Here is a 461,373-nt window from a genome sequence, read left to right as displayed (position 1 = left end):
CCGATTCCGGGCCTTTTCGCAGCAGGCGAAGTGACCGGCGGCTTGCACGGCCAAAACCGGATCGGCGGCAACTCCGTAGCAGAAATCATTATTTTCGGCCGCCAAGCAGGTATTAAAGCTGCTGAATTCGTAAAAGCACAATAAGATACGCTGAGTAAACAATAACCGCTTGGGCCTTGTGGTCCAAGCGGTTGTTTGTTTTTTGGGGGAGGCACCTGCGTCGGGTTGGCCCCTGACAAGCACGCCATTTATATTCTGATATGCCATAACATTATTTCACTCCTGTTATAAGAATGCCTTTCCAATCGTACTCATCACCTTTTCCCCCATACTTCCTTCAGCACGGAACGGAACAAATCATCAAGCCGCTGATCCTGGTTTCCATCGCCAGGCCGCATGCCCGGTGCCGTCCGCTCGTAATACGCTATTTTCTCTTCCAAATAATCATTGATCGGGTTGATTCTTGGTTCGTAATCCATTTCGTCGCCCGCTCTTTTACGGACCAGCAGCCCGTCAATAACCGCCTTTAATTCGCTTCCCGCTGGCACAAGCTCCTGGGCCAGACGATCAAATTCAATCGGGGGCATGGTGTTGTATTTCTCGATCCATTCACATGCCAAAATCGGGCGGAGAACATAGAAATACTTTTTGATCTTGACCTGGTCCCCCTGAAGATAGTCGCGGTAGTTTCCCTTGGCCATATGCAGATAGTGATGGATACATGATCTTGGAGAAAAGGTTAAAGGAGAGATCCGGCGGATTTGCTCGGTTATCGCGCGGTTCTCCCTGTATACAATCGGAGATTGGAGCCACTCAAGCAGGGGCGGGTTCGACTTGCGAAACAGGTTCAAGGCCTTTCTCAGATCCCACCCGTTGATGTCCAGCATGTCACTTATCGGCCGTTCGATGACATCCCGCTTCTCAAAGATTGATAAGTACCAGTCTACCGGTCTAACATAGAGAAATCTTACGTCGTAGTCGCTATCCTTTGAAGGGAACCCCCATGCACGGCTGCCTGATTCGCAGGCATACAGGATCCGAACGTTTTCTTCACGCTCGATGCGTTCAAGCACAGTTAAGATTTGTTGATGGTAACTGCTCATATGAAACCCACCTTTAATGCTTATTATTTGCTTGCTGCCTTCTTCTCACCAAGCAAAGAGCTCAACCGTTCCAACAGGTCTCCGCCGCCCGTTAAAGAGATGGACCCGATTTTCTCGCATATTTTCTCGAGGAATTCCAGCTCTTTCAGCCGGAATAACGTCTGATTCTCGTCCATCAGCTTCGCGGTATTAAGCAAACTTCGGGTCGATGCCGTTTCTTCCCGGCGGGTGATTAGATTCGCCTGGGCCTTCTTCTCCGCCAGCAGGACGGTGTTTAGGATATCTTTCATTTCACCCGGTAAAATAACATCCTTCACCCCCGCACTAAGGAATTGCACTCCGAACTCTTCACTCTTCTCACGTAAACGGGACAGTATGAACGACGCAACGTCCTCTTTCCGTTTTAAAAGATCGTCCAATTTAAGAGTTCCGATATATTCCCGAAGCATCAGCTGAAGCTGGATATGAATTTGCTCGTCGAACGATTTCATTTCCAGAGCACGTACTGGCTTTACGATCTTGAATTGGCAAACGAAGTTCAACCGCAGCGAAACTTTGTCTTCCGTCATGATTTCTTGGCCGATGAGATCCATTTGTTGTTGTCTTAAATCAATCGTCTTTACCATAACCGAAACGGGACCTCTCCAGAAGAAGTACTTGCCAGGAGAAAGCTCTCGTTGTAAAACGTGATCATAAAACAAAAATCCGGATTCATAACTCGCGATTTCATAGGAGTGCGTATTGGCTGTGAGCTTCGGTATAATCGAACGGTCTATCTCGACAGGCAGTTCAGGTTGTCTGATATCCGTATGCAAAAAGGAATGTTTTTTAAGTATGTTCCAAAAGGCGTAGACACCAGGCTTAAGCAGTTGTACGAATTGCCCGGCCTCGTAATGCAGGACGTATTCGTGGTCTTGCACTCGTACGATATCGAGCTCTCGCAAGAGGTCTTCATCCTGAAGGAACAACTGCAAATCTTTACCCTCTACAACGAACGGTTTCGCGATATTCAACACCACAACTGTGGGTTGTGACCACAATAAATAGTGATAGGTCCCCGGAATCAGCTTTTTTACATAACTTCCTTTATGAAAGAGCAAACCACGCTGGTCAGCTTGAATCGTTACTTTTTTAAACATATTCGTTACCCCCTTAATGGTTCGACCATTGGATTTAGAATCCCCTGCGGTTCCGGCGGAATCTCGTTTTAGATAAGCGATCTGCCAGGGATTTTTAAGGACATTTGAATCAGGAGGGTGACCCTGCTTCAGCCATCCTTCTTCCTCTTCCATCCTAAAAAGCCTCCCGGAGTTTCGCTCCACCGGTATCCACGGATTACAAGGCCTTACTGCAGTGCGCTCAAACTAGCCGCCAGGGATTCTATCCTTTGGTCCTTTGTTCAAATTTTCGCTCGATTGAAAGTCGAGTGCTCTACCAGAATCGCTCACTAGGCGATTGGGGAATCGAACCCCAAATAGTGGTTTCTTACCGATCCGATCGTACAGGATACCGTAACCTAGCAGGCACGGCACTGCGGGATAAACCGATATCCCGGCCTCGTTACGACCGTCCGAATAAGAACCGATTTATGATGAATACAGGTTCTATAATCGCTCATTTCAGTCAGAACGAACATGGTAAAAGTATTACGACCCGGTATAAACTTTTCCATTTGACCCAAATCCCCCCCCTGATACAATGAATGTAGAGGTCTCATTTGAACGGGGGATTATTTTGGCTAAAGAGAGCTTTGATAAAGAGATCCAATTCCTTCGTATGCTTGTGCTGACAAGCGGCGCATTCAGCAGACAGCAGTTCGCAGAACGACTGGGCATTTCCGTACATACCTTTGATAAAACGATCCGGCGGCTCAAGGACGTGATAAGTTCCATGCACCAGCATTTACCGCAGGAACAGAGCGCCGAATTATCCGAGACGATTCGCTTCAGCTATTACGACTCCACCGATCCTCTGCTGCTGTTTCTGTTTCGGGCCAAATCGGTCAAAGAATCCGAAAGCCAGAGAATCTCGCTGCTGTTAGGCGCGATGAATGAACAGACGATGTCTGCCATGGAGCTGCTGGATATGTGCTGCGACAGTCTGCCACCAGGCCTTCCGCTGCCTGACGAGAAGACGATTCGGTCGGACCTGAAATACCTGGAAGAGGTTGGCGTCATCCTTAAGGAGCCGGGACCACGCCCCTACCGGTATCGCATTCAAGATGACCTGGTCCGGAGCTTGTCGGATGAGGAGCTTATCGATCTGTATGATTTTGTGGATGTGATGGCGAACACGCAGGTGCCTTCCGTTCAAGGCTATCTGCTGCGGGACGGACTGAAGAAACACCTTCTGAGGGGTGAATTTGAGCAGCACGCGACCGAGCCATTTTTATATAAGTATCACTATTACTCCCGGATTTTGGATGAGGCGCATCTATTCACACTACTTCATGCCATCCGTCACTGCCGCAGAGTCCGGTTTCTCTATTTCTCGCCAAAGTCCGAAAAAAGCTATGCCTCCAAAAACACCAACCCCTTATTTGAAAGGGAAACGAAGGCCAAGGCGGAAAAGACGCTTCCGCTAAAAATCGTCTACGATCATCAGTATGGACGGTGGTATTTACTTTCCCATGGAAGAGAGGGAATCCGGAAATACCGGATGGAAGGAATCACGCAAATCGAGGAAGATGAATCGGTGCCTGAAGCCTGGTTTGAGGAGAAGAAGAGTGAGCTGGAAGAAAAGCTGCGGTACAGCTGGCTGATCGATACGGGCAAGCCGGTGACGGTGCGGGTGAGATTTTACAATCCGGGAGATTCCGAGCCCAACTTCGTAAAAGAAAGAGTTCTGCTGCAGGGACAGTGGGGCCAGATTGTGTTTGAGGACGAGTATTCTTTTATTTATGAAATTACGGTAAACGGGACGACCGAGATCAAACCGTGGCTGCGAAGTTTCGGGTCCAGCTGCGAGGTTCTTGAGCCCATTCGATTCCGCCGGGAAATGATAGCCGAATGGAAGGAGATCCAGTCTTACTATGAATCTGTTTGAGAAAATCTTTAATCACCAGATCATCTCCCGCCTGGAGGATTCCGGAACGTTCATGGTCACCTCACACGAGCGGGCATGGCTGAAGACTATGCTGGAGCATCCGGCCGCGGCCGAGGCTTTCACCTTGGACACCTTGAACAAACTGCGTACGATTCTCGAACCCGACCCTTTGATGGATACCTCCAGCCACCTGATTGAAAAAGCCCGCAGCATGGAGAAACAGGTCTATCACCCGCTCCTGCGAACGCTGCGCCGGCACATTTTAAATAAGACCGGGGTTCGTTTAACCTACGCAATTAAGAGCGGGCGCGTGAACAGCGATCAACCGGGCGTTCCTTACAAACTGGAATATTCCATGGTCAAAAGAGAATGGTACCTGCTCTGGTATCATCTTCGGCATCGTACCTTCATGACCACCAGACTGAAGAACATCCACTCCGTCACGGCGGAGCCTATTGAGCCATCGATGGCCGACGGCATTTTCCGAAAGATTGGAAGGATGCTGGATTCTCGAAAATCCGAAGCGGTTATTGAAATCGTCCGCGATTATAACGAAGAGCTGTCCCGGATTCTATACGCCTTCTCCAGCTTCGAAAAAGATGTGGAGTATGATTCTGATAATGATACTTACACAGTCAGAGTCTGCTTGCTGGGGGATGACTTCGAGTATCTGCTCTCCAAAATCCGTTTCCTGGGCAAACGGGTACGGGTAGTTGAAGGCGATTATTTAAAAAGACGTATGCTGGAAGCCTCGACGAAGGCTTTGGAGCGATATGGAGTGATTTCGGAGGGCGAGGAGTTATCCTCGTAATTCACCAGTATCCAACAAGGAGGCCGTTATGATAAATATATCCGGGCTGTCTGCCGCCATCGCCCCGCTCGATCTGCGCAGCTGCCTGATCAGCCAAAGCCGCCATCTGCAACATGAGCATTACCGGGATGACCGCACACGCGGGGAACTGGCCCGCATCAATTCCTGCACCAAGAGCCTCCTGTCCGCTTCCATCTGTATCGCGATGGATCAGGGAATCGTCCCGCCTGCACATACGAAGCTGAGCGATTTCTTCCCTCAGCTCACCCGGGACCACGATCCCCGCAAAGCGGAGATTACGCTGGAGCACCTGCTGACGATGACCGCAGGCTGGGACTGGGATGAGTTCGGCGGGCGCAACTCTTTTCCCAAAATGACCCGCTCTCCCCATTGGGTTCAGTATGTGCTGGAGCAGCAGCTGGAGAACACTCCCGGTACACGCATGGTGTATAACTCCGGTAATTCCCAGCTGCTGTCAGCGATTCTCGTCATGTGCTCCGGCATGAGCACCGCGCAGTTCACCGAACAGCATCTGCTGCGCCCGCTCGGCATCGAGGAATATGAATGGGAGCAAGACCCGCAAGGCGTCCATACCGGAGGCTTCGGCATGAAGCTGCGGCCCATCGATCTGTGGAGATTCGGCCAGCTGTACCTGCAGCAGGGCATGTGGGAGGGACGGCAGCTGATCTCACGCAGCCTGGTGCGACGGTCTGTCAGCCCTGCCGTCGGCACCGGGCCGCCCCGCCGCGGTAGCTACGGCTGGCATTGGTGGACTGACCGCTTCCCGGACGCCGTGCCGGGCGTCGCAGTGCCGGATGCAGCTTCGAACGCCGTGGAGTATTTCTATGCCCGCGGCTATGGCGGACAATTCGTTTATTGTCTTCCTGAGCTGGACGTCGTGGTTGTCATCACCCAGGACCAGCAGCGCCACAAGCGGAACCCCATCGACGTGTTCCGCGAGAGTATCGCGCCTGTGCTCGTGCAGGGCTGAAGCACGCAAATAAGGCTGTGCCAAAGGATCGTTTCATGATCCTTCGGCACAGCCTTATTCTTGTGAGCCAGGTTTACAGCCCCGGTTTCCGTTTCGTGTTCCAGCGGAGCCTGGAAAAAAGAGTCAAGAAATAATATCTTCGACTCTTTCTATCAATTTCTACACAATGATCCCCAAGATTCTCAACTGTTCATTGATCTTAGCCTCAAGATCAGCGATTTCTTGTTTGTCCTGCTCTAATAGCTTAATCACTTCATCCAGGTCAATGGTTTCTTCTTCTTCAGATGTATTCACGTAACGAGGGATATTTAAGTTAAACTCGTTTTCTTTGATTTCTTCAAGGGATGCCACATGAGCGTATTTATCAACATCCACACGATTTCGGTACGTTTCAATAATTTTGCTGATGTTGTTATCCGTAAGTTTATTTTGATTCTTGCCTTTTTCAAATTCTTTGCTGGCATCGATAAACAAGATGTCTTTTGTTTTACGATTTTTTTTGAATACTAGAATCGTAGTCGGGATGCTTACACCATAAAACAAGTTGGCAGGCAAACCTATAACGGTATCAAGGTAGTTTTTCTCAATGATGGTTTGGCGAATCGCACCTTCTGCTGCACCACGGAACAAGACACCGTGCGGTAATACTATCGCCATGGTCCCCGTATCATTCAGATGATACAAGCTGTGTAAAATGAATGCGTAATCTGCCTTGGTTCTAGGAGCTAGTTTACCGTATTCGCTAAAACGTGGATCTTTCAGTTTCGTTTCGCTGTTGTCCCAATGAGCAGAATAAGGAGGATTCGCAACCACGGCGTCAAAAGAGCGCGGGTGGTCAATTCCTTTTGCATCCGGTCCATCAGGCCAATCGCTTTCAAGCGTGTCAGCATTAGACAGCGTCATGTTGTTAAATGAAACACCATGCATCATCAGGTTCATACGAGCCAAGTTGTATGTTGTCGTATTCTTTTCTTGACCAAAGAATTTAATCGCCCCTGGTTTATCACCATTAGGCAACTCCCCTTGAACGGTTAACAGCAATGATCCAGATCCACAAGTCGGGTCATACACCGCAAAAGTCTTATCCGATTCTGCTACACCGTCCGTTACGATTTTAGCCAAAATGATAGAAACTTCATGCGGCGTGTAGAACTCTCCACCTTTCTTACCTGCGCTTGCTGCAAACTGACCGATTAGATATTCATAGATCGCGCCAAGAATATCTTTGCCATCTTCACCTTTATAATTAATACCATCAACAAGCTTTACAATCCGGTTAAGTGATTTCGCACGTTCATTTGTAGAGGAACCAAGCCGAGAGTCTCCAAGATTGATGTCGTTAAACACGCCACGAAAATCCTTCACAGCTTCTTTGTTTAATTCAGCGTTCTTATTGAAGTTGTCAAAAATCGTTTGATAATCACTTGGAATGACCATACTGTTATCGATTTTTTCAACTAAAGATGCCCATGTATCAAGCGGTGCAATGGCATAGCCTAAGCTTGCAGAAATATCCTCCAGGTAGTCATTCAAATCGTCACCCTTCGCTTGTTCTAAATAGGCTTTATTGATCGACTCGCCTTCGGCAATATCAAGAACATTATTTTCGACTAAATATCTTTCTTGATGTTCAGACAGATAACGATAAAACATAAAGGCTAGAATGTAGTTCTTATATTCTGAGGCGTCCATATTTCCTCGAAGCTCGTTTGCCATTGCCCACAGTTTTGTTGTAATGGTCTGTAGATTATTACTCATGTTGTTATTGTCCTCCCTTAGACAAACATTTGTTGTAGTAATGATTTCTTCTGTTGTTGCAGGTGTTCCAGCTCACGCTGATGAAGGGTGATGAGGTTGTCTAGCTCCTTAAAGAATGTACCAACTTTACGTTGTTCATTAAGTTCTGGTACTGGAACTTTCATCTCCATTACTTTGTTCTTAGATATGTTATATCGTGAAACACCTTGAGCTAGGAACATAAATTTCTTTCGAATCTCTGGTGAACGTAACATGAATGCCAGATAATATAAGTCAAATTCTACTGTCGGTCTGTAACCAAAACAGAAGCTGTTAAGGTACACATTCTCAGTGTTTTCAAGCCATACAGACGACATTCCAACTTCTTCTGGTGTTTCGGATGAAGTTGTAAAGAACACATCGCCATACTTAACTTGGTTTTGTTTGTCATCAATTTCAACACTCTCGACACCATTCGGATCGGAAATCACATTACCAAAGACATTGACATAAGTGACAAATTGGGCATTACCATGTCCAAAATCTTCTTTAGTTTTACCTGACAATCCAGTGAATGTATCCCCCACTTCCCCCAGCTCACGCTGTTCCCAAGCGTCAGTGAATCCAGGGAAACGAACTTCAGGAAAATCTTCACCATTTTTCGGAAACATTTTTTGAAGCAACCCGGCCTTCAAATATTTCACGTTATTTAACTTACGCTGAAGAAGGGCGATGAGGTTGTCGAGTTGGGTGAAGAAAGCTGTAATTTTCTCCTGCTCGGGCACAGAAGGTATGCGACACAAAACGTTAATAAACGAGTCCCAATAAAGTCTTTTTCTAAAGTCGGTGACTCCATAAGAGAGATTATCCATCTGAATAATCGTTTCATCTCGGCGTAAACAATAATCCATGAACAGAGGGTAAAGCTGTGCACTGGGCGTAGCTGTAATATATGCAGGACTTACCATTCCTTCTGACTTTACGACTCCGATTGCCCCTTGCCACGCACGCATCATGTTAAAAACAAGATCACCAAAATAAACATGTTTATATAGAGACTTATCTTCGCTTCTGCGCACTTTTTTCCCTAAAGTATCACTGTCTAATTCTTCGTTTGAAATACCATGATGGATGGAAACGGAAAGAATCTGTAACGAATCGTTCCCTTGTTCTTTCCGCTCTGTGTATAATTCCCCCAACTTCCACTGTTCCCAAGCATCATTGAACCCCGGGAACCTTATTTTTGGTACATTAACTTTGTCTTCGCTCATTTCTGCTCTCCTTGAATGTTCTTTAAATCTTTATCGAAATCGAAACGATTATCTAATTTGATTCTTAAGATAGCCGTATTGACCAGTCTACCTTTCTGCGAATTCATCCGCTAGTTCGTAAATCGCGTCGCGCAAACTGTTTCGATATTTAATTTTAGATAATGACTGCACTTCTGCATCATGAGCTAGTGTCGTATAGTCAGCGCTTGCTTGAGCGATGATGTCACGGATTTGACCGGTATCATCCAGGTCCTGCAAGCCGTAGCGATGGCGGCTAAACAACTCACGCATCCCGGCACTAGTGATAATATCCGCGATTCCCCACTTCACGCGGAAGTCAAGAAACATTCGATCAAGGCTAACATTGTGCGCTTGCTGGATGATCTGTTCACTGTCACTTAGCTTCACCGGATACTTGAAGTTAGAACCTGCAGGCGGGAAGTGACCTTTTATAATTGCAGTAGCCGCACTCATAATCTTGGTCGCATAGTTGCGATCATCCAATCCATTCGCAAATTGGTTGATTTTCTCCTGCGTCTCTTTGGCTTCCTCCTTCTTACCTTCGTGAACCTGGTTCAATAGTTGTTCTACGAGTTCAGTAAGATAATCATAGTCTACTTTAACATCCTTCACGTGTGTCATCCGCAGTTCGATTTGGTATAGAGGAATTTTCTTCTCCTTTGCAATATGTGACTTTAGTTCATTGGTTAAGACGGTTGTCAACATGACTTCCTGCTCTGCAGTCATCCCTAACTTCTCTATTAGTTCATCCGGATTATCATAATTAAATCCGACCTTTGCGCCATCAACGTCTTCGGGATCGTATTGCTTTAATTTGGCCATTCCTCGGTTATATTCACGGAGCAAATCAAGCATCTCGTCCTTCTTCTTTTCAGATGGGGGTAACTGTTGAAATCCCGTCGTTAAGCTGCTTAATTTTCCAACAACTTGTTTCACTTCATTAAACACTTCTTCAAATGGTTTGGCAATGATCCCGTCTTCTTGATTAGACTCGCGTTGTTCATCAACAGACAAGATAGCCGAGTTTTTATTCGCATAAACAGCAAGCGCTTTATTCATCAGCTTCTCGTTTTGCGCTGGCCATCGGTAATTAACCACACGTCCCCATGGTTTCTCTTGCATATCTGCAATACGGTTCGTTCGTGAATATGCTTGAATTAAACCTGCACCCTTCAAGGTTCGATCTACATAAAGCGTGTTCAGTTCAGGCGCATCAAATCCCGTTAATAATTGGTCCACTACGATCACCAAATCGAGGAATTTCTTATCTGTGGCTGATTTATTTAAGCGTGAAGTCACGTCTTGCGTGTAGCCGGAAACATCATCCATTCCAAAAGCTGTGCCAAATTCAGCATTATAAGCTTTGATGGCATCGTCTAAACCTTGATTTGTGGCGAGCATGCTATCGTTATTGGATGAATTTTGACTGAACGTAACGGCAACTTTTAAAGTCTGTCCGCCGTTCTTCTTATTCTCTTCATTGACACGTTGAAACTCATAGAAATACATCATCGCCATTGGCGTGCTTGCTTTACCGCCGCCCACGTGAGTTGTAAACAAAGCATTATACTTGCCTTCATTAGAACGGTTACGCCAGTTTTTGAAGATATCCTCAACGACAAGCCTAATATGATCCCGATTTTCATCATAGAAGCTGGGTTCCACCGCATCATCCATATCTTCCTGAGAGAGATGACTAATTTTGTCTTGAATCTGTTCTTCGGTCCATTTTGGATAACGTTCACGGTAAAATTCAGGAAGATATTTTTCTTTCATCTGCTTCTCATCAATCGTTGTCTCGAAATCGACCTTGAAGCCTAATACATTCCGGTCAGCAATCGCTTCACGAATGGTATAAGCATGTAATAGTGGACCAAAAATTTCTTCAGTTCGAAGCCCAGTGGTGGTTTCATCAAACATCGGTGTTCCGGTATAACCAACCCAGGCTGACCTCTTAAAGGCTTTCTGGATATTATCGAAAGAGTCGCCACCTGTTGAACGGTGTGCTTCATCCACGATAAACACGATATTCTTGTCTGGAGCTTGAAAAGACTTGCGTTTCACCAACGTATCCAGTTTTTGAACGGAAGTCACAATAATGCTGTTGTCTTTACTTTTAAGCTTGCGACTCAAATCGGTTGAATTATTGGTGTTTTGAACGCTGCCAAGTGTGTCTTCTGTCGCATCCGGGTCGTAGGCTTTATAATGTTCATTGGTTTGCTTGGTTAAGGCAATTCGGTCCACGACAAAGACAACCTTATCCACTTTAGGCATACGACTTGCAAGCCATGCCGTCTTGAAGCTCGTGATGGTTTTACCTGATCCGGTTGTGTGCCAGATATAACCAATCTTATTTATACCGAATTCAAAATCAGCACGTTTCAAGCTCTCGATCACGTTTTGTGTCGCATACACTTGATAAGGACGCATCACTTTCAGCATTTGTTTGTTCTTGGTTCCATCCAAAATCATATAGTTGGTAGCCATTTGATGCGCCATTGGAATGGAAAGCATGGAATCCGCAAATTCCTTCCAGCTGCGTACGATCGTATTGTCACTCTTGCGTTGCCAATTAAACGCGAAGTCCTTATTAAATTTATCTGGTGTCGTATTTGCCATATACTTCACATTGTTTGGTGTTATGGCCACCAGAATTTGCAAGGTCGAGAAAATATCACGGTACTGATTTTCATCAGCATATTGCTTCATTTGATTGAGAGCTTCATTTACATCACGCGTGTCACACTTTTCTTCAATCTGAATAATCGGCAGACCGTTAATCAGAAGAGTCGTGTCAAAACGGCGATTTTCTTTCCCCGTGATCACTGCTGGTCGCTTAATTTGATTAACCACTTGATAAACGGTATCTCCTGCTCCTATTTGCTTTTGATCAAAAACAGTAAGAAATACATGACGCCCATCGTCCAAGTCTATCTCGATTTGCGAAACCCCGTTTAAACCATACAAGAACTGCCCCGCTTCGTAAGGTGTCTGAATGCTCGAGATTATTTTCTTAACTTGATTAAATTCCACAACACTTAAAGGATGTTCTAGCGTGTTCTGATTGTGTTGTTCCAGGATAGCTTTGAAGTTATCCCAGAGTTGTTCTGTAGTTTTAATATGGGGTTCATATTTCCAATGTTTTGTTTTTACTATGTAATCCACATTTGATTCATTGACAACAAAATTGCTTATCCCTTCGAGATGTTCTGATTTTATAATTGCGCCACTTGTAAGGTATTGAATTAATTCGGTTTCAAATTGATTCTCGGTCATTTACGGCTTGCCTCCCTAAGCTTTTCCAATGCTATAGTAGTTTCTGATTTTGCCGCTCTATTTCTTAATGCCTCCAACCGTAATTGGTTAAAATAAAGCTCACCGATCAACCGCTGCTTGTCTATCGTTGGCAAATTCGGCAACTCAAGTTCTTTTACTTGCTTCAGCGTATATTTTAGAACCTGAGAGCCCTGCAACCCAATTTGAAACTGCTTCTTGATGGATTGATCTTCATTAAGCAAGAAAACCAGATATTGTGAATCAACCTGATTACCAGCCACTAACTTGACGTAGTTTTGCGTGTATAGATACCCCTGATGCTTCACACCAACGATAGTAGATTTTCCCGATATCAAACTGAAAACAACGTCCCCTTGACATAGCGTATTGACCTTATCAAAGGTCCGCACTTGTTTACCATCACTACCACTAGAATCAATACCAACCAAATCCCCTTCCAGATCGGGTTGTCCATAATAGGTGTAGAGTGGCGCTGTATTATCAGGTGCTTCTTTTATTCTAAACTGCGGCGAACCACTCACAAACTCAACTACATCCTCTAGTCTTGCCATATTAATTCGTGCCTTTCTAAAATTAAATTTTATTCATATTTAAATTCTATCAGATATTTTTTGGAAACGCAACGTTATAAAAATTAATTTCGATAAATTACGTTTTTATGTAGAAAGGAGCTGTCCCATAAGTAGATTTTCAAAGTCAGAGACAGTTCTTCTTCATTCTAGAAAACGCAAAAAGTCAGCAAAACAGCGATTCTCCGGTTATTGGAGAATCGCTGTTTTGCGTTTTTGGTCCACTGCGGCTTGTTTTAGTACATTATGGGCAAGGGAAAGCCACCCGACCTCAAGCGTCACTTTCTCCATGCCGCGAAGCAGAAATCGCCGGAAGCCCCGGTTGTTTTTCAGTTGTCCAAATACACTTTCGGGCTCCGTCATTCGACGTACGGCCAAGGCGTAACCTTCCTCACTTCGCAGAATTTCCCGAGCCTGTTTCTGATACCGCAGTCGTTCCAAACTGATGACCATTTCCCGATTTCCTGCCGCTTTTGTACAACGTTCCTTCAGCGGGCAGCCGTCGCAGTTTTGGCTTCGGTAATGACGTTTGCGGATTTCATAACCGCTCTCTAAGCTTTCCTTGCTTTCTCTGCGGAAATGCAGCGTTTGTCCGGCGGGGCACGTCCACCTATCCTCGGCTTCGTCGTACGTCCAGTTCTCAATCTTTCCGACATTCTCTTTCCAGGCTTTACTTTTCTCTTTATGGTAGCTGCCGTATTTCACCACAGCTTGAATCTCTTCCTTTTCCAGGTAGGCGTAGTTTTCTTCACTGCCGTAGCCTGCATCTGCAATGACCGTCTGTGGGAATTTCCCAAGCATCTGCCATGCCTTTTCCATATGCGGCTGTAAGCAGCGAGTGTCTGTCGGTCTTTGGTGGAGACTGTAGGCCAAAATAAACTGATTTTCGGTCCCAATCTGTACATTGTAGCCGGGTTTGAGTTGACCATTCCGCATGTGGTCTTCCTTCATCCGCATGAAAGTTGCATCCGGATCTGTCTTACTGAAGCTATTCCGGTCGCCAAGTAGTGTTTGGTACCGTTCGTACTTCAGCAGCCTTGGCAGCAAATCCTTGCGAAGCTTCCGAACGGCTTTTTTCAGAGGCTTGTCTTTGGGTTTCTCCAATAGCTGGGCTTCAAGTTTCTGCGCTACTTGTTCTAGTTTCTCGCTGCTCATCTCGGAAGACTCGCCGAGTTCAGCAAGGTCTCTTCCCTGGTATTCGCGTTCTTCTTGGTTCTCTGCCGCTTCGATGTCAGCGAACAGGGCATGTACGTTCTCTTGCAGTTTGGCCTTGTGTTTGCTGACAGCTTTGCCCCATACAAAAGTGTAGCGATTGGCGTTCGCCTCGATTTTGGTTCCGTCCACAAAGTAATGCTCCAGAGAAACGTATTTTTCGTCAGCCAGAAACTGAAGCACGGCGGCAAATACCTTTTCGAGGACGTTCTTTATTCGCTGGGAACGGAAGCGATTAAGGGTGCGGAAGTCTGGTCGCTGCCGTCCGGCCAGCCACATGAAGGGAATGTTCTCCCGCACGGCTTTGGCGATTTGACGAGACGAATAGATTCGCTGGGCGTAGGCATAGATAATGACTTTGGTAAGCATTTTAGGGTGGTAGCTGTCGCGGCCACCGCCGGGATAGGCAGCGTCAAAGATGGCGTCGTCGAGCCGATTCACGGCTGCGTTAACGACACGAACGAGGTGATGTTCTGGAATGTCTTCTTCCAGATCCATTGGCAAGCAAAGTTGGTCCATGGTATATTGAATGTACAAAGAGATCGCTCCTTTTGAAATGGTTGGGTGGTACCTCCATTTTACCAAAAGAGCGATTTCTTTTTTTGCGTTTTTAAGAAACTGTTCCGCTTAAAGCAGCGGAGAGGACGGAACGATTGTGGAAAAGCGGCAGCGGTCGCCTTTGTGTCCGGATTTTCACCGTTAAGGAGAATGAAAAAAATCTGGGCACAACAGCGATTGGAACAACGGTCCGTTCGCGGAGCGTCCACACCAAGCACTCACGTCGATCCTGCTCTAAACATGAGGGGTGCCCCAAGCAGCCATTTCATGGCTTTTGGGACACCCCCTTTTGTTATCGTATCCAGTATGAAATCTCCCATCACAGCATACTGCGCCGCAATTCATAGAAATACTGCACAGCCGGATGCTTCAACATCATCTTCTCGGACATGTTTACGATCCGCTTTTTCCCAACCCTTCGGTCCACCAAAGCCAGAATGTTCAATAGGATATCATTGCTCTCCAGGCTCTCCTCTACAGGGGTAGTTAAGAACTTATTAGCCACCACGATAAAATTGGACTTACTTAATGAAGCCTGTGCGGACAAAAGCTCTTTAGCATGTTCTGAACTTTTTCTGCTTCTGGCCATTACGATTAGACGATCCTCCGGCACCGGCCCCTTGGTACTTGTTCTGACCGTTTCAATGTCGTCATTGGTAACAGGAATCTGAATATCGGGATCATTCTTAATTTCCAGCTCCGTTTGATACCATCTGATGGAGTTCGTTTTATCACTCATATTGAGTACGTTCTTTTTATCTACCGTTATATAACAAATCCCTGATTTATCAGGTAAATAGCGGTAACCGGGTGCGCGGTATTCTACCCTTCCATTTAACACAGGACAGAGAAAGCTCTCTAGTTGTTGCTTCAATTTGCTCCAGGACATGTAATCCCTCCATATAAAAACAGAGGACGGCTTGTTGGCTCCGGGTTGGTCCCCATCCCCATCCATCCGATCCTCCATTTTTTTACGTCTCTTTTTTATTATTTACGTCTCTTTCTATATTCCACGTTCCTCTGCCCCGTCATGCTCCTTACTCGCAAATTCATCAAGCAGCGCACGCACTTCACTGGTGGACTTGGTGTTCATTAAGGTATTTCTTAATTCACTTGCCCCGCGAAATCCGCGGACATATATTTTAAAGAATCGTTGAAGCGGGCTGAACGAACGCGGCCCCAGCGCCGAATATTGATCATGGAGATCCAGATGCAGCCGCAGCAAATCAAGCAATTCCTCGCTGCTGTGATCCTTCGGCTCCTTCTCAAAAGCAAATGGATTATGAAAAATACCGCGCCCAATCATAATACCATCCACACCGTATTGCTCAGCGAGCTGCAAGCCGGTCTGACGGTCAGGGATATCCCCGTTAATGGTCAGCAGTGTATCTGGTGCCACCTCATCACGAAGTTTCTTAATCTCCGGAATCAGTTCCCAATGAGCATCTACTTTACTCATTTCCTCTCTTGTCCGCAGATGAATGGACAGATTAACAATGTCTTGTTTCAAAATATGGGTTAACCAGTCGCGCCATTCGTCTACGGCACTAAAACCGAGCCTTGTTTTTACGCTGACAGGCAGTCCCCCGGCTTTTGCGGCCTTGATGATATCCGCTGCGATTTCAGGACGGCAGATCAGGCCGCTTCCCTTTCCATTCTCTGCTACATTTGCTACAGGACAACCCATATTAATGTCGATGCCTTTAAACCCTTCTTTCGCCATACCGATGCTCATTTGACGAAAGTATTCCGGCTTATCTCCCCAGATATGAGCTACAATGGGCTGTTCATCCTCTGTAAAAGTCAAACGCCCGCGCACACTATGGTTCCCTTCCGGGTGACAATAACTTTCTGTATTCGCAAACTCCGTAAAAAACACATCCGGTCTGGCTGCTTCACTTACGACATGGCGAAAAACAACATCCGTCACATCTTCCATGGGCGCCAGTATAAAAAAAGGTCGTGATAAATCACGCCAAAAGTTATCTGTCATATCAAAAACCTTTCTATGAATATCAGAACAAATCTTTATCCCGAAATGGTAAACTAACCTGTTCATGCCGTTACTTCTTCTTCACTTACAGCATGTAAAAGCAAAGTATATCATAACCCCGAGAGAAGCATACTTACCCAATATATTCAAAAAAGAGGGGGCGCCCCCCTCTTTCAAAAAATCCGCCAATACATCTCAACTATTAGTCTTTCCTGACCAACAGTGAGCAACACTCCACATGAACCGTCCACGGAAACATATCAACCGGCTGCACCTCCACCGTCTTATACCCACCATCCTCCAGCACACGCAAATCCCTTGCCAGGGTGGACGGGTTGCAGGACACATACACCACCCGCTCCGGCTTCATTTCCAGGATCGTCTCCAGCAGGTGGGGATCGCAGCCTTTGCGCGGGGGATCGACGACGATGACGTCGGCGGTGATGCCCTGCGCTTTCCAGTTCGGGATGACGTCCTCGGATGCCCCAACCTCGAACACCACATTCTTCATACCGTTCAGTTCAGCGTTCGACCGCGCATCCTCGATGGCTTCAGAAACGATCTCTACGCCATACACCCGATCCGCATGCTGCGCAAGGAACAGCGAGATAGTACCAATGCCGCAATAGGCGTCGATCACAGTTTCCCTGCCTGTCAGTCCCGCATACTCCACCGTTTTGCCATACAACACTTCGGTCTGTGCCGGATTCACCTGATAGAATGAACGCGCCGAAATAGCGAACTGCACATCCCCGATGTAGTCATAAATGACATCTCTGCCCCACAACACGCGGGTCTCGTCGCCAAAAATAACGTTCGTCCGCTGCGTGTTGACGTTCTGACAGATGCTCACGACATCCGGAAGCTGCTCACGGATGCTGCCGATCCAGGCATCAACATGCGGGATATCCCGTCCGTTGGTCACCAATACCAGCATCATTTCGCCCGTACGGAACGCCTTCTTGACGATGACATGCCGCAGCAGGCCGCGGCCGGTTTCTTCATTATAAGCGGAGATGCCAAGCTCCCGGCCGATCCGCTTGACCGCCGACACCACAGCGTCGTTATGCTCATGCTGAATCAGACAGGTCTCCATGTCGATGATCCGGTGGCTGCCGCGCGCGTAGAAGCCGCCAATCAGCCCGCCGTCGGCAGCGCCGATCGGCACCTGGGCCTTGTTGCGGTAGCGCCAGGGCCCGTCCATGCCGAGCGTGGGCCGCACGACGATACCGCCGCGACGGGACACCTCGCCCGGAGCGGCATTCCCTCCCTGCGGCGCTCCCGCCAGCACTTCCGCGTCCGCTTCACCGCCGCCCTCACCCGGCTCCCCGATCCGCTTCCGTTCGCGTAGCGCCTCTCCGTCCGCCTCACCCTTCATCACATCCAACTTCCCAATCCGCTCCAGGTTGTCCACTACAAGCTGCCGCTTCCACTTTAGCTGAGCGGCGTAGTCCATATGCTGCAGCTGACAGCCGCCGCACTGGTCATAGATCGGGCAGGGCGGCGCGATGCGGGAAGCGCTTGCCTCTACAAGCTCCAGCAGCTTGGCGTATCCGTACTGCTTCTTCGTCTTGAGCACCTTCGCCCGGACTTTCTCTCCGGGAAGCGCCCCCTGCACAAAAAGGGTATAGCCCTCTACCCGGCCTACCCCTTCGCCTTCATGCGTCATGCCGATAATATCGAGCACGACCTCATCGTTTTTATTTACAGGCAGCCCGGCGGCGACTCCCGCCGAACTGTCCCGGCGGCCTTGACGGCGGCCGCTGCGGTTATTATTCATTCGCTTGGTTTCACTTCTTTCATAACTAGGTATTCTGCGCGAATATCCGCAAATGCTGGGGCAGTATCCGGAAATGGCCCGGAAGCGTGCCGCCCAGCTCTCCATCCAGGTTCAACTGAACATGACCGGGAGAGGTCACTTCCATTTCATTCGTGCGGAAATACACGACTTTCTTATCCTGCAGATGCTCGCCGCGCAGCGCCAGGGTGACCAGGCGGATTAATTCGGCGAGGTTGCATTTCTTCAGGGCGATGACATCGAACAGCCCATCGTCGATCCGCGCATCGGGGGCGAGCTTCTCGAACCCGCCGACGGAATTTGTATTGGCAATCAGGAACAGCATGAACTCGTCATGGATCAGCTCCTGCCCGCTTGCGCGGATCACCAGCTCCGTCGGGGACAGGCTGGCCATTTTCTCGATTCCTTTTAAATAATAGGCGAGCTGTCCCATCATAGTCTTCAGCCTGCTGGGCACTTCGTATGTCAGCTCGGTCAGCGTGCCGCCGCCGGCAATATTGATAAAATAGCGGTCATTGGCTTTGCCAAGATCAATAAGACGCGACTGCTGCTGAATAATCAGATCACAGGATTCTTCCCAGTGCTTCGGAATACCCATAGCGCGCGCAAAATCATTTGTGGTTCCCAGCGGAAGCACCCCGAGAGGAGGAAGGTTCGGCTTCTCCGCCATCCCATTAACCACCTCATTCAGCGTACCGTCACCGCCGGCCGCAATAATGAGATCGTATCCGCGATTCACCGCATCGGCCGCCGCCGCTGTCGCATCGCCTTCTCCCGTCGTTGCATGAGTGGTAGCCTCAATGCCGCCCTGGTCGAGACGGTCCAGAATATCGGCAAGCCTTCTCCTCATTTCTTCCCGCCCGGAGGTTGGATTATATATTAATCTCGCAGTTTTCATTCCGGAACTTCACCCGTTTCTTTATTAAACACTTAACTGATTATACCCAATTCTGGAGGGCACAATCAATATATGTGGGCAAGAGAGGAAAAAGCACATGAGGATTGCGGTTATACCAGCAGCACGATTTACGGATCAGGTACGGTTTACCGGCCCGTTTCACTTTCTCCTCCGCGCAGCCTTTTCAGCATCTCCTCCACTTGAGCCGCGATAAAGTGCGGCAGCAGCGGGTGTGGCAGCAGCGTTTTTCCGGTATATTTATAGATTAATCCTTGGAGCCTCCCCGGAATGACATTCTTGGTAAAGTAGCCTTCACTTAAAAAAATCGGCGCGACCAGCACCTCATGCCCCTGTTCACGCCAGTACCGTACCTTATCGCCTACACTGTCCGGACTCAGCAGCGCATAATCCGCCGCCGCAATGCCGCTGACCTTGCGGACGCATTCCGCCAGCGAAGACATTCCCCGTTCCCAGCGCTGGCGGAAGCCGGCATGCACGCTTCCGTGGCCGACCAGCAGTATCGTCTCTCTGGCGGGATTAACCGACAGCTCCCGGATCTTATCCCAGACCATGACCGCGATATCCGGATCGTCGTCGACGGGGTCGCCATAATGAACGCGAGCTGTTACTCTAAACCGCTCAAGATCGGTCTCTTTTTCCGGTTCATCCTTGGCCCCGAGCGCATAGGCTATCTCATCAACATGGGTGCTACCCGACGAGACGAACAGCGGGATGACCAGAATATCCGTAACGCCCTGCCCTTCCAATGTATCGATCCCGTCCTGAATGGAACGCCCTTCCACCAGCTCCAAAAAAGAAACCGCCACGGGAAGATCTTCCCGCAGCGATAATTCACTTACCCCTTCATCTACGATAGCCACCCAGGACGTATCGCGCGAACCGTGACTGATGATGAGCACGCCCGGGTTCATCGGTGTCAGCGCCCCAAGCGTTCCAGCGTCAGCTTATAGCCGTCATTACCATAGTTAAGGCACCGTTTAACCCGCGAGATGGTCGCCGTGCTCGCACCTGTCTCCGCTTCAATCTGGTTATAAGTGCAGCCTTTGCCCAGCATACGCGCAACCTCAAGGCGCTGCGAGAGCGACTGAATCTCGTTCACCGTGCACAGGTCGTCAAAAAATACATAGCATTCTTCCATATTTTTTAAAGTTAAAATGGCTTCAAACAGTTGATCGATACTTTTATCGTTTAGCTTCTTCAGCTGCATAATTAATCATCCCCTAATGTGGCTTACTGCCTTTACTATATTGCACCAGAGCGCTTTTTTCAAGCATTAACGATTTCACGCTGTAAAGAACGAAAATGACGGACAATTGTCCACTCCATACGCACAAAATGTTAACATCCGCTGCTTCCAGTCCCGCTCTCCCATCTATCAGCACCATTCCTATCTTACTGCATCAGGGCATCAAAAACAAAGCCGGACAAGGATTATTCAAGATTTCCCCGGCTGCTGGGCGTCTGCCCTTTTCCGCTCTTATCCCTGTTATCCCGGGCATCCGTCCATACCTTATGTTCGCCCATGACATACAGTATAGCAAAAATAACCGACAAAGGAATGTGATATCAATGCCTCAGCATTACTATAATCATTCCCATCGGAGCAGCCGCGCGTTGGCTGACCCGTTCAGTTCTTCTCCCTACCCCGGCATCAATACTTACGTGCAGGTACCGGGACCCGGAGGAGCAGGCGCATTCTCCCCTTTGGGAGCGGAAACAGCCGAAACCGCTCTTGCGGCTCCGGCAGTAACGGAGGCGGCTACAAAAGGTGGAGGACTGCTCGGAAACCTCGGCGGGCTCGCCAACCTGGGGAATATGGATCAGATCAAAGGCATTATCGACCGCATGGGGGGAATCGACGGGATCGTCAGTTCCGTGGGCAAAGTACAGAAGGTGATGCAGGGCTTTCAGCAGATGGCTCCGATGTTCAAGCTCGTTATGGGCAGCATAGGCAAAGGAAAAGGGGCGGGTGCGCTTGGCGCAGCGACCGGCCTGCTCGCGGCGGAAGAAGATTCCGCATCCTACAAGCCTCGCCGGCGCAACAAAAGGAGCGCCCCGAAGCGCCGCAAATCGGGCTCTTCGGGGCGGCGGCGTTCGGGTTCGTCCTCCGGCAAGCGGCGCCGCAAGTAAGCGGCGCCGCCTTAAGCTCTGGCGGCAGGGGTCGTCATTTGGGCCGCAGCCGCCAGAACCATTTCGTACTTAAAAGACGGCTCAGCCGTTTCTTCTTACATTGATAAGTTTTGGGGCCCCGCAAAGTACCTGAGTTACCTTTAGCCAAGGCCTCAATTTTATGGGGCTATGTATGATCCTGTCCTCCACCACCCCGCTACTTAAACCAGCCCCGTCTTCGAAACCACAGCACCATGCTTACGCCCAGCAGCAGCATAATCATCAAGACAAGGGGGTATCCGTAGGCAAAGTTCAGTTCAGGCATTACATCGAAATTCATACCGTAAATGCCGGCAATCAGCGTCAAGGGCATGAAGATCGTTGTGATTACCGTCAGCGTCTTCATAATCGAATTCATCCGGTTGGAATTCAGCGATATGTAGCTGTCACGCAGGTCCGCCGTCATTTCCCTGTCGGCTTCGATCATATCGGTCAGCTTGAGCAGGTGATCGTAAATGTCGCCGAAATACATACGCTCTTCCGCGTTGCTCTGGATATGCTGGGAATTGAGAATCCGGTACATCAAATCCCGCATCGGCACAATCGTCCGGCGCAGCTTCAAGAGACGCCCGCGAACATCGAATACCTGGGACAGCAGCTCCTCCACCGATTCACGGCCCCCCCGGCTGTCCAGCTCCGCAAGCTCGTCCTCAATCATATACAGGCTTGGAAAATAGTTGTCCACCAGCTTGTCCATCACAGTGTAAGCCGCCAGCATCGGACCTCCGGACCACCCCTTCCGGCTGTGGAGTTCCTTTACAACCCGATCCCAGGCTTCTTCCAGCTCAACCTGCTCGTGAAGATGATAAGACACGAAGATCGATTTGCCGACAAACAAATCCACCTCTTCCGCGCTCAGTGTCGTCTCATTCAGCGCATGCAGCACAAAAAACTGCACATCCTCGTAATAATCGAGCTTCGGACGCTGAAGCACATGTATGCAGTCCTCAATCGCCAGTGGATGAAAGTGAAAATAGGTATCCAGCAGTATCGTCTCATCCGAGGTCGGTTCCGAAAAATCCGCCCATATCCATTTGTAATCCTCCAAGTTGATTTCAAAAAGTGGCTTATCCATCAGCACTTCCCCCTGATGGGTAACCGCCAGTGTCCGTATCATAATCCTCCTGCCCTCCTCCAGTTGCCCTGCTTTCATCATTGTACAGCAGGAATAGCCCCTGCCCAAATTCGGGAGGGGATTTCAGCGCCCCAGTCCTTCCTGAAGCTCCAGAGCCATGACCTGCAAAAATTTGCGGATATTCACTTTGGCCTTGCCGGATTCCCGGCCCTGGTCAATTTCCTTCATCTTGGCTCGCACATCTTCGAAATCGAAGTAAAGCGGCGCGTAGTATTCGAATTTGGGATGGCTGTAATCGGTCAGACCGATGGAGGCCAGATGCGTCAGCCCGGTCGCCAGCGCTCGCCGCAGCCGCTGCTCGATGGCCTTCGTTTCCTTGGCAATGTCGCTTGTGCCCTCTTTGTATCTGGCGGCCACTGCCTCGTACAGCTCCTTAAGCGGGGGCAGCGTTCCCGCATCCTCCCGTTCCATCAGAATTTCCATGATCGCTGTAATATCGCGGCTGCCGCTCTCGCCGATCATGCCCATGTTCATCAGTATCGGCTGAACGGCATCCTTGACACTACGCCGGGCCGGAATAGCAGGAGCCCCTCCGAACTGAAGCCCCTCCAGCTTCTCTAAGCTTGATTTGATTTCGTCCAGATAGCGGCTCATGGCATAACGCTCGTTCACCCTGCGCAGCACGGTCTCCACCTCAATCCGGTTAATCGGCTTGCGGATGAAGAATTCGATGCCGCTTTCATACGCCCTTCCGACCATATCCTGATTCTCGATCTGCGAAATCATGACGAACTTGGACTTGCAGCCCTGCGCCTGCAGGGAGCGGATCGTCTCGATCCCGTCCTGGTCGGGCATGAGCAGATCCATCAGCACAATGTCGGGCGACTCTTCCAGAATAAGCCTGACGCCTTCCTGGCCGCCTTCGGCTGTCCCCGCCACTTCGCCAAGCCCGCTCTCCTCGATAATATGCTGCAGCATTCTTCTGGCGCTCCGGTCATCGTCAACAATACAGAAAGATAACGGCATGCTCTACTCCTCCTTTCGCAGATTCTTCGTTGGAATGGCGATCTTGAACATGGCCCCGCCCGCATAGGGAGCGTTGCTGACCGTAATCTTGCCCTCGAATAACCTGACGATATCCTGCACATGCGAGAGTCCGATTCCCGTCGCCGCCACGCCCTCATCATCGAATTTGGTCGTGAAGCCCGGCTCGAACAGCAGCTCGCGGTCGCGGTCGTTCACACCGCCGCCGCTGTCGGTGACAGTGAGCACGGTCATGTCTTCTTTTTCGTATATGTTCAGATAAATGGTTCCCGTATCTTTGATCGCCTCGACGGCATTAGCTGTAAGGTTATTGAGCAGCGTAAGCAGAGGAATGTAGCTTGCGGTGGTATAATCGGAGGTGGTCTGCTGAATGATCGTGATATTCTTGCCAAGCATGTCGGCATACTTCTGGTTGCTCTTCACGGTAAAACGCAGAAGGCCAGACAGCGGCATATCGCCGGTTACTTCGCGGTCCACCAGCTTCGTCAGACCCGCCAGAATCCGCTGCGAGTCCTTCTTCACCTCATGAATCTGCTGCGTGATGTGGAGCACCTGGCGGCTGTGGGCCGGCTCTCCGCCGTCTTTGAGACTGCGATACAAATCATAACTGTCCAGCGTAGCCTGTTCCAGCGTACCGATTGATTTTTGCAGATAGAACACTTCCCCGTACAGGCCCGATCCGAAACCGAGCATCTGCTCCATCCGGCGGTTCTGTTCCTTCTGCACCAGCCGAAGCTGACTGACGGATATGCTGCTGTACAGCCCTGTAGTAAAATAGGTTCTCAGCATGGCAATCGCCATCAGATACGTCCATTCATTCAGGCGGAACGAGGTCGTTCCCAGCACGACCAGCCGGGTCAGCAGTTCCATCTCATTGGAGAGCAGATCGATGACCGCCGCCACAGCCCCCAGCACCAGCGGATGGAAACCGTCCATCCGGTCTTTGATTACACGCATCAGCACGGCAAAAACTATGTAATACACCATCGCGGAGCAGTGTCTGGTCACAATCTCAAGTATGGTAAAATCCGTTCCCGCCAGATCAAGGCCTGTCCGGAACAGCAGCACGGATACGCCCGTAACCACGCCGGTGAGCATAAACGGAAGATGCCGAAACAAAAGCAAAAACAGCAGAAATGCACTGCTGCCTAAGCCGATTCTGAAGATGTCGCCAGCGTAGGGATTGATCTTGAACTCCCCGGCAATCGCCGTTACGACCGCGACCAGCAGAATCTGAATATATGGATGTCGGTTAAGCGGCTGCCCCATTAGCCAATACTCCCGCGTGCTAGTATTAGCCATTATAGTACCATAAACCGCTCTGAATTCCTATAAAATACTACGAAAAACGACTGCGGCGTAGTGTTAAGCATTCTTCGTCTCCAGACGTTTGGACAGCAGGGACAGCAGGAAATTGACTGTAAAATAGATCAGCGCTACGAGCAGCAGCGTCGGAATCGTATAGTTAAAGCCGTGTCCGATAATAATTCCGGCGTTGTGCATCAGTTCCTCCAGGGAAATAATGACCGCCAGCGAAGTATCCTTCAGCAGGGAAATAAACTGGCTGACCAGCGGGGGAACCATGCGGCGCAAGCCCTGGGGGAGCACGACATGCCACAAGGTCTGCGCGCCGTTAAGTCCCGACGAACGCGCCGCTTCAATCTGCCCTTTGTCGACCGAGGCAAGTCCGCCGCGCACAATTTCCGAAATCATCGCCGCCTCAAAAATCGTCAGTGCCGCTATCGCCGCTGTAATCAGCCCGAGCTTGATTCCGACCTCCGGCAGCGCGAAGCGCATAAAGAAGATGAGGAGCAGCAGCGGCAGATTTCGGATCAATTCTACAAACACGAAGCTGAACTGCGATAATACCGGAATCTTCGTATAGCGGATCACACCAAGGATACAGCCAAGCAGGAAGCTGAGAATAATCGCCACAAAAGCGACAAGCAGCGTGACATACAGGCCATCCAACAAGAACTTGAGATTTTCCGCTGAATAAGCACCGACAAAATCCATCGTTTATCCTCCTTTCAATCCCGCAAAGTACTCGAAATCGACTTCGAAGCATCTTCTTCACTTTGTGGGGTTTATCTTTCTTTTCCGGGGTCCCCGCAAAGTATTAGGAATTCGCTTCATAGCATCATCTTCACTTTGTGGGGATCATTTCAGTATTTGCGCTGGAGCCGGCGTTCCCACACCCGCATGCAATAACTTAGCGGCAGAGTCAGCACCAGATAGAACAGCGCAACGAACACATAGGTATCGAACGTGCGGAACGTATCGATGCTGACAATATCCGCGTAATACATAAGATCAAGACCGGCCACGATCGTCAGCACCGACGAGTTCTTGATCAGGTTGATGAACTGGTTGCCAAGCGGCGGAATAACCAGCTTGATTGCCTGCGGCAGCACGACATGGATCATCGTCTGAACATAGGTCAGGCCCGATGAACGCGCCGCTTCGGTCTGGCCTTTTGGAATGGCCGAAATGCCGGCCCGGATCGCTTCGGCAATAAAAGCCGATGTGTATACGGCCAGGCCGATTGTTCCAGCCGTAAATCCGTCTAGAGACGAACCGAATGCCGAGGGGCCGTAGTAAAAAATATATACGACGAGCAGGAGCGGAATATTGCGGATAAACTCGACGTACCCCGTCCCGAACCATCTCAGCGCTTTTACGGTAGAAATGCGGAATACCGCGAATAGGGTACCCAGCAGAAAGCTACCGGCCAGCGCCAGCAAGCTGGAAAGAATCGTACCGCGGAATCCTTCCATATAAGTGCCGAAATAGTCCGTCAAAATGGAAAACTGCATCTTGATCACCTGCCTTTTGTCTCATAATAGCGATTAGCACAGTCCTGTACTTGTAACTCTCTATATTTCTTATGTTCCCCGCGCTCTCTTCACGGTCGTCCTTTGACAAGCACGAAAGGATGGCCAGCGGAAATCGCCCGTCCCATCCTTTCGCTGATGCCGACTTTAAGCCGATTTTTCTATATTCCCCTCTTTAAGTGCATCCCCATGCACATTAAGCAGTGAACCTGCCGCTTATATAAACTTACTTGGCCGGCGCTTTGCCGATCCATTTTTCATAGATTTTGTCATACTCGCCGCTCGATTTCAGCTCGGTCAGCGTGTCGTTGATCGCTTTTACCACTGCGCTGTTGCCCTTTTGTACGGCAATGCCGTAAGGCTCGTCGGTGAACGGTTCGCCTACAACTTCATAGTTCGGGTCCTGTGCCGCCATACCGTAAAGGATAGCATCGTCCGTCGTCAGCGCGTCGCCCTTGCCGGTTTTTAGCGCGTTGAAAGCATCCTGGTAGTTGTCGAATTCGAGTACGGTTACACCCGGAACCTTTTCTTTGATATTTTTGACCGAAGTCGAGCCCTTAGAGCCCAGCACTGTGGAGTCTTTCGTAATGTCGGCGATGCCTTTAACCGGGCTGCCTTTCTTCACCAGCAGCGATTGTCCGGCTTGGAAGTAGACGTCGGAGAAATCAACTTCTTTCTTGCGCTCTTCCGTAATCGTCATCGTCGCTACGACCATATCGATTTCGCCGTTGTTCAGCATCGGAATCCGCGTCTTGGAGGTTACTTCTTTCAGCTCAATCGCGTTCTCGTCGCCGAGAATATGCTTCGCGATCGCTTTGGAAATGTCGATGTCAAAGCCTTCAACCTGGCCGCTCGAAGGGTCCTTCAGACCGAACAGCTTCGTGTCGTATTTAACGCCGACCAGCAGTTTGCCGCGTTCTTTAATTGCCGCGATTCCGTCCGATCCGCTCTCTCCCGCAGCTGCGTTGCTCCCGGCCGCATTATTGCTGTCGTTGCCGCATCCTGCCAGAATGAACAGCGCGATCACCATCATTACGCTTAACAGCTTCCAACTCTTTTTCATATTTGCTTCTCCCCAGTTCTTATATATTTTTTAGTGGCTTAATACCCTGCTGAGAAAAGTTCGCGTGCGCTCCTCGCGCGGGCTTGCGAAGAATTGCTCCGGAGCCGCTTCCTCCACGATCTGTCCCTGGTCCATGAAGATCACGCGGTCCGCCACCTCGCGGGCAAAGCCCATTTCGTGGGTAACGACGACCATCGTCATACCTTCCTTGGCCAGTGTCCGCATAACGTCAAGCACCTCGCCGACCATTTCCGGGTCCAGCGCCGACGTCGGTTCGTCGAACAGCATGATTTTAGGCTTCATCGCAAGCCCTCTGGCAATCGCCACACGCTGCTGCTGCCCGCCCGAGAGCTGATTCGGATAGGCCTTCGCCTTGTCGGCAATGCCGACTTTCTCCAGATAATACATCGCCGTCTGCTCAGCTTCCGCCTTCGGTACGCCCAGCACCTTGACAGGCGCCAGCGTGATGTTTTCGATTACTTTTTTATGCGGATACAGATTGAAGTGCTGGAACACCATGCCGATATCCCGCCGGACTTTGTTGATATCCGTCTTCTTGTCATTAATGGCCGCGCCGTTTACGGTAAGCTGTCCTCTCGTGATCGTCTCCAGACGATTGATGCAGCGAAGCATCGTACTCTTGCCCGAGCCGGACGGACCGACCACAACGACTACTTCCCCTTCCTCAACATGCAGATTAATGTTCTTGAGCACGTGGAAGTGTCCGTAATGTTTATCTACCTGCTGAAAATCGATCAACGACTGTCCCCCCTCGCTCTATATAGCCCTGACATTTGGAATCTTCCAAGAAACGTCTTGTTGTCAGCTATGGTAACACTTGAGAACAACCTTACTGTAACCACTATAAAAAACTACACTTTCCTACATTGATTTTCATATTAAAACCGCAATTTCCTTTACAAACTGTGAGGTATTTTATTTTCTTTTCCTATTGATTAATGTTTTTTATCGTTTTGCTGTAACTTTTTGTGACATAAGTCTCTTGCCTTCACTAATAGTATTAAACAAAAAAACGCCTGTTGGCGCTCCCGTCTGTCCCCTTATACAAAAAAAAGAAGCCGAATCGACGTTGTCGATCCGGCCCCGGCATTAACGCTTCAGAGCTAAAAAAGAATTTTAAAAATAATACCTGCAAGCGCGGCGCTGATCGGTATCGTAATAAACCAGGTGACGACAATCCGGCCCGCTACGCCCCATTTAACCGCGGAGAAGCGCTTCGCTGAGCCGACGCCGAGAATTGCTGACGTTATCGCATGGGTCGTACTTACCGGCAATTTCAGCAGCGTCGCCGAAAAAATAACGGAAGCTGCCGAAATGTCGGCGGCAAATCCATTGATCGGTTCGATTTTGAATATTTTCGTACCCATCGTCTTGATAATCTTCCAGCCGCCGATTGAGGTCCCGAGCGCCATAGCGGTCGCAGCCGAAATTTTGACCCAAATCGGAACTTCCATCGTACCCAGACGGCCGGAGGTAACAAGCGCAAACGTAATGATCCCCATCGCTTTCTGCGCATCATTCGTTCCGTGAGTGAACGACTGGAAAGCGGCCGTTATGATCTGCATCGTGCGGAAGCCTTTGTTGACCGTATGCGGACTTTGCTTCGCAAATATCCATTTGAGTATGGTCATGACAATATATCCGATAACAAAAGCGATAATCGGAGAGAAAATAAGCCCCTCTACAATGTCTCTAAATCCGCTCCATTTGATATGATCCGAGCCCGCCCCCACATAGACCGCTCCGGCAAGCGCTCCGATCAGCGCATGGGAAGAGGAGGAAGGGATCCCAAACCACCAGGTGATCAGGTTCCAGATAATCGCGGCGACAAGTGTAGCAATAACGACCTCGATCCCGTTGTCCAGCTTCGTCGGATCGGTTACACTGCCGCCGATTGTCTTGGCTACGCCGGTAAACAGCATCGCTCCGATAAAGTTCATGCACGCTGCCATAATAATCGCCGTACGCGGTGAAAGCGCCCGGGTCGATACGGAGGTCGCAATCGCATTCGCCGTATCGTGGAAGCCGTTGATGAAGTCAAAGCCGAGTGCGAGTATTATGACGATGCCTAGAACCAATAAAGATGATGTATCCATAGTTACTTGCCCCTTATGAGTTGCGCATAATAATTGATTCCAGTATGTTGGCTACGTCTTCGCATTTGTCCGTCGTCGTCTCCAAACGCTCGTACAGTTCCTTGCGCTTGATCAGCTCAATCGGATCCTTGACCTGAGCGAACAATGCCTTAGTACAGTTGCGCAGCACTTCATCGCCCTGATTCTCCAGGTCGTTCAGCCGAATCGTATATTCGCGGATAGCCAGAAGCTTCTTCTGCGACAGCAGATGAACTGCCTTCTGAATCTCATAAGAGGACTGACGGAGAATCTCGGCGAATTGGCCGATGTACTCGTCCGTCTGGGTCATGTTGTACATATAGAAACGGGTGGCGGAAGCCTCAAGTCCGTCGATGACATCGTCCATTCTTGTGATCAGCGCCATGATATCGTCGCGCTCCAGTGGGGTAATGAACGTCTTGTTCAGCTCTTTAATAACCGTGTGCGTATATGTATCGCACTGGGATTCATACTTCTTCATTTCTCCGGCAAACAGCTCCAGATCGCTTAGATCGGAAAGATGCTGGGCGAAATAATCCGCAGCCTGGACGATCGTATCGGCCATATTTTCAAGCGTCTCGAAGAAAATGTCCTTTTTTCTCAGCCTCATATTGTAAACTCCTTTGTATAAAGTTCCTTGGAACGGCGGAATCATTCAATTGTAAACACAGTATAAAATTAAATGACGACCTTTGTTATCTTAACATACCGCCTTGAAAGATAGAAAGTAAAAACAACCGAACTTTTTACAATGAAATCACAATTTGTCGAACGAGAAAAAAAGAATTCGCTATTTTTGGTATTTTAGGAATTATACGGACTTCGCTTAAAATGTTCGCACCCGTTCGCCATCTTATACTCCTTTTGCCACCGGCGTTACGAGGACGTAACAGTTAAATGGCTCTCAAAAGAGGGCGTGTTAGGCACAATCAAAAAATGGGTGACTCCCGGGTACAACGCCGCTTCCTTGCCGTCCCGCACGAACCTTATGACGTCGCCGGCCTTGCGGACCCATCTGCCCCGGGTGGCCTCTCCCCGCTGGAACAGCATGGCTTCTCCTCCAAGCTCCAGGTTGACGGACAGCCTGCCTACCTCGTCAAGCACAGTGTGGTCGGCCCCCATGACGATAACGTTGGCTGCTTCGACCGGTTCGCCGCTGTCCTGATCCAGATGCGGCTTTCCATTAACCCATCTTGCATAGGTGCGCGAAGCGGAATCATATTTGTAATCCACCGTATAGCTCTGGAGCAAGAAGTGGACCTTGAACCCGGACGCGGGTTCCCCGCCCACCGGGACATAATCCGGATTGGTAAAAAGATATCCCTGCACAGCCACCGCTCCGCCGTATCCGAACTTCTCCGCTCCGGTCCGAAGCTTGTCTTCACTTGTATATAAATTGTGGGGTGCCTTACGGCTTTTATCCCGCCAGAAGTAGGCGCCGGCCCTTCCGATTTCGTCCATGTCCTCTTTATGCTGTCTCTGTAAAATGGCATATGCCGCCGGACTTCCGCCCGCATGCACGGTAACACCGCCGTAAGACTCGCCGATATCGATCAGATAGGGACGGATGCTGCGGACCGGCCCGATTTTGGATATGCCCGATTGGCTCTGATAAATCGCGATCAGCCGCGTAATTCCCCCTTCGGCCAGCACCTCGTACAGAAGATCGGCCTTGGTCAGTCCCGATTGGGGACGGGCGGCCGGCGCGTTGTTGATCATCACGGCAAGCGGCCGGGGAAGCGGCGCTTCCGTGACAGGGAGCCCGGTTAGTCCCGACACGGACACCGGGGACAGGGCGGGCGACGGGGCCGGGACAGGCGTCGCCGGGGCCGGAACGGCCGAGGATAGCGGCGCGGCGCTGGAAACGCCGGTGGGTTCCGCGGTTTGCGGACCGCAGGCGGAAAGAACAAGCGAGGCCAGCAGTATTCCTGCCGCCAGCCTGGAACTGGAACGGTTAAACATCATAAAAGTAAACGTCCTCCTTAACGGTTCTTGAGCTATCCTTCCATTTAAGCACAGTGAGACTTTTTTGTCTTGCCGCCTTGCGTAATCCTGTATCGATGAAAGCGCCTTAAACCAAAGGCAGGCCCCTAAACGAAGCAGCAAAAAGGCACCACCATCATCCTCCCGCGATGCATGAATTGCATCGTCTGCGGGCGGGCTACGGCAGTGCCTGTACAAAATGAAAGTTCGGTGTTTCCCTAATCAAGCAATGCCCGGGTGAACCGGTCCGGCCATTCCATTTTCGGGTGGAAATTGTAGGGGATGGCCTGTGTAAACAATATCGCATTCGCATAAAGCGACTTGAACATAAGCGGCTTACGCTCCAGATAAAGGAGCGGATCGACCTGAGCGGAGAAGTCGATATACGACTCATAGGAGCCTTCAAACCCCTGCGGCCAAAATCGCTTCAGCGGATGCTGCGGCAGGCGTCCGCCCGCCTTTACATGCTCGTACGTTTGCCGCATCCAATCCTGCATGGTCATGTTCTTCATCGGAATGTGGATGTTTTCCCAACCTTTAAGCAGCGATCCGTGCTTTCCCCACTCGATTCGGACGATAGGCCGCTCCCCATTCTCCCCGGCTTCAAGTACAGCCTCCTCCGAGGAGATCACCGAGCTGTGAAAAAACGTCATAACCCCAGTGACCGTCGCCTCTTCAGGGTCATACTCCACCCATATCTCTTCGTGATCACAGGGCTCATAATCATCCGGGAAGTCGAAATCATCCTCCCAGAACAGGTGATAACCGATGAGCGGCCGCGTCGGATGATGGACAGCTGCGACATCCTTCAGGGGAAAGCATTCCGCCTCGGTTGTAAGCAGCAGCGGGCAATGGCGGCGGATAGCGGCAGCTTCCTGTTCCGTAAGCGAGGACGGCGGATCAAGCTCCAGCGCCATCTGATAGGCATGTCCCGCCCGGCGGAGCTGCCCATCCAGATGATAATATTCCCCCTGCCTTGCCGGGAATTCGGCGTCATCAGGAAATACTTTGTGCAGCAAGTCGAGCACAGGAATGATGGTTACGCATGTTTCCAGGGCTGTGACATTCCCGTCCCGCATCGCCTCGGCCAATCTCGCGCTAACCGTCTTCCATTCATGCGTATAGATTTCAATCATGGCCTGGCCGTCTCTTCTTTAACCATAGAACGGATATAGAAGTACCCTAGCAGCGAGCACAGCAGGAACGTGAAGAAGGAAATCGCCGCTGCCTGTTCGCGCTCCTGGAATACGCTAAATACCTGCTCCATCGAAACGCCGAGCATTTGGGGAGCATTCGGACCGACCAGAAACGGAGCGGTAAATGAACCGATGACACCCATGAACACGAAGGTAACCGCGACGAGAAACGTTTTGTACGATAATGGCAATATGATACGGAAAAAGATGCGCAGGCGTCCGGCCCCGATATCTTTGGCGCTCTCTATGACCGCGTTCGGGATTCCCGCCAGCGCCGAACTGAGCAGCATCGTCGTAAACGGGATATTGAACCAGAGATTCGCGATAATAATCCCCTTCTGATCAAAAATAATCCGCGGAAGCGTTCCTCCGAACAACAGCAACCATCGGGACAGCCAGCCGTGATTCCCCAGCAGGTTGATCAGGCCGTAAGTCGCGATAACCCCGGGAATAAATATCGGAATCATATAGGTTTTGCGGATTAAATCAACCAGCCTGCCGGAACTGAAGCGCATGTATACCGCCAATGCGTAGCTGACCGCCAGCACAATAACACAGGAAACAATCGTCACTTGAAGAGTAAACACGATATTCGCGCGCATCCCCTCGTCGGTAAACAAATACATATAACGGCTAAGGTCGTACCCGCCGGTTTCATTGCGCAGGCTTTCTATAAAAGATAATATAATCGGAATGACTACGATCACCGACAACAAGAGAAAGGAGGGGATAACCAGACAAAGTCCGAATATCCCCATTTTCACTTCTTTCCTCATTGGGCCGCCACGTCGCTCTGCCAGCGTTTGTTGATCTCTTTGCTCAAATCACCGACGTTGAAATTACGGAAGCCTTCCGATACGCCTTTAAAAGAATCCTGAATGTCCTGCGGCATGCTCGTCAGCTCGATTCCCGGGAAGCCGTGCATCGTCTTCACCATGACAGCTTGCGCCTCAGGCGACAGGACGAAGTCCAGGAATTTATAGACGGCTTCTTTCTTCTCGGATAGCTTCGGCACCATCAGATAGGTCGGTCCGCCATTGAAGCCCGGCGTAATTTGCTGCATTTTGGTCGTTGCCGGCAGTTGGCCTTTATCCAGCTGTTCAAGCACCATGTCGGACCAGGCCGGAATCATGTCGACCTCTCCGCTCGTCAGCAGATCAAGCGTACCTTGATTCTTTTTCGGGTAAATGCCTTTTCCGTACAGGTAAGGGCCGAGTTCCTTCAGCGTCGCAAAGCCTTTGGCCCAATCCTTCTCGATGGCCGGGTCGTCGCTATGAATCGCATCTTCAGGCAAATCTTTATAAAGGGTCGTCGTTACGAAGGAGCTGCCGGAGCCCCCGGTGGAAGGATCGTTATAAGCAAACCGCTCGGGATGCTGGCGAATCCATTCGAACACCTCGTCCAGCGTGGTCGGAGGCGCAGTCACCTTCTCACTGTTATAAGCAAGCACGACGGCGGACGAACGGTAAGGCACTGCCAGGTTCGCGACATCTTCCATCGTTTTTGAGTCTACTTTTGCGAGATTTGGAACGGAGCTTGTGCTCAGTGTATCCCAGAGATCATCTTTCTGGCCTTGGGTGACGAAGGACAGAGCATCTTCATATAGGTCAATATCGCCCGATCCCTTGCCTGCTTGCTTGGCGGCCAAAATACGGTCATAGGTCGGTTGAGCGCCGGTTCCAGAAGGAATATACACGAGGTTCACCTTAACGTCCGGATTTTTTTCTTCGAACATTGGCGTGAGCTGATCCCATAAGTTCTTTACGTTCTGGGAGCCTGTAAAATAAAATTGAATTTCGACCGGTGTGCTGGAAGAGGCGGAATTGCTTGCTGCGGTGGAATCGGAACTAGTATTGGCGGCGGAACCTGATGAATTGTTATTCGCTGTACCGCAGCCAGCCAGAATACCGAACGACAAAGCGAGCGCTGACAGCACGGTAAAACCTTTTTTCATACGAAACATGTAAAATTTCCTCCTTTGTTTGTCCTTACTTGTTCGGATAAGCAATCACTTTGGCAAAAGCGACGGTTACACGCTGACCCATAGAAAGTTCCTTCACGGTATCTCTCGGCTGAAAAGCCCGAATCGTGCCGTACCCGTCAAGTTCAATCGACACCTCGGCATAATGGCCGAGCACCATCAATTGTTTGATTGTTCCATACAAGCCGTCTTCTTCTCCGGAACCTGGACCCATTATGACATCTTCCGGCCTGACGGCGATGACGATTGACCCCGCAAGACGTTTCGTATTCGGAAAAACCAGACCTCCCACTCGCAGCTTGTCCTCTTCCACCACCCCCTCCAAAAAGTTCATTTTGCCGATAAACTGAGCGACAAACAGCGTATCCGGCGAATCGTATATATCCTGAGGCGCCGCGATCTGCTCGATATTCCCCTGGTTCATCACGACTATTCGGTCGGAAAGGGAAAGGGCTTCCTCCTGATCATGGGTGACGAACACCATCGTCAGGCCGGTCTCCGTCTGAATCTCGCGCAGCTCTTCCCTCATCTCGTGACGAAGCTTGGCGTCAAGCGCAGAGAAAGGCTCGTCCAGCAGCAATACCTCGGGCTTCAGCAGAAGGGATCTGGCGACGGCGATACGCTGCTGCTGCCCGCCGGAAAGCTGGCTGGGGAATTTCTTCTCCACGCCGGGCAGCCGTACAAGCCGAAGCGCATCCTCCACGGCGCTCTTGATTTCCGCCTTGGGCGTCTTGCGAATTTTAAGCCCGAACGCGAGATTTTCATAAATGGACATATGCGGCCACAGATTGTACCCCTGAAAGACCATCGAGGTCGGCCGTTTCTCCGGGGGAAGCTTAACCACGTTCCGACTTGCAATCATAATTTCGCCCGAATCAGGCTCAAGAAAGCCGCCGATGCTTCTGAGCACCGTTGTTTTGCCGCAGCCGGAAGGGCCTAACAGGGTAACCAATTCACCTTTTTTAACATCGAGCGAAATATCGGTTACGCCCTCTCCCGTCTTGTAACGTTTGGTCAAATTGCGAATCGAAAGCTGTACACTCATGAAATTCCTCCGTGATCCGGAAATTGATCCGGTTATTGTCCCGGGACTGGTTATTTAACTTGGAAACCGCTGGCCATAATATCCGCGCTGACAAAACGCTGAGCGGCTAACAGCAGAATAATGGTCGGAGCGGTAAGAATGATCGAGAATACGGCGCCGGCGCTGCTGGGAAAATCGGCGATAATCGAGTACATGACGATAGGCATCGTCTTGAAATCGGGAATTCCGACCAGAAAAGTGCCCTGGGCCTCGTCCAAAGAGTTCAGAAAGGTGAAGATCGATGCGACCAGAATACCCGGCATCGCCATCGGCAGCGTAATACTGCGGAATACGCGGAACGGCGTGGCGCCCACATCCCTCGCTGATTCTTCCTGCGCCGTGTGGACATTGCGGAAGGCGGCCGTCGGTATCCAGGTCATAAACATCAGGACGTTGATCATATGAACCAGGACCACGCCGAGCAGCGTATTCATCAGCCCCAGTTTATAAAAGAGGACGGCAATCGAGACATACAGCCCCATTTTCGGAAAAGCGTGCGTAAGCAGAAAGGAGAACAGAAAGAAGCGGCTCAGCGGAAATCGTATCCGGGCAAAAGCATAAGCGGCCGGGATGCAAATGACGATGGACAATACCGTGACTAAAGCGGCAATCAGAAACGAAAGTCCGATGGATTTGGCGATATCCTCCTCCTGGAGTACGAAATGCCACCACTGTAAAGACCATTGCCGCGGCAGCAGGTCGGGATAGTTCCACTTGCTGCTGAAAGCAAGCACGGCAAGATTCAAGAGCGGCCCGACAAAGAACACGACAAAAGCGACAAGCAGCAGGAACTCGAATATTTTCCGAAAACCGATGGCTCTGAAATACCAACTCATGCGCCTGTAAAGCTCCTTTCCGGGATAAATGCCTCTATGTGAGACCGTTCCCACGTCACCATCTTTATTTTAAAATCGTAGTATTTGAACAGTATTATCTGAAATTACATGAACGGTAAAGTATTAGCGGCTTTAGGTAGACTGGCGAATAATCAGCTCGCTCGCATACTCGTTCAGCTTGGGGAGGCCGTCTTCCTTCCGGATTAGCCGGTCCAGCATCCATACCGCATCCTGTCCCATCTTCTCCTTCTCCACCCTTACGGTGGTGAGCGAAGGGGAATACATCGAAGCGAAATCGATATCGTCAAAGCCCATAACGGCGACTTGTTCAGGTACCCTAACCGACCGCTCGGTCAAAAGCTTCATTGCTCCGAGAGCGAGCATGTCATTCGTTGCAAACAACGATGTGAAGGCTCCATTTGCAAATAAGTCCCAATTCTCCAGCATGACCCGGTATCCCATATCTGCGCTGGATTCCGGCGAGGGAACTACAGTCAGTCCTCCGTTGTTGCCCAATCTTTCCATGCTGCTGCAAAAGCCCTTCAGGCGCAAATTATGGCTTCTATGCTCCTGCGGACCTGCGATAATGAAGATTCTACGATGCCCGAGCTGGTGCAGGTAAGAAGCGGCGCGCTCCCCTCCTTCTTCGTCTTTGCTTACGATCTGAACGACTTCCGGATCGTCTGTCGATCCGTTGACCATCAAATACGGAATATGGAATGATTTTACGTAATCGATGACATTTTGCCGGAGCCGGCTGATCAGAATTAATCCGTCAACCCGCTTTTCCAGCATAAAATCGGTGGAACGCAGCGACATCTCACGGTCTGTGGTAAGAAACACGGAATAGCCTTTAGCCCCGGCCGCCATCAGGATGGCGTCGACAATTTTGCCGTACAGCGGATGGGACACGATTGGCTGCTGCTCCCGGAAAATGATAACGCCGATATTATGCGTCCGCTGCGCTACCATCGCTCTCGCCACCGCGCTTGGCTTGTATTGGAGCGTCTCAATAACCTTCATCACCCGTTCACGCGCTTCTTGACTGGCGTAGCCGGAGCCTGAGATCACTCTGGACACTGTCGATTTGGAGACGCCTGCCAATGCGGCGATTTCTTTAATGTTATAGCCCACGCTCAACTTCCTTCCGTCAACAATTCCTTTTTAACCCGAACGAGGTCGGCAACATTTCTTGTAGTTATAGAATGTATGCCCATACCTGCGTATAATCTCATGTCCTTTTCCTCGTCAACGGTCCAGATGTAGATTTGAAACCCGGATTCAGCCGCTTTCTCCAGCAGATACGGTTCAACTAAACGGTAAGGCACATTAATTCCGAAACAGCCGGCGCTTTCAGCATCTTGAAATGTCTGCAGGACGGCTTCCGTGTAGCTCCCGTTAAGAAACAGACCGGAATTCACATTGAGAAGCTTACGCAATCTAGGGCTGCTATGCTTGGCTTTACGTGCCCTGTCTGCCTCGCAGCCCGACAGAAATACGCGGTCGATCATGCCGAGCTTCTTGGCCAATTCGGATACCGGCTCAATGCATTCATCCGCCTTCAGGTCAAGATTCATCGTCTTGCCTGAATTCCGCACCAGATGCAGAGCCTGCTCCAGCTTAACGATTGGAATGGACTGACCTTCATTTAATTCCGAAATCGTCATTTGCGATAACCTGCCCATGGACCCGTTCGCCAGGCGGACCGCATCATCATGGCTGAGCACGGGTGTTCCGTCACGGGTAACCCGAATATCGTCTTCAATAATATCCGCCCCGTTCGCAAGGCCCGTTTCGATTGAGAGCAGGGAGTTATCGGGCGTATTCATACAACCGGTATGCGCGGTAATCAGCGGAACAGCATTCACTTATTCATTCCTCCTTAACTAAGCTAGCGGCGGGAAGTCCAAACATTCCTCGTAGTTACGACTGATATCTGATGAAAAAATCTCAAGTTCAGCTTATATAGATGGCATTCGTAAAAGCGATCATCGTTCGCATGCCTTTTACAATGCCCCATAATTCGGCCCTCGCCCATATGAGTCCGTCTGCCGGGATGCTGAATCTGTGGATCTGATCGGCTGAACTGGCAGTGAACTGTGCGAGAGTTCCCGTATTACCCGTAATCTTTAACGCAAAATCCTGTGCCGGCAGTTCCCACAACGTCTGTCTAACGGAAAAGTCGATCTTCACATGGAGATTGATCAGGTCTGCTCCAGTTGGCATGGAGACGGATTCGCCGATGCCATACCATGTGCCGCCGGCCTCTGCCTCCATCGTCACCAGCGGACCGATCGTTACCGCGGCCCGCCCCTGCGCCAGCGCACGAACCGCTTTTTGCGAAATCGTTCCCGGCCCGTCGTCCAGCCCCAGATAAGTGACTGAGAGAGGCTCGTCCGTGTGCGTCTGCTCATGCCAATCCCGTCCGGATGTAGCCGCGATGCGGATGCCGGCGTTCAGCCGTTCCGTCCACAAGGCGAAGGCCCGCCGATTCTCGGGCTTGACCGATGCGAACGTTCCCGACCATACTTCGATGTAATCGAGGTCGTTCCAGTCCTTGATTTCATATTCCCAGTAACAGCCGGTGCAGACAGGACTTCCGATACGAAAGGGATGCGCCATTCCGGCAAGCCCGCCCTGCCCGTGAACCATGGAGATTCCATCGTGAATGTCAGATCGTTCCGCCTTACGCCAATCCACAAAATTCTGCAGGCCGACCGTCACCATATGCCCGTGGAAGGTCGTCCACTCCATGCCCGGAATAATGACGACACCCGTTTCTTGCTGGGCTTGCTCACAGTCCCCGAGCCCCGACATCGTATTATGATCGGTAAGCGCGATGCAGTCGAAGCCCAGCTTCGCCGCACCTGCGGCCAGTTCCCGCAGTGACTGTCTGCCGTCGCTGTGAAAGGTATGCGTATGTAGTTCGGAAGCTAGCCATCGCATGCGGTATCCGCCTCCTCTGTCCATATCGACAATTCATACGAGCACCGATCCGTTATAACAGCGTGAGCGCTGACCGTTACATTCCATTGGCCTAAATCCAATTTCCCGGCCAGCAGCCCTTCGGACGCTTCCTGTTCCGACAGGAACAGGTTCTGTTCCGCATCATGCCTATGGCACGAGCCCCGATAACCGTTAGGGTCGTCCATCGACAGGGTAATGAGATTTTTGAGCGGCAAATATCTCCTCCAGCCTTCCCGGACCGGGCTCTGATGCTCCGGGGCAATATAGGTATCAATGGATTTCATAATTAAATCCATGGCCTGCCCCTCGTCTTTCAGCAGCTTGGGCCAGTAGGCGAACCGGAGCCGGATGGCTGTGGCAGGCTTGTCCAACCGAAATTCATATGTGATATGGTGTTTAGAATCAGAAGGGGCAAGCTGCCCTGTGACGTTCAGCAGCATCATCATGTGACTCCCCTCTCTTTATATGATTCTGGGATCGATCCCACAACTAAACTTTACAGTCCGATTGTTTAGCGAGAATTAACGGGGGTTTCAAGCTTTGTAAAGCGGAGCGGTAAAGAATTCCAACTGGACCACTCCAAAATGCAGCTGCAACTGACTTGTGAAGTCAGCCCTTTCAACACAAAAAAGGCTGACCTTTAACGGTCAAGCCTTCTGTCATCTACTATATTATTCGAATCTCCAGCAGTTCAGGCTAAGTGTTCCGTATTGGTACGCCTGAAACATCCGCTGCGCCCTCGTGTCATTGGCTGCCGTTCCCAACGCGTAGAACAGCGGAACAAAATGCTCTTTCCCGTAGGAAGGAACGGCGTCGCGGGCATGAGGAGCCTGTTTGTCATAGGCGAACAGCGCCTCAAGATCTCCGGCCTCCAGCTTCTCCGCAATCCAGCCATCGAAGTCCACCGCCCATTCCGCCGGCTTGCCGCCGTCTTCGAGCATCCTTAAATTGTGGACAAGGCCTCCGCTGCCGATGAAGAGTATGCCTTCATCCCTCAGAGGCGTGAGCATGCGTCCGATTGCATACTGCTCCGCCGGCGACCTTAGCGAATCGACGGACAGCGCCACAACTGGAATATCGGCATCCGGAAACATCCGCCGCAGTATAACCCAGACGCCATGATCGATACCCCGGCCCCGCACAGGCTGATAGGAAAGGTTGCCTGCAGCGAACAGCTCGCCGATCCGGCGGCTGAGGCTAGCGTCTCCGGGAGCGGGATAGGTAAGCCGGTACATCTCTTCAGGGAATCCGTAAAAATCATGCAGCGCCTCATGGCGTTCATCCACCGTAACCAGCTGCTTCGGGCTGTCCCAATGCGCCGAGAACACGGCGATACCGCGCGGGCGCGGCAGTTCCCGGCCGAGCTTTTCCAAAAAATCGGTGTAGTCATTATCCTCAATCGCAAGCAGAGGGGAGCCGTGTGCGATAAAAAATGCCGGAATTTTCATTGATGCCAACCTCCAAACGCTGGGTTTTTGGTGTGCATCTTTATTTTAACGTTTCCAGCCTGGTATTGCGAGTAAAGCACCCTTCCTAGATCATCCAATTTTGCCATTCTTCCTGTAAACGTTCCTGTTCGTTCATCCACTCTTTTGTCCGCTTCAGCAGCTGCTGCTGGGCTGGGCCCGAAGAGAAGGTATGATCGGCCTGAAATATGATCTCCTTATCGCAGCGCCCGTCGGCGCGCGTCCAGAACAGCTTTTGATATAAAAAGGCGTAGTCTACCGGAATGACATCATCCGAGGTTCCATGAATCACAAGCACATCGCCGCCAAATTTGCCAGCCTCCTGAAAGGGCTGAAAATCGGCCAGCGAGTTAAAATACACCGGCGTGAAGCTGTATCCGGCATGATCGGCAGAACCGGTCTGTACCGCCTGATCGTACGCTTCCCGTCCGACAATTTTCACGATATCATTAAAGGGATAGCCGACAGCCGCCCATAACACGAGATTCTTCACCCGGCGGTCCCTTACCGCTGTAAGCAGGGCGACGGCTCCCCCCAGACTGTGGCCGATCAGCGTTACCCGAGTGGGATCAACATCGGCGCAGCTCAGACCATAATCAAGCACCGTCCGCGTCTGGGCGATCATCGATTCCACATCCTGGGCTCCGTAATTGCCGCTGCTCTCGCCGCAGCCGATATAATCAAAGCGGATGACCATGTATCCGTCACCTGCCAGTTCGCGGGCGGCCTTGACGAACAGACGGTCCACGCCAATTCGGCTGCCGATAAACCCGTGGCAGATGACCACGAGCGGCACCCGGTTTTTACAGCGGCCGGACTTCCCTTCCTTCACCGGATAATGTATGCTGGCTGTCAGTTCCTCTCCTCTATGCCGGATGGTGATCGCCCGTTCCATGTCCGTACCTCCTGTCATTAATCGCTAACCCAGATATATTATTATTCCGATTAAATTACTATGATTTATATCTTTATAATATCCCTCCACAATTATTTTGTCAATATTAACGCCTCTTTACACAGGGTATCGCTTACAGAATTATCAAACAAACCCCACATGGAGTATCTCCAGGAGGTGCAATTACGGGCCAATTTGGGCAAAAATCAAGATTGAAAAATAAGAGCTTGAGAAATCAGCAATTCAAAAAATATAAAGACCGTAAGTATATCTATTTAAAAACGAGAGAATAATGCCAGTAGAAAAGAGAAAAATAATAGGAGATGATTGACATGAATTCTCACGAATCAGAAGCTGACAACGATAAGGTTCCTGAGTTTCCTGCCGAGCTGCCCTCAGAGATATCCCTGCTCCTTCCCAACCAGCAGCAGCGTGACGAAGCGGCTCTGCTCTACAAGTTATGTAGCGACGACGGATTCAGGGAAAAGTTCTGGAAAGACCCTGCAGGCGCCATCGTTGAGGCAGGATTTACTGCTGACGCCGAAACGGTTGATGCGCTTCACAAAGCGGATCGGGTCATTTTTAATCAACTGGTGCAAGACTGGAAGGAAGCCTTAAAACGCAGCGGCGCGTTCAAATGGGGGAAAGACCCGGCAGTGGAGCCGAGGTCGGTGGTGATGCTGGCCGCAGCAGTGATAGCGGGAGCTGCCGTCGCAGGTTTCGTAGCCGGGTATTTGGCTGGGAAAAGTGCTATAAGAGAAGGAGCGAGGAAGATTTGAGTTCACAGGTACTTCTACTTGGCCGGAGCTGCCATCCGGACTGTCCGGTATGCTTACATGATGATGCAGCGGAAATGTCGCACTCTGACATTGATGAAATGATCAATAAGCTGAATCCGCTCTGTAACGAGGTCTACGTGGGAATCGAGGCATTTACGAAGATGGAGATTCTTCCGAATGTGATCAAATCATGCCGCTCAAAAGGTCTGATGGTCCATCTCCTTACACGAGGTCAACAATTCGGAAGCTTCGAGGATGCTGCAACGGCCCTCATGGAGCTGCGTCAGCACGGAGATTTCACAGTATTGGTTGTTTGCGATAACCGGCACTGGGATACTACAGATAAAGAGCGTCTAGCACACATGCTGAAGGCCATCAAAAATGTCGGAATCTTTCCTGAGCTGCTGTACCTTAAACGTTCGGATGAGACCATTCCCTCTGATCTTCTGTTCATGGACGAGATCAATCATTTCTTTACGATTTACAGCCGGACTGCAGATAACTTGTTTGACTTTATGAAGCAGAAAGAATGGAGGATCGTCGGCAACGAGGAACCGGCCATCGACTTGTCCGAAGCAATAATCCAGAATGATATCGGCAATCGCAGTCCGGGAATGGCCGATTTTCCATTATTCTTTCAAACACTGGTTCTGGAAACCACGCATCTCTGCAATGCCCGATGCAGTCACTGCTACACCAGTTGCGGTCCGGACCAATCTCCCGAACGAATGCCTTTGGATCAAATCAAGCGGGTTATTGATGAAGCTTCGGCACTGCCGAACCTGTTCAAGCGCTGTCACGTTGGCGGCGGCGAAGCTACCATTTTTTGGGATGAGATGTTGGAAATCTTGAAACATGCCAAAGATCACGGTTTCACGAATTCAATAGTGACAAATGGATGGTGGGGAAAGACTCTTCCGGTTGCGCGCCGCAAGATTTCCGAGTTGAAACTCGCCGGGGTGGAGCTCATCGAATTCAGTGTGGACGCGATGCATCAGGAGTTTGTTTCTTCTGAGCCAATTTCGTACATCATCCAAGCGGCTAAGGAATCTGATATTCGAATCACTCTACGAGTCTGCACCACAAAATCAAGACGGGCTGATGCTGTTATCGGCAATCTGTCAGGCGAGGTTCAGAGCGACATTACAATCGCAACCAGCAAGGTTGTGCCCATTGGCAGAGCCAAGGAAGCGATTCCACTTGAGGATATATGGACTACCTCCGAACTCCCCATTGGGTCCTGCCATACATCGCTAAATTTAGCTGTGCTCCGGAACGGCGACGTGTTCCCTTGCTGCGCAGGAAGCGAAATCTGCCCCTCATTAAAACTTGGCAATGCCTTTGAGCAGCCGCTGCCAGAGATTATGAAGGCACTCCGGGGCAATTTCTTGGTACGGGCACTTGTCCATGCCGGCCCTGCCTATTTCGCAATATTATTGCAAGAAGCAGGACTCGGTGATCGTCTGCTTCCCGAGTATGGGAGTATATGCCATCTGTGCACTCAAATTTGTACTGACCAGGAACTCACCGGGGCCGTGCAACAAAAGCTGGAGGAGAAAATACTAGGAGTGATCCCTAAAGTTGCAGGATTTATTTGACGGAAACCTTAGGCAATTCGACCACTAGATAACCCGGCATTCTGTACGATCAGAGGCCGGGTCTTTTGGTCGTATCAGGCCATATATCAGAGCAGTGAATTTGTCCTATTGCAGCTTAAACGGCCGCCGGTACGTTAACGGGGTTTATGAAATATCGCCAGTTTCCCGTTCGGCTTGCCGTTCCTTCATCCGTTCCCCATGAGTTCCGGCGGCGCTGTCCGAAAGACTGAAGCCGTCCGAGCCGCCCCAGTCGCAGACTCCGCTGCCGGAAACGCGGGATGTGCCGCCTTCCGCTGAATATTCCGCATCCTGTTCCTTTTTACGTCCCATAGAGCGCTGCCTCCTTTTGTTCTCCAAACCGAAAGTCTAAAAATTTCCTTATCATTATTTGCCTTCGGTAACCGCATTATACGGCGGCAAGCCGGGCACTCCTCCTTGCACGGAACGGCCAGGCAAACGTATACTCTTCATAGAGAATATCCGCTTGCGGTTACTGGAGGGCAATACTTACAAGATGAAAGTCAGGGACATGATCAAGGAAAACAACCGCCTCAGGGAAAAGATGACGCCGGGCAATCGCTCTTTCTTTGAGGATATGATATTAGCGCTGCGGGCCAGCCGGGTGGACGCCGTGCGGACGGAGGAGCTGCTGTTAGAGGCAGCCGACAAGCTGCTGCGCGAGCAGGCCAAAGGCAGGACCGCCCAGCAAATATTCGGCAGCGATCCGGAAGAATATTTCCGGGAAGCCATCGAGAGCGCGCCGGCCCGTCCCGAGCGCGGCAAGGCACGCCACTACGCCATGATCTCGTGGACGGCGCTCACCCTGTTGTTCGGCATGCAGGGCATTGCCGGACTTATCACCGTGTGGAGCCAGGGGACGGCCGGACCGTTCGGCCGGATCAGCCTGTTCACAATGATCGCCGTCGGCCTGGGCTCCATTATCGGCATCGAGCTGCTGATGAAATGGCTCTCGTCCCTCTCCGAGGACGATGTTCCCAGAATAGGCGGGTTCAACTTAAAAGCGCTGGGCGTATACATTGGCGCCGTAGTCGCCGTTGTCTTCGCCGGACTCTATTTCAGACAGCTGTTCCCGGTATTTACGCTGTCTCCCTGGCACTGTCTGCTGATCTTCGCCTGCGGACTTATCGGCCTAAAGTTTATCTTCTTTCGTAAATAATAGCCAGGGAGGTCCAATCCATGAACAAAACCGCCATTATCGCCGCAGCGGCCGCGCTGCTCCTCGTCTGGCCGGCGCTGTGGACGCAGCCGGCTTACGCGCAGAAGGCCGCCGCTGCCGGACTCGCATCGGCCTCATCAGCTAGTTCCAGCCACGCCGAGGCGGTCTATAAAGCCTACCTGCCGCTGTTATCGTCTTCCGCCAAGCTGCCGAAGGCGATCGGCTATTTGAACGCCAATATTTACGCCGTCGGATCATACCGCGCCACGATTATGACGCTAAGGCTTGAAAATGTCCAAAAGGCGGCGCTGCCCGCATGGCAGGATAGATTCTATGCAGCTGGGGTTCAGCGCGAACTGACGGACCTTTACGAACCTGGAGATAGCCTTGCTAAGCTCGCGGACAAGACGGATAACGCAAATTTGCGCTTGCTGCTGCGGGGAGCTGCGGGGAACGGATACAAACTGGAGACGGCCGAAGGATCGTTCTTCCCGGTTATTGATTATGCAGCTTACCGGAAATACAAGATGTATGTAATGAGCGACATCCGCGACTATATATCCATTATGGCCGTGGAATCGGACCTCCCCTCGAACAAGGACAACGGCCTTACTATCGCTTGGGCGGAGGTGGCGTCCCGCGCGCTGGCCCAGGAATCCTTCATCGCCGCCTACCCGCGTTCGAACCGGATAGAGACCGTAAAGTCGCTATACCGGATGTATGAGATCGACACGTTCTACGGTCTGAACAATACGCCGCTGTTCCATTACGACAACCTGGAGATGGATCTGGAAGCGAACAAAGCCTATACCGCGGTTCTGGCCAAAAATACCGGCGATAGCCCGTACCTGAAGAAGCTGGACGGCTTCATGAAGCTGCTGAAAGAGCATGATTACAAGCTTACCGATGAAATCGAGGAATACCGCAAGCAGGCGGCGCCTCAAGCACAAGAAAGTCCTGCCTCATCGCAGCCGTCCATCCCTTCAGGTGCGGCCCAGGGTGAACAATAAAAGGCTGACGCAGGGTTATTGCCTGCGCCAGCCTTGTTCCCGTTAGGGTCAGATCAGCATATTGAACAGATTCAAGTCTTTGTTCAGTTCGACATAATCCACGCCTTTGAGCTTCATCCGCTCAACTAGCGGTTCATAGGCTTCCTTCGACAGCAGCTCGATGCCGACAAGAGCCGGACCGTTCTCCTTATTGTTCTTCTTCGTATATTCGAACCGGGTAATATCGTCGTCAGGACCGAGCACTTCCGACACAAATTCGCGCAGCGCGCCCGCCCGCTGGGGAAAATTGATCATGAAGTAATGCTTCAGCCCTTCATAAATCAGCGAACGCTCTTTAATCTCCTGCATCCGGTCGATATCATTGTTGCCACCGCTCACGATGCAGACGACCGTCTTGCCGCGAATCTGCTCGCGGTATAGGTCCAGTGCGGCGATCGGCAGCGAGCCTGCCGGTTCCACCACGATGGCGTTCTCGTTGTACAGTTCCAATATAGTCGTACAGGCTTTGCCCTCCGGCACCTTAACGATGTCGTCAAGCGTGCGGGTGCAAATATCGTACGTAAGTCCGCCCACCCGTTTCACCGCTGCGCCATCGACGAACTTGTCGATCTCCGAAAGCGTGACGACCTTGCCCAACTTGAACGCTTCGCTCATGGAAGCCGCCCCCATCGGTTCCACGCCGATGACCTTGGTCGACGGACTGACCGTCTTCACATAACTTCCCACGCCCGCCGCAAGCCCGCCGCCGCCGATGGTCACAAATACAAAATCGGCCGGATCGGCCAGACTCTCCATAACTTCCATCGCAATCGTCCCGTTGCCTGCAATGATCTTCGGTTCGTCGAACGGATGAATGAGCGTCATTCCCTGCTCAACGCAGGCCTGCATCGCTTCATCATAGGCGTCGTCGAACGTATCCCCCTTGAGCACCACTTCGACATAATCTCCGCCGAAACGCCGAACCTGCTTTACTTTCTGGCTTGGAGTGGTGCTGGGCATATATACTTTGCCGTGAATCCCGAGCGTACGGCATGAGAAAGCGAAGCCCTGCGCATGATTGCCCGCGCTGGCGCAGACGATTCCCCGGTTTCTCTCCTCCTCAGAGAGACTGCGGATCATATTATAAGCTCCGCGGATCTTGAAAGAGCGCACGACCTGAAGGTCCTCGCGTTTTAAATATACATTGCAATCGTATTTGGCCGACAGCACCTCGTCGCGCTGCAGCGGAGTCCGGACAATGACTTCCCGCAGCTTATGATGCGCTCGCACGATGTCTTCCAAACCCACGATCCGGTTGTCGCTTTCCTTCATGAATTCTCCTCGCTTCACTGTCTTGATAGCGTTTCGTATCCGAAACTTGATGTTTTTAAATGAACAAAAAGCCGCTCTTTGTAACATACTCCCCCAGCGGCTTTTTTTCAAGCATTGCGGGTGCAGCAAACGGCAAAATCGGCAAATTTTCGCCAAAGTATAATGGCCATCCGGAACGGCCGGGGGTCGCTTTAGGTCATTTATGCCGCCAACAAAAAATAGCCCCATCGGTTAGTAACTAACCGTAGGGGCCTGGACTTAAGACTAAGGCCTAAACCGGCTTACGCCTTGAAACGGGACACCGTATCCAGCAGCGCCGACGCACTGGTCCGGATTTCTTCCATCTCCGTCACAATACTGCCGGACTTCTCGATAATCTGCTCCGTTCTTTCAGCAATACTGCCCGCACCTTCGGCGCCTTCATTCGTGGCAATGGCCGTTTCGCTGATGGCATGCAGCATGTTCTGGATGGATGCGAGCAGTTCCTCCGTAGTCGCACTGAAATCCGTCACCAGGTCTTCCACATACTTGGCGTCTTCGCTGTACTGGGAGCCCGTCTTCTGCATGGCGTCGTAATCCTGCAGGACCTGCTTATCCATAAAATGCAGGATATCTTCCGCCCCTTCGACGAGACTGCCCACAGCCGTAACAACCAAACCGGTAACCTGCATAATTTCACTTACAGCCGAGCGCGAATTCTCCGCCAGCTTGCGGATTTCCTCGGCGACTACGGCAAATCCTCTCCCCGCTTCACCAGCCCGCGCCGCCTCGATGGAGGCGTTCAACGACAGCAGATTCGTCTGCGAGGCAATCTCCATGATGGAAGTCGTCAGCACCTTGATCTGTTCAATCGACCGGGACTGCTCGATCGCGCTGCGAAGCTTCTCCTCGCTCTCGCCATAGACCTGTTCGGCCGCCTGCCGGGACTCGATGGCCGACTGCTTGAGCCTCTCGGCGCGCTCATTGATTTCCTTGGCCGACCCGGCGCCGTCCTGCGCCTTCAAGGCGATATTGTTAATCGCGCCTTCAATCTCCAGCGTGCTGGCGTTCATCTCTTCCATTGCGGCGGCGGTCTGCTGCATTCCCGCCGACAACTCCTCGGTTGTGGCCGAAACATCGGCAATGTTCTCGTCCAGAGCGAATACATTTTTCTCCGTATTTTCGACATGGTCCGAAATGCTGCGCGAGGTGCGCATGATTTCCCTAATCATGTCCTGCTGGGACGAAATCATTTCATTGAAGCCTTTAGCCAAAATGCCGATTTCCCCTTTAGCCTTGACGTTAGCGCGGACCGACAGGTCCCCGGCCATCGCAGTTCGGAAAGCATCCGTCAGCACCGGAATCGGTCTCAGGATACTCGCGGCAACGAAATACAGCACTAAGCCTATGATGATGATGGCCACAAGGGTGGACAGGATGAAAATCAACTGGAAGGAACGCAGGGCGCCCTCCGCATCTTTCGCCGGAACGACGAGTGCCTCCGCCCATTGATTGTCGACGGCAGGCGCATAGGAGATGTAGCTGGACTGACCGTCAATATCTGTCTTGATGACACCTGAGTCCCACTGCAGCATTTTATCGCCGACCGTCTTCCATTCCTCGCCGAGCTCGCCGATCTTTTTAAGCAAAATATAATCGCTGTTCGGGTGGTAAATGAACGTGCCATTCTTATTGACCAGCAGCGCAAATCCGCTGCCCTTGTAGTTGAAGCCTTTCAGCGCCTGCGTAATTTGTTCTGTCGAAATGTCCGCACCCGCCACGCCGATCAGCTTGCCGCTGTCGTCCAGAATCGGAGCGCTTAGCGTAACGACCATTTTACCGGAGCCGGCGTCAATATATGGGTCGGTCACTGTAAGCCGGTTATTCTTAACCGTCGTGGCATACCAAGTGCGTTCCTTCATGTTATAGTCGGCCGGAGGTTCGAACTCATCCTGGGTAATGACCTTGTTAACAGCATCCAGGCCGATATATACGTTCAGAAGATTTTTGTTGTTGTCCTTGGTCAGATTAAGTGTGCGAATGAGTGAACTGTATCCATCCGTCGTCTTGACAGCATCCGGAGAGGATACGCTGCTAATAAAGTCCCTTACAAAAGCATTAGCGCCCAGCAGCTCCACACTGCCGCCGGCCGGCATGAGCAGTTCGTTCACTTCCGAAGAAATCTGCCGTTTCTCATAATCGAGCGCCTGACGCAAATCATCGACGATGAGCTTCTTAGTATTGCTGTAAATGACACCGGCCATGATGGAAAAAATAATAACAATGGACATGATGACGAATAGAAACAGCTTGCCCTGGATCCCCATATGCGCGAAGCGGTGCAGCAATTTTCCGGCAGAGCTTGTTAACCTTGTCTTCACTTCCGCACCTTCATCCCCCTGCACTGTCTCCGCCTTGGGCTCAGATGATTTGTCAGGCTGCCGCCTGTTCAACAAGAGCTTCTTCCGCTTGGACGGGAACAGCCCCTTTGACCATGGCTTGCGCTCGTCTGGCGAATGATTTTCTTCTAACTCCTTGGAATCCGCCTCGAATTCTTCATTAGGTGTCAACTTCTGTACCATGATGATCCCGCCTTCAATATGAATATACCTTTAATCATGCTATCGGATTTCAGCTTGGAGTTATTTAGGGAATGTAAGGTTTCATGTCAAAAAAACAGAAATCTTTATTTATATTGTCGAAATATGACCTTTTCTGCAGAAAAAAAGGCCTTTACTCCTCCGTTTAGGAATAAAGGCTCAGTACAGAATGCTGGCTGATCCTACTGTTTGAGCATCCACTTCAGGAGTTCCGGCACACTCGCCCACAACCGTGAGTGCATGATCACATACTCGATCGCCTCATTGACATCGCCCCTGCCGATATAATCGGGCAGATTGTGCGGAAGCATTTTTGCGCCCAGCAGATAATCCGGCACATGCTTGTTCACGCCCTTTGCTATGCGATACAGCATTTTCAGGCGGGAGGTGACGCCATGGAGTTTGAATTCCAGCACCATCCGGTCATAGGCAAACGAAGCGGCACCATCTTCCTCTCCGTATGCTTTCAAGAGCTTGTCCGCCTCTTTCAGACGGTCGCTGTACAGATATACGGCAAGCAGCAGATAACGAGCGCCTGTGTTGTCATTTGGATTGAGCTCCAGAATATGCTCCAGGACTTCGGCGGCTTCTTCCGCTGCCCCGGCGAACCAGCACGAATCCGCATAGCTTGTGCACAGCCGTATATAATGACGGGTCTCGGGAATCATCCAGAAATGCCCTTTATTCTCGGCGAAGAAGGCGCTGCCCAGCTCCCTCTTGCCGGCTTCCATCCCCGCCTTTAACAGAGCTCTCGCCTCATCCTCGTTCTCCGCTTCATCGGCCAGTATAAGATACGCTCCGGCGCTGTCCGGATCAAATTCAAGCGCGGCTTTGGCCAACTTCGATCTTGACTTAGGCGAGCCGGCCTCCATCGCTCTGTATACCAGTTCTTCCGCCTTCTCCTTGTCGCTGCCCTTGAGCGACCCGATGATAACTTCGAGCGGAAGCATTTCCTCCGTTCCTCCGGCCGCATGCTCATCAACATAGGCGCATAGCTCCTTGTATCTGCGGGTAATCGTGGATTGGGTTACTTCATATTTCCCGGCAAGCTCTCCCTGGGTCAGCATGAAGCCGTATTCCTCGGACAAAAAATATTCTATCGCCGCGCAGAAGGCTTCTTCTTTCTTCACCGTCGGCTTCATCGTCCTTGAAAAGCCATTCCACAGCATCAGCGCTTCCGCAATTAGCTCCTTGTCGAATTCGTATCTCATCCGTTCGATTAGCGTGAGACCCAGCTGCTCATACGCCGGGCTCTCCCACTGCAAGTCGCGCGAGACTAATTTTCTTAGCTTGGGAAGCGTCAGCTTGTTCCCCTTGGAAGCCGGCTTCTCCTCGAAGACGACGGCATGATTCTCCGCAGACGACTGCACGATCGTTCCGGGCACCGTTGTTCCAGTTGACGAACCCACCAGGCTAAGCACGGGAGCCTCGGCGCTGCGTTCCTTTCCGATACAGCACTTTTTATATTTTTTGCCGCTTCCGCATGGGCACAAATCGTTTCTTCCGATCTTGATCAAAACATATTCCTCCTTAAATCTGCAGCACACCAAAAGTAAACAGCCAGGCCCGCATACGGGCAGTATGCGCTGCTTGACTGTCCATGTCGTTATTATAGCATTTCCGGTATTTAAAAAGGGCCTTTCCGCTATTAGGAAAGACCCTTTATTCTGTCTATATCCGTACATGTTCCCCCGTACGATTTGTATTATAGCACTTGTTTCACAGCTTGTCAGTCGTTTTTTAGGACATTTAACATAAAAATTTGTGAATTTTCCCGAACGAAAGTCTGATTCCAGCTCATTTCAGCGCTTTGGCCGCGATGTCCGTGCGGTTTTGTTTGCCGTCAAAGGAAATCCGGTTCGCATTCGCGTAAGCGGCATTCCGTGCTTCAGCAATTCCTGCGCCGAGCCCGACAACGCCAAGTACTCGGCCGCCATTCGTCACGATGCTTCCATCAGATCCAAACGCCGTACCGGCATGAAAAATGAGCCCCTCTTTGCCGGCCTCGGCCAGCCCGCCGATCGGTACGCCTTTGGGATAAGATCCCGGGTATCCTTGCGAAGCCAGCACAACGCATACCGCAGCCTCGCCGCTCCATTCAATATCGATATCGGCAAGTCGGCCTTCCACCGCCGCGAGGAAAATCTCCAGCAGATCGCTCTGCAGCCTCGGGAGCACGACTTGGGTCTCGGGATCGCCGAAACGGGCGTTGAATTCAACGGTTTTGGGTGTGCCGTCCGGTGAAATCATCAGTCCGGCGAACAGGACGCCGCGGAAAGGCCGGCCCTCGGCCACCATCGCTTTAGCCGTTGGCTCCACAATCGTCTCAATCGCTCTGCGGATGATGGCATCGTCGATATGCGGCAGCGGCGAATAAGTGCCCATCCCGCCGGTATTGGGGCCTTTGTCGCCGTCGAACACCGGCTTATGGTCCTGCGCCGCAGGCATCGGACGCACCGTCTCGCCGTCTACGAAGGCCAGAATCGACATTTCCTGTCCCGCCAGAAATTCCTCAATCACGACCTGGCTGCCGGACTCGCCGAATATGCGGGATACCATCATGTCCTCCAGCGCCTTCTCCGCTTCTTCGCGCGAGTAAGCCACGGTTACCCCTTTGCCCGCCGCGAGGCCGTCCGCCTTGATAACGATCGGCAGCGGCTGCTCCCGCAGGTAAGCGAGCGCCTCTGCATGATCGCTGAATTTGCGATAAGCCGCTGTCGGTATATTGTATTTATGAAGCAAGTCCTTCATGAACGCCTTGCTGCCTTCAATCTCGGCTGCATTTTTGCGTGGCCCGAACACCTTGAGCCCTTCTCCTTCAAGAACGTCTACAATGCCCGCAGCCAGCGGGTCGTCCGGTCCCACGACGACAAGGCCGACCTCTTTTTCCTTCGCAAACGCGGCCAGCTTGTCGAACTCGAACACGCCAATAGGCACGCACTCCGCAACCTGCGCGATCCCGGCATTGCCGGGCGCACAGTAAATTTTATCCGCTTTGGGGCTCTTGGACAGACTCCAGCATATCGCATGCTCCCGTCCGCCGCCGCCGATTACCAATATATCCATTCCTAATAAACCTCCGGTCGGTTCTAGTGTTTGAAATGACGGACGCCGGTGAAGACCATGGCGATTCCGTACTCATTCGCAACCTTGATCGATTCCTCGTCCCGAACGGAGCCGCCAGGCTGAATAACCGCCGTAATGCCCGCTTTGGCTGCAAATTCAAGCGTATCACCCATCGGGAAGAACGCATCGGACGCCAGCACCGATCCCTTGGCTTTCTCTCCTGCCTGCTCGATGGCGATCTTCGCGGAGCCTACGCGGTTCATTTGTCCCGCCCCGACGCCAACCGTCATGTCATCCGCTGCAAGCACGATAGCGTTCGACTTCACATGCTTGACGACTTTCCAGCCGAACAGCAGCTGCTTCAGCTCTTCTTCGGTCGGTTTACGGTCTGTTACGACTTTGAGGTCATCTGGATTAATCGAGTGGACGTCGCTTTCCTGCACGACCATACCGCCCTCGACCGTCGTGACGACAAAGCTGCCCTTCCGCTCTGCGGCCGCGCCAAGTCCGCCAATTTTCAGCAGGCGGATGTTCTTCTTCTTCGTGAGGATCTCCAGGGCTTCATCCGTAAAGCCCGGAGCAAGAATAATTTCCAGGAAAACTTCCTTCAGCAGATTCGCTGTATCGGAATCAATATACCGGTTCGCCGCCACGATGCCGCCGAAGATGGAGACCGGATCGGCGTTGTAGGCTTTTTGATAAGCCTCCAAAACGCTCTCGCCGACGCCGACACCGCACGGATTCATATGCTTCACCGCCACAACAGCCGGCTCGTCGAATTCCTTGACGATTTGCAGCGCCGCGTTGGCGTCGTTGATGTTGTTGTAGGACAATTCCTTGCCGTGCAGCTGCTCGGCGCCGGTCAGCGTGTCCTGAGCCGCCAGCGGTGTACGGTAGAATGCCGCCTTCTGATGCGGATTCTCACCGTAGCGCAAATCCTGAATCTTCTCGTAAGTTACCGTGTAGCGCTCCGGCAGCGGTTCGCCGGTCACATTGGACAGATAGTCGGAAATGAGGGCGTCGTAAGCCGCTGTATGGCGGAATACTTTTGCCGCAAGCCGTTTACGGGTTTCAAGCGTCGTGTCGCCGCCCGCGCGCACTTCTTCAAGCACCTTGGCGTAATCGTCGGCATCCACCACTACGCTCACAAACGCATGGTTCTTCGCCGCCGAACGAAGCATGGTCGGTCCGCCGATGTCGATGTTCTCAATCGCTTCCTCGTAGGTCACATCAGGCTTTGCGATTGTCTCCGCGAACGGGTACAGATTCACGACCACCAGGTCGATGTAATCCAGGCCCAGTTCGGTCATCTGGCGCGTATGCTCTTCATTATCCCGGACCGCCAGCAGGCCGCTGTGAACAGCGGGATGCAGCGTTTTAACACGTCCGTCCATGATTTCGGGAAAGCCCGTCACATCGGAGATACCGATTACCGGCACGCCTTCTTTGGCCAAAAGGGTGCTCGTTCCGCCCGTGGAGATGATTTCTACGCCCAATGCCGACAGCTCGCGGCAAAAATCCACGATGCCCCGTTTATCCGATACGCTGACCAGCGCTCTTTTGATACTCACTTTGTATAGTCCTCCTCCGTATTGTCTTGTAGTTTAATAGGTGAAACATTGACTGCATGAATTGTTAAAGGGGTTGCCCGGACGCTCTGCAATATCCGCAAAAGTCTCTCGAATCGACCGATTTCCGTATGTCCCCATAGTTTTATTGGCTCAACCGCCCGCTTATTCAACACTTCTCGCCGCTTGTGCATTATTTCCCGAGAAATATCAAATCCCCGGAACCGCTTGTCGATTGAATGAAAAGAACCGCTGTACTGCTATTTGCGAACCTTCACCATTCTTCCATCCAGTTCGATTTTTCCGGCTGCAAAAGCGGCAACGACCTCAGGATACAGCTCGTACTCCACCCGATGAATGCGCTCAGCCAGAGTATCAGCCGTATCGCCGTCCTTTACCGTGAGCGCGCGCTGGGCAATGACAGGACCTGTATCCATGCCTCCATCGACAAAATGCACCGTAACTCCCGTCAGCTTCACGCCATAAGCCAGCGCCTGTCCGATCGCATCTTTGCCGGCGAAGGCCGGCAGCAGCGACGGATGAATATTAATGATGCGTCCCTCATAAGGCGATAAGAGCATAGGTGTAATGAGCCGCATATACCCGGCAAGCACAATGAGGCCGATCTCGCGCCGCTGAAGCTCCTCTATAATCCGCGTCTCGTATTCCTCGCGGCTTTCAAAATCTTTGGGCCGAAGCAGCAGGGAAGGAATCCCGGCCTCCTGAGCCCTCTGCGCCACAGGCGCTTCCGGCCGGTCGGACACCAATAGTTCGATGGTGCCGCCGCCCAGCCGTCCTTCCCGCTGGGCCTGCGTCAGCGCGGCAAAATTACTGCCCTGCCCCGAGGCAAACACGGCGATCCGGCTGTAATCCATCATACATCCGCTCCCGTAAAGGTAACCTTACGCTCTCCTTCTGTCACCTTGCCGATCACATAGGCTTCCTCGCCGCTGTCCTTCAGCAGTTGCAGCGCTTTAGCCGCGTCGTCCGCGCCCACCACAAGCACCAGGCCGATTCCCATATTGAAGGTCGTAAACATGTCACGGTTGGTCACATTGCCCTTTTGCTGAAGAAGTTCAAAAATCGGCAAAATCGGCCATGAGCCGTATTTGATGTCCACATTGACGCCATCCGGCAGCACACGCGGGATGTTCTCGATGAAGCCGCCGCCCGTAATATGCGCCATTCCCTTCACCGGAAGCTGCTCCAGTAGTCCAAGAAGCGGCTTGACGTAAATTTTAGTCGGTGCGAGCAGCACGTCAGCAAGCGGCGCGCCCAGTTCCGGCAGCACTTCATCAAGGCTATAACCGCCTTCTCCGTCCAGCAAAAGCTTCCGCACCAGCGAGAATCCGTTGCTGTGCACACCGCTGGAAGAAAGTCCGATAACCGTATCGCCAGGCGTGATCTGCTCTCCGGTTACCAGCTTGGCCTTATCGGCAACGCCCACTGTAAACCCGGCGATATCGTACTCGCCTTCCGCGTACATGCCCGGCATTTCCGCAGTCTCTCCGCCGATCAGTGCGCAACCCGCCTGATGACAGCCCTCAGCGATCCCCGAAACGATTGCCTCGATCTTCTCCGGCACCACCTTGTCGCAGGCAAGGTAATCCAGGAAAAAGAGCGGCTCCGCTCCCTGCACGACGATATCGTTCACGCACATGGCAACCGCATCGATGCCGATCGTGTCATGACGGTCCGCTGCGAAGGCGATTTTCAGCTTCGTGCCGACGCCGTCCGTTCCCGATACTAGTACAGGCTCCTCGTATTTATCTTTATTCAGGCCAAACAGCGCACCGAATCCGCCGAGCTCTGTCATAACCTCGGGACGGTAAGTGCGCTTTACGTGTTTCTTCATTCGTTCTACCGCTTCATTGCCCGCCGCAATATCCACACCGGCGTTTTTGTAAGCTTCGGACACTTGGACACCTCTTTTCATGTAGTTAAAACCCTGGGTGATTGGGGCCGGCTGTCATTACGAGAAACATTTGGGCTTCCGATCGCTGTTATGCTCAGATTTCCTGATTGAACCGCCTAGCGGTTGAAATCCGAGCATAAAGGCGAACGCTGCCGCTTCTCCAGCTCCAAATTTTCTCTTCATGACAGCCTCCCCAATCGCAGGGTGGGGAAGCAGGATAGGCCGGGCGCCAATGGAACCGGCGCCCGTGCCTTAGGTGAGACCAGCCGCGATTTCGCGAAGCGAACAGCACGGGCTGGACGAGACCTTAGGACCGCGGGCGTAGCGGCGGTCTCCTTCGCCTACGGCGAGACCAGCCGCAATTTCGCGAAGCGAACAGTACGGGCTGGATGAAACCTTGGACCGCCGGGCGTAGCGGCGGTCGGCCACGGCCCGGCGGCGGCGCAAGCCGGATGCCGGGAGCCGCAGCGGCGTAAAGCGTGTCCCGCCGTCCGCGTGAGGCGGAAGGGACGATAAGCGGCTGCCCGCGCCAACCCCCGCTTAGCAAGTTCAAACCAAACTCCGTTACGCCGAGCTTTCGGGTGGCCGGAGGGCGGCGCCCTCCGGGGTCCCCCTTGGCAAGGGGGATTTAGGGGGATGGACCCACGATTTTAGGGGGATGAGCCTATACTAGCACGAGCACCCTTCCTTCTCCGCCCCACCGAAATCGACCTGCGTTGGATAATCGTTATCGAAGCAGGATAGGCACAGCCCGCCTTTGTAATCTCCGCTGCTCAGGCCGCCGATGGACTGAATCAGTCCTTCCGGCGACAGGAACGAAAGCGAATCCGCATTGATCTCCCGGCGGATTTCTTCAATCGACTGATGCGAAGCGATCAGTTCGCGGCGGTCCGGCGTATCGATGCCGTAGAAGCACGGGTTCTTGAAAGGCGGCGACGTGATCCGCACATGCACCTCGGTCGCTCCCGCTTCGCGCAGCAGATTCACAATCCGGCGCGAGGTCGTGCCCCGCACGATGGAGTCGTCGATCATGACCACGCGCTGGCCTTCAACGACGCGGCGGACAGCGCTAAGCTTCATTTTGACTCCCTGCTCGCGCAGCTCCTGGCTCGGTTGGATGAACGTCCGGCCAGTATACTTGTTCTTGATCAGCCCAAGCTCGTATGGGATGCCGGTTTGCTCCGCATAACCGATGGCGGCGGAGATGCTGGAATCCGGCACGCCGGTCACGATGTCGGCGTCGACAAAGCCTTCGAGCGCGAGCCGGCTGCCCATCCGCTTGCGCGCGGCGTGCAGGTTCGCTCCGTTCATATCGCTATCGGGCCGGGCGAAATAAATATACTCCATCGCACACAGCGCCTTGCGCTGCGGCTCGGCGAACCGGTCCTCGGTAAGGCCGTCCTTGTCCAGGATCAGCAGCTCGCCCGGCTGGATATCGCGGACAAGCTCCGCGCCGATTGTCTCCAGCGCGCAGGATTCCGAAGCGAAAATATACGCTTCACCGACGCGTCCCATCACGAGCGGCCGCAGGCCGTTCGGATCGGAAGCGACCAGGAGCTTGTCGTTGGTCATCAGCAGAAAAGCGAATCCGCCGACAAGCTTCCGCAGGGCTTCCTTGGCTGCTCCCACAAAATCCTTCGGCGAGCGCGCGATCAGATGCGCCAGCACCTCGGTATCGCTTGTCGTTTGGAAGATCGAGCCGCTGCTCTCCAGCTCCCGCCGGATCAGAGGCTCGTTCACGATGTTGCCGTTCGTGGCAATCGCAAGATCGCCGTCGCGGTATTTAAAGATGAGCGGCTGCGCGTTAGTCAGCCGGCTGTCTCCGCTGGTGGAATAACGCACGTGACCGATGGACATGTCGCCTACCAGCGACTGGATTTTATCTTTGTCGAACACTTCTTTTACCAGTCCCATACCGCGGTGGTAATTAAAGTCCCGGCCGTTCGCCACGCAGATGCCTGCGCTTTCCTCGCCGCGGTGCTGGAGCGCGTGAAGGCCATAATAAGACATGGAAGCGGCTTCCGGGTGTCCGAAGACCCCGAAAACGCCGCATTCTTCTTTTAATGTATCAAATATATCTCCCGAGCCCGTTCCTTCATTGTAAAAGTCGCCGGTCCACAGGAGGGGTTCCGCCTGCTTGTTCCCGGTCTTTATTTCATAAGACATGGAATAGCATCCTCCCAAATGGTTGTAAGCTCCGCCACCGGTTCGTCCAGGGCAGAAGAACCGTCAAGATTTACCCGCAGACGGTCGCCCCCTACGCTGCCGATGATCTGAACTGGTACACCGGCCGCTGCAATATAGGCGCGCAGTTCTTCCGCGCGATCACTCGAAGCGGTCAGCAGAATGCGCGATTGGCTCTCGCTGAACAGCGCCACGTCGCGGCGCAGGCCACTGGAGGCCAGCTCCACATTCGCGCCGATCCGACCGCTGATACAGCTCTCGGCCAGCGCAACCGCCAGGCCGCCTTCGGACAGGTCATGCGCCGAGCGGACGAGCCCGCTCCGGATGGCGCCTAGCACGGCCTCAAGCAGCTTGCGCTCTACCGCCAGATCGAGCTGCGGCGGACGCCCTTCCGTTACGCCGTGCACGGCATACTGGAACTCGCTGCCGCCAAGCTCCGCGCGCGTTTCGCCGAGCAGCAGAATGGCGTCGCCTTCGCTCTTAAAGGCCTGAGTCGTAATATGATCCGTATCTTCCACCAGACCGACCATGCCGACAACCGGGGTTGGATAGATGGCGCCAGTGGCGTTCTCGTTATACAAGCTGACGTTTCCGCCGATAACCGGCGTGTCCAGCACGCGGCAGGCTTCCGCCATGCCGTCCACGGCACGCTCCATCTGCCAGAAAATATCCGGCTTCTCCGGGCTGCCAAAGTTCAGGTTATCCGTAATCGCCAGCGGCTGCGCGCCGGAGCAGACGATGTTCCGCGCCGCTTCGCCGACCGCGATTTTGCCGCCGACTTCAGGGTCCAAATACACGTAGCGGCCATTGCAGTCCGTCGTCATTGCAAGTCCCTTGCGCGTGCCGTGAATCGTCACGACCGCAGCGTCCGAGCCGGGGCGAACCGCCGTGCTGGTGCGGACCATATAGTCATATTGGTTATAGATCCAGGCCTTGCTTGCCACCGTCGGGGAAGCCAGCACTTTTTTGAGCGCGCCGCCAAGATCGGTCACTTCTTCATAGCGCAGCGTATCAACCGACGCGTTCTCCTCGTAATAAGCCGGTACGGAAGACGGCTTGTCATATACCGGACACTCATCTACCAGCGCGGTTACCGGCATATCGCCGACAATTTCCCCGTGATGGAACAGCTTCAGCCGGCCATCGTCCGTTACCTTGCCGACTTTGCAGCAAATAACGCCCCAGCGGTCAAAAATCTCCTGCGCCTGCGCCTCATCCTTCGGCTCGACAACGAACAGCATCCGCTCCTGCGATTCCGACAGCATCATTTCATAAGGCGTCATGCCTTCCTCGCGCTGCGGCACCTGGTCGAGATACAGCTCCAGACCGTTACCCGCCTTGCTCGCCATTTCCGAACTGGAGCAGGTCAGGCCCGCCGCGCCCATGTCCTGAATGCCGAGGACGATGCCGGTATCGATCAGCTCGAGGCAGGCTTCCATGACCAACTTCTCCATGAACGGATCGCCGACCTGCACCGCCGTCTTCTTCGCTTCCGACTCCTCGCTCAGCTCCACCGAAGCGAAGGTCGCGCCGTGGATGCCGTCGCGTCCCGTAGGCGGTCCGACGTAGAATACCGGGTTGCCGACGCCTTTGGCGACGCCGCGCTGGATTTTGTCGTGGTCAATGAGACCGACGCACATGGCGTTGACGAGCGGATTGCCGTCATAGCTGTTGTCGAACATCACTTCGCCGCCAACGGTCGGGATGCCGATACAGTTGCCATAGCCGGCGATGCCGGACACGACATGCTCGAACAGATATTTGACCCGGTCGCTTTCGAGCTTGCCGAAACGAAGGGAGTTCAGTACGGCTACCGGTCTTGCGCCCATCGAGAAAATATCGCGGATAATCCCGCCCACGCCCGTAGCCGCGCCTTGATAAGGCTCGACCGCCGACGGATGGTTATGACTTTCGATTTTGAACACAACGGCCTGGTTGTCGCCGATGTCCACGATCCCTGCGCCTTCGCCCGGTCCCATCAGGACGCGGGGGCCGCTTACAGGGAAGCGGCGAAGCAGCGGCTTCGAATTTTTGTACGCGCAGTGCTCGGACCACATAACACTGAACACACCGATTTCGGTGTAGTTCGGGAGGCGTCCCATGAACGAGCAGATCAGCTCGTATTCGCTGTCCGACACGCCGAACTGGCTGTAAATTTTCTGATCCTTAATTTGCTCCGCGGTCGGTTCCTTAGCGGACACTTGCTGTGCCATGAGTATCCCTCCAGGTCTTCAAAATGGAACTGAACATTTGCTTGCCGCCTTCCGAGCCGAGCAGGGAATTAACCGCTCGCTCCGGGTGCGGCATCATGCCAACGACATTACCGCGTTCATTGCAGATACCCGCAATATCGGCGACAGAGCCGTTAGGATTGTCTGTATAAGTGAAGACGATCTGGTTGTTCGCTTTAAGCGAAGCCAGCGTCTCTTCGTCGCAGTAATAGTTGCCCTCGCCGTGGGCGATCGGAATGACGACCTCTTCGCCTGCCGCATAGTCCGTTGTGAACGGCGTTGCATTGTTAACGACCTTAAGCGTCGTATCATGACATCGGAATTTTATCGATTCATTGCGGCGCAGCGCGCCCGGCAGCAGTCCCGCCTCGGTCAGAATCTGGAATCCATTGCAGATGCCGAGCACGAACTTGCCCTGCTCAGCCGCCTTGCCTACCTCGTTCATCACGGGAGCAAAGCGCGAAATCGCGCCGCAGCGCAGATAGTCGCCGTAAGAAAAACCGCCCGGAACGATAATGCAATCATAGTCCGACAGGTCGGTCGCCGTATGCCACACATAGTCAACAGGCTCGCCAAGCGTATCCTTCACCGCTTTGTAGCAGTCAATATCGCAGTTGGAGCCGGGAAAGACAAGGACAGCAAATTTCATGACACTTACCCCTCCAATTCGTATCGGTAATCCTCGATCACCGTATTCGCGAGCAGCTTCTCGCACATATCCTTAAGACGTTTAGCAGCCTCTTCACGGTCGTTCGTATCTAGAGTCAGTTCCATATACTTGCCGATGCGCAGGCTTTCGACTTCCTGGAAGCCTACGGAATGCAGCGCCCCTTGTACAGCTACTCCCTGAGGATCAAGCACACTCTTTTTAATGGTGACATATACCGTCGCTTTTAACATAACTTTGTCGTTCCTCCTAAATATTCATGCCCGAAAGGCCTCCGAATAAATGATGAAAGGCAGGCGGACAATACAATTTTATATGAATCGAACTTCAATCATTGAAAAAAATCAGTTCAGCGTATGACCGGTAATCCGGTGGTAAATATCCAGGTAGCGGCGGCTCGTCTCGGCAACGACTTCCTCCGGAAGCGGACCCGGCGTACTGTTCTTGTCCCAGGAAGAAGAAGCAAGATAAGCCCGGACCGGCTCCTTGTCCATGCTGTCGATTTCAACATCCAGAGCGTACTTGTCTTTTGCCCAGAAACGGGAAGCATCCGGTGTAAAAATCTCGTCAATCAGGATAACCCTACCGTCCAGAATACCGAACTCAAATTTGCAGTCAGCCAGCAAAATATCGTGCTCGGCGCAGTAATCACGTGCGAAAGCATACAGCTTCAGGCTCTTCTCCTTAAGCTCATTCGCCAGCTCTTCACCGATCAATTCCTGCATTTTGAAAAAAGGAATGTCCTCGTCGTGTCCGACGTCATTTTTGGCCGCCGGGGTAAAGATCGGCTCCGCCAGCTTCGCATTTTTGCGTAGACCCTCAGGCAGCTCGATGCCGTTCACCTTGCCGGTCTCCTTATACTGCCGCCAGCCGCCGCCGGTAATGTATCCGCGCACCACGCATTCCATATCGATCCGCTGCGCCTTGCGCACAACCATGATGCGGTTTCTCAGCAGCTCCGGGTCCTTGACGATACCGCCCAGACGGTCCACGTCGATATGGACGACATGATTCTCCAGCAGCTCTTTCGTCTGCCCGAACCAGTAGGCGCTCAGCCGGTTCAGCACATTGCCCTTCTCCGGCACCGCCGGTTCCAGCACATAATCGAACGCGGAGATCCGGTCGGTCACGACGATCAGCATATTCTCTCCCAAATCGTACAGCTCGCGCACTTTGCCTTTGTACAGCAGCGGAGCGTCGATCAGATCCACCGCAGTCGATACGGTAGGATGTGTCATGGCCTTTCCTCCCTTGCAGAAATGAGTTTAGATCAAGCCCAGCTTCCGGAAAATCGTATCCACATTCTTGAGATGCCAAGAAGGGTTGAACGCATCCGCAATCTCTTCGGGGCTAAGCACCGCCGTGATTTCCGGAGTACTCTCAACGATCTCGCGGAAATGCTGCTGCGTCTCCCAAGCCTGCATGGCGCGCGGCTGCACCGTGTCGTAAGCCTGTTCGCGGCTGAAGCCTTTGTCGATCAGCTTGGTCATGACGCGGCCGGAGAACGGTACGCCGAAGGTACGCTCCATGTTGCGCTTCATATTTTCCGGGAACACGGTCAGGTTCTTCACGATGTTGCCGAAGCGGTTCAGCATATAGTTCAGCAGCATCGTCGCATCCGGGAGAATGATCCGTTCCACCGAGGAGTGCGAGATGTCGCGTTCATGCCAGAGCGGCACGTTCTCGTAAGCCGTAACCATATGCCCGCGGATAACCCGGGACAGGCCGGAAATATTCTCGCAGCCGATCGGATTGCGCTTATGCGGCATCGCCGAGGAGCCTTTTTGTCCCTTGGCAAAAGCTTCCTCGACCTCGCGCACCTCGCTCTTTTGCAGCGCGCGGATTTCGGTCGCGAACTTGTCCAGCGATGTGGCGATCAGCGCCAGCGTCGCCATGTACTCGGCATGACGGTCGCGCTGAAGCGTCTGCGTCGAGATCGGCGCGGGGCTTGTGCCCAGCTTGCGGCAGACAAACTCCTCCACGAACGGATCGATGTTGGCGTAGGTGCCGACCGCGCCGGAGATTTTACCGAACTGCACGCCGTTTGCAGCATGGCGGAACCGCTCCAGATTGCGCTTCATTTCTTCGTACCACAACGCCATCTTCAGGCCGAACGTTGTCGGCTCGGCGTGTACGCCGTGCGTGCGGCCCATCATCGGAGTATCTTTGTAGGCGATCGCCTTGTCTTTTAAAATTTCAATGAAATTCACAATGTCCTTCTCCAAAATCTCGTTGGCCTGACGCAGCAGATAGCCCAGCGCCGTGTCGACGACATCGGTGGAGGTCAGGCCGTAATGCACCCATTTGCGCTCCGCCCCAAGGCTCTCCGATACCGCGCGCGTAAACGCGATAACGTCATGGCGTGTCTCCTGCTCGATTTCGTAGATGCGGTCAATATTGAACTCTGCGTTCTCCCGCAGCTTGACCGTATCCTCTTTCGGGATGACGCCAAGCTCCGCCCACGCCTCACAGGCGCACAGCTCCACTTCGAGCCAGGCTTTGAATTTATTCTCTTCGGTCCAGATGGCACGCATTTCCGGTCTGCTGTAACGTTCGATCATGTGATTTCAGTTCCTCCAAAGGTTAGTTTGCTCCACCCAGGCGAGCGCATCCGCCGTATCCTTGCAGAGCAGATTGATATGGCCCATCTTGCGGCCCGTCTTGCTTTCGGTCTTGCCATATATATGAAGCTTGGGGATTACTCCAAGCCGGTTGGCTTCTTCATCATCTTCGCAAAAGCGTCCGACTGACCCTTCCAGATGCTGGCCCAGCACATTTACCATAACGGCCGGGGTCAGCAGGTCCGTACGCCCAAGCGGCAGGTTGCATACCGCGCGCACATGCTGCTCGAACTGCGAGGTGGCGCAGGCGTCCATCGTGTAATGGCCGGAATTGTGCGGGCGGGGCGCCAGTTCGTTAACGAACAGTTCGCCATCCTCCGTCACGAACATCTCCACTGCCAGCAGCCCGACGGCGTTCAGTCCCGCAATCAGTTGCTCCGCCAGTTCGCAAGCTCTTTGCCGGATCTCCTCCGGCACCCTGGCTGGAACGATGGACAGATGGAGAATGTTATTTACATGAATGTTCTCCGCCGGAGGGAAGCTCCGGACTTCGCCGCCGGGGCTGCGGGCGGCAATGACCGAGATTTCGCACTGGAACGGCACGAACTTCTCCAGCACCAGCGGCGCGTCCTCCCCTGCGGGAGCCTGCGCCGAGGCGGTTTCGGCCGCCGAAGCCGTTTCTCCCGGCGCCGTTCCTGCCGGGAACGCGCCTTCCGGCGCGAGCCGCCGGAACGCTTCCTCCAGCTCGTCCTCCCGCCGGATGACGGCCTGTCCTTTGCCGTCATATCCGCCGGTGACGGTCTTCAGCACCGCCGGCAGGCCGAGCTCCACGGCCGCAGCCGCAAGGTCCGCAAGGCTTGCCACCTTGCGGTACGGGGCCACCGGGACGCCGGCCGTTTCGATGGCGTCCTTCTCGCGCAGCCGGTGCTGCGTCGTGTACAGCAGCGCGCTGCCCTGGGGCACGTACGATTCCTCCGCCAGCAGCGCGGCTACGCCCGCGTCGACGTTCTCGAACTCGTACGTGATCACATCCGCGCGGCGCGCAAGCTCACGCGCCGCGTCGATGTCGTCGTACGCCGCAACGATCTGCGGCGATACCTGCCCGCAGGGCGCATCCGGCGCGGGGTCCAGCGCCACGAAGCGGTAGCCCATGGCGCTGCCCGCCAGCGCCATCATGCGCCCGAGCTGGCCGCCGCCGAGCACGCCGACGGTCGCTCCCGGGCGCAGCATCCGCGGCTGCGTCTTACGCTCCGGCATGTCCGCTCCTCCGCTGATTCCGCCGCTCATAGATCGTCGCTGCCTTCCAGCACTTCGTCGCGAATCGCATCCCGGCGATTTTGCGCCCGGCGGCGCACGTCAGGATCGAATGCGCCGATGATTTGGGCGGCCAGCAGCCCGGCGTTCACCGCGCCGGCCTTGCCGATCGCTACCGTCGCGACCGGTATGCCACCCGGCATCTGCACGATCGAGAGCAGCGAATCGAGCCCGTTCAGCGCCTTCGATTGCACCGGCACACCGATAACGGGCAGGATCGTCTTCGCGGCTACCATGCCCGGCAGATGCGCCGCGCCTCCGGCGCCCGCGATAATGACGCGAAGGCCCCGCTCCGCAGCCTCCTCCGCAAATCGGAACATGAGATCCGGCGTGCGGTGTGCGGATACGACCTTTTTCTCATAGGGGATCTTCAGTTCCTCCAGCACCTCGCATGCATGCTTCATTGTTTCCCAGTCCGATTTGCTGCCCATAATAACAGCTACCTGCACCGACATGATTCAACCTGCCTTCCGTTCATTGAAATGATAATTCAGCTCCAGTTCCTATCTTGACCCATTTCGCTATAGTTTTCCATAATTCGCACAAAAAAAGCCCGATTCCCAAACATATTTTGCGGGAAATTCGGACTACCAGACGGGAATCAAGGACATTTTCCGGGCACTCCCCTCGGGGCGAGACAGGAAAAAGGGCAGCATCGATTCTTCCGGACAAGCCGCAAGCGATGTCGCCTTTTGTCTTTCAATTCCCCGTAGTCCGGAAATTTACGGTTCCCAGGTAGAAACTTCCGGACCTTATTTCCGGATTTATACGAGCTGTTGATGCCTTCAGTTTAACAACCCCCTACACCGTATGTCAACTTAAACACGAACATTATCATACCGTCTCGTTCAAATGTTCGTTTTTTGACAATCCTCTCCATACTTATAGGAATTCTTTATCTCCGAAGTTTATCCATATCCCGAAAATAAATTATAGAAAATTTTCCTTTATAAAGTTGCAGCATGTGTTCAGTGGCTTCCTATATAGCTCTGAACAATTATCAGGTTATCTGAATTATTCCACTGGCATTTGCATTATTTATTACATTATTGTGTCCGTTGCAACTTATCACTTCTGGGCTCCGGATTTGTTGATATAATTCATACCTAAATATATCTAAATATATTTATATATCTTTAATAATAAAGTTATGGAAGGAAAGAACCTCATGCGAATATTGTTGAGTATTGACGATACGGATAATTTTACGACCAAAGGAATTAAGGGTACAGGCGATTTGGCCAAAAATATATCCCGAGCCATTAAGTCGAACGGCTGGGGGGCATCCAGCAGAATTACCCGGCATCAGCTCCTGCTCCATGAGGACATTCCTTATACCTCACATAACAGCTCCATGTGTTTTGAAGCGGATATTGATCCTCAGTATCTTCAGGCTGTCATTGATTTCAGCGCCCGGCATTTGGAAACGGAGAGCGAGCCGGAGGCTGATCCCGGCCTTTGCGTGGTAGTCCCGGATCGGCTTGCAGACCCTGTGCGGTTAATCGGCTACGGTTATCTCGCCAAGCGGGAAGTGCTGGACAAGAATGGTGCATACGCACTGGCCTCAGAGCTTGGCATTCACTTGTCGGAACACGGCGGAACCGGACAAGGCATAATCGGGGCGATGGCCGGAGCGGGACTCCGTCTCGGGGGCAACGACGGGTCGTTCAAAGATAAGCATAAAGTCGGAGAGCCGGGAACAATCCTTACAGCAGCCGAGCTTTGCGCGCTCGCTAAAGTAGACCAGATCAAAAGCCTTGACGGAGCCCTTCTGGAAGGCAAAGCAACAGTGGTCTTGGGGAATATGGTGAAATCCATTTTATCCGAAGGCAAAGCGGTCATTCCTGTTCAATTGCTGGAAACTGCGGATCAAGCGCCCGTCTGGAAAACCTGCTCCAAAGAGCAGATTCACCTGCTTCAGAGGACAGGCCAATGACCGGGAGCGAGCGTGACCCCTATTTATCCGTAAAGCATCAGGCTGTGGAACAAGCATCGCGCTGTCGCTCCTTTCGTCCCGATGTGGAAGAGGAATGGGTGTCGGACGAACCTGTATCCTGCCTAAACTGTTATTTTCGGCGCTGGACAAGAGATTCTTTCCATTGTATGGCTGGCAAGCCGGAAACAACCGATTAGCTCACAGAAAGGATGAAGGACCGCATGTACGATATCGTCATCATAGGCGCTGGAATTGTAGGAACCGCGGTTGCCAGAGAACTGTCCAAATATAAGCTTCGCATCGCCGTGTTTGAGAAAAATAATGAGATTGCCTGCGGGGCAACGAAGGCCAACAGCGGCATCGTCTACAATGGGCACACCGCCCGGCCGGACAAGCTGAAGGGGCGGCTGACTCTGCAGGGCAGGGAAATGTTCGAGGGGCTATGCCGGGAGCTTGATGTTGCCTTCAAACCCGTTGACATGCTGATTGCCGGATTCGACGAGGAAGACGATGCCGCCATCGAGGAGCTTCGCAAAAGAGCTGCTGCCAACGGCATTACCGGCGTCCGCATCCTCGGCAGAGAAGAAGCATTGCAGCGCGAGCCATCCCTGAATGAAGGGGTAAGGTCGGCTCTGCTCAATCCGGGATGCGGAATCGTTGATCCGTGGGAGCTGTGCTTCGCGCTGGCGGAGAACGCCGCTGCGAACGGTGTGGAGTTTAAGCTGAATACAGAAGTGACCGGACTTGCGACGCTGGAGGACGGAATCGCAGTTGAAACTGCGGGCGGCACACTGGAAGCGAAGGCCGTCATCAACTGTGCCGGGATCAATACGGACCTTATTAACCGTATGGCGGGTTCAGACTCTTTTTCCATCCTGCCGAAGCGTGGACAATACGCCGTGCTCGACCGCAGCGCCAAGTTTCAGATCAGCCACATCGTAGCCCACTGCAAGTCCGAGAAAGAAAAAAGCGTCTTCCTCATTCCCACAATGCACGGCAACGTGATGATCGGGCCAAGCATGGAGCCAACCGAAGACAGGACGAGCAAAAAAACGACGGCCGTACAAATGGAAAAGCTGATGAAATCGGCTCATAAAATCTCTCGGCACATTCCAGAGCAGCTGGTCATCCGCTCCTTTGCGGGACTAAAGGCCAAATGCAGCGCAGGCGATTTCCTGATCCAAGAATCGGACGAGATGAAAGGATTGGTTCATGCCGCCGGCATCAACAACCCCGGCTTGACCTGCTCTCCGGCAATCGCTTCCCACATCGCGGACATGATCGCTTCCATTTATGGCAGAATAGGGCTTGCCCTGGAACGCAACCCCGCCTTTGTTCCGAATCGCGGCAGCATCGTCTCTTTCAAGTCCATACCGGACGGCGAGAGGAACCAATGGATTCAGCAGCATCCCGGATACGGACGTATCGTATGCAGATGTGAGCAGGTCACCGAAGGGGAAATCCGCGAATCCATCAGCCGTGTACCGGGAGCATGTTCCGTTAATGGCGTTAAGCTCAGGACGAGAGCCGGGATGGGCAGATGTCAGGGCGGCTTCTGCGGGCCGAAGGTTACAAGCTTGTTGTCTCAGGAACTAGGCCAGCAGATGGAGCAGGTATTATATGAAAATAACGGGTCAGAGCTTTTGTCTGATTCAATGCCTTAACTGGCGGACGGGAGGCAATAGATGGAACAGTTTGAGCTTGCGGTCATCGGCGGCGGCCCTGCGGGATTGGCTGCCGCGCTGGAAGCGAAAAAGAGTGGAATAGGGCGCATTATCCTATTGGAACGAGAACGGGAATTAGGCGGAATTCTGCAGCAGTGTGTCCACAGCGGATTCGGCCTGCATCTCTTCAAGGAGGAACTGACCGGACCCGAATACGCGGAACGCTTCATTGAATCCGTCAGGCAGTCGGATATTGTGTGCAAGACAGATACAACCGTGCTTGAAATATCGGGGAAGCGAACCGTCAAGGCAGTCAATGCTGCCGACGGGTTCATGGATATTCAAGCGGATGCGCTCGTGCTGGCTACCGGCTGCCGTGAGCGAACGCGGGAAGCCATCGGCATCCCGGGCGACCGCCCGGCCGGAATTTTCACAGCCGGCAGCGCTCAGCGTTATATGAATCTGGAAGGCTATCGCATCGGCAAGCGTGTGGTCATCCTTGGATCAGGCGATGTCGGGCTTATTATGGCCCGCCGATTGACGCTTGAAGGTAGCGAGGTTGTCGCTGTTGTCGAAGCCATGCCCGCTCCTTCCGGTCTGGGCCGCAATGTGATTCAATGCCTCGACGATTTCGGCATCCCCCTCCTTCTCAGCCATACCGTCACTTCCACGATCGGGAAGGACCGGCTAGAGGGTGTCCAGCTTGCGCAGGTGGACAGCCGGATGCAGCCAATTGCGGGTACAGAAACGCTTATTCAGTGCGACGCGCTGCTCGTCTCCGTCGGCCTCATTCCGGAGAATGAGCTGGCCCTTCAAGCCGGGATTGCCATTAACGAAGACAATTACGGACTGGCCGTTGACGAGCGAATGCAGACAGATACTGAGGGAATCTTTGCTTGCGGGAACGCGGTGTCCATCCACAGTCTGGCCGATTATGTCACCATCCAGGGAAGATTGGCCGGACGTTCCGCCGCCAGCTTCATCCTTGACGAGAGCCGCCGAACGGGGCTCGATTTAGGGCATCAAGACGGGAGGCATATCGCCAGATGATGAAACAGAGTACTCTTACCTGCATTGTCTGCCCCAAAGAATGCGCCTTGGACGTTTATACGCTCGATGAGGTTGTAACCTACATATCCGGGTATTCCTGCGAACGGGGAAAACGGTATGCGCATGATGAAACCATCTGCCCCTCCCGCATCGTGACAACTACGGTTCCAATTGAGGGCGGTGTCTGCAAACGCCTTCCAGTTCGCTCCAGCGGGCCGCTGCCGAAGGAACGGATTAGTGAATGGATGCGGCTGGTCAAGGAACTTCAGGTGAACGCTCCCATCAGAGCCGGAGAGGTGCTGATCGCCGGTATTCTGGGGACCAGCACAGATGTCATCAGTTCAAAAAGCGTTGCGCAAGATCAGCAATCATCAGTTGCTCATGACATATCCGGTGCAGGGTGTTAGCTATCTTCATGCGTGATTTTCATCATGCGAGATATTAACATCAAGCCATAATTTTGCTATAATATACAGCAGAATAATAATATTTCTAAGCTTCCCCATAAGCAGTGCGAATGCTTACGGGGATATTTTTTTATTTACTTCCGGAACTTAAGGGATGGTAACCACAACGTCGTTGGAGTACCCGCCTTCATATCCGTTGGCGATTGGGGTAATCCGGAAATAATGCGTACCGGAAGCATAGCTGCCCGCGCTGTAGCTCGTACCGCTAATTGCTGAAGAGTTCACCTTCGTGAATCCAAAATACTTGTTGGTGCTATGGTAAACGTTATACCCGGTTGCGGCAGCGCCTACAATATCAGGACTGGTACCCAGATCGCTGGTAGCCGTCCAGGACAGATTAACACTACTGCCCGTAACTGAGGCGGATGGCGTAGAGTTCATTTTTGTTGGGTTTGCTCCGCTCATCGTTGTAAAATAAATACTAGTGATTCCATTAGGATCAAGACCATTTGTAATTTCTCCACCACCCTTCAGAGGGATTTCAGGAATATCGAGCCTGTAAGCTGTACCAGGCAGCAGATTTTTCTGGGCGCCAGTCCCGTTTCCGGCTATGCTCAGAGGGATGTAGAAGAAGTCGTCCTGATTCGATTTTACCGGCTGAAATACATCAGCAGTCGTTGTCGGACTGCTCGGATTGTCATAAGTGACTTCGGTGTAGCCGCTGCCCGTATTTTTATACAATTTCAAACCGCTTAGCACTGCGCTTGCATTGCTGGCAGGCTTGCTGAGGGAGATATACAAGCCCCCATCCCTTGCAATATTCCCGTTATTCTGCGAGTCCATGAATGTCCACATGTTTATATTGCCAGTACCGTAATCGCTGCTGGAATCAGGACGAACGAAAGAGATGACTGGATTTTTCCGTTGCAATGCATCTCCCAGGGTCAGCCCATTACCCGCGCGAACCGTGGAGCTTGCTTCAATGGTGTACTCTTCTTTCTCGTCAAAAGTGCCGCTGGCGGTAGTGAGAATATAGCTTGATCCCGGAGCATAACCGGAGACGCTCAGGTTGTACGGAGAAGAGTAGGACGAAATTCCTGTGATGCTGATTGGCGTTCCGCCCGTGCCGATCCCTTCATAAATTTTAAACATATCCTTGGATATGGACGAAGTCCCTTTGTCCAGATAGACGACAACTTCATCGTCATCGAGAACCTGGACACCTCTGAACAAAAAGTTTGCATTGCTCTGGGCGTTAAGGGCAAAGGCCGACTGGGAGAATATCGTAACTGTGCCAATGGCTGCAAGCATGAGCGTTGCCAGATTGCGTTTTACTTTCTTTTTATTAACGGTTAACATAATATATTGTTCCTCCTGTTATCGTTTAGATTGGATACATTTCTGCCTTTCCTGCACCGGATATGGCATGAGGAACTGATTTGTACAATATTCAGCTTTCAAGGAGCATTCAGCATAACCAGTATGTATAAAGAGAATTGATTAGGCTTATATTGCTATTATACGCTTAATATTAAGCTATTTCAATATATTTCGCTTATTTTAAAGCTGTTTTATTATAATTAGCACTATTTAATGATATTTAGTACATTGACAAGATTCATTTCCGGGAGTGATTCGATGGAAACTATAGGACAAAGACTTAAATACTTGAGGGAAACTCTCGATTTATCACAGCAGCAAGTCGCGAATGAAACCGGGGTTTCAAGAGGGAATATCAGCAACTACGAGAAAGACCGAGTCTCGCCGGCCGCTGATACGATAATAGCGTTGTGCTCCTTTTTCGACGTGTCTGCTGACTGGCTGCTGACCGGCCAAGAGCATGTTCCTGAAGATGCAGGCAGGGCTGATATTTCTGCTATCCAGGATCCTGGTGTCATTAATTTGGGTGAAGAATTTAAGAAAGCGCTATATATGAACGCGACGAAAGAAGAAGAACAGCTTATTCTGATGTACAGGGACTTCTCCAGAGAAGATAAGGACTTTATCATGAATATGGTGCTTTTTAAACACGAGCAATTGAAGAAAGTTGAAAAAAAGAGCCTGCCGTCATCGAGCTGAACGTCTGGCGAAGGAGTAGGAATCAGGTTCTTGATCAGGAGCAGACATAACTTTTTAGTCTGGATTGCATTGATACAAAAGAACCCTGCCAGCTACTTTTCAGTAGTGGCAGGGTTCTTTGTCATGAAAGGGGCCTCTCAATCGTCAGGCCATCCATCTTCACTCTTAACTTTCAGCTCTCTGCTATCTTACAGACCGAGCTTGTCCATCAGCGATTTCAGCATGACTGCGCCTTCGGCGCGGCTGGCATTGTCCGCGGGGCCAAAGCTGCCGTTCGGGCGTCCTTTAATGATCCCCAGAGTGTAGACGCTCTTCACCGCATTACTCGCCCATGCACCGATGCGTTCATTATCAGTAAATGCCGTATTGCTCAGCGTGCTAACCTTTCCTCCAGCATAGGTGTACGCCCGCTCAATCATTACAGCCATTTCCTGTCGGGAAATCTTGTCGCTAGGGCGGAAACGTCTGTCCGATCCTTTAATGATTCCCGCCTTGACGGCTTTGTTCACATCGCTTGCATACCACGCGCCAGTTGAAACATCCTGAAAAACGTTGCCTGAGGCCGCATCCGCAAGGTTCAGCACTCTGGACAGCAGGGACGCGAACTCCGCACGGGTGATATTGTTTTTAGGGGCAAAGGAGGTTTCGTTGATTCCCTTGATGACATGACGCGCTACCATCACTTCGATCTCCTTCTTGGCCCAGTGGGATTGAATATCCGCAAAGGTCTTCTCCGATTCCGCCACCATGAAGGTGGAGAAATGGCTGGTTCCAAAGGTCAATTTGCCCTCTTTAATCCGGCCGCCGACATACTCCCACTGCCCGGACGCTTCATTCAGGTAGTACACACCCAATTTATCCTGATCGGCTGTTCCTGCAGGAATGGGCAGCGTCACACGGATCTCTTTGTTGAAGTTATGAAGCGGAACCCCGTCAGACGAAGCGCTGAACGAGTAGACCGCCTTTTGTCTGGCTGCCGCAGGAGCCGTCGTTAGAGCCTCACCGGAGACTTGAGAGCTGCTAAACGTCATCTTCTTCCCCTGGATTAACGCCTCCGGAGGAATCGACAACGACAGCTCACCATCTCTGATGATCGTCAGCTTGTTCATTTGCTTGAGCAAATCCACGACATCTGCGGGAAGGCTTACCGTTTTGTCCTTTCCGGCTTCTTGAGAAACATCGATTACAAGAGAAGCTTCACCGATATTTTTAAGTACATCGGTTGCTTTATTCACGTCTACATCAAGGGTAACCGTATTGTTGTCATTAACAATGTTCCCTAAATCAGGTGCCGGAACGATCTTCTCGGGAACCGCTGGAACATTCTGTTCGGGAGTCCCCGGCTGGTCATCTGACGGATCGGCAGGGCCGGGGTTATCGCCTGATGGACCGCCGGGACCCGGGTTCACCGCAGTACGTTCTCCCGTCTTGAACGAAAGCGTCACATCCTGCCCAAGCTTGCTGCCGTTGTTGGAACATAGATCTTTACTGATAAAAATCCGGTAATCCGTATTGGGCTCCAGGCCGCTTTCCGGAGAAAGCAGGACAATTTTCTTACTGTCCGTCTCTTGCAATACGGTCTGTGAGCCTTTTTGATAGTAACTTAAATCCACCGCCCCGCTGTTGGCCATGCTGTCAATCAGCTCCACACGCGCGGCTTCCGGAGTATTCCCCTTAAAGAGCTTGATGGAATCTTCGTTATTGTCATTCTTCCCGATCACAAAATCGGGATAATTCTTGTTGTAAAAAAAGTTCACGTTGCTGTTAAATACAAGGGCGATCTGATCGGTATCCACCGGGACGGGCTCCACAAACCCGTTCTCCGCCCCCTTGATGGTACTTCCCATAAACTCCAGCCCTTGAGCGGCTACGGGAACTGAGAACAATTGCTCGGCCGATGCCTGAGCCGTGTTCACTGCTATCTTGTACTGACCATCAGGAAGCGAGCTTCCTGATGGCAAGGTGAAGATGGCCTTGTAGTAACCTTTGCTATCCGTCTTGGTTCCCGAGTAGAAGATAACATTGTTCTCCTTACCATCCGGATAGACCTGGATGAACACATCGGTATTAGGCATCGGGAGGTCTTCATCCGCTACCTTCCCCGAAATGACCATGACATAGCCGGGGCTGTACGCCGTAATCCCGCCATTGGTGACAATTTCCACAGTAGGATCGGCCCATACCGGCTGAGCCAGAAAGAAACAGGTCATCCATAAAGCAAGAATAGCACTGGCTACTTTTTTCATGGGCTACCTTCCTTCCTCGTGGTTGACTCCAAGCACTAAATGCTTCGTCTCCGCCAGCACTCTTGGCTTGTTCCGGTAGCTCGAGCTTTCACGCATCATGACATCGACATAGACGTCTCCTTCGATATCTTCAGGCACTTTAATAAGGAAAGTGAAATTCGGAAGATATCTGTCGGGTCCCGGGTAGGAGCCGGTATTTATACTCTTTGTTGCAATGACTTCTCCGCCATGTTCCAGGCGTGCCCCCTTCCCGCCCCGGGCAATAAGGTAGACAGTCGCGTCATGAAGTATTGCGTCGCTCATGTTCTTTGCTTTGACCGTAACCAAGTATTCTTTGCCCGGCTCCAGCTTGTCCGTAACCGGAGCGTTAAGCACATCGCTTCGTGTGAAGCTGATCTCATCGGTAAAGGCTGCCGGCTTCGTATAGAAAGTCACACTTGAATCCGTACCCATCACATTGCCGTCCGCATCCGTAACCTTACCCGATACGGTCAGCTTATAATATGCGCCGCCGTCAAGCGGTTTGGACGGCTTCAGCACAAGTCCGGTTCCATCGTTGCTGAACGTATAACCGGCCGGGATACGTTTGGCGCCACCTGACGGATTGGAAGCCGTGCCGATCTGCTCCAGAATGACATCCGCTCCGTTCGAAAGGCTGCCCGGTTTGACAGGCGCGGCAAAGCTGATCTTCAGTTCAGCATCCGTACCCACCTCGTACGAAATATCTTTTCCAACCGCTGGTGTCAGGAAAGTAACCAGCGGAGCGGTCGCGAAGCTCCAACTGTAATTCACTGGGAGATGGCGACCTTCGCCATCTGCTACGGCATTAGTTACCGTTAGGGCGTATGTTGTTCCATATCCCAGCTTGCCCTTTGGTGTAAGTGTAACTTTACGAGTTTCCGGATCGTAAGCAACCTCAGCCAGAACAACCTTTCCGGATTTTGTCAATTTCACCGTATCGCCGGTAACTGTCGCCGGATTAATATCTTCGGAGAAACTGAACGAGAGGCTGCCGTCTATCGGTACTCTCTTGGCATACGGAGCCGGCTGTTGGTCTAGAATACGGAACACGGTATCTTTGGCCTGCGCCCACAGAACGGGATGATCCATGTCGGGGGCATTACTAACGGTGATACCCTTGCTGCTGGCCGACGTATCATTATCCGCCTGCAGCGATTCAACCGCCGCGGCCGCCGTTGCCTCATCGGTTACCCGGGTTCCATGCACCGTTGCGTACACCGTTTCGGGACCTATAATCACGTTTTGTTGTTGCTTATTGTCCCATTTCTGATAGCGATACTGCTCTCCGGTCCACACTTGAATCCCCGTATCCGAATCCGAGACCCGGTTGCCGTGCATTTCAATCTGTCCCCGCTCCCGGACGGATACACCTGCTGACATAAACCCGTCACGAATCTTCTTATAGTTCCAAATATATCCGTCAAACTCATTAGCGCTGTTCCAGCCGGTAACAAATTGTCCCCGGTAGCCTTTGATCTCGCTGTCACGAATGACAGTCTTGCCGCCAGTCACCAGTACACCATAACCGGGCTTTCCTGCACCGTCAAATGTACTATTTTCAATCGTCAGCGTACCGTCCGGGGAAGAGATTTCCGACCATTGCTTTACATACACGCCTGCTAGCTTGGCTGGACCGAACGTGCTGTTTCGAATTGTGGGGCTGTCATACCGTGATGTTCTGACACCATACAAGGTATTTTCCATACCGGTTAATGTTACGTTGTCCAGCAAAGAGCCCTTCCCTGCAGCCTCTATTAGAGCATTTAACTCCATTCCGTTTGCATCAATGACAACATTTCGGATGGCGCTTCCGTCACCCATAGTAAAAAAGAGTCCTGTATACGCACCCAGAGAATCCCCAGGTTGACTATGATAAGAAGCAAGCTTTACTGTTTTTCCTTTAAAATCAATGTCTATTATTGGATTAACATCTGAATTCAAATTAACCCTATTTTTCAGAATAATCGTCTTAACTTCCGGTCGCTCAATTGCAGCCATCAGTTCTTCCCTGTACCGGTCCGCGTCTTCGTCAGTGAAATTCCCAATCCCCCCGATGACAGCCTCCTCGGTCCATTTGACTGTAACAGGAACAGTAAGCTTCGCAGCCGCCTCTCTTCCCGCAATTTTTACGGTTCCGGTTAAATGAACAACGGCTTCCGATGCGTCCAGAGGCTTGAATACATGCGCAATTACATTATCTGTCCGGATGATATCAGGCCGGTCGCTCGTCCATTTAACATTTACAAGATCATCATACTTATAGTCAGAAGGAGCTCTAAAATTCAGATAAAAGCCCTGTGTAACGGATTGTTGGGAATCGCCTTCCGTATACTGGAACGGTAACGTCCCGCTTTCAATATCCGTTTTTAATTTATTGGCAATTTCCTCATCCGTCATTGCAGCGGCAAGAAACGGGTGTGATAACTCAATAATGGGCTCGGTATTATTATAGACATCATAATTTCTTGCCTTATATTCGTAAACCTTCCCTGGCTCCACATTGTAATCGTAATAGACGAAATCTTCTCTTTTTAACCCCATATAAGATGTCCGGTCACCGATTTGAGCAATGAATTTGTCATCCCTGTAAAGGTTCCATTCGGAAATCCCGGTACCGTCCTCGCCTGGATTTATTTGAAGCTTGATGGCCATTCTTCCGTCCGGCCCCTGCACATACCCCTGCGGATAAATCTCTGGAAGATTGGCAATCTGTGGGTCATATAACACAGTGTACATATGATATTTGCCTGCTTCGGTAAAGTCATCGGTGGAGAAGGTAAGGATCCGGTTGTCCACCTTGGAGCGGTCCGTATCGTTCTGATACGTCCATGCCTCCGACTGCCCGTTCTCGTCGATCCCGTTAGGCATTAACTGGTTTCTTCCGTCATACACCCCGCTCTTCGCCAGCATGTTGTCCGGAATGACATTCGAGATCGGAACCGTCATCGTTACTTTTTTGGTTCCGCGCTCGCCGGGGCCTTTGAGAAGAACGCCATATACCGGCCCTATTCCTTCAATCTGCGGAAATACCGGATCATCATTATAAGGATGGACCTTCGGTCTGGCGTCCTCAACGGTGATCGTATTCACCCCCGGATTCAGCTTCTCAGCCTGCACCTTCAATCCGGATTCAAAAATATACGTCTTTCCTTCCTCAATCGGCGTCTCCACCTGCAATGAGAGCAGAACCTGCGCCGAAGCAATCTCGCCTGCCGGAACATTGGCGGCGTCATCCGCCTTGGCGCGAACTTTAACCTGGCTTACGCCTGAAGTAAGACTTAGAGTCGAAGCATCGATATAAGCATACGTAGCTCCACTTACCGTTTGCGGCGCGGCCAGACTGTTCCATGAACCGAAGCTGCTTCCATCTTCAGCCAGGCTGTATTCCAGATTCGTTGCTCCCTCGGGAAGACCTTTCAGGATTAGGTCCGTTCCGGAGAGAGCCGCTCCGGTGAGGGATGGAGTGCCAGGCGTTGGAGGAGTCGTCGTAACCGTTTGAACGGCACTTTCCCCTTCAGGGGTATTCAGTTCAGGATTAGCCTTGACACGCACCTGCACTTTACTTATTTCCGGAGTTACCGGAGCATATACCGAGTTGGTTACGGAACTGTTATCCGATTCGTTCACGACCTGCAGCGCTGCCGTTGTACCCGTTACCGCCAGATCGGACCATGCACCGTAGCTCGTCCCGTCTTTGGAGTACGAATATTCCAGATTGCCCGCGTTATTCGGCAGTCCTCTGAGCGTCAGCTCATTTCCAAGCAGAGTCGCCGCCGTAAACGATGGTATGGACGGTGCTATTGGTCCGACAGTTGTAAACCCGATTTCAATGTCAGCGCCCAGTGAATTGTTATTATTATTGGCTGTTATCCCCTTAACTCCGCCATGATCTCCAATTAGCGTCAAGATATATTGGCTTCCTGCCGCCAGTCCATTGAATGTCAATGTTAACGGCTGGCCCATTAAACCGTCCTCAACCTTGATCTCCGCCGGAACACGGCTTCCGTTAACAACCCTTTCCAGCTTTACCTTTGATCTATTGTCTATTGTGTAATTCTTGTTCGGCGGCGTGCCGTATCCTAATACTGAATTTGAAAATGCAGCTGAAAAATAGCCGCTCAGCGGAATGTCTACATTAACTCCCGGGTCCGCTGATGTTTGCATAGTAGTTGAATTATTCAGCTTAAGGCTCGTTAGACTAAGCCCCGCTGCAAACACATTTCCTGAAGGAACCACACCCACAAATACAAGCACAACCGCCATTAACATCTTGAAAATTGAACTTCTTCGCTTCCCCCAACCATGTTGCATGGAATTGCCCCCTATCCTATTAATGATTAAGTACAGCACTTGCTATATATCTTTCTCCCCCCACATTCCTCCCCTGTGTATTCATTGCTTGTTCTATCAACACCGTTCACTCTATATAGAGAGCGAACGGATGAAGCATCGTATGGGTACAGCTCTTGTTGCGCCATTCTAGGAATCATTCTGATTGCTTGACCGTTTACCAGCCCGTCTGCGCCGGAAATACAGCATTTCCGCTGCCGTCCATCCCGCGACCAGCACTACCAGGACGATCATCATCAGCCTCCAGTGGGGATCGGCACTTCCTGTATCAGAAAGAGCTGCCGCTGCTTCCGGCTCAGCCAAAGCCGTCTCTCCTGTGCCGGCCTTTGCGGAAGGCTGCGGCAAATCTTCCGGCTGAGCCGGTACAGCCGCAGGCGCTTCAGTGGCCTCCGGCCTTTGCAGAGAAGCAGAGGCAGTTGCTGCTGCTTGCGTCCCGCTAGCCGTGGCCTGGCTCTCCTGCGCCGCCGGTCTTGCTGTCTGCGCGGGAAAACTTGCGGCCGCCGTGCTTCCAGCAGTTTCACTTCCGGAATTCTTAATGGCGGGCGCTGAACTCGCGGCAATACCGTTCCCCGCAGCACCACTTCCTACCGGCTTGCTGGCGGCAGGCGCCTGATCGCTCTTTGCCTTCTTGCTCTCTCCCGTCACTTCCGCTGCACCCGCCGCAGGCGCCTTAGTCTTCTGCCCGGACGCAGCTCCAGGAGCGGTGCTTGCGCTTGCCGTCTTCGGATTTGCGCCGCTCTGCACCTTCTGCCCGGCAGGACCGCTTGTTGCCTTAGGGCTCGGAGCAACGACCGGCTCCTCCTTGGCGGGAGCGTCTGTCGCCTGTGCCCGTTCCTCCCGCTTCGTTGTAAATGCAATCGTTACGCCACGGCCTGAAGTCGTGCCGCCCAAGGTGGACACCCCGTTTTTGGCGACCAGCTCAGGTCCGACCTTCAGGCTGTAGCTTACTCCGGGAGCCAGAGCATTGACCGGCTCCACAAATACGGCCTGCCGCTGGGAAGGGTCGATCGTATCGTCCACTTTGGTCACTTCAATCGATACTGCTCCATTGTCCGAAGAGAGCGCGAAGCACTCCCGGTTAATTCCCCACACCGTGCTGTTCACTACGTTCTTGTCAAACAACAGCCGAAACTTGGGCTTCAGCGGAATATCCGATGCATCAACGATGCTTGTCTTCTCGTCTACCAGCGTTGCAGAGACAAATTTCAGCGGCTTCGCCCCGGAAGTTCCCCCGCCAGCTCCGCTGCCGTCGCCATCACCGGCGTAAACCGGCTGTACAGATAGGCCCATCCACATAAGCAGTAAAACCGCCACTATGTACCGTTTCATTAAGGTATATCGCATAACCTACATCCCCCTATTACCGGCAAGCTGACAACAGGATCAGCAGCCCGAGAATTCCAAACATGATGCAATCCTTTCTACCGTACCGCAATCTCTGTACTCTGCTTAAATGCGCTCCTCCCCAGTAACAGCGGCTTTCCATAGCCACAGCCAGATCTCCCGCCCGCTGCAGGGAAGCAGCCAGCAGAGGAAGCAGCACTGCCGCCACACTTTTGATACGGATCAACAACCGGTTCGAATGAAGCGGAGCTCCGCGGGATCGCTGGGCACGCGCCACAATTTCCACCTCCTCGCTCATCACCGGAATGAACCTCAAGGAAATGCTGATCAACATCGCAAATTTATGTACGGGTATACCAATCCGGGACAAAGGAAACAGCAGCTTCTCCAGACCGGAGGCAAGCTGTACGGGAGATGTCGTCATCGTCAGAAGGCATGAGCTGAACAGAAGCGCCGCAAGCCGAAAAACCGTTAGCCCGCCCTGTATAACGCCCTCCCTGGTAACGGTCACTCCATGCACTGCAAGAAGCGTTTCCCCCTCCGTAATCACCGCTTGAAGCACGAATGATAGCCCGAGCAGCAGCCACAAGCCGCGTAACCGCCGAAGCATTCGATTCAGAGGGACATGCGCCAGCTGAAAACCAAGCACTAGCAGCGCCGCGTCAAACAAGACGATGAATGCATCCGCCTTGAGCAGCACGGTAAACGTCAATGCGAGACAGCCTATAATCTTCGTTCGCGGATCAAGCCTGTGAACGACCGTATCTCCCTGCATGAACTGCCCGAGCTTCACCCCTTTCATGTCCCTTCCTCCCTATCAAAGTAAGCAATTCTTCCAGCGCTTCTTCCCGGGACCGCACGCCTGTATTCACCGGGTGGCCCAACTCCGCAAGCTTGATCATCACCTGGGCATATTCCGAAAAAAACAAACCGGGGCTGCTGCTCATCATTTCTTCCCGCATCACATCAGAGGCGCTGCCCCATGCCGCGAGCCGCCCATCTGCAAGCACGGCGATCTTATCAGCTAGCGCCATCACTTCCCGCATACTGTGGGAAATCATGAGAACCGTTATGCCCATCTCTTGCTGAAGCCGCTTGACCAGAGACAAAATATCGGACTTTCCCGGCCCGTCGAGACCGGCCGTCGCTTCATCAAGAATGAGGATATCCGGCTTCATTGCAAGCACACCGGCGATCGCCGCCCTGCGTCGTTGTCCTCCGCTTAATGACAGAGGGGGAAGAGCCCCGATCTCATCCGGGTTAAGGCCGACAAGAGACAGTGCCTCTCTCGCTCTTGCGGCCGCATCCGCCTGCTTCATCCCCATGTTGCGCAGTCCGTAAGCAACATCGTCGATTACAGTCGCTTCAAATAGCTGCTGCTCCGGATATTGGAATAACAGACCCACCTTTCTCCAAAGTCCGTTTCGGTGCTGTCTGTCCGATGTTTTCTTCCCCAAAACCGTTACATGTCCCTCATCCGGGCATAGAAGCCCGTTCATGTGCTGAACAAGCGTAGATTTGCCGGAGCCATTCGAACCGACGATGCCGATGAACTCACCCGGCTCCACCGCGAACGTTATATCGTTCAGCGCTTTTTTTTCATCCAAGGAGCCTCGGCCGTACCGGTAACTTACATGCTGGAATTCAATAATCGGCATATCCACTTCACCATTCCTTCAACACTAACAATCGAGGCATCGGTCTTCACCCCTTCGGTTGCCAGTCCCCGCATCAGAAACGGGACATCGGGCATAACAATCCCCCAATCCGCAAGAGATTCTTCCTGTGCAAAAACGACTTCCGGTGCGTCATCAATCGCTATCCTCCCCCGCTCCAGTACAATCAGGCGGTCTGTACACAGCAGATCTTCCACATGGTGGGAGATGAGCAGCACGGTTACGCCAAGCTCGCGGTTTACCTTATGTAAAGTTTCCATCAATTCGTCCCTGCCCCATGGATCAAGCATCGAGGTCGGTTCATCAAGGATGAGATGGGACGGCCTCATCGCAAGAGCCCCGGCAATCGCCACCCGCTGCTTCTGCCCCCCCGACAGCAAATTCGGATTTCGATGACGGAGCTTCGTCAGGCCCGTTACCTGCAGCGCCCAGTCGGTGCGTTCCTTCACCTCACCTTGTGAAAGCCCCAAATTCTCCGGACCGAAAGCGACATCCTCCTCAACGATGGAGCTGACGATCTGATTGTCCGGATGTTGAAAAACCATCCCCGTCAGCCGCCGGACATCCATCAGGCAGGAGTGATCCGATGCATTAAACCCGTCGATCAGCACTGTACCGGAAGTTGGCTGCTGGAGTCCGTTCAACATACGAGCCAATGTGGTCTTGCCCGACCCGTTTCTGCCTGCCAGACCGACAAACTCCCCTCCGCCAATTTGAAAGGATACATCCTGCAAAATAGGAACAGACTCGCCGGTTGCGGAATGAACGGTTTTGGAAACTCCCCTCACCTGAATCATGCTTTATTCCCATCTGACCAGTCTGGGCTTCAGCCGATTAATGAGGAAGACGGCTAGCACTCCCCCTGCGGCCCCGAAAGCGGCATGGGTAAGGGATGTATATCCCAAGCCCATAGCAAGAAAGCCCATCGGCAGCTTCAGCAGGAGACCCAAGAGCAGAGATATAAGCAGCTTCGACAGGCTGGACAAAGCTCCGCAAATGATGCCGACGAACGGATTAGCCAGCTGATAGAAAAACACAGGTGCAAGCAGGTCTACTACTAAGCCGGGAACAAAGTATTTGAAGAAGATGAAGACCCCCTCTTTGCCAAGTCCAAGCACTACCGCCAAAACGCCGGAGACAGACCCCATAATCATTCCGCCTCCAAATTTGGGAATCAGCCCTGCTCCCAGCAGCATAATCGCCATCCAGAAAATGCTTGTGTGTCCCGGGATCTGCAGCGGGAGCCGCGTCACATCGTTGACCACGACAATCATCGTGCCGAACATCGTAAACCGAAGCACGTCTGCCAAGCCGAGCTTGAACAGAAACCGTCTCTGCACTCCGGCTAATCTTCCCGAAAGCTTCTCGTCATGCGCTTGCCCCGGAGTATCCTCCATTTTCTTCACTCCTTTATTCAATCTTGTTAATTTCTCTTACATCTTGAACAATCGGCGGACCCTGGGATTTTAGATCAATAAGATCCACCGTTCCGTGTTCATTAAAGGCCAGCACATAGGACTGACTCAAGCTTTGTTGATCCGCCAGAAACAGTTGTCCCTCTTTCAAGCCCTTTACCTCCACCTGCCTATAGCCGCTTAATCCAGACGCGCCGATCGCATAGAGCAGCGTTGGCCCCTTGGCACCTGGATCGCCGGGATATTGTTGATTCATCAGCGATTTCAGCACATCCACGCCCATAAGCGACACCAGCGAACCGGAAAGCTTATCCTGCACTTTAATGATCGAACCTGACTCGAGCCCTTTATCCCGGGACAGCTTTTCCAATAAATAGGCCGAAGGAAGAATCAGTGCAATGATTAACAGCCCTATCAAGATTCGTATTTTCAAGGATCTTACATTCACAAATTCGTCACCACACATTTTTCTATTTGAAGATAATTAAATATAAATATCATCCACGTTAACATTATTTTCGAACTCATTGTGTATGTTTTATTATATTTGATTATACCAAGATATAATTGAATATAATTGTGTCATTACATAGAATGTTTTGTCGAATATACGTAATATAATGATACATATCAAGTCATATAATATAACAACCGCATTCCCTTTCATCTTTGACTGCTCCGCGTTTAGCGTATATAAGATTTCAGCGCATAAAAAAAGACCCCGGGTTCTTAAACCACGAAGTCTTGAATAGTGTCGCCTCTATTTCTAACTCGCACACAAAAAGGAACGCCGAAGCGTTCCTTGTCACCAAAGTATTATTTTACGACCAGCACCGGAATCTTCGCACTTTGCACCACATTATGGCTGACACTGCCGAGCACGAACTCGCGAATACCGCCTAGGCCCCGGCTGCCGATTACTATAATATCCGCGGCGTTATCCTTGGCGTACTTCAGAATGGTCTCCGCAGGCGAACCTTGCAGCAGCTCGACTTTTGCGTTAAGCCCTTCCGTTTCAAGCCGTTTCTTCACTTCTTCCGTCGTCTGCACCGCCAAATCATAGTAATCCTTGTTGACCGAAGCCGGCAGAGGCGCGAGAGCTTCCCCGATAAAAAACCGCGGAAATTCAAATGCGTGTACGACATGCAGGGAGGACCCCGGCGTTACCTTAGCCAACTCGACCGCACGATCCAACGCTTTGTTGGCTGCTTTCGAGCCGTCATAGGCGAGCAAGATTTTAGAGAATAACATGTGCGCCACCTCTTTTTTTGGTTTAACTTGCCGATGAAAGAATTTATTGCAAAAAATAGCTGTATATCAGGACGTTCAGGAGCAGCAGCAGCGGAATGCCGATTACAAAGGACATATGCCGCGTCTTGTGGCGTCTGCGGTACATGGCCGTAAGCACGCCGAGAGCCCCGCCGATCGCCGCCAGCAGAAACAGCGTTTTCTCGGGCACCCGCTCCCGTCTGTTTCGGGCTTTATCCTTGTCCTCCGACATGACCATATAACCGATAATATTAATGACCGCAAACCATAACGTCACAAGCTTGACCATTCCAAGCTCCCTTCCTTTACCGTCCTATACTTTTATTATATTCTCCTTCAGGCAAAAAACCAACAAGGCCCGCGCCTCTAAACGCCTGTTTTCCCGGCTTTACTTACGCTATCGTCCTTTGCAGGCGGACATGCTCCAATCTTTTATTCACAGCTGGACTCAGGCGCCTATTTTGACACTTGCCCGCTCTTTTTCCCTAAGCCAAACGAAAGAGAGCAGCGCGGCGCAGCCGGCGGCAATCCCCCCTAGCCAGAAACCTCCCCTCAATCCATACAGCCCGCTCATCCAGCCCGCGACAAAAGGACCGCCCGACATTCCCAGCGCATATACCGCCTGATAGAATCCCATCGCCGTCGCCCGCTTGTGCGGATGGATATCCGACACCGACTTGCCGAGCAGCAGCGGAAAGATCAGCCCCTGCATAAATCCGTTACCGATCTGGGTGGCGCACAGCGCCCCGAAGCTCGGCATTGCCGGGATGAGCAGCGTGAACAATGCGCTTCCGGCAAAACCGAGCACGAGCGTGCCGCGGTCGCCCAGCCATCTCCCGAATATCCGCGCTCCTTGCAGCGTCGCCGCCGCGTGCGGCAGCATGAACGCCAGTGTGAGCCAGCCCAGGCTTTCTTTGTCGGCTCCGAGATTCAGCGCCTGATTGGGCGTGTATCCGAACATCGTAATGAACAGCACGCAGTGGGCCAGTACCGACAACAGAGATACTTTTACCAGCATCGGTTCCCGCATGACCGGCACCAGCTCGCCCAGTTTAATCGCGGTTTCTCCGCGTACTTCATGCCTCTCTGGCAAACGCAGTCCAATCAGAAGCGCCAGCGCAGCAACGACGGCTCCGGCCCAGAACGGGGCATTCCAGCCCCAATGCTCCACCATGTAACCGCTGAGCATCATGCTGGTCAACTGGGCGATTACCATCGTAAACTGAAGCATTCCCATTGCCCTGCCGGCCTCCTCCTTTGGAAAATACCCGGCGTACATAACGCTGTACACGACCCATGCGCTGGCCGCAATGCCGGATACGGCGCGCCCTGCAAGCGCCCAGCCGGGATAGGGCCCCAGCAAAAACAGCAGGCAGCTGGCACCGCTTGCGATCAGCCCCAACCATATGAACGGCCGCCTCTGGTTAAGATAGTCCGAACCGATCCCGATGGGCATCCGGAACAAAATCTGCATCAGGCCGTAAACACCTAGCACCATGCCTACCATGAAGTAGGACGCGCCTAGATGCTCAACGTAAGGTGAAAGCACTGGAACGTAAATATACGAGGAGAACCAGAATAAAAAAACAATCACCAGAAAAAACAACCGCCCGCTTCGGATACCCGCCGGAGCTGCAGCCGCCTGTGTTAACGCTTTCGCTTGTCTTAACGCCACTTGGAATCACCCAATCCCTCGTTTAATGACCTGCCTTGTCAATCTTTCCGCTCTATACCCGGACATCTGCTGCTTTCCTTATTTATACTGGGACGCGTTAACCCTTCGAAAGTTTCGGGTGATGATTCGCCCGTGTACTGATTCGATTACTAATTCGTTATTTTGTGGAGGGAAGCTGTCCGTCACTGGAGCCGGGTCTTTTTTTATACACCTCGCCCCAATCGCGCATCAGCAAAATAATCGGAATCAGCGTCCGACCGAACTCCGTTAGCGAGTATTCAACCTTGGGCGGCACCTGATGATACACTTCGCGATGGATCACGCCATCCTCTTCCAGCTCTCTCAGCTGCAGGGTCAGCATTCTTTGGGTAATGGCCGGGCATATCCGTCTGAACTCGTTAAACCGCTTGGCCCCTTCGATCAGGTGGTACAGCAGAACGCCCTTCCATTTGCCTCCGATCACATCCAGCGTATATTCTACCGGACAGCCCAGATCATTCGGACATTCGCCATATCCAACTTTACGGTTCCGCATACAAATCCCCCTAGGTATCAATATGGATACTACATAACATTAATGTGCGTACTTATCATTTTGCGACCGATTGTTTAAATTAATTATAGGACATTTCTTCTGTTGGCACACAAAAAAATTTTTAGGGAGATGGAGCACATATGAACAGCAGCAAACCAATGATGAGAGCCGTGGGACTTTACAAGTATCTCGAAATCTCTGAACCGGAAAGCCTGATCGATCTTGAAATGGAAAAGCCGCTGCCTGCCGCCAGAGACCTGCTCGTCAAGGTTAAAGCCATTTCTGTGAATCCGGTCGATGTCAAAGTTCGGGCCCCGAAGGACAAGGTGGAAGAGGCGCCAAAAATTCTTGGATGGGATGTTGCCGGAGTCGTCGAACAGGTTGGACCGGAATGTATGCTGTTTAAACCGGGGGATGAAGTATACTATGCAGGCAGCATTAATCGTCAGGGCGGGAACAGCGAATATCATCTAGTCGATGAACGGATCGTCGGCACAAAGCCGGTAACGCTCGATTTCGCCCAGGCGGCTGCACTGCCGCTGACGACGATTACCGCATGGGAAGGACTGTTCGACCGCCTGTGTGTATCGCCGGGCAAAGAGGCCAACGCCGGACAATCCCTGCTCATTATCGGCGCCGCCGGCGGCGTGGGCTCGATCCTAATCCAACTCGCCAAAAACGCCGGATTAACGGTAATCGGCACCGCCTCTCGCTCCGAATCATCCGAATGGGCAAAGGGTCTGGGAGCCGATCATATCATCAATCATTACGAGCCTTTCCTTCCGCAATTGAATGCCTTAGGGATTCCGCAGGCGGATTATATTTTTTGCCTGAACAGCACCGAGCAGCACTGGGAGCAAATGGCTGAAGCCATCGCCCCTCAAGGGAAGATTTGTTCCATTGTCGAGACCGACCATTCGCTTGATCTGGACCTGCTCAAAAATAAAAGCGCGACCTTCGTGTGGGAATTCATGTTCACCCGTTCGTTATACGAAACTCCGGATATGATCAATCAGCATGAGCTGCTGAATGAGACCGCCCGACTGATTGACGCTGGAACCCTTCGCACGACCATGACGGAAAAATTGGAGCCGATCAACGCGTCTAATCTGCGCAAAGTCCATACAATGATCGAAACGGGCCGGACCATAGGAAAGATCGTGCTGGAGCATTTTGAATAGACCGGCTTAAGACGGGAATGAATATGCCGTTATACCCCACGCTTAACCTGGAGCATAAAGCTCCGGTTCGCCCGCAGCGCAAAGAGGCCAAGAACGGGTTTCGTTCTTGGCCTCTTCTTGATTCCTTAAGCTTTACTTTCACTTACGCCTGGGTCTTAAGCGCTTATCGGCGCCGTTATTTCCCGTCTTTTTTACCTTCCATTGCGGCTTTTAGCAGATCTCCCAGACTTGTGCCTATGCTTTCCGACTTGCTGTACTGCTGCACAAGCTTCTGCTGCTCGCGCTTGTTCATGTGCTTGCTGTCCTTGTTCACCGTTTCCGTAATGCCGCAGCCAAGGCACTGCACGAATAGTCCCGCCTTGCCTTCTTTCAGCTCCATCTTCTTGTGGCACTGCGGGCATCGGCGGTTCGACAGCCGCTTCTCTCCGGCGCGGGTATACCCGCAGTCATCGGCCGGGCAGACGAGCAGCTTGCCGCGCTTCGACCTCTTCTCCAGCAGCCGAGTGCCGCACTGCGGACAATGACTGTTCGAGACATTGTGCGGTTTGTACTCCGAATCGCTGTTCTTCACCTCTGCGACGAGTTCCTTCGCCATGCCGCGTATGCCCTGGAGGAATGGCTCCGCCTTCCCTTGGCCGCGGGCAATCCGCTCCAGTTCGGCCTCCCATCGGGCCGTCAAATCCGGAGTGCGAAGCTGCGGGGAGACCAGCTCGATCAACTGCTTGCCCTTGCCTGTCGGATGCAGGACATTGCCCTGCCGCTCGATCGTATCCGACGATACGAGCTTCTCGATAATGTCGGCGCGGGTCGCCGGCGTCCCAAGGCCGTGCTTCTCCATCAGCGTCAGCAGCGCCGCCTCGTTATAGCGTCCCGGCGGCTGCGTTCGGCCGCCGCGCAGCATGCAGCGGCGGATCAATACCGAGTCGCCCTGCCGCAGCTCCGGCAGCGTCACTCCGCGGCCCTCCGCCTCGCCTCCTCCAGACTCGGATTTCTCGTCTTCGTCCGCGCTCAGATCGCCGCCGTAGACTTCCCGCCAACCGGCATCCGTGACGGTCGTTCCCTTCGCCGTGAAGGTTTCCCCGTCTACCGTAACCGTAACGGCTACCGCATCGTACCTTGCAGGCGGATAGAATAGACTGATGAACCGCCGAACAATCAGATCGTACAGCTTCCGCTCCTCCGCGCTGAGCTGATTCAGCAGCACTGTCTGCTCTGTTGGGATAATCGCATGGTGATCGCTTACCTTGCTGTCATCTACAATCCGCTTCGTAATGTTCAGCGGCTTGCGCAGCAGCGGCCGCGCCAGCGGCGCATAGGGGCCAACCGCCACGCTGTCCAGCCGTTCCTTCAGCGTCCCCGTCATATCCGCTGTCAAATACCGGCTGTCTGTCCGGGGATACGTGACCAGCTTATGCTGCTCATACAGCCGCTGAAGCACGCTCGACGTCTGCTTCGCCGAAAAGCCGAATTTGCGGTTCGCATCCCGCTGCAGTTCCGTCAAATCGTATGCGAGCGGATGCGGCTCGCTCTTCTCGCTCTTGTGCACCTTAACCAGGGTGCCGCTCCGTCCCTCAAGGCGCTTGGCAAGCGCGGCACTCTTGTCCTTGTCAAAAATCCGGCCGTCTCCCCCGCTTGCTCTCCACTGCGCCTGAAAATTGCCGAAGTCCGCCGTCAGCGTATCAAATTCCTGCGACCGGAAATTCATAATTTCCCGTTCCCGGTCCATGATCATGCCGAGCGTCGGCGTCTGTACGCGGCCAGCCGAGAGCGGCGCGCCGAACTTTGTGGTCAGCGCCCGCGTTACATTCAGGCCGACCATCCAGTCGGCCTCGGCGCGGCAGCGCGCCGAATCATACAGCCGGTCGAACTCCCGGCCCGGCTTAAGCGACGCAAAGCCTTCCATAATCGCCTTATCCGTCTGGGATGAGATCCACAGCCGCCGGAACGGCTTTTTCCACTGGACCATGGTCATAATCCACCGCGCCAGCAGTTCCCCCTCCCGCGCCGCATCCGTCGCGATAATAAGCTCGCCGACATCCTGGCGCTTCATCAGATGCTGAACCGCCTTGAACTGTCCGCCCGTCTCCCGCAGCACCTTCAGCTTCATCCGATCGGGCAGAATCGGCAGATCCTCCAGCGCCCATGTCGCAAATTTATGATCATAATCCTCGGGCTCCGCCAGACCCACCAGATGGCCGAGCGCCCAGGTCACAATATACCCCGGTCCTTCCATATAACTCTTCTGCTTCTCGCGGCAGCCCATCACCCGCGCAATCTCGCGCGCAACTGACGGCTTCTCCGCTAGTATCAATGCTTTCATAGCTCGCTCCTTTCCGTCTTGAACCATTATAGCAAAGAAAAACAGTGTCAGGTCCAGGAACTTCAAAACATATCGACGGTATGTTATATTCCTTCCTGCTCCAGTCAAATTCGTGTTTTCGAGAAAAAACAAAAAACCACTGCTGAAATCTCAGCAGTGGTTCATGTGCTTGGCGGCGTCCTACTCTCCCAGGACCCTTCGGTCCAAGTACCATCGGCGCTGGAGGGCTTAACGGTCGTGTTCGGGATGGGTACGCGTGGAACCCCTCCGCCATCGCCACCAAACGGGCATTTGTGAAACAAATGCTGCCGCGAGACATTCGGTCCTTCACCTTCCGGTGCGGATGAATGTTGCAGCGTTCTTCAGGCTTGATCGCCTGAAAACTGGATCGAAACGAAACATTGCGTTATTTTGGATAAGCCCTCGACCGATTAGTATTGGTCAGCTCCATGCTTTGCAGCACTTCCACCTCCAACCTATCTACCTCGTCGTCTTCAAGGGGTCTTACTAACTTGGGAAATCTCATCTTGAGGGGGGCTTCACGCTTAGATGCTTTCAGCGCTTATCCCGTCCGTACGTAGCTACCCAGCCATGCTCCTGGCGGAACAACTGGTGCACCAGCGGTACGTCCATCCCGGTCCTCTCGTACTAAGGACAGCTCCTCTCAAATTTCCTACGCCCACGACAGATAGGGACCGAACTGTCTCACGACGTTCTGAACCCAGCTCGCGTACCGCTTTAATGGGCGAACAGCCCAACCCTTGGGACCTACTTCAGCCCCAGGATGCGATGAGCCGACATCGAGGTGCCAAACCTCCCCGTCGATGTGGACTCTTGGGGGAGATAAGCCTGTTATCCCCAGGGTAGCTTTTATCCGTTGAGCGATGGCCCTTCCATGCGGTACCACCGGATCACTAAGCCCGACTTTCGTCCCTGCTCGACTTGTAGGTCTCGCAGTCAAGCTCCCTTCTGCCTTTGCACTCTTCGAATGATTTCCAACCATTCTGAGGGAACCTTGGGACGCCTCCGTTACACTTTAGGAGGCGACCGCCCCAGTCAAACTGCCCGCCTGACACGGTCCCCGTACCCGCTTAGGGTACCAGGTTAGAACCTAGATACGATCAGGGTGGTATCCCAACGATGCCTCCACCGAAGCTGGCGCTCCGGCTTCCAAGGCTCCCACCTATCCTGTACAGATCGTACCCAAGTTCAATATCAAGCTGCAGTAAAGCTCCATGGGGTCTTTCCGTCTTGTCGCGGGTAACCTGCATCTTCACAGGTATTAAAATTTCACCGGATCTCTCGTTGAGACAGCGCCCAAGTCGTTACGCCATTCGTGCGGGTCAGAATTTACCTGACAAGGAATTTCGCTACCTTAGGACCGTTATAGTTACGGCCGCCGTTTACTGGGGCTTCGGTTCACAGCTTCGGGTTTAACCCCTAACCGCTCCCCTTAACCTTCCAGCACCGGGCAGGCGTCAGCCCGTATACTTCGCCTTGCGGCTTCGCACAGACCTGTGTTTTTGCTAAACAGTCGCTTGGGCCTTTTCACTGCGGCCCCCTCGGGCTATTCACCCTACCGAGGCACCCCTTCTCCCGAAGTTACGGGGTCATTTTGCCGAGTTCCTTAACGAGAGTTCTTCCGCGCGCCTTAGAATTCTCTTCTCGCCCACCTGTGTCGGTTTGCGGTACGGGCACCTTCTCCTGGCTAGAGGCTTTTCTTGGCAGTGTGAGATCATGACCTTCGCTACTACAATTTTCGCTCCCCATCACAGCCCAGCCTTATGGTGTACGGATTTGCCTATACACCAGCCTCGCTGCTTGGACGGACATCCATCAGTCCGCGTCACTACCCTCCTGCGTCCCCCCATTGCTCATCACGGATTATGGTGGTACAGGAATATCAACCTGTTGTCCTTCGACTACGCCTGTCGGCCTCGCCTTAGGTCCCGACTTACCCTGAGCGGACGAGCCTTCCTCAGGAAACCTTGGGCTTTCGGCGGATCAGATTCTCACTGATCTTTTCGTTACTCATACCGGCATTCTCACTTGTATGCAGTCCAGCTGTCCTTGCAGTCAACCTTCAACCCGCATACAACGCTCCCCTACCCCTGATGCAAAGCATCAAGCCATAGCTTCGGTGGTGTGTTTAGCCCCGTTACATTTTCGGCGCAGAGTCACTCGACCAGTGAGCTATTACGCACTCTTTCAATGGTGGCTGCTTCTAAGCCAACATCCTGGTTGTCTGTGCAACTCCACATCCTTTCCCACTTAACACACACTTGGGGACCTTAGCTGATGGTCTGGGCTGTTTCCCTTTTGACAATGGATCTTAGCACTCACTGTCTGACTCCCGGACGTAAGTCCATGGCATTCGGAGTTTGACTGAGCTTGGTAACCCTTGCGGGCCCCGCACCCAATCAGTGCTCTACCTCCACGACTTCAAATCCGAGGCTAGCCCTAAAGCTATTTCGGGGAGAACCAGCTATCTCCGAGTTCGATTGGAATTTCTCCGCTACCCCCACCTCATCCCCGCACTTTTCAACGTGCGTGGGTTCGGGCCTCCAGTGCGTGTTACCGCACCTTCACCCTGGACAGGGGTAGATCACACGGTTTCGGGTCTACGCCCACGTACTTCGTCGCCCTATTCAGACTCGCTTTCGCTGCGGCTCCGGCTCCTCGCCTTAACCTTGCACGTTAAACGTAACTCGCCGGTTCATTCTACAAAAGGCACGCCATCACCCCTAAAATGGGCTCTGACTTCTTGTAAGCACACGGTTTCAGGTACTATTTCACTCCCCTTCCGGGGTGCTTTTCACCTTTCCCTCACGGTACTGTTTCACTATCGGTCGCCAGGGAGTATTTAGCCTTGGCAGATGGTCCTGCCGGATTCATACGGGGTTTCACGTGCCCCGCACTACTCGGGATCCGTCTCGGAGGGAACGATTTTTCAGCTACAGGGCTTTTACCTCTTCTAGCGGGCCTTTCCAGACCTCTTCGCTTAAACCGTTCCTTTGTAACTCCATGGGAGACGTCCCACAACCCCGAAGAGCAAGCTCTTCGGTTTAGGCTGTTCCGCGTTCGCTCGCCGCTACTGACGGAATCACTCTTGTTTTCTCTTCCTCAGGGTACTTAGATGTTTCAGTTCCCCTGGTCTGCCTCTACCTACCCTATGAATTCAGGCAGGAGTGACTGTGCATTACCACAGCCGGGTTTCCCCATTCGGACACCCCCGGATCAACGCTTGCTTACAGCTCCCCGAGGCCTTTTCGTTGTTCGCCACGTCCTTCTTCGGCTCCTGGCGCCTAGGCATCCTCCGTGTGCTCTTACTAGCTTAACCAACTAAGCACTTTCACTTCACTTGTTCAATCGCTTGACACAAGCTCAGCTAAAAGATGTTCTAAAACGCAATTTTCGTTTCGGTATCCAGTTTTCAAGGATCAAGTTCTTGCTTTTGAGAGTTTGAGCTCTCAAAACTGAGCAACGAGTGAGCAACAGGCCTAAACCTGAGTTTTGGAAGCTAAGCTTCCGATTTGAATGTTTCCGCTGCGGGAAACGATTCTCCATAGAAAGGAGGTGATCCAGCCGCACCTTCCGATACGGCTACCTTGTTACGACTTCACCCCAATCATCTACCCCACCTTCGGCGGCTGGCTCCCTTGCGGGTTACCCCACCGACTTCGGGTGTTGTAAACTCTCGTGGTGTGACGGGCGGTGTGTACAAGACCCGGGAACGTATTCACCGCGGCATGCTGATCCGCGATTACTAGCAATTCCGACTTCATGCAGGCGAGTTGCAGCCTGCAATCCGAACTGAGACCGGCTTTATAAGATTGGCTCCGCCTCGCGGCTTCGCTTCCCGTTGTACCGGCCATTGTAGTACGTGTGTAGCCCAGGTCATAAGGGGCATGATGATTTGACGTCATCCCCACCTTCCTCCGGTTTGTCACCGGCAGTCACTCTAGAGTGCCCAGCTTCACCTGCTGGCAACTAAAGTCAAGGGTTGCGCTCGTTGCGGGACTTAACCCAACATCTCACGACACGAGCTGACGACAACCATGCACCACCTGTCTCCTCTGTCCCGAAGGCCGCGCCTATCTCTAGACGATTCAGAGGGATGTCAAGACCTGGTAAGGTTCTTCGCGTTGCTTCGAATTAAACCACATACTCCACTGCTTGTGCGGGTCCCCGTCAATTCCTTTGAGTTTCAGTCTTGCGACCGTACTCCCCAGGCGGAGTGCTTACTGTGTTAACTTCGGCACCAAGGGTATCGAAACCCCTAACACCTAGCACTCATCGTTTACGGCGTGGACTACCAGGGTATCTAATCCTGTTTGCTCCCCACGCTTTCGCGCCTCAGCGTCAGTTACAGCCCAGAAAGTCGCCTTCGCCACTGGTGTTCCTCCACATCTCTACGCATTTCACCGCTACACGTGGAATTCCACTTTCCTCTTCTGCACTCAAGCTGCCCAGTTTCCAGTGCGACCACAGGTTGAGCCCATGGTTTAAACACCAGACTTAAACAGCCGCCTGCGCGCGCTTTACGCCCAATAATTCCGGACAACGCTTGCCCCCTACGTATTACCGCGGCTGCTGGCACGTAGTTAGCCGGGGCTTTCTTCTCAGGTACCGTCACTCTCTTAGCAGTTACTCTAAGAGACGTTCTTCCCTGGCAACAGAGCTTTACGATCCGAAAACCTTCATCACTCACGCGGCGTTGCTCCGTCAGGCTTTCGCCCATTGCGGAAGATTCCCTACTGCTGCCTCCCGTAGGAGTCTGGGCCGTGTCTCAGTCCCAGTGTGGCCGTTCACCCTCTCAGGTCGGCTACGCATCGTCGCCTTGGTGAGCCGTTACCCCACCAACTAGCTAATGCGCCGCAGGCCCATCCCTTGACAGCAGATTGCTCCGCCTTTCAGCCTCCCAGCAGGTGCCAAGAGGAATTATCCGGTATTAGCTACCGTTTCCGGTAGTTATCCCAGTTCAAGGGGCAGGTTGCCTACGTGTTACTCACCCGTCCGCCGCTAAGTATTTTTGAGAGCAAGCTCTCAAAAATACTCCGCTCGACTTGCATGTATTAGGCACGCCGCCAGCGTTCGTCCTGAGCCAGGATCAAACTCTCCAATAAGGTTTTTTCGTGCGGTTACTCCCTCGAATCACTCCAAGAAAACAACCATCCGAAAAGTTTATCGATAGAGCGATTAGCTCATGTTGAAACATCTGACGAGAATTTGCATTCTCATGATGGCCTTTCCAAAGCGTGAACCACGCTGTGAAATCCATCTCTTTTGGAACTCGCTAGAAGCGAATTCCCACTCACTCGTTGTTCAGTTTTCAAAGATCAAACTTGTTTGCCGTTCAACTTAATGTCTCAGCAGCAACTCTTATAATATATCATACACTCTACAGAAACGCAAGCTTTTTTTGAAAGTTTATTTTATCTTGTCGGCAAAGGCTTGTGTCTCCCGAGGACGACTTATCTATAATACCTCTTCTCTGAGGATATGGCAATACCCAAAATACAAAAAAAACAATCCACTTATTATTTAAGCGGATTGTTCATTTATTGCATGAAGCCGTCAGTTGCTTAATAATACTTCGCACCGGTATATTTGCTGGCGCTTTTAATCAGGGAGACCGCTTTATTACTCTTTCCCAAACCGGCGTCTACCGTCGTATCAATAGTCACCCACTGCCCATCGATGAGGACTTCATTCCATGCATGGTATTGAGATACATAGCTGCTCTCACCCATCACAAGCTTAGCGGGAACGTTCACACTGCGGAGCATAGCGGCAAAGAGGGAAGCATAGTCGTAGCAGATTCCTTTTTTGCTTGCAAGCGTTCTGTCGATGTTCGGCACATAGTCGGTAGATACGTTGGCTGCTAAGGCGTAGTCGTATTTTACATTGGAGACGATGTAGTTATAAATGGCGGTTACTTTTTCTTTGTCAGTGTCGGTATTCTGGGTGAGTTGTTTCGCTTTTTGGATCGCTCTGTCGGACGGGTTCCATTTAACGTTCTGCACCGAGCTCAGATATACGGCGTTAGGTTCGCTCATCGAAAGGTCGATAGAATCGGAATAAACCACTTTATACTTGTTGCCGCTGGTATTCTCAAGGATGGAAACTTTATAGGAGCCGCTGCCTTGCTGAAGCGGGAAGGACTCATTGGGCTCTGATGCGAAGAGGTTGTAGGTATAACTGCTGCCGTTCTTGGTAATCATCAGTTTAGTGCGCTTGCCCTGGGGAGCGTTATATTGAATGCCAACAACACCTTGGCTTAAATTCGAAGTGTCCAGCCATTCGGAACTGCCGCTCGCGGCGGCTGCCGGGGTAACTGGAACGGAAGTGGCTACTGTAAATAATATAAGAAGCCAAAAATAAAACTTCTTCACGGATAAAACTCCTTTCGATAGCTGGCTGCCATCCTCGCGGGAAGGCCCTTTAGCTTTGCGTCCCTACCTTTCGATAGGTTTGCCATTGTCGTGCAAGTTTCATCTATTCAAATAATAGGTAAATATTCTAAAATTTTACTTGTGAGTTAAACAAAAAAAGCTTCTTCATTCGGTAGCTGGCTGCCATCCTTACGGGAAGGCCCTCTAGCTTTGCGTCCCAATCTTTCGATAGGTTTGCCGTTATCGTGTTTAGCTTTTCTAATATTAGATTACCATATTTATCTGAATTATCAATAGAAAACTAGGAAAATATACCTGTATGATTACCTATTTTTACATATTTCCGCCACAGTCACGGGAGCTTTGCGTGCACAATTAGCCGATGAGTCGGATTAATCAGCGGATCGCATGTGATGAGCGTAAGGATGCGGTCTTTGTTACTGCCTTCCAGCACGGACACATCAGTAGGTTCGACTATCGAGATATCATAGACCGTGTAGTTATAGACTTTCCCTTTGGTCTTAACGGAAATCGTATCACCGATCTTCACCTCATTCAGACGGTTGAACAGTCTTCCCTTGGTATGGGCGCGGTGAGCGGCGATAGCCGCATTCCCGATTTCTCCAAGCGGAGCGGTCTCGGTCAAATGCACGGCCGCATGCCGCATATTCGCTTTGGTGGCTCCTTCAAGCACGGGAAGTTTGACATCGATTTTATCGATCTCAATCAGCGCGATCGCTTTCTCGTCTCCGTCTGAACCGCCTTTATCCTCTGCGAGCTGCGACTGCTCGTCCAAGGCCGATTCTTCGGCAAGCAGCTGTGTCACTTTGGCATATTTGAGCCGCAGATCGGGATCGACCGAATCTTGAGCCTTCTCCGCGCTTTGTTCAAAACTCTGCTCCGCTTCCTTCAGCAGCTTCTGCTGCTGCCAATCTTCTAACCATTCGCTCGTCTTTGGATACAGGATCAGCAGAACGCCAGCGATAATTATGATATAAGAAAGCTTGCGCATAATCTTCACCCTCTATCGTCGCTCCGCTTCCGCCCCGGAGATTGCCTCACCGGAGACAGGCAGAGACTGCTTTGGCTTCACAAACACCCATTTTCTGCTGCCAAAAAAATTGATGATGACCGTAACAAACGTAACCAATACCTTCGACAGCAGCTCCTGCAATCCAAGACGGCCGATTAGAACACTCATCAGCAGCAGAGATATGCACAGCACGAACAGATTCAATGCAATAAACCTCAGGAGCTGCTTATGAATGAAGCCTTCTTCCTTGCTCCGCTGCCGGTCCTTGAACGTTATTTTACTGTTCAAAATAAAACTGTTGGCCGTTCCCGCACCATAGGAGATGACCTGGGCAACGACATAGAAGAGCCCGAGCGAAGTCAGCAGCGCGAACACGGCCATATCTACCAATGTATTCAGAAGACCGACAATATTAAATTTAACGAACTGGAGGATATCGCCGCGCACATTATTGTTATTCATAAGGTACATCCTCCCGTGATTGTCCGGCTTTCTCCCGAAAGAGCTCGGCTTCCTCCTCCTTCAGGTTTCTGTAGCCTACCGCCTCGCGGACAATGTAAAGCGGCCGGTCCTTCGATTCATCGTATATCCGGCCGATATATTCGCCGATTACCCCGAGGATCATAAGTACAATTCCGTTAAACAGCAGGTTCACGCCGACGATGGAAGCCCAGCCGGGCACCGTGCGGGAAGTAAACCACTTCTGCATCAACACGAAGAACAAAAAGACAAAGCTGGAAAACGAAAGCAAAAACCCAAGGTAAGAAGCGATTTTGAGCGGCTTGTGCGAAAAAGACGTGATGCCGTCGAGCGCAAACCGGATCATTTTTTTGAGCGGATATTTGGTCTCCCCGGCAAAGCGCTCCTCGCGGACATACTCCACCATCGTCTGGCGGAAACCGACCCAACTGACAAGCCCTCTGACATAGCGGTTCTTCTCCTTGAGTTCGCGCAAAACGTTGCACACCTTGCGGTCGATCAGGCGGAAGTCGCCCGTATCGGTTGGAATATCCACGCTCGTCATACTGCTCAGCAGGCGGTAAAACAGCTTGGCGGTGATTTTTTTGAACAATGTTTCGCCGTGGCGCTTCAGCCGTTTGGCATACACCACTTCATATCCCTGTTTCCATTTGGCAATCAACTCAAGTATGACTTCGGGAGGGTCCTGAAGATCGGCGTCGATAACAACGACCGCTTCCCCCCGTGCATAATCCATGCCTGCGGTTATCGCGACTTGGTGGCCGAAATTCCGCGAGAAGTCAATCAGCTTCACATGACCGTCCCGGTCTGCAATCTCCCGGATCATATCGGCTGAGCGGTCCCGGCTTCCATCGTTCACGAAGATCAGCTCATATGCGTCTCCGCTGCGGTCCATGACTTCCTTCAGACGCTTGTACGTATGAGAGATCACTTCTTCTTCATTATACATCGGGACGATCACGCTGTATCTGGCTTTCATTTCTTTTCCTCCTAAATTGTAGACGGCCATAACCCTAAAAGACCCAAGTCGGGAACCAGCGCAGGAAGCCTGTCACGTAATCCCCGCTAACCCGCATGCCCGACAAAACGGGATAAAACATGATAAAGAGCAGCGCGGCAGCAGCGACATACACATAACGAATGACTCTCGACCGGGATTCCGGAAACACGCTGTCCGACAGCTTCAGCATATAGACCAGCGCCAGTATCATGAACGGAACCATCGCGAAATAATGGTAAAGGAACGTCTCGCGCGGAACGAGCATCCAGGGAATGTATTGGGAAAAATAGCCGATCCAAATGACGTAAAGCGGTTTTTCCCTGCGTTTCAGCGTCAGCCGCAGGACGGCGAGGATGGCAAACACCCCCGTCCACCAGATCAGCGGATTGCCCATCGTTACGATGCTGCTGGCCTGGCCTGCCGGCAGTCCTTCTCCCCCGCTGAAGAACCATACCGGACGCTTCATAAAGGGCCATTGCCACCACTGGGAAGAGAACGGATGGGTAGCCACAAGCTGGCTGTGGTAGTCGTACATATTCTTCTGCGCTTCGAGCAATCCTTTAAACGTATAGCCTTCCGGTGTGACAGACAGCACAGGAATAAACGACAAGCTGTAAATCACGGCCGGAATAACAATAAAGAAGATAATGCAGGAGGCAAGAGTAATAACGCTTCTGCTCCAGAATGTTCGCGCGGCTTCTTGGCAAGCGGCTGACAGTTCCGGGTCCGCCCGCTTGCCCAAGGCAAGCACGCGCCGGGCCGCCCTGTGCTGCCGGTACCGGTCAAAGAGCGAAATGCCGAGCATTATGGCGAGCCCCGCCCCTCCATACAGCACGATCCATTTGGAGGCAACCCCGATGCCAAAGAACAGGCCCGACCAAAAGAGCGGCCACAGCGTCTTGCGCAGCGGAAGGCGGTAGAAATTCATTGCCGAGTAACGCTGCATGAAGTAGAACATCAGCATGATGAAGAAGACGCCGTACACATCAATGGTAGAAATCCGGGTCTGCGTAAAATGCATGAAATCCAGCGCGAACAGCCCCGCCGCAAGCGCTGCATAGCGAGTCCGCCCAAACAGCCGAAGCGCCATTACATACATAATAGGCAGCATGGCAATTCCGAATACCGTGCCGACGATCCGCCAACCGAAAGGATTAACGCCGAACAGCGCCATCCCGACGGAAATCAGAAGTTTGCCCAGCGGCGGATGCGTATTCTCATACGGAACGATGCCATGGGCATATTCATATGCGGTGCGCGCATGATAGATTTCATCAAAATAAGTGCTGTTCATAAAGCCCGAATTAGCTGGAATAAGCTGCTGCTCGTCGAACAGGTTCGACGGCTCGCCTTTTTTAGGAGTTCCTCCTGTATCGGGTGACACTCCGGCGATGGCCAGCGGCGACGCGTTTCCTTGCTCATAGAAAGCGACCTCATGCAAGTAGAAACCCGGGTTATTTACGACCACTCGGACATACCGTGCCATGGCGTTAAGCTGCTGGCTTTTCCAGATAAAGACGTTGCCGACATCCTCGTTAATCTTGATGGGTCCAGACCAGCTTTGCGGCGAGTCGCCGAATTCCAGCGTGAATTCACCGGTGCCCACGCCGCCGAATATTCTTACTTTGTCCAGCTGCTTCGCGGCGCCCAAATCGACATAGAAGCTTTCGCCCGCGGCCGAAGGCGCCCATACCGTTTCCGGCGAACGGGTCGAACCGAGATTGACCATGGCAAGCGCTCCATAAAGGACCGTAATAGCCGCCATCCACAGCCAGTCACTGCGCTTCATACGGGGAACAGCGCTTCCCTGCAGGAGGTTATCCGGACGGAGTTTCCCGACGAGCGCCAGATCGGTCTCACGGTTCTGCTTATCGGTATGCGCAGGAGCCAGCGTCAGCACCCTTCCCCTGAAATACATATCCCAGCCGATATACAGCATGTACAGCAGCAGCCCGACGTTGGCGATTGAGGTAACAAGGACGATGCCGTCCGAACCGGGATTTTGTCCCGCATTCAGATGTAACAGCACATACGCCACATTGGCATATTGGGTCAGACTCAGGCCGAAGAACAGCGTCAGCAGCCTCCGGTCCTTGATTGCCATAAAGGCGAACAAGCTTAAGGCAATCGCCGGGAACATATACCGTTCATGCATTTTGGTTCCAACCACAAACATGACCACAATTAAAACCAGACCGATAAAGAAGGACTTGGACAGGTCTTTTTTGTCTTTGCGGAACGAGAACAACGCGGCCAAAGCTACTGCGGCTATAATAAAAATATTGCCCCAGGCGCGGTAAGGAATGCCGAGCCACATTTGGTCAATCGGCGACCAGGTCGGAGCGATGAGCATGTACAGGTTAAAAGCGTTGACAGTGGAATAAGGATAGGAAGACAGCGTGCTTTTGTAAAGGTCGATCAGACCGCCAAGCCCTCCGTTGCCCCAAAAGAACGGCAGTGTAATCAAGGTAAAAGCAACAAGCCCGTACACCGCTCCTTTCAGCAGCTCTTTCCACGCCCGGTAATGGATGAAGGCAAACAGCAGTACCGGCGTAAAAATCAGAGCCTGCGGCTTCACCGCCGTAGCCACAGCGAACCAGAGCGCGGAAGCGGCAAGGCGTTTATTCGAGACGGCCAAAATACTGAGCAGCAGAAACACCACGAAAAAGGCGTCCGCCTGCCCCCACACCGCCGAATCCGTCAGTACGGCCGGATTAAACGAATATAGAATGACAAGGCCGAGCGCAATGCCGCCGCCCAGCTTTTTGCTTCCAATCCGGTAAATCAGCCAACCGAGAGCGATATCCGATAAGATCGCCGGCAGCTTAAACAGCAGCATCTCCCCAGAAGAATCCGGGTTTAAGCCCAGGCCCTGATGAATGAGATGAAGAAGATACAATATATAGATATACCCGGGAGGGTAATCCGCAAAAATGCCTTCCTGATAGAAGCGCCCCGGACCGACCTCCGCCAGCCGCTGGCCCCAGTACATAAAAGTCTTCATGTCGTTCATGTAACCCTGCGAAGTCCAGCCAAGCCACAGACGCAGCAGGAACGCCGCGGAAAGGACAATCCACAGCCACGCGCCGTAGTCATAGCTCTCCCGTCTGAGCAGACGCCTGCTGCGCAGTGCGGTCCGGTAAACCCAAGCGAAGAGGCAGGCGAAGAGTGCGGAAAAGAACAAAATATCTTTGGATGATATTTTTACCGGCTTCCCTGCCGTCCCGGCCTGGGCGGTCCCCGGATCAAGCGAGATTACCGGAACGCCAGCAGGGGCGGAGTCAAGCTCCTCCACGGATAAATCGTCAAAATACGCCTTGCCCACGGCCAAATTCCCATAGCCGCCAAGGGCTGCGCCGATTCCTATTTCCTTTTGCCCGGAGCCTGTCTTACCTATGAACTGAAGCTGCTGCCAGCCACCGCCGGTGTCTTTGGTGCTCGGATACCCCCCGCTAACGCCGACTACGAAAATATTGGCCCCGATGCCTTCCGCTCCCGCGTTCACCACTTTAACCCAGCCGGAAATCCGGTAATGGGTGCCCGGCTTTACGGTGATGGTCTGAATCCATTTAGCATGATTCTGCTGCATATTCTCTACGGCGGCCGCTGTATTGCCGGAGTGGACATCCGCAGATTCCACAGACAGCAGGCTTGCCTGATCGCCCTGCACCCATACATCCCTCGTCCAGGAGGCGGGGGCGCCCGATGCCGTTTCCTCAAATCCCGGATTTTGCAAAAGATTTCCTGCCGCAAACATTGTTCCCGGAGGGATAACAAGCATACACAGCAGCAGCAAAAATATCATTTTCGCAGCAATACGCCACTTCTTCATCATCGTTACCACCTTCATCTTATCGTCCGAATCTATGTATATGAAGTCCGCTTCATTTTTCCCTCATTTCAATATAATCGAATTGCCGGGTTAAGAAAAGTCCGGTGCTTTTTTCAGATAACACCGCCGAGTTTCTTGTTCGCTTGAAAAAAAAGACTCCTTCCGATTGAGAAGGAGCCGTAAAAGAGCGGTCAAGGCTCAGCCCTGGCTGCCGATCAGCAGGTAACGAAGCACCACCAGAACGGCCAGGACCCACATCATCCAGTGGATGTCGTATTTCTTTTTACCCGCAAGGTTAGCCACAAACGCCAAAATAACGTAGGTGACGATGCCGAAAGAGATACCGTTCGCTATATTGTAGGTGAATGGCATGATCGCAAGGGTCAGGAACGAAGGAATAGCGATAACCATATCGTTAAAATCAATCTGACGGACGGACTGCGCCATCAGCACGCCGACAATGATCAGGGCCGCCGCTGTGGCGGAGCCGGGAATCAGAGCGGCAACCGGCGCCAGGAACAGGGCAAGCAGGAAGCAGACACCCGTGGTAACGGCGGTAAGTCCCGTACGTCCGCCTTCAGCCACGCCCGCCGCGCTTTCCACATAAGCCGTTGTGGTGGAAGTGCCCAGCATCGCGCCGCCTGCAACCGCAGCTGCATCAACGAGCATCGCTTTGCCGACGCGTCTTTTGCCTTCTTCGGGATTGTCCATAATTCCCGCGCGCTCCGCCGTTCCGACCAGAGTGCCGAAGGTGTCGAACAGCTCGACGAAGGTGAATGTCGCGACCGCAGAAATAATGCCGGTATGCATAATACCTTTCCAGTCAAACTCCAGCAAGTTTAGCTGCGTGAAATCCGGAACCCATGGGGTGGCCGGATTGGACAGGGTGGAGAAATCGACCGCGCCCATCAGCATACCGATTACCGTGGTGCCAAGAATACCGAACAGAATCGCGCCTTTTACCCGCAGCACCATCAGAATGCCGATGAGCAGCAGACCGATGATTGCAAGCTGAACATTCGTGTTCTCAAGGCTTCCTAGATGGAAGACCGTTTCAAAGTACAGCACGTCGGTAAAGGTATTGGCCGGAATCGCATTGCCCGCTTCAACGCCGATCGTCATAAGGCCGCTGTTCTTCAGGCCGATAATGGCGATAAAGAGCCCAATGCCGACCGTTATCGCATGCTTCAGACTGTCCGGAATGGCACTGAGCAAAATTTGGCGAATCCGGGTGATGGTCAGCAAAATAAAGATCAGACCGGAGATGAAGACCGCTGTCAGCCCCATCTGCCAGGTAAACGGATGATCCGTCGTGGCCGACGACAGGACAACCGATGCGAAATATGCGTTAAGCCCCATACCTGGCGCAAGGGCGACCGGGAAATTAATGAATAGTCCCATCGCAATGGTGAAAATACCCGCCGCCAGTGCGGTTGCCAAAAACACGGAATACCAGCCCATATCGATACGGCCGAAGGCAGTTAACGTACCGGGATTCACCGACAGAATATACGCCATTGCCATAAAAGTGGTTAGACCGGCCATAATTTCAGTACGTACTGTGGTGCCGTTCTCTTTAAGTTTGAAAAAGCGTTCCATAATGTTCTCCCCCTGTTGTATTGGTATCAGGCAGCATTAAAAAGCCGGAGCCCTCACGGACGCCGGCCTGAAAAAGAGCTCTCCCCGAAGCGTTCGGCAAGGGGCCGTATCTTCAAGTGGGACAGCTTTCTTAGATCGTAGCCAGGTCATTACGGTGACCTCGTAGAAACTCCCGGGCCAATTCCCGAGATTATACGAATACTCATGCTGCTAATGCTTTCTCATTTTAGGTGGACATGACATGGGTTGTCAATGACGAAAACGAACAATCTTTGTCATGTTTTGGTCATTGTTTACTGCCTTCTTCAGCGCAATTGGCAGGATTCGCGCTCTTTCTGCCCAGTTTATTGACGGACTTTTTAAACATATTGGTAAGAAAAGGAGGCGAATCAAGAAAAAAGGCCAAGGATAAGCGCGAAGCTTATACATTCTTATATTTGCAAAAAATATATGCAAAAAAGCCTGCCAGCCCTTGGATCCCAAGGGCAGACAGGCTCAGCTTTTCTATTCCTACTCAATCGTCGCCGGCGGCTTGGAAGTGATGTCATAGACGACGCGGTTGACGTTCTCGACCTCGTTAACGATCCGCACGGAAATTTTCTCCAGTACATCCCACGGAATAAGGGCCCAGCCCGCGGTCATGCCGTCGATGGACGTTACGGCGCGGATGCCCACGGTGTAGGAATAAGTTGATGCAATAGAGTAAATTACTATTTTACCGCCAGTTTTTTGATACGGTTTTGTAAAATAGCCGGAATACACAGAATATATGAACTCTACGGAAAATACGGACGACAAATATAAAAAAACTGTAACGAAAATTTAAAATAAAAAATTAAGAATAAATCAGGTATGATAGTTGTCTCTTTGAGAAAAGGTGTTCGAAAATATATAACTTGGCAAGAATTCTTTATTGCTTTTAATAATCAAATCTATTTTTGTTTTAAATGCCAAACATGACTAGTGAAATCTGTTTGCACGGTATATACCGAGACTGCTGGAATGAAACGACCAATATTCATCAGTTCATCTCCTCCAAACTGGTTCCCATCAGAATCTAAATAAACCGCAGTTTCATCAAGTCCAGCAAATTTAATTACTGAGATTGATTTTGAAGCTTTTGCAAGAACCTCAAAATAGAATATCAAAGTTTCTTTCTTGTCTTTAGATACAAAACTCCAAGCTGTGGCGTTTCCTTCAAAAGGTGACTTCAAGCGATAAAAATCGCCATAAAGAATGAGTTCTTGATGATTTTCGTAAATTCAAAATCTTGGGCAGGAAAGTCAAGACTTAAACTGGCGATTTTCTCAATCTGAACGGCAGATTCACCAGTATTTTCAACTTTGACGCTACGCGTAATCACCGGCAAACTTTCAAAAATCGTGTAGTTCAATGTCAAACTAAGTTTTGAAAAATCATCCTTTAAAACAATACTCAAAGTTTCAGATTGATACTCATCGGTTTCATAAGTGGAAGGCAACTCAGAAAGTTCTGGTTTCCCTTCATTAATGACATAAGAATCAAACTTGAAATTCGTTACAGTTGAACCATCTTGATGACGAATAGCGATTGCAGGGTTACGATAATCTGCTTCATTCACACCAGGGTACTCACGAAGAACGTCATTTAAGGAAAAATCAATCGTTGTGGCACCAGGCAAGTTTGGTGAGAACGACGAACGAGTTGCCTTTGGAAACTTCCGCAGATTGTTGTAATTCTTGACTTCTTTCCCATAATAAAGTTGCAATAAGTGTCCTTCATACACATCAAAGATATAGCTGATTTCTTCGTTGTGGAGGTGGAAGGTTTGGGTTGCTTCATTAAAATTCGATAAGTTTCATAATCATATCCCACTAATTTTTTTTTCTAAGGTCAAAACAATATCATTTTTTGTAACTTCACGCTTATTTTCGATTTCAAATTCAGATAAATTATCAGAATTCGTGATTACCGCAATAACAGTATCATCTAATCCAGCTTTCTTAATGGCTGGAGACCAGAATTCAATTAGAAGCTCCCCTTGTGAAACACGTTGCCCTGGTTCGAAATAATTGATAAAACCAGTTCCATTCATCTTAACTGTTCCAATCCCAATATGAATCAATGTTGCAATTTTATTTTCGGAGACAAGACCGACAGTATGACGCGTTGAGAATGTTGCCTCAATTACGCCATCAAATGGCGCGTAAACTCTCCCATCACTTGGTTTAATTGCGAACCCTCTCCCCATTGATCCAGTCGAAAATACTGCATCTGAAACTTGTTCAAGGGGAATCACTTCACCAGCGACTGGGGCATAATAAGATAGTTCAGCTTTGGAATTCGGTTGACTTCCAGTTGACTCACTTTCATCATCACGATCAAAGTCCTTTGCCCATGTTCTCTCAAGCTCGTCAACGATTGAAGCATGCATTTTTTCATCGAGTTTCACTTTTTGGAAAAAGACAAGTGCACCAACTAAAATGAATACTGCCGGGACACCAAGCATAGCGAATTTAAAGATAAAACGGCCGTGGTTCGTGATAGTTGCAGCTGTGGCTCCTGCTGTCATACTGGCTGCTACAGCCGTGACACCAACAACTAAGTTTGAAATCGCTCCTGCAAGCTTATCCAACAATGGGCGAACAGATAAAGTCAGCGATTCATCGCGATGTCCTGATTTTAATTGACCATATTCTACTGAGTCAGTAATAGTCATCAAAGCCACTAAAAAGATTAGTGGTTGTGGAATGAAAAATAACTCCGCTGCGACAAGCACTAGAATAAGAGAGCTGTTCGCAAGACTGAATACCACTAAGGCTATCAACATTAAGGCAATGGCTACTAGAAATACATTTCGGCGGTTCCATTTCTTCGCCAATGTGGGAAAAATCGAAATGGCAGCTAAGCCAACGATTGTATTTAATACTGCCAAAATTGAAAATTTCGATGCATCTCCTAAAATAAATGTGAAGTAGTAAAGTTCAAATGAGTTTGTTAAAGACATACCAATGGCATAAAGACCATACGCTAACGATAACCACATAAGCTGATCGTTGTGCATAAGAACGTGAAAAACTCCTTTAAAAGTTGTTGCTTCCTTGTTCTTTCGCAAATCAGAATCTACTTCTTTTGTCCCTAATCCAACTACGACTGCTGATAGAGCTGCTGCACAACCAATAATCAGCGCAAACCAGAACCATCCACGAGAATCACCTGTTCCATGATTGGCATTGAGTGAGAACAGTAGCACTAAAGGCATGACCACAATACCAATTGTTCCTCCACCAATATTTGACCCGATTCGAGCAAATGTGGCTGTTTTTTCCCGTTCACGTGAATCAAATGACAATGCAGGAATCATAGACCAAAATGCAATATCTTTGAAACTGTATAGAATATCCATCATAATATATAGAATGGCAAACAAGATAAGATAGAGCATTGGGTTGCTTTTCGTCAGTCCGCCAAAATCTGTGAATAATATGACTAAAGCCGCTGGTCCTAAGACACCACCCACTACAACCCAAGGTTTGAATTTCCCCCAACGCGTATGGGTGTTGTCAATGGCATTCCCAATAAATGGATCAATGGCTAATTCTACAAACCGTAAGCAGAAAATAATAAGTGTAATAAATCCAATCATTTTCGCATCCTGCGCCTTATTTCCACTGTTAAACAAGTGGGTTGTCACAAACATAATGAAATATGTACTGAGTAATCCAAACAGCAAGTCATTCCCAAAAGCACCAAAGCTGTAAGACAACCGTGAAACGATGTTTCCTTTTGAATTTTCCATACTAAGAATCTCCTTTTCATTTATCCGATTTCTTTACAATTAAATAGTAAAGGTAACGCTTTCAATTTAGAATGGAATAAATTGTGTTAAATCCTACATTTTTTTAGATGATTCCGAATTTCGAGTAAAACTAAAGTATAATTTTATTTGGAAGATTTGAGTAAAGGAGGCTTAACGATGAACATACGGAAATATTGGGATGTATTTATTAAGGAAGATTATTTTTCTGATTTCTATTTTTTTAATGTAGGTCATGAAATTTGTGCGCCACTGCACTATGGTCCAACCATAAGGGAAAATTATGTTGTGCATTACATAGTATCAGGAGAGGGAATCTTTGAAGGAAATGGAGGAAAGAAGCATTTAAAAAAAGGAAATTTTTTTGTTATTCGTCCCAACGAGGTGAATTTCTATCAAGCAGATGAAACAAATCCATGGGAATATTACTGGCTTGGGTTTAACGGAAGTCGAGTACCGGAATTGTTGTTATGCAATGGCATCAATGACCATGATTCAGTTGGAACAGTTTCACCCGATAATGAGTTACAGAAACTATTCGAAAGAATGATGAAAATGGATTTATTTGATATGAAGGAAAAAATGAGTGTACAGGCATTGTTTTATACGATTTTTGCTCATTTCAAAATCGAAAAGAACTATTATCTGCTCAATTCAACGAATATAAAGCAGAAAAAATATAGTGAATTATTTTTACTTTTTGTTCACAATAATTATTCGCGCCTCGACCTTTCGATTCAGGAAATCGCTGAGTCAATAAACCTTACTCCAGCTTATCTCAGTCAGGTTATTAAAGAAGAAATAGGTGTTTCCCCTGTTCAATATTTAAAAACTCATCGCCTGCAACAAGCAAGTATTCTACTGAATACCAGTGAAAAAACCGTTTATGAAATTGCTGAGGAAGTAGGATATTCAAATGTGGACTCCTTTTCGAGAGCATTTAAAAATGAGTTTGGCGTCTCACCGACAAATTTCCAGAAAAACAAACAGAATTTGATTTTTTACTAATACGCTCTCGTTCTCATCTTAAGATTTCTAAATGAGAAAACCCCCATCAAGAAAATTTCTTGGTGGGGGTTTTGGTGGGGTTGTTAAATCAATGTTCACGCTTCAATTTATGTTACCAGGTTACTCCCACTCAATCGTTGCAGGCGGTTTGGAAGTAATGTCATACACGATCCGGTTAACGTTGTCTACTTCGTTAACGATACGGACGGAGATTTTCTCCAGCACATCCCAAGGGATACGCGCCCAGTCAGCAGTCATACCGTCGATGGACGTAACGGCGCGAATACCTACTGTGTAGGAGTACGTCCGGGCGTCACCCATGACTCCCACACTCTTCATGTTCGGCAGCGCGGTGAAGTACTGCCAGATTTCACTTTCAAGACCCGCCTTGGCGATTTCCTCTCGGAGGATGTAATCCGAATCGCGGACGATCGTCAGCTTGTCCTCTGTCACTTCGCCCAGCACGCGGATGGCAAGGCCCGGTCCCGGGAACGGCTGGCGCCATACGATGGCATGCGGCAGGCCAAGCTCCTCGCCAACCTTCCGCACCTCGTCCTTGAACAGCGTGTTCAACGGCTCGATCAGGCTGAACTTCATATCCTCCGGCAGTCCGCCGACGTTATGATGCGATTTGATCGTCTGCGCCGTTGCGGTTCCACTCTCCACGATATCCGTGTACAGCGTTCCCTGTGCAAGGAAATCGAAATCGCCGAGCTTGGCCGATTCCTCATCGAAGCAGTAGATAAATTCGTTGCCGATAATCTTGCGCTTCTGCTCGGGATCGTCTACACCGGCCAGTTTGCCGAGGAAACGGTCACGGGCGTCGATTTTGACGACGTGAATATCGAATTTGCCGACGAACGTCTCCATGACACTCTCGGCTTCACCTTTGCGCAGCAGACCGTGGTCGATGAACATACAGGTCAGTTGGTCGCCAATGGCGCGGTGAATCAGCATGGCGACAACGGAAGAATCGACGCCGCCGCTCAGGGCGCACAGCACCTTCTTGTCACCGACCCTGCCGCGGATATCATTTATAGCGTCCTCGATAAAGGATTCCATCGTCCAATTGCCTTCACAGCCGCAGACTTCATACAAGAAATTGGAGATCATCTCGTTGCCGTGTATGGAGTGGCGCACTTCGGGATGGAACTGCACCGCATACAGCTTCCGCTCTTCGTGGCTCATCGCCGCAATCGGCGCGCTTTCGGTACCAGCATCGAGTTTGAAGCCTTCCGGAAGCAGAGATACATGGTCGCCGTGGCTCATCCATACGGTCTGGCTGCCCTCCAGGCCTTTGACCAGCGTGGCGCCGGCTTCAAAATTCAGATCCGCCTTGCCGTATTCCCGCTTCGAGGCGCGTTCGACCTTGCCGCTGAGCTGATGAGCCATCAGCTGCATGCCGTAACAGATGCCGAAAATCGGCAGTCCAAGATCATAAATCGCCGGATCGACATGCGGAGCATCCTCGGCGTAAACGCTCATCGGACCGCCGGAGAAAACGATGCCCTTAGGCGAAAGCTCCTTGATCCGGTCGATCGGCGTATTGTACGGCAGAAGCTCGCTGTATACCCCTAAATCCCGAATTCTGCGCGCGATTAATTGGTTATATTGTCCACCGAAATCGAGAACAACGATAATTTCATTTGGCTTGTTCATTACTTGCCTCCCTTGATTGTTGGATTCATTATACGAGAACGTAATTCGCACCGTCAAGGAAAGGCGGACAGGCTGCGAAGTAATCGCTTACGGATGCTTTTACGGAAAGTTTTCACAGATGCATAATGTGCTTTCGCAATCGAAAATATAGCTTCGGCTGACCCGTATAAGGGAGTTAATATATTGAAGTCAATTATTTCGCGAGCGCTTCCCCCCGGGGGATATAAATTCGAGATGGACCCGAAGGCGCCATTTGGGACAGCCAAACGTTGAACTTTATTATTGCAGGCATAGGCTATGGCCTCCGTGGCGCCGGTGACACCAAGGGGACCCAGGTCAGGTTAGTTGTGATTTTTAGTTCTGCGTCTTGTAAAAACTACTAAAGTGCAGGTTTTTCCAGCGAATGCGTATGTCAGCAGGGAAATCCTACAATTGTGCAGGAATTTTAAGGCTGTACCGGCTGCATATGAGGTTGAACGGGTAAAAAACTGTATTTTATCGGGCATATTGTGCAGTGGCGACTTCAAGGCGACAAAAGATGTACAATTTCAGGCTTTGCAAGCAACTGCCCTGGGATCTACTGCGAAGATTGGCGGCGGGAACTGCCGGCAAAGGCAATTTCCGATGCAAAAGTCGCCTTAGCGGCTTGAATCGAAGTTTGCATAATGCCGATAGTTCAAGCGAGAGGCGGCCGTCCGGACAGCCGCCTCATTAGCTCAAATAGAAAGCGATTCGCAGGCAATCGCGCAGGAATGCCCTTGTGCTCGAGCGATCCGGCGTCTCCGGGAATCCGTAAGCCTCTGACGGCGGGGCAGGTTCCGGTAAGGCCGCCGGAATGGCGAAGCCGCCGGATGAGCGGCGAATGTCCTGCGGGAAGCTGCGCGCAGGGCCGGAGTCCGGCAAGCGGCCGCCAGCCGGAGTGTGGGCCGGCCCGGAGACGCCGGGCTGACGCCGCCCAAGCGGATCGGGACCGGCCCTGCGCAGATCAGGACCGCCCGCGCCGCCGTACGCCAGCGCCTCCCAGCGGCGGACGAACCGCCGGACCGCTGCGCGCAGTCCGGCATCGTTAATGGGCAGGGACGCGGCATACTCCCTGCCCGTCATCCCCGGCGGGGGCGGGCCGTAGCGCGCGGCCAGCACCCGCCAGACCAGGGACGCGGCCTGCAGCAGCCGCTCCCTGCGCATGGCGCTGCGCCCGAGGCGCAGCAGCGCCAGGCTCCGCCGCCAGCGCCACGCGGCGGCGGCAAGCAGCGCCGCCGCGGCTGCGGGCGGCGCCAGAGCCTGTCCGCCCCCGGGAACCGGGGCGGACGGCATTCCCGCGCCGGCAGCGGCAGGCGCGGGGCCCTCCGGCGGCGCGGGCACAGCCGCCGGGGGGCTGTCCGGCAGCGCGGAGCCCGCTGCCGAGGCCGGCGTCGGGTCGAAGGGGACCCAGCCCGCGCCGGCAAAATACACCTCGACCCAGGCATGGGCGTCGCCCTGGGTCACAATATACCGCTGCGGCCCGGGGCCCGCTTCCTGCCTGCCCGGGGCATAGCCCTGGACATACCGGGCCGGAATACCGGAGCTGCGCAGCAGGACGGCCATCGCGGAGGCGAAATGGACGCAGTACCCCTTCTTTTCCGTGAACAGAAAATCGTCGACAAAGTCGGCCCCTTCCGGCGGTACTCGCGTATCCAGCGTATAAGGGTACGTTTCTTGCAAATAATCTCGGACAGCCAAGGCTGCGTCGTACCGGCTGCCTGCGGAGTCCGTAAGGCTCGCGGCCAGCGTACGGACCCGCTGGGGCAGGGAGGGCGGCAGTTCCAGGCCCGTTGCAGTAATCTGCGGAGGGTCGCTGCCCGCCAGCTTCCGCAGCACGGCGGGATCGCTCTCGGGCAGCAGCGAGTCCACTGTATATTCGGTCACTTTGGAGGAGCCTACCAGGTCGGGCAGAGCGAAGCTGCCCTTCTCCCCGCCTGCCAGAATATAGCCGAGCCGGCTTCCGTCCAGCTGTCTGACATCCGAGACGGATAACACCTTACCGGCGCCAAACACGGGAATGCCGCCCACGGACGGAGACGCAAAACGAAACCGCTGACGAAGAACACGCCCGTCCGCCGTCTTGGCATCCCCGGAAGAAAGGACGGTCAGACTTAGCGGCGAGGGTTGAGCAGCCGCTTGCGTCCAGCGGCGCCCGTCATACCGGTCCAGGCTTTCTCCGCGCAAGTAAGTAGAACGGGAGCTTTCTACCGTGAAGACCGGGTCATTGCTCCGGGTGAGCGGCCCGCCAAGCTCGCCGCCAGAGCCGTATCCCGTGATCCCTGCGGTCCCCGTGGTTCCCACTATCTCGGCTGCCTGGCTGCGCAGTCCGTCGAATGCCCAGTCCCGCAGCTGCTGGGCAGCCGACTTCAGCGGCTGAACCCGGTCCGGCTGTCCGGCGGGCAGCTCTGCTCCGATCCAGGCCGCCACCGTTAGACTCCCCGCCAGCAGGCAAGCAGCGCCGGCCCATCGGAGGAACGGGATGGGGCCCGCGACGCCGGCCCTTTCCAGCAGGCGCGGCAGGCCGCTCATTCCTTGCATCCACGCAATAAGCGCTCCCGCTAGTATCATGTCGGCCGTCGTATCGCTTCCGAGGCCCTTATCCAGAATCAACAGATAGACCAGCGTCACTGACGTGAACAGCATTGTGCTCCCCCTGAACAGCGCAAGATGCTGCACCGATGAGACGAGCATGCTCCAGCCTGCCAGCAGCAGGAGAAGGCGGCTCGCGGCGCTCATTTCAGCGATTTTGCCGGAAAGGAGAAGGAGGGCGTCATGCCCCATAGTCTGGAGAAGACCTGCAGGCCAAGCCGCTCCCGCGGACGACGAGCATAGATAGAACCATGACAGCGCAAAAATGGCCAGTTGGACCGGAAGCGTACGCCAGGGAGATGCCCGAAACACCCCGGCGATAAGCAGCGCCGCGGCCATTAACGCCAGAACTCCCAGCAGCCTCTCCGTCTCCGCCCCCAAATCCATCCGGTACAGCGGATGCAGCCAGTCCGCGAACAATCCGAACAGGGACAGGGAGAACAGAGCCCGGTAGCTCAAAGACACTTCGTTTGGATGGCAGCCTGCTCCGTATTCTTCAGCGGGGCGGAGCGGAACAGAGCGGTTCCCGGCCCCAGTCCCGCCGGATTGCCGCTGCCAGAATCCGGGCGTGAACGCCGAGTCGGGGGCGCTGCGCTGCCTTGCGCCGCCCAGGTGGCTCCGCTTTGCTTCATCCGTTCCGGACGTTATCCCAGATGAGGCTGCGGAGGAGAAAGCAGACGGCTTAACGCGCCGACGGCTTGCGGGATAATTCATCCGCTGTCCCCTCCCTGCCCTCGTGGGGCAGCGCATGCTCAAGGCAGTACAGTCCCGCCCCCAGACGGCCCAGACTGCCGCAGATCGTCGCAGCGGGCGCGGAAAGTGCAGAGACAGCCGTGTGCTGCCCATTCAACTTCCGCATGCGTTCAGGGACTGCGGAGAATCGGCCGCCCGCCTCTTCGTACAAAGCGGCTTGCTTAGCGCTTCGAACAGAAGCCGCCCTGTCCCATACATAATACAGATCCACCTTGATCCCCTGGGCGAGCAGCCGGGAGATTGTCAATGCGGCTTCCCGGTCCGGGCGGCCGGTGATCACCGCAATGCCCATGCCTGGAATACACTGCCGGGAGGCGTCTTCCAACAGCCTTGCCAGCGTGCGCGTTCCATCCGGCGCCACATCGGCAAGCGTATCCAGCACTCTGGCCGGGATGATGCCCATTCCTTCGTATCTCGCCATTCCTTCCGGCCAGCCGCCGGTGAACAATTGGGCGTAGGAGCCTGCGCGTTCCGCAGCAAGCAGCAGACCCAAGGCCGCTGAGACGGCCAGCTCGAAGGCCGGAGTTCCCGGCAAAGAGCTCCCCCGGGGAGGGAGCGATTCCCACGGCGTCTCATAGGATGCGGGGCAGTTGTCCAGGACGACGCAGAACATGCGCCCTTTTTCCCTCTCGGGAACGCGGCTTTGCAAGGAGCCGCGGCGGGCCGTATTTTTCCAATCTACCCGGTTCATGGGATCTCCCGGCTGATAATTTCGGATATCCGACTCTTCCTCCGCTCCCTTCCGCCTCCGACTCATGGCTGAGGCTACCCCTGGTCCGGCGCCGGAATCGGCGTAGATCTCCCCGCAATACAGCGGAGCCGGCAGCACTTTGAACTCCCGGTTCCCCTCGGGAGCGCTTGTTCCGGTAAACCAACCCGGCAAATCTCCCCAGCTGACGCGGCAGGAACGCAGCTGCTGGCGGCCCCGCGGCAGCCGTTCCAGACTGTAGGTGTATTGAAATGTACGCCGGAATCCGGGGAACAGCAGCAGACGATGATCCCCGCAGGTCCAATGCTCCTCAATCATCATCCAGGGAATCGGCAGACGGCAGCGGAAACTGAGATCAACCTTTACCAGCACGCTATTCCCCGCCGTCGGCTGAATCGGAGAGAGCGTCCGGACGAGCTCAAATTTACTAGGGCCGAGCACCTGCAGCAAGAGCCCGCCAAGCATGACCAGCCCGATAAATATCAGGAGAAACAGCAGAGCAGAGCCGCCAAGCCAGCCATACAGCCCTGCGATGATGCCCATTGCGGCCAGCGCCCGCGCCCATTGACTGGGCAGATTCGGATTCGGAGAAACAGCAGGGCTGTCGGGCCTGCGGATTGGTTTGATCAATGGACATCCTTCCTTTTTCTTGGGGATTTTTCAATATTATTCCCATGAAAAGGAAAAGACAGACCTTACGATAATCCTGGTATCCGTGTGTGTGGCTTTAGGATGCTTTTACCCTCCGTTCTTCCGGAACCGATGTTGCTCCGAGCAGGCGATGTCCTGCGGACTCAAGCAAATCCCTCAGTGGCAGCCAGATGGCGCCGCCTCTAAGAGTGACCTCCGAGGCAATTGCCCCCCGGTCCCCGCCCCCTGCGGTAAAGGCGAGTCCGCCGCCATCCGTGTCCGCTGTTATTGTCCGCCCATTCAGCACCGCCAGGCCGCTGTGAGTGCCGATATCCCAGTTCACCTGTCCGCCAAGCCGCTCGACTACGGCCCGCAGCGGGACGATATACTGGCCGTTCTCAATCCGGTATTCGCCCGGCTGCAGCGAAGCTTGGAGCATTCCCGCTACCACCGCAAGCGGTTTTCCGGGCGCAAACAACGCGGCATTCGGGGTTATATTGGCGGCGATCCATGCTTCATCAGGCTTTGTTCGCTTCGCGGCACCCTTACCCGGATGAGCCTTGAACTGAACCGGCTCACTGCTGCCGTCCAGCGTCTTGAAGACATAACCCGCAGCTTTATACTTTTTAATAATTTCCGGCAGCGCCTTTGCGCTTTCCTGATGTCCCGCTCCGTCATGAAGCAGCAGGACGACTCTGGAAGACTTGGTATTCTGAACCGAGTTCTTCAGTATTTCCGAGGCCGGCACTCCCCTCCGCACCGAATCGCCGCTGTCCACCGTCCAGTCCGTAGCCAGATAGCCCGCTTGCTTCATCAGATGGAAGTAGGTATCATCAAAATGTCCGGCTGTTCCGCCGGGAGCGCGGACAAGCTGGGGCCGTGCTCCGGTAATCTGGCGGATGATTTCTTCCGTTTTTTTGATTTGACTCCAGAAATGTGTAAATCCGCTGTATAAATCTTTATAATTATGATCATAGGTATGATTGCCGATGGCATTCCCCTGTTCCCAAATCGCGTTAATCAGCTCAGGACGGGTTTCCGCCTGGTCTCCAATCACAAAGAACGTCGCCTTGACCTGCTCCCGCCGCAGAATCTCAAGCACTTTGGGGGTAACGGCGCTGGGACCGTCGTCGAAAGTGAGATAGACAATCTTTTGCACGGCACTTTTTCTGGAGGCCGCCGGAGCGGCTTCAGTCATGCTTACGGCCGCCCCAGAGATTCGTGATCCCGATGCCCGGTCGGCCGGAGAAGCCGGCGGCAGGCCGACGAACGGCACCGGTTGGCTGCTACCGCGCACCGGCAAGCCAGGATGTGCTTGTCCGTTCAGAGCACCGGAGATTGCCAAATGAGGCGATGCGCCGTCCCTTCCTTCGGCGGCTCCGCCGCTGTCAGCGGCCTGAAGCGTCCCGGATGATTTTCCGAAAGGGGAAAGCCCTGCTTCACGGTAAATCAGAGCGGCCATGAGGACCGCGGCGGCAAGCACAAGCCGGACAGCCGTACGGCGGCTGATTCCGCGCTTTTTCCGAATCATATTCTCTACCTCCAGCATTCTATTGGCTGCTACAGCCTTCTGTTGGATTATATGAGGACAAGCCGCGAATTAGACATGGCCTCCCGCTGATGAAACAGCCGGTGCCGGAAGTAAGAATATGCAAACTTAAAGCGGCGTATGCCCATCTTTTTGGAGAGTGACATCAACTATGGAAATGCTGAATTGGATACAGGAATTATTCGGGAAGTATGGGTATAACGTGCTGTTCTTCGGGCTGCTGCTGGAATTTATCGCATTGCCCTTTCCCGGGGAGACGACAATGGCTTTCGCCGGATACCTGTCCTATACGGGGCGGCTCGACTTTATGATATTGATTATCGTCGCGTTCTTCGGAACGACAATCGGGATGACTATCACGTATTTCATCGGCCTCAAAGCCGGAATGCCGTTTATTCAGCGGTATGGCCGGTGGTTTTTGTTCTCTCCCGCCAAGCTTGAAAAAACGCAGCTCTGGTTCGAGCGGTACGGCAGCGGTCTGATTACGATCGGGTATTTCATCCCCGGCGTGCGCCATTTTACCGGTTATTTCTCCGGCATTATCGCTCTTCCTTTCCGCAAGTTCGCCCTCTACGCCTATGGAGGCGCGCTGTTCTGGGTCATTCTGTTTCTCGGGATCGGCCGGCTGTTCGGACCCCAGTGGACCGCTGTATTCCATCTGTTTGAGGCTTACGCTCCATGGATCGTGCTGGCCGCCGTCCTGCTGGCCGCGATGATTCTCGTCTACCGCTTCCGTTTCAGCCGCAGACCCAAAGCTCTACGCGTAATGGGCACGGTTAAGGAGTCCTCGAAAGAACGCTGACCTTCCTGCCTCGTCTGTCCTTCATCCATGCGTACGCCCCCAGCACAACGGCAATTGCGGCAAAACAGACACCTCCCGCAAGCCCCATCAAGCGGGGCTCCATTCTGGTTAGCAGATAACCGGCCAGCAGCATGGACAAGCCGAGCACCATACTGCCCGCCGCCGTCATCAGCCCGAACAGAAGAGGCTGCCACCTGGCGGGCGTCTCCCGCATGAGCAGCGTATCGAGAGAGGCGGACACGATCCCCGACGCCAGAGACGCAAGAACATACAATCCGCAGACTGCCGCAAAGCTCCCTGCCGCGCTGATGCCGATGTGAAGCAGCCCTTCCAGCAGCAGCCCTCCCAGCGCCGCCGCCAGCAAGTTCCGCTTAACCAGACGCCCGGTCCAAAAGCTCAATGTGAGCCCGGCGCCGAGCGATGCGTAAAAAACCCCCACACCAATATCTCCCGCGTTAAATACGCGAATGGCATACACACTGATCAGCACATTGTCGAGTCCGCTCACAAGCGAGACGAGCAGTTCATAACCCAGCACAATTTGCAAGCACACGCTTCCGGCAATGAGAGCGGGCAAGCTTTTGGGGCTTGAGGAGCGCTCCCCTGCCCCGGCTTTCGCCGCCATGTCCGTCCCGTGAAGCCCCTCGTCTTCATCTCCCAGCCCTTCCGGCGGGGTATGGGGGAATGAAATCCCCGAAAGGATGAGCGCCGCTGCCAGGAAGGAGACGGCATTCAGAACGAATGCGGTCTGCGGACCGAACCAGTGGGAGACGAAGCCGCCCGTCAAAGCGCCCAGAATGAGCACGCAGCCGGTCAGCATCTGCTCCATGCCGTTAGTCCTCAGCAGAGCGTCCCGCCGTGCAAGGAGCGGTATGGATGATTTCCGCACCGGGGCATAAATCGCCTCTCCCGCCGCCAGCATAAAGCTGCCGACATACAGCAGCCACAGCCGGTCCTCCCCCGTAACCCACAAAAAAGACAAGGCGAACGGAATCCGCGCGATATCGGTCGCCATCATAACCGTCTTGCGCGGCAGCTTCCCGCCCAGAAAGCCGCCCAGCGGCGCGAGCGCCAAATACGGAATGAGCTTAACCCCGAGCGACAGGCCGACGGCCATGCCCGATCCGGTAAGCTGGAAAATCAGCGACAGCATGGCAACCTGGCTGAAACGATCCCCGATCCCGTTGATGATTCCGGCGGCAAACAATCGGTAATAACCGGCGCTTATGCCGTCCTTGGCGGTGCTTTGGTGTGTCATGACGTTCATCCTCACTATTATTGAATTAAATAAATATCTAATTAGATATTAATCGAATGCAAAGAGAATGGCAATCCCTCTCCTTTCCGGAATTCGGAAAAAAGAATAAGATATAACTAACTGGCTGTTCACGGAAAACCCGTTTCATATATGCCGAAAGGAGATCCGTACCGATGAAAATAGATCGTCTGCTGTCCATCGTCATCGTGCTCCTGGGCCGCCGGCTCGTTCAGGCGAAAGAGCTTGCCGACATGTTCGAGGTGTCGGTGCGAACCATTTACCGCGATATCGAAACGCTAAGCCTAGCCGGAATTCCGGTGGTCACCTATCAGGGCGGAGGCGGAGGCATCGGGTTAATCGAAGGCTACCGGCTCGACCGGAATGTGCTTACCGACCATGAGCTGGCGCAAATCTTTTCCGCTCTGCGAAGCCTCTCCCCCTATACGGGCGATCACGAGCGATTGATGGAGAAGATCAGCAGCGTTGTTCCGCCTTCGCGTTCGCAGCAGTTCCGCAGCATAGCGTCACAGCAAGTTGTCGACCTCACCCCGTGGGGGCTTCCGGGAGCATCCGAACAGAAGCTTGCTCTGCTCAAGGAGGCGCTGGAAGAGAGCGTAACCGTCTCTTTTGCTTATGTCAGCGCCGAAGGGACGGCAACGGTCCGGTGTGTGGAGCCGTATACTCTTGTCATGAAGGGCCAATCCTGGTACTTGTACGGCTACTGCAGGCTGCGGGAGGATTTCCGGCTGTTCAAGCTGCACCGGATGAAGGATCTCGTTAAGGGGACTACGGTTTTCACCAGGCTCGAGCTTTCGCTTAGGGATTTGCCATGGAATGACTATCCGGGAGATCGTGAAACCTTGACCGAAGTAATCCTTCATTTCTCTGCCAAAAACAAGCGTATCGCGGAGGAGCGTTTCGACTGCTCCGAGCTTCAGGCTGACGGCAGCGGCGGCTATACCGTCTCCCTGAACTATCCCGTCGACGAATGGCTGTACGGCTTTCTGCTCAGCTTCGGGTCTGCTGCCGAGGTGCTGGAGCCGCAGAATGTAAGACAGCGGCTTGGCGAGCTGGCGGCGGCCATTGCCTGCAAATACAGCCCGGCAACTTGACAGTAAGCTGTCCAGTTCCCCGGCTTATACTGTATCTGTAAAAACATTTGCGGGAGAGTGATTGAAAATGGAACATCACATGGAACACAACGGACCGTTCTGCCAAAGCTGCGGAATGCCGGTGGCGGAGAAAGATCTGCTGGGGACGGACCGGGAAGGCATTAAGACAGAGGAATATTGCAAATATTGTTATGAAGACGGCGAGTTTAAGCAGCCTGACATTACCCTCCAGGGGATGATTGATCTCTGCGCCGGTTACCTTGTGCAGCAGGGCATGGATGAGGCCGAAGCCAAGGGAATGCTCGCTCAGACGCTGCCACTGCTTAAGCGCTGGAGAGAAGAGAGCGTCTCCTAATACAAGTCAAAGGGACACATCCCGGTTCAAAACAACCTGGGATGCGTCCCTTTTTTAATATCGGCTATGCTGTTATTCTGTTTCGAGAACTTTCCAAGCCGGCTGCCATCCCGCTTATTACCTAAGCCTGCACCGGCTTCAGCTTTGTCCCCGCTGTGGGCCCGGCAGACTCTTGAAAGAGCGCTCCGCCGCTCTCCAGCTCGTTTGCGATCGACATCATCAGCTTGATCCGGTTCGTCTGGTTCACCACGCTGACGCCCGCATCATAGTCGATGGCGGCAATATTGGCGCTCGGATACAGTTCTTTCAGCCCTTTCATCGTCCCGCGTCCGGTAATATGGTTCGGAAGGCAGGCGAATGGCTGGATGCAGACGATATTGTTCACTCCGTGATCAAGCAGTTCCATCATCTCGGCGGTCAGGAACCAGCCTTCGCCCATCTGGTTGCCCACCGACACGAGCCTTTCGGCTTTTTCGGCGAGACGGTAGATGTTCTTGTCTTTATGGGCGAGTCCCAGCTCATCAAGCGCCGCCGTGATCGGCTTGCGGTACATCTGTATATACGTAATGAGCAGCGGGTTGATCAGCCCGAGCGTCTTGCTCTTGCCGAACTGCTCCGCCCCGTAAATCGGATTGTACACACAGTAAAAGATAAAATCGAGAAAATCGGGCATTACAACTTCCCCGCCCTCGGCCTCGATCAGATCGACAAGCCGGTTGTTAGCGTCGGGATGAAACTTGATCAGAATCTCGCCGACCACGCCTACCCGCGGCTTAACCTCCGCCGTCACCGGCAGACGGCTGAAGCTTGACGCAATCTCGCGGGATAGCCGCTTATATTCACGGAACGAGAAGGAGGACAAGCTGTCCTTGCAGCGCTCCATCCCCTGGCGGAACAGGGCTTCGGCGCTTCCCGGAACCTTCTCGTAAGGTCTGAAGCGGTACAGCAGCCGCATTAGCAGGTCGCCGTAGCAGGCGGCGGCGAACATCCGGTTGATCATCTTGAACCCGATCCGGAAGCCCGGCTGGCTCTCAAGACCCGAGGCGTTCAGCGACAGAACCGGAATCTTTCCGAGCCCCGCATCCTTCAGCGCTTTGCGCAGCAGGGAAATATAATTCGTTGCCCGGCAGCCTCCGCCCGTCTGCGACATAATGACCGCCGTCCGGTCCGGATCGTAATCGCCGCTCTGCAGCGCCGACAGAATCTGGCCGATTGTCACAATCGCCGGGTAGCAGGCATCGTTGTTGACATACTTCAGCCCTTCCTCCGTCTCCTCGGGACCGGACTTCTCAAGCACCTTGAACCGGTAGCCGAAATCCTGGAACACCCGCTCGAACAGCTCGAAGTGAATCGGTGACATTTGCGGCGCCAGAATCGTATACGCCGACTTCATGTCCTTCGTAAAAGTCACTCTCTGCTCGTCTTCCCGGGCCGTACGAGGCGCGGCCTCTCCTTGCTCTCGCTCTCGCATCGCCGCGAGCAGCGAGCGCAGACGGATGCGGGCTGCACCCAGATTGCTGATCTCGTCGATCTTGATCAGCGTATACACCTTGCCCTTACGCTCCATAATTTCCTGCACCGCGTCGCAGGTGATCGCATCGATGCCGCAGCCGAACGAAGTGAGCTGCACCAGCTCAAGATCGCTGCGGGACGCCGCGAGCCGCGCGGCTCTGTATATGCGGGCGTGATAGGTCCACTGGTTCACGATGTTGATGTCGCTCTTTTCGCTCCCCAGATGGAAGACCGCATCCTCGGTAAGAACCGCCAGCCCCATGCCCGTGATGAGCTCCGCGATTCCGTGGTTGATTTCCGGGTCGGCATGGTACGGATGCCCGCAGAGCAGGATGCCCTTGGTTCCGCTCTCCTCAAGGAACGCCAGCGTCTCCTCGCCTTTTCGCCGCAAATCGCTCTTGGCGCGTTCCGCTTCCGCCAGACCGGCCTGTACGGCGGCAGCCATTTCCTCCTTCGGAATGTCCGGGAAGGTGCGCGCCAGGGCTTTGGTCAGCGCCGGAACGTCATCAAAGGTCAGGAACGGGCTGACGAGCGGGATTTCCTTTTCCTTGAGGCCGTCCATGTTGTTGCGGATGACCTCCGGATAAGAGGCGACGACCGGACAGTTAAAATGGTTGTCGGCTGCCTTATCCTCTTTCCTCTCGTACACGATGGCAGGGTAGAAAATAAAATCGACGCCCTGGCCAAGCAGGCTCTGCACATGCCCGTGAGCCATTTTGGCCGGATAGCAGACCGCTTCGGACGGAATGGTGTCCATTCCGCTTTCGTACAGCTTTTTGTCCGATTTCGGGGACAGCACCACCTTGTAGCGAAGCGCAGTAAAGAACTCGTGCCAGAACGGATAGTTCTCGAACAGGTTCATGGCGCGCGGCAGCCCGACAACACCCCGCTCCGCCTCCGCATCGGGCAAAGGCTCGTAATCAAAGAACCGGTCATATTTGTACTGCATCAGGTTCGGCAGCGTATTTTTTTCCTTCTTCCCTCCGGCGCCGCGCTCGCAGCGGTTGCCGGTCACATGGAAGCTGCGGTCCGGGAACCGGCTGATGGTCAGCGGGCAATTATTGCCGCAGCGTCCGCACCGGCCCTGGGTCACTTCGTAGGTAAAGCTCTCCAGTTCCTGCAGGCCGAGCAGCGTGCTGACGCCGCTCTCCGCGGCGTTCTCCCTGGCGAGCAGGGCGCAGCCGTAGGCTCCCATTACGCCGGCGATATCCGGGCGGACGACGGTTCTGCCCGTCAGCTGCTCAAATGCGCGCAGCACCGCTTCGTTGTAGAATGTGCCGCCCTGCACAATGATATGTTCTCCCAGTTCATCGAACCTGCGGATTTTGATCACCTTCTGCAGGGCGTTCTTGATGACGGAGTAGGCCAAACCGGCAGAAAGGCCGGACAGGGACGCCCCTTCCTTCTGCGCCTGCTTAACCTTGGAGTTCATGAACACGGTGCAGCGCGAGCCGAGATTGACAGGGTCCTTCGCCTGCAGCGCAGCCTCGGCGAACTCGGCGACGCCTAGGCCGAGCGCCGAGGCGAAGCTCTCCAGAAAAGATCCGCAGCCCGCCGAGCAGGCTTCGTTCAGCATGAGGCTGTCGATAGCGCCGCCCCGGATTTTGATGCATTTCATATCCTGGCCGCCGATATCGAGAATAAAATCGACTTTCGGCATAAATTTGGCGGCAGCCCTGTAATGGGCGACCGTCTCCACTTCGCCGCCGTCGGTCTTCAGCGCCGCTTTGATCAGCCCCTCGCCGTAGCCGGTCGAGTAGCAGCCGGCGATATGGCAGCCTTCCGGCAGCAGCCGGTATATTTCTTTCAGTGCATCGCTCACCGATTGCAGCGGATTCCCTTTATTGCTTCCGTAATATGTATACAGAATTTCATCGCTTGCGCCCGTTAGCACAAGCTTCGTTGTCGTTGAACCCGCATCAATGCCCAGGTAGCAGGGGCCGCGGTACGAGGACAGATCGGCCCGAACAGCCGCGGCTTCCGAATGGCGCCGCCGGAATTCCACAAGGTCGGCCTCCGACTCAAAGAGCGGCGGCAGTTCGCCGTCCTCGGAACGCTCGGACGCAAAATCGATGGCGGCGATCTGGTCCCGCCACTCCGCAAGCGGCGCGGCGGAGCTGCCGCCTTCGGATAACGCCGAGCCGATCGCCACGAAATACTGCGATCTCTCCGGAAACAGAATGTCTTCCTCCGCGAGCTCCAGCGTTTCTGCAAACCGGGCCCGAAGCTCAGACAAATAAGTCAGCGGGCCGCCCAGAAAAGCCACCCGGCCGCGGATCTTACGCCCGCAGGCCAGACCGGCGATCGTCTGATTAACGATGCTTTGGAAGATCGAGGCCGCCACATCCTCCCGGCGCGCCCCTTCGTTAAGCAGCGGCTGAATGTCGCTCTTGGCGAATACGCCGCAGCGGGAGGCGATGGGATAAATACGCTGATGATCCGCCGCGAGTCTGTCAAGTCCGGTGGGATCGGTCTGCAGCAGCGCTGCCATCTGATCGATGAAAGCGCCTGTCCCACCCGCGCAAGCATTGTTCATCCGCTGCTCAATGCCGCCTGTGAGGTAAATGATTTTGGCGTCCTCTCCTCCAAGCTCAATCGCGGTATCGCAGGAGGGAAGCAGTTCGCCGATCGCTTTTGTACAAGCGATAACCTCCTGAACGAAGGGCACGTTCCCCAGCTTGGACAGAGACAAGCCGGAAGAACCGCTTACCGCAAGCGCCGCCTCCCTATCCGGAAACAGGGTCATCACTTTATCGAGCAAAGAGAGAACCGCTTTTTTTATATCACTATAGTGCCTTACATAATCCTCATGAACTACCTGGTTCCGCTCCATGACAACCAACTTAGCCGTAGTCGATCCTACATCCAGTCCGATCTTCAGCTGCATCCTGCTATCACCACGCCTTATTGAAAATTTTAACTATAGGAAAAATATCACATAACAGACTTCTAAAAGCTGTTAAAAATGTAACAGTAAAAAATTTAACGGAACGCCTGGAACTTCAAAATACCCGATCTATTCCCTGTCAAGGGTTGCCGCAACCGCCTCCGCATGGCCCTTTACCCGCACCTTTTTCCAGATATCGGACACGATGCCCTGCTCATCGATCAGGAAGGTGGAACGCACAATGCCCATGAATTCCTTGCCGTACAGTTTCTTGAGCTGCCATACGCCATACTGCTCGCTTACCTTGTGGTCCTCGTCGGAGAGCAGCAGAAAGGGCAGTTCGTTCTTTGCGATAAACTTGGCGTGCGACTGGAGACTATCGGGGCTGACGCCCAGAATAACGGCTCCCTTGGCCGTGATCCGGTCATTGACGTCTCTAAATTCACAGGCTTCCTGGGTGCAGCCCGGCGTCATATTTTTCGGATAAAAATACAGCAGTACCTTGCGTCCTCTATATTGGCTTAAGGTTGCTTCGCTTCCGTCCGAGGCGGGCAGCGTAAAGTCCGGCGCTTCTTGTCCAATGGATAGTTCTTCCATGCTATTCATGCACTTCCTCTAATTTGATTTATGGCTCTTTCAGGCGTTATCCGGCCCGCGGGGTATACAATTGATTGTATCCATAAAAGAAATTATAATGTAGGGAATGCAAATGTGAAAGGAAGAGCGAGAAATGCCGCCAAGATCGAAACGACACGCCAAGAAGGGAAAATCCAAGAAACCTCTGGTTCGGGGCTTGATGATCATCCTTCTGCTCCTGGCCGGAGGAGCCGTATACTACTTCACTTCCATCTATCAAGGTCTTGACAGCATGCAAAAGCAGGGCGAAGATTCTCCATTCAAAAATGTGGAAACGGTAGACGCCAATACGCCCGATCCTCCGAAATGGGAGGGAACGGAGCCCGTTAATATCCTGCTGATGGGTGTGGATGCGCGCGGCGTGAAAAAAGGGGAAATCCCCCGCTCGGACACGATGCTGGTGGTCTCTCTCGATCCGGTAAAGAAGAAGGCTCACGTCTTCTCCATCCTCCGGGATACTTACGTATCGATTGAAGGTCATGACAAAAATCGCGTGAATACCGCCATTATCCACGGCCCCAATACTGCGATGAAGACTGTCGGCGATCTGCTCGGGATTCCGATTCAATATTACGTCTACACCGACTTTCAGGGCTTTATCAAGCTTATAGATGCGGTCGGCGGCATCGACTATACGGTCGAAAAGGACATGGTCTACAAGACCATAGCTGACGGCCCCGAGTACGATATCGATCTCAAACAAGGCTATCAGCACCTTGACGGAAGCAAGGCGCTCCAGTATGTGCGTTTTCGCCATGACGCCACCTCGGATTATACGCGCACGCAGCGTCAGCGCGCTTTCCTGAGCGCCGTTGCGGACAAGCTCAAGAGCACCACTTCGCTCGTTAAGCTTCCTGGTATTCTGTCGCAGGTCAGCCCCTATATCGACACGAATCTGTCAATCAACGATATGTGGAAGCTGGCTAACGTCGGTTATGGCAGCAGCGTGGCCGGCAGTGAACAGATCCCGCCGTCCAACCTGCTGGAAGAAAGAAATGCCGGCAAGCTTGGCTCCGTGCTTGACATCCGCGACCCGGACAGACTGAAAGAGTTCGTACAGGAGACGCTCAATAAGACTGAGCCGGCGCCAGCGGCTTCTCCATCCGCTTCGTCCACTGCCGCAACCGGACAGTAGATTTCCTTCGGAGCTGTACGCTTCGCTATGGCGGCGCAGCTTCGGAAAGAACGCATAAATCGTCATTTCACAGACAGCATAACAGGCATTGCCCCTAACGGGCGGACGGCGGATCGACGCCTTCCGCCCGTTGACGCGCGTGCACCCAAATATGAGCTCAGCAAGAACACTGAGCCGAAAGGATGACCCATTTATGAATCGTTCCACCTCAGAACAGCTGTACCAGGAAGCGCTCCAGCACATCGTCGGAGGCGTAAACAGCCCCTCCAGATCCTTCAAGGCGGTGGGCGGTGGAGCGCCCGTCTTCATGAAGCGCGCCGCCGGCGCCCATTTCTGGGACGAGGACGGCAACCGCTATATCGATTATCTCGCGGCCTTCGGCCCGGTAATCACCGGGTTCGCCCATCCGCATATTACCGCCGCCATTACGAAGGCCGCGGAGAACGGTGTGCTGTACGGAACCCCGACAGCGCTCGAAATTACTCTCGCCAAAATGATCAAGGAAGCCATTCCGTCGCTGGATAAAGTCCGGTTCGTCAATTCAGGCACCGAAGCCGTCATGTCGACAATCCGGGTCGCCCGGGCGTTCACCGGCCGGACCAAGATCATCAAGTTCGCCGGCTGCTACCACGGCCACTCCGATCTGGTGCTGGTCGCCGCGGGCTCCGGCCCGTCCACGCTGGGCATCCCGGACAGCGCCGGCATTCCGGTAAGCATCGCGCACGAAGTCATTACTGTGCCGTTCAACAATCTGGACGGGCTGCGCGAGGCGCTGAACAAATGGGGCGACGATGTCGCCGCCGTCATGGTCGAGCCAATCGTCGGGAACTTCGGCATGGTTATGCCGAAGCCCGGGTTCCTTGAAGGCATGTGCAAGCTGGCGCATGACAATGGCTCGCTCGTCATTTACGACGAGGTGATTACCAATTTCCGCTTCCATTACGGCGGCGCGCAGACATACGCCGGACTGGACAACCATGAACAGATCATCCCCGATCTGACGGCGATGGGGAAAATCTTCGGCGGCGGCCTGCCGATCGGCGCTTACGGGGGCCGCAAGGAAATTATGGATCAGGTCGCACCGCTTGGACCGGCTTATCAGGCCGGTACGATGGCGGGAAATCCCGCATCCATCTCGGCGGGCATCGCCTGCCTGGAAATTCTGCAAGGAGCAGGCGTATACGAGGAAATGGAGCGGCTGGCTATCCGCTTGACGGACGGGCTGGAAGAATCGGCGGACCGTCACGGCATTCCGCTGACGATCAACCGCATCCGCGGCGCCTTCTCCACCCATTTCTGCGATCATCCTGTCACCGACTACGATGAGGCTCAGGCTACCGACGGCGAAGCGTTCGCCAGCTTCTTCCGCCACATGCTGAACCGCGGCATCAATCTGGCGCCTTCGAAGTTTGAAGCGTGGTTCCTGACCACGGCCCACACCGACGAGGATATCGACGCCACGCTTGAAGCGGCGGAAGACTCCTTCCGCGCGATGAAGGAAGAAAGATAAGCTAACGCGAATCCAAGAATACACGCCGTTCAAAGACAGTCACTGTCGTCCTTGAACGGCGTTTTTGTGTGCGGCCCGGGCAGCCGGAAGCCAGCGACGCCGGTAAACGCTCACAAGGCTGGGACGGGCTGCAGCAGCAGCGGATGATTCGATGGCAATATCCTTTCCGCAGCCCCTTTTTTTCCTGTCGAATGAACGCACAAAAAAAGCGGCCGCCGCTCCGGTTACGCAAGCTGTAGCCGCCTTGATTCATAATGTACGCTTGTTTGCAGAAGATCATTCATTTCCAGATCATTTGTTTTTCAGTGTTATTCCCCGTCCCTGTCGTACAGACTGCGGATCGCCACGCCCTGCGGCAGCTTGAACGGATTCTCTTTATTGATCCGGTCGTAGAACATGATCCCGTTAAGATGGTCCATCTCATGCTGAATGATAATCGCCGTATAGCCCTTGAACCGAAGCTGGATCTCTTTGCCCGCCGCAAGATCATAAGCTTTTACCTTGACCGATTCATATCTCGGAACAAAGCCCTGAACCGGCCGGTCGACCGACAGGCAGCCTTCGCTATCCGGCAAATAGACCATCGCCAGAGAATGGCTGACGATTTTGGGATTGACCAGGGCATGCTCGATCAGTGTGCCGTGCTCATCCTGGGTAAACATGACGAACATCCGCTTGTTCAGCCCAATCTGATTGGCCGAGAGCCCTACTCCGGAGCGCAGCTTATACTTGGCCGCCGCCTCCTCATCCTGGCTATTCTTCAGGAACTGAAGCATGCACAGCAGCGTTTCGCGGTCTTCCTCCGTCAAAGGCAGCTTAACCGGTTCCGTGACGGTCCGAAGCGCCGGATGCCCTTCTCTTACAATATCATCCATCGTAATCACATAATCTTGCGTAAACCTTGCTTCAGACACCGTTTTCTCCACCTTCGCTTCACTTGATGAACTTTTAATACGCGCTTGCTTAATCATTAATATATTTAAGGATTGATAAAAGCGGTACGCAGCTGCGCGCTATATTCTACATCGAAGCCTAGGCCCGAGGCCAGAGCGCCCAGAGGCAAATACGTCTTGACTTCCTTTCCTGTCTTTTGTAAAAAAGCAGGGTTGTCTATCTCGATCTTTTGTCCGTTCACCTGTATCGTCTTGGAGCCGATTGTAATCACTACCGTCCGGCCGCCGTAAACAATCGTTGCGCTTGACGTCTTGTTGTCCCATTTGCCGCTTGCTTCCATCGCCTTCAATACATCCGCCAGCGCCAGGAAATTCTGTCCGCTGCGGACGATCGGCTTGTTAGGCGTATTCAGCTCCGTGCTGTTAACGACAATCGACATCGGCCGCTGTGAGGCGGAGGGGGTCAGGAAAGTGCTCGGCACACGGTAGCCGCCCCATACCATTTCGGCGAACACCTTGGCAATCGTCTCATAGCCAAGCTGGGTCGGATGGAAATCGGAATCGGCGATAATATGCGTCAGCGATCCCTCCTGGCCCGCAAACCGAGAGGCCGCATGAGCGACAAGCACGGGGGCGTCTGTGCGCGTTACGCTTCCGGCCAGACTGTCGACCGCCTGCGTAAAGCTTGCGGCAGCGCCCATCAGCTTCGGATAGTTCTGACCGGCATAAAGCTGCGGAACAGGCTGGTACTGATCGGCAATGATGATCGTCGCACTCGGATTAACCGCTCTTAAGTTCTCCAGCGCGGCGGTGACATTGGCCTTATAATCGGACAGCAGCTCTTGTACACGATCCTTTAGATCACTCTCCGACATATCTTTGGCCTCCAGCAGCAGACTGCTCACATCATTGCCGCCGATGGTGATCGTGATCAGCTTCGCGCCCGCAATGTCGGCCTTGGTCTGCGAGGCTTTTGCCGCAAACGAATCCAGACGGGGATCGGCAATGCCGGGCTGGATGCTGTCAGCCGTAATGGCCGTACCGTCCTTGATCGCCGCCGTATAATTTCGAAGTCCGGCCGTTGTCAGCCCCAGAAGCCCATAGTTGCCCAGCGTGGCGCGCTTGCCGTGAAACCAGGCCTGTTCCAGCAGACGTTCCGCGTAACCGTAAGGCTGGGAACTCAGATTCATGCCCGGCTCATAGCCGGCCGTGATGGAGTCCCCCAACGTCACGATACCAACAACATCCGGCTGCGCCGCTTCCGCAGCGGCTGCCGAAGCGCCCTGAACTCCCGGTCCCAGCAGCATGGTTACGAGCAGCAGGCAACTTATGGCGGCTGTCCATTTTTTCCGCAAGTCGATCATTATATCCCTCCAAGTCTACATGGGTTTTTCCATTTCTTACATTCTATCATCCAGATTCCTATAAAGGTAGACTTGGCCCCATCAGTCCAAATATGCCGCAAGCGGGCTTTGACTTCGCAGGAGAATTCGGATGCTTGCCGCAAACGCTTTATTATTTGGATTGAAGATGTTCCGGTCAACCGATTCTTCAGCCCTGCTCCAGATATTTGACCTGTGACGGAGTCAACCTTACCTCAAGACTCTCCAGAGCCTCCTCAATCTGCCCGAACGAGCTGGTGCCAATAACCGGTATTACCGTGAAGGGTTGACTAATCAAATAGCTAAGCACAATCGAAGAGATGGAAACATTCAATTGGCCGGACAGCTCCGCCACGCGCTCCATCCGTCCGAGATTAACCTCATTATAGTAAATGTTTCTCACAGCGGCTTTGAGAGAATCCGGCCCGCCGGCATGCAGCTTCTGAAAAAAACCCTTGGCCTGTGGAGTAAAAGCGAACAGGCTAAGCCCGGTTTGTGCATGAAACTCATACCCTTCCTTATCCATTTCGACCGTTGTCGTATCCTCAATTGAGCCTTCATTTGTATCCGCAAGGCTCCACTGAATCTGACTGGCGGAAAAGGTCTGCACTCCGTGGGCCGCGGCAGCCGCCGCCGCTTCCCGGATCCGGTAAGGCCTCCAATTGGAACAGCCGAAATAGCGGATTTTGCCTTCCTTGACCAGACGGTTAAGCGGGCGGAGAACCTCCATAACCGGTATACTCTCATCATCACGGTGCAGCCAATATATATCGATGGTATCCACACCAAGCCAGCGCAAGCTTTCCTCCGCATCCGATCGAATCTCGGCCTCGGACAGACGCGAAACATTCATACTCTCCAGTCTCGGATGACCGCCTTTTGTGGAGATCAGAACCCGTTCCCGCAAGCCGCTTTTCTCCAGCCATTTCCCTACCGTGATTTCGCTCTTCCCGTGACCGTCCGCCAGCCAATCGGCATAGACCCTGGCCGTGTCTATCCAGCTTCCTCCGGCTTCCACAAAACGGTCCATGATCCGAAAAGATTCTTCTTCGGATACGGCGCTGCCAAATTCAGCCGTTCCCAGGGCCAGAGGCTTAAAGGTCAAGTCCGTACCCGGCATTGCTGCAAGCTTCATCGTCATTGCCACCTATCATTTTATATTTGCAAATCAAACTCTGTATGTGAAAAAGAGCCCTGGGCCGCTGCGACGCAGCCCTGGACTCCTGTTATATTATAAATGCACCGGCTAAGGTCCCGCATATCCGTTCACCGCCATGGTTCCGGCCATTCTATCCGCCGTCATCGGAAAGCTCCTTCCGGTCTGCAGGCGTATCGGAAGCAGTGCTGGAAATCGGATCTGGAGAGGCATCCTTCCGTTCTTTTGTCCGCGTCCGTTCCAGATATTTGTCATATCTGTCGTCCAGCTCCCGGGCCATTTCCCGATATCGGTAAGTCTCCTCCACAATCGGATCAAGCGCGGTCTGAATGCGTATTTCGTATTTCGGCGATACTGAATGGCGCTGCCCCGCTTCACGGCCGCTTTGCGCAAGCTCACCTTCGGTCAGCATCTCGCTCAAGCGACGTTCCAGATCTTCTTTCCCGCTCATCCTAAGCCCTGCCTCCTTCTGCGTATGCTAGAATCCCGTCGCTCCCGCTTCTTTCAGGGAAGACAGAATGTCTTCATGAATATGCCCGTTGGTAGCCACGATGTGTCGTGTGCCGATATGATACGGCTCACCCCGCATATCGGTAACGACTCCGCCCGATTCTTTGACCAGCAGCACACCGGCGGCGCAGTCCCAAGGGCTTAGACCCGCTTCATAGTAGCCGCTGACCCTCCCTGCAGCCACATAAGCCAGATGCAGAGCGGCGGAGCCCCCGGCGCGGACGCCGCGGACTTTCGGCAGGATGTTCTGGAAGGCGGCCAGGTTGGTCGGCTGGGCGAACTGCCGGTCCGGCGGAAAGCCGAGCGCAATCAGACTGTCGTCCAGCGAGGCTTCCGAAGAGACGGCAGTCTTGACGCCATGCACGTAAGCGCCTTTTCCTTTTTCGGCCACAAACATTTCATCGCGCACCGGATCGTAAATGACGCCAACCGTCAATTCGCCGCGTACGGCAAGCGCGATGGATACCGCGTAGAAGGGAAAACCGTGAACGAAGTTGGTTGTTCCGTCCACCGGGTCGACGATCCAGAGGTACTCGTTGTCCTTCAGCTCCTCCAGCGCGGCGGTTACGGCATTGGCTCCCGGCTCCACCCCTTCCTCACCCAGAAAAGCATGATCGGGATAGTGCGTCAGCACAAGTCTGCGGATCATCTGCTCTGCGCCTTTATCCACTTCCGTCACCAGATCGCGCGCCGATGACTTCGTTCCCAGTTCCTTTACCGTCCCTTGTCTGCTCTTGATATACTCTCCGGCTTTGGCAGCCGCATTGATGGCTACCGCCGTATAACCTTTGCTGGACACGACATACGGTTCCCGCTCGTTACCGCTATTAGGATTTAAAGAACTCATCTCTTCACTCCGCTTTCTTCAACTTGATAGCCGGGGCGCAGGGATCCTTCGCAGCTCGCGGGGACCTGCCGTCCGGCCCGCATGCTAACCTCCGATGATGTGATATCCACCGTCCACATAAATTACTTCTCCGGTAATCCCGCGTGATAGATGGCTCATCAGGAACATCGCCGTATCGCCAACCTCGGCGGTATCCGTACTGCGACGAAGCGGCGCCTTCTCCTCCACGATACGCAGAATCGAGTTGAAATCGCTGATGCCTTTGGCAGCCAGGGTGCGGATCGGTCCGGCCGATACGGCGTTCACCCGGATGTTGTCCGGACCCAGATCGCTCGCCAGATAGCGCACCGAAGCCTCAAGCGCCGCTTTCGCTACACCCATTACGTTATAATTGCGCATGACGCGCTCCGAGCCCATATACGTCATAGTGATAATGGAGCCGCCCTCAGTCATGAGAGGATGCAGCCGCTGGGCAACCGCAACCAGCGAGTAGGCGCTGATATCATGTGCCAGCGCAAAGCCCGAACGCGAGGTGTCGGCAAAGCGGCCTTCGAGGTCCTCTCCCTTAGCAAAGGCGATGCTGTGCACAATGCCGTGCAGCACGCCAAAGCTCTCTTTCAGTTCCTCCGCCAGCTTGTCGATTTCCTCATCGACCGTTACGTTGCACGGCAGAATCACTGAACCGGGAATGGTCTCGGCCAGCTTGCGCACCCGTCCTTCCACACGTTCGCTCTCATATGTAAAGGCAAGGCGCGCTCCCTGTTCCGACAGGCTTTTGGCAATCGCCCAGGCGATGCTGCGATCGTTCGCCACGCCCATCACAACAATATTTTTTCCGGTCAGCAGATCTCCCATTTTATATGCTCCTTTAGTTGTTAAGTTTTGCAGGTAAACCAAAGTTTCCTTCAAAGTACCTCATTTGCGGCCACTTATCAAGTCAGACAGGCCATAATCTATGCCTCGATACTGATGCTTGCTCCGTCCAGCACGGTGATTCCGCTTTCTGCGCTTTCCAGTCCTCTCAGCGTCTCCATCAGCTCAAACAGCGCCCCGTCCTTCGCCTTGGCTTCGATCATCACATCAACCGCCGGAGTATCGGCAGCGATCCGTTTCAGAAAAGCAAGCAGCGGCTCCGGCTCCACCCCGTCGGCATGGCTCCGGGGATCGGAAGGGCTGCGGGGACTGGACACGTGGATCTTGGGCGGAAGCGGCTTATCTGTTTCAACGTCCTTCAAGGCCAGCAGCGTCTGCCAGGTCCGGCTGATTTCAGGCCACAGCTCCCAGGGAGACTCTCCCTCGTTATTCACCCATTGATGATGGATATCCAGCACCATCGGCAAGCCGAGCGTCTTGCAGACCTCCAGCGTCTCCACCGCGTTGAACGTCTTGTCATCGTTCTCAAGCGTGATGCGTTCCTGCATCTCCGGCGCAAGCTCCCGGAATTGCTTCACGAACCGGGCCGCTGCCGAAGTCTTATCCCCGTAGGCTCCGCCGATATGGATATTGTTCTTGGCTGTTGCCGGAAGATCCATCGCGGACAGCATGTCCGTATGGTGCCGCAGGTCGCGGACAGAACTGGCAAGCACCTCGGGACGGGGAGTGCTCAGCACAGTAAAATGATCGGGATGGAAAGACACCCGCATCCCGTTCTCCTTAATATAACGGCCAACCTCGGCAAAATCATCGGCCAGCGCGGCAAAAGGATTCCAGTCCCGCAGCTCCGGATGCGTAGCCAGCGGGATCAGCTTCGAGGTCATCCGGTATACCTTTATATCAGACGCCCGGTTATGCCTCAGCAGCCTGAGCGTATTATGCAAATTGCCTCTAGCGATCAACTCAAGGCGGCGAAGCGCCGCCTCGCGGTCTTCCAGCTTGCTGAACGAAGCCATCGTCATCGTCTTGGACGGTGAACAGTCTTTAATGACGGTGGACATCGCCACATAGCCGAAGCGGACGATCATTCCCGCTCCCCAAAGAACATCTCGTCGGCCAGCGACGTCTGTACTCTGGATTCTTCATCGTTCAGCTTGCGGACAAGCTCCATCTCAACCGCGGTGACTTCATGGCCCTGGAAGTTGATCTCTGCGATAGACGCCGAGATTTTGACGATAGCCACGGCAATGTTGTCCGGCGTATAGGCAATAACCTTTTGTCCGGTCGGAAAGATGCGGAACCCTTGCTTCAGCATTTTGCAGCGTCCGTATTCCAGCAGTTCGTACAGCTCCTGCTCATTCTTGAATTTGCATACCGAATTAAACTCCGTTTGAAATCCCATAATACCTTCTCCTTTCCGGCCGGATGATCCGCCTATTGTTTATTATTGCTCGTTATCGTATTTCAAGCCCTGCTTGAACTGATGCCGCTCGAACGCGAGAGCGATCATGCGGTCCAACAGCGACTGGTATGAAACGCCCGTCTCGCGCCACAAGAGCGGATACATGCTGAACGGCGTGAAGCCAGGCATCGTGTTGACCTCGTTGATCAAAATTCTGCCGTCGGATTTGCGGAGGAAGAAATCGGCCCGCGCAATGCCGCTGCCTTCAATGGCCCGAAAAGCGGCCAGCGCCAGCTCGCGCAGCCGGTCGGCGGTTTCGGGATCGACGGGAGCCGGAATCAGCATCTGCGACTTGCCGTCGATATATTTGGCCGCATAATCGTAATATTCGCCGGAGGAGACGATTTCGCCTGGAACGGAAGCCTCCGGCTCGTCATTGCCGAGCACGCTGACCTCCAGTTCCCGCCCATCGACGAACTCCTCGACAATGACCTTGGTATCGTAACGGAAGGCGGTCTCAATCGCCTTGACAAGACTTTCCTTGTCCACGGCTTTGGAGATGCCGACGCTGGAGCCCAGATTGGCCGGCTTCACGAATACCGGATAGCCGAGCTTATCCTCGATGCCGACAATCAGATCATGGCTCTTGCTCTTCCAGACGGCGGCATTGAAATAACCGTACCGGCACTGCTCCAGCCTCGCTTCCGCGAAGAGCTTCTTCATGACGACTTTGTCCATGCCCGCCGCCGAGGCCAGCACTCCAGCACCGATATAAGGAATATTAGCCATCTCGAACAAGCCTTGAATCGTTCCGTCTTCTCCATTCGTGCCGTGAAGCAGCGGGAACATCACGTCGACCGCACTTTCGCCGCCGAGACCGCTGAATACGGCGTTCAGCGCCTTACCCGTGTCTGCGGACACTCCTTCCAGCTTAAGCTGCTCCAATCGGCTGAACGGAGCTTCGAGCTTCTCGCCGATCTTCCACAGCCCCTGTTTCGTAATATAAAAAGGCAGAATTTCATATTTATCGTAGTCAAAAGCGTTCATCACGGCAAAAGCGGTCTGCAGCGATATTTCATGTTCTCCCGATTTGCCGCCGTACACCAGACCCACTGTCAGTTTTGCATTCTCCATTCCTTAACCTCTCTCCGAATTATAAATAGTCGTAAATGTGGAACAAACGATAGGCCGTTCTGTCGGTCCAGGCATAGGAATCCCGATAGTCCCAGTAGCGGTGTCGGCTGGATACCGTATGCGCGTTGACAAGCGGCATGCCGCCCGCGTCAAAGGCCGTAACGATCGTGCTGTGCTGAAAGCGTCCGTCTCCGTCCCAGTCATACTGAATGACGTCTCCAAGCATCAGCTGTTCGGGGCGTTCCACCAATTCCGCGCGCAGGCCCGTACGGCGTTCCCCGTCCAGATAGCGGCGCAGACTGTCCGAGACAGCCCAACTGAAGCTCCACTCCTCCTGCTTGCCGACGTAGCCTTTATACCACCAGCCCGTTTCTCTTTTACCAGTATAGTTGATCGGTGCCCCCCCTGCAAAGAGACATTGGGAGACATAATTCGTGCAGTCTACGGCAAATGTTTCAAATTCGGGGTTGTTCTCGTTCCACCACCGGTCCGCGTACGCCGCCGCGTCTTCCCGGCGGTACTGGACATCGCGGACGGAAGGGCCAAGCACCCTGCGGCTCAGCAGCGGCCCCGGAAAAGGCGGCGCTTCAAGGCTGGAGAGCTCCTCGGGAGACGCTCCAGCACCTTTCCGGGGAACCTTCTCCGGAATATCCCGCTCCACACCGGCGACAGTCCACCCCGCACTCCCTTTGGCATTAGCAAAGGTCAGGCGCTCCCGCTCCACTTTGTCTTCGCGGTGCGTGATCCCGCCTTTTTCATAATAAAATGCGCTGTGCAGGGCAACCTCCGCTACAACGTCCCCCGAATCCCGCTGCGCCGTCCGCAGCACCTTGACCCCCGTCTCGCAGCGCCGGGGCGTGATCCCTCTGTCGCTGTACCATTTCGCAATCCTCCGGCCGCGCTCCTGCTGCCCGAGCCCGATACCCGGTTCGCTCAAAGCGCCGGTTAAGACTTCCGCTTCGGGAACCACCCGGCTTTTGTTGCATTGATCGACATATACATACAGGCTTTGCTTCCATTTCTGATCCATTGCCCATTTTCGCCCCTTCCCGCACAGATACATAAATCTGCTTGCACTTACGCGTTACCCGCAAGAAAAACGCCTAAAGCAAATTCCCAGGCCAAAGGCTGCGCTTCGCCTGGACAATATGCTGCTGTACTATATATATGAGGCAGAGCGGGCGGCTATACGGACAATAACCCCACAAAGTGCAGTGTTGGACGCGAGGCTTAACTCCAGTATTTTGTTGAAGAACCAGGGCCGAAAAAGGAGCGGATTTTTCGAATAAAATGAAGGAAAAAACTTTACTCGACCTCCTGTAACCGTTATACTTAATAGACAGAGTTGAATATGAAATGGAGTTTCAACAGATGAAACAAGGAGGCACATTCATGCCAAGCAAGGATAATTTCAATCTGGTCCGCTCATTCACGTCGGGCGGCAAGACGTACCGTTATTACGATCTTCAATCCCTTGAACAGCAAGGACTCGGCAGCATCTCTTCCCTTCCCTTTTCTATTAAAGTGCTGCTTGAGGCCGCTGTCCGCCAGTTCGACGGAAGAGCCATTACGGAAGAGCATGTCAAACAGCTGGCCGGATGGGCCGGCGACATCGACCGCGGCAAGGAAATCCCCTTCATTCCCGCTCGGATCGTGCTGCAGGATTTTACCGGTGTACCGGTGGTTGTAGACCTTGCGGCCATGCGGGATACGGTGAAAAAAGCCGGCGGCGATCCAAAGCAGATCAACCCGCTCGTACCGGTCGACCTCGTTATCGACCATTCGGTTATGGTTGACGCTTTCGGCACCAAGGATGCGCTGGAATACAATATGAACGTTGAATTCGAACGCAACGAGGAACGCTACCGCTTCCTGCGCTGGGCGCAGACGGCATTCAACAATTTCCGCGCCGTTCCTCCGGCGACCGGCATCGTGCATCAGGTCAACCTGGAGTATCTCGCTTCGGTGGCGGCCACGAAGACGGCTGACGGAGAAACAACCGTGTATCCGGATTCGCTGGTAGGCACCGACTCCCATACGACGATGATCAACGGTCTTGGCGTCGTAGGCTGGGGCGTTGGCGGTATCGAAGCGGAAGCCGGCATGCTGGGGCAGCCGCTCTATTTTGTAACTCCTGACGTTATCGGCTTCAAACTGACGGGCAGTCTCGTGGAAGGCGCTACGGCAACCGATTTGGCGCTGACCGTTACCCAATTGCTGCGCAAAAAAGGCGTGGTTGGCAAATTCGTCGAATTCTACGGACCTGGCCTTGCGAATATCAGCCTGGCCGACCGGGCGACGGTCGCCAATATGGCGCCTGAATACGGCGCGACGATCGGTTTCTTCCCGGTAGACGATGAGACTCTCTTCTATCTGCGCAGCACGGGCCGTCCCGATGAGCTGGTGGATCTGGTTGAGACGTATTACAAAACCCAAGGCATGTTCCGCACGGCGGAAACGCCGGACCCGGTATTCAGCGATACAATCGAGCTGGATCTCGCCTCGGTCGTGCCGAGCTTGGCTGGGCCGAAGCGTCCGCAGGACCGGATCGAGCTTACTCATATGAAAGAGAACTTTGAAGGTATTATCCGCACTCCTGTCGACAAGGGCGGTTACGGCCTCAGCGACGAGAAAATTGCGCAAAAGGTCGAGCTTCTCCACAAAGACGGAAGCAAAAGCGAGCTGAGCACCGGCGCAGTCGTTATCGCAGCGATCACAAGCTGTACGAACACTTCCAATCCGAGCGTTATGCTTGGCGCGGGCCTGCTTGCCAAGAAGGCTGTGGAACGCGGCCTGACCAAGCCGGGCTATGTCAAGAGCAGCCTGACGCCGGGTTCGCTGGTTGTGACGGAATATCTGGAGAAAGCGGACCTGCTGAAGCCGCTGGAAGCGCTTGGCTTCTACGTAGCCGGCTACGGCTGCGCCACCTGTATCGGCAACTCCGGCCCGCTGCCGGATGAGGTAGCCCAGGCGGTTGCGGTAAACGATATGACCGTAGCGTCCGTCATTTCCGGCAACCGGAACTTTGAAGGACGCGTACACGCCCAGGTCAAGGCGAATTATCTCGCTTCGCCGCCGCTGGTTGTAGCCTATGCGATTGCGGGGACGGTCAACATCGATCTGCAGAATGATCCGCTCGGTTACGATCCGCAGGGAGAGCCTGTATACCTGAAAGACATCTGGCCAACCAGCGCCGAGATCAGCGAAGCGATTGGGTTGTCGGTCAGTCCGGAAATGTTCCGCCGCAAATACGAGCATGTCTTTACGGCCAACGAGCGCTGGAACGCGATTCCCGTGCCGGAAGGCGAATTGTACGAATGGGACGAAAATTCGACGTATATCCAGAACCCGCCGTTCTTCGAGCATCTGGCTGACGGTCTAGGCGACATCGAGAATATCGACGGCGCGCGCGTACTCGCCCTGCTGGGCGATTCCGTAACCACCGACCATATCTCGCCTGCGGGCAATATCACGACATCCGGCCCTGCGGGCAAGTACCTGAGCGAGCACGGCGTAGAGCGCAAGGACTTCAACTCTTACGGCTCCCGCCGCGGCAACCATGAAGTCATGATGCGCGGAACGTTCGCCAATATCCGGATCCGCAACGCGGTCGCTCCGGGAACGGAAGGCGGCGTCACCACCTACCTGCCGAGCAACGAAGTCATGCCGATCTATGACGCTTCCATGCGCTACCAGGCGGCTAAGCAGAATCTGGTCGTCATTGCAGGCAAGGAATACGGTACGGGCAGCTCGCGCGACTGGGCGGCCAAGGGCACGTTCCTATTGGGCGTCAAAGCCGTCATTGCCGAGAGCTTCGAGCGGATTCACCGCAGCAACCTTGTCGGCATGGGCGTGCTGCCGCTGCAGTTCCAGGAAGGCCACAGCTGGAGCAGCCTGGGGCTGACAGGCCGCGAAATCTTCGACATCACCGGACTTAGCAATGATGTGCAGCCCGGACAAGAGCTTACGGTTACCACCACCCGCGAGGATGGCACCCAGTTCGAATTCCCGGTAATCGCGCGGCTGGACAGCATGGTCGACGTCGATTACTACCACAACGGCGGCATCCTGCAAACGGTGCTGCGCCAGATGCTGGCGGACGCGTCTCCTACTGCTTCGGCAGCGGAATAATTTAAGGAATGGTGCGGGGCCTATCCCGTGAGGCCATTCCGAGCTTTAACCCGCTTTTCCGGATAAATTATAAACGAACCCATCTTCCACTTTATGATCAGTGGGAGATAGGTTCGTTTTTTTAATGCAGGCCCTTAAATTATCCAGTCCCAGGTGAATTCCTGCGGGAACTCTTGCCGCGCCTGGCCTTTGATAATCAGTTCCGGGTTCTTTACGGTTACTTTCGCGCCGGCAGGCACGGACTTGAAGATGGAAACATTGCTGCCGATCACGACCCCTTTGCCGATGACGGTATCCCCGCCCAGAATGGATGCGCCGGAATACACCGTTACATCATCCTCAAGCGTCGGATGGCGCTTTTTTCCATACATCAAATGGCCCTCCCTGAGCGACAAGGCTCCCAGCGTCACCCCGTGGTAAACCTTCACCCGATTACCGATCACCGTTGTTTCCCCGATTACCACCCCGGTACCATGGTCGATAAAGAAGGAACTGCCGATCTTCGCCCCGGGATGGATATCAATTCCCGTGACGCTGTGCGCATATTCGGTCATAATTCGAGGAATGAGGGGCACAGACAGCAATTCCAGTTCATGGGCCATACGGTAGATCCCCACCGCGAATAAGCCGGGATAGGAGAAAATGATCTCGCTCAAATCATTGGCCGCCGGATCTCCATCGAAAGCGATTTGGGCATCGGTGGCCAGCACGCTCCGAATCCGCGGGATTTCAGCCAGAAATTGATGAATGATTTCCTCCGCCTCCGGCCTTACCTCTTGGGAGGAATGGGAATCCTGGCCCCTTCGGTACAGCAGAGAGCGGCCAATCTGATCCGACAGTTTCTCCTGAATCTGTATGAGAACAGACCCAATATGATACTCCATCGTCTCGTCATTCAAGTCCTGCTTGCCGAAATAACCGGGAAACAGCAATTCCCAAACCAAATGTATGCTCTCAATAACCCGCTTGCGGCTCGGAAGCAGCGAATAATCCAGCAAAGGATTAATCGGCCGTTCCCGGTAGCTGGCCGCAATCTCCGCAACGAGACGGTTCATTCGGTTGTCATTAATACTGCTCAAGACTCACCCTCCTTTACCCCTGCTTCAATGGCATAGTCCGCGCCAAGAAATGATACGGAATGGACTGCGGCCTGTGCGCCGTTCCTGATACGCTTCAGCTATGTTTCAGTTTCAACAGCACAGACACCAGGGCGTCAATTTCCCCGCAGGTGTTATAGAGTGCCAGCGATGGCCTTACCGCGCTCTCTAGCCCGAATCTGCGGAGAATCGGCTGGGCGCAGTGATGACCGGAACGAACGGCGATCCCTTCATTGCTAAGGGCCTTGCCGACCTCCTCCGTCGTATACCCTGAGAGAACGAAGGACAGCACACCCGCTTTTTCCTTCGCCGTGCCGATGAGCCGAAGGCCAGGGACGCGGGAAAGCGATTCTATACCGTACTCCAGCAGAAAATGCTCATAGCGGTTGATAACATCCAGGCCGATCGAGGAAACGTAGTCCAGCGCCGCGCCAAGCCCGACCGCATCCGCAATATTTCCGGTTCCCGCTTCAAAGCGGGCCGGGGCCGGGTGAACAATGGTTTTCTCGAACGTTACATCCACGATCATATTGCCTCCGCCCTGGTAGGGACGCATGGATTCGAGCGCTTCGGGTTTGCCATAAAGAACACCGATCCCCGTGGGACCAAACACTTTATGACCCGAGAACACGTAAAAATCGGCATCCAGCGCCTGAACGTCCACTTTCAAGTGGGAGACGGCTTGTGCGCCGTCAACCAGCACTTTGGCACCGTAACGGTGGGCCAGACTGACCATCTCCGCCACCGGAGTAACCGTACCAAGCGCGTTGGATACATGGGTCAGGGAGACGAACTTCGTCCGGGAACTCAGCAGTTTCACATATTCGTCCAGCAGGATTTGTCCGCTCTCATCGACAGGCACGACGCGGAGCTTCGCCCCGGTCTCCTCGCAGACCAACTGCCACGGTACGATGTTGGCGTGATGCTCCAGCCATGTGATGAGAATTTCATCGTCTTTCTGCAAATGATGCTTGGCGTAGCTGCTTGCGACCAGATTGATTCCCTCGGTTGCTCCCCGGACGAACACGATCTCCTTCGCCGAAGGGGCGTTCAGAAACCGGGCCGCCTTCTCGCGGGCGCCTTCATAAGCGTCCGTCGAGCGCGCCGCCAGTTCGTGAGCGGCCCGGTGCACATTGGAATTCTCATGCTCATAATAGTACTTGATCCGCTCGATGACCTGCCGGGGCTTGTGGGTCGTCGCGGCATTGTCCAGCCACACCAGATTTTTGCCGTTCACCTTCTCAGCCAAAATCGGAAAATCGTTCCTAACCGCGTTTACATCAAACGACCCAAAGGATAGCGAAGGTGCCGAAACGGCGGAAGGAGCATGGTTGCCAGACGAGAACTCGACCGACGGAGCATAGCTGCCCGGCAAAGAGCTTGTCCCTTCATTGTTCAATTCAAATGCGCCGGGAATCGCCCGCAGAAAGTCCGCCTCGGTCCATAATCCATTGTACGATTGCCCCGCTGGAGAAATCTCCTGTACGGACGGTGCAAAGGCTGGCGGCGAAGGAATCGTATTCTGAACAGATGGTGCCAATTCCTGTACGGACGGTGCAAGCTCCGGGGCTGCAGAAGCGGCTTCAGCCGCCTCCCCAGATGAAAATTCCGGAAAGTATGCACTCGCCAGCGCCGCCAGGACAGATGGGTCCGGAAGGGATGGATGGTTGCTATTCGTAGTCATAGTAGTTACCTACATCTACGTCTTCCAGCACGCCTATCGCGTCATCGGCAAGAATAGCAACCGAGCAGTACAAGGAGAGGAGATACGAGCCGATGCCCTGCTTGTCGATACCCGTAAAACGGACCGAAAGCCCGCGGGACTGCTCGCCCGGAAGACCGGTTTGGTACAAACCGAGAACGCCTTGCTTATTTTCTCCGGTGCGAACAAGCAGAATATTTGTTTTGCCCGCCTGGCCTTTCGGGTTCTTATGACCGTCGACGAACAGCTTGTCCGTAGGAATAATAGGGATGCCTCTCCAGGTCAGAAAATGCGCGCCAAAGAGCTGCACCGTTTGCGGCGGAACGCCGCGTCTTGTGCACTCCCGGCCGATGGCCGCGATGGCGCGCGGGTGGGCCAGGAAATAGGAAGGCTCTTTCCACACCTTGGAGATCAATTCGTCCAGATCATCCGGCGTCGGCGCACCATTGCGCGTTTGAATGCGTTGGGAAGCCGCCGCATTTTTCAAAAGACCGTAATCATCGCTGTTGATGAGTTGGCTTTCCTGCCTTTCCTTAATGCTCTCAATGGCAAGCCGCAATTGTTCCTGAATCTGGTTGAAGGGGCTGCTGTATATGTCCGATACGCGGGTATTGACGTTGATAATCGTCGAAATGGAGTTCAGCACGTATTCGCGCGGGCTCGTACTATAATCGACAAAGCCTTCGGTAATGTTCGATGTATCGCCGGTGCTGCACAAAATATCAAGCGGCGTATCGCCTTCCTGCACCTTGTTAAGCCGGTAGATTCCGGTTTCAAGTCCTTTCCAATCGAACAGCCTTGTGATCCAGCGTGGTGTAAGGGAATCGAATTGCGGTGCAGATTTAGTAACATTTGCCAGTTGATAAGCTGCCGACGAACCGAGCGCCGGTACGGCCAGATTGCTATTGTCTTGTTCGGCCATAGTAAATCCCCCTTAAGTAATATAATGATGAAAAATATATAATATGGCCCATCGCCGGAACTATATGTACTTACCTTCAAGAGAGCGATGCAGCAAAGTCGCGCCAAACCATCCGGTCCGGTGAGCCTTCCATGCTCACGTGTATCAAGCGTAATGGTTCGGCAATGGGCCTACTATAATGAGTTTTATAAGTAATACATGCATCAGTACTGCGCAATCCGGGGATCTATTTCCTGCGCCCATGCATTCATGCCGTCTTTCAAATTCAGCAGTCTGCCGGTATAGCCGGAATCCCGTAAAGTTCGAATCGCCATCACGCTGCGCTGCCCAATTTTGCATATGACAACCGTATCCCGCTCGGGATCAAGCTCCGCTTTCCGGCGAACGATCTGGCCGAATGGAATAGCTTTCGTTCCTGGCAGCTTCCCAATCGCAAGCTCATGAGGCTCCCGGATGTCAAGAATTTGCACCTGCTCCTCGTTGTCAAAGCGTCTTTTCAGCTCGGCAGCCGTAATCTCCTCGATAGGCTCTTCTTCGGCAGGCTTCTTCAAACCGCAAAATTCTTCATAGTCAATAGGGGATGTAATGGTAGGATGTGTTCCGCAAATGGGGCAGTTCGTGTCTTTGCTGAGTTTAAGCTCCCGGAACTTCATCTTCAGCGCATCGAACAACAGCAGTCGATTGATTAGTGGTTCACCCTTGCCAAGGAGCAGCTTGATCGTTTCATTCGCCTGAATGCAGCCGATGATACCGGGAAGAACGCCGAGAATCCCACCTTCTGAGCAAGTGGGGACAAGTCCGGCTGGAGGCGGCTCCGGATACAGGCAGCGATAACAGGCTCCTTCCTGTGCATAGAACACGCTGACCTGCCCCTCAAACCGGAATACGGAGCCGTACACGTTCGGCTTGCCCAATAAAACGCAGGCGTCATTGACCAAATATCGCGTCGGGAAATTATCCGTTCCATCCACGACCACATCGTAATCCTTGATAATGTCGAGGGCGTTCTGACTGGTCAGTCTCTGTTCGATGGCAATTACGTTTACTTTCGGATTAATGCTCTTGATCCGATCCTTCGCGGATGCAATCTTCGGTCTGCCGATATCGCGCGTACCGTGAATGATCTGCCGCTGCAAATTCGTCTCATCCACGAAGTCAAAATCGACAATGCCGAGCGTCCCGACGCCCGCGGCCGCCAAATACATGGCGATCGGCGCGCCAAGTCCTCCGGTTCCGATCAGCAGAACCCGGCTTTTTTTGAGGATACGCTGTCCTTCAACGCCGACCTCCGGCAGAATAAGGTGACGGCTGTACCGGGTAATTTCGTCTTTGGTCAGTTCGGGAAGCCCGTCAAGGTCCGGGCTCCCGACTCCTTCCGTTTCAGTCGGCGATCCGCCGGCAATGGAAGGCACAAGCATTACGTCGTCTCCATCCGACAAGGCTGTCTGTAGGCCGTTCTTTTGCCGGATGTCCTCTTCATTCACATAGATGTTCACATAGCTGCGCAGCTGACCCTGATCGTTAAACAAATGTCGCCGAAGATCGACAAATTGTTCGGTTAGAACAGCCAACGCCTCTTCAACCGTGGCCGCCTCCACGCCGATTTCCGACAAACCGTCCGTAAAAGAGCGCAGGGCGGTAGGGATAAGCAAACTTACTGTCATATGGCTAATCCTCCCTAATAATAGTTTCAAAATGGAACGCAGAACGGTCACTGTTCAGTTCCCAGGAAGTCAATTCTCCTGCCTCCCTTTGTGCAACCGCAACAATCAGATAGGAGTAGGTTGGCCAGGCATGCTCCAAGTCGAACGCGGAGGGACGCGCTGGATGATCGGGATGCGAATGATAGAAGCCGAGAACATCCAGCTTGTGCTTTCGGGCGTACAGTTCGCTTCTCATGATGTCTTCCGAGGTAATGAGGAAGCGGTTATGTCTGGCCTGCTCTTCCCGGGAATTGGAAATCGGAAGCAGCTCGCTTACCACCTTCGTCTGATCCTCGCCCAATTTCCCGAACACAATACCGCAGCATTCGTGCGGGTAATCCTCCTCGGCGTGTTTATTGATTTGATCGATATGCTCCTGCTTCAGATGGATCATGTGGCATCTCCCCTTGTCCACAGCTCGTCGCTCAAATACCGGAGCCCGCTGTCGCATAGAATGGTAACGACGACTGAACCGGGAGGGACGGTCGCAGCCAGCTTCAGTGCAGCATGCACATTTGCCCCCGAGCTGATTCCGACCAGCAATCCTTCTTCCCGCGCCAGCCTGCGCGTCATGGCGTACGCTTCCTCGGTTTCAACCTCAATCAGCCCGTCGGCTACCGTCTGGTCGTAAATTCCCGGCTTAAGCGTCGTCGCCAGGTGCTTCATTCCTTCCAATCCATGCAGAGGCGAATCCGGCTGCATCGCGACGGTTTGGATCGCCGGATTAAATTCCTTCAATCTTCTGGAGGTTCCGATAAAGGTTCCCGACGTACCCATGCCGGCGATAAAATGAGTAACCTTATGATCCGTCTGTTCCCAGATTTCCGGCGCGGTCGTCTCGTAGTGCGCTTTCCAGTTCGCATCATTATTGTATTGGTCGGGATAAAAATACCGGTCGGCCTCAAGCTCCGCTATCCGCTTGGCTTCAAGCTGCGCGCCATCCGAGCTTTGCAGCGGGTCCGTCTCGATAATTTCCGCGTGATAAGCCCGCAGAATTCGCTTGCGTTCGACATTCGCGTTACCCGGAAGGCACAGGGTCACTTTGTACCCGAGAGCCGCGCCGATCATTGCGTAAGCAATGCCGGTATTGCCGCTCGTTCCGTCGATGATGGATTTCGCTTTGGTCAATTGCCCCGACTGGATTCCCTGCAAAATCATGGCCTTTGCGGCACGGTCCTTGACCGAACCGCTCGGATTAAGCTGCTCGGCCTTCACATACACGCTCACGTCCGTTCGCCCCAGATCCTCCGTCACATTCACAAGACGTATAAGCGGCGTATTGCCGATAGATTCAATAATCCTGTATTGGTTATTTGCCAATGTGAAGTCCCCTAACCTGCTGGCTCTTTCGCCAGTTTTTCCGCAACAACTTCATGTCCAACTATTCCGAGCTATATTGTAGGAATAACTTGATTTCATTATAGCAGTTCGCCATTTTTCTGTCTAGCCGCTTCTTTGAAAAAAAGACATTTTCTCCTTGGAATAGACAAGCTGCAAGCCTCTCCTGTTGAATTGATCTGTACGGCAGGTATCCTTCGTTGCTTGATGCTGCTGGCAGAGGCTTCGCATACAAAAAGGCGTAGGATTCCGATGTTCGGACCCGCGCCTTTCTTTTTTAAGATGACAGATTTCAATGAACCGGATAAGCAATAATTGATGCTTTGCCCGAGCGATATTCCAAAAAGTAGCTGGTTCTTAAAGCCGCGCTGTAACCTGCAAACTTGGAATCGCTGTTGCCCGGCCAGGCTTGATTCGTTACAATCGCCGCTCCATTTGCCGAATACAAGGACCAGGTATGTTTAGCCAAATCCCCTACAAATAGCTGATTATTGATGAGTTCCGTTTGCCATCCCGAGTGATCACCCTTATCGGCAAAAATCCCTTCCAGCACCTTGCTCTTGATCCCCTTATCCACATTAATGATTTGATAATATGGCTGGATTTCAGTAGATTTGGGCCGAAGGACATTTGGCGGAAAAGGCTGGTACACCGAATCATACACGTTAGAGCTGAACAATAACGCATTTTTTTCGCTGATTTCAATGTTGAAATCCGTGTTAAAGTCCTTGAATAGAGTCTCTTTCTTCGTATACAAATTCACCGTTTTCGCAAAATAAACCTGGTTCATAATGCCCGTTGCCATATATTTAATCGCCAAATAAGGGTAGCCTTTAAAATCCCAATCCAGCACACTGACATACTCCCAATTGTTGTCCACGACCTTAGCGTCATAGCTGACACTCGGCTTCTTCCAAGGATACTGATACAGATTGAAAGCATCTAATCTTTGAACCATAATTCTTTCATTCGCTTTTCCTGCAGGAGCAACCCATTTGATCTTATCCCCGTCCTTAAGGCTTAGCGGAATTACTGATTTCGAGAGAACGGCTCCCTGATAAGAAAACACGGTTTTCGAAATCGTATTGCGGTTTGTCTTCTTCAGCAGCACAATCTTCTCGGGCTGTTTAGCCACTTCCACGTCCAGCACGGGAGAAGCGTCGTCTGAAAGACTCGTAAATTTATTTCCTTGTAAATCAGCTAATAGCACTTTCCCCGCTGTACGGTCAACCAGAACGGCCGCATGATCACCTGCTGAAAGGATGTCCGTGGTTTCAATTCTTGGGGGCAAACTCTCATCCGCGTATGCGGAGTTGGAAAATAGAACCGCCGCTATAATGATGGAGCACCAATAAGCTAATCTTTTCATCATAACCTCCCGCTTGACCTAAGATTATATGTAAATCTTTCTCTCCCTTCGACAATGTGTTCGCCGCTAATATTTTGAGAAATGATCCTGGTGTCTGCAACTAGCACCATTGTATTCCAATTTATGTATAATATCCATGACGCAAATGCACTATATGACACTGCATATGTGAGAATATAACTGATATGAACTTGCTAGTATTTAAAAAAGCCGGGGGCAGTTCAGGACTTCACGTCCATTACTGCCTCCGGCTTTTATGTTAGATAAATCAGCTCACCATAAGTCCCATTTCCGCTGCCGCTTCCTTCAGTACATCCGAGTATTCGACCAGCGTCTCGTGGGACAGCCTACTGACCGGCCCGGACAGCGACAGGGCGGCAGCCACCTCGCCGCTTCGCCCAATAACGGGCACGGCGACAGCGGCCGCGCCCGGTTCTCGTTCCTCAAAGCTGGTCGCATATCCCGCCCTTATCACTTCTTTCAATTGATCCGCATACCCTTGCCGGTCAATTGCCTGCGGCCAGTCCTCCTCTTCCAGCAGTTCCTTTCGGACCTCCGGAGGAGCGTATGCAGCCAGCACCTTGCTGGAAGCTCCGACCGACAGCGGCAGCCTGGCGCCGATCTGCGCCACTCGCCGGATGGCCTGGTTGCTCTGCACCGCCTGAATGCGCACCCGTTCCAGTCCGTCCCGAAGGTACAGGCTGACCGTCTCTCCAAGCCGGTCGCGCAGCCGCTCCATCGCCGGCAGCAGCAGTGTGCCCGGGTTCTCCGAGACCGGCAGATGGGTCGACAACTCCCAGATCCGGATGCCGAGCCTGTATTTTTCCGTAGCCGGGTTGCGGGTGATGAATCTTCTATCCTCAAGCGTAGTCAGCAGCCGATGCACCGTGCTCTTGTGCAGACCGATGCCCGCGGCAATCTCAGTCAGGCTTAGATCGCTGTCTCTTGTAAAGCACAACAGAATATCGAGCGCACGCTCCACGGCGCGCACCGTCAGTTTACGGTCGTCATCCACGGGTCTCTTCCTTTCATGTTTCATCAAATGAAACACGGTTACGATTTTTTCAGTCATTTATATCTTAGCAAAAGTCTGTGAAAAGTCCAGCAGATTCACTCCGCCAGGGAGAGCTGGGCGGTACTTTACAGTTACATTACAAAAGGAGCCGATTCGTTGACTTTGAGGTAACATAACCATACGATAGATTACAAGTGCAAACGAATCCACTTATCCGATGCGTGATTTACCCGAAGAATACTCCATGCTGTAAGTACTCGCAAAACTTTTAGGAGGGGACCTTATGGATCTTACACATCCACGCACCGGCACGACGGTCTCCCCAAGGCCGAAAGACCGTCAGTCCGACAAGGCGCCGCAGCTGTCCCTGCGGTTGATTCGCATAAAGCATATTATTGTGGCACTGCTGCTGTCCGTTTTCTTTTTTCTCGTGTTCTGCTTTATCTCGCTGCACGCTTATATTACCTGGGTGCTGTCCAATCCGACGGTCGCCCCGCTTTTCTCCAATCCGGCATTATCGAAAGGTCTGAAATACGAGGACGTGACCTTTCCGGCGAGCGACGGCAGCCGCAATATCCAAGGCTGGTACATTCCCTCCAAGAACTCGGCCAAGACGATCGTGTTCAGCCACGGCTATGGCGCCAACCGCGAGGAATCCTGGGTTCCGATGTACGATCTCGCCCATTTTGCGCACCGCCTGAATTTCAATGTCATTATGTTCGATTACGGCTTCGCTTCCCACAGCAACAAAGACGTTGCGACAGGCGGTAAAAAAGAGTCCCGCGAGCTCCTCGGAGCCATCCAGCTTGCCAAGCAGCGCGGAGCGAAGGAGATCGTCGTGTGGGGCTTCTCCATGGGTGCGGGCACCGCTCTGCAGACAGGGCTGGTTACCAAGGATGTGGACGCGATGATTCTCGACAGCACCTTCCTGCTGGAGCCGGACACGCTGTATCACAACATCAGGCAGAACATTGATCTTCCGCGCCATCCGTCCCTTGAGATTATGGAAATGCTCTTTCCGGTTCTGAACGGCACAGGCCTGAACCAGATTCCTTATGCCGAAGTAAAGAGTGAAGATTATCCTTTTCCGATTCTGTTTATGCATGGAACGCAGGATGAAAAAGCGCCTTATCCAATCGCCGAGAAGCTGGCCGCGAATCAAACCAATCCGTATTCCGGCTCCTGGATTGTGGAAGGCGCTCATCATGAGCTGCTGTTCCGCGAGCATCCCCGCGAATACCTGCGCCGGGTTTCCGCCTTCCTAAGCAATGTTCCGCAGGCGAAAGCCGCTGAGGAGAAGCAGCAGATCAACTAACGCCTCACATAGTACAACCCTCTCCGCTCATACCCTATAGGGAAAGACATATTACGGGAGGGCTGTACGCCATGCTGTATGAATATGGGCCACCATCATCTGTACGAATATTGGAGGAAATCAGATTTTGGAAAAATCAGGAGAAGGAGAATACGGCGCTCATTAAAATCGCCTTTCCTGAACTGGAAGTTCCTTATGTGAAGCTGATGGATGATTGGGCTGCCGTCTTCACTGCGACCGAGAACGCCGCCCGGAGCCTGCTGGAGACAGCGCTATCCCCTGCCGCTCCGGGCGGAACCGATTCAACCGAGGTTGAACATCTGGCGGCAGCTGCTGGCGAGCAATCCCGGGAATTTATCCGCCAGCTGAATGCCATTCATGAACAGAACCCCGCCCTCAGAGGAGCCGCGGAGGAGACCTTCCTGCCCCATGTTATCCGCGAGACGGAATATTTCCTTGGCGTTCTTAACGGGCCGGGGTATTCCGGAGCGCCTTTCGGAACTGCCAGGGATGCTTCCGCAAGCCTTTCAGAAGGAGCGTCCCCCGAGTTCTCCCCCTCCGGTCCGGGCGATCAAGAACTAACGCATCCCCCCTCCAACCGGGATCTGGCTCCCGTACCGATTGGCGGGCATAAGCTTCCGCCACTGCCGTATCCCTACAACGCCCTTGAACCCTACATCGATGAGAAGACTATGCGGATCCATCACGACATACATCATAAGAGCTATGTGGACGGCCTGAACAAAGCGGAGAAAAAGCTGGCGGACGCCCGAAAGAGCGGAGATTTCGATCTGGTCAAACATTGGGAACGGGAGCTTGCCTTTAACGGGGCCGGCCATTATCTGCACACGATATTCTGGGACGAAATGTCCCCTCATGGCGGCGGACGCCCAACAGGAGCTCTCTTGACGGCCATAGAGCGGGACTTCGGAAGCTATAACGCCTTCAAGAAGCAGTTCAGCGAAGCCGCCGAGAAAGTGGAGGGCGGCGGTTGGGCCATACTCGTCTGGAGCCCGCGAAGCCATAGGCTGGAAATCCTGACAGCAGAGAAGCATCAGAACCTGTCTCAATGGGATGTTGTCCCGCTGCTCGCTCTGGATGTGTGGGAGCATGCCTACTATCTGAAGCACCAGAACAAGCGCGGCGATTATATCCAGGACTGGTGGAAGGTCGTCAACTGGCCTTATGTATCCGAGAGATATGCACAAGCAAGCAAGCTCGCCTGGAAACCTTACTAAAAATAGCCCCACGAAGTGAAGCCTTAATTTCGAAGCTTATTCCAAATACTTTGCTTGGACCCCGAATATTTCAGTTAAATAAACCGGCCCCCTGAAAAGTTTCAGGGGGCCGGTTTGCCGCCGATACCGTTATTCCTTGATTAACGATAGAAATTCCGCCCGGGTGGCCGGGTTCTCACGGAAGATTCCCCTGACAGCCGAGGTAACCGTCTTGCTGCCCGGCTTCTTGACGCCCCGGGCGCACATGCACAGATGCTCTCCTTCAACAACCACCATTACACCATGCGGACTCAGCACTTCGGTCATAATATCGGCGATCTGCGAGGTGATGCGCTCCTGCACCTGCAGGCGGCGCGTCACGGCTTCCACCAGCCGCGCCAGCTTGCTTAGCCCGGCAATACGTCCGCTCGGAATGTACCCGATATGCACCTTGCCGAAGAAAGGAGCCATATGGTGTTCGCACTGGCTGTAATAGACGATATCCTTTACAATAACGAGCTCTTCATGGGACTCATCGAAGGTAACACCAAGCACTTCTCTCGGGTCGACGGAATAACCGGCAAAAATCTCCTCGTACATCCGCGTTACCCGGGCAGGCGTCTCGAGCAGTCCTTCCCTTCCGGTATCCTCGCCGATCAGCTCCAATATTTTCTGAACATGATACTCTATCTTCTCACGGTTCGCCGATACGCTGCCGTTCACATAATCTTTGACTCCGCCCATGAAACTTCCTCCTTCAGACCGTCCGCGCTAACAAGCGGAAGCCCGGTCCGGTTACTTGCTCTTTCTTTTTGGTCCTTTATTGCCGCCGGACGGACCACGTCCCGGCACGTTCTGGTTCTTCATCATTTGCTGGGCGCGCTGCATTTGCTTACTGTTCAAATTATATCCCATCTGCTTGGCAACCTTTTGCAGCATCTCCGGATCATTCTGCATGTTGGTCATTTGCTTGCGCAGATAATATACACCGATGAAGAAGCCGCCGATCAGCCCCACAACCAGTGTAATAATAGGAAGTGCAATATTCATTCAAAAACCCACCTCTGAGTTGTAATATGGCGCGCATCTTAACGCGCGCGAATCTATCATAGCATTTCAAGAACTGGACAGCAATTGGAAATCCCAAACTGTCTGTCCGGTTCTATTATTAAGGGTCCATTGGGCCTGCCAGCTTAGACTTAGCCCGGTGCAAACGTCCGGCAACTTCCTCATCCTGCTCACTCTCAAGCGCAAGCTCCACAGCCGCAAGCGCCGCTGCGCCGCCGATTGCGCTGAGCGCCCAGGCGGCCGCGCCGCGCAGCTCGGGACGCGGGTCCTTGAGCAGCACTTCCTTCAGCTTCGGCACGGCCGCCGCATCCTTGAAATTCCCGAGCGCGATGACTGCGTTGCGCTGGATGGGCTTTTTGCCCCTCCAGGCAGCGGCGCTGCTCCCGAATTTCTCCTTGAACTCGCGGTTGCTAAGGTCAAGAATCGGCAGCAGCAGCGGCTTGGCCTGCTCGGGATCGGGCAGCAGCTCTTGATGGTGGTCCCAGTTCTTTCCCCGGTTGTGGGGGCAGACAATCTGGCAAGTATCGCAGCCGTACAGGCGGTTGCCGATTTTGGCCATATAGGTCTCGTCCAAAAAGCCTTTGGTCTGCGTCAGGTAAGATATACAAGCCTGGGCGTTAAGCTCTCCAGGCCCGACAAGCGCCCCCGTAGGACAGGCGTCAATGCATTTCGTGCATGTGCCGCAGCCTTCCGTTACTGGCGTGTCGGGCGGAAAGGGGATACTCGTGACCATCTCGCCGAGATAAATCCACGAGCCCCATTTCGGAGAAATGATCGAACAGTTTTTGCCGCTGAAGCCGATACCCGCCCGCTGCGCCACCGCCCGGTCCACCAGAACGCCGGTATCCACCATGCTCTCCATTACCGCATCCGGCACCCGCTGCCGGATAAACGCTTCCAGACGTTCCAGCGCCTCACGCAGAACGAGATGATAATCCCGGCCCCAGGCCGATCTCGCCAGAATGCCCCTGCGCTCGCCCGGCTCGGACTTTGGAGGATCATCCATTTTGGACGGATATGCCACCGCGATGGCGATGATTGACTTCGGCTGCCCTTCCCGCAGGGCGGGAATCGTTCGCTTGTCCAAATCAGGCTCCTCAAAGCCGGAATCATAGCCCTTGTCCCGGTGCTCCTGCAGCAGATTTTTCAAAAAAAGAAACGGCTCCGCTGTCGCAAACCCGATTTCGTCAATACCGAGAGTCTGCGCCGCCTCCTTGATTTCATTCTTAAGGCTCTCCCACCTTGGGGACGGGGGTGCATAAGATGTATATTCCGGGGTGTTCATTTACCTCCGCCTCCTCTCAGGTCAGCTTGTACAGCCAATCTCATTCTATAGGGTATTCATTTTTGACAGGGGCCACCAAATATAGGCGGCTCTGCCGACAATCAATTTCAGGGGGACGGGGCCGAAGTAGCGGCTGTCTTTACTCGCACCGGCATGACGATTGTCACCCATGATAAAATATAGTCCTTTGCCGACGGTGACCGGCGCGAAATCGGCGTCCTCAATGATCGTATCCACATACGTCTCCTCGCTTGGCTTGCCGTTTACATACAGCCTATGCTCCCGCACTTCCACAATATCACCGGGTAGGCCAATGACCCGTTTAACCAAATATTCCTTCCGGTCAGGACCGGAGCTCGGATCATGCAGCACAATAACATCGCCGCGCTTTGGATTATCGAAAGCAAGGGTGATTTTGTTAATGAACAGCCGTTCGCCTTCGTATAGTGTAGGCTGCATCGACCTGCCTTTAACCATCGATATGTTGAACACGAACAGATTAAGCAGCGACATAACTGCGAATACCGCAGCCGCCGTAATCAGCCCGTCTTTCAATTCTGCCATCCATTTTCTGCTCCGGTTGGAGCGATACTTCTCCAGTCTGGAATACCGTTCGCTCCGTCTGCGGAACGACGGGTATTCCTCTTCAGGTTCCCGCTCCATAGTACACCTCTGATCCTGTGATCGGATAACGCCTTGACAATAGAAAAGCATATCTCCCAGCCGTTTGCAACGTAGGGATGATATGCTGAAGTAGAGAAGGAACCGTCTGCCGGCTCCTTTGGTGCTGCTCTTATATGGTGAGTGTTTCCGCTTTCGCAATGCCGGCTAACCTGCCCTCTATTACCCGACGATGCTCAGCTTTCGCACCGATTTAAAGATCTGGTTCTCCCCATAACCCATCGCTTCGTACAGCGGAAGGGCAGCCTCGTTATGCTCGTCGCCGACAACGTAAATTCCGTTGACCTTGCGCGCTTGAAATCTGCTCTCCATAGCCGATACAAGCCTTCTGCCGATTCCTCTGCGGCGAAAATCGGGATGAACGGCAATACGGAAATAACAACCATAATTTCTCTCAATCGTGCCAATCAGCGCTCCGACAATTTCCCCTTCTTCTTCCGCAACAACAATGAGATCGGAATCCCATGAAAGCTGTCTGGAGAAGGGCTCGATGGTCTTCTCGAAACATTCTTCAGATAAGGCGGCTTGCAGCAGTTCAGTCACTGGACTTACGTCGCTTAATTGAAAGGAACGAACTTGCATTCTTTACAGTCTCCCTTTTCTTTAGCTTTGGATTTTACAAAAAGAAGGAGTTCCCTTTATAATCCGGAGGGCGTTAAAAAGCATCAATTAACGAGGAATGCCTGCTTTTATTTCTATTAAAGCATATATTTCGGGCGATATCATTACTTTTATCGTGTAAGCGCTTGTAAGTAAGCGGATACATAGCACTTTATGCAAATTGTTCATCTTTCAGGAAAAATTTAGTGTATAGGTTTCTTTTTTCAGGAAATATTAACGTAGTTAACATCGGGTTTACATAAACTATGTCTATTGTAGGTCGGGAATTGCAGGTCGTTTTACTTTATAAACATTTTAGTTTGTTTAGTGTTGCATTCGATGCATATACGGTTTAATATGAATATGAGCTTGGAAGCAGGCCCTATTATTGACATTGACATAAAAGATGATGGCGCCCCGCAAGCGGCAGAGTCTTTTATCTATACAAATTCCAATTACAATTCAGGAGGGATTTTTCCATGGCATTTGAATTACCGGCACTTCCTTATCCAAATGACGCTCTCGAACCGCACATCGATGCTACAACGATGGAGATTCATCACGACAGACACCACAACACATATGTGACCAACCTCAACGCCGCACTGGAAAAGGCACCCGAACTGCAAGGCAAAGGTCTTGAAGAACTGATTTCCAATCTGGATGCCGTACCGGAAGCGATCCGCACCGCAGTACGCAACAACGGCGGCGGACACGCCAACCATTCCCTGTTCTGGGAAACGATCGGACCGAATGCCGGCGGTGCTCCAACCGGAGCATTGGCCAGCGCTATTGACAGCGAGCTGGGCGGCTTCGAGAAATTCAAGGAAGACTTCGCTGCTGCTGCAACAACACGCTTTGGCAGCGGCTGGGCTTGGCTTTCGCTCAAGGACGGCAAACTGGCCGTAACCAGCACGCCTAACCAAGACAGCCCAGTGATGGAAGGCGCGACTCCACTGCTCGGACTTGATGTATGGGAGCATGCCTACTACCTGAAATATCAAAACAAACGCCCTGACTACATCAAAGCGTTCTGGAACGTTGTAAACTGGGATGCCGTTGGCAAACGCTACGACAGCGCGAAGTAAACCGCTGGACGGCTTTGCCGATCAAAAGGCAGCGGGTTATGTCTTGTACAGCAAGTTTAGAACAACATTGAAAAAGGGATTGTCCCCGCGTGGGGCAATCCCTTTTTATGTTTACTTCGTTCCCTCTTCTACCAAATCGGCGCTTATGCACCGGCAGACCGGGCTTTGGCAATCTCACTAAAGCCGCTCTGGGATGGTAGACCATACCGCTAGGCAGCCTACCCGCCGGATGCGGCGGCGTCCCTTTCATCGAAGTAAGCGTTCAACAGCTTAAGGAAGACGTTCGGAAAAGCGTATTGCGCCATATCCCCGCGTCCGATCCAGCGCATTTCCGTCCGTTCCGCGGATTGCCCGCTCTCGTCGGCGAAGAGCTCAGGCGCCTCTGAGGACGTACGCTGCGCAGCGTACGGCGCCCGCGCTTCCGCCGCCACAGGCAGCGGAAGCTCCTCCTCCCTGCAGCGGTACACCTGCAGGGTCCAATGGATATGGCTGAACGTATGCTCGGCAGCCATAAAATGCTCCTCCGGCCGGGCGGCGATCCCGGCCTCGGCCAGGGACCGGCGCAGCCGGTCCATCGCGGCCGCGTCTCCCGGCCGCGCGGCTCCGGCGCCGAGAACCTCCGGCGCCGGCCAGTGCGGCAGCTCCCACATGCGGGCCAGAAGCCCGCTGGATGGCCGCTGCCGGATAAGCACCCGGCCCGCGTGCTCGCCGCGGCCCTCCACCAGGGCCGCCAGCCGCGTTTCCGGGCGCGGCGGCTTGGCCTTGGTCTTGACGGGCAGCGAGGTCTCGCGGCCCGCGAGCCGCCCGGCGCAGCGTTCCATCACCGGGCAGACCAAGCAGTGCGGCGATTTCGGGGTGCAGACCAGCGCTCCGTGTTCCATCAGCGCCTGATTGAAATGGGACGCTTCGCCGCTGGGAATAAGCTCCTTCGCCAAAACTTCCATTTTGACCCGGGTCTTGGCCTTGGCGATATCGTCTTCGATCAGAAAGAACCGGGAGAGCACCCGCATGACATTCCCGTCCACTGCCGGCTCCGGCTGATTAAAAGCGATGCTGAGAATCGCCCCCGCCGTATAAGGGCCTACGCCCTTCAACTCGAATACCGCTTCGCGGTCGTCCGGGACTTTCCCTCCGTAGGATTCCTTCACCTGTCTTGCGGCATGCTGCAAGTTCCGGGCCCTGGAGTAATAGCCGAGCCCTTCCCAGCATTTCAGCACCTCTTCCTCCGGCGCATCGGCCAAGGACTCAATCGTGGGAAACTTCCCGATAAAGCGGTTGAAATACGGGATGACCGTATCCACCCGGGTCTGCTGCAGCATAATTTCCGATACCCATATATGATACGGGTCGCGGGAGCGCCGCCACGGCAAATCGCGCTTCTGCCCGTGGTACCACTCCAGCAAATAGCGGCTGAAGAACGTCATGTCCTCACGCCTCTCTATTTCCCGCTGTTCTTCATCATGTGCCATGGTTACGCTCCTTGCTGTTCAAATTCTGAAATTTTATATGCTATCGCTCCTACAGTTCCAAACTTCCCCTTCGTTACTCCTTACCCTGATGTCATTTTTCAAGTTCATCTTATATATGTTGAAAAGCCCGCTGCCCGGCTAATGCAACCGCTGTTCGACGACGGCAAAGGCCGATGCCAAATCCCGGGTGTGCGTAATCGTAAGGTGAATGACGTAATCGTATCCTTCCGGCAGATTCAGCCTTCCCCAAGCTTCGCCCGAAATGGCCGCTTCCGGCCTGCCCAGCTTCCCCGGGAGTATTTCAATATCCGTAAATCCCAGCACCGCCCCGATTCCACAGCCGAACGCCTTGACGATGGCCTCCTTGGCCGCAAACCTTCCGGCGGCATACTCCGCCGTGAGACCGCCCCGGCTTCCCGCCACGGAAAGCTCGCCTTCGGTCAGGACGCGGCGCGCAAACCTGCCGCCGAGCCGCCCTTCCAGCAGAACAGTGATCCGGTTAATCTCCAACACATCATGCCCGATTCCGTATATCAAGGGTACACGCTCCTCAATTCTGCTTTTTCCGCAAATTCATATGGGAAATGAAATAGATAGTATAGTTTTGAGGCAGGCTTTCTGCTATCTTAAGAAGAAACAGCTATGCCGCGCTTATAAATTCTTATATTTTAAAAGAAAACAGCGCCGAAGTCCATGCGCCGCTCCCGCGGCGGCTTCGGCACCCGCAATGGACTTCCATTGGCATACAGAGAGGAGACATTTTCTGATGAGTCGAAGCATCAATTTTGAAATCCCCGCGGGGGATGACTCCGTTCTGCGCTGCACCCGCTTTCCTTCCCGGGGAGAGGCAGGCAGCCTGATCGTAATCGCGCACGGCTATAAAGGGTTCAAGGATTGGGGAATGTTTCCTCATGTTGCGGAATCGCTGAGCGGCAAGCATGAGGTCGTGACATTCAATTTCTCCCATGGCGGAATCGGCGAGGATCTCCAAAACTTCACCGAGCTTGAGAAGTTCGCCCGCAATACATACCACCGTGAGCAAAAAGACCTGAACGTGCTGCTCTCCTATCTCAGCCAGCATCCAAAGCTCGGCGGACTGCCGCTCTTCCTTCTGGGGCACAGCCGGGGCGGAGGCGATTGTCTGCTGTATGCCCTTGATTCTCCCGGCGAAGTCGCCGGCGTCATTTCCTGGAACGGCGTCACCGATCTGGATCTGTTCACGGAGGAGCAGAAAAAGGACATGCGTGAAAAAGGCCGCGCCTATGTCCTGAACGGCCGTACCGGACAGCAAATGCCGCTGGACGCTGTCATTTTGGAGGACTTGGAGCGGCAGAAAGAGCGCTACAATATTATAGAACGAATGCGGACGGCCAAATTCCCGGTTACGCTCATTCAGGGAAGCAAGGACGGCCCCCGCCTGCGGCAGGGATCGGAGAAGCTGACCGCCATAAGGCCGGACATCGACTGGGTTCAGATTCCGGGGGGAGATCACACCTTTGGAACGGTCCATCCGTTTGCCGGGCCTACTCCGCAATTGGAGCAGGCAATCGCCGCGACCCAAGCTTTTATCGACCAAGTGCTGCGCTCCTAGCAGCCTTGTGACTGGAAGAGCTAATACCGCCGCGCCCGCCTGCATATCTGTCGCAGGGCTGCCGCGGCGGTGCGGTTAACATCGTACGTGGGTCGATTCAGATTCCGGGAATGGCGCTCCGCTTATACGCTCCTTTCCGGTAGAAGCTCTCCAGCAGCTCCGCCGCTGCAGGCTCCACCGGCTTTCCTTCCAGATAATCACTGCTGTCTTCGTACGTAATGCCACGCTTGGCTGCATCTGTCTGTCCGGCCCGCTGGTCAGCAGCCTTCGCCTCCGTGATGATTTCGGCCGGCACGCCGAGATAAGAGGCCAGTTCGCGAACCTGCCGATGGTTCAGGGAACGGAGCGGCTCAATATCGGCGGCTCCGCCTTCCCATGTGGTGCAGCTGCCGGTAATCGCTTCGGATGCATGGCCGGTACCAACCACCAGCAGATTGTTCTCCAAGGCGAGCGCATGCTGGAACACCATCCGCGTTCCCGCTTTGATATCTCCCTTACCCTGATGTGTCATATGGCGGTGCTGTCCGATAGCCTTCAAAGCATACTCCGTTTCAAGCGCAATCTCGTCAACCGCATCCCCGATATTCGTCTCCACCGTATGCTTAAGCCCGGACGCTTTGGCTGCCTCGTAGCTGTGCCCGAAATCCTCCTGCTCTCCATAAGGCTGGAACACGCCGAGGGTGATATATTCCTTGCCTTGCTCAGCGCTCAGCTCATCCGTCGCGCGCTTGCACAGGCCGGCAGCCACCGCGCTCTCCACACCCCCGCTTATAGCGATCAGCAGTCCCTTGATTCCCGATTCCAAGATATACGCTTTCAGAAAATCGGCTCTCTGCCGCACTTCAGCTTCCGCGTCAATCGCCGGTTTTACGCCGAGGGCGGCAATAATCTCTTCCTGTATGCTCAATGCAGCTCACTCACTTTCATCGCTCTAGCATCCTTTTATCAAAAATAATCCCGCAGCACCCAAAAAAACGGTACGGCGGGACGATATCGCATATGAGATTCTTAAGCCTTATTTACAGTAACGGTCGAATATATCCTTCAACTCGTCCGCGATTTCCGCAGCCGAACGGTTCTCTACGCCTTGGCGCTCGATAAAGTGCACCAGCTCCCCATCCTTCATCAGGGCGATCGAAGGCGAAGAAGGCGGGTAAGGAGCGAAATACTCGCGTGCTTTGGCAGTCGCTTCCTTTTCCTGGCCGGCAAAGACTGTGAATAAATGATCCGGCAGGGCGTCGTTCTGCAGCGCCTGGGCAACGCCTGGGCGGCATTGGCCGGCGGCACACCCGCACACGGAGTTGACAACAACGAGCGAGGTTCCCTTGGCGGAAGGCAGCGCGGCCTCTACTTCCTCCGGAGTTTTCAGCTCCGTGAAGCCGATACTGGTCAGATCGTCGCGCATCGGTTGAATCGAATCCCTCATATACTGATCAAAAGACATGGACATGGTTCAACACTCTCCTTTTCACCTAGGTTGTTAGATAACTTAATAGTGAAACTTACTAACTTTATTATACATTCCAACTCGATGAAAGCAAGCCGCTGCCAGCATTGAAATCTTTAACAGACGATCGCTTCTTTCTCCTGCTTCTCATATGGAAAGGAGACGGTAAATACGGTTCCTGCTCCCTGGTGGGAATCGACGGCAATCGAGCCGCCATGCCGTTCGACGATACTGAGACAGAGCGGGAGGCCCAGCCCGGTTCCCTGTTCCTTCGTGGTAAAAAATGGTACAAACAACTTTTCCAACTCTATATCCGACATTCCGCTTCCCGTATCCTTCACCAGCAGCTCTACCTTTTCGGAGACACAGCGGGTCTCCAGCGTAAGCACTCCCTTCGGCTCCATCGCTTCCATCGCATTGCGCCCGAGGTTCAGAACAAGCTGCTTGATTTCTTTAATATTGAGCCGCAATACGGGCAGCTTGTCGCACAGCCTGAGCTCGACGCTTTGCCCGCGAAGATTTGCGTCCGCCCACAGCAGCGGAGCCAGTTCTTCAATCACATCGTGGAGATTACTGTCCTCCTTACTGGAGAGCCCGCTCTGCGCTAGCGACAAAAAGTCGTTAATAATGCTGTTGGCCCGATCCAGCTCATCCATGACAATCCGGTAATAGGACTCCATGTCCGAAGGACTCTTTTCTCTCATCAGCTGCAGGAAGCCACGCACCACCGCCATCGGATTGCGGATCTCATGGGTAATTCCCGCCGCCATCTGGCCTACCAGCGTCAACCGCTCGACATGACCCAGCTCGCTTCGGATATTCTCTTCCTCCGTCATATCCTGGATGATCAGAACCATTCCCGCTTGCTGTCCCTGCTCCTTCGGAACCAGAGGGGCGGCCAGAACATACAGAACTTTCCCGAGACAAGTAACTTTTCCCATAAACCTTTGCTTAAGGATAATGCTGTCCAGCAAGTGATCCAAATCCTGATTATCGTTCAGCTTCAACTGATGCACCAGGTCGAATAGTGTACAGTTTAGAACATCGGTCCTCGTTATATGCGGGATCTCAATTTCCAACTTTTTCATCGATGTTTCGTTAATACTGGTGATCCTGCAGTTATCATCAACGGAAATGATGCTTAACGGGACCATATCGGTAATCTGCTGAAGATCGTCTATTTCCCGTCTGAATTTCTCCGACATATTGGCGATGAACTCCTCAATCTCGCGCTTGTCCCAAGCCGATTCAAGCATATAAATCAATGCACCGCCGAACAAGGGGTTTAAAAACAGCATGCAGAGGATAAGCGCATTTTTTTCATCCTGCAATCTGGAGAAATCATTCCCGTCAAACAACGATGTAAGCGCTATAAATAACATGGACGGAGCCAGTACGATCCAGAGCATGGCAATCTTTTCAACGACGGTTCCAAGCTTGAATCTATTGGCCATGCCGAATAGCAGCGGATACATTAATATGCCGGAATCAAGCAGCACATGGCTTTGCGTGACCGGATAGGAGAATACATAAGTGCATACCGGCAGCATTACGGCAAGCAAGGCGCGGGAACGGAAGCTTCCATATAACATACCGATAAATGCGGGCAGTATTCCCCAGTTGAAATGGATAATCCCGAACAGATTGCCGGACAGCAGAGAGCAAAGAACAAGACTCAGCGCGCAGGCTATCGCAAGAAAGGCATAATCATCCGAACACCGAAGATTTCTGCGCGTGATATGGCTTTGATTCAGTCTCCACTGAAACAGCAATAAAAATGAGGAAGCAGCGGCCATTTGCAATAAAATATCTTTCACCGCAGTTGTAATTGTGATCACCGTCCGACTCGGTAAATTGATCTGTAAGCTTAGAATTAAGCATACCCTGTTTACTTACAATAAGGAAGGTCAAAGAAGAGCGGGACTGGCCCCGCCCGGGGCGGTAATGGTATGATGACCCTAGATTACCCGCAGCACCGCAATTTGCTAAAGGAGCCATTTCATGAGTGAATATGATATCATCGTCATCGGCGGCGGACCTTCCGGTCTTATGGCGAGTGTAGCCGCAGCCGAGCACGGAGCCTCCGTGCTGTTGATTGACAAGGGGACCAAGCTTGGCCGCAAGCTGGGCATCTCCGGCGGAGGCCGATGCAATGTAACCAATATGAAGGATACCGCTGAGCTGATCGCCCATATTCCGGGCAATGGACGATTTTTGCACAGCGCTCTTCGCCATTTCGATAACCGTTCCATAGTCGCTTTTTTTGAAGATTTGGGAATCAGATTAAAGGAAGAAGATAACGGCCGAATGTTTCCCGTTTCCGACAAAGCCGCAAGCGTCGTCTCTGCTCTCGTCAGCAAAGTAAAAGATCTCGGCGTTCAGATCATGACGGACAGTCCCGTCCGCGAAATACTATATGGACCAGACCGCGTCCAAGGCATTCTGCTCGCTTCCGGCAAGAAGCTGACGGCCTGGGCGGTCGTTATCGCGACCGGAGGCAAATCGGTTCCGCATACCGGTTCTACCGGCGACGGTTATTTCTGGGCGGAGGCTGCGGGGCATACCATTACGGAGCTGTACCCGACGGAAGTGCCGATTGTATCACGCGAGAACTGGATCAGGTCCGGAGAACTGCAAGGGCTTTCCCTGCGCGACGTATCGCTCTCCGTCTGGAATGAAAAGGGCAAACAACTGATCTCTCACAGGGGGGATATGATCTTCACCCATTTCGGGCTGTCCGGTCCGATTGCGCTGCGCTGCAGCCAGTTTCTGCGGCAGGTGCAGCGCAAGACAGGAAAGGAGTCCGTGGAGATGTCGATTGATCTATTCCCCGATTCGCGGCTGCACGAGTTGGAAGCGAAGCTGCGCGACAAGCTGGAGGCAGAGCCGAAAAAGGCGATCCGCAACGCGCTGAAAGGGCTGCTGCCGGAACGGCTCATTCCGCTCTTGCTGTCCAAAGCGGGAATCGACGGCGACCTTACGGGCCCCCATCTCTCCAAAAGCGCCCAGGCGGCGCTTGCTTCCCTGTTGAAGCGCATGCCGATTCTTGTCCACGGTACCCGTCCGCTGGAGGAAGCCTTTGTTACAGGGGGCGGCGTCCATTTAAAGGAAATCGATCCCGGAACCATGCAGTCCAAGCTGATGACGGGTCTGTATTTCTGCGGTGAAATTCTGGATATACACGGATATACGGGCGGGTATAATATTACCGCGGCTTTCTCAACAGGGTATACAGCCGGAATGCATGCCGCGCAGCAGGAAGCCTGAAGGTGGTTCTCCTAATTTTTGAGAGCAATTTCACTTACCCCATCAAACGAAAAATGAAACACCATTTACCGTAAATCAAAACCAGCGCGAACGAAGAGTCCCTCTGCGTTCACGCTGGTTTTCGATTCTATGCGTATTTATCGAGCCAGGCGAAGAGCTGTAAACACTCTGGCAGCCATAATGCCGATCACTGCGCCGGCGGGTAAGAATACCGCAAGCCCCCACCAGCCGTACAGCGGCACTGAGACGACTGCCGCACACAATATGGAAAAAGGAAGCAGAAGAATCGGAACCGCCAGGCTCCCCGCGTCCGCTTTCCGGCCTTTGCTGAACGGGAGCAGCGCGATAAATTCCTCACCCGCGAAAATTTTCCAGTAAGAAACCAGCCAGGAGGCCATCAAGAAGACCAGCACAATACAGACAGCCCATTTCAGCATTCCCGGTACCATCAGAACCGCCACGGCACCCACCCCGGAAAACTGAAGATACAGTTTAAGATGTCCCGAATTTCGTATAAACGCCTTAATGGAAGCGCCGGCCAGCCGGTTTTCGGGAGAATTAGAGCGCAGCAGCGGCCGGGATTTACGGAAGATCCAGGGCTTATGCCGGGTCGGCCGCGGCTTATCGATGACGCCTCTCAGCAGAAGTCCCGCTATCTTCATCCTCTGCTTGAAATCCTCGCGAACGTCGCCAAGGAACGTGCCGCGCAAGGCCAGCCTTGTGCGCAGCCCGGCAGCCGCCACCGCCGCATACACGGCAGCGGCAAGCAGCAGCAGCGCCGGATGGGCGCTCCAGGCCACGGCGGCGCGAATGTACAGCCCGCTGGGCAGCCATGCGGCGAGCAGCATCCACAGCCACCTGCGCCAGCCCTGCTTCTGTACCCTTACATTGTGCGTGAGCAGCTTGACGCATGTCCCGCAGCACAGACTCAGAAACAGCAGCGCTCCCGCGTCCGTCCCGCTTAGCCCGTAGCCGCGAACAAGAAACGGCAGCAGGAGCAGAAAGCCTGCCGTAATTTTCAGCGCTGTCACCAACAGGCTGTACAAAATTCCGCCAAGCATGACCGTCCCTATCCATTTCTTGCGCTGCCGCAAGAACAGCAGGTCTCCTTCATGCAGCAGCAGCAGCATGCCGCCCTGCATCAGAAAGGCCAGCAGCGCCGGCAGGACGGCATAGGGAAGCATCGTAACCCATGCCGGAAGCGGCTCATTCCAGAACCCGTAATAAAATCTTCCGCCAAGCAGCCCGCCCGGGATGAGGATGTACAGAAGAACCGTCCAGTCCGCGGCGGTGCGGATGATGCTCCATTGTTCTTTCCAGTGGTGGCCAAGCCGCCTCCTCAGCAGGCTGCCAGGAGTCCGGATGCCATAGCCGCCGCGGGTTTCGTCTAAGTTGCTCATGGCTAACGTCTCCCTCCCATCATGCCAACGCATCGAAGCAGTCGAACAGCGAGGCTTCCGGCAGCCCCGCCGCTGCGCGGATATTTTCCAGCGTGCCGGAGGCCGCCACGCGTCCGGCGGATACGAGCACAAACGAATCGCAGATCTTTTCCGCCGTATCCAGCACGTGCGTTGACATCAGCACTCCCGCCCCCCGCCGCCGCTCCGTCTCCAGCAGACGCAAGAAGTCTTTGGTCGCGCGGGGATCGAGTCCGATAAAAGGCTCGTCTACGATATAGACGTCAGGCTGTACAAGAAATCCGAGCATCAGCATCATTTTCTGCTTCATCCCTTTGGAGAAGCCCGCCGGTAGGTCATTGCGCACATGCTCCATGCCGAACTGGCGGAGCAGCCGCTCCGCCGCCTCCTTGAAACTCCCATAGTCCAGTCCGTAAGCGGCAGCCGACAGGTCAAGATGCTCCCACAGCGTCAGCTCCTCGTAAAAGACCGGCTGCTCCGGCACATAGGCGTAAGAACCGCCGCCAGAACCGCCGATTTCCACCTTAGCCTTCGCATGCTTCAGCAAGCCGAGCAGCGTCTTGATCGTCGTGCTTTTTCCGGCTCCGTTCGGACCGATCAGACCGAGCAATTGACCGCGCCGGACCTCAAACGAAATATCCGCGATGCGGACATCCCCTTCCTCATATCCCGCTTCGGCTATGGAAACATCCAGTACAATTTCATCCCGCTCCGTCATCTCCTGTTCCTGTACATGCTCCTGTTCCCTTTCCGGTAAATCCGTTACCGCTTCTTCCCGCTCTGCCATTCGTTCCATCTCCCAAAAACGTTATAGATAAGGCTCCATTAATCGAACTCGCAATTCCTCTATAATAGAGGCCCCTTCATCCCCTGGCCCTGAGGTTCGCAAACGGAAATAAAGGCTGCCCAGCAGGCTTTTCACATTCGTAAGAATCTTATATTCCTGGTCCCACTCTTCCGTTTTGTCCCACTTCAAGAAAACCTTCGCCCCACGAGCATCCCTTATATTCTTCAATTGCCGTTTCAGTTCCAATTCAGATTCCAACCATTCACCTTCTTATCTACGCCGCAATCCCGCTCCAGACGCTAATACACATCTTACCATTTGATCACAGCTTTTGCAGCGATTCTTTAAGATTACACGGCAGCCGGTTCTTCCGGGATTCCCGCGCCGGCCCCGCGATCCCAGCGTTCGATCAATCCCCGCAGCAACAGCATTGCCGCGCCAAGCAGCAGGGTGAGCAGGCCGGAAACGATAAAGGCAAATACCGGACCTGAAGCCGTAACCAGCGCTCCGCCGGCTACCGGACCCAGAATGACAGATGTGCTGGTCAGGCTGCCCACCGTCCCAAAGACCCTGCCGGTGTAGGCTTCAGGCGTCCGTTTCTGCAGCATCGCCTGAAACGGAATGAAGACAAGCCCGGCTCCGGCTCCCGCCAGAAGAAAAGCGGAAAACAAAATGATATAAATAACCGTCCCCGGTCTGCCGGTAGCGGTCGCCACAGCCGCGCCGGCGAATACCGCTCCCATCAATGCCGCGCCAATGCCCATGAATAGAAGCGGATGCCGGGAGCTGCCCATCCGCCTTGCCAGCAGCGCCGCGATCAGAGTACCGAGCCCGCTTGCCCCTACGCACCAGCCCAGCAGATCGCCGCTAACGCCGGGAATGATCCGGAACAGCGTCACGAGCTGCGAATCGGCGATATTCAGCACGAGCAGCACTAATACGAGCATGAGAATGCCGCTGAGCACGGCGGGCATTCCGGCAATTATCCGCAGACCGGCAGCCATTTCCCGGCGGAAAGACTGCCGCTCACCAGCGCGGCCTTCCGTCCGGACCGCAGACCCCGCTCTGCGGTCCCGTGGCAGAGCGATCAGAATCACGGCCGATACCAGAAACGTTGCCGCGTCAATCAGATAACAGGCGGAGATGCCGAACATCGCCACAAGCAGACCGCCGAGGGCGGGACCAAGAATCTTCGTGATCTGCTCTACGGAAGAACTCATCGCAACTGCGGCATCCATTTGGGAAGCGGGGACCAGCTCCTTGAGCTTGCCGCTCTTGGCCGGTGAGAAGATCACATCCATCGTTCCCTTGAGCAGCAGCAGCACATAAACCTGAGTCAGCGATCCGGCGAATACAAGTGAGGCCACAATAACCGCACGGGCCACATCCGAGCCGATCATCAGCGCCTTGCGGTTCAGCCTGTCGGCAGCCACGCCGGCGAAAGGTCCGCCGAGCAGCATCGGAGCAGCCATACAGAGCGAGATGGCGGTAATCTCCCAGGGCGTCGCGTGCCATTTCAAGCCGACCATCGTCAGCAGCGCGAGCACATGGAGCCAATCGCCCACATTGGATATGAGCTGCGCCGAGAGCAGCAGCACCAGCGGGCGGCTCAGCGTCAGCTTGCTTTTTTGTTCATTGTCAGAGCTCTGATTATTCATTGCAATACCACTCCTATCGTCCCTTTGCTTCATAAGGCCATATTAAGACAACAGGAAACTTTATCCATCCGTCCAGAGGTGTAATCGCCGCTACCCGCCCGGGCTGATTTTGGTCTCGGTATAGGGACTGAAAGCATTTTGATTTTTAATAATTAAAAGTGTGCTCATTGTGACAAATCACATGTTTTTCTGCCATTTATTCACGTATTGTAAGGATATATACAGGTTCGCTGCACAGGTCCCTTGCTTTCAGGATGAGATTGTTCAACCCTGCGGGCGGCCCGCAAGAAGAATTAATAATAAAGGGTGAGAGATGCATGATACAATCCTATGAACGCGATACCCAGCTGACGCTGCACTTGTACCGGGTGTTCGCCAAGTCTTTCAAGAGCATCAATGAACATGCCGTAATAGGAAGCAAAATTGAAGGGTTCAATCCGACGGCTTTTGCCGTCATGGAAGTGCTTTACTATAAGGGACCGCAGCCAATCCAGCAGATCGGCGCCAAGCTGCTGCTGCAGAGCGGGAATGTTACTTACGTCATCGACAAGCTCGAAGAGCGCGGCTACTTGCAGCGCAAGCCCTGCCCCACCGACCGCCGCGTTATTTTTGCGGAGCTGACTACGGAGGGCGAGCGTCTGATGAACGACATGTATCCGAAATATTCGGAGCGCATTCACCTCGCGTTCAGCGGACTGAATGACGAGGAGAAAGAACAGATGATCGTTCTGCTGAAAAAGATGGGGCTGCAGGCTGAGAAGCTGTCTCCTCTTCCTCGGAAATAGCTCCCTGCAGTTTGGGGACCACAGGCGATATTTAAAGGTAACCGGTTCGCCTCACAGGCTTCTTTAATCTTGGCGGGATAAGAAGAAACGCCTGACGGCGTCTTTTTAAGACGCAGGTACGTTTCTCGTAAAAATATAAGACCAAACGATAAGCGCGAAGCTTATAAAGTCTTATATTTCAACAAAAAACGGCTGCACAGCCCATCAAAGGGCGGCGCAGCCGTTTTTTTTTGCGATTTCATTTCCCGTTCGTTCAAAGTTTCTAGCGCGCTGCCCGGCTCCACTCAATCTCTGCCGTACACCGCCCTTATTGTGCTTTCTTCAAAGCGATGCTCTCCTGTTCCGACACCGGAATGCCGCTGCGGAGGCCCGCCGAGATCAGCAGGGACAGCGCGGCGATAACCGCCATAACGATAAAGAGCGAATGCAGGCCGCCTTCGAGCGCGGTCCGCAGGACGCTGCCCCCCGTACCGGAAAGCTCAGCTCCGGCATTAGGGTTCAGCAGCTTATTAATATCCTCTCCCGTAATCCCGCCCGAAGATGAGCCCTTCAGCAGCTGGTCGATCCGCAGGTTCAGCCATGAACCGAACACGGCTACCCCAACCGTCTGCCCCAGCGAGCGGGTGAACGTGTTCAGCGCCGTTGAAGCACCGCGCATGCTGTGCCCTACAGAAGACTGGGCGATAATCGTAAAGACGGTCGAGCAGTAGCCAAAGCCTATGCCGCAGAGCAGCATCAGGGCAAGTAAAGGTAAGGAGTGTGAGCCTTGGGACAGCAGCGTAAGGCCGAAGGCTCCGGTGAAGATCAGCGCAAGGCCCAGCATCGCTGTTCGGCGCGAGCCCGCGCGCAGGATTAGGCGTCCGCCAGCCACAGAGCCAAATATCCATCCGACCGACAGCGGAGCAATCAACAGGCCGGACAATGCCGCGCTGCCTCCGTCCACTCCCTGCACCCAGAGCGGCACATAAGTAGACAGCCCGATAACCAGTGTGCTGATTAACAGATTGGAGCCCGTCGAGAAGGCGATGTTACGGACCCGGAATAGGCCGAGCGGCAGCATCGGCTCCGGGACGCGCCGTTCCACTGCCCAAAAAGCGGCCAGCAGCAGTACGGATGCCGCAAGCGTGGAGATCAGCAGCGGCGAATTCCACGGAAAGTTCTGTCCCCCGGTGGATAAGCCGAACAGCAGCAAGCCCATGCCTGCCGCGAACAACAGGACGCCGAATATATCGATCTCCGTCTTGCGGCGCATCCGGTCTTCCTTCAAGTAGCGGGCGATAAAGACAATCGCCAGCAGGCCAAACGGCAGATTGAAGACAAAGACCCAACGCCAGCTTAAGTAATCGACTACATAACCGCCCAGCAGCGGGCCGACCAGCGAAGAAATTCCCCATACCGAGCTCAGCATGCCTTGAGTTTTGGCCCGCTCCTCGATGCTGTAAATATCCCCGATGATCGTGAACGTCATTGGTATCAGAGCTCCCGCTCCCATCCCCTGCAGCGCGCGAAAGGCGACGAGCTGCTCCATACTCTGCGACATGGCGCACAGCAGCGAGCCGGCGAGAAAAACGGCCGCGCCCCAGAGGAATACGGGCTTCCGGCCGAACAGATCGCTGACTTTGCCAAAAATCGGCGTAGTTACCGCCATTGCCAGCAAATAAGCGGTGAAGATCCAGCTGAGCCACTGCATGCCTTCAAAATCACCGACTATGGCCGGCCCGGCAGGCCCGGTAACAGTGCCTTCAATCGCGGCCAGAAAGGTTGCCAGCAGCACCCCCGTCAAGATCAGCCCACGTTCTGACGTTCCTCGCAGCATCATGAATGATTATCCTTCTCTCTCTAGGGTTATCAAATCGCGCCAATCCCGGCGCAGCAGCGCATATAAATCCACGTCTTGAAACCCGGATGGTGTATGGCGGTACTCGCGCAGCGTTCCCTCCCTGCGGAACCCGAGCGAAGCAAACAGCCGGCCTGACCGAAGATTGGCCGGATGGCACTGCGCCTCCACCCGGTTCAGCTTCATCTCTTCGAAGCCATACCGAAGCGCCAGCGCCAGCGCTTCGCGCATATACCCCCGGCCCCAGAACGCCGGTGATAATTCGCAGCCCACCTCGCCGCGGAAGGCTCCCGTCAGCTGCCAGTTGTTATAGCCGCAGCTGCCGATCACCTCCCCGCCGGAGAGCTCAATGCTCCAGCGCAGGCTCTCCTCTTGGCGCTCCATTTCCAGGAGCAGCCGGATGAGTTCCTCCGCCTCCGCCTTGGAGGCCAGCGGCTTGATTCCAAGCCAATAAGCCGCCTCCGGATGGGACCAGCAGCGAAGAAGCGCGCCGGAATCCTCCTGTCTTAAAGCCCGCAGCTTCAGTCTGCGGCCAGCCAGCTCGGGTGCTATTCCGCTGTGCTCCTCCATCTCCTCGCCCCCTTTTTAACCCGTTAATTATACCTCATTTTCGAACCAACAAAAAATAGCGCCCGTATAGGACGCGGTATGCATCCCCTACTGGCGCCATTATAATAATCCATTCCACTTTCGCCTTGGCTCGGGCAAAGCCCGCTTCCTTAGTTCAGCCCGCAGTATCGGCAGTCTTGACCGGTTTCATAACCTCGCTATGCAGGAGATCCAGCTTGGCCAGAATTTCCTTATACTCCTCGATTCCCGTACCCGTAATGCTGTACTCCTCGCCATGGGCGGTCAGAAAGTTGTCCTGCGTCAAACGCTCCAGTTCCTGCTTTACTTCACGCTCACCTATCCTGTATCCGTAATTCTCAAGCTCAGTCTGCATATCCGTTACCGTCAGGTCCCGCTCGCGGGCATTATAAAGCATGTGGATTCCTATGAACATATTCTGTACATCGGCGCGCATGTTTCACTCCTTCCGGCCATTAAGCCTTCCTTTATTTATTGATTTATTACCCCTTGGCCGCCGGACGGAAACACGGATGGATACGGGAGAGGCAACGGCAGCCGATTGTATGAATTTGACAAAACTGCGCCAAGGCTTGACGGCTGCTCGGCGGCTGTACTATGTTGTTAGGTACAACAGTTGCTCATTCAAGATTGACTTCATGTATAGGAAGGTGATGCTCCATGTTTCAGGCTATGCCCTATGACGGCACGCGCAGCGAGCGGTTCGAATCCGTGCTGACTCAGCTTGGTGCTTTGATGAAAGACGAACCGAATGCAATCGCGAATTTGGCCAATGCTGCGGCACTGCTTAAGTTCTCTCTCACGGACACGAACTGGGTCGGATTCTATCTGTATGATGGAAAAGAGCTTATTCTCGGTCCTTTTCAGGGTCTGCCGGCCTGCATCCGCATCCCGTTGGGCCGGGGGGTCTGCGGCACGGCGGCTAACGAGCGCCGGACACTCGTTGTGGACGATGTGCATGCCTTTCCGGGACATATCGCCTGCGATCTCGCTTCCAACAGCGAAGTTGTCGTTCCGCTGATTAAGGACGACCGGCTTCTGGGCGTGCTTGATGTCGACAGCCCGCTCAAACACCGGTTCGACGATGAGGAACGACGGTTTCTGGAACGCTTTGCGGCCATCGTCTCCGAGGTTCTTTGAGTTCCTCTATATGCCTGCCGCATAGCCATATTTCCGTATCAATATCAGCAGAACGGCTGCGCTCCGAATCTTCGGGGCGCAGCCGTTTGCCGTTATATTTTGCTTTCTGCCGTCGTTCGTTTCATACGGCTTAGAGCGGCACAGACCGGATATTCCAGATTTCTGACGCATACCGGCTGATCGTATTGTCGCTTGAGAACTTGCCGGAATGGCCGATATTGATAATGGACTTCTTCAGCCATTCGCTCCGGTTGCGGTAAGCGCGGTCGATTTCCACATGCGTCTCAACATAACTCGGAAAATCCTTAAGCACGAAGAATTCGTCGTTATTATCAAGCAGTGAATGGAAAATATTCTCGAAATCCTGATGGTAGCAGCAGATCGGCCCCGGCGTGATAAGCTGGTCCAGCACTTCTTTCAACCGGCTGTCACTGTTATACATATCGCGGGCATAATATCCGCCGTACTGGTAATAATCCATTACCTGCTCTGCGCGCAGTCCGAACAGGAACATATTGTCGTTGCCGATCATTTCATTCATCTCGACATTGGCTCCGTCCATCGTTCCGATGGTCAGCGCACCGTTCATCATAAACTTCATATTTCCGGTGCCGGAAGCCTCCTTGCTCGCCGTCGAGATCTGCTCGCTGACATCAGCCGCCGGGATAATCTTCTCTGCCAGGGATACTGAATAGTTCTCCAAGAAGAAGATACGGATTTTACCCTTCACGTCAGGGTCTTTGGCGACGATATCGGCAACGGTATTGATGAGCTTGATAATCCGTTTCGCCAAATGATAGCTCGGAGCCGCTTTGGCGCCGAATATAAACGTGCGGGGCACCATGTCGAGTGACGGACTCGCCTTAATCTGATTGTACAGATGCATAATGTGCAGAATATTGAGCAGTTGCCGCTTATAAGCATGCAGCCGCTTGACCTGGACATCGAAGATGGAGTCCGGATCGACCATGACATTATGCTTGCTCTTGATGTATTCCGCCAGACGCAGCTTGTTCTTCCGTTTGATATCGGCTACCTTTTGCTGGAACGAAGCATCCTCGCAATATTTGATCAAGCCGATCATTTCCTGCGGATGGGTCGTCCAGCGCGGACCGATCGCCTCGGTGATTAGACCGGCCAAATCCCGGTTGGCATGCATCAGCCAGCGGCGATGAGTAATCCCGTTCGTCTTGTTGTTGAACCGGTGCGGATACATCTCGTCGAACAATCTCATTTCCCGTTTCCGCAAAATTTCCGTATGCAGCGCGGCTACGCCGTTAACGCTGTGGCTGCCCACAATCGCCAGATGCGCCATCCGGACCTGGTCGTCATAAATAATCGCCATTTGCGCGATCCGGTTATCGTCTCCGGGATACCGCTTCATCAGCTCGCCGCAGAACCTTGCGTTAATCTCCTCGATGATGAGATAGACCCGGGGTACTAACTCCCGCACCATGTTCACCGGCCACTTCTCCAGCGCCTCGCTAAGAATCGTATGGTTCGTGTAGGAAACCATGCGCGTCGTTAAGTTCCAAGCTTCATCCCATTCCAGACCTCTGTCATCCATCAGAATCCGCATCAGCTCCGGAATCACTAGCGTTGGATGCGTATCGTTGATATGCAGCGCCACCTTATTCGGAAGCTCCGACAGCGGAAGCCCGAGCTTCCCGTAAAAGCGCAGGATGCTCTGCAGGCCGGCGCTGCAAAGGAAATACTGCTGCTTCAGGCGGAGCAGCTTGCCCTCGTACTCGGAATCATCCGGGTACAGGAATTCCGAAATGGATTCCACAGCCCGTTTGTATTCGAGAAATTTGTGGTAATCGGTGCCCGTATCCGGACCAAAGCCCCTGTTCGGCTGGAGAATCGACTCGGCGCTCCAATTGCGCAGCGTATTGACATGCCGCCGGTCGGCGCCGATGATCGGCACATCGTACGGCACTGCGCGCACCGTCTCGTAATCCTTGTGCCGGAACACAAGTTTTTCGCCTACCTTATCGACGTCGACGCGACCCCAGAACCTAACCTCCACACTCTTGTCCTCACGGCGCACTTCCCACACGTTATCCTTTTGCAGCCAGTAATCGGGCAATTCTACCTGATACCCGTCAACGATCTTCTGCTCGAACAGGCCATATTTGTAGCGTATGCCGCAGCCATGTCCCGCATACTGCAGGGAGGCCAGCGAATCGAGAAAGCAGGCTGCAAGCCGCCCTAAGCCGCCATTGCCGAGGCCTGCGTCCGCCTCCTCCTCCTCGACTTCCTGAAGAGAGAAGCCCAGTTCCTCAAGTCCGTCCCGTACCATCTCCAGAACGCCCATATTCAGCAGGTTATTGCCCAGCAGCCTGCCGATCAGGAACTCCATCGAGAAGTAGTAGACCTGCTTTTCCTTACCGTCCTTGTACTTCAGATTGGTATTCGCCCAGTTCTTTCCGGCCTGTGCGCGGACCATACTGCCTAGAATGTGGTAAACGTCGGCATTAGAGGCTTCCTCCAGCGGCTTACCCAGCTTCCCAACCAAATCATCGACAAATGCTTTTTTGAATGCTTCTTTATCGGTAAACAACAAGCAGGTTCCTCCTGACAATGACGTTTTCGGTTGAAACCGTTTTACATTTTACTGCTCTTGGCAATGACGAACGGCCGTTTGCTGTCGCCGACGAGAATCCGCTCCCGGCTGAGTTGCACGTCCTTATCCAATATGACATTCTCAATAACAGCATCTTCTTCAATGACGCACTTCTGCATGACGACGGAGTTCACAACCCTTGCTCCCTTACGGATCTGGACACCGCGGAATATGACGCTGTTCTCCACCGTGCCGGCGATGATGCAGCCGTTCGCCACCAGCGAATTGCTGACATTGGCGCTTTCCAGATAGCGGGTCGGGGCTTCGTACTTAATTTTGGTCTGAACCTGGTTGTCGTGGAACAGGTCGGTATACTCATCATGATTCAGAAGCTTCATGCTGTTCTTGTAATAGCTGGCCACAGAGTTAATAACGGCATGATAGCCCGTATATTCGTAAGCGGCAATTTTGAGCTTGTCGCGTCTTTTTTGAATAGCGTCCCGGAAAAAGTAGCTCTCGCCATGGGCGATGCAGTATTCCACCTGTTCCAGAAACAGCTCTTTTTCCATAATTAACATTTCCATATAGATATTCGGATGGTTCTTCTCATGATGAATATTCAGCACATTGCCATCCTCATCCACTTCAAGACGCAGGCAGGGATCATGCTCCGGCTCGAGATGGTCGATTTTTTTGTATACAAGGGTGACATCGGCGCCCTTTTCCAAGTGATAGCTGTACAGCTCTTGAAAATCGATCGTGTTGATATGCTGGCTTCCGGAATGCACGATGTATTTGGCGGATGCCCGTTTGAAGAAATCCAGGTTGTTATGAAAATGCTGCAAATCTCCGAGAGACGTATCGGTCGGATCGTTCCAATCGGGAGGCAGGATAAACAGTCCGCCATGCTTGCGGTTCATATCCCATGATTTTCCGTCGCCAAGATGGTCCATCAGAGAACGGTATTTGCGTCGGACGAACAGGCCCACGCTTTCCAGCTCGGCGCGCATCATATTGGACAGGACAAAATCAATCAGCCGGTAGCGGCTGGCAAAAGGCACGGCTGCACCGCAGCGGAAATACGTTAGTTCATTTAAATGGTCCAATTCGTGATCAAGATTAATTACTCCCAAGAGCTGTTTCATCGAGTTCCACCGTCCTCTTTAAGATTATATGGTTTTCGCCGGGACCGATTTCCGTTTTTTGCTGCGATTATCGATTAACAATATTTCGTCTTCGTTTTCCCGGTCCGTACCGATTTCCATATAATCCTCGATTACCGTATTCTCACTGATGATGGCTTTGTGGATACGGACATTTTTGCCGATTTTTACTTTGGGCATGATGACGGAATCCGTGATTACGCTGCCCTCGCCAATTTCGACTCCATAGAAGAGTACGGAATGCTTCACTTCCCCGCGAACGATGCAGCCCTCATTGATAAGGGAGCCCGATACTTTCGCACCCGGAGCCACATACTGTGCCGGCTGGTTCGGGTTGCGGGTAAAGATTCTCCACGAAGGATCATTAAGGTTAAGCGGCGGATTATCGCTGAGAAGGTCCATATTGGCTTCCCACAAACTGGCTACCGTGCCGACGTCTCTCCAATAGCCCTCGAACGGATAAGCGTACATGGCTTTGCCCTTCGATAGCAGCGACGGAATGATGTCTTTGCCGAAGTCATGGGAAGAATGCGATTCCTCTCCATCATCCAAAAGGGCACGACGAAGAACATCCCACTTGAAAATATAAACCCCCATGGAAGCTAAAGTGCTCTTAGGCTTTGAGGGTTTCTCCTCGAATTCGTAGATTTTGAGATCTTCTTCCGTATTCAGTATGCCGAAACGGCTTGCTTCCTCAAGCGGAACGTCTATGACCGAAATGGTGCAGTCGGCCTTTCTTTCCAAATGATATTGAAGCATAGCGTTATAGTTCATTTTGTAAATATGATCGCCGGAAAGAATGAGCACATGCTCAGGATCGAATTGATCGACAAATTTAAGATTCCGGTAGATCGCATCAGCCGTTCCCCGGTACCAGTTGCTTCCATCCTCACGTTCATGGGGAGGGAGTACGAATACGCCCCCATTCTTCCGGTTGAGGTCCCAGTCGCTGCCAATGCCGATATAAGAACTCAGAACAAGAGGTTCGTATTGAGTCAATACACCAACAGTGTCTATTCCAGAGTTCGTGCAGTTGCTAAGCGGAAAATCAATGATCCGGTAGGTGCCCCCGAAATAGACAGCGGGCTTGGCAATCGATTTGGTCAAGCCCTTCAATCTTTTCCCTTGACCACCAGCCAAAAGCATGGCTACCATTTCTTTTTTCTTCATTGGAAAAGCCTCCTTGACATGGGGTAGTAAAGCTTCTTCCATAAATAAGATAAAATGATTGGTGCGTAGCAAAGACAGCGTGTAAAAACGCTCTTAATGAATAATACGGGATGACAGGACATTTTAAACCGGGTATTCTGAACTTTTTGATTAGAGTAGGAAGCTTGAAAAAGTCTTGAAAACGGGGAAGGCTGGAATGGATCGGACAATAGCCGGAGCTAAACGGGGAACACTTCGGTTCCGGCTCTATATCCTTATTGTAAAGTGTTCGATACCCTTCGTCAAAACCCTTTCCCAAATAAAAAAAATAGTTGGAGCACCGCGGCTTTCCGCCATCCCTTCTCGTCGCCACCCCTTTTTTTGTAATCGTTTCCTTATCAACCGTTCTATCGGCATACGGGATGAAGAACGAAAATTTCTTACATACTTAATATTAACCAATTTGAGGGCCTGTGAAAGATTTTTGCGGATCAAATATGTAAGGTAATTTTCAGCAAACGTTCAAGTTCCTATGGCATAATATAACGAGCCCCACAAAGTGAAGCCTAACCTTCGCAGCTTATTCCAATTACTTTGCGGGGACCCCGAAACTCATAAAAATAGCATGTTAAATATATGGCATGGAGGGATAGCCATGAAAGCGCACCAAGGTGTCCGTCTGCTGCTGGTGGACGATGAGCCTCACATCCTCCAGTTTCTTGAGCTGGGCCTCATTAACGAAGGATTTGATGTAAGAACGGCGCCGGACGGATTATCCGCCCTGGCGGTTGCCAACGAATTTAAACCCCATGTAGCCATACTCGATATTATGATGCCCGGCATGAATGGCTTCGATGTATGCCGGCATCTCAGGAACGAGGAGGCGGAAGTCGCCGTGATTATGCTGACGGCCAAGGATGAGATCGATGATCGCGTCAAAGGCCTGTCTATCGGGGCCGACGATTATATGGTTAAGCCCTTCAGCTTCGACGAGCTGCTGGCGCGGATTCAGGCGCGTCTGCGCAACCAGTTCCCAGGGCTGCTCGGCGAAGTGCGCTGCGGCCCCTTCGTCATCGACAACCGGAGAAAGGAGATCCGCTTCAAGGAGACGGTCCTTGAGCTGTCTCCAACGGAATACGAGCTGCTGCAGCACATGGTCATCAATCACGGGCTTGTGCTGAGCAAGCCCATGATCCTTGATAAAGTCTGGGGATACGACTTCGGGGGAGAAGAGAATATCGTGGAAGTATACATCCGTTCTCTGCGGGAGAAGCTGGGCGATAAAGAGCACCGCATCATACGCACGCTGCGCGGCGCGGGCTACCGGGTGGATCTGATATGATTAGCTTGCCCTTCTTCCGGAGGCGGCTGCATCCTCCGCGCTCGCTCCGGGGGCGGCTGCTCGCCATCTCGCTGCTGATTCTGTCAGGGCTGCTTCTGCTCATCGGCGTGCTCCAATATGTGTTAATGCGGAACTTCCTCTATGCCAGCAGGGCGGAAGCCATGCAAGCGCAGATCAGGTCGGTGCCACGCGAGTTCTATTCCGAGCTTGCGGAAGACCGCGAAGCGAACATTGCTGCTCCGTTCCCGGGAGCCGTTGCGGAAGGCCCGCAAGCAGGAACAGATCCAGGAAGCAGCGGCACAGATCCCGGAGGCGAAAGTCCGGAGTCCCCCGGCGCCGTCTCAGAGAGCGGCAGCGCAGCATCAGGCCAGGCCAGCGGCCCCACCGGCGAAGGCGGTCCGGGCGTCATTTGGGGCGAAGGACGGCGCCCTCTGCTGCTGGATGCCCATACTATGATCGCCCTTTATCGTTCAGACGGCACCTTCACCGATCTGCAGGCGGAAACAGCGGACGAAGCGTCCGCTCCCCGGATGACCGATGAAGAATATAATCAGCTGCTTGCGCATCCCGTGTATAGAGTGACTCGCGATTACAAGCTCCTGACCGCAGAGGACGGAACCGAGCATCTGGCCGTGTTCATGATTCTCGGCCGCCCTTTTCATCCGACAGGCGTCCTGCAAATGACAATGGATACGGCTTCGCTGCGCGACGTTATTATGCGTCAGCTGTTGATTTATGCCGCTCTGTCCGCGGCGGCTCTGCTGGGCGGCTCTCTCTTGTATCTGCCCGCACTCCGCAGGACACTCGGGCCGCTGTCCAATATGGGCAGGACCGCCCAGGTGATCGACGCCGGAAATCTCGATGTCCGGTTCCTGGCCTCGCAGGGCCAGACCGAAATCGACCAGCTGTCCCATTCCTTCAATGCCATGCTGGAGCGGCTTGAGACATCATTTCAGAGCGAGCGGGAAGCCAAGGAGCAGATGCGCAGATTTGCGGCTGACGCTTCTCATGAGCTTCGGACGCCGCTGACCTCCATTCACGGATTTCTGGAGGTGCTGCTGCGGGGAGCCGCAGATAACAAGGACCAGCTGTATCATGCGCTAAACAGCATGCACGGCGAATCGAAGCGAATCAACAAGCTGGTGGAGGACCTGCTGCTGCTGTCCCGGATGGACGGCGCTCCGCAGCTTCATGCCAAAGAGCTTCGATTGGACGAAGTGATTTGCGAGTTGCGTCCACAGCTAGAGATGCTTGCCGGAGACCGCGAGCTCGTCTTCGATATCTCCTGCGGCATAAGCGGTATGTATGATCCTGACAAGATCAAGCAGGTGGTTTTGAATCTGTTCCAGAACGCAGTGCAGTATACCGACCCCAAGACAGGCAAAGTGACCGTCTCCCTGCAGCCTATCGGCTCCCGTGCGGAGCTGACCGTGCGGGATAACGGAATCGGTATCCCTGCGGAGCATATCCCCCATGTGTTCGACCGATTTTACCGCAGTGACCCTTCCCGTGCCCGCAGGTACGGCGGCTCGGGGCTCGGATTGTCCATATCGAAATCGATAGCTGAGGCGCATGGCGGAGAAATCGGCGTTACCAGCGCACCTGGTAAAGGAACGACCTTCCGGGTGATCCTGCCCTGCCTGCAGGCATTGGCAAAGAACCAGTAACTAACGATATAATAGAAGCGACATAGATACGAAGCGAGTTTTGCTGCGTTGCCATTTCGAGGAGCCTATGCTCCGCAAAACTTAGCCTATGCTTTCGATGCGAGTTTTGCTGCGTTGCCATTTCGAGGAGCCTATGCTCCGCAAAACTTAGCCTATGCTTTCGATGCGAGTTTTGCTGCGTTGCCATTTCAAGGAGCTTATGCCCCGCAAAACTTTTAGGAGGTAATCATATGTACGATATCGCTGTAATCGGAGCCGGTCCTGCCGGCGCAAGCGCTGCGCTGTTCGCCGCCAAGGCTGGCAAGAAAACGCTGCTTATCGACAATGACAAAGGGATGACCCGCAGAGGCTGGTATGAGAATTATTACGGTATTTCCGAGATTGGCGGGCCCGACCTCGTGGAGACCGGGCACAAGCAGGCGGTGAAGTTCGGAGCGGAGCTGATCGCGGGACAGGCGGTCTCTATCAGCAAAAGTGGAGACGGCTTTGCTATTGAAACCGATAGCGGCGCGACCTATGAGGCCAAGCATGTCATTCTGGCTACCGGCGTGCTGACGGATCTTGCCGCCAAAGCGGGCGTCGAAACGAAGGACGGCACGGAGCCGAGAATCAAGACCGTTGTCGCCGTGGACGCTTCCGGCAAGACCAACGTTGAAGGCATCTGGGCCGCAGGCACCGTTGCCGGAGTTAGCGTGCATGCCGTCATTACGGCGGGCGACGGCGCGAAGGTAGCGATTAACGTCATCAGCGAGCTGAACGGCGCGAGATATGTGGATCATGATGTGCTGAAGGCTTAAGTGAAAAGCTCTCAGGACCAAGAACCTGCTGAATCAATAGATAAATCGGGTTGACAAAAAGAACGTCCCCGGGCCTTTTGCCATAGGGACGTTCTTTTGCGCTTTAATGGATTTCCTTTTAATTCTCGCTGCGTGTAAACGGAGAAGGTAAATCATAATGCCCCATCAGTGATTCAACTTTTTGTCCATCCACCAGTACCTCAAAGGTTTCCACCTCTTTAAATTGGAACAATGTATTACGCAAAGCTTTCAGCAACAATTCTTCTCCGGAAGCCCCCATCCGATCCTCGTCCGGCAAGTGCAAATCAACAGTCAATTTGCCGGAGTCCAGTTCGGCAGACAGGAAGGTAGTGTTAGCGCATAACGAAACAACCTTATCCTCCGGGCTTGTTTTAAGAGCATTCAAAGCAGCCAGATATTTATCCGTTTCCCTGGAATAACGAATAACCGTTTCCTTTTGGACGAGACCAGTCGCATCAGCGTTCCCGTAATACGTTGCAATCGCTTCTTCCTTCTCAGCAGCTTCAGTGGGGGAAGCCGCAGGATCCGCCGTAGCGGGAGAAGAAACTACCGGATCGTGAGAACCGCCAGTACCGTTTTTTCTATCCCCACAACCCGCTATGCTTAAGGTCAAACCAATGGCGAAGCACAGCACAATGGTTTTAATTATACGCATTGTGAACCCCTCCTTATGGAACCTGCAGATATTCTTTAATACCGGATGCTATGGCTTCAGACACCCGCAATTGGAATTGTTTATCCCACATCGTCCGCTCTTCCTGCGGGTTGGACATAAAACCGATTTCACACAGTACCGCGGGCATAACTGTCTCCCTGGTCACCTGAAAGTTCGACTTGCGTACATTCCGGTCAATGAAACCGGTAGCCGGTACAATATACCGATGAAGCACATCAGCCAGCTCCTTGCTGTCATCTCGCGTATAGTAAGTTTCCGTTCCGGAAGCAGACTGCTTCGTATAACTGTTGCCGTGAATAGAGATGAATATATCGGCTTTAAGATTATTGGCAAAAGTTGAACGATCTGCCCGTTTCACAGCAGTGTCGTCTTGTCTGGTCAAAAAGACAGAAATATTGGAGTCTTCCTCCAGAACTTTGGCCAGCTTCAAAACTATAGCAAGATTAAATTCCTTCTCGAAGCGTCCTCCCACCGACGTATTACCTGGGTCTGTTCCCCCGTGACCAGCATCAAGAACAACCCGATACTGCTTCGTATCTGTATCCGTTGGACTTAATTGTAATGTCCATTCTCCCAATTCTTGGCTTTCCAGCAAATTGTACTGTACTTTTTGCTTCAGGTCGACTATGATCCTGACGCCGGAAGGATTGCCCTGGAAGAGATTGTACCGGATCTTGTTTATGTACGAATCCTTGACAGGAATTTCTCCGTTCTGTACCATGTTCTCCCCATTCATCATTTGACCCAGGGTTGCTCCCGGAACATCGATTACAAGCCGCTCAGGATCGGACAAGTTACTAATGCCAGGTTTGATGCTGCCTCCCTCTGCCGCAATCTTCAGCCCGTCTTCGCTCCGTTCAATCCGGTTGACTACCGGAAGATTCCCGGTAATGCCGTCATTTGCCGGCGATGGCGAAGGGCTAAAGGAGGTTCCCGGCTTTATTGTCTCCGAAGGCTGAGAGGAGAAATTTCCAGTGTTTGGGCTTGGAGTCGGCTTGGGAGAACCGGGACTAGCGGAAGCAGCCGCAGAGCTTGACAGGCCAGGCGTCGGGGCTGATCCGGCATGAACCAGCGAAGACGCTTTATCAGGAAGGCTCCCCGAAACGGCGACTTCCCCTGTATTGATGAGACTGACAGAGCGATTTGAATTATCCCAGATAACCTCCAGTCCCAGATTTTCACTGACAAAACGAACCGGAATCAACGTATTTCCCTTTACCAGCAAAGGAGCCGTCTCCAATAGATAAGAATCTCCGTTAACAAAGGCTTTGGTATTATTAATGTAAAGCCGAAGCACCAGTTCGTCTTTTTTCACGGTTATCTGCTTGTCAGCCTGGCTCCAAGACACCTTTGCGCCAAGCTCCTCCGACACGATCCGCAATGGAACCATTGTAGTGTTCCCCACCAACCGGGGTGGAACTTCCGGCTGAAGCAATTTGTTGTCTAAGTAAAGGCGAATGGCAGCATCTGCATTTGCCTGTCCAACGCTCACACTTGCAAACAAAAACAGAAACGTTATACAGGCAAGAGCCATAACGAGCTTTTTCATAATACACCTCTCAATGATTTGTGCGACAGATGTCGATTTGGGTCCCCCTTTCATACTTATTTATAGACGCAGATATTCGCTGTTTGTTGTGGAATTTTCCAAATACTCTCAAATATTTACATGGTATTCTTTAGTTTTCACACGCGCGATCATTAACCAGGGCACAGCCGGAGGCCATAAAAAATAATCTGAAATCAACCGATGAGGATTACCTGCATGGAGTTATATTGTCGCATGCCATGCATGCCAATAAATATCAAAAAGGCTCGTAGCAGCCCATTAACTGAGCCGCTCGAGCCAATCCTTACATTTCCTCATGAATCCAATTGCTCATCCACATTAATCTCCATTTGATGACTTTGGCTTACTCTTTCATCGTATTGATCTCCCCACTCTTTCATTAATAAAATAATGGGTTCCAGTGTTTTTCCAAACTCTGTTAACGAGTACTCTACCTTAGGGGGTACCTGATTATAAGACTTTCGTTCAATGATACCTTCTCGTTCAAGGTCTCTCAATTGCAGTGTAAGGGTATGATGAGTGACTTGGGGGTAAATCCTTCGAAGTTCATTGAACCGCTTTGTCCCGCTCAACAGGTGATAGATAATGACCCCCTTCCATTTTCCACTGATAACATCCAAGGTTGTTTCAACCGGACATTTTTTTCTTGGAGGATTTAACATCCAGAACATCCCTTCTAGGTATTATTTCTGATACTTAATATGGATTATTTGCGTACTTTTTGAATGTTACTAATTTTAATATAATGAAGTCGCTAAGAGCAATCAACATTAAGAAGGGATGATTGATTTGAGTAAAAAGCCAAGAATGATGAGAGCAGTCGGTTTTTATAAGTATCTGCCGATCGAACATCCGGAAAGTCTGTTAGATATAGAAGTACCAAAGCCTTTCCCAAAAGGGCGTGATATTTTGGTTGAAGTAAAAGCCATCTCTGTAAACCCAGCCGATCCAATTGTACGCGCCTACGATAATAAAGTTGGAGAGCCTCCTTATGTACTCGGCTGGGATGTAGCTGGCGTTGTCGAGCAAGTCGGACCGGAATGCACACTTTTTCAGCCGGGAGATGAGGTATTTTATGCAGGAAGCCTCATTCGATCAGGATGCAACAGCGAATTTCATTTAGTGGACGAACGGATTGTAGGGAGAAAGCCGGCATCACTGGATTTTGCAAATGCCGCATCATTGCCGCTAACAACGATTACTGCTTGGGAAGGTCTTTTTGACAGGCTTGGCATTTCTCAGGATCCTGAAGCGAACAGGAACAAGTCGATTCTGATTATAGGCGCCGCAGGGGGCGTTGGATCAATCGCCGTGCAGATCGCCAATCTAGCAGGACTTACTGTAATCGGAACGGCATCCAGACCCGAATCGATTCAGTGGGTTAATGAGTTAGGAGTAAATTTTGTGATCAATCATTACGAGGCATTTCTTCCACAGTTGCAGAAGATCGGCTTCAACCATGTGGATTATATCTTTTGCCTGAACAATACGGATCAACACTGGAACAACATGACAGAGGTTATCGCTCCTCAGGGAAAAATCTGCCTCATCGTGGAAAATGAAGCGCCAATTGCGCTGGGCTTATTGAAGAGTAAGAGCGTTACGGTTGTTTGGGAGACGATGTTCACACGGTCAACTTTTAATACAGAGGATATCGAAGAACAGCATCGTTTGCTGAATCGGTTAGCAGAACTTGTTGATGAAGGGAAAATTCGCACCACTGTTACAGAGAAAATATCGCCGATTAATGCTGCGAACTTGAAACTTGCCCATGCTAAAATTGAATCTGGAAAAACAATCGGTAAAATTGTATTAGAACAAAATGATGCCCGGCTTGGGCATCATTGATTTCATTCGGGCTATTATGGGATATGCAGCGGTTAACGCGCCGCTTAGACTGTCGGACGCTCAATCGCCCACATACCGGTTCAGAAACTGCAAGGTCCGGGGATTGGATGAATGGTTTAGCACTTGGTCCGGCGTGCCTTGTTCCGTAATAACTCCCCCGTCCATCAGAATCAGCGTGTCCGCGACATCGGCGGCAAATTTCATTTCATGGGTTACGATGACCATGGTCATGCCTTCGGATGCGAGCTCCTTGATGACTTTCAGCACTTCCCCAACAAGCTCGGGATCGAGCGCCGAGGTCGGCTCGTCGAACAACAGGAGTTCCGGCTCCGTCGCCATCGCCCGGGCGATGGCCACCCGCTGCTGCTGGCCCCCGGAGAGCTGGTGGGGATACGAATCCGCCTTATCCGCAAGTCCCACTTTGACCAGCAGCTTCAAGGCCCGCTTGCGCGCTTCCTCCTTGGGCAGCTTTTGGACGGTGACCTGTCCTTCCATGACATTACCGAGCGCCGTCATATGCGGAAACAGATTATAGGACTGAAAAACCATTCCCGTTTTTTGCCGCAGAGCCAAGACATCCCTCTGCGGCAGCTTCTTTCCGTCAAAGCTCAGCGATATTCCGCCTAGCGAGATGTCCCCCTTGTCAGGAACCTCCAGCAGATTGAAGCAGCGCAGCAGCGTTGTCTTGCCGGAGCCGGACGGGCCGATAATGACAAGCACCTTGCCTTCCTCCAGCGTCACATCCACGCCTTTAAGCACTTGAAGCGGGCCGAACGATTTATGTAGGCCAGACAATCGTATCATGTATTATTTCTCCTTTAGCCCGCGGAGTAGCGGGACAAACGTTTTTCCAGGTAATCTTGCAGCACCGTCAGGACCGTACAAAATACCAGATAAAAGACCGCCGCTTCACTGTATACGAGCAATGGTTCATAGGTAACGGCCGCGATTTGCTGCGCTGTGCGGAACATTTCCACATAGGTGATCGTCGCCGCCAGCGACGTATCCTTCACCAGGCTGATGAACGAGTTCGCCAGCGGGGGTACGGACACACGCGCGGCCTGGGGCAGAATAATTCGCCGAAGCGCCTGGATGCGCGTCATGCCGACCGAATAAGCCGCCTCCCACTGCCCTTTATGGATAGACAGGATGGCCGCGCGCACGATTTCCGAGCCGTACGCCCCTACACTGAGCGTAAACCCGATCACCGCCGCCGTAAACGGCTCCAGCGTTATTCCGACGCTCGGCAGTCCGAAAAAAATAATGAACAATTGAACCAGCAGCGGAGTACCGCGAATGATCCATACATAGAAGCGGGCGATCAGAACCGGAATTTTCCATGACGACAGCCGGACCAGCGCCGTGGCAACCGCCAGCAGCAAACCGAGAGCGAACGAAACAAGCGTCAGCGGAATGGTAAAAGCCACCCCGGCTTTAAGCAGGGGCAGCAAAGAATCGATCACGATTTGGATTTTACGGTCATCCATAAATCAGACATCCTTCTTGAACTTTGGGCCATAATAGGGCCTTTGATTCATGTGTTATTGGGATACATCCTCGCCGAAATATTTCTCGGAGATTTTCAAGTAGGTTCCATCGCTCTTCATTGAAGCCAGCGCGTCATTGACCGCTTTGACCAGTTCATCATTGCCTTTAAGGAAAGCGGCGGCGCTTTGTGAACCGTTCGCCTGTTCGTCGACCTGTTTGATCGGAGCGTCCGGCTTCTGCTTCTTGAGGTCCAAATAAGACAATCCGTCGTTGACCGTGGCGTCCACGCGTCCGGAAGCCAGCAGATCGATCGCCTGATTAAAACCCTCGGTGGAGACGATTTCGGCTCCATTCTCCCTGGCGATATCCGCCAGATTGCTTGTCAGGGACTGAGCGGCCTTTTTGCCTTTAAGGTCTGCGAATGACTGGATCGTGTTATTGTCGCTCTTGACGATCAGCACAGCCTTGGAGACGATGTAAGGATCGGAGAAGTCGTATTTCACTTTGCGATCGTCCGTAATGGATACTTCATTGAAAATAGCGTCAAACCGCTTGGCATCCATTCCGGCGAAAATGCCGTCCCATTGAGTTTCAACGAACTCGGCCTTCACCCCTAGGCGTTTGGCAACTTCCTCTGCAATCTCCACGTCGAATCCGGTCAGCTTGCCGCTGGCATCATGATAAGTGAATGGAGCGTAGGTTCCTTCCGTGCCGATCCGCAATACACCGCTTGCTTTGATTGCGTCCAGGCTGGATTGTTCCCCGCTTCCGGTTTCCGCGCTCTGCGACGGAGAAGCCGCAGGCGAACTGTCGTTGTTAGCATTTGTTCCGCAGGCGGCGACCAAAATGACGGTCAGTGCAAGCAGAAGTATCAGGCTGAATTTTTTCATTACTATGTACCCTCTCTCTTCTCTTTTTTTCTGATCTATTGAACATCTTTTTTTCAGCACAATTGAGTATTACATGTTCATATAATGTTCGTCAACATAATTTTGATCGGTTTTGTCGGAATTGCGCGTTTTCTGCTTCCTTTTATCGTATCCTAGAGTAACACTCTGTTTTCTAATATGTTTTTCATACTGATATGAGACTTTGAAGGTCCGAGTTTAACAAGAGAGTCTTGGAATTCGGCAAGCTCTTCGATCGATGCGGTTTGCACTTTAATCAGATAATTATATTCCCCGCTGATCCGATATAAATCGGTTACTTCCCTGGCCTTGCTGCAAAAATCAACGAGCTCCGGGCAATGTTCAGTTTTTAACAGGATAAAAGTCGTCGTTCCCCGATTCAGATTGCTTAAATTAAATGCTGTGGAATACCCGGAAATAATCTTTTTATCCTCCAGCTTCAAAATCCTTTCTTTAACCGACGGCTGGGACATGCTGATTTCTTTACTGATTTGCGAAATGGACATTCGCGCATTGTGCTGAAGCAGCTGCAAAATCTTCCTATCAATATCATCAATTGGATGAACCATATCCGTAATCCCCCTTGATTCAGTTATGTAAATAAATTAAGCCATATCCATCGAATTAACTTATATTTAATAACTATTTTATCAATATACTCTTATTTATCATATGTATTTAACGCATTAAAATTTCTATACTATTAACAACTTACAGATAAGGAGCGATATTGAATGAGCGTAAAAGGTCTTTCACATGTGGCGATCCAGGCCAAAGATTATGAAGGGACTATTGCCTTTTATACTGAAGTCTTGGGATTTAAGGTGGGGCACTATTGGAGTCTGCCCTCCTTCCAGATCAAAGAAGCTTCCATGCTCGTTTCACCCGATCGAAGAACCTGCATTGAAGTTTTTGATAATGAAGCCGTCATTCCAGCCCAAGGTAAAAAAGCCTCGTCAGAGGAGGAGGTAGCTTATGGAGCGTTGTTACACTTTGCCTTCTATGTGAGTGATGTAGACGATACATATCAAAAAGCCATTGCTCATGGAGCAAAGGCCTGTGTAGAGCCAAGTCAGATGTCTCTTGGCGAACCGGCGCTTGTGGTGAAAAACGCCTTGGTTTACAGTCCCAACGGTGAAGTGATCGAGTTTATTGAAGACGTTGATTTTGACAGGTCTCCCGTCTGAATGCTCAAGCATCTTCCTCTTGCTCTGTTCTTATATCTTTAAGTCTGATTTTATAAGTTTCCCCCCACTTTTGCATGGATACGATGATCGGCTCGAGCGTCCTTCCAAAATCAGTAAGCGAGTATTCCACTCTTGGCGGAACTTCTTTATACACTTCTCTGTGAACGATGCCATCCCGCTCAAGCTCCCGGAGCTGCAATGTGAGCATAAACTGCGTAATTCCCGGATTGAGACGCCGGAATTCATTAAATCTTTTCGTTCCGCCAATGAGTTGATAGAGAATAATCCCTTTCCATTTGCCGCCGATGACATCCAGAGTGGTTTCCACAGGACAGCTTTCTATGTTTGGCTTAGCCCCGTATTTGTTTCTTCGATCTCCCATTACTCCGTCCTCCTCCAATGGTATGATTTTTAATACTATATAATAAAAATATGCGTACTTATTTAACGTAAGTATACAATATATAATTCGGATGTACGATAAACCATTTTGAAAGGAGAAAGAAATGAGCAATCGCCAAAAAATGAAAGCAGTCGGTGCTTACCGATATCTCCCTTTATCCGATCCGGAAAGCCTCGTTGATCTGCATATAGAAAAGCCGGCGCCTACAGGCCGCGATCTGCTTGTCGAAGTCAAAGCAGTCTCAGTCAATCCTGCCGACTTGGATATTCGCGAGAAAAATAACTATGAAGCAGAATCGCCCAAAATTTTGGGTTGGGATGTTGCCGGGATCGTGGAGCAGGTTGGACCTGAATGCCAATTGTTCAAGCCAGGAGACGAGATATTTTATGCGGGCAGTGTGGCTCGTGCAGGCGGCAATAGTGAATTTCACTTGGTTGATGAACGAATTGCGGGCAACAAGCCGAAGAGCTTGGATTTCGCGCAAGCAGCCGCCTTGCCGCTGACCTCGCTTACTGCTTGGGAGGGTTTATTTGATCGTCTAGGAATCAGTCATAGCGTAGAGGAAAACGAAAGCATACTCATTATCGGTGCAGCGGGAGGAGTAGGATCAATAGCCACTCAGCTTGCCAAATTAGCAGGTCTAACTGTAATTGGCACCGCTTCACGTCCGGAGTCCGTGCAGTGGGCCAAAGAGCACGGTGCAGATTTTACAATCAACCACAACAGTCCTTTTGCACCGCAGCTCAAGGAAATTGGGTTTGAGACCGTGGATTATATATTTTGTTTGAATGATACGGTGCAGCATTTTGCGAATATGGCAGAAGTCATCGCCCCTCAGGGCAAAATTTGCTCAATCGTTCCTGTAGCTAAGTCTTCCCAGGCGGGAAGCTTGGATATGGATCTGCTTTTTTCTAAAAGTGTCACGTTTGTATGGGAGCTCATGTTTACCCGATCCATGTACCAGACCAAAGATATGATCAAACAACATGATATCCTGAATCAACTGGCTGAGTTAATCGATAATGGCAAGCTGAAGACCACTCTGGCCGAACGCCTGGAGCCGATTAATGCGGCAAACCTGCGTCTAGTACATGAAAAAATGGAGACAGGAAGATCGATCGGAAAGATTGTTTTGGAGAATTTCTAAGCTATATAAGATGAACTTAAAGATTTTTCCATCAGATGTCAGTCGTAACTACGAGGAATGTTTGGACTTCCGGCCGCTGTTGTCCCCAGATTTCTTTATTTAAACTGCTCTTGGCGGATGAAATCCGGAGACAAAGGCGATCGCTATCGCTCCTACAGTTCCAAACTTCCCCTTCGTTACTCCTTACCCTGATGTCATTTTTCAAGTTCATCTTATATAGTCCATACACACATAAAACGGCCGGACAAGTAGATACTTGTTCGGTCATTTTGTTGATTGCTCATGGATTCAACTGAGGCGCCATACTCTTTTCGGGAGAAACTTGTTTCAGTTTTATCGAAGTTAATATCATACCGGCAATCGTAAGGAGTCCCCCGACAATTTGTGAAATCACCAGACCCTGACCCAAGATAACCGAAATTATAGCTGTAAAGACAGGCAACAAATTCATGGTTATGCCAGCTTTACCCGCTCCTAACATCTTAATGCCTTGATTCCAAAAGATAAACGAGCCGACTGCCGGGAACACACCCAAATAAACAATCCCCATAATACCGAAAGAAGTTACTTCCTTATACTGAAGAGGTTGCATGAATAAAAAAGGAATCAACAGAATAGTACCAACAATCGCTATCATCGCTACCAATGTAATGGGCGGGATGCCCTTTGCTTTTTTTACAACCAATGAATAGGCTGTCCAGCATAACACGGCCAAAAACATGAGTGCATCGCCCTTGTTATAGTGGGTGAAGAACAATTGAAGCAGGTTTCCTTTAGTCAAAACAATCAGGACACCAATAAATGAAGTGATTAATCCAATGAACTGAAAGGTACTTACTTTTTCCCTTAGGAATATCAACGAAAAGAGCATAATCAAGGCTGGAGTGAGAGTGTTAATTAGTGCGCCATTCGCTGCAGATGTGAACTGTAGTGAAGCATACATGAGATAGCTATAGATGACAATTGCTAAAACAGCTAACGAAATGATAATCGCCCGGTTTTTTTTCCATATTTGAAACCATGAAGGTTTCTCGATGAATTGGGCAATGGGAATAAGGAGAATCAATGCAACAACCCATCTTAGAAAAGCTGTCCATACTGCAGGAAATTCAGTCGAGCTGAATTTCCCAAAAATCATATTCCCCGACCAAAATAGATTGGCTAATATTAGTAAAATCCAAGCCTTATATTTCACAATATTTCCCCCTTTATTCAAATTTGATTGGCTTTGGTTGATTGACTTGTCGCTTGCCATAATCAGATGATACAACAGGGTTTAACATAAGTAAAATGAATATATATAATAGGTGGCATAACAAAATTGTTATGAATAAGCCAGCAGTAAGCCATGCCGTCCGCGCTTGAGTTCGAGCTTGGGGTAACTCTTTTAACCCGCAATCGTCGTCAAGGAGTCATGCTTACGGATATTGGGGGACCCCGCTGCCTGCATCGGCTATTTTTGTGCTTATACGCCATGGTGGATATGCCGTTACCCTTGTCTAGCAATTACATATTGTATAGTGAGATATTCTAGTATCACGGATAAGGGGAGCGATGTGATGGAAGCCAGCCCAAGAAAGTCTATCAAACAGCAGGGAGTTTCCATTATTACCTGCACGAATCGCCAAGGTTATGCAGGGAACCTGTTTAAGAATTACAGCAGACAGCAGCATCCACGAAAAGAACTCATTATTATCGTTAACAACGATAAAATACCGCTTTCACCCTATCAGCGCTTAGCCAAAAAACATAAAAACGTACAGGTTTTCCGCGTTCCGGGACATCAATCTCTCGGTGCTTGTTTAAACTATGCCGTCCGGAAAGCAAAATACAGCTACATTGCCAAGTTCGATGATGACGATTACTACGCCCCCTATTATTTGACCGACAGCTTGCAGGCATTTAAGAGAACCAAAGCCGATATCATCGGAAAGCGCGCACATTATATGTATCTGCGTGGATCAAAGACTCTTATCCTTCGGTTTCCCCAAGATGAGAATCGGCCCGCAACCAAACTTCCAGGCGCTACGCTGGTCATTAAACGTGACGTATTAAACAAGGTTCAGTTTCCCAATCAAAGCGTGGGTGAAGATGATCTTTTTTGCGTAAGAAGCAAGAGGAAGGGGTACAAGGTTTATTCTGCAGGAAAATATAATTTTGTGGCCATTCGCAGGAAAAATTCATCCAACCATACCTGGATCATCAGCGACAAAGAACTGATAGCTCACCATAAAAAAATCCCTAATGTTAAGAATTACAAGCGATTTGCGCAAAGAAAGCCGAAGGACGTTCTCTAATGGCGGGACGCGATATTTCCCGTGCTCAGAATGCGGCTTCCATCATTACTTGCACCAAACGGCGGCAATGCATGGACACGCTTTTTCATAACTACAGCAGACAGAATTATAGGAATAAAGAGCTTATCGTCATATTAAATCATAACAGCCTGAAGGTGACCGAGTATATAAAGGCTGCAAAATCATATAAGAGCGTAAGGATCTACAGCATGCCGGATCATGTATCGCTCGGTGAATGCCTGAATTATGGAGTTAAATTATCCAAATACAATCTCATTGCTAAATTCGATGATGACGATTATTATGCTCCGGGCTACTTAACGGATAGTGTGCGAATCTTGTTAAAGACAAACGCCGATATTGTAGGAAAACGAGCCCACTATATGTATCTGAATGGAAAAAAACTGCTTCTGCTTCGTTACTACAATATGGCTAATAAGCATGTTTCCCTGGTTCAAGGAGCGACCCTGCTCGTAAAACGGCACGTGTTCGGCAAGGTTCGGTTCCCGAATCGAAACCGGGGAGAATGCGTAAAGTTTTGTTCCGACAGCCTGGCAAAAGGCTTTAAGATTTATTCAGGAAGTCCATACAACTTCTACGCGATCCGCAGAAGGAACTCTAAAGATCATACTTGGATCGTAAGCGATGAATCTCTCTTAACAAGAAATGTTAAAGTCCTGAGAGTGAAAAACATAAGAAAGTTTGTAACCCGAGGCTAAGCTTCTGTAGCTCGCCAAACGGGTTACCGGCTTTTTCAATGCAAGAACTTGCCGTTATTTATGGACGGTTCACCGTGCTTTCTGTAACGGCAAGTTTTTGAAAAAACAAAAGTGTTTTAGTGAAAATGGTAACCAAGGGATATATATTAATACACCGTGCCACTGAAGAGAATCCAACTGGAAGGCGTTTTGATCAGGGAACTAAAAACTTTCTCCCTAAGTTAACCAGACCTGCCTGTTAACGCGGAACTAAGTAAATCAGATAGTCACGCTGTTCAATTAATTTGGGTGCACCGCGAGATCAAGCGCTCTTCGTGCCAATTGAACTGAACAGGCTTTGTTGCATCTTATTAAAAATGGCGTTAGTTACCATATAGGATATAAAATGGATTATAAAAAATTATGACTTGATTCAATGTGTAGCAGATAAATATTGGTATCTCCGTCTCTGTATCACAACCTGTCGAATGGGATATAAAAGTTGGAGCAATAGCTATAAAACCAAGTAGAAAAATCATCTATTGAAAACGACAGCAAAGTAATTTGGGGATAGCGGAACATTCGAATATCATAGGACTATTCTGCCTAAGGTGATAAAGTTGTTATAGCACAAAAGAATACAGGAAGAACTCCATTGATGCTGGGGTATCTTCTTTTTCTTCTATGACGGCGTTCAACAGTGTGATATTCTATCAATTGGAAGGAATGCCCTGAAAAAAGAAAGCTTTACTTTAGAAATAGAATGGAGGATAGTTATGAAGCGATGGTTATCCGTCTGGGGTTTTTTCATAGCCTTTGGTCTATTTCTTGCCTTTGATCTATGGAAAAACTATTCCCCTAACGCTTCAGAGTTCTTTACGAAGTGGGTCAAACCTGTATTCGATACTTGGCGATTGCCGGTCGTGGTTTATTTATTCTTGACCATTGGACTAATCCAGTTCTTCCGTGATCGGATTGGAAAACTTGAAAATGAATCAAATGAGGAATTATCATTATACATAAAAGCGAACCGGCATTATTCCAATTTCCGTCGACTGGAGCTTCTTCAGTCTGTTATTCGTAAGTTTGTAGAACATCAGGAATCGGTAGATGCTGTTCAAATGTATAAATACGAGATCAAAAAACGTATAAATGAAATTATCGTCAAAGTGAAACATGTAGATGGATTTGTTTATGAGGGGGTAGAGTTAAATGCACTCGGACAAATATATTTCCATGTAGAACGTGATTTATATCGCGATTTCATGAACGCTAAAGCGTATCTTGAACGGCATAACGATGCTTCGAAACTAATTAGTTTTGTGCGCACTCATCGTCTCCGGATTAATGGCGTTAACCCAGAGGATGTTGGGGAGAAAGAAGCGACTGATTTTGCCATCCTTCAGCTTGCAGTTGATTTAATTGAGGAGTGGTTCCAAGAAGTATTCAATACAACAGAAAGTTTGAACTTGTTTAACTTATCTCAGGAAATGTTCATAAAATTAAATGAGGTGAAACGTACCGGTATACTTCGGGCAGTCCTCTTAAAGAATGATTATTATCGTTTCTCTCATTATGGTAGCGGTGAAAAGCAGGGACGGCTATATATTGGGAGACATATCCTGTTGGGCGGAATTAATCACTGCTTTTTGATTACTCTTGGTCATGGAATCTTTGATGAAGAGAATGCCCTGGAACTGCTCGCTGAAGTTCAGAATGAGTTTATTGATGAGGTTCAAAGTAACTTCGGAATGATGTATAATAACAATACAGATAATAGGGAAGGTGATCGTCATGAAGAAGCGCAATAAGCAAACTGCTAAACAGTCTATGGACCATCGAGCAAGCATCTTAAGGGAATTGAGAGCTGCTGGACTAGAAGTTGCTGCTGCGGCCAGCCCAAAGATTTCAGATAAACCTTTCTATTCCAGTGTATCGGGGAAGGACAAAAAGGTACTAATCGTAAAGTAAAGTAATTTGCACCGAGAAGAAGGGGTCAGGCCCCTTCTTTTTCTGTTTTTACCGCATATATTTTACGTAGTTGGCAAGAATGCTAATATCTCATAGAGGAAGAGGTAGGTTCCTATGATGTCAAGGAAAAAGCCGTCTTCAAGCGAACGGAGTAAAGCTCTTGATCTATTACGTAAAAGTGGTATTGAGAGAATAGTTCCTAAAAAGGGGCTGGCAAGCCCTTATTATTCAAGTGTTGGCCGTAGTAAAAAGGGAAGAATGGAAATTAGAGACTTCTGAGAGGAAGGTTTTCAAATTCGTTTTCAGAAATACAAAGAAAGATGTAAAATGATATGAAGTTGCCTAAAAAGTTCCGGCAAATGAGGAATCCTATTGAAGGAAGGCATTGTCTGAGAATCCACTGGAATTGAAGAAGAGCGACCCTCCCCTTTTACATTGAGTATTTATGGTTAATGTTACATCCATGTAAATATTTTCAGAGGTGGCTCTTAGTTATCAAGGACTCCACCTTTTGTATCTTTCCTCTTCACGCTTCAAAATGTCTTCATCAATCGATAAACTGTAATATATCGAATGGAATTACTACATGTTTAAATTGAATGATTTTCCTCCAAAAAAACTTACCGTTATTTATGGTACGGTTCACCGTGTTGTCTGTAACGGCAAGTTTTTTAGGGCCATCCTTTGCGGGATGACCCTTTTTTGTATGAACTATCGTCCTCACTCTGATTTCAGCCAATTGGCAGTATGTACATAAGCAATCGGGCTTTCTAGCAGTCCGTCATGGTTCGCTCCAGGGACGATGTGAACATGTGCTTTGGTATACGTACTAAGCAACTCCTCATAGCGATCTGCATAAAAGACCTCGTCCTCCGCTCCGACAAGTACAAGAGTCGGCTTCGTCAAATCGCGTTTGTACTTCATCGGCGAGCGAGACAGCAAAAGTCGAAAACTGAGCTTTGTAGCCATTCCGCGTGCAACTCCTCGGGCCGCTTGTACAACTCCATGGCGGGGAGCCCGTACCCAGCCTTTGATCCCTATCGAATCCAGCATGCTGAGGATGATCACTTTTCCCATATGCAGCTTGCGATGCCCATCCGCTGGGCGCTCAGTCGGGTTCCCCGGACCTAGGTATGGCGTGAGCAGCAGGTACGAGTCTGCGCAGTCGGCATATCGGCTCCCGGCGAAACGTATGGCCGTTCCGCCACCTGCTGAGTGACCGGCCATCACGACTTGCTTGACGTGAGGGAACTTGTCTTTAATGTACTGAATCAGATCCGCAAGATCATCCTCTAGCTGGCCGATATAGTCAATGTCGCCGAGGTTGGCGGCTTTTGGTCCATAGCCCCGAAGGTCAGGCGTGAAAACGTGGGCGAGCCCTGTTGATGAAACCTTTTGAGAGTACGGGAATAAGTATTTGCTGTCTTCAGATATTCCATGAAGAAGAATAATCGCCGTCGCCGTTTTAGCGGCGCTAGGATAGTGTCGATAGTAAAGTTCGCTCCTGTTGCGGGTCACGTAAGGCTGCAGCTCGGGTACGGGATATTGAGAAGGATTTACGTAGACCAGATGGATCCCCTCCTAAATTCATTCATAACAACTTTATAAACATTGTACATTATTGTATTTAAGTTATTAGAAGTATGTATGTTTTTTAACTTCCGAAATCAAATCCTTACAATCATCTAAATCTTTACGAATCGTATTTTCTTCATTTACTTCTACTATAATTAGTTTTTCTTCTTGTCCTGCATTGACTAAAATATTTCCATCATAATCTATTACTCTGCTGTCTCCTCTAAAGGTTATTGACTCATTTTTAAAATTCTCAGTGCTAATACTATTTGCTAAAATAAAATACGCTTTGTTTTCAATAGCCCGAATTCTCATGATATCCAGGGTTCTTTCCTGACAGGTTAATGCGGAATGACAAATGATTTGCGCCCCTTTTAGCATCAATTCTCTTGAGCTTTCCGGGAACCACCCTTCAAAACATATAACAATTCCCACCTTACACCCATTGATATCAAAGACTTCTGAGCTCGTTCCATAAGAAAAAATTTTTGATTCATGATCTGTAAGATGCCTTTTCCTTTGCTTTCCAATATATCCTGATGGCCCTACTACGATTGCGGTAATATAAAGATGACCGTTTTCTTTTTCTGCAATGGCTCCAACGAAATGGCAGTTTGAGTTTTTAGCAATTTCAATGAGCCTGTTTGTTGTATACCCGTTAGGAATTTCTTCTGCGATTTCCATCAATTCGCTTGCTGAGTCAAAAAAATAACCTGTTGAGAATAGCTCAGGCATAACCACCAAATCGACCGAATCTGCCGAATGATTGATTAGCTTCTCAATGGTGTTCAAATTTTTCATCTTATCATTTTTTTCTACATTTATCTGTAAAGAACCAATGATCATATAATTAACCTCCCACAAAATCTTATTGTCATTTTCTTGATACCCGTGATTTGCATAAAATCCTCCAACAGCGTTCAAGCTACCTGTTAGTGCTCCAACGGGCACTTCAATATTCCAGGAGGCGATAACTAATGGCAAAACCGGATAATCGGGCGGATAATGTTGAGCATTTACAGCAAAGTATTCAGAATACACAGAGAAATCTTCATGAAGCTGAAGACTATTTAAATGAATTTGCCTCTGAAATCAGCAGCGAGGAACGTAAACAAATCGAAGATAAGAATGAGCGCCGTCAAGAAAGCATTAAAGGCTTTCGGGAAGAAGTGAAGGACGAAGCAGCGCATTCGAAGGAGTAATTAAAAAACGCAGATCCGGCCAGAAAAGTTCAAGCGAGGCTGGATCTGCTTTTTCTTTGGTCCCGCCGCACTCCTCCTCAGAGCTCCGGCTCGTACTCGCTTAATTTCCCTGCGTAGATCAAATGCAGCCGGTAGTTTTGCCGAAAATCATCCGGCGTAACGAGCGCAGGCAGCTTATTCCACAGCTTTATACCTGACCGCTCCAGAATTTCCGCGACGAATTGCGAACAAAAGTAGGAGTTGCTGAATTCGACCGGTTCTTTTAATGCGATGCCGATCACGCCCAGAATGTTATAGAGATACTTTTGGCGGCTTCGGATAAAGATTTGCAGAACCCGCCTCATTTTCTCAACTTCCCGGCTTGTTACTTGAAGCTCGTAGATGACGCACGTCGTATTCGGATACTTGCTGAATGTGCCTGTCTTGAGATCCTCCTTCACGAATCCGCCATTCAGGGGGTTGCTCGGATGCTTTCTCCCGAAGCTGTACAGCTCCGAAAGCTCCCGATTGAAGGAAATCGAAGCGTGATTGTATGGCGCTTTTGTGTAGCCTTGAATGATTTTCGTAAAAAGCGTTCCAGTATTCGTAAGCAGGATAAAAACCGATCGATCAGCTTCCATTTACAAATTTTCCCCTTATCAAGTTACACCGTTTCCTTCATAATAACATAAGATCCCTTTAATGGAATCTTACCCTGCAGGCAAGTTGGTGATTGGCAGTGAACAGCTCGCTATTAACGATCGTCCTTATTTTTGCAGTCTTATCAGTCGTCCATTTGATGTATTATGTGGTGGGCAGAATTCAGCCGGACAAAGACTATACGGGCCTTGGATTTCGCATCAAGACCTGGTGGGGCATGCTCCTCATTTTTTGTTTGGCCACCCTTTTCAACCCGGTCGTTTCGCTCCTTTCCCTGATGGTGCTCGCCTTCTTTGCGCTGAAAGAATATTTCTCCATGATTAAATCGAAAAAAGCCGACCGCAGGCTGTTTCTGTGGGCTTATTTGTCGATTCCCGCGCAGTTCTATTGGATTTATATCGGGTGGTACGGAATGTTTATTGTCTTTATCCCTATCTATGTATTCTTGTTCCTGCCGCTCCCGAGGTTGATCAACAAAGGAACGGTCGGATTTCTGCGCAGCGTCAGCCGGGTCCAATGGGGACTCATGCTGATGGTTTTCGGACTTAGCCACCTAGCCTATTTCCAATTTGCTACGCCGCAGTACGGAGGGGGACTTGTGCTTTTTCTAGTGGTGTTGACGCAGCTTGGTGATGTCGTACACTATCTGGCATCGATCTATTTCGGCAAGCGGAAGGTGGTCCCGACCGCCAACCCGAATTTGACTTGGGAAGGCTTCGCATGCGCTTTTCTCGTAACGACAGGGGCTTCGTATCTGATCTACCCCTACCTGACGCCGCTTAACCTGACTTTCGGTATCGTTTCCGGCATGCTGATCAGCTTGAGCGGTTTCTTCGGCAGCTTAACGGTTTCCGTTCTGAAGCGGGATTTGTTAATCGGCGATGACGATAAGTTCGATGCTTTGAAAAAAAGCTACTTAAGCCGGGTCGATAGCCTTACCTACACCTCGCCGATCTTTTTCCATGTGATCCGTTATTTTTTCGATTTCATGTAGTATTCACCTCAGAAAATGTTTTCGGAAGTACAAGATCTCCGATTTACGTATTACCATGCTACACGTCCATCATCATCAAAAAAACCTCCCGTAGGGCCATTCTCATCAATTACCCGCAAGCTCTGGATATGATCACAGAAGCGGTCCAGGGGGAACGAAATGACGAACTATTCTATGACGAACTGATCAAACTCGCCCCAAACTCCGAGCAAGCCTCGGTCATTGCTTCCATCACGGACGATGAACGGGGGCACAATCGCATGTTTCGGGGATCTACAAAGAGTTAACGGGGCAGGACATCCGGGGAGTCAGCAATGAGCAGTATTAGCGCGTAGATTCCTACATGTCCGGAATACGGTAGGAGGCATTATTCTGGACGAGTTAAAACATGCAAGCAAGTATAATTATCTGTTTACGTTGAACCGTTGAAATATGGGGTGTTTGGCTGCGCCGTTAGAGGCTTTCCCGCTTTTAATAATAAAAGAGACCTTCGCGGCTCTCCGCTTCCCCAACTTCAGGAGACGGAGCGCCGTTTGCTTTTGGCCTATAGGGGAAAGGAAGCCTGTTGTCCCGGAGAAAGTGAGACCCGGAGCCCCATGTGCAGCAGCTCCAGCGCATCGCCTTCCAGCAACGTGTATAGGGTGCTCTCCCGGCCGGTGCTCACCTCCAAAAGGCAGCCGCGGAACGCGATTCGGAACCTGCAGCTCTCCCACCGGTCGGGCAGGCGCGGCTGAAAGGACAGAATGCCATCCCGGAGCCGCATGCCGCCGAAGCCGTTGATGATTGACATCCACGAGCCGGCCATCGCCGCCGTATGCAGGCCGTCCTTGGCGTTCCGGTTGATGTCGTCAAGATCCATTCGCACCGTCCGGTCAAAATAGGCGTAAGCGCCCTCCAGATCGCCGATCTCCGCCGACATGATGCTGTGGATGCAGGGCGACAGCGAGGAATCATGGGTCGTGAGCGGCTCATAATACTGGTAATTGCGGATTTTCTCCTCCAGCGTGAACTGCTCGCCGAGCAGGAACAGGGCCAGAACGACATCAGCCTGCTTCAGCACCTGGTGGCGGTAGATGACGAGCGGATGAAAATGCAGCAACAGCGGGTACTTGTCTTCCGGCGTTTGCTCGAAATTCCATTTCTTCTTTGACAGGAACGTGTCGTCCTGGGCGATGATGCCAAGCCGTTCATCCGAAGGCACGAACATGAGGGCCGCCGCTTTCCGCCAGAGACGCACTTCTTCCTCCGTCAGCCCGATGGCCCGGACCAGCCTCTCGTAATGCTCCGGATATGAGTCGCGGAGCAGGTCGGCCGTGCCGGCAGCGTACTCCAACTGGCTGCGCACCATCAAATTCGTGTAGGCATTGTTGTTTACAATCGCCGTGTACTCGTCCGGTCCCGTTACCGCGTCGATGCAGAACGCTCCGCCGCGCGCCGGATTGAAATGGCCGAGGTCGACCCAGAACCGGGACGTCTCGAACAGGATTTCCGCCCCCTGGCTGACGAGAAAATCGGTATCTCCCGTCGCCAGGACATACTGCCGGATGGCGTACGCGATGTCCGCGTTGATATGGGCCTGCGCCGTTCCTGCCGGAAAATAGGACGAGTTCTCCTCTCCGTCGATAGTCCGCCACGGGTAAAGCGCACCCTTCTGCGACATGATTGCCGCGCGCTCGCGGGCCTTGCCGAGCGTATGGTAACGAAATTCCAGCAGCGATCGGGCGATATCCGGCCGGGTATAGGTAAAGAACGGCAGCATGTACATTTCCGTATCCCAGAAATAATGGCCTTCATAGCCTTCGCCGGTCAGGCCCTTGGCCCCGATGTTGGTCACACCGTCCCTGCCGACGGATTGCAGCAGTTGGAACGCGTTGAAGCGGATGCCCTGTTGGAGCGCGGGATCGCCGGCGATCTCGACGTCGGCCCGCTTCCAGAACTCGTCCAGGTAGGCTTCCTGCTCCGCCAGCAGCTGACTGAAGCCGGAATGCGCCGCCTCGCGCAGCAGAACTTCGGTCCGAGGCATCAGTTCCTCCTCCGGATAGTCTTTGGAGGTATGGTAGCAGATGTACTTCGTCAGTGCCGTCGTCTCGCCGCTGCGCAGCGGCACGCAGAATTCCTCCGTCAGCCGCTGGCCCGCCGCCTTCCGGTTCGTCCCGTAGCCGGCTGGGGCCTCCAGAACGTGGACCATCGCCGTCAGCAGCACGAACCGGGTATGCCGGGTCCGCTGGCGCATCCATGAGAACGCGCCGCCGTGCTCCATGTCCTCCGGCAGCAGGCTCGGCAGCTCGCTTCCCGCCCCGAGCCGCGGGTCGTCGGTCGCCTGCGGGCGGGCGATGGTGCCTTCCATGGCCGAGGCGAACGTAATCGCGCCGTCGAAATTGAGCGCCGTTACCTCGTAATGGATGGCGGCCATGTGTTTGTTCCCAAACGACGCCAGGCGGTTGATGACGAGGCGCACACGGTGCCCCCCTGGCGATTCCCAGTCCACCTCGCGGCGCAGCACCCCCTTGCGCATGTCGAGCGTTCGCTTGTAGCGAAGCACGGTGCCGGCGTTCAGGTGAAAGGCGTGGCCTTCGACAGACAGATCGATGATTTTGGCGTCGGTGACGTTAAGCATTGCCTGGTTCCGAACCGCGTAGCCGTATGCGCCTTCCGGATAAAGAATTGGTTCGGCGTCGTAGAAGCCGTTCAGGTAATTGCCGACCACCGTCGTTCCTTCAGTGCCGTGATAGCCCTCCTCAAAATTGCCACGCATGCCGATATAGCCGTTGCCGACGGCAAACAAGCTTTCGCTCCGCTGGTTCTCGCCGTCGGCGTAGCTCTCTTCTTCCAGGCTCCATTCCCGGTACGGATACAACGGCTCGGGATGGACGTAGGGTTTCATTTTCATGGATACTCCGCACTCCTTTGTACGGCGGTCTGTCTCCGCCTGGATAACATATCGAATGGACGCAAGCCCGGAGCGAACCCTTGCACGCCGTAGGGACGTACGCCAAGGCGTCAGCCTTTGACCGAGCCGCCCATCAATCCTTTGACGAAATACTTTTGCAGCAGGAAAAAGATGGCGAGCGGCATCAGCATCGAGATAAAGGCGGCCGAGGTCAGCAGATGCCAGTCGTTGCCGCGGGAGCCGACCAAATCGGCGATTTTCATCGACATGACCTGAACATTCGGCTGGTTGCCTATAAAGATCAGGGACACCAGGTAGTCGTTCCAGACCCACAGGAATTGGAAGATGCCGATCGAAGCCAGTGCAGGTACAGACAGGGGCAGGATCAGCCGGCTGAAGATCGTGAAATGGCTCGCCCCGTCAATGAACGCCGACTCGAACAGATCTTTTGGAAGCTGGCTGATAAAGTTGTACATGAAATACGTTACCAGCGGCAGGCCGAAGGCCGTATGCGCCAGCCAGATGCCGAGATAGCTTCCGTTCAGCCCGAGGGCCGTGTAATCCTTAAGCACGGGAATGAGCGCAACCTGCAGCGGAATCACCAGCATCGCGATGATGGTCACGAACATCGTCTTGCGTCCCGGGAAACGCAGCCAGGCAAAAGCGTAAGCCGCGAAGGACGCGATCAGAACCGGAATAATCGTCGCCGGCACCGCGATGGTCAGCGTGTTCCAGAACGCCTGGGAGAGACCGCTTCCCTTCTGCACCGCCTCGCTGCCGTCGGCTTTTTTCAGCTTATACTCCTTGCCGGACAGCACGTTCTTGTAATTCTCCGTCGTCAGGTTGGGCTTTGTCACCCAGCCTTCCGTCTGCACGCTGATCATGCGCGCTCTGCGGTTCTCCCACATGAGCCGTTTGCCGCCTTCGACCACGCCCGCTTTGAGCTGCGCGTCCGTGTAGGTCTTGCCGTTCACTACGATTGGTCCCCGAAGGTCTACATCCTTGGACAGCCGGATCACATCATCCGAAGCCTTCCATTCCTGGTGCGGGAACACCTTCCACCAGCCGGTCTGCAGAATGTCCGCGGCGGGGCGGAACGAGGAGATGAACAAGCCAAGCGTCGGAACCAGCCAGATGAAGCAGATAATCCCAAGCACGATGTTGACGACCGCCTTGTTGCCTTTTCTTTTCTTGGAGCCAACCATTTAGAATCCCCCCTGCTTGCGGAACTGGCGCAGATTGACGAAGATGACGGGCAGGACCGCGATCAGCAGCACGATGGCCAGCGTCGAGCCGTAGCCGAAGTTGCGGTACATGAAGAACTGCCGGTAGAACTGCGTCGCGACAACCTCTGTATCGTATTGACCGCCGGTCATGACCATGACGACGTCAAATATTTTCAGCGTAAAGACAATAATGGTCGTGGTAACCGTCAGGATCGTGGTCGAGATGAACGGAATGATAATACGGAAAAAAATGCGGATCTCGCCGGAGCCGTCCACGCGCGCCGCTTCCAGAATATCGTCGGGCACTCCCTTGATCGCCGCCGAGAAGATGACCATGGCGAACCCGGTCTGCATCCAAATCAGGATGAGAATCAGAAAAAAGTTGTTCCACGGCTGGATCATGCTGGTCCAGGCCTGCGGCTGTCCGCCGAAGTACGTGACGATGGCGTTAAGCAGACCGATCTGCTCGTTGCCCGGCTGATAATAGTAGACAAATTTCCAGATCACGCCCGCCGCCACGAACGAAATGGCCATCGGCATGAAGATGATGGACTTCGCGGTTTTCTCGTAGCTGCTGCGGTCCGCCAGAATGGCGATCAGCAGGCCGAAGGCGACGCACGCCAGCGTGCCGACGAACACCCACAGCAGATTGTTGCGCAGCGCCGTGCCTAGCAGCCGGTCGCTGAAGATGGCCGCATAGTTGGCCAACCCGACGAACTTGTCGGACGACGCATTGAAGAAGCTGAGGTACAGCGTCCGCAGCGCCGGCAGCACCAGCAGCCAGCCCAGCAGGAGCACCGCCGGCCCCACGAAGATGAACGGGAGGATCCTGCTGCGGATCTTATCGGGATATTGCTCAGCTGCAAAGGTCAGCGAGTAATAAATCAGATAGACACCCACGACGCCCCACAGCACGGCAAGCACCGCTGTCAGCAGCGGATTCAGCGTCGAATCCCGAAAAAACAGGAAAATCAGGCCGTTAACCACAATATTGGCGAGCAGTATGCCCAAGGAGATCAACACGGCTCTCAGACGGATTCCCGGTTTGGCTTGTGTCCCCATATGCGCTCCTCCTAAATGTTGTAATTGCCATAACAAAAGGGGGCAGAGCCTTTCCTGCCCGCTGCCCCCTTTTGGTGTACTCGCTTACGGCCCGCAACGCTCGCCCCGGTCAGCTTTAACCCGAATCACTCCTGGACCGCGGACTCAGTTGTTCCAGCCTTTCTGGATCTGCTCCAGCGCCTGGTCGAGCGTGGCGGTGCCGCTGACATAGTCGGTCATGCCCTTCCAGAAGCTGCCCGCGCCCACTTTGCCCGGCATCAGGTCGGAGCCGTCAAAGCGCAGCGTCGATGCGTCCTGCACGAGCTTTGCCATCCGGCGATCGGATTCCGACTGGTACCAGTCGAGGGAAGCATCGTTCATCGGCGCGACAACGCCGCCCGACTGTACCCAGCTCTTGATTGATTCGCCCGTGGTGAAAAATTCGATGACAGCCCGCACTTCAGGGCGGTCGTTGAACATGGCGTAGATGTCGCCGGCTACCAGCACCGGCTTGCCGTACTGGTCGTCAATCGGCGGCAGGTAGAACCAGTCGTAGTCCTGGTCGACCTTTGCGGTTTCCGGGAAGAAGCTCGTGATGAAGTTGCCCATCAGGTTGAACCAGGCCTTAGGCGGGTTCTCGAACATCGGTTTCGGCGCGTCTCCGAAGGCCGTCGTGACAATCGACTTCGTGCCGCCATAGACATAATCTTTGTTCATCCAGATCTTCGACATGATCTCGACCGCGTTCTTCACTTCAGGCGACGTGAACGGCAGCTCGCCCTTAACCCACTTATCGTAGTTCTCCGGCGTCGTCGTCCGCAGCATGATGTTTTCGACCCAGTCCGTCGCCGCCCAGCCGGTGGCCGCGCCGCTCTCGATGCCGATCGCCCAGGCCGGGTCGCCGTCCTTGGCAATCTGTTCGGTAAGCGCCATCATTTCATCCCAAGTCTGAGGCACCTTGTAGCCCGCTTCCTCAAACTGCTTCTTCGGGTACCAAACGAGGCTCTTCACGTTGCTGCGGTTCCAGATGCCGGCCATGATCTTGCCGCTTGCGCCGTCCATGGTCGCCATGTCCAGCCAGCTCTTGTTGTAGTTGGATTTCAGCTTTTCGGGGTCAAGCACCGTGTTCAGGTCAATGACCTTGCCGGTCTTGGCGATGGAAGCCAAGAGACCGGGCTGCGGGAAATCGGCGATGTCCGGCGCATTGCCGCCGTCCACGCGAACGTTAATGGTGGCTTCGAATTCCTTGGAGCCTTCGTACTGGATGTCGATGCCCGTCTTCTCTTCGAAATCCTTGATGCTCGTCTCGAACTTCACCTGGTCGGCGTCCACAAACGGGCCGAACATGGTAACCTTGGTGCCTTTATATTCGCCGTTCAGCGCCTTCTCCAGCGGCGTGTTGGCCGTCGCCGCGCTCGCAGTCGCGGCCGGTTGATCCCCGGACGTGGCCGCCGGAGCCTGGCTCGGCGAAGCATTGTTGCCGCCGCTGCCGCAGGCGGTGACCAGCATGGAGAATGATAGACCGAGTACAGCGAGAGTAGATAGCTTGCGTCCCGTCTTCTTTTTCATCTTCTCATACATCCCCTTTAATAGTTTTTGAGAATGACTGTTTGAAGAACGATTCAGACCGGCCGTTCGAACCGGTCAATCCGGCACCGGCCTGCCCTCGGCCGTCCGTCCGATAAGCGGGATCACCTCCTTGAAAGGGTTTTCAAATTGTCATTCGTGCCAGCCCGCTTTAGTAAAAGCCTTTCCACCTGTCTCTGAAAAGGTTTTCAAAGATGTAAGGTGAAACCCTTCGGCTTCACTTTTCCCGGGACGATTCCCGCACGATCAGTTTGTGCTGCATTTTCTCCCGGAGAACCTCCACGCTTCCGGTCGACAGCAGCTCATGCAGCTTCTCCGCTGCCCGGTATCCCAGTTGATAGATCGGCTGGGCGATCGTCGTCAGCTTCGGAATGAACATGCTCGCCATCCGCAAATTGTCGAATCCGATGACCGATACCTGCCCCGGCACCAGCACATTCCGGTCTTTCAGGTAAGAAATCGTCCCCATCGCGAACTCGTCGGCCACGCAGAACACGGCGGTCAGTCCGGGATGGTCGGTGAACAATTCATGCGCCGCCTGGTAACCGTCCTCAAAACGGTGGTTCGCATATTTCACCCTGTTTACGTTATGGCCGAGGCCCGATTCCGTGACCGCTTTGACAAAGCCGTCATACCGCGGAGGTCCCGAAATGGAATCGCTGTGGCCGAACCCGATCATCCCGATTTCCCGGTGTCCCAATTCAATCAGGAACTTTACCGCGTCGTAGGCGGCCGCCTCATCGTCCACCTCGATGCTCGGAATCTCGTATTCGTCGGAGTGGGAGGACAGCATGACAAACGGAATCCGGCAGCCGACCAGCTTCTCGTAATACTCGGGGTGCAGCTTGTCGCTGGCGAATACGATGCCGTCGACCTGCTTTTCGCGGAACGTATCGATGTAAGACAGCAGACGCTCTTTGTCACGGTCCGTGTTGCAGATCATGAGACTGTATCCCAGCTTGATGCAGGCATCCTGCATGCCCCTGATGATCCCCGCGTAATACAGATTCTCAATGTCGGGAATGAGCAGCCCCAGCGTGAACGACTTCTTGTAAATCAGCCCGCGCGCAAACGCGTTCGGCTGGTACTGCAACTGCCGGATCGCCTCCAGGACACGGTCCCTTTTGCTGGCTACGACGGTTTCGGGCGCGTTCATCACCCGGGATACGGTACTGATGGATACTCCGGCCAATCGGGCCACATCTCGGATCGTTGCTTTCATATTTAGGTCTCTTCCTTCTTGCCTTCTTCTTCTTGCCGGCGATTCTTGGAAACCTTTTCATCTGCATTATAACAAGGGATATCGCAGATGGCAATCAAAATTTAAGCGCTTTCATTACGAGCCGGGACGGCTGCCTCTTTACCTCTTTTTATTCGGGTAAACCCAAATTCAAACCCGAATGTTCGACGCTATCCGGCTCAAAACTGGCGATGACACCGGACGCGATAGCCCGCGCGATTGGGTTCGCGATCGAGCAACCGGCTGATATTGATGTGAACGAGATTGTAATCCGTCCGACCGCAAAAGTGTAACCGGAAAAAAATATGGGTTAGATATAAGGGCACCATAGAACGATGAAAATGTGTCGAAATGCATGTAATCCCACATAGGGCATCCTCGTTGGATGCCCGCTTCTTTGTTATCACACCGATTGCTGCTCCCCAGACATGCGCAGGCGCTTCATATCGCCTATTGGCGGAAGCCCGAACATACGCGCATATTCTCGGCTGAATTGGGACGGGCTCTCATAACCTACTCGGAATCCGACATCCGCCGCATCTGCGGACTCGGATAACAAGAGGCGGCGCGCTTCCTGCAGACGGATCTGCTTTTGATACTGCAGCGGGCTCATGGCCGTCACATCCTTAAAATGCCGATGCAGAGACGATGCACTCATATTAACCAGCTCGGCCAACTCCTCAATACGCAGCGACTGATCATAATTCCTCTTAATCCGTTCTATTACCTTCACGATCCGGTAAGCGCTGCTGCCGGTCATGGCGATTTGTTTTAACGCATCCCCCTGTTGTCCTTTCAAAATCCGGTACAGAATTTCACGAATCACAAGCGGCGCAAGCGCCGGAACATCCTCCGGCGTCTCCAGTAATCTCACAAGCCGGATTACAGCATCCAGAAGAGAAGAATTCGTTTGGCTGACAAATAATCCCCGTTTGGTCTCGCCCGTAGTACCGGTCCCAAGTCCAGACTCCTCTATAATTTCCACCACCTGATTAGGTTCAAAATCAAGCCGTAAACACAAGTAAGGAGCTTCGGAAGAAGCCTCAATAATTTGCCCCGAAACCGGTAAATCCACCGAAACTACAAGATAGTCCGAAGGGCCATATCGGTAGCTCTCCTGTGCAAGTATGAGTTCCTTTGCCCCCTGGGCGATGATGCACAGAGCCGGTTCATGAACCCTGTATATCGGCTCCGTAACATTCGAGCTGCGAATGCAATACAGCGATGGTATGGCGGTGGAGTGAATTCCATCTTCCCCGGAGAAGCGATCGAGGAGCTCAGCCAATTCCGCTTGCTTATGACTGATGAGGTCTACTGATTCAAGCATTGTGTTCCCTCCTTCAAGTTCACTGTGCACTGCTTCAATTATAACGCCATGCCTAATTCTGTGTTAGCAGTTTTGGAGGATTAGGCAATCATTTGCCATGAATTTTCTACCGGATACAATTGCTGTTGCTCCATAATAAAACAACAACATAACACAAGGAGGACAGATGATGGAAAAAAACATAAGCAAAGAAAATGCATCCTATGTTGGCATGTGGGTTACCGCAGACGGGCATATCCGCCAGGAGCTGCTGCCGAACGGGCGTTATGATGAGGCGCGGGGCAACAGGCAAAGCGCATACACAGGCAGCTATACGCTCAAGGGGAACCGGATCGACTATGTCGACGATACAGGGTTCACCGCCGATGGCGAATTCCGGGACGGTGTGCTCTACCATGCCGGCATGATTTTTTATCGTGAAGAACTATAAAATCAAAAGGAGAGAACAACAAATGTCAAATATAAAAGGGAAAGTTGTTGTTATTACAGGGGCAAGCAGCGGGATTGGTGAAGCGGCGGCGCGTCTGCTTAGCCGTCATGGAGCCCATGTCGTATTGGGAGCAAGACGGACAGACAGGCTGGAAGCTCTCGTCTCCGAGATCCGTTCCGAAGGAGGTACGGCTGAATATCATGCTCTGGATGTAACCCAAAAGGAGCAGATGGATGAATTCATCCGCTTCGCGAACAGCACATTCGGCCGCGTGGACGTCATCGTAAACAACGCGGGCGTAATGCCTCTCTCACTCCTTGACGCTCTAAAAGTGGATGAATGGGACCGCATGATTGACGTGAACATCCGCGGTGTGCTGCACGGTATTGCGGCTGGACTCCCCGTTATGAAGCAGCAGGGCTCCGGCCAGTTTATTAATATCGCATCCATTGGGGCATACAGCGTAACTCCGACCGCCGCGGTGTACTGCGCCACGAAATACGCCGTACGGGCCATCTCTGAGGGACTGCGTCTGGAGGTTGGCGGCGATATCCGTGTGACTCTGATTTCCCCGGGCGTTACGGAATCCGAGCTTGCCGACAGCATTTCGGATGAGGAAGCCCGCCAGGCCATGAAGGAGTACCGCCGGATTTCCATTCCGGCGTCCGCTATTGCACGTTCCATTCTGTATGCCATGGAGCAGCCTGCCGAGGTTGATGTGAATGAGATTATTGTCAGACCGACCGCCAGCGTGAATTAACCGCTCCGCTCTACTTAAGATAAGCCGTTTGATATTCAGCTTGGTTTCAGAACGGCACTCTTGAGTAGATTGAGAGTTGAAGTGAGGATAGAGCTTGCGGAGAAAAAGCGGCATCTGGTTGTGTGAAAAAGGCCGGAAGATCCACCAAGCCCTTTCGCTGCCAAAGCTGGCCGTAACATAAAAAAACGGGTTGGAGCGACAATGTCTCCAACCCGTTTTTCATTTCATTGAACGTTGATAGTCGATTAATCGATTTTTACTTTGTGGCTTTCGTTTGCAGGAATTTTAACATACAGAACTTTCGCTGCCGCATCGAAGTAATAACCTCTTTCTTGTTGGTTCAGTTCGTCAAGGCTGCTTGCTTTGCCGTATTTGTTCTCAGCCGCCTGCACTTTGTTCGGCTCTTTGGCATCATGCAGCTTCAGCGTGTAGAACTGGATATCAGATGCGTAATTTTGCGTCTGTTTGTCCTGCTCGAATTCAATGTGGTTTCCTTTCCGCTCCACATGGAAGTCGGTAACGTTGAATTCGCCTCTCGTGTAATCCTCTGTATTTGCATCGTCTTCATAGAAGCTGTAGGAGGCTTGGCCTGCAAGGTAAGTGTCAAGAATCAGATTCGTCAGCTTTTTCTCGCCGGTGTACTGCTGTACTTCCCGCCTTGGGATGATCGAATCTTGCTTCACATAGATCGGAAGCGTGCCGAGATCGGCTTGCTTCGTGATCGTTTGGCCGCCTTCAAACTCTTCGCCAGTCCAGTAGTCGACCCATTTCGCGTCCGCCGGCAGATAAACGCTGCGGGACGTTGCTCCTTGATTCACTACAGGTGCGATCATTAGCGAATCGCCGAACATGTACTGATCATCGTTGTTATAGGTATTTGGGTCATGCTGAAAATGGTACACGAGCGGCTGCTGTACAGGCTGCCCGCTTTCCTGCGCACGTTTGAACTGGTTGTACAGGTAAGGCAGCAATTCGTAGCGCAAGGAAATGTATTTCCGGCTGATGTCCTCTACTTCCTTGCCGAATGCCCACGGCTCCTGCTCCTTATCCCAGCTGTAATGGTCGCGGGAGAAAGGCACAAAGGCACCGACCTCAATCCAGCGGGCAAACAGTTCCGGCGTCGGTACGTCCTGCGAAGTCGGTTTTGCAAAGCCGCCGATGTCGTTGCCGACAAACGCTGCGCCGGACAATCCGAGATTCGAGTTCATCGGAATCGTCATGCGAAGATGATCCCAGTTGCTGGTATTATCTCCGGTCCAGATGGCGGCGTAACGCTGGGTTCCCGCATACGCAGACCGTGTAAGCACGAACGGGCGAACGTTCGGCTTGTTCACTTTGAATCCTTTATACGTCGCTTCATTTTCCAGATGGCCAAAAATATTATGAATCTCTTTGTTCTGTTTCTTACTTCCGTCATCGGCCTCATAGACGGTATCCAGCGGCATGGACCATCCCGGACCGCCAAATACGGCCGGTTCGTTCATGTCATTCCAAATGCCGGATACGCCTTTGTCAAACAGCGCTTTATGCTTTTTCGCCCACCAGTCGCGGACATCCGTTTTCAGGAAGTTCGGGAAAACAGAATCGCCCGGCCATACATAACCGACATAGGGGCTGCCGTCGGCATTTTTAACCCAGAAGTTGTTCTTGGTTCCTTCCTGATAGGTATCGAAACTTTCGTCAACTTTGACACCCGGATCGTTGATCGTAACATACTTAAAATTCAGGTTGTCCATATCAGTCTTCAGCTTGTCCGGATCGGAATACTTCGGTCCCCAGGTAAATACGCGGTATTCATTCATATAATCGATATCCGCGTACATCGCATCAGCGGGAATTTGCTTTTCCCGGAACGTTTTCGCCACCCGAACAATGTCATCCTGCCAGTAACCCCATTTACTTTGCTGAAAACCGAGGGACCATTCCGGCGGCAGATTGATCTTGCCGGTCAGATTGGTATACCGGTCAACAACATCTTTGATTTCCGGACCGTTGATGAAATAATAGGTCAGCTTGCCGCCATCGGCGTAATAATAATAGTAATCGTCGCTTTCCTTAGCCATATTGAAATGAGAACGGTACGTATTATCGAAGAAGAGACCGTAGGCCTTTTGATCCTTTAAACCGATAAAAAACGGAATGGTGGCATACACATATTTCGTTTCTTTCGTATAGGAGTAGGCATCCGTGTTCCACATACCGATATCGTAGCCCCGTTTGTTCAAACCGCCGGTTTGCTCGCCGAAACCGTAAAAGTTTTCGGTCTTGTCCGTTTTCTTGAACACGTATGGCTTTCCGTCTTCATAACCAGACCCTTTAATGTCGTCTTCATTAATTACGTTCCCGTTCTTATCCAGATATTTGATTCCGAACGGGCTTTTATTGATGTCTACCGTTAAGCTGTCGGTAGTGATGACGATTCTCTTGTCGTCTTCCTTCACTTTGAATTTGGGAGCTCCCCAATCCGTCTTAGCAATCCCTGGAGAGACAAACTCTTCCTCGCCTTTGTTTAAGATCGACACCTTGGCCATATCGGAAGTGAGCAAACGTATATAAGCTTCTTCTTCGCCCAAATCAAGCTTTACGCCATTGTCTAGCTGCCGGACGCTTTGCACGGCCATCGGCTGCTGCAGCTTGTTTTTATCCAAAGGCGTATCGGGAGCCGGCTGCTGTACTTCCGCATAGGCGGTTTGGGGAGAATAAAGCTGGGAAAGAGCATTACCTGAGAGAAGGACTGCACCTGCTAAAATTAATGGCACCCATTTCTTCTTCGGCTTCATTTGGTTTCTCTCCTTCATAATGACTTTGTAAACACGGGTTGGAGACAAGAGTCTCCAACCCGGTAATTGATAGTTGGCAGTTCCGGCAGCGGTATTATTTGCTTCCATCTACATCGTCTTGTGTTTGAATCTTCACTTTCTGTTTCTCGTTTACCGGAATTTTGACATACAGCACATGTTCATTCGCATCGAAGTAGTAAGCTCTTTCTTGCCCATTCATTTCTTCCATGCTGCCTGCTTCGGCATACTTGTTGTTAGCGGCTTGTACTTTCTTCGGTTCTACAGCATTATGAAGCTTCAGCGTGTAGGACTGAATGTCGGAAGCGTAATTCTGAACTTTTTTGTCCTGTTCGAATTCGACGTGGTTTCCTTTGTTTTCCACATGGAAGTCGGTTACGTTGAATTCGCCTCTCGTGTAATCCTCTGTAGTCGCATCATCCTGATAGTAGCTGTAGGAAGCATTGCCGTTAAGATAGGTGTCGAGAATCAGATTCGTCAGCTTTTTCTCGCCGGCATACTGCTGGACTTCACGGCTCGGGATTACTGAGTTTTGCTTCACGTAAATCGGAAGCGTGCCGAGATCAGCTTGTTTTGTGATCGTTTGGCCGCCCTCAAACTCTTCGCCGGTCCAGTAGTCGATCCATTTTACGCCGGCTGGCAGATACACGCTGCGTGACGTTGCGCCCTTCTCCACAACCGGTGCAATCATCAGAGAATCGCCGAACATGAATTGATCTTCGTTATTATAGGTGTTCGGGTCATCCTGGAACTGGAATACGAGCGGCTGCTGAATCAGATTTCCGGTTTCATGCGCTTGTTTGAACGCGTTTTGCAGATAAGGCATCAATTCATACCGCATGGAAATATACTTACGGCTGATATCCTCAACTTCCTTACCGAATTGCCACGGTTCTTGTCTATTAATGTTTTGCTTAACCGATGGGCTGTCACCGTCATTATTGTAGTGGTCCCGAGAGAACGGCAGGAAGGCGCCAAGCTCAAGCCAGCGTGCAAACAATTCCGGTGTGCATATTTCGCCCAATTGTTTATTTTTGGTGAATCCGCCGATGTCATTGCCGACAAACGGGTGACCAGCCAATCCGACATTCGCATTCATTGGAATCGACATTCTGAGATGTTCCCAAGTGCTGTGGTTATCACCGGTCCAGGTTGCAGCGTAACGCTGCGTTCCCGTATATCCGGCACGAGTCAACACAAACGGACGGACGTTCGGTTTGAGGTATTTGAATGCGTTGTAAGACGCTTCCTCCTCCATATGCGCATACGTATTGTGAATCTCTTCATGCGTATGCTTAACGCCGTTGTCATCTTCAAAGACAGCGTCAAGCGGCAGCGTCCAGTGGTCTTTGGCTATAAAACTGACCGGTTCGTTCACGTCGTTCCAAATGCCGTCTATGCCTGTGTCAAAAAACGGTTTGTACTGCTTGGACCACCAGTCGCGAGTTTCCTTTTTCAGGAAATTTGGATACACGGAGGAAGGCGGAGCAGACGGGTCCCAAGGCCAAAGCTTGCCAAGGAAGTCGGTTCCATCGGGATTTTTAACCCAGAGGTCCTTCGCGGTCCCTTCATCATAGACACTGTAGCCTGGCAAAGCCCTGATCGCCGGATCGAAGATATTCACTTGATGGAAGCCCATCTCTTCCATACGCTTGCCCAGCCCTGCAGGGTCGGGAACTTTCTTCCCCCAAGTAAAGGCTTTATAGTCGTCCATATATTCGATGTCAAAAAACAATCCATCCGCCGGAATTTTCTTTTCACGGTACCCTGCGGCTACTTCCTCCATGTCGTTTTGGGAATAAGCCCAGCTCGATTGATGGAAGCCCAAAGACCATTCAGGCGGCAGGGGGATTTTACCGGTCAAATCGGTATAACGGTCTACGACGTCTTTAATCTGCGGTCCATTGAAGAAATAATAGGTCAGTTTGCCGCCGTCGGCGTAGAAGTAATAGTAATCGTCACTTTCCTTCGCAAAGTTATAATAAGTGCGATACGTATTATCGAATAAAATGCCGTACGCCTTTTTATCTTTCAACCCGATAAAGAACGGAACGGATTGGTAAATGTATTTCGACTCATACGGAAACGGGTCCTGATGCCATATGCCTTCTTCCTTGCCGCGTTTGTTCAACCCGTCGGTTTTCTCGCCCAAACCGTAGAAATTCTCGTTGTTATCGGTCTTTTTGAACACGTAAGGCTTCCCGTTTTCGTAACCTATCCCTTGCTCCCCATCCTCGTTAATGACGTTTCCGTCTTTATCCATATATTTGATTCCAAACGGGCTTTTCTTGATGTCCACGGTCAAGCTGTCGGTTGTAATAACGATTCCCTTATCGTCTTCCTTCACTTTGAATTTAGGAGCGGGCCAATCCGTTTTGGCGATCCCCACAGAGGTGTATTCTTTGTCGCCTTTGTTCAAGAGCGATACTTTAGCCACATCGGATGTAAGCATCCGTACGTAAGCTTCCTGCTCGCCTAAATTAAGCTTTACGCCATTGTCCAGCTGCTCGAAGCTTTGCACCGTCATTGGTTGTTGCAGTTGGTTTTTGTCAAGAGGCCTGTCAGGAGTTGGTCTAAATGCTTCTACCGGGAAAACCAAATCATCCGCAAATGCAGGTTGAGCGAGATAGAGCTGTGAAACGGCATTGCCTGAAAGTAGAACAGCAGTTGCTAATAATGCGGTTACCGCTTTTTTCGTTCTTTTTCGTTTCATTAGGTTTCTCTCCTTGTCAATGAATTGGTCATGCTTTGCCCTTCCTATGCTCTCCCCCTCTCTGCTCAAGCGAATATATTTATTTCGATTTCATGTTCCATGTTAGGTTAACGAGCGGATTTCGAGCAATAGCGACAAGGACTCAAATAGCCAGCGCCGGGTGCAGGAGCGGCGGGACGTATCTAAATTGATATTGCCCTCTAAATGGACACCACAAATCATCCGGCAAAAGGACCAATATGAATGCGAAATCAAGGCTTTTAACCTCCATGCGAACAAGTGAAGCTGGCATCAATATAAATATAGGTCTTGGATAAGGGAACCCAACTTTATGCTTGATATGGTATTATTTCACAAATAAAAAAGGCTTAAGAATTTGTTGATTCTCAGCCCATTTCAACTTATTTTTCCGAATACCTGTTCCACGATTTTTGGAATTCCTGCAGAAGCTCATCCCTGTTCATTTGTTTATTGATATAAGCTTGCATGGCAGGCCCAAACTCATCACTCACTCCGGCAGGGTATTTGAACCAGTTCCATGATAATGTTTTGCCTATCTTTACGTATTTGATAATATCAGCGGCAAGGGGATCCGGATTTTTGATCTCTATATTGGAAAAGGCGGGAATAAACTTAAATTGTTCGGTCATAAATCTTTTGCCTTGTTCCGAAGAAACCATCCAGTTTAAGAACTTTTTAGCCTCCGCTTTCTTCACATCGGTTGTTTTTTCGTTTACGACCCAATTGTTGGGAATACCGATCGCGAGTGCATCGTTTTTCGCCGCATTGTCGCTGATCGGCATCGGGAAGAATCCTATGTTCATGTTCGGTGAGATCTTGTCCAACATCGGCTGTACCCAGTTTCCTTGTTGGATCATCGCTGTTTTACCCGTTGCAAAGCCGGTGACTGCCGTATTGTAGTCTATAGTCAGCGGATTCTTGCTGCCATATTGTACGGTTAGATCAAGCAGTTGGAGCAGCCCTGTAAATGGTTCGTTTCCTTCAAACTTTTGTGTTCCGTCCGTCAATCCCTTAATAAAAGCATCAGGGTTGTCCTGTTGCGCAAATGCGATGTTTAACATAATCACACCAAGGATCCATTTTTCCGCGTACCCGATCGAGAAAGGAGTGATATTCATGGCCCTAAGTTTTTCTGAAACATCTTTCAATTCGCTCAGTGTTCTCGGTGTTTCCCTAATACCCGCTTTCGCAAACAAATCTTTATTGTAAATAAAACCGTAGCCCTCCACATTCATCGGCATGCCGTAGATTTTACCGTCCATTTCCATCGGTTCCAACGCGTAATTATACGCATTTCGGATCCAAGGCTGATCGGACAAATCCTCCAAGTACTCTTTCCATAGTTTGGCTTCCTCATATCCGCCGTTCGTATAAATATCCGGACCTTTCCCGGCAGCAAATTGGGTCATCAGCATCGCACGATCATCAGCGCCCCCGCCGACCGTCCGAATTTGAATATCCACATCCGGGTATTCCTTCTCGTATTCTTTCACCAGCTGCTCAAACTGGGTGGCAATCTCCACCTTGGGATTTAATACGCTCAAAACGATCTTATGAACTTTTGTTTGACTGGTTTGCCCTTCCTCATTCTTTTCCCCGCACGCCGCAAGCGATACGACCATCATCCCTGTCAACATTATTTTCATAGCTTTTTTCACAAATCTCCCCTCCTTTCCTTTTATTTTGGTTTCCGTAAAGACCGCGGTATTGGGCCGGCGTCATACCCACTTCTTTCTTGAATAATTTTGAAAAATACTTTTCATTTTGATACCCCAGGTTCACTGCAATCGAGTAAATTCTTTCTTCCGTTTGACTAAGCCATCGTCTGGCTTGTTCAATTCTTAATTGAATTAAATAATTGGATAGGTTGATCCCCTGCTCTTGTTTAAACCGGCGGCAAATATGCTCCCGGCTTAGAAAGAAACGATTGGCTAACTTATCCAAAGAAAGTTCCTCTGTATAGTGCTCCTCCAAATAGGAGACGATGTCATCCATCCGCCGTGCGTCATCTAAATCGCTTAGACGATGAATGGTCCTGAAATTCTGCAGCTCCATCGCTTTTTTGGCCGATTGATAAGCACTCGGCAGATCTTGTAAGGATGTTAACGGGCCGCCGCTAACCAGCCGTACCGGAATATCAAAGTGGTTTGAAATCCATTGCTCTATAGAGAGCTTGCTGCCGCGCGAGCTGATCACAAGACCTATGCAATCATCGTTTTGCGGAACAAACGCATTGCCCCACTCCTGACTCATCATCTCCTCAGCGAGCAGATTGATGTAAGTATCGGCGCTGTGAGTATGGTAAAAATAGACCAGGGTCAGATCATAGGCATCCGCCTTCGGAAGGTACCCCGCCAGATCCTCCCCATTCCAAGGCTCTTCTTCACAGGCTGCCGTAATTAACCGGTTCCTGCGCAGCCTTTCGGCCTCTTGGGCAACGACGGAGTCGCTTCGCCGTTCGGCTTCCTCACGTTTCCAGGCAAATATGGCGCTCTCCAAGACCGTATTTAAGGCATCTGCTTCAACAGGCTTCAATAAATAATCAAAGCTGGAGCATTGTATGGCTTTGCGCATATAAGAATAGTCATCATACCCCGAGACAATAATTACTTTTCCGGTATAAGCTTGCTGGTTTAGCCACTCCAAAAGCTGTATACCGGTGACTTTGGGCATTTTGATGTCGGCAAATATAATTTCGGGCCGCTCCCTTTCAATAATGGTTTGGGCCTCTTCCCCGTTGCCGGCTTCCCAAATTTCCGTCACGCCCAGTTGATCCCATTGTCCCAAATACCGAATCACATCACGCACATTGAACTCATCATCCACAAGAAGAGCTTTCATGATTATCGTCCTCCTTTGATTGGGTTGGAATTGTAATAAGGACGGTAAATCCTCCGCCGGGATTCGAATCCACCTTCAGGCCTCCGCAAGAACCGTAGTTCAATATTAACCGATCATGTATATTTTTCAGACCGATCCGGTTATTAGGTGATGCTGCGTCGTGGCCGACTGCGTACAATTTCCTTCTCAATTCGTTCAACTCTTCGAGGGACAAGCCGGGGCCATCATTTTCCACAACAAGTTTCACATCCCCTTCTTGAAGCCATCCCCGAATGCTGAGATGCGAACCATAATGCCCTTCTTCAAAACAATGCTTAAAGAAGTTTTCAACGAGAGGCTGTAAAATCATGACCGGGACCGACATGTCCATTATGGAATCTTCTACCAAGATGGAGTGGCGTAATTCTACCCGAAACCGTTCTTTTTGCAGATCTAAATATGCTTTCACATAGTCCACTTCATTACGAATCGAAGCCCAATTGTCCATTCGGATCGTATACCGCATCATTTTCGACAAGGAAGTCACCAATTGATAAATTTGCGGAGTTTGGGAACGAAGGGCAACCGCACCGATGGATTGCAAAGCATTATGTAGAAAATGCGGGTTGATTTGAGATTGAATCGCTCGGTATTGGTTCGTTTTGTTCTCAAGTTCCAGCCGATATTCTCTATCAATGTACAGGTTGATTCGTTCCATCATATCCTTGATGTGCCTCTCCAAATGACCGATTTCGTCACGGCCGGTATCATTAAACCAAATATTCGTATGCCCTCCTTCAATCTTTCGGACTTTTTTGCTTAACAACTGAATAGGACGAGTGATCTTATTGGAAATAAAATGAATCATAATAAGCCCCAAAATCACGACAACCACACCAAAAAAGGCGCTAATATACGCCGTTTGCCGTACATCGCGGTATAAGTTGCCGCTTGAAGTCACCTTGACCAAATGCCAATCCTTAAACTCACCCGGAAGCGGCTTGGACATCGTAATATCGCCTGATCTTCCACTTGTTAAAGACAATCCGGAACCGATCTTCCAAGGTTTCCCCATCAGCGTTTGATCGGTTGAATAGACGATGGTCCCATTCTCATCCGTAAGTAATACCAATTCGCCTTCCTTCAGAAATCGGCTGCAAATGGTGGAAAACCGGCTTAAGTCGATATCCATGGTGACGACCCCTAAAAATTCGTTGGAGAGTATATTTTTGATTTTATGATGTATCGTCATCACCAACGTCCGATCCGACATTGGCATAACGGCAGAACCATTATAATTCCGGATCAAATGCGGCGGTTCAATCAAAAAATTGGAGTCGGATTTAATCAAGTGCCGAATGGGAGGACTTTCCGATAAATCAGGCTGCTTCTTGCGGGCACTCACCTTAGCATCGTAAACGGTAAAAGAATCCCCGTCCTTTACGATAAAAAACCGAACTTGGTGAATTTCTCTGCGCATCAGATAAAAGGCTTGAAACCATTTATCAACTTCAAGCTGATTCGAGTAAATTTCTTTATCAAAGCCTCTTTCGAATATCCGGAATAACCCGGGATTAAGGTATAAAATATACGGCAAATTGACCATATCCTGAAAATATTGTCCGAGCTCTTCACTGCCCTTTTGAAGCTGAACCTCGCTGATCCGATATTCGTGCTGCTCTACCTTTTCTTTGGTATGAAAATAGATGGCCAGTACCGAAATGAAATAGGGCACAATAATAAATACGAGAAGCATGACCAATAAGCGGTTACGGATGCTGCTATTCATGGCATGGATGTTCCTTTCCGTGTTTTCCGTCATGGTCTATTATAAAACAAGAAATACAATGTAATGGATAGATATAATTGGAAAAGTTTTATTTCCCCACCACTTCAATCCGCACATAGCAAAAAGGGCCGCCCCTTAGGTCATCTTTCATGACTTACGGGACTGCCCTTCGCTACATAATCAACGATTCAACTGTGTTGGCTAGACGGTTTCAGGGGTTCTTTCCCTTTTCTTTCGAGTACCCGGACAAGAGCCCAGACCGCAAGACTTGCGATGACTGCTAGGATTACCGACCCGCCGGCGTGCAGCAGCAGTACGGGAACCCAGAGCAGCCCAAGTGAACGGTGCACCGTACGCATCCACTTGTTACGAACCTTGTTAATGAAGAAGCCGTACCCGGCGATTACCAGCAAAATGACGAATCCCGCGAGACCGGTGTAAATTTTGTTGTCTTCCGGTTTGGTAAACAAAAAATAGATACCATGAACTGCAATGACAGTTAGCGTCGCCCAGCCAAGCAGCTTGTGTACAGAACGCAAAAGCTTCCCGGTTCTCCGTATCAGCATCGACGGTGATTTCAGCTTCCTCTTGAACCAGAACCAGGAAAAGCTGCATGCTCCGAGGAATACGGAAATGGTGCCGAGCGTCTTAAAGATTTTCCCGCCGCCCTCAGGCCCTTCTTCTCTGGGAGGACGCATTACCCCAGCGCCGCCTATCGGCTTGCCGCTACTGTGAGACGGAGACAAGTAATAATAGTAAGCCATGAGTAGCAGTGCTGCCACAACTGCCAGGATTGCCGGAATCCAGATGGTCTTCTTCGTTTTCATGGGATGCACCTCACTAAAGGGAGTTGCATTCATTGTACCTGGAAAAGATGAACAAACTATTAAAATTATATAAAAAATTTAAATTACTCAACCAGGTTCGATCATATTATTTAGACTCATAATGTGCCGTTTGCAGTCCGACCGGCTGCGGCTTCTTTTTCCCCTGGTACACTTCCTGCACGATATACAGCGGACGTCCCTTGGACTCGTCGTAGATCCGGCCGATATATTCGCCCATGATTCCGAGCATCAGCAGCACGAAGCCGTTGAAGGTAAGGGTAATCCCGATGACCGAAGCCCAGCCCTTAACCGCCGAATCCGTAAAAATCGCGAGATACAGCACGTACAGCAGATACAGAAAACCCGACGCTGACAGCAGCGCACCAAGGTATCCGGCCAGCTTCAAAGGCTTATACGAAAAAGAGGTAATGCCGTCCAACGAAAGCTTAACCATCCGCTTCAGCGGATATTTTGTTTCCCCCGCGAGCCGTTCGTCGCGCTCGTATTCGATCGCCTTCTGGCGAAAGCCCACCCAACTGACCAGTCCGCGAACAAAACGGTTTTTCTCCGGCAGGCGTTTCAGTTCGTCGCATACCTTCCGGTCGATCAGGCGGAAATCCCCCGTATCCACCGGAATGTTGATGTCGGTTGAATACGCCAGAACCCGGTAGAACAAGCTTGCCGTCCATTTTTTGAACAGGGTCTCACCGCTGCGCTTCACGCGTTTGGCATACACCACCTCATAGCCGCTCTTCCACTCCTCAATCATCTGCAAAATCAGCTCTGGCGGGTCCTGCAAATCAGCGTCGATAATGATAACGGCATCGCCCAGAGCATAGTCCATACCTGCGGTTATCGCTACCTGATGCCCGAAGTTGCGAGAGAGGTCGATCAGCTTCACGCTCTCGTCCCAGTAACTGTACTCCTCGATCAACTGAGCGGAGCTATCGACGCTGCCGTCATTGACGAAAATCAGCTCATAAGTCTCTCCCGTCGTTCCCATCACTTTCTTGATCCGCCGGTAGGTCTCCTGAATAACCGCTTCCTCGTTGTACATCGGTATAATTACGGAATAGCGCACGTTCGAGTCCATGAGTAGCTCCTCCTTTTTAAAAATAGGGTGGCAGGCGCGCCGGCAATAGGTTATCAGTACGCCCGCTTGTTATAACCAAGGCTCTTGACGGTCAGTTCAGCGTAACCTCGTACAATGTGCCGCTTGTACCGCCGCTTGCACCCTGCCATTCCGAGGATGGGACTTCCGTGCCATGCTCGGTGATCCATGTCGTCAATTCCGAGTTCCCCTCACGTCCGCCGCCCATGCCGCCGCCGGAAATATAGAAGTATTTAACCTTGCCGCTCTCTACCAGCGCCTGAAGGGTATCCGTCGTGTACACCACGTCAGAGCCTGAGAAGCCGTTAAGAATGACGACCTTGCTGCCTTCGATGATATAAGGCCCGCCTGTGCTGTAATTCGTAGTGGCGAACAGGTACTCTTGGCCCGTATTATGCTCTTTTAGATAAGCGACCAGCGATTCGTTGACGTTCTCGCTCTCGCTGCCACCGAAACCGAATTGGCCTCCGCCGAAGCGGCTGTCCGGTGCGCCGTCATCGCTTTGGGCGCCAGTACCATTCTGAGCATTTGCACCATCCTGGACACTCGTTCCGCTCTGGGTATCCGCTGCGTCCGGCATATTGCCGTCAGGCATGCCCATCATACCGCCTTCGCCCGAGCCTCCGCCAAAGGCTCTGTTCATTCCGCCGCCCATGCCGCTCCGGCTGTCAGGGCCCGCGGCTGGAGTCATGCTGTTCAGGCCATAGGCAATCGGCGTGAGCGACCAGTAGAGTGGGCCGATCAGCAGGACGAGCAGTCCGGCAACTGCCGTGATTCGAGTCAGCGGCTTCTTGGTGATTTTGAAGAGCGCCAGCAGCCCGGCAGCTGCAATGCCACCGGCCAGAATGCCGATGGACCAGCCGGCCCCGATGGTTTCTTTATACGGATTGAGAATATACCACTCGAAGCCTGCCGTTGCCAGAATGGCTGCCGGCAGCAGCCAGGAGAGCCAGTCCGTACGCTCGCGGTACAAGCTCCACAGCTTGACGAAGCCCGCCCCGGTAAGCGCCGCGATCGGCGGAGCCATCATAATGAGATAATATTGATGAAAGAAGCCCGCGATACTGAAGAAGCCCGCGACCGGAATCAGCCAAGCCAGCCAGAAGATGGCCTCCTTATGCTTCTGCGTAAAATGTCTTCTGCGCAGACCGGAGAAGATGCCAACGCAGCCCAACAGGATGAATGGAAGCAGCCAACTGGCCTGCCCGGACAGCTCCGATTGGAACAGCCGCAGCGGTCCCGCCGTGCCGGTATTGAACATGCCGCCCGCTCCGCCGCCTATCCCGCCGCGGTTGCCGCCCATTTGTCCGAATTCCCTTCTGCCGCCGTCATCCGCTCCGTTTCCCGGGAACTGCCCGCCCACTCCTCCATTCTGCCGGCCATCGTCCGCGGAGGATCCGTCCTGCGTGCCGGATGATGCCGCATTCGTACTCTGTCCGACCGCAGCATTTCCGTTCTGATTTCCGGCCGCCTGGCCTCCGCCGTCCTGTCCGTCACTATTTCCGCCGTTCGTCCCCGGCACGGCGCCGCCCATTCCGGGCATTGCACCGTTCATGCCTTCGCCGCCGTTCCACAACGGCATCTCTCCGTTCATTCCCTGCGGGAAGCTTCCTCGCCCCGCATTGCCCCGGTCCCCGGTCAGACGCGATACGCCGTTATACCCGAAAGCCAGCTTCATGACCGAGTTAGTGGTGCTGCTGCCGACAAAAGGGCGCTCGCTGGCCGGGACCGAATCCACGATAACCGCCCAGGATACGGAGACGGCCAGCATGACAGCAGTGCATGCGGCCAGCACGCCCGCTTTTTTCTTCCAGTTCATCTTTAACGCCAGCCAATAAAAGAGATAGAAGGCCGGAACCACCATGTAAGCCTGAAGCATCTTTTCGTTGAACGCCACGCCGATTAGGGCGAATGCGGCGATTAGACTGCCGATCTTGCTGCTCTTGGTTCCCCTGAACAAAAACCACGTTGCCAGCAGCAGCGTGAACACGAGCATGGCATCGATATTGTTCGTTCTGCTGACGGCCGCCGCCACCGGCGTAAGAGCCATTGCAAGAGCACCGATACGGGCCGCCATTTTGCCAAAAGCCGGTTTGATCAGCAGATAGACCAGCAGTACCGACCCCACACCGGCCAGCGCCTGGGGAAGAATAACGCTCCAGCCCTTCAGGCCGAATATCCAGGCGAACAGCGTCTGTATCCAGAACACGACCGGAGGCTTATCCACCGTTACCGAACCCGCCGAGTCCAGCGAAGCATAGAAGAAATTATGCCAGCTCTGCAGCATGCTTCCCACCGCAGTTGTATAGTACAGATTGACGTACTTGTCGTTCCAGATCCCGTAGCCGTACAGAAATGCCGCAAGCAGCAATATAGCCACCAGAACGAGATCGGAACCCAGCTTCCTAATTAGTCTCACTTAATCACTCTCCATCCGCTCATTGTTTCTCCGGCTGCCTACAGGCCGCCGCTTCCTCTTCCGTACTGTATTATTGCATCCCTACCTTAACTCATAATGAATGCCCGCTGAATGTTTTCTGAAGGAACAAATCGGCTGCTGACAAGCCATACCGTCCATCCTTGTGAAGAAAAGGGATAGAGGGAACAGGCTATCGTTTTGTTCGTTTTGTTCGTTTTGTTCGTTTAGTTTGTTTTGTTCTGTCTGTTCTCGTCTGTTCCAGCAGAACAGGCAGCGCAGGCAGCGCAGGTAGCGCAGGCTGCATTTCCTGCAAATCTGCAGGCTTCGCGATGAATTTCTCCTAGAAAAAGAGAAATAGATGCGATTGTGCATCTATTTAATGCTTGAACGCCGCTATGGGGAGATTGGATGCTAAGTGCCTGCGCATTTGCAGGAATTGAGTTAGGGAGAGGGTTCTACGAGTAAAAAGATGTATAAACGTAGCAATTTTTCGAAAACTTCCGCCTCTGCCAGCCGCCCTAAGGGTGATAGGGCGGTATGCTCGTTGCCGCTTCAAGACATATAGTTGTATTTAAAAGCAAATAAGCTGCCTCCAGCAGAGCGCCGGAAGCAGCTTATGGTCTTTGACGTCTATTATTTTCCAAATTCAGGCGCTCACGAACAAGACGTTTCTTCATATCATTCTTCTCGTGCCAGCGCCGCAAGCTTGTTCACCGTGTTCCAGTTGCGGGACGTGGCGGACACGCCCATTATTTTTTCCAGGGGGACCTTGAACAGCGGTGAATCGCTACTTTCGTTTTATAGAGAATGTACATTTCCTTGCCAACGACGCGCAGCTTGTCCTCTCCGTCCTCATAAGGGCGCAGCCGCTCCAGCGCTTCATCCGTAAGCTCTCCGGCCAGAAAAGAAACATACAACCGCTTGAACTCCTCTGCCTCGGTCAGCTCGAACGGGTTGTTCGCGATTGCCGCCTCCAGCTCCTTCGCAGTGCGGATAACCACGGATGCTTCAAAGCCGAAAGTCTCGCGAATGCCTTGTTCAATGGCTTCCCCAAGCGCCTCATCCCCGGTATCCCGGCCATCGAACACCACGTTTCCGCTCTGAATATAGGTCTTTACATTCTGAAACCCGAGTGACTGAAGCATCGTCTTCAGATCCTGCATCTTGACGATCTTATTCCCTCCGACGTTGATGCCGCGAATCAGGGCAATATACTTTTCCACGGGAAGGCCTCCTTTTCCGTCTTTCGCTTATTTCAGCTCGATGTTGGCAAAATGCTCGACCACCGGAAACGGGCTGTAGTAGTGATGAAGCAGCGCCTTCCACTCCAGATACTGCGGGGATTCCCTGAATCCTACCGTATGGTCCTCAAGATTCCGCCAGCGCACTAGCAGCAAGTACTTGTGATCGTCTTCCAAGCATTTTTGCAGTTCGTGGCCCAAATAGCCATCGATGGAGGAAATGAGTGGCGAGGCCTCCTTGAAGCTGTCTTCAAACGCCTCCGTCATTCCCTGCTTGATGTGCAGCATAGCCGCCTCCAATATCATGGTCATCCGCCTTTCAACTATTCGTGATTTCCCAGCCAATCCGTTCAATTTCCATCCGCATAACCGCGTTCACTCCTCACGAACCCAGCGCTCCGCGATAAAATTCATGTACTAAATTATTAACCACAATAAGAACGGCTAAAGACTCGTTGACGCTGCCGACTTCAAGGGAATGATTGGCTTCGTCGATTTTGTACAATGCTACGTTCGTTAGATTGCTGATTCCTGCCGCGTCCTCCTCGCTGAACAAAGGGTCGCTTCCGCCATATATAACGGTGCCGCCCGAACGTTTGATGTAAGGAACCGTATCCCGTAATGGTGTCAGATACAGACACTCCGCCTTTACAGAGGAATCTGAGGATGCTGCGAGGCTGCCTGCGATGACCGCGCCGATACTTTTACCGATGAACAGCAGTCGTTTATAGCCCGGCACTGATGCGAGCGCCCTCCCGCATTCTTCCTCGATAATTCCCATTTCCTCACGCTTCAGCTCGGTTCGCGCGCTTTGGTAACCATATTCCAGCAGCAGCAGATCGCAACCGTGCTCCAATGCGTTCTTTCCCGCATAATGCAGTAAAGGAAGCTCCGCCGGATAATTTTTCCCAGGAAAAACAACCGCCAGCGTATCTGATCCCTGCGAGTAGTATTTATGTCTGACTTCCCGGCCCCAATGCGAGGGCATCGTTATGTATTTCATCACCTTATCCGCCATTTTCCCGGTCACCTCCTGAAACGAATGATCCATCGATGAATCGGGCCTTTCGCCCTGATTGCCTCTCATTATACCTTTAATTAACAGGAGGTGGAAATTAAAAAACCGGCCCCCCGCTGCGTGCGAGTAACCGACTGTAGGAAAATAATGGTTTAAGCTGCGTCACCGTAAATGCCCATCAGCGTTCCTATTTGCCCTTCGACAAGGGTACATGTGTTTAGGCAGCTCTTCCTTTCTCTGATATAATTGAAAGATATAGCTTTAGGAAAGGAGCGTCCTCAAAGTGACGCCGTTTACGGAAAAAGCCATTCGCATCATACAATCCATCCCTGAAGGGATGGTAATGACTTACGGAGGAGTCGCCGCAGCAGCAGGAAGCCCGCGGGGGGCGAGGCAAATTGTTCGGATTCTGCACTCTATGAGCCGAAGCCACAAGCTTCCCTGGCATCGGATCATTAATGCACAGGGAAGAATCTCGCTGGCGGATGGGGAATCCGGCGAGATTCAGCGGCTGTACCTCATAGGGGAAGGCGTCGAGTTCGATGAGCAGGGAGCCATCGACCTGAAGCGGTTCGGTTATGATCCAGGCCCAGCAGACATTAACTTCATTAATCTTTAAGCAGCTTATCAATTTCCTCGGCTGCACGGTCCAAGCCTTCCCTCGCGGACAGATGGCCCAGAAAGATTTGATTCATGTAGACGGTATACATCTCATCGATTTTGCTCCAGTTCTTCACAGGCGGCCGCAGGAAAGAGTCATCGACCTCCTCAACGTAAGGATAGAGGTAGGAGTGACTGCTAACGTTCAGCGCTTTAACCGCTTCCTTATTAGTCGGAATTAACCCGGCCTTGGCCATAATTAGCTGCCCTTCGAGGCCAGTCATCCATTTCATAAAAACCCATGCCTCGACCGGATGCCTGCTGCCTTTCATAATGACCAAATTCTCGCCTCCTATAATGGAACTCGTTCCATTCCTCTTCGGAAACGGTACAGATAGGGTTTGTTTAAGAGCCTGTCTCTTGTCGGACTCTTTCAACAAGCTGAAGAACCATGGTGCTTCATCCGTTAACAACATGCTTCCGTTCCGTACCCCTGCCCAGTTATCCCGGTCCTGGGTCAGGGCCGAGAGATGAATGAGCTTGTCCTTGTAGAGATCCGCCAGCTTCTCCACCGCCCGGACGGTACGGTCACTATTCAAATATCCGGAAGCCCTCGTAAAGTCCCGGTCCATAAATAAGCCTCCCAGACTGTAGAGGTATGGAAGGGTGTCCCAAGGTCCCAAGCCCGCCAGACCGATTACAAAATGCTGCTTACGGGCCAGCTCCAGAATTTCATCCATGGTGTGCGGAGGCTCCGAGTATCCGGACCGCGCCAGAAGCTCCCGGTTAAATATAGTAAGTTTCGTATACAGGTTGAGCGGAATCGAGTAATACTGGTCATTATAATAACCTGCACTCATGGCCTTTTGATGAAACGCGTCCCTCAGATCGTTGAAGCCCGGAAAACCGTTTAACGGCTCAAGCAGCCCCTTATGCGAAAACTCGGGTACCCAGGCGATGTCCATCCTGACGACATCCGGACCGCGGCCCGAAGAGGCGCGCGCAATCAAGCTGTACTTTAATTCGTTATTGTTGGCTAAGTTTATGCACTTGATCCGGATGTCCGGATGATCCCGCTCAAAAGCAGGTATCAGCTCCTGCATCAGTATCCGGGTTTCCCTATCGTTATACGTATGCCAGAAAATAAGAACAGTCTTATCATTCCCTTGAAGGGTCTGTACGCTCTCCGGATTCGAGATCATGGAAGTACCTCCACATCCGGCCGTTAACAGCAGGATCAGAATAAAGGATATCCAGCGCGTGGCCAATTAAAGATTCCTCCTTTATTCGTTATACGCTAGTTGACATCTTTGTACTGTCCCTATATTCCATAGGAGTAGATCCCGTACTTTTTTTAAATACCTTGCTGAAATATTTAACGTCTTTAAACCCGGCGGCTTTGGCTACATCGGAAATCCGGCTGTCACTCTGCGTCAGCAGCCGCTTCGCTTCCCGAATCCGCAGCTCGATCAGATGATCGATAAAGGTTCGGTCGGTTTGCTTTTTGAATAGCAGACTGAAATAACTTTTACTGAGATGAACGGTATCCGCTACGCTTTGCAGCGTCAAGTTCTCGGTATAATGAGAGGCTATATATTCCAGCGCCTTTGTAACCAACTGTCCGCCGTACCCGTTATCCAGCAATTTAGGAATGAACGATTTCCCGATTTCCTCCAGCTCGCAAACCATGAATGCCGCGAGCTGCTCCAATGTCTCTGTCTTGCGGAGCTGCTCATACCGTTCAGGAAGCAGGGCGCCGTTGTCGGCGTGGAGCCGGCAGGCTTCGGTAAGAAGAGCAATCGCCTCCTGCTGGACCGTTTCCGGACTCAAAACCATGCTCTTCCAGCGTTCCACCGCAAGATCAACTGCGAATGAAACCGGTTCGCCGCTGCGGATCATCTCGAAGAAGGGTTCCCAGTCATAGTCAAGCCCGGTGTCTTTTACTCTGGAGCTGGTTTCCGCTTCTCTTGCATTATATAATCCGCCCACTCCTTCGAAGAACCGCCTTTGACAGGCGAAGCGGCTGGCGAAATATCCAGACAGTATACGGCTTGCTCCCCGCTTCACAGCGAAGCCGGCCGACGCGGAAATTCCCCACTCCGCTTGAAGCCGCTCCTTCCACTGAAGAAGCCACTGCCGGGCCTCCTCCTCCGGGCCGGGAAAGATCAAGAACAGGCTGCTTTCAGCAGCTAGCAGCGCGCTTCCTTCCTCCGAACGCTCATAGAACGCTTCCTGCAGCTCCTCCAGCAGCAGCTGAACATATAAGTATCCGTGATTTTCTTTCCATTCCTCAGCCCCATCGAGCATAAGATACACACAGGCGTAGGAATGTTCCAGCCATGAAGGAATCCAGACGGTTGAAGAGGATAGAACCTGCTCCTGTACGATCAGTCTTTTGATTTCCTGCTCTGCGCGCTTCCGTTCCAGATACATGGCGCCTTGCTGATACGATTTCAGTTCAAAGACCTTTTTCCGTTCCTCCTCAAGCATAGAAATACTGCGGCGCAAGACGGCAAGCAGATCTTCCTGCTTGAGCGTTAGCTTGAGCAAATAATCGACGGCGCCAAGCTTCAAGCCTTCTTTTACGTAATTAAAATCACTGTAATTACTGATTAGAATCACCTTTAGCCAAGGGCAAAGGGCCAGGGCCTTCTTCATCAGCTCGATGCCGTCCATTAGAGGCATTTTGATATCCGTGATCAGAATATCGTAAGCCCGGCTTTCTAATTGGGCCAGTGCCTCCGCGCCATTTGCAAATTCTTCTACCGATGCCCCTTCCTTTTCCCAGTCGATAAATGCACTGATCCCGTTACGGATGATAGGCTCGTCATCTACGATAAGTACTCTGTACATGGGTGTTTCCTCCGATCTGTCAGTTCTTAGAGGATCTTTCGGAAAGTGCTTTTAATAAAATGTGTACCGTCGTTCCCTGGCCGGGCCTGCTTGTAAGAGAGCAATTCCAATTTTGAGCATAATAAAGCCTCAGTGTGTCGTAGATATGGCGCAGGCCGATTCCGATCTCGCCATGTTCTGCTGCCGTTTCCAGATTGTTCAGCACCTTCAGCTTATCCTCCGCGATGCCTAAACCGTCATCTTCCACTAGAAATTCCAGGTACTTGTCATACTTTCGAATCCGGATCGATATCCGCCCGTCTGTATTTTTCGGTACGATCCCATGAAAGATAGCGTTTTCCACCAGCGGCTGCAGCAGCATCCGGGGAATGATCACCTTCTCCGTGCCCGGTTCGACATCCAGGTCCAGTTGAAAGACTTTTTCGTACCGAAGCTCCAAGATAATCAAATATTTCCTGATAATATCCAGTTCCTCTTCCACCGTAATCCGGCTGCCGCTTTTGCCCATATTCGCCTCCAGCAGATGGTTCAGCGCCGACAACACTTCGGATGCACGGTCATTCTGCTTGGAGTCAATTAGCCACCTGAGCGTGCTGAGCGTATTATATAGGAAGTGGGGGTGAATCCGGTGCATGACCGCACGGAGCTCAGCATGATACTTTTCACTCTGTTCATCCTCCACCTGACGCATTAAATGTTCAATTTTGTGAATCATCTTGTTAAACTGCTTGCTCAAAAAGCCGATTTCATCGGATGTCCGAACGTCCGCCCTGACCCTCAGGTCTCCGTTCTGAACGGAAAGCATGCTCTGGGTCAGCTGCTTTACAGGCTGAGTCACCCACCTGGCGATAAAAAGTCCGATTCCGATGGCGACCAGGGAAAAAGCTGCTGAAGAGAGCAAAATCCAGGTCTGAAGACGCTCCAGCGGCCCGCTTATTTCCGCAACCGGAACGGTGCCGACAATCATCCAGCCGTTGCTGAGCAGCTGCTTAACCCCATAGTAAGGGACTCCATTCATGTGAAACTCGAACTCCACGGCGTTATCACCGACAATCCGCTCATATAAATCAGGGTTCTCCACTCTCTTGTTGATCATATCGAGATTGGAGTCGATCATGATCCTCCCTCCGGAATCGACCACGAAGAACTTGCCCGTCTTCCCGAGCTGCAGCTGCCGGATCGTACCTACAACCGACTGCCCGTCCAAATTAATCTGCACCAGTCCGATATTGCGCATGGTATTAAAATCCTTAAGAACTCTTGCTACCGGCAGAACCAAATCCGTATTAACGCCGCCTCCGCTGAGTTGATCATACTGAAGACCCTGCCAAACCAGCTCTCCGTCTTTACGTTTGGCTTCCTTGACCCAGTCCTGGTCGGACAGCTGGATCTCCTTCAGCTTCTGGTCGGAAAAGGTGCCGCTGCCCCAGCCTCTCCCCTCCTCTTTCAGCAGATAGACGATTTTGACAAAGGAATTGGAATAGACATAATTGTTAAGCAGCGTATTAATATATTGAAAATTCCAGTTCTCTTCGTAGGTTGGACTGTTGCCCAGTTCCATGGCCGCCCGCTGAATGTTCATATCGCTGGAAATAAAATCGGAGGTGTCGATCCCCACATCGAGAATAAAAGAGAGCGACTCCGCCGTTTGCTTCGCAATTTGAATCGTTGACTCACGCGCGTTCTTTTTCAGAATGGAGTCGGACAGCCAATAGAAGGACAAGCTGGTAAAGAGAGTTGGAATGATAATAACCAGCAGGAGGACCAGTATAATCTTGGCGGTAAAACGATTGGATATTCGCAATTTATGCAGCATACGGCCTCTCCTATTGTTGTGTTCGTTAATAAAAGTGTACAGGATACAAAGCTGGATACCAATGGTATTTATAGGAAAACAGTCCTTTACTCCTCATATTCGACAACTACCATGTCCCAATATTTCAGCTTGGGCAGCTTCCATTCAAGCCTGCCATCCTGCTGCGTGAACTCTAAAGCTTGGGGCGAGCCGTCCCTGACATCGGGAGAAGCGAACCATACTTTGGCCACCGGCCGGTCGGTTCTCACTGACACGGAAACATCTTGCCTCTCTACAGGTTCCGTCTGGCTTCCCTGGTCGTCATTCCAGTCCATCGTGGAAGCATCCGTAAAATTAATGAAATGAAATATATCTTTACATCCCTTCCGTTTGGAAAAAGACCATACTTTCCCCTTCTCCGCCCGGTCCGAAATCGCGAGTTCCCCCGTCCCTTCGGCCTGCAGTCCCGATTCCACCGTCCCGTCCCGAAGCAGATTCTGATAAGCGGCCAAAAAGTCGTAATAGTTAATCAGCTGCGCTTCGAGAGCCGGGGAGATGCTCAGATTTTTATGGGGAAAGTACTCTTTGGACAGCATGTTTTCTCCCAGCTCCAGATGCGAGCCGCCCGAGGCAAAGATCACCGCATCCGTCAGCAGGACCCCTGGCGTGTTGAACTCACCGGGAGAATCGGAATAATGGTAATTCATATATGCCGCCAACACCGTGTTCAGCCGGTTCCCGCTGTATGCGGAATTCTGGTCAATCACTTCCTTCAAATTCTGGTAGCCAGGATGGTTGCCCCATACCTCGGTATAGAGAAATTTCACGGGAGCCTCACGGGCAATATGCTCCTGGCCGAACTGGCCCACCGCGTTCATGACATAATCGACGTTCAATTTCTCCTTGGCCGCCTTCAGGAAAGCCTGATAGGTCCAGGCCAGGTCAACTGGGTTGCCTTCATAGGTCCACAGCTGGCCTCTGTCGCCCAATTGGTCCACATGCCAGCCGTCAAAGGGAAGCGTCCTAAAAGTCTCGCTTTCCTTCCGGGCCAGATAGTTCTGCCATTCCGGATTGGCGGGATCATACATATAAATATCACTCGCCCAATTATCGGGAAGAGGGTGTTTATCCTGCTCGCCGTGGGCGGGGTCCTTAAACATTCCCCACTCTTTCTTCACACCGTCATTTTCCGCGCCCTCATAGGCTCCGAAGAGTAAATTGTAATTCATGGCCTTCATGCCCCGGCTGTGGGCAAGGTCAATATAGCCTTTCACGGTGTCAAAGGATACCGGACGGCCCGCAATGTCGGTCCAATCCGCCGCAGGGCGGCCGTCTTCGAAACGGATCGGCTCCTGATGCTTGTACTGCCAATCGTAGAATTGTATGCCGTTGATGTGAAACCGGTTTAAGCGCTCGATCACCCGGGACCTCTCTTCATTACTCATTTGCGGGAAATCAGCCAAGTAACCGTAACGGGGAAATTTCCCCCAGTCAGAGGAAACGTCGACGGCAATATTCATTTGATCGACTGGCTTTTCGTTCTTTATATAGAACACTTCAGCGAAGTAACCCCTGCCGTCTTCCTTCGGAGGGGTCCAGTTCCAGGTCATCTCCTCCCCTTGCGCCTTTAAGGTTTCTTCCTCTACAATCCTGTCCATATGCAAATAGCGGATATGTATCGTTCCACCGGATGCCGGACTCCTCAGCTTTAAATCAAATCGGACCTTCTCTCCCGGCCGGTAAGCCGCTTTATCGGTAACCAGCTTCTCAAGCAGGACGCCACGCTCTATTCGGTCAATCTTTTGCGGGTCAGAAACGATCTCAGAAGCATTCTCGCAGGCCGATAGCAGCCAAACAGTCACCCAGAGCAGAGCAGCAGCGGCTATCCGTATCATCCTGACGTGTCTCATGTTGTCTCACTCCTATCCCTGGTTTCAGTTCATTATCTGAGAAAAACCCTGCTTAATCAATTGGAACACGTACCTATTTTGGAGTCACGTATCGCATAATTTCTATGGCCCTGAGACTCTTGTAACCGTTATCATATGGTAGAGTGTCTTATTTTTGCGGAAGAGAGAAAGATATTACACTTTTTTAATATTTACAATATTCGGGTTAAAATGACTAGTTTTTCTTCCCGAAGCATAGATTTTCCAGAAATTTGCCGGAAAAAGTGTTCTATTTTTCGATATACAGCAAAATAAAAGGTTGACTGCGGTGCTCTCAATTTATGAAAAAAGCGGTTTAATAGACCCCGGGAACTATTATTTGCCTCATATTCCCAATTAAATGGTAATTACTTGTTAGAGTTCAGGATGCAAAAGAAGATTAAGATTAAAATACTGAATCCCAAGCCTGGCACTGGTTTATCGATGATTCACATTATTTATGCAAACGTTTTCTTTTCTGCTATTAGAGCCTGTTTATCCATCCCGTAGGAGGTTCTCCCCATTGTTGCGGCCCCCAGCTGCTTGCTAATTTGATAGAGACAGGACGCCGGGAAGTCGCCGGTTGAATGTTCGAATTACAAACTGAATCGGAGAAGGAGAGAGTAATGTATGCGTAAAAAGGGAAAGTCTATGAGCCTTTCTAGGAAACTGGCAAAGGCGACCATCTGCCTAAGCTTGCTGTCAGGAACGGCTGCGGGCGTGCTTCCGGCAACTGTAGCGTTTGCGGAAACCCAGCCTGAGGCGGATACCCCGTTAAACAAACAGAATCTTCAGCCGTTATCCGTACAATCGTTAGAAGCTTTGGACAATGGAGTGAAATTGAACCTGGGCGACTACCAGGGCTTTATCCGGCTCTTCTCGGAGGACATGGCCAAAATCTCGGTGGTAAAAAACGGCGAAGCTGAATTTGTCTCCCCCGGGATCGCTAAGAAGGATTGGCAGACACCTAAATTCACGTCCAAGGAAACGGATAAAGAATACACCCTTTCCACTAGCGAGCTTACTGTAAAAATTAACAAACAACCGTTCGGCGTCAAATTTTTGGACAAACAGGGGAACGTTATCAACGAAGACGCGGCGCAGGGTGTCGGCTATGAAGGCGGCAAGCCGTATGCGTTTAAAAAGACGGATTCCACTGAAAATTTCTACGGTTTCGGCGAGCAATCCGGCGGGCTGAACAAACGCGGCAAAAGCCTTGGCATGTGGAATACCGACGCTTACTCCTACAACAAAAACACAAAGTATCTATACACTTCGATTCCCTTCTTCATCGGTCTGAAAGATAAGAAAGCATACGGGATTTTCTTCGACAATACGTTCCGCTCTTATTATGAAATGGCCAGCGAAAAGGACGATTACTACTACTTCTACGCCAACGGCGGCACTCTGACTTACTACTTCATCAACGGTCCGGAAATCGGCGACGTTATCGACCGGTACACCGAGCTGACAGGTAAATCCGAGACGCCTCCAATGTGGTCCCTGGGCTTCCATCAAAGTAAATGGGGCTATACACCGGAAGAACTCGTGGATGTGGCCAAAACCTACCGCGAGAAAAAAATCCCGCTCGACACGATGCATTTTGATATCGACTACATGGACGGATACCGCGTGTTCACCTGGAACGACCAGTATAAACAAGCGCTGAAGACGCTGAAGAATGATGGCTTCCGCGCCATCACGATCAACGATCCGGCCGTCAAGCAGGATGAGAACTACCGCATGTATCAGGAAGGAACCGCTAATGATTACTGGGCGAAAAATCCGGACGGCTCCACCTTCTTCGGCGATGTGTGGCCAGGCAGATCCGCCTTCCCGAACTTCCTGAAGTCGGATGTCCGCAATTGGTGGGCCGACAATCTCGGAACCCTCTTGAATGAAGGCGTTGACGGCATCTGGAATGATATGAACGAACCTGCCGTATTTGACGGTCCTTTCCATACAGCGCCGCTGGATACTGTATTTGAAAGCGACAACGGGGAGAAGAAGCTGCATACGGAAGTCCACAATCTTTATGGACATCTTGAAACCGAAGCGACATATAACGGCTTCCTCAAAAATAAACCGAACACCCGTCCATTCGTGTTAACCCGGGACATGTACGCAGGTACGCAGCGTTACGCGGCACTCTGGACCGGTGACAACGTAAGTAACTGGGAGCATCTGCAAATGTCGATTCCGATGAACGCCAACGTCGGCTTGTCCGGTGTTCCGTTTGTCGGCAATGATATCGGCGGCTTTGCGAAATCGCCGGGCAATGTTCCGACGCCTGAGCTGTTCGCAAGATGGATTGAAGTCGGCGCCTTCCTGCCGTTTGCCCGCGACCACTACGACAACAGTGCGAAATCGGGACTCGCAGGCGGGCAAGAGCCTTGGAATTTCGGCAAAGAGGTTGAAGACATCAGCCGCAAATACATCTCCATGCGTTATGAACTGCTGCCTTACTTGTACAACCAGTTCAAGGAATCCGCGGAGAACGGTCAACCGGTTCAACAACCGCTTGTTTACCAGTTCCAGGACGACGCGAAGACGTATAACATCGAAGACCAGTTTATGTTCGGCGATTCGCTGATGCTTGCACCTGTTGTCAAAGAAGGCCAAACGAGCCGTGAAGTGTATCTGCCGGCCGGCGAGACATGGGTCGATTACTGGACTGGCAAATCGTACGAAGGCAACCAGACGATCACGGTTAAAGCCGATCTTGGAACACTGCCTATCTTCGTGAAGAACAATTCGATCATCCCTCGTCAGGAAGTGGAGCAATCCACCGATGAGAAGAAGCTGGAAAATCTGATTCTTGACACCTATCTGAACGATAAAGCCAGCTACAGCTTCTACGAAGACGATGCGGAGACCCTGGACTACAAGCAAGGTGAATTCAATATCACGGAATTTAAGGTGGAAAAGAAAGGCAACCACATCGAGTTCGAGCAGGACAAGAAAGCTCAAAACTACGATTCCGCCATTAAGTCCTACACGCTTAAGCTGCATGATGCCGAGCAGCCGAAGAAAATTCAGGCGGCTAAACACAAATATGACCAAGTGGGCAGCTTAGAGCAGTTGAATGGGCAGGAAAGTGGTTACTACTTCGATTCGGCTGAACACGTTCTGTATGTCAAGATCCCAGTCGATGAAGACCGCAGTGTAAAAATTCAATAATACGATTCACGGTTATTGCCGGAAGACAAGGAAAACGGGTAAGCATCTTCGGCTTCACCCGTTTTCTTTTCCTTAAGGCGATGCCGTATCCACCTAACCAGAATCTGCAGAAATGAGCGTGCCCGATATGAAGTATACAAAAATAATCTCCGCCGCAGTCCTTTCCCTATCGTTATTGGCCTTTCCGTTTGTCCAACCTGTACATACTGCATTTGCTGAAAAAGTCAACAACGGACAAACGAAAAGCCAGAAAAGCAACAAGATCCAGCCGGCTAAAGCGGCATGGGACAAAAGCTCTTTGCGCTTTACCGTGGTAGAAACGACCTACGCCGGAATTTCGGCAACCGTTATAAATGGCGGCTCCGGGATGCAGGGCGAAACGGTCTATGAGGTATTCCGCAGCGGCATCGGCAATCCAAAGAACGGCGAAGTCGTTGCTTCAGGCGTAATCAAGGCATTAGCTCCGGGTGAATCGCAGGAGTTGACCTTCACGCCGGCTATGCTGGAACAGGGAAACTATATGTTCAAAGCCTATCAGCGTCCGGGACATCCGGGAACGGGTGTATTGTGGAGTGATTCCATTTCCGTTAAGGAAACCCGTGAAGCCGACGAACCAAACCAGCCCGAGCGTCCGTTCGACCAGTATTTCAATTCCGATGTTCAAGGAGGAACAGCAACGTTTACGGTTCCTAAAGGCATCGGGGAAGCCCGGATCAGCTTCTCCAGCTATGTTTATCCGGAAGGCGTCATTCCTCAAGAAGACGGCAAGCCCTACGAGAATCAGCACGTGTACGATAATGTGACCCAAACCTATGGACCGGGAACGCATACCGTACATGTTGACCTGCCGGAATCCGGGTATTGGCAGACCGATCTGTATCTGGGTCCGGTAGTTGAAACATTGACGGAAAGCGGACATTCCATGGATACGATCATTGATGCCGATTTCGGTGCTGCAAATTGAGATTCATAAACAAATTATTTTAAAGAAGAGAGGTTTCTAAGATGAAAAAAATTACATCCATGGCCTTAACTCTACCCTTACTGTTCAGCTTCGCCAGCGGTGCTCTTGCCAAACCGCAAATTCAGAGTGACTCGGGCCTTGGCGTCTATTACGAGATTTATGTCAATTCCTTCTCCGATTCCAACAACGACGGAAAAGGCGACCTGAACGGCATCCTGCAAAAGCTGGATTATTTGAATGACGGAAACCCGCATACCAAGAAAGATTTGGGCGTCGATTCGCTGTGGTTAATGCCGATCGGTCCTTCCCCCAGCTATCATAAGTATGATACGACGGATTTCTACAGTGTAGATTTGGCGTACGGCAGTACGGAAGACTTCCGCCGCCTGACGGAAGAAGCACATAAACGGGGAATGAAAGTGACGATCGATCTTGCGCTCAACCATACCAGCAACAAGCACCCTTGGTTCCTGGATGCCGTCAAGGACAAGCACAGCCCGTACCGGGATTACTATATCTGGGCTGACGAGAACACCGACCTGAATGAAAAAGGGCCTTGGGGACAGCAGCTCTGGTATGAGACGTATCCGGGTTCCGGGGATTATTACTACGCCCTGTTCATAGACTTCATGCCGGATTTGAACTTTGACAATCCTAAAGTGCGTGAAGAGATGATCAACGTCGGGAAGCATTGGCTGAACCAGGGAGTTGACGGCTTCCGCCTCGACGCAGCCATGCACATCTACAGCAAGCCTGATGAAGCGGATAAGAATGTCGCATGGTGGGATGAATTCAAGCGGGGACTTGCCGAAGTCAAGCCGGATGTTTACCTGGTAGGAGAGGTGTGGGACCGACCGTACAAGATTGCGCCTTACTACAAAGCGCTGGATTCTTCCTTCGACTTCGACCTGTCCTCGAAGATTTTGGATGCCGTGCAGAACGGTTCGGATAACGGGCTGGCTGCTTTTGCTTCGAATACCCTTGATTTGTACAGCGAATACGCCGCGAATCCGATTGACGCTCCGTTTCTGACCAATCACGATCAGGTACGTACAATGTCCGTATTGAATGGGGACGTTAATAAAGCTAAAACCGCCGCCTCCATCCTGCTCACCCTGCCCGGCAACCCGTTCATTTATTATGGAGAGGAAATCGGCATGCTCGGGGAGAAACCGGATGAGAATATCCGCGAGCCGTTCCGGTGGTACCCGGGAAGCGGAGAAGGCCAAACCACTTGGGAGCCCTCCCGTGATAATTCAGGTCCGGACGCCGTCTCCGTAGAAGCGCAGGCGAAGGACAAGGACTCCCTCCTCTCCCATTACAAGGAGCTGATCCGCATCCGTCATGAGAGTCCAGCCTTAATGAAGGGCGACATCCATGAGATGCCGACCGGAGACAGCCGAATTATGGGGTACACCAGAACCTTCGAGGATGACTCCGTACTCGTTCTGCATAATCTGAGCGGCGACACGGTAACCATCGAACTGTCCGATGAACAATGGCAAGGGCGTAAGCTCGACTTCACCACTTCAAATGGCGTAAAGGTCAAGAAATCCGGCGATCAACTGGAAATCACCATCCCCGGTTATACGACCTGCGGCTTGAAATAACCTCAAATGCCTGCCTGCCGGAAACGGCACGCAGGCATTTTTCTAATAGCAACAACACAACTTACCGTTCACATTCAAGCACCCTGCATCTAATTACCCTGCTTACGACGACCCGCGTCTGGACTGAAATCCGCTCATCTCATAACCTCGGCCTCCGCTGCCGCGCGCATTCAGCAGACTGTACAGCGTCGCATAGATGACCAGCAGCACAAGGGCAATGAACAGGCTGAAAAAGACGGACTGGCGGTTCACGCTGTCCAGCATAAGCTGATACAGCCGGTGCCTGTCGGTCAGCACATCCCAGCTATTTAGGCGGTATACCCGGCCCAGCAGCACCCCATACCCGCCCAGGATGCAGGCGGCGAGCACAAAGACCCAGGACAGCAGCAGATTCGATTTGCGCCAGATCACCGTCTGGAACTGGTACAGAGAGAAGAAGCCGGTCAGCCAGGCGGTCCAGGTGAACAGCAGGAGCATAGTCAGATCATACCAGAACCGGCTCTGGACGACGCCGCCAACAATATAAATACCGCTGCGGATTGTCAGATGAAGCAGATCGGTCATGATGTACGGGGCATTTGGGAAAAAGACCAGCCAGGCCGCTCCAAGCGGAAGCAGCAGCAGACTGTGCGAATCCCGTCTGTGCAGCGCATGCGCCGCCAGCGAGAAAAGAAACGGCAGCCAGGCCAAAAACAGATTCCAGATCAAAAACTTGTAGAAATCATCGGTCCTCAGCGAAACGATGCCATATACGGCCAGCGTTGCCAGAGTGAGTCCGGCAAGCATCAGAAATACCTTCGGATAATTCAGCTCCTTCATCAGCAACATTCTCCTTATCAGCAATATTTCCATATATTATCCCATTGTACAAAGAAGGAGAACCCGAGTCCACCCGAAAGGACCCTGTGTATTCGGACCTTCCGCTTTCAATATTAAGAAAAGCCCGAACGCTGCCGTCCGGGCGATTTCAGTTTAGCTTCATATATCGGCCGCGCTTCGTCAGCGGGCGATTTCCGGCTTGGAGCGTGCTTTGAAGCCAAGCAGGTTCTGCGCTTCTTCATAGCCGGACAAGGCGGCGCACTCCCGGAAGGCGGCGTGCCGGCAGCCGATGCACTGCTCCCCGGAGATTGTGCGGAGAGCTTCATTGATTGCTTCCCCGGTATGATCGTAGAACCGGGCAGCGCCGATCCGTTCATAGAGGCCCGTCTTTCGGAGCAGCTCAAGCGGCTGGGGCTGTATAGAGGAGATGAGCAGCTTCCCGCCCGAACTCTCCAGATGCTTGACGAGCCCCGCCAGGTTACTCTCCCCCGTTGTATCCATGAACGGCACCTTGCTCATCCTTAGCAGAACCACCCTTGGCTGATCAGGCCCGGCTCCAGGCATCGTGTTCTCGAAGCGGTAGGCCGCCCCGAAGAACAGCGGGCCTTCCACGTTATAAATGCCGATCTGCGGGCAATCATGCTCCTTCGAGACCATATGCGGTCCTACTTTGACCGACTCCGGATCGGGCAGCACCTTGGACACGAGATGAACCTCGCCCATCCGCTTGACGAACAGGATGACGGCCAGCACGAGCCCCACTTCCACGGCCATCGTCAGATCGGCGAAGACCGTAAGCAGGAAGGTAATCACCAGAACGAGCGAATCTCCCGTTCTCGTCTTGAGTAGATGAAGAAAAGCCTTGCGTTCGCTCATATTCCAGGCGACCACCATCAGGATCGGCGACATCGCCGCCAGAGGAATACTTGAGGCATACGGAGCGAACAGCAGCAGAATCAGGAATACGACCACCCCGTGAATCACGCCGGAGAGCGGGGAAACAGCCCCGCTCTTAATATTGGCGGCGGTCCGGGCAATCGCGCCGGTCGCCGGAATTCCGCCAAGCAGCGGAGCCGCGATATTGGCGATGCCTTGTCCGATCAGCTCGCGGTTGCTGTCATGCCGGCTGCCGCTCATGCCATCAGCCACGACGGCCGACAGCAGCGATTCGATCGCGCCCAGCATGGCGATCAGGAACGCAGGCCGAATCAGCAGCCGGATGCGCTCCCAGGTAATGACCGGGAAGTGAAAGCTCGGCAGCGTGCTCGGAATGTCTCCGTAAGCCGAGCCTATTGTCGCCACCTGGCCGCTGAAGAACAACGCCGCCATTATGCTGGCAGCGATCAGTCCGATCAAGGAGCCCGGCACCTTGGGAGCGAACCGGAGCGCCAGCAGCACGATCGCCAGGCAGACTGCCGCCGTCAGAATGCTGTATGGATTAATCGTTGAGATATGAATGCCGATCTCGCGCATATTGTCCAAGAACTTCTCATGCCGCTCAATACCCTTCAGGCCAAGGAAGCTGGCGATTTGCCCGGTAAAGATGATGACGGCGATTCCGGCGGTAAATCCGATCGTGACCGGCTTCGGAATGAATTTAATCAGCACGCCCAGCCGGAGCGCGCCCATCAGGACAAGCATAATGCCGGCCATCATGCCCGCGATGAGCAGATTCTCGTAGCCGTACTGCGCCCCGATAGCGAACAGAATCGGGATAAAGGCACCGGTCGGGCCTCCGATCTGAAACTTCGAACCACCGAATAGCGAAATCAGAATGCCGGCGACAATCGTCGTGTAAATGCCGTATTCCGGCTTGACACCTGAGGCAATAGCAAAAGCCATTCCCAGGGGAATGGCAATAACGCCGACAATTATGCCGGAAACAAGATCCTTTCGCAGAGAGCTCATGCCATAGTCCCGAAATCGGCTCCATCCTATCATGCTATAACCTTCTTTTCTTTGAATATCTGATTATTTGAATATATATGACACAATACTCCTGTATTTTTTTAATGTCAATCCTAAAGTCAAAATCACTTAAGACTGATCTCCCCAGCCTGCCTCCCTCCCTCCCTCCCTTGAAAGCGCATTCAATCAGGCCGCACCGGAACCGCAGCCTTTATTCGCTGCGGATCTCCTCCAGAAGAGAGATAGCGTTCACCAGATGGTTATCGAAAATTTGCTTGGCCACGGCCAGCAGATCCTTGATCAGCGGATCGCGGAGCGAATAGATAACAGAGGTGCCTTCCTTCACGCTGTTCACCACGTTCTTCGCCCGCAGAACGGCGAGCTGCTGCGATACGGCAGAGCCTTCCGACCCCAGAATCGCCTGCATCTCGTTAACGGTCTTCTCCCCTTCGCTGAGCAGCTCCAAGATACGGATGCGCATCGGATGAGCCAATGCCTTGAAAAATTCGCTTTTAAATTGCTGAATATCACTGTTCATTTCGCCCGTGCTCCTCACAGCTTCTTTCAATTCTTCGCTTCAAACTTTCCGCCTGTTATTTACAGCATACCCGCGGAATAAGCCGCGCACAAGCCCGGTTTGCATCCGCCGCCTCCGGCTCCCCAAGCTGCCAAGCGCCGAATCGCCGGAACCCGGGAACCCGTCCAGCGCTAATAAGCCGCCGGATAGATGCGGATGATTCCGGCTGTAAGCTCCACCGTGCCGCCAATCGCCATAGGCTCGCCGAGACATTCGAACATAATCAGCGACTCTCCGAGCCGCATATAAGCCGTTCCGTCCTCTTCAATATCCTCCAGTGTTCCGGTCAGAACATTCTTGCCCGGCTTCATGGAGATCGCCGGCGGCTGCCCGGGAGCCGGGACGAGATCTACCCATTTGATAAAGAGCTCGGGAAGCTCAAGCTCGGCCTCGCATTCCTGTCCGGGCACCAAGGAGGAGCCGAGCCATTGCCCCTTGCCCTCGCCGTAGGCCGAGGAGAAATATACCTCGCCATGGCGCTCTCCGGCGCCGGTTATCGTTATTCTCATCTTTCGCTCCTCCTTCCGGTATATCCTACTTTTTTTTACTTCGGTCAGCCGGTTTTGTCAAGTCAGCAGGCAATGCCTTCCCCCGAAGATCGCCGGACAGCCATATTGCCTTGAAAGGCGGATATCCGTATAGTGCTATACATAAGGAGGCGAACCGTTAAATGAAAGTTTCCCTGCTTCAACTCGACATCGCTTTCGGCAATCCGAAGGTCAATTACGCTGCGGCGGAGCGCGCCATCCGCCTTGCCGCGCAAGGTCGGCCGGACTGCATTCTGCTGCCCGAGCTGTGGACGACCGGCTATGACTTGAAGCGTCTTGATGAAATGGCCGATCCGGGCGGCAAGGCCGCGACAGCCTTTATTGGCGGCTTAGCCAAGGAATACGGCATCAATATTATTGCAGGCTCCACCGCCTGGCAGCGCGAGGAAGGTGTGACCAACACCATGTTCGCCGCGGATCGCAAAGGAGTCCCTGCCTTTGAATACAGCAAGCTGCATCTGTTCCGGCTTATGGATGAGCATATGTATCTCCGGCCGGGGGCGTCCAAAGGACTGTTCAGTCTGGACGGCACACCCTGCGCAGGAGTCATCTGCTACGATATCCGGTTTCCGGAATGGATACGCGCGCACATGGTCTCCGGAGCAGAAGTGCTGTTCGTCTCCGCGGAATGGCCGCTGCCGCGCCTCGCCCACTGGCGCGCTCTGCTCGTCAGCCGGGCGATTGAGAACCAGTGCTATGTTGTCGCCTGCAACCGGGCGGGTTCCGATCCCGCCAATGTTTTTGCGGGGCATTCCATGATTATTGATCCCTGGGGAGAAACCGTCTGCGAGGCGGGCGAAGGGGAGGAGATTGTATCCGGCGAGCTTGATCTGGCCAAAGTGCGGGAAGCGCGCGGGCAAATCCCGGTATTTACCGACCGGAGACCTGAGATGTACAAGTAAGCGCCAAGACCCCTTTTTGTTGCAAAAAAGAACCTCTCGCATGACGATGACCGCCAAGCGGGAGGTTCGGATGGATAACCGCAGGTAAAATGTCTATGACACTCCCTTATGCCTGTTCTGCGTTATATACCTTAATATCCAGCGGAGCCGTAAGGAAATCCTCTGCTTTACCCACGAAACCAGTAAAATGAGGGGTGGCGTTATGGATATCGACGGCCTCGGAATCACGCCAGGCTTCGACCATAATGAACACATTCTTTTTCTCCGAATGCTCGTACAGATCATAGTACACGTTGCCCTCTTCCGCTTGACTCCCCGCGAGCAGCGGCTTAATCTCGGCCAGGAAGGCTTCTCTTTTTTCCGGATTCACATAAAACGTAGCATGGATAATAATCATGATTTCTCTTTCCCTCCTTATCTTATTCCTCTATATTTTACGCCTTAAATCTATTTATTTCCATTCCGCGATTTTGTCGATAGGCAGACGGACCGAAGAGAAGCCTTCCTCCGCCGCTTTGCCGATCGAGAGCAGCATAACGGGCACGTACCGTTCCTTATCCCAGCCGAAGGCTTCCGCGACCTTGTCCTTGTCATAACCGCCAATCGGGTTCGTGTCGTAACCGTGGGCCCGGGCCACCAGCATAAGCTGCATCGAGACAAGTCCCGTGTCAATCAGCAGGATTTCCCGTTTGACCTGCGGCGGCAGGACGGCAAGATGACTGTTTATGCCTGCCAGTTGTTTCTCCTTCACTTCAGCCGGCATCCATCCGCGCTCGACGGCGGTGCTGTAAATTTCCTCGGCATAGTCGAAACTGTTCATGTCCCCGAATACTGCAATCACCGCTGAAGAAGTCTCCACTTGCTGCTTGTTGTAGCGGGCCAGCGGCGCCAGAGCCGCCTTTCCTTCCGGGCTGTCAATCACAAGGAAACGCCAAGGCTGCATGTTGACCGTAGAAGGCGCAAGCGTCGCTTCCGTAAGAATTTGCGTCATTTCCTCTTTGCTGATTTTAACGGCGGGGTCATATTTGCGAATGGAGCGCCGGCCCGTAAGAATCTCGGTAAAATCACTGTTAAGCGTCTTGTTCATCAGTAGTTCTCTCCTTTGTATAAAAAAGATTGTCGATTCAGATGCGTTCAGTCTGAGAAGCTCTTATTCTATATAAATTGTAAAAGATTAATTTTTATATGATTAATGTTACAAGCCGTTCATCCATCCATGGGCGATTATGCTAGAAAGAGGGAAGTTGAAACGTTTCTCGGGCCGGATATCTCTAATAGAGGAGAAAAGGAGGTTGGCTGATGAGTACAACATCAGATTTGGTCCCTCGCGCCATGCGCGGCGATCCGGACGCTTTTCAAGCGCTCATTCATGCAGAGAAAGAGAAGCTCTACAGGATGGCCTATGTGTACATGAGAAATGAGGCGGATTCACTGGAGGTTTTTCAGGAGACCGTATATAAGGCGTTCAAGTCGATATCCTCGCTGCAGGACAGCCGTTATTTTTCCACCTGGCTCACGCGGATTCTAATTAATACGGCTATTTCCTTTTTAAAAAAGAACCGCAATGTTACCGCAATGAGTCCGGAAGTGCTTGAACATATCGGGGATTCGTATCAACTCCAGCTGGAGGATCAGCTCGATCTTCTTCAGGCCTTGGAGACGCTTGAGGAGAAATATAGGACGGTGCTGCTGCTTCGCTACTATAAAGATTACTCGGTTAAGCAGATTTCTGAAATTCTGGACTGCCCGGAAGGAACGGTAAAGACGAATATTCACCGGGGCCTATCGATTCTACGAAAAAAGCTGAAAGGAGCCAACTGCGATGATCCAAGAAATTCATACCTTTAAAAAAGAAATCGACAGCATTCCGGTACCCTATGACAAGCTGGACGCCATCATTACGAAGACGGTTCAGGAAGCCGGAGCAGGCAAGAGGACGAAGATACGAAAAAAAATGGCGTATACAGCGGGGGCGGCGGCCGTTGCTTGCGGTCTGCTGTTCGGTTCGGCGGTCTTGTCTCCGGCAATGGCAAGCATTGTGTCCAAAATTCCAGTCATCGGATCGGTATTCAGCCAGATCGGGGACAGCGGCTTGAAGAGCGTTAGTGAAAATGGATTAACTGCCGCGGTTGGCGTAACCAAGATATCCGGCGGCGACTCGATTACCATCAATGAGGTGTTCTATGACGGGACGCGTTTAAGTATCGGATACTCGCTGGAGACGGAGAAGCCGCTGGGAGAGGAATATATCATTATGAGAAACGAGTTTACCGTCAACGGAACGCCAGCGAATTTCTCGACGGGGGGAAATCTAACCGAAATTACCCCGACCTATCATAAGGGGATTTTGGAAGTCGACTCACCGTCGGATTTACCGGACCGGTTCGAGCTTGGACTGACTCTCAGCACGGAGGACAGACAGAAAAAGTGGAACTTCGCCATACCAGTGACTAAACAGTCCGGCACCAAGCTCATCGCGATCGGCCATAAGCAGAAATCCGGCGGCGTTGAACTGACGGTATCCGACCTGGTGATTGGACCGGCGGGCATGCGGCTTACCTTTAGCGCGGTGTCTGAGGAGCAAGATTCGGTCGACTATATAACGGTCGGTGTGACGGATGAATCAGGGCATAGGCTTGGTTCCCACTTCGGCGGAAGCAGCAGTCAATTCCGGGATGGCAAATATTATTCCACCGGCACCGAGCTGTTCGATCCGCTTCCAGCCGGTACAAAAACGTTAACATTTACTCCTCATCATGCATCGGGCAAAATCAAACTTGACAGCTTCACCGTGACCTTGCCTTAAGGATCGTACACATGACAATTAGGAGCTTACTGAGTTCAGGAGCATTCCTTTGTATTTTAGCGGGAGTGTCCAATAAACCATAGAAATGGGTGCAGCGGCGTCCTTTTTTTGAGGCAGAATTAAGGTGGGTGTACGGGGCGGACGCTGCCGCTTTTCCGCAATCATTCCGTTCTCTCCGCTGCTTTGAGTGGGAATCGTCACTAATTCTTCTTACTGAGACGGAGATGTCTTGGGAAATTAAAGTCTTAAACTGACCAGAGCGACCAGGTGCACCACAGAATGTTACTCCAATTCGGAAGCACGCAGGATAGAATAACCATATGCAGTTATTGTACCAGCCCCTTCAATTTGAAATGCCGCAACAGCTATTCGACATTTGGTCATACCGAAACACAAAAAGCAGGCAACCAGTTTTGGCCTGCTTTTTGTGATGCTCCACAAATAATACATTGACTTACAAGGAACAAGGTACTCCTGTATGTTGAAGTGTCCCAAAGTTCATTTTAGGATTTTAACCCCCATATGTGCAAAGATGCTTCCATTCCCACTGCTTTAGTGGTTTTGGAGGTGTCTTTACAATTGGGATTGACTCACCCGGAGGTACCGAGGGAGCGTAACAATCCCCGTCGCGTAAAGGCTGCTTTTCAGTTGGCCGCCTCAGCAGTTGTCTTGAGATCGGCAAGCCAGGCATTGAGCGAGGACGTTAGTGCCGCGCGCATGCCGTCGGGGTCGGCCGCTACTGGCGGACCGTCCCAGGACTCAGTGGTATGCACGACGACTCCTTTGGAGGTGGGAGTGATGGTCCACACGTGGACGCCCTCGATGCCTTGTGCTGGCCCCCCCCAAACGATACGCCGCATAGGGTCGACCTCGCGAATGGTGGAGACGATGGGTAGCCCATGGGTCTCCCACTGGAAGGTGCTTCCCACCGCGAGTGGACCGGATAACCGGGCCTGAGAGACGTTTTTCTGCCAAGTTGGCCACTGGTCAATACCAGTCTGTATCCGCCATACGGTCTGCTGCGGAGCTTCGATTTCGATGGAAAGGTCGACTATGACCTGGGCGTTTCGGTCTACATCGACGGTGGTCCGTTGGGAATCATCGGGGTACCTCGTACTAAAAATCACCCCGCCAATCAGAATTAGTATCAGTAAAAGAAAGCTCATCGTGAATGCTTTTGATTTAAACGATCTTTTCAACATATTTCATCTCTCCTTAATGATTAATCAATCAATAACTATTGTGCAAAAGATGCCTTGCTCTTCAATGCCAAAACAGTCGAAGTAATACCTTCCTGGAATGGCGTCGCGGTGATCGGTCCGATTAGTCGTTTGTATTTGTCTCCGCTTAGTGTCAGCGGATCTTCGGTTAGATAAAGCATCTCAATGACTTCTTTCATGACGGGCACGCTCATACCCAGCATCGATAAACCTAATTTTTTCAGTGGTATGACCGGCTTAACATGGCCACTTGCCGCTTGCGCAATCCGTACGATCTCCCGTCCCGATATGATCCCAGCCCCCGGTATATTCCAGTTCTGTCCGTAAGCGAAGTCTTTGCCTGCCAGCTCGGCAACCATGGTAGCTGCATCCGGCAAATAGACGAATTCGCGGGGAACATGCATGTTGCCGACGAAAAAAGCCATTTTCCCAGCAGCGATCGCTTCAAGGGTTGAACCTAAATACGAGGCTTCATTAGCCGTAGGCCCATAATAATCGGGCAAGCGAACAATCATAACTTTGACCTTGCTCCACCGCTTGCTGAACAGCATCCGTTCATAGTCCAGGCGGACTTTTCCTTTTTTCGTATGAGGCTGCTTGGGATGCTCTTCTGTGACAAGATCCATCTGTTTTCTCCCATAAGGATAGATCCCGTCAATCGCTACAACTTTAATCGCAAGCCGTTCTGCCGCCTCCATCACCGATTCGCCTAGCGGTATCAGCTTGTTCACCATCTCGTTATAGGGTACGTTCGCGCAATGGAACAATACGTCCGCGCCGCCTGCTTGAACTACAATATCATCAGGGCGCATTGCGTCCCCTACGGCAAGCGTCAAATGCGCGGGCTTTCCAAGCTTTCCTGCAAAGTGCTCCAATTTCTGACGCGAACGCCCAAAAGCAATGGTACGTATCCCCCGTTTGACCAGTTCTTCCGTGATCGCTGCTCCCGTTCCGCCCGTTGCTCCAATTACGATCGCTTTTTCCATTTTCATCGACCTCATTTCGTGATTAGTTATTGATCAATTACTAACTTAAATTCATAATATCATCTAGTTATTGATTGGTCAATCACTAAATGAGAAATTTTTATTTGGTTAATTTTTCCCCTTTTTTGTAACTATCCTGCGGCTCGCTTAACGCTGCTGCCAATCTAATTCTTTATTTTTCGAAGACAGGAGAACATCCCGGTGCATCCTCCCGAATGGAATCGGGATGTTCTTCGCCAATTTAGGGGGCATGATGAAGAAAATAATGTAAAAACCTGAAATTCTGCATCTTTTGGTCGCCTGAGAACGGCTACTATATCACATACCTACGGAAATAAAGGTATTTCCTCGCTCAGCTCAAATTCAGTCGGCACAGTCTCAAATTCCTGTATGACAGCGTGAACGGGACAGCCCGCATACCTATAGCGCTGCTCACTGGGCATACCGCTCGCGCAGCATTTTCGCCGCTTCCCGCACCCTTGGATCGCCGTACCCAAGGCGATAGCCGGTCGCCGCCTCCAGCTCGGAAGCCTTCACCAGCTCCGTGCCCCGGGCTGCCACCGCCTGCCGGACTCCGTCCGCGAACACGGCAGCCGAATCCGGGCCGCCTAGTTCACCGAGCCCGCCGATGGTTTCCGGCCGCACCAAAGGATAGTCCAGGCCCGAAGCGCCGCAGACGGCCTCCTCGTAGAAGCGGCGCACCAACTCGCCGCGCTCCCGCCCGGGGCCGCTCACAACGACAAAGGCATGCACAAAATAGGCGTGGCTCTGCCGCCGCTGGGCGATTCCACAAAACTTCCGGCCCCCGATGGACAGGTCGTAATCGCCGGGGCAGTAAGACCCGGCAACCTCTGCCGCAACGATCTGTGCGGCGGCAGCCGGGTGAGAGACGCCCGCCGCCTCCGCAATCAAGGCGGCAAGGAGGCGGAAATCCCGGTGAAAATCCAGTGTTCCCCGGCTCTTGGGCAAGATCAGGGAGACGTTGACGACTCCCGCATCCAGGGGAACCGCCGCTCCGCCGGAATGTCTGACCGCCGTGCGGATGCCGCGCGCTTCAAGGCTCTGCATCGCCTGCCCGGCGCACGGCAGGCGGCTGTCCCGGAGCCCGAGAGCCAATCCGCCGGGGTGGCTCCACAAGTGCACCGACGGAGGCACAAGCCCCGCGCCAACATTCCGGCACAGCGTTTCTTCAAAAGCGAAGGGGATCAGCATATCGCCGCCCCCTTCTCCTTCCGCCGCGCTGCCGGACAGATGCTCAAAGAGCGCCATGCGCCCGGGAAGCGTTCCGGACGGACCAGACTGCAGTTCGCCCATTCCGCTTGTTATGTTGCTTTCGCTCATATGGTCCATTGATCATGTATGATGCCTACAAGCATCCACTGCCCGCCTTCCTTAACGAACACAAGCCGCAGGCTCTGCCAGTCCATACCGGCATACTGCGGATCGAACCCGTCGTAATGGTATTCAACCAAGATGGCAGCCGGGTATACGCCCCGCGCATTATTCAGCGAATTGCCGGTGCCGATGGTCTGATTGTAGCCCATTTCCGGCGCTTCCGCAAAATCGGCGCTGTAAATGAATTTGTCGTAATACTGGGCAAACGTCAGCTTGATCGGATCGCCCGTTCCATCGTAGGCGCCCCAGGTTCGGACCGCCCCGTCTGCGCCTACCGCCGCGATATCGCCGCGGCTCAGTACGATGTCTTTTGAGGTGTCCACATAGCCGTAAGGCGAGAATCGGACGCCCCGGGAGGAGTGAACCATGGAGGAAAGAGCGGCCCAATCCTTCGCCTTCAGCGCCTGCACCGCAGCAGCGGCCCGCTCCGCAATGACCTTCTCCGCGCTGGCCGGGTCAAGCGGCAGTATTATTTGAGCCGTGCCTGTCTTCACGTTCCAGGATATGGTCGCGCCCATGCTCTCCACTACAAAACGCAGAGGAACATACACACGGCCGCTGCGGATTTCGGCAGGAACATCCAGAATGACGACCCCTCCATCCCTTAGCGCCCGGCTGCTGCCCGCCTTAATCTGCGCTTGATGCGAATCTCTCTTGATCGTAGCCGTGCGGGAAGCCGCATCCCAATACAGCTGCGCTCCCAGCCCTTTCGCCATGTCCCGAAGCGGAGCCATGACTCTTCCTTGCTTTACGTAAGCCTGAGATTCAAGCGTAAGCTTTACACCGTTAACCGTCACGGAGGTCATTCCGGCCGGGGAAGCAGCCTGCGCGGAAGGCGTTCCGCCGGTACCGGGACCCGCAATGAATACGGCTAATCCAAGGCAGACACAGACGGCTGTTAATTTTTTGAACATTCGTCTCACCCTTTCTGCAGCAGATATTTGTGATAGAATTAAAATATAGCTATTCAAAATTTAAGACGCTCTAAACACATAAATGGTTGCGCTATCACTATTGCTTGGGTTCAATTTCCACAGAACGGTCCCTGAGGCGATCATAAATTGGGAGTGATGACGAATGACAACCGATACGGCAACCCATAGTTCCGAGATAAGCGGAGCGAAGCAGTGGGAGCAGGCAATGGCGGAGCTGTATACAAGCTTTTTGGATCACGGAACAGAGGCGCTGAAGGACTTTGACGATGAGGCCGTTCATCAGGCGAGGGTAAGCAGCCGCAAGCTGCTGACGCTTCTGGCGGTTCTGGACCCCGGGCATACCTCCGGCCTTTATGCCATATTCAAGCAGGCCCAGAAGCGGCTAGGCAAGGTAAGGGATGCCGATGTGCTCATTCAGTCCTTCAAGGAAAGACGCAAAGCGGCCAAGCTAGGTGGCGATAAGAAGACCGCCAAGCTGCTGGGAGCGGTGATCCGGCATCAGAAAGCAAAGCGCAAACGGCAGCGCGCGAAGCTGGCAGATGAGTTGCCTGCGCTGATGAATGGCGAGCTCCAGGGCAAATGGGATGAATTTATTAACGAACGGCTTCCGGCTCTCGTTACCGATATCGACGTCAATATTGCGATGCGAGAGCTTGAAGCCGCTTTCGAGCAGCAGAAGAAACGGTGCAAGGAGATGTTCAAGCAAGAAGTCCCCGGTTCCCGGAAGGCTCTGGATGAACTGCATAAGCTGCGGATATCGGCCAAGCGTATCCGTTATACCGCAAACGCGGCAGCCTTCACGCTGGATCAGAAGTTTCACGCGAATGAAGCGATGTACAAAGACATTCAGTCCGAGCTTGGGGACATCACCGATAAGCGGGTTTGGCTGGATACCATGGAAGACATCGGCCGCAAGGAGCTGGACGCCAGCCGCGGGGCGTGGAACGCCTTTATGGAATGTCTTCAAACCGAGCTGGCGGATGCGCTTCGCCGGAACACTGTTGTCGATGTGCCGGATGCCATGTAGTACGGGTAGCGGGGTTGAATCATGTGGGCTCATGAAAAAGGCTCGCGGATGACCAACTGGCCATATCCGCGAGCCTTCGCTTCGCCTAATTACGCATATGTCTGCCCAGAACGCCCGTGTAGACCGATTTCGGGCTTAGGCCGACCAGCTTCTCCACCGGCTGCCCGCCTTTATAGACGATTACGGTTGGCATGCCCATAACGCCGGCTTCCGCAGCAAGCTCAGGCAGCTCGTCGCAGTCAACCTTTACGACGGATACTGCGTCACCGTAATCCCGGTCCAGTTCCTCCAGTATGGGCAGCAAATTCCTGCATGGCGCGCACCAGGCTGCTCCGTAATCGACAAGCACCAGACCGCCCCCCGCTACCTTTTCCCTCAGACCCTCAGGTGTTTCCGCATGTTTAATCGCCATTAGAATCATTCCTTCCTGCTTTAGCTTGAGTTTCGGTGCCAGACCCTTCCCGCTCCCGGCGGATGGAAGCCATCCTTTCCTCCAAATTAAGCTTGATCTGAGTCAACTGATGCAGCTGACGTTCAATCTCCTCCAGCTTGGATTCATACAGCGGCATCACCTCCGCGCAGAAAGCCTCCTTGTTCTTCAGCACGCAGTGCAAAAACCCCGCGATTTCCTCTGTCGTCAGTCCTAAGTTTAAGTACAGCTTGATCGTCTTCACCGTCTCCGCGGCAAGCGGAGAGTATTCGCGGTAGCCGTTGGCCAGACGGACCGCCGAAATAAGACCCTGCGACTCGTAATATCGAAGCGACCGGACGCTAACGCCCGTCAGTTTGGCAAGCTCGCCTATTTTCATTGCATTTCTCTCCGGATTATGAGAATGTTTAGGTTCATTATAGACCCTGACACTGGTGTTAAGGTCAACTACTTTTTGGGGTTGCCGGATCGCTCACGCTGCTGACATATTTGAGCAGAGATTTTCATTCAAATGGAATTGTCAAATTGACAAAGCAGCACTACGCCCATATTGTTGTTATAACTATTATTAATAGAAAGAAGAGATCGGATTTGGAGAATGAGGAACTTTTATGGAACCGTCATTTTTTAACTATCTGCTGTAGCAGCTTTTTCATTTTCATGACCTTCTATATTCTGATGGTAACGCTGCCCGCGTTCGTTCTGGAAGATCTGCACGGGAGCAAGCAAAATATCGGATTGGTAACCACCCTATTCGTCATTGCCGCCGTTATCATCCGGCCGCTTACAGGACGATGGCTCGACGAGGTTAACCGCAAAGCGCTTATGGTTGGCTCGCTTCTGCTGTTTGCCGCCTGCTCCTTGCTGTATCTGTTCATTCAAGGCTATGCCGCTCTGCTGGTGCTGCGCTGTATTCACGGATTCGCTTACGGCGTTGCCGCCACTGCTACCTCAGCCATCGTGCTTGACGTTATACCGGAGCGCCGGAAAGGCGAGGGGATCGGCTATTTCACTCTGTTCATGAGCCTTGCAATGGTTATGGGCCCATTCATCGGCCTTACGGTCACCGATCACGCCGGCTTCCGAATGTTGTTCATCACCGTCAGTGTCTTCGCCCTGCTCGCCTGCATCTTCGGCATTCTGACACCTGTTCCTTCCCATAAGACCCAGGCGCAGACGCTTGGCAACTGGAATATCAAGCGTTATTTCGAGTTCAAAGCCCTGCCGGTGTCCCTGTCCGGGTTGGTTCTGGCCTTCGCTTACAGTTCGCTGTCGACGTTCATCTCCGTCTATGCCAAATCAATCGGACTCGGGAACGTCGCCAGTTACTTCTTTATTGTATTCGCGGCCCTTGTACTGATCTCACGGCCCTTTACCGGCCGGCTGTTTGACCGCAGAGGAGCCCACGTTCTCGTCTATCCGGGCATCCTGTTGTTCATGGCGGGCATGCTCTGGCTCAGCCGGGTGTCTTCCGCTCCCGAGTTTCTGGCCACGGCAGGCCTGATCGGACTCGGCTACGGCGCCATACTCCCAAGCCTTCAGACATTAGCCATCCAAGCGGCCCCAAGCCACCGCCGGGCGCTTGCCACCAGCACCTTTTACGTTCTGTTTGATCTCGGGTTCGGCCTTGGCTCCTATTTTCTGGGCTTTGTCGCCGCTCAAACGGCTTACAATACGATGTATTTCACCGCCGGAATGATTACAGTCCTGGCGCTGATCCTCTACTACTTCCTCCATCACCGGGCGCAGAAGACGGGCCGGGGAACGGCGGGGGCGGAAGGTTCTCATCCAAACGCCCGGACGACCTAAAATGCGGAAGCGGCAGGGAGGATGGCTGCCTGAACGTAAAAAGCCGCGGAAATACAGAGGGCGCTGCTCCATACTGGACAGCGCCTTCTGTAATCCGCGGCTTTTCCATAAATTCATTTATTCTTTTTCTTGCCGCCCTTCATAAATTTCCACATCGCTAACAAGCAGCCAACCATTCCTATTCCGAGCAGGAGCTGCTGCAAGGCGCCGAGCATTTTCGATTCATATGAAGGAATTTGGCTGCTGATGATAATAAGTATAATCGAGACGGCAACCATGATGCCGGTTCTGTTCTTCACTGTGATCCTCCTTAAAATGGACTTCTGTAGAGCATTAACACGACCAGTACGATCAGCAGCATCTCAATGACGGTCAGGGAAATGAATACCATCCGGATGAGAAAAGAAGCCGAACGAAACTGCTCCTTGTTGATTCCTTCTCTTTTTCGCAAATAATCGCGGGTAGCCGCCGCTACCACGCCTCCGCCGAGCAGCACTGAGGAAATGCCCGCGATGGCCGCGACCATGTGCCCGACTCCGCTGTAACGGTTATCTCCAAACACGATGCCGGCCGCCAGAAAGCCAAGACCCACCAGGGCGACTGCGGTCCGAATCCAGGCCAGATACGTCCGCTCATTCGCCAGATGCTGCTGTGTGTATTTCGATTCCGATTCATTCTCCTGCGGCATCAAATCATTCATCCCCTTAATTATTAAAACCCTTAATCCATCATCAGATTGATGAATCAAGGGTTTAAGTCACGGTCTAGGAATCCGCCGAGCTTCCTTTGGCCTCAAGAAGCTGATTCAGCAGACTCTCAAGTTCCCGCCCCGGCAGAGCATCCAAAAGGACGGATTGAACGGTGCTGTACGCCCGGTCCACCTTCTCCTGGCCAATCGGAGTCAAGGATGTGTAGACGCTTCTGCGGTCCTCCTCGCAAATATGTCTTTTCAGCGCCCCGCAGCCCTTGGCCTCGAACCGGCTGACTAACCGCGACATCGCGCTCTGGCTCAGGCCAACCATGGATTCGAGCTGCTGCAGACGCAGCTTTTTCCCGGGTGCTTCGGACAAAAACAACAGCAAATAAAATTCCTTCAGGGACATCTGATGTCTTTCTTGCAGCGCTTGTTCCAGCCTGCCCGCCGTATTCGTCTGAATATGAGTAAGCGCCAGCCAACCGGACATAAGTCCGTTCGATTCCGCAAATTCCATATGGTAAATTCCCTTTCGTCTAAGACTAACTTTATTATATCATCCGCGCATTCTTTTCACACGGCGTATGCAGTTCTTTAACTTTTCTCCGAACCGGGAGTTCCCTTGTCCTTCTGCTTCCTAAGATCTTTCACAGCCGCCAAGGTTGTCCCTTGAGGGATCGGCAGGAGCTGGCTCTTGGATGTCCCGATTAGTTGAGAGGTGTAAATGCCCGTATGGCCCGAGAACAGATAACTGACCAGACATGCGATAAACATGTAAATGGCCGCGTCCGACCCGAATAACTCAATCCCCATCAGAAAGCATGCAATCGGGGTGTTGGTTGCGCCGCAAAATACAGAGATAAATCCGAGGCCCGCCAAAAAAGGAGCATACAAATGCAAAAATCCGGACAGCGCGTTCCCCAGAGTTGCTCCGATTGCGAACAAAGGAGTCACCTCGCCTCCCTGAAATCCGGCGCCCAAGGTAAGAGAAGTAAAGACCAGCTTGCCCAAAAAAGCGAACGGAGAAACGGTCTCCGTAAAAGAGCTCTGAATAAGCGGAATGCCTAGCCCCAGATAATCCCGGGTTCCCAGCAAATAGACCAGACCGATGATGACCACGCCGCCCACCGCGCTTTTCAGCATAGGGTTCTTGAACAGCTTGGTGTACCCTTTTTTCAGCGCATGAGTCAATTCACTGAATGCAATACTGGTCAGCCCGAACAGGATCGAAGCGAGTACGACCTTAAGGACGACGATCCACGTTAAACCGGGCACTTCGCCGATATGGTAATGAGTATGGGAAACGCCCCAGAACGATGTCGTGACCAAATTTCCCGTAAAAGCGGCCACAAAAGCCGGAATCAGCGCCTCATGACTGATCAAGCCGATCGCAAGCACCTCAAGGCCAAACACCGTGCCCGCCAAAGGTGTCCCGAAAATTGAGCCGAACCCGCCGCTTATGCCGCAGATCAGCAGGATTTTGCGGTCGAGGGACCGGACGCGGAGTATTCTGCCGAACCATTCGGCCAGGCTGCCGCCCATTTGCACGGCTGTACCCTCACGGCCCGCAGACCCTCCGAACAAGTGGGTGATTAAGGTTCCGAATAAGACGAGCGGCGCCATCCGCAGCGGAATCGTCTCGTTGCCATTATTGATTTGTTCAAGAATCAGGTTGTTTCCCTTCCCGCTGTTCTTGCCGACCTTGAGGTAGAGGAAGCTGACCAGCGCCCCGCCGAGCGGAAGCAGAAACAGCAGCCAGGGGTTGGCCATTCTCAGATCGGTCACATAGTCCAGACTTTTCAGAAAAAACGCGGAGGCCGTGCCGGAAAGTATGCCCACACCGCTCCCGAGAGCCACCCATTTGAGCAGCGTGACTGCAAGAGCGGCAAATCTCCATTTTTCGCTCCACAGCGCCCACTTTTGTCTTGCAGCATTCATCTTCTTCTTTCCCTTCATTTAGAAAATATCCATAAAAAACAGACTCCTACCAGGGAAGTGAAAATCCTCTGGTAGGAGTCATCAGCCTCGCGGCGGTTACGGCGAACTCCATCGCCCCGTATTAGTTAGGTCGATTCTAATTCATTTTCGGACGGTCGTCAATGAGATAACTTATAACAGAAACTTAAACACGCAGCAAAACCATTTCGCTTTTTCTTAGTCTAACTATACATAATGAATCAATTTACAAGGTGATGAACACATGACGATACGTAAAAACGCGCTGCTCTCCATCCTCGCCCTGTCCCTGTTATATTCAGCCTCCGCTCATGCGGAGAATGCGGCCAAGCCGGACAGCCAGCCGGCTGAAACAGCCTCCCGTCCGGCCGGGACCGTTCAGGCTGCTCCGGATGCCGAGACTGCCCTGCCGTCCCAGACGGCTCCCGCGCCGGTATCCATCTATTTGGACGGCTCGCTGCTTCAGACCGAGGCAGAGCCAGTTAATGTGAATGGCACACTGCTCGTTCCCATGCGCCGCCTGTTTGAGGGGCAGGGGGCCAAGCTGTCCTGGAGCAATACAGACAAGACGGTTACGGCAACGAAGGACGGCACGACTCTGACCTACCGCATCGGGGATCTTACCGCCACGGTGAACGACCGGACAGTGCAGCTGAATGCGCCCGGGCAAATATCCGGGGGATATACCATGGTTCCGCTGCGCTTCGTCAGCGAAGCTCTTGGCAGCACCGTTACCTGGGACCAGGCGGCACGTTCTGTCCAAATCACTACGATGACCTTCGAGACGACCATCCGGTGGGGCGTCAATCTGCGCAGCTCGCCGGGCTCGGGCAGCAGCTTGCCGGATGCGGCAGGCCCTTCGCTGAAACTGGTTAGCCGTTCAGCGGATGCGGGCGGCCTTTCGCCAGTTTCAGACGCCAGTTCGCCGGATGCGGGCGGCGGCTTAGACATTCTGGAGCTGCTGCCCACGGGATCGAAAGTCCATGTTGTGCGCGAAGTGGACGCTTTCTGGCTGGAGGTGCGGACCCCGGATAACCAGACGGGATACATATCCGCGAAACCGAAGTATACCGACTATATCAGCCCGTCCCTGACCGACAAGCAGACAGACGAGCTAATCACCTACGGCGAGACCTTTCTTGGCACACCGTATGTATTCGGAGCTTCGCCGGATCAGACAGGCAGCTTCGACTGTTCTTCCTTTGTAAAGCGCGTCTTTCAGGATACGCTCGCGATTGATCTTCCCCGCGTGTCCTACGATCAGGCCAAGGCAGGCAAGGAGGTCGGGTTGGACGAGCTGCGCAAAGGCGACCTGCTGTTCTTCAGCGCACGCGATTTGAACATAGGACATGTCGCCATCTACGCGGGGGACAACCAGCTGCTGCATACCTATTCGGAGAAATACGGCGTCCGCACCGAAGCCTTCAGCGACTATTGGAAGAAACGGTTCGTGACGGCGCGGCGGGTGTTTTAGCGGGTGTTTTAGCTGGCGCCTGTGCATGCGATATCTACTAGTCCATAATGGTTCTTCCGGATATAGAAAGGCCCAATGAACATGCCGTCACCTTCGCCCGGCCAACTGAATCCGGATCCAAATGATCGATGCTTAGATTGCAGCCTACGTAATGTCCTTAGACGAAACGGCTTCCTTCGACTCTGATCATATGATCCTCTCTGTACTGGCCGGGGCTTACGCCTACATGCTTCTTGAACACCTGGCAGAAATACCGCTGGTTATCGTAGCCGACATGCTGCGAGATTTTAGAGATTTTGAAGCTGCTCTCCCTCAGCATCCGTTTCGCCTGCTGAATACGCAGCAATGTGATATATTCAAGAATCGTCTGCCCGGTCGATTTGGAATATAAGTGGCTGACATAGGATGCGTTAAGGTCGAACCGCTCCGACAATTGGTCGAGCTGGATATTTTCATGATAGTGGGATTCCAGATAAGCCTTGATTTCTTGAACCACCTTTTCCTTCAGGGTCGTCTTCGTTACATTTAGATAAAACTGTACACCCTGCGCACAATCGTGGCACTGTTTCTGCAATGACGCCCAATCCGGCGCTTCCAGCATCCCTTCAATCAGCCGCGTGCGGTCTCCGATCACGCTCTCGATTTTGATTCCATAGTCCCGCTCGGTCAGATCGAGCAGCCGGTTCACCCACTGAATGCCGGTCTTCTTCAGGGAAACGGGAGCCATCCATCGCTCCCTCCCCCACTCCGTCCAGCGTTCGAGCAGCTCATCAAACTGTTTTTGTTCGTAACGGGTAAAAGATTCAATCTGCTCAGACCAGTCGGAGAGCCATCTTTCGGAAGCGCAGACAATCTCCGGCCAACAGTTCCCGTCCGTTACCGGAACGCCGAAGAACAGACCCATTTGACAGGCCTGGTCCGCCGCCAGAAAAGAGCGATGCGCATCCATGACTCCGCTTACAACCGGGCCGATTCCAAATGACAAGGCAAGATCGTCCGCGTCCGGGGAGCCGCAAGTCGAGAACGCTGCGGCCGCAGCCATCAGAATTTCGGGTAAGGACTCGGATTCCTCCAGCACGGCCATGCATAACAAGATGACTTTCTGCTGCTCGTAGAGCAGCTCCACATCGATTCCGCGATTCGCCAAAAAGCTGAGAAGGGCATCCGTAACGCCATTGTTCTTCATCCGTTCGAGCCAAAGCGCCGCCGGGCTTCCGATCACGATGGCCGCAAACTGGTCATATCGTTCGTACGGCTTCTGATCGAACGACGGACGTTTGGCATGAACGATTAGATCGGTGAACACCGCCCGATCCAGCGCTTTGGCAATTCGCAGCTCCGGGCGATTTCCCGCCGGGTCCCTTTTACGCTCCAGACGCTCAATCGCCCTTAAGACGGTCCGGGACACTTCCTCAAGCTCGGCCGGCTTGATCAAATAGTCCACCGCCTCCAGCTCAATCGCTTCTTTGGCGTATTCAAACTCGGAATACCCGCTCACGATGATACACTCCGCTTTGCAGCCTCTTTCCTTCAAGGCGCGGATCAGCTCCAGCCCGCTCATGCCGGGCATACGAATATCCGTCAGGACAACGTCCGGGTCGGACTCCAGAATCCGTTCCAGCGCCTGCTTGCCGTTGTTGGCCGTTCCCACGATCCGCACCCCGGAGGCGTTCCAGTCAATCATGGTTGATAGCGTTTCCACCACAAGCTGTTCATCATCCGCTATAAACAGTTTATACATGATGTGTCCCCCCACCTTCATAGCCAGATGTTAATCGATGATGCCGATCTCAAGGGTAACTTTGGTTCCGGCGCCCGGAACGCTGTCAATGCGAATCCCGCGGTCTTGACCGTAATGCAGTTGGATTCTCTCCTGTATGTTTCTTAAAGCATATCCTCTCGGCCGCATACCCGCAGCATCGAACCCGACTCCGTCATCCTCGACCTCGAATACCAGCGTCTCTCCTTCTCTGCGGCCCCGAATGGCGATGTTCCCTTTATCCTCTTTTAACTCGATTCCATGAAAGATCGCATTCTCGACCAGCGGCTGGATCAGGAGCTTCAGCATGCGGATCTGCTCGATTCCCGGCTCCAGGTCAATGGCCACCTCAAATTTTCCGTTATAGCGGATGTTTTGAATCTCCAGATAATTCTTCACCTGGTCGATTTCGTTGCCGACAGTCGTAATATAATCCCCGTTGTTCAAGCTCAATTTGAAGAAATTGGACAGGGACATGACCATTTTGGAAATATTCTTGGCGCTAATTCGCTCCGCCATCAGATAGATGGAATTCAGTGTATTGTACAGAAAATGCGGGTTGATCTGACTTTGCAGCGCATGCAGCTCCGCCTCCTTCTCCTTCAGCTTGGCTTCGATCAGTTTGTCGGATAATTCGCTGTTGGTGCGGAAGGTTCGCAGGAATTGATTGCCGATCTTCCCGATTTCGTCCTTCTCCTCAAAGAGGATGCCTTCGATTTCCTCCCGTTTGGCTGCCTTTCGGGCGACGGAGGAGAGCAGGGTCAACTGCTTGGTAATCCGTTTGGAGATCAGATACGAACCATAGGCAGCAAGCAGGAAAGCCACCAGTGTCAAGGTAAGCGTAACATTGCGGATCAGGACGACTTCCGAATTGATGTTGGAATAGGGGATCATGCTGACCACCTTCCACCGGGTCCCCGGATTCGTATCGAAGGTGACGACATACCGTTCTCCACCCACCGTATCGATGCGGGTGCCACGTTCAGGCAGATCGTAGAGCAGGTTCAGTTCCTTTTGCGGAATCTGCTGTAAATCGGCGGTCCGGGAATTGTAAAAAATGACTTGGTTCTGATCCAGAATCATCAGATGCCCATTCTCCGCATTCGTGATGTCTTTGAACATTTCGTCGAATACCCGCCTGTCGATGGAGATAATCAGCATGCCGATCGGTTCGAGCGTATCCAGGTTGTTTAAGCGTTTACCGTACAGCAGCAAATCCGGACTATTTTTGACGAGACGGACCTCATCGCTGTTCAGCCACAATCCCCGGCCCCCCATGTCGCTCACCTGCCGATACCATTTCGACCGGGAGACCGCCTGATAAATATGATCGTAAGTGAACCGGTCCCACTGGTTCGTGACGATCAGCTCCCTTTGCTCACTGCCGACGTACACATAACGAATATACGATTTGTTGTTGGAAATATTGACGATCAGGTTCCGGGTGTCATTCTGGAGGTCGTAGATTTTTTTGAATTCGTGCTTGTCATAAGAAAGGAAGTTCTGTACGTCGCGTGAAGACAGCATCAGCTTCGAAATCGTCTCGACGTCATTCACGAAGGTCTGGATATTCCAGTTGATGGAGCCGAGCAAATTGGAGGTGGTGTCGGACACCTTGTTCTCAGCCACTTTGCTCAAATAGACAAAGGTCAAGGAGGCAATCAGGACAAGCGGCAGCAGGGAACAGCCGATGGACAAAATGATGATTTTGCTCCGAATGCTGATCGACAGGAACGGCCGGGTTATTTTCATGAAAAAGTCCCTCTGTCCGAAGAAAAGTATAATACCTGTACTTTCAGTATACCTTTGCCCGGGGGCGGATGGTAGATCAACCTTTGGTTGCACCTGCGGTCATGCCGGAGATCACGCTTTTGTTAAAAATGAAGTAGACCAGCATGGTCGGAATTGTTGTGATGCTGATAGCAGCATAGGTCGCTCCCCAATCCGTTAAGCCGTACTGGCCGATGTAATCCATCAGACCAACCGGGATCGTCCGCGAGCTCAGGTCGTGAATGAAGGTATTGGCGAAGATAAACTCATTCCAGATAAAAATCAGATTCATGACGACAACCGTGACGATCGTATTGCGCGACAGCGGGAAAATCATCCGCCAGAACACCTGATAAATCCCGCAGCCGTCCATGACGGCGGCCTCCATAATCTCGTTCGAGATATATTTGTAAAAGCTTACGAACAGATAGATCGAGATCGGCAGCGCAAATCCCACCTGAGGCAAAATGAGGGAAGTGAGCGTGTTGATAATCCCCGTTTTGTTATACAGAATAAACAGCGGAATAAGCACGACCTGGATCGGGATCATGATACCGCACAAGAACAGGAACAGCACGCTTTGGGCCCATTTAAAACGCATCTTCTCGATCACGAACGCGGCCATTGCGCTGAACAGAATCACCAGAACGATGGTCGTCACGGCGACGATGAGGCTGTTGGAAAAATAAGTGCCCAAATTCCCTTTCCGCCACACGCTGAGATAATTTTCGAAGGTGAACTTGCTGGGCAGGCTGAGCGGATTACTGCTTGAAAAATCGGTGGGCGCCTTGAAACTGGAGATGAACACCCACACGAGCGGGTACACTTGAATGATAAGCAAAGCGAAGGAAATGACCGCCAGAAACGCCTTGGAATAGCGGGAATAGTTCATTGTCAGGTCTCCTTACTCTCCATCATCCGTCTGATAAAGGCGACGGCAATGAGGCTTTCTATGACGATAAATACGGCCATCGCGCTGCCGTAGCCGAAGTCCAGACTGGAGAATGCGGTTTTGTACATATAAGTCGGCAGCAGCTCCGTTACCCGCCCCGGTCCCCCATTCGTCATGAGATACGGGATATCGAACCCTTTTAGAGCACCGGTAGTAGCCATAATGATCGAAACCGTCAGCACCGGCTTAATCAGCGGCATTTTTATCGACCAGAACAGGTCCCAGGAAGAAGCCCCGTCAATTCTAGCCGCCTCCTCGATATCGGAAGGAATGGACAGAAGCGCGGTATACAAAATGATCATATAAAGGCCGATATAACGCCAGCCTTCGGGCACCGATACGGCGCCTAGCGCCCATTTCAGGTCGGACAGCCAGGGCTTGCTCCACGCTCCCAAACCGAGCTGCTGCAGAATAAAGTTCAACATGCCGACCGGCTCGAACGAGTATACGCTTGTGAACAGCTGCGCTATGGCTACCGAGGTGATAATCGCGGGGGCGAAGTACAGCGTTTTAAACAATTCCCTGCCTTTGGTGATGCTGGTCAACAGAATGGCAACCAACAAACCGAGAAACACCTGCATGGCCACAATTATGAAAACATAGATCAGGTTATTGCTGAACGCCTTCCAGAACGTCTTGTCGCCGCCAAACATTTTGGTGTAATTATCGAGGCCGATATAGACCATATCGGAAACCCCATCCCAGGAGAAGAAGCTGAAATACATCGACCAAAGGATGGGAGCCAGAACGGTGAACACATACACCAGCAATGCCGGCAGCAGGAAGACGAGAACGGCTTTGCGATTGCGGAGGATTTTATCCATACCCTAGCTCATTCCCCACTTTATTATTTTTCCGCTGCATTCCCGGCCAACCGAAAGTGCGGCTGGCCGGCTGCTGTAGCGCGGTTATTTGAAATATTTCGGCGCGTTTTCTTTAATCGCCTGATCCATCAGGTCGGCAAAATCATCCGGTGTATGCGCACCGAGCGCCAAGGCATTTAGCTCGTTGCCGAGCAGCTCATTCGTGGCCGGGTCGAGGCGCGTATCCCACGGGACGGCGAAGACGCTTCCGGATTTCGCGATTTCGTCCTGGATTTTGTAGAACACCTCCGGCATCCCTTGCGCCTGATCCAGCGAATAATTGAAAGGCGAGAACTGGCCTTTTTTCGTATAAGCTTCCGGGTATTTCTCCAGGAGGAATTTGACGAACTCCTTCATCGTATCATCGAAGGTCTCCTGATTGAACGCAACGCCGATGCCTGAATTGATGAAATAATCGTTCTCCGCCGTCTTGGCGCCTTCCATCATGGGGAGCCGGAAAAATCCGATATTGTCCTTCATATCCGCGCTTAATTTATCGTTGGAGAAATTCATCGTTTCCCACGAGCCCATATAGTAGATGCCGGTCTTGCCGGCCAGGAACAAATCGCGAGCCGCCGTATAATCCGTTGAAGAAAATCCTTGCTGGAAGTACCCATTGGTGCCGAGTTCGTGAACGAGATTAATGCCTGCCATGCCGGCCGGGTCCTTGAAGGAGGCCTTGCCTTGCTTGACGTTCTCGATGAAATCATTGCCGGTCATGCGGAAAGGCTCGAATGCCAGGTACCGGAGAACCGGCCATTTGTCCTTGCCGTCGACGGCAATCGGCGTAATCCCGTTCTGCTTAAACGTCTCGGCAACCTTAAGGAACTCGTCAAACGTCTTCGGCGGCTGCAGGCCGAGATCCTTAAACATCTTGATGTTGTACCAGAACACCTCGATCCCGTATTCGATCGGGAGCGTGTACATGCTGCCGTCCGCAAACTGCTGATATTGCAGGGCAACCGGACGGAACGCGTCGTATTTTCCAAGGTCCTGCAGCAGTTTTTTCGTATCCACGAGCTTGCCTTTCTCTATCAGTTTGGAAGCGTAGGCGTCGGGATCGGTGTCGAACATGGCGGGCATCTCGTTGCTTGCGATCAGTGTCCGCAGCTTCTGCAAGTAGGACGGGCGATCGCCCGTACCTTCCAGAACCAGCTCAAATTCAGGATGCGTCTTGGAGAATTCGTCCGCGATTTCCTTCACGGTGACGGCCGGAGGACTGTCTACGCCGCGGGCCACGAACCATTTGTAGGTTTTCTTTTCTGCTTTTTGCCCCGCGTTCTCAGGAGCTCCCGAACCATTTTCCGCAGTGCTGCCCGTATTACTGCCGCCTCCGCAAGCGCTTACCAAAGCTGTCAGGACGACAAGCGATAACGCTAGAATTAACCATTTACCGTAAGCTTTCATCTATTGACCTCCTGTTCGCTTGGAACGGATAGAGATGCCTGTTCAAATTGCGCCCGGCCTTCCTGGACAAAGCAGCCCCAGCTTCCGGTCTTCAAATTATAAAGGCGTGTCGTCATGGCGACCCGGTCGGCCAAGTACACGACGCATACGGAATTCTCCACCACGATCCGGATATCATAAACCGTATCCGCTTGCAATTCAATCGGTACTTCCAGCTCAACCGCTTGGGGGCGGTCGCCGTTGATATGCCACTGTGCCTCACCCTTCACCCGCCGGGGCCACATGTCGAATACAAGCCGGTTATGAATCGGTTCGAGGCGAACATAGTAGGCTTCATCCAGATTTTCGCTGGCCCGGAGCATGATGCCGCAGCTTCTCGTCCCTTCGGAGAAGGACAGCCGAGCCGAAATCATGCACGTTTCGGGCATGGAGCCGGCCGAGATGCAGGAGAAGGTTTCGTCAGCGTCCGCAGAGATGCGTTCCCCGGACACCATCCACTCCCCGAGCCGAGCCCCCCACTCCGCAGCCTGCTTATCTGCGAAATGCCGGGATACGGTCTCCGGTATGCGCACCGTCAACGTTCCGTCCGGTTCCTGAACGACCTCGTGCACGACCAGATTGCCGGCCCACTGCCAATCTCCATAATCGTCCTCGTTCTCCTTGCTGGGGTCCCAGCCGAACGCGTACCGCCGGTTTCCGTCGCTCCATGTCTTCGCGGCGTAGAACGCTCTGGCGTCAAACGCGTCGTTCCTCGGCGCCGTCCAAGGCCCGCTTAAAGATTTGCTCATGCGGTAATGGGTGACGAACCGGTCCGAGAACGTGGAGTATACCAGATACCACCATTCCCCGATCCGGAACAAGTCCGGGCACTCATGGGTAATGTACATTTTCGGGTCCCAGAACGGCTTGCGGATTTCCCATTTCTTAAGATCCTTGGAAGCGCACAATGCGATGCACCCCCGGCGCCGGGACGGGCCTTCCTTGTTCCTTGCGGCGAGCAGCATCCAGTATTCCCTCTCCTCCTCGTTCCAGAACACGAAGGGATCGCGCCAGTCATGCCTTTCATATTGAATCCCGTCTGAATAGAAGGTGTCCTCGGGAATTTTCCGCCACGACTCCATATCCCTGCTTACGGCGTGCATGACGCATTGGAGCGGCTCGCCATCCTCCGTGAAGTCCGGGTACGGATTCAGGCCCGTGTAGAACAGATGGAATTCGCCTTCGGCTTCAATAATGGAGCCGGTATAACAATTCAAGTCTTGCTCGCTGAGGCTTCCATGCTTCAGCATTTCGCCTTTTTCCTCATAGTGCACGAAATCGCTTGTGCGGAGCTCGAACCAGGAGGTCCCTTCTCCGTGAATACTCTTATTCTCCCTCCAATCATGGAGATAGAACAACCGGAATGTACCGTTATTGTAAAAGGGAATGAGATCTCCCACCCAAGCCCCCTCCGGCTTGTAAAACAGGTTCGACATGGTACGCTGCCCCTTTCTTGTGTCCTGACTTGATTATAAGGGAGAGTGAAAGCGCTTTAAATTCTAAGTTCTTTGTCACATGTTCAATATTTTTGGTTTCCCTGTCTATAGTTAAGACGCAATCACAATTTCCAAAATAAGGGTTTAAGAATCCGGTTTCGACGGAACAATATACCATATAGCTAAAGATGAGGTGAAAGTGATGAGTGAATTACAGGAACTCAAGGCTCTTCTGTGCGAATGCGGTCTCTCCAAGCGTCAGCTTCTAAAAGAGCTGATTGATGCTGTCACGGAGGATATAGCAAGATGCTCGCAGTGTGAAGCAGGGTGTATCAATTGTCAAATCAGCTGCAATACTGGACCTACAGCAAAGTGATGCGCAGGTTATGGGACTTCAAATAATAGAGAATGAGGTGACAGTAATGAGTGCGTTAAATGAAATCCGGGCGCTTCTTTCCGGATCAGGTCTCTCGAAGCGTGAGCTTTTAAGAGAACTCATAATGGATACGGTAACGGAGGATGAGGATGTATTAAGATGCACAATGGGATGTTCAATGCGCTGTACATCATGTTCTCCAGGATGCTCCAACGGAGGAGTAGCTAAATGATAGGGAGGTTATAGTTATGGGACTTCTTCTAAGCCCCGAGGTGAAGTTGCGGCCTGACGGTGGGAGGTCAATCCTGTTTACCGCCAATCCGGGGGATAGCCCGCAGGATGTGTTTAAATTTCTCTATCCGCAGCAGGCTGTAATCCTCTCCTTGTTTGACGGGAAGCGGGACCTGACTGCCGTTCGTGAAGCCGTGGCCTATCTCTTCGATCTGGATATGGAAGCTGCGTCTCAGCAAGTGGATGCCCTGCTGGCTGTTCGGGTAAATGATGAACAGACCATTGAAACATTGATCATAGAAGCTTCCGGCATCAACCCGGGACAGGCACGGATTTACGATCCCAAGACTTTTATTGTTCCGGAAGAGAGGATTGACATGGATGATACCCGGTGCACAATGCCTTACACCTTGCTGGTACTCCCGACCATGCGTTGTGTGACCAATTGCAGGTATTGCTATGCCGATCGTGAGGGATTTAGAGGAAAACAGGAATTGGATTTAACCCTGTACCGTCGCCTGTTGAAAGAGGCCCGTGAGTGCGGTATAGAAACCGTCGAGTTCTCAGGGGGCGATTTTTTTTGCCGGGAGGATGCTTTTGATTTCATTGAGAGTACTCTGTCAGCAGGTATGTATCTCAATATCCCCACGAAGTATCCTTTATCCAGAAGTATGGCCCAGCGGCTGGCGGCAACCGGACTATCCACTATCCAGGTGAGTATTGACGCTCTTAACCCGGAAATCATTGACCGTCTCATGGGGCTTACCGGCTATGGGGAGAAAATACTGCAAACCCTCGATTACTTGGGTGAAGCGGGAATCAAGGTTCGCACCAACACGGTGCTAACCCCTATTAACATCAAGGATGCCGTATCCCTGGCACGGTATTTGATGGAGAAGCCTTATGTGCTCAAGAGCAACTTTACTTGCTACGGACGTTCCTTGTATCGCCATGACGACAGCCTGTTCTGTTCGCCGGAGGACATAGAAATTTTCGAGGAAGAATTCAGTAAGATCAAAGCGGAATTTCCGGACAAAGTGAATTTTAGCGGCAACAATGATAATCCCTATGCCGGAGAGGAATCGTTAAGGAAGAAAAACTTTTGGGAAAGAGCTTATTGTACGGCTAACCGGCGCGGGGTTGTTGTGCTGCCCGACGGCAAGGTAACTATCTGCGAAGAGCTATACAATCATCAACATTTTATTATCGGTGATTTAACGGAACAGACTCTGCAGGAAGTGTGGAATTCGCCAAAAGCCCTGGAGCTTGCTTACCCGGAGCAGGCTGCCGTTTCCAACGGACCTTGCAGTGATTGCTCTGATTTCCGGGAGTGTCATGAAGGTCTCGGAAGATGTGTCAGGGAAGCTCTTAAAGCTTATGGATTGGATCAGCACTATGCTCCAGATCCCCGTTGCCCCCGGGCGCCTGTGGGCAGTCGTTTGGCCTAAAATTAGCCGCTGACTACTCCTTTAATATGGAGGCCTGGCGGCTTTTTTTCTAATTATACCGTCTCCTCATGGGGTCTTGTTCTCCATAAGATCAAGAACGAGAACATCACAATGGCCAGACACACCCAATAAACATGACGAAACCCTGCAAACTGGGCAATGATACCGCCGCCCAGATTTCCCACTAACCTTCCAATGGTGGACCCGTTGGAATAGATGGTTGTGGCCAGCCCCGGTGAATTGGGCAGCAGATCCGTGAAATAGCTTAGTCCATTGCCCATGACAATAGCCACAAACGTTGCCTGCAGAAGCTGCGCTGCGATTAGCTGCCAGGAATGGGTCGATACACTTAAGATGATGTAATAGATAACACCGATAAAGCAGCCGTTAATCATCAGGGCATGGTTCGATATCTTTCTGCCCAGAGCACCCAGCACAAGCATAATGGGAATTTCCAAACCAGCACAGACACTAACCACCAATCCGACATCCGTAGGCGTGCCATGAAGCTCATTTACAATAAACAACGGCGTGATCGTCCCGTTAATGAAATTGACCGCAAACAGAAAAATAAAGGCGATAAGCGGCTGCCTGATCTGCCTGTTTTTGAGCCAAGAGGTACCTGTTCTTGTTCTCTTCCTGATATTGCTTTGAACCGCTTTTCGTTTTTGCAGAAACAGGAATATAAGAGATGCAATAGTAAGATAAATAGCAGATGTCCCCAGAAAGAGTCCCTTGTACCCGGCGGCTGCCAAAATTAATGTCCCGCCTAATGGTCCTACCAGGAACCCGAGAGATAAAAGAGAACGTAATGCAGACATCGCAAAAGTCTTGTCACCGGACCCGCTTGCATTTGCCGATTCCTGTGCGTAGGCGTAGATTTGCGGCATGGCAGCAGCCCCTAATCCATTAAATAGACTGACGGCAATCAGTAGAATAAAGTAGTTATGAAACACTAAATAGGAAGCATACCCCAAAGCAGATGAAAGCATGGCTGAAATAATAATCCATTTTCGGTCCAGCCCACTGTCCGAACGTTTAGCAATGAGCGAGTTCACCACCACGCCGCTTAATGAACTCACCGCCATGAAAACACCGAAGGCTCCCGCACTCATTCCATAGACTTCTGTACAATACAGGGATAAATACGGCATTGTAATTGAAATTCCGATACCTACCAGCAGCATACAAATGACGAATAAAGGATATCCTTTGATCGCAAACAGGTTTTTTATCCGTGTATACAGCTTTCATTCCTCCTTAGAGCCTTCCGAACTCGTCGTCCTTTGAAAGCCCTTCATCCTTGATCGTTCCATTGTAATGCATATTTGTCGGCCACATAAGTGGTCGTGAGAGGATTAGGCAATCATTTGAGACGAATAGGATAACGGTTTCTTTTCCACTTGTTACATAATAAGGATGCCAAGGTTTTTACATAAAACTGACAAGAAGGGAAGATGAATCATGCAAAAGCGCAAGTTAGGAAAAAGTGGCCTGGAAGTCTCCGCCATCGGGCTTGGCTGCATGGGGATGAGCTTCGGTTTGGGTCCGGCTGCGGACAAGCAGGAAATGATTTCGGTCATTCGAGATGCCGTTGAACGCGGCGTCACTTTCTTTGATACCGCCGAAGTCTACGGCCCTTACACAAACGAAGAACTCGTAGGAGAAGCCCTCCTTCCCTTTCGGAATCAAGTAGTGATTGCTACGAAGTTCGGCTTTAATTTTCAAGATGGAAAACAGACTGGGATGAACAGCCGGCCTGAGCATATTAAGAAAGTTGCCGAGGAATCGCTTAAACGACTAAAAATCGACGCCATTGACCTGTACTACCAGCATCGGGTTGATCCGGATGTACCCATCGAGGAAGTAGCCGGAGCAGTGCAAGATCTAATTCAGGAAGGCAAGGTTAAGCATTGGGGGCTTTCTGAAGCAGGGGTGAAGACGATTCGCCGTGCGCACACAGTCCAGCCGCTAACCGCCGTCCAGAGCGAATACTCCCTATGGTGGAGACGTCCCGAAGAGGAGCTACTGCCTACCCTGGAGGAGCTCGGCATCGGCTTTGTTCCGTTCAGTCCTTTGGGCAAGGGATACCTGACGGGAAGCTTAAATACAAGTACAGCATTTGAGAGCAGCGATATACGCAGCATTCTTCCCCGGTTTACACCGGAGGCTCTTGAAGCAAATCAGGTGTTGGTGGATTTACTTAAAGAGGTAGCGAAACAGAAGAATGCGACTCCTGCTCAAATTGCACTCGCTTGGCTGCTTGCTCAGAAACCTTGGATTGTTCCGATCCCGGGTACGCGGAAGTTGAATCGTCTGGAAGAAAACTTAGGAGCGGCTAACATTGAACTGACGCCTGAAGACTTGCGTGATATCCATTCCGCAGCCTCGAAGATTACTTTGGTGGGTGCGCGGTATACGGAGGAACTGGAAAAACGGACCGGACTCTGAGGAGGCCACTGAAAAACCTGGATTTTATACAGAGCTGAAAGAGAACCCATCAAAAAAGACGACATTCATTCACGTATTTCCGAATGAAATGTCGTCTTTTTGCTGCTGTCACAGGAGGAGATGAGGCTTACTGCTCCAGCAGCTTCAAGATTCGTTTCAGGTTCACTACAAAGATCGCCATCGCTCCTTGTATTTCCATACCAACCAGACCCGAGGAGGATGCAACATCATACCCGTGTCTACGCTTAAGCTCACTGTTCTTGGCTTCAATTTTGTACCGTTCTTTAGCCTTGGCCTTAAACGCTTCGCTTTCCTGAAACACAGCCTGTGTCAGATGCTCATCACTCTTTAGGCTGACCGAATAGGTCTTGCTTTTTGCCCCTTCCTTGTAGCACCCTTCCCGAAGCGGACAAATCTTACATTTGTTCACATCGAAATAATACGTGTCCACCTGGTTTTTGCCCTTCCCTTTCTTTCCTTGCCGCGCCCGGCGCGTCGCCAGATGTCCGGCCTTGCAGACATACATCCCCGCATCTTTGTTAAACTCAAATTCGTCTTCTTTCTTCCGGTTGCCTTGGGTAATGAGCGGATTTAGTTTGGATACGAGTTCGATTTCATTTCGTTCGCTATACGCCAGATTGTCTTTCTCCGAGTGGGCGGTATCGCCAATCACCGTCTCCACTGTCATCCCCGCCGCTTTGCTTTTTTCTATCAACGTCTTTAGCTGCTTGCCGTCGGGTTGTTCGCCGGTGGTAATCGTGGCGGCTGTAATGATTCGCTCATCGCTCATCGCAATATGAGTCTTGTACCCGAAAAAAGAGGAGTCTGCACTTTTGTGGCCGACTTTGGCATCCGGATCCACGGAAGTTTGCAAATGCTCCAGGTCATCGGTAATGGTTTCTTTTAGCAGGTTGAGCGGTTCCCTCACCTTGGGCAATTCGGTAAAACGTCCGTCCTCTTCAACCACCGCGATCAACTGCTCGCAATAACGAATTTCATCCTGAATGACATTCGTGACCGGTTTGCACGAAAAGACGTTTTTCATCGACTTATCCATGGTATAGATCGCTTTTCTCAGTATTTTGGAGCGCTCCCGCATACCTCTTGCGGCGTCTTTTGGGTATAGCGAGCCTTCGTGTGGGTGGCGTCCACAATGATGGATCGATCTGCTGCGGATGACGCCTTTTTCCATAGCAATTTTCACCGTTTTTCCGATGAGCAGATCCAGCAGCTTCATGTCTTTGAGCCGTAATTTGCGGAACTTGGTAAGCAGGCTGGGCTCGATCACTTCTTCCTCGAGGGCCATATGCAGAAAGAACTTGAACGCCAAATCCGTTTTCGAACGCTCGACTAAATCGACATCAGACAAGTCAAACATAGATTTGAGTAGCAAATACTTAAACATCTGGACCGGGTCCTGCGCAGTGCGTCCGTTGTCGTGGCAATAGCTCTCCTGAAGCTCCTCGTAGACAAAGCTAAAGTCCACCAGTTCGTCCATTTTCCGCAACATGTGATCTTGAGGAACCAAGATGTTGTAGAGTTCAATATAGGGACTTAAGATTAGCTCTGCTGTTTCGGAAGCATCAGGACCACCAGCCTTTAATTTGATGCTTTCAGTATACCGAAAAAAGAGACAGCTTCTTCAAATTATTGAGAAACTGTCTCTTTCTATAACTGGATGACTTTTTCAGTGGCCCTTTTCAAACCGAGGGTATAATGATGAGTGAGCAGACCCTGCTTCATTTCAGTCCGCACCTCGAAAACATGAAGCTGCTGGCCCTTGAAGGTTACCTTGTCTCCAAGTTCAAGCACCTGATCGTGCAGCATCACTTCGTGACAAATATAATCCTGTTCACTAAGCCCGCTCTTTCCGGCAGCCGCCTCTTTCTTGTAGGCCAGCATATCCTTATACATCCGGTAGTGTGTAGCTTCGAGCTCGCCTGCGTCCCGGTGATCCGGAATGCCCAAGTACACGCGTACGCTGTCTTCCGTTGATACAGGAACTAGTACCGCATGATAACGGGAAGCTAGCCTCTTTAGAAACTGCCAGTCCGTCTCCTGATATTGCAGCGTATAAGCACCCATCTGTTTATCTTCATCAAACGTATTAAAGATTTGCACTTTCGGGTAGTAACCACTGATCTTCTGCATTAAATCGACGATAGGCATCGAATGATTCTGGTAAGACCACGTCTCCGGCTTGAGGTCCATCGCATGCGTATGGGATATGGCCTCCGCTTCCAGCCAGTATACGTTGTGCTCCACCTTGACATGGAGCTTGAGGATTGTGCCATGAAACAACCGCTTGCTCTTTCCATTTTCATCGGCATACAGAAGCTCCAAGAAAACCGAATCATTTTCAATAATCACAAATGGAAACTATTTAGTGTCGCAAAGAGAGCGTTCCAAGAAGCCGCTCCGGTTCTTTGTTTTAAATATCTCAATGTGGATTGAGCGAACCGGAGCCCCGTGTCGCGACTTGCCAGCGTACTAGGGTTCCTGAAAAGCAAGTACCTACCCGATTTGCCTCTGGCATATCGCTGGCGTTTGTCACCAAGTGCTCTTGGCCACTCGTTATGACAAGTTGGCTTGCACCTTCATGGCCTTTTTATCGCTGGCCTCTATTTTGCTGTGGTTAAAGTAGGTTTGCAGACACGCTTTAAACTCTAATAGGATTGCTAGCCCCCTTTTCACATGCTTTTGTCAATCGATAGCGTAATACTCTATTATTCTATCGCGTGCAGTTACAGTATATACTCCAGAGTAAGATTCGTGATGGAATCATTTTTTAAATTATGGAATTAATTGTCCATTTAGTGAAAAGATAAATAATATTTACTTATATATTCCAATTATTGAATATTAGTGTTATATTAACAAGACCTTAACGGATCCTTAAGATTCTAAGTTTAATAATTGGCCAATTATTAATTTATGACATTAGGAGGAAAAATGTTCAAAAAAATCATTAGTATTCCAATTGTATTTACACTAGTTACTTCCCTTTCCATGAGTGCGTATGCCTCAGATAGTATTCCTCAAAATGATAAGACTGCAATTCAAAGTTTGAAAATTGACTATAACTTGGATAAGGGTCACAATAATAAGTCAAAACAAGAACTTATTGATGAAATGGTAAACGAAGGAGTTAATTCTGAAGATGCCGATTATTACGCAAAATTAGATATCCTTGCAGCAAAATTAGAGAAAGAGAGTAAAAAAATTAATTTCGATGAAATTTCATCTTATAGTGATGAAGATACAAATTTTAATATGTTTGAAATCAGAAGTAAGGCATTAAACTTAGATGAAAGAGCAATAAAAACCATTTTTGAACATAGTTCTGTTATTGCAAGAGGAACAAAAGACATGCAAGAGCTTCAAAAAAGTAACAAGTCAATAGCTAGTTTAAATAAAGCCACGATAAAATACCCCGACGGTAGTTCTGTTACAAGAACAGGCGAAGTTGTTAAAATTAAACCAGAAACTGATGAAAGCTATACTACAGATACTTGGTATCCTGGACCTTGGAGTGGTGCATTTGGTGAGGATGATATGTATCGAGAAGAAAATCTGACATCATCTGGATACTATTACAATACTAACGACATTAAATTTCAAAGTAGTTCGTATTGGGCAAAGGTAAATAACACATTTACCTATCAAATTAAGAATAACGGTTATACGGATCATCAGAAGTGGTCAGTACACTACATAAATAGTCAAGGTGCTTCATCTAGTAGTGGTTTTATTACTGTCACTGACTCTGCTACACATCAAGGAGAATCAGCTACTGGTGATGATTATATCCAAGGATATACTGCTGCAAGATTTACCATAAGCTCGTCAGTAGGTGGGGAGATTGGTTTTTATGGTATTGCACTAAACTTCAGTGTTAGCGGAGGTGACTCCTGGAACGAATACGCTATTATTGAAGTATGTGGAGCCGCAGTGGTACTTTTCTGGGAAGCTTACTTCAAATAACTGTAATGAGAAGGGAGCACTTTTGCTTCCTTCTCTATTTAACAAGGGGTAAGAAATGAGAATTACTTTATTATTAATCGTGATGTGTTTAATTACTATAGCATTCCCACAAGAAAAGACGTTTGTATTAACGAGCGACTATAACGGGTCACAACTTAAAATGCTCGGGACCAATTATTTAATTATACCGATAAAATCAAAAAAAATAAAAAAAATTAAGATAGGAATTATTGATGTTGGGATTACGAAACATCCAAACCTTAATATAATTAATTTATCCAACTCATGGAGTGAAGAAATTGGGCATGGTTCAATTGTCTCTGCAATAATTGGTGCTAAACCGACGAAGGCAAACAAATATAAAGGATTAATTCCCGGTATACAAATGTATTCGTACAACCTTGAGGAAAATTTTACCGCGGAAAAATTAATCAATGGCATAAAAGCAATGCTTAAAAAAGATGTCGATGTTATTAGTTTATCGGTAAGCACAAAAAAGTATAATCAAGAATTAAAAGATACTATAGAGTATGCCATCTCCCAAAATATTGTATTTGTTGCTTCAGCTGGAAACTCGGGGTTAGAGCAAGAATTATATCCGGCTTCATACAAAATTCCTGGAATAATCTCAGTTGGTTCATTAGATAATCATTATAATATATCGAGTTATTCGACCTTTAATAAAAATATTGACTTGTTCTTCCCTGGAGAAGATATTCTATCTATAGGAGAAGGTGAAAATCAAATTAGTTCTTACTCAGGATCGTCTGTTGCGGTTCCTTTTATAACATCTATCGTTGCCTTAACTAAGGCTATGTATCCAAATTTACCAAGCTCTGAGATAACTAAATATCTTTATGAACATACAGAAACATACATGGCGCATTGGAAAAATACCGATAGGCTTGTTCGCATCTTAGAATTAGATCAACTGTTTAAGGAGTAAAATAAATGAAAACAAATATTATTAAGTACTTTGTAATATTAACCGTGCTAGTTTTGCTTTCAAGTTGTGGCCTATTTAAAGATAATAGTTCCTCGAATCAAAATATCAACTTCCAAGGAAGTGGTAAAGGAACGGTATATAAAGCAGAAAATTACGCTGTGAGCGCTACGGATCTTAAAAAATTAGTCAAGGATGGGATTGAGAAAAGACTTAATAAAAATATTGATAGTAAGTATATCAATCTTGATTATCCATATTATAATAGTAATTCTATTTTTTCTACTTTTTATATTACCGACAAAAATAATGCAATTGGAGTTATTTATGCTGACTGGAAAGAGGATCAATACGTGTTGCAATTCATTGATCTTTATCCCATCGATGAAAGCAAACCTTTTAGTGTAATTAATTTATCTAGTAAAATGTCAGATGGAAAGAGGAACTTTAAAGCGTTTTTTGGATTTATAAACGACAAGTCTATATCAGAAGTAAGGTTAAATTATCAAGAAGATTTTAATGATTTTACTAATTCAGTTAGATTGAAGTCTGACAACAAAACATTTTTAGATGTTGTAATAGGTGGAGAAATGAAAATTAGGAACATTGAAGGACGAGATTCAAAAGATCAGGTTATTTTTAAATATGATTACTAAGGTTTGGAGTAGAAGGAAATAATCAATCTTTGATTCCGGTCACATTCTTCTGATGCTTCTGGACGATGATCGGCTTAATATTCGCCCATCAGATCCCCGGGAAATGAGTCGCCGATTGGATCAAAGACAAAAGGTATTCTCACGTTGCAATGGAGAGTACGGGAGTCTACTGGAAGCCCATTTACAATCTCCTAGAGCTCGAAGATATCGAAACCCTTGAGGTGAACGCCCAACATATCAAGAACGTTCCTGGCCGCAAAACCGATGTCAAAGATGCGGAATGGATTGCCGGTTTGCTACGCCACGGTCTCTTAAAAGGTAGCTTTATCCCAAAACGAGAACAACGCGAACTAAGAGAATTGATTCGGTACCGCCGAAGCCTTATTGAAGAGCGTCCCCGAGAAGTCAGCCGCATTCAAAAAGTGCTGGAAGTTGTCCCCCTATAATCTTCTGAATCTTCAAATTGAACAGTTTTTCAGTGGCCTCGTCGAACTGGGGGTTCAGATTGTCGACTTATGGCTTCTTAATTCACTCAAAATCAAGAAGCCATTTGAATTTTATAACATATTCTCCCTTAAATCTCAAGAATTAATGAAAATAGCTGCAAAAGCGAAGGGGTTAGCCCGTTCTTCCACAACCTATTTGCCAGTTTCTTTAAATTCATACACGCAAATAAGAAGTTTAGTTCCATCTTTACTCTGGCTAAACCTCTGTGTTTTGCATAACGCATGCCATGAAGCTCTTTGGCATCCGCAAAAACCCGTTCAATGGTTTGACTACGGAGAGCATAAAGCTCTTTGCTACCTGTTGTATGTCGTATATCCTCAGCTTTTTCAATGTATTCTTCCCAAACATGGCGAACAACAAGCTTTATATGGTTTTTGCTTTCTGTGCAATGACTCAGGTATGGACAATCCTTACATTTATCTGGGTTACTCTTGTACTCTCTATAGCCTTCACGATTGGTAGTGGAATACTTTAATACTTCGTTGTTTGGGCAGATATAGCAATCCACCTGGTTTTTGCCCTTCCCTTTCTTTCCTTGCCGCGCCCGGCGCGTCGCCAGATGTCCGGCCTTGCAGACATACATCCCCGCATCTTTGTTAAACTCAAATTCGTCTTCTTTCTTCCGGTTGCCTTGGGTAATGAGCGGATTTAGTTTGGATACGAGTTCGATTTCATTTCGTTCGCTATACGCCAGATTGTCTTTCTCCGAGTGGGCGGTATCGCCAAAAGAAACCATTACCGATGACCTGGAGCATTTGCAAACTTCCGTGGATCCGGATGCCAAAGTCGGCCACAAAAGTGCAGACTCCTCTTTTTTCGGGTACAAGACTCATATTGCGATGAGCGATGAGCGAATCATTACGACCGCCACGATTACCACCGGCGAACAACCCGACGGCAAGCAGCTAAAGACGTTGATAGAAAAAAGCAAAGCGGCGGGGATGACAGTGGAGACGGTGAAAGCAGGTTGAGCGGTTCCCTCACCTTGGGCAATTCGGTAAAATGTCCGTCCTCTTCAACCACCGCGATCAACTGCTCGCAATAACGAATTTCATCCTGAATGACATTCGTGACCGGTTTGCACGAAAAGACGTTTTTCATCGACTTATCCATGGTATAGATCGCTTTTCTCAGTATTTTGGAGCGCTCCCGCATACCTCTTGCGGCGTCTTTTGGGTATAGCGAGCCTTCGTGTGGGTGGCATCCACAATGATGGATCGATCTGCTGCGGATGACGCCTTTTTCCATAGCAATTTTCACCGTTTTTCCGATGAGCAGATCCAGCAGCTTCATGTCTTTGAGCCGTAATTTGCGGAACTTGGTAAGCAGGCTGGGCTCGATCACTTCTTCCTCGAGGGCCATATGCAGAAAGAACTTGAACGCCAAATCCGTTTTCGAACGCTCGACTAAATCGACATCAGACAAGTCAAACATAGATTTGAGTAGCAAATACTTAAACATCTGGACCGGGTCCTGCGCAGTGCGTCCGTTGTCGTGGCAATAGCTCTCCTGAAGCTCCTCGTAGACAAAGCTAAAGTCCACCAGTTCGTCCATTTTCCGCAACATGTGATCTTGAGGAACCAAGATGTTGTAGAGTTCAATATAGGGACTTAAGATTAGCTCTGCTGTTTCGGAAGCATCAGGACCACCAGCCTTTAATTTGATGCTTTCAGTATACCGAAAAAAGAGACAGCTTCTTCAAATTATTGAGAAACTGTCTCTTTCTATAACTGGATGACTTTTTCAGTGGCCTCACTCTGAGCGGCGTTTAGTCAATCCCTGTGAAAAGACAGTAAAATGTTATCGGCGATATGCTCCCGGTATTCCACCGGTGCAGATCGCCGATTTTTTTGGAAGTCATATGGGCTGCAGCAAGCCATAAGTCTGCTGGAAGCTGTGTCCCTTACAGGTATGCGTTGCTGCGGGTTACGCTCCTCACGTAAAGAGCTCGCCGTCGAAGTTCTGCGAGATCTCAGCGCGGCCATCGGCATACATCCGCACGTACGAGAATCGGAAGACCTCCGCCAGATGGTCCCCCCTTGTGAAGAAGAGAGCCGTCGCCAGTCCATCGGCGGTCGCGGCTTCGTCCGCAACAACCCAAGTCGCGACAACATCGCTCACCGGGACGCCCGTCCGGGCGTCGAGCACATGGTGCAGCCCGTCGCCCCAGGCGCGTCTGTTGACTGCAGATGCGCACAGGGCTTGATTGTTCAGGTTGACCACGCCGATCACCAGACTCGGATCGAACGGGTGCTCAAGCCCGACCTGGATGCTGGATTCACCCGAATGGCGGAGGTCTCCGCTGCCGTCGACAACGAACTCGGTGAATCCGGCCTCGTGAAGAATCTCAGAGACAATGTCCACGAGGTAGCCTTTCCCCGCCGCTCCGACGTCAATCACGAGTGGACGCCGCGTGATAAGCGATGTGCCGTCCCGTATGACGTCCTTCGTCCAGGACGCCTTCCCCCCGGCGTTCGCCTGAGCTCGGACAAGGTCGGACACGGGTGTAAGTGAGTACGTCCGATCGTAGCCGAGATGTTCGAGGTCACGGCCAACGAGCGGGTCCACGGCACCCCCGGTAGCCGTGTAGAGCCGATCATAAAGATCGAAGAGGGCAACCGAGTCGTCCGGGAAGTCGAAGCAGCCTCCGTCAGGGGCGGCGGCGACCCGAGATACGAGAGAGTCCTGGCGGAACCGCGAATACGTCGAGTCGAATTGTTCGATCCGCTTCAGAATGCGCTGCTGCAACCGGCGGCTGAGCGGCTCGCGGGTCTCGATCTCCCACCCAGTTCCAATGGCCTTGAACGTGAACACGAACCGGTCGGTGCCGTCCTCCGCAGAGTTGGCCTTATAGTCATTGGTGTTCATGGCTGGGTTGGGGTCAGCATGATTCATATGTCCAATACCCAGCTTGTGATTTTCTTTTTGACTTCTTCATCTTCAGGGTTATTGGAAAGCCTCTTGTTTGTGTCGATACTGCGGATGACGTTCATTTCCTGTTCCGTCAGTTCAAAATCCCAAATGGCAAAATTGCTTGCAATGCGTTCCGGTTTAGTTGACTTTGGTAGAGCAATCGCACCTTCCTGCATGTGCCATCTCAGGATGATCTGTGCATTTTCTTTGCCGTACTTGTCAGCGATTGGTTTTAGCTGCGGGTGTTCAAGCAAATCCTTATTCCCGCTTCCAAGCGGAAACCACGCGTCAAGATAGATTTCGTTCTCCTTCAGGAAGGCACGAAGTTCTTTTTGCTGAAATAATGGATGGCATTCCACCTGATTGACTACCGGCTTTACGCTAGCGATTTCAAGAAGGTTCTGCATTTCTCCAATTGAAAAATTACTAACACCGATGGCTTTAATTTTTCCTTCGTGATAAAGTTCCTCCATCGCTTTCCAGCTTCCGGCAATGTCGCCATAAGGCCAGTGAATAAGATACATATCAAGATAATCCAGCCCTAAACGCTGTAGTGTTCGTTCAAACGCTTCTTTTGTTTTCTCATATCCAGTATCCTGAACCCAAAGCTTGGACGTAACAAATAATTCATATCTTTTAACGCCTGATTCCTTTATGGCCTCACCAACTGCCGTCTCGTTCAAATATGCTGATGCGGTATCAATCAAACGATATCCCGCTTGTATTGCTGAATTCAAGATACTTTTGCATTGTTCAGTATCCTTAAGATTCCATACACCAAATCCGAGTACCGGGATTTTCATACCATTGTTTAAAATAAAATAGTTCATGTTCATTCTCCTTTGATTGTTTTTCCCATCTCAACTTCATCGCCGGGAGCTCGATAACGAACGGGCACGGCCTAAGGAGACGACCGCGACGGCGACCGCCAACAATACCGAGACTGCACCGACCCAAGTGGTCGCCATTATGGACACGCCTCCCACGACGATTCCTCCTATGCCGGCACCCGCTGCAAAGCCGAGCTGCACGAAGGAACTGTTCAGACTTAGCACGATACCGGAGGCTTCCGGAGCAATCGAGACCAGGTTGAAGTTCTGGGTCGGCCCGAACGACCAGATAGCGATCTCCCAGAGTATTAACAACATGATAGTGATGTTCACCGGTTCAGAAACGACGGAAAGCAGCGCAAAGGTGAGAACTTGGACGATCATGGAGCCGATGAGCGTGCGGACAGTGCCGATTCGATCCGCCAAGAAGCCGCCTAACTTGGAGCCGATCACGCTTGCGATCCCCATAGCGGAAAGAATGTAACTCATGTTCCGTTCCATCGTCGGCATAACGGTGGCCAGAAAGGGGGTGATATACGTATCAACTACCGAATAACTGGCAAACACCAAGAACGTTACAACAAGGGTGGCCGCAATCTTCGGATTCTTTAAGAAGGCAAGCCGCTTGCCGAGAGGGACGGACGCTTCGCTTTCCATGACCGGGATCATCCGTGCGACGGCGAAGATGGCCAGCAAGCTGAAGAGGCCGATCCCCCAGAAGATCAGCTTCCAACTATACGCCGCGGAGACAATGCGGCCGAGGGGAACGCCGAAGACAAGGGAAGCGCTAAAGCCCATTGAGACATTGGACATCGCTCCGCCTTGACGTCCCGGAGGAGCCAGCTTCGCAGCTATGGAATAGGCCGTGACGACGAAAATTCCCGTTCCAACCCCGAGTACGATACGAGCAACCAGCAGGAAGCCGAAGCCCGACAGAGCGAGCGTTGCGACGATGCCGAGTAATATAATGATGAGAGCCATAAGCAGCTGCTTGCGCTGATCCATCTTCGACGTCGCCATAATGACAACGGGCGTGCCAATCGCATTAGCGAGCGCGAATACGGTAATAAGCTGCCCTGCGGTCGATACCGATACGCCTACGGAAGCAGCAACTTTATCCAGCATGCCCACAACGGCGAATTGTGACGTGCCAACAAAGAAACTGACCAGGGTCAGCATGTAAATTTTCAAATTATTGTTCATTCTTTCCTCCAAACCTGAATCCCAATTATCCTTGAAGAATACAAGGGACCACTGTGCGTTCAGTGGTCCGTGAGATTATTTCCTTCTTGTCCGAAGCCGGACCCTATCCGTGCCTCATCGCCATACAACCGAGCTCGATCGTGGAAACTTCCGGCCCGCTGTGAAGCGTCACTTCGAGGTTGTCCGCCCTGTACGGGCCTGCTCCTTAATCTGCCCGATCGCAGCGTTGAACCCGTCGGGGGTACCGCTGGACCCTGCGAGGCGGCCTACTTTCACCTCGTCGATGCGCTTCCCGACGACGACAGCCGGGACCGCGTCGGCGAAGCTGCGCTGAAAGTCGAGCGATGTCGGGTTCGTTGCATGAGGAGTGACTTTGACGGCGGTAATGACGTCATCGTCCAGAGTAACGGTCACGGTTATGGATGAGGGGAGGCCTCCGTATTTACCGGTCGCCGTATAGTCGCCGTCTGCGTAAACGGAGGAGCTACTTATTTCTCCGCTCGTAAGCGTCACTTCCTTGGTGGCCTGATCAAATGCGACCTTCACCCCCAGATTCTCGCTCACAAAACGCAAGGGCACCATCGTCCTGCCCTGTTTGTTAATGAGAGGCGTCTCCAGTGTGATTTCCTTGCCGTTCACAATCGCCCGCTTTGGGTTCGTCCACAACTGGATTTTGACTTCCGATGTCTGGTAGATGACAGATTTCTCTTCCTGCAGCCACTGAACGTCAGCTCCAAATTGAGTCCCAATAAATCGGAGCGGAACGTAAGTCGTATTGCCTATCAATCCCGGCGCCGCTTCCAGCACTTCTTCCTTACCATTGACTTTCACGATCTGATTTCCTGCCCTCAGCACAATCTCCGTCAGGTCTGAACCAGATGCTTTGGTCTGATTCCATCCGAGGGCTAATGGAGCAGCCAACATAATCGTTGCAGCAAGACACGATTTCCATTTTTTATGCACTACAAAAATTCCCCCGATCGATTATTCAATGTAATTCCACACGCTTCCTCGCTGCTAGACGTTCAAACACTCTCATGCTTGAAGATTAATCAAAATCGGTGTTAGCAGAAACTTCACGCCAGTCCTGATACTCGGATAGCCGCCCCTGAAAATACTGGTCAATCGTTTCTACGGTACGCTTGCCGGCCAACAGGCGCAAAGGCGGATTGGAAGCATCCAGCGCCATCATCAGCGCCTTGGAAAGTTTTGCGGGATCACCCGGTTGTTTTTGGTCCGCCAAAACAAAGCTGCCCCGCATCGCTTCACGCCGCTGTTTGTAGTCGCCGATTTCAATATCGGAATACTTGACGGAAGTCTGTTCATTGAGAAAATCGGTACGGAACGGGCCCGGCTCAACCAGCATACACCGGATACCGAACGGCTTAAGTTCAACGCTCAACCCCTCGGTCCAACCTTCCAGGGCAAATTTGGAGGCGCTGTATATGGAGCCGCCTTCAACGGATCTGACTCCCGAAGCGGAACTGATGACAATGATCCAGCCCGAACCCTGCTTTCGCATGGTAGGCAGCACTGCTCGAGTGAGCTTCATCGTCCCGAACACATTGGTTTCCATCTGCTGGCGGATCAGCCCTTCAGACATTTCTTCAAAAAATCCGAGCTGACTGTATCCGGCGTTGTTTATCAGTACATCAATGCGTCCGAACCGATCCAGGGCGGCGTTAACCGAAGACTGCACCTGCTCCTCATTGGTTATATCTAGGCTGACAGTCAACAGGTTCGGAGAGTCGCCAAGAATTTTTTCCATCCCTTCCGTTTTACGTGCCGTGGCGACGACTTTGTATCCTTTACCCAAGGCTTCCTTGGCGAATGCTGCACCCAGGCCCTTATTTGCTCCCGTAATGAACCATACCTGATCATTGGTCTGTGTCATTTGTTTTCCTCCTTGATTACTGGATATAAAATCACTGCTTTAATTGCTTCATTCTGCTTTCACTCATGAATGAGCAGCCTTCCAAAACTCTTGTTATTATTAGAGGCCATGCTCTTATTATGCGGCAAATGAAAAAAAAACCGTTATCTCATTCGTCTTAAATGATTGCCCGATCCTCTCATTCTCACTTACGAAACAAAAGTTTTTTCCTTATTCAAGGTTTGAAAGAGGTCACCCGATGAGCCCTATTCAGTTGTGATTGGGTTAGGCGATCTTTGTGTCATAGATGACAATAATTTCTGTCGTAAAAAAAACGGGGCTGTCCCAAAAGCCATGAATAATGGCTGAGGAACGTCCCCTTTCTAAATAACTATTCAAACACTTCTACACATCTACCTCAAATCCAATCCCTTCTCCTTAAGAAATTTGGAAAGGAGGTCTGCGATTACGACATTGTTCAGATCGGAGAACGGAAAGTGCGTATTGCCGCGAATACCAATTTCGGGTAAATGCACGACGGTGGCGTCACCGCCATGGCGGTTCACAGCGTCTGCCCAAAGCCTCGCCATCGCCAGACGTACACGCCAATTGTCTTGAGCCGGGTTTACCGAAGGTTTCTCCGGAATGTTGTCACCGTAATAGATGACAATCGGAACCTTTGTGAGCTGCATAAAATCGGACAGAGGTATGCTGGACGCCTCAAGCGTGCCAGCGGAGCTAGGCATCGGTGGAGGCACCTCGCCTTCCGGGAAAATAAATCCACTGCCAGGTTCATAGGCAACGACGGCGCGGACATTTTGGTTCTTGATAGCCGTGAGCCAGCCCGGGCCTCCACCTTGTGAGTGAGTGACGAGAATTCCTGGCCCGACTTTGTTAAACAGCGCGGCAACTGCGTCCGAGATCACACCGGCATCGTAGGGGCCCGTGTTGGGCGTCATCTGACGAAAGTACTGGTTCAAGGATTCCGGGTCCCGTGGAAACTGCACGCCTGGGTAGAAGTCAGGCCAATTGCCGATGCGGAACATACCGTACCATAGCTGATCGTCAGGCGTAGCCGTAATTGTGTCTGGCACAGTGCTGCGTCCTGCTTCGCCGCGGCGTGGCTGGTCGATTAAGTAGACCCCGAAGCCGCGTCGCAGAAAAATGTTTTGAAAGCCCTCGCGTCCGTCCGGCGTGCTTTCCCAAGTCCTCGAGGACTGCCCGGCGCCATGCAAGAACACGAGAGGAAGTTTGCGAGCGTTCACCGGGATCTGATAGGATACAGAAGCATGATCACCGTGGAGCGTCTGTCCCTCAGGAGTCCTTTTAATTGGATCGAAGGTGCCTGGATTACTGATTACTGTTCCGCCGACTGCGAAACTGCCTTGCTCCTGGATGATCAGCGGTCCGGGCTTGCCGTTTTTGGCAGCCATTACACTGCCTGACACAATAACGCTGGCTGAGAGCAAGAGTGCGGCTAATAGTTTTCGATACTTCATACTCATAGAATCCTCCCTTTAAATTAATGGTGATTACGTGGTTCCCTTCAAACGAAGTGCCGGTATCAATTTTTCTCCAACATCCCGATCTCACGCAGCCATGCGGACACGGCGCCTTGTGCAGTTGCAGCTTCTCTACCCACGATGTCAAAACCATCAAGGACGATTGCCCCCGGGCTAAGCTCTTTGATGGCGGAAACGCTCTGTCCAGGGCCATATCCGGCATTAGTGCAAAAAGGCACGATGGTTTTTCCTGAAAAATCATATTCGGATAAAAACGATGCAACCGGAGCGGGGATGGTCATACCCCAGGTGGGGTAGCCAAGGTACACGACATCGTAGGAATCCATGTTCTCTACCTTGGTACTCAGCGGAGGCTTGTACCCGGAATCTCTCTCTTTTCGCGCCTGTTCCACCACCGCGTCGTATTCTTCGGGATAAGGCTGGGCCGTTTCAATCTGCAAAAGATCGCCGCCCACTGCTTCCTGTACCATATCTGCAATCACTTCCGTATTTCCAATCAATCTCGTATCCCCGACTCTCAAGCTTGCAGATGAGACTGCATCTTCATCCTCGCTGGGGGAGGTGCTTCCCACTCGAGTGAAATAGGCCACAAGAACTTTACCTGTTTTCCCATCAGACTGCCCCTCTTTTGAAGGATTGCTTTCCGCCCCGGCAGGAGTGTTATCGCTAGATGCTCTATCGCTGGGCGCAGCAGATGATTGCTCCTCTGTACCGTTTCCACTGCAAGCCGCAAGAAGTGCCATCATTAACGCAAGACTCAGAATCAATGTTATAAATTTCCTGCCTTGTTTCAATCCTGTTTCCTCCTTGACTCCAATCTTCCCTTTTGGGTCTTCTGAATCCGTTTGATAACATAATGCGTTATACAGATGCATAGTCCCATGATGGCGAGGTAATCGATGAAATAGAACACAGCCAATTCTTCGTAATCCCAGAACGAATATGAATTATACAAGATCAGATAGGAGCCGATTTGTCTCTTGAAAAAAGCATATATCCCATAAACAGCAATCATTATGCCGGCTAGCCGGAAGCCGATAGCAAAGGCTTTAGTCCGTTCGGAGTTTTTTGCCATCTTCCGTGCCGCCCCCATGATCATCACCCAGTGCAATCCAAGATGAATGGCCATAAGGATAAATCCCCAATAGGCGAACAAAAAATGTAACTCCCGGGCAAATGGAATATCTATCATATCAATAAAGGAAAATACTGTCCTAGAGATTACAAGCGCAGTTACCATCATGCCTAACATGGACAGCAGAAGCAAAAGGTTAACCGCGGTACGAATGACACGGACAGCCGTATACTTTTCTTTATAAATGGCCTTATACCAGTTTAGATTCAGTATGTTATGAATGATAAAGAGGGCGAATAGGGAAATGCCGAGTATTTCATGCACAGTGTTGCCCGTCAATTGATAAGCCATCATGATAAAGAAAAGCACAGTCATAATTGTATCAACAGCCAATCGCACGATTGTTTTTCGTTTTATCCTGTACACCTCCTTTCCGGTTATCGCATTCAATCAACCATACATCTGCGGATTCTGCTACTTCGTTATGCCAAGGCTTTGAACCCACTCATTCACATCGCCTTCTGCATCCACAATGCTATTTCTGGTAACAGTCAATCCATCCTTCACTACCGTTGCATTCGGCTGAAGATCTTCAATGGTACGGATCGTACGGGAAAATCTGCTTCCGTCATGGGTAGCAAAAGGAATGATCTTCTTGCCGCTCAAATCATATTCTTCAAGGAATGTATAGAGGGGCATGGGCATATCCCCCCACCAGTTCGGATAGCCAAGAAAAATCACATCATAGTCATCCATTTTTTCCACATGGGTGGAGAGCTCTGGTCTGACATTTTCAGCCTTTTCTCTTTCCGAAAAATCCAGCAGATTATCATGATCTCCCGGATATTCCTGCACTGTCTCAATCGCAAACAGATCACCGCCAACAGTTTTCTGGATCGCTTGAGCGATGAACTGAGTGTTTCCTAAAACTTCGCCGCCCTTGACCACACGGCTCGCGGATGCCACAGCATCCACACCATCGCTTTCTGGCATTGTAAAATATGCAATCAGGATATTACCGTTTGTTTGACCTTCTGTGGGGATTACTTCTGTCCCAGACGTGCTTTCATCTGGAGATTCGGGGGTAGAAGTATCAGAAGCTGGCGGCTGCTTAGTAGTGTTGTCAGCCGAGGGGGTATCGTTGTTGCCACAAGCCGCCAAAGCAAAAATCATAAAAACAGAAAGAATTACTGCTAATGTCCTTTTCATTATTATCACTCCCTTTTCATTTTAATTTGTCATGTTCAAATTCTTGGAGAATTGCTTTCGCCATTCGAAGCAAGCGTTCCTCTTTGCTCGAAATACTCCTGTCTTCTAATTGCTCACGAAGAGATGTATTTTCGAGCCTCAAAGATATAATTTCTTCAAGTTGAGATAAGATTAAATCCTCTAATTGCCCAATTTTATTCTGCATACGTTCTAGTTCATACGGATCGCTCATGTTCTCACCTTATACATTGCCTGTTCCACCACCGCGTCGTATTCTTCGGGATAAGGCTGGGCCGTTTCAATCTGTAAAAGATCGCCGCCCACTGCTTCCTGTGATGAGACTGCATCTGCATCCTCGCTCAAGGAGGTGCTTCCCACTCGAGAGAAATAGGCCACAAGAATTTTGCCCGCTTTACCATCCGGCTGTTCTGTCCCGCTGGACGAGTTGTTTCCCGCCTGGGTCGAGGTGTTCATGCTGTTGCTATCCGTTTGAGCGCCATTTTTGCCTCCACAGGCAGCCAGCGAGAAAAGCATCATCAAAGAAAATATCAGTATTAATATTTTTTTCAAGTTTATTTCTCCTTTTAATTTCTTCGTTAATGTACGGTCGTAAACTTCATGATACAAGCGCATAGAGATTGCCGGTGCGGGAAAAATAAACATACACGTATTATCCGATAAAATGAAAAAAGACCGTTATCCCATTTGTCTTAAATGATTGCCTAATCCTCTCATTCCCACTATCTACAATGACGCAGATGCTTTATAATTGATAAAAAGAACAACCAAAAAGGAGGAGCCTATGTCTGAGGAAATACGTAACCAGAAGGATGAACTCGCCAAACTTATCGAGCGTCATTCGGGCCGGGACGGAGTTCACGAGACCGCGATTCCCTCTTTATTTTTGATCCGCTGCTCTAATGTGACCGAACCTGCCTACAGAGTGTACAACCCTTCCCTTTGCTTCATCGCTCAAGGTTTAAAAGAGGTAATGCTGGCGCAGGAACGGTTTGAGTATGGTCCGGCCGACTACCTGATTTCATCCATGAACCTGCCGGTGATCGGCCAGGTCATCAATGCTGCTCCGGGCGCTCCGTATTTGAGCTTCAAGCTTGAATTTACGCAGAGTCAAATTTTGGAGGTTATCAATGACTCCGACATTCAAATCGCCCCGAAAGAAAATGCCAAGCGGGCATTGTTTGTCGGCAAGATAGAGAGTTCTATACTGGATGCGATACTCCGGTTAACCCGTCTGCTGGACAATCCGAAAGACATTCCATTCCTTGCTCCAATTTACACGAAAGAAATTCTATACAGGCTTCTGCAAGGTCAGTATGGAGCTGCGCTGGCGCAAATCGCCATGGAGGGAAGCAGCACCTACCGAATAAGGGACGCGATCGAACAAATTATCCAAAACTGTGATAAGCCTTTGCGCATTGAAGAGCTTGCCGAAACAGCCAATATGAGTATTTCTACGTTTCACCGGCACTTCAAAGAGGTCACCGCGATGAGCCCGATTCAGTTTCAAAAACAACTCCGCTTGCAGGAAGCCCGGCGCCTTCTGTTATCCGAGTCGGCGGACGCCGCCGATGTTGCATTCCGGGTAGGCTACGAGAGCGCATCCCAATTCAGCCGGGAATATTCCCGTATGTTCGGCGCTCCTCCCAGAGCGGACATCAAGCGTCTGAAGGAAAAATATGACCATCGGCTGGACGCGTGATCCTTCTGCCAAGCGAGGGGAACGTCCTCTACAGCATGTTAAAATAAAAAAACTGCCCCTAATGAAATGATTCATTTGGGGCAGTAATCGGCAGTAGCAAACGGGAAGATTTCCCTGTCACTTCATCGCTATACTATTGTGGGACGAACGGGCAAGGCTAAATGAGGCCGCCGCAATACAGACAGCAACCGCGACGGATGCAGCCCCGGTCCAGCTGACCGCCAGCATCGATGCGTTTCTCACGGCAATTCCCCCGATACCGGCGGCCGCGGCTATGCTGAGCTGCAAAATAGAGCCGTACAGGCTGAGCATGATTCCTGAGGCTTCCGGAGCGAGCAAGACCAGGTTATACTGCATACCTGGGCCGGATGACCAGGCCGAGAAAGCCCACAGCATCAAGAGCGGAATGGTGACGAAGGTCGATCCGGCAATCGTGGACAGTAACACAAGAGCGATGACATGGACAACCATGCCGCCCACAAGTGTTCGGGGGATACCGATCCGGTCCGTCAGGAATCCGCCGAACTTGGAACCTACTAACGTAGCGATACCGAAGGCAAAGAGAGCAATGCTCACTTCCCGTTCGCTCATCCGTGAAACAGTTAACAGGAAGGGGGCGATATATGAAAAAAGCACGGCATATCCTAATTGCCAGAAGAATATTACACCAAGGCCGATTACGATTTTCGGATTCTTCAAAAGAGCGAGCTGCTTGCCCAGAGGGACGGCTTCCTCGCCAATTGTAGCCGGAATCATTCGCGCCACAGTGAAGATGGCCAGCAGGCTGAGAATACCGATCCCCCAGAAGATTACCCTCCAATCGTAAGCTGCGGCCACAACACGGCCAATGGGGACGCCGGCAATGAGGGCTGCACTGGCCCCCGTTATTACGGTGGCAATCGCCCCGGCCCGGCGTTCAGGCGAAGCCAGCCTTGACGCGAGCGTCTTGGCGATGGTGGCAAAAACTCCACTTCCTATAGCAAGCAGAACGCGAGAGAAGATGAGAAACCCGAAGCCGGGAAGGACGACAGTCAAAACGCTGCCGAGCGCAATGACGACCAGAGAAAGCATCAATAGCTTGCGCCGATCCATTCTAGCCATCGCCATCATTACAACAGGCGTGCCGATTGCATTGGCAATCGCGAATACCGTGATCAGCTGCCCTGCCGACGATACCGAAATATGGGCGGAGGCCGCTACTTTGTCCAAGATGCCTGCAATGATGAACTCCGATGTAGCGGTCATGAAGGTAATAAAGGCCAGCAAATAAATTTTCCAGGTGTTGTTCATGTTTTGTTTTCCACTATTGGAGTTATGTCCATATCGGCAGCAGCGTTTCTCCGCGGTCCGTCGCGGGTGCGGGAGTAACCGAAAGCGAAGAGATTTCATCGCGCCACTCCGGAGTCATGTCCACATCGGCCGCGGCGAGCGAATCCTCAAGCTGCTCCAGGTTTCTTGCCCCGATAATCGGTGCTGTTACCGCAGGATGCGACATCGCCCAGGCGACGGCTAGCGTCGAAGGCTTCACGCCACGCTTTGCGGCATAGGTATTAAAACGGTCGGCTACGGCAAAATTCATCTCATCCGCGTAGCGATCGGTATATCTTTTTTCTTCAACCAGACGTCCTTGCTCCGGCCGTTTGTCTACTCCATATTTGCCTGTAAGAAGTCCGGCTCCGAGAGGACTGTAGGAAATCACTCCAAGTTGTTCGGAAGCCGCGAGCGGCAAAATTTCGACCTCGGCCTGACGTTTCACCAGGTTATACATCGGCTGGATCAATTCAAAACGGGCAAGCTGCTCTTTTGCGGAAATTCCTAGTGCCTTGGCAATCTGCCAAGCCCCCCAGTTGCTTACCGCCGGATACAGAATTTTGCCTTGCGCCTGAAGGTCATCGAGTGCACGAAGCGTTTCTTCCATCGGTGTCTTCTCATCGAACATATGCACAAAGTAAAAATCGATGCGATCCGTCTTCAAGCGCCGCAGGCTATTTTCAACTTCGAGCATGATATGACGGCGGGAGAGTCCCCCGGCATTGATGTCTTTTCCCATCGGATAGAACACTTTCGTGCTCAGTACAATCTCGTCCCGGCATTCCGCAATACACTCTCCCAGGATTTCTTCGGACCGCCCTCCACTATAAACATTAGCCGTATCAAAAAAGTTAATCCCGGCTTCACGGCAGCGCTTGAACATGGCTTTGGACGTTTCTTCATCCGCGTTTCCGCCAAAAGACATCGTACCGAAGCATAGATTAGAGACCTGAATCCCCGTTTTCCCTACTGTGCGGTATTTCATCTAAAATCCTCCTTAATGATCGATACTTCTTGCCGCATCCAGCAGCACAATATCCGCCGTGCATTTACACCAGGTTTTACCGCAATAAGGACATCCATACTGCTTAATGACGCTATCCGCGTACCAAAACTCATCGATGATAGCGATTCTTTCAAACCCGAGCCGATCAAAAATCGCTTTTGCCATCCATCCGGTATCGGGCTTGACCCAACCGATCGACAGGACTGGACGAGATACGGTTTGAAGAGCTTCCTTGACCAAAGAAAATCCGATTCCTTGTCCGCGAAAAGATTCATCCACCGCAAGTATCGGAATATACGCTACCGGACGTCCGTTTGATCGACGCTCCACGATATGGGCAACCGGATGGTTATACAGCAGCTCGCGGATATTTACATCAAGCTCCAAACTGATTGTTCCAACGATTTGACCATGATGCATTGACATCACCGGGAACAGCTCTTCTTATCATCAATAACCCCAACTCTTTTCGAATAAAAGAACTGCCCCAAAATCAACATTGGGGCAGAACCGACGGCAGTAAGCGAAACGCTGTACTTTAAATTATCTGCTTGCTGCGTGGGACGAATAATCATCTCATTGATGGGAAACCAGATGGCGCACGGTTCCGAATAGATACCAGCCGCGCGGCTACGCGTCCTCGTACGCAAGGGAAGCCGACAGATCACGGTAGGCGTTGATCTGCTGCTGGAGCTCGGCGACCTTTCGCTCGGCTTCGGCGATCGCATCGGCACCGGCGATCCAGCGCAGCGGCGGCTCCTCCTGGCTCGCGATGGTAATCAGCCCATTTGCGAGCTTGGCGGGATCGCCGCCCTGCTTGCCGTTCTGCTCCTCCCACCAAGCCCGGGTTTGAGCATTGCGCTCGGCATAGTCCTCGATGGATAGTTCAGCGTAGGTCGATGACTCCGGCTTAAGGAGCTCGGTGCGGAAGAATCCGGGTTCGACAATGGTCGTTTTAATCCCGAAAGGAGCAACATCGAAGTGAAGCGACTCCATCCAGCCCTCAAGACCGAACTTCGAGGTGGCGTAGGCGGCACAGAACTCATAGCCGACAAGGCCAGCGGTCGAGGAGATGGAGATGATGTGGCCGGAGCGAGCCTTACGCATCACGGGCAGCACGGCCCAGGTGACATTCATTGGGCCAATGAGGTTGGTGGCGAGCTGACGCTCGATCTGCTTCGGGCTCAGCTCCTCGAAGTAACCAAGATAACAGTTGGCGGCGTTGTTGACGAGGACGTCGATCGTTCCGAACCGGTCAACCGCCGTCCTGACTGCGGTCTCGGCGTCGGTTGGATCGGTAACGTCCAGCTTCACGACCAGCAGGTTCTCATCCCCGCCGATGGCCTTAGCCACCGCGTCAGTGCTGCGTCCGGTAGCGACGACCTGGTGGCCGGCAGCCAGGGCAGCCTTGGCGATGTCCACGCCCATGCCGCGTCCGGCTCCGGTGATAAACCAAACTTTTTTGTCGGACATATTTCTCTCCTCCTGTATGGGGGTGTCCCTTATTTCCCTTTCAAGAACACTTCTTTGGCAACCATAATGGCAGACATGGCCTTCGGCCATCCCGCGTAAAAAGCAAGATGGATAATGACTTCTTTGAGCTCTTCTTCCGCCAGACCGTTTTCTTTGGCTTTGTTCAAATGAAATCCCAGTTGTTCCGTGTTCCCGCCAGCGATCAGACTGGCTACGGTAATCAGGCTGCGGTCGCGCGGAGCCAGCTCCTTGCGTTCCCATACATCGCCAAATAGAACATCGTCGGTAAGCTCCACGAGTTTCGGGGCAAAATCTCCGATCGCTTTTTGTGCGCCTGTAAGTTCTTTTTCATTTGACATTTGCTATCCCTTCTTCTCATTAGTTTTTGAGTAATAATAGTTATTGATACATTAATGAACGTTCGTCCATAATTATAAATGGATACAGAACATCTTCAATTGTTAAATAAGTGCGATTTGTCAAATAATGAACAGATGCTTACAAATTGTTTATTTTTATATAGAAAGCATGGTGACCCTCCAATGTCCAAAGTGGACCGAAGGATACTCAAGACGCAGGAAGCGTTAAAGAAAGCTGTTATTGAATTGATGTCGGAAAAGAATTTTGATGACATTACGATACAGGATCTTTCCGACAGGGCGAACGTGAGCCGCGGAACCATCTATCTTCATTACATGGATAAATTCGATCTGCTGGATAAGCTCATTGAAGAACATATTGACGAGCTGCGGAAGCTGTGCGAATCGGCATGTCAATTGGATTTTATCGAGGCAACGTTAATCTTCTGCGAATACTTCGAAAGCCATTATTCATTCTTTTCGCTGATGCTGGCGAGCAAAGGGGCTCCTTATTTCCGCAACCGGTTCCTTGATTTTCTGATCGAAGAGTTCCGCAAAGAAGTGGACATAAACGGAGGAAAAAACGAGGGGTTAAATGAAGAGCTCATCGTCAGGTTCGTTGCGTCGGCTTACGTCGGGGTGGTGGAATGGTGGTTCATGAATGATAAGCCTTTTCCGCATGATGTCTTGGCCAGACAACTGGGGGCTTTATTAGAAAGAAATGTATGATCTGTTCATTAATGAACAAAACCGGCGGTTTTAACAATTGCGTCCCGTATGGATACGTTTATAATACTAAACGAGTGTACATTAAAGTATCAATGTTTTATATCTTCAAGAGAAAAGGAGTAGAGAACAAATATGTGCCAAACTCGAGTTCTAAGTGTCTCCAGCGCCAAAGCGCCATTCGAAAAAACCACGATTGAGCGGAGAGCATTACGCCCGCACGACGTCCTGATCGATATTCAATTCAGCGGGATTTGCCACTCCGACATCCACAGCGCATTCGATGAATGGGGCGGCGGAATTTTCCCCATGGTTCCCGGTCACGAAATCGCCGGAATTGTGTCGGCCGTAGGAACAGAAGTTACCAAATTTGCGGTTGGCGATCGCGTGGGCGTTGGCTGCTTTGTTGACTCCTGCGGAGAATGCGAATACTGCCTTAGCGGCGAGGAGCAATATTGTACGAAAGGCTTTGTCGCCACCTATAACTCCCTGGACTATGACGGCAATCCGACATACGGCGGATACAGCCAAAAAATAGTGGTAACGGAAGGATTCGTTGTCCGTATTCCGGACAGTCTGGAGCTGAATGTGGCAAGCCCGCTGCTGTGTGCAGGCATCACGACATACTCTCCTTTGAAACATTGGAACGCTGGCCCAGGCAAAAAAGTTGCCATTGTGGGAGTGGGGGGTCTTGGCCACCTTGCGATCCAATATGCGCATGCCATGGGTGCTGAAGTCACCGTCCTGAGCCGGTCTATCGGTAAAAAAGAGGAAGCCCTGAGCTTTGGCGCCGATCATTACTTTGCAACGAGCGATCCCGCCACATTTAAAACATTGGCCAGTCAATTCGACCTCATCTTAAATACCGTGTCTGCAAATCTTGACGTTGATGCGTATTTATCGCTGCTTCGCATCGATGGAACGCTTGTCAATGTCGGTGCGCCGGCCGAGCCGGATAAGTACCAGGTATTTTCCTTGATCATGGGCCGCCGCAGTATCGCAGGCTCACTCGTTGGCGGAATCCGGGAAACGCAAGAGATGCTCGATTTCTCCGCGGAGCACGGCATTGCCCCCAAAATCGAGGTGATTCGCGCGGACCAGGTAGACGAAGCGTATCAGCGTGTCCTCCGCAGCGATGTGCGTTATCGATTCGTTATTGACGTGTCTACGTTGTAATTCATAAAGATGGGGCTGTCCCCAAAGTCGTCGTAGATGACTTAGGGATCGCCCCATCTTTTTGAAATAGATGGATAAATTTTGTTGTTTCTTTCGTCTATATGGGAAACTATGCTAATAACAGTTCCGAATTAGAGGCCGGTAGACCGCCTCAGTACTTTCTACAAAATTCAATTGAACCCGCCGTTTACGCGAATCGTCTGACCTGTTATCCAACGGGCTTTGTCGCTGACGAGCAACTCGATCGCATTCGCGATGTCCTCCGGTTCGCCAAGCCGTCCAAACGCATTCATTCGGCGGTACGAATCAATCAACTCCTCTGATTTGCCGTTCAAAAATAACTCGGTCGATACTTGCCCGGGCGCTATGCAATTGATGACGATGTCCTTGGGGCCGAATTCCTTTGCCAACTGACGGGTCAACTGCTCGACCGCACCTTTCGTTGCAGCGTAGACGCTGTACGTTGGGAGCATCGCGCCCGACACGGAGGTCGAGAAGTTGACGATCGTCCCGCCTTTTGCCATATGCTTCATTGCTTGTTGGCAAGCGAAATAAGTCCCTTTCACGTTGATCGCGAAATTCCGGTCAAACATCTCCTCCGTCACATCCGCGATAGCCTTACATTCCATGACGCCGGCATTATTGATCAGAATGTCCAAGCGTCCAAATCGCTCAATAGTCTCCGAGAATAACGCTTCGACTTCATTCACCTTGCTCACATCGGCGCGGATTGCCGCCGCTTCACCACCGGATTGTTCAATCGTCTTTACGACCTCGTCCGCTTTCTCCTGATTCGAAGAATAATTGACAACCACTTTCGCGCCGGATTGCGCTAATTGGATGGCTACTTGCCGTCCGATGCCCCGCGACGCCCCAGTGATGATCGCGACTTTTCCATTCAAACTCATTTCCATTCTCTCCTTTATCTTGATTTTGGCCGATCGGTTTTGTGCGTGTTCGACCTTGTAAATTCATTATATTGAATGTTTGTTTGAACCCGTTAGAACATATCTGTTCAATCCTTGCCTAATTCTCTTCTGACTCGCTATTATAAAAGTAAACCATACCCTCTCTGGAAAGGAACTCGCAAACATGGACGAATCACTGCGAATGGAGCAAGCCTTGCAACAATTGGCGCTCTTGATACGTCGCCATGCTCCGTCGAACGGCACGCATCAGACGTCCGTGCCTTCTTTGGCGTTAATGCATACCACACAGTTGTCAGAACCGCTGGAATCTGTATATAAGCCATCCATTTGCGTCGTGGCGCAAGGGGCGAAAACGGCTACACTGGCCGACGAAACCTACCGATACGATCCTTCGACTTACCTGGCCACTTCCGTTGAATTGCCGATCATCGGCAAAATCATCGAGGCTTCGCCCGAGATCCCGTATTTAAGTTTGAAACTGAGCTTTGACCCCGACGTCATCCTGGACATCGTGAAAGAGACGAATCGTCCCGTTATCGTTCCCGTGGAAGCCTGTCGCGGCATAACCGTGAACCGAACGTCTCCCGCATTACTCGAAGCCATCGTGCGGCTCATGCAGTTGCTAAACGAGCCTGAGGACGTTCCGATTCTGGCGCCGCTCGTCATCCGCGAAATTCTGTATCGAGTGCTTCAAGGCGAACAAGGCGCGCGCATCCATCAATTCGCGATCATTGGCAGCCATGCGCACAACATCGCTCAAGCGATCCAGTTGATTAACCGGCAATACGACCGTCCGCTCGTGATCGAGCAGCTTGCAAAGTCCGTAAACATGAGCACGTCGGCGTTTCATAAACATTTCAAGCGCGTCACGGCGATGAGCCCGTTGCAATACCAGAAAATGGTGCGTTTGCAAGAAGCCCGGCGCTTAATGTTGACGGAGACCGTACAAGCTTCCGATGCGGCCTTCCGCGTAGGCTACGAGAGCCCGTCCCAGTTCAGCCGAGAATATGCCCGTATGTACGGTCGACCACCGATGCTGGATGTTCAGGAGCTTCGCGGTTGATCGCGAGCTCCACTGTGCTTGGCTGAATTCCATGAATGGCAGCAAGAGAAAGTTTGGCATAGACAAAAAACAGGGCCTTGACGATTGATCGTCAAGGCCCTGTTCTCCATATAGTCCGAGTGCGTAGGCGAGTTCCTCCTGTTCTTCCTCGGTCAACTCCAGCTTCGTCTTTTTACCCAATCCCCTCTGCTGCTGAATGAATCCTGCCAGGTAGCCACCCATGCCCTCTCGTGGCACAATAGATTAATGAAAATTTTCACTGTCCATTGACGTGTTTTGGAAGCCCAACTTCAAAAAAATTTTGATGACATTACGATACAGGATCTTTCGCTCTTATTATTCATCAAAGAGAATAAATTCACGATATTTTCGTGCAATGACATCCAGTATCACTTCTAACCCAATCAACGAATAAACGACTTGCCTTTGATAACTTGGCAATGGGGTTGCTTCAAAAAAGAAGGCATAGTCGGCATGCTCGGTCAAAAAATTACTTCCGAATTTCGTAATGGCTGCAATCGTTACATTTTTTATTTTTAACTCCCGGACGACATCTTTTATCATTTCGGTTTCGCCGCTGAACGAAGTAAATATAACCAAATCATCTTCCGTTATAATCGAGCTGTTAATCGCCAAGTTAGTCTCGCCTGAAATCAATATATTTTGACGATTCGCAATCATTAAATCCTTGGAAAATTCTTTTGTGAAATTATTCTGTGAAAAACCGGTGGCGTATAAAAAGACCATGCGCGCATTTTTCAGCTTCACCAGGAAAGGCTGGAAATTCGTTTGTTCCACATATCGAAAAATCCGGTCTAAATCCTGTTTTAATAGTTGAGTCAGATCACTTGGCTCTAGTGAGGATAGGGCCATGCCCGACCTGAGAGCATACTTTAATTCTGAAAATCCATGATATCCCAGCTTTTTGGCCAAGCGAAGCACCGAGCTTTTTGAACTAAGCAATGCCTCGCCTAATTCGACAATATTCATGTTAAGGACATCTTGGGGACGATTGGTTATGAATTTTACCATTTCTTTTTCAGAATCGGTCAAATCGCCATAATTTATCTTTACACGTAAGTCAAAATCCATATAGCTGCTCCTCGTTATGTAATATTACTAAGTAATCATTTATTCAAATAGTATACTGCAAAAAAAGACTAGTAAGAGGAGATTCTCTACTAGTCTAATCCTATTGTCAGTTCTTTATGCTTCAGTATAATAAATTACCGCTTCATACGGGCGAAGCTCCAGATTGCCCAGCTCTTTCCGGGTATCCGGATAATTGGATAGTAACAGTCTGCCGGATGAGTGCTTCAGCTCCTCAGGCAATTTATAATTGACTTTGCTCTCGGAGAAGGAGCAGATGACGACTAGCTTCTGCTGATCCAGAGTACGCGTATACCCGTAGACAGCGGAATCGCCCGGATTGATCAGCTCATAGATTCCATCAACCACAACTGGCAACTCCTTCCGAAGGCGAATTAATTCTTTGTAATGGTAATACACAGAATCTTGATCGGCCAAACAATCCTCCACATTGATCCAATCATTATCCGGGCTGAAATCAATCCACGGTGTTCCGCTTGTAAATCCATACGGTTCTCTTCTATTCCACGGCATCGGTGTGCGCGCATTATCACGGGATTTCAAGAAAATGGACTCTTTCATGTACGCCTCCGGAAGTCCTTTGTCCTCAAATTCTTTCTTCACACCATAGGTTTCAATGTCCTTATACTGATCAAAAGAAGCAAAGCGGACATTGCGCATTCCCAGCTCTTCTCCTTGGTAAATATAAGGCGTGCCCTTCATCATATGAAGGAGTGTTCCTAACATTTTTGCGGATTCTACACGATACTCCTCGTCATTCCCAAAGCGGGTAACTGCACGCGGCTGATCATGATTGCTCCAATAAAGGGAGTTCCATCCCCTGCCTTCCAGTTTGTCCTGCCACTCTGTCATAACGTCCCGTAAATCGCTTAGCTTAAAACGGATGTCTGAGAACTTTCCGTACGGTCCGTAGTCCAGGTGCATGTGATCGAAATGGAAGACCATATTTAATTCTTCCCGATCTGGGTCTGTGTATAAAATCGCTTGGTCACTATTGGTATTTGCTGTCTCTCCCACGGTCATAATATTATATTTGCTCAGTACCTCTTGATTCATTTCACGGAGAAATTCGTGAACGCGCGGTCCATTAGAGGCGCCGATATAATACGATTTGGTATAGATCGCGTCATCCGGTGCATCCGGCCAATCCTGACGTTTACTGATCAAGCTGATCACATCCATCCGGAAACCGTCAATTCCCGTCTCGAACCAGAATTTCATCATATCATAAATCGCTTCACGAACTTTGGGATTCTCCCAGTTCAAATCCGGCTGTTCTTTAGCAAACAGGTGCAGATAATATTGTCCGCGGCTTTTGGCATACTCCCAGGCCGGACCGCCAAAAGTCGAGCCCCAATTCGTAGGCGCGCTTCCATCCTCTTTCGGATCTTTCCAAATATAAAAGTCTGAAAACTCATTGTCACGCGATTCGCATGACTTCTTAAACCATTCATGCTGATCGCTTGTATGATTAACTACCAGGTCCATAATAATCTTGATATCCAAGCGATGCGCTTGATCCAGGAGTCGTTTAAAATCATCCATCGTTCCGTATTCGGGATTGATGTTGTAATAATCGGATATGTCATACCCGTTATCCACCAGCGGTGATTGATAAATCGGATTCAACCAGATCACGCTGATGCCCAAATCCGCTAAATACGGGAGCTTTTCAATGATTCCGTTTAAATCGCCTATGCCGCTCCCGGTTGTATCTTTAAAGCTTTGCGGATAAACCTGATAAACGACACTTTTCTTCCACCAATCTTTTTCGTTCGCCATATTATTCATCTTCTTCATCATCTTTTGGCATATTGGCGACAAAGTCATTCACATACACTAACTGCTGCCTGGCTTCATTCACGGCAAAAAGAATTTGATCCGCTGTTAAATATTCATCCTCAGGCTGTACCAGTACCGCAATGATAACCGGCAGATTGATTCCCGCGATAATATGAAAATGCGGACGGCTTAAATACGCTGCAAATGCCTGATTCACCGATCCCCCGAGCAGGTCCGTGAACACCACTACTTCATCATCTTCCCCTACATCCTCCAACAATTCTTTGATTTCTTCCTTAACAGGGGTGTTCGTCAGGTATGCTGAGAGGGCATGAACATTACCGATACCTTTAGTGATATAATTCAAAGTATCTTTTACGCCTTCTGCCATTTTATCGTGGCTTGCAATGATAATTTTTCGCATTTGTTTCTTTTCCTTCCTCTTTCTTTATCGATTAAACGCCCAAAATTCCAAAGTATGAACAGGCTAACGCTAAAGCAATAATCAAAAATATGATGCTTGTGAGGCCAATCTTCTTCGATCCGATCAGCTTATAGACGACAATGGTCAATACCGCAGGCAGCAACGCCGGCATAATCTTGTCCAATATCTCAGTTTGAATGGGCAGTGTGACTTCCCCTGCTTGATACTTAAGCTGGACATTCATTTTTACAACGGCTGGAATTAATGCGCCAACTACGGTTAACCCCATGATGGAGGCGGCTTCAGTAAAGACATTTAATCTGTCGCCCAGGGCAGTGATTAATTTCAAGCCGGAGGTGTGGCCCACGTCGAACAATTTAATCCGGAAAAAGAAGAAGACGATGTTGAGCAGCAACCAAATAATCGCACCTGTCGGATTTCCCTGTAACCCCATATATCCGGCAATTGACCCCATGATGGTCGGGTACAGTACCCAAATAAGCGTATCTCCAACACCGGCAAGCGGCCCCATCATCCCTGTTTTAAAAGCTTGAACCGCTTCCTTCGATTGGATTCCATCCTTCTGTTCCATCGCCACTGAGGCCCCCAAGAGAAGATTGGCCATCCAGGTGGTGGTATTAAAGTAGTTAAAATGATTATTTAAAGATGCTTTATAGTCCTCATCTTTTTTATGGATTTTGCGTAAAACCTTGTTCAGTCCAAACACAACCGCCGGAGCCTGCTGGTTCTCGTAATTAAAGGTGTTACAAGCCATGAACATATACCGGATGGCGGCTGACCGAATGTCTCTTTTCGTTACCTGATTTGTTGCCGATTCTGCGTTACTCATCGAATTCGTCTCCTTCAACTGAGGTATTGCCACTCCCCGCCGCAGCCGCTGCGGGTGTACTGTTTATTTTTTGGGTGAAGTAATAATAGGCAAAGGCGAAGCCTAAAATGGCAATTCCCAGGATCGGCAAGCCCAGATACGCGGAAATCACAAAGCCAATCAAGAGCATCGTCAAGTATTTCTTCACTGGCATATACTGAAGCAATAATGCAATCCCGACTACCGGCAGCATAGATCCGGCTATGGATAATCCGTCTGTGAACCATTTCGGTACGACATCGAGCAGCAACCTTACGATTTTATCTCCGAATATCACACAAAGTAAGGTTGGAACCGCTGTGGTTAAACCAAAAATAAGGGGGCCAATCCAGAAAATACGGTTCATCTTCCCGAATTTCCCTTCGTTTAAAGCTTTTTGAGCCGCATGAGAAACATAGGAATTGAGTATCTTGCCCAGCACATCCAATTGAATGCCAAGCATTCCGACAGGTACGCCGACCGCCAAGGCAATGGCTTTCGCATGTTCAATATCACTGGTTGTGCGGAGGGCTACGTAAATCCCGACAAGTGTCGCAAGACCGTAATTGGGCACCGAGGACCCGCCTATATTGGCTACACCCAGGGCCATTAATTGGAAGGTCCCGGCTATGACCATGGCCGTAGGGACATCGCCCATGATAAGCCCGGCAATCATTCCGATAATGGACGGGAACCAGGTAGTAATAACAAAGCCTTGTTGGTCAAGAACCATCCAGAAGGCTAATGCAACAATGAGTATCGCTTGTATAATCTCCATTTTTTATCCTCTTCCTGCTTTGTTATTTAATATAGGTTTCCAGTGGTTCTTCCGCATCTCCCGGCACAAAGTGAAAGGTGACCGGAATTCCTTTTTCTTTTAATGCTTTGAGATCGGCTACTTCTTTTTCATTGACCGAAACCATCTTCTTGACCGTTGTTTTCCCTTCACCGTCAAAAATGATCCCGACGTTTACTTTCGGAATTTGAACGCCGCCCTCAGCAAGCTTCAGCAGCGTTTCAGGTTCTCGAACAACCAATAAAACATTATGGTCGTCATATTTTCCGGCATTGAAGTTGGTAATGGCCGTATCCGTATCAATGATCGACATCCCGGTTCCGGCAGGCTTACTCATACGCATAGCTGTTTTTTGGACTTCATCTTTACTCGCGACATCATCCACTACCATCAGCCGTTTGGCTCTTGTATGTCCTGCCCATTGAGTCACCACAATTCCATGAATCAAACGTTGATCAATTCGCGCCAGTACTATACCCATGTCTCTAATCTCCTTTTTGAAAGTGTTTTCTTTATGGCTATGAACAGAGAATATCACCATAAGAAAACGCTAACAATACGTTTGGAGGAAGTTAGGAAAGCGCTTATTAAACCGGGAAAAGTATCAGGCTTAAGGGAAAATTCCCACAGTCCTCCACACGGGCAGCGCAGAGATTAAATTAGGGCCTGTACGCAAACTGTACAACGCGTAGAAGTTAAGTAAAATAAGGAACATGAGACGAAGATATGAGTTAACAGATGAGGAATGGAATGTACTAGAGCCCCTATTGCCCCCGGCCCGAAAGAAACAAGGAGGACGACCGCCTAAAGATCGGCGGCAAATGCTGAACGCGGTACTTTGGGTGGCTCGAACCGGAGCGCCATGGCGAGATTTACCCAGTCATTACGGCCCATGGTCTTCCGCCTACAGTTTCTTCTGGCGGTTGCAAAAAGCGAATAGATGGGATGAGATTCTGAAACACGTTGCCATAGAGCCGGATTGGGATCAAATCATGATGGACGCCACCATCGTCCGCGTCCATCAACATGGAGCGGGTGCAAAAGGGGGCAAGAAAAGCAAGCCATCGGACGTTCACGCGGAGGATTAACCACCAAAATTCATACGATCGTGGATGCGCTGGGCTATCCTCTGCGTTTTGAGTTGACGCCAGGGCAAGACCACGATTCCGTCACCGGCTATCGCCTTCTTCATGAGCTGGAGTTCTGCCCGGGCGAAGTTTTAGCAGATCGCGCTTACGATACAAATGCCATCCTGGAGCTTCTGCAAAGCCGAGCAATCACTCCTGTTATCCCAAGCAAACGCAATCGGCGGGTGAAACGCGCGTTAGACCGTGAAACATATAAAGAGCGACACTTAATCGAATGCTTTTTCAACAAAGTGAAAAACTATCGACGCCTGGCCACCCGCTATGAAAAAACAGCAGATATGTTCATGGCTTTTTTGACTTTGCTTTCGATTCGCTTGTGGCTCAAATAGGTTTGCGTACAGGCCCTAGATTATATGTATAAGAAAAAACATGCCAAAATTAAATAGAAAAACCCCCTGATCCATCAGTATTTCTGACGAATCAAGGGGCACGAACTGTCTCAATCATGTATTGTAAAAAGTCGCAATTATTACTCACGTTTGTTTCTTTCAAAATATGAACCCTTGTTCCTTACTTACTCTCACACATTTATACAGATATATTAATCATTGGAATTATTTAGCTAGGCTGTACTAGTTATACTAAAGCGCTTTCTTCATGTCAAATTTGTTTCAACCTTTGAACAGATTTAGTGTCGCAGTCCCCCACCTCTAACCCAACAGCGAAGGTGGGGGTTAGACACGCCCGCTTCACCAAACATACGTTCTTGTGTTATACTAGATCCATCAAACTTGCGATGGAGGCGTATCTCATGAAGGTGGTCAAAACACTCAAGCATACGATTACGTCTCACCACCACATGCTGGATGCGACTCTCCATGTGTATCAAGAGGCGTTATTGTTCTTGATTACGGTCATTCAAGAGCAGTTTATTGCCTTGGAATCGTTATCCACCCAAGCGGTGGTGACGGCGGTAGAACGGCTGACTCACCGTACCAGGCACAATCCGAATCCGTTCTACGCCGCATTCGATCAACGCTTTTATAAGTTTCCTTCGTACTTCCGCAGAAGTGCCATTGCAGAAGCGTTTGGCATTGTAAAAAGTCATCATTCCCGTTTTCAGCTTTGGCAAGCTGAGCAACAACACGCCCAGCAAGAAGGGAAACGCTTTTCGAAGAAACCGCCGAAATTACAAGCTCAGCATCAGGCGTTCCCTTGCTTGTACAAAGGCAATATGTTCGTTCGAACCTCCGATCGGGCAGCCAAAATCAAGGTATTTCATCAAGGTGATTGGGTATGGCTCCCTATTACCTTTAAAGGGCAAGACCTATTCAAACGTAACGTATGGAGCATGAAAGAATGCAGTCCCACATTGGTCCGAAAAGGAAAACGCTATGCCCTTCATATCGCCTATGAAGGGGATGTGCCGTTGATTTGGGGTTAACGAATTCCGCAGTCTGTTCCGTGATGGACGCTAACGGCACTGTCTTGGCGAGGATCTTTATCAACCAAGCCAAAGAAAAAGATCGGATGCGCCAAATCATAGGCAAACGGAAACAAGCCCAGCGTCAATCCGGTAGAGGCGCAAAACCGAATTTCTGGCGGCGGATGAACGGCTTACAGACGCATATCGTCCACGATACCGCGCATCAAATCCTCGCCTATGCCCAAAAGCACAGCGCAGAGGTCATTGTCATGGAGTATTTAGGCAAGATGCGTCTCCCTAAAGGAACGTGGGGAGCCAAGCGGTTTCGAGCCAAACTCCAGTTTTGGGCCAAACGGCGCATCCAAACGAAAGTGACCGAAATGGCTCATTTCATAGGGATGCGGGTTTCCATGGTCAATCCTGCAAATACAAGTGCGCTTGCTTTTGATGGCAGTGGATGGGTACAACGAAACACGAAGCGTGATATTGCTGTATTCACAACAGGCAAAACGTATCACGCGGACCTTAATGCCTCGTATAACATCGGCGCACGGTACGTGTTACGCAGTATACACAAAGCCACATCTGAAAAGATGTGGTTGTCCTTGGAGGCAAAAGACCCTTCATTGGCAAAACGAACGTATTGGACGTTGGCTTCCCTCATTCGGGTGCAACAGGCGCTGAGCCTTCAATCATGAAGCTCGCAAGCGTGTGCAACCCTGTATCGATGCCAACAGAAGCCCCAACTTCATGCGTAAGCTAAGTGGGGGAGAGTTCACTTCGCTTTTTCTTTATTCGCCACAGGTTGATCTACCTTTACAAAATGCATGATGAATGCTCCTGCAAAGTAACAAATAGCAAAAGCCCATATGACTCCTTCTTCGTGAAAAAATGGTAAAATAATCGTCGCAATAGCAGGTGCAATTAAATTGCTTAACCCCGCAGCAAGATTGTGAGCAGACAAAATAGGGCCAATATGATTAGGTTCTAGAGCAGTGAAAATTGCAAATATGGGTACAAAAGCCGACTCTGCGATTCCAAATAGTACAGCTGCTAAAACGGCAATCCAAAAAATATTTCCGCTACTCATAGGTAAATAACTCAACTTTCGCAGCTCAAATCTTTAAACAAACCCTTGATATAGCTGGGTAAACTAGAGATCCAATCCTGCAGTTGACAAAAAACCGACGTTTGGTTCTTCTTGGTCTTCGCTTGAGCCATTTCGAGAAATAAAATCATGAGTTGCTGGAGCGCAGTCTGGAAGTTCAGATCGCGGACCTCGTCCGCAAAGAGAAAAAAGAGTCCACCGAGTGTTCGATCATCACTGGCTTGACGACGTTCGTATTCCATTGCCAAATAACGGCTGAATACAATGGTAGTATGGCTAATCAGTTGGTCAAACGAACGGCCTTGAAACTCCGTTCCGAGTTTTAAATAGCTTTTGGTTACTTTGAAAAAGGTCTCTATATTCCAACGCATCCCGTAAATTCGCACGATTTCGGCGGAATCCAGGGAGACGTCTGTACTTAAAATCGCAAGCCATTCCCGCCGTTTGTTGCGGTTGCGCACAAAAACGAGCTTCACGGGCAGACCGCAGGTCGTGTGTATGCTCATGGAACCTTTAATGTCTTTGGAACTCGACTTCGGAAGGCTTTGAAAGACTTCACGTAGCGTCATTCGCTGTCCTTGAACAAGATATCGCTGTTTCATCTCCTTCACCATCCCAATGACGGAAAGGCCTTTGTCCGTTAATTGGCGAAGAAGTGGGGCTTGAGTAAACCAGCTATCCATGAGTACGTAATCAGCGGTAAAACCTGCAGCTAACGCCCTTTCCAACAACGAGACTACGGCATCCGGTTTTCGAGAGAAAGACTCCATTCGACGCTTGTACCCCATGCTGCGTTTTGAGATTTTTGAAGTCATTTCGCAGATTCGATTTGCAAGCTTGGCCGAAGAAAGCATGACAAAGTCAAGCGGAGCAAAGCTAAAGCCATCTGACCAGCCTAGCGTCAGCAGGGTGTAGCCTTTGGTGAACTTACCTGTCGTATGGTCAAATACCCGAGCTAATAATTCGGCTTTTTTACTCCGATTTCGGCTCAGCACGGAATCGTCGATGATGAATACTCGCACACGAGAAGATGAAATGAGTGACTCAAAATGCGACACGATTCTAAAGCTTAGCGTATGCAGAAATTTCCTCCACGCAAAGGAAGGATGATTCAGGAATCGATAGACGACATCTTTTCCAGGAAGATACGTGCCCCGCTGGCTTTCTAGCAACCGGAACCAGTTCTTTCCCTCAAATACCAAAGAGAAGACGATTTGAAAGACCGCGAGACTGGAAAGGCCAAATGACTTGGAAATCCCCGCATTTCGTAAGGATTTCCCGATTTGAAGAGTAGCGAAAAGTTTGGAAAAGCGAGACTGTTCAGACAGGGAATGTTGTTGTAACATAGAGTTACGCACCTTTCTTGTTGGCATGGTTGCTCGACACTTCCATGATACCAAACAAGCAAGGTGTTTTTTGTCAATACGGACAAATTTATTGGATTCTTCTTACTGCCTCAAGGGTTTATGCTGATTTTTTAGGTGCGAAAGTTGAGTTAATAATAATAGAATAAAGTAGCTAAACCGGTGCCAATGCAACCAAACCACATAACTTGCCGTTTCCATCCGATCCGGTTTGCAACAAACCCCCAAAAGGTTCCGCCAACAATTAAAGCGATATTCATTGCTCCCCAAATTTGTAACCACTGAGAAGAAGTAAAATGAATTTTATCTATGAATAACACAGGTAATATCACCGGCAAACCAAACATTGAGATCTGATTAATAATTCTAACAATAAATATTTTTATTATATTGGGATTTTTATACACCCCGCTTATGTTTCTTATTGCATTGGAAGATGTTTCCTTGGTGGCTTTACTTTTTGGAACAGTTTTTCCTCTTTCTCTAATTAATAAAGTTGAAAGCACACCGGCTGTTGTTATCCAAATAATTGAAATCCATAACGTCCCAATGAAACCAATGTGAGGTATCGTTAAGTTAGGAAGATACGTTCCGATCAAACCAATTCCTACAGAGTACATGCTCCAAAACATTCCTATTGCAGATGCAAGTCTTGTTTTTTCTGTTACATAAGTCAGCCAAACAAGAAAACCATATAAGAAAAGTGGATAACCAACGCCTCTTATACCATACAAAATACACATCAATACATAATTTTCATTCGACAATCCAAAAGTGAGAAAACCTATATGAAATACTATCCACCAAACAGCACCAATTACCATAGTCCTTCTTGGTCCCCAAATTTCAGGTAAAACAGCAGATAACCAAGACGCAAGAGAAACGGCTATGCCATAAACCATAAAAACTAATGAAGCCTGGCTATTAGAGAACCCTAAATTAACTATATATTTTGATAAGTAGGCTTGTTCCACCCCGTCACCAATCATAAATAAAGCAATTGCAATATATCCCCAATAGAAACTTTTTGGAATTCCAAACATTGATTCACCTCTCTATTTTGCATGTATTATCATCGAATCCGATAAGGATAATAAAGCGATTTCACATTTAGCACCTACGGACATGATTACTCGTGAAAGCCGGGAAAAACAAGAACTTCACGATGCTAACCAGTTATCAAGCCCGCTTCTCCATATAAAATCGCTTTATCTTTAACCCACTCGAGGAGGCTGTTTAGTAATTCGATGAAACTTCTAAATTATTGGCTTTTTACATTTTAATAACCGCTTTCACAATTTCCGCTTTCTTTCTGCTGCTGGAATCCATAGCGTTCTGAATGTCATTAAAGTCGAAGACGTTTGTAACAATGCCTTTCAGGTTAACCTTACCGCTAGCGACTGCCTTAATCGCCGTTGGATAGATATGTCTGTATCGAAATACGGTCTTAAAAGTAAGTTCCTTATCCATTGCGAGACTGAGAGGTACATTGACTACGCCGCTTTTGCTATAGCCCACCAATACGATGGTTGCACCTCTCTTGGTCATAGATACGGCCTGCTGGGTCGTAATTTCCGTACCGGCTGTTTCAAATACAAGATCGCAGCCCGCACCGCGGGTCAACTCCAGAACTTCTTTCACAACATCTTTTTCTTTGCCGTTAATGACTGCCGTAGCTCCCAGTTCTCTGGCTTTCTCCAATCGGTTTTGCATAATGTCCACTACATAGATTTCAGTAAGCCCCATTGCCTTTAAAGCGAGCATTGTCACTAAACCGATACAGCCTGCACCCGTAATCACAGCGGACTGACCGGCATGTGCGCCGCCCTGATTTGCCGCATGAAAACCAACGGCTAGCGGTTCAATCAGTGCGCCCTCCAGGGTGCTGACATTGTCCGGCAGCTTGAAGCAAAGATCTGCCTCATGTGCAACATACTCCTGAAAAACGCCGTCAACCGGAGGAGTAGCAAAAAATACGACATCAGGACAAAGATTGTACTTACCGGTCTTACAAAATTCGCAATGCCCGCAAGTTTTTCCCGGCTCAAGCGCAACTTTATCGCCTACTTTTAAATTTGTTACATTTTTCCCGATTTCCACCACTATCCCGCCGGGTTCATGACCGAGTACAAACGGGGGCTCTACAATGTAATCTCCGATTCGGCCGGTTTCATAATAGTGCAAATCAGAACCGCATATGCCCACATACTCAAGCTTTACCAGCACCTCATTGTCCGCAACTTTGGGTATCTCTCTCTCAACAAACCCCATCTTGTCAATACCGGTCATAACAGCTACTTTCATTTTACCTTCCATTATTCATAGTCTCCTTTCAATTGCTTGTTTTGTTTGCAGACAGGGATACTTTTTGAATCACACCACCGGCTAGCATCATTTGTTTGCGTTTTCAACATTACTCTGCATGAATTATCCACTTCCTCCACTCTTTATTTATTTACTTTTATAAAAGTAACTTAAAAACATCGTATTCTTCTTTTATTGAGTTGTCAATAAAATTTTCCAATTCCCTGTGTTAATTTCACTCCATGACTGTTTAAAAAAAGAACCGACCGGAGGTCGATTCCTTTTTGATCATCCTTGTTCAATTCATCTTAAACTTGGCTTAAAAATCGCTCAATATGCAACAGAGCCGCACCTACGGCCGCTGCTTCTTTTTTATAGCGGCACACCTTTAAATAACTGCCGTCGGGCTCAAAAGTATTGCGTTCCGCAGCAAGGATTCTCAACTCATCCAAATATTCTTCCATATAGCCTCCGACATAACCACCCAAAATTACGTTGCAGTCAAACAGCATCCTTAAATTGTTAATCGCAACGGCAAGATAACTTAGATATTCCTTCCAAATTTCTTCTTGCTTTTTTCCACCCTTTTTCAGCAGATTAAAAAATTCGGGCAGGCTTCCGTCTGCACTGTTTGATAAAACGAAAGCGGAACAATAGGCATCCAAACATCCCCGCTTTCCACAATAACAAGTCCTTCCGTTCAGTTCAATCGTCATATGTCCAAACTCGCTGCTGCGTTGGTTATCGCCGGAATAAAGTTGGTTATCCAAAAGGATAGATCCGCCCACGCTGTTACTAAGTGAAAGATAGACTGCATTTTTTACTGTTTCCGTATTCCACAGTTCTGCAAAACCAGCCGCATTGGCATCGTTGCTTAGAAAACATGGATAAGAAATATTTTTGGTAAAATCAGGACCGTTGCTATCTACCAAGCCGAGCGCATGGGAATCTACCACCATTTGTTTATCATCGGATAAAATCCCGGGTACAGCTATACCGACTCCTAAAACTTTAGATTTGTCTATATAAGAATCATCAATAAATCTGTTGACCAATACCCCGATTTCTTTTAAATAGTCTGGCGTATTTTCAAAGACCTTAGACACACGTGTACTCTTTAGAATTTCTCCACTCAAATCAACCAGCACAAGACTGAGGTGATTTTTTGTAATGTCCAGTCCCATGGCAAGTTTAGCGTCTTTGATAAAGGAGATGGCTCTCGCTTTTCTTCCGCCCGTGGATTCAAAGACTCCGTCCTCTGTAATAAGGCCCTCATTCTGCAATATCTTCAAATTCTGTCCAACGGTTGGCAGACTCATGCCGAGGCGAGAGGCGATTTCCTGCTGGGAAAGCTTCTCATTCTTATAGATAAGCCGAAAAATACGATTTCGGTTTATCTTTTTCACTTCCATGTTATTTGTTTTTTCTATGTTATTTTCACTCCATTTTTCATACATATTTAAAGTGTTTTATTAATGTATGTATGATAATTGATTCTTAGAGTTTTTTCAATGAGTTTGCTGTGGTTTATCCAACATACGTTAAGCATTGCTCTTTATCTGAAGTTTAAACCTAGTAAAAACAGGCTCAAAACCGAAATCAGTGCTTGAAGAAAAAAACGTAACGCAAATATGAGCCTCTAAGGGCTATCCTATTTTTTTATTCTCGCCAAAAAGTTGAACAGTCTGCCTTATCCAAAATATTAAACTCGATCATTTTCTCAAGTAATGAGAAATCAACCGGACTATCCCACTTGATGCGTACCAACTGCTTGGTGTGATCGTAGCCAGCCTGCACAATTAAATCAGAAAATTGATTAATCCCTGCCCTTTCAGGGGCAACAGCCAAATGATGTTTGGCTACGCTAAAGCCAATAATAAATGTGCCGTGATCGGTAAACATAGGCTGATTCCACGCAATTTTTGGCATTAAATTTGGAAATTTCTTAGTTACCCAAGCCAAAACCTCTTCCGTTCGGGCCCGATGTTGCGGGTTATCAATATGCGCTAAATATTCTGCAAAAACTTCCATGTTGTTCCCTCCTAAAATAAAAATTATGTCGTTCAGAGAAGTTCCTCAAACCCATTCGTCGTTAAAACTCCTCACAGAATCACTCACACACGTTCTTAAACAAAACTTATTTCCAACTATATATTTTACAACCTAGATAGTCAAAATGGCTTAAAACGCAAATTAGTGGCTTTAAAATTTCCGAATTTTAGTTGCTACTGGATTTCCTTATTGGTGTATAGACCTCGTCCTAATTGTCCTGATCTTTACCGGCATAAACACATGATCAAAAACGAAAAAACCAGTTAGATCACGGATTTGACCTAACTGGTGTGTAATATTAGTCTCACTTGTATATATAAAAGCTGAACTCAGTCTCATTTGTAACTATTACCCACAAAACCTAAACTTCCCGCTTAGATCTTATAAGCCTTCATCGCTTTACGCAGCTCCTTGATGCTTGGGCGCTTGCCGTACATCAGGACGCCGGTGCGGTAAATCTTCGCGGCCAGCCAGCCCATGCCGAAGATCGTGACGAGCAGAATGACCAGCGACAGCACAACTTCCCAGACAGCGACATCGCCGACGCCGATACGGAGAAGCATGCTGAGGGGCGACGTGAACGGCACATAGCTGGCGACCTTGACCAGCAGGGAATTGGGAGTTCCGATGCTGAACGTCGGCAGGTAAAAGTTCACGAAGCCGAGCATCATAATCGGCGTAGCCGCCTGCCCGAGGTCCTCGGTCCGGCTGACGATGGAGCCGACTGCGGCGTACATCAAGGCAAACAGGAAGTATCCGAGAATGTACAGGACGAATCCATACAGCAGCAGACTGATGCTGAGTTGCCCCAGATCCAGATTGAAATCCTGCAGAACGCCCGAATTATGCGGCAGCATCAGATTTGCGGCGATGGCGGCTGCGATAACAGCGATTTGAAGCAGACCCACCAGGAAGATGCCGATCACCTTGCCGAACATTTGCGCCAGCGGCGAGGCGCTGGTAATTAGGATCTCCATAATGCGCGAGCTCTTCTCCGAAGTGACCTCCGCCGCGATCATATTGCCTGTCATCATAATCGACATAAAGAACAGAATAAGCAGGACGTAGACAATAATATAGTTGATTAACGGATGGGATTTATCCTGTGCCGATTCCCCGTCGGCGCTGATCTTCTCGGTGCCGAGCTGCACCGGTGCATTCATCGCCGCGATCTGCTGCGGCGTCAGCCGGTCGCCCGCGATCAGCTGCGCATTAACCTGCTGGAGAGCGGACCGGAGGAAGCTCTGCTCCTCTGAACCGTCGTTCTTGGAATGGTAGACGACCGAACCGAGCCCCGTACCTTCCTGCTCCGTTAAGGTAAGATATCCATCCACCTTGCCGCCCGACAAAGCCTGCTTCAGGCCGGCGTCATCCTCCGAAGCATACGGAACGACCGTCGCTCCCGTTCCCGACTGCTGCGCGTAAGTCTGCAGAAGCTGCGCCGCGCGGCTGCCGTTCTCCGCAATGACCGCAATGTGAACACCCGGGCTTTGAGCACTGCCGCCTCCATCTTCACCCTTGAACACTTTGATAAAATAAGGGATATTCATTCCAATGCTGAGCAGCAAAACCAGAATCAGCGTTGTTACCAGAAAGGATTTCGTTCTCACCTTGTTCTTGAACGTAAATCCGATAATCGTTCCCATCTTATTCATGAGATTCACCCACCACTCTGATAAAGATTTGGTTTAACGTCGGTTCCTTGATTTCAAAATGCTCCACCTCGCCCTGCTCCAGCGCCATTCGCAGAATGCGCTGGGCGGCGCCGATCTCGGCGATGCGGACGAGATAGCCCCGCTCCTGACGCTCCACGGCGGTCACACCTTGTATCGCGTCAAGCCCGGTCACCTCGCCCGGCGTCCGCAGCAGCACCTCTTCGCGCGGATAGCCCCGCTTAATCTCGCGCAGGTCGCCCTGCACAACCGTATTGGAGCGGTCCAGAATTGTAATGTGGCGGCACAGCTCCTCGACATGCTCCATCCGGTGCGTGGAGAACAAGATGCTCGTTCCCTGATCGCGTAGCTCCCTGACCGTATCTTTAAGGAGCTCGACGTTGACCGGATCAAGGCCGCTGAAGGCTTCGTCGAGAATCAGAATTTGCGGCTTATGTACAACGGCGGCGATGAAACCCATTTTTTGCTGATTGCCTTTGGACAGCTCCTCGATTTTTTTGTTATAGTAATCCGGCACCTCGAAGCGGTCCAGCCAGTAACGCAGGCTCTTGTCGGCATCGCTTGCGGACATGCCGCGCAGACGCGCAAGGTAGATAATCTGGTCGCTGACCTTTACCTTTGGATACAGCCCCCGCTCTTCGGGGAGATAGCCCATGATGGACTGAAGCTCGCTGCTGAACGGCTTGCCGTTATACCGGATATTCCCTCCGTCAGGATAAATCAGGCCAAGCACCATGCGCATCGTCGTCGTCTTGCCCGCGCCGTTGGCCCCCAGCAAACCGTAGATCTCCCCCGGCTCCACGCCAAGAGTAATTCCATTCACCGCCGTTTTGTCTCCGTACTGCTTCACAACACTCTCCAGCTTTAGTGCTTCCATTCTCTAGTCTCCTCTCCTTAGATCGACAAGATCGGGACGGTGTCCCATGGTCCACAAGCTCAAAATCTCCTCCAATTCCAGACTGCGGCTCTTGATCATCTTTACGCCCAAATCCGAAAAGCGTTTCTCCAGATCCAGCAAACGGGAGGTGATCATCGACGCCATGCCGGGAGCCTGCATATTCAGTTCCAGCGCCTCCGGCAGTTCAGCAGCAAGCTCCGCCAGTTCTTCTTCGTCCTTCGCACCTACCCAAACTTCATTCCACATGCTGAGCAGGCTGTCTTTCTCCGCCATACCGAGCAGCTTCCCTTGATGCAGAAGGACGATATAATCGGCCAGCCGGCGCACTTCTTCAACAATATGCGTAGAAATGACAATCGTTGCCTGCCGCTCATCCATGTAGCGCTGGAACGTCTCAATCATGATTTTCCAGGCAAAAGGGTCCAGCCCAGATGAAGGCTCGTCGAGCAGCAGCAGCTTCGGACCGGCAGCCAGCGCGGCCGCGATCTCGAACTTGCGGCGTTCGCCCTTGGACATTTTACCGAGCCTTTCCCCTCGCGGCACCTCGAATTTATCCAGCATTTCCTGAAAAAAAAACGCCGTCCCACTCCGGATACCAATGGCTGCGGAACCAGGCGGCCTCTTCCGGAATCCAGTGGCTCTCCTCAGGTATCGGAGATTCCGGCACATAGCCGATGCTCCGCCGGATATCCATCGGCAGCTCGCCTTCGGCGCTCTTCCCGAACCAGCAGATTGCTCCTTCTTCCGGAAGCGACAGCTTGAGAAGCAGGTTCAGAAGTGTGCTTTTTCCCGAACCATTCTGCCCCACCAGCGCGATGATGTGTCCCTCCGGCAAGTCCAGGTCGATCGGGCCAATTGTTTTGGTGCGCCTTTTCTTGATCACATTCCGCATCTCCACCGCCAGTTGAACCATGCCTCACTCCCCCTTTTTGTTCTCATCCCCGTATTTGCGCTTTACAATTTCCTGAAAAAGCTCATTCAGCTCCTCTTCGCCGAACTGCACGGAACGCCCGGCATCCACCGCCGCCTCCAGCGCTTTGCGGACCGTCTCCCGCCTGTATTCCTCTCTCGCCCCGTCTCCGACATGGGAGACAAAGGTTCCGGTTCCCTGCCTCGTCCGCAGCAGGCCTTCTCCCTCCAGGTCCTGATACACCCGGCGAACCGTAATCACGCTGCATTTCAAATCCCCCGCAAATTCCCGGATAGAGGGGAGCATCGTCCCTTCCGCGAGATTGCCGCTGATAATCAGCGACCTAAGCTGCGTTTCGATCTGGTGGTACAGCGGCTCGGCGCTTTTTTCATCAATTTGTATAGGAATCCACACTGCTTACACCGCCTTCCCGCCCGCTAGCCGATCCGCCCCCCGTCATCATACGAGGTCCCGGCTCTTCAGCCTGACAATCGTCCACTTCGAGAACAGCTGCACAGACACCGTACCCACAAGCAGCGTACCCCACATCAGGGGCGACAGCAGCCCCCATTCCTTCGAGCAGGAGATGCTGTAGAACAGCAGGTTGCCGCCGGAAAACTTCACCAGCATGGCGCCTCCAAAAGCGATCAGCATCATCAGCAGAACGAGCCAGAAATACGCTTTGCCGCTGTATAGGAACTCGATGAAAATGTACAGGCCCGTCACTGCCAGTCCATAGCCGATCCAGGTAAATGAAAAAACAACATACCCGAGCGGAGAAAGAGAGTCTCTGAGATGGCCGGCGAGCGTGTAGATCAGTCCAAAGAACAAAGTGCCGTTCAGTGCGAAGCAAATGACTGATTGGAGCTTTCTTCTACACATAACGACATTCAGCGGAATGGGCAGGCTTCGCAGGTATGCCAGCATTCTCGTGTAGGGATCCTCCCTCCAGTATTTTATCGCGCGGCGGGAATACGTGAAGCCAAGGATCGGAACCGTAGCCAGCAGCAAATAGTCGGCAAGAGCGCTGCTCTGATAGGTGTTGACCGAAGAATTGGCGAGCAATCCCATCAATCCTGCCAAGTAGCTCATAACGACGATGGAGAACAGGGTAGTGATCACAATCCTTATTTTGTCGCCCCGCAAATCCCCCCGTATCATGAACCATGAATCTTTCAATGTCTGCATGAAGGTTAACCTCGCTTTAAATGTGTGATTACGTGTGCTTACTGTATATATCTATATACACAGTATATGTCCTTATTTTTCCATTGTCAATAAGTGGAACAAAATATCTGTGTTGGCATATCCGTTGACATATCGCAAAACGTCGATATAATGGTTACATGAAACCAATCGACCCCATTGAAGTATTCAAGGCACTGTCTAATGAAGCGCGTCTTCAAATCTTGGAGTGGTTAAAAGATCCCAAAGCTCATTTTGGACCCCAGGGAGGCGTAGATCTTATCGAAGTTGGGGTATGCGTCAGCCAGATTACATCGAAACTGAATATGACCCAATCGACTACATCTCAATATTTGTCCGTTCTGCAGCGAGCGGGGCTGGTACATGCGACTCGGCTGGGCAAATGGACATATTATAGAAGAGATGAAGAGGCAATCAAAGAAATTGCTTCCTATATTCAGCACGATCTATAAGTCATAAAGACTGGATTCAAACCATTGAATTCAGTTTTTATATATAAAATAAATCGATAATTCGAGATTTGTAACTGAATCTTTTTTATTTTCAACCAAGATATCGACATTTCTCGAATTATCCACATCCAAAAAAAGGAGCTGTTCCCCATGTCCAACCATTCCACCCCGTCCGGCAGCACCGCGACGCTCGTGATCGTTGCGCATCCGGATTTGGAGACATCCCGGATCAACAAAAGACTCACGGCCGAGCTTGAACGAAGAGGCAACGTTACCATTCACCGGCTGTACGAGGCTTATCCGGACGAAAAGATCGACGTCGCCCGCGAGCAAGCGCTGCTCACGACTCATGACCGTATCGTGTTTCAATTCCCGTTGTTCTGGTACAGCTCGCCTTCCCTGCTGAAGAAATGGATGGATGAAGTATTTGAGCTCGGCTTCGCGCACGGCAGAGGCGGCGATAAGCTGAATGGCAAGGAACTCCTCATTGCTACCTCTTCGGGAGGCGCAGAGAACATGTACCAAGCCGGAGGCCTTCATAATTATTCTTACAGCGAGCTGCTGCGGCCGTTCCAGCAGACCGCCAACCTGGCCGGAATGATCTACCTTTCGCCCTTTGTTGTGGGCGGAATTCGCGAAGTGACCGACGAACAACTCGAGAAGTATGCGGCGGATTACGCCGACTATGTAGAGGGACAGCTTGCCCTCTCCCGAACGCGAGGTTAACCGCTGCCGCGTACCCCGAAGACAACCCGCCGGCCTCTTCCTGCCGCCAGCAGTGGCAGGAAGAGGCCGGCCCGATAGCGGCACGGGCGCCTAACCACAATAGCTGCATAGGCGCCTGAACTAAAGATCCGCCCGGCCAGGCTCGCAAACAACAACAGACTGCCCTTAAGCGGCCATTCCGCTTTGAAGACCTTTTTAAAACCCCTCTTGTTTCCTTTTCGATCAATTCACGAATTTTGGCGGATTACAGATCGATCTTGCTGTGGTACTAAAATGCCCTTACAGCAGCGTCAATCCCGGCCCGCCTCGTAAAACTTCCGCGCCACCATTTCCGGCCTTGTGCGAGTATCCGTAAAGTGGTCCCCATCGCCGACGATAAGTCGGAACTGGCCAAGCCGTGTGGACATATGCGGATGCCAGCCGAAGCCCTCTCCTTGTGGCAATGCATTGTCTTGGAAAAAATATATATAGCTTTTGGGTGTAGGCAACGCATAGAACGCTTTAAGATCCAGCTTCTCGAAAAGCGGCGTAGCCGGCTCCGGAGTGACGCCTGCATACATTCTTCTGGCTTCCTCCAAGGTGGCCGTATTGACGAACAAATCCCGAAACAGCGGAAACGGAAGCATGATCGTATCATCCTTCGATCCAGCTCTGAGTTGCTCGAAACCTTGTCTCGTTTGGGGCGGTAACTCGTCGGCAACCGACTCGCCGTCTTTCAGTACGAACGCGTCCCAAAAGACGAGGCGCCTGATGCGATCCGGTACCTGTTCGGCAACCTTTTGAATAACTGTTCCGCCGAAGCTGTGCCCGACGAGAACGAAGTCGCGCAGGTTTAGCTTCGTTATAAAATTGACGACGGACTTCGTGACCATCGCATGCGTGACATCCTTGTTCGGATCTTTGCCGTGACCTGCGTATTCCGGTGTATAGACGGCATGCCCTTGACTACGAAGCACCGCCGCTACGCCATCCCAAAAGTGAGCGTCGGCCCAGGATCCATGCACAAGCACGAAGGTAAGCCGCTGCTGTGCGGGCAAACGGTATCTTTCGTCCGATTCGAAGGCACCATTGCTCCAGAGCCACCCACCTTCAGAATAAGGGGAGTAATAATACCCGCGGGGCATAAACCTATAATCGGGATAGGGGAATTGATGAATTTCTTGGAGATAAGGAAACATGTACAAGACATCCTCTCAAATCGACATATATAAGCTTATGCCCACTACGTTTGAGAGGTTCCCACACTCGATCCGCTGAAAGAAAGCCGCAAGAGAGAACGGTGGAGGAACTTAAATAACCGTACTGATTCCAAACTGTGAAAACAACAATTTTGTAGAACAGTCAATTGTTTTAAACCCAATCCCAACCACCAATATGGTACGGCTCACGGTAATTGATCTTCAACTATCCTGCCCTTTCGCTTAATGGCGCACCGTCAGTCTATCCTGAAATAACTTTATTTCTTCATCTGATGGCGCCGCGTTAGCGGTATGGGCGTCTAATACTTTATTTTCCTTGGATACCAAGTATATTTTTTAATAAAATTTCCGTTTTCATCCAAAGAGAGCACTTGTATATCTTCACCTGGAATTAAAATACTTTTATCTGCGAAGTAATTACTAAAATCGCTAAGTTCTCCCGCTTTACTTTGAGAGGATATCATAATTCGTCACCCGCCGAATAAAGTCTCGGCACTACGGAAGCAGCGCTTTCCTTCTCCTTTCAGTTGGTCCCAGAAAAAAAAAAGCCACCCCCGGCAAAGCGGGTTAACACCGCTTGACAACAGGAACAGCTCTTCTACCTCCGCAGCGGCAAGGCCGCGATTTCCATTCAACATGCTTTTTAGGCGGACGCCTTTACGCGCCCAAAATAACTTCCCACACCGGCTTCGTATGCCCGCCCGGATACATCAGATATAGCAGCACATACACCGCTACGCCCGTTATGGCCGTGATGAACCAGATCACAGAGGTGACTCTTCCCCACCTGCGGTGCTTGGCGTACTTGGCCTTGAAGCCCAGCGTCAGCGTCGTGATGCCAAATACAGCGGCTACGGTTGCGAGTACGATATGGAAAATGAGAAATACATGATACAGCCCCGAAAGACTCTCCGGCCCGCCCCATGACGTATTGCCGACAAATACCGTTCTCGACGCATACACAAGAAAGAACAGCACCGCAAAAACCGCGGCGGCAATCATCGTCTTCTTATGCGCCTCGCGTTTGCCTTGAATGATGAGTCCCCAACCAATAGCCACAAGCACCGCGCTGATGACGATGAAAGATGTGCTGATCGTTGGAAACACTGTGAAAATATCCATGTTCGTCCTCCTAGACCTCACCGGCAGATGCACAGGTCAGTTCGCCGCTTTCACCCCGGAAGACTCCGGAAGCTCATCGTCGCCGTCCTGCCCGTTCTCTTTTTTATACCAGTGATAGAACACAGAAGCAAGCATGGAGGCAAAAATAACTTCCTGAATGAACTTCATCCCGATGCCGCCGACCTGCTGATCCACCCTCGAAGACATCACTTCAAAAAAAGCCGGTCCGCCAAAAGACGACAACAGGGCGGCGCTGCCCTCCGAAACGCAGTAGCCCATCGCCTTAGCCCAGGCGTTCGGATCGCTGTACGTGGCATAAAGCGGCTCGCCCGCGAAAATAATCAGCCCGCAGGCGGGCGTCAGCAGCACCATATTAAGGAAGATAAATCCCACCTTGGCCAGACCGCCCCAGCGGTCCCTCTCCGGCAGCGGATGGATCAGCGTCCACCACATCAAGGCCGAAGCGATGAACAAAACAAAGTAATACAGCCGGTGAACACCGAAATGCAGCATGACATAATCATGGACCGCCGGAATATGGTACAGGGAGAACAAGCCGTTGAACAGCACCGCCGCCGTGACCGGATGGACGAGAAAGGACAGACGGCGGAAGGGATTGACCCGCAGTGCGGCGCGCCACAGCTCCACCGGAATACCGAGCATAATGAGCGGGACGGCAACATAATAGGACAGCGCCATGCTGAGCATATGAAAAGAGAACATCAGATGGCCCAGCAGACTGACCGGCCCGCCCTGGGCCAAATAGAGCGCCGCCATCCCGGTGACGAAGAAGATCCGCTGCCTTAGTGGCGCCGCCGGTACCATTCCGAACCGGCCGGACAAGGGGCCAATAAGCACGAAATAACCGGAGACGGCCACCAGCACCGCCGCCAGAAACAGCGGGCTCCATAAATCGGCAAAGCTGAACACGTTCAGTCCGAGCATCGTTCAAGCCTCCCCGCGTTTAGAAGTACGTCAATGAATCCCTGTCCCGGCGTTGGCAGATACCCGAAGCCATATTGCATGGCTTAGTGGGCGCTCCCCGTATACACAGTATACCAGCCTACCTCTGCCGCATCTAAGGACCTCATTCCTGAAGCTACTTTCGAATATAAGGGAAAACCTCCTGCTTATTTCACCTTTTCGAACGATTTCCGCTATTAAGCAGGAATTCCTCCCTCTCATTTCAAGCAAAAACAGCAAACCTTTAGTTTTCGGTGAATTAAACCGGAGGTTTTCCGCTATAATCCAACATTCCGGACCATCCACCTCAATTAAGACGGAGAATTTCCAGTTCAGCCGAACCGGACGACCGTTATCGCGTCAATCGCGGACCTCTGTCAAGAAAGCGGGCACCCTTTAGCTTGCTTTTCCCTTAGAACCCGTTTCAAGAAAGACATCCCACAACAGAGGCGCCCTGCCTTCGCAAGCTTGTTCAGCCCCTCTGACGATAGAGCCCGGACAGAGCTGCACTCCAAAAAAAGGCAGGCTCCTCCGCCCGCCCTTCTCCCTTCAGTCCCACCAAACCCAGTACAGAGCCATGATGATACAGGTTCCGGCGATCAGGAAACCGCCTAGAATGAATATGATCGGCATCATATGCCCCTTATCCTTCAAATGCATCCAGTAGCCCATCTGCACAAAGACCTGAATCACGGCCATGACAAGCAGCAGAATGACCGCAAAGACCGGGTTGACCCCTCCGGCCGCCACCGCCGCAAAAGCGATGAGCGTCAGCACAGCCGAAAGGACAAATATCATCACATGCTTCTGCGGGCCTTCCTGACGGTGGCGGCGCTTCACGCCGTTATCCCGGGTATGCTGTTCAGCGGCCATAGACTAGCCCACCTTTCCAAGCAGATAGACAACCGTAAAGATAAAGACCCATACCACGTCGATAAAATGCCAGTACATGGCGGAGATATAGAGCTTCGGCGCGGTCACTACGGTCAGTCCCTTATAGCCCAGCTGTCCGATCAGCAATGAGATCCACAAAATGCCGAAGGCGACGTGGGCGCCGTGGAATCCGACCAGTGTATAGAACGCCGAACTGAACGCGCTTGTCGTCATACCGAACTCTTCATGCCTTACATACTGGCTGAATTCATAAATTTCCAGTCCCAGAAAGCCAAGTCCCAGCATCACGGTAACAAGCAGCCAATTCCGGAGCAGCTTTGGACGGTTCCGGTGCATCGCCTGAATGGCAAAGACGCTGGTCAGGCTGCTGACGAGCAGAAGGAAGGTCGCCGCCGCAACAAGCGGCAGATGAAACAGATCATTAGCTGCCGGACCTTCATTCGTCTGATTCCGCAGCGCCAGGAAGGTCGCGAACAAGGTGCCGAACAGCACGGCCTCGCCGCCGAGAAACAGCCAGAAGGCCAGCACTTTGTTGCGGCCTTCGGCGGTTGCTTTTTCCGGTTCATGGGCCAGGCCACCGTGAACGGGTTCTGCATGCGTCGTTGTCATTTCCGGTTCACCTTCCTTCCAGCTCTTCAGGCTCGATATGCCAGCCGTGATCGTCGTACAGCGAACGCACCAGCATGGCTCCGAAAGTAATGAGCAGACCGAGTCCGGTTACAACGTAGTTGTTGAACAAAAAGCTCACCAGAGCGCTGCTAAAATCGTCCCGGCTGAACATGAATCCGAGACCGGCGATAAAGATGCCGACCGCCATAACGAATGGCAGCGGCGTCGCCGAAGGCATATGAATCGATCCGATCGGCTCGGCCGGGGTCATTCCCTTGTTCCCCGCCGTCTTTTCCTTCCAGAAAGCGTCAAGCCCGCGCACCAGCGGCGTCTGCTTGAAATTGTATTCCGGCGACGGCGACGGGATGCTCCATTCCAGCGTCCGGCCGTCCTCCCAGGGATCGCCGCCGGCGTCCGGCGGCTTTCTCGATGTGATCCACACATTGGCCAGGAAGACCAGCATCCCGGCGCCCATCAGCCCGGCCCCGATCGTACTGACCAGATTCAGCGTATCGAAATGCTGATTCGGCAGATAGGTGAACACCCGGCGCTGCATGCCCATCAGCCCCAGGAAATGCTGAACGAAGAAGGTCAGATGAAATCCGATGATGAACGTCCAGAAGGTCCATTTGCCTAAAGTTTCACTCAGCATGCGGCCGAACATTTTGGGCCACCAGTAGTGCAGCCCCGCGAACAGGCCCATCACCAGGCCCCCAACGATAACGTAGTGAAAATGTGCCACGACGAAGTACGTATCGTGGAACTGGAAATCCGCGGGTGCGGACGCCAGCATTACGCCGGTTACGCCGCCCATGGTGAATGTCGGAATGAAGCCGGAAGCGAACAGGTTGGGCGTGGCAAAGCGCACCGACCCGCCCCATAACGTAAACAGCCAGTTGAAGATTTTGATTCCCGTCGGAACCGCGATCAGCATCGTCGATACGGCGAAGAGAGCGTTCGCAACAGGGCTAAGACCGGTCGTGAACATATGATGCGCCCAGACCATGAAGCCGAGGAACGCGATCAGGATGGTCGCGAACACCATCGAGCTGTAGCCGAACAACCGCTTGCGCGCAAAGGTCGGAATGACCTCGGAGATAATGCCGAAGGCCGGGAGAATCAGAATATACACCTCGGGATGGCCGAAGATCCAGAAGATATGCTGCCAGAGCACGGGGCTTCCGCCCCCTCCGGGAACAAAGAAATTCGCGCCGAGAATCCGGTCGAAGGTCAGCAGCACAAGGCCTACGGTGATTGCGGGAAAAGCGAATAATATAATGGCGGATGTGATAAACGTCGTCCAGGCGAACATCGGCATCCGCATAAACGACATGCCCGGCGCGCGCATCGTAATGATGGTCGCCAAGAAGTTAATGCCGCCGATCAGAGTTCCAAGGCCGGCGATTTGCAGGCCGATCGTGTAAAAATCGACGCCGTGCGTTCCGCTGTAAGCGGTACCGGACAAAGGCGTGTATGACGTCCAGCCCGCGTCGGGCGCACCGCCCATCATCCAGCTTAAGTTTAGCAGCAGCCCGCCGAACAGGAACGTCCAGAAGCCCAGCGCGTTCAGAAAAGGGAAAGCGACGTCGCGCGCGCCGATCTGCAGCGGAATGACCGCATTCATAAGCGCGAAGATAATCGGCATGACGCCGAGAAAAATCATCGTGGTGCCATGCATCGTAATCAGTTCATTGAAGGTCTGGGCGTCGACAAAATCATTCATGGGCTTAATGAGCTGCCACCGGATAAGGAGCGCTTCAATCCCGCCGATGCCAAAAAACAATCCTCCCGCCCATAGGTACAGAATGGCGATTTTTTTATGATCGACGGTCGTTATCCAGTCCATCAGTCCGGTATGCCGCTTCAGGCCGTGCGCGGCAGGCTTCGGAGATTTCAAGGTATGCGCTGCTTGAGTCAAGGTTCGTACCCCCTTTTCAATTATCCGCTTGGTATGGGCTGCCGTAAGCAACTAGTTCAATTTATAGCCGGCCAGATATTCTGCAATCCGGTCGATTTCGTCGTCACTCAGGCCCATATCCTGTTTGGGGTCGGGCATTAGGTTGCCCGGCTTTACGCCTTGCGTGTCATGCAGCCATGTCTTCAAATTCTCCTCCACGGGAGCGCCGTCCTGGCGGGTATCGTCATTGAGCAGAATACCGGCCACCGATTCACGGGAGCCGATGCCGGTCAGGCTCGGTCCCACCGACATTCCCTGATCGCCGACCGCGTGGCATTTCAGGCACTGCTCCTTGAAGGTCTCAGCGAGCACGGGATCAGCGGGAAGCACTGCTGGCTCTTTTTGCGCCTCAATCCACTGATTAAATTCATCATTGCTAACCGCTTTCACTTTGAATTCCATGAATCCGTGGGAAGGTCCGCACAGCTCGGCGCATTTGCCGCGGTATACGCCTTCCTTCGGCGCGCTGAAGCTGAACCGGTTGGTCGCTCCGGTCGGGTTGGTGTCTATTTTGCCGGAAAGTGAGGGTACCCAGAAGGAATGCAGCACATCGTTAGTCGTCAGTTCAAAGGCAATGTCCTTGCCGGCGGGAATAATTAGATCCTGCGCCGTCTTGATGCCGTAATCGGGGTATTCGAATTCCCACCAGTATTGGTGGCCGGTCACTTTTACTTTGATCGCGTTCTTGTCGCCTGAGTGATTGTCCCCCAGGGCGAACACCGTCCTCACCGTCGGAACCGCCAGCACGATAACGAGAATGAGCGGAATCACCGTCCAGAGCACTTCCAGCTTGAAGCTGCCATGGGTCTGGTCCGGAATTTCATTCTGTCCCGGCTTCCGGCGGAAGCGGATCATCACGTAAGCCGCGATGGAAAATACGATCAGCAGTACGACAATCATGATGGAAATCGCGAGCTTCATCAGTCCCAGCGAGCTTTCCGCGGCCGGACCCTGCGGCTTAAGCACCGACAGGTCTTCACGGCCGCAGCCGGCGAGAAACATTCCGAAAACCGCGATCAGGGGAAGAAGCCGCCTTGCAGACTGCCACGTTCTCATCATCGATCAACCCCGCTTTTTCCGATTTCAATCAGATTACGCGCCCTGTGCTGTCAATTATAACAATCACTATTAATATAATTTTCAGCTCCTGTTTTGTCAATCATTCACATTTATTTCACAATGTCGAAAAAGCTTGTCAATCCAACGTTTGCAATCGCTTTCCGAAAACGTTATTATAATAAATAAGCATATAGACCGCTTACAATACCCACTCCCCTCTATTATCCATTTGACAAATTTTCACCGTTTGAATCCATGGCATGCCAAAGTGCACAAAAAAACCGTTCTCTGCGGCTTTCGCAAATCACGGTTTATAAAATCCTTACGGATGAAAAGATAGACAGTTAAGAGACTGACGAATTTAACTTTACCAGCTCATGCTCTACGACCATGGTGAGTTCTTCCTCATAGCCTCCTGTAATCCGATATTTACGGACATAATCTTTGACGAATTTCTTGGGATCCTTGGGCCGGAAAATACGTGTCATTTCCCGCAGACTTTCCTTGACTTCGTTGTGACCTTTGCTTGCCATGATCAGTTCCCTCCCAAAACATTGAAAATGAATGCTCCGTTGTAGAGAATGCATGATGAAAAGTCCGCCGTTACTTCGAAATGCAAGAACTAGTTCTAGATATTAAAAGATCGAAAGTCGCTTGCATTTATCGATCCATTCGCTAATTAGCCGGGCGAAAGGCCAGGCCAGCGTATTTACGGACCGGTGAAGCAGGTTCGTCGCGATTTGGGCTGAGAGCTTCAGGTGTGATTAGCACCCTGACACTGTAATTACCCGAAAAGCCAAGTCTCTAATCACTCCTTTCGGGCTTTATCGTTTTATTGTATCATATTCCGGTCCAACTTCCACCTTTCCTGTGAAATGTCCACATGAAAAACTTTATTAACAGAATGTCCCGGAACACACGTTCCATTATAACATAGTTTTTAGACCATCGGTCAAGCTATTCATGAAAATTTTCAGAAACATTAGTTAATTTAGACAAGCCGGGCAGAGTTCATACTTTGTCCCGGCCGCTCATATTGTTGTATAGAGGAAGCACCCGGGAACGTCCCGAGCCCAGGATGCTTGTTGTTCATATGACAGGAGAGTGAAGCCCTTGTCCCCGTTTCGTTCATCCGTCGGCTTGCCCGATTATATTGCGGCTGCGCTGTGCTATCTGTTCCCTTTTGCCGGAGGCATCGTCTTTCTCGCTCTCGAGAAGCGCAGCCGGTTCGTGCTCTTCCATTCTCTTCAGTCGCTATTAGCCTACGGCGCGCTTATGGTCGGCCATGTGCTGGCCGGTCTTTTGCCTTTCATCGGCCCGCTGCTCGCCGCTCTCATCTTCCTAATCAGCTTCGGCGTTTGGCTGCTGATGACGTATCATGCGCTGAGAGGCAACTGGTATAAACTGCCCTGGGCCGGCGATATCGCGGAGCGGCAGCTGCGGCGGCTGTGAGCACCTCTGGTTCATATAAAGCGATTTCCTTTCACCTCAGCTCTTCGGTACAATAATAGAGAACAACAGCATGAATTTGGACCTGGGGGAAAAAGAATGTACCTGTTTGTGATCAATCCGCGCTCCGGCGGCGGGGCCGGGCGGCGCGCCTGGCTGCGGGCCGAGAAGCGGCTGAAGGATCTGGCGGTGAAGTACGAGGCGCTGCACACAGAGAGCGCGTCCGGCGCCGGGCGCGATGTGATGCAGGCGCTGGCGCGCCGGGAGAAATGGAGCGCCTGCGTGGTGGTCGGCGGCGACGGAACGATACACAGCGTTCTCTCGGCGCTGCTGGCAAGCGGCGCCCCGCTTGGCATCCTGCCCGCCGGCTCCGGCAATGACACCGCGCGCAGCTTCGGCATTCCGCTGGAGCTGGAGGCCGCGCTTGACGCCGTGCTTGACGGCGCCAGCGTCCCGGCCGATCTGCTGCTGGCCGGGGACAGTTATACGCTGACCGCCGTCGCCAGCGGATTCGATGCCCAGGTTGCGGAGAATGTCAACGGGGGCCGGTACAAACGGGTATGCAATGCCCTGCACGCGGGCCGCCTGGCCTATCTGATCGGCATTCTCCAGACGCTGATCACCTTTAAGCCGTGCAGGGCCAGCGTTGTCCTAGACCGACAGGAGCAGCGCTTCGAGGACGTCTGGCTGGCGGCGGTCTGCAACCTGCCGAGCTACGGCGGCGGGCTGCTCATCGCGCCGCAGGCGAGACCGGACGACGGCCTACTCGACGTCTGCGTCGTACACGGGTGCAGCCGCATGCAACTGCTGCGGCTGTTCCCGACGGTGCTGAAGGGCAGCCATGTCTCGCTGCCCTTCGTAACGATGCTGCGCGGGACAAGCGCAGCGATACGCTTCGAGCGCGATCGGCCCGCGATCGGCGACGGCGAGAGCCTCGGCCGCGGCCCACTGGCCGTGCGCTGCGAGCCGGGGGCGCTGCGCGTGCTTGTGCCGCGGGCCGCAGGCCCCGGGCCGGCTTGACTGGGCTGGCGCCTGACGCACGCCAAAGCCCGCCGCCGGAAGGAGCCTGCTTCTGAAGGCGGCTTAGCTGCCCCTAAGCCCTCCAGTTCCTTCCCGGAAGCGATAACAGAAAAGCAGCCGTTATGACCGGGGGCCATCCCCCTCCATAACGGCTGCTTTTGTTCACGAAGACGCCCATTTCCACCTAGAGACGATTCGGCGGCTCTCACGGCAATAGCCCCCTACTCCTCCCCGACGAAGGTAACCTTCCCGTCCTCCAGCGATGCGATACGCACGAGGGACTCCACCCGATAGCCCGCTTCCTGAAGCAGCTTCCGGCCAGGCTGGAATGACTTTTCAATGACGATTCCGATGCCGGCCACCGCAGCCCCCGCCTGCTCCACAATCCGCGCAAGTCCAAAGGCGGCCTCGCCGTTGGCCAGAAAATCATCGACGATCAGCACCCGCTCGCCCTGACCAACGAACTTTTTGGAGACAGTGATTTCATTGGTCTCTCTTTTGGTGAAAGAATAGACCTTCTCCACGAAAATATCCTCCGTTAAGGTCAGCGATTTCTGCTTACGAGCGAAGATCAGAGGAACCCCGAACTCCAGCGCCGTCATAATGCCCGGAGCAATGCCCGAGGATTCAATGGTCAGCACCTTCGTAATTCCTTCCTCCGCGAACAGCTCCTTGAACTCGCGCCCGATTTCACGCATCAGGAACGGGTCCATCTGATGATTGAGAAAAGAGTCCACCTTTAGGACACCCTTGGCAAGCACAATGCCTTCGTTCATTACCTTTTGCTTTAACAATTCCATATGTAATCCTCCTTCTCCAATCCCGTTAAACTCAGCTGTAGGAAAGACCCATTCTTCCTCGAGGTTCCAGAAGGAGAGAATGGGTCTTTCACGGCCATCATAGACCTGACGGTTTCTGCGGCAGGAGGTTGCCAATGATAGATTTCAAATCATGATCCTCCCCGGACTTCCCGTCGCCGGCGTCATACTCCGTAATCCGGATTTGGGAATAGTCGGCACCCGGGTCCACAGGCTTGAATATCAACTTCTCCCGGTCGTCCAACCTTACGTTGAATTTCATCTCCTTGAACATGTCGATCAGCTGTCTCTCGTCCGGAACCGTTCCCTCGTCAATGAACAGCAGACCCCGCAGCGATTTCGGACCGCTCGAATGCAGCACCTCAAAATGTACGATACACTCCATTCTTCTTCACCCCCCTGGCATGGTTTGGGAATTCCAGTATACGCTAGCTGTCGTCCCGAGTGTTCCCCGGAGTTTGGATCTCCATAAGGTCCTCTTCGTCTTCTCCGTCACTTCCGATGTATTTGCGGTATATGCTCCCGTAGCGGTGGCCGTAGCGCCGTTCCAATTCGGGTCCCATATCCTGTTCCAGCTCAAACAGTACCATTTCCTGAGTAAAATGGCCCAGCAGAAGCTCCACCAGCACCCGGTGCTCCGTAACGACGGCCTGGACCGTTCCATCTCCTTCGCCGCCGCGCATGCCGAGCATACACCACCGGCGGTCGACCACAAAGGAGAATTTCCGCCCCTCGGATTCTCGCTCCTCAAGAGGCGGCCACGGAAGGTAAGTACTGGCGGCATTGCCGCCATCGAACGCCCAGAGCAGCCGCACGCCGCGGCGCTCGGCCTGTTCCAGCTCGCTGCGCAGCAGCGAGGCTTCCTCCCGCCACACATCGACGATGATCTCATGTTCCGCCGCATTCAGCTGACGGATCAGCGCATCCATCACATTGCGTTCGCCTTCCACATTATAAAAGGTGGTGCTGACCGAGCCTCCGCGCGGCATTTCGTTCTCGACGAAGGCCAGCGAAGCCTGAACCCGACCGGAAATCATCTTTGCCAGCTCATCCGGATCCAGAGCGCTGTACCGCGCGGGCTCCCCGTCGCCGCAGCGCACATAGCCCTGCTGGGTCAGGCGCTGGAGCGCGGCATACACATTCGACCTGGAGACGCCAAGCCGCTTCGCCACCTCGTATCCGGAAGATTGTCCGATCGCCGCCAGCTCCACCATGATTTTGGACTCCATTTCCGTAAAGCCCAGACTGCGCAGATGCAGCAGCAATTGTTCCATTCCTATCCCCCCCAAGGCCGGCTGAATGCAAGTTTAAATCTGTTCTGATCCGCAGCGCGGACACCACATGGAGCCTTTGGGCAGATCCGCCCGGCAAATCTGGCATTTTACCATCTCTCGCGGACCGGTATCCCCTTCCGCCTCTTCTTGCTCCTTCGAGTGCCAATCCCGGATGCGCCGGTCGAGCTCAAGCTGCCTTTCCCGCTCCCGCTCCAGTTCATCGGCAATTCGGCTTTCACTCTTCGGGTTCTGCACGTTCCCGGCGTATTCCTCCAGCGGAAGAGGCAGCTCCTCCTCTTCGCTCTCCATATACATATAGCCATAAGGCTCCTCCGGTCTCTGTTCCGGGGCCGCCTCCGGTTTATCCGGCAGGGCCGCTTCCGGTTCCTCGTGGAAAGCCTGGGCCGAAGTCTTCGCAGTCCGTTCCAGCTTGTGTCCGCAGTGCGGGCAGAAGTTGGCGTCCAGCCCTACAATATATCCGCATTTGCAGAGCCGTTCATTTTTAAGTTCGGCGATGCGTGAGCGCAGAGCGTCGATTTTATCCTGAAGCTTAAGGCAGGAACGGGAGTGCTCAATCATCTTGCCTTCGGCCAGCGTTAAATCCCTGGAGCGGTAGCCTTCATAAAAGAGCTTGCCCATCTTCATAAATTCCATTTCCATTTCACGTTCAATATCGGAAATCCCGCTGTTCAGCTTGCCGATCTCCACAGAGTTCTGCGCTTTTTCGCTAACCCGGTTGGCTCCGTCTTTAATGCGCTGCAACAGATTCATCGATAGTTCCTCCTTCTCATGGGTGAGCCAAAACACAAGCACCGCTTACGGAAAAACGGCTTCACCGCCCATAAGGAGGGTATCCGTTTCTACTAAGACTAAATGTCATATTAGCAGACGCATGCGGCGCCGCCTGAAACTATGACTCTATCATACCAAATGTGACGGTCAGATTCATTATTTGTCGCCTTATGTATAATAATGAAATAACTAGATTTATCCGGCAGCAGGCCAATTGGATACAGATGGTATTTTTTGCTTCCAGCCCTTCACTTCGGTTAAAATGAAAGGGGATTATAAATACGTACATTCGGGAGAGTATCCGTGAAAGAACAAAATAGCAGATCGCTGACGCTAGATCAACTGCAGGTTCACGTTCAGGATTTGGGCCACTGGGAACTAAATGAAGAACTGTCCAGACAGCTTGGCGAATTCAAAAAAATGCCCGCCCTTTACCGCCTTGCCCTGAATGAGCTGGAGAATAAAATTGAAACACTGAAGACCGAATGGGAAATGCGGGACGGTTACAGTCCGATCGAACATATCAAGCGCCGGATCAAGGAGCCGAAGAGCATCCTGCAAAAGTTGGAACGCAAAGGCCACGCCTTCAGCTTCGAAAATATTGAAAAACATATTCACGATATCGCCGGTATGCGGATTGTATGCGCCTTTGTCAAAGATATATACCGGCTGGCCGATCATTTGAGCAGCCGGGAGGATATTCGTGTGCTTGAAATCAAGGATTACATCGCCCATCCGAAGCCGAACGGGTATCAGAGCCTGCATGTGATTGTCGCCGTGCCGCTCATTCTCTTGGAAGGAACCCGCTGGGTAAAAGCCGAGATCCAGCTGCGCACGCTGGCTATGGATTTCTGGGCAAGCATGGAGCATATTCTCTACTACAAATTCGACCAGCAGCTTCCTCCCCATGTTGCGGAAGAGCTGAAGAGCGCCGCACGCGCCGCCGACGAGCTGGACAAGAAAATGCTGCGTCTGCGCAGGGAGATCCTAGAGCTGTCGGAAGGCATTGAGAATACTAAAGAGCAGAAATAACGAAGCCCCGTGGCATCCTCTATCCGCCGCGGGGCCTTTCTCTTTCACCCATACGCGCTTCATTATGGAAGCGCGGCAAACTCCGTTAAGACTGGTCATTTCGCCAAGTCTTTCGCCCGGCGGGCCGCAGCCTCTGCCGCCCGCCGCATAATAAGCTCAAGCCCTTCGTTCGCACGGGGCACATTGGGCAGAAGCGGCTGCCAGTCCTCCCCATGTGGCGGCAGGGAAGGAGAAACCGGTACAGGCCGGTCCCGGACTTCCGGAAACAGGGGACCCGGCTGGTGAAGCGAGCCCTCGGCTGCGGCTTCCGCCAGCCACTCCCCGGCGGATACCGCCGTGCCCTTCTTCTCCAGCCTTGCCAGCTCTGCAGACAGTGCTGCCGCGGGCACCGGCCCGGTTTCTTCCGCCGATGCGGCGCCGCCGTCCCTGGCCCAGAGAGCGAAGACCGCGTCCGTCAGTTCGCCCTTCGGCAGTCCGCGCAGCGCGAGCGCCGTCAGCGGCTCCTTCGCGAGCCGTTCTCTCACCTTCGCCATTGCCGCTTTGTCTCCGGCCTCTTTATCCGCGTCCGTAGGGTCCGAAAGCTCCGAGTCGTCCGGCCACAGCCCAAGTTCGGCCAGCCAGGCGGGCAGGCATCCTTTGAGCAGTCCGTATAATTCATGCGGACTCTCCGCCAGCCGTTCCACTACCTCCCTGCGCCGGGAAAGCGGCCACACCTCCATCTTCAGGACATGCCGGAATTTCGGGGAGGCCTGCTGTGGGTCCATGACCCCCTCTCCTTTCGCATGACCCTTGGCGGCCGTGCCGGATACGGGTGTCCATACCGCCGTGAGTACTCCCGGCGCGGCTTCGATCTGCATGTTCATCGTCTCCGTCATACCTTCCCTCCACCGCTTGCTTCCCTCGTTTTATTTGCGGATCGCTACATCCAATCCTGGTTTTGCAGCTCAATCAGTTCCTTCAACTCGTGATCGGACATTTCGGTGAGCCAGTTCTCTCCGGAACCGACGACCTGCTCGGACAGATTCTTTTTCCGTTCGATGAGTTCGTCGATCCGCTCCTCCAGTGTCCCTTGGCAGATCAGCTTGTGGACCTGAACATTCTTATGCTGCCCAATCCGGAAAGCGCGGTCCGTCGCCTGATTCTCCACTGCGGGGTTCCACCAGCGATCGTAATGCACGACATGATTGGCCCTTGTCAGGTTCAGCCCCACTCCGCCCGCTTTTAGCGAGAGGACGAAGAACGCCGTTCCCTCCCCTTCCTGAAAAGAGCGGACCATCTCGTCGCGATCCCTTTTTGAAACGCCACCGTGCAGAAACAGCGGCATTTTACCGTAGCGCTTGGCCAGTCTGTTCACCAGCAGCTCGCCCATCGACACATACTGGGTAAAAATGAGCGCCGACTCCCCAAGCTCCGCGATGCTGTCCAGCACCTCGAACATAGCCTCCATTTTACCGGACTGCTCGTTTCGGCCCTGACGGCCTTCCTCCTTGCGGAAGAGCTGCGGATGATCGCAGATTTGCTTCAGCTTCGTCAGCGAAGACAGAACCAGCCCCCGCCGCGCCATGCCGGAGCTTCCTCCGAGAGTATCCAGCATATCGTTCACAACGCTCTGATACAGCAGCGCCTGGTGCTCCGTCAGCGTGCAGTAGTTCTTCAGCTCGAGCTTCTCCGGAAGATCCTTGGAAATATCGGGGTCGCTCTTCAATCTCCGCAGCAGAAAAGGCGATACAAGCCGGTGCAGCTCCCGCAGCCGCTCCGCCCCTTCGCCGCTCCCGTAACGCTCGCGGAAGGAGTGATAGGTGCCGAGATAGCCCGGGTTCAGAAAATGAAAAATTGACCAAAGCTCTCCGAGCCTGTTCTCCACCGGCGTCCCGGTCATAGCGATCCGATGGGGAGCGGCGAGCCGCATGACGCTCTGCGCCTGCTTGGTTCGGTAATTTTTGATGTATTGGGCCTCGTCTAGCACAACGGTTGACCATGGCACCGAGGCAAGGTCCTCGCTGTCCCTGCCGGCCAAATGGTAAGTGGTAAGCACGATATCATGCCCTACGGCCTGTTCCCGGAAGGCTTCACCCCGCAATCTGCGGCTTCCATGATGAATATAGACGCTGAGCGAAGGCGAGAAGCGCAGCAGCTCCCGCTGCCAGTTGCCAAGCAGCGAGGTCGGACACAAAATAAGCACCGGATTCCGGCCGGCTGCGGCTTCTCCGCCGGCTGCCGTCTCACGGCCCAGCAGACAGGCAATCACCTGAACCGTCTTCCCGAGACCCATGTCGTCAGCGAGACAGACGCCAAAGCCCAACTCGCTCATAGCGCTCAGCCATTGATAGCCGCGCTCCTGATATGGACGCAGCGTCCCCTGCAGCTCCGGAGGGACCGGACGCGCGGGCAGACTCCGCACGGCGTCTCCGCGCATCAGCGAGGCGAGCAGACCAACGGTTTCCATGCCCGTAACGGGCATTCCCTTCCACAGCCGCTCTTCCCCTGCTTCCGCTTCAAGACGCATCCAGTCGGATGCGGACATTTCTCCGTTCTCATGGCGTTTCATGTACCGGAGCACCTGGCGGATTTCCTTCGGGTCCACTTCAATCCATTCTCCGCGGAACTTAATGAACGGCACTCCGGCAGCCAGCAGCGCTCCCAGTTCCTCCGCGCTGACGGAACTGTCGCCAAGCGACGCCTCGATCCTGAAGGAAACCAGCGTCTCCATGCCGAGCGCAAGCGGTTGGGTATCGCTTGGCATCTCCGGCAGCTGCATTTTCAGTCTCATGCCGATGCGGCGGCGCCCCTCTTTGCTCCAGCGCGACGGAAGCTGGACGGTAATTCCCCGATTGGTCAGCTCCTGCACGGTCTCCTTCAGGAAATAATACAGCCGTTCCGGCTCAAGATCCACGCCGGTCGGAGCGGGGAATTCGAGCGCCCGCGAAATATCCGGCGACAATTCCGCCGCCCGCCCCAGCGCCGCCAGCAGCTGTTCCTGAATTCCCTTATAGCGTTTGCCCCAAAGCATAAATTCTCGTTCACCGCTGCTCCAGACAGAGGCTGCGGGAAGCCAGAATCCGCTCTCTTCCCGTCCCTCTGCCCAAAAGGACAACCGCCAGATCTCACCGTCTTCTCCCGGCGGCTCCAGCCTAAGTCCAAGGCCAAGCTGTCCGCTCTGCTCCTCCGCTGCTCCGAAGTGCGGAATATCGCTGTCCGCCGCCGCGTTCACCTCCGCCAGCAGCTCCGTTACCTCGGCGGGCGTACCTTGAACGGGGATGTCGCGGCTGCCCGTAAGCAGGCTGTTCCACCACAGCTCGGTCAAAGGCGACCGCCCCCGGCGGTAGTTGGCCTTGAACGGGAGGAGCTCCTGCTCCATTCCGGCCACAACCCCTTTGACCTCCGCGTTGATCACAGCCTGAAGGAAGGAGTACAGCACGGCTGCTCCGGCTTCCTCCCGGGAAGCCGGTTCACCTCCCTGCAAGGCCGATGAACCAAGCGCCAGCACCGGCATCGAGGCGGAGAACCGCAGGAAAGCTTCCCGCTGACCGGGCTCCCTGCAGACGGGAACCCAGCAGGTCTCCGCCGCCAGTTCTCCGCCGCGCCGCCGCGAGCCGGCCGGCCGCGGAGACACGGCGCCCGGAGCGATTCCTCCCGTGGCGATCAGCTCAAGCGCAAAGCGGGCCGCAGCCGCCCAGTAGCCCATCTCTCCCCCGGGCTCAATGCCCTGCCGTTCGCAGAGCGCTTCGTCCCAGGACAGCAGCAGCTCAAACGCATCCTTCGGAGAAAGGGCAAGTCCCTCAAGCATTCTCCCGGCAAGCGGACGCCGCGCCGCCCTGCCTTCATTTCTGGCCACGGGATATTTTACTTCCGCCAAACGAAGCGCCGCGCCCGCGAAAGGACGATGCCCGTCAAGCTCCAGCCGCTTGACCACGCGAGTCCATGCATCTACTTTGGGTTCCGAAGTCTCACCGGAGAAGCAAAATAAAACATCCCCTAACCACATTGCATACAGATGCTTAGTCATCGTGATCTCCTGTCTTTTTGAACAAGCCAAAACGGGCAGCCCGTCCCCAGGTCGCTAGCGGCAGCCGTTTCAGCGAGGAAAATCAAGCTGGTCTATCTCTGCCGGTGGCAGAACACCTGAATTTCCAAAAAAGGTTTTATCTCCATCTTATACGAAAAAGCCGTGATTTAAAAATATTTCTGCATATTTACGATCCCGAATTTGCACCGCCTACCTAACTTTCGACAAATATGGAGGCCTGCCGCTCTTCATTTCCGTGACTTCTGGGTCAGATAGCCCGGCCGGAGCAATTATATTAATTTATCAGTACGCAAAAGAAAAGTCGGCGCTTAGGTGGATTCACCCTGTTCTTGGCGCCGACTTGCTTGAAAATTTCATCCGACCTCAGCAGGCAGTTGTTCCTTCAGCCAATGGTCGATGAAGTCCGCCACCTCTTCCCAGCCCGGCTGTGCGATAATCCAGTGGCTGCGGCCGGGGAATTCCTTGTAATCCGTTACGGCTCCGGACTTCTGATTGTAGAGACTGTAATTCTTACGAACCAAGCTGGCGGGAACGATCCGGTCAACTTCTCCGGCAATCATCAGCAGCGGTCCGCGGCTGCCATTGTTAAAGTTCACTTTGAACGGGCTGTTCGAAGCGAACGGGGCGGCTGCTCCCTGAAAAAAGATTCGCGTCGTCTCCGGCACCACATGCTCCCGGTAAGCCCGCTCCTGCTCGGCTTTGCCCAGCGTATTGACAAAGGCGTACTGAAACTCCTTGAGAGACATCATGAAGGTCTTACGCCAAGGCTTGGACAGAATGCCGAAGATGGAACGCGCCGTGGTCGGATAAGCTGCCGAGACCACTCCTTTGGCGCCCCCGGAATTAATGGCGATTCCCGCCAGCCCCAGCCCGCGGTCCATCATCAGCTGCGTCAGCAGTCCGCCGAAGGAATGACCGATAATAATCGGCTTCTCCGGCAGCGCCTTGATGATGCCGGCAAAGTAATTCGTCAGGTCATCCAGACCCAGCTTGCCGAGACCGGCTTCGGGATGGTTTCGCAGTTCAGCCACAGATTGACCGTGGAAAGGCCAGGCCGGCGCCAATACCTCAAAGCCTCTGGCTTTGAAATACCCCATTAACGGTTCAAAGCTTGCCGGTGTGACAAAGGCTCCGTGAATAAATACGATCGTCGGTTTTTTCATTGTAATCTTCTCCTTTGATTTGTTTATTAGTTACCTACTAGTAGGTAGGTCAACCGGAAAAAAATTTGTCTCTCTTCTTGCGGATTATTTCGCTATCGCTGTCTCCGGTGTAATCAATGGCACCAGGCGATTCTTCACCATACTGAACTGCCGTGCATCGTTAAATGCCCTTGAAGCCAGCAGCCCACCGTGCACACAAGCCAGAATGGAATGAGCGGTTTCCTCAATGGGAGCTTCCCCGCCGGCAAACCGGTTCTCCGCAGCCGCATCTCGCAGCAGCCGTGCCAGCCAATCCGTTATATCCCGGAAATGACCCCGAATCTCGCGGGTAACCTCTTCGGGCAGAATCGGAATCTCGGAGGCAAGCTGCGCACAAAGGCAAATATCTGTAGCCTTGCTCCGCAAAGACGCCTCCCAATAAGACAAGTACTGTTCAAGCTTCTCCCGCGGATCATTGGTCAGAGAATCGAGCTTCGACAGATTTGCCCGAACTTCCTGCCGGTATCTGCCCACCACATTTTGCACCAGATTGGCTTTGGAGGGGAAGTGGTAGTGAATGCTCGCCTTCTGGATACCGATCTCAGCAGCTACATCCGCATAGCTGAAAGCACTGTAACCTTTCTCCAATATCAGGCGGTTTGCCACGTTTATTATATGATCGGATCGGTTCATGTCCTTCACCTCTTGAACTCAGTATACCTACTAGTAGGTAGAATGTCAACAGCCGAAATTCTCTTTTTTAAAAAAACCTTTCCCGCTATCCTGCACATTGCCTGCAGTCGTCCCGGGAAAGGGTCTATGCGAATCCGGTCCCCCTATAAGGCTGGATTCCGGATCTCAATACAGCAATAAGCGTCCGCAGTTATTTTCTGCGCGCCACCACTTCAATCTCCACGAGTCCGTCTTTGGGCAGACGGGCGACCTCAACCGCGCTGCGCGCCGGATACGGCTCCTTAAAGAAAGAGCTGTACACCTCGTTCACAGCCGCAAAATCATTCATATCCTTCAAGAATACCGTCGTCTTCACAACGAGGTCCAGGGAAGCTCCCGCCTCTTCCAGAATGGCCTGTACGTTCGCCAGCGACTGGCGCGCCTGGGCCTGTACATCTCCCGCCAGTTCGCCCGTAACCGGGTCCAGTCCCAGTTGGCCGGAGGTGTATACCCAATTTCCGGCGGTAATGGCCTGGCTGTACGGACCGATGGCCCCCGGCGCTTTAGACGTAGCTACCTGCTTTTTGCTCATATCTCAATTTCCTCCCATTCATCTATTTACGTCCTCATTTTAAAGCCTTCTCTCTCTTTATTGCAAACATTCCGTATCGCCCCGGACCTGTTCGGAATCCGCAGCAAAGTCCCTTCCAAGCACTTGGATGACGTCATTCGGGTAGATATGCATCCCCTTCGGATCAGCCGCCGCAATATGGACCATGGCCCGCGCAACGGCCTCTCCCTTGATGGCGCGGTATTTTGCGGCTTTGCCGGCAAGCAAGAATTCCAGCTTCGTCATGAGCATCGCTGCAATGCGCTCTCCCCGCCTGTACTCCTCCCTCTCTCCCAGCAGGAGAGACGGGCGGAACAGATGCAGCCCCGGAAAGCCCGCGCGGCTTAAGCCCTCTTCCATCCGGCCTTTGGTCCGGCTGTAAAAATTGCGCGAATGCGGATTGGCCCCCATGGAGGATACCGCTAAGAATTGACTTACTCCGGCTTCCCGGGCAAGCTCCGCGGCCTGCACAGGATATTCCAGATCGACACGCTCGAAATTCTTCTGTGATCCGGCCTGTTTAATTGTCGTCCCGAGGCAGCAGAACACGGCGTCCGTTCCTTCAAACAACCCGCCGTACCGCTCCAGCTGCTTCCAATCGATCACATGCTGCTTCAGCCTTTCATGACGGATATCAAGCGGTCTGCGCACAAGCGCCCTCACTTCTTTCCAAGCTCCGCGCAAAAGCTCCTCCGTCACCGCCTTTCCCACAAGCCCGGTGGCGCCAAGCACCACTGCCTTTTTGTCCATGGATATTCTCCTTCAATAAATTTTAGACCGGGAATTACCCCGCGCAAGGTCTAGACATCCTTCAATATACGGCGCCCCAGCAGCATGATCAGAACGATCATCAGCCCTCCAATGATAAGCTGCATCCCGTATACCTGAACCCAGTGCGGCCACTCTTCGATCCACTCGTATACTTTACCGCCGACCAGCGGACCGAAGAACGACGCGAGTCCCGTAAGCGCCGCATACATCGCCATATACATCGGGCGCTCTTTTTTCGGCGTATCCCCAATGATGAAATTGAACGCCAGCTGGTTAAATCCGCCTACTCCCACTCCGAACACAATATGCACGGCCACCAGCACCAGAAGCGCCGGAAAAACAGACAGCAGCCCCCACAGCAGCGATGAGACCGCGATGATGGGCAGTGTCCAGAAGAGAAGGAGCTTGTTGCTGTACTTCGCGTTCAGATTGCCCCAGAAATAGAAGCTCGCCATCATGAACAAGGTCTGGAACACGTTAAGAAGCGACAGCGTTTGGTAATTGATGTGCAGCAGCTGCAGCATGACATAGGAATACAGCGGTACGGTCACATTTTGCAGCAGCAGCCAGAGCGAAAGAAACAACGTCGATTTCATAAACAGTCCATCGTGAAGGGGTTTCTTAAACATCGGCACAAACTTTCTTTCGTCTGATTTCTCAAAAGGCACATCGGGATAGAAGAAAAATACGACAATATTGGCCGTGGAAAATATCCATACCACAATATACAAGATCAGAAATCCCTGCCCGCCCGGGTAGTGGTCCAGAACAACGCCGCCCCCATACAGGACAAGGCTTCCCAAAGCGTTCAGCAGCGTGTTGCGGATACCAAAGTAGCGCCCCCGCACGCGCGGCGGAACCAGATCGCTGATTACCGAACTCCACAGCACTGCTCCGGCGGTATTCGCTGTAAAGGCAAGAGCGTACAGCGTAATGAAAGCGGTCACCCAAAGTGGACGGGGAAAAAGAAACGGGACAAGTCCGGTGGATGACCACAGCAGCCGGTGAAGACCGACAAAGGTAACCAGTGCCCACTTGCGGCTCGGCAGCCTCTGAATCAGAAAAGCCACCCCGACCTGCGCGACATTCACCAGCGTGGTAAGCGCTATCACAAAACCGATTTGTCCGGAAGAGGCGCCCAGATACAGCAGAAATCCGGTCAGAAACGGCCCCTGAAGCAGCACCTGAAAAATAGTCGCAGGCACGCCTTCCCATGTGGCCATATGCAGGTTCCTGCGGGATGTCGAAAATTTGCGGCCTCTTTTCCGGGAATAGGCTTCGGGGCGGTTTCTCATGATCTGCATGGCAGTATAAACACTCCTTTGGCACGGCTTTGTGCTTCATTTTACTCCGCGCCGCCCCAGCGTCAATACGTCAGAGTTACAAATATAATTGGAATTTTTATGCCTTGTCTTCTAGGGTTGCCGGGAGGTACAGAGAGAACGTGCTGCCCTGTCCCTCCTGGCTCTGCAGCGTAATAACCCCGCCGAGAAGCCGGGCCAGATCCCGGCTGATGGACAAGCCCAGTCCGGTTCCTCCGTACTGCCTGCTGATCGTCCCGTCCGCCTGCTGAAACGCCTCGAAAATCGTTAGCTGTTTGTCTTTCGGGATGCCGATGCCGCTGTCCGACACCGCCCACTCGATCCATGATGTTTCAAGCGCCCCCTGCCGCCGCTTCTCCTGCCGGACCGTCAGCGAAACGCCGCCCTTATGGGTGAACTTGAACGCATTCGAGAGAAGATTGCGCAGAATTTGCTGCATCCGCTGCGGATCGGAGACCAGCGTCTCCGGCAGGCCTTCTTCCAGCTTAACGGTAAAATCCAATCCTCTCTGCTTGGCGATCACATCGAACTGCTGGTAGAGCAGCATGGGAAGCTCGCTGATATTGACTTCTTCATGAACGATTTCCAGCTTGCCGGCTTCCACTTTGGACAAATCCAGGACATCATTGATCAGCAGTAGCAGTTCCTCGCCGGAGCGGTGAATAAGGCTTCCGTAAGTCTGAATCTCCTCTCTATCGGTCGAATCGTCGCTCTCAGCAATAAGCTCGGACAGATTGAGAATGCCATTTAAGGGAGTGCGCAGCTCATGCGACATATTGGCCAAAAATTCCGATTTATACTGGGATGCCAGCATCAGCTGCTTCGCCCGTTCTTCCAGAACGATTCTATTCTTGTAAAGTTCCTCCGTTTGTTCGGAGAGCAGCGCATTGGCCTGTTCGATCTGCCGCATTCGCTCATGCTCCAGATGAAAATCACGGGCAATCAGCGCAAACAGAACACTAAGTGCCATACCCGCCGGGAAAGTGATCGGCATAATCTTTGAAATATATTCATATAAGGGGATGACTCCGAATAGAATGATGTTGACCGCATTGAAGAAGTTGACTACCAGAATAATAATCAGGCCCTTGGTAGTCATGGACATGGACGAACGGCGAATCCAGGGGGAAATGGCAGCGCAAATGAAACCCAGAATCGAGAGATTGAGCATTCCTGCAGCCGCAGCCATATTAATTCCGAAGGTAAAACGCATTACGCCAGTCCCCACCCCGATCAAAATCAGAAGTAAAGGCTGCGGGTAAGCTATAGCGGAGATAATTAGCGGAACATAGCGCAAATCGAAAATAACCTGCTCATCCAGCCTGTAACCGAAGAAAGAGCTGAGCCAGCCTGCAAAGATAGCCATTATAATCCAGATTACCTGCTTGGTCCGTTCAGGAACACGGGAAATGGTGTGCTTGAACAGCAGATTGGCCAGATAAGCCAAAGTTATCAGCAGCGCCGTATTAACGAAAAATATTTTTATATACTCCATGCATTCACTCCCAAAAAACGCCAAATGATCTATCAATATTATATTAGCATATTAAATAATTAATTTTAATCATTTTGGCGCTCTCCCGCCTGAACGGAAGAAAAGCGCAAATCAGATCCGATTTGCGCTCTTTTTCATATGGAGAAAACGGGGCCAGGCTATATGCCAGCGTCCACCGAGCCCCAAGAAGCGATGCTGCTTAGGACTAATAGGCTCCTGCGGCGTTTCGGGAGTGCCCCGGGAGATACTTCGCGTTTCTGTCCATGTCTCTTCATCCGGCAGCATGTAATACCTGAAGTGATAAGTACAAGTGGTGTCTCCCTGCTGGGTAAGCACGCGGTCATTGCGGATCTCGATAATCCTCCCGGCAATCACATGGGACTTATACATAGACATCGCCTTCCTTTAATAGCAGTTATTTCATACTAGATAAAATTCAGGGACCATGGCTTTTCTACAGTAAAATTACCCTTCCATATTTAGGATGAATCTTCTCGGTTTTTAGGATGAATCTTCTTCATTTTTGGCCGAAACGAATCGGGTCGGATTTTGTCACATATTTTTTTATTATTTGGTTGATTAATCTATCAATTTATTCAAAACTTCGATATAATCGACCTATAAACGAAGCGTTATCTTACAAAGTGATTGTTTTCACAATTATATTGGAAGAATTATGCTAACATTTCTTCGGTAATCATTCAGAACAATTAAATTTTATCTATTAGTTTTAATCGATCCTACACCGATAAGATTAATAAGCCTAAGGCCCTAACTCCTCAGTGACAAAGATCATTTACATAGTGATATTCATCACATTTTTTTGTTGTTTCAATGTTTTACATTTTAATATATATATTTTAAATTTTCTTGGAGGTCATACCAACATGAGAAAAACTGCAGTAGTAATATCCAGCGCCCTGCTCCTCGGCTTGCTTGCCGCAGGCTGCGGCGATAGCAACAACAGCGCTCCAGCCGCCAGTACCGCCCCTGCCGAATCTACAGCTCCTTCGGCTGCAAGCAGCGCGGCTCCGTCAACAGATGCGGCCAAATACCAGGATGGCGTTTACTACGGCACTGTTCCTGTCGACGAAAAAACCGGCTGGCAAACTTACGCAATTCTGACCGTTGAAGGCGGCAAGATTACCAAAGTTGACTGGAACGCATTCAACGTCAACAACGCCGGCGATCTGAAGAAAAAGGTCTCCGAAGACGGCAAATACGGTCTCGTATCCAAAGGCGGCGCACAAGCCGAATGGCACGAACAGGCCGCCAAAGCAGAAGCGTTTCTGATCGAGAAGCAGGACCCTGCCGCCATTACATTTGATGCCGAAGGCCATACCGACGCGATTTCCGGCGTATCGGTACACGTTAATGACCTGGTTCAAGCAGCTCAAGCCGCTCTGGCCGCAGGCCCGGCTCAACCTGGAGCTTACAAAGACGGCGGATACCATGTCCAAGGCGAAATGGACGCCAATTCCGGCTGGGCTCCGACGGTTGACCTGTCCATTGCCAACGGCAATATCGTAGCTGCCAAATTCAGCGGCGTCGACAAAGACGGCAATGACAAGCAGCAATTTTCCCAAGACGGCAAGTACGGCATGAAGGAAAAGAATCCTAAAGCCCAAGCCGAATGGCATGAAGAAGCCATCAAGGCGCAGCAGTATTACCTGGCCAACCAAACCGCCGCTCCCGCATTCGACGCCGAAGGCAAGACCGATGCCATTTCCGGCGTGACGATCAGCGTAGGCGAATACTGGACCCTGGCGGAAAAAGCACTCGAAGGAGCGAAGTAATTCACGGCTCCTCTTGCATTAATCAGACGAACGAGGTGAGTTTCTTTTGAAGAAAATTGTGATTCTTGGCGGTGGCTACGGCGGCGTACTCACAGCCAAAAAACTCGCAAAGAAATTAAAAAACAATAAAGACGTCGAAATCAAACTGATCGACCGGAACCCCTACCACACTCTATTGACAGAGCTGCATGAGGTCTCCGCAAACCGCGCTCCCGAGGATTCGATCAAGATCGACCTGAAGAAAATTTTTGCCGGCCTCAAGGTGGACGTTGTCCTTGACGAGATCAGCGATATTGACTTCAAAGGCAAGAAGCTAACGTCCGAAAAAGCCGTCTACGAGTATGATTATCTCGTTATCGGCACGGGCAGCAAACCGACCTTCTTCGGAATTCCCGGCGCTGAAGAGAACACCTTCTCTTTCTGGTCCTATGATGACGCCGTGGCGCTGAAGCGCCAAATCCGCGACATGTTCACGCAGGCGGCCAAAGAGAAGAAACCGGAAGTTCGCCGTTCCATGCTGACCTTTGTCATTGTCGGCGCCGGCTTTACCGGCGTTGAGCTGGTAGGCGAAATGGCGGAATACCGCGAAGAGCTGTGCAAAGAGTTCTTTATCGATCCGAAAGAAGTACGGCTTGTCGTTGCCGATATGGCTCCGAAGATCCTGCCGATCCTGCCGGATAAGCTGATCCGCAAAGCTGAGGCGCATTTGCGCAAGCTGAACGTTGAGATCGTTACGGGCGCTAAGATCACCGAAGTGGGCAAAGGCAGCGTGGCCCTCGGCGAGAAGAATGTCGTGGCCGCTAACACCATTGTCTGGACTGCCGGCGTCGAAGGCTCCGAGCTTGTGGGCAAGCTTGATGTCCAACAGCAAGGACGCAAGCGCATTGTGACCAATGAGCATTTGGAAAGCGTAGATCACAAGAACGTATATGTTGTCGGCGACAACATTTTCTACATTGTCGAAGGCGAACAGCGTCCCGTTCCGCAAATGGTCGAGAATGCCGAGCTTGCGGCTCCGCTGATTGCCGGCAACATTGTCGCCGAAATTAACGGAACATCGAAAAAGGGATACAAACCGGCCTTCCATGGTACGATGGTATCGATCGGAAGCCGCTACGGCGTAGCCAATGTCGGCCTTCCGAACAAAATGTTCATGCTCACCGGATTTATGGCCATGTTCGCTAAGCATATGATCAATATCTACTATTTATCCGGTGTCGTCGGCTTCAATAAAGTATGGACTTACATGATGCACGAATTCTTCCACGTAGAGAACCGCAGAAGCTTCGTTGGCGGATATTTCTCCAAGCGTTCGCCTAACTTCTGGCTCGTTCCGCTCCGCATGCTGCTCGGCGGGATGTGGTTGTACGAGGGCATCGACAAGCTGAGGAAAATATGGGTAGACCCGAACAAGATCTTCCTGATTCCGGCAGCCCCGTATCTTAAAGACGCCACTTCGGCGGCAAGCGAAGCAGTGGACGCGGTTAAGACGACGGTAGATGCGCAATCGGCAGCCTCGGCGGTCGATACCGCCAAAGAAGCGGTCTCCGCGCTTCCGGTTCCGAAGTTCATTTACAACATTTCGAACTGGTTCATGGATCTCCTGTTCTATAAACCGGACGGCAACTTCACTTTTCTTGCTAAATGGTTCCAAATCGGCATGGTCTGCGCCGAAATCGTGCTGGGTATCATGCTCATCGTTGGCCTGTTCACCGCGATCGCTTCAATTGCGACGATAGGCATGGCCATCATGATCTGGACAACCAAAATGGCAGCCACAGAAATGCTCTGGTATGTGGCCGCGGCAATCGCCTGCATCGGCGGTTCCGGCAGCGTCTTCGGTCTCGATTACTATGTTCTGCCTTGGCTTAAGAAGCAATGGAAGAAAGTTCCGTTCGTAAGGCGCTGGTATTTGTATACCGACTGAAAGCTCTGAATTCATCGGTTCATCTGCCCGGGCATCATACAATAGCCATTCGTTACAAACATTATATAATTGATTGATGTGTTTTCTGTGTAATCATACAAGCTTAATAACCAAACTTTATGGAGTAATGTGTCCTTCAGGCACATTACTCTCCTTATTTAAGAGTGGTTTTGCGGGAGGATTCGGACGTTTGGCCGCTTCCGGAAAAACCGACAAGAAGGAGAGAATCCCGTGAACAGGCACCTCATTGGGGATACCATCCGGCTGCTCCAGGCTGAATTGTCGCCCATCGCCGGAATTCAGCTTCCTCTCTCTCCCGGGGAAGGCGAAGATCTTCTCTCGGTAATGGAAGGCTTCAATCTGGAATACAGCCGCCAACTGCATCTGATGGGTATTTATATCATTCTTACCCAGGCAGCCCGGTATCATATGGAATGCACTGCAAATCATCCGGGCTTGATCCGCAATGTGCTGGATGGAGATTATTTATACAGCTTCTACCTTCAATTCGCCCTAAAGTATCGTGAACTGGATCTCGTAGTCCATCTGGCTCCTTTTATTAAGCAGCAGCAGATCAGAAGGTCGAACGGGGACTATGCCGAGCAGAACCTCATAGCTCAAATCGGACAGTTCCTGAATGCAGAATTTAAAAAAACGGCAAATCGGAAAAGTGTTAGAACAGGTGGGATAGCACCAACATGAAGCTTCACGAAGCCTTGAATATCGACATTGCAGAAGTTAACCGTGAAATTGAACGCCTGGTAACGAGCGACAAGGATGTCCCGAGCGGCTCTCCGCTGGCGACAAGCGTCCTCGAGCTTATCGCCTCCGGCGGTAAACGGCTTCGCCCGCTTATGGTGATTGTCGGAAGCCGGTTCGGCCGGAAGAGAACCAGCCGCCGTACGCTTCAGCTCGCCGCAGCGGCCGAGTTCATCCATGCCGCCTCGCTCGTTCATGACGATATCATCGACGACGCCAAGCTGCGGCGCGGCAGTCCCGCCCTGCATACCAAGACGGGAGTCCTCTCCGCCGTCCATGTCGGCAATTACATGTCGGCACGGGTGATCGAACTGCTAAGCAAGCAGGCAAAGAATAAAAACCGTTATGTGCATGATCTGTCGGCTGTCGCCACCGCCCAGCTGTGCATCGGGGAATATCAGCAGATGGAGCACGCTTACGATTACGATATTACTATGGATGAATATCTGGAGAAATCGCTCAACAAAACGGCTCTTCTGATGGCGACCTGCCTTCGTGTGGGAGCGCTGTCGGCCGAATGCACGGAGGAGACGGCCTCCACATTATACGCGTTCGGCGAGGCGCTCGGCATCGCCTTTCAGATACAGGACGATCTGCTGGACTTCACCCAATCGTCAGAGACGCTCGGCAAGCCTGCCGGCAGCGATCTCCGCCACGGCCAGGTCACCCTGCCCGTAATCTACGCGCTGCAGAACCCCAGGATCGCGGCCCATATCCGCCGCATCGGCCCCCATTCCTCCGAAGCCGATGCCCGGGATGCTCTGGCGGCAATCTCCGGCAGCGATGCGCTCGCCCGTACGGAAGAAACGAGCCGCCGTTATCTGGAACAGGCGGCCGCCATCGCGGAGCAGCTGTCCTCCTACCCGGCGCATGCCGATCTCAAAACGCTGATAGCATACTTTGCGGGAAGAGACCGCTGAAAAAGCCTAGCCTCATAGAAGCCGCTGAATGTAAAACAGCCGCCCTCTCCAGTTAATAGGAGAGGGCGGCTGTTTTCCGTTATATATAGTCCAATCATTTAGCTAACGTAAAAATAATCAACCAGCGAACAAACCAAAATGACCATGCTGATCACCTGATTCAGATTGTAGGAGGCCACCTTCATCAGCTGCCGGTTCGAAGGCTTGATGATTTTATGCTCCGTCATCAGAAGCAAGGTCGCTATACCGATGCCGGCAAGATACATCCAGCCGAGACCGCGCCACAGGTATAGAAACAGCAGCAGCATTATCATGATAAAATGCAGCGCTCCGGCAATGCGCAGTGCGTTCTGAAGCCCGAAATAACTGGGAATGGACCACAGCCCGATGCGGCGGTCGAATTCGATATCCTGGGTGCCGTATATAATATCGAAGCCGGCGATCCACAGCATGACGACCGTGCCGATGACAAAAGGCGTAAACGCTATTTGTCCGGTTACCGCAAACCACGCGCCGATCGGAGCCGAAGCGATGACGAATCCAAGGTACAGATGGCTGAGATAGGTGAACCGTTTAGTATAAGAGTAAGATGAGACCAGCACAATCGCCACCGGCGAGAGGATCAGGCACAGCAGATTCAGCATGCCCGAAGCGGCAATGAAAATCATATAGTTGACGACGATGAATGCGGCGACTTCCTTCTCGGCCAGCAGCTGCTGAGGCAGATGCCGGTGCGCCGTCCGCGGATTCTGGCCGTCAAAGGTACGGTCAACGAGTCGGTTGAAGGCATTGGCGCCGTTGCGCGCGCCGATAAGGGCGATCAGCCCCCACAGCATAATATGGCTCGAGGGCCAGCCGCCAGCCGCCCACACCATAGATATAACGGCAAAGGGCAGCGAGAACAGCGTATGCGAGAACATGACCAGCTCGCTGAACATTTTAAGTTTATGCACCGCGATTTTGCAGGCGTTAATAATGACCATTGGTTACTTCCCCATTCTTCTCTTGTCGCCTCGCCTTATGCTACATTCCCGGCGGCGACGCCGCACCTGCGAGAATATGGGCGAGCGCCCCCAGCATACCGTCGATATCTTGTTCACTAATAATAAGCGGGGGTTGAAAGGCCAAGACATTTCGTCCCACCCCGTTTTTCCCGATCAAATATCCCCGGTCTTTCATTTCCTCCAGCACATCATCCGTAAAGGCCGCGGCATCCGCCGCATCGCCGCCGCGCAGTTCCATGCCCAGCATAAGTCCGGTTCCTCTTACATCGGCGATCCGCTCCGGATAGCGTCTCTGAAGATCCTGAAGCCCTTCCTTCAGTCTTGCGCCCAACTGCTGCGCCCTCTCGGGAAGCCGCTCCGACTCGATGTAATCCAGCACGGCAAGCGCTGTGGCCGCCGACACCGGATTCCCGCCGAAGGTGGAAGCGGACGGCGTATTCAGCGAACGTGCAATTTCGTCCGCTGCCGCAAAAGCGGCCACCGGCACGCCGTTGCCGAGCGCCTTGGCCATCGTGATGATATCCGGCACGACGCCGAAATGCTCCATAGCGAACATCTTGCCCGTCCGACCGAAGCCGGTCTGGATTTCATCCGCAATCAGCAGGACGCCATACTGCTCCAGCAGCGACTTCACCGAGCGGAAGTACGAGGGCTCCGGCATAATCATTCCGCCGTTGCCCTGAATCGGCTCGGTGATCATGGCGGCAATCGTCTCCCCCTTCACCTCTAGTACCCTCTTAAGGTCCTCCAATGAACGCTCCGCCGCCTGTTCCGGCTTCAAATCCGGGTCGTAGGGACGCCGGATAAAGGTTACATCCTCGTCCAGATATTTATCGGTCCGCCACATGGGCAGCCCCGTTACGCTCATCGTCAGATTGGTCCGCCCATGCAGCCCACTCTCCAGCGCAATAAATCCTTTGCGTCCGGTATGGAGCCTTGCCAGCAGCAACGCTCCTTCGTTGGCCTCCGAGCCGCTGTTCACGAAGAACGTGCGTCTTAAATTCCCGGGAAGCACTTCCGCTAGCCGCTCCGCCAAATCGACGTTCGGCTGAGTCAGATACACGGTCGTCGTATGCTGCAGCTGCTGCAGCTGATGAATCGTCCGTGCCGTAATCGCCGGGTTGCAGTGGCCGCAGGCAACCACCGACACCCCGGCGAAGAAATCGGTGTATTCTTTGCCGGTCTCGTCGTAGACGTACTGCATCGACCCGCGGACAAGTTGCGGCGAATTCCGGTAAAAATGCTGCGTACAGGGGTAGAAGTACTGTTTACGCTTGGCCGTGACGGCCTCTCTTCCAATTATGTTGTTCTCGTTCACAGCCGGTCCCTCTTTTCTGAGAATTGCGTCCGGCCGCTTGCATAGAACACGCTCCGCAATCGGCCGTCTTTTTCAACGATATCGATATTTAAAATTTAATCAAATTGCAGTGACCCCAGTGTATATCCTGCATAGACGGGCGGAAGGTCGTTGGTCAAATCTTCCTTAGAGGCCCCCATCATTGCCTGCTGATATGCAGTAATAATTGCACCCAGCTGTTCCGGCGTATACGTCGATCCCTCAATACGGAAAGTGGAGATGCCCGCCGCATTCAGCTCATCCAGCATCGGCAGATAGCACAGCTCTTTCGCGAACACCAGATGACAGCGTCCATGCTGATCCCGGTACACCGGATTCTCCCCTTTGTCGGTCATCAGGACAAGCACATCGTTGCCGACATAGCGGTTGTCTTCCTCCCCGATCGGCTCCATCACTTCGGCATTCTCATATAAATCATGCTCCATATACATCAGCGCAGGCGTGCCGTGCACCACCATTTCCAGCGGCAGCGGGCAGCGGGAGGCAAAGGTTGCAAAATGCTCCAGCGTCATCTCCGGCGATACGGCAATCCGCTTAAGTCCAAGCCCTGCATAGAGCCCGGCGGCCAGAGTGTTGTAGATATTGAGGCTGGCGTCCCCGGTCATGGGGTAACCGGAAGTATTATAGCGGCGGATCGCGCCGAGATTGGTTACGAGCAGGCCGTCAATCGGCAGGCGTTCTCCATGAATCAGCAGTTGGTCGTATTGGTCAAAATGCAGCTCCGTCATCATCCGCGGCAGTCCCAGATACAGCTTCGTCTCTCCTTTAAGCGCGCCCAGCTCCATAATGTCGCGCTTGGTGAATGGACGGTCGGGCTCATAGACGTCGCCGGACAGGTATAGATACCCCACCTTGGCTTCCAGCGCGGCCTTGGCCTGCGCCATGTTATTGACGCGCACTGCAAGCTCTGGACTCACCCGAGCCTGCTTAGGCCGCGCCTCCTGCGCAAGCCGTCCCTTAAGCTGCATTACACGGTCTTCGGATAGCTCACGCTCCGCCGTCGGCGTACTGAACACCTTGCCCGTACTGTAGAACTTGCCTGTACCTTCATACCGGCGGTTAATGTTCCGCAGACCCGGCTTGCCGAACGCGTAGGCAGTGGAGAAATCGCGCTTGCGGTTCTGGTACAGCAGCTTCGAATCAACCGTGCGGTCGAACCCTATGGGGTCTTCGATGTACCGATCGATCGCTTCACCGTAGCTGTTGACGAGCATGACCATAAAATCCTTGTCGCGCATGCGGCCTTCGATTTTGAAAGAGGTGATTCCCGATTCGATCAGCTCCGGCAAATTCTCGTACATGAACATATCCTTGACCGCGAGCGGGTAATCCGCCGGGAAGACATAGCCGTCCTTTTTAATCCGGTAATTCCACCGGCAGGGCTTCATGCATTTGCCCCGGTTGCTGCTCATTCCGAACACATGAGAGCTGTAGTAGCAGTTCGCTCCGTGAACCGAGCACATATCGCCGTGGACAAAATACTCCAGTTCCACTCCGCTCCTTGTGCCCAGCAGCTTCGCCGTCTGCAGGTCCATCTCCCGCGAGGTAACCACTCGGCTTACGCCAAGATCGCGCAGCGCGTAGATCATCTCCAAATTATGCACATTCATCATGACCGAAGCATGGATAGGAAGGGTAAGCCCCATCTCCTGAATCAGCTTCAGCACCGCCATATCCTGCACGATCAGCGCATCCGGACGGACACCGTCCAGAAAAGCGAGATATTCGCGGGCTTCTTCGGTCTCCTGCTCGCTGAACAGGTTGTTTACGGTAATGTACACCTTCTTGCCAAGGCCATGGGCGATAGACAGCGCCTCCGCAATCTCTTCATGGGTCAAATTGTAGCCCTTGCGCATCATTCTCATATTGAGCACGGGTCCGCCGAAATAGACCGCATCGCAGCGGGACTGCACAACCTCTTTGAAAATCTCGAAGGTGCCGGCTGGCGCCAGCAATTCAATTTCTTTTCCGTTAAAATAACGCGTCATGCGTGTTTCCTCCTTAAGTGACTCCCCTGATGACCTGACCATTTACAGGATAGCTGCGGCAACGCCCAGCAGAATGAACATAGCGATAAAAAAAGTATCGGCCCAGCCCCACCTCAGGCGGTGATACCGCGAACGGGGGGCATCCATTTGGAAGCCGCGCGCTTCCATGGAGTAGACCAGATCCTGGGCACGCCGGAACGCTCCGGCAATGACGGGCACAAGCAGCGTCACCAGCATCCGGCCCTTCTCTTTCAGCGGAAGCTCACTGAGATCGGCGCCCCGCGAGGCCTGCGCCTTTAGAATAATCTGCGCCTCGTCCAGAATGGTCGGTATGAACCGCAGGGCGAGGCTGACCATCAGCGTAAAGCGGCCCGGAGAAAGTCCGGTGAACCTGAGCGGCGACAAGATCCCCTCCATCCCTTGGTTCAGACGGGCGGGAGTGGTCGTGAACGTTAACAGAGCAGTAAAGGCAACCAGCAGGAATGTGCGGATTACCGCGAACGCGCCGAGCCTGAGCCCCTCCTCGTGAAGGAAGTAAGAACCAAGCGTCAGCCATACCGCCCCTTCCTTGACCGACAACAGCTGAACGATAAAAATAAACAGCATTAAATACCGCAGCGGCTTGGCCGCCTTCAAATAATATTTCAGCGGAATCCGGGTTGAAGCCGCCACCGTCACCGAGAATAAGGCAAGCAGCGCCATGGCCGGCCAAGACCGGGACAGCAAAATGGCGGCGACGTACAGCAGCATGCCGATGAGCTTAGAACGCGGGTCCAGCTTATGTATCCAGGAGCCGGTCTCAATGCTTCTGCCGAGCAGCAAACGCTCATTCATGGCCGGCCCCCTCTTGCCCCGCGCAAGCGGCACTTTTCCCGCTTCTGGAGACAATCAGCTCCGCCAGCCCTTCCGCCGTCAGCCGGGGGGCTTCGTTCTCAAGGCCAAGCCGGTCCGCAACCGCCCGCCAGTAGCGGAGCGAGTCCGGCACCGCCAGACCGCAGCGCGTGAGCAGGGAAGGGTCCGCGGCCAACTCCTTCACACCGCCTTGGAAGACCGCGCGGCCCTGGTTAAGAATCACCCAGAGGTCGGCATAAGGCAGAAGCTCGTCCATCCGGTGAGTGACGACAATGACAGTCCGCCCGCGTTCCCGGCACAGACTCGTAAGCAGTCCGATCAGTTCCTTGCGGCTGGCCGGGTCCAGCGACGCTGTCGGCTCGTCCAGCACGATAATCTCCGGGTCCGCGGCCAGCACCGAAGCGATGGCCGCCTTGCGCATTTGTCCGCCGCTGAGGCGGAAAGGATTGCGTTCAAGCAGCGCAAGGTCCAGCCCCATGTCAAGCATTGCCCGGCGCGCTCGCTCCCGCGCCTCATCCGGGCTCATGCCGAAATTGAGCGGACCGAAGCACAGATCCTTCTCCACCGTCTCCGCGAACATCTGCTGCTCCGGAAATTGGAAGACCAGCCCGACCCGCCGCCGCAGCGGCAGCAGCTTGGGCGTCTTCTCTCCGGCATGGAGCGTAATATCCAGAACCGATACCTTTCCCTGCGTCGGCCTCAGGATTCCATTGAATAATTGAAGCAGCGTCGATTTACCCGACCCTGTCGATCCGGCAATGCCGACTATGGACCCTTGGGGAAGGTCGAGATCGATGCCGTGCAGCGCAGTTTGCCGCCACAAGCTCCGCTGCGCATAGGTATAGCTTACTTGCTGCAGTTGAATGGCCATAGTGTTTCTACAAGCTCCTTTTCACTGGCGGGAACGCCGATTGTAAGGCCCCGCGCCTCGAGCTCGCGGCTCAGCTCCCAGGCATACGGCGCGCGCAAGCGGCACTCTTCCATCAGCTCGCGGCTGCGGAACAGCTCGGCAGGTGTCATATCCCCCGCCAGCCCGCTTCCGCTCAGCGCGAGCACGCGCTGCGAGGCCATAATCTCATCGGCATCATGCGTAATCATGAGAATCGTATACCCTTCGGCATGCATGTCCCGCAAAATGCTCAGCAGCCCGTTCCGGCTCTCTTCGTCCAACATGGAAGAGGCCTCGTCAAAAATGACGACGCCCGGCTCCATGGCAAGGATGGATGCAATCGCGACCCGCTGCTTCTGCCCTCCGGACAGCTCTCCAGGGTGCTTGGCCATCAGTCCGGAAACCCCGAGCTTGCCGGCGTACAGATGCAGACGCCGGTCCATCTCCTCCCGGGACAAACACAGCCCTTCCAGGCCGAAAAGGATATCCTCCTCCACCGTCTCCCCGACGAACTGGTTGTCCGGATTCTGAAACACCATGCCGATCTTCCGGCGGATGCTTGGGACGCTTTCTTCACTCAGCACCTCGCCGCAAACGGCAATTTCGCCGGCGCTTTTGGGAAGCAGCGCATTGAGCAGCTTCACCAGCGTCGATTTGCCTGATCCGCTCGCGCCTACCAGGCCAACCCATTGCCCCTTCGGGATGCAAAGCGAGATCCCCTGCAGGATCGGATTCTCCGGGTCATAGCCGAAAGACACGTCCTTCAGCACAATGGCGTCTGGGCCGTGCTCTGCGGAATGCCGCGTTCCGTTCATTTCGTTCATGCTGTGTTCATCCTCCCCGCGGCTCGTTCAAGCTTAGCGTAAAAATTCCTCGAACAGCGATATTTGGGACAACGAGGACACCAGATAGCGAACCGCATAACCGACCGCAACTCCGGTGACAATCCCGGTCACGAGCAGGATCGGCAGATAATACATTATGCTCGTGGTCCCCATCACCATGGAGGCCGCCGCCAGTTGCCCGATGTTATGTGCGATGCTTCCCGCGATACTGACCCCGATCAGGCTCAGCTGCATGCGCCCTCCCTTCATCAGCAGGAACATGACTATGAAGCTGAGCAGCGAGCCGAACAGGCTGAACAGCAGACTGGAGAAGGTACCCAGGATAAATGCGGTAAGAAGCGTTTTCAGGATAACAAGCATAAAGGCGTCGCGCCCGCGCAAAAAATAGATGCAGGTCAGAATCATAATGTTGGCAAAGCCCAGCTTCGCCCCCGGCATAAGTCCCATCGCGGACAGAGGAATCTGCGCCTCCACAATGCCGAGCACTACAGCCACCGCGGAAAAAATGGCGACAATCACCGTTCTCTTCAGCGCCTGGCTTGATTCGCTATTGGACAAACCCATCAATTTCATCCTCCCCCGCCGGACTTGCGATTTCCACCAGCACCCGATGCGGCAGACAGACGATCGTCTGTTTAGGCCGGGTAATAAAACCGAAGCCGAGACATACTTGGTCCGGGCAGTCCGCTTCGTACATCTCTACCCCGTAATCATGCACTTTAAGAATGTTATAGCCGCGTTCCGTACGGATATCGATCGTCTGTTCCTCTTTGGTGAGCTTAATGGTACGGTAATGCTTGCCATCCACCGTGATATTCGCCACCAGTTCTTTCCCTTCTCCCCCTTTGCCCTCATTGCCGGACAAATAACGGGGCACGAGAAAAGCCAGCGCAGCGATCAATATGACGGCAATCAACAGCATATCTGCGCGTTTCATAAAATTCTCCCTTATTTTTTAATCAAATGATAACCAGACTTAATAATTATAACGGCCTCTTGTAAATCCTTCAATGAATGCGAAAGCTTATTCTCTGAATTTGAACGGACTTCACAAAATGTATATTAATCACTAGAAAAAAAAGGATGATCCGGTTTTTTCGGGATATTCCATCCCAGGCAGGCCATGGGCCTCATCGCCGGGCGAAAACGCTGGAAGCTTGTTGCATTCCGGATATTTATATGTTAAAATTTAATAATATTTGATTTTTCCGAAACTATGGATTCGCCAAAAAGAAGGTTCCACATTTTCTTGCGCGACTCTTCCTTATTTATATGAGATGATATTCAAACTGGTTTTCCGACTCACGCTGGCGCGGTCATTGGAGCCGCAAGGACAAAAGAGAGGCAGGGCTTTTGTCGTTTTGGATGCAGAGCTATTATCCCCATACGGCTGCTGGAAATAAAGAGGAGTATAAGCCCGTTGCTCACGAACGGCGGGAAGATTAAATATACATGAACGGAAACGACCGGACTTGTCATACGGACACAGGCGTTTCCGCCAAACATACTAAGCGCTCGGTAACCGCTGCTTGCGGATGCCGGGCGCTGTCCATTTTACAGAACATGCAGCCAGCCTGCCAGGGACATCCACAATGGAACACTCAACATTACGCCAAAAGCCAATCCGCGACGGAAGCTGCCTTCTACTTTCATCCTTAATTCCTCTTTCCTGATCTAAAAAATTTAATTTTAATTACCTAAATTTAATATAAATTATTTTGTTGCATTATGTTGTGAAATAGATCACATTCTCTCTTCTTAAACAATTCCCTTTAAAAAAAACAGCCCTGCCTTGGGAGTCGACAGGACCGTAAAAGAAATATATTACAAAACACTGGGGGGTGTTTGGTAAGTTCAATATACACCCCAAACCTGAAAATAACCTGACCAAAACCTGAAAAAGACCTTAAATTTTCGCCAAAACCTAAAAGTTTCCATGCACCGCTCACGGGAAGCTGCCGATCCTCATTTCATCTATAATGCCGCGCTGCCTTCGTCCACTTTTTGAAAGGGGGTAACGACTTTGTTTTTGCCCGAGCGTTTCGCGGCGTACAGCAGGGCGTCCGTATCTTCAAACAATCGTTCCTTTGTGGTTCCCTTCTCATAGCTTTTGAGGCCGATGCTCACGGTTACGGCAAGTCCGCCCAGTTCCGCATGCCGCGTCTCGGAGAACGCCGTCCGGATCTGCTCCATAAGGCAGAGCGCCTCCTCAAACGTCTGCTCAAACAGCAGTACGGCAAATTCTTCACCGCCGTAGCGGGTAGCGATATCGGTGGGCGGGATATTTTCCTGGATGGTGCACGCCACTCTGGATAAGACGAGATCGCCTGTCCGGTGCCCGAATTTATCGTTAATTCCTTTGAAATTATCAATGTCGAGCAGAGCCAGATGAAAGGGGACTCCTAATTCCCCGTATTCCAGCGCTTTTTCATAAAATTCATGAAACGACATGTGGTTGAACAATCCGGTCAGAGCATCTGTTTTGGATATCTTCAGCATCGTGGCGTTCTCGACCATGAGATTCTGCTTGGCGGTCATTGTCGTCTCCAGATCATACAGAAGCTCGCGTCCATTGACGATAATAATGCCAGCCACCAGTGTGCCGACAAGAATGAAGATGGGGATGGATATCAGATCGAACGGGTTCAGAAAGGCTTTGAACCGATAATCCCAATTGTACAGAATACAGAAGGCGACAATCTGCAAGACTGCCGTATACAAAGTTAAATCAAGCCGGAAGAAAATAGCTGAAGCCATAATGGGCAGCAGCATAACAGCCCCTATAATGCGAATGTCCATATTCAGGTGGATAATCACCATCGAGACGAATGTGCCCGCCGCAAACAAGGAGATGAAAGAGTATCTGACCGCATACCGGTCAACCAGTTGGGCCGCCGCGACACTTCCGCCCATCAGCAGCGTCGGCCCCAAAAGAACCTTATAATAGAAAATCCCGGCTTCGAGCTCATACGGAAGAAAATAGTATGCATACAGCTGGGCGGCAAAATGCAGCGCAATGACAACCCAATAAGTCTCCAAAAAACGTTTGATCCATTTGGTCTGCCTATGTATGGAAGCATCGGACGCATTTACAAAGTCCCTTATTCTCATTCCTTCACCACGCCAGAATATTATTTTAGGGTAAGATTCCACAAACTTTTCATAATAATCTTGAAAATTGTACAGAAAAATGAGGAATTAATCAATCAAAAGCCAGGCATTGCGCCAATAAAAAACGCAGTCCCCCCGTAACCGGGAAAACCGCGTCGTAATTTGGATAGTTTAGGATATTCCTGCCTATATTTCTATTGATTCCTCAGCAAGATACAGATAAAAGGTCCGCTCGCCCGGGAGGCCGTGTCATCGGTGAATTCCACGCTCTCGATCAAGTCCTGGCCGTCAGGTATGATGATTGGAGTGATAGGGGACAACCCTGCGTTTGCAATGACCTCAAGGTCGAACTCCAGCAGCGTCTGGCCGGTGCTTACCTTATCGCCTGCACTCACACAGGGGTGGAAGCCTTCTCCCTTTAACGATACGGTTTCAATGCCGACATGTATCAGCATCTGAATCCCGGTTTCGTGTTCGAGCAGCAGCGCGTGCTTGCTCTTCTCCATAATATGGACCACCGTGCCCGGGCAAGGTGCCGTTACTTTACCTTCCGAGGGCAGAATCGCCCTCCCTTTCCCCATGGTGCCGCTTGAAAATGCCGGGTCCGGCACTTCTTCCAGCGTCAGCATCTTTCCTTTTAGCGGTGCCTCAAGCTCGATAAGCCTGGCGGCTTTTTTCTTTTTGGCGAATCCAAACATGTCAGTTCCTCCCGTTCTGCTGAATCGAGCTATCCAGCCAAATGTTTGTCCATTGCTGGCATATAAAATTGCAAGGAATCATTTCCTACGATACAAAGAATTTCCACCATGACCGTCGGATCGAAGCAAAAAGCAAAGAACGCGGCCCCAAACTTCGGGAAACCGCGCATATTCCGCCTAACAAGGATGCTCAAGAAGAGATAGTTTGATTAACCGCCGTATTTGGAGCTGTACTCATCCATCTTTGCTAAAGCCTTATTAAACAGCGCGGTACCCGCGGTCATCTTCTTGTTAGCCTCAGCATACTTTTTCTTATCAATTTTCGTACTGTACAACGAGTTCTTCATTATGGTAAATCCTTCGAGTTGGAGCTTGGCGCCGGAGAGATAATAGCTATGAATTACAGCCAGTTCTTCATTCGATGGCTCAGCCTTTTTCAAGCCCACGACAAGTTTGGTGTAATTGGGAACGATCACGTTGTTGAACGCCAAATACGCTTTCTTGCGGTTAGATGGAGTCACTACCCGATACTTGTTATACGTGGATAATGCTAAATTCTCATACTTCCCCAACGGTGCAATTTGGTCAACATACTCAACCAAGGCATCAAGCATCACATCATTAGCGTCATCATCCGTATAATCTTCGTCTGTCCCATAGTAATCGTCCGAGGCGGTATAGTCCACGGGATCATTATTGGTACTGTCCTCGGCAGAGTTATTTGCGCTATCCTGGGAATCCACCACTTTGATCGTTACAGTGTACGGTGTATACCCATGCCCTATATCAACCGTTAAAGTCGCTGTACCGACTCCAACCGCATGAATATGTGAATAATACGTTAATACCGACTCCACCTTAAGCACCGAAGTATCGGAAGACACCGGAACAAAGTCATAATCTCCGATCTCCAACAGACTTGAGTCATGAATAAGCGCGGTGAAATCAGCGGTCTCACCGACAGTCAACGTAGTATTAAAGCCGGTAAAATCCACAACCGAATCCAGGCTCTTATCGGCCGCAAACGCACTTACAGGGAATAGCAGCACTACCACCACAGCCAAACACATAACAGACTTGAATAACTTATTCACTACAATCCCACCTTAACATAATTTTGAACTTATGTAACTCAACTATCGCAGCATAATTGCAAATAAAAAGCAACCATCCTATTTTTCCCTTTCTATTAATTAATCGGATATTTGTCGAAAATAGTTAATAAGAATCAGATTTCGGGACATTCCAACGGAGATTAGGAATGTTGTCTTAGGCATAAAATCATAGATCTATCGATCTCGGGCTTACCACTACATGATCCGCAGGATTTTACGTGAATTATCCGACATCATGCCGCGCACCCGCCGGCTGCCAGGCAAGGATGCTGCTGTCCAGAAACACGCGCGGCGCGCCGGTGGTGAGGCAGGTCGCCCGAATACGGCCCTCTCGGATACCCTTGACCTCGATCTTCCGCTGCGTAATCCTGCCGGCTTTGTCTATATATACAATTTCAATAATTTGACCAACATTCATCTTCACAATGTCCGCCTCCAGATAGGAACATTTGTTTGTATATTATATGCGAACATTCGTTCTTTATGCAATCTATAAAATTACCCTGTTAGGATCATGCCCTCACTTCTTACTTTCCCTCTTCCTGTTTTTGGAACGATATTATTAAGGGGAGGTGATTCTATGTCAATATATCAAACCATCCATTGGTATGTTTTCCATAAGAAGTTTATTTTCCACTCAATGGGGTTAGTGGAAAAATTCACATTTTCGACATCCATTAATAGTAAATTTTTTATTATAATACAAGTATAAACTTAAGGAGGTAATTCAATGTCAAATCTGTTAACGAAACCAACTCAATTAGTATTAGTTTTTGCACTAATGCTAAGCATCTGCTTTTCCAGTATCGCTAAAGCAGAATCAAGCTCCGATGAAGGTACATTGGTAAGCCAAACCGTAACAAATGAGTATGATATGTACAAAAAATTTAATAGTAAGAGTGATGAGCAGCTAATTAATGAGGGGTTTTCGGAGGAGAAGATTAAAGAACTAAGAAGTGTGGATTATAAAAAAGAAATTAAGGAAAAGGCTGATAAACTTGCAAAAGTAGATGTGAAATTACTTAAAGATTTAGGGTATACACAAGAACAAATAAAAGATATTAAAAATTATACAGGTACAGAAGAACAACTATATTCTATATCAGCAACGCTGGCTTTAAGTACATACTATGGAACTTCTTCAAAATCTTCCACATATTCTCAAGTCAATTTTAGAACAGACTGGACATGGTCCTCTGCACCAATTAATTTATTTACAGATGCCTTAGCGGTTCCTTGGTCTGAGGGCATGTACCTAGACACAGCTAGCTCTTATACTTTTGGTAAATATGATTTATACGATGAATGGTCTGAAGCTTACCAACAGACACAAACCGTTCCAGTTCAGGCTGATCTTAATAGAGGTGCTTATATTAAAATTGATATGGGATACCATAACAACGATATTGGTGGACTTTATGCTAAAAAGGGAAAATTCGGTTACAAAATATTTAAAAGTGCATTAGTAAATGAAGTTGCAGTTCAACCAACTTATGGTCATGCTGCAGTTGGCATTCCCGCTATTAGTATTTCGTTCCCAGCAGGGCTTTCTGTCGATTTTTCTATCGGGACTAGTACAGAAGCACAAAATTATAAGTATCAATCGCTATAAGTTAAAATATGAAATTAGAATAATTTAATATTTATTAAAGGTAGTATAAACTAATATACTACCTTTAATTTTTTTTGAAATCAATTTGAATGAATTTTGAATTGAGCAAGAGCAATTGCTTAATTCTACTATTAATTTAAAGGACGGATTATATGTATAACAAAAAAATTACTGCAATTTTTTTTATAATATTTTTTATTAGTACATTAACTCTTTCTCAAACTATAGCTAATGGAGAAAGTAGTAAACAAAGGAAAATAATCGTTTTCGAAAACCATGTAAGTAAAGATCAAATTGATAAAGTAATATCTGATATGCAGGGAGTAAAAGTTAAAGATTTGGATACTGTTAATGGTGTTGTAGCGTATTTGAACACTAATTCTATAAACGCAATAAAATCAAACTCTACTATCTCTTATATTGAAGATGATCTGGAAGTTAAGTTATTAGGTAAACGTACACCTTCAGATTCCGTACCACCTCTTCAACCAACTGAAGTCTTACCTTGGGGAATTGATAGTATCGATGCTGAGCATACTTTTTCTACTGTTGATTCAAGTTCGATAAAAATAGCGATCATTGATACTGGAGTTGACATTTCTCATCCTGACTTATTAGAAAATATTAAAGGTGGCTTTAATTCAATCAATTCAAAAAAATCATATAACGATGATAATGGTCACGGGACACATGTTGCTGGTATTATTGCTGCTGAGCATAATAATATTGGTGTGGTTGGTGTAGTTCCAAAAGCTAATATTTATGCGATAAAAGCTTTTGATAGTCTAGGGAATGGTTATCTTTCTGATATAATTGAGGGTATAAACTGGTCAATTAATAATAATATGAATGTAATAAATATAAGCTTTGGTGCTAATGCAGATAGTCAGTTGCTTCATGATATTATAATTAAAGCCTATGAAGCAGGAATAGTTGTTGTAGCTGCAGCAGGAAATGATTCTTCTAGTATTGTAAATTATCCTGCAGCCTATCCAGAGGTAATATCGGTTTCAGCTGTAGATACAAATTTTAATAAAGCATCATTTGCTCCAAGTGGGAAGGTTGATGTCGTTGCTCCAGGTGTCAACATTTTTTCTACTTACTTGGGCTCTATGTATGCGGGGTTAAGCGGTTCTTCAATGGCAACTCCACACGTAACAGGTGAAGCAGCTATTTTACTTTCTGTTCCTGCTAAAGCTGATATTAACGGTGATGGTATATCTACCCCATATGAAATAAAACAAATAATTGAATTAACAGCAACTGACTTAGGAGTACCCGGAAAAGACAATATTTATGGGGCCGGATTTATTAATGTAAATGCTGCCGTTAATAAATTAACTATATAGAAAAATAGTTTCAAACATAACCAATCTATGCCAATACTATTGCATCAATCATATTTGTTTTTCTGAAAGGAGTTTAACTTTGAAGAAATTACTATCTTTATTTATTTTAATTTCAATCTTTGCTACAGGATGCTCAAGTATTGTAAATTATTCAGTTAAGGAACTTGACGTAAGATCTGCAGACGTTAACGTTAAAAAGTGGATTGAAAGTAACGGTAAAGCGAATGGAATATATATTGGTAGGATCAATGAGTCTGAAGAAGGCAATATATACTATCTCTATGTAAACTATAAAAATCCTGTTGATAAAAAATCTATTGATTCCGTTTCAATAGACTCCAACGGAAAAAAATCGATATTAATAGATGTTAAACTGAGACCGTCTGATCAAGTAAATGAGAAATTGTTTTGTATCACAGTAAAAGATAAATCACTAGAAAAAATTGTTCTTAATGGTGAAGATATTACAACCTCATCTATTCCTATCATAGAATAGTTATTATATCAAATGCACATTTACAATCATCACCACCGAACCCAATAGCCTTATGGCAAGCATACAAAACTCGCATGATGGTGATCTTGCGTCCGGACGATGAAGCGAATGGCTAGATCGCGGAAACAACGATGAGGAAGCTCTTACGAAGCTGTTGAAGGCGTATGACCCAGGAAAGATACGGGATACCCTGTATCGCAAAAGGTTGGTAATGTACGGAATAACACAGAGGATTTGCTGGTGGTAATAAAATAACCTCGTCGGGCCTAGGGCGTGTTTTCAAACTACTGAATGAGTCCAAAACATGGTAAAATTCTCATATGAGAAGACGATACGAAATCCGAGACGATCAATGGGATCGAATAAAAGAGTTCTTGCCGCCGGAACGAAAACCCCAAGGCGGTCGTCCAGCCAAGGACAATCGAATGATGCTGAATGCCATGCTGTGGGTGGCCCGCTCAGGAGCGCCTTGGCGAGATTTGCCGGAACATTATGGATCTTGGAATAGTGTATACACCCGCTTTCGCCGCTGGGAAAAGACGGGACTGTTTGATCGTATTTTGAAAGAACTGACGGCAGACCCAGATAGCGAAAGCATGATGATCGATGCCTCCATTGTCCGTGTTCATCAGCACGGAGCGGGAGCAAAAGGGGGCAGCAATTCCAGGCGATCGGGCGCTCCCGAGGAGGCATAACCACTAAGATTCATGCGATTGTGGATGCTTTGGGAAACCCTTTGCAGTATGAGCTGACAGCAGGCAACGTGAACGACTGCGTAACTGGATACGAGATGCTGCAATCGATCAATGTCACCGGCAAGCAGGTCATGGCGGACCGTGGGTACGACACCGATAAAATCCTGAAGTATCTGGAGGAACAGCAGGCGAAGATCGTCCTGCCCAGCCGCAAGCATCGCAAAGTTCAGCGGGAAACGGATTGGTGGCTGTTTAAAGAGCGTCATCTGGTCGAATGTCTGTTTAATAAGCTCAAGCAGTATCGGCGTTTGGCTACCCGCTATGATAAATTAGCCTGCACGTTTGAGGCTTTTTGAACCTTGCTTCGATCCTGATTTGGCTAAAATAGGTTTGAAAACACGCTCTAGTACCTCGACCGCATCAAATTTGAGGATAAGATGCTTTAATTTACCTCTAGCCTGCTCGGTAGTAAATTGCCAAACCACGGATTTCTGAGCCCCATTGCGTTCGCTTTCCCAAGCCGACACCTCGCCCTGCAATTCCATCAATGGAGGCGATTCGGCGGTTCAGGCATTGAATCGTCAGTGCACTGAGTTCAATCTCAGCGATATTCAGCCAACTGCCATGCTTCGGAGTGTAATGGATTTCCAAACGTTTCGCCAAGGCTAAGGCGCGTCCAGGCGCAAAGGTTTCATACAAGGACGAAATCGTGTGAGTATTCAAGTTGTCCATCACCAGTCGAACCCGTTTCGCCTCTGGATAATGGACTTCCAGCAGTTCCTGGATCTGCAGAGCCCAGTCGGATTTGGTGCGTCTTTCCGAAGCCTGCACGTGACGCCACCCGGCCAACGGCTCCGTGAATAGAAAGAGGCTGCAACTTCCCTTACGAACATACTCATAATCTTCTCGCTGAACTTGTCCGGGTTTCATCGTCTGTGGAGGCCGCGAATGATCCAGCAATTGCACGGGCTGCTCATCCATGCAGATCAGCGGAATTTCCGGGTCGTACGCAAGGGCATAGGTCTCCAGAATATCTTCCATACGAGCCACAAATTCGCTGCTGGATTTGGCGGGGATGCACCACTGTTTTTTTAAGTGAGGCTTAAGCCTTGTTTTTTTAAAGTCGTCCGAATGGTTTCTCGTCCTACGGATTCCAAAATATTCAGTTCGATCACCCGACGGGTCAACAGACGAATCGTCCAGCGAGCATACCCCTTTGGAGGCTCGGAACAGGCCAGCGCGATAATCTGGGTTTCCACCTCGCCGGTGATAGGCGAGGGACGTGCCGGTTCGGCGCGCCGACGATAACGCAGCGTCTCGTCCAGCCCGCGGGTGCAATAGTCTTTTACCGTGTAATAGACGGTAACATCGCTGACCCCTGAGCGCTGGGCAATTTCAGCCTGCTTGGGGATGGCCCCTTGGTTTTCGTCCGAAAGTAGGAGTACTAGACAGCGGCGGCGAATGCCAGGGGATGTAGAATCAGCATGAAGAAGTTGTTCAATCCATTCGCGTTCCTTCGGTTCGAGTCGAACCTCGTATTTTTTGTTCATCTGCAAGCCCTCCCATATTTTTCTTATAGGATAAGCTTAAAACTAGAATCAAAAACGGTCAAGGTACTAGTGCCTGATGAAGTTATTTTAATAAATTCACGAACGTTAATTCGTAAAAAGAAGAACGTAAAATAACTATTTTTACTTTTATAGGGTCTTGGCCGGTCCCTAAAGTACGGGAACCGGCCAAGACTCCAAGTATGATTTTTTGTTAATTTCCCGCGCTCAGTTCGAATTTAAGAATCTAACTGTTCAAGTAAGTTCTAAAAGCTTAATTATAAAGAATATGGCGATTATTAAAGTTGTTGTTGACATTAGCCAAATCCACCACATAATTCGCGTTATTAATTTCAAATGGTCTTTTTTCATAGATACCATCTTCATTCCCTTTTTTTACCGGAGGGTATCTTGGCCGATTAACAATTATATTCTAATACATATACAACGAAGTGAAAAGGCCCATAATTATTTACCAAGAGTTGCCGGAACTCAAATTCTCCGCGTATATAATACGCATCTGCAATCTTAACGCACATGTCGCATCGCCGTGAAGCTACCCCAAGGGAAAAAGGCAAAATTCGAAGTCTGGGACGAAAGACAGCTGAAGCTATTTCTGGATTCAGCCGCTGAAGAACCATATTACGAGGCATTTGAATTGGCGGCTTCGACCGGTATGCGTCAAAGCGAGATATTGGCGGTCGAGCGTACTTCAGTTGATTTAAAAAAGCAATGCTCTCAGTTCGGCAAGCCTATACGCTGGCAGAAGTCGGACATGATTTTGACGATACCAAAAGCGAGAGTAGTGTTCGATCGATCGCCTTATTCGAGAGTACGGTTGAAATGCTTACCCGTCTTTTTGAACGAATCGAACAAAAAATTATAACCGACAAGCAGTTCAAAGATTCTGGGTTGGTTATCCAAAGCAGCATCGGCTCCCCTCTAAATCCTCGGAACTTAATGCGGACTACTACCGGATTATCCGTCGTATCCAAAAAGAGCAGGAGGAAGCCGGACTATCTTATACGCTGTTTCCCAAGATTCGGTTCCAAGACCTGCGACATACTCACGAACGATTCTACTGAAGGCCGGCGTACATCCGAAAATCGTCCAAGAACGTCTCGGACACTCCTCAATCAATGTCACCCTCGATATCTATTCACATGTTCTCCCCAACCTTCAGAAAGCCGTACTGAAAAGCATCGGCGGCTCCATTACAGGAGAGAAAGTAATTCTTCCGGTAGAAGAAAATACGCCTGAAATCACTTTACTCGAATAAAGGGTAGAAGAATGGTAGAAGAAATGAAAAAGCGCGGTTCCGATAAATCCGGAAACCCGCGCTGTATAAGGCTTTTTAGGATGCTGGTGAAGGGAATTGAACCCCCGGCCTACGCATTACGAGTGCGTTGCTCTACCCCTGAGCTACACCAGCATAATATGAATTTTCCGTCACAACAGAAACTATTATACCTCGTTTGGTGAAAAAAGCAACTCTTTTTTCGCCCCCTCCAGCTTTGGCATCCACACTTTTGAGCGTGCGGAAGAAATGCCTTCCCGCTGAAACCAGGAAGGCATTTCGCCGTCCGCACCTGCCACTCGGGGCGGGACCGCTTACCGCAGCGGCGCCCATAACCGCTGCTCTTCTGCCCCGCCGTAGCCCGGCTGCTTGGCCTCCCGGACCGCTGCCGCGTCTCGCCCAGCAGCCTCGCTTGACGAATTGCCATCGCCCTCGAGCGACAAACTATCCTCGCAGCATCGACGCCCTGCCGCCCCGGCGGAACCGCCGCCGCAGGGCAGCAATCATGCGTCCAACGCCAGCCTGCCTCCCCCTACTCCTCGTTCAGCTTGCGCTCCACTGACTCCAGCTTCTGCCGGCTGCTAGCTGCCTTGTCGCGGCGGTCGTCGATTTTGAGCGAGGTGGACACGCGCTGGGCGCCATTGGCGAACGGTGCTTCATGCAGGACCTGGGCAGCGGCCAGAATGCGCGGCAGCGGCCCTTCGATAATCGTACCCATGGATGTAAGCTCAAAGGTTATGCCCTCCACACCTTCCAGCGCGCGATGCATGCCTGCGACATAACTGCTGAGACTGGTGCTGCCGGTTCCGATCGGTATAACGGTAATTTCGGCAATAGCCATTTGAATACCCTCCCTTTCCATGCTGCACTTTTGGAAACGTCAATATACAGCTTTCCTATATTGTAGCAACTGGGACGCCGGGCTACAAATCGCTTTCTTCCTTTTGATCCGGACGGCAGGCCCGGGACAGAATTCTTGTTAACAAATTTACGGCAAATCGGAGAACCAAATGCATTCCGGCCCTCTCACCCGCGCCCTCTGTTATTGAATTTGTGGATGAATTTGTGGATTACCTGTGGACCGTTTGTGGATGTTCTGTGGATATCAAAACCTCAAAAAATATGTTTACAGATACAATATATTGGGTTATCTTAAATAAGCAACAACAAAATATAGTGAAATCAGGTGCCGGGCTCTCTGACAGGAAGCCCAGCTTAATAGGGAAGCGCGGTGCGAATCCGCTGCGGTCCCGCCACTGTAACCGGATGCTCTGCCCTCAGATGAGGACACGGGCGGCATCTTCCGGCCTAAGGCCACTTGGAGCGCGGGAAGCGGCTCTTGGGAAGGCGCCGGAAGAACAGACGGAAGCCAGGAGACCTGCCTGTTTCCAGCGACACCATTAAACTCAAAGCCCCTGCGAGGAACAGGAGCGGTGACCGCATGCAGCTTGCAATTCATGGCGGGCATTTTTGGAATGCCCACTAGCACTCGCATACGGGCATTTCCTGCGTTCTTCATGCGGGAGATGCCTTTTTAAATTATAAAGATGCAAGATTGTTCAAATTCAGGCCTGGGATGTAACGGAGAGGAGAACTGCACAATGACGCTGCTGGAGAAACGGCAAGCCGACGGGCAAAGCACGAACGAAATTCTGTTGGAGGAAGTTATCGGTTTAGGACGCGATATTATCGACAGCCTAGATATGGATCTGCTGAGGGAGAACGCCAATCTGAACGGGGAAAGCTTCTCCGGCAAGATGAGCAAATTCGGCAGCGAGTATTCCAAATGGTATGCCCGCAGCTTCACCATGCCGCCTCAGCTCGTAAAAGCCATTAAGGATAATGTCGTATATGTGCATGATCTGGACCAATATGCCATCGGAACGACGAACTGCATTTTCATCCCGTTCGACAAGCTGCTCCGGCAGGGCTTCAACACCGGAAACGGCAGCGTCCGCCCTCCGAACTCCATTATGACGGCCATGGCGCTTACGGCGATTATTTTTCAATCCCAGCAAAATTCACAGTACGGCGGCGTGTCAGGAAGCAAGCTCGATCATGATCTCGCCCCATATGTGGCCAAGTCTTTCGCCAAGCTGTTCCGCAAGGGCCTTGATTATTTCGAAGAAGGACAAGCCGGGGAAGATCTCGGGGAAATTACAATGAGCCGAACCGATCTGAAAGAACGGTACCCCAGAGCTTTCCGCTACGCGACGAAGGAAACAGAGAGCGAGACGCTTCAGGCAGCCGAGAGCCTCATACATAATCTCAACACGATGTCCTCCAGAGCGGGCGGGCAAATTCCGTTCACGAGCATCAATTACGGCACCTGCACTTCACCCGAAGGACAGCTTGTGATCGACTGCCTGCTGACGGCAACGATGAAAGGACTGGGAAGTGGCGAGACGCCGGTGTTCCCGATTCAGATTTTCAAGTGTAAAAAGGGTGTGAACCAGCAGCCGGGCGATCCCAACTACGAGCTGTTCCTAAAAGCGGCGGAATGCTCGGCGCGGCGGCTGTATCCGAATTTTGCGAATCTGGACGCTCCGCTGAACCTGGTGTATTACAATCCGGCGGACCCGGATACCGAGTTCGCGACAATGGGCTGCCGCACCCGGGTGCTGGGAGACCGCTTCGGACGCAATCACTGCTCCGGCAAAGGCAATCTGTCGTTCAATACGCTGAATCTCGTCCGGCTCGGCATCCAAAACGGAACGATAACCGGACTGCGTCAAGCAGCGGACGAGGAAGGTTTCTATGATGATCTCGATCATTATATGGAGATTGCCCTGAACGGCCTGCTTCACCGTTTCCGTATCCAGGGAGCGCAAAAAGCCAAAGCATCCGACTTCATGATGCGCGAGGGCGTATGGGAAGGCGGAGAGACCCTTGGACCGGAAGAACAGGTGAGGGAACTGCTGAAGCACGGCAGCCTGTCGCTCGGCTTCATCGGGATGGCTGAATGCATGAAGGCGATGTACGGCAAGCATCACGCCGAAGACACGGAAGTGTATGGCAAGGCGCTTGCCCTCGTGCGGCATATGCGCGAGTTCTGCGACCGCAAGAGCGAAGAGCTTGACCTGAACATTACCTTGTTCGCCACTCCGGCGGAAGGCCTGTCCGGCAAGTTCACCAAGATCGACAGCAAGGAATTCGGCGCTATAGAAGGCGTTACCGACCGCGAGTATTATACGAACTCGTTCCATGTTCCGGTCTATTACCAGACGGGGGCGGCGAACAAGATCAAGCTGGAAGCGCCGTTTCACGATTACTGCAACGCCGGCGCGATCTCCTATGTCGAGCTGGACGGCAATGCGCGCAGCAATCCGGCGGCTTTTGTCAAAATCATCCGTTACGCCCTGGAGCAAAATATCAGCTATTTCAGCATTAACCACCCTGTCGACCGCTGCTCTGACTGCGGATACGAAGGTGTAATCGGCACGAACTGCCCTTCCTGCGGCGCTCATGAGCAGGAGGTTCACATCCGCCGCCTGCGCCGGGTTACCGGCTACCTGACCGGAGACTATCAGACCCGCTTCAATGCGGCCAAGCAGGCCGAGGTTAGGGACCGGGTCAAGCATCTATGAATATTTGCGGATACTACCGGGAGTCGATTAACGAGGGCGAAGGCCTGCGCGCCGTCGTCTTCATCAGCGGGTGCCGCCACCGCTGCCCGGGCTGCTTCAATCCCGAAACCTGGAATTTCGGTTACGGCGAGTCCTTCACGCCGGAGCGAAGACGGCAGATCATCAGCGAAATGGCGACCAATCCGCTGCTGGAAGGTCTGACGCTGGCGGGGGGCGACCCTTTTTTCTCGGCGGAGGAAGCCGCGGAATTTATCCGCGAGGTGCGCGCGGCGCTGCCGGAGTTCCCGGTGTGGATCTACACCGGCTACACTTATGAAGAGCTCACGGCCATGCCGGAATCGCCGGAATGGAAGCTGCTGTCGCTCTGCCAGGTGCTGATTGACGGACGCTTCGTGGAACCCCTAAAGGATACCACCCTTCGGTTCCGGGGCAGCTCCAATCAGCGGATTATCGACGTTCAGGCCAGCCTTGCCGGCGCGGAGGTCGTGCTGTGGCAGCCGGCTTTGCTGTAAGGCGGGGCTTCGGAAGCGGCCATGCGAGACTCCCGGCGGGTTAGTCGCGAAGTTGAACCAGGGCAAGCGAATGGGCCGAGGCACAAATTGAGCCGGAGCCCTGTATAGACCTTTCTATAGTGAGATATGCGGGAATTTCTCCCGTCTATTTTTATCATATAGATGACTTAAAGTTATTAGACGGAAATTCTCCAGCTTATTTGCCCGTTTTCTCTCCATTTGGGCGCAAACGGCAAATTATGAGGGAGGATTTCCCGTTCAACTCAATACCACGCTCGTTCAAGGGCTTATAAACGGGAGAAATTCCGGTTTATAGGCCCGGACCGGGCCTAACCATGCGCTTAAATATATCAATTTTTGATATTGAAAATTAAATGTACACGCTGTGGCTATCCGTAGGAAGGCCTCATTCCTGCTTACTTATGTCCCTTATTCATTCATGCCCTGTAATCTTCATCCCATAAAAATTTTACACCATGAAAGGAAGCGATCCGAATGCCCCAACTCGTAGTGAAGCCCGACAACCGCCAGCTTGCTTTTGATGAAATACGACTCTCCGTTTATGCCGACCGAGTCTTAAGAGGACTGGACAATCTGAATAAGGAAACGCTGCTGCGCGGCGTGAATGCCAAGCTGCGGCGCGACGAGGTCAGCGGCGAGGAGATCAGCAGTGCTTTTACGATGAGCGCGCTGGAGCTGGTGACCAAGGAAGAACCGGACTGGAAATTTGCTGCTGCCCGCTCCCTGCTGACTTCCCTCTATAAAAAAGCGGCAGTCAACCGCCGCTACAAAGCATATCCGGACGAGCCGTACGGCGCGCTGTATCCGCTAATTGAAGGTCTCGTCAAAAAAGGCGTGTACCGCGAGGAACTGCTAACCGCCTACACGAAAGAGCAGATCGAAGAGCTGGGAGCCTGCATCGACTCTTCGCGCGACCTGCTGTTCGATTACATCGGGCTGCTCACGCTGTCGGACCGCTATCTGGCCCGTGACTTCGACGGGCGCGTGATGGAACTTCCGCAGGAGCGCTACATGATTATCGCCATGTATCTGATGCATCAGGAGCCCGCAGAGAAGCGCCTGGAGCTCGCGAAGGAAGCCTACTGGGCGATGAGCAACATTTATATGACCGCCGCCACCCCGACCATGTCCAATGCGGGCAAAAAAGTCGCAGGCCAGCTGTCCAGCTGCTTCATCGACACCGTCGATGATTCGCTGGAAGGCATCTTCGATTCCAACACGGATGTGGCCCGCTTAAGCAAAATGGGCGGCGGTATCGGCGTATACCTTGGTAAAGTGCGCGCCCGCGGCTCCGACATCCGCGGCCACAAGAACACAAGCTCCGGCGTCATCCCCTGGATTCGCCAGCTGAACAACACCGCCGTCAGCGTCGACCAGCTCGGCACCCGTAAAGGCGCGATCGCGGTCTATCTCGACGTGTTCCATAAGGACATTCTCGCCTTCCTGGACCTCAAGCTGAACAACGGCGACGAGCGCATGCGCGCCCATGACGTCTTCCACGGCGTCTGCCTACCCGACCTCTTCATGGAAGCCGTGGAAGCGCGGGGGCAGTGGAATCTGTTCTGCCCGCATGAAGTGAAGAAGGTCATGGGCTGGAAGGACGGGAACGGCCGCGCCCTTGGCCTGGAAGACTTCTATGACGAGGAGTTCGGGCAAGGAGCCTTCCGCGAGAAATATGCCGAAGCGTCCGCTCATCCGGAGCTGACCCGCATCACCGTTCCGGCCATCGACATTATGAAGCGGATCATGAAATCACAGCTGGAGACCGGAACGCCGTATATGTTCTATCGCGACACGGTCAACCGCTCCAATCCGAACCGCCACAAGGGCATGGTGTTCTCCTCCAATCTCTGTACGGAAATTATGCAAAATCAATCCGCGACTGTAGTCGAGCAGGAGGAGCTTGTGACAAAGGACGGCCAGACCCGGATTGTCATCTCCAAAATCCCCGGCGACTTTGTCGTCTGCAACCTGAACTCGATCCATCTCGCCCGCGCGGTTCCGGCCGGGGTTCTGGAGCGCCTTATTCCGATTCAGGTCCGTATGCTGGACAACGTCATCGACATTAACAATATCGAAGTGCTCCAGGCCCAGTATACGAACAGCCAGTACCGCGCCGTCGGCCTGGGCACCTTCGGCCTGCATCACCTGCTTGCGCTGGAAGGCATCCGCTGGGAGTCCGAGGAAGCCGTGGAGTACAACGATCATCTGTACGAGCATATCAACTACCTGCTTGTCCGCTCCAGCATGGAGCTGGCCCGCGAGAAGGGCCGCTATCCGAAGTTTGCAGGCTCCGACTGGGAGAGCGGCGCGTACTTCGAACTGCGCGGCTACACCAGCGGCGAGCGCGAAGGTAAATTCGTCACGGCCGAGCAGTGGCGCGCTCTGAAGGAAGAGGTCGCAAGGGACGGCGTCCGCAACGCTTGGATGTTCGCGATTGCGCCGAACGGGTCGACGTCGATCATCGCCGGTTCGACGGCCAGCATCGACCCGCTCTACGACCTGCTCTCTTACGAGGAGAAGACGACGTACAAAATCGCCAACCCGGCTCCCGACCTGTCCGAGAAGACGATCTGGTACTACAAGACGGCGTTCCTGATCGATCAGAACTGGTCGATCCGCATGGCTTCGGCCCGCCAGCGCCATGTCGATCAGGGCCAAAGCTTCAACCTGTACGTGCGCCCGGACATCAAGGCGACCGAGTTCCTGGATCTGCACCTGAACGCCTGGAAGGGCGGACTCAAATCGACCTATTATGTGCGCAGCCGCGCGCTGACCATCGAGGAATGCGAGTCCTGCGCAAGCTGAAAATTTAGCTCACCGTTCAAGCAAAACTCGACACAGCTTCGCACCTACAGGGAATGCTTGAGCTTCCGATCGCTGTTATCCTCTGATTTCTTCATTTAACCGCTTAGCGGTTGAAATCTGAGGATAAAGGCGACCGCTGACGCTTCTCCAGCTTCAAGCTTCCCCTCCGGTGCCCGGTGCCGAGCATCTAGACCACTCTGCGAGCGGCTATTTTCAGCTTCGCAGAAGATAAGGGTAATAAAGGAGTGACCAGCCATGCAGCTGCAAAAAATATTCAACACCGAAGCCCCCAACCAATCCACTCGCATTATCGAAGGCGAATGCTCCGGCATTCTGAACTGGAACGACATCCGCATGCCGCACATGTACAAGCTGTACAAGGTGCTGCTGCTGAACCACTGGATCGCGGACGAAATCCCAATGTCCAAGGATGCTCAGCAGTTCCCGTTGCTGGATGCGGAAGAGCAGCGCGTGTTCAAGATCAACATCTCCCTGCTCGCCGTGCTTGATTCGATGCAGACGATGTTCGTCGGCGACGTGAAGCGGTATTTTACCGACTCTTCCTTGGAGGCTATTTCGGCGATTATCGGGCAGCAGGAGGTCGTGCATAACCAGTCGTATTCCTACGTCCTCTCCTCGATCGTTTCCGAGCGTGAGCAGAAGGAGATTTTCGAATACTGGAAGCATGATCCCGTTCTGCTGGAACGCAACCAGTTCATTTCGGAGATTTACCAGGAGTTCCGCGATAACCCGTCGAGACAGAGCTTTTTCCACGCGCTTGTGGCCGATTTGATTCTGGAGGGTATTTTCTTCTACAGCACGTTCGCCTTCTTCTACAACCTGGCCCGCGACCAGAAAATGATGGCGACCAGCCAGATGATCTCCTACATCCAGCGCGACGAGAACCAGCACTGCTACTTCTTCGCCGAAGTGTTCAAGCAGTTGCTTGAGGATTTCCCGGAGCTGAACACCAAGGAAAATATGGACTATGTGTACCGGACAATCGACCGGGCCGTTGCGCTTGAGACGAACTGGGCGCATTATACGCTGCAAGTGGTTCGCGGCATCGACCTTGAAGAGCTGAGTGACTACATCAAATATATCGCCAACAAACGCCTCACCCTAATGGGGCTGGACAAAGCGTACCCGGGTGTTGATGTGAACTGCATGCCGTGGATCAAGCCTTTCTCCGATGAGGCGCTGAACGCGACGAAGACCGACTTCTTTGAAGCTAAGTCCCGCAACTACGGCAAGGTGGGCGACGATAACGGATTTGACGATTTGTAAAGAAAAAAGAACTCTAACGCATAATCCCCTCACGGCAGAAAACCGGAGGGGATTTTTTCTATTCCACTCAAGGAAGTCAAACCTTTGACGTAGAGGTAAAGAAGGAAGTTAGTATGATGAAATAAATTCCATAATTTATAATATAGCGGTAAAATGTTGCTATGTTGCTATATAGAGAGGTGGGACTCTGATGCTGCATTATAAAGAATACGGAAATCCCAGCGCTCCTTTGATGATTTTCATACATGGCGGTGGAGTGAGTAGTTGGATGTGGGATAAGCAAATTCAATATTTTACTGACTATCATTGTCTGGTCCCCGATTTGCCTGGACAGGGAAAGAGTGTTATCTACGGCAAATTTACCATTCAATCCTGTGCCGAAATGCTAATTGAACTTATTGAGAGCAAGGCCATGGGCAAAAAGGTCATTGCGATTGGATTCTCGTTAGGTGCGCAAATATTAATAGCAATGCTTAGTATTAAACCCGATTTATTTGATTGCTCGGTTATTAACAGTGCATTAGTAAGACCCTTTCCTTTGGAAAAATTATGGATCGCATTAATAAAACTGTTACTGCCGCTCATAAAAAATAGAACATTCTCCAAAATACAAGCCGAATCGATGTACTTAGAGAAGGAGTACTTTGAAACCTATTTCCAAGAAAGTCTTCTGATGAGTAAAGATACACTCGTTAACATAATGGAGGAAAACATGTCATTCAGAATACCTGACAATTTCAAGAACGCCAGAGGAAAAATATTAGTGACAGTAGGAGAACAGGAAAAACGTATAATGAAAAAATCGTTAGCTGATATTCTCAAGAGTAACTCAAATTGTAAAGGTCTAATAATACCCCATGTGGGTCATGGGGTATCTTTAGCCAATCCGGATTTTTTCAATAAATTAATTAAATATTGGGTTCATACTACGTTGTTTGAACAATAATTTTAATCATTCCGCTTCCCCTGTTGCCTTCTCTATTAATAACGCGAGCTGTTTAACATGCGGAAGCCTCATCATGGTAACATGATTTCCAGGAACATCTATATATCGAATTTCTTCCAGACTATAATCCTTCCATGCTGTAAATCTTTGCTCGATCTCATCAGGATGCTCCGTTGTTTTCATTACAATAATAGGTATTGATAATTTTGCGGCTTCCAGTTCCAAGACTCTTGACATCATCACATTATGAAGTTGAAGCTGCAAATATTTATCAAGATAATCGGCTGTCATAAAATCAATGACTTTCTCATCTTCTTTGGCTGCTTCAATAATGGTCTGCTTGGCGTCCTCATAACTTAATGCCTTTATCCGCTCTAGGGGAATGCCCATCATATTCCCCATACCCAGCGCCAAGAGCAGCATCTTTAATTCATCCTCCGTCACATCGTCATGATCCGTACCTTCCATCAGTTGCAGCGATGGAGTTGTATCCAATATAATCAGGCCTTTCGGAGGCCGTCCTTGCCGAATTAACTCCAGGCACATTCCGAAGGCAATATGGCCCCCTATGGAATGACCGCCCAAGTAATCCTTCCCGGGTCTAAAAGTATGGTCTACAGATTTCACAAAAAGCGAAATCAATTCCTCATAACTTAAGTACTGCGGCTCCTCCTCCTCGAATAGCCCCGGACTTTGCAAAGCGTATACCGGGCAATCCAGTTCCTGCGCAAGCTGAATGTAGCCCATGACCGTTCCTCCCGCCGGAGGGGCCAGGATCAGGCCTATCCCCTCATGTCTGTTGGAATTTAAGGGGATCAGATAATCTTCAGGACTTCTTTGTTTGACCACTGCAACTTCCTCACGCATTGCAACGATTTCAGCCAGAGCCTCCGGCGTCGAGGACATAAATATGGTTTTGGGGTCTACCTTATATCCTTTTTCTCTGAGCCTTGAAACTACTTTAATACTGAGCAGCGAATCACCGCCAAGCTCGAAGAACGAATCCAGCAAACTGACTTTTGGCAGGCCCATGACTTCCCGGTAGATCTCCACGATGTCTTTCTCAACTTCATTTCTTGGTTCCAAGAAATCCTCATCCGTCTCTTCAGTGCCGTTAGGCTCAGGCAAAGACTTATAATCAACCTTGCCGTTATTAAGAAGCGGTATGCAATTAAGCATTACAATACATCCTGGAATCATATAATCGGGCAGAATATTTTTCAACCCGTGCTTTAGGGTTAGACCTGTCACTTCGCTAGAAGCTGGAACAGCATAAGCTATTAAGCGTTTGTGGCCGCTTGGATCGGTTTTTACAACCACCACACAATCCTTTGCCATCCCGGAAGCCAGAATGGTGTTGACAATCTCTTCACGTTCAATTCTGAACCCGCGTATCTTCACCTGATTATCGACTCTTCCGATATACTCCATGCAGCCTTGGCCGTTCCAGCGTACGATATCTCCGGTCCGATACAGTCTGCCGCCCTGTTTAAAAGGATCACTGATGAATTTCTCCGCAGTTTGGGCCGGATCATTGATATACCCTCTAGCCACCCCGTCACCACCGGTATAGAGTTCCCCGGGAACGCCCAAAAGGCTCAGCTGCCTGTCTCTATCCAGAATGTAAACTGTAGTATTGTTTGTAGGTCTACCGATCGGAATAGATTGTGTATACTCCCTATTGATGACAAAATTTGTGGTAAACGTTGTATTCTCGGTAGGCCCGTAACCGTTAATTATGGTTAAGCCGGGACATGCTCTTCTAACCGTATTGACATGTTTGCTCGATAGAGCATCTCCGCCTACAATCAAGCTTTTTAAAGGGGCGAACATCGATGGATTCTCTTGGGATAATTGGTTGAACAAGGGTGAGCTGAGCCACATCAGTGAGATTTCATAATCGGACAGGTACTGGCCCAACCGCCGAGCGTCCAGCAATACATGGTCATCCACGATATATAAAGTCAGTCCATTCAATAACGCTCCCCAAATTTCGAACGTCGAAGCATCAAATGTTAAGGCTCCGGTCTGTAGAAGATGATCATGGGCGTCCCATGCCACGAAATTGTTATTCTTGACTAATCTGACAACATTACGGTGTTCAACCATAACCCCTTTAGGCTGGCCCGTGGAACCGGAGGTGTAGATCACATAGGCCAAATCCCGGGAATCATTCACAGGATGCGGACTTTCGATATGCCCCTGCTCATATAACGACTTGTCGTCTATATGAATCGTATGAATAGCGTTGTCTGTTTCTCCTTCATAAGCTCTCGTTACGAGTAAAACTTTGACATTAGAAGCCTCCAACATGTGTGTAATCCGTTCCGCCGGATATTTCGGATCAATTGGCAGATAGGCACCTCCGGCCTTTAAAATACCAAGAATCCCGGTGATCGCTTCAATGGAACGGTCTACCATGATTCCTACCACATCATCCCTTCGTACGTCTAAGCCCCTTAATATATTCGAGATGACATTCGCCTTCTCGTTCAATCCGGTATACGTCAATTCTTGACCTTTAAAGCTCACCGCTGTTTTTTGAGGATGCCTGTTCACCTGCTCTTCAAACAATTCCTGAATGGTTTTACCGCCGGGGTACGCCACCTGGGTTTGATTTAAGTTATGAATCAGATATTCTCTCTCCGCCCAATCCAGTAAGTCGATCTCGCTTATTCTCGTTGTAGGGTTACGGCAGATGGCTTCAAGCAAGTGCTCATAGTACTTCATAAAGCGTCTGATTGTTTCAAGCCGGAATAAATCCGTATTATATTCAAAATAAATCGACAGCGCCTGATTTCGTTCAAATACATGGAGGGTTAAATCAAATTTCGCCACCTTATGTTCTCTGATAATCTCCTGAATCTGCAGATCCTGCAGTTGCAAATCCAAAGGCAGGTTCAACAAACCCATCATCACTTGAAAAATAGGGGTTCTGCTGACATCCCTTTCTGGATGAATCTCATCCACCAAGCGGTCGAATGGATAATCCTGGTGCTCATAACCAGCAAGAGCCGTGTGTTTGACCTTCTCCAAAAATTTGACGAAGGTTTCTTCGGATGCAAGCTGCGTACGGAAAGCGATCGTATTAACAAACATGCCAATCATCTTTTCCGTAACTTTATGATTTCGGCCTGCAATGGGAGAACCTACGATAATGTCGCGATGTCCTGTAAGTTTATATAAAAGCACCTTAAACGCAGCCAGTAAAGTCATAAATAACGAGGTCCCGTGAGCCTGGCTTAATTTCTCCAGTTGCCGGGTCAGCGAAGGATGAATGGTCAAATGCTTGGTGTCTCCATGGTAAGTCTGCATCGCGGGTCTTGGGAAATCCAGCGGCAATTCAAGGATAGGCAGTTCACCCGAGAGCTGGTTCAACCAATATTTACGGCTGTGATGATTGCGCTCAACGTTTTGATTGTGCCATGTAAAATAATCTGTCGTTGTTGGTTGTTCAACTTCCGCTTCAGGAATACCGCCCTGCATTAGTAATTGATACGATGCTCCCAACTCTTTAACAAGTAACCCAAGCGACCAGCCGTCCGAGATGATATGATGCTGCGCGATTAACAGCAAGTGCTCTTGTGCCGCAGTCTTTAGCAGGGATACTGCCATCAAAGGACCCGTCTCAAGATTATAATTTCTTTCGGCCTCCTGACTTGCAATTTCTTGTGTGGCTTTCTCTTGTTCCGCTTCTCCGAGCTCGGATAGATCAATGAAATGATAAGCTAATTCTGCGCTTGGCTTTATTTTTTGAACAGGATTTCCGTCCACCATAACAAAGGCAGCCCTTAGTGACTGGTTCCGGTCTACGATAAGCTGCAAGGCCTGCCGCAGCACCTCCGCTTGGAGAGCGCCTGTTAGCCGCCACATCCCCAGAATATTATAATTGTTGCTTTGTGAATCCATCCGAGTTAAGATGTAAACTCTCTTCTGTGCATGAGAAAGCTCATAATACTCCTGTACGGGCAGCCTGGGAATGTCGATGACTTCAGTCTGGTAAAGCTTCCTTTTGTCATCGATAATTTTGGCGATGTTTTTTACCGTATGATATTGAAAAATGGTTTGAACGGGCAATTTAACCTGCAATTCGTTTTGAATTCTAGACAAAACCTGTGTGGCTTTGAGCGAATGCCCCCCCAGTTCAAAAAAGCTGTCGTTCCTGTTGACTCGGCCCACTTGAAGAATTTCTTTAAATATACTGGCGATCACCGCTTCCGTTGCCGACATAGGCTCCTCCTGGCCAACACCGGACTGACGTTTATTTTGCACTGCATTCAGCTTCGTATAATCAATTCTTCCGTCTGCCGTCTCCGGCATGTCCAGCAAATCGATCAGCCTGCAGCCGTCCGCCGCTTCAATGGAAGCCAATTTTTCCCGGATCGCCTGGGGACTAGCCTCATTTTCATTAAGCGTATAGTAGATAGAAGGTCTGATTTCGGTTCCCTTGGCAAAACCCAAAGCATTTCTGATCTGACGCTGGTTGCGATCAAGCCCTACAAATAAATGTGGAATAGGGCCGCTTAATCCGTACAACAGGGAATACACCCCTTGCTTAACAGATAGCGGCATAAATCCTTTGCTGCCGGCCGCATCATTCGTCGGATTATTAAAGCTCATGCCGATGTTATCCCATTGACTCCAGGAGAAACAATAAGTATTGGGGTATCCATTTCGTGCCCTATATACACTGAACTGATCCATGAAACTGTTGGCTGCGGAATATGCGCTGAAAGTGGAAGCTCCAAAATAACCGTTTACTGAAGAAAAGAGCACCAATAAAGCTTCCGGATCATCCTTCAAAGCTTCATGTAAGGCCAAGGTGCCATATACTTTCGCAGTGAACATGTTCTTGTAAGTGTCCTCTGTAGCGGCATGTATCCAGCGGTATTCAGCATGTTTCCAGTGCTGCTCCAGATTTCCTTCGCCCGCCAAATGCAGCACTCCCGCCAGCGGTTTCCCCCATTTCCTGCGTCCAAGATCTATGGTTTTTTTTAGAAAAGTGACATCCGTTATATCGCCATGTACATACAGAAAATCAACATTTTTCGATTCCAATTCCTGAAAAGCCCTGATTCTGTAGGATATCGGATCGGCAGCGGAATCCAGCCGCTTTGTCTCCTCTCCGGCATTTAGGTCTGTTCTGCCAATGACAATAAACTTCAGGGCGAATTTGTCTGACAGCTCTTTTATTACTTCAACGCCTATTCCTCCGAGTCCACCGGAAATCAGGTACATGCCTTCAGTCTTCAAGTTAACCGCTTGCTTGTTCACCTGTTGGATATCTGTTTGGAAAAGCAAGGGGATGTATCTTTTTCCCTGACGGTAAGCAACTTCATCCTCCAGTTTCCCAATCTTCAACTCTTCCATTAGACCGCTGATAACTTCATCCCGGAAATCAAAATCGATGTGACTGTAAGTTAACCAAGGGTTTTCAAGCGAGGCGCTTTTTAAAAATCCCTGTACAATTGCGTCAGCATAATTCAAACAAGGCTCATCCAGGCAGTGCTGGCTATTCTTCGTTACAACATATAGTTGAATCCGTTGAACATCCAGCCTGCTTAAGGATTGAATGAGTCGAAGCAATCCAAAAATACCCTCTCTGTTGTAATCATCGATCTCTGTCCTCGAAAGCCGCTCTCCGGCAAATCCGGAATTCACAAAATAGAGAATGTCAGTAGGCAGGCGCTCAAGCGCCGCTAGACTTTCACCGGAAGAGAACCGCTGAACCTCTCCCCCCTGTTCGATCACGGCCTCGGCTACAGAAGCATGGTTCCCGTCATCGATGATCAAAAACAATCGTCCTTTTAAATCGGAAACACCGGCGCCAGGCTGGACCGCGCTCCATTTTTTTTCAAAAAACCAATTAGGGAGCGTTCGTTCGCTTTTCTCAAACACATCTACTTCCTTCAACGGCTGCTTGAATACCCCCGCTTTGAACTGAGCGGCTAGCTTTGAACGCTGGATCTTGCCGATATTTGTTTTTGGAATGTCATCTCTCGTGACGGGAATAATGTAGTCAACTTTCAATCCCAGGGCGTCACTTATTTTTTTTCGCACTTTTTTGACTTGATTTAACTTTTCCTCGTGATGCTGCAGTTCTGAGACAAAAAATATCGCTATTTTATCCGTATCGCTGTCATTTTCCCGAATTGCGCAGACAGCGGTAAAAGACAAGGAGATTCCATCTATTTCCTCAACAAGTCCTTCTAACTCAGCATTGCTGTAGTTAACTCCATTAATAATCAATAAATCTTTCAAACGCCCGGTAATGGTTAGTGAGCCGCCGTAAATAAACCCCTGATCGCCAGTATTAAACCAGCCGTCTGGAGTGAACGCCTTCTCATTCTCGTCCGGATTATTGTAATATCCTGGTGTTGTCGTCCCCCCTTGGATTTGAATAAGGCCAATTTCACCTTCGTGCAGAAGCTCATTTTTGGAGTTTACAATTCTTACATTCACTCCGGGAATGGTCCGTCCCAGTTGGGTGAAGGTTATGCCTTCATGAATCCGGTCAGTCATTTTGAGGACTCCGGATAAAGAATTAGTATCAAGCATATGAATTCCCGTATGCGGCTCCGCATTGAAGTGATCGGAATAGATGACACCAGAACAAGTCTCAGACATCCCCCATGCAGGAAACATGGCATTGCTGCGCAGTCCATACTTATGGAGCTTAGTTAAGAACTTCTTGCAGCTCTTTGCCGTAATCGCCTCACCTGCATTCAGGATGAATCTCATCGCAGACAGATCCCATGATTGGGCGTAAGACGTTTCGAGCCTCTCAGCGACCAGGGAATACGCAAAGTTTGGCGCCCATGTTAACGTGGCCTTATATTGATCCATTAAATCGAGCCAGCGTAAAGGCTCCGTCAAAATGTAATTGGTATGGACTTGTATTTGGGTGCAGCCCAAGTACATTTCTTTAATATGAAACATGACAATTCCGCCGACATGCTCCAGCGGCATCCAATTCACTGAAACTTCGTCAGCGGTAAATTGGTTCAACAGTGTTGTCCCCCGCTCACGTGAAATAATAGTTTGATGGGTTTGCATGACTCCTTTGGGCATTCCTGTACTTCCGGATGTATACAAGATTATCGTTAAATCTTCCGGAGAAGGGCGATAAATCGCTTCGCTTAATGGGTATTGTTTCAGATCATCAATCTTCATTACGTTATACGCCTGTACAGCACTCCCCAGCAGATTTCTAACCTCATCATATCTTTTGGCATTCGTTATAATATACGGATGTTCCAATGCGCTCACAATATATTCAAGTGTATTCAAGTCTGCTTTGGATTCGGTAAAAGACCGCGGTACCGTTACAGGGACAGGAATATATCCCCCCAGAATACAGCCCCAAAACGCAGGAATGAAATCCGTTCTCTCTTCAAGCTGGAAGACTACTTTATCCTTCGGATTCAGGCCGCTTTGTTTTAACCCCGTTAACACTCTTTTTGCCTGACTCAAGAGCTCACGATAAGATTGAAATGTCTTCTCTCCCTCTTCATCAATGTAATATATCCCTTTGTCTGGATAGTTTAAGACTGCCCTCACCAGGATGTCCACCAGAGTAACCGGCTCATTCCGATCCATCTTTTGACTACCGCCATATATAATGGCCGGCGGCAGCGAGCCGGCCTCGGCTATGCTTGTTTCTTCCAATTCTACATCTAGCGGGAAGGAACGGTATGCCCTTGTATGGTCAATGTCAAGCAAGTCATCAATATGAACATATTCGATCTCTTTCAACACTTCTTCGATGACAACGGCTGCACTCCTGATGTTGGGTATAGACTTGATTTCTTCCTCCCAAACCTGCAAATCCATAGTATGATTAGCCGCATACATAGAGAGCAATTCTTTATCCACCTTGCCATCCGATAGAAGCGGCAGCGCGGAAAGCTGGATGAAGACTTTAGAAAGGGTACCTTCAGGCAAATTGATTTCCGAATATATTCTGTTGCAATCCAGCTGTTCTTGCGCTGTTACAAAAACGGCCAGCTGCAGTTCAGAGGCATCCCCTTGGATAGCAATCACCGCACATTGCTTCACTGAAGGATGCTTGTTCCATTCTTTCTCAAGCTGAGAGAGATCCACTCTCTTGCCGTTAATCCTTACGAGATTCGTAATTCGGCTATTGGAATATTTCATCGTGCAATCCCCCTTCTATACCAAGTCTATGATTTTGACAGTCCCGTTCTCTTCCCACATACCCACATCACCCGTTTTATACAAATTCTTGCCGCGAATATTGGAGAATGGATTCTCAATCGCATTTTCCTCCATCCACTCCGCCCAGCTTCCGCAATCCTTATAAATATCTTCACTGGCTACATAAACTTCCCCAGGGATGCCGATGGGCACTGGATGCCGGAATTCATCAAGGATATAGATTTTTGTGCGTCTATCCGGATCGTTTACTCCTTGATAGATTTCGACTTGGTCCTCATATAGCGTCTCAACCTTGGCTTCCCTGGCGAACACTTGAAGAATCGTATTTCTTTCCTGTGCGGATAATATGGATATGTCCTTTACTTCCCGCTGATAATCCGACACAAACTCCACAAGCACATTTTGAAAATGGGAAAATAATCGTCCTATAAAACTTTGATTCCACAAGGTTTGATTAAAATAGACTTCAAACAAGATGGTTCTGTCCCTCGGCGCAATCTCCAGAATAAGATCATAGTTAATGTCCACTGTGCCCTGTACATCGTTTAATTTCAAAGTTCTTTCCGGATTCGTCATATCCTTATCCACAGGATAATTCTGATAAATGAGCAGTGAATGGAACAAGGATTGCCCATAGGGAATTTCACTCATTTCCTGAATTTCCGGCAATAAACTGTATTCGTAATCCTTAATGTCCAGCGTAGTTTCCTGAATCTTTCCCAATAGCCCGGCTAGGGAGTTCCCCGAAGCCAAATTTAATCTTAAAGGCAATGAATTGATGAAGATGCCTACCATTTTCTCCACATCGTCCAACGTATGCGGTCTTCCGGAGACTGTGAATCCATATAAAACGTCTTCCCTGCCTGTATAACGTCCCAGAAGAAGACCCCAAGCAGCTTGCAGTAAAGTATTTAAAGTGAATTGTTCTTTTTTAGTAAATTCCAAGATGCGTGAAGTGATTTCTATATTGATGCTAAAGGCTTGTTTGATCATCTCTCTTTGAGAAAGCGAAGAATCGGCAGTAGGTTTAGGATTGATTCCCGGTAGAGGAGTGGCGTCCTTTATCCCTTCCAAATAGCCTTTCCAAAACGCTTTGGCCTTGACCCTATCCTGAGCCAAATACCACTGAATATACTCTTTATAGTGCGGAGCAAACGGCAGACTAACCCTTTGACCTGTATACAAACAATGATATACGTATAACAATTCGCTTAATAAAATGAACACACTCCATCCGTCCAAGGCAATATGATGGTAACTCCATATCAATTGATGGGAGCCGGTCTGATCCGATACCAGCAGGATTCTAGCCGGCGCTTCATCCTCCAGATTGAAGGGCTGGTCCGTGAATCCGCTAATGATATGCCGCTTCTCGTGCTCCCCGGTGAAGGTTGTGTATTCAACCGGATGGGTCAATCCTTTGCGTACAAGCTGGATCGGTTCATTTCTGCCCTCCCAAAGGTAGGTCGTCCGCAGAATAGGATGCCGGTCCACAACAAAGTCCCATGCTTTTTGCATAACGGTCTGATCCGGTCTACCCTGTAGAGTGACATAGAGTCTCCCATGATAAGAAGACGTCCGGTCTTCAGACAACGCATGATAAAGCATTCCTTGCTGCATTGGAGACAAAGGATACGCATCCTCGGTTAATGGAGAAAGCTTCTTGAGCTCATCTTGATACATTTGGACCAGAGGGAAATCCGATGCGGTAAATTCTCTATGCTTCGCATTCACACAATGATCTGTAACATACACAATCTCTCGTTCAAAAGAAGAGATGAGCTCAGTCATGAAATCATGATGAATAATGGCTCTATTCATGGAGACACGAATTAGCAGCTCATCGTTCCTGACCATGCTGTTAAACTCAATCAAATAGGGCCGTTTGGCTGCAGAGCTGTGAAACATTCCGGTTGATACACTCGCCAGCTCGACGTTTAGTGAAGCACTGCCGCCGTCCATTTGGCCAAGATAATTAAATAAAATTTGCGGTGAATCGTAATCGTCAAACTCCACATCCGTTGTCAAGTATTGAAGAATGCCAAATCCAATCCCTTTGTTTGGAATGCCGCGCAGTGTTTCTTTTATGCCTTTTATTTGCTCGCTGACAGCGTCATTATGCTCTTTCAGCACAACTGGAAAAGAACTTGTAAACCACCCCACCGTTCTTGACACATCCGCATTTCTAATAATATTCTCCCTGCCGTGTCCCTCCAGCATGAACGACAATGCTTCTCTCCCGGTGCTTTTTTGGGCTGCTCTGTAGAGAGCTGTCAGCAATAAATCATTCATCTCCGTGTTGTAAGCCGTATGAGCAGACCTCATCAATTTCTGCGTCCAAGCTTTGTCGATCGTTATTTGAACGGTTACCCCATCCCCCTCAACTCCCGGATCACTGGGTATTTCCGTGGTGAAGGAGCGTATTTCTTTAATTATTTGTTTCCAATAAGGAAGCTCTGCTTGGAGCTCCGCAGACTGGGCATAAAGGTATTGAGCATCGGCCCAATCTTTAAACGATGTTGTCTTAAGCGGCAGGGCAGGTATGCTATTGGTATAAAGCGCGTCCAATACAAGCTTTAGGTCCTCGGTAATAATCCTCCAGGATACCCCGTCAACTATTAAATGATGAGCTGCCAGCAGCAATTGCTGAGTCCCGTCACCACAATTGAACAGCAAAGGAGCAATTAATAATCCTTTCCCGAATTGCAGGGCACCCTGTATACGTGAGGATTCTTTCAGAATGACCGCTGCCTGGGATTCATCTGTCATGTTTATACAATCGATAACGCCGAGCTGAATGTCCTCAACTACGGTCGCGTTGTATTGGGTGATCTTTCCCTCCCGTTTCAGGAAGTTAATTCTTAACGCATCATGATGATTCACAATCATGAGTATTGCTTTCTTGACGATCTCCTCAGGATAGTGGACCGGAAGATGTATCAAGGCGGGCAAATTCCAGAACTGCGGATTAGCAAACTCTTGCCCAAAGAACCACTGTTGAATGGGCGTAAGAATGATTTCTCCTGTCACATCCTCTTGGGGGTACGGATTTGCTACTGCGGTTTTGACGATTTTCCGGGTTAGCTGGGCAATCGTTTTATTTAGATAAACTAACTTAGGCTCAAGCTGATACCCCCGTTTACGCAATCTTGAAATCATCTGAATAACCGCAATGGAATCGCCGCCTAGCTTGAAGAAATCATCTTCTCTTCCCACCCGGTGTACCCCAAGCAAATCTCCCCAGATGCCCGCGAGCATTCTCTCCACCTCGTCAAGAGGCGCGATATAATCTTCCCGCTCATCCATTTGGCTTAAATCTGGTTGAGGCAGTGCTTTTCTGTCAATTTTACCGCTTTGATTGGTGGGCAGGGTTTCCAAAATCATAAAATAATGCGGAATCATATATTCCGGAAGTACATCTTTCAGATAATCCGGCCAATCTATTTTCTCTGTCGTATGGAGAACCATATAAGCGGCCAACCTTTTGACTCCATGATGATCATCCAGGGCAGTTACCACGCAATCTTGTACCCGGTCATGATTCATGATCGCCAATTCTATCTCGATCAGTTCGATTCTGATGCCTCTGATCTTCACCTGATGATCCATACGGCCCAAATACTCAATCTGCCCGTCCGCTGTCCATCTCGCTAAATCACCGGTTCGGTATAATTTGTGTCCGGGATTCAAAGGATGATTTGTAAATTTCATACGGGTTAATTCCTCATTATTGATATATCCTCTTGCCAGACCTGCCCCGCCTATGCATAGTTCGCCAATGACGCCAACCGGCTGCAGCTCATTACAGGAATTCAAAATCAATGCGCCGATATTGCGCATGGGAGCTCCAATCGGAATTGAACCGGGTACGTTGTTCTCCTTCAGGGAATATCTCGTAGCATAGATTGTAGATTCCGTAGGTCCGTAAATATTCTCTAGCCTGACACCGGAAGTAATGCGGAAGAAGTGTTTTGCGATTTCCGCAGATAACGCTTCGCCCGCTGCAAAGACATACTTCAATTGGTTCAGCAGGGGATACTCATGTTCTTCGAGTGTATTCATGAACGCATTAAGCATGGAAGGCACAAAATTGATATGGGTAATACGGTAAGCATCTATAGCTTGTAATATGGAAAGCGGCTCTTTCTCTGCTCCCTGACCGAGAATAACCAGTCTTCCTCCCCCATGGAACCATCCAAATAATTCGGCCACCGAGACATCGAAGGTCACAGGTGTCTTAAATAAATAAGCATCCGTCTCCTCTAAAGGATTTTTCTCTTGAAGATCCAGGATAATATTAACAACGCTTGCATGCTCAATCATTACCCCTTTGGGGTTTCCGGTTGTACCTGATGTATAAATTACATATGCCAGTTGACCGGGACTTGGTTTTACCTCCTGATTGTCCCCATTCCCCGCATATATAGCCGCATCTTCAAGTTCAAAGACCGCTGCATCCGCCTTCACTCTGTCAGCGAATTTCCGCTGGGTCAGAATTTTCTCCGTTCCACTGTCTCCGATCATATAGCGGATGCGCTCCGCAGGAAGCCCGGGATCTATAGGCATATAGGCACAGCCTGATTTTAGGATGGCCAACACTCCAATCACCATCTCAAAAGAACGCTCGGCCATGATTCCGATAATCTCTTCCTTTTCCACCCCCTGCTGCCTTAAAAACAAAGCAAGTTTATTCGATTGCTCGTTCACTTCACGATATGTCATTTGCTTACCCTGATACACCAGTGCACAGCGATCCGGTGCCGCTTTAACCCCTCGCTCAAACAAAGTTATAAGCGTCTCTCCATTCTGGGGCATCTGATCTTCAAGTGGCGTCTGCCACTCCTTAAGAATCTGTGCGCGTTCTGTCTGGGTTACAATCCCAAGAGAATCCAGCGCATGCGAGGGAGCGCACACTGCGGCTTCCAAGATAGTCCTATAGTGGGTCAGCATTCTTTGCATGGTTGATTGAATATACAGATCGGTATTATATTCAAGAATAACTTTCAGTTCCTCATCGACTTCAAATATCTGCATGGATAGATCGAATTTAGAAGTCTCGTTATAATAAATATCCACTTCGATTTCCGTATCCGCGCTGGACATCGGCTTCATAGGGGCATTCTGCAAGACAAACATGGTTTGGAATAAAGGATGCCGGCCTGGATCCCTCTCCACGCTCAAATGATCAAGAAGCTGCTCAAATTGAACGTCCTGATGTTTTTGTGCGTCCAGAACCGTCAACTTGACATGTCTCAGAAACTCGCGAAACGTTCCCCGGCAATCTAACCGTAAAGGCAGGGTATTCGTAAAAAAACCGATAAGCGGCTCTACTTCCACTCGATTCCGGTTAGCGAAAAGTGACCCTAGAATCAATTCCTCCTGGTTGGAATACCGCTTCAGCAGTGCCGCAAATCCTGCCAATAAAATCATATAGAGCGTGGCGCCTTCTTCATGCGCCACTTTCTTCAAATTCTCTACTAAGCCACTGCCTATATTAAGAACTTCCACTTTCCCTTTATAGGTCTGAATATCCGGCCGGGGCTTGTCCGTGGGCAAATCCAGTACCGGGAGCTCACCTTTCAGTTGCTGTTTCCAATAGTCTAGCTGCTGCCGGCATTCTTCACTCTCAGCCCACGCTTCCTGCCAAATGGCATAATCCGCATATTGAATCCTTAACTTATCCGATACCGGCTCCTGTTCATCGAGCATGGAGAAATAGTAACCGGAGAACTCCTTGACAAAAATCCCTACGGACCATCCGTCAGAGACAATATGATGAATGGATACAATGAATGTACATTCGTCTTCTGCTGTTTTTATCAACATAAACCGGCAGACTGGACCTTCAACAAGGTCAAAGGGTTTCATGGATTCCTTTTTTATCAGAGTATCCACTGTTGTTGTCCGTTGCTCCTCCGTTAGAGAAGATAAGTCAATCATTTGGGGCTTGACGGAACAGTAATCATGAATGATTTGGGCAGGCTGGTCATAGATTACATTGAAGGTTGTTCTCAACACTTCATGCTTCCGGACAACTTCTTCAATCGAACGCTCCATATATCCCAGGTGGATGCGACCTTTTAAATGTATGACCACTGTATTATTGTAAAATGGATTATCAGGTTCCAGCTCATACAGAATCCACTGCCGCTTCTGCGCCGAAGACGTTTGAACCTGTCTGCCGTATGTTCCGGGGAGAATAGGCAGACTGCTGCTTGTTTGCTCTTTGTGAAGGCGGTCGTTAAGGATATCTGAAAGCCGCATGAGTTCAGGAAAATTGAACAAATCCTCCAGTTCCAGGCTTACGCCCGCATCGCTGCGCAAAGCTGAAACTAGTTGAGTCGCTTGCAGTGAGTTCCCTCCCAATTCAAAAAAATGATCCTGTATCGTTATTTGGGAAAGGCCCAATATTTTCTCCCAGCGGTTGATCAGTATCTGATCCAGCTCATTTCTGGGTTCACTGTATTTTTGTTCCACTTGTGTGCACAGCTTCGTCAAGGCCCTATGATCGATGTCTCCGTTGCCATCGAGAGGGAGTTGGTCGATCAGTTCCAGCTCAACAGGAAGGTCCATTGTCCCCATAGAAGAGGCGGCTACTTCTTTAAAAACATGGAAGCTTTCTTTAAGCAGGCTTTTATTAACTTTCGTTTGTATATAGATCTTTAATTTATAATTGGTTTTTATTGAAGTCTGGCTCAGTTCTTGAATTTCTTTTTTTGCACCGTTTAATCCGATGAACTGAACCGGCTCCTGACATTTTATGCCTGCCAGGAAGGAGAACAGTCCTTTTCGTTGTTCAATCGGACTATAACCTCTTTTGTTCAACAAATTTTTAATAATCAGTCCGCCACCCATACCCGTTTCATCCCATAAACTCCATGAGAAGCAGTATGCCTGTATATTGGGGAACTGATTTTGATAAACGGCGAAGGTCTCCATAAATTGATTAGCAGAGCAGTATGCGCCGACAGTTATACCAGCATGTATGGTTCTGGCCGAAGAAGACGAAATAAACAGGATATTCTTTTTGTCTTTTATTATCTGATGCAGCACCCATGTGCCGTAAACTTTAGCCGCATACATTTCTTCCAACTGTAGACGGGTTTGATCTTTAATCAAGCACTCCTGAATGATACCGGCAAGGTGAATAACTCCAGTCAGAGACTGATTGCTCATATTCTCAAACTCCGAAATTAAAGCACTCATCTGCTTCTCATTCGTTAAATCAGCAGCCTTATACATGACCGAGCCGCCAAGCGGTTCCAAACTTTTCAAGTGTTCAAAGCCTGCTCTTTTGTTAGATGAATCGCTCCCGGACGATAATGAAGTTCTTCCGACAATTAATAACTTGGCACTGTAATTTTTCAGAAGATGTTCACAAATGACGATACCTATACCACCTAAGCCGCCCGTGACCAGATATAGCCCATTTTTCTTCAACGGCGAATCACAATATGCGGATGCTGTTAAGTCAATCTTCTCAATCACAGGGATCATGCGTTCCTGATTTCGATAGGCTATTACCCGTTGATTATCATGAGTAACTAGTTCTCTATTTATATACATCAGCAGTTGCCCGAATTCACTGCCCAATATATCCACTTGTTTTGGATGAATATAGGGAAACTCATGCGGAATTGTTTTGATTAATCCAGATATTGTTGATTGCTCATAGGCAATCGCTTCATCATCCATAGCTGCCACAGCATGTGAAGTGACCATGAAGAGATTAATTTTATCGTGCTTATATTCATCCAGAGCCTGCGTCAAATAGATAAGGCTGTAGCTGGAGTTTACTTGAGACTCCTTCAATTCATTTACATCCGCGATTTGCTTTATCCCTTCCCCCAAGTTCCACAAATGAACCACATGTTCAATCATTGTCTGGTCTTCCAGAATACACTTGATTAATTTTTGATAATCTTCAGGATGATAAGGATTAATATAATAAAGGGTCGAACCAGCTTTATTAAAGCGCTCTCCTTTGAACACTAACGTTGCCCGTTTTATCTCCAGGGGCAGATCTATATTTGCTTCCGCGAAAACAAGTGTATGTTCTCCCAAATTCGTGTCCTTCGTAAATAACGAAGCTTGTTCGCTGGTTACCCACTTTCTTCTATAGAACCAATCCGGAAGGGTATTTTCATTCTTCAATAGAATATCTACTTGTTTTTTTATTTCTTTGAAATCTCCGTTTTTATATTTTTCAATGAGTTCAGCTCTTTGAATTTTTCCGCTGTTCGTTTTTGGAAATGATTCTTTCTCAAGCGGAATAAATATGCCCGAATGCAGACCGAATTTTCTGCCTACTGTATTTTTCAACTTTTGGATGAGTTTCAACAAATCTGTTTCTGTATTCTCCGTGGGGACGAAAAAGATGGCTAATTGATCTACGTTCTGGTCATTGGGTACCGCACATGCGGCCACAAAGGTAACTTCAATTCCATCAACTTCTTCGATAGCAGCTTCGATATCATAGTTGTAATGATTATTTCCGTTTATAATAATGACATCTTTAACTCTCCCGGTAACTGTAAGTTTCCCGTCGATTAAAAAGCCCAAATCCCCCGTATCAAACCACCCGTCTATAAAGACTTCATTGTTCGCTTCTTCATTCATATAATATCCGTTCATGACACTTGGACTTTTCACTTGTAATCTTCCAATATTGCCTTCGTTTAGAAGGTTGTTCGCAGCATCGACAATTCTTAAAGTCACACCTGGAAGCGGCACTCCGGATTCAGTAAACACTAGATGATTAGGTGAGTCTGCCGAGACATGTCTAATTGCACCGGATAATGAATACTTGTCAATATAATGTATACCTGAAGTTGAATCACGTAATAGAAGCCGGGATTCCACAATTCCGGATGAAGTTTCTGACATTCCGTAAGCAGGGACAATAGCGTTGGCCGGAAGATTGAAAGGTCTTAACAGGTTAAGGAAATGGTGTGCAACCCTTCCAACAACTGCTTCCCCTCCGTTTAATAAATACTTCATGGAGGATAAGTCCCACTTGTAATCCCTGGCTGCCATGACCGCATCATTCAGCATTGAAAAAGCAAAATTCGGCGCCCATGTAATCGTTGCTTTAAAATGATCGATCCAATCCAACCAAATTAACGGATTAGTAAGAACACTATCAATCTGGCCAATAATTTGATTGCAGCCCAAATAAACGTCTCTTACATGGAACATCACAATGCCGCCTACATGATCCAGAGGCATCCAATTCAAAGAGATATCATGATGATCAAACCCGTTATGAACTGAAGTCGCGATTGTTCTCCAAACGAGGGAGCCGTTGCGATGCTGAACACATTTCGGTTTTCCCGTACTTCCCGAGGTTAATAAATTCAGAACAAAACTTTCTTTCTCCGCTTTAAACCATTCATGGTCCGCATGACTTTCTCGAAGGTTCTCATAGCTGGTAATCCAAATTTCTTCCTCACCCCAAAGATTCCGGAGCGCGGTCACTCTGCCTTCAAGATCCCTTTCAGTTAGAATCACAGGCCGGGAAAGCAATAACCATGAATTGAAAAGCTTGTTTACTACTGCATTCATCTCTGTGTATATTGGAGCAATACCTATGAGTGTTGGCAAGAAGCCGCCCAAAATACAGGCCCAAAATGAGATAATTATTTTTTGGTTATCCTTGAATTGAAAAATGACAGGGTCGCCCGGCTTTAATCCCAGTCTTTTGAGCCCCCCCAGAACACACTCCGCTTCATGGAGAAGCTCGGCATAGCTGATAAACACGGCAGAGCCGTCAGTATACACAAATGTAATTCCATTATCTCCGAAATTATCCGCAGCGTCTTTTAGCATCATCTGCAAGGTTGAAGGGTGATCCGGCTTCATTTCAAGAGTCCCTCCGTAAGAAAGCGCCGGCTTCATTTCTCCCTTTACCATGCTTTGCACAGTTGCTGCGTACGGTAAATTATCATCTTGGACATTGTCTTTAGAGCTGTGGCTTAAGTCTTCCTTGGCAAAAATATCGTCCAGATGCAGCGGCGGTATCGAAATTTCATTCTCCACAATAACGATTCCCGACTTCTCTACTATGGGAAGATCATTCATTGCGCAATCAAGATCATTAATTACCTCTTGAATTTTTTTATCAATAAAGTCGCCCATTACTGCACCTCATTTATAAGTTTTTAATGAATTTTCAAGCGGTGTTGGATAAGATCGATCACCTTGTCTAAATTTTGCTCAACAAAAAAATGGCTCCCCTCAAAATTCACAACATCGCATGTACACTTTGTGTACTTCTCCCAAGCCTGGACACCTGCTTTTGTTATATAATCTTGGCTGCCATTTAAAATGGTGATGGAACAATTTAATTTTTCACGATCTGGTTTATACTGATAGTTCTCGACAATGAAGAAATCCGCTCTAATAATCGGCATAAACAGTTCAATTAATTCACTGTTGTTGAGAAACTCTTCGGTAAGACCGTTGTATTTTTTCAATTCTTCCAAAAATTGATTATCGGGCAGATGATTAATATGTCCTTTTGAACTTCCAAACAAATTAGTATGGGGAGCTTCTCTTCCTGAGAAAAATATGTGAATAGGCAGATGTTTCTGATTCTCTTTTAATTTCAGATACAATTCATAAGCTATTAACGCCCCCATGCTATGACCAAATATAGCGTACGGTTCCCTATCATCCAATCTTTTAATCATGCACTCGTAAAGATCATCAACCGCATCCTGGAAGCTCGAGTATAACGGTTCACCGAATCTTGCTCCCCGCCCCGAAAGCTCCAATGGAATTAGCTTGATTTCCTTGCTGAGATAGCTTCTCCACCTGGAATAATAGGTAGCGGAGCCCCCGGCATAAGGAATACAGAATAATTTCATTCGCAATCTCCTCATATATTAGGAATGGAATTTGAAATTTTTTATATCGAAAGATCTTTTCTCTTAAATAAGTAGGAACCGCTTACGAATAGAATCACAGCGGCGATACATAAAGTAATGCTTATGCCTGTAACGTTATAATTGCCTTGAGATATGCTCTCTGGCTGATACAAAGAAAAAATTGTAAAATATTTCAACCCATTTAATCCGTCCGATAACTTACTGGCCAAACTCAGGGCATAAAACAGAACGGTTAACCCGAAGCTTACTCCCATCACCGTCTTCTCCTCATTAAATAAACAGGAGAACAAGAAAGAATAGGCTCCGATAACTAGGAAAATCAGCATAACGATGAGATTTATTTCTGTAAAAACTCTGAGATCAAAAGTGTTAATATCCGCGAAAGAAAGAACCCCAAGATAGCCTCCGATATATGTGAACAAACTTACAGTAACCAGTCCTGTAATCAATACCAGCGCTTGTGTATTAATGACTTGTATACGATTTACCGGAGTTGATAATAAATAAGCCATTGAGCCTCGATCGACAAATCTGCTGACAAGTTGAACAGCTGTTAATATGGTATAGGCCATCAGAATATATAAATAGAGAGAATTATAAAAATTCATTGCCATATAATCTACGGCGTTATTCAGATTTCCTTGTATTCCAAAAGCCACCATTACACTCTCGGGCAACCCTTTAATAACATCATTAAATTGCTGGGACTTTGCTAACATTGGAAAAGTCATAACCAACAGATACAAACACAAAAAGACACTCGACGCATAGGTTATGAGCAGCTTGCTGTGTCCCTTCATCATTGCTTTATATAAAGAATAATTCATGAATGTTCCTCCTCGTTGTAATAATACTTCATAAAAATATCCTCTAACCTTTGATGCGGAACATCGAATGTTTTGATCTTATATTGGCTTAGTTGGCCAAAGATTTCGTTGATCTCTCTATCGACAGCAATAATCGCTTTATTGCCCGCGTAACTTTTAACAGTAAGATTAGAATTCACAATCCGGTTTACATCCTCCTGATTATAAAACTCAATTTCATAACTATCCTTTGTCATTTCTCCTCTTAGCGAATGCACATCCTGAATTTTAATGATTCTCCCTTTACGTATAATGGCTATAACATCCGCCGTATCTTCCAATTCACTGAAAATGTGTGAAGAGATCAGTATGGTTTTGCCTTTATTCTTTTCTTCATGAAGCAAATTCACAAACTCCTTTTGCATCAAAGGATCAAGGCCCGAACTTGGTTCATCTAGAATGATGACATCCGGATCATGCATAAAAGCACTAATAATCGCGAGCTTTTGTTTCATCCCTTTCGACATTTTCTTGACCGGAACTCTAATGTCCAAATCAAACCTTTCAATTAACTCCTCACGTTTATGAGAGGAGCTTAATTTCCTCATGCCTGACATTAAATTCAAAAAGTCAATCGCGCTCATACCTTCTATAAAAGCAATCTCACCTGGCAAATAGCCCAATGTGCTATGTATTTTGTCCGCTTCACTCCAGCAATCAAACCCGTTTATTTTTGCTTGGCCCTTCTGTGGTTTGATATATCCCAATAAATGTCGGATGGTTGTCGATTTACCTGCTCCATTAGGTCCGAGATATCCAAATATTTGCCCTTTTTCTACTTGAATACTCACATCGAACAATCCTTTTTGGTTCGAAAATTCTTTTGTTAAATGATCAATTGCAATCACTTTTTCCCCTCCCCGATTTCGTTGCCAACGAGTTGTTTACGGCATGAAAATAGTTTCAAATCCCCTCATTGCCACTGTACTCCAAAAATAAATAAAAAGGTATATTTTGTATGTTAAATGCAAAAAAAGGTATGCGAACTACATTTTCTGTGAGCTTTATCCGGTTATCACAAAGGATGGATATTTCAGGGAAATATAAGCTATAATTGAAGTGGACTGGTTAGATGAAAGGGGAGAAATGCAATGCTTCGTGTGGCTGTTTGTGACGACGAAACACAAATGCATAAAGAATTGCAGCAATTCTTTTCAAAGCTTACAGCCAATACATTATATAAGTTTGATGTTCATTACTTCTCCTCGGGCGAGGAGCTGCTTCTCTATTATCAAGACCAAGGACGTAATGCTTTTCACATACTCGTCCTCGACGTGGAGATGAACGGTATAAATGGGATTGATACTGCCAAGAAAGTTCGTTCGCTTCCCGACAGAGATGTGCAAATCATTTTTTTGACCAGTTACCCGGAGTATATGATGAACAGCTTTGATGTTCAGACATTCCAGTATTTACTTAAACCTTTGTCTTATCTCTTGTTTGAGACAAAGATGGTGAAACTTTGCAATTATATTTTTTCTTCCGTTAACAAATTTTTGACTATTAGAACGGAAAAGGAGCAGATTGTTCTAAGAATTTCCGATATTGTATCCATTGTCAAAGTAAAGCATTCTCTGATCCAGAACAAACTTAAAGTGACTACGGTTCAGCAACAATATATAATTTCAGGCACCCTTTTAGAATACTTAAACAGGTTGGATAATTCTTTTTTGTTGATCCATCGGTCGGTTATCATTAATTTACAGCACGTCCGCAAGTTCACCGCAATTTCTGTTGCCATGTCAAATCTAGAGGAGCTCCCCATTGGTCGTACCCAGGCAAAAGCCATTAAAAATGCCTATGCCCGTTATATGACAGGAAGATTTCAGGAATGAGGTATCCCCTTTGTTCAACGTATTATTCATTGGAACAACTCTAATGCACCTTATCTTGTTAAATCGTTATTTTTCCGCTTTATTTAATTCTCCAAACAAGAACAATTATGTCATTCTCGCTACCTATACTGTGTCAGGAGGAATCATATATGCATCATCTATTTCCTTCTTCCCTGTGATTCCCACCACTATTATATCTTTCTTGAGTGCTTTTCTAACCGCACTTCTTTATCAGATCAGATTTGAATCCAAGTTGATCTTTTCCATGCTTTATCTTGTCTTGGGGTTTATTTCAGAATCTCTTTCCTATTCATTCATTTCAGAGCTTCAGGGTATGTTCGGAGCGGATAACTTCTCCAAGCCAGAGAACCGATTATTAACATTGCTGTTCTCCACACTTATGATGCTCCTTTTCATTGTGCTCATCCGATCCATCAAACGGGGTTATGAATTGAGAATAAGCAAGTTGTATTATCTCGTCATGGCCTTAATCATTTTATTCAGCCTGATTGTATTAAATACACTTTTTTTCTATTGCCAGAAAAATTCATTTTACATCATGTCTGTTATTAGTATTCTTTGCATCAACATCTTTATCATTTTTTTGTTCGATAGTTTAAATGAACAGCTCCGATTAAAAGGGGAGTGCCTTCACTTACAAAGACAGATGGACTATCACGATGATTGTTACGAAAAAACCATGCAGTCTTTTAAGAGTATCAGAAGGATTGTTCATGATACGAACAAGCAATTATTGTACATTCGCGCCTGCATTCAAGAGCGTCAACCGGAAGAGGCTATCCGACATATTAATCAATCTCTCGATCAGATAAATGCCTCTTATAGAAACATAACTACCGGCAATCTGGTTATTGACGCTTTAGTCAGTAATGCTCTTCATGTTGCTAAGGAAAACAGCATTGTGATGAAATATAATATAACTGCTGTCACCTCAGATATTAAAATTGATCGCTATGATCTATGTATCGTAATTGGTAATGTCTTAGATAATGCTATTGAAGCAGCCCGGCTGGTCCCTAAGGTTGAGGATAAGTTCATCCACCTGCGAGTACAATCTAGCAGCCAGGCTCTAGTTATTCATGTTATCAACTCTCGGCAAGAATCCACTGATCAGCGGTTACGAGTCTTGAAAGCCGATCCTGATTTGCACGGATACGGTCTTATCAATATTCAAAAAATAGCAGAGAAGTATGGAGGACATGTAAAAAAAACGAGCACTTCCGGACAATTTGAAATTATTGTTGTGCTTCCTTTTCCAGACTAGCCGCGCCTCCCTCCGGAAGCTGCTCGCGATGTGACGCCACGCCTTCGGCTTCCAACCTGCTTGATTTCCAGACGCTCCATCCGCCTTCTTGACCAATGACAACACTCCTCATCAAAAATGCTAGGCATTCCCGCCCGGGAACAAAAAAGTGCCCACTTACATTAACTCAGTCCTTGTATTATCGTAACGTTATAGCCGCATTTTATAACTAACATACATTCCATGTACAAGGAGTTGGGTGTTGTGAAAATAAACAAGCGGGGAGTCGGTATCATTGGTGCGAATATGAACGGTTCCTGGGGAGGGGTTGCCCACCTTCCGGCATTGCTCGCGCTTCCTGAATTTCAGGCCGCCGCCGTCTGCACAACCCGCCAAGGCAGCGCTGATGAAACAGCGAAGCGTTTTGGCGTACCCTATGCTTTTACCGATCCGTATGAGCTTGCGATCCATCCGGATGTCGATCTGGTTACCATCGCGGTTAAAGTCCCGGAGCATGAAAAGCTGGTACAAACCGCTCTGGACGCCGGAAAATCCGTCTTTTGCGAGTTTCCGCTCGGGCGAACGTCCACTGAGGCGGCTCACTTGCTCCATGCATCCGAAGAAAAGGGAGTTCGTCACTTTACCGGACTGCAGTCCCGGGCCAACCCGGCTGTCCGCTACCTGAAAGACTTGATAGCCGAGGGATATATCGGGGAAGTCCGGGCCGTACACTGCAGCTACGCGCTGCCCCTGTTCCCTACGCGGTCAAAGCAGATCCCTCAATCCCGGGTCTATTTACTGGACAAGACAAACGGAGCGAACCATCTAACCATAGCCGCCGGGCATTTGCTCGATGGGATGACGTATCTGTTCGGACCCTTCTCGGAAGTGTCGGCCATTCTTGAGACGCAAGCGGACCGGATACCCATTATGGAAACAGGGGAAATCGTTCAATCCACTTCGCCCGACCATGTGATCATTACCGGAAAATTGGCGGGCGGCGCGATAATGAATACCCATATCCGTAATACCCACACAGGAAATTTTTTCATTGAAATAAACGGGACAGAAGGCGATTTGGTCCTGCAATCAAACGAGAACTTCATGTTTCAAATCGACTCTTTCACGCTGAAGGGAGCGCATCCGGGCAACAAAGCCTTCGGCGAACTGCCCATTCCGCCGCAGTATACTTTGCAGCCTTCGGGCCTGACAGCCGGTCCGGCGTTTAATCTGGCCGGGCTGTACAGGCAGATTTATAGCGATCTGGAGGGGAACACCCGCCTGGCCCCCGATTTCCATACTGCACTGGCCGCCCACACATTGATCGACGCGGTACAAAAAGCCGCCGATACCGGAACAAGGCAAACAACGGAACCCTCAGACTGAACCATGCAGCTGCAAAATGTCTCAAACCCAAAAACGAATCCATTCCGCCTAAAGCAGAGGATGGATTCGTTTGCTGATACTGCACTCATTTTCTTTTCAGGGCGTAGCCGGAAATAGCGGCTTCTACACCGGAAGCGGCTTACAAGCTCCTGCATCCCTTCCGCCATATCGGTTACAGCATGGAAGGAGGAAGACATCTCTTCCATCGAAGCCAGCTGCTGCTCGGCTGCGGCGGAGACGTCCTGAGTTCCGGATGCGGTGGTTTGCGCTACGTCGGAGATGCCTTGAATCGATTGCACGACATACCCTGTACCGGCTGAGATTTGCTGGGTTGCCGCCGATACTTCCTGAACCTGGCTCTTCACCTCATCGACATAATGTTCAATCTCGCTGAACAAACTGCCCGCCGTATGGACAAGCTCCATCCCAAGCTCCACTTCCTTCGTGGCCTCCTGCATGGAATACGCCGCATTGCCGATATCGGAGCGAATCGTCTGAATGAGGCCGGCGATCTGTTCGGCTGATTGGGAGGACTGCTCTGCAAGATTTTTTACCTCCTCGGCGACTACCGAGAAGCCCCGTCCGTGCTCTCCCGCCCTGGCTGCTTCAATGGCGGCGTTAAGCGACAATAAGTGGGTCTGCTGCGACAATTGCGTAATGACCTCATTCATTTGTCCAACTTCCTGAGAAATGGATGACAGCCGGACAATTACCTTTCCTACTCTGTCAACAGAGCCGCTGATGGATTTCATCTGTTCTGATACAGTCCGGACCGCCTCTCCCCCTTTGGACGATTTGTCGGAGGCTGTGGTAGTCGTCTCCGCAACCGATAATGCACGTTCGGAGATTTGCTGTATTTGTGAAGCGACCTCATGAATGGTATGTACGCTTTCTTCCACCCTAAGCACCTGAAGACCGGCGCCGTCGGCGATTTTCTCCGTAATCCCCGCGATATGCCCGGACGCTTTGGATGTTTGCTTGGCGCTGAGGGACAGCTGCCCGGCAGAGGCCGCCAATTGACTGGAAGACTGGCTGATTTCGGTTAGAACGGACTTGAACGATTCGGCAATATGATTAAAGCTGTCGGCTACAACCCTTAGCTCGTCTTTCGTGTCAACGTGAAACCGGGCGGATAGATCCCCGTCGGCCATCCGGGAGGCCGTCTGCTTGATCTCGGTCACTACACGGGTAATCGAGCGGTAAAGTGCCGTGAACAAATACAGAGAGAGCAGAATCGCCCCTCCTCCGATCAGTTGAGTCCAGAAGGCCTGCCGGTTGCCATCCTGAACCTGCCGTTCCAATCTGTCGTTGACCCAGTCGATTCGTCCATTCCACTGCGCAAAAGAACGGTCCAGCGCGTTCTCCGACAGCTGCAGCCATTCCTCCTGATTCATCGCTACCTTCAGCGGCATCAATACCCCGGATTCCACTTTTTCAAGCGCAAGCTCGACACTCTCCTGCGTTTCCGCATCCGCCGCTCTCACCTTCTTGAGTGCAGGGTCTTCCTGCTCGGTAGAGCCCGCAGACGGCGCATAAATACTCCTCCACCCACTCTGCACAGAATCCCAGTCCGCGGCTATCGTGTTCTTGACAACATCGTCGATCGTGGTCTGCGTTACCGCAGTCAGCGTGTCGGTTTGAAACAGTCCGAGCTGAAGCAGGAACGAAGGGAACTTACGAAGAGTTTCCTCTTTTATCAGGAACAGCCCCGGATCGTTCTCCAGCAAAAGTTCCGACTTTAACGCCAGAAGGTCTATCAGATCCACTGTCTGAGTCAACAGCTTCATATGTACGTCGAGGCTTTCCAGGCGTCTTAAGTCCGGCCCTTGTGTTTTAACATTATTCCACTGGTCTTTATAGGCGTTCCATTTCTCATGCAGTGAAGCATCGTTAGGGAATGCGGCCTGATTGGCCTCAAGAGAGTTTATGGTTTGGTCGATCTCGGCTTCGACTGTCTTTAGCTCTCCGGTATCCGGTATCCCTGCATAGGTCCCTGCCTGCAAAATGGAATGCCGCTCCAACAGCCGCAAAAGTCCGCCCGATATCTGAACAGCCTTCAGCCCGTCAATCTGGCCCCTAACGACCGCGACCGAGCTTCGTGATTCGACTGCCGATTGTCCGGCCAATACAAGCACGGGAACCAGCACCGCTATCCCGATTAGAGTAAACTTTCCGAGAAAGGATAGCCTATTCAACAAAGCGATTCCCGGCTGCAGTCCAAAAAATCTCCATGTACTTCTCGCTTTAAGCGCTCTAACCAATGAACTCATGACCTTTACCCCTTTTCAATCTTTAAAAGTATACTATTCCTACTAAATTACTATGAAATCTAGCATGATTATTTTCCTATGTCAATGAAGATTCCCACGGAACGATTCAGGCTGAAAGAGAAAAAGCAGCCTGTCCTCGGCCTGAGGATAGACTGCTTTTTTCGTACTACATGATCCTTTTTTCAGCTGTAGGTCTTTCATCCCGGAATTCGTCTATCCAAAGCGGCTAGTCCCGCGCCTTGCGGCCAGCTTTCAGCTCCGTCTCTTCCGCGAACTCACCCAGCGCATTGTCCAGCCGCAGCTGCAGCTCTTCGGCAATCTCCACCGCTCCGGCATCATTACGCACAACCTGGGAGTCCACCGCGTACACGCCGCCGAGGATGTAGCGCGCGCCCAGCACGGACAATACCGGTTTCAGCGCATAATCAATCGTGAGCAGATGCGCAAGGCTGCCGCCCATAAAGAGCGGAAGCACGATTTTTCCGGCAAGCCCTTTTTGGGGAATCAGATCCAGAAACGTCTTGAGAACCCCCGTATAGGAAGCTTTGTATACCGGACTTACAATGATCAGAGCGTCCGCTTCCGCCACGAGGCCGTTCGCTTTGACAATCGCTTCACTCTCGAACTTCGTATGAATCAGATCTTCCGGCGGCAGCTCCGCCACATTGATCCGCTCGACCTCAAATCCTTTGCCGCCAAGCGCATTCTCTGCATACTCGATCACCGCATTGATGCGCGATACGAGCGACGGCGTTCCATTAATCACTACAATCTTAGCCACTTTCCACCTCTTCTGTCGGTCAGGGAGCAAGGGCCCCGCAAACCCGACAATAACTTAAATTTAAATTATCGTAACAAAGGGACACTGCCCATGTCAACGCGGACGAGCTCTAAAGCATGGAACGAGCCTGCAAATAATGAGATCTTGGCGAGAGGCTCCTTTAAGCATCAAATACCGCACAGATGTTCGAACGCGGCAAACTCTCTTCTAGAACAGTACTCCGCAAGAAAGAAGAGGTTACGGCCGCAGCCGTAGCGGCGGGCAAACTGCCCACGTAATCCGAACTTCAATGGGCGCGAGTAAGCAGGATAGGGCAGAAAACCTGAAATAGTGCATCTTTTTTTCCATTTGAAGCAGCCACGGGGTAACGCGCCTGTAACTGCTCCTAGGCCCCCTAAACAAACTGGAGTCCTCCCACCCAATAATTTAAACTGGAGATAAGGGAGAGATGACGAGAATGGGAAAGAGGCTGAAAGAGGAAGCACGGCTTAAAATTGTGAAGGAAGCGTTGGCTGGAGTTAAGGTGGGGGTATTATCCCGTATGTATGACATCCATCCCGAAACCATACGTGGTTGGATCAGGGATCATCGTGACTCGATTCCACCAGAAGATATTCCGGTTGCAGATGAGCATCTGCAAGAACTTCAGCGACTGCAGGATGTGGAACAACGCTACGAAAAAGCCATGAAGGTGCTTGGAGAAAAAGAACTGGAGCTTGAGATTCTCCGTGAACTGCTAAAAAAGAACCCCCCCGCTTATCCGAAAAATTCGAAGTAGCAGACCTATTTATTAAGCGGGGTGAACCGGTGGCATGGGTTCTGCGCATCCTTGGATTATCCGAATCGACGTACTACGATCGCAAAAAACGGGGGGTCTGTCCGGCAACAACACGTCAGGCAGAAAGCCAGCTGGGCCGTCCGGTACCGGGCCACTCCTTCACGGTTACGGGAGAGAGAGTCTGTGATGAACAAATCAAGGAGTGGCTGCTTGAGCTCCTCGAAGGCGAAGAGCATGTCTATGGCTACAAACTTCTTGCGCAATGTATTCGTAACCGGTACAACGTAAAGCTGAATAAGAAGAAAGCGTATCGCTTGTGTAAGGAGCTAGGGATTCTTCAGCAATCCCGTAAGCGCTCCCTTCACATCCACGCCGGCTCCCTAAAAACCGGGTTGTCACCGGGTCCAACCAGTTGTGGCAAATGGACATTAAGTACGGCTATATCATCGGCCAGGAACGTTTCTTTTTTGTACTTAGCATCATTGATGTGTTTGACCGTGTCGTGGTCCAGCAGTACAGAGGACCCGTATGTGAGGCCAAGCATGCGGTCCAAACCCTATGGCGGGCGCTACAGAGTCGTCTCCAATCCGAAGAAGTCATGCCCGTGATTCGAACAGACAACGGGCCGCAATTCGTCAGCAAGTTATTTGGAGATACCTGTGAGAGCCTGGATATGATTCACGAACGCATCCCGCCGCGGACACCGAATATGAATGCATACATTGAATCATTTCATAGCTTATTGGAACGCGATCTGTTCAGCAAAAAAGAGTTCAGGACCTTCGAGGAAGCCTACGAGGCCCTTGATCAATACATGGACTTCTACAACAACCGCAAGATGCATGGCAGCTTAAAATTAATGCCTCCTGCGCAGTTTTCAGAATGGGTCAAAACGCTGGAGGACTCATCGAAATTTCATAAAGCCATGTAAGAGCTCGAAATAAAGAGTTATTGTACGAACGAATCTTAATTGTAGGGGATGACTCCGGATTAAAGGGGCCTAGCCGACTGTGCATTTTTGGGGGCTTGTTCAACCTCAAATTCATTCCGCACAGTTGAAATCCCTGCACAATCACAGGAACTTCCTGATAACCGACGCTTTCGATGAAAAAAACTGCACTTGAGCTGTTTTGCCAGCCAGACGGACGGTCCCAAACAAACATGCCCTGACGCGTCAGGTTGAACAAGGGAATCTGTATTTGTCAAGCCTCACTTTAGTGTTGAACCCAAACTTCTGTGTGGATAATCCTGACGGATGAGAAAGAATTAGGACCCGCCAATACTACGCTCTGCCAACTTCCGCTCTGTTGCCTTGCCATTAACACCTTCCTGCGCTATACTAAACGGCAACATCACATCCCGATCAGGCCAACGACCGGCATCCAACCGTGAGGCGTTTGCGACCGGGGCGGCATCAAGACCGCTCTCTAAGTCTACCGGGTTTCGCCCGTTACCGCGAAGACCAAAGAGGATCGAATACCGCTGTTTGAGGCCGGGTTCGGTCAACCTGGGTGGCACCGCGAGCTGACGCTCCTCGTCCCATGGATGAGGGCGTTTTTTGTATTTTTTCACAAAAAGGAGCGAACGGTTATGCTGGACATGGTTTGGATCAGGGAGAACGAGGAGCTTGTCAGACAGACGGCCAAGTGGAAAAAGGTGGATTTCCCGCTTGATGAGCTGCTGGAATGGGACGACCGCCGGCGCGGCCTGCGCCAAGAGACCGAAGAGCTGCGGGCGCGGCGCAATGCGCTGACCAAGGAAGTCGAGACGCTGCTTCGGCAGGGAAATCGTGCGGAGTGCGAAACGGTTAAAGAACAGGTCAGGGAACTGGGCGGCCGTCTGACTGATGTGGAAGCGCGGCTCGCCGAATCGGAGACCAAATGCCGGGAGCTGATGCTGCGGGCACCAAATCCCGTATCGCAGGATACGCCTATCGGGGAGAGCGACAAGGACAACGTGGAGGTCCGGCGCTGCGGGGAGCCGCCCGCGTTCGGCTTCACGCTCCGGGATCATGTGGAGCTCGGCGAGCTGCATGACATCATCGACATTCCGCGCGGCGTGAAGGCGGGCGGACCGCGCAGCTATACGCTGAAGGGAACCGGGCTGTATCTGCATCTCGCCGTTCAGCGGCTCGCGCTTGACGTGCTTGCCGCCAGGGGGTTTACGGTCATGGACGTGCCCACTATCGTCCGGCCGGAGACGCTTGTGCGCACCGGGTTCTTCCCCGGCGGAGAGGACCAGACTTATGAGCTAAGCGGCGAGAACCGCTGGCTTGCGGGAACTTCGGAAGTTCCGCTTGTCTCGCTATACAGCGACGAGATCATCGACTTGGCAGCGCCGATGAGACTGGCCGGGATGTCGGCCTGCTTCCGCCGCGAGGTCGGCTCGGCGGGCCGGGATGTGCGCGGGCTGTACCGCGTGCATCAGTTCTCGAAGATCGAGCAGGTCGTCCTGTGCGAGAACGACCCCGAGGTGTCGGAGAGCATGCTGCAGGAGATTCTGGCGAACGCCGAGCATATTTTGCAGCTGCTAGAGCTGCCCTACCGCGTTGTGGCTGTCTGCACCGGCGACATGTCGCTAAAGACGCACAAGCAGTACGACATCGAGACCTGGATGCCGGGAAGGAACGCTTACGGGGAGACGCATTCGGCGTCGAATCTGCTAGATTTCCAGGCGCGCCGCTCGAATATCCGCTATCGCGGTGCGGATGGCAAGCTGCGGTACTGCCATACGCTGAACAATACGGCTGCCGCCACGCCGCGCATCCTTATTCCGCTGCTGGAGAACCACCAGCGGGAGGACGGTTCGATTTATATTCCGCAGGCATTGCGTAAATACATGGATGGGCGAGAGGTTATTCCCGCTCCGCAGCCGGCCCGGGTACTTGAGTAACGGCGGGTAAGCACAGCGGCCCCGCTCTTCGCTTGACCAGCGAAGGGGCGGGGCCGTTTTGTTCAATATTTTTGGAAAATCTCTCTAGCAATTTGTGCTCTGCTAACAATTTTTTTCGAATAATTGCCAAAATTCAGATTATCACTATTATAATTAAATATATTCTTACTAATATAGGAGGTTAAGATTACATGAACTTATCTTCTCAATGTAAGAGATCGTACAGTCTCCTGCTGACGGCCGCCCTGCTGCTGACCGCTCTGTTCCCGGCCGTCAATTTCGGAGGCGGACAAGCCTATGCGGCTGGAACAGCGCTGGCGGAAAGTCCCGCTGCTGTTCCGGATGCGGCAACCGTGCAGTTGGCTACTTACTCCGACCAGGATTTCAAACTGCGCGTGCTGCACACGAACGACACCCACGGCCATCTTGAATATGTCGCCAAACGGATTTCGGCGATCAAGAGCGAGCGTACCGGCAATTCGATACTGCTGGACGCGGGCGACGTTTTCTCCGGAACGCTGTATTTTACAAAATTCGAAGGTCTGGCTGATCTGGAGTTCATGAATTACATCGGCTACGATGCCATGACTTTCGGCAACCATGAATTCGACAAAGGACTACCCGCATTAAAAACCTTCATGGACGGGGCTTCATTCCCGTTCGTCAGCGCCAACATCGATTTTACAACGAAGAACAGCGAGCTTGCCGGGCTGTATCACAATGAAACTGGCCTGATCGGCGACCCCGGCACCCCCGCCAAGAACGGCAATATTTACCCCACTGTCATCAAGGATGTCTACGACGAGAAAGTCGGCATTATCGGCCTGACCACGGAAGAAACCGTCGGACTGTCATCTCCGGGCGACACAATCACATTCGAGAATTACAAGACAAGCGCAGAAAAGGCAGTAAGCATGCTGCAAGCGAAAGGCATTAATAAGATTATCGCCCTTTCCCACCTCGGGTATAACATTGACCAACAGCTCGCGGTGGAAGTGCCTGCAATCGATATTATCGTCGGGGGCCATACCCATACGAAGCTGGACGTTCCGGTAGAGGTTCCGCACGGAAGCACCGGAGACACCACACTCATTGTGCAGACGGGCGAATACGGACAAAATCTCGGGGAGCTCGATGTCTCTTTTAACACGGGCGGGCAGCTCACAAGCTTCTCCGGCAGGCTGCTGGACATTGCCAAATACGCCGAAGACACCGAAGCGAAGTCTATGCTTGCTCCTTACGACGCCCAGCTTGAAGCCGTCCGTCAGACCGTCGTCGGCAATACCTACACGGATCTGTACACTCACCGTATGATCGACGGTAAATCCGTACGCGTTGTTCGACAGGAAGAAACGCCAATCGGCAATCTGATCGCCGACAGCATCAACAGCAAATCGACGGAACTGGTCAGCAAACTGCTCTCCCCGTCTGAATTATCTTCCATTAAGGGCTTTGTAGCCATTCAAAACGGCGGCGGTATCCGGGCTCCGATTAACCAGGGCGACATTACGCTCGGCGAAGTGCTGACCACCCTGCCGTTCAACAACAGCCTTGTAGCCCTCAAGGTTACCGGCAAGGAGATTATTTCGTCTCTGGAAAACGGCGTCAGCGGACTGGAAGCCGATCAGGGACGGTTCCCACAGGTATCGGGAATGCGGTACACTTTCGATTCGGCGAAACAACCGGAAATCGTCGATCCGGCGTCCAATGCGGTCAAGCAGGAAGGCAAGCGGATTGTATCGGTAGAGATCAAGCAGCCGGACGGCAGCTACGCTCCGGTCGACCCGGAAGGCTACTATATTTTGTCCACGAACTCCTTCATGGCCGGAGGCGGCGACTTCTACCGGGCGCTGGCGGGGGCCAAGGCGGATGGACGCTATTATGAACTGTACGTGCCGGACTATGAAGTGTTCAATGAATATTTAGGCAAAATCGGCCAGGTGAACATCGGCCTTGAAGGCCGGATCACCAATTTGAAAGGCGCTGCGGCTTCGCCTGCGCCCGGAAGTGGCGGCGGAACCGTAACAGCGCCAACCCCGACACCTTCGGCAAGTCCTGCGCCGACGCCTTCGGCTTCGGGAGTACCGGCTCAGGTAACGACCCTGACACCCGAAGATTTGACGCAGCGGCTGGCAGCTTTGCCTGCCGGCAGCAGCGAGCTGGTCATCCCGATTACCGCCTCCGCAGGCGGCGCGGAAGTCGTTCTTCCGGGCAGCGCGCTGATTCAGCAGGCTGCCGCAACACCTGAGCTCGTACTGACCTTTGACACAGGCCTTGCCTCCTACTCGCTGCCGCTGAGTGTACTTAATGGTACGGCGATTACGACTCAGCTCGGAACGGGCGACTTTACAGTTACCGTCGCCATCAAGCCCGCGGATGCGGCGACGACGGCCGGAGTTAACCAGGCCGCTGCCAAACAAGGCTCGCTCACGCTGGCTGCACCGGTCATTCAGTTCTCCGTCACGGCCAAAGCCGGAAACCGCAGCGTGCCGGTTAACCGTTTCGGCAGCAAGTATGTGGAAAGAACGATTCAAGCAGGCCGTTCGCTGGATAACAAGACGGCTACGGGCGTCGTGTACGATCCGGACACGGGCGCGCTTTCCTTCGTCCCTTCCGTCTTTACGACAAATGCCGACGGTACGGCGAAAGTCACCATTAAACGAGCCAGCAACAGCTATTATACCGTCGTTGAATCTTCCAAGACTTTCGGTGACCTTACGGGGCACTGGGCGAAATCGTCCATTGACCTGCTGGCCTCCAAGCTGATTGCCAACGGAAATGACACGGGGGCGTTCTCGCCGTCGAAAGCGGTGACCCGCGCGGAATTCGCAGCGCTGATTACACGGGCGCTGGGTCTCGAAGCGGTAGACGGTACGGCGGATTTTACAGATGTCAGCCCGTCCAAATGGTATGCGGGAGCGATTCGGACGGCCTCTGCGGCAGGACTGATCTCCGGCTATCCGAACGGCAGCTTCCATCCGGACAGCCCGATCACCCGCCAGGAAATAGCGGCCATCCTGTCCAAAGCAACTAAGCATACCGGAACGTCGTTGCCTGGCCAAATGGAGACGCTGGGGATTTTCAAGGATTCCTCAGCGATCGCGGTATGGTCCAGAAAATCGGCAGCCGAGATGGCCGCAGCCGGCATCATCCAGGGCACTCCGGACGGCTTCTTCGCTCCGGGGCAGACGGCAACCCGCGCGGAAGCGGCGGTCATGCTGGAGAAGACGCTCAAGGTGCTGAAATTCATTAATTAAGCCCCACTTTGCATGCCATATTCGATAAACAAAGAACCTTCAGTTCCACATTTATTGTGGTTCTGAAGGTTCTTTTGCATAGTGATGGGATTCGCTCCACCCGCTTAGCGCCGGCGTTCCATCCAATGTACGGCATAATCGACGATGGCCCGCTGGGACATGAGCTGCGCGGGAGCTGCTGCGACAAGACCGTGCCGAATCAGCCCCTTCTCCCCTTCAAAGTCCTCGCCAATTTCGCCAAAATCATCCGAGTTCCATTCCAAATCCGTAAACCGGGCCCACCTTCTGACCCCATCCTCGGTGATCGGAGCGCCGGCGTTCACTTCTTTCTTGCCGGGATAGCTTGCACGGTATTCCGCAAGATGTATGGAGGTGTTGTTCAAATGCCCCACACCGAGCAGCAGCACCATGCCGTCCAGATCGTACAGGCGTCCAAGCGGCGAACCATCGCCAAGACCGTACGGCAACTCATGTCCGGCAGTGACCGTATCCGCATGCTTGCCCCAAGCAGCGAAGGAATACAGCGGATGCCCGCTTCGCCTTACTCCCTGCTGCTTGCGAAAAGCTTCCGGGATGATGCCCATCCCGCGTGAAAGCGTCAAGTCCGGGGCATAGGGCGGCATCTGCTCCCGTATCGTTTCCCACCACTCTTTCGGAACCGGGGGGTTGCACCAGCCCGAAGGGTCGGTCAGATCAGTTGAATGCGTCGGCATGATGAGCGTGCCCGCTTCACCCAGCACTTTTTCAAGCGCCAGAATAACGGAGACAGGCCCGCCAGCCACCCATTCGCCCAGCGATTTAAAGGAGGAGTGCAGCAGCACCGTCATGCCTTTCAGCAGGCCAAGCTGCCGAAGGTCCTCCGCCAGCGTCTCTACCGTAATCAAGTTCCCCTGTATTTCTCTCATAAGATGATCTCCGATCTTGTAACATACTTCCGTTATCTCCTATAACTCCCCGGCCCGTGAGGCAGCTGAAAGAACCGCTGGACCGAAGGCAGCAGAGTCGCGATTTGAATGAGCAGTCCAAGACTCATATAAAAAACGTGCACGAGGCTGACCGCGTTCATAATATAAGTTTCCACCATAATCCAGATAATTTGTCCGAATCCCACATATAATGATAACGTCCACGCAGAATGCAGCTCTTTAAAAGGATTAAATGCGTCAGCCCACGCCCAGCGCGGTCTTTTGACCATACCGTACAGCACAAGGAGCGGAAACACCCCGAATACCGCCAGCAGCAAAATACCCGGGAACAAGAAGCTGGAAAAAGGAGAACGCTGCAGCACCGTATCCGCCGGCATTCCCATCATGCTTCCGCTTGGATCGATAATGAGCGCAAGCCCGCCGCCAATCGCACCCACGCCCAAAAAAAATTGCAAAACATAAAGAAACATCACGGCGGCCGGCCGTTTTCCGGACTTTGCCGTCCCCGCTCCCGCGCTCGGCTTAATCGTTTCCTTTACTCTTTGATTCATCCATACTTCCCCGCTTCCACTCTTGGAATAGGCGGCTCAGGAACGAGCGGTCATCAGCTTTTCTAATTATACCAAAACTTCCCTCCCCGGTATGAGACACGGATTACACCCTGTTAAAAAGCACGGAAACAGCAGGAAGTGTGATTATCCGCACTTTGCGTTATACTTGAACGAAGGGAGTAAATGATTCCTGACCCCCCACAATTAATAACAACAGCTCTGTTGGCGGATATAAATTCATAGATTTCAAAAAAAGAGGTGACAGAGAGCGGCGGTTCCAGCCGGCGCTTTTGAGCATGTCTATACTATTAGTTGATTCGCATGCAACCAAACAATGCGCTTATTGTCTTCAGTATAAACCGCTATCGGAATTCCGCAGACGCACCGGCAAGCGCTCCAAGTCGGAGTCGCGCCGCGGCGCCTGCCGGGAATGCCGGAAACGCCGCGAAGCCGAAGCGGCCTGTAAAGCAGCGCTTTATGAGGCAGCGCCGCCCAATTCCCGAGCTGTGCCGCCAGGATCCAGCGCGGCGGTGCCAGCGGCGGCCCGCTCGGCTGCAGCGCCGACAGTCCGGGCCGCCGAAGTGCCTGGCCGCCAAGCAGCGCCGTTTCCGGCGAGCGGCATCGCCCCGGCGCCTGCCGGAACCGGCAGGGCCAGCCTGCGCCGCCTGGCGGAAGCGCCTGCGCGGAAGGCGTCCGCGCCGGGCAGTACGCCCGCGCAGGAGCCTGTGACGGGCGCTGCCGCGCCAAGCGCCGCCGGGGAGGCGCGTCCGGCCGGCGAACGCAAGCGCAAGCGTTCCCGGCACCCGGCCTCTGCCGAGCGGAAGCTGTATGTCTCCGCCGCTGATGGCTCTGCCAAACCCAAGCCCCGCCCTCGTGCGGCCGAGCAGACAGCGTCCCTGGAGCGCCAGCGCGGGCCAAAGCCCGCTTCGGATGATGTCTCTGCGCTCGTCCCCTCCAAGCGGGGGATGATTCTGATGCGGGGACACAGCGACAAGGGACGGCGCTGGCATCAGGAGATCGAGCTGGATCTCGCCGTCACGCTGGTGCGGGAGCAGGCCGCCGTGGTGGTCAACAGGCGGACGATCCGCCGGCTGTACAGCAACAAGGACTTCCGCCGATATATTTTGACCCGGGACAACTATACATGCCATTTCTGCGGCTTGTATGGGGATACGATCGACCACCTGCTGCCCCGCGCCAAAGGCGGACATACAACGCCGATGAACTGCGTCTGCGCCTGCAATCTGTGCAACCAGGCCAAAGCGGACCAGTACGCGGATGAATTTATGGGCAAATAATACGTAAGTTATACGAACGCCCCATCCGACGGGCAGGGTCTGGCACCCTGGCGCCGTAGAACGGGGCGTTTTGCGACAGTGAGGGCGGAAGCATCCCTGGCCCTCGCCGCGCTTGCCGATTAATTCACCAGGCACCGCATCGTCTGATCAAAGCCGATCTAACCGGCTAGCCGGACGCTGCCCAATTCATCGGGGGCTCGCTTGCCCGGTAGCCTCGGACATGCTACGGTCCCAAGATATGCTTGACCCGGCCCACCTGGCCGCTCGTCAGCCTTACCTTGATGCCGTGTGGATGACGGGGCGAATTCGTCAAAATATCCTTGACCGTACCCCGGGTCAGCTTGCCCGAGGCCTGGTCCTGTTTCAGCACGATATCCACCTCAAGTCCCGGGCGGATATCCGATCTGCTCTGTCCATTCATGATTTGTCCTCCTTTCATAATGACTATACACATAGATAAGGATGAACCCCTATGGCTTTTGGCGTTAAGCGCGAAGAATTAAATCGATGGAAAAAAGCGGTCTCCGCAGGGGAGATCGCCTTCCTGACCCATTTTTGGCTCGATCCGAGGTTTCCCGGCATTACGACCGTAACCAAAGTCGGCTGCAGCGACCTGGATCGCCTTGCCGATTGGTGCAGGGCTCACGGACTGCCGCCCGAGCGTATTCACAACCGGCCTCCGTTTCCCCATTTCGATCTCATCGGCCCAAGGCAGCCGGAAATCCTCAAGCTGGAGGGGCAGTGGGAGCAGCTCCGCCGCTTCAATTTGCTGTAAATAGGCTCTATTTGCGCCGCAAATCGTCCATGATTTTGCGGCCGGTCGGCGTCTGGGCGAGCCCTCCGCCGGCGGTCTCGCGGTGAATCTCCGGCATGGACGAGCCCACCTCCAGCATAACCTTAATGACCTCGTCGGACGGAATGACGCTGCGCACTCCCGCCAGCGCCATATCCGCTGCAGCCAGCGCAGTCACAGCGCCGAAACCGTTGCGGACGATGCAGGGGATTTCAACCAGTCCCCCGACCGGGTCACAGATCAGCCCGAGCGTATTCTTCAGCGCCAGGCCCACGGCATGCACCGCCTGAGCCGGAGTACCGCCGCGCAGTTCGGTGAGCGCTCCCGCCGCCATCCCGATCGCCGAGCCGACCTCGGCCTGGCAGCCTCCTTCCGCACCAGAGACGAAGGAGTTATTGGCGATGACATAGCCAATGGCTCCAGCGGCAAACAGTCCGTACGTCATGTAATCGTCGTCCCAGCCGAATCGTTCCTGGCAGCTTAGGAATACGCCGGGAATAATGCCGCAGGAACCGGCCGTCGGAGTGGCGATGATGCGTCCCATCGAGGCGTTCACCTCCGAGACGGCGAGCGCATAGGCCATCGCCTGCCCTGCCGGGCCGCCAAGGCAGGATTCGTCCGCCGCGTTATAGGCGCCGACGCGCTGGGCGTCGAGTCCCGTAAGTCCGCTGCGCGAGGTCGTGTCCTCATGCATCCCCCGCCGCACAGCCTCCCTCATCACCCCGTAATATTCCTTCATTTTGGCAAATTCATGTTCCGCAGACCGTCCAGATTCAGCGCTTTGCTCTTCCACCATCAGAGCGCCAATGCTTAAAGCCCGTTGTTCCGCCAGAACGGCGAGCCGGCTTAACGTTTGAAAATTCATAAGCTCCGCCCCTCTCCATTCTCGTCCTTCGAGCTTTCGTCCAGGTGAATCAGCTTTACCGATTTTACCGCAGGCAGTTCTTCAAGCACCCGCAGCAGCTCCGGAGACAGAGCTTCATCCAGCTCCAGCACGGTTAGCGCTGCTCCGCTGCGGTTCTTGCGGTCCAGAGACATATGCCCGATGTTCACCTGTCCCCGGCGCATCGTATCGGTTACGCTTGCCAGCACGCCGAGATAGTCCATATGATGAATCAGAACGGTCGGATACATTCCGGACAGTCTGACGCTGAAGCCGTTGATATCGATAATTTCGATATTCCCGCCGCCGATGGATATACCTGTAAGCGTCAACTCCCCGCCGCTTCCGGTCAGCTGCAGCCGCACCGTATTGGGATGGGGGAATAATCCGGTTCCCTGCCGGAACGAAATTTCCATGCCGCTGTTTTCAGCGATTTCGATGGAGTCCGGCAGCCGCAGATCGTCGGTTGAAAAATCCAACAGCCCTCCGGCAATCGCCCGGTCCGTACCATGTCCCTGATACGTAGCCGCAAATGACCCGAAAAAGATAACCTCGGCCTTTCGCGGCATTTCACCCAGCAACTGCCTGGCCGCCCGGCCAATGCGAGCCGCGCCCGCCGTATGGGAACTCGATGGCCCGACCATCGCCGGCCCTATAATAGAAAATACATCCTTAAACCGCATGCTTAAGCCTCCGCTTTCTTCCAAATCTCACAATGCCGCATTCGGTTTCCCGCCGCTCCGTCCATTTAAAAGCAAATACAATCATTGCCTATTTATTATACTTCAGCGGTAGCTGAACTGTGAAATTTGTCGAATAACGGAAAAACGCAGGCTATTTCATCGGGCGCCTGACACCACACGCATACAAATAACAAGTCCCTTTTCTTTAAGAAAAGGGCCGGCTGCGTTTCATCAGGTGCTGTGCGAGTACAGCAGAATGCTGTCCCTGAGCTCCCAACCGATTCCGCTCCAGAATTGCTGTCCGTCCGCATTGCTCCCAATGACCATCAGGTGGCATTTGGCGATGCCTTCCGCGCGCAGCCGATCAAGGCAGCGGGTGACCAGCCCGCGTCCAATGCCTTTCCCCCGGTGCTGGCCGTCTACGGCCACATGGTACAAAAAGCCCCGACGCCCATCATGGCCGCACAGAGCCGTTCCGGCAAGCCCTCCGTCCGTAGCGATACAAACATGGCTGAGACCGCGGTTGCGCTCCAGAAAGCGGACAATCTCCCCCCGCGAATCCGCCGCGCTGAGTCCCATGCCTTCGGTATTCTCCCACAGCCCATAGGCCGCATCGTAATCTTCCTTCGTCATCTCTCTATAAATCATCATTCTCCCCCCCGATTTCCCCACGCAAAATAAATCAGTTCTCCGTTCCCCGCTTTACGAAGCGGTAGCCCGTTATCTCATAGCCCAGCTCCCGGTAGAAACGATGCGCCTCTTCCCGGGCGGTTCCGCTGACAAGCCAGGTGCCCTTGCAGCCGCGCCCGGCCGCCATTTGTTCCGCAAACGCCATCAGCTTTTTACCGACGCCCTGCCTCCTTGCAGCCTTATCCGTCACCAGCAGTGAAATTTCCCCGTAACGGGTCAGGTCCTCTATATTTTCTCTCAGCCGAAATCCCAGACAGCCAAGCAGGGCCGGCGCCCCCTTCCTTACAGGGACATTCGTTTCTCGTTCGAGCAAGGCCGGTCCTTCGTCATCCGCCGATGACGCTGCGCTTTCACATACAAAAAGATCCTCAATGGGACTCATTTCAATAAAATCCAGGCGAAGCTCTATGTCCCGCACAGAATGTGATTTGCCGTCAAGCTGCTCCATCAGCCCGGCCAGGGCCGGAGCATCCTTGTTCGACGCCTTGCGGATCATCATTTCCACGTATGTCGTCACCTCCTACACTTTTATCATCATTCCCATAAATTTTCAATTCCGTTTTCATTTCTATGCACTGCCCGACTTAGGCCAGACCTTCCGGCACAACGCCTCAAGCGCCGGTTCATCCAGCCGTTCAAGCTGAAGCAGCGATATATAAGGATCGCCTTCCAGTGCCAGAAGCTGTGCGAAGGCGGGCTCCGTCTTGATTCCATCCGCTTTCAGCAGCCGCACCCGATCCCGAAAGCCCTCGCCCAATATCCCCAGAATCCGGGCCTCCACGACCATATGGATATAGCCGTTCTGCCTTCTTACCGGTACCGGCTGCCCGAAAATTTCCACAGGCCACTTTCCTGCCGTAAAACGCGCAACGATGCGCGGCTTTCCGTTAACCTCCCGGCTGGAGCACCGATAGTCCGCCGCCCCGCCGAAGCATCGTTCAACCGCGTCACGAAATGCGCCGAAATCATGCACTTCGCATAAAATATCGAGATCGCTGCCCGGCACCTGCAGCCCCAGCGGGACCGTCCCGGCCAGAACGGGGTCCCAATCCGCAAGGGCATTCATCAGCTTTAAATCTTTGAGCAAGGCATGTACCTCCCGCTGAACCGGCGAGCCATTTTTCAAATATGAAAGGTCCTTCCAGTCATCGAATGCCGTCATGCGGCTCCCTCCTTTGTTGCCGCTGGTTGCCCGGCGAGCCGCCGCCCAGGCGGTCACCCTTCCCTGGGCGAATGCATAGAAATATACCACCCAAGAAGAAAGAAACGGCTGCGCCGTTCTCGCAGGAGGAGGGCATCCGTTTCTCGTAAAAATATAGCCTATTTCGCCCAAAGGAGAATCGGTATGAAACCTATCCGCACCGAGAACTTCCCGTCCGTCCGCCTGACGGCGGGCATGTATGCGCTGAGCAAGCTGTCCGCTGCCGGCCTGACCTCCACGCTGCTGGGGCTGCTCGCACTTGCTGGGCCCCATACTGCCGCAGGCTGGCTGGCTTCGCCGGCATATAATGTATACGCCTATGCTCTTACCGTCTCGCTGCTGGCTGACGGCCTGCTGAGACTTACGGGAACCGGATCGAGAGCCTTCCTCTTGATCATATATGCCCTTGCCGGGTTCGGCGCGGGCCTGTGGCTCGCTCACGACCAGGGAAGCGGATGGGCAGCCGGCGCGTTCGCCGGAATAGCGGTATTGCTCCTGTTCCGCTTGACTCAGTTGGCCGGTGAACGCATTCCGGCTCTGCTGCCCGTGTTTGCCCTGTTCGTTCCGCTGCTCTGCCTGCTGCTCTGAATCAGAGCGCCTCGATAATATCCGAAGCGATAACCGACGCCGGATCGTCCCGGAGAAGAGCTGCCCGTTCGCCTGCCAGTCCATGCAAATAGACTCCGAACGCCGCAGCCTGAACGCCGTCCAGCCCCTGCGCCAGCAGACCGGCGATGATGCCGGTCAGGCAGTCTCCCGCCCCGCCGGTGGCCATCCCCGGATGTCCGGTCGTGTTGACAAAAATGCGGCCATCCGGCGAGGCAATTACCGTATGCGCTCCTTTAAGCACAAGTACCACACCGTGCTCCCGGGCGTAGTTCAGCGCCAGTCCGATCCGGTCACGCTGGACTTCCTTCGTGCTCACACCGGCCAGCCGGGCCATTTCGCCGGGATGCGGCGTCAAAATCACAGCCTCCCGGCGCCCCTGCCATATCCCGTAATCACACTCCGCCAGAATGTTCAGCGCGTCCGCGTCCACGACAAGCGGACAGTCCGCGCCTTCCCAAATTCTTTTGAGCCATTCCTTGTCCTCTTCGAACCGCCCGATTCCCGGGCCGACGGCCAGCACGTCCTTCTTATCGGCGAGATTCAGCACCTCTTCCGCCGCCGCAGCATTCCAGGTTCCGTCCGCTTCACCGCCGGCGTCCGCCAGCATCAGCTCCGGAGCCGCGCCTGCAAGAAGAGGCAGCAGCTTGCCCGGCACCGCCCAGGTCGCAAGCCCGCAGCCCGCACGCAGCGAGGCGCGGGCGGCGATCAGGCCGGCCCCGCTCATGCGCAAGGACCCGGCGGCCAACAGCACATGGCCGTAGGTGCCTTTATGCCCGTCAGGCACGCGCCGGCGCGAGACATCGATGTCCAGCACGCCTTCCAGCACATCGGGCGTAAGCCAATAGACGGACAAGCCCTCTTCTCGGGCAAGTCCCGCCGGAATGCCGATGGACCGGACAACGATGCGGCCCGCAGCGCCCGAACCGGGATACTGGAGCAGGCCGCGCTTGAGGAAGGCGAGGCAGACCGTAAGCGACGCCTGAATGCACGGCTCATGCATCTCGCCCGTGTCCGCATGCAGTCCGCTTGGAATGTCAGCGGACACGACCGGCTTGCCGCTGCCGTTCGCCGCGGCAATCAGCTCCGCGTAGGCGCCGCGCGGCGCGCCCGCTGCGCCCGTGCCCAGCAGCGCATCCAGGATGCCGCTGTACCCGGCAAAGTCGGGCCTGCCGCCGCCATGCACGGCGGCAGGCAGACCCATTGCCGCAGCGGCATCGCGCTGCAGGGCAGCCTCGCCGGTCAGCGACTCCGGCGGGACCGCGTACAGCAGCGAGACGGCGATGCCCGCCTCGCTTAAGTACCGGGCGGCGACCAGACCGTCGCCGCCGTTGTTGCCCTTGCCGACGAGCACGAGCCAGTGCTCGTCTTCGGCATGCTCCGCCATCAGCGCGGCGTCCCCGCTGATGAGAAGCTTCGGCGCGGCCGCCAGCGCGCCGCCGGGGTTGCCGCCGCGGAGCGCTGGCCCCGCGGCGGTGTTCCGCGCCGTGCCGAATCCCGGCGCGGCCACGGGAGCGTGGGCCGCCCACGCTCCGGCATTGCGCAGCGCGGCACTGTCCCGCAGCGCCTGGGCTGCCAGCGGCGTGCTGCCCTCTCCGCGCCGCCGGCACAGGGCAATAATCTCCTCCGCGACAGCACGCCCGGCATTTTCCATCAGGGCAACCGCCGGAATGCCCAGCCGTTCAATCGTGATGCGGTCCAGCCGCCGCATTTCTTCCGCTGTAACCAAATGCATCCCTTGCTATCCCCTTTCTTTATTCACCGAAGTTGCCGTCATGGGCTGAGCGCGTCAATATCCCACCGTGAACCGCGCCTTGATGAAATGGCCTTCCTCCAGTTCATCGATCACCGCCGCAGCGTAATCCTCCACACTGATCTCGCTTCTTCCGTCCTCGTCTACAACGAGCCGGTCCAGTCCAATACGGAACTGTCCTGTACGCCGCCCCGGCGAGATGATGGCTGCAGGGCTGGCATATGTATAATCCAGGCCGGAGTGCACATAGATTTCATAGGCATCGGCATGAGCCGCCGCAAGCGGCTTTACCTCCTCCGGGAACTCCGGTGTATCCATCAACCGGTCGCCCGAGTCCGTCTTCAGGCTTCCCGATCCGCCGACTATAATCAGCCGGTTCACCCCGGCAGTCTTTAGCCCTTCAACCAGCGAACGGGCGACTTCAAGCAGTTCGCCCTCTGCACCGAACTCAGGCTCATAAGCGCTGATCACGGCCTCGTGGCCTTTGGCGGCCTGGGCCACCTCTTCCGGTCTCAGCAGGTCGGCAGGCAGCGTAAGCAGACCTCCATGCTGGATCTCCAGCGCCTCCGGCTGCTGAACCGGGGCCGTCACTTCATGCCCCCGCTTCAGCGCTTCTTCCAGAATTGCGCGCCCTATCGTTCCCGATGTGCCGAACAGCACCATTTTCATTTCCTTTTCCTCACTTTCTATCGTCATTTTCTTTTATCATATTCCCTGAGAGTCCTGCCTCACAATTCTCCCCAACACTCAGGCCATCTTAGCCCTCCATGACAAAAAAGCCCTTGTCCTTGCTCCATTCCACAAAAGCCAGCGATTTAATATCCCGGCAGCCTTTATCCCGCAGCCCGCTTTCCAGCCATTCCTTGTCCTTGCCGATCTTCTTCAGATTGTTCTCCAGAATGTCCCCTTCCTCTACGAGCGAGTAGGCAAAAAAAGGCTCCTCATGCGGCATCCCAAGGTCTTTCTTGGACGGCGTTTCGTAATCCGGCTTCTTCATGACGCTGAGCGACCCGTTGTTCTCAAATATAGCATACGCCACTTCTTCCAGGGCAAAAACATCCTTCTGTCGCAGCATCATCCGCAGCTGTCCGAAGTCGAGGCGGTTACGCTTCATTTCCTTCATATCAATTTTGCCGTTGCAGATCAGGATGGAGGTTGAGCCTTCGAGCGGGGCGCGCATCCGTTTGGCGTGCTGCGTCACTTTTTCGAATACATAGGATAATGCGCCCCACAGCAGCAGTCCGTAGATAAGCTCAAAGTAACGGGTGTCCTCCTGATAAATCGTATTGCCCACAATTTCACTCAGCATCATCGCGGAGACAAAATCGAAGGGAGTCAACTGGGAAATCTCCTTTTTCCCGAGCAGCCGCGTCATGATCCATAAGCCGATGAAACCGGTGACCAGCTTGATCGTAATGAATTCATAGTCCATAATACGTTCCTCCTGCAATCATTAATAAGCCACAACGAATATTAACCAATCCGCAGAGCGGTTGAAAAATGATCAGAGGACCGTAAAGGGCGGCAGTCCTTGTATCACCGCACGTTCTATGGAATAGTAATATAAGGAAAGGTTGGTGAAGGAGATGTCTCCTTGGGGAAAACTGTTTAAATGGGGTACTTTCGCTTACGAGGCTTTTCTGGCGCTTCCGTTCATCGGCGGCGCATTCGTGGTGGCCAACGCCTGGCTGCCGCTGGGGGTCGCTTTTCTGCTGCATGCCGTCGCTATTGCCGTGCTGTACAATGAGCGTGGACCCGTCGCCGGCAACATCATCGGAGTCGTTACTTCAATTATTGCCTTTATTCCAATCGTAGGCTGGATCATGCATGCCATAACCGCCCTGGTTCTGCTGATTGAGGGTATTTCGTCCGCGCGGCGGACGCCCCGCTACTAAGTCGCAAGAATCGAGGAAACACAGACAGCGGCCCGCCTCCGGGTATCCCTGGAGCGGGCCGCTGCCTTGCCAATCTGTAAATCAATGATCGTTCCATATCCAATTCATAGCGATAACTTGCAGGTCATCACCGTCCCGCAGCACGGGAATCGGGACGCCGGCTTACGGCTTCTCCGCTGTGCCGTGTGGCGTTCTCGAACCGCTTGCGTTCCGTCCGCTCCATTTGCACGATCTGGCCTTCATGCACCACGATATGCAATGAGCCGAATTCCATATTGTCCAGAAGTCCCGCAATCCTCTCCAGCCAAATTTCATCCACCTTCAGCGGTTTAGCCAATTCACTAGCCCCCTCCTCATTGCGCAGCGGGTTACCCGCTCCCACTAAATACCACCATTTCCAACCTGTATACTATGGTTTAAATTAGCACGCCGCCCATCTTCTGTCAATGACTAGTTTTACGCTGCAGCCAACTTTTAATCAGCATGGTCACGAGCGCCAGCAGCAGAAGCAGGGATGCAACCGCGAAGGAAGCGGAGAACTGATACTCGTTGTAGAGAATCTCCACATGCAGCGGGAGCGTGTTGGTCTCCCCGCGAATGTGGCCCGAGACAACCGAGACTGCGCCGAACTCGCCCATCGCCCGCGCGTTACACAGAATAATGCCGTACAGCAAGCCCCATTTAATATTGGGAAGCGTTACGCGGAAAAAGATCTGCAAGCCCTTTGCACCTAGCGTAAGCGCCGCTTCCTCCTCCTGCGTTCCCTGATCCTCCATCAGCGGGATCAATTCACGAGCCACAAATGGAAACGTTACGAACATCGTGGCGAGTACGATTCCGGGAACGGCAAACACGATTTTGATATCATGCGCATCAAGCCACGGACCAAACCAACCGTGTGCACCGAAGACCAGAACATACACGAGACCGCCGATAACCGGCGAGACGGCAAAGGGAAGATCAATTAGCGTAATAAGCATTCCCTTGCCACGAAACTTGAACTTCGCTATGGCCCAGGCGGCCACTACGCCGAACAACGTATTCAGCGGCACGCTAATGCCCGCTACCAAAAGGGTCATCCGCAGTGCGGAAGCGGCGTCCGGATCTTTCAGCGCGGCCCAGTATACATTCCAGCCCTGCTTAAGCGCCTCGGTCAGCACAATGCTCAACGGGAGCACAATCAGCCAGAGCAGCACCAGCCCGGCAGCTCCGACCAGCAGCCATTTGACCGCGGACGATTCGTTCACGGCCGCCGAAGATGCGGCCGTCTGCGACCGTCCGGCGCGAAGTGGGACAGTTCCAGCCATCCTTATTCCTCCTTAAATTTAAGTAGTTCGGGATTTAGCGTGACGCCTTGTGGGTCCAGCGCTGAAGCATATTGATCACAAGAAGCATCAGGAAGGAGATAAGGAGAAGCAGCAGCGCCACTGCCGTTGCTCCGGCATAATCGTACTGTTCCAGCTTGGACATAATGAGTAGCGGAGCGATCTCCGTCCGCATGGGCATGTTGCCCGAGATGAACACGACCGAGCCGTATTCGCCAATTCCCCGGGCAAAGGCCAGGGCAAAGCCGGTGAGCAGGGGCGGAATCAGTTCCGGCAGCAACACCTTGCGGAAGATGCGCCAGCGTCCGGCCCCAAGCGTAGCGGCCGCTTCCTCTGTATCCCGCTCCAAATCCTCCAGCACCGGTTGAACGGTACGTACGACAAAAGGAATACCGATGAACATCAGCGCCAAGGTAATGCCCAGCGGCGTAAACGCCACTTTGATGCCGAGCGGCTCAAGCAGAGAGCCGATCCAGCCATTGCCGGAATACAGCGCCGTCAGCGACACGCCTGCCACTGCCGTCGGCAGCGCGAACGGCAGGTCGATCAGGGCGTCGAAGATCCTTTTTCCCGGGAATCTGTAGCGCACCAGCACCCATGCCAGCAGCAGTCCAAGCAGACCGTCTACCAATGCGGCCGCCGCCGCCGTGGTTAGACTGACCCGGTATGAGGCCAGAACCCGGGGGTCCGTAGCCACCGACCAAAACTTCGCAAAGGTCAGTCCCGTTGAATTGAACAGCAGCGCAGCCAGCGGAATAAGCACTACAAGACTCAAGTATAAAATGCTGTACCCCATGGTCAGACCGAATCCCGGCAGCACCCCCCGCCGCGTCGCCTTAGCACTGACACTCATCGATTGTTCATCCTTTCTCCGCCTTCGGCTCCGTTCGGCCGATCAGCACCGCCATATTTCCTGCTTTTTTCTCAAGATTTCCTTATTTACCCGGCACATAGATCTGGTCAAAGACACCGCCGTCGTTAAAATGCTTCTGCTGCGTCTCTTGCCACGTTCCAAATTTATCAGCTAGCGTGAAGAGCTTGATATCCGGGAACTTGGACTTGTACTCTTCCTTAACGCTGTCAAGCGTCGGACGGTAGTAGTTCTCCGCAGCGATCTTTTGACCCTCTTCGCTGTACAGATATTTCAGGTAAGCATCCGCAACCTCGCGGGTTCCCTTCTTATCAACCACTTTATCAACCACAGCCACCGGAGGCTCAGCCAGAATGCTCTCCGAAGGATACACAATATCGAATTTATCCTTGCCCAGCTCGTTTACGGACAGATAAGCCTCGTTCTCCCAAGCAAGCAGCACATCGCCGATTCCGCGTTCCACAAAGGTTGTGGTCGCGCCGCGCGCCCCGGTATCAAGCACAGGCACATGCGTAAACAGATTCTTGAGGAATTCCTGAGCCTTGGCCTCGTCATTATTGTTATGATCCAGCGCATAACCCCAAGCTGCCAGGTAATTCCAGCGGGCGCCGCCCGATGTCTTCGGATTCGGAGTGATAACCTCTACGCCGTCCTTCAGCAGATCCGGCCAATCCTTGATGCCTTTCGGATTTCCCTTGCGAACCAGAAACACGATGGTCGAGGTGTAAGGGGAACTGTTATGCTCATATTTGCTCTGCCAGCCTTCATTAATCAGGCCTGCCGTTTGCAAAGCGTCGATATCGTAGCCAAGCGCCAGCGTCACAACATCCGCTTCCAGACCATCGAGGACAGCGCGGCTTTGTTTGCCGGAACCACCATGTGACTGTTTAATTGTCACTTTCTGTCCGGTCTCTTTCTCCCAATAAGCGGAGAAGGCTTTATTATAGTTCTCATACAATTCACGGGTAGGATCATAGGAGACGTTCAGCAGTTCCACCGGCTCCTTCGATTGTGCGGGCGACGCCGCTGCCGATGGCGCTGCGCTGCCTGCAGCCGCAGGCTCCGTCGAAGCAGAAGATCCGCTCTCCGCGCCGCTATTATTTCCGCAAGCCGTAAGGCCCGCCGTCAGCAGCAGCGCAAACCCCGTCAATAATCCCTTTTTTAACCCTTTTCTCATTTTAATCACTCCCCCATTTGATGTACCTTTGTTTTTTACAAAAACAGACAGTGGAACCCCGCTGGTACGCATACCGGCAAAGCGGCCGATGCGTTCCTTGACCTGGGTTTCGCCGTCTGTACGGTAAGAAAAAATATTTATTATTCCTACCAAATTAGTAGGTTATGAAATTATAATAATAGGCTCCTCCACTCTTGTCAATCATTTATTTTCGAGCGGAAAACAAGGATTTATCCAATAACCGGAATAACGCAGACGGGATTTGCCGCTCTTTAAGGGAAGCCGCCCTGTTTGCACTCCTGCAAGTACCACTTGTCAGACGTACGGCAAAAGACTATTATTTCTACATCTTGCTGAGGAATCCGCTTAGCAGCGAAGTTGGAGGATTAAGAATGGACCTGGAACTGGGACAGCCGCCCGCTCCGGAAAGACCCGGACGGCACAGGCGCATTGCGGAAATTTTGGTCAACCGAATCAGCGAAACATACCGCTATGATACGCGTATATGGCGCTGCGGGATTGCCGGGCCGTGGTTAATAAGCTTCGCGGCTTGTTCGGCCCTCATGCTGGGGATTCCCACCGGCCTCGGAAGGCCGGCGGATCTGATGCTGGCCGCGGGATTTGGAACGGCCATGCTGGCTGCGGCGGGCCACTTGGCAGCCGTGCTGCTCGCACTGACATCCTTGCGTCTTCCACGGCTGTTCACGGGATGTCTGCTCGGCAGCGCTGGAATTGTCATGGCCATTCTCTCTAGTGCCGATCTCACCGCCGATGCTTCCGCCGCCGTCGCCGCAGCCGCCGCCGCGCTCGGAGGGCTTGCAGGCATCGCCATCGGACTCCTGCGGATAGGCAAAATTCTCCCGGGACTACTGCTCATGGCAGCGCTGCTATCCCTTCCGCTCTTTCTGGCAGGCGGATTGCAGCTTGAATACGGTGCCGCTCGGGACAGGACGGCGGATTCCGGCCCGGTAAGTGGCACCGCTGCCTCTGGCTCTCTGGACGCGGCCAATCCGGGAACGCCAGGCGGGTATGCTTACCGGAGCTTCACCTATGGCAGCGGCAGCGACCGGCACCGGGCCGAATACGGGAGCGGGGCGGCTGTCCGCTCCTCTTCCGTGAACGCTTCTTCCTATATGAAGAAATGGTCTGCGCTCCGTACACTATTCTGGGGCTTCGACCCGGAATCGCTGCCGCTGAACGGGCGGGTATGGATGCCTGAGGGAGACGGTCCTTTCCCGCTTGTGCTTATCGTACACGGCAACCATATGATGGAGGATTTTTCGGACAAAGGTTACGCTTATCTCGGTGAACTGCTTGCGAGCCGCGGGTTCATCACCATCTCCCTGGATGAGAATTTCCTGAATTATTCGGCCTGGTCAGGCATTCCGGACGACGACTACAAGCTGCGCGCCTGGATCATTCTGAGGCATTTGGAGCAGCTCGCTTCCTTTTCAGATGCACCAGATAATCCTTTTTACGGCAAGATCGATTTTGCAAAAACAGCCCTCGTCGGGCACAGCCGCGGCGGGCAGGCAGTCGCCATGGCGGCGGACGCGCAGCGCTGGTTCAAGGACGATCCCGTGCTTAAGCCTGCTGGCCGCTTCCATATTTCGGCGGTGGCCGCGATGGCCCCCACCGACCAGACGGTAGACGGCCGGCTGGCCCAGCTCCATGATGTCAGCTATATAGCTCTCCAGGGTGCGCGGGACGGCGATGTGCATGATTTCTACGGAGACCGGCAGTATATTCGCTCATTCTATTCTGCTTACACGGATGCCTTCAAGACATCGCTGTATATTGGCGACGCGAATCACAGCCAGTTCAACAGCGACTGGGGCCTCCTTGATCTTGCGCCGCCGGCGGGGCTGTTCTTAAGCCGCAGCGGCATTATGAAAGATAAGGAGCAGAGGCAAATTGCCAAGGTGTACATTTCGGCTTTTCTGGAGCAGGCGCTGCATGGCAGCCGCGAGTATACCGGCCTGTTCCGGGATTACCGGAGCGGCCTGCAGTGGCTGCCTGCTTCGACGGCTTATTTCAATCGCTATCAGGACGGCGGATTCAGGATCATAGCAGGCTACGACGAGGATCGGAACAGGGCGACGTCGGCACCCGGCGGCGTAATTACAGCTTCTGGACTAAGCTGGACCGAGGAAATGGCCAAAGACCGCGAGGGTGGGAGCAAAGGAACATACGGAGCCTTGCTGGAACGCAGGGCAGACGAAGCGGGGGAAGCATTCTACCGCATTGCGCTGGGTGCCGGACCGGCTGCCGATGCCACGCTCTACGGAGCGGACGGCCTGTCCTTCTCCATGGCCAACCTTGGTGCCGGTTCAGTCTCCGTCCCGCCGCCGCAAATAGAGGTTGAGCTGGCCGATCTCCTCGGAGTCAAGGCGCGTCTGCCGCTCTCGGCGGTCATGACGCCCCTGCCGCTTCCGCAGACGCGGTTCGCCCGGACCCCCTGGCTGGAGAAGCGCATCAGCGGCGGCAAGTACGGCGATCTTACCGAAGCGGTCTTTCAGACTTACGAGCTTTCGTTCGATCTGTTCCATAAGCAGAATCCTTCCTTCGATCCGGCGCATGTGACGCAGATTACATTCTATCTTCTCGGCGATGGAGACGCCGTCATGCTTGACGATATCGGCTTTTATTCCGGCGGGACGCATCCTTCCCCTATACAAACAGCCTTAATCCGAATGGGCCGGATTAAGGCTGTTTTTGCATCTTCAGGTTACAGCGCTGCTGCCGCTTTGACGGTGTCCCAGGCTCCCAGTTCCCCGGCTTTGCCAACCCGGTTTTTGTCATCCAACGCAGCCAGCAGCGCTCTTCGCTCAACTTCGCTGATTCCAGCGAATTCATACTGGCCGTTCTTTAAACGATGGGCTGCTGCGGGATCTTTCATCAAGCTTTGAATGATTTCCTTTAACATGGACTATTCCCCCAATCGATTATTGCGCCAAGGTCTATTCGGCCAGGGCGGTGATACGGTTCTTCCAGTGAGCGTCGATATCCAGCTTGTCTACTATCTGCAAATAATTATAGCAATGCATTCTCATCCGTACAGAGGTATAGAGAAAGGTTCCCGTCCGTTCGACGGCCCGTTCGAATTCCTCCCTGCGGTGGCTGATCTCCTCCATCCGGAGGCGTCCTTCAAAATAATCGGCGATCCATTTGTCCTCCACAGCGATAAACTGAAGAAGATACAACGTAGACAGCGTTTTCTTACGATTCTTGAAATCGCCCCTTTCCCAATCCAGCAGATCACGGATGTCGTTCTTGATCTGATCGGCGATTCCAAGTTCCTCGGCATAGTCTCTTACTTGACTATTCCACTCGCCGGTAGCCAGGAACGTGCCGATCATGCAGGCGGCGACTACGAATGCAGCCGACTTTTGCTTGATCATGCGAAGATAATCCTCCTCGCTCCCGATATCGTTCAGCAGATCGGCCGTTTGACCGTTAATGGCCGCAAGGGTCTGGGTGTGCATAAATTGTACAGCCCCATGAATCCGTTCCAAGGGGAAGTGGCAGGTAAGCAGCATCTGTCCGGAAATGAACGCCAGCCCAAAGGCAATGTTGAGCGCAATTTCGGGGCTCATCCGGCTCCATGCCGTCAAGCTGTTGTCCTTATCCTGAAGGTCGTCGACAATATCCGCACTGAGAATCATGAGCTCAACCGCTCCGGCAGCCCGAAAAATGGAAGAACCCGTTCCTCCGAAAGCCCGGTAGTGAAGCACCGTAAGATTAGCGAAAGGCAGGTTCCCGCTCAGCTTCTCATCTATACAGGCAGCTGCTTGCTCGTACAAGTGCGGCAAGACGAAATAAGTCCGCACGCCTTCCTTGATTTCCTTACCCACCGGTTCCGCAATATCCTCCATCCTATCCCCCATTTCGGTTAAGGAATGCGACTAAAAGCGTAGTCAATGATATCTATTCGAGCCCTCATTACCATTTCCTTCTATATTCTTGGAGAACTATATAATTTTATGAAATGTTGGGCGATTCAATTCAGAATCGCAATGCAGACCGGCTTCGGCACTTCCAGTTCATTGCCCGTCGGAATCAGCCTGCCGTTCTCGCTGTCGATCGTAAACGACGTAATATTGCCGCTGTTCTGATTGGCGGCAAGCAGCAATTCTCCGGTTATGGCGAAGTTTCGCGGCGTACGCCCGCCTGTGCTCTGCCAATCCATCGCCTTCAGCAAGCCGGTTTCATCATCAACGTGGAACAGGGCGATGCTGTCGTGCCCGCGGTTGGATACATACAGGAACCGGCCGCAAGGGGAGGTATGAATATCAGCGGCGGTATCGTCGCTTCCCGCCGCGTACTGCTCCGGCAGCGTGGACAGATGCTGCCGGATTTCAAGATTCCCGGACGGCTCGCAGGCCTCAAGGACCGTTACCGTGCAGTTCAGCTCGTTGGCACAGTACAGCCGCTTTCCGCTCGGGTGGAATGCCAGATGACGGGGCCCTGAGCCGTCAGGCAGCACCACTTCTCCATGCCGGGTGAGGTTGCCACCCTCGTAACGGTAGAGCATAATCCGGTCGAGGCCGAGATCGCATACCAGTATCCGCTTATCGTTTGCGTCTGGGATTACGGAATGCGGATGCGGCGCTTCCTGCCGGTCTTCGCGAATGCCCTTGCCGGCATGAAGGACCTGGGAGGACATCTCCCCGAGCGAGCCGTCTTCATTAACCGGAAAAGCATTGACGTTGCCTCCCGAATAGTTGGAGACAAATACATAGTCCTCCTTAGGAGAGATGGAGACGTAGCAAGGAGCTCCCCCCTCTGTCCGCCGCGTGCCCAGCAGGGACAGCTTATTTGTCCCGGGATCGACGGAATACGCGCTGACCTCCCCGTCTTCCTTCTCGCTGACGGCATACAGCACATTCTCTGCATGGTTCAGCGTTATGTACGACGGATTCTCGATTCCCGAGGTTTTTTGAATGATTCTCATTTCTCCGTCCCCGGTATTCAATCCGCATAAATAAATGGACGGCTTCTCTTCGGGACTGTACGTTCCGACATAAAATAATACTTCGTCTGGTCTCTTCATAATAAGCGTCTCCTTTAACAAACGGTTGCAGGATTCTAAATCCGAGTGATTTTTGTTTCGTGCTTCCCGGCACGGAAGAGGAATTGACACCCGTATTTCGGCAAAATATGACACCTGATTGAAACCTTTCGCTTGAGGTTAATAGTTACCATCCAATACTAATACCCTTAAAGGAGCTGAAGCATGATGAGTTTCATATGGATGCTAATTGTTGGCGGTATTATTGGTTGGTTGGCAGGCCTGATCATGGGCAGAGATATTCCGGGAGGCATTATCGGCAACATTATCGCAGGTATTCTAGGCTCTTGGCTGGGCGGTTTTCTGGGCGACTGGGGTCCGCGTGTCAGTGAATTTTACGTCCTGCCGTCTTTGATCGGCGCGGTCGTTCTGATTGCAATCGTCAGCCTGGTCATGCATTCGATGGGCGGACGACGAACCCGTTCCTAATTACTTTACCCCGCAGCAGCCTGTTTACAAACATAATGCTGAGCAATATAACCGCCTGGCTTGCAGCCGGCGGTTTTTTTGCCGCTTACATTCACGGTTCGGCGATCATCGGCGGGACGCGGACGTTTAGGTGCCGAAGGCATTTTTTGCTATAATGTACATACTCCACTTTTAATTCAGAGAGGAACGTGAATCATGGGCAGCATCAATCCGTCGTTACTGCATATCGGCTCCACCTTGGGCGCGCTGCTGATGGCGCTGATGGTTATTTTTATCCGATTAAAAGCAAGCGACCGCCCCGTTACCCTCCGCAAAATTCTTATTCCGCCGCTGGGTATGTCGACCGGCTTCATCATGTTTGCCGTTCCCGAGGTCAGGGTTCCTCTATGGTGGGCGCTTGCCGCTTTTCTAGCGGGATGGTTTGTTTTTGCTTATCCGCTTATTAAAACGACCACCTTCCACGAAAAGGAAGGGTTGGTTTACGCCAAACGCTCAAAGAGCTTCATTCTTGTTCTGCTCGGACTGCTTCTGTTCCGCACGCTGCTGCATGAATTCATCGACCGCTACATATCCATTCCGCAGTCAGGCGGTTTATTCTTTATTCTGGCATTCGGAATGATTCTGCATTGGAGGGTGTTTATGTTTAGAACCTACCGTAAGCTCGTTCCGCAGGATGCACTTTTTTCGCGGTAGCAGAGCCGGCTTTATCTCTGTGAGGCATTTCAGCAGCGCCGATCCGGAAGTTCCCACTATCCGCATTGAGGCCGTAACAGAATTACGCCAATATCACTTTCCGCATGGCTTCCATGCGGTTTTTGCGCATGTATGCAAGGTTTCTCCAGAGGCCTGGATTACGCGTTGTGCGGCAAGCGAAGCATGTACCTTTTTTCACCCATGTCAGGTAACTTGCGGGTATTTAGGGTAAAATGAAGTCACAGACCGAGTCTTTCGGATAAACCAGGCTTTAGCCATTTTTATAAGAGAGCGAGGATGGGCAGATGAAAAGAAAATCAAGAAAAGTGGCGATCGTCGGTTCCGGATTGGTCGGCTCCAGCTGCGCCTATTCCATGGTCAACCAAGCGATTTGCGATGAAATTATGATGGTCGACCGTACATATGACCGCGCAATGGCGCAGGCGCTTGATCTTTCGCATTGTACGGATTTTATGGGTACGCGGACCAAAGTATACGCCGGAACTACAAGCGATTGCGCCGGCATGGATATTGTAATCTTAACGGCAGGAGCTAATCCGAAGCCCGGGCAGACGCGGCTTGATGTGCTGGACGACGCGAAGACCATTACCCGAAGCATCGTTACGCCGATTGTGGAGAGCGGATTCGACGGTATTTTTGTGATTGCGGCCAATCCGGTCGATATTGTGACCTATCTCGTCTGGCAAATCTCCGGCCTGCCGCGCCACAGGGTAATCGGAACGGGGACATCCATCGATTCGTCCAGACTGAAGACGCTGCTGTCCGAGGTATTCTCCATCGATCCCCGCAGCGTGAACGGCTATGCGCTCGGCGAGCATGGCGAATCGCAGTTTGTGGCCTGGTCGCATGTGACCATCGGCGGCAAGCCGATCCTGCATATTCTGGACCAGCACCGCGAACGGTTCAAGCATCTGGACCTCGGTGATCTCGCCCGCAAGACCAGGGATGCCGGCTGGGAGATTTACACCCGCAAGGGCTCAACGCATTTTGGAATCGGCAGCGCGCTGGCGTATATCGCCCGCTCTATCCTGAACGACGAGCATAAAATCATTGCCGTGTCCGCCATCCTGGACGGAGAATACGGACAGAAGGGCATCTGTACCGGCGTGCCCGCCATCATTGCGGGAGAAGGCATACAAGAGTTGATCGAGCTGAATCTAAACGAGGAAGAGACCGCCAAATTTACCGCCTCGTGCGATATTATCCGCCGCGGTATCGAAAGTCTGACTCCTAGTTGAAGACTTCACGAAAGATACAGCGATTCTTGGAGCATTAAGTAAAAGAACCACCGGAAATGGCATCCACATGGATAGCCATTCCGGTGGTTTTTTAATGATTTTGATCAGGCTCGGTCTGGAACTTAACCCTCCACAGAGGGTGCGCGAAGCGCCCGCATGCTGTTGAGCACCGCAAGCACCGTCACGCCGACATCGGAGAATACCGCTTCCCACATCGTCGCGATGCCGAACGCTCCAAGCAGCAGAAAGACCGCCTTGATCCCGAGCGCGAATATAATATTCTGCCATACAATCGTCCGGGTGCGGCGGGCGATGCCGATCGCAGCCGCAATCTTGGACGGCTCGTCGGTCATAATGACGATGTCCGCCGCCTCGATGGCGGCATCCGATCCAAGCCCCCCCATAGCGATCCCAACATCCGCTCTCGCCAGAACGGGCGTATCGTTGATGCCGTCGCCGACAAAAGCGATTTTCTCCCGGCCCGTCTTTTGGGATTCAAGGCGTTCGATCTGTTCCACCTTATGCTGGGGCAGAAGCTCGGCATGGATTTCACCGACGCCCAGCCGCTTCCCAACATCCTCGGCCACCGCCGAAGAATCGCCGGTCAGCATCACCGTCTTGGCAACGCCGATTTTGCGGAGAGCGGAAATCGCCCGGGCCGCATCCTCCTTCACTTCGTCGGCAATGACGAGACTGCCGGCATATTTGCCGTCCATAGCCAGATGTACGATCGTTCCGGCTCCGTCCGGCTGCCGGAATGCGATGCCTTCCCGTTCCATAAGACGCGCGTTCCCCGCGAGCACTATACGGCCTTCAACAGCTGCCCGGATTCCATGGCCGGATATTTCATTGTAGTCGGTAACGGCGTTTGCGGCGATGCGCTGACCGTAAGCAGCGACAATTGATTCCGCGATCGGATGGCCCGAATGACTCTCTGCGTAAGCAGCCAGCCGCAGCAGCTCACTCTCTGCCATGCCTTCTGCCGGATGAAGATCCGTCACCTTGAACTGTCCCTTGGTCAGCGTGCCCGTCTTGTCGAAGACTACGGTCTTGACATCGTTCAGCGCCTCCAGGTAGTTGCTGCCTTTGATCAGGATGCCGCTGCGCGATGCCGCCCCAATACCGCCGAAGAAGCCGAGCGGAATCGATACGACGAGGGCGCATGGGCAGGAGATCACGAGGAAGACCAGCGCCCGGTAAATCCAGTCGGAGAAGGTCGACCCGCTGATTAGCAGTGGAGGAACCACGGCGAGCAGCGCGGCCGTAATGACGACAACGGGCGTGTAGCTCCGGGCGAACCGGGTAATGAAGTTCTCGGTCTTGGCCTTGTTGTTCGACGCGTTCTGCACCAGCTCCAAAATTTTGGAAACCGCCGATTCCTCAAACGTCTGGGTTACCTCTACGGCGATGACGCCGTTCTTGTTAATGAATCCGCTCAGTACCGCGCTTCCCGGCTCAGCCGACCGCGGAACCGATTCGCCGGTCAGCGCCGAGGTGTCCATCATGGCGCTGCCTTCGATGACCGTTCCGTCAAGCGGAACCTTCTCGCCCGGCTGCACGACGATAATATCTCCGATATTCACCTGCTCCGGAGACACGATTCTCGTCTCTTCCCCGGTCCGCAGGCGCGCCGTTTCCGGCCGGATATCCATCAGCGCCGTGATGGAGCGCCGGGAACGGTTGACCGCAAGGCCCTGGAACAGCTCGCCAACCTGATAAAACAGCATGACGGCGACGCCTTCCGGGTACTGGCCAATCGCGAACGCGCCGATAGTCGCCAGCGCCATCAGAAAGTTCTCGTCAAATACTTGTCCCCGCGCAATATTTCTCACGGCCTGCCAGACGACATTTCCGCCTGCCGCCAAGTAAGCCAGAAGGAAGAGGGCAAGCTCCCAGTAACCGCCGACAGGGATGAGGTAACCGGCGGCGGCAAGCGCCGCACCGGCCCCGAGGCGCAGCACCGTCCGCCGCGTCTCTCCCTCGCCATGGCTGTCCGAATGTCCGTGCACGTGGCCTTCTTCTCCGGCATTTACGTGTTCATGTCCATCCTCGTGTTCATGTCCATGCGCTTCGCGGTGACTCCGAACTTGAACGTTTCCGCGAACCGTTCCACTATAAGCGGCTGACCGGGAGACCGCCGCGGCTCTCTTCTCCAGCAGCCGCACATGCGGTTCAAGCGAGGTTACCGTCCGCTCCACCTGTGAAACACCCGTCTCCGGAAAGCTGCTGTCCGTTTCCATCGTCAGCGTCTTGGTTGCAAAATTGACCGAACAGGAAGCGACCCCGTCCATCTTGCTCACCCGATTCTCGATTTTCATCGCACAATTCGCGCAGTCCAATCCTTCCAGTATCCATTGGCGTTTGACCGTCGGCTCTATCGTATTCAATCTCCCCAACCCCTTCCGTAACGCTTACGATTAATATATGAGCAACTGTTCATATGTCTTTACCGACATTATATTCCTATCCCATTCGAGGTGTCAATCGGTAATGAGCGCTTGACGTCGATGAAATTTTCGTTATGATAAATATATCAACTAGATATATCTAATCGATATAAAGGAGTGCTATATGCTGGAATATGTTCTTTTGGGAATGCTGATGGAAGGCCAAATGAGCGGCTATGATTTGAAGAAGACCATCGACAGCACGGTCGGCCATTTCTACGCGGCAAGCTTCGGAAGCCTTTATCCCGCTTTGAAGAGGATGGTGGATAAGGGTTATGTATCCGTGTTTGAGACCGCGGACAGCAAGAACAAGAAGCTATACTCCCTGCTGCCTGAAGGAAAAAAAGCTTTTCTCAAATGGCTGGAAGAACCGCAAGCCGCAAGCCGTGAGCAGCTCATCCGGATTTTCTTTTTCGACTATTTGGATGAGGAAGTCCGTCTGCGGCGTCTGCAAGAGTACCTGTACGCGGCCGAACATGAGATCCGCGCGCTGGAAGCGGTACAGAGCATAGTAGAGGGCGAACTGGCCGGGATCGAGCGTCCCGAAGACTATTATTACCGAGTGTCTGTGCTGGGATATGGACTCAGCCATGCGCGAATGCAAAAACAGTGGATCAAGGATATTATGGAGAGGAAGGATTTAGGACATGTCAAACCAAGAAACTAAGAGGTCATTTTCGCAAAAACATCCCGTGCTCGCCGTCGTGATCATTGAAGTTCTGTTGCTGTTATCCGTAACCGCAGCGGGCGCCTACGCCACGATCAAGCAGCTAAGCTATACATCGCCCGTGCTGCTCTCATTTATCCCTATCGCCGCAGTGTTGATCCTGTATTTTTCCCTGAAGAAAAAATGGGGATACTACGGTTTCCGTTCGCTGGCTTCGATTCCCAAGGAGAGACTGATTGATTACGCACCGCTTCTGGCCGTGCTGGTCATCGTCGCCCTGAAGGGCTTCCGTCCAATCGGCGTTTCCGAACTGCTGTTTTATTTCTTTTTCACCCTGCTTGTCGGCTTTGTGGAAGAGAGTATTTACCGCGGCATGATTCTGAATATTTTGCTGCCCAAGGGGGTCAAAACGGCGGTCATCACCTCGTCTCTCCTCTTTTCCGTCACGCATGTGCTAAATGCCCTTTCCGGACAAAACGCGGTCCAAACCGCGCTGCAAATTGTGTATGCCTTGCTGATCGGCGGCGCGCTTGCGCTTTTGATGGTGCGGAACCGCAATATTCTGCCGCTGATCCTGTTTCACTTTTTACATAACTTTATCCAATTTGTCGGCAACGACAACAGCGACGCCTACCTCGGCTATGACATAACCATTCTGGCGCTGATTGCGCTGTACTGCGTCTGGCTGGGACTGAGCTTGAAAAAGACGGTCTCCACACACCCGGCGGAACACAGCTTCAACTAGTTGGCAAACGGCAAAAAAACGGCAGCAGACCGAAAGGGCCTTCTGCCGTTTTGCTTGCTTATCTATAAGGTATGCACCGAGCACCTTATTCCTGTTCCTATTCGTGTCTGATATGCTCATGCGTCTGCAAAAAGATCTGCTCGACATGCGCGTCATTCAGCGAATAAAATACGGTCTTGCCTTCTTTACGCCGCTTCACGATCCGCAAGTTCCGCAAATAGCGAAGCTGGTGGGACACCGCCGACTGACCCATGTCCAAAATAGCCGACAGATCATGCACACAAAGCTCCTGGCGGGACAATGCGTAAATCAGCCTAACCCTTGTCGGGTCCCCGAGCGCCTTGAACAGTTCCGCCATCTTGTCAGTGGTTGCCCTTTCCGGCAGGGTTAACCGGATATTCTCGGGAGAAACCTCCGAGCCGTTACAGGTGTTGTCGCATTCTTCGATAGCCGCCGGTTTCATCCGCTTCGCCTCCTTGCAGCCGGTCCGGCCTGATCAGCCGCCGCTCTTACACCATTATAAGAAAAAAAGAGGGCGAATGTCCATTAAGGAGACCTGCCTGATCATGACTGCCCCCATTCTTAAATCCCGTATTTAAAGGCGGCGAGTGGAAAAAGATCCGGCTTTGCCATCATCCGGCGGGCTGTTCACACCGGTTCACACCGCCTTGCGGCGGAAAGACAGCAGACCCGCCGCAAGGAAGACAACAAAGCTGCCCAGCACAACGATCAGCAGGCTCTCAAGCGGCAGATTGAACGCTCCACGGTCCGTCTGTCCATGGGGAATCATAGCCAGCAGCGGCTGTACCCATGGATAATAAGGGCCGTAGGTGGCCGAGTTCGCAATTAAAATATTGGGCAGCGTAAAGCTGACGTTCAGCGCAAGCGGCGCGGCGAAGCTGCTCCACGCCTGGGAAACGGCCATTTGGAGCGCCGCAAGCGGCAGGCAGGCCACCCAACTGGCGGCAATGCTTCCCAAGATGGACTCCCACGGAATGGGGGTCCCCAGTCCCCGGAACAACCCCGTTCCGATGACCGCGGCCATGAAGACGGACTGGGTTGCTGCGAGCAGCAGAGCAGCCATCGTGAACTTGGCGATGTATACAGCCGTCCGCGAGACCGGCAGCGCCAGCAGCGCTTTCCAGCCGCCGTCCAGATGCTCGTGACGGCACAGCATGGCGGCGTACAGCCCGGACAGGATCGGCAGAAACAACGCAGCGTGAAGCATCGACATAACCGTAAGCAATATTGTCCAGTCCGGCTTTCCGTTTCCGCCCGCCGGAGAAGCGGCGAACAGCCCCATCAGTACCGCAGCGGCAGGACTGGCCAGCACAAGCAGCCATATATAGGAGCCGGACAGCTTCAATCTTTCGGCTGACAGTATTCTCAGAAACATCTTCATGCTGTCAGCTCACATCCTTCCTTGCGAAATGCGCCGCTCCCGGCAGCAATACCAGCAGGCCCAGCGCGAGTCCCGCCCCTGCAAAATAAAGACGGTGCGGACCGCTCCACGCGAGGTACGGCCAGTTAATCGGCAGCCATTCCGATAGGGTGGTCGTAAAAGGCGACACAATAGCACAAATCACGCCGATTGAAACCGGCAGCGCCTGATTCCGGAAGGCCAGCGACAGCCACAGCTGAAGCGCGATAAAGGGCATAACGGCGGCGCAGGACAGAAAGCCAATGCGCAGAATGTCATAGACCGGAATTTCGGAAGCCCCGAAGCCGAAAATCAGACCGAGCGCCGTAACGAAGCCGGAGAGCAGCAGACAGGACACGGCCAGCAGCAGCAGGCACAGCAGCAGCTTGGATGCGAATACCGCTATGCGCGAGACCGGCAGGGCGAGAAGCTGCTTCCACGCGCTGGTCTGGTGCTCAATATTGGACATTAGGGAGCAGACCAGCGTACCGCCCAGAAAAAGTGCCACAGGTACAAACTGCACGGTGTTATCCAGCAGTCCGCCCCATAAGTCCCCGGCATATCTCTGCTTCATATAATCGAAGCGGAGGCCGAAATTGAGCGCCTGCAGCGCTGTAACGCCGAGGGGCCCCACAAGCACAAGAAGCCAGAGGCCCTTGCCCCGGATTTTCAGCCAATCGGCCGCGAGCAGCCTGCTCATCACAGCCCCTCCCTTTCCACAACCTGCAGAAAGAATTCCTCAAGAGACTGCCGCTGCTCCTCCACACGGTATATGGCGTGTCCTTGCTCTACCAGAGCCTTGACCAGCAAGGCGACCTGCGCATCGTTCATTCCGGAGAAGCGGAGTTCGCCTGTGCGCAGCATGCCGTCATATCCTCTGCGGCAAGCTTCCTCCAAGGCGGCCTCCGGCTCCGACACGACCAGCCGCATCTCTCCCGCCGAACGCTGGCGGAGATGGGTAATCGTGTCCTGGTAGATCATCCGGCCTTGTCGGATGATGCCGACCGTTCCCGCCATCTGCTCGATTTCGCTCAGCAGATGGCTGGATACGAGCACGGTAATGCCGTGCTCCTGCGGCAGCGACATGATCAGGCTGCGGATCTCCTGAATGCCGGACGGGTCGAGCCCGTTCGTCGGCTCATCCAGAATGAGCAGCTCGGGGCTGCCGAGCAGCGCGGCGGCGATGCCGAGCCGCTGCTTCATGCCGAGCGAGAATCCCTTGACCGGACGCTTCTCTTCTCCGGTCAGGGAGACGATATCCAGCACCTCGGCGATGCGGCGTTTCGGCACGCCGAGAATGCGGCGGATCGCCTCCAGGTTCTCCACTGCCGACAAATGGCCGTAGTAGGAAGGCGATTCGACAAGCGAGCCGACTCTCCGCAGAATATCCAGTCTCTCCTTTCGGAGATCTTTGCCGAAGATTTCGACGCGCCCCTCCGTCGGCGCGATCAGACCGAGCAGCATACGGATCGTCGTCGTCTTGCCCGCGCCGTTCGGCCCGAGAAACCCGTAAATCTCGCCTTTCCCGATGCTCAGATCCAGATGATCCACCGCCATCCGGCCGCGGTATTTTTTCACCAGTTCCGTCGTTTGAATAACCGTTTCCATGTCTCTCTTCACCTCGGTAACCAGCATACCGCCCCAAGGTTAAAGAAGACTTCCCGTGAAGTTTAAGTTTTGTTTAAATTGTTCCGCTCTTTCGGAAAAATGAAGACCGAGGTTCCTTCGGGAGTGCTGTCAGCCGTCCAGGCAAGCTCCATGCGGGACAGCAGCATATCGACAATAGCGAGTCCGAGCCCCGCTCCTTTCACCGGAGAATCTTCGCCTAAGCCCCTTCCGCGGTCACGAATGACCACAGTGCGTGTGCCATTGCGGTCCTCGGCGGCAATCCCGACATAACCGCCGCCCTTGGCATGGCGCACGATGTTCTGATGCAGATTGTCCAGCACACGCCTGAACCAGATCTCATCGACCTCCCAGTACAAGGGCTCACCCTCCAGTTCGATATCAACCTCCATGCCTTCCTTGATCCATATCGGGTACCACGCCGCAGCGCTTTCCCGAAGCAGCCTGAGAATATCCTTGCGCTCCGGCGACAGCTTCACCCTGCCGCTTGCAAGCAGATTATAACTTAGCAGGTTGTCGATCAGAACGCCAAGGCCGGCGATGCGCTCATCCATCAGATTGAGCGATTCTCTTCCCTGCAAGGACAGCGGTTCCTTGCCGACCTCGAACAAATGACTGCGCACAACCGTAAGCGGCGTGCGCAGATCGTGGGACAGATCGGCGATCAGCCGCTTGCGCAGCTCCTCTTCCTCCCGCTCTCTGCGCCGGCTGTCCTTAAGCTCCGCAACCATCGTATTGAATGCCTCCTCCAGCAGACCCACCTCATCGGGCTTGCCCTTTGGTATCGCTGCCGGGAGGCCGTCCCTGCCGTCAAGGGTCATCGCGGTTTGCAGCCGCAGCAGCCGTCTGCGGATTCTGGCGAAGAACAGCCAGGATACCGCCGCGAACCCGATGAACAGGACGAGTAGTACCGCAACATACCCCAAAGTCGGAAAATTGCTTGCGTCTTTCCGCAGCACGGACCTCGGAACCATCATGGCCATGAAGCCTTCGCCGGCATCGGAACGGTCGCCGATAAAAGCGACAATAGTCAGCGGATCACGATTGATGCTTTCTTTCATAAAGGCGATCGCCGAAGAAACCGTCCATGTCCCCGGGACGGAGGTCTCCTTGTCGGAGGCGCTCCCGCGCGCCTTCTTCTGCGCAGGAAGCGACAGCCGGGTGACCCCGGTTCCGTCCACCCAGAACATAGAAGCGTATTGGTAACTCCCGCCCAGTTCCCTTATGCGCGTGTCAATCTCCCGGGGAGATTTGCCCGCAAGCAGACGAGCCGCTTCATGCCATCTATTCTCCAAGTTGGCAGTGCTGGAGTAGAGCTCCAGCTCGGCCTTCGTTCTGTCGTCTCGCCGTATCTCAAACCAGTGGCTGGAAAGGGAAACTAAGATGATATTAAGAGTAAGGATAACGGGCAAGAACATCACGGCTGCCGCGATAATCAGCATGTACCGCGACAACAGCGATTGGCGGAATCCAGGAAGACGTCCTCGGGTTCTGTTCCTTCTTATCATGCCTTGACCCTGTATCCGATGCCCCGGACCGTCTCAATAATTTCCGGCATTGCAGGGTCTTTCTCCAGCTTTTCGCGCAAATAACGGATATGTACCATCAGGGTCTTGTCCCCTTCCATATAGGGCTCCCCCCAGACCGCTTCATAAATTTGTTCTTTGGTCATAATCTGGCCGAGGTGGCGCAAGAGGTAAAAGAAAATCTGAAACTGCTTGCCCGTCAGCGGTATTTCTTCCCCGCTCTCCGCCAGAACAATCCGGTTCTCCTCTTCATAGACGGTTAGATGCCCCAGTGAAAGCGGCGAAGATGAAATGCTGCCCGCACGCCGCAGCAAAACCCCGATTCTCGCGGCAAGCTCATCCGGATGAAACGGTTTGGTCAAATAATCATCGGCGAACCCCAGACCCTGAAGCTTGTCGTCGATGGACGTTCTCGCTGAGAGCATCAGAATGGGAATGTCAGGAAAAATCTTCTTTAATCGCTGGCCCACCGTGAATCCGTCCAATCCCGGCAGCATGACATCCAGAATAACCAACTGGCAGCCATCCGCCTCTTCCACGGCCCGTTCTCCACTCTGCAGCCAACGGACGGCATAGCCGCGATCCTTCAGATCTCTGGCGACGGGACCGGCAATTTGCGGATCGTCCTCGATATACAGCAAAGTGCCGCTCATGGCAGCACCTCCTTCTTGCCCTTCGTGCTGGCCGGACTTACTCGAAAAGATCTGTCCGGCGCGCAAAGGCGTTATTATTCCATATTAACAAATTCCGTCTGCATGAGAAAATGCCTTGGCGGCGCCTGCGCAGGCTTGCCGAACAGGTAGCCCTGCGCCAAAGGAATACCGAGCTCCCGGCAGAACTGAAATTCCTCCCGCCGCTCGATTCCTTCGGCCAGCACTATTCCGCCAAACTCTCCGGCTCTCTCCATAATCTCCTTAACGGCTTGCTGCTTGCCGGCATCCTGATCGCAAAAGCTGATCAGCCCCCGGTCAATCTTCACATAATCCGGCTTTAGGCTGGACATCACCTCCACCGTGGAGTAGCCCGCGCCGACGTCGTCGAGCGCAACAAAAGCGCCATGGCTTCGGCACTCGGCAAATATATAGGTGAGATGCGAAATATCTTCGATTTCTTCCGTTTCCACCACCTCAAACACAAAATCCTCCGGCCTTAGGCCCTGCTGCTCGATCGCCTCAAATGTATGGGTCAGACAGTATTGGGGGTCATAAATGGAAGAGGGCAGAAAATTGATGAACCGTTTAATTCCGTGAGGCAGCAGCTTGGCGCTGGATTCGATGGCGGAGATGCGCGCGGCCCGGTCCAAAAAGGAATGAAATCCGCTTTCTCTTGCCACCTCAAACAGTATATGCGGCTGAAACGGCGTGCCTTGCTGCAGCGGCCGCAGCAAAAACTCAAAGCCGACAATCTTCTCGGAAGAATCGACAATCGGCTGCAAATAGCTGCAAAATTCTTTATTGGCGATAATATCGATGAGTGAATGATTGCTAAAGCGGACCTGAAGCTGGGAGAGCGACATCCACCGTTCCAACTCACTTGCGGCTCCTGTTCCGATTATGGATATGGTCAGAAGCGCCGCTTCCTTCGCGGACTCGATCAGCTTCATCACATTCAGCAGCTGTTCCCGGGTGCTGTAAGAAATCTCGCATACCTCTTCCCGAAAAGATTTAAGTATAAAACCGGACGCTTGAACAGCGGATGCAAGTGAAGGAGATGCGCGCCGAATTTTTAGGATTCCCTTGTCTTCAATTGGTTCAATAGGGGAACAATGAATACAGTTCATGAACACCCTCCTTTTGGCCCACAAAAATGCAGCAACCTGAGGTCATTATAGCATGTTTTTCTGGAAAAGACGGAAATTCACCCCAAATAACCGCCATATTTCGCGTAATTTTTTTCCATATCCCGATTTTTTAATTTCCCAGGTTATTTCCCGGCAAATACCGTGCTTTTCTCCAATACTTCGCACTGATGGCGTCTTCCATGCACTGTTCCCTGGCACATGGGCGGCGGTATTATTAAATGACGGCTTCAGAATCGGCCATGGTACTGGACAACTTCAGAACCTTGCGTCTATAATTACAGCGTAAACAGCAAGGAATACCCGAAACTTCATAAACCTTGGGGTGCTGGAATTATGGCCGGCTGAGAGTGTATCCCGCAAGATACTGACCCTTATACCTGATCTGGATAATGCCAGCGTAGGAAAGCCTTAAGCGCGTGGTCGTAAAGAGACCGCCGCCGTCATGCACTCCGCCGCGTCCCGAATGTTCAGGGGCGCTTTTTTGGCATTTCAGGTTTGCGCAAATTCCCGTGGTCCCCCAAGCGGCTTCGTGATTTGCAGGTAAGCTTTTATGGAAGCGGGAATACCCGCCGCTTCAGGCATCGCTGCCCGGGGCGGCAAGACAAAGGAGAGACTATATAATGGGAGTCAAAAAATGGTTATCACTGTGCCTAACCTGCCTGTTCATACTGACAGCGGCGGGATGCGGCGGCAATAATTCGGGAGGAAACGCGGGCGGCGCTCAGGGAACCCCTGCTTCCGCTTCGCCGGAGGCATCCGCTTCCGCCCAAAGCTCGCCCAAAGCGGCGACGCCGGTAAAGGTCGCGCTCGACTGGACGCCGAACACGAATCACACCGGACTGTATGTCGCCAAAGAGCTCGGCTACTACGCGGAGGAGGGCCTTGATGTAGATATTGTGCAGCCGGGATCGGCGGGCGCAGATACGATGGTCACCTCGGGAGAAGCCGCCTTCGGCGTCGGCGCACAGGACAGTCTGACGCTGGCACGTATTCAGGGCGTCCCACTCGTGTCCATCGCGGCGATTATCCAGCATAACACATCCGGCTTCGCGGCTCCGGTCGACCGGGGCATCAAGTCGCCGAAGAATTTCGAAGGCAAAACTTACGGCGGCTGGGGATCGCCGGTCGAAGAAGCTTCCATGAAGGCCATTATGGACCCGGTCGGCGGCGACGTGAAGAAGGTCAAGCAGGTCACCATCGGCGAAGCGGACTATTTTACGGCTGTTAAGCGTGACATTGACTTTGCCTGGATCTTCTACGCTTGGACCGGTATTGAAGCGAAGCTGCGCGGCGAGCCGCTGGATATGCTGTATTTGAAGGATTACGCGCCGCAGCTCGATTACTACACGCCGGTGCTGACGACAAGCGAGAAAGAGATCGCCGAGAATCCAGAGGTGGTCAAAGCCTTTTTGAAGGCAACGTCTAGGGGTTATCAATATGCGATCGACCATCCGAAGGAGGCTGCCGATATTCTGATCAAGGCGGTTCCCGATCTTGACGCGAAGCTCGTTCAGGCCAGCCAGGAATGGCTCAGCCCGAAATACAAGGACGACGCCGCCCGGTGGGGTGAGCAGAAGACCGCTGTATGGAAAAATTACGCCGACTGGATGTACGGGCTGAAGCTGCTGGACAAACCGCTGGAGGCCGACAAGGCGTTTACCAACGAATTTTTGCCGGACGGGCAGTAAGAACTTAATAAAGTTAAGCTTTTGGTTCATTTAGTTTACAATTAATGGCATGAAAGTATTAACGGCATGAAAGGATGATAGGAATGGCAAGTACGCTGCTGAGCATTCAAGTGATTCCGAAAACGCCGGGAGGCGAAGACGTAATCCCATACGTGGACAAAGCAATTGAAGTGATTCAGCGTTCCGGCGTGAAGCATCAAGTGAATGCGCTGGAGACGACGATGGAAGGCGAGCTCGCCGACCTGCTGGAAATTGTCCGGGAGATGCAGGAGGCGCTAATCGAAGCGGGCTGCCCCAGCGTCATCTCGCAGGTAAAGATCGCCCATAATCCGGGCGGAATCAGCATGGACAAGCTGACGGAGAAATATCGCCCGTGAGTTCCAGGTGGAGACAAATCTGGCCGCCCCTTGTGGCGGTCATCTTGTTTTTGGCGCTGTGGCAGCTGTCGGTTTCCTGGTTCCATGTGGAAAAATGGATCTTGCCTGCTCCCATAGATGTATGGCACGAGGCCGTCGCCAACGCGTCCTCCATTGAAGGACACACCCTGGCGACGCTGCGCCTGACTATGACCGGCTTTCCGATTGGGGTCGCCGTCGGCCTTGCCGCCGCCGTGCTGCTGCATATCCTGCCCGGAGCGAGGCGCGCGCTGTACCCGCTGCTTATCTTAAGCCAGAATGTGCCGATTATCGCGCTCGGCCCGCTGCTGGTGATCTGGTTCGGCTTCGGCCTGCTGCCAAAGGTTATTCTCATTACACTTGTGTGTTTCTTTCCCGTGGCGGTCGCTGGGATGGGCGGACTCGCCCAAACCGACCGCATGATGCTTCAATTTATGAAGATGGCCGGAGCGACAAGGTGGCAAATCTTCTCCAAGCTGGAGCTGCCTCATGCGCTGCCCTCCCTGTTCTCCGGTATAAAAATATCCGCTGCTTACGCCGTTACAGGCGCCGTCGTAGCGGAGCTTATCGGCTCGGGCGAAGGGCTCGGCTATTATATGCAGCTGCAGAAATCGGCTTACCGCACAGACCGGATGTTTATTGCCATTATCCTTATTGTACTGCTTAGTCTGCTGCTGTTCGCCGCTGTCGCCCTGCTGGAGAAATGGCTGGTCCGCTGGAAGCCGCAGCGGGACGCATAGAAGCGGTCGCACAGAAACGTGTATAAAAAAGTTGCATGGAAAAAAGTTATAGAAGGAGGCGGCTGAAGTTGACGCGTAAGACAATTTCGTCTTCAGAGGGAGACTTGGAGGAAGGGCCGTCCCCTAGCGGCGGACATTCCCCTGTTTCGGACGCGCTATCACCGGGTTCGGATCGCGAAACTCCCGCGCTGGAGGTCTCAGGTATCTCCAAATCATTCTCCCAGCGAGGGCGGGGCATTCCGGTGCTGGAGCAGGTGTCGCTGACGGTGAAACGGCAGGAGTTCGTATCCATCGTTGGCCCATCAGGTTGCGGCAAAAGCACGCTCTTCCACATTATCGGCGGACTGGTCAAGCCGGATGCGGGCACCGTGCGCATGAATGGCGCTCCGGTTACCGGGCAGCGGGGCAGCGTCAGCTACATGCCGCAGCAGCCGGCGCTGTTTCCTTGGCGCAGCATCGAGGATAACGTGATTCTCTCCCGCGAGCTGAGGGGCGCAGCCCGAAGCGAGGTTCGCGAGGAAGCGCGGCGCTGGATCGCGAAGGCGGGGCTCGGCGGATTCGAGAAGGCGTATCCGCATATGCTGTCCGGCGGCATGCAGCAGCGCGCCGCCTTCCTGCGCGCGCTGCTCGCGCCCCAGGAGCTGATGCTCCTGGATGAGCCGTTCAGCGCGCTCGACGCCCTCACCCGCAGCGAGATGCAGCGCTGGCTGCTGGAGCTGTGGGAGGAGAACCGCCGCTCCGTGCTGTTCATCACGCACAGCATTGAAGAGGCGCTGCTGCTCTCCAGCCGCATCTATGTGTTCTCGGGACGGCCGGGGACCATACTGCACACCGTTGATGTGCCTTTTCCCCGGCCGCGCCGGGAGGAAATGACGGAGAATCCCGAGTTTTTGCGGCTGAAACGCCAGCTGTCGGGGTGGATGCGTGAGGAACAGGCCAAGAGCGGCGCGCTCCGCTGACCTTCCATGCCAATCTGCCCCTGGGGCCCCGCAAAGTAAGGAATCGGCTCGAGCAGATTCCTTACTTTGCGGGGTTTCTTATATCCAGCCTTTCTCCTCGGCCAGCCGCACCGCCTCGATCCGGCTCTTGACCTCCAGCTTGTTCAGAATCTCCGAAATATAATTGCGGACCGTTCCGTAGGACAGATGCAAGGAAGCCGCAATCTCATTCGCCGTCTGTCCGCCGCCAGCAAGCTTCAGAATGTCCCGTTCGCGCGGCGTCAAGGGATTCTCTTCCCGCAGACTGCCGAAGATCAGCTCCGGCGATACCTCCCGCCGCCCGTTCATCACGCGGCGGATGGCTTCCGCAAGTTTGTCCGCCGGCTCATCCTTGAGCAGATAGCCCTGCACTCCCGCTTTGACCGCCCGTTCGAAATATCCGGGTCTGGCAAAGGTGGTCAGAATTATGACCTTGCAGTCTGCCCCCCGTTCCTTCAGCAGTTCGGCAACCTCCAGGCCGCTTTTTCGCGGCATTTCAATATCCATCAGACACACGTCCGGCTGAAGACGGTCAATCAGCGACAGAGCCTCCGCTCCGTCTCCGGCCTGGCCAACCACCTCCAGGTCGTCCTCAAGATCAAGCAGCGAGGCCATAGCCCCGCGCAGCAGCAGTTGGTCCTCCGCAATGCAAATTCGTATCACGCCGTTTCGCCTTCCTTTCCTTCTTTCACGATAAGCGGGATCGACACTTGCAGAACTGTGCCTTCCCCTTGGCTTGCGGCGACAGTCAGGCTCCCGTCGATCAGGGACAGCCTTTCGGCCATCCCTTTCAGGCCGTTGCCCGCTCCCCCAGGAAAGATGCCCGCCGGGCCGCTCTCTTCCCCGCCCGCAGGAACGGTCTGCAGGCCGCTCGCGCCATCTTTCGCCGGAGCCGGAATGCCTTCCGTTCCCCGGACGGCTCCTCTTCCGTTATCCTCCACCGTCAGCCGCACCTTTCCGTCCGCTGTCTCCAGCAAGATCCGGCACCGGTCCGCGCCGCTGTGCCTCACAATATTGGTCACGGCTTCCTTAATGCAGAGACTTAGGATGTTCTGCGTCAAGTCCGGGACGCCCTCCAGGGAGGCGTCTCCCCGGATTTCCAGGGAGATCTCCGCGGCACGCAGCATTTCGGCGGCTTCCGCCAGCTCCTCCGCCACCTTCACGGCCCGCATCTCCGACACCAGCTCTCGCACCTGCCGCAGAGCGGCCCGGGAGATCCGGCGGATTTCAGCCGCTTCCGCCTGCGCCCGCTCCGCATCCTTGAGCGCCAGCTTCTCGACGAGCTGGCTTTTCAGTGTGATGAGCGACAGTGTATGCCCAAGCGTATCATGCAGATCGCGGGCAATCCGCATCCGCTCCTCACGCTTGACCATTTCCCTGATGCGCTCGTTAGCCTTATCCAGCTCCTTCTCCAACTGCTGCTTCCGGGTCAGGGAGCGTATCCCCAGGGGAGAAAGCAGCATGATGACGAGGAAGGGCAGCAGCATAACGGCATTCGATTTATCCATCTCATGAACCAAATACAGCAGAGGCAGAATTTCGGCCGCGGCAAACAGGAGCATCGCCGCCCTGAATCTCCGCACATTTTCATACCTGGCGATAAAATTGGCCGTAAAGAAGCCCAAATACAAATCATAGGGATTGAAGAACAGACTGAGCGCGACCATCAGCAGCAGCTGGACCGTAATCCAGGCCGTAAACCGCCAGCCGCGTCCGGCCACATACAATTGGCGGTACGTTAAGGCAAACAGCGCAATCAGCGCATAGCCCACGGCAAGCTTGATGCCGCTGAACTGCTGAAGATAGCCAATCGGGATAACCAAATAAATCAGCCAGATATAAGGATAGAACCCGAGTCTCGCGGGGAACAGTTCGAACTTTTTGCGTTCTGCCGCATTAACCGCCATTAGCCGTCACACCGTTTCCTGTTTTTTTCGAATATAGGTGGATATTACCATAAACAGAAGCAGATAGCCCAGTAGAATCAGCACATTTCTCCATTCCGGCGCGTGCCCGCCCGCGATATTCCAGGCGCCGCTGCCGTAATTGTAGGAAGGGAGCCAACGTCCGATCCGCTGCATCGTCTTCGGCAGGATTTCAAGCGGCATCCACATTCCACCCGCCACCGCAAGAACCATATAGACTGCGTTGCTGACGCCGCTTGCTGTGTCCATACGTTTCATCGCGCCTACCAGCGTGCCGATAGCCAGAAAGGGAAGAGATCCCACCAGCAGCCACAAGCCGCAGAGCAGCCATTGACCCAAGCTCAGAGACACTCCATTGATCAGATACCCCGCCGTAAAAATGCACAGGATCGAGAACAGATGCATGACACTCTGACCGAACATTTGACCGAAGAAATAGACCGGGCCCGGCAGCGGAGTTAGCTTCATGAAAGTCGCCCAGCCCCTAGCCCGCTCCTGCACAAGCCGTATGCCGAGCGTCATAATCGCCGAGCCTATCACGCTGAACGCCGTCATCGACATAAGATAATGCGCCTGCCATTCCCCTTTGTCCCCGCTGCCCGTACTGACAACTCTCGTAAAGATGAAATAAAACAGGATCGGCATCGCCAAGGACCAGAACACATAATAAGGATTGCGGATAATCCGAAGCATTTCCGCTTTGCACTGTTTTCCGATTAGCTTCATCGTTATATCGCCTCCTTGTGATTCATAACCAGCTCACGAAAAGCGTCGTCCAAACGTCCCTGGTCGATGCGGATATCATGCGCGGGGATGCCCGAGGCAAAAATCGCGGCCAGCGCTTCATCCGTATTTTGCGCGGCGGCATGAAGCCTGCCCTCCCTCAGACGGCAGTCCTTGATCGCCGGATAAACCGACAGCCGGAGACGGATCGAAGCTTCGTCCAGCGGGGAGAGGAAGGATACCGAGCGTTTTACGATGCCCGCCTTGATCTCGTCCGGCGTTCCGTCGGCCGCCAGAGCTCCTCTGTTAAACAGCAGAATCCGGTCGGCCATATCCTCGGCCTCCTGCAAATAATGAGTGGCGAACAGGATGGTCTTCCCCTGAGCGGCAAGGCCCCGGACGATATCCCAGAATCTCTGACGGGCGCCGATATCGAGCCCCACCGTCGGCTCGTCGAAGAACAGCAGGTCCGGATTGCCCGCAAGCGCCAGCGCGAATCCGAGGCCGCGCTTTTGGCCGACCGAGAGCTTATCCGCATACCGGTTCAGATCGGCCGAGGCCAGGCCCGTCGCCTGAACCAGTTGTTCGTAATTCAGCGGATGAGGATAATAGCCACGGACCAGTGAGAGAATCTCGCTCACTTTAAGCCGCTCCATTACACTCACTTCCTGCAGCATCGCTCCCGTCCGTTCGCGGACCGTCTTGTCATGGGGAGACCGGCCGAACATGGTCACGGAGCCTTTCGTTGGTTCCAGCAGCCCAAGCATCATCGACAGCATCGTTGTCTTCCCGGCTCCGTTCGGGCCCAGCATGGCGGTAACCGAGCCTTGGGCGATGCTGAAGCCGACTCCGTTCACCGCTTGTTTATCCTTGAAGGTCTTGCAGACATCCTGCACCTCTATTACAGTATCCATCGTCATTCCTCCCGAATGTGTTCCTTATGTTCTACATTAAAGATACACTTTCGGAACCCGCAGCTTTAGTAAGGACTGTCATGATCTTGGGGTGACAACTGTCATCTCACAACGGCAAAAAGGGTACGAACCCGGCATTTCCATGCCGAAGCCCGTACCCTTTCAATTGAAATTCCATTCCGTCTGCGGTCTCTGCCGATTCCGCCTTATTTGCGCATGAAGCCTTTGCCCTGCAGGAAATCCTTCATATGCAGGCGGATCGGTTCCGCCAGACGAACCGCCATGATGGCTGACCAGGGAGTATCTTTCGCCCCGCCGGTCCGCTGGCGCAAATAATCGGACATCGTGCTGTCGTAGGTCTCGACCTGGCGCACCGTCTCTTCGGCATCGTAGCGGTTACGATGCAGCACCGCCGGCAGCGGCAGCCGCGGACGCGGCCCCGGGGCCTGATCGGGATAGCCAAGGCACATGCCGAACAATGGATAGACCAGCTCAGGCAGCCCCAGCCGCTCCGCCACCTCGGCGATCTTGTTCCGTAACCCGCCGATGTAGACGATGCCAAGCCCAAGCGACTCCGCCGCCACGGCAGCGTTCTGCGCGGCCAGCGCGGTGTCCACGGTGGCGATGATGAAATTCTCCGTAGAGTCCTCATAGGTGTCCGCACCGTTCAGATGCGGCTTCGCCGCTTCCCGCAGCCTGTACAGATCGGCGCACCAGACCAGAAAGACCGGGCATTCCGCCACATAGGCCTGGTTCCCGGCAAGCGCCGCAAGCTCCGCTTTCAGCGCCGGCTCGGTCACCGCAATCACGCTGTACGCCTGCACATTGCTGGATGTTGAGGCCATCTGCCCCGCCCCGATAATGGCGGCAAGCTGTTCTTCGCTCACCGGCTCCGGCCGGAACTTACGGACGGAGACATGTCTTCCCAGCAAGGACAGCACCGCGTTATCAATGGAATTCTGCCCGGGTTCCCGGATATTCTTGCTCATGAATGTCGCTTCCTTTCGAGCCGTTGCGCTCTTGCATTCTGATTTTCTCGCATTATAACTTTACCCGCTGCAGCCGCAGCGCATTCAGCACGACCGAAACCGAGCTGAACGCCATGGCCGCGCCCGCCAGCCAGGGCGCGAGGAATCCCAGCGCGGCTACCGGAATGCCGATGGTATTGTAGCCAAGCGCCCAGAACAAATTCTGTTTGATATTGCCCATTGTCTTGCGGCTCATCTTGATCGCGTCCGCGATGGCCTTGAGGTCGCCGCGCATCAGCGTAATATCCGCCGCTTCCATCGCCACGTCGGTCCCGGTGCCGACCGCCATGCCGATATCGGCGGTCGCCAGCGCCGGCGCATCATTGATGCCGTCGCCGACCATCGCCACCTTCACGCCGTCCGCCTGAAGCTTCCGCACCGCCTCGGCCTTGCCTTCGGGCAGCACTTCGGCCATCACCCGGTCAATACCGGCCTCGGCCGCAATGGCCCGCGCCGTCCGCTCGTTGTCGCCGGTGATCATCACGACGTCGATCCCCATGCCCCGCAGAGCCGCCACCGCTTCGCGCGAGGTCGGCTTGATCGTATCCGCGACGGCCACGACTCCCGCGCAATCGCCGTCCACCGCAACCAGCATCGCCGTCTTACCCTGCTGCTCCAGATCGTTCATGGAGTCAAGCCAGCGCCGCGAATTGACGCCGTTCTCCTCCATCATCCGGCGCGTGCCGACAATGATCTCCCTGCCCTGGACGGCGGCCTTGATACCCCGTCCGGGTACATTGACGAAGCTTCCGGCTTCGCTTCCCGCCAGCCCTTTCTCCGCTGCGCCCGCAGCTACCGCCTCGGCCAGCGGATGCTCCGACAGCTTCTCCGCCGCTGCCGCAAGCGACAGCAGAGCGTCTTCCGGAGCCAGTTCAGGCGCGCCCTTGAAGTCCGGCGATACAAGCACGTCCGTGAGCACCGGCTTGCCGCTCGTCACTGTGCCCGTCTTGTCGAGCACGACGAGCTGAATGCCCTGCGCGGCTTCCAGATGCTCGCCTCCCTTGAACAGAATGCCGAGCTCCGCAGCCCTGCCGGAGCCGGCCATAATCGAGGTCGGCGTAGCCAAGCCCAGCGCGCAGGGACAGGCGATAACGAGCACGGCGATCCCCTTCTCCAGCGCTTCGGCGAACTGTCCCGGAGCCGCCCACAGGTACCAGACCAGGAACGTCAGCGCGGCGATTGCCACCACAATCGGCACGAAGATGCCGGAGATGACATCCGCTACCCGCTGGATCGGCGCCTTGGAACCCTGCGCTTCCTCGACTACGCGGATAATCTGGGCAAGCGCCGTGTCGCGGCCCACCTTGCGGGCTTTGATCCTCAGCACGCCGTTCTTGTTCACCGTCGCTCCGATCACGGAGTCGCCCGGCTTCTTCTCCACCGGAATGCTCTCGCCCGTTAGCATGGATTCATCCACGGATGACAAGCCTTCGGTCACTTCGCCGTCAACGGGAATCTTGGTGCCCGGCTTCACGAGTACGATATCCCCGATAACGACCTCCTCTACAGGAACGCTAATCTCCGTTCCTTCACGGATCACGAGCGCTGTCTTGGCCTGCAGGCCCATCAGGCTGCGGATGGCGTCGGAGGAGCGGCCCTTGGCCAGCGCCTCGAACCATTTGCCGACCAGAATCAGCGTGATCAGCACGGCTCCTGTCTCATAGTACATTTCGACCGTATGATTCATTCCGTTCATACGAAGGGAATCGAGCGTGAGGTACAAGCTGTAGAAGTAAGCGGCCGACGTGCCCAGCGCCACCAGAACATCCATATTGGCGCTGCCGTTACGAAGCGCCTTGTAGGCGCCGACATAGAACTGCCAGCCGATTATGAACTGCACCGGGGTAGCCAGAACAAGCTGGAACCACGGATTCATGAACAGCTCCGGTACGGGAATCCATGAAGTGAATGAGAAATGCCCAACCATCGCCCACAGAAGCGGCAGAGACAATAGCGCCGAAATCATCCACTTTATGCGCTTGCGGCTGATTTCAAGCTCTCGCCGGTCGGCGGTCTCCTTCCGGTCTTCCTTGAGCGAAGCTTTATAGCCGATCGAGTCGACCTTGGCGATGATATCCTGAAGACTAATCATCCCCGGGGTATATTCCACATGCGCCGTTTCAAGCGCGAGATTGACATTGACTCCTGCGATGCCCGGCAGCTTTCCGAGCACCTTCTCAATCCGGGCCGAACAGGCGGCGCAGGTCATGCCCGAAATATCGAAGTCCGCCGCTTCTTTTACCGTGTCGTAACCGAGCGAGCGGATCTTCTCCTCAATCTTCGGCACGCTGACAACCTTCGGATCAAAGCCAACGGCCGCCTGCTCCAGCGCAAGGTTGACGTTCGCCCGGGATACGCCCTCCATGCGGGCCAGCCCTTTCTCGATCCGCGCAGCGCAGGCGGAGCAAGTCATGCCCGTAATCTGTAAGGTCGCCAACTCCTCTACGGGCGCCGCTGCTGTTTCCTCCATAAGATCACATCCTTCCCGGTACCCGTAGGGGGTATGTAAAATGTAAAAAAGAGAAGGCGTGGAGCGTCTTTTCGGGACTTCCTCTCCCTGCCGCTCCATGCCTTGGCGTATGCCTCGTCCGGCTTATTGAACTACGTCATAGCCCTGTTCTTCAATCGCTTCCTTAATGGCTCCCAGGCTGAGCTTGCTGTCGTCATAATCTACCGCTACCGTCTTGGATGCCAGATCCACTGTTGCGGACGCCCCCAGATTGCTTACCGCTTTCTCCACTGAGCTTACGCAATGTCCGCAGGACATTCCCTCTACATTCAATACAACGTTCGCCATTATTAATCCTCTCCTTATTTCATTAATCTGCCGACCGTAATCAGCAGTTCGTCAATAACCTCATGTTCTCCAGCTTCGATCCTTTCAATAATACAGCTCTTCATATGGCCCTCAAGCAGCAGCTTTCCGACGCCGCCAAGCGCCGACTGGACCGCCGCAAGCTGGGTGAGAACATCATCGCAGTAGGTGTCGCGCTCGATCATGCCTTTGATGCCCCGAATCTGCCCTTCTATGCGGTTAAGCCGGGTCGTCAGCCCGTTCTTGAATTCCTGGGTATGGTGACTTTTGCGTTCTTCGGAAGAATGGCAATCGCTGCCGCAGGACCGATGGTCAAGCCCTTCATCATGCTTCTCATGTGCCGTCATGCATCAACCTCCTCAACATCACTTTATTATACCCCATAGGGGTATGTCAAGCGGCGGAAATCTATTAGCCCGCTTTTTAATTTTTTCGACACATATTCTTGAGGAATTTTGAGGGAAATTGTTATGGCCAGAAGGATTTACATAATTAGGCTCGAATATTCCTAATGTGCATCGGATTTCTTATCCATACATTTTTTTATCAATACATAAGTATAGGAGCATTCAACATGGTCTACGACGGTATTGTGCTCGGTTTGGTGGTCGGTCTGCTCCGGGGCGGATTTCGCTACGGCCTGACACAGTTTGGCAGCCTGCGAATTAGAGGCGGCTTATGGTTTCCCCTGCTTTTATTGCTGCAGTTTGTCGTGTTTGAACTGAATGACCGGTCATCTGCCTTTGCTGCGTCCAGCGGTATCGTTTTTGCCGCCGTGTACGTGGCAGGGCTTTACATCCTGTGGTTGAACCGGAGCACTCCGGGCTTCTTGTTTATTTTTGCCGGAGTCTTTCTGAACTTTCTCGTCATGGCCGTCAATGGCGGCAAGATGCCTGTCTCGCTGGAGGCGGCAAAGGTCTTGGACCCTTATTACGTACATCTTCTGCAATCGGGAGCCGTTGTTACGAAGCATTTTCTGATGGACTCCGCAACCAGGCTGTCGTTCCTTGGGGATATTATCCCGCTGTCCAAGCCTTATCCGCGCACCCAGGTCATCAGCGTTGGCGATATTGTAATGAATGTAGGGATTTTCCTCTACCTTCAGCACATCCTTGTTCCAGACAGAAGACAGATTCCGACACAGGAGATGGAAGCCAAGCAGTCTTGACGATCCATTATCGAAAGGGGTGAACAATTATGAAAAAGAAATGGGACGGCATGCTGTATTCGCGCATTATCATCAATACCGTTATCGTTGCTTCCGTGGTTATGGCTTTGACCTCCGGATTCAGACTTATCGGCGGCGGCCGTTGATTGAATGAAACAGAAGCAGGCTGATGTTCAGCCTGCTTTTTTAACATACGAAGCCATTTCTTCTTATATCCCTGTATTTTGCCCATCGGCATCTATGAAATTTCCGGTATATCCCTTAAAATATATGGGACAATCAAGATACTTGCGAGAGGAGGGTAACTTTTGCCAAAGTGGAAAACGCTCATAGCCAAGCTGAACCTGAGTCACCTTTACGCAATTGCCATTTGTCTGGCGGGACTCGGTCTGTTCACGATATATAATCAGGGCGCTTTTATTCACTATACTGCTCCAACCTGGGTATGGGTGTATGCGCTATCCGGAGCGGCTGTCGTACTGACTTTCTTTACATTCCAGCTTCCTCCGCAGGGCAACGGGTTATCCCTCGACTCCTCCGTTTATCTGGCCTGTATTTTCGTGTTTGGCCCCACGTTCAGCTTAACCGTCCTTCTAGTCTCGTCCGTGGCTATTTTCCTGATTGAACGCAAGACCATCTGGTGGAAGCATCTAATCAACTTTGCCATATACTCAATCATTATCGCCTCGGCGTCTTTCTCCTTTACCGCGCTGGGCGGCGTACGGGGACCGCTCATGGACAGCCATCTGCTGGCGTATGCCGGAGGCATGGCGATATATTTCGTGCTGAATACGATGCTGATCGTCTTTTACTACTATGTCTTCTATAATGAGAATCTGTACGAAACGCTAAAAGGAATGATGAAGGATACGATCATTGCCTACCTCAGCACGCTGGTGCTGGCGCTGGTGCTGGTCATCCTTTTATATCATAATCATATTTTCGGGCTGGCCTTGTTTCTCTGTCTCAGCGTTTTGCTGTCTTATGCGTTCAAGCAGATGTTCGCGATGTACCGGGACATCGAAGAACGTGCGAACCGGGACCCGCGGACAGGTCTGTTCAATCACAGCTATTTCGAGCTGACGCTGGAAGAGGAAATGCGCAAGTCCAGAAGCACGGGCTCCTCGTTGTCGCTGGCCATGATCGATATCGACGATTTCAAGAAATATAATGACCACTTCGGCCATCTCAAGGGTGACGGGCTGATCGTTTTTTTGGCGGAATTGCTGAAAAAGGAATGCGGCAGCCCAGAAATGGTCGTCTCCCGCTACGGTGGGGAAGAATTTACACTCCTGATGCCTTCATACGACACCGAACAGGCTAAAAGCTTTCTCGACCGTCTGCGCAAAACGCTGAACAACTCCCATTTTGAAGGGGCGGAGATCTTCCCTCAGGGCTGTCTGTCCTTTTCTTCAGGAATCGCGGGCTACCGCAGCGACATTCATGACAAATCGGAGCTTGTAGATCAGGCCGACCAGGCATTGTACTACGCCAAGAAGCAGGGCAAGAATATGGTCCATGTCTACGGCCACCAATCGCCGCAAGAGCAGGATATCGATTTCAGCCAGGACGTACGTGATATTGAGCAGCAGCTTAACCTGTTCATGTACAAGGACCTGGAAACTTTTAAGCATTCCAAACGGGTATTCCGGTACGCGATGGACATCAGCGAGCTGCTCTTGCTGGACAGCCTGTCCAAACGCCAGTTCACGCTGGGAGCGCTAATCCATGATATCGGCAAGCTCGAAATTCCCTGGGGCATACTAAATAAGAAGGAGAAACTCACGCCCGAGGAATGGGAAATGGTGAAATGGCATGTGACCTGGGGCAAGCAAATGGCGCTTATGGGCGATAAGTTTAAGGATTTGGCCCCCTACATCGAACTGCACCACGAAAGGTACGATGGCAAAGGCTATCCGCACGGCTTTAAGGGCGAGGAAATTCCAAGGCTGTGCCGGATGCTGACCATTATCGATTCCTTTGACGCGATGACGACGGAACGTCCCTACCAGCCGACCAAATCCGTGGAAGAGGCGATTGTCGAGCTCAGGGCGTGTGCGGGCAGCCAATTCGATCCGGAGCTTACAGAGTTCTTCATCAGCTATATCGAATCCAGACAGCTGCGCACCAAGGAAGCCGCGGTATAGGCCTTTTGCCTTCCACGGGGGCGCGAAGAAACCGAATAAGCGTGAGCAGCAGGACTCCACTCGCAGTGGGGTTCTTTTTTGGTCAAAAAATGTATTGATCCCCTATTCAAATTTGAATATAATAAGTTTCACTAACTTACAGAAAAGGAGTATTAAGCAATGCATTCCAAAGAAAGCAACCTGAAGCTGGTCGTTGCCGGTCTGCTCCTTGGCGTCCTGATGTCGGCCATGGACAATACCATCGTCGCGGCGGCTCTGGGAACAATTGTCTCCGACCTCGGAGGGATGGACAAGCTGGTATGGGTAACCTCGGCGTATATGGTCATGGTGATGGCCGGTACTCCCGTCTTCGGCAAGCTGTCCGATATGTACGGACGCAAACGCTTCTTCATGCTCGGACTGCTGCTGTTCCTGGTCGGCTCGGCCCTCTGCGGCACCGCGGGCAGCATTACCCAGCTCAGCATCTACCGAGCGATTCAAGGTGTGGGCGGCGGCGCGCTGATGCCGATCGCGTTCACGATTATATTCGATATCTTTCCGCCGGAGAAGCGCGGCAAGATGACAGGACTGTTCGGCGCGGTCTTCGGCATCTCAAGCGTCCTCGGTCCGCTGCTTGGCGCTTATATCACCGATTATGTCGGCTGGCGCTGGATATTCTACATCAATCTCCCTCTCGGGGTGATCGCCTTTATCATGATCGCTCTGGCCTACAAAGAATCGGTGGCTCACTCCAAGCAGCGGATCGACTGGGGCGGCGCCTTTACGCTGGTCGGCGCTATTATCTGCCTCATGTTCGCTCTGGAGCTGGGCGGGCAGGAATATGCCTGGGGCTCCTCCGCCATTCTTGGCTTGTTCGCGGGCTTTGCGGTGCTGCTGATCACCTTTCTGCTCATTGAGCGGCGTGCGGCCGAACCCGTTATCACATTCAGCATGTTCCGGAACAGGCTGTTCGCGACAAGCGCTCTGGCTGCTCTCTTCTACGGCTCAGCCTTCATTGTGGCAACCGTCTACATCCCAATCTTCGTGCAGGGCGTATTCGGCGGCTCCGCCACGAATTCCGGCCTGATTCTGATGCCGATGATGATCGGTTCGGTCGTCGGCGCCCAGCTTGGCGGCCAGCTGACAGCCCGGGCCAGCTTCCGGAACATCATGCTGCTGTCCACTGTCTTCTTCGTCGCCGGCGTTGCTCTGCTTGGGACCCTGTCGCCGGATACTACCCGCCTGCAGGTCAATCTCTTTATGGCTGTAACCGGATTTGGCGTCGGATTCTCCTTCTCGGTGCTCAACATGTCCTCTGTCCATCATTTTGATGTCCGCCAGCGCGGTTCGGCCACGTCGACTTGCACCTTTATGCGTTCGCTTGGCATGACGCTCGGGATCACCATCTTCGGCATCACCCAGCGCAATTTGTTCACGGACAAACTCAGCGCTACGTTCGGCGGCAGCGCCCAGTCATCCGCCTTCGGCGATCCGCGCGCCGCGCTGACCCCGGAAGCAAGAGCGCAGATTCCGGCTCCCGTGCTTGAGAAAATCTCAGCCGCGCTGTCTTCCTCCATTGCGCATACGTTCCTGTGGGCGCTTATTCCGGCGGTGCTAGGGCTCGCGGCCGTGCTGCTCATGCCGAAGGACCGCCTCTTCACCCGCAGTAAAGCTCCGCAGCCGGCGACCAGCAAGGATTAGAGCTGCCATGTCAATGAAGCTGGCTATTCTCGGGCTGCTGCTGGAACGGGACATGCATCCCTATGAAATGATGCTGGTGATGAAAGACCGCGCGATCGATCAGATTACGAAGCTGCAAATGGGCTCCCTGTACTACGCCGTCGACCAATTAGCCAAGAACGGACAGATTGCACAGATTGAGATTATCCGCAGCAGCGACCGGCCGGACAAAACCATATACCGGATCACCGGTTCGGGAAGGGCCTTGTTCGAGCAGCTCC

The 461,373-nt window shown here is 51.8% G+C and carries 395 protein-coding genes, 1 tRNA gene, 3 rRNA genes, 12 pseudogenes and 7 riboswitches (2 of these 418 running past the window's edge); of the genes and pseudogenes, 115 read left to right on the top strand and 296 right to left on the bottom strand.

The annotated features are described in order from the left end of the window. On the top strand, positions 1-144 hold the end of the coding sequence (locus tag KP014_RS07025) for a flavocytochrome c (RefSeq protein WP_036590899.1). 1,401 nt of this gene lie to the left of the window's left edge; only the last 144 of its 1,545 coding nucleotides appear in the window; its start codon lies off the left edge, out of view; the stop codon is at positions 142-144. A gap of 170 nt (positions 145-314) precedes the next feature. Here the strand turns inward: KP014_RS07025 and KP014_RS07020 are convergent, their stop codons facing one another. Together KP014_RS07020 and KP014_RS07015 are read right to left on the bottom strand one after the other, a co-directional pair. Then, positions 315-1,103: a nucleotidyltransferase domain-containing protein gene (locus tag KP014_RS07020; protein WP_036590901.1), complete on the bottom strand. Its 789-nt coding sequence runs from the start codon at positions 1,101-1,103 to the stop codon at positions 315-317. A gap of 23 nt (positions 1,104-1,126) precedes the next feature. Further along, entirely contained in the window at positions 1,127-2,242 is a 1,116-nt protein-coding gene (locus tag KP014_RS07015; RefSeq protein WP_036590919.1) for a slipin family protein, read from the bottom strand. A 595-nt stretch (positions 2,243-2,837) separates the two neighbouring features. Here KP014_RS07015 and KP014_RS07010 point away from each other — a divergent pair. Genes KP014_RS07010 through KP014_RS07000 form a run of 3 tightly spaced genes read left to right on the top strand, consistent with a single transcriptional unit; the run spans position 2,838 to position 5,950 of the window. Next, a complete protein-coding gene (locus KP014_RS07010) occupies positions 2,838-4,148 on the top strand; it encodes a helix-turn-helix transcriptional regulator (protein ID WP_036590903.1) in 1,311 nt (436 codons plus the stop codon). Next, on the top strand, positions 4,135-4,959 hold the full coding sequence (locus tag KP014_RS07005; RefSeq protein WP_036590904.1) for a WYL domain-containing protein: 825 nt from the start codon (positions 4,135-4,137) through the stop codon (positions 4,957-4,959). Before KP014_RS07010 ends, KP014_RS07005 begins: the two co-directional genes overlap by 14 nt. A gap of 28 nt (positions 4,960-4,987) precedes the next feature. Further along, complete coding sequence (locus tag KP014_RS07000; RefSeq protein WP_090834402.1) at positions 4,988-5,950, top strand: serine hydrolase domain-containing protein; 963 nt, start codon at positions 4,988-4,990, stop codon at positions 5,948-5,950. 159 nt (positions 5,951-6,109) lie between these two features. Here KP014_RS07000 and KP014_RS06995 read toward each other — a convergent pair whose 3' ends face one another. The 11 genes from KP014_RS06995 to KP014_RS06945 form a co-directional block, all read right to left on the bottom strand. Next, a complete protein-coding gene (locus tag KP014_RS06995) occupies positions 6,110-7,708 on the bottom strand; it encodes a type I restriction-modification system subunit M (RefSeq protein ID WP_036587412.1) in 1,599 nt (532 codons plus the stop codon). 17 nt (positions 7,709-7,725) lie between these two features. Then, complete coding sequence (locus KP014_RS28650) at positions 7,726-8,958, bottom strand: restriction endonuclease subunit S (RefSeq protein WP_036587411.1); 1,233 nt, start codon at positions 8,956-8,958, stop codon at positions 7,726-7,728. Between the two features lie 87 nt (positions 8,959-9,045). Further along, positions 9,046-12,255 carry a type I restriction endonuclease subunit R gene (locus KP014_RS06985; protein ID WP_036587408.1) on the bottom strand — a complete coding sequence of 1,070 codons (3,210 nt, stop codon included), beginning with the start codon at positions 12,253-12,255 and terminating at the stop codon, positions 9,046-9,048. Next, positions 12,252-12,827 carry a restriction endonuclease subunit S domain-containing protein gene (locus tag KP014_RS06980; RefSeq protein ID WP_036587406.1) on the bottom strand — a complete coding sequence of 192 codons (576 nt, stop codon included), beginning with the start codon at positions 12,825-12,827 and terminating at the stop codon, positions 12,252-12,254. Before KP014_RS06980 ends, KP014_RS06985 begins: the two co-directional genes overlap by 4 nt. A gap of 207 nt (positions 12,828-13,034) precedes the next feature. After that, positions 13,035-14,594, bottom strand: a complete 1,560-nt coding sequence (locus KP014_RS06975) for an IS1182 family transposase (protein WP_036587404.1) — start codon at positions 14,592-14,594, stop codon at positions 13,035-13,037. Between the two features lie 340 nt (positions 14,595-14,934). Beyond that, the gene (locus KP014_RS06970; protein ID WP_036587421.1) at positions 14,935-15,504 is read right to left on the bottom strand and encodes an SF0329 family protein; all 570 of its coding nucleotides are present in this window, start codon (positions 15,502-15,504) and stop codon (positions 14,935-14,937) included. A gap of 114 nt (positions 15,505-15,618) precedes the next feature. Then, entirely contained in the window at positions 15,619-16,608 is a 990-nt protein-coding gene (locus tag KP014_RS06965) for a tRNA dihydrouridine synthase (RefSeq protein WP_036587418.1), read from the bottom strand. A 202-nt stretch (positions 16,609-16,810) separates the two neighbouring features. Beyond that, complete coding sequence (rlmD, locus tag KP014_RS06960; RefSeq protein WP_090834403.1) at positions 16,811-18,388, bottom strand: 23S rRNA (uracil(1939)-C(5))-methyltransferase RlmD; 1,578 nt, start codon at positions 18,386-18,388, stop codon at positions 16,811-16,813. Positions 18,389-18,413: 25 nt separating this feature from the next. Next, complete coding sequence (locus tag KP014_RS06955; protein WP_036603791.1) at positions 18,414-19,304, bottom strand: diacylglycerol kinase; 891 nt, start codon at positions 19,302-19,304, stop codon at positions 18,414-18,416. A gap of 146 nt (positions 19,305-19,450) precedes the next feature. After that, on the bottom strand, positions 19,451-20,236 hold the full coding sequence (locus KP014_RS06950) for a sirohydrochlorin chelatase (RefSeq protein ID WP_090834404.1): 786 nt from the start codon (positions 20,234-20,236) through the stop codon (positions 19,451-19,453). 5 nt (positions 20,237-20,241) lie between these two features. Then, positions 20,242-20,532, bottom strand: a complete 291-nt coding sequence (locus tag KP014_RS06945; protein WP_025333183.1) for a YerC/YecD family TrpR-related protein — start codon at positions 20,530-20,532, stop codon at positions 20,242-20,244. 362 nt (positions 20,533-20,894) lie between these two features. Here KP014_RS06945 and KP014_RS06940 point away from each other — a divergent pair, with 362 nt between their 5' ends. Beyond that, complete coding sequence (locus tag KP014_RS06940) at positions 20,895-21,455, top strand: hypothetical protein (RefSeq protein ID WP_036598290.1); 561 nt, start codon at positions 20,895-20,897, stop codon at positions 21,453-21,455. 196 nt (positions 21,456-21,651) lie between these two features. On the opposite strand, the gene corA is transcribed toward KP014_RS06940, so the two are convergent. From corA to KP014_RS06835, 21 genes are all read right to left on the bottom strand, one after another. Further along, on the bottom strand, positions 21,652-22,611 hold the full coding sequence (gene corA / locus KP014_RS06935) for a magnesium/cobalt transporter CorA (protein WP_036600753.1): 960 nt from the start codon (positions 22,609-22,611) through the stop codon (positions 21,652-21,654). 81 nt (positions 22,612-22,692) lie between these two features. After that, entirely contained in the window at positions 22,693-23,595 is a 903-nt protein-coding gene (locus tag KP014_RS06930) for a response regulator (protein WP_036600755.1), read from the bottom strand. A gap of 3 nt (positions 23,596-23,598) precedes the next feature. After that, a complete protein-coding gene (locus tag KP014_RS06925; RefSeq protein WP_246590655.1) occupies positions 23,599-24,915 on the bottom strand; it encodes an ATP-binding protein in 1,317 nt (438 codons plus the stop codon). 63 nt (positions 24,916-24,978) lie between these two features. Beyond that, entirely contained in the window at positions 24,979-25,629 is a 651-nt protein-coding gene (locus KP014_RS06920; RefSeq protein ID WP_036592097.1) for an amino acid ABC transporter permease, read from the bottom strand. A gap of 149 nt (positions 25,630-25,778) precedes the next feature. Beyond that, positions 25,779-26,429, bottom strand: a complete 651-nt coding sequence (locus KP014_RS06915; protein WP_036592098.1) for an amino acid ABC transporter permease — start codon at positions 26,427-26,429, stop codon at positions 25,779-25,781. A 244-nt stretch (positions 26,430-26,673) separates the two neighbouring features. Further along, positions 26,674-27,510 (bottom strand): transporter substrate-binding domain-containing protein, encoded by an 837-nt coding sequence (locus KP014_RS06910; protein ID WP_036592099.1) that lies wholly within the window; start codon positions 27,508-27,510, stop codon positions 26,674-26,676. A 30-nt stretch (positions 27,511-27,540) separates the two neighbouring features. Next, entirely contained in the window at positions 27,541-28,269 is a 729-nt protein-coding gene (locus KP014_RS06905) for an amino acid ABC transporter ATP-binding protein (RefSeq protein WP_036592100.1), read from the bottom strand. Positions 28,270-28,634: 365 nt separating this feature from the next. Beyond that, the gene (locus tag KP014_RS06900; protein ID WP_036592102.1) at positions 28,635-29,627 is read right to left on the bottom strand and encodes an inorganic phosphate transporter; all 993 of its coding nucleotides are present in this window, start codon (positions 29,625-29,627) and stop codon (positions 28,635-28,637) included. Between the two features lie 13 nt (positions 29,628-29,640). Then, positions 29,641-30,255: a DUF47 domain-containing protein gene (locus KP014_RS06895; RefSeq protein WP_036592104.1), complete on the bottom strand. Its 615-nt coding sequence runs from the start codon at positions 30,253-30,255 to the stop codon at positions 29,641-29,643. Between the two features lie 266 nt (positions 30,256-30,521). Further along, a complete protein-coding gene (locus tag KP014_RS06890; protein ID WP_090834406.1) occupies positions 30,522-31,610 on the bottom strand; it encodes a DUF3048 domain-containing protein in 1,089 nt (362 codons plus the stop codon). Positions 31,611-31,846: 236 nt separating this feature from the next. Next, entirely contained in the window at positions 31,847-32,764 is a 918-nt protein-coding gene (locus KP014_RS06885; protein ID WP_090834407.1) for a hypothetical protein, read from the bottom strand. Continuing rightward, a complete protein-coding gene (locus tag KP014_RS06880; protein ID WP_036602277.1) occupies positions 32,761-33,600 on the bottom strand; it encodes an ABC transporter permease in 840 nt (279 codons plus the stop codon). Before KP014_RS06880 ends, KP014_RS06885 begins: the two co-directional genes overlap by 4 nt. Further along, positions 33,597-34,787 (bottom strand): extracellular solute-binding protein, encoded by a 1,191-nt coding sequence (locus KP014_RS06875; protein ID WP_036602275.1) that lies wholly within the window; start codon positions 34,785-34,787, stop codon positions 33,597-33,599. Before KP014_RS06875 ends, KP014_RS06880 begins: the two co-directional genes overlap by 4 nt. 25 nt (positions 34,788-34,812) lie before the next feature. Beyond that, a complete protein-coding gene (locus KP014_RS06870) occupies positions 34,813-35,850 on the bottom strand; it encodes an ABC transporter ATP-binding protein (RefSeq protein ID WP_036602272.1) in 1,038 nt (345 codons plus the stop codon). 50 nt (positions 35,851-35,900) lie between these two features. Continuing rightward, entirely contained in the window at positions 35,901-36,725 is an 825-nt protein-coding gene (locus KP014_RS06865; protein ID WP_036602270.1) for an ABC transporter permease, read from the bottom strand. A gap of 132 nt (positions 36,726-36,857) precedes the next feature. Then, positions 36,858-37,859, bottom strand: a complete 1,002-nt coding sequence (locus tag KP014_RS06860) for a LacI family DNA-binding transcriptional regulator (RefSeq protein WP_036602268.1) — start codon at positions 37,857-37,859, stop codon at positions 36,858-36,860. Between the two features lie 2 nt (positions 37,860-37,861). Then, positions 37,862-38,593, bottom strand: a complete 732-nt coding sequence (locus KP014_RS06855; protein ID WP_036602266.1) for a glycerophosphodiester phosphodiesterase — start codon at positions 38,591-38,593, stop codon at positions 37,862-37,864. Positions 38,594-38,681: 88 nt separating this feature from the next. Further along, on the bottom strand, positions 38,682-39,671 hold the full coding sequence (locus KP014_RS06850) for a CehA/McbA family metallohydrolase (protein ID WP_036602452.1): 990 nt from the start codon (positions 39,669-39,671) through the stop codon (positions 38,682-38,684). Further along, positions 39,659-40,138 carry a hypothetical protein gene (locus KP014_RS06845; protein ID WP_036602451.1) on the bottom strand — a complete coding sequence of 160 codons (480 nt, stop codon included), beginning with the start codon at positions 40,136-40,138 and terminating at the stop codon, positions 39,659-39,661. Before KP014_RS06845 ends, KP014_RS06850 begins: the two co-directional genes overlap by 13 nt. A 225-nt stretch (positions 40,139-40,363) precedes the next feature. After that, on the bottom strand, positions 40,364-41,140 hold the full coding sequence (locus KP014_RS06840; RefSeq protein ID WP_090834409.1) for a DODA-type extradiol aromatic ring-opening family dioxygenase: 777 nt from the start codon (positions 41,138-41,140) through the stop codon (positions 40,364-40,366). 85 nt (positions 41,141-41,225) lie between these two features. Beyond that, positions 41,226-42,053 carry an alpha/beta hydrolase family protein gene (locus KP014_RS06835; RefSeq protein WP_036592678.1) on the bottom strand — a complete coding sequence of 276 codons (828 nt, stop codon included), beginning with the start codon at positions 42,051-42,053 and terminating at the stop codon, positions 41,226-41,228. Between the two features lie 332 nt (positions 42,054-42,385). Between KP014_RS06835 and KP014_RS06830 the strand changes: the two genes are divergently transcribed. Next, a complete protein-coding gene (locus KP014_RS06830) occupies positions 42,386-42,832 on the top strand; it encodes an NHLP-related RiPP peptide (protein ID WP_036592677.1) in 447 nt (148 codons plus the stop codon). Positions 42,833-42,930: 98 nt separating this feature from the next. Then, a complete protein-coding gene (locus KP014_RS06825; protein WP_216700470.1) occupies positions 42,931-44,430 on the top strand; it encodes a radical SAM/SPASM domain-containing protein in 1,500 nt (499 codons plus the stop codon). 144 nt (positions 44,431-44,574) lie between these two features. On the opposite strand, the gene KP014_RS06820 is transcribed toward KP014_RS06825, so the two are convergent. Continuing rightward, positions 44,575-44,760: a hypothetical protein gene (locus KP014_RS06820; protein WP_036592675.1), complete on the bottom strand. Its 186-nt coding sequence runs from the start codon at positions 44,758-44,760 to the stop codon at positions 44,575-44,577. A gap of 184 nt (positions 44,761-44,944) precedes the next feature. Between KP014_RS06820 and KP014_RS06815 the strand changes: the two genes are divergently transcribed. After that, complete coding sequence (locus tag KP014_RS06815; protein WP_036592673.1) at positions 44,945-45,607, top strand: DUF1129 family protein; 663 nt, start codon at positions 44,945-44,947, stop codon at positions 45,605-45,607. Positions 45,608-45,627: 20 nt separating this feature from the next. After that, positions 45,628-46,617 carry a hypothetical protein gene (locus KP014_RS06810; RefSeq protein WP_051499728.1) on the top strand — a complete coding sequence of 330 codons (990 nt, stop codon included), beginning with the start codon at positions 45,628-45,630 and terminating at the stop codon, positions 46,615-46,617. A 48-nt stretch (positions 46,618-46,665) separates the two neighbouring features. Here the strand turns inward: KP014_RS06810 and ilvA are convergent, their stop codons facing one another. The 15 genes from ilvA to purE form a co-directional block, all read right to left on the bottom strand. Then, complete coding sequence (ilvA, locus tag KP014_RS06805) at positions 46,666-47,928, bottom strand: threonine ammonia-lyase IlvA (protein WP_036592672.1); 1,263 nt, start codon at positions 47,926-47,928, stop codon at positions 46,666-46,668. A 281-nt stretch (positions 47,929-48,209) separates the two neighbouring features. Then, positions 48,210-50,489, bottom strand: a complete 2,280-nt coding sequence (locus tag KP014_RS06800; protein ID WP_036592669.1) for a methyl-accepting chemotaxis protein — start codon at positions 50,487-50,489, stop codon at positions 48,210-48,212. Between the two features lie 200 nt (positions 50,490-50,689). Then, a complete protein-coding gene (locus KP014_RS06795; RefSeq protein WP_036592668.1) occupies positions 50,690-52,024 on the bottom strand; it encodes a YecA family protein in 1,335 nt (444 codons plus the stop codon). Between the two features lie 280 nt (positions 52,025-52,304). After that, entirely contained in the window at positions 52,305-53,573 is a 1,269-nt protein-coding gene (gene purD / locus KP014_RS06790; protein ID WP_036592666.1) for a phosphoribosylamine--glycine ligase, read from the bottom strand. Between the two features lie 23 nt (positions 53,574-53,596). Further along, complete coding sequence (purH, locus tag KP014_RS06785) at positions 53,597-55,144, bottom strand: bifunctional phosphoribosylaminoimidazolecarboxamide formyltransferase/IMP cyclohydrolase (RefSeq protein ID WP_036592664.1); 1,548 nt, start codon at positions 55,142-55,144, stop codon at positions 53,597-53,599. Between the two features lie 257 nt (positions 55,145-55,401). Beyond that, complete coding sequence (gene purN / locus KP014_RS06780; RefSeq protein WP_036592680.1) at positions 55,402-56,016, bottom strand: phosphoribosylglycinamide formyltransferase; 615 nt, start codon at positions 56,014-56,016, stop codon at positions 55,402-55,404. Next, entirely contained in the window at positions 56,016-57,059 is a 1,044-nt protein-coding gene (gene purM / locus KP014_RS06775; RefSeq protein ID WP_036592663.1) for a phosphoribosylformylglycinamidine cyclo-ligase, read from the bottom strand. The genes purN and purM overlap by 1 nt, the downstream gene beginning before the upstream one ends. Positions 57,060-57,725: 666 nt before the next feature. Further along, positions 57,726-59,222 (bottom strand): amidophosphoribosyltransferase, encoded by a 1,497-nt coding sequence (gene purF, locus KP014_RS06770; RefSeq protein WP_036600046.1) that lies wholly within the window; start codon positions 59,220-59,222, stop codon positions 57,726-57,728. Next, complete coding sequence (gene purL, locus KP014_RS06765; protein WP_090834412.1) at positions 59,207-61,453, bottom strand: phosphoribosylformylglycinamidine synthase subunit PurL; 2,247 nt, start codon at positions 61,451-61,453, stop codon at positions 59,207-59,209. The genes purF and purL overlap by 16 nt, the downstream gene beginning before the upstream one ends. Beyond that, positions 61,431-62,120, bottom strand: a complete 690-nt coding sequence (gene purQ / locus KP014_RS06760; RefSeq protein WP_036600041.1) for a phosphoribosylformylglycinamidine synthase subunit PurQ — start codon at positions 62,118-62,120, stop codon at positions 61,431-61,433. Before purQ ends, purL begins: the two co-directional genes overlap by 23 nt. Positions 62,121-62,125: 5 nt before the next feature. Then, positions 62,126-62,371: a phosphoribosylformylglycinamidine synthase subunit PurS gene (purS, locus tag KP014_RS06755; protein ID WP_036600038.1), complete on the bottom strand. Its 246-nt coding sequence runs from the start codon at positions 62,369-62,371 to the stop codon at positions 62,126-62,128. 111 nt (positions 62,372-62,482) lie between these two features. After that, a complete protein-coding gene (locus KP014_RS06750) occupies positions 62,483-63,376 on the bottom strand; it encodes a phosphoribosylaminoimidazolesuccinocarboxamide synthase (protein ID WP_036600036.1) in 894 nt (297 codons plus the stop codon). A gap of 27 nt (positions 63,377-63,403) precedes the next feature. Then, positions 63,404-64,699, bottom strand: coding sequence for an adenylosuccinate lyase (gene purB, locus KP014_RS06745; RefSeq protein WP_036600034.1), 1,296 nt, complete (start codon positions 64,697-64,699; stop codon positions 63,404-63,406). 6 nt (positions 64,700-64,705) lie between these two features. Further along, positions 64,706-65,956 (bottom strand): 5-(carboxyamino)imidazole ribonucleotide synthase, encoded by a 1,251-nt coding sequence (locus KP014_RS06740; RefSeq protein ID WP_090834424.1) that lies wholly within the window; start codon positions 65,954-65,956, stop codon positions 64,706-64,708. 26 nt (positions 65,957-65,982) lie between these two features. After that, positions 65,983-66,468, bottom strand: a complete 486-nt coding sequence (gene purE, locus KP014_RS06735; protein WP_036599770.1) for a 5-(carboxyamino)imidazole ribonucleotide mutase — start codon at positions 66,466-66,468, stop codon at positions 65,983-65,985. Positions 66,469-66,703: 235 nt separating this feature from the next. After that, positions 66,704-66,805: riboswitch (purine riboswitch) on the bottom strand. 376 nt (positions 66,806-67,181) lie between these two features. Here purE and KP014_RS06730 point away from each other — a divergent pair. From KP014_RS06730 to KP014_RS06715, 4 genes are all read left to right on the top strand, one after another. Next, on the top strand, positions 67,182-67,949 hold the full coding sequence (locus KP014_RS06730; protein WP_036599773.1) for a hypothetical protein: 768 nt from the start codon (positions 67,182-67,184) through the stop codon (positions 67,947-67,949). Between the two features lie 209 nt (positions 67,950-68,158). Next, positions 68,159-69,613: an NAD(P)/FAD-dependent oxidoreductase gene (locus tag KP014_RS06725; RefSeq protein ID WP_090834413.1), complete on the top strand. Its 1,455-nt coding sequence runs from the start codon at positions 68,159-68,161 to the stop codon at positions 69,611-69,613. A gap of 21 nt (positions 69,614-69,634) precedes the next feature. Continuing rightward, positions 69,635-70,663 (top strand): NAD(P)/FAD-dependent oxidoreductase, encoded by a 1,029-nt coding sequence (locus KP014_RS06720; RefSeq protein WP_051500391.1) that lies wholly within the window; start codon positions 69,635-69,637, stop codon positions 70,661-70,663. Continuing rightward, the gene (locus tag KP014_RS06715) at positions 70,660-71,070 is read left to right on the top strand and encodes a DUF1667 domain-containing protein (RefSeq protein WP_051500392.1); all 411 of its coding nucleotides are present in this window, start codon (positions 70,660-70,662) and stop codon (positions 71,068-71,070) included. The genes KP014_RS06720 and KP014_RS06715 overlap by 4 nt, the downstream gene beginning before the upstream one ends. Positions 71,071-71,217: 147 nt before the next feature. Here KP014_RS06715 and KP014_RS06710 read toward each other — a convergent pair whose 3' ends face one another. Then, a complete protein-coding gene (locus KP014_RS06710; protein ID WP_036599780.1) occupies positions 71,218-72,429 on the bottom strand; it encodes a fibronectin type III domain-containing protein in 1,212 nt (403 codons plus the stop codon). A 279-nt stretch (positions 72,430-72,708) separates the two neighbouring features. Here KP014_RS06710 and KP014_RS06705 point away from each other — a divergent pair, with 279 nt between their 5' ends. Beyond that, positions 72,709-73,149, top strand: a complete 441-nt coding sequence (locus tag KP014_RS06705; protein ID WP_051500393.1) for a helix-turn-helix domain-containing protein — start codon at positions 72,709-72,711, stop codon at positions 73,147-73,149. 188 nt (positions 73,150-73,337) lie between these two features. On the opposite strand, the gene KP014_RS06700 is transcribed toward KP014_RS06705, so the two are convergent. From KP014_RS06700 to KP014_RS06645, 12 genes are all read right to left on the bottom strand, one after another. Beyond that, positions 73,338-75,395, bottom strand: coding sequence for an S-layer homology domain-containing protein (locus KP014_RS06700; RefSeq protein ID WP_036599783.1), 2,058 nt, complete (start codon positions 75,393-75,395; stop codon positions 73,338-73,340). 3 nt (positions 75,396-75,398) lie between these two features. Beyond that, the gene (locus KP014_RS06695; protein WP_036599786.1) at positions 75,399-79,727 is read right to left on the bottom strand and encodes an Ig-like domain-containing protein; all 4,329 of its coding nucleotides are present in this window, start codon (positions 79,725-79,727) and stop codon (positions 75,399-75,401) included. A 168-nt stretch (positions 79,728-79,895) separates the two neighbouring features. Then, positions 79,896-81,110: a hypothetical protein gene (locus tag KP014_RS06690; RefSeq protein ID WP_090834415.1), complete on the bottom strand. Its 1,215-nt coding sequence runs from the start codon at positions 81,108-81,110 to the stop codon at positions 79,896-79,898. 16 nt (positions 81,111-81,126) lie between these two features. Then, the gene (locus tag KP014_RS06685; protein WP_090834416.1) at positions 81,127-81,912 is read right to left on the bottom strand and encodes an energy-coupling factor transporter transmembrane component T family protein; all 786 of its coding nucleotides are present in this window, start codon (positions 81,910-81,912) and stop codon (positions 81,127-81,129) included. Then, positions 81,854-82,768, bottom strand: a complete 915-nt coding sequence (locus KP014_RS06680; protein ID WP_051500295.1) for an ATP-binding cassette domain-containing protein — start codon at positions 82,766-82,768, stop codon at positions 81,854-81,856. Before KP014_RS06680 ends, KP014_RS06685 begins: the two co-directional genes overlap by 59 nt. Next, the gene (locus KP014_RS06675) at positions 82,741-83,583 is read right to left on the bottom strand and encodes an ATP-binding cassette domain-containing protein (RefSeq protein ID WP_036598135.1); all 843 of its coding nucleotides are present in this window, start codon (positions 83,581-83,583) and stop codon (positions 82,741-82,743) included. The genes KP014_RS06680 and KP014_RS06675 overlap by 28 nt, the downstream gene beginning before the upstream one ends. A 3-nt stretch (positions 83,584-83,586) precedes the next feature. Continuing rightward, a complete protein-coding gene (locus KP014_RS06670) occupies positions 83,587-84,183 on the bottom strand; it encodes an ECF transporter S component (protein WP_051500296.1) in 597 nt (198 codons plus the stop codon). Between the two features lie 13 nt (positions 84,184-84,196). Further along, complete coding sequence (locus KP014_RS06665; RefSeq protein WP_216700469.1) at positions 84,197-84,634, bottom strand: hypothetical protein; 438 nt, start codon at positions 84,632-84,634, stop codon at positions 84,197-84,199. Between the two features lie 383 nt (positions 84,635-85,017). Next, entirely contained in the window at positions 85,018-85,452 is a 435-nt protein-coding gene (locus KP014_RS06660) for a universal stress protein (protein WP_036598140.1), read from the bottom strand. 43 nt (positions 85,453-85,495) lie between these two features. Next, positions 85,496-85,759, bottom strand: a complete 264-nt coding sequence (locus KP014_RS06655) for a DUF1294 domain-containing protein (RefSeq protein WP_036598142.1) — start codon at positions 85,757-85,759, stop codon at positions 85,496-85,498. Positions 85,760-85,918: 159 nt separating this feature from the next. Continuing rightward, positions 85,919-87,145, bottom strand: coding sequence for an MFS transporter (locus KP014_RS06650; protein WP_090834418.1), 1,227 nt, complete (start codon positions 87,143-87,145; stop codon positions 85,919-85,921). A gap of 157 nt (positions 87,146-87,302) precedes the next feature. Next, positions 87,303-87,680 carry a winged helix-turn-helix transcriptional regulator gene (locus KP014_RS06645; RefSeq protein WP_036598143.1) on the bottom strand — a complete coding sequence of 126 codons (378 nt, stop codon included), beginning with the start codon at positions 87,678-87,680 and terminating at the stop codon, positions 87,303-87,305. A gap of 140 nt (positions 87,681-87,820) precedes the next feature. On the opposite strand from KP014_RS06645, the gene KP014_RS06640 reads away from it, so the two are divergent. Then, positions 87,821-88,861, top strand: a complete 1,041-nt coding sequence (locus KP014_RS06640) for a zinc-binding alcohol dehydrogenase family protein (protein WP_036598144.1) — start codon at positions 87,821-87,823, stop codon at positions 88,859-88,861. A gap of 175 nt (positions 88,862-89,036) precedes the next feature. Here KP014_RS06640 and KP014_RS06635 read toward each other — a convergent pair whose 3' ends face one another. From KP014_RS06635 to KP014_RS06570, 14 genes and pseudogenes are all read right to left on the bottom strand, one after another. Next, positions 89,037-91,181 carry a DNA topoisomerase III gene (locus tag KP014_RS06635; protein ID WP_090834419.1) on the bottom strand — a complete coding sequence of 715 codons (2,145 nt, stop codon included), beginning with the start codon at positions 91,179-91,181 and terminating at the stop codon, positions 89,037-89,039. A gap of 167 nt (positions 91,182-91,348) precedes the next feature. Next, positions 91,349-91,465: ribosomal RNA gene (gene rrf / locus KP014_RS06630) — 5S ribosomal RNA — on the bottom strand. Positions 91,466-91,592: 127 nt separating this feature from the next. Beyond that, positions 91,593-94,521, bottom strand: a 23S ribosomal RNA gene (locus KP014_RS06625). A gap of 229 nt (positions 94,522-94,750) precedes the next feature. Further along, a 16S ribosomal RNA gene (locus tag KP014_RS06620) occupies positions 94,751-96,307 on the bottom strand. The 16S, 23S and 5S rRNA genes sit together here, the layout of an rRNA operon. 459 nt (positions 96,308-96,766) lie before the next feature. Beyond that, positions 96,767-97,576, bottom strand: coding sequence for a transglutaminase-like domain-containing protein (locus KP014_RS06615; protein ID WP_036590267.1), 810 nt, complete (start codon positions 97,574-97,576; stop codon positions 96,767-96,769). A 13-nt stretch (positions 97,577-97,589) separates the two neighbouring features. Next, a riboswitch (cyclic di-GMP riboswitch) is annotated at positions 97,590-97,670 on the bottom strand. Positions 97,671-97,744: 74 nt separating this feature from the next. Then, positions 97,745-97,825, bottom strand: a riboswitch (cyclic di-GMP riboswitch). Between the two features lie 103 nt (positions 97,826-97,928). Then, positions 97,929-98,588, bottom strand: coding sequence for a class D sortase (locus KP014_RS06610; RefSeq protein ID WP_036590269.1), 660 nt, complete (start codon positions 98,586-98,588; stop codon positions 97,929-97,931). Between the two features lie 12 nt (positions 98,589-98,600). Then, positions 98,601-99,071: a GtrA family protein gene (locus tag KP014_RS06605; RefSeq protein WP_063619441.1), complete on the bottom strand. Its 471-nt coding sequence runs from the start codon at positions 99,069-99,071 to the stop codon at positions 98,601-98,603. Continuing rightward, on the bottom strand, positions 99,064-100,068 hold the full coding sequence (locus KP014_RS06600) for a glycosyltransferase family 2 protein (protein WP_036590271.1): 1,005 nt from the start codon (positions 100,066-100,068) through the stop codon (positions 99,064-99,066). Before KP014_RS06600 ends, KP014_RS06605 begins: the two co-directional genes overlap by 8 nt. A gap of 34 nt (positions 100,069-100,102) precedes the next feature. Further along, positions 100,103-103,939, bottom strand: a complete 3,837-nt coding sequence (locus tag KP014_RS06595; RefSeq protein ID WP_246590654.1) for a phospholipid carrier-dependent glycosyltransferase — start codon at positions 103,937-103,939, stop codon at positions 100,103-100,105. 180 nt (positions 103,940-104,119) lie between these two features. Further along, a complete protein-coding gene (locus KP014_RS06590) occupies positions 104,120-105,520 on the bottom strand; it encodes an NCS2 family permease (RefSeq protein ID WP_036600210.1) in 1,401 nt (466 codons plus the stop codon). A gap of 118 nt (positions 105,521-105,638) precedes the next feature. After that, positions 105,639-105,738: riboswitch (purine riboswitch) on the bottom strand. A 292-nt stretch (positions 105,739-106,030) separates the two neighbouring features. Further along, positions 106,031-106,210 (bottom strand): annotated as a pseudogene (locus KP014_RS06585) (GMP synthase (glutamine-hydrolyzing)); the annotation flags it as partial. A gap of 242 nt (positions 106,211-106,452) precedes the next feature. After that, on the bottom strand, positions 106,453-106,734 hold the full coding sequence (locus KP014_RS06580; RefSeq protein WP_036600213.1) for a GH36 C-terminal domain-containing protein: 282 nt from the start codon (positions 106,732-106,734) through the stop codon (positions 106,453-106,455). Next, positions 106,731-107,267: a glycoside hydrolase family 36 N-terminal domain-containing protein gene (locus tag KP014_RS06575; protein ID WP_036600214.1), complete on the bottom strand. Its 537-nt coding sequence runs from the start codon at positions 107,265-107,267 to the stop codon at positions 106,731-106,733. The genes KP014_RS06580 and KP014_RS06575 overlap by 4 nt, the downstream gene beginning before the upstream one ends. Positions 107,268-107,363: 96 nt before the next feature. Continuing rightward, positions 107,364-109,298: a sugar MFS transporter gene (locus KP014_RS06570; protein ID WP_090834430.1), complete on the bottom strand. Its 1,935-nt coding sequence runs from the start codon at positions 109,296-109,298 to the stop codon at positions 107,364-107,366. Between the two features lie 177 nt (positions 109,299-109,475). Here KP014_RS06570 and KP014_RS06565 point away from each other — a divergent pair, with 177 nt between their 5' ends. Further along, the gene (locus tag KP014_RS06565; RefSeq protein ID WP_036600215.1) at positions 109,476-110,324 is read left to right on the top strand and encodes an AraC family transcriptional regulator; all 849 of its coding nucleotides are present in this window, start codon (positions 109,476-109,478) and stop codon (positions 110,322-110,324) included. A 120-nt stretch (positions 110,325-110,444) separates the two neighbouring features. Here the strand turns inward: KP014_RS06565 and guaA are convergent, their stop codons facing one another. The 4 genes from guaA to KP014_RS06545 form a co-directional block, all read right to left on the bottom strand. Then, a complete protein-coding gene (guaA, locus tag KP014_RS06560; protein WP_036600216.1) occupies positions 110,445-111,983 on the bottom strand; it encodes a glutamine-hydrolyzing GMP synthase in 1,539 nt (512 codons plus the stop codon). Between the two features lie 711 nt (positions 111,984-112,694). Further along, positions 112,695-115,307: a transglutaminase-like domain-containing protein gene (locus tag KP014_RS06555; protein WP_175491894.1), complete on the bottom strand. Its 2,613-nt coding sequence runs from the start codon at positions 115,305-115,307 to the stop codon at positions 112,695-112,697. After that, positions 115,276-116,685: a DUF58 domain-containing protein gene (locus KP014_RS06550; protein ID WP_090834432.1), complete on the bottom strand. Its 1,410-nt coding sequence runs from the start codon at positions 116,683-116,685 to the stop codon at positions 115,276-115,278. The genes KP014_RS06555 and KP014_RS06550 overlap by 32 nt, the downstream gene beginning before the upstream one ends. Positions 116,686-116,782: 97 nt before the next feature. Continuing rightward, on the bottom strand, positions 116,783-118,216 hold the full coding sequence (locus KP014_RS06545; RefSeq protein ID WP_246590653.1) for a polysaccharide deacetylase family protein: 1,434 nt from the start codon (positions 118,214-118,216) through the stop codon (positions 116,783-116,785). A 169-nt stretch (positions 118,217-118,385) separates the two neighbouring features. On the opposite strand from KP014_RS06545, the gene KP014_RS06540 reads away from it, so the two are divergent. Beyond that, positions 118,386-119,036: a DedA family protein gene (locus KP014_RS06540; protein ID WP_036605140.1), complete on the top strand. Its 651-nt coding sequence runs from the start codon at positions 118,386-118,388 to the stop codon at positions 119,034-119,036. Here the strand turns inward: KP014_RS06540 and KP014_RS06535 are convergent. Next, positions 119,011-120,294, bottom strand: coding sequence for an MFS transporter (locus tag KP014_RS06535; protein ID WP_051500709.1), 1,284 nt, complete (start codon positions 120,292-120,294; stop codon positions 119,011-119,013). The genes KP014_RS06540 and KP014_RS06535 overlap by 26 nt on opposite strands. A gap of 173 nt (positions 120,295-120,467) precedes the next feature. On the opposite strand from KP014_RS06535, the gene KP014_RS06530 reads away from it, so the two are divergent. After that, positions 120,468-121,406, top strand: a complete 939-nt coding sequence (locus tag KP014_RS06530) for a helix-turn-helix transcriptional regulator (protein WP_036605141.1) — start codon at positions 120,468-120,470, stop codon at positions 121,404-121,406. A 67-nt stretch (positions 121,407-121,473) separates the two neighbouring features. After that, positions 121,474-121,761 carry a zinc ribbon domain-containing protein gene (locus tag KP014_RS06525; RefSeq protein WP_063619567.1) on the top strand — a complete coding sequence of 96 codons (288 nt, stop codon included), beginning with the start codon at positions 121,474-121,476 and terminating at the stop codon, positions 121,759-121,761. A 121-nt stretch (positions 121,762-121,882) separates the two neighbouring features. Here the strand turns inward: KP014_RS06525 and KP014_RS06520 are convergent, their stop codons facing one another. Then, a complete protein-coding gene (locus KP014_RS06520; protein ID WP_090834434.1) occupies positions 121,883-126,160 on the bottom strand; it encodes a 2-hydroxyacyl-CoA dehydratase in 4,278 nt (1,425 codons plus the stop codon). A gap of 129 nt (positions 126,161-126,289) precedes the next feature. Next, positions 126,290-126,757: a thioredoxin-dependent thiol peroxidase gene (gene bcp, locus KP014_RS06515; RefSeq protein WP_036603300.1), complete on the bottom strand. Its 468-nt coding sequence runs from the start codon at positions 126,755-126,757 to the stop codon at positions 126,290-126,292. 133 nt (positions 126,758-126,890) lie between these two features. Between bcp and KP014_RS06510 the strand changes: the two genes are divergently transcribed. Both KP014_RS06510 and KP014_RS06505 read left to right on the top strand, forming a co-directional pair. After that, the gene (locus tag KP014_RS06510) at positions 126,891-127,931 is read left to right on the top strand and encodes an LCP family protein (RefSeq protein WP_090834435.1); all 1,041 of its coding nucleotides are present in this window, start codon (positions 126,891-126,893) and stop codon (positions 127,929-127,931) included. 193 nt (positions 127,932-128,124) lie between these two features. After that, the gene (locus tag KP014_RS06505; protein ID WP_090834436.1) at positions 128,125-129,441 is read left to right on the top strand and encodes a glutamate-1-semialdehyde 2,1-aminomutase; all 1,317 of its coding nucleotides are present in this window, start codon (positions 128,125-128,127) and stop codon (positions 129,439-129,441) included. A gap of 308 nt (positions 129,442-129,749) precedes the next feature. Here the strand turns inward: KP014_RS06505 and def are convergent, their stop codons facing one another. The 10 genes from def to KP014_RS06455 all read right to left on the bottom strand — a co-directional run bounded on the left by def (position 129,750) and on the right by KP014_RS06455 (position 138,668). After that, complete coding sequence (gene def, locus KP014_RS06500; protein WP_036592894.1) at positions 129,750-130,316, bottom strand: peptide deformylase; 567 nt, start codon at positions 130,314-130,316, stop codon at positions 129,750-129,752. 104 nt (positions 130,317-130,420) lie between these two features. Then, positions 130,421-131,698 carry a stalk domain-containing protein gene (locus KP014_RS06495; protein ID WP_036592890.1) on the bottom strand — a complete coding sequence of 426 codons (1,278 nt, stop codon included), beginning with the start codon at positions 131,696-131,698 and terminating at the stop codon, positions 130,421-130,423. A gap of 187 nt (positions 131,699-131,885) precedes the next feature. Further along, positions 131,886-132,851 (bottom strand): aldo/keto reductase, encoded by a 966-nt coding sequence (locus KP014_RS06490; protein WP_175491895.1) that lies wholly within the window; start codon positions 132,849-132,851, stop codon positions 131,886-131,888. 154 nt (positions 132,852-133,005) lie between these two features. Continuing rightward, positions 133,006-133,323 carry a hypothetical protein gene (locus tag KP014_RS06485; RefSeq protein WP_051500241.1) on the bottom strand — a complete coding sequence of 106 codons (318 nt, stop codon included), beginning with the start codon at positions 133,321-133,323 and terminating at the stop codon, positions 133,006-133,008. A gap of 27 nt (positions 133,324-133,350) precedes the next feature. After that, positions 133,351-134,229 (bottom strand): inositol monophosphatase family protein, encoded by an 879-nt coding sequence (locus tag KP014_RS06480; protein WP_036597306.1) that lies wholly within the window; start codon positions 134,227-134,229, stop codon positions 133,351-133,353. Between the two features lie 84 nt (positions 134,230-134,313). Further along, complete coding sequence (gene fabI, locus KP014_RS06475) at positions 134,314-135,084, bottom strand: enoyl-ACP reductase FabI (protein WP_036597308.1); 771 nt, start codon at positions 135,082-135,084, stop codon at positions 134,314-134,316. A 98-nt stretch (positions 135,085-135,182) separates the two neighbouring features. Further along, positions 135,183-136,190 (bottom strand): UV DNA damage repair endonuclease UvsE, encoded by a 1,008-nt coding sequence (uvsE, locus tag KP014_RS06470; RefSeq protein ID WP_036597310.1) that lies wholly within the window; start codon positions 136,188-136,190, stop codon positions 135,183-135,185. Next, positions 136,187-136,504: a hypothetical protein gene (locus KP014_RS06465; RefSeq protein WP_036597311.1), complete on the bottom strand. Its 318-nt coding sequence runs from the start codon at positions 136,502-136,504 to the stop codon at positions 136,187-136,189. Before KP014_RS06465 ends, uvsE begins: the two co-directional genes overlap by 4 nt. Positions 136,505-136,546: 42 nt before the next feature. Continuing rightward, positions 136,547-137,638, bottom strand: a complete 1,092-nt coding sequence (locus KP014_RS06460) for a D-alanine--D-alanine ligase (protein ID WP_036597314.1) — start codon at positions 137,636-137,638, stop codon at positions 136,547-136,549. A 19-nt stretch (positions 137,639-137,657) separates the two neighbouring features. Next, positions 137,658-138,668 (bottom strand): amidase domain-containing protein, encoded by a 1,011-nt coding sequence (locus KP014_RS06455; RefSeq protein WP_036597316.1) that lies wholly within the window; start codon positions 138,666-138,668, stop codon positions 137,658-137,660. Between the two features lie 362 nt (positions 138,669-139,030). On the opposite strand from KP014_RS06455, the gene acnA reads away from it, so the two are divergent. Beyond that, positions 139,031-141,769: an aconitate hydratase AcnA gene (gene acnA, locus KP014_RS06450; protein WP_090834439.1), complete on the top strand. Its 2,739-nt coding sequence runs from the start codon at positions 139,031-139,033 to the stop codon at positions 141,767-141,769. A 134-nt stretch (positions 141,770-141,903) separates the two neighbouring features. Here the strand turns inward: acnA and KP014_RS06445 are convergent, their stop codons facing one another. The 8 genes from KP014_RS06445 to KP014_RS06410 form a co-directional block, all read right to left on the bottom strand. Then, positions 141,904-142,848, bottom strand: coding sequence for a serine O-acetyltransferase (locus KP014_RS06445; RefSeq protein WP_246590652.1), 945 nt, complete (start codon positions 142,846-142,848; stop codon positions 141,904-141,906). 94 nt (positions 142,849-142,942) lie between these two features. Then, entirely contained in the window at positions 142,943-144,550 is a 1,608-nt protein-coding gene (locus tag KP014_RS06440) for a family 2A encapsulin nanocompartment cargo protein cysteine desulfurase (RefSeq protein WP_090834440.1), read from the bottom strand. Beyond that, positions 144,537-145,490 (bottom strand): family 2A encapsulin nanocompartment shell protein, encoded by a 954-nt coding sequence (locus tag KP014_RS06435; protein ID WP_036597428.1) that lies wholly within the window; start codon positions 145,488-145,490, stop codon positions 144,537-144,539. The genes KP014_RS06440 and KP014_RS06435 overlap by 14 nt, the downstream gene beginning before the upstream one ends. A 203-nt stretch (positions 145,491-145,693) precedes the next feature. Next, positions 145,694-147,154, bottom strand: coding sequence for a molybdopterin-synthase adenylyltransferase MoeB (gene moeB, locus KP014_RS06430; RefSeq protein WP_036597429.1), 1,461 nt, complete (start codon positions 147,152-147,154; stop codon positions 145,694-145,696). Positions 147,155-147,158: 4 nt separating this feature from the next. Beyond that, entirely contained in the window at positions 147,159-147,587 is a 429-nt protein-coding gene (locus KP014_RS06425) for a M67 family metallopeptidase (RefSeq protein WP_090834441.1), read from the bottom strand. Beyond that, positions 147,584-148,513 carry a PLP-dependent cysteine synthase family protein gene (locus tag KP014_RS06420; RefSeq protein ID WP_036597430.1) on the bottom strand — a complete coding sequence of 310 codons (930 nt, stop codon included), beginning with the start codon at positions 148,511-148,513 and terminating at the stop codon, positions 147,584-147,586. Before KP014_RS06420 ends, KP014_RS06425 begins: the two co-directional genes overlap by 4 nt. Positions 148,514-148,823: 310 nt before the next feature. Then, a complete protein-coding gene (locus KP014_RS06415; RefSeq protein WP_175491896.1) occupies positions 148,824-149,903 on the bottom strand; it encodes a hypothetical protein in 1,080 nt (359 codons plus the stop codon). Positions 149,904-150,168: 265 nt separating this feature from the next. Beyond that, complete coding sequence (locus KP014_RS06410; protein ID WP_036597443.1) at positions 150,169-150,939, bottom strand: IclR family transcriptional regulator; 771 nt, start codon at positions 150,937-150,939, stop codon at positions 150,169-150,171. Positions 150,940-151,198: 259 nt separating this feature from the next. Between KP014_RS06410 and KP014_RS06405 the strand changes: the two genes are divergently transcribed. Together KP014_RS06405 and KP014_RS06400 are read left to right on the top strand one after the other, a co-directional pair. Further along, positions 151,199-152,230 (top strand): alpha/beta hydrolase, encoded by a 1,032-nt coding sequence (locus tag KP014_RS06405; RefSeq protein WP_036597434.1) that lies wholly within the window; start codon positions 151,199-151,201, stop codon positions 152,228-152,230. A 71-nt stretch (positions 152,231-152,301) separates the two neighbouring features. Continuing rightward, positions 152,302-153,468 carry a Fe-Mn family superoxide dismutase gene (locus tag KP014_RS06400; RefSeq protein ID WP_036597436.1) on the top strand — a complete coding sequence of 389 codons (1,167 nt, stop codon included), beginning with the start codon at positions 152,302-152,304 and terminating at the stop codon, positions 153,466-153,468. A 129-nt stretch (positions 153,469-153,597) separates the two neighbouring features. On the opposite strand, the gene folE is transcribed toward KP014_RS06400, so the two are convergent. The 5 genes and pseudogenes from folE to KP014_RS06375 form a co-directional block, all read right to left on the bottom strand. Further along, entirely contained in the window at positions 153,598-154,191 is a 594-nt protein-coding gene (gene folE, locus KP014_RS06395) for a GTP cyclohydrolase I FolE (RefSeq protein WP_090834442.1), read from the bottom strand. A gap of 51 nt (positions 154,192-154,242) precedes the next feature. Continuing rightward, a complete protein-coding gene (locus KP014_RS06390) occupies positions 154,243-154,497 on the bottom strand; it encodes a YneF family protein (RefSeq protein WP_036592897.1) in 255 nt (84 codons plus the stop codon). 139 nt (positions 154,498-154,636) lie between these two features. Beyond that, positions 154,637-155,800 (bottom strand): annotated as a pseudogene (gene queG / locus KP014_RS06385) (tRNA epoxyqueuosine(34) reductase QueG); the annotation flags it as partial. A gap of 45 nt (positions 155,801-155,845) precedes the next feature. Beyond that, positions 155,846-156,463, bottom strand: a complete 618-nt coding sequence (gene lepB, locus KP014_RS06380) for a signal peptidase I (RefSeq protein WP_036592900.1) — start codon at positions 156,461-156,463, stop codon at positions 155,846-155,848. 180 nt (positions 156,464-156,643) lie between these two features. Further along, the gene (locus KP014_RS06375) at positions 156,644-157,063 is read right to left on the bottom strand and encodes a GNAT family N-acetyltransferase (protein ID WP_036592901.1); all 420 of its coding nucleotides are present in this window, start codon (positions 157,061-157,063) and stop codon (positions 156,644-156,646) included. A gap of 497 nt (positions 157,064-157,560) precedes the next feature. Here KP014_RS06375 and KP014_RS06370 point away from each other — a divergent pair, with 497 nt between their 5' ends. Further along, positions 157,561-158,169, top strand: coding sequence for a superoxide dismutase (locus KP014_RS06370; RefSeq protein WP_036592903.1), 609 nt, complete (start codon positions 157,561-157,563; stop codon positions 158,167-158,169). A gap of 218 nt (positions 158,170-158,387) precedes the next feature. On the opposite strand, the gene mutY is transcribed toward KP014_RS06370, so the two are convergent. Together mutY and acpS are read right to left on the bottom strand one after the other, a co-directional pair. Continuing rightward, the gene (gene mutY, locus KP014_RS06365; protein WP_425517255.1) at positions 158,388-159,638 is read right to left on the bottom strand and encodes an A/G-specific adenine glycosylase; all 1,251 of its coding nucleotides are present in this window, start codon (positions 159,636-159,638) and stop codon (positions 158,388-158,390) included. A gap of 138 nt (positions 159,639-159,776) precedes the next feature. Beyond that, entirely contained in the window at positions 159,777-160,175 is a 399-nt protein-coding gene (gene acpS, locus KP014_RS06360; protein WP_036600573.1) for a holo-ACP synthase, read from the bottom strand. A gap of 229 nt (positions 160,176-160,404) precedes the next feature. On the opposite strand from acpS, the gene KP014_RS06355 reads away from it, so the two are divergent. After that, on the top strand, positions 160,405-161,229 hold the full coding sequence (locus tag KP014_RS06355) for an alpha/beta hydrolase family protein (RefSeq protein WP_036600571.1): 825 nt from the start codon (positions 160,405-160,407) through the stop codon (positions 161,227-161,229). 97 nt (positions 161,230-161,326) lie between these two features. Here KP014_RS06355 and nadE read toward each other — a convergent pair whose 3' ends face one another. From nadE to KP014_RS06340, 3 genes are all read right to left on the bottom strand, one after another. Then, positions 161,327-162,136, bottom strand: a complete 810-nt coding sequence (gene nadE / locus KP014_RS06350; RefSeq protein WP_090834443.1) for an NAD(+) synthase — start codon at positions 162,134-162,136, stop codon at positions 161,327-161,329. Between the two features lie 108 nt (positions 162,137-162,244). Beyond that, a complete protein-coding gene (locus KP014_RS06345; RefSeq protein WP_036594445.1) occupies positions 162,245-162,679 on the bottom strand; it encodes a BrxA/BrxB family bacilliredoxin in 435 nt (144 codons plus the stop codon). 113 nt (positions 162,680-162,792) lie between these two features. Beyond that, positions 162,793-164,493 carry an ATP-binding protein gene (locus KP014_RS06340; protein WP_139210623.1) on the bottom strand — a complete coding sequence of 567 codons (1,701 nt, stop codon included), beginning with the start codon at positions 164,491-164,493 and terminating at the stop codon, positions 162,793-162,795. A 184-nt stretch (positions 164,494-164,677) separates the two neighbouring features. Here KP014_RS06340 and KP014_RS06335 point away from each other — a divergent pair, with 184 nt between their 5' ends. Continuing rightward, positions 164,678-165,943, top strand: coding sequence for a BaiN/RdsA family NAD(P)/FAD-dependent oxidoreductase (locus tag KP014_RS06335; protein WP_090834444.1), 1,266 nt, complete (start codon positions 164,678-164,680; stop codon positions 165,941-165,943). 137 nt (positions 165,944-166,080) lie between these two features. Here the strand turns inward: KP014_RS06335 and KP014_RS06330 are convergent, their stop codons facing one another. The 4 genes from KP014_RS06330 to KP014_RS06315 all read right to left on the bottom strand — a co-directional run bounded on the left by KP014_RS06330 (position 166,081) and on the right by KP014_RS06315 (position 169,806). Continuing rightward, positions 166,081-167,343 (bottom strand): ABC transporter permease, encoded by a 1,263-nt coding sequence (locus KP014_RS06330; RefSeq protein WP_175491898.1) that lies wholly within the window; start codon positions 167,341-167,343, stop codon positions 166,081-166,083. Between the two features lie 19 nt (positions 167,344-167,362). Next, a complete protein-coding gene (locus KP014_RS06325; protein ID WP_036590093.1) occupies positions 167,363-168,079 on the bottom strand; it encodes an ABC transporter ATP-binding protein in 717 nt (238 codons plus the stop codon). A 90-nt stretch (positions 168,080-168,169) separates the two neighbouring features. Further along, a complete protein-coding gene (locus tag KP014_RS06320; RefSeq protein WP_036590091.1) occupies positions 168,170-168,406 on the bottom strand; it encodes a hypothetical protein in 237 nt (78 codons plus the stop codon). A 92-nt stretch (positions 168,407-168,498) separates the two neighbouring features. Beyond that, the gene (locus KP014_RS06315; protein WP_246590651.1) at positions 168,499-169,806 is read right to left on the bottom strand and encodes an MFS transporter; all 1,308 of its coding nucleotides are present in this window, start codon (positions 169,804-169,806) and stop codon (positions 168,499-168,501) included. A gap of 317 nt (positions 169,807-170,123) precedes the next feature. On the opposite strand from KP014_RS06315, the gene KP014_RS06310 reads away from it, so the two are divergent. Continuing rightward, positions 170,124-170,591, top strand: a complete 468-nt coding sequence (locus KP014_RS06310) for a MarR family winged helix-turn-helix transcriptional regulator (protein WP_036597423.1) — start codon at positions 170,124-170,126, stop codon at positions 170,589-170,591. A gap of 307 nt (positions 170,592-170,898) precedes the next feature. Here KP014_RS06310 and KP014_RS06305 read toward each other — a convergent pair whose 3' ends face one another. From KP014_RS06305 to KP014_RS06295, 3 genes are all read right to left on the bottom strand, one after another. After that, a complete protein-coding gene (locus tag KP014_RS06305; RefSeq protein WP_036597422.1) occupies positions 170,899-172,410 on the bottom strand; it encodes an MDR family MFS transporter in 1,512 nt (503 codons plus the stop codon). 6 nt (positions 172,411-172,416) lie between these two features. Continuing rightward, positions 172,417-172,998, bottom strand: coding sequence for a GNAT family N-acetyltransferase (locus tag KP014_RS06300; RefSeq protein ID WP_090834447.1), 582 nt, complete (start codon positions 172,996-172,998; stop codon positions 172,417-172,419). A 154-nt stretch (positions 172,999-173,152) separates the two neighbouring features. Then, positions 173,153-173,452 (bottom strand): hypothetical protein, encoded by a 300-nt coding sequence (locus tag KP014_RS06295; RefSeq protein WP_036598753.1) that lies wholly within the window; start codon positions 173,450-173,452, stop codon positions 173,153-173,155. A gap of 224 nt (positions 173,453-173,676) precedes the next feature. On the opposite strand from KP014_RS06295, the gene KP014_RS06290 reads away from it, so the two are divergent. Further along, positions 173,677-174,156, top strand: a complete 480-nt coding sequence (locus KP014_RS06290) for a GAF domain-containing protein (RefSeq protein WP_036598750.1) — start codon at positions 173,677-173,679, stop codon at positions 174,154-174,156. A gap of 130 nt (positions 174,157-174,286) precedes the next feature. On the opposite strand, the gene KP014_RS06285 is transcribed toward KP014_RS06290, so the two are convergent. The 3 genes from KP014_RS06285 to KP014_RS06275 are packed head-to-tail and all read right to left on the bottom strand — an operon-like array spanning position 174,287 to position 179,055. Then, positions 174,287-176,719: a glycogen/starch/alpha-glucan phosphorylase gene (locus KP014_RS06285; RefSeq protein WP_036600747.1), complete on the bottom strand. Its 2,433-nt coding sequence runs from the start codon at positions 176,717-176,719 to the stop codon at positions 174,287-174,289. 44 nt (positions 176,720-176,763) lie between these two features. Continuing rightward, positions 176,764-177,867: a glucose-1-phosphate adenylyltransferase subunit GlgD gene (gene glgD / locus KP014_RS06280; protein WP_036600743.1), complete on the bottom strand. Its 1,104-nt coding sequence runs from the start codon at positions 177,865-177,867 to the stop codon at positions 176,764-176,766. Between the two features lie 24 nt (positions 177,868-177,891). Then, positions 177,892-179,055, bottom strand: a complete 1,164-nt coding sequence (locus KP014_RS06275) for a glucose-1-phosphate adenylyltransferase (protein ID WP_036600744.1) — start codon at positions 179,053-179,055, stop codon at positions 177,892-177,894. Between the two features lie 634 nt (positions 179,056-179,689). Between KP014_RS06275 and KP014_RS06270 the strand changes: the two genes are divergently transcribed. From KP014_RS06270 to KP014_RS06260, 3 genes are all read left to right on the top strand, one after another. Continuing rightward, the gene (locus KP014_RS06270) at positions 179,690-180,376 is read left to right on the top strand and encodes a response regulator transcription factor (protein ID WP_036600745.1); all 687 of its coding nucleotides are present in this window, start codon (positions 179,690-179,692) and stop codon (positions 180,374-180,376) included. Further along, positions 180,373-182,043 carry a sensor histidine kinase gene (locus KP014_RS06265; RefSeq protein WP_036600746.1) on the top strand — a complete coding sequence of 557 codons (1,671 nt, stop codon included), beginning with the start codon at positions 180,373-180,375 and terminating at the stop codon, positions 182,041-182,043. Before KP014_RS06270 ends, KP014_RS06265 begins: the two co-directional genes overlap by 4 nt. A 230-nt stretch (positions 182,044-182,273) precedes the next feature. Then, positions 182,274-182,840 carry an FAD-dependent oxidoreductase gene (locus KP014_RS06260; RefSeq protein WP_036592322.1) on the top strand — a complete coding sequence of 189 codons (567 nt, stop codon included), beginning with the start codon at positions 182,274-182,276 and terminating at the stop codon, positions 182,838-182,840. A 118-nt stretch (positions 182,841-182,958) separates the two neighbouring features. Here the strand turns inward: KP014_RS06260 and KP014_RS06255 are convergent, their stop codons facing one another. The 3 genes from KP014_RS06255 to KP014_RS06245 form a co-directional block, all read right to left on the bottom strand. Further along, on the bottom strand, positions 182,959-183,516 hold the full coding sequence (locus KP014_RS06255) for a GerMN domain-containing protein (protein WP_051499701.1): 558 nt from the start codon (positions 183,514-183,516) through the stop codon (positions 182,959-182,961). A 13-nt stretch (positions 183,517-183,529) separates the two neighbouring features. After that, positions 183,530-185,086 (bottom strand): N-acetylmuramoyl-L-alanine amidase family protein, encoded by a 1,557-nt coding sequence (locus tag KP014_RS06250; protein WP_051499699.1) that lies wholly within the window; start codon positions 185,084-185,086, stop codon positions 183,530-183,532. A 314-nt stretch (positions 185,087-185,400) separates the two neighbouring features. Then, the gene (locus KP014_RS06245) at positions 185,401-185,769 is read right to left on the bottom strand and encodes a winged helix-turn-helix transcriptional regulator (RefSeq protein ID WP_051499698.1); all 369 of its coding nucleotides are present in this window, start codon (positions 185,767-185,769) and stop codon (positions 185,401-185,403) included. 148 nt (positions 185,770-185,917) lie between these two features. On the opposite strand from KP014_RS06245, the gene KP014_RS06240 reads away from it, so the two are divergent. Then, complete coding sequence (locus tag KP014_RS06240) at positions 185,918-186,955, top strand: zinc-binding alcohol dehydrogenase family protein (protein WP_036592324.1); 1,038 nt, start codon at positions 185,918-185,920, stop codon at positions 186,953-186,955. 60 nt (positions 186,956-187,015) lie between these two features. Here KP014_RS06240 and KP014_RS06235 read toward each other — a convergent pair whose 3' ends face one another. The 4 genes from KP014_RS06235 to KP014_RS06220 form a co-directional block, all read right to left on the bottom strand. After that, on the bottom strand, positions 187,016-187,759 hold the full coding sequence (locus KP014_RS06235; protein WP_036592317.1) for an amino acid ABC transporter ATP-binding protein: 744 nt from the start codon (positions 187,757-187,759) through the stop codon (positions 187,016-187,018). A gap of 14 nt (positions 187,760-187,773) precedes the next feature. After that, positions 187,774-188,442: an amino acid ABC transporter permease gene (locus tag KP014_RS06230; protein WP_036592315.1), complete on the bottom strand. Its 669-nt coding sequence runs from the start codon at positions 188,440-188,442 to the stop codon at positions 187,774-187,776. A 54-nt stretch (positions 188,443-188,496) separates the two neighbouring features. After that, the gene (locus KP014_RS06225) at positions 188,497-189,333 is read right to left on the bottom strand and encodes an amino acid ABC transporter substrate-binding protein (RefSeq protein WP_090834449.1); all 837 of its coding nucleotides are present in this window, start codon (positions 189,331-189,333) and stop codon (positions 188,497-188,499) included. Between the two features lie 152 nt (positions 189,334-189,485). Next, the gene (locus KP014_RS06220; RefSeq protein WP_036598619.1) at positions 189,486-189,920 is read right to left on the bottom strand and encodes an Lrp/AsnC family transcriptional regulator; all 435 of its coding nucleotides are present in this window, start codon (positions 189,918-189,920) and stop codon (positions 189,486-189,488) included. A 165-nt stretch (positions 189,921-190,085) separates the two neighbouring features. Here KP014_RS06220 and KP014_RS06215 point away from each other — a divergent pair, with 165 nt between their 5' ends. Next, a complete protein-coding gene (locus tag KP014_RS06215) occupies positions 190,086-190,538 on the top strand; it encodes a VOC family protein (RefSeq protein ID WP_036598621.1) in 453 nt (150 codons plus the stop codon). Between the two features lie 4 nt (positions 190,539-190,542). Here KP014_RS06215 and KP014_RS06210 read toward each other — a convergent pair whose 3' ends face one another. Further along, a complete protein-coding gene (locus KP014_RS06210; protein ID WP_036598624.1) occupies positions 190,543-190,920 on the bottom strand; it encodes a winged helix-turn-helix transcriptional regulator in 378 nt (125 codons plus the stop codon). Between the two features lie 124 nt (positions 190,921-191,044). Here KP014_RS06210 and KP014_RS06205 point away from each other — a divergent pair, with 124 nt between their 5' ends. Further along, positions 191,045-192,088, top strand: a complete 1,044-nt coding sequence (locus KP014_RS06205) for a zinc-binding alcohol dehydrogenase family protein (RefSeq protein WP_036598627.1) — start codon at positions 191,045-191,047, stop codon at positions 192,086-192,088. Positions 192,089-192,368: 280 nt separating this feature from the next. Here the strand turns inward: KP014_RS06205 and KP014_RS06200 are convergent, their stop codons facing one another. After that, positions 192,369-193,283, bottom strand: coding sequence for a DMT family transporter (locus tag KP014_RS06200; RefSeq protein WP_051499548.1), 915 nt, complete (start codon positions 193,281-193,283; stop codon positions 192,369-192,371). A gap of 364 nt (positions 193,284-193,647) precedes the next feature. Between KP014_RS06200 and KP014_RS06195 the strand changes: the two genes are divergently transcribed. The 5 genes from KP014_RS06195 to KP014_RS06175 all read left to right on the top strand — a co-directional run bounded on the left by KP014_RS06195 (position 193,648) and on the right by KP014_RS06175 (position 197,333). Continuing rightward, the gene (locus KP014_RS06195; protein WP_036590673.1) at positions 193,648-194,385 is read left to right on the top strand and encodes a glycosyltransferase family 2 protein; all 738 of its coding nucleotides are present in this window, start codon (positions 193,648-193,650) and stop codon (positions 194,383-194,385) included. After that, positions 194,385-195,104 carry a glycosyltransferase family 2 protein gene (locus KP014_RS06190; RefSeq protein WP_036590675.1) on the top strand — a complete coding sequence of 240 codons (720 nt, stop codon included), beginning with the start codon at positions 194,385-194,387 and terminating at the stop codon, positions 195,102-195,104. The genes KP014_RS06195 and KP014_RS06190 overlap by 1 nt, the downstream gene beginning before the upstream one ends. A 755-nt stretch (positions 195,105-195,859) precedes the next feature. Next, positions 195,860-196,894 carry a hypothetical protein gene (locus KP014_RS06185; RefSeq protein ID WP_036590676.1) on the top strand — a complete coding sequence of 345 codons (1,035 nt, stop codon included), beginning with the start codon at positions 195,860-195,862 and terminating at the stop codon, positions 196,892-196,894. Beyond that, positions 196,878-197,054, top strand: coding sequence for a hypothetical protein (locus KP014_RS06180; RefSeq protein WP_175491899.1), 177 nt, complete (start codon positions 196,878-196,880; stop codon positions 197,052-197,054). The genes KP014_RS06185 and KP014_RS06180 overlap by 17 nt, the downstream gene beginning before the upstream one ends. 114 nt (positions 197,055-197,168) lie before the next feature. After that, positions 197,169-197,333, top strand: coding sequence for a hypothetical protein (locus tag KP014_RS06175; RefSeq protein WP_175491900.1), 165 nt, complete (start codon positions 197,169-197,171; stop codon positions 197,331-197,333). Between the two features lie 441 nt (positions 197,334-197,774). Here KP014_RS06175 and KP014_RS06170 read toward each other — a convergent pair whose 3' ends face one another. Continuing rightward, positions 197,775-198,572, bottom strand: coding sequence for an alpha/beta hydrolase (locus KP014_RS06170; protein WP_051499550.1), 798 nt, complete (start codon positions 198,570-198,572; stop codon positions 197,775-197,777). 117 nt (positions 198,573-198,689) lie between these two features. Further along, a complete protein-coding gene (locus tag KP014_RS06165; RefSeq protein WP_051499552.1) occupies positions 198,690-199,475 on the bottom strand; it encodes a nitrilase-related carbon-nitrogen hydrolase in 786 nt (261 codons plus the stop codon). A gap of 131 nt (positions 199,476-199,606) precedes the next feature. Between KP014_RS06165 and tlp the strand changes: the two genes are divergently transcribed. Next, positions 199,607-199,831, top strand: coding sequence for a small acid-soluble spore protein Tlp (gene tlp / locus KP014_RS06160; protein ID WP_036590678.1), 225 nt, complete (start codon positions 199,607-199,609; stop codon positions 199,829-199,831). Between the two features lie 77 nt (positions 199,832-199,908). On the opposite strand, the gene KP014_RS06155 is transcribed toward tlp, so the two are convergent. Continuing rightward, positions 199,909-200,451 carry a hypothetical protein gene (locus tag KP014_RS06155; protein WP_036590680.1) on the bottom strand — a complete coding sequence of 181 codons (543 nt, stop codon included), beginning with the start codon at positions 200,449-200,451 and terminating at the stop codon, positions 199,909-199,911. A gap of 98 nt (positions 200,452-200,549) precedes the next feature. Between KP014_RS06155 and KP014_RS06150 the strand changes: the two genes are divergently transcribed. Beyond that, positions 200,550-201,464 (top strand): phosphatidate cytidylyltransferase, encoded by a 915-nt coding sequence (locus tag KP014_RS06150; protein ID WP_036590688.1) that lies wholly within the window; start codon positions 200,550-200,552, stop codon positions 201,462-201,464. Positions 201,465-202,008: 544 nt separating this feature from the next. On the opposite strand, the gene KP014_RS06145 is transcribed toward KP014_RS06150, so the two are convergent. The 5 genes from KP014_RS06145 to KP014_RS06125 all read right to left on the bottom strand — a co-directional run bounded on the left by KP014_RS06145 (position 202,009) and on the right by KP014_RS06125 (position 209,430). After that, entirely contained in the window at positions 202,009-204,348 is a 2,340-nt protein-coding gene (locus KP014_RS06145; RefSeq protein ID WP_090834463.1) for a glycoside hydrolase family 65 protein, read from the bottom strand. A 116-nt stretch (positions 204,349-204,464) separates the two neighbouring features. Continuing rightward, on the bottom strand, positions 204,465-205,559 hold the full coding sequence (locus KP014_RS06140; RefSeq protein WP_036594265.1) for a carbohydrate ABC transporter permease: 1,095 nt from the start codon (positions 205,557-205,559) through the stop codon (positions 204,465-204,467). Continuing rightward, positions 205,560-206,642 (bottom strand): carbohydrate ABC transporter permease, encoded by a 1,083-nt coding sequence (locus KP014_RS06135; RefSeq protein WP_036594267.1) that lies wholly within the window; start codon positions 206,640-206,642, stop codon positions 205,560-205,562. A gap of 144 nt (positions 206,643-206,786) precedes the next feature. Further along, positions 206,787-208,190 (bottom strand): ABC transporter substrate-binding protein, encoded by a 1,404-nt coding sequence (locus KP014_RS06130; protein ID WP_425517254.1) that lies wholly within the window; start codon positions 208,188-208,190, stop codon positions 206,787-206,789. 235 nt (positions 208,191-208,425) lie between these two features. Further along, the gene (locus KP014_RS06125; protein ID WP_036594269.1) at positions 208,426-209,430 is read right to left on the bottom strand and encodes a LacI family DNA-binding transcriptional regulator; all 1,005 of its coding nucleotides are present in this window, start codon (positions 209,428-209,430) and stop codon (positions 208,426-208,428) included. 212 nt (positions 209,431-209,642) lie between these two features. On the opposite strand from KP014_RS06125, the pseudogene KP014_RS06120 reads away from it, so the two are divergent. Then, a pseudogene (locus KP014_RS06120) lies at positions 209,643-209,741 on the top strand (oxidoreductase); the annotation flags it as partial. A gap of 110 nt (positions 209,742-209,851) precedes the next feature. Here the strand turns inward: KP014_RS06120 and KP014_RS06115 are convergent. Beyond that, complete coding sequence (locus KP014_RS06115) at positions 209,852-210,775, bottom strand: AraC family transcriptional regulator (RefSeq protein WP_036594273.1); 924 nt, start codon at positions 210,773-210,775, stop codon at positions 209,852-209,854. Between the two features lie 169 nt (positions 210,776-210,944). Between KP014_RS06115 and KP014_RS06110 the strand changes: the two genes are divergently transcribed. Together KP014_RS06110 and KP014_RS06105 are read left to right on the top strand one after the other, a co-directional pair. Next, on the top strand, positions 210,945-211,205 hold the full coding sequence (locus KP014_RS06110; RefSeq protein ID WP_036594274.1) for an Atu4866 domain-containing protein: 261 nt from the start codon (positions 210,945-210,947) through the stop codon (positions 211,203-211,205). 22 nt (positions 211,206-211,227) lie between these two features. Continuing rightward, positions 211,228-211,965: an SDR family oxidoreductase gene (locus KP014_RS06105; protein ID WP_036594277.1), complete on the top strand. Its 738-nt coding sequence runs from the start codon at positions 211,228-211,230 to the stop codon at positions 211,963-211,965. A gap of 245 nt (positions 211,966-212,210) precedes the next feature. On the opposite strand, the gene KP014_RS06100 is transcribed toward KP014_RS06105, so the two are convergent. From KP014_RS06100 to KP014_RS06050, 11 genes are all read right to left on the bottom strand, one after another. Continuing rightward, on the bottom strand, positions 212,211-214,745 hold the full coding sequence (locus tag KP014_RS06100) for a glycoside hydrolase family 31 protein (RefSeq protein ID WP_036594280.1): 2,535 nt from the start codon (positions 214,743-214,745) through the stop codon (positions 212,211-212,213). Positions 214,746-214,839: 94 nt separating this feature from the next. Further along, on the bottom strand, positions 214,840-217,476 hold the full coding sequence (locus KP014_RS06095) for a glycoside hydrolase family 31 protein (protein ID WP_051499921.1): 2,637 nt from the start codon (positions 217,474-217,476) through the stop codon (positions 214,840-214,842). A gap of 401 nt (positions 217,477-217,877) precedes the next feature. After that, positions 217,878-219,155, bottom strand: coding sequence for an ABC transporter substrate-binding protein (locus KP014_RS06090; protein ID WP_246590650.1), 1,278 nt, complete (start codon positions 219,153-219,155; stop codon positions 217,878-217,880). Next, positions 219,082-220,338 (bottom strand): response regulator, encoded by a 1,257-nt coding sequence (locus KP014_RS06085; RefSeq protein ID WP_063619471.1) that lies wholly within the window; start codon positions 220,336-220,338, stop codon positions 219,082-219,084. Before KP014_RS06085 ends, KP014_RS06090 begins: the two co-directional genes overlap by 74 nt. Beyond that, positions 220,316-222,106 (bottom strand): cache domain-containing sensor histidine kinase, encoded by a 1,791-nt coding sequence (locus KP014_RS06080; protein ID WP_036594282.1) that lies wholly within the window; start codon positions 222,104-222,106, stop codon positions 220,316-220,318. Before KP014_RS06080 ends, KP014_RS06085 begins: the two co-directional genes overlap by 23 nt. A 188-nt stretch (positions 222,107-222,294) precedes the next feature. Further along, on the bottom strand, positions 222,295-222,933 hold the full coding sequence (locus tag KP014_RS06075; protein WP_036594284.1) for a hypothetical protein: 639 nt from the start codon (positions 222,931-222,933) through the stop codon (positions 222,295-222,297). 106 nt (positions 222,934-223,039) lie between these two features. Continuing rightward, the gene (locus KP014_RS06070) at positions 223,040-224,026 is read right to left on the bottom strand and encodes a glycosyltransferase family 2 protein (protein WP_036594286.1); all 987 of its coding nucleotides are present in this window, start codon (positions 224,024-224,026) and stop codon (positions 223,040-223,042) included. 91 nt (positions 224,027-224,117) lie between these two features. Next, on the bottom strand, positions 224,118-226,463 hold the full coding sequence (locus KP014_RS06065; protein ID WP_090834453.1) for an ArnT family glycosyltransferase: 2,346 nt from the start codon (positions 226,461-226,463) through the stop codon (positions 224,118-224,120). Positions 226,464-227,212: 749 nt separating this feature from the next. Then, positions 227,213-227,686: a DUF1697 domain-containing protein gene (locus KP014_RS06060; RefSeq protein ID WP_051500080.1), complete on the bottom strand. Its 474-nt coding sequence runs from the start codon at positions 227,684-227,686 to the stop codon at positions 227,213-227,215. Between the two features lie 27 nt (positions 227,687-227,713). Continuing rightward, entirely contained in the window at positions 227,714-228,010 is a 297-nt protein-coding gene (locus KP014_RS06055; protein ID WP_036595464.1) for an antibiotic biosynthesis monooxygenase family protein, read from the bottom strand. A gap of 76 nt (positions 228,011-228,086) precedes the next feature. Beyond that, a complete protein-coding gene (locus KP014_RS06050; protein WP_216700467.1) occupies positions 228,087-228,755 on the bottom strand; it encodes an alpha/beta hydrolase in 669 nt (222 codons plus the stop codon). A gap of 250 nt (positions 228,756-229,005) precedes the next feature. Between KP014_RS06050 and KP014_RS06045 the strand changes: the two genes are divergently transcribed. After that, a complete protein-coding gene (locus KP014_RS06045) occupies positions 229,006-229,341 on the top strand; it encodes an MGMT family protein (RefSeq protein ID WP_036595460.1) in 336 nt (111 codons plus the stop codon). Here KP014_RS06045 and KP014_RS06040 read toward each other — a convergent pair. The 4 genes from KP014_RS06040 to KP014_RS06025 form a co-directional block, all read right to left on the bottom strand. Then, positions 229,331-230,590, bottom strand: coding sequence for an extracellular solute-binding protein (locus KP014_RS06040; protein WP_036595459.1), 1,260 nt, complete (start codon positions 230,588-230,590; stop codon positions 229,331-229,333). The two genes, KP014_RS06045 and KP014_RS06040, sit on opposite strands and share 11 nt — an antisense overlap. A gap of 22 nt (positions 230,591-230,612) precedes the next feature. Continuing rightward, complete coding sequence (locus KP014_RS06035; protein WP_036595457.1) at positions 230,613-232,175, bottom strand: response regulator; 1,563 nt, start codon at positions 232,173-232,175, stop codon at positions 230,613-230,615. 19 nt (positions 232,176-232,194) lie between these two features. Beyond that, complete coding sequence (locus tag KP014_RS06030; protein WP_051500079.1) at positions 232,195-233,991, bottom strand: cache domain-containing sensor histidine kinase; 1,797 nt, start codon at positions 233,989-233,991, stop codon at positions 232,195-232,197. Positions 233,992-234,077: 86 nt separating this feature from the next. Then, entirely contained in the window at positions 234,078-235,880 is a 1,803-nt protein-coding gene (locus tag KP014_RS06025; RefSeq protein WP_051500077.1) for a glycoside hydrolase family 66 protein, read from the bottom strand. A 648-nt stretch (positions 235,881-236,528) separates the two neighbouring features. Here KP014_RS06025 and KP014_RS06020 point away from each other — a divergent pair. The 3 genes from KP014_RS06020 to KP014_RS06010 all read left to right on the top strand — a co-directional run bounded on the left by KP014_RS06020 (position 236,529) and on the right by KP014_RS06010 (position 241,652). Beyond that, a complete protein-coding gene (locus KP014_RS06020; RefSeq protein WP_246590649.1) occupies positions 236,529-239,078 on the top strand; it encodes a glycoside hydrolase family 31 protein in 2,550 nt (849 codons plus the stop codon). A 112-nt stretch (positions 239,079-239,190) separates the two neighbouring features. Further along, positions 239,191-240,042, top strand: a complete 852-nt coding sequence (locus KP014_RS06015) for a hypothetical protein (RefSeq protein ID WP_036595453.1) — start codon at positions 239,191-239,193, stop codon at positions 240,040-240,042. Between the two features lie 41 nt (positions 240,043-240,083). After that, entirely contained in the window at positions 240,084-241,652 is a 1,569-nt protein-coding gene (locus tag KP014_RS06010; RefSeq protein ID WP_036595452.1) for an alpha-amylase family glycosyl hydrolase, read from the top strand. Positions 241,653-241,754: 102 nt separating this feature from the next. Here KP014_RS06010 and KP014_RS06005 read toward each other — a convergent pair whose 3' ends face one another. The 4 genes from KP014_RS06005 to KP014_RS05990 all read right to left on the bottom strand — a co-directional run bounded on the left by KP014_RS06005 (position 241,755) and on the right by KP014_RS05990 (position 245,465). Beyond that, positions 241,755-242,471: a DUF1361 domain-containing protein gene (locus KP014_RS06005; RefSeq protein ID WP_051500075.1), complete on the bottom strand. Its 717-nt coding sequence runs from the start codon at positions 242,469-242,471 to the stop codon at positions 241,755-241,757. A gap of 180 nt (positions 242,472-242,651) precedes the next feature. Further along, on the bottom strand, positions 242,652-244,412 hold the full coding sequence (locus KP014_RS06000; RefSeq protein ID WP_090834454.1) for a SulP family inorganic anion transporter: 1,761 nt from the start codon (positions 244,410-244,412) through the stop codon (positions 242,652-242,654). A gap of 178 nt (positions 244,413-244,590) precedes the next feature. Next, a complete protein-coding gene (locus KP014_RS05995; RefSeq protein WP_036602261.1) occupies positions 244,591-244,917 on the bottom strand; it encodes an ArsR/SmtB family transcription factor in 327 nt (108 codons plus the stop codon). A 170-nt stretch (positions 244,918-245,087) separates the two neighbouring features. Further along, entirely contained in the window at positions 245,088-245,465 is a 378-nt protein-coding gene (locus KP014_RS05990) for a hypothetical protein (protein ID WP_090834455.1), read from the bottom strand. A gap of 161 nt (positions 245,466-245,626) precedes the next feature. On the opposite strand from KP014_RS05990, the gene KP014_RS05985 reads away from it, so the two are divergent. Continuing rightward, positions 245,627-246,406 (top strand): carbon-nitrogen family hydrolase, encoded by a 780-nt coding sequence (locus KP014_RS05985; protein WP_036595981.1) that lies wholly within the window; start codon positions 245,627-245,629, stop codon positions 246,404-246,406. 106 nt (positions 246,407-246,512) lie between these two features. Here the strand turns inward: KP014_RS05985 and KP014_RS05980 are convergent, their stop codons facing one another. Together KP014_RS05980 and KP014_RS05975 are read right to left on the bottom strand one after the other, a co-directional pair. Further along, positions 246,513-246,803 (bottom strand): putative quinol monooxygenase, encoded by a 291-nt coding sequence (locus KP014_RS05980; RefSeq protein ID WP_036595982.1) that lies wholly within the window; start codon positions 246,801-246,803, stop codon positions 246,513-246,515. Positions 246,804-246,857: 54 nt separating this feature from the next. Beyond that, positions 246,858-247,493 carry a nitroreductase family protein gene (locus KP014_RS05975; RefSeq protein ID WP_036595984.1) on the bottom strand — a complete coding sequence of 212 codons (636 nt, stop codon included), beginning with the start codon at positions 247,491-247,493 and terminating at the stop codon, positions 246,858-246,860. 212 nt (positions 247,494-247,705) lie between these two features. Between KP014_RS05975 and KP014_RS05970 the strand changes: the two genes are divergently transcribed. Both KP014_RS05970 and KP014_RS05965 read left to right on the top strand, forming a co-directional pair. After that, positions 247,706-248,254 carry a sigma-70 family RNA polymerase sigma factor gene (locus tag KP014_RS05970; protein ID WP_036595985.1) on the top strand — a complete coding sequence of 183 codons (549 nt, stop codon included), beginning with the start codon at positions 247,706-247,708 and terminating at the stop codon, positions 248,252-248,254. Beyond that, complete coding sequence (locus KP014_RS05965; RefSeq protein ID WP_051500150.1) at positions 248,229-249,212, top strand: DUF4179 domain-containing protein; 984 nt, start codon at positions 248,229-248,231, stop codon at positions 249,210-249,212. The genes KP014_RS05970 and KP014_RS05965 overlap by 26 nt, the downstream gene beginning before the upstream one ends. Before the next feature lie 644 nt (positions 249,213-249,856). On the opposite strand, the gene KP014_RS05960 is transcribed toward KP014_RS05965, so the two are convergent. From KP014_RS05960 to KP014_RS05945, 4 genes are all read right to left on the bottom strand, one after another. Next, positions 249,857-250,414, bottom strand: a complete 558-nt coding sequence (locus KP014_RS05960) for an SRPBCC family protein (protein ID WP_216700465.1) — start codon at positions 250,412-250,414, stop codon at positions 249,857-249,859. Between the two features lie 35 nt (positions 250,415-250,449). Further along, on the bottom strand, positions 250,450-251,418 hold the full coding sequence (locus tag KP014_RS05955; protein WP_175491901.1) for an SDR family NAD(P)-dependent oxidoreductase: 969 nt from the start codon (positions 251,416-251,418) through the stop codon (positions 250,450-250,452). Positions 251,419-251,850: 432 nt separating this feature from the next. Next, positions 251,851-252,759 carry a lipoate--protein ligase family protein gene (locus KP014_RS05950; protein ID WP_246590648.1) on the bottom strand — a complete coding sequence of 303 codons (909 nt, stop codon included), beginning with the start codon at positions 252,757-252,759 and terminating at the stop codon, positions 251,851-251,853. Further along, on the bottom strand, positions 252,756-253,727 hold the full coding sequence (locus KP014_RS05945; RefSeq protein WP_036592411.1) for a copper amine oxidase N-terminal domain-containing protein: 972 nt from the start codon (positions 253,725-253,727) through the stop codon (positions 252,756-252,758). Before KP014_RS05945 ends, KP014_RS05950 begins: the two co-directional genes overlap by 4 nt. A gap of 163 nt (positions 253,728-253,890) precedes the next feature. Here KP014_RS05945 and KP014_RS05940 point away from each other — a divergent pair, with 163 nt between their 5' ends. Then, positions 253,891-254,775 (top strand): CHAD domain-containing protein, encoded by an 885-nt coding sequence (locus tag KP014_RS05940; RefSeq protein WP_036592412.1) that lies wholly within the window; start codon positions 253,891-253,893, stop codon positions 254,773-254,775. An 85-nt stretch (positions 254,776-254,860) separates the two neighbouring features. Here KP014_RS05940 and KP014_RS05935 read toward each other — a convergent pair whose 3' ends face one another. Both KP014_RS05935 and KP014_RS05930 read right to left on the bottom strand, forming a co-directional pair. Further along, positions 254,861-255,187 (bottom strand): thioredoxin family protein, encoded by a 327-nt coding sequence (locus KP014_RS05935; protein WP_036592413.1) that lies wholly within the window; start codon positions 255,185-255,187, stop codon positions 254,861-254,863. After that, positions 255,177-255,584: a MerR family transcriptional regulator gene (locus KP014_RS05930; RefSeq protein ID WP_051499710.1), complete on the bottom strand. Its 408-nt coding sequence runs from the start codon at positions 255,582-255,584 to the stop codon at positions 255,177-255,179. Before KP014_RS05930 ends, KP014_RS05935 begins: the two co-directional genes overlap by 11 nt. A gap of 212 nt (positions 255,585-255,796) precedes the next feature. On the opposite strand from KP014_RS05930, the gene KP014_RS05925 reads away from it, so the two are divergent. Further along, on the top strand, positions 255,797-257,014 hold the full coding sequence (locus KP014_RS05925; protein WP_036592414.1) for an MFS transporter: 1,218 nt from the start codon (positions 255,797-255,799) through the stop codon (positions 257,012-257,014). 113 nt (positions 257,015-257,127) lie between these two features. Here KP014_RS05925 and KP014_RS05920 read toward each other — a convergent pair whose 3' ends face one another. The 4 genes from KP014_RS05920 to KP014_RS05905 all read right to left on the bottom strand — a co-directional run bounded on the left by KP014_RS05920 (position 257,128) and on the right by KP014_RS05905 (position 259,664). After that, positions 257,128-257,313, bottom strand: coding sequence for a hypothetical protein (locus KP014_RS05920; protein ID WP_036592763.1), 186 nt, complete (start codon positions 257,311-257,313; stop codon positions 257,128-257,130). An 11-nt stretch (positions 257,314-257,324) separates the two neighbouring features. Further along, positions 257,325-257,714: a YidH family protein gene (locus KP014_RS05915; RefSeq protein WP_036592767.1), complete on the bottom strand. Its 390-nt coding sequence runs from the start codon at positions 257,712-257,714 to the stop codon at positions 257,325-257,327. Between the two features lie 64 nt (positions 257,715-257,778). Beyond that, positions 257,779-258,225 carry a MarR family winged helix-turn-helix transcriptional regulator gene (locus tag KP014_RS05910; protein WP_036592770.1) on the bottom strand — a complete coding sequence of 149 codons (447 nt, stop codon included), beginning with the start codon at positions 258,223-258,225 and terminating at the stop codon, positions 257,779-257,781. Between the two features lie 77 nt (positions 258,226-258,302). Continuing rightward, a complete protein-coding gene (locus tag KP014_RS05905; protein WP_246590647.1) occupies positions 258,303-259,664 on the bottom strand; it encodes a voltage-gated chloride channel family protein in 1,362 nt (453 codons plus the stop codon). A gap of 47 nt (positions 259,665-259,711) precedes the next feature. Next, positions 259,712-259,771: riboswitch (Fluoride riboswitch) on the bottom strand. 137 nt (positions 259,772-259,908) lie between these two features. Between KP014_RS05905 and KP014_RS05900 the strand changes: the two genes are divergently transcribed. After that, entirely contained in the window at positions 259,909-261,138 is a 1,230-nt protein-coding gene (locus KP014_RS05900; protein WP_036592773.1) for a stalk domain-containing protein, read from the top strand. A 157-nt stretch (positions 261,139-261,295) separates the two neighbouring features. Here KP014_RS05900 and KP014_RS05895 read toward each other — a convergent pair whose 3' ends face one another. The 6 genes from KP014_RS05895 to KP014_RS05870 form a co-directional block, all read right to left on the bottom strand. Further along, a complete protein-coding gene (locus tag KP014_RS05895; RefSeq protein WP_036592776.1) occupies positions 261,296-262,879 on the bottom strand; it encodes a response regulator in 1,584 nt (527 codons plus the stop codon). A gap of 30 nt (positions 262,880-262,909) precedes the next feature. Then, positions 262,910-264,649: a sensor histidine kinase gene (locus KP014_RS05890; RefSeq protein ID WP_036592778.1), complete on the bottom strand. Its 1,740-nt coding sequence runs from the start codon at positions 264,647-264,649 to the stop codon at positions 262,910-262,912. 76 nt (positions 264,650-264,725) lie between these two features. Further along, positions 264,726-265,559, bottom strand: a complete 834-nt coding sequence (locus KP014_RS05885) for a carbohydrate ABC transporter permease (protein ID WP_036592780.1) — start codon at positions 265,557-265,559, stop codon at positions 264,726-264,728. A gap of 2 nt (positions 265,560-265,561) precedes the next feature. Beyond that, positions 265,562-266,443 carry a carbohydrate ABC transporter permease gene (locus tag KP014_RS05880; protein WP_216700464.1) on the bottom strand — a complete coding sequence of 294 codons (882 nt, stop codon included), beginning with the start codon at positions 266,441-266,443 and terminating at the stop codon, positions 265,562-265,564. Between the two features lie 84 nt (positions 266,444-266,527). After that, the gene (locus KP014_RS05875; protein ID WP_051499736.1) at positions 266,528-267,889 is read right to left on the bottom strand and encodes an ABC transporter substrate-binding protein; all 1,362 of its coding nucleotides are present in this window, start codon (positions 267,887-267,889) and stop codon (positions 266,528-266,530) included. Further along, entirely contained in the window at positions 267,886-269,364 is a 1,479-nt protein-coding gene (locus KP014_RS05870; protein WP_051499737.1) for a family 43 glycosylhydrolase, read from the bottom strand. The genes KP014_RS05875 and KP014_RS05870 overlap by 4 nt, the downstream gene beginning before the upstream one ends. Positions 269,365-269,988: 624 nt before the next feature. Between KP014_RS05870 and KP014_RS05865 the strand changes: the two genes are divergently transcribed. Beyond that, on the top strand, positions 269,989-271,419 hold the full coding sequence (locus KP014_RS05865; RefSeq protein WP_090834457.1) for a radical SAM/SPASM domain-containing protein: 1,431 nt from the start codon (positions 269,989-269,991) through the stop codon (positions 271,417-271,419). Positions 271,420-271,472: 53 nt separating this feature from the next. Here the strand turns inward: KP014_RS05865 and KP014_RS05860 are convergent, their stop codons facing one another. Then, positions 271,473-272,606 (bottom strand): sugar efflux transporter, encoded by a 1,134-nt coding sequence (locus tag KP014_RS05860; protein WP_246590646.1) that lies wholly within the window; start codon positions 272,604-272,606, stop codon positions 271,473-271,475. 277 nt (positions 272,607-272,883) lie between these two features. Here KP014_RS05860 and KP014_RS05855 point away from each other — a divergent pair, with 277 nt between their 5' ends. After that, positions 272,884-273,870, top strand: a complete 987-nt coding sequence (locus tag KP014_RS05855) for an aldo/keto reductase (RefSeq protein WP_036592786.1) — start codon at positions 272,884-272,886, stop codon at positions 273,868-273,870. Positions 273,871-273,997: 127 nt separating this feature from the next. On the opposite strand, the pseudogene KP014_RS05850 reads toward KP014_RS05855, so the two are convergent. Further along, positions 273,998-275,454: pseudogene (locus KP014_RS05850) on the bottom strand (IS1182 family transposase). An 84-nt stretch (positions 275,455-275,538) separates the two neighbouring features. Next, on the bottom strand, positions 275,539-276,240 hold the full coding sequence (locus tag KP014_RS05845; RefSeq protein ID WP_051499707.1) for a contractile injection system protein, VgrG/Pvc8 family: 702 nt from the start codon (positions 276,238-276,240) through the stop codon (positions 275,539-275,541). A 582-nt stretch (positions 276,241-276,822) separates the two neighbouring features. Between KP014_RS05845 and KP014_RS05840 the strand changes: the two genes are divergently transcribed. The 4 genes and pseudogenes from KP014_RS05840 to KP014_RS05825 form a co-directional block, all read left to right on the top strand. Further along, entirely contained in the window at positions 276,823-277,854 is a 1,032-nt protein-coding gene (locus KP014_RS05840) for a hypothetical protein (RefSeq protein ID WP_036592356.1), read from the top strand. A 55-nt stretch (positions 277,855-277,909) separates the two neighbouring features. After that, the gene (locus tag KP014_RS05835) at positions 277,910-278,800 is read left to right on the top strand and encodes a S8 family peptidase (RefSeq protein WP_036592355.1); all 891 of its coding nucleotides are present in this window, start codon (positions 277,910-277,912) and stop codon (positions 278,798-278,800) included. Between the two features lie 5 nt (positions 278,801-278,805). Beyond that, positions 278,806-279,453, top strand: a complete 648-nt coding sequence (locus KP014_RS05830) for a hypothetical protein (protein WP_036592354.1) — start codon at positions 278,806-278,808, stop codon at positions 279,451-279,453. A gap of 107 nt (positions 279,454-279,560) precedes the next feature. Continuing rightward, positions 279,561-279,884 (top strand): annotated as a pseudogene (locus KP014_RS05825) (IS110 family transposase); the annotation flags it as partial. Positions 279,885-280,072: 188 nt separating this feature from the next. Here the strand turns inward: KP014_RS05825 and KP014_RS29330 are convergent. Continuing rightward, positions 280,073-280,465, bottom strand: a pseudogene (locus KP014_RS29330) (transposase); the annotation flags it as partial. Between the two features lie 220 nt (positions 280,466-280,685). Between KP014_RS29330 and KP014_RS05815 the strand changes: the two are divergent. Beyond that, positions 280,686-280,919, top strand: a pseudogene (locus KP014_RS05815) (transposase); the annotation flags it as partial. On the opposite strand, the pseudogene KP014_RS05810 reads toward KP014_RS05815, so the two are convergent. The 12 genes and pseudogenes from KP014_RS05810 to KP014_RS05755 all read right to left on the bottom strand — a co-directional run. Next, positions 280,912-281,625 (bottom strand): annotated as a pseudogene (locus tag KP014_RS05810) (transposase); the annotation flags it as partial. The pseudogenes KP014_RS05815 and KP014_RS05810 overlap by 8 nt on opposite strands. 270 nt (positions 281,626-281,895) lie before the next feature. Then, entirely contained in the window at positions 281,896-282,828 is a 933-nt protein-coding gene (locus KP014_RS05805) for an FAD:protein FMN transferase (RefSeq protein ID WP_051499726.1), read from the bottom strand. 23 nt (positions 282,829-282,851) lie between these two features. Further along, entirely contained in the window at positions 282,852-283,703 is an 852-nt protein-coding gene (locus tag KP014_RS05800; RefSeq protein WP_036592612.1) for an aldo/keto reductase, read from the bottom strand. Positions 283,704-283,739: 36 nt separating this feature from the next. Next, on the bottom strand, positions 283,740-284,906 hold the full coding sequence (locus KP014_RS05795; protein ID WP_036592613.1) for an MFS transporter: 1,167 nt from the start codon (positions 284,904-284,906) through the stop codon (positions 283,740-283,742). Positions 284,907-285,074: 168 nt separating this feature from the next. Further along, the gene (locus tag KP014_RS05790) at positions 285,075-285,869 is read right to left on the bottom strand and encodes a stalk domain-containing protein (RefSeq protein WP_175491902.1); all 795 of its coding nucleotides are present in this window, start codon (positions 285,867-285,869) and stop codon (positions 285,075-285,077) included. Between the two features lie 85 nt (positions 285,870-285,954). Beyond that, on the bottom strand, positions 285,955-286,800 hold the full coding sequence (locus KP014_RS05785; protein WP_036592614.1) for an SDR family oxidoreductase: 846 nt from the start codon (positions 286,798-286,800) through the stop codon (positions 285,955-285,957). Positions 286,801-287,192: 392 nt separating this feature from the next. Beyond that, complete coding sequence (locus tag KP014_RS05780) at positions 287,193-288,278, bottom strand: alpha/beta hydrolase (RefSeq protein WP_036592619.1); 1,086 nt, start codon at positions 288,276-288,278, stop codon at positions 287,193-287,195. Positions 288,279-288,343: 65 nt separating this feature from the next. Beyond that, positions 288,344-289,096 carry a flavodoxin gene (locus KP014_RS05775; protein WP_175491903.1) on the bottom strand — a complete coding sequence of 251 codons (753 nt, stop codon included), beginning with the start codon at positions 289,094-289,096 and terminating at the stop codon, positions 288,344-288,346. Then, on the bottom strand, positions 289,093-289,752 hold the full coding sequence (locus KP014_RS05770) for a DUF4405 domain-containing protein (RefSeq protein WP_216700461.1): 660 nt from the start codon (positions 289,750-289,752) through the stop codon (positions 289,093-289,095). The genes KP014_RS05775 and KP014_RS05770 overlap by 4 nt, the downstream gene beginning before the upstream one ends. A gap of 99 nt (positions 289,753-289,851) precedes the next feature. Then, complete coding sequence (locus tag KP014_RS05765; RefSeq protein ID WP_036596207.1) at positions 289,852-290,586, bottom strand: flavodoxin; 735 nt, start codon at positions 290,584-290,586, stop codon at positions 289,852-289,854. 16 nt (positions 290,587-290,602) lie between these two features. After that, positions 290,603-290,818 carry a hypothetical protein gene (locus tag KP014_RS05760; RefSeq protein WP_036596205.1) on the bottom strand — a complete coding sequence of 72 codons (216 nt, stop codon included), beginning with the start codon at positions 290,816-290,818 and terminating at the stop codon, positions 290,603-290,605. Continuing rightward, positions 290,815-291,249: an NADPH-dependent FMN reductase family protein gene (locus KP014_RS05755; RefSeq protein WP_139210626.1), complete on the bottom strand. Its 435-nt coding sequence runs from the start codon at positions 291,247-291,249 to the stop codon at positions 290,815-290,817. The genes KP014_RS05760 and KP014_RS05755 overlap by 4 nt, the downstream gene beginning before the upstream one ends. Positions 291,250-291,388: 139 nt before the next feature. On the opposite strand from KP014_RS05755, the gene KP014_RS05750 reads away from it, so the two are divergent. Further along, on the top strand, positions 291,389-292,306 hold the full coding sequence (locus KP014_RS05750) for an AraC family transcriptional regulator (RefSeq protein WP_036598157.1): 918 nt from the start codon (positions 291,389-291,391) through the stop codon (positions 292,304-292,306). Between the two features lie 117 nt (positions 292,307-292,423). Here the strand turns inward: KP014_RS05750 and KP014_RS05745 are convergent, their stop codons facing one another. From KP014_RS05745 to KP014_RS05725, 5 genes are all read right to left on the bottom strand, one after another. Beyond that, positions 292,424-293,596 carry an MFS transporter gene (locus KP014_RS05745; RefSeq protein ID WP_036598159.1) on the bottom strand — a complete coding sequence of 391 codons (1,173 nt, stop codon included), beginning with the start codon at positions 293,594-293,596 and terminating at the stop codon, positions 292,424-292,426. 22 nt (positions 293,597-293,618) lie between these two features. Further along, positions 293,619-294,602, bottom strand: coding sequence for an aldo/keto reductase (locus tag KP014_RS05740; protein WP_036598160.1), 984 nt, complete (start codon positions 294,600-294,602; stop codon positions 293,619-293,621). A 12-nt stretch (positions 294,603-294,614) separates the two neighbouring features. Beyond that, on the bottom strand, positions 294,615-295,043 hold the full coding sequence (locus KP014_RS05735; protein ID WP_216700460.1) for a GNAT family N-acetyltransferase: 429 nt from the start codon (positions 295,041-295,043) through the stop codon (positions 294,615-294,617). A 210-nt stretch (positions 295,044-295,253) separates the two neighbouring features. Further along, the gene (locus KP014_RS05730; protein WP_036598163.1) at positions 295,254-296,096 is read right to left on the bottom strand and encodes an SDR family NAD(P)-dependent oxidoreductase; all 843 of its coding nucleotides are present in this window, start codon (positions 296,094-296,096) and stop codon (positions 295,254-295,256) included. Positions 296,097-296,125: 29 nt separating this feature from the next. Further along, positions 296,126-296,455, bottom strand: a complete 330-nt coding sequence (locus tag KP014_RS05725) for a carboxymuconolactone decarboxylase family protein (protein WP_036598164.1) — start codon at positions 296,453-296,455, stop codon at positions 296,126-296,128. A 183-nt stretch (positions 296,456-296,638) separates the two neighbouring features. On the opposite strand from KP014_RS05725, the gene KP014_RS05720 reads away from it, so the two are divergent. After that, entirely contained in the window at positions 296,639-297,184 is a 546-nt protein-coding gene (locus KP014_RS05720) for a TetR/AcrR family transcriptional regulator (RefSeq protein WP_036598165.1), read from the top strand. A 132-nt stretch (positions 297,185-297,316) separates the two neighbouring features. Continuing rightward, complete coding sequence (locus tag KP014_RS05715) at positions 297,317-298,357, top strand: NAD(P)-dependent alcohol dehydrogenase (protein WP_036598166.1); 1,041 nt, start codon at positions 297,317-297,319, stop codon at positions 298,355-298,357. A 170-nt stretch (positions 298,358-298,527) separates the two neighbouring features. Here the strand turns inward: KP014_RS05715 and KP014_RS05710 are convergent, their stop codons facing one another. Further along, complete coding sequence (locus tag KP014_RS05710; protein ID WP_036598168.1) at positions 298,528-299,265, bottom strand: SDR family oxidoreductase; 738 nt, start codon at positions 299,263-299,265, stop codon at positions 298,528-298,530. A 184-nt stretch (positions 299,266-299,449) separates the two neighbouring features. On the opposite strand from KP014_RS05710, the gene KP014_RS05705 reads away from it, so the two are divergent. Then, positions 299,450-300,349 (top strand): AraC family transcriptional regulator, encoded by a 900-nt coding sequence (locus KP014_RS05705; RefSeq protein ID WP_036598170.1) that lies wholly within the window; start codon positions 299,450-299,452, stop codon positions 300,347-300,349. A gap of 336 nt (positions 300,350-300,685) precedes the next feature. Here the strand turns inward: KP014_RS05705 and KP014_RS05700 are convergent, their stop codons facing one another. The 6 genes from KP014_RS05700 to KP014_RS05675 form a co-directional block, all read right to left on the bottom strand. Continuing rightward, positions 300,686-301,441 carry a MurR/RpiR family transcriptional regulator gene (locus KP014_RS05700; RefSeq protein ID WP_036598171.1) on the bottom strand — a complete coding sequence of 252 codons (756 nt, stop codon included), beginning with the start codon at positions 301,439-301,441 and terminating at the stop codon, positions 300,686-300,688. 114 nt (positions 301,442-301,555) lie between these two features. Then, a complete protein-coding gene (locus KP014_RS05695; RefSeq protein WP_036598181.1) occupies positions 301,556-303,241 on the bottom strand; it encodes an alpha-glucosidase in 1,686 nt (561 codons plus the stop codon). Between the two features lies 1 nt (position 303,242). Further along, positions 303,243-303,665, bottom strand: coding sequence for a PTS sugar transporter subunit IIA (locus tag KP014_RS05690; RefSeq protein WP_036598173.1), 423 nt, complete (start codon positions 303,663-303,665; stop codon positions 303,243-303,245). 31 nt (positions 303,666-303,696) lie between these two features. Then, positions 303,697-304,515 carry a PTS system mannose/fructose/sorbose family transporter subunit IID gene (locus KP014_RS05685; protein ID WP_036598175.1) on the bottom strand — a complete coding sequence of 273 codons (819 nt, stop codon included), beginning with the start codon at positions 304,513-304,515 and terminating at the stop codon, positions 303,697-303,699. Then, positions 304,508-305,311 carry a PTS mannose/fructose/sorbose/N-acetylgalactosamine transporter subunit IIC gene (locus tag KP014_RS05680; RefSeq protein WP_036598176.1) on the bottom strand — a complete coding sequence of 268 codons (804 nt, stop codon included), beginning with the start codon at positions 305,309-305,311 and terminating at the stop codon, positions 304,508-304,510. Before KP014_RS05680 ends, KP014_RS05685 begins: the two co-directional genes overlap by 8 nt. 22 nt (positions 305,312-305,333) lie before the next feature. Beyond that, complete coding sequence (locus tag KP014_RS05675) at positions 305,334-305,810, bottom strand: PTS sugar transporter subunit IIB (RefSeq protein ID WP_036598177.1); 477 nt, start codon at positions 305,808-305,810, stop codon at positions 305,334-305,336. Between the two features lie 262 nt (positions 305,811-306,072). Between KP014_RS05675 and KP014_RS05670 the strand changes: the two are divergent. The 3 genes and pseudogenes from KP014_RS05670 to KP014_RS28640 form a co-directional block, all read left to right on the top strand. Further along, a pseudogene (locus tag KP014_RS05670) lies at positions 306,073-306,806 on the top strand (IS5 family transposase); the annotation flags it as partial. Positions 306,807-307,228: 422 nt separating this feature from the next. Further along, positions 307,229-307,861 carry a hypothetical protein gene (locus KP014_RS28645; RefSeq protein ID WP_246590645.1) on the top strand — a complete coding sequence of 211 codons (633 nt, stop codon included), beginning with the start codon at positions 307,229-307,231 and terminating at the stop codon, positions 307,859-307,861. 23 nt (positions 307,862-307,884) lie between these two features. After that, positions 307,885-308,541 carry an IS200/IS605 family accessory protein TnpB-related protein gene (locus KP014_RS28640; protein WP_246590644.1) on the top strand — a complete coding sequence of 219 codons (657 nt, stop codon included), beginning with the start codon at positions 307,885-307,887 and terminating at the stop codon, positions 308,539-308,541. Positions 308,542-308,618: 77 nt separating this feature from the next. Here KP014_RS28640 and KP014_RS05660 read toward each other — a convergent pair whose 3' ends face one another. From KP014_RS05660 to KP014_RS05610, 12 genes are all read right to left on the bottom strand, one after another. Next, entirely contained in the window at positions 308,619-308,933 is a 315-nt protein-coding gene (locus tag KP014_RS05660; protein WP_216700459.1) for an MFS transporter, read from the bottom strand. 11 nt (positions 308,934-308,944) lie between these two features. Further along, on the bottom strand, positions 308,945-310,297 hold the full coding sequence (locus tag KP014_RS05655) for an IS4 family transposase (protein ID WP_036587643.1): 1,353 nt from the start codon (positions 310,295-310,297) through the stop codon (positions 308,945-308,947). A 149-nt stretch (positions 310,298-310,446) separates the two neighbouring features. Then, on the bottom strand, positions 310,447-311,358 hold the full coding sequence (locus tag KP014_RS05650) for an MFS transporter (RefSeq protein ID WP_036588834.1): 912 nt from the start codon (positions 311,356-311,358) through the stop codon (positions 310,447-310,449). Positions 311,359-311,587: 229 nt separating this feature from the next. Beyond that, positions 311,588-312,631 (bottom strand): NAD(P)-dependent alcohol dehydrogenase, encoded by a 1,044-nt coding sequence (locus KP014_RS05645; protein WP_036588826.1) that lies wholly within the window; start codon positions 312,629-312,631, stop codon positions 311,588-311,590. A gap of 296 nt (positions 312,632-312,927) precedes the next feature. Then, the gene (locus KP014_RS05640; RefSeq protein ID WP_036588824.1) at positions 312,928-314,076 is read right to left on the bottom strand and encodes an ROK family transcriptional regulator; all 1,149 of its coding nucleotides are present in this window, start codon (positions 314,074-314,076) and stop codon (positions 312,928-312,930) included. 202 nt (positions 314,077-314,278) lie between these two features. Continuing rightward, positions 314,279-314,650 carry an iron chaperone gene (locus tag KP014_RS05635; protein WP_036588822.1) on the bottom strand — a complete coding sequence of 124 codons (372 nt, stop codon included), beginning with the start codon at positions 314,648-314,650 and terminating at the stop codon, positions 314,279-314,281. 395 nt (positions 314,651-315,045) lie between these two features. Continuing rightward, a complete protein-coding gene (locus KP014_RS05630) occupies positions 315,046-316,326 on the bottom strand; it encodes an ABC transporter permease (protein WP_036588820.1) in 1,281 nt (426 codons plus the stop codon). After that, on the bottom strand, positions 316,319-317,221 hold the full coding sequence (locus tag KP014_RS05625; protein ID WP_036588817.1) for an ABC transporter ATP-binding protein: 903 nt from the start codon (positions 317,219-317,221) through the stop codon (positions 316,319-316,321). Before KP014_RS05625 ends, KP014_RS05630 begins: the two co-directional genes overlap by 8 nt. A gap of 3 nt (positions 317,222-317,224) precedes the next feature. Beyond that, positions 317,225-317,803: an AAA family ATPase gene (locus KP014_RS28635; RefSeq protein ID WP_281426452.1), complete on the bottom strand. Its 579-nt coding sequence runs from the start codon at positions 317,801-317,803 to the stop codon at positions 317,225-317,227. Further along, entirely contained in the window at positions 317,793-318,155 is a 363-nt protein-coding gene (locus tag KP014_RS28630; RefSeq protein ID WP_281426451.1) for an ATP-binding cassette domain-containing protein, read from the bottom strand. The genes KP014_RS28635 and KP014_RS28630 overlap by 11 nt, the downstream gene beginning before the upstream one ends. A 3-nt stretch (positions 318,156-318,158) precedes the next feature. Continuing rightward, a complete protein-coding gene (locus KP014_RS05615) occupies positions 318,159-318,566 on the bottom strand; it encodes a GntR family transcriptional regulator (protein WP_036588813.1) in 408 nt (135 codons plus the stop codon). A 45-nt stretch (positions 318,567-318,611) separates the two neighbouring features. Further along, positions 318,612-319,340, bottom strand: coding sequence for a hypothetical protein (locus tag KP014_RS05610; RefSeq protein WP_036588811.1), 729 nt, complete (start codon positions 319,338-319,340; stop codon positions 318,612-318,614). Positions 319,341-319,507: 167 nt separating this feature from the next. Here KP014_RS05610 and KP014_RS05605 point away from each other — a divergent pair, with 167 nt between their 5' ends. Then, complete coding sequence (locus KP014_RS05605) at positions 319,508-319,810, top strand: ArsR/SmtB family transcription factor (protein WP_036588831.1); 303 nt, start codon at positions 319,508-319,510, stop codon at positions 319,808-319,810. 150 nt (positions 319,811-319,960) lie between these two features. Further along, positions 319,961-320,536: an NAD(P)H-dependent oxidoreductase gene (locus KP014_RS05600; RefSeq protein WP_051499359.1), complete on the top strand. Its 576-nt coding sequence runs from the start codon at positions 319,961-319,963 to the stop codon at positions 320,534-320,536. Here KP014_RS05600 and KP014_RS05595 read toward each other — a convergent pair. From KP014_RS05595 to KP014_RS05555, 9 genes are all read right to left on the bottom strand, one after another. Continuing rightward, positions 320,533-320,691, bottom strand: a complete 159-nt coding sequence (locus KP014_RS05595; protein ID WP_216700458.1) for a hypothetical protein — start codon at positions 320,689-320,691, stop codon at positions 320,533-320,535. The genes KP014_RS05600 and KP014_RS05595 overlap by 4 nt on opposite strands. 135 nt (positions 320,692-320,826) lie before the next feature. Next, on the bottom strand, positions 320,827-321,714 hold the full coding sequence (locus KP014_RS05590; RefSeq protein ID WP_036604971.1) for an alpha/beta fold hydrolase: 888 nt from the start codon (positions 321,712-321,714) through the stop codon (positions 320,827-320,829). 678 nt (positions 321,715-322,392) lie between these two features. After that, entirely contained in the window at positions 322,393-322,857 is a 465-nt protein-coding gene (locus KP014_RS05585) for a DUF420 domain-containing protein (protein ID WP_036604973.1), read from the bottom strand. Positions 322,858-322,893: 36 nt separating this feature from the next. Next, complete coding sequence (gene ctaG / locus KP014_RS05580; protein WP_036604975.1) at positions 322,894-323,802, bottom strand: cytochrome c oxidase assembly factor CtaG; 909 nt, start codon at positions 323,800-323,802, stop codon at positions 322,894-322,896. A gap of 567 nt (positions 323,803-324,369) precedes the next feature. Further along, positions 324,370-324,693, bottom strand: coding sequence for a cytochrome C oxidase subunit IV family protein (locus KP014_RS05575; protein ID WP_036604976.1), 324 nt, complete (start codon positions 324,691-324,693; stop codon positions 324,370-324,372). Positions 324,694-324,696: 3 nt separating this feature from the next. Next, positions 324,697-325,323, bottom strand: coding sequence for a cytochrome (ubi)quinol oxidase subunit III (locus tag KP014_RS05570; RefSeq protein ID WP_090834718.1), 627 nt, complete (start codon positions 325,321-325,323; stop codon positions 324,697-324,699). 7 nt (positions 325,324-325,330) lie between these two features. Continuing rightward, on the bottom strand, positions 325,331-327,169 hold the full coding sequence (gene ctaD, locus KP014_RS05565; RefSeq protein ID WP_051499799.1) for a cytochrome c oxidase subunit I: 1,839 nt from the start codon (positions 327,167-327,169) through the stop codon (positions 325,331-325,333). Between the two features lie 123 nt (positions 327,170-327,292). Further along, entirely contained in the window at positions 327,293-328,339 is a 1,047-nt protein-coding gene (gene coxB, locus KP014_RS05560) for a cytochrome c oxidase subunit II (RefSeq protein WP_090834720.1), read from the bottom strand. Positions 328,340-328,683: 344 nt separating this feature from the next. Continuing rightward, a complete protein-coding gene (locus KP014_RS05555; RefSeq protein WP_025691166.1) occupies positions 328,684-328,872 on the bottom strand; it encodes a hypothetical protein in 189 nt (62 codons plus the stop codon). A 580-nt stretch (positions 328,873-329,452) separates the two neighbouring features. Between KP014_RS05555 and KP014_RS05550 the strand changes: the two genes are divergently transcribed. Continuing rightward, positions 329,453-329,791 carry a DUF4870 domain-containing protein gene (locus KP014_RS05550; protein ID WP_036592116.1) on the top strand — a complete coding sequence of 113 codons (339 nt, stop codon included), beginning with the start codon at positions 329,453-329,455 and terminating at the stop codon, positions 329,789-329,791. 96 nt (positions 329,792-329,887) lie between these two features. Then, positions 329,888-330,808 carry a diacylglycerol/lipid kinase family protein gene (locus KP014_RS05545; protein ID WP_090834722.1) on the top strand — a complete coding sequence of 307 codons (921 nt, stop codon included), beginning with the start codon at positions 329,888-329,890 and terminating at the stop codon, positions 330,806-330,808. Positions 330,809-331,029: 221 nt separating this feature from the next. Here KP014_RS05545 and KP014_RS05540 read toward each other — a convergent pair whose 3' ends face one another. From KP014_RS05540 to KP014_RS05525, 4 genes are all read right to left on the bottom strand, one after another. Further along, positions 331,030-331,608: a xanthine phosphoribosyltransferase gene (locus tag KP014_RS05540; protein ID WP_036591104.1), complete on the bottom strand. Its 579-nt coding sequence runs from the start codon at positions 331,606-331,608 to the stop codon at positions 331,030-331,032. Between the two features lie 97 nt (positions 331,609-331,705). Further along, positions 331,706-332,011: a hypothetical protein gene (locus tag KP014_RS05535; RefSeq protein ID WP_036591106.1), complete on the bottom strand. Its 306-nt coding sequence runs from the start codon at positions 332,009-332,011 to the stop codon at positions 331,706-331,708. 43 nt (positions 332,012-332,054) lie between these two features. After that, positions 332,055-332,900: a TrmB family transcriptional regulator gene (locus KP014_RS05530; protein ID WP_036591109.1), complete on the bottom strand. Its 846-nt coding sequence runs from the start codon at positions 332,898-332,900 to the stop codon at positions 332,055-332,057. Between the two features lie 33 nt (positions 332,901-332,933). Further along, the gene (locus KP014_RS05525) at positions 332,934-333,671 is read right to left on the bottom strand and encodes a zinc ribbon domain-containing protein (RefSeq protein WP_036591112.1); all 738 of its coding nucleotides are present in this window, start codon (positions 333,669-333,671) and stop codon (positions 332,934-332,936) included. 441 nt (positions 333,672-334,112) lie between these two features. On the opposite strand from KP014_RS05525, the gene KP014_RS05520 reads away from it, so the two are divergent. Beyond that, the gene (locus tag KP014_RS05520; protein WP_090834732.1) at positions 334,113-334,724 is read left to right on the top strand and encodes a GTP pyrophosphokinase; all 612 of its coding nucleotides are present in this window, start codon (positions 334,113-334,115) and stop codon (positions 334,722-334,724) included. Positions 334,725-334,819: 95 nt separating this feature from the next. Here KP014_RS05520 and KP014_RS05515 read toward each other — a convergent pair whose 3' ends face one another. Together KP014_RS05515 and KP014_RS05510 are read right to left on the bottom strand one after the other, a co-directional pair. Then, a complete protein-coding gene (locus KP014_RS05515; RefSeq protein ID WP_090834723.1) occupies positions 334,820-335,599 on the bottom strand; it encodes a hypothetical protein in 780 nt (259 codons plus the stop codon). A 44-nt stretch (positions 335,600-335,643) separates the two neighbouring features. Continuing rightward, on the bottom strand, positions 335,644-338,730 hold the full coding sequence (locus tag KP014_RS05510; protein WP_090834724.1) for a DEAD/DEAH box helicase: 3,087 nt from the start codon (positions 338,728-338,730) through the stop codon (positions 335,644-335,646). 17 nt (positions 338,731-338,747) lie between these two features. Here KP014_RS05510 and KP014_RS05505 point away from each other — a divergent pair, with 17 nt between their 5' ends. Continuing rightward, a complete protein-coding gene (locus KP014_RS05505; RefSeq protein WP_139210667.1) occupies positions 338,748-338,948 on the top strand; it encodes a hypothetical protein in 201 nt (66 codons plus the stop codon). A 156-nt stretch (positions 338,949-339,104) separates the two neighbouring features. On the opposite strand, the gene KP014_RS05500 is transcribed toward KP014_RS05505, so the two are convergent. The 7 genes from KP014_RS05500 to KP014_RS05470 form a co-directional block, all read right to left on the bottom strand. Then, positions 339,105-339,914, bottom strand: coding sequence for an alpha/beta hydrolase (locus KP014_RS05500; protein ID WP_036596043.1), 810 nt, complete (start codon positions 339,912-339,914; stop codon positions 339,105-339,107). An 84-nt stretch (positions 339,915-339,998) separates the two neighbouring features. Beyond that, the gene (locus KP014_RS05495) at positions 339,999-340,559 is read right to left on the bottom strand and encodes a TetR/AcrR family transcriptional regulator (RefSeq protein ID WP_216700457.1); all 561 of its coding nucleotides are present in this window, start codon (positions 340,557-340,559) and stop codon (positions 339,999-340,001) included. Between the two features lie 217 nt (positions 340,560-340,776). Beyond that, the gene (locus KP014_RS05490) at positions 340,777-341,157 is read right to left on the bottom strand and encodes a RidA family protein (RefSeq protein WP_036596038.1); all 381 of its coding nucleotides are present in this window, start codon (positions 341,155-341,157) and stop codon (positions 340,777-340,779) included. Between the two features lie 57 nt (positions 341,158-341,214). Then, positions 341,215-341,925, bottom strand: a complete 711-nt coding sequence (locus tag KP014_RS05485; RefSeq protein ID WP_036596037.1) for an NAD(P)H-binding protein — start codon at positions 341,923-341,925, stop codon at positions 341,215-341,217. Positions 341,926-341,975: 50 nt separating this feature from the next. Further along, positions 341,976-343,250, bottom strand: a complete 1,275-nt coding sequence (locus tag KP014_RS05480) for an MFS transporter (RefSeq protein WP_051500152.1) — start codon at positions 343,248-343,250, stop codon at positions 341,976-341,978. A 97-nt stretch (positions 343,251-343,347) separates the two neighbouring features. Next, on the bottom strand, positions 343,348-344,763 hold the full coding sequence (locus KP014_RS05475; RefSeq protein ID WP_036596035.1) for an ATP-binding protein: 1,416 nt from the start codon (positions 344,761-344,763) through the stop codon (positions 343,348-343,350). Between the two features lie 111 nt (positions 344,764-344,874). Next, positions 344,875-345,153, bottom strand: coding sequence for a hypothetical protein (locus tag KP014_RS05470; RefSeq protein ID WP_036596034.1), 279 nt, complete (start codon positions 345,151-345,153; stop codon positions 344,875-344,877). 497 nt (positions 345,154-345,650) lie between these two features. Here KP014_RS05470 and KP014_RS05465 point away from each other — a divergent pair, with 497 nt between their 5' ends. The 4 genes from KP014_RS05465 to KP014_RS05450 all read left to right on the top strand — a co-directional run bounded on the left by KP014_RS05465 (position 345,651) and on the right by KP014_RS05450 (position 350,165). Continuing rightward, positions 345,651-346,559, top strand: a complete 909-nt coding sequence (locus tag KP014_RS05465) for a hypothetical protein (RefSeq protein WP_036596032.1) — start codon at positions 345,651-345,653, stop codon at positions 346,557-346,559. Between the two features lie 46 nt (positions 346,560-346,605). After that, entirely contained in the window at positions 346,606-348,486 is a 1,881-nt protein-coding gene (locus KP014_RS05460; protein ID WP_036596030.1) for an FAD-dependent oxidoreductase, read from the top strand. Positions 348,487-348,717: 231 nt separating this feature from the next. Then, positions 348,718-349,188: a hypothetical protein gene (locus tag KP014_RS05455; RefSeq protein ID WP_036596027.1), complete on the top strand. Its 471-nt coding sequence runs from the start codon at positions 348,718-348,720 to the stop codon at positions 349,186-349,188. Beyond that, positions 349,185-350,165: a polyprenyl synthetase family protein gene (locus KP014_RS05450; protein WP_090834726.1), complete on the top strand. Its 981-nt coding sequence runs from the start codon at positions 349,185-349,187 to the stop codon at positions 350,163-350,165. Before KP014_RS05455 ends, KP014_RS05450 begins: the two co-directional genes overlap by 4 nt. A 98-nt stretch (positions 350,166-350,263) precedes the next feature. Here the strand turns inward: KP014_RS05450 and KP014_RS05445 are convergent, their stop codons facing one another. From KP014_RS05445 to KP014_RS05410, 8 genes are all read right to left on the bottom strand, one after another. After that, the gene (locus KP014_RS05445) at positions 350,264-351,148 is read right to left on the bottom strand and encodes a UbiA-like polyprenyltransferase (RefSeq protein WP_036597253.1); all 885 of its coding nucleotides are present in this window, start codon (positions 351,146-351,148) and stop codon (positions 350,264-350,266) included. A 40-nt stretch (positions 351,149-351,188) separates the two neighbouring features. Further along, positions 351,189-352,487, bottom strand: coding sequence for an aspartate aminotransferase family protein (locus tag KP014_RS05440; protein ID WP_036597252.1), 1,299 nt, complete (start codon positions 352,485-352,487; stop codon positions 351,189-351,191). A 95-nt stretch (positions 352,488-352,582) separates the two neighbouring features. Next, on the bottom strand, positions 352,583-354,514 hold the full coding sequence (locus tag KP014_RS05435) for a peptidase U32 family protein (RefSeq protein ID WP_036597251.1): 1,932 nt from the start codon (positions 354,512-354,514) through the stop codon (positions 352,583-352,585). Positions 354,515-354,556: 42 nt separating this feature from the next. Then, positions 354,557-355,348 (bottom strand): energy-coupling factor transporter transmembrane component T family protein, encoded by a 792-nt coding sequence (locus KP014_RS05430; RefSeq protein WP_036597249.1) that lies wholly within the window; start codon positions 355,346-355,348, stop codon positions 354,557-354,559. Beyond that, positions 355,341-356,237 carry an ATP-binding cassette domain-containing protein gene (locus KP014_RS05425; RefSeq protein WP_090834727.1) on the bottom strand — a complete coding sequence of 299 codons (897 nt, stop codon included), beginning with the start codon at positions 356,235-356,237 and terminating at the stop codon, positions 355,341-355,343. Before KP014_RS05425 ends, KP014_RS05430 begins: the two co-directional genes overlap by 8 nt. Continuing rightward, positions 356,213-357,079, bottom strand: coding sequence for an ATP-binding cassette domain-containing protein (locus KP014_RS05420; RefSeq protein ID WP_343223051.1), 867 nt, complete (start codon positions 357,077-357,079; stop codon positions 356,213-356,215). Before KP014_RS05420 ends, KP014_RS05425 begins: the two co-directional genes overlap by 25 nt. A gap of 33 nt (positions 357,080-357,112) precedes the next feature. Then, a complete protein-coding gene (locus KP014_RS05415) occupies positions 357,113-357,664 on the bottom strand; it encodes a Gx transporter family protein (protein ID WP_036597988.1) in 552 nt (183 codons plus the stop codon). Continuing rightward, the gene (locus KP014_RS05410) at positions 357,648-358,037 is read right to left on the bottom strand and encodes a NusG domain II-containing protein (RefSeq protein ID WP_036597990.1); all 390 of its coding nucleotides are present in this window, start codon (positions 358,035-358,037) and stop codon (positions 357,648-357,650) included. Before KP014_RS05410 ends, KP014_RS05415 begins: the two co-directional genes overlap by 17 nt. Positions 358,038-358,552: 515 nt before the next feature. On the opposite strand from KP014_RS05410, the gene KP014_RS05405 reads away from it, so the two are divergent. Further along, entirely contained in the window at positions 358,553-358,759 is a 207-nt protein-coding gene (locus KP014_RS05405) for a hypothetical protein (RefSeq protein ID WP_216700456.1), read from the top strand. Positions 358,760-359,074: 315 nt separating this feature from the next. Here KP014_RS05405 and KP014_RS05400 read toward each other — a convergent pair whose 3' ends face one another. The 4 genes from KP014_RS05400 to KP014_RS05385 form a co-directional block, all read right to left on the bottom strand. Further along, a complete protein-coding gene (locus KP014_RS05400; protein WP_063619507.1) occupies positions 359,075-360,211 on the bottom strand; it encodes a GGDEF domain-containing protein in 1,137 nt (378 codons plus the stop codon). Between the two features lie 194 nt (positions 360,212-360,405). Further along, complete coding sequence (locus tag KP014_RS05395; RefSeq protein ID WP_036597992.1) at positions 360,406-360,909, bottom strand: PTS sugar transporter subunit IIA; 504 nt, start codon at positions 360,907-360,909, stop codon at positions 360,406-360,408. Positions 360,910-361,118: 209 nt separating this feature from the next. Then, complete coding sequence (locus tag KP014_RS05390) at positions 361,119-362,003, bottom strand: hypothetical protein (protein WP_036597994.1); 885 nt, start codon at positions 362,001-362,003, stop codon at positions 361,119-361,121. Between the two features lie 244 nt (positions 362,004-362,247). Further along, positions 362,248-362,442 carry a hypothetical protein gene (locus KP014_RS05385; protein WP_425517275.1) on the bottom strand — a complete coding sequence of 65 codons (195 nt, stop codon included), beginning with the start codon at positions 362,440-362,442 and terminating at the stop codon, positions 362,248-362,250. Positions 362,443-362,754: 312 nt separating this feature from the next. Here KP014_RS05385 and KP014_RS05380 point away from each other — a divergent pair, with 312 nt between their 5' ends. The 4 genes and pseudogenes from KP014_RS05380 to KP014_RS05365 all read left to right on the top strand — a co-directional run bounded on the left by KP014_RS05380 (position 362,755) and on the right by KP014_RS05365 (position 366,564). Beyond that, the gene (locus KP014_RS05380; RefSeq protein ID WP_036597999.1) at positions 362,755-363,636 is read left to right on the top strand and encodes a hypothetical protein; all 882 of its coding nucleotides are present in this window, start codon (positions 362,755-362,757) and stop codon (positions 363,634-363,636) included. Between the two features lie 152 nt (positions 363,637-363,788). Beyond that, positions 363,789-364,985 (top strand): S8 family peptidase, encoded by a 1,197-nt coding sequence (locus tag KP014_RS05375; protein ID WP_051500285.1) that lies wholly within the window; start codon positions 363,789-363,791, stop codon positions 364,983-364,985. Between the two features lie 79 nt (positions 364,986-365,064). Beyond that, positions 365,065-365,481: a hypothetical protein gene (locus tag KP014_RS05370; protein WP_036598001.1), complete on the top strand. Its 417-nt coding sequence runs from the start codon at positions 365,065-365,067 to the stop codon at positions 365,479-365,481. Between the two features lie 320 nt (positions 365,482-365,801). Beyond that, positions 365,802-366,564: pseudogene (locus KP014_RS05365) on the top strand (IS5 family transposase). A 65-nt stretch (positions 366,565-366,629) separates the two neighbouring features. Here KP014_RS05365 and KP014_RS05360 read toward each other — a convergent pair. Together KP014_RS05360 and KP014_RS28625 are read right to left on the bottom strand one after the other, a co-directional pair. Next, a complete protein-coding gene (locus tag KP014_RS05360; RefSeq protein ID WP_246590731.1) occupies positions 366,630-367,328 on the bottom strand; it encodes an IS630 family transposase in 699 nt (232 codons plus the stop codon). Then, complete coding sequence (locus KP014_RS28625; protein ID WP_246590527.1) at positions 367,268-367,726, bottom strand: helix-turn-helix domain-containing protein; 459 nt, start codon at positions 367,724-367,726, stop codon at positions 367,268-367,270. The genes KP014_RS05360 and KP014_RS28625 overlap by 61 nt, the downstream gene beginning before the upstream one ends. A 547-nt stretch (positions 367,727-368,273) precedes the next feature. Between KP014_RS28625 and KP014_RS05355 the strand changes: the two genes are divergently transcribed. Then, entirely contained in the window at positions 368,274-368,609 is a 336-nt protein-coding gene (locus tag KP014_RS05355; RefSeq protein ID WP_036602796.1) for a site-specific integrase, read from the top strand. Between the two features lie 474 nt (positions 368,610-369,083). Here KP014_RS05355 and KP014_RS05350 read toward each other — a convergent pair. Beyond that, positions 369,084-369,155: transfer RNA gene (locus KP014_RS05350), tRNA-Thr, on the bottom strand. 397 nt (positions 369,156-369,552) lie between these two features. After that, positions 369,553-369,861 (bottom strand): MTH1187 family thiamine-binding protein, encoded by a 309-nt coding sequence (locus tag KP014_RS05345; protein ID WP_025692724.1) that lies wholly within the window; start codon positions 369,859-369,861, stop codon positions 369,553-369,555. 326 nt (positions 369,862-370,187) lie between these two features. Continuing rightward, a riboswitch (cobalamin riboswitch) is annotated at positions 370,188-370,420 on the top strand. 201 nt (positions 370,421-370,621) lie between these two features. Here KP014_RS05345 and KP014_RS05340 point away from each other — a divergent pair. The 5 genes from KP014_RS05340 (at position 370,622) to KP014_RS05320 (ending at position 378,181) form a co-directional block, all read left to right on the top strand. Next, positions 370,622-372,607, top strand: a complete 1,986-nt coding sequence (locus tag KP014_RS05340) for an anaerobic ribonucleoside triphosphate reductase (RefSeq protein WP_036602788.1) — start codon at positions 370,622-370,624, stop codon at positions 372,605-372,607. After that, a complete protein-coding gene (gene nrdG / locus KP014_RS05335; RefSeq protein WP_090834263.1) occupies positions 372,604-373,119 on the top strand; it encodes an anaerobic ribonucleoside-triphosphate reductase activating protein in 516 nt (171 codons plus the stop codon). Before KP014_RS05340 ends, nrdG begins: the two co-directional genes overlap by 4 nt. Positions 373,120-373,614: 495 nt before the next feature. Beyond that, entirely contained in the window at positions 373,615-375,948 is a 2,334-nt protein-coding gene (locus tag KP014_RS05330; RefSeq protein ID WP_036587752.1) for a ribonucleoside-diphosphate reductase subunit alpha, read from the top strand. 255 nt (positions 375,949-376,203) lie between these two features. Further along, positions 376,204-377,235 (top strand): ribonucleotide-diphosphate reductase subunit beta, encoded by a 1,032-nt coding sequence (locus KP014_RS05325; RefSeq protein ID WP_036587750.1) that lies wholly within the window; start codon positions 376,204-376,206, stop codon positions 377,233-377,235. A gap of 187 nt (positions 377,236-377,422) precedes the next feature. Next, complete coding sequence (locus KP014_RS05320) at positions 377,423-378,181, top strand: alpha/beta fold hydrolase (protein WP_036587748.1); 759 nt, start codon at positions 377,423-377,425, stop codon at positions 378,179-378,181. Positions 378,182-378,187: 6 nt separating this feature from the next. On the opposite strand, the gene KP014_RS05315 is transcribed toward KP014_RS05320, so the two are convergent. The 5 genes from KP014_RS05315 to KP014_RS05295 are packed head-to-tail and all read right to left on the bottom strand — an operon-like array spanning position 378,188 to position 398,962. Further along, on the bottom strand, positions 378,188-386,338 hold the full coding sequence (locus tag KP014_RS05315; RefSeq protein WP_036587745.1) for a non-ribosomal peptide synthetase: 8,151 nt from the start codon (positions 386,336-386,338) through the stop codon (positions 378,188-378,190). A 15-nt stretch (positions 386,339-386,353) separates the two neighbouring features. Then, positions 386,354-396,496 carry a non-ribosomal peptide synthetase gene (locus KP014_RS05310; RefSeq protein ID WP_051499260.1) on the bottom strand — a complete coding sequence of 3,381 codons (10,143 nt, stop codon included), beginning with the start codon at positions 396,494-396,496 and terminating at the stop codon, positions 386,354-386,356. A 23-nt stretch (positions 396,497-396,519) separates the two neighbouring features. Further along, on the bottom strand, positions 396,520-397,227 hold the full coding sequence (locus KP014_RS05305; protein WP_036587742.1) for a thioesterase II family protein: 708 nt from the start codon (positions 397,225-397,227) through the stop codon (positions 396,520-396,522). Between the two features lie 41 nt (positions 397,228-397,268). Beyond that, positions 397,269-398,075 carry an ABC transporter permease subunit gene (locus KP014_RS05300; RefSeq protein WP_036587739.1) on the bottom strand — a complete coding sequence of 269 codons (807 nt, stop codon included), beginning with the start codon at positions 398,073-398,075 and terminating at the stop codon, positions 397,269-397,271. After that, positions 398,072-398,962, bottom strand: coding sequence for an ABC transporter ATP-binding protein (locus tag KP014_RS05295; protein WP_036587737.1), 891 nt, complete (start codon positions 398,960-398,962; stop codon positions 398,072-398,074). Before KP014_RS05295 ends, KP014_RS05300 begins: the two co-directional genes overlap by 4 nt. 243 nt (positions 398,963-399,205) lie before the next feature. On the opposite strand from KP014_RS05295, the gene KP014_RS05290 reads away from it, so the two are divergent. From KP014_RS05290 to KP014_RS28620, 3 genes are all read left to right on the top strand, one after another. Continuing rightward, positions 399,206-399,949: a LytR/AlgR family response regulator transcription factor gene (locus KP014_RS05290; RefSeq protein WP_036587735.1), complete on the top strand. Its 744-nt coding sequence runs from the start codon at positions 399,206-399,208 to the stop codon at positions 399,947-399,949. A 10-nt stretch (positions 399,950-399,959) separates the two neighbouring features. After that, positions 399,960-401,234, top strand: coding sequence for a sensor histidine kinase (locus KP014_RS05285; RefSeq protein WP_090834261.1), 1,275 nt, complete (start codon positions 399,960-399,962; stop codon positions 401,232-401,234). A gap of 243 nt (positions 401,235-401,477) precedes the next feature. Then, the gene (locus tag KP014_RS28620) at positions 401,478-402,599 is read left to right on the top strand and encodes a Gfo/Idh/MocA family protein (RefSeq protein WP_051499258.1); all 1,122 of its coding nucleotides are present in this window, start codon (positions 401,478-401,480) and stop codon (positions 402,597-402,599) included. Between the two features lie 281 nt (positions 402,600-402,880). Here KP014_RS28620 and KP014_RS28615 read toward each other — a convergent pair. Beyond that, positions 402,881-403,993: pseudogene (locus KP014_RS28615) on the bottom strand (methyl-accepting chemotaxis protein); the annotation flags it as partial. A 1,102-nt stretch (positions 403,994-405,095) separates the two neighbouring features. Continuing rightward, positions 405,096-405,650, bottom strand: coding sequence for an NADPH-dependent FMN reductase (gene ssuE / locus KP014_RS05275; RefSeq protein ID WP_036587729.1), 555 nt, complete (start codon positions 405,648-405,650; stop codon positions 405,096-405,098). A 457-nt stretch (positions 405,651-406,107) separates the two neighbouring features. On the opposite strand from ssuE, the gene KP014_RS05270 reads away from it, so the two are divergent. The 5 genes and pseudogenes from KP014_RS05270 (at position 406,108) to KP014_RS05255 (ending at position 412,577) form a co-directional block, all read left to right on the top strand. Continuing rightward, positions 406,108-406,428, top strand: a complete 321-nt coding sequence (locus KP014_RS05270; protein ID WP_175491868.1) for a helix-turn-helix domain-containing protein — start codon at positions 406,108-406,110, stop codon at positions 406,426-406,428. Between the two features lie 29 nt (positions 406,429-406,457). Continuing rightward, positions 406,458-406,772 (top strand): annotated as a pseudogene (locus tag KP014_RS29325) (IS3 family transposase); the annotation flags it as partial. 68 nt (positions 406,773-406,840) lie between these two features. Continuing rightward, entirely contained in the window at positions 406,841-407,359 is a 519-nt protein-coding gene (locus KP014_RS28610; RefSeq protein ID WP_343223050.1) for an integrase core domain-containing protein, read from the top strand. A gap of 659 nt (positions 407,360-408,018) precedes the next feature. Further along, entirely contained in the window at positions 408,019-409,320 is a 1,302-nt protein-coding gene (gene serS, locus KP014_RS05260) for a serine--tRNA ligase (protein WP_090834256.1), read from the top strand. 191 nt (positions 409,321-409,511) lie between these two features. Further along, positions 409,512-412,577 (top strand): S-layer homology domain-containing protein, encoded by a 3,066-nt coding sequence (locus KP014_RS05255; RefSeq protein WP_090834255.1) that lies wholly within the window; start codon positions 409,512-409,514, stop codon positions 412,575-412,577. A 104-nt stretch (positions 412,578-412,681) separates the two neighbouring features. Here the strand turns inward: KP014_RS05255 and KP014_RS05250 are convergent, their stop codons facing one another. Both KP014_RS05250 and KP014_RS05245 read right to left on the bottom strand, forming a co-directional pair. Beyond that, entirely contained in the window at positions 412,682-413,482 is an 801-nt protein-coding gene (locus KP014_RS05250; RefSeq protein ID WP_036603983.1) for an AAC(3) family N-acetyltransferase, read from the bottom strand. Between the two features lie 32 nt (positions 413,483-413,514). Beyond that, on the bottom strand, positions 413,515-414,054 hold the full coding sequence (locus KP014_RS05245) for a hypothetical protein (RefSeq protein ID WP_246590643.1): 540 nt from the start codon (positions 414,052-414,054) through the stop codon (positions 413,515-413,517). Positions 414,055-414,350: 296 nt separating this feature from the next. Here KP014_RS05245 and KP014_RS28605 point away from each other — a divergent pair, with 296 nt between their 5' ends. Next, positions 414,351-415,352, top strand: a complete 1,002-nt coding sequence (locus KP014_RS28605) for an HNH endonuclease signature motif containing protein (protein ID WP_246590642.1) — start codon at positions 414,351-414,353, stop codon at positions 415,350-415,352. A gap of 223 nt (positions 415,353-415,575) precedes the next feature. Here the strand turns inward: KP014_RS28605 and KP014_RS05235 are convergent, their stop codons facing one another. Next, the gene (locus tag KP014_RS05235) at positions 415,576-415,773 is read right to left on the bottom strand and encodes a YwbE family protein (RefSeq protein ID WP_036597246.1); all 198 of its coding nucleotides are present in this window, start codon (positions 415,771-415,773) and stop codon (positions 415,576-415,578) included. A gap of 51 nt (positions 415,774-415,824) precedes the next feature. Here KP014_RS05235 and KP014_RS05230 point away from each other — a divergent pair, with 51 nt between their 5' ends. Beyond that, entirely contained in the window at positions 415,825-416,127 is a 303-nt protein-coding gene (locus tag KP014_RS05230; protein WP_036597244.1) for a hypothetical protein, read from the top strand. Between the two features lie 7 nt (positions 416,128-416,134). Here KP014_RS05230 and sdaAA read toward each other — a convergent pair whose 3' ends face one another. The 5 genes from sdaAA to KP014_RS05205 all read right to left on the bottom strand — a co-directional run bounded on the left by sdaAA (position 416,135) and on the right by KP014_RS05205 (position 419,563). Next, a complete protein-coding gene (sdaAA, locus tag KP014_RS05225) occupies positions 416,135-417,010 on the bottom strand; it encodes an L-serine ammonia-lyase, iron-sulfur-dependent, subunit alpha (protein ID WP_036597242.1) in 876 nt (291 codons plus the stop codon). Beyond that, positions 417,007-417,711 carry an L-serine ammonia-lyase, iron-sulfur-dependent subunit beta gene (gene sdaAB / locus KP014_RS05220; RefSeq protein WP_036597240.1) on the bottom strand — a complete coding sequence of 235 codons (705 nt, stop codon included), beginning with the start codon at positions 417,709-417,711 and terminating at the stop codon, positions 417,007-417,009. Before sdaAB ends, sdaAA begins: the two co-directional genes overlap by 4 nt. Positions 417,712-417,942: 231 nt before the next feature. After that, the gene (locus KP014_RS05215; RefSeq protein ID WP_036597239.1) at positions 417,943-418,362 is read right to left on the bottom strand and encodes a GNAT family N-acetyltransferase; all 420 of its coding nucleotides are present in this window, start codon (positions 418,360-418,362) and stop codon (positions 417,943-417,945) included. A 31-nt stretch (positions 418,363-418,393) separates the two neighbouring features. Further along, a complete protein-coding gene (locus tag KP014_RS05210; RefSeq protein ID WP_051500235.1) occupies positions 418,394-418,906 on the bottom strand; it encodes a GNAT family N-acetyltransferase in 513 nt (170 codons plus the stop codon). Positions 418,907-418,969: 63 nt separating this feature from the next. After that, positions 418,970-419,563 carry a DUF4269 domain-containing protein gene (locus tag KP014_RS05205; protein ID WP_036597238.1) on the bottom strand — a complete coding sequence of 198 codons (594 nt, stop codon included), beginning with the start codon at positions 419,561-419,563 and terminating at the stop codon, positions 418,970-418,972. Positions 419,564-419,746: 183 nt separating this feature from the next. On the opposite strand from KP014_RS05205, the gene KP014_RS05200 reads away from it, so the two are divergent. Further along, entirely contained in the window at positions 419,747-420,190 is a 444-nt protein-coding gene (locus KP014_RS05200) for a hypothetical protein (protein WP_036597237.1), read from the top strand. Position 420,191: 1 nt separating this feature from the next. On the opposite strand, the gene KP014_RS05195 is transcribed toward KP014_RS05200, so the two are convergent. The 3 genes from KP014_RS05195 to KP014_RS05185 all read right to left on the bottom strand — a co-directional run bounded on the left by KP014_RS05195 (position 420,192) and on the right by KP014_RS05185 (position 423,393). Then, entirely contained in the window at positions 420,192-421,943 is a 1,752-nt protein-coding gene (locus KP014_RS05195; RefSeq protein ID WP_090834253.1) for an NAD(P)H-hydrate dehydratase, read from the bottom strand. 54 nt (positions 421,944-421,997) lie between these two features. Further along, complete coding sequence (locus tag KP014_RS05190; protein WP_036601613.1) at positions 421,998-422,630, bottom strand: NAD(P)-dependent oxidoreductase; 633 nt, start codon at positions 422,628-422,630, stop codon at positions 421,998-422,000. A gap of 88 nt (positions 422,631-422,718) precedes the next feature. Continuing rightward, a complete protein-coding gene (locus tag KP014_RS05185) occupies positions 422,719-423,393 on the bottom strand; it encodes a DUF421 domain-containing protein (protein WP_036601611.1) in 675 nt (224 codons plus the stop codon). A 154-nt stretch (positions 423,394-423,547) separates the two neighbouring features. On the opposite strand from KP014_RS05185, the gene KP014_RS05180 reads away from it, so the two are divergent. Further along, positions 423,548-423,856: a hypothetical protein gene (locus tag KP014_RS05180; protein ID WP_036601619.1), complete on the top strand. Its 309-nt coding sequence runs from the start codon at positions 423,548-423,550 to the stop codon at positions 423,854-423,856. 127 nt (positions 423,857-423,983) lie between these two features. Here the strand turns inward: KP014_RS05180 and KP014_RS05175 are convergent, their stop codons facing one another. The 7 genes from KP014_RS05175 to KP014_RS05145 form a co-directional block, all read right to left on the bottom strand. Next, positions 423,984-424,193, bottom strand: coding sequence for a YezD family protein (locus tag KP014_RS05175; protein WP_090834252.1), 210 nt, complete (start codon positions 424,191-424,193; stop codon positions 423,984-423,986). A 106-nt stretch (positions 424,194-424,299) separates the two neighbouring features. Further along, the gene (gene cysW, locus KP014_RS05170) at positions 424,300-425,163 is read right to left on the bottom strand and encodes a sulfate ABC transporter permease subunit CysW (RefSeq protein ID WP_036594220.1); all 864 of its coding nucleotides are present in this window, start codon (positions 425,161-425,163) and stop codon (positions 424,300-424,302) included. 34 nt (positions 425,164-425,197) lie between these two features. Further along, a complete protein-coding gene (cysT, locus tag KP014_RS05165; protein WP_090834251.1) occupies positions 425,198-426,034 on the bottom strand; it encodes a sulfate ABC transporter permease subunit CysT in 837 nt (278 codons plus the stop codon). 82 nt (positions 426,035-426,116) lie between these two features. Continuing rightward, entirely contained in the window at positions 426,117-427,229 is a 1,113-nt protein-coding gene (locus KP014_RS05160; RefSeq protein WP_036587350.1) for a sulfate ABC transporter substrate-binding protein, read from the bottom strand. A 2,728-nt stretch (positions 427,230-429,957) separates the two neighbouring features. Then, positions 429,958-430,128 carry a hypothetical protein gene (locus KP014_RS29315; protein ID WP_367888862.1) on the bottom strand — a complete coding sequence of 57 codons (171 nt, stop codon included), beginning with the start codon at positions 430,126-430,128 and terminating at the stop codon, positions 429,958-429,960. A 61-nt stretch (positions 430,129-430,189) separates the two neighbouring features. After that, entirely contained in the window at positions 430,190-431,104 is a 915-nt protein-coding gene (locus tag KP014_RS05150) for a polyprenyl synthetase family protein (protein ID WP_036594432.1), read from the bottom strand. Between the two features lie 125 nt (positions 431,105-431,229). Further along, positions 431,230-432,282 (bottom strand): lactonase family protein, encoded by a 1,053-nt coding sequence (locus KP014_RS05145; protein WP_036594430.1) that lies wholly within the window; start codon positions 432,280-432,282, stop codon positions 431,230-431,232. Positions 432,283-432,468: 186 nt separating this feature from the next. On the opposite strand from KP014_RS05145, the gene KP014_RS05140 reads away from it, so the two are divergent. From KP014_RS05140 to KP014_RS05130, 3 genes are all read left to right on the top strand, one after another. Then, positions 432,469-432,729, top strand: coding sequence for a GlsB/YeaQ/YmgE family stress response membrane protein (locus tag KP014_RS05140; RefSeq protein WP_036594441.1), 261 nt, complete (start codon positions 432,469-432,471; stop codon positions 432,727-432,729). 195 nt (positions 432,730-432,924) lie between these two features. Next, a complete protein-coding gene (locus KP014_RS05135) occupies positions 432,925-433,422 on the top strand; it encodes a CcdC family protein (protein WP_036594429.1) in 498 nt (165 codons plus the stop codon). Between the two features lie 305 nt (positions 433,423-433,727). Further along, positions 433,728-434,681, top strand: coding sequence for an L-lactate dehydrogenase (locus KP014_RS05130; RefSeq protein ID WP_036594427.1), 954 nt, complete (start codon positions 433,728-433,730; stop codon positions 434,679-434,681). Positions 434,682-434,803: 122 nt separating this feature from the next. On the opposite strand, the gene KP014_RS05125 is transcribed toward KP014_RS05130, so the two are convergent. Further along, the gene (locus KP014_RS05125; RefSeq protein WP_036594438.1) at positions 434,804-437,059 is read right to left on the bottom strand and encodes a heavy metal translocating P-type ATPase; all 2,256 of its coding nucleotides are present in this window, start codon (positions 437,057-437,059) and stop codon (positions 434,804-434,806) included. A gap of 193 nt (positions 437,060-437,252) precedes the next feature. Between KP014_RS05125 and KP014_RS05120 the strand changes: the two genes are divergently transcribed. Both KP014_RS05120 and KP014_RS05115 read left to right on the top strand, forming a co-directional pair. Continuing rightward, on the top strand, positions 437,253-437,795 hold the full coding sequence (locus KP014_RS05120; protein ID WP_036594424.1) for a PadR family transcriptional regulator: 543 nt from the start codon (positions 437,253-437,255) through the stop codon (positions 437,793-437,795). Beyond that, positions 437,776-438,540, top strand: a complete 765-nt coding sequence (locus tag KP014_RS05115; RefSeq protein WP_036594422.1) for a CPBP family intramembrane glutamic endopeptidase — start codon at positions 437,776-437,778, stop codon at positions 438,538-438,540. Before KP014_RS05120 ends, KP014_RS05115 begins: the two co-directional genes overlap by 20 nt. A 97-nt stretch (positions 438,541-438,637) precedes the next feature. Here the strand turns inward: KP014_RS05115 and KP014_RS05110 are convergent, their stop codons facing one another. The 7 genes from KP014_RS05110 to KP014_RS05080 form a co-directional block, all read right to left on the bottom strand. Beyond that, a complete protein-coding gene (locus tag KP014_RS05110; RefSeq protein ID WP_036594420.1) occupies positions 438,638-439,003 on the bottom strand; it encodes an ArsR/SmtB family transcription factor in 366 nt (121 codons plus the stop codon). A 195-nt stretch (positions 439,004-439,198) separates the two neighbouring features. After that, complete coding sequence (locus tag KP014_RS05105; RefSeq protein WP_090834247.1) at positions 439,199-439,942, bottom strand: ABC transporter permease; 744 nt, start codon at positions 439,940-439,942, stop codon at positions 439,199-439,201. A 4-nt stretch (positions 439,943-439,946) separates the two neighbouring features. After that, positions 439,947-440,660, bottom strand: coding sequence for an ABC transporter permease (locus tag KP014_RS05100; protein ID WP_343223048.1), 714 nt, complete (start codon positions 440,658-440,660; stop codon positions 439,947-439,949). Further along, positions 440,660-441,595 carry an ABC transporter ATP-binding protein gene (locus KP014_RS05095; RefSeq protein WP_246590641.1) on the bottom strand — a complete coding sequence of 312 codons (936 nt, stop codon included), beginning with the start codon at positions 441,593-441,595 and terminating at the stop codon, positions 440,660-440,662. Before KP014_RS05095 ends, KP014_RS05100 begins: the two co-directional genes overlap by 1 nt. A 35-nt stretch (positions 441,596-441,630) precedes the next feature. Further along, positions 441,631-443,094: a sensor histidine kinase gene (locus KP014_RS05090; protein WP_246590640.1), complete on the bottom strand. Its 1,464-nt coding sequence runs from the start codon at positions 443,092-443,094 to the stop codon at positions 441,631-441,633. After that, the gene (locus KP014_RS05085) at positions 443,091-443,765 is read right to left on the bottom strand and encodes a response regulator transcription factor (RefSeq protein WP_036600110.1); all 675 of its coding nucleotides are present in this window, start codon (positions 443,763-443,765) and stop codon (positions 443,091-443,093) included. The genes KP014_RS05090 and KP014_RS05085 overlap by 4 nt, the downstream gene beginning before the upstream one ends. A 74-nt stretch (positions 443,766-443,839) precedes the next feature. Continuing rightward, entirely contained in the window at positions 443,840-444,892 is a 1,053-nt protein-coding gene (locus KP014_RS05080) for an EAL domain-containing protein (protein ID WP_036600107.1), read from the bottom strand. Between the two features lie 329 nt (positions 444,893-445,221). Then, positions 445,222-445,334, top strand: a riboswitch (TPP riboswitch). Between the two features lie 199 nt (positions 445,335-445,533). On the opposite strand from KP014_RS05080, the gene KP014_RS05075 reads away from it, so the two are divergent. From KP014_RS05075 to KP014_RS05060, 4 genes are all read left to right on the top strand, one after another. Next, positions 445,534-446,601, top strand: a complete 1,068-nt coding sequence (locus tag KP014_RS05075) for an ABC transporter substrate-binding protein (RefSeq protein ID WP_036600104.1) — start codon at positions 445,534-445,536, stop codon at positions 446,599-446,601. Positions 446,602-446,684: 83 nt separating this feature from the next. Next, on the top strand, positions 446,685-446,978 hold the full coding sequence (locus tag KP014_RS05070) for a thiamine-binding protein (RefSeq protein ID WP_025332850.1): 294 nt from the start codon (positions 446,685-446,687) through the stop codon (positions 446,976-446,978). After that, entirely contained in the window at positions 446,975-447,736 is a 762-nt protein-coding gene (locus KP014_RS05065) for an ABC transporter permease (protein ID WP_090834246.1), read from the top strand. Before KP014_RS05070 ends, KP014_RS05065 begins: the two co-directional genes overlap by 4 nt. Positions 447,737-447,924: 188 nt before the next feature. After that, entirely contained in the window at positions 447,925-448,695 is a 771-nt protein-coding gene (locus KP014_RS05060) for an ABC transporter ATP-binding protein (protein WP_246590729.1), read from the top strand. A 78-nt stretch (positions 448,696-448,773) separates the two neighbouring features. On the opposite strand, the gene KP014_RS05055 is transcribed toward KP014_RS05060, so the two are convergent. The 8 genes from KP014_RS05055 to KP014_RS05020 form a co-directional block, all read right to left on the bottom strand. Then, a complete protein-coding gene (locus KP014_RS05055) occupies positions 448,774-449,376 on the bottom strand; it encodes a response regulator transcription factor (RefSeq protein WP_036601169.1) in 603 nt (200 codons plus the stop codon). Next, positions 449,373-450,620 (bottom strand): sensor histidine kinase, encoded by a 1,248-nt coding sequence (locus KP014_RS29020; RefSeq protein ID WP_036601166.1) that lies wholly within the window; start codon positions 450,618-450,620, stop codon positions 449,373-449,375. The genes KP014_RS05055 and KP014_RS29020 overlap by 4 nt, the downstream gene beginning before the upstream one ends. 6 nt (positions 450,621-450,626) lie before the next feature. Next, on the bottom strand, positions 450,627-451,364 hold the full coding sequence (locus KP014_RS05045; protein ID WP_090834244.1) for an ABC transporter permease: 738 nt from the start codon (positions 451,362-451,364) through the stop codon (positions 450,627-450,629). A 2-nt stretch (positions 451,365-451,366) separates the two neighbouring features. After that, positions 451,367-452,275 carry an ABC transporter ATP-binding protein gene (locus KP014_RS05040; protein ID WP_175491867.1) on the bottom strand — a complete coding sequence of 303 codons (909 nt, stop codon included), beginning with the start codon at positions 452,273-452,275 and terminating at the stop codon, positions 451,367-451,369. 206 nt (positions 452,276-452,481) lie between these two features. Further along, positions 452,482-453,264 carry an oxygen-insensitive NADPH nitroreductase gene (gene nfsA / locus KP014_RS05035; RefSeq protein ID WP_090834243.1) on the bottom strand — a complete coding sequence of 261 codons (783 nt, stop codon included), beginning with the start codon at positions 453,262-453,264 and terminating at the stop codon, positions 452,482-452,484. 52 nt (positions 453,265-453,316) lie between these two features. Beyond that, a complete protein-coding gene (locus tag KP014_RS05030) occupies positions 453,317-455,773 on the bottom strand; it encodes a heavy metal translocating P-type ATPase (protein ID WP_090834242.1) in 2,457 nt (818 codons plus the stop codon). Between the two features lie 123 nt (positions 455,774-455,896). Continuing rightward, a complete protein-coding gene (locus KP014_RS05025; RefSeq protein ID WP_036595214.1) occupies positions 455,897-456,100 on the bottom strand; it encodes a cation transporter in 204 nt (67 codons plus the stop codon). 14 nt (positions 456,101-456,114) lie between these two features. Beyond that, positions 456,115-456,465: a metal-sensitive transcriptional regulator gene (locus tag KP014_RS05020; RefSeq protein ID WP_036595216.1), complete on the bottom strand. Its 351-nt coding sequence runs from the start codon at positions 456,463-456,465 to the stop codon at positions 456,115-456,117. Positions 456,466-456,692: 227 nt separating this feature from the next. Between KP014_RS05020 and KP014_RS05015 the strand changes: the two genes are divergently transcribed. From KP014_RS05015 to KP014_RS05000, 4 genes are all read left to right on the top strand, one after another. Next, a complete protein-coding gene (locus KP014_RS05015) occupies positions 456,693-457,286 on the top strand; it encodes a DUF5317 domain-containing protein (RefSeq protein WP_036595217.1) in 594 nt (197 codons plus the stop codon). Positions 457,287-457,594: 308 nt separating this feature from the next. Beyond that, complete coding sequence (locus tag KP014_RS05010; RefSeq protein WP_051500053.1) at positions 457,595-459,433, top strand: diguanylate cyclase; 1,839 nt, start codon at positions 457,595-457,597, stop codon at positions 459,431-459,433. A gap of 159 nt (positions 459,434-459,592) precedes the next feature. Continuing rightward, positions 459,593-461,113: an MDR family MFS transporter gene (locus KP014_RS05005; RefSeq protein ID WP_036595219.1), complete on the top strand. Its 1,521-nt coding sequence runs from the start codon at positions 459,593-459,595 to the stop codon at positions 461,111-461,113. Between the two features lie 7 nt (positions 461,114-461,120). Beyond that, positions 461,121-461,373, top strand: partial view of a PadR family transcriptional regulator gene (locus KP014_RS05000; protein WP_036595221.1) — the start only. Its footprint extends 314 nt past the window's final position; the window shows 253 of its 567 coding nt (coding positions 1-253); the start codon lies at positions 461,121-461,123; its stop codon lies beyond the right edge, outside the window.

It is taken from the genome of Paenibacillus sophorae (genome assembly GCF_018966525.1).
Lineage (GTDB): Bacteria > Bacillota > Bacilli > Paenibacillales > Paenibacillaceae > Paenibacillus_AQ > Paenibacillus_AQ sophorae.
The sequence above is the reverse complement of the archived record's forward strand: the minus strand, read 5'-3'. Positions and strand labels throughout refer to the sequence as shown.

Bases quoted from the DNA above. Each gene is read 5' to 3' on its own strand.
- KP014_RS07020 (WP_036590901.1), bottom strand. From the start codon at position 1,103: ATGAGCAGTTACCATCAACAAATCTTAACTGTGCTTGAACGCATCGAG.
- KP014_RS07015 (WP_036590919.1), bottom strand. From the start codon at position 2,242: ATGTTTAAAAAAGTAACGATTCAAGCTGACCAGCGTGGTTTGCTCTTT.
- KP014_RS07005 (WP_036590904.1), top strand. From the start codon at position 4,135: ATGAATCTGTTTGAGAAAATCTTTAATCACCAGATCATCTCCCGCCTG.
- KP014_RS07000 (WP_090834402.1), top strand. From the start codon at position 4,988: ATGATAAATATATCCGGGCTGTCTGCCGCCATCGCCCCGCTCGATCTG.
- KP014_RS06995 (WP_036587412.1), bottom strand. From the start codon at position 7,708: ATGAGTAATAATCTACAGACCATTACAACAAAACTGTGGGCAATGGCA.
- KP014_RS28650 (WP_036587411.1), bottom strand. From the start codon at position 8,958: ATGAGCGAAGACAAAGTTAATGTACCAAAAATAAGGTTCCCGGGGTTC.
- KP014_RS06985 (WP_036587408.1), bottom strand. From the start codon at position 12,255: ATGACCGAGAATCAATTTGAAACCGAATTAATTCAATACCTTACAAGT.
- KP014_RS06980 (WP_036587406.1), bottom strand. From the start codon at position 12,827: ATGGCAAGACTAGAGGATGTAGTTGAGTTTGTGAGTGGTTCGCCGCAG.
- KP014_RS06970 (WP_036587421.1), bottom strand. From the start codon at position 15,504: ATGTCCTGGAGCAAATTGAAGCAACAACTAGAGAGCTTTCTCTGTCCT.
- KP014_RS06965 (WP_036587418.1), bottom strand. From the start codon at position 16,608: ATGACAGATAACTTTTGGCGTGATTTATCACGACCTTTTTTTATACTG.
- rlmD (WP_090834403.1), bottom strand. From the start codon at position 18,388: ATGAATAATAACCGCAGCGGCCGCCGTCAAGGCCGCCGGGACAGTTCG.
- KP014_RS06955 (WP_036603791.1), bottom strand. From the start codon at position 19,304: ATGAAAACTGCGAGATTAATATATAATCCAACCTCCGGGCGGGAAGAA.
- KP014_RS06950 (WP_090834404.1), bottom strand. From the start codon at position 20,236: ATGAACCCGGGCGTGCTCATCATCAGTCACGGTTCGCGCGATACGTCC.
- KP014_RS06945 (WP_025333183.1), bottom strand. From the start codon at position 20,532: ATGCAGCTGAAGAAGCTAAACGATAAAAGTATCGATCAACTGTTTGAA.
- KP014_RS06940 (WP_036598290.1), top strand. From the start codon at position 20,895: ATGCCTCAGCATTACTATAATCATTCCCATCGGAGCAGCCGCGCGTTG.
- corA (WP_036600753.1), bottom strand. From the start codon at position 22,611: ATGATACGGACACTGGCGGTTACCCATCAGGGGGAAGTGCTGATGGAT.
- KP014_RS06930 (WP_036600755.1), bottom strand. From the start codon at position 23,595: ATGCCGTTATCTTTCTGTATTGTTGACGATGACCGGAGCGCCAGAAGA.
- KP014_RS06925 (WP_246590655.1), bottom strand. From the start codon at position 24,915: ATGGCTAATACTAGCACGCGGGAGTATTGGCTAATGGGGCAGCCGCTT.
- KP014_RS06920 (WP_036592097.1), bottom strand. From the start codon at position 25,629: ATGGATTTTGTCGGTGCTTATTCAGCGGAAAATCTCAAGTTCTTGTTG.
- KP014_RS06915 (WP_036592098.1), bottom strand. From the start codon at position 26,429: ATGCAGTTTTCCATTTTGACGGACTATTTCGGCACTTATATGGAAGGA.
- KP014_RS06910 (WP_036592099.1), bottom strand. From the start codon at position 27,510: ATGAAAAAGAGTTGGAAGCTGTTAAGCGTAATGATGGTGATCGCGCTG.
- KP014_RS06900 (WP_036592102.1), bottom strand. From the start codon at position 29,627: ATGGATACATCATCTTTATTGGTTCTAGGCATCGTCATAATACTCGCA.
- KP014_RS06895 (WP_036592104.1), bottom strand. From the start codon at position 30,255: ATGAGGCTGAGAAAAAAGGACATTTTCTTCGAGACGCTTGAAAATATG.
- KP014_RS06890 (WP_090834406.1), bottom strand. From the start codon at position 31,610: ATGATGTTTAACCGTTCCAGTTCCAGGCTGGCGGCAGGAATACTGCTG.
- KP014_RS06885 (WP_090834407.1), bottom strand. From the start codon at position 32,764: ATGATTGAAATCTATACGCATGAATGGAAGACGGTTAGCGCGAGATTG.
- KP014_RS06880 (WP_036602277.1), bottom strand. From the start codon at position 33,600: ATGAGGAAAGAAGTGAAAATGGGGATATTCGGACTTTGTCTGGTTATC.
- KP014_RS06875 (WP_036602275.1), bottom strand. From the start codon at position 34,787: ATGTTTCGTATGAAAAAAGGTTTTACCGTGCTGTCAGCGCTCGCTTTG.
- KP014_RS06870 (WP_036602272.1), bottom strand. From the start codon at position 35,850: ATGAGTGTACAGCTTTCGATTCGCAATTTGACCAAACGTTACAAGACG.
- KP014_RS06865 (WP_036602270.1), bottom strand. From the start codon at position 36,725: ATGAGTTGGTATTTCAGAGCCATCGGTTTTCGGAAAATATTCGAGTTC.
- KP014_RS06850 (WP_036602452.1), bottom strand. From the start codon at position 39,671: ATGCGATGGCTAGCTTCCGAACTACATACGCATACCTTTCACAGCGAC.
- KP014_RS06845 (WP_036602451.1), bottom strand. From the start codon at position 40,138: ATGATGATGCTGCTGAACGTCACAGGGCAGCTTGCCCCTTCTGATTCT.
- KP014_RS06840 (WP_090834409.1), bottom strand. From the start codon at position 41,140: ATGAAAATTCCGGCATTTTTTATCGCACACGGCTCCCCTCTGCTTGCG.
- KP014_RS06835 (WP_036592678.1), bottom strand. From the start codon at position 42,053: ATGGAACGGGCGATCACCATCCGGCATAGAGGAGAGGAACTGACAGCC.
- KP014_RS06830 (WP_036592677.1), top strand. From the start codon at position 42,386: ATGAATTCTCACGAATCAGAAGCTGACAACGATAAGGTTCCTGAGTTT.
- KP014_RS06825 (WP_216700470.1), top strand. From the start codon at position 42,931: ATGATCAATAAGCTGAATCCGCTCTGTAACGAGGTCTACGTGGGAATC.
- KP014_RS06820 (WP_036592675.1), bottom strand. From the start codon at position 44,760: ATGGGACGTAAAAAGGAACAGGATGCGGAATATTCAGCGGAAGGCGGC.
- KP014_RS06815 (WP_036592673.1), top strand. From the start codon at position 44,945: ATGAAAGTCAGGGACATGATCAAGGAAAACAACCGCCTCAGGGAAAAG.
- KP014_RS06810 (WP_051499728.1), top strand. From the start codon at position 45,628: ATGAACAAAACCGCCATTATCGCCGCAGCGGCCGCGCTGCTCCTCGTC.
- ilvA (WP_036592672.1), bottom strand. From the start codon at position 47,928: ATGAAGGAAAGCGACAACCGGATCGTGGGTTTGGAAGACATCGTGCGA.
- KP014_RS06800 (WP_036592669.1), bottom strand. From the start codon at position 50,489: ATGGTACAGAAGTTGACACCTAATGAAGAATTCGAGGCGGATTCCAAG.
- purD (WP_036592666.1), bottom strand. From the start codon at position 53,573: ATGGATATATTGGTAATCGGCGGCGGCGGACGGGAGCATGCGATATGC.
- purN (WP_036592680.1), bottom strand. From the start codon at position 56,016: ATGGATTACAGCCGGATCGCCGTGTTTGCCTCGGGGCAGGGCAGTAAT.
- purF (WP_036600046.1), bottom strand. From the start codon at position 59,222: ATGTCTTATGAAATAAAGACCGGGAACAAGCAGGCGGAACCCCTCCTG.
- purL (WP_090834412.1), bottom strand. From the start codon at position 61,453: ATGGCACAGCAAGTGTCCGCTAAGGAACCGACCGCGGAGCAAATTAAG.
- purQ (WP_036600041.1), bottom strand. From the start codon at position 62,120: ATGAAATTTGCTGTCCTTGTCTTTCCCGGCTCCAACTGCGATATTGAC.
- purS (WP_036600038.1), bottom strand. From the start codon at position 62,371: ATGTTAAAAGCGACGGTATATGTCACCATTAAAAAGAGTGTGCTTGAT.
- KP014_RS06750 (WP_036600036.1), bottom strand. From the start codon at position 63,376: ATGACACATCCTACCGTATCGACTGCGGTGGATCTGATCGACGCTCCG.
- purB (WP_036600034.1), bottom strand. From the start codon at position 64,699: ATGATCGAACGTTACAGCAGACCGGAAATGCGTGCCATCTGGACCGAA.
- KP014_RS06740 (WP_090834424.1), bottom strand. From the start codon at position 65,956: ATGCCGGAGCGTAAGACGCAGCCGCGGATGCTGCGCCCGGGAGCGACC.
- purE (WP_036599770.1), bottom strand. From the start codon at position 66,468: ATGTCGGTGCAGGTAGCTGTTATTATGGGCAGCAAATCGGACTGGGAA.
- KP014_RS06730 (WP_036599773.1), top strand. From the start codon at position 67,182: ATGCGAATATTGTTGAGTATTGACGATACGGATAATTTTACGACCAAA.
- KP014_RS06725 (WP_090834413.1), top strand. From the start codon at position 68,159: ATGAAGGACCGCATGTACGATATCGTCATCATAGGCGCTGGAATTGTA.
- KP014_RS06720 (WP_051500391.1), top strand. From the start codon at position 69,635: ATGGAACAGTTTGAGCTTGCGGTCATCGGCGGCGGCCCTGCGGGATTG.
- KP014_RS06715 (WP_051500392.1), top strand. From the start codon at position 70,660: ATGATGAAACAGAGTACTCTTACCTGCATTGTCTGCCCCAAAGAATGC.
- KP014_RS06710 (WP_036599780.1), bottom strand. From the start codon at position 72,429: ATGTTAACCGTTAATAAAAAGAAAGTAAAACGCAATCTGGCAACGCTC.
- KP014_RS06705 (WP_051500393.1), top strand. From the start codon at position 72,709: ATGGAAACTATAGGACAAAGACTTAAATACTTGAGGGAAACTCTCGAT.
- KP014_RS06700 (WP_036599783.1), bottom strand. From the start codon at position 75,395: ATGAAAAAAGTAGCCAGTGCTATTCTTGCTTTATGGATGACCTGTTTC.
- KP014_RS06695 (WP_036599786.1), bottom strand. From the start codon at position 79,727: ATGCAACATGGTTGGGGGAAGCGAAGAAGTTCAATTTTCAAGATGTTA.
- KP014_RS06690 (WP_090834415.1), bottom strand. From the start codon at position 81,110: ATGCGATATACCTTAATGAAACGGTACATAGTGGCGGTTTTACTGCTT.
- KP014_RS06685 (WP_090834416.1), bottom strand. From the start codon at position 81,912: ATGAAAGGGGTGAAGCTCGGGCAGTTCATGCAGGGAGATACGGTCGTT.
- KP014_RS06680 (WP_051500295.1), bottom strand. From the start codon at position 82,768: ATGCCGATTATTGAATTCCAGCATGTAAGTTACCGGTACGGCCGAGGC.
- KP014_RS06675 (WP_036598135.1), bottom strand. From the start codon at position 83,583: ATGATTCAGGTGAGGGGAGTTTCCAAAACCGTTCATTCCGCAACCGGC.
- KP014_RS06670 (WP_051500296.1), bottom strand. From the start codon at position 84,183: ATGGAGGATACTCCGGGGCAAGCGCATGACGAGAAGCTTTCGGGAAGA.
- KP014_RS06660 (WP_036598140.1), bottom strand. From the start codon at position 85,452: ATGTTATTCTCTAAAATCTTGCTCGCCTATGACGGCTCGAAAGCAGCC.
- KP014_RS06655 (WP_036598142.1), bottom strand. From the start codon at position 85,759: ATGGTCAAGCTTGTGACGTTATGGTTTGCGGTCATTAATATTATCGGT.
- KP014_RS06645 (WP_036598143.1), bottom strand. From the start codon at position 87,680: ATGCGGAACCGTAAAGTTGGATATGGCGAATGTCCGAATGATCTGGGC.
- KP014_RS06640 (WP_036598144.1), top strand. From the start codon at position 87,821: ATGAACAGCAGCAAACCAATGATGAGAGCCGTGGGACTTTACAAGTAT.
- KP014_RS06635 (WP_090834419.1), bottom strand. From the start codon at position 91,181: ATGAAAGCATTGATACTAGCGGAGAAGCCGTCAGTTGCGCGCGAGATT.
- KP014_RS06610 (WP_036590269.1), bottom strand. From the start codon at position 98,588: ATGCGCAAGCTTTCTTATATCATAATTATCGCTGGCGTTCTGCTGATC.
- KP014_RS06605 (WP_063619441.1), bottom strand. From the start codon at position 99,071: ATGAATAACAATAATGTGCGCGGCGATATCCTCCAGTTCGTTAAATTT.
- KP014_RS06600 (WP_036590271.1), bottom strand. From the start codon at position 100,068: ATGAAAGCCAGATACAGCGTGATCGTCCCGATGTATAATGAAGAAGAA.
- KP014_RS06595 (WP_246590654.1), bottom strand. From the start codon at position 103,939: ATGAAGGTGGTAACGATGATGAAGAAGTGGCGTATTGCTGCGAAAATG.
- KP014_RS06590 (WP_036600210.1), bottom strand. From the start codon at position 105,520: ATGGAACGCTTTTTCAAACTTAAAGAGAACGGCACCACAGTACGTACT.
- KP014_RS06570 (WP_090834430.1), bottom strand. From the start codon at position 109,298: ATGGAAAATTCAAAAGGAAACATCGTTTCACGGTTGTCTTACAGCTTT.
- KP014_RS06565 (WP_036600215.1), top strand. From the start codon at position 109,476: ATGAACATACGGAAATATTGGGATGTATTTATTAAGGAAGATTATTTT.
- guaA (WP_036600216.1), bottom strand. From the start codon at position 111,983: ATGAACAAGCCAAATGAAATTATCGTTGTTCTCGATTTCGGTGGACAA.
- KP014_RS06555 (WP_175491894.1), bottom strand. From the start codon at position 115,307: ATGAATTATCCCGCAAGCCGTCGGCGCGTTAAGCCGTCTGCTTTCTCC.
- KP014_RS06545 (WP_246590653.1), bottom strand. From the start codon at position 118,216: ATGATTCGGAAAAAGCGCGGAATCAGCCGCCGTACGGCTGTCCGGCTT.
- KP014_RS06540 (WP_036605140.1), top strand. From the start codon at position 118,386: ATGGAAATGCTGAATTGGATACAGGAATTATTCGGGAAGTATGGGTAT.
- KP014_RS06535 (WP_051500709.1), bottom strand. From the start codon at position 120,294: ATGACACACCAAAGCACCGCCAAGGACGGCATAAGCGCCGGTTATTAC.
- KP014_RS06530 (WP_036605141.1), top strand. From the start codon at position 120,468: ATGAAAATAGATCGTCTGCTGTCCATCGTCATCGTGCTCCTGGGCCGC.
- KP014_RS06525 (WP_063619567.1), top strand. From the start codon at position 121,474: ATGGAACATCACATGGAACACAACGGACCGTTCTGCCAAAGCTGCGGA.
- KP014_RS06520 (WP_090834434.1), bottom strand. From the start codon at position 126,160: ATGCAGCTGAAGATCGGACTGGATGTAGGATCGACTACGGCTAAGTTG.
- bcp (WP_036603300.1), bottom strand. From the start codon at position 126,757: ATGGAAGAACTATCCATTGGACAAGAAGCGCCGGACTTTACGCTGCCC.
- KP014_RS06510 (WP_090834435.1), top strand. From the start codon at position 126,891: ATGCCGCCAAGATCGAAACGACACGCCAAGAAGGGAAAATCCAAGAAA.
- KP014_RS06505 (WP_090834436.1), top strand. From the start codon at position 128,125: ATGAATCGTTCCACCTCAGAACAGCTGTACCAGGAAGCGCTCCAGCAC.
- def (WP_036592894.1), bottom strand. From the start codon at position 130,316: ATGGATGATATTGTAAGAGAAGGGCATCCGGCGCTTCGGACCGTCACG.
- KP014_RS06495 (WP_036592890.1), bottom strand. From the start codon at position 131,698: ATGATCGACTTGCGGAAAAAATGGACAGCCGCCATAAGTTGCCTGCTG.
- KP014_RS06490 (WP_175491895.1), bottom strand. From the start codon at position 132,851: ATGAAGCTTGCAGCAATGCCGGGTACGGACTTGACCTTTAAGCCTCTG.
- KP014_RS06485 (WP_051500241.1), bottom strand. From the start codon at position 133,323: ATGAGCGGGAAAGAAGATCTGGAACGTCGCTTGAGCGAGATGCTGACC.
- KP014_RS06480 (WP_036597306.1), bottom strand. From the start codon at position 134,229: ATGAGTTCTTTAAATCCTAATAGCGGTAACGAGCGGGAACCGTATGTC.
- fabI (WP_036597308.1), bottom strand. From the start codon at position 135,084: ATGGGAGATCTGCTGACCGGAAAAAATATTGTTGTGATGGGCGTGGCG.
- uvsE (WP_036597310.1), bottom strand. From the start codon at position 136,190: ATGATCGTCCGCTTCGGCTATGTGGCGATGTCCACCGTCATTAAAGAC.
- KP014_RS06465 (WP_036597311.1), bottom strand. From the start codon at position 136,504: ATGGGATTTCAAACGGAGTTTAATTCGGTATGCAAATTCAAGAATGAG.
- KP014_RS06460 (WP_036597314.1), bottom strand. From the start codon at position 137,638: ATGGAGAATGCAAAACTGACAGTGGGTCTGGTGTACGGCGGCAAATCG.
- KP014_RS06455 (WP_036597316.1), bottom strand. From the start codon at position 138,668: ATGGATCAGAAATGGAAGCAAAGCCTGTATGTATATGTCGATCAATGC.
- acnA (WP_090834439.1), top strand. From the start codon at position 139,031: ATGCCAAGCAAGGATAATTTCAATCTGGTCCGCTCATTCACGTCGGGC.
- KP014_RS06440 (WP_090834440.1), bottom strand. From the start codon at position 144,550: ATGACTACGAATAGCAACCATCCATCCCTTCCGGACCCATCTGTCCTG.
- KP014_RS06435 (WP_036597428.1), bottom strand. From the start codon at position 145,490: ATGGCCGAACAAGACAATAGCAATCTGGCCGTACCGGCGCTCGGTTCG.
- moeB (WP_036597429.1), bottom strand. From the start codon at position 147,154: ATGACAGTAAGTTTGCTTATCCCTACCGCCCTGCGCTCTTTTACGGAC.
- KP014_RS06425 (WP_090834441.1), bottom strand. From the start codon at position 147,587: ATGATCCATCTGAAGCAGGAGCATATCGATCAAATCAATAAACACGCC.
- KP014_RS06415 (WP_175491896.1), bottom strand. From the start codon at position 149,903: ATGATGAAAAGATTAGCTTATTGGTGCTCCATCATTATAGCGGCGGTT.
- KP014_RS06410 (WP_036597443.1), bottom strand. From the start codon at position 150,939: ATGAAACATGAAAGGAAGAGACCCGTGGATGACGACCGTAAACTGACG.
- KP014_RS06405 (WP_036597434.1), top strand. From the start codon at position 151,199: ATGGATCTTACACATCCACGCACCGGCACGACGGTCTCCCCAAGGCCG.
- KP014_RS06400 (WP_036597436.1), top strand. From the start codon at position 152,302: ATGCTGTATGAATATGGGCCACCATCATCTGTACGAATATTGGAGGAA.
- folE (WP_090834442.1), bottom strand. From the start codon at position 154,191: ATGGGCGGAGTCAAAGATTATGTGAACGGCAGCGTATCGGCGAACCGT.
- KP014_RS06390 (WP_036592897.1), bottom strand. From the start codon at position 154,497: ATGAATATTGCACTTCCTATTATTACACTGGTTGTGGGGCTGATCGGC.
- lepB (WP_036592900.1), bottom strand. From the start codon at position 156,463: ATGGAGCGGGAACCTGAAGAGGAATACCCGTCGTTCCGCAGACGGAGC.
- KP014_RS06375 (WP_036592901.1), bottom strand. From the start codon at position 157,063: ATGCAAGTTCGTTCCTTTCAATTAAGCGACGTAAGTCCAGTGACTGAA.
- KP014_RS06370 (WP_036592903.1), top strand. From the start codon at position 157,561: ATGGCATTTGAATTACCGGCACTTCCTTATCCAAATGACGCTCTCGAA.
- mutY (WP_425517255.1), bottom strand. From the start codon at position 159,638: ATGGCACATGATGAAGAACAGCGGGAAATAGAGAGGCGTGAGGACATG.
- KP014_RS06355 (WP_036600571.1), top strand. From the start codon at position 160,405: ATGAGTCGAAGCATCAATTTTGAAATCCCCGCGGGGGATGACTCCGTT.
- KP014_RS06345 (WP_036594445.1), bottom strand. From the start codon at position 162,679: ATGTCCATGTCTTTTGATCAGTATATGAGGGATTCGATTCAACCGATG.
- KP014_RS06335 (WP_090834444.1), top strand. From the start codon at position 164,678: ATGAGTGAATATGATATCATCGTCATCGGCGGCGGACCTTCCGGTCTT.
- KP014_RS06330 (WP_175491898.1), bottom strand. From the start codon at position 167,343: ATGAGCAACTTAGACGAAACCCGCGGCGGCTATGGCATCCGGACTCCT.
- KP014_RS06325 (WP_036590093.1), bottom strand. From the start codon at position 168,079: ATGACGGAGCGGGATGAAATTGTACTGGATGTTTCCATAGCCGAAGCG.
- KP014_RS06315 (WP_246590651.1), bottom strand. From the start codon at position 169,806: ATGAATAATCAGAGCTCTGACAATGAACAAAAAAGCAAGCTGACGCTG.
- KP014_RS06310 (WP_036597423.1), top strand. From the start codon at position 170,124: ATGATACAATCCTATGAACGCGATACCCAGCTGACGCTGCACTTGTAC.
- KP014_RS06305 (WP_036597422.1), bottom strand. From the start codon at position 172,410: ATGATGCTGCGAGGAACGTCAGAACGTGGGCTGATCTTGACGGGGGTG.
- KP014_RS06300 (WP_090834447.1), bottom strand. From the start codon at position 172,998: ATGGAGGAGCACAGCGGAATAGCACCCGAGCTGGCTGGCCGCAGACTG.
- KP014_RS06295 (WP_036598753.1), bottom strand. From the start codon at position 173,452: ATGCGCGCCGATGTACAGAATATGTTCATAGGAATCCACATGCTTTAT.
- KP014_RS06290 (WP_036598750.1), top strand. From the start codon at position 173,677: ATGTTTCAGGCTATGCCCTATGACGGCACGCGCAGCGAGCGGTTCGAA.
- glgD (WP_036600743.1), bottom strand. From the start codon at position 177,867: ATGAAACAGCTCTTGGGAGTAATTAATCTTGATCACGAATTGGACCAT.
- KP014_RS06275 (WP_036600744.1), bottom strand. From the start codon at position 179,055: ATGAAGAAAAAAGAAATGGTAGCCATGCTTTTGGCTGGTGGTCAAGGG.
- KP014_RS06270 (WP_036600745.1), top strand. From the start codon at position 179,690: ATGAAAGCGCACCAAGGTGTCCGTCTGCTGCTGGTGGACGATGAGCCT.
- KP014_RS06265 (WP_036600746.1), top strand. From the start codon at position 180,373: ATGATTAGCTTGCCCTTCTTCCGGAGGCGGCTGCATCCTCCGCGCTCG.
- KP014_RS06260 (WP_036592322.1), top strand. From the start codon at position 182,274: ATGTACGATATCGCTGTAATCGGAGCCGGTCCTGCCGGCGCAAGCGCT.
- KP014_RS06255 (WP_051499701.1), bottom strand. From the start codon at position 183,516: ATGCGTATAATTAAAACCATTGTGCTGTGCTTCGCCATTGGTTTGACC.
- KP014_RS06250 (WP_051499699.1), bottom strand. From the start codon at position 185,086: ATGAAAAAGCTCGTTATGGCTCTTGCCTGTATAACGTTTCTGTTTTTG.
- KP014_RS06245 (WP_051499698.1), bottom strand. From the start codon at position 185,769: ATGTTAAATCCTCCAAGAAAAAAATGTCCGGTTGAAACAACCTTGGAT.
- KP014_RS06240 (WP_036592324.1), top strand. From the start codon at position 185,918: ATGAGAGCAGTCGGTTTTTATAAGTATCTGCCGATCGAACATCCGGAA.
- KP014_RS06235 (WP_036592317.1), bottom strand. From the start codon at position 187,759: ATGATACGATTGTCTGGCCTACATAAATCGTTCGGCCCGCTTCAAGTG.
- KP014_RS06230 (WP_036592315.1), bottom strand. From the start codon at position 188,442: ATGGATGACCGTAAAATCCAAATCGTGATCGATTCTTTGCTGCCCCTG.
- KP014_RS06225 (WP_090834449.1), bottom strand. From the start codon at position 189,333: ATGAAAAAATTCAGCCTGATACTTCTGCTTGCACTGACCGTCATTTTG.
- KP014_RS06220 (WP_036598619.1), bottom strand. From the start codon at position 189,920: ATGGTTCATCCAATTGATGATATTGATAGGAAGATTTTGCAGCTGCTT.
- KP014_RS06215 (WP_036598621.1), top strand. From the start codon at position 190,086: ATGAGCGTAAAAGGTCTTTCACATGTGGCGATCCAGGCCAAAGATTAT.
- KP014_RS06210 (WP_036598624.1), bottom strand. From the start codon at position 190,920: ATGGGAGATCGAAGAAACAAATACGGGGCTAAGCCAAACATAGAAAGC.
- KP014_RS06205 (WP_036598627.1), top strand. From the start codon at position 191,045: ATGAGCAATCGCCAAAAAATGAAAGCAGTCGGTGCTTACCGATATCTC.
- KP014_RS06195 (WP_036590673.1), top strand. From the start codon at position 193,648: ATGGAAGCCAGCCCAAGAAAGTCTATCAAACAGCAGGGAGTTTCCATT.
- KP014_RS06190 (WP_036590675.1), top strand. From the start codon at position 194,385: ATGGCGGGACGCGATATTTCCCGTGCTCAGAATGCGGCTTCCATCATT.
- KP014_RS06185 (WP_036590676.1), top strand. From the start codon at position 195,860: ATGAAGCGATGGTTATCCGTCTGGGGTTTTTTCATAGCCTTTGGTCTA.
- KP014_RS06180 (WP_175491899.1), top strand. From the start codon at position 196,878: ATGAAGAAGCGCAATAAGCAAACTGCTAAACAGTCTATGGACCATCGA.
- KP014_RS06175 (WP_175491900.1), top strand. From the start codon at position 197,169: ATGATGTCAAGGAAAAAGCCGTCTTCAAGCGAACGGAGTAAAGCTCTT.
- KP014_RS06165 (WP_051499552.1), bottom strand. From the start codon at position 199,475: ATGATCATTGGTTCTTTACAGATAAATGTAGAAAAAAATGATAAGATG.
- tlp (WP_036590678.1), top strand. From the start codon at position 199,607: ATGGCAAAACCGGATAATCGGGCGGATAATGTTGAGCATTTACAGCAA.
- KP014_RS06155 (WP_036590680.1), bottom strand. From the start codon at position 200,451: ATGGAAGCTGATCGATCGGTTTTTATCCTGCTTACGAATACTGGAACG.
- KP014_RS06145 (WP_090834463.1), bottom strand. From the start codon at position 204,348: ATGAAACCCTACGTCCATCCCGAGCCGTTGTATCCGTACCGGGAATGG.
- KP014_RS06140 (WP_036594265.1), bottom strand. From the start codon at position 205,559: ATGGTTGGCTCCAAGAAAAGAAAAGGCAACAAGGCGGTCGTCAACATC.
- KP014_RS06135 (WP_036594267.1), bottom strand. From the start codon at position 206,642: ATGGGGACACAAGCCAAACCGGGAATCCGTCTGAGAGCCGTGTTGATC.
- KP014_RS06130 (WP_425517254.1), bottom strand. From the start codon at position 208,190: ATGAAAAAGAAGACGGGACGCAAGCTATCTACTCTCGCTGTACTCGGT.
- KP014_RS06125 (WP_036594269.1), bottom strand. From the start codon at position 209,430: ATGAAAGCAACGATCCGAGATGTGGCCCGATTGGCCGGAGTATCCATC.
- KP014_RS06115 (WP_036594273.1), bottom strand. From the start codon at position 210,775: ATGCTTGAATCAGTAGACCTCATCAGTCATAAGCAAGCGGAATTGGCT.
- KP014_RS06110 (WP_036594274.1), top strand. From the start codon at position 210,945: ATGGAAAAAAACATAAGCAAAGAAAATGCATCCTATGTTGGCATGTGG.
- KP014_RS06105 (WP_036594277.1), top strand. From the start codon at position 211,228: ATGTCAAATATAAAAGGGAAAGTTGTTGTTATTACAGGGGCAAGCAGC.
- KP014_RS06100 (WP_036594280.1), bottom strand. From the start codon at position 214,745: ATGAAGCCGAAGAAGAAATGGGTGCCATTAATTTTAGCAGGTGCAGTC.
- KP014_RS06095 (WP_051499921.1), bottom strand. From the start codon at position 217,476: ATGAAACGAAAAAGAACGAAAAAAGCGGTAACCGCATTATTAGCAACT.
- KP014_RS06085 (WP_063619471.1), bottom strand. From the start codon at position 220,338: ATGAAAGCTCTTCTTGTGGATGATGAGTTCAATGTGCGTGATGTGATT.
- KP014_RS06080 (WP_036594282.1), bottom strand. From the start codon at position 222,106: ATGAATAGCAGCATCCGTAACCGCTTATTGGTCATGCTTCTCGTATTT.
- KP014_RS06075 (WP_036594284.1), bottom strand. From the start codon at position 222,933: ATGAAAACGAAGAAGACCATCTGGATTCCGGCAATCCTGGCAGTTGTG.
- KP014_RS06070 (WP_036594286.1), bottom strand. From the start codon at position 224,026: ATGGACTCGAACGTGCGCTATTCCGTAATTATACCGATGTACAACGAG.
- KP014_RS06055 (WP_036595464.1), bottom strand. From the start codon at position 228,010: ATGATATTGGAGGCGGCTATGCTGCACATCAAGCAGGGAATGACGGAG.
- KP014_RS06050 (WP_216700467.1), bottom strand. From the start codon at position 228,755: ATGGATCATTCGTTTCAGGAGGTGACCGGGAAAATGGCGGATAAGGTG.
- KP014_RS06035 (WP_036595457.1), bottom strand. From the start codon at position 232,175: ATGTACAGAGTACTTATCGTAGATGACGAGCCTATCATCCGTAACGGG.
- KP014_RS06030 (WP_051500079.1), bottom strand. From the start codon at position 233,991: ATGCTGCATAAATTGCGAATATCCAATCGTTTTACCGCCAAGATTATA.
- KP014_RS06025 (WP_051500077.1), bottom strand. From the start codon at position 235,880: ATGAGACACGTCAGGATGATACGGATAGCCGCTGCTGCTCTGCTCTGG.
- KP014_RS06020 (WP_246590649.1), top strand. From the start codon at position 236,529: ATGCGTAAAAAGGGAAAGTCTATGAGCCTTTCTAGGAAACTGGCAAAG.
- KP014_RS06015 (WP_036595453.1), top strand. From the start codon at position 239,191: ATGAGCGTGCCCGATATGAAGTATACAAAAATAATCTCCGCCGCAGTC.
- KP014_RS06010 (WP_036595452.1), top strand. From the start codon at position 240,084: ATGAAAAAAATTACATCCATGGCCTTAACTCTACCCTTACTGTTCAGC.
- KP014_RS06005 (WP_051500075.1), bottom strand. From the start codon at position 242,471: ATGAAGGAGCTGAATTATCCGAAGGTATTTCTGATGCTTGCCGGACTC.
- KP014_RS06000 (WP_090834454.1), bottom strand. From the start codon at position 244,412: ATGATAGGATGGAGCCGATTTCGGGACTATGGCATGAGCTCTCTGCGA.
- KP014_RS05995 (WP_036602261.1), bottom strand. From the start codon at position 244,917: ATGAACAGTGATATTCAGCAATTTAAAAGCGAATTTTTCAAGGCATTG.
- KP014_RS05990 (WP_090834455.1), bottom strand. From the start codon at position 245,465: ATGAGAATAACGATAACCGGCGCCGGAGAGCGCCATGGCGAGGTATAT.
- KP014_RS05985 (WP_036595981.1), top strand. From the start codon at position 245,627: ATGAAAGTTTCCCTGCTTCAACTCGACATCGCTTTCGGCAATCCGAAG.
- KP014_RS05980 (WP_036595982.1), bottom strand. From the start codon at position 246,803: ATGATTATTATCCATGCTACGTTTTATGTGAATCCGGAAAAAAGAGAA.
- KP014_RS05975 (WP_036595984.1), bottom strand. From the start codon at position 247,493: ATGAACAAGACGCTTAACAGTGATTTTACCGAGATTCTTACGGGCCGG.
- KP014_RS05970 (WP_036595985.1), top strand. From the start codon at position 247,706: ATGAGTACAACATCAGATTTGGTCCCTCGCGCCATGCGCGGCGATCCG.
- KP014_RS05965 (WP_051500150.1), top strand. From the start codon at position 248,229: ATGATCCAAGAAATTCATACCTTTAAAAAAGAAATCGACAGCATTCCG.
- KP014_RS05960 (WP_216700465.1), bottom strand. From the start codon at position 250,414: ATGTTGAAAAGATCGTTTAAATCAAAAGCATTCACGATGAGCTTTCTT.
- KP014_RS05955 (WP_175491901.1), bottom strand. From the start codon at position 251,418: ATGGAAAAAGCGATCGTAATTGGAGCAACGGGCGGAACGGGAGCAGCG.
- KP014_RS05950 (WP_246590648.1), bottom strand. From the start codon at position 252,759: ATGAGCGAAAGCAACATAACAAGCGGAATGGGCGAACTGCAGTCTGGT.
- KP014_RS05945 (WP_036592411.1), bottom strand. From the start codon at position 253,727: ATGTTCAAAAAATTAACAGCCGTCTGTGTCTGCCTTGGATTAGCCGTA.
- KP014_RS05940 (WP_036592412.1), top strand. From the start codon at position 253,891: ATGACAACCGATACGGCAACCCATAGTTCCGAGATAAGCGGAGCGAAG.
- KP014_RS05935 (WP_036592413.1), bottom strand. From the start codon at position 255,187: ATGGCGATTAAACATGCGGAAACACCTGAGGGTCTGAGGGAAAAGGTA.
- KP014_RS05930 (WP_051499710.1), bottom strand. From the start codon at position 255,584: ATGAAAATAGGCGAGCTTGCCAAACTGACGGGCGTTAGCGTCCGGTCG.
- KP014_RS05915 (WP_036592767.1), bottom strand. From the start codon at position 257,714: ATGAATGATTTGATGCCGCAGGAGAATGAATCGGAATCGAAATACACA.
- KP014_RS05910 (WP_036592770.1), bottom strand. From the start codon at position 258,225: ATGGAATTTGCGGAATCGAACGGACTTATGTCCGGTTGGCTGGCGCTT.
- KP014_RS05905 (WP_246590647.1), bottom strand. From the start codon at position 259,664: ATGAAGGGAAAGAAGAAGATGAATGCTGCAAGACAAAAGTGGGCGCTG.
- KP014_RS05900 (WP_036592773.1), top strand. From the start codon at position 259,909: ATGACGATACGTAAAAACGCGCTGCTCTCCATCCTCGCCCTGTCCCTG.
- KP014_RS05895 (WP_036592776.1), bottom strand. From the start codon at position 262,879: ATGTATAAACTGTTTATAGCGGATGATGAACAGCTTGTGGTGGAAACG.
- KP014_RS05890 (WP_036592778.1), bottom strand. From the start codon at position 264,649: ATGAAAATAACCCGGCCGTTCCTGTCGATCAGCATTCGGAGCAAAATC.
- KP014_RS05885 (WP_036592780.1), bottom strand. From the start codon at position 265,559: ATGAACTATTCCCGCTATTCCAAGGCGTTTCTGGCGGTCATTTCCTTC.
- KP014_RS05880 (WP_216700464.1), bottom strand. From the start codon at position 266,443: ATGGATAAAATCCTCCGCAATCGCAAAGCCGTTCTCGTCTTCCTGCTG.
- KP014_RS05875 (WP_051499736.1), bottom strand. From the start codon at position 267,889: ATGAAAGCTTACGGTAAATGGTTAATTCTAGCGTTATCGCTTGTCGTC.
- KP014_RS05870 (WP_051499737.1), bottom strand. From the start codon at position 269,364: ATGTCGAACCTGTTTTACAAGCCGGAGGGGGCTTGGGTGGGAGATCTC.
- KP014_RS05865 (WP_090834457.1), top strand. From the start codon at position 269,989: ATGGGACTTCTTCTAAGCCCCGAGGTGAAGTTGCGGCCTGACGGTGGG.
- KP014_RS05860 (WP_246590646.1), bottom strand. From the start codon at position 272,606: ATGCTGCTGGTAGGTATCGGAATTTCAATTACAATGCCGTATTTATCC.
- KP014_RS05855 (WP_036592786.1), top strand. From the start codon at position 272,884: ATGCAAAAGCGCAAGTTAGGAAAAAGTGGCCTGGAAGTCTCCGCCATC.
- KP014_RS05840 (WP_036592356.1), top strand. From the start codon at position 276,823: ATGTTCAAAAAAATCATTAGTATTCCAATTGTATTTACACTAGTTACT.
- KP014_RS05835 (WP_036592355.1), top strand. From the start codon at position 277,910: ATGAGAATTACTTTATTATTAATCGTGATGTGTTTAATTACTATAGCA.
- KP014_RS05830 (WP_036592354.1), top strand. From the start codon at position 278,806: ATGAAAACAAATATTATTAAGTACTTTGTAATATTAACCGTGCTAGTT.
- KP014_RS05805 (WP_051499726.1), bottom strand. From the start codon at position 282,828: ATGAACACCAATGACTATAAGGCCAACTCTGCGGAGGACGGCACCGAC.
- KP014_RS05800 (WP_036592612.1), bottom strand. From the start codon at position 283,703: ATGAACTATTTTATTTTAAACAATGGTATGAAAATCCCGGTACTCGGA.
- KP014_RS05795 (WP_036592613.1), bottom strand. From the start codon at position 284,906: ATGAACAATAATTTGAAAATTTACATGCTGACCCTGGTCAGTTTCTTT.
- KP014_RS05785 (WP_036592614.1), bottom strand. From the start codon at position 286,800: ATGACACAGACCAATGATCAGGTATGGTTCATTACGGGAGCAAATAAG.
- KP014_RS05780 (WP_036592619.1), bottom strand. From the start codon at position 288,278: ATGAAGTATCGAAAACTATTAGCCGCACTCTTGCTCTCAGCCAGCGTT.
- KP014_RS05770 (WP_216700461.1), bottom strand. From the start codon at position 289,752: ATGACTGTGCTTTTCTTTATCATGATGGCTTATCAATTGACGGGCAAC.
- KP014_RS05765 (WP_036596207.1), bottom strand. From the start codon at position 290,586: ATGAAAAGGACATTAGCAGTAATTCTTTCTGTTTTTATGATTTTTGCT.
- KP014_RS05760 (WP_036596205.1), bottom strand. From the start codon at position 290,818: ATGAGCGATCCGTATGAACTAGAACGTATGCAGAATAAAATTGGGCAA.
- KP014_RS05755 (WP_139210626.1), bottom strand. From the start codon at position 291,249: ATGTTTATTTTTCCCGCACCGGCAATCTCTATGCGCTTGTATCATGAA.
- KP014_RS05750 (WP_036598157.1), top strand. From the start codon at position 291,389: ATGTCTGAGGAAATACGTAACCAGAAGGATGAACTCGCCAAACTTATC.
- KP014_RS05745 (WP_036598159.1), bottom strand. From the start codon at position 293,596: ATGAACAACACCTGGAAAATTTATTTGCTGGCCTTTATTACCTTCATG.
- KP014_RS05740 (WP_036598160.1), bottom strand. From the start codon at position 294,602: ATGAAATACCGCACAGTAGGGAAAACGGGGATTCAGGTCTCTAATCTA.
- KP014_RS05735 (WP_216700460.1), bottom strand. From the start codon at position 295,043: ATGCATCATGGTCAAATCGTTGGAACAATCAGTTTGGAGCTTGATGTA.
- KP014_RS05730 (WP_036598163.1), bottom strand. From the start codon at position 296,096: ATGTCCGACAAAAAAGTTTGGTTTATCACCGGAGCCGGACGCGGCATG.
- KP014_RS05725 (WP_036598164.1), bottom strand. From the start codon at position 296,455: ATGTCAAATGAAAAAGAACTTACAGGCGCACAAAAAGCGATCGGAGAT.
- KP014_RS05720 (WP_036598165.1), top strand. From the start codon at position 296,639: ATGTCCAAAGTGGACCGAAGGATACTCAAGACGCAGGAAGCGTTAAAG.
- KP014_RS05715 (WP_036598166.1), top strand. From the start codon at position 297,317: ATGTGCCAAACTCGAGTTCTAAGTGTCTCCAGCGCCAAAGCGCCATTC.
- KP014_RS05710 (WP_036598168.1), bottom strand. From the start codon at position 299,265: ATGAGTTTGAATGGAAAAGTCGCGATCATCACTGGGGCGTCGCGGGGC.
- KP014_RS05705 (WP_036598170.1), top strand. From the start codon at position 299,450: ATGGACGAATCACTGCGAATGGAGCAAGCCTTGCAACAATTGGCGCTC.
- KP014_RS05700 (WP_036598171.1), bottom strand. From the start codon at position 301,441: ATGGATTTTGACTTACGTGTAAAGATAAATTATGGCGATTTGACCGAT.
- KP014_RS05695 (WP_036598181.1), bottom strand. From the start codon at position 303,241: ATGGCGAACGAAAAAGATTGGTGGAAGAAAAGTGTCGTTTATCAGGTT.
- KP014_RS05690 (WP_036598173.1), bottom strand. From the start codon at position 303,665: ATGCGAAAAATTATCATTGCAAGCCACGATAAAATGGCAGAAGGCGTA.
- KP014_RS05685 (WP_036598175.1), bottom strand. From the start codon at position 304,515: ATGAGTAACGCAGAATCGGCAACAAATCAGGTAACGAAAAGAGACATT.
- KP014_RS05680 (WP_036598176.1), bottom strand. From the start codon at position 305,311: ATGGAGATTATACAAGCGATACTCATTGTTGCATTAGCCTTCTGGATG.
- KP014_RS05675 (WP_036598177.1), bottom strand. From the start codon at position 305,810: ATGGGTATAGTACTGGCGCGAATTGATCAACGTTTGATTCATGGAATT.
- KP014_RS28645 (WP_246590645.1), top strand. From the start codon at position 307,229: ATGAAGGTGGTCAAAACACTCAAGCATACGATTACGTCTCACCACCAC.
- KP014_RS28640 (WP_246590644.1), top strand. From the start codon at position 307,885: ATGGACGCTAACGGCACTGTCTTGGCGAGGATCTTTATCAACCAAGCC.
- KP014_RS05660 (WP_216700459.1), bottom strand. From the start codon at position 308,933: ATGAGTAGCGGAAATATTTTTTGGATTGCCGTTTTAGCAGCTGTACTA.
- KP014_RS05655 (WP_036587643.1), bottom strand. From the start codon at position 310,297: ATGTTACAACAACATTCCCTGTCTGAACAGTCTCGCTTTTCCAAACTT.
- KP014_RS05650 (WP_036588834.1), bottom strand. From the start codon at position 311,358: ATGTTTGGAATTCCAAAAAGTTTCTATTGGGGATATATTGCAATTGCT.
- KP014_RS05645 (WP_036588826.1), bottom strand. From the start codon at position 312,631: ATGGAAGGTAAAATGAAAGTAGCTGTTATGACCGGTATTGACAAGATG.
- KP014_RS05640 (WP_036588824.1), bottom strand. From the start codon at position 314,076: ATGTATGAAAAATGGAGTGAAAATAACATAGAAAAAACAAATAACATG.
- KP014_RS05635 (WP_036588822.1), bottom strand. From the start codon at position 314,650: ATGGAAGTTTTTGCAGAATATTTAGCGCATATTGATAACCCGCAACAT.
- KP014_RS05630 (WP_036588820.1), bottom strand. From the start codon at position 316,326: ATGAATAAGATGGGAACGATTATCGGATTTACGTTCAAGAACAAGGTG.
- KP014_RS05625 (WP_036588817.1), bottom strand. From the start codon at position 317,221: ATGGAAGCACTAAAGCTGGAGAGTGTTGTGAAGCAGTACGGAGACAAA.
- KP014_RS28635 (WP_281426452.1), bottom strand. From the start codon at position 317,803: ATGCTGGATAAATTCGAGGTGCCGCGAGGGGAAAGGCTCGGTAAAATG.
- KP014_RS28630 (WP_281426451.1), bottom strand. From the start codon at position 318,155: ATGGTTCAACTGGCGGTGGAGATGCGGAATGTGATCAAGAAAAGGCGC.
- KP014_RS05610 (WP_036588811.1), bottom strand. From the start codon at position 319,340: ATGCAGACATTGAAAGATTCATGGTTCATGATACGGGGGGATTTGCGG.
- KP014_RS05600 (WP_051499359.1), top strand. From the start codon at position 319,961: ATGTCCAACCATTCCACCCCGTCCGGCAGCACCGCGACGCTCGTGATC.
- KP014_RS05590 (WP_036604971.1), bottom strand. From the start codon at position 321,714: ATGTTTCCTTATCTCCAAGAAATTCATCAATTCCCCTATCCCGATTAT.
- KP014_RS05585 (WP_036604973.1), bottom strand. From the start codon at position 322,857: ATGGATATTTTCACAGTGTTTCCAACGATCAGCACATCTTTCATCGTC.
- ctaG (WP_036604975.1), bottom strand. From the start codon at position 323,802: ATGCTCGGACTGAACGTGTTCAGCTTTGCCGATTTATGGAGCCCGCTG.
- KP014_RS05575 (WP_036604976.1), bottom strand. From the start codon at position 324,693: ATGGCCGCTGAACAGCATACCCGGGATAACGGCGTGAAGCGCCGCCAC.
- KP014_RS05570 (WP_090834718.1), bottom strand. From the start codon at position 325,323: ATGACAACGACGCATGCAGAACCCGTTCACGGTGGCCTGGCCCATGAA.
- ctaD (WP_051499799.1), bottom strand. From the start codon at position 327,169: ATGGACTGGATAACGACCGTCGATCATAAAAAAATCGCCATTCTGTAC.
- coxB (WP_090834720.1), bottom strand. From the start codon at position 328,339: ATGATGAGAACGTGGCAGTCTGCAAGGCGGCTTCTTCCCCTGATCGCG.
- KP014_RS05555 (WP_025691166.1), bottom strand. From the start codon at position 328,872: ATGGCAAGCAAAGGTCACAACGAAGTCAAGGAAAGTCTGCGGGAAATG.
- KP014_RS05545 (WP_090834722.1), top strand. From the start codon at position 329,888: ATGTACCTGTTTGTGATCAATCCGCGCTCCGGCGGCGGGGCCGGGCGG.
- KP014_RS05540 (WP_036591104.1), bottom strand. From the start codon at position 331,608: ATGGAATTGTTAAAGCAAAAGGTAATGAACGAAGGCATTGTGCTTGCC.
- KP014_RS05535 (WP_036591106.1), bottom strand. From the start codon at position 332,011: ATGGAGTGTATCGTACATTTTGAGGTGCTGCATTCGAGCGGTCCGAAA.
- KP014_RS05530 (WP_036591109.1), bottom strand. From the start codon at position 332,900: ATGGAACAATTGCTGCTGCATCTGCGCAGTCTGGGCTTTACGGAAATG.
- KP014_RS05525 (WP_036591112.1), bottom strand. From the start codon at position 333,671: ATGAATCTGTTGCAGCGCATTAAAGACGGAGCCAACCGGGTTAGCGAA.
- KP014_RS05520 (WP_090834732.1), top strand. From the start codon at position 334,113: ATGCCCGCCCTTTACCGCCTTGCCCTGAATGAGCTGGAGAATAAAATT.
- KP014_RS05515 (WP_090834723.1), bottom strand. From the start codon at position 335,599: ATGACGGAGACGATGAACATGCAGATCGAAGCCGCGCCGGGAGTACTC.
- KP014_RS05510 (WP_090834724.1), bottom strand. From the start codon at position 338,730: ATGACTAAGCATCTGTATGCAATGTGGTTAGGGGATGTTTTATTTTGC.
- KP014_RS05500 (WP_036596043.1), bottom strand. From the start codon at position 339,914: ATGAAAAAACCGACGATCGTATTTATTCACGGAGCCTTTGTCACACCG.
- KP014_RS05490 (WP_036596038.1), bottom strand. From the start codon at position 341,157: ATGAGCAAAAAGCAGGTAGCTACGTCTAAAGCGCCGGGGGCCATCGGT.
- KP014_RS05485 (WP_036596037.1), bottom strand. From the start codon at position 341,925: ATGGACAAAAAGGCAGTGGTGCTTGGCGCCACCGGGCTTGTGGGAAAG.
- KP014_RS05480 (WP_051500152.1), bottom strand. From the start codon at position 343,250: ATGCAGATCATGAGAAACCGCCCCGAAGCCTATTCCCGGAAAAGAGGC.
- KP014_RS05475 (WP_036596035.1), bottom strand. From the start codon at position 344,763: ATGGAGTATATAAAAATATTTTTCGTTAATACGGCGCTGCTGATAACT.
- KP014_RS05470 (WP_036596034.1), bottom strand. From the start codon at position 345,153: ATGTATAAGTCCCATGTGATTGCCGGGAGGATTATCGAGATCCGCAAT.
- KP014_RS05465 (WP_036596032.1), top strand. From the start codon at position 345,651: ATGAGAAAAACTGCAGTAGTAATATCCAGCGCCCTGCTCCTCGGCTTG.
- KP014_RS05450 (WP_090834726.1), top strand. From the start codon at position 349,185: ATGAAGCTTCACGAAGCCTTGAATATCGACATTGCAGAAGTTAACCGT.
- KP014_RS05445 (WP_036597253.1), bottom strand. From the start codon at position 351,148: ATGGTCATTATTAACGCCTGCAAAATCGCGGTGCATAAACTTAAAATG.
- KP014_RS05435 (WP_036597251.1), bottom strand. From the start codon at position 354,514: ATGACGCGTTATTTTAACGGAAAAGAAATTGAATTGCTGGCGCCAGCC.
- KP014_RS05430 (WP_036597249.1), bottom strand. From the start codon at position 355,348: ATGAATGAGCGTTTGCTGCTCGGCAGAAGCATTGAGACCGGCTCCTGG.
- KP014_RS05425 (WP_090834727.1), bottom strand. From the start codon at position 356,237: ATGGCCATTCAACTGCAGCAAGTAAGCTATACCTATGCGCAGCGGAGC.
- KP014_RS05420 (WP_343223051.1), bottom strand. From the start codon at position 357,079: ATGAACGAAATGAACGGAACGCGGCATTCCGCAGAGCACGGCCCAGAC.
- KP014_RS05415 (WP_036597988.1), bottom strand. From the start codon at position 357,664: ATGGGTTTGTCCAATAGCGAATCAAGCCAGGCGCTGAAGAGAACGGTG.
- KP014_RS05410 (WP_036597990.1), bottom strand. From the start codon at position 358,037: ATGAAACGCGCAGATATGCTGTTGATTGCCGTCATATTGATCGCTGCG.
- KP014_RS05405 (WP_216700456.1), top strand. From the start codon at position 358,553: ATGAACGGAAACGACCGGACTTGTCATACGGACACAGGCGTTTCCGCC.
- KP014_RS05400 (WP_063619507.1), bottom strand. From the start codon at position 360,211: ATGAGAATAAGGGACTTTGTAAATGCGTCCGATGCTTCCATACATAGG.
- KP014_RS05395 (WP_036597992.1), bottom strand. From the start codon at position 360,909: ATGTTTGGATTCGCCAAAAAGAAAAAAGCCGCCAGGCTTATCGAGCTT.
- KP014_RS05385 (WP_425517275.1), bottom strand. From the start codon at position 362,442: ATGAATGTTGGTCAAATTATTGAAATTGTATATATAGACAAAGCCGGC.
- KP014_RS05380 (WP_036597999.1), top strand. From the start codon at position 362,755: ATGTCAAATCTGTTAACGAAACCAACTCAATTAGTATTAGTTTTTGCA.
- KP014_RS05375 (WP_051500285.1), top strand. From the start codon at position 363,789: ATGTATAACAAAAAAATTACTGCAATTTTTTTTATAATATTTTTTATT.
- KP014_RS28625 (WP_246590527.1), bottom strand. From the start codon at position 367,726: ATGAACAAAAAATACGAGGTTCGACTCGAACCGAAGGAACGCGAATGG.
- KP014_RS05345 (WP_025692724.1), bottom strand. From the start codon at position 369,861: ATGGCTATTGCCGAAATTACCGTTATACCGATCGGAACCGGCAGCACC.
- KP014_RS05340 (WP_036602788.1), top strand. From the start codon at position 370,622: ATGACGCTGCTGGAGAAACGGCAAGCCGACGGGCAAAGCACGAACGAA.
- nrdG (WP_090834263.1), top strand. From the start codon at position 372,604: ATGAATATTTGCGGATACTACCGGGAGTCGATTAACGAGGGCGAAGGC.
- KP014_RS05330 (WP_036587752.1), top strand. From the start codon at position 373,615: ATGCCCCAACTCGTAGTGAAGCCCGACAACCGCCAGCTTGCTTTTGAT.
- KP014_RS05325 (WP_036587750.1), top strand. From the start codon at position 376,204: ATGCAGCTGCAAAAAATATTCAACACCGAAGCCCCCAACCAATCCACT.
- KP014_RS05315 (WP_036587745.1), bottom strand. From the start codon at position 386,338: ATGAAATATTCCAATAGCCGAATTACGAATCTCGTAAGGATTAACGGC.
- KP014_RS05310 (WP_051499260.1), bottom strand. From the start codon at position 396,496: ATGGGCGACTTTATTGATAAAAAAATTCAAGAGGTAATTAATGATCTT.
- KP014_RS05305 (WP_036587742.1), bottom strand. From the start codon at position 397,227: ATGAAATTATTCTGTATTCCTTATGCCGGGGGCTCCGCTACCTATTAT.
- KP014_RS05300 (WP_036587739.1), bottom strand. From the start codon at position 398,075: ATGAATTATTCTTTATATAAAGCAATGATGAAGGGACACAGCAAGCTG.
- KP014_RS05290 (WP_036587735.1), top strand. From the start codon at position 399,206: ATGCTTCGTGTGGCTGTTTGTGACGACGAAACACAAATGCATAAAGAA.
- KP014_RS05270 (WP_175491868.1), top strand. From the start codon at position 406,108: ATGGGAAAGAGGCTGAAAGAGGAAGCACGGCTTAAAATTGTGAAGGAA.
- serS (WP_090834256.1), top strand. From the start codon at position 408,019: ATGCTGGACATGGTTTGGATCAGGGAGAACGAGGAGCTTGTCAGACAG.
- KP014_RS05255 (WP_090834255.1), top strand. From the start codon at position 409,512: ATGAACTTATCTTCTCAATGTAAGAGATCGTACAGTCTCCTGCTGACG.
- KP014_RS05250 (WP_036603983.1), bottom strand. From the start codon at position 413,482: ATGAGAGAAATACAGGGGAACTTGATTACGGTAGAGACGCTGGCGGAG.
- KP014_RS05245 (WP_246590643.1), bottom strand. From the start codon at position 414,054: ATGAATCAAAGAGTAAAGGAAACGATTAAGCCGAGCGCGGGAGCGGGG.
- KP014_RS28605 (WP_246590642.1), top strand. From the start codon at position 414,351: ATGTCTATACTATTAGTTGATTCGCATGCAACCAAACAATGCGCTTAT.
- KP014_RS05235 (WP_036597246.1), bottom strand. From the start codon at position 415,773: ATGAATGGACAGAGCAGATCGGATATCCGCCCGGGACTTGAGGTGGAT.
- KP014_RS05230 (WP_036597244.1), top strand. From the start codon at position 415,825: ATGGCTTTTGGCGTTAAGCGCGAAGAATTAAATCGATGGAAAAAAGCG.
- sdaAA (WP_036597242.1), bottom strand. From the start codon at position 417,010: ATGAATTTTCAAACGTTAAGCCGGCTCGCCGTTCTGGCGGAACAACGG.
- sdaAB (WP_036597240.1), bottom strand. From the start codon at position 417,711: ATGCGGTTTAAGGATGTATTTTCTATTATAGGGCCGGCGATGGTCGGG.
- KP014_RS05215 (WP_036597239.1), bottom strand. From the start codon at position 418,362: ATGATGATTTATAGAGAGATGACGAAGGAAGATTACGATGCGGCCTAT.
- KP014_RS05205 (WP_036597238.1), bottom strand. From the start codon at position 419,563: ATGACGGCATTCGATGACTGGAAGGACCTTTCATATTTGAAAAATGGC.
- KP014_RS05200 (WP_036597237.1), top strand. From the start codon at position 419,747: ATGAAACCTATCCGCACCGAGAACTTCCCGTCCGTCCGCCTGACGGCG.
- KP014_RS05195 (WP_090834253.1), bottom strand. From the start codon at position 421,943: ATGCATTTGGTTACAGCGGAAGAAATGCGGCGGCTGGACCGCATCACG.
- KP014_RS05190 (WP_036601613.1), bottom strand. From the start codon at position 422,630: ATGAAAATGGTGCTGTTCGGCACATCGGGAACGATAGGGCGCGCAATT.
- KP014_RS05185 (WP_036601611.1), bottom strand. From the start codon at position 423,393: ATGGACTATGAATTCATTACGATCAAGCTGGTCACCGGTTTCATCGGC.
- KP014_RS05180 (WP_036601619.1), top strand. From the start codon at position 423,548: ATGTCTCCTTGGGGAAAACTGTTTAAATGGGGTACTTTCGCTTACGAG.
- cysW (WP_036594220.1), bottom strand. From the start codon at position 425,163: ATGGCTGGAACTGTCCCACTTCGCGCCGGACGGTCGCAGACGGCCGCA.
- cysT (WP_090834251.1), bottom strand. From the start codon at position 426,034: ATGAGTGTCAGTGCTAAGGCGACGCGGCGGGGGGTGCTGCCGGGATTC.
- KP014_RS05160 (WP_036587350.1), bottom strand. From the start codon at position 427,229: ATGAGAAAAGGGTTAAAAAAGGGATTATTGACGGGGTTTGCGCTGCTG.
- KP014_RS29315 (WP_367888862.1), bottom strand. From the start codon at position 430,128: ATGAAAGATCCCGCAGCAGCCCATCGTTTAAAGAACGGCCAGTATGAA.
- KP014_RS05150 (WP_036594432.1), bottom strand. From the start codon at position 431,104: ATGGAGGATATTGCGGAACCGGTGGGTAAGGAAATCAAGGAAGGCGTG.
- KP014_RS05145 (WP_036594430.1), bottom strand. From the start codon at position 432,282: ATGAAGAGACCAGACGAAGTATTATTTTATGTCGGAACGTACAGTCCC.
- KP014_RS05140 (WP_036594441.1), top strand. From the start codon at position 432,469: ATGAGTTTCATATGGATGCTAATTGTTGGCGGTATTATTGGTTGGTTG.
- KP014_RS05135 (WP_036594429.1), top strand. From the start codon at position 432,925: ATGGGCAGCATCAATCCGTCGTTACTGCATATCGGCTCCACCTTGGGC.
- KP014_RS05130 (WP_036594427.1), top strand. From the start codon at position 433,728: ATGAAAAGAAAATCAAGAAAAGTGGCGATCGTCGGTTCCGGATTGGTC.
- KP014_RS05120 (WP_036594424.1), top strand. From the start codon at position 437,253: ATGCTGGAATATGTTCTTTTGGGAATGCTGATGGAAGGCCAAATGAGC.
- KP014_RS05115 (WP_036594422.1), top strand. From the start codon at position 437,776: ATGTCAAACCAAGAAACTAAGAGGTCATTTTCGCAAAAACATCCCGTG.
- KP014_RS05110 (WP_036594420.1), bottom strand. From the start codon at position 439,003: ATGAAACCGGCGGCTATCGAAGAATGCGACAACACCTGTAACGGCTCG.
- KP014_RS05105 (WP_090834247.1), bottom strand. From the start codon at position 439,942: ATGAAGATGTTTCTGAGAATACTGTCAGCCGAAAGATTGAAGCTGTCC.
- KP014_RS05100 (WP_343223048.1), bottom strand. From the start codon at position 440,660: ATGAGCAGGCTGCTCGCGGCCGATTGGCTGAAAATCCGGGGCAAGGGC.
- KP014_RS05095 (WP_246590641.1), bottom strand. From the start codon at position 441,595: ATGCTGGTTACCGAGGTGAAGAGAGACATGGAAACGGTTATTCAAACG.
- KP014_RS05090 (WP_246590640.1), bottom strand. From the start codon at position 443,094: ATGATAAGAAGGAACAGAACCCGAGGACGTCTTCCTGGATTCCGCCAA.
- KP014_RS05085 (WP_036600110.1), bottom strand. From the start codon at position 443,765: ATGAGCGGCACTTTGCTGTATATCGAGGACGATCCGCAAATTGCCGGT.
- KP014_RS05080 (WP_036600107.1), bottom strand. From the start codon at position 444,892: ATGAACTGTATTCATTGTTCCCCTATTGAACCAATTGAAGACAAGGGA.
- KP014_RS05075 (WP_036600104.1), top strand. From the start codon at position 445,534: ATGGGAGTCAAAAAATGGTTATCACTGTGCCTAACCTGCCTGTTCATA.
- KP014_RS05070 (WP_025332850.1), top strand. From the start codon at position 446,685: ATGGCAAGTACGCTGCTGAGCATTCAAGTGATTCCGAAAACGCCGGGA.
- KP014_RS29020 (WP_036601166.1), bottom strand. From the start codon at position 450,620: ATGGCGGTTAATGCGGCAGAACGCAAAAAGTTCGAACTGTTCCCCGCG.
- KP014_RS05045 (WP_090834244.1), bottom strand. From the start codon at position 451,364: ATGAAGCTAATCGGAAAACAGTGCAAAGCGGAAATGCTTCGGATTATC.
- KP014_RS05040 (WP_175491867.1), bottom strand. From the start codon at position 452,275: ATGGATACTGTAATAGAGGTGCAGGATGTCTGCAAGACCTTCAAGGAT.
- nfsA (WP_090834243.1), bottom strand. From the start codon at position 453,264: ATGAGCAAGAATATCCGGGAACCCGGGCAGAATTCCATTGATAACGCG.
- KP014_RS05030 (WP_090834242.1), bottom strand. From the start codon at position 455,773: ATGGAGGAAACAGCAGCGGCGCCCGTAGAGGAGTTGGCGACCTTACAG.
- KP014_RS05025 (WP_036595214.1), bottom strand. From the start codon at position 456,100: ATGGCGAACGTTGTATTGAATGTAGAGGGAATGTCCTGCGGACATTGC.
- KP014_RS05020 (WP_036595216.1), bottom strand. From the start codon at position 456,465: ATGACGGCACATGAGAAGCATGATGAAGGGCTTGACCATCGGTCCTGC.
- KP014_RS05015 (WP_036595217.1), top strand. From the start codon at position 456,693: ATGGTCTACGACGGTATTGTGCTCGGTTTGGTGGTCGGTCTGCTCCGG.
- KP014_RS05005 (WP_036595219.1), top strand. From the start codon at position 459,593: ATGCATTCCAAAGAAAGCAACCTGAAGCTGGTCGTTGCCGGTCTGCTC.